The organism is Paenibacillus sp. FSL L8-0340 (assembly GCF_038593145.1).
GTDB lineage: Bacteria > Bacillota > Bacilli > Paenibacillales > Paenibacillaceae > Paenibacillus_AQ.
Map to the genome: position 1 here is coordinate 5,411,208 of NZ_CP151967.1, position 461,373 is coordinate 5,872,580.

Annotated in this window: 422 protein-coding genes, 3 tRNA genes, 1 other RNA gene, 8 pseudogenes and 1 other annotated feature (2 of these 435 running past the window's edge); of the genes and pseudogenes, 83 read left to right on the forward strand and 351 right to left on the reverse strand. The window is 49.0% G+C overall.

The features are described from left to right. From NST07_RS24775 to NST07_RS24800, 6 genes are all read right to left on the reverse strand, one after another. Positions 1-335, reverse strand: the 5' portion of a protein-coding gene (locus tag NST07_RS24775; protein WP_341095082.1) for a carbohydrate ABC transporter permease. The gene continues 538 nt to the left of window position 1, outside the view; the window shows 335 of its 873 coding nt (coding positions 1-335); the start codon lies at positions 333-335; the stop codon falls past the left edge of the window. 29 nt (positions 336-364) lie between these two features. Further along, positions 365-1,339, reverse strand: coding sequence for an ABC transporter permease subunit (locus NST07_RS24780; RefSeq protein ID WP_342480329.1), 975 nt, complete (start codon positions 1,337-1,339; stop codon positions 365-367). A gap of 215 nt (positions 1,340-1,554) precedes the next feature. Next, complete coding sequence (locus NST07_RS24785; RefSeq protein WP_341379316.1) at positions 1,555-3,768, reverse strand: helix-turn-helix domain-containing protein; 2,214 nt, start codon at positions 3,766-3,768, stop codon at positions 1,555-1,557. Positions 3,769-4,152: 384 nt separating this feature from the next. After that, positions 4,153-6,300: a hypothetical protein gene (locus tag NST07_RS24790; protein WP_341379317.1), complete on the reverse strand. Its 2,148-nt coding sequence runs from the start codon at positions 6,298-6,300 to the stop codon at positions 4,153-4,155. A gap of 136 nt (positions 6,301-6,436) precedes the next feature. Next, entirely contained in the window at positions 6,437-8,200 is a 1,764-nt protein-coding gene (dhaK, locus tag NST07_RS24795) for a dihydroxyacetone kinase subunit DhaK (RefSeq protein ID WP_342480330.1), read from the reverse strand. Positions 8,201-8,203: 3 nt separating this feature from the next. Then, positions 8,204-9,340 (reverse strand): glycerol dehydrogenase, encoded by a 1,137-nt coding sequence (locus NST07_RS24800; protein ID WP_341095089.1) that lies wholly within the window; start codon positions 9,338-9,340, stop codon positions 8,204-8,206. 201 nt (positions 9,341-9,541) lie between these two features. On the opposite strand from NST07_RS24800, the gene NST07_RS24805 reads away from it, so the two are divergent. Beyond that, positions 9,542-10,588 carry a PocR ligand-binding domain-containing protein gene (locus NST07_RS24805; protein WP_341095091.1) on the forward strand — a complete coding sequence of 349 codons (1,047 nt, stop codon included), beginning with the start codon at positions 9,542-9,544 and terminating at the stop codon, positions 10,586-10,588. A 140-nt stretch (positions 10,589-10,728) separates the two neighbouring features. Continuing rightward, on the forward strand, positions 10,729-11,214 hold the full coding sequence (locus NST07_RS24810) for a GNAT family N-acetyltransferase (protein WP_342480331.1): 486 nt from the start codon (positions 10,729-10,731) through the stop codon (positions 11,212-11,214). Positions 11,215-11,558: 344 nt separating this feature from the next. Here the strand turns inward: NST07_RS24810 and NST07_RS24815 are convergent, their stop codons facing one another. The 23 genes from NST07_RS24815 to NST07_RS24925 form a co-directional block, all read right to left on the reverse strand. Then, positions 11,559-12,989, reverse strand: a complete 1,431-nt coding sequence (locus NST07_RS24815) for a YfcC family protein (RefSeq protein ID WP_342480332.1) — start codon at positions 12,987-12,989, stop codon at positions 11,559-11,561. Between the two features lies 1 nt (position 12,990). Next, positions 12,991-14,574, reverse strand: a complete 1,584-nt coding sequence (locus tag NST07_RS24820; protein WP_342480333.1) for an amidohydrolase family protein — start codon at positions 14,572-14,574, stop codon at positions 12,991-12,993. 124 nt (positions 14,575-14,698) lie between these two features. After that, positions 14,699-15,412, reverse strand: a complete 714-nt coding sequence (locus tag NST07_RS24825) for a GntR family transcriptional regulator (protein ID WP_342480334.1) — start codon at positions 15,410-15,412, stop codon at positions 14,699-14,701. 92 nt (positions 15,413-15,504) lie between these two features. Beyond that, the gene (locus NST07_RS24830; RefSeq protein WP_342480335.1) at positions 15,505-16,317 is read right to left on the reverse strand and encodes a fructoselysine 6-kinase; all 813 of its coding nucleotides are present in this window, start codon (positions 16,315-16,317) and stop codon (positions 15,505-15,507) included. Positions 16,318-16,332: 15 nt separating this feature from the next. Beyond that, positions 16,333-17,301 (reverse strand): SIS domain-containing protein, encoded by a 969-nt coding sequence (locus tag NST07_RS24835; protein WP_342480336.1) that lies wholly within the window; start codon positions 17,299-17,301, stop codon positions 16,333-16,335. Between the two features lie 157 nt (positions 17,302-17,458). Further along, positions 17,459-17,953, reverse strand: coding sequence for a DedA family protein (locus tag NST07_RS24840; RefSeq protein ID WP_341095103.1), 495 nt, complete (start codon positions 17,951-17,953; stop codon positions 17,459-17,461). Between the two features lie 7 nt (positions 17,954-17,960). After that, positions 17,961-18,485 carry a CDP-diacylglycerol--serine O-phosphatidyltransferase gene (gene pssA, locus NST07_RS24845; RefSeq protein WP_341095104.1) on the reverse strand — a complete coding sequence of 175 codons (525 nt, stop codon included), beginning with the start codon at positions 18,483-18,485 and terminating at the stop codon, positions 17,961-17,963. Positions 18,486-18,526: 41 nt separating this feature from the next. Further along, the gene (locus NST07_RS24850; protein WP_342480337.1) at positions 18,527-20,284 is read right to left on the reverse strand and encodes an ATP-binding protein; all 1,758 of its coding nucleotides are present in this window, start codon (positions 20,282-20,284) and stop codon (positions 18,527-18,529) included. Beyond that, positions 20,281-20,961 carry a response regulator transcription factor gene (locus NST07_RS24855; protein WP_076114419.1) on the reverse strand — a complete coding sequence of 227 codons (681 nt, stop codon included), beginning with the start codon at positions 20,959-20,961 and terminating at the stop codon, positions 20,281-20,283. The genes NST07_RS24850 and NST07_RS24855 overlap by 4 nt, the downstream gene beginning before the upstream one ends. 534 nt (positions 20,962-21,495) lie before the next feature. Next, the gene (locus tag NST07_RS24860) at positions 21,496-24,240 is read right to left on the reverse strand and encodes an alpha-mannosidase (protein WP_341379323.1); all 2,745 of its coding nucleotides are present in this window, start codon (positions 24,238-24,240) and stop codon (positions 21,496-21,498) included. Positions 24,241-24,245: 5 nt separating this feature from the next. Then, positions 24,246-25,244 carry a glycoside hydrolase family 130 protein gene (locus NST07_RS24865; RefSeq protein WP_341095111.1) on the reverse strand — a complete coding sequence of 333 codons (999 nt, stop codon included), beginning with the start codon at positions 25,242-25,244 and terminating at the stop codon, positions 24,246-24,248. Between the two features lie 19 nt (positions 25,245-25,263). Beyond that, complete coding sequence (locus NST07_RS24870; protein ID WP_341095113.1) at positions 25,264-26,583, reverse strand: glycoside hydrolase family 125 protein; 1,320 nt, start codon at positions 26,581-26,583, stop codon at positions 25,264-25,266. A 24-nt stretch (positions 26,584-26,607) separates the two neighbouring features. Continuing rightward, complete coding sequence (locus NST07_RS24875) at positions 26,608-29,718, reverse strand: alpha-mannosidase (protein WP_342480338.1); 3,111 nt, start codon at positions 29,716-29,718, stop codon at positions 26,608-26,610. Positions 29,719-29,720: 2 nt separating this feature from the next. Next, positions 29,721-32,015 (reverse strand): glycoside hydrolase family 3 N-terminal domain-containing protein, encoded by a 2,295-nt coding sequence (locus NST07_RS24880; protein WP_342480339.1) that lies wholly within the window; start codon positions 32,013-32,015, stop codon positions 29,721-29,723. Positions 32,016-32,046: 31 nt separating this feature from the next. Next, positions 32,047-32,964, reverse strand: coding sequence for a carbohydrate ABC transporter permease (locus NST07_RS24885; protein ID WP_341095118.1), 918 nt, complete (start codon positions 32,962-32,964; stop codon positions 32,047-32,049). 38 nt (positions 32,965-33,002) lie between these two features. After that, positions 33,003-33,929 (reverse strand): ABC transporter permease subunit, encoded by a 927-nt coding sequence (locus NST07_RS24890; protein ID WP_341095121.1) that lies wholly within the window; start codon positions 33,927-33,929, stop codon positions 33,003-33,005. A 92-nt stretch (positions 33,930-34,021) separates the two neighbouring features. Beyond that, positions 34,022-35,542: an ABC transporter substrate-binding protein gene (locus NST07_RS24895; protein WP_342480340.1), complete on the reverse strand. Its 1,521-nt coding sequence runs from the start codon at positions 35,540-35,542 to the stop codon at positions 34,022-34,024. A gap of 165 nt (positions 35,543-35,707) precedes the next feature. Beyond that, positions 35,708-37,225 (reverse strand): response regulator transcription factor, encoded by a 1,518-nt coding sequence (locus NST07_RS24900; protein ID WP_341095124.1) that lies wholly within the window; start codon positions 37,223-37,225, stop codon positions 35,708-35,710. After that, a complete protein-coding gene (locus NST07_RS24905) occupies positions 37,218-38,897 on the reverse strand; it encodes a sensor histidine kinase (protein WP_341095126.1) in 1,680 nt (559 codons plus the stop codon). Before NST07_RS24905 ends, NST07_RS24900 begins: the two co-directional genes overlap by 8 nt. 333 nt (positions 38,898-39,230) lie before the next feature. Then, entirely contained in the window at positions 39,231-42,023 is a 2,793-nt protein-coding gene (locus NST07_RS24910; protein ID WP_341095129.1) for a hypothetical protein, read from the reverse strand. A gap of 375 nt (positions 42,024-42,398) precedes the next feature. Beyond that, the gene (locus NST07_RS24915; RefSeq protein WP_341095130.1) at positions 42,399-43,526 is read right to left on the reverse strand and encodes a glycoside hydrolase family 88 protein; all 1,128 of its coding nucleotides are present in this window, start codon (positions 43,524-43,526) and stop codon (positions 42,399-42,401) included. 285 nt (positions 43,527-43,811) lie between these two features. Further along, on the reverse strand, positions 43,812-44,852 hold the full coding sequence (locus NST07_RS24920; RefSeq protein WP_342480341.1) for an alpha/beta hydrolase family protein: 1,041 nt from the start codon (positions 44,850-44,852) through the stop codon (positions 43,812-43,814). A gap of 42 nt (positions 44,853-44,894) precedes the next feature. After that, positions 44,895-45,785: a pectinesterase family protein gene (locus NST07_RS24925; RefSeq protein ID WP_341095134.1), complete on the reverse strand. Its 891-nt coding sequence runs from the start codon at positions 45,783-45,785 to the stop codon at positions 44,895-44,897. Between the two features lie 73 nt (positions 45,786-45,858). Here NST07_RS24925 and NST07_RS24930 point away from each other — a divergent pair, with 73 nt between their 5' ends. Continuing rightward, positions 45,859-46,728, forward strand: a complete 870-nt coding sequence (locus tag NST07_RS24930; RefSeq protein WP_341095135.1) for an AraC family transcriptional regulator — start codon at positions 45,859-45,861, stop codon at positions 46,726-46,728. 3 nt (positions 46,729-46,731) lie between these two features. On the opposite strand, the gene NST07_RS24935 is transcribed toward NST07_RS24930, so the two are convergent. Together NST07_RS24935 and NST07_RS24940 are read right to left on the reverse strand one after the other, a co-directional pair. Beyond that, positions 46,732-48,183 carry a glycoside hydrolase family 28 protein gene (locus NST07_RS24935; RefSeq protein WP_342480342.1) on the reverse strand — a complete coding sequence of 484 codons (1,452 nt, stop codon included), beginning with the start codon at positions 48,181-48,183 and terminating at the stop codon, positions 46,732-46,734. An 18-nt stretch (positions 48,184-48,201) separates the two neighbouring features. Next, positions 48,202-49,767, reverse strand: a complete 1,566-nt coding sequence (locus NST07_RS24940) for a glycoside hydrolase family 43 protein (RefSeq protein WP_341097743.1) — start codon at positions 49,765-49,767, stop codon at positions 48,202-48,204. Between the two features lie 201 nt (positions 49,768-49,968). Here NST07_RS24940 and NST07_RS24945 point away from each other — a divergent pair, with 201 nt between their 5' ends. The 4 genes from NST07_RS24945 (at position 49,969) to NST07_RS24960 (ending at position 56,052) form a co-directional block, all read left to right on the forward strand. Continuing rightward, positions 49,969-52,194, forward strand: coding sequence for a helix-turn-helix domain-containing protein (locus tag NST07_RS24945; RefSeq protein ID WP_342480343.1), 2,226 nt, complete (start codon positions 49,969-49,971; stop codon positions 52,192-52,194). A 306-nt stretch (positions 52,195-52,500) separates the two neighbouring features. Further along, positions 52,501-53,481, forward strand: coding sequence for an ABC transporter permease subunit (locus NST07_RS24950; RefSeq protein WP_341095138.1), 981 nt, complete (start codon positions 52,501-52,503; stop codon positions 53,479-53,481). A gap of 11 nt (positions 53,482-53,492) precedes the next feature. Continuing rightward, entirely contained in the window at positions 53,493-54,377 is an 885-nt protein-coding gene (locus tag NST07_RS24955) for a carbohydrate ABC transporter permease (protein WP_076114482.1), read from the forward strand. A 142-nt stretch (positions 54,378-54,519) separates the two neighbouring features. Then, positions 54,520-56,052, forward strand: coding sequence for a DUF3502 domain-containing protein (locus NST07_RS24960; protein WP_341095140.1), 1,533 nt, complete (start codon positions 54,520-54,522; stop codon positions 56,050-56,052). 163 nt (positions 56,053-56,215) lie between these two features. Here the strand turns inward: NST07_RS24960 and NST07_RS24965 are convergent, their stop codons facing one another. From NST07_RS24965 to NST07_RS24980, 4 genes and pseudogenes are all read right to left on the reverse strand, one after another. After that, on the reverse strand, positions 56,216-59,728 hold the full coding sequence (locus NST07_RS24965) for a cellulase family glycosylhydrolase (protein ID WP_342481974.1): 3,513 nt from the start codon (positions 59,726-59,728) through the stop codon (positions 56,216-56,218). Between the two features lie 21 nt (positions 59,729-59,749). After that, positions 59,750-60,154: pseudogene (locus NST07_RS24970) on the reverse strand (discoidin domain-containing protein); the annotation flags it as partial. Between the two features lie 442 nt (positions 60,155-60,596). Beyond that, positions 60,597-61,406: a hypothetical protein gene (locus NST07_RS24975; protein WP_341095142.1), complete on the reverse strand. Its 810-nt coding sequence runs from the start codon at positions 61,404-61,406 to the stop codon at positions 60,597-60,599. Positions 61,407-61,434: 28 nt separating this feature from the next. Then, on the reverse strand, positions 61,435-62,097 hold the full coding sequence (locus NST07_RS24980; protein ID WP_341095144.1) for an HAD family hydrolase: 663 nt from the start codon (positions 62,095-62,097) through the stop codon (positions 61,435-61,437). Between the two features lie 451 nt (positions 62,098-62,548). Here NST07_RS24980 and NST07_RS24985 point away from each other — a divergent pair, with 451 nt between their 5' ends. Then, positions 62,549-62,749, forward strand: coding sequence for a hypothetical protein (locus NST07_RS24985; RefSeq protein WP_341095145.1), 201 nt, complete (start codon positions 62,549-62,551; stop codon positions 62,747-62,749). 72 nt (positions 62,750-62,821) lie between these two features. Beyond that, positions 62,822-63,067, forward strand: a complete 246-nt coding sequence (locus NST07_RS24990; RefSeq protein WP_341095147.1) for a hypothetical protein — start codon at positions 62,822-62,824, stop codon at positions 63,065-63,067. 517 nt (positions 63,068-63,584) lie between these two features. Here the strand turns inward: NST07_RS24990 and NST07_RS24995 are convergent. The 6 genes from NST07_RS24995 to NST07_RS25020 form a co-directional block, all read right to left on the reverse strand. Then, complete coding sequence (locus NST07_RS24995; RefSeq protein WP_341095149.1) at positions 63,585-64,838, reverse strand: macrolide family glycosyltransferase; 1,254 nt, start codon at positions 64,836-64,838, stop codon at positions 63,585-63,587. A 68-nt stretch (positions 64,839-64,906) separates the two neighbouring features. After that, a complete protein-coding gene (locus NST07_RS25000; protein WP_341095151.1) occupies positions 64,907-66,271 on the reverse strand; it encodes an MFS transporter in 1,365 nt (454 codons plus the stop codon). Positions 66,272-66,507: 236 nt separating this feature from the next. Beyond that, positions 66,508-66,654 carry a hypothetical protein gene (locus tag NST07_RS25005; RefSeq protein WP_341097746.1) on the reverse strand — a complete coding sequence of 49 codons (147 nt, stop codon included), beginning with the start codon at positions 66,652-66,654 and terminating at the stop codon, positions 66,508-66,510. Between the two features lie 42 nt (positions 66,655-66,696). Next, a complete protein-coding gene (locus tag NST07_RS25010) occupies positions 66,697-66,888 on the reverse strand; it encodes a hypothetical protein (protein WP_341379329.1) in 192 nt (63 codons plus the stop codon). Between the two features lie 23 nt (positions 66,889-66,911). Next, complete coding sequence (locus tag NST07_RS25015; protein WP_341095155.1) at positions 66,912-67,271, reverse strand: iron-sulfur cluster assembly accessory protein; 360 nt, start codon at positions 67,269-67,271, stop codon at positions 66,912-66,914. A 397-nt stretch (positions 67,272-67,668) separates the two neighbouring features. Next, complete coding sequence (locus NST07_RS25020) at positions 67,669-69,030, reverse strand: MFS transporter (RefSeq protein WP_342480344.1); 1,362 nt, start codon at positions 69,028-69,030, stop codon at positions 67,669-67,671. A 161-nt stretch (positions 69,031-69,191) separates the two neighbouring features. On the opposite strand from NST07_RS25020, the gene NST07_RS25025 reads away from it, so the two are divergent. Then, positions 69,192-69,851: a metalloregulator ArsR/SmtB family transcription factor gene (locus NST07_RS25025; protein WP_341095158.1), complete on the forward strand. Its 660-nt coding sequence runs from the start codon at positions 69,192-69,194 to the stop codon at positions 69,849-69,851. Positions 69,852-70,019: 168 nt separating this feature from the next. Here the strand turns inward: NST07_RS25025 and NST07_RS25030 are convergent. From NST07_RS25030 to NST07_RS25050, 5 genes and pseudogenes are all read right to left on the reverse strand, one after another. Continuing rightward, a pseudogene (locus NST07_RS25030) lies at positions 70,020-70,261 on the reverse strand (DinB family protein); the annotation flags it as partial. 536 nt (positions 70,262-70,797) lie between these two features. After that, positions 70,798-71,190 (reverse strand): hypothetical protein, encoded by a 393-nt coding sequence (locus NST07_RS25035; RefSeq protein WP_341095160.1) that lies wholly within the window; start codon positions 71,188-71,190, stop codon positions 70,798-70,800. A gap of 266 nt (positions 71,191-71,456) precedes the next feature. Further along, a pseudogene (locus tag NST07_RS25040) lies at positions 71,457-72,910 on the reverse strand (amidase family protein). Positions 72,911-73,405: 495 nt separating this feature from the next. Continuing rightward, positions 73,406-73,834: a hypothetical protein gene (locus NST07_RS25045; RefSeq protein ID WP_341095162.1), complete on the reverse strand. Its 429-nt coding sequence runs from the start codon at positions 73,832-73,834 to the stop codon at positions 73,406-73,408. Between the two features lie 216 nt (positions 73,835-74,050). Then, entirely contained in the window at positions 74,051-74,899 is an 849-nt protein-coding gene (locus NST07_RS25050) for a helix-turn-helix domain-containing protein (RefSeq protein ID WP_341095164.1), read from the reverse strand. Positions 74,900-75,012: 113 nt separating this feature from the next. Between NST07_RS25050 and NST07_RS25055 the strand changes: the two genes are divergently transcribed. The 3 genes from NST07_RS25055 to NST07_RS25065 all read left to right on the forward strand — a co-directional run bounded on the left by NST07_RS25055 (position 75,013) and on the right by NST07_RS25065 (position 77,348). Beyond that, positions 75,013-76,041: a C45 family peptidase gene (locus NST07_RS25055; protein ID WP_341095166.1), complete on the forward strand. Its 1,029-nt coding sequence runs from the start codon at positions 75,013-75,015 to the stop codon at positions 76,039-76,041. A 388-nt stretch (positions 76,042-76,429) separates the two neighbouring features. Then, entirely contained in the window at positions 76,430-76,948 is a 519-nt protein-coding gene (locus NST07_RS25060; RefSeq protein ID WP_341095168.1) for an IS110 family transposase, read from the forward strand. Position 76,949: 1 nt separating this feature from the next. Beyond that, entirely contained in the window at positions 76,950-77,348 is a 399-nt protein-coding gene (locus NST07_RS25065) for an IS110 family transposase (protein ID WP_342480345.1), read from the forward strand. A 939-nt stretch (positions 77,349-78,287) separates the two neighbouring features. On the opposite strand, the gene NST07_RS25070 is transcribed toward NST07_RS25065, so the two are convergent. Further along, complete coding sequence (locus tag NST07_RS25070) at positions 78,288-79,055, reverse strand: nucleotidyltransferase domain-containing protein (RefSeq protein WP_341095172.1); 768 nt, start codon at positions 79,053-79,055, stop codon at positions 78,288-78,290. A gap of 317 nt (positions 79,056-79,372) precedes the next feature. Beyond that, positions 79,373-80,296, reverse strand: coding sequence for a 2-dehydropantoate 2-reductase N-terminal domain-containing protein (locus NST07_RS25075; RefSeq protein ID WP_342480346.1), 924 nt, complete (start codon positions 80,294-80,296; stop codon positions 79,373-79,375). Between the two features lie 164 nt (positions 80,297-80,460). On the opposite strand from NST07_RS25075, the gene NST07_RS25080 reads away from it, so the two are divergent. After that, positions 80,461-81,012, forward strand: coding sequence for a TetR/AcrR family transcriptional regulator (locus NST07_RS25080; RefSeq protein WP_189029953.1), 552 nt, complete (start codon positions 80,461-80,463; stop codon positions 81,010-81,012). A gap of 98 nt (positions 81,013-81,110) precedes the next feature. On the opposite strand, the gene NST07_RS25085 is transcribed toward NST07_RS25080, so the two are convergent. From NST07_RS25085 to NST07_RS25120, 8 genes are all read right to left on the reverse strand, one after another. After that, positions 81,111-81,953: a tyrosine-type recombinase/integrase gene (locus NST07_RS25085; protein WP_341095177.1), complete on the reverse strand. Its 843-nt coding sequence runs from the start codon at positions 81,951-81,953 to the stop codon at positions 81,111-81,113. Between the two features lie 384 nt (positions 81,954-82,337). After that, a complete protein-coding gene (locus NST07_RS25090; RefSeq protein WP_341095179.1) occupies positions 82,338-82,778 on the reverse strand; it encodes a hypothetical protein in 441 nt (146 codons plus the stop codon). Continuing rightward, positions 82,778-82,984 (reverse strand): helix-turn-helix transcriptional regulator, encoded by a 207-nt coding sequence (locus tag NST07_RS25095; protein WP_154118287.1) that lies wholly within the window; start codon positions 82,982-82,984, stop codon positions 82,778-82,780. Before NST07_RS25095 ends, NST07_RS25090 begins: the two co-directional genes overlap by 1 nt. A gap of 289 nt (positions 82,985-83,273) precedes the next feature. Next, positions 83,274-83,744 (reverse strand): GNAT family N-acetyltransferase, encoded by a 471-nt coding sequence (locus tag NST07_RS25100; RefSeq protein ID WP_342480347.1) that lies wholly within the window; start codon positions 83,742-83,744, stop codon positions 83,274-83,276. Positions 83,745-83,825: 81 nt separating this feature from the next. Continuing rightward, positions 83,826-84,341 carry a hypothetical protein gene (locus tag NST07_RS25105; protein WP_342480348.1) on the reverse strand — a complete coding sequence of 172 codons (516 nt, stop codon included), beginning with the start codon at positions 84,339-84,341 and terminating at the stop codon, positions 83,826-83,828. A gap of 157 nt (positions 84,342-84,498) precedes the next feature. Continuing rightward, on the reverse strand, positions 84,499-85,197 hold the full coding sequence (locus NST07_RS25110) for a class I SAM-dependent methyltransferase (RefSeq protein ID WP_342480349.1): 699 nt from the start codon (positions 85,195-85,197) through the stop codon (positions 84,499-84,501). 150 nt (positions 85,198-85,347) lie between these two features. Continuing rightward, positions 85,348-85,941: an AAA family ATPase gene (locus tag NST07_RS25115; RefSeq protein WP_341097747.1), complete on the reverse strand. Its 594-nt coding sequence runs from the start codon at positions 85,939-85,941 to the stop codon at positions 85,348-85,350. A 367-nt stretch (positions 85,942-86,308) separates the two neighbouring features. Then, positions 86,309-86,902, reverse strand: a complete 594-nt coding sequence (locus tag NST07_RS25120) for a DUF2441 domain-containing protein (RefSeq protein WP_342481975.1) — start codon at positions 86,900-86,902, stop codon at positions 86,309-86,311. Positions 86,903-87,169: 267 nt separating this feature from the next. Here NST07_RS25120 and NST07_RS25125 point away from each other — a divergent pair, with 267 nt between their 5' ends. Continuing rightward, positions 87,170-87,934 carry an SDR family oxidoreductase gene (locus tag NST07_RS25125; protein WP_341095188.1) on the forward strand — a complete coding sequence of 255 codons (765 nt, stop codon included), beginning with the start codon at positions 87,170-87,172 and terminating at the stop codon, positions 87,932-87,934. Between the two features lie 154 nt (positions 87,935-88,088). On the opposite strand, the gene NST07_RS25130 is transcribed toward NST07_RS25125, so the two are convergent. The 3 genes from NST07_RS25130 to aldA all read right to left on the reverse strand — a co-directional run bounded on the left by NST07_RS25130 (position 88,089) and on the right by aldA (position 90,714). After that, the gene (locus NST07_RS25130; protein ID WP_341095191.1) at positions 88,089-88,616 is read right to left on the reverse strand and encodes a hypothetical protein; all 528 of its coding nucleotides are present in this window, start codon (positions 88,614-88,616) and stop codon (positions 88,089-88,091) included. 81 nt (positions 88,617-88,697) lie between these two features. Then, positions 88,698-89,120, reverse strand: a complete 423-nt coding sequence (locus tag NST07_RS25135; RefSeq protein WP_341095193.1) for an HIT family protein — start codon at positions 89,118-89,120, stop codon at positions 88,698-88,700. Between the two features lie 148 nt (positions 89,121-89,268). Continuing rightward, positions 89,269-90,714 carry an aldehyde dehydrogenase gene (aldA, locus tag NST07_RS25140; RefSeq protein WP_341379344.1) on the reverse strand — a complete coding sequence of 482 codons (1,446 nt, stop codon included), beginning with the start codon at positions 90,712-90,714 and terminating at the stop codon, positions 89,269-89,271. A gap of 167 nt (positions 90,715-90,881) precedes the next feature. Between aldA and NST07_RS25145 the strand changes: the two genes are divergently transcribed. Genes NST07_RS25145 through NST07_RS25155 form a run of 3 tightly spaced genes read left to right on the forward strand, consistent with a single transcriptional unit; the run spans position 90,882 to position 93,722 of the window. Next, positions 90,882-91,646, forward strand: coding sequence for a (Fe-S)-binding protein (locus tag NST07_RS25145; RefSeq protein ID WP_342480350.1), 765 nt, complete (start codon positions 90,882-90,884; stop codon positions 91,644-91,646). Beyond that, a complete protein-coding gene (locus NST07_RS25150) occupies positions 91,627-93,054 on the forward strand; it encodes a LutB/LldF family L-lactate oxidation iron-sulfur protein (RefSeq protein WP_341095199.1) in 1,428 nt (475 codons plus the stop codon). Before NST07_RS25145 ends, NST07_RS25150 begins: the two co-directional genes overlap by 20 nt. Beyond that, on the forward strand, positions 93,051-93,722 hold the full coding sequence (locus tag NST07_RS25155; RefSeq protein ID WP_341095201.1) for a lactate utilization protein C: 672 nt from the start codon (positions 93,051-93,053) through the stop codon (positions 93,720-93,722). The genes NST07_RS25150 and NST07_RS25155 overlap by 4 nt, the downstream gene beginning before the upstream one ends. A gap of 88 nt (positions 93,723-93,810) precedes the next feature. On the opposite strand, the gene NST07_RS25160 is transcribed toward NST07_RS25155, so the two are convergent. Together NST07_RS25160 and NST07_RS25165 are read right to left on the reverse strand one after the other, a co-directional pair. Further along, entirely contained in the window at positions 93,811-94,416 is a 606-nt protein-coding gene (locus NST07_RS25160) for a DUF1349 domain-containing protein (protein ID WP_341095203.1), read from the reverse strand. A gap of 148 nt (positions 94,417-94,564) precedes the next feature. Then, the gene (locus NST07_RS25165) at positions 94,565-96,553 is read right to left on the reverse strand and encodes a Na+/H+ antiporter (RefSeq protein ID WP_341379347.1); all 1,989 of its coding nucleotides are present in this window, start codon (positions 96,551-96,553) and stop codon (positions 94,565-94,567) included. A gap of 511 nt (positions 96,554-97,064) precedes the next feature. Between NST07_RS25165 and NST07_RS25170 the strand changes: the two genes are divergently transcribed. Together NST07_RS25170 and NST07_RS25175 are read left to right on the forward strand one after the other, a co-directional pair. Next, a complete protein-coding gene (locus NST07_RS25170; protein ID WP_342480351.1) occupies positions 97,065-97,409 on the forward strand; it encodes a hypothetical protein in 345 nt (114 codons plus the stop codon). Positions 97,410-97,656: 247 nt separating this feature from the next. Beyond that, a pseudogene (locus NST07_RS25175) lies at positions 97,657-97,839 on the forward strand (FAD-binding protein); the annotation flags it as partial. A 99-nt stretch (positions 97,840-97,938) separates the two neighbouring features. Here the strand turns inward: NST07_RS25175 and NST07_RS25180 are convergent. From NST07_RS25180 to NST07_RS25205, 6 genes and pseudogenes are all read right to left on the reverse strand, one after another. Then, positions 97,939-98,592 carry a response regulator transcription factor gene (locus NST07_RS25180; RefSeq protein ID WP_342480352.1) on the reverse strand — a complete coding sequence of 218 codons (654 nt, stop codon included), beginning with the start codon at positions 98,590-98,592 and terminating at the stop codon, positions 97,939-97,941. After that, on the reverse strand, positions 98,589-99,785 hold the full coding sequence (locus NST07_RS25185) for a sensor histidine kinase (protein ID WP_341379349.1): 1,197 nt from the start codon (positions 99,783-99,785) through the stop codon (positions 98,589-98,591). Before NST07_RS25185 ends, NST07_RS25180 begins: the two co-directional genes overlap by 4 nt. 285 nt (positions 99,786-100,070) lie before the next feature. Continuing rightward, positions 100,071-100,271, reverse strand: coding sequence for an SDR family oxidoreductase (locus tag NST07_RS25190; protein ID WP_341380402.1), 201 nt, complete (start codon positions 100,269-100,271; stop codon positions 100,071-100,073). Beyond that, positions 100,266-100,385, reverse strand: a pseudogene (locus NST07_RS25195) (SDR family NAD(P)-dependent oxidoreductase); the annotation flags it as partial. The pseudogene NST07_RS25195 and the gene NST07_RS25190, both read right to left, overlap by 6 nt. Position 100,386: 1 nt before the next feature. Continuing rightward, entirely contained in the window at positions 100,387-101,097 is a 711-nt protein-coding gene (locus tag NST07_RS25200) for a glycosyltransferase family 2 protein (RefSeq protein WP_341095211.1), read from the reverse strand. A 174-nt stretch (positions 101,098-101,271) separates the two neighbouring features. Beyond that, positions 101,272-103,491, reverse strand: a complete 2,220-nt coding sequence (locus tag NST07_RS25205; RefSeq protein ID WP_342480353.1) for an MMPL family transporter — start codon at positions 103,489-103,491, stop codon at positions 101,272-101,274. A gap of 295 nt (positions 103,492-103,786) precedes the next feature. On the opposite strand from NST07_RS25205, the gene NST07_RS25210 reads away from it, so the two are divergent. Then, positions 103,787-104,404, forward strand: coding sequence for a TetR/AcrR family transcriptional regulator (locus NST07_RS25210; protein WP_341095214.1), 618 nt, complete (start codon positions 103,787-103,789; stop codon positions 104,402-104,404). A gap of 28 nt (positions 104,405-104,432) precedes the next feature. Then, on the forward strand, positions 104,433-106,889 hold the full coding sequence (locus tag NST07_RS25215; RefSeq protein ID WP_342480354.1) for an MMPL family transporter: 2,457 nt from the start codon (positions 104,433-104,435) through the stop codon (positions 106,887-106,889). Positions 106,890-107,076: 187 nt separating this feature from the next. On the opposite strand, the gene NST07_RS25220 is transcribed toward NST07_RS25215, so the two are convergent. The 5 genes from NST07_RS25220 to NST07_RS25240 all read right to left on the reverse strand — a co-directional run bounded on the left by NST07_RS25220 (position 107,077) and on the right by NST07_RS25240 (position 114,808). Next, complete coding sequence (locus NST07_RS25220) at positions 107,077-109,194, reverse strand: serine hydrolase (RefSeq protein WP_342480355.1); 2,118 nt, start codon at positions 109,192-109,194, stop codon at positions 107,077-107,079. 250 nt (positions 109,195-109,444) lie between these two features. Beyond that, positions 109,445-110,836 (reverse strand): sigma 54-interacting transcriptional regulator, encoded by a 1,392-nt coding sequence (locus NST07_RS25225; RefSeq protein ID WP_342480356.1) that lies wholly within the window; start codon positions 110,834-110,836, stop codon positions 109,445-109,447. Between the two features lie 110 nt (positions 110,837-110,946). After that, positions 110,947-111,891, reverse strand: coding sequence for a DUF561 domain-containing protein (locus tag NST07_RS25230; protein WP_340897038.1), 945 nt, complete (start codon positions 111,889-111,891; stop codon positions 110,947-110,949). 54 nt (positions 111,892-111,945) lie between these two features. Further along, positions 111,946-113,181, reverse strand: a complete 1,236-nt coding sequence (locus NST07_RS25235) for an OFA family MFS transporter (protein WP_342480357.1) — start codon at positions 113,179-113,181, stop codon at positions 111,946-111,948. Between the two features lie 43 nt (positions 113,182-113,224). Beyond that, complete coding sequence (locus NST07_RS25240; protein ID WP_341095226.1) at positions 113,225-114,808, reverse strand: acyl CoA:acetate/3-ketoacid CoA transferase; 1,584 nt, start codon at positions 114,806-114,808, stop codon at positions 113,225-113,227. A 683-nt stretch (positions 114,809-115,491) separates the two neighbouring features. Here NST07_RS25240 and NST07_RS25245 point away from each other — a divergent pair. Next, on the forward strand, positions 115,492-116,007 hold the full coding sequence (locus tag NST07_RS25245) for a hypothetical protein (RefSeq protein WP_341379354.1): 516 nt from the start codon (positions 115,492-115,494) through the stop codon (positions 116,005-116,007). A 54-nt stretch (positions 116,008-116,061) separates the two neighbouring features. Next, the gene (locus NST07_RS25250; RefSeq protein ID WP_342480358.1) at positions 116,062-116,217 is read left to right on the forward strand and encodes a hypothetical protein; all 156 of its coding nucleotides are present in this window, start codon (positions 116,062-116,064) and stop codon (positions 116,215-116,217) included. A 306-nt stretch (positions 116,218-116,523) separates the two neighbouring features. On the opposite strand, the gene NST07_RS25255 is transcribed toward NST07_RS25250, so the two are convergent. From NST07_RS25255 to NST07_RS25285, 7 genes are all read right to left on the reverse strand, one after another. Beyond that, a complete protein-coding gene (locus tag NST07_RS25255) occupies positions 116,524-117,951 on the reverse strand; it encodes a 6-phospho-beta-glucosidase (RefSeq protein WP_341379356.1) in 1,428 nt (475 codons plus the stop codon). 1 nt (position 117,952) lies between these two features. Next, positions 117,953-119,248: a DUF4038 domain-containing protein gene (locus NST07_RS25260; protein ID WP_341379357.1), complete on the reverse strand. Its 1,296-nt coding sequence runs from the start codon at positions 119,246-119,248 to the stop codon at positions 117,953-117,955. Positions 119,249-119,320: 72 nt separating this feature from the next. Beyond that, positions 119,321-120,625, reverse strand: a complete 1,305-nt coding sequence (locus NST07_RS25265; RefSeq protein ID WP_341379359.1) for a PTS transporter subunit EIIC — start codon at positions 120,623-120,625, stop codon at positions 119,321-119,323. Between the two features lie 134 nt (positions 120,626-120,759). Continuing rightward, complete coding sequence (locus NST07_RS25270) at positions 120,760-121,059, reverse strand: PTS sugar transporter subunit IIB (protein ID WP_076109937.1); 300 nt, start codon at positions 121,057-121,059, stop codon at positions 120,760-120,762. A gap of 2 nt (positions 121,060-121,061) precedes the next feature. Beyond that, entirely contained in the window at positions 121,062-121,415 is a 354-nt protein-coding gene (locus NST07_RS25275; RefSeq protein WP_341379360.1) for a PTS lactose/cellobiose transporter subunit IIA, read from the reverse strand. Between the two features lie 222 nt (positions 121,416-121,637). Then, on the reverse strand, positions 121,638-123,587 hold the full coding sequence (locus tag NST07_RS25280; protein ID WP_341379361.1) for a PRD domain-containing protein: 1,950 nt from the start codon (positions 123,585-123,587) through the stop codon (positions 121,638-121,640). A 36-nt stretch (positions 123,588-123,623) separates the two neighbouring features. Continuing rightward, positions 123,624-124,673 (reverse strand): LacI family DNA-binding transcriptional regulator, encoded by a 1,050-nt coding sequence (locus tag NST07_RS25285; RefSeq protein WP_341379362.1) that lies wholly within the window; start codon positions 124,671-124,673, stop codon positions 123,624-123,626. A 301-nt stretch (positions 124,674-124,974) separates the two neighbouring features. Between NST07_RS25285 and NST07_RS25290 the strand changes: the two genes are divergently transcribed. From NST07_RS25290 to NST07_RS25315, 6 genes are all read left to right on the forward strand, one after another. Then, positions 124,975-126,438 carry an L-fucose/L-arabinose isomerase family protein gene (locus tag NST07_RS25290; protein WP_341379364.1) on the forward strand — a complete coding sequence of 488 codons (1,464 nt, stop codon included), beginning with the start codon at positions 124,975-124,977 and terminating at the stop codon, positions 126,436-126,438. A gap of 42 nt (positions 126,439-126,480) precedes the next feature. Then, entirely contained in the window at positions 126,481-127,323 is an 843-nt protein-coding gene (locus tag NST07_RS25295; RefSeq protein ID WP_341379365.1) for a transketolase, read from the forward strand. A gap of 5 nt (positions 127,324-127,328) precedes the next feature. Next, a complete protein-coding gene (locus NST07_RS25300; protein WP_341379366.1) occupies positions 127,329-128,264 on the forward strand; it encodes a transketolase family protein in 936 nt (311 codons plus the stop codon). Positions 128,265-128,276: 12 nt separating this feature from the next. Further along, positions 128,277-129,776, forward strand: coding sequence for a glycerol kinase GlpK (gene glpK, locus NST07_RS25305; RefSeq protein ID WP_342480359.1), 1,500 nt, complete (start codon positions 128,277-128,279; stop codon positions 129,774-129,776). A 490-nt stretch (positions 129,777-130,266) separates the two neighbouring features. Then, the gene (locus tag NST07_RS25310; protein ID WP_341095228.1) at positions 130,267-131,499 is read left to right on the forward strand and encodes a nitrate/nitrite transporter; all 1,233 of its coding nucleotides are present in this window, start codon (positions 130,267-130,269) and stop codon (positions 131,497-131,499) included. 37 nt (positions 131,500-131,536) lie between these two features. Next, positions 131,537-135,772 carry a bifunctional nitrate reductase/sulfite reductase flavoprotein subunit alpha gene (locus NST07_RS25315; protein ID WP_341095230.1) on the forward strand — a complete coding sequence of 1,412 codons (4,236 nt, stop codon included), beginning with the start codon at positions 131,537-131,539 and terminating at the stop codon, positions 135,770-135,772. Between the two features lie 152 nt (positions 135,773-135,924). Here the strand turns inward: NST07_RS25315 and NST07_RS25320 are convergent. From NST07_RS25320 to NST07_RS25335, 4 genes and pseudogenes are all read right to left on the reverse strand, one after another. Continuing rightward, a pseudogene (locus NST07_RS25320) lies at positions 135,925-136,347 on the reverse strand (N-acetylneuraminate synthase family protein); the annotation flags it as partial. Then, complete coding sequence (locus NST07_RS25325; RefSeq protein WP_342480360.1) at positions 136,343-137,566, reverse strand: glycosyltransferase; 1,224 nt, start codon at positions 137,564-137,566, stop codon at positions 136,343-136,345. The pseudogene NST07_RS25320 and the gene NST07_RS25325, both read right to left, overlap by 5 nt. 31 nt (positions 137,567-137,597) lie before the next feature. Further along, positions 137,598-139,199 carry a glycosyltransferase gene (locus NST07_RS25330; RefSeq protein WP_341095234.1) on the reverse strand — a complete coding sequence of 534 codons (1,602 nt, stop codon included), beginning with the start codon at positions 139,197-139,199 and terminating at the stop codon, positions 137,598-137,600. 93 nt (positions 139,200-139,292) lie between these two features. Next, complete coding sequence (locus NST07_RS25335; protein WP_341095236.1) at positions 139,293-139,952, reverse strand: acetyltransferase; 660 nt, start codon at positions 139,950-139,952, stop codon at positions 139,293-139,295. Positions 139,953-140,133: 181 nt separating this feature from the next. On the opposite strand from NST07_RS25335, the gene NST07_RS25340 reads away from it, so the two are divergent. The 10 genes from NST07_RS25340 to NST07_RS25385 all read left to right on the forward strand — a co-directional run bounded on the left by NST07_RS25340 (position 140,134) and on the right by NST07_RS25385 (position 150,485). Next, a complete protein-coding gene (locus NST07_RS25340) occupies positions 140,134-141,063 on the forward strand; it encodes a glycosyltransferase (RefSeq protein WP_341095241.1) in 930 nt (309 codons plus the stop codon). A 57-nt stretch (positions 141,064-141,120) separates the two neighbouring features. Continuing rightward, a complete protein-coding gene (locus tag NST07_RS25345; protein ID WP_341095242.1) occupies positions 141,121-141,816 on the forward strand; it encodes an acyltransferase in 696 nt (231 codons plus the stop codon). A 14-nt stretch (positions 141,817-141,830) separates the two neighbouring features. Continuing rightward, the gene (locus NST07_RS25350) at positions 141,831-142,943 is read left to right on the forward strand and encodes a DegT/DnrJ/EryC1/StrS family aminotransferase (protein ID WP_342480361.1); all 1,113 of its coding nucleotides are present in this window, start codon (positions 141,831-141,833) and stop codon (positions 142,941-142,943) included. Beyond that, the gene (locus NST07_RS25355; RefSeq protein ID WP_342480362.1) at positions 142,930-143,913 is read left to right on the forward strand and encodes a Gfo/Idh/MocA family oxidoreductase; all 984 of its coding nucleotides are present in this window, start codon (positions 142,930-142,932) and stop codon (positions 143,911-143,913) included. Before NST07_RS25350 ends, NST07_RS25355 begins: the two co-directional genes overlap by 14 nt. Further along, positions 143,903-144,880 (forward strand): NAD-dependent epimerase/dehydratase family protein, encoded by a 978-nt coding sequence (locus NST07_RS25360; protein WP_342480363.1) that lies wholly within the window; start codon positions 143,903-143,905, stop codon positions 144,878-144,880. Before NST07_RS25355 ends, NST07_RS25360 begins: the two co-directional genes overlap by 11 nt. Continuing rightward, entirely contained in the window at positions 144,877-145,971 is a 1,095-nt protein-coding gene (locus NST07_RS25365) for a DegT/DnrJ/EryC1/StrS family aminotransferase (RefSeq protein ID WP_341379372.1), read from the forward strand. The genes NST07_RS25360 and NST07_RS25365 overlap by 4 nt, the downstream gene beginning before the upstream one ends. A gap of 205 nt (positions 145,972-146,176) precedes the next feature. Then, on the forward strand, positions 146,177-146,839 hold the full coding sequence (locus NST07_RS25370; protein WP_342480364.1) for a glycosyltransferase domain-containing protein: 663 nt from the start codon (positions 146,177-146,179) through the stop codon (positions 146,837-146,839). Positions 146,840-147,187: 348 nt separating this feature from the next. Next, the gene (locus NST07_RS25375; RefSeq protein ID WP_341095253.1) at positions 147,188-148,135 is read left to right on the forward strand and encodes a hypothetical protein; all 948 of its coding nucleotides are present in this window, start codon (positions 147,188-147,190) and stop codon (positions 148,133-148,135) included. Between the two features lie 12 nt (positions 148,136-148,147). Beyond that, positions 148,148-149,470: a UDP-glucose/GDP-mannose dehydrogenase family protein gene (locus tag NST07_RS25380; RefSeq protein ID WP_341095255.1), complete on the forward strand. Its 1,323-nt coding sequence runs from the start codon at positions 148,148-148,150 to the stop codon at positions 149,468-149,470. A 1-nt stretch (position 149,471) separates the two neighbouring features. Continuing rightward, positions 149,472-150,485 carry a GDP-mannose 4,6-dehydratase gene (locus tag NST07_RS25385; RefSeq protein ID WP_341095257.1) on the forward strand — a complete coding sequence of 338 codons (1,014 nt, stop codon included), beginning with the start codon at positions 149,472-149,474 and terminating at the stop codon, positions 150,483-150,485. Positions 150,486-150,508: 23 nt separating this feature from the next. Here the strand turns inward: NST07_RS25385 and NST07_RS25390 are convergent, their stop codons facing one another. The 3 genes from NST07_RS25390 to NST07_RS25400 form a co-directional block, all read right to left on the reverse strand. Further along, positions 150,509-153,061 carry a glycosyltransferase gene (locus NST07_RS25390; protein WP_342480365.1) on the reverse strand — a complete coding sequence of 851 codons (2,553 nt, stop codon included), beginning with the start codon at positions 153,059-153,061 and terminating at the stop codon, positions 150,509-150,511. Positions 153,062-153,323: 262 nt separating this feature from the next. Continuing rightward, entirely contained in the window at positions 153,324-154,067 is a 744-nt protein-coding gene (locus tag NST07_RS25395; protein ID WP_051051336.1) for a glycosyltransferase domain-containing protein, read from the reverse strand. A 104-nt stretch (positions 154,068-154,171) separates the two neighbouring features. Further along, positions 154,172-155,512 (reverse strand): nucleotide sugar dehydrogenase, encoded by a 1,341-nt coding sequence (locus NST07_RS25400; RefSeq protein WP_341379375.1) that lies wholly within the window; start codon positions 155,510-155,512, stop codon positions 154,172-154,174. A gap of 197 nt (positions 155,513-155,709) precedes the next feature. Here NST07_RS25400 and NST07_RS25405 point away from each other — a divergent pair, with 197 nt between their 5' ends. Then, complete coding sequence (locus NST07_RS25405; RefSeq protein ID WP_341097748.1) at positions 155,710-155,955, forward strand: metalloregulator ArsR/SmtB family transcription factor; 246 nt, start codon at positions 155,710-155,712, stop codon at positions 155,953-155,955. Positions 155,956-156,184: 229 nt separating this feature from the next. On the opposite strand, the gene NST07_RS25410 is transcribed toward NST07_RS25405, so the two are convergent. Continuing rightward, positions 156,185-157,159 (reverse strand): glycosyltransferase, encoded by a 975-nt coding sequence (locus NST07_RS25410; RefSeq protein WP_341095263.1) that lies wholly within the window; start codon positions 157,157-157,159, stop codon positions 156,185-156,187. 111 nt (positions 157,160-157,270) lie between these two features. On the opposite strand from NST07_RS25410, the gene NST07_RS25415 reads away from it, so the two are divergent. Beyond that, entirely contained in the window at positions 157,271-157,708 is a 438-nt protein-coding gene (locus tag NST07_RS25415) for a hypothetical protein (RefSeq protein ID WP_341095264.1), read from the forward strand. A gap of 517 nt (positions 157,709-158,225) precedes the next feature. Here the strand turns inward: NST07_RS25415 and NST07_RS25420 are convergent. From NST07_RS25420 to NST07_RS25450, 7 genes are all read right to left on the reverse strand, one after another. Then, the gene (locus NST07_RS25420) at positions 158,226-159,248 is read right to left on the reverse strand and encodes an SGNH/GDSL hydrolase family protein (RefSeq protein ID WP_341095266.1); all 1,023 of its coding nucleotides are present in this window, start codon (positions 159,246-159,248) and stop codon (positions 158,226-158,228) included. Positions 159,249-159,371: 123 nt separating this feature from the next. Next, a complete protein-coding gene (locus NST07_RS25425; RefSeq protein WP_341379376.1) occupies positions 159,372-160,982 on the reverse strand; it encodes a hypothetical protein in 1,611 nt (536 codons plus the stop codon). 111 nt (positions 160,983-161,093) lie between these two features. Then, positions 161,094-164,078: a glycoside hydrolase family 38 C-terminal domain-containing protein gene (locus NST07_RS25430; RefSeq protein WP_342480366.1), complete on the reverse strand. Its 2,985-nt coding sequence runs from the start codon at positions 164,076-164,078 to the stop codon at positions 161,094-161,096. Between the two features lie 160 nt (positions 164,079-164,238). Further along, positions 164,239-165,861: an extracellular solute-binding protein gene (locus NST07_RS25435; RefSeq protein WP_342480367.1), complete on the reverse strand. Its 1,623-nt coding sequence runs from the start codon at positions 165,859-165,861 to the stop codon at positions 164,239-164,241. 102 nt (positions 165,862-165,963) lie between these two features. Further along, positions 165,964-166,860, reverse strand: a complete 897-nt coding sequence (locus NST07_RS25440; protein WP_341095273.1) for a carbohydrate ABC transporter permease — start codon at positions 166,858-166,860, stop codon at positions 165,964-165,966. Positions 166,861-166,871: 11 nt separating this feature from the next. Then, positions 166,872-167,786, reverse strand: coding sequence for an ABC transporter permease subunit (locus NST07_RS25445; protein WP_342480368.1), 915 nt, complete (start codon positions 167,784-167,786; stop codon positions 166,872-166,874). Between the two features lie 277 nt (positions 167,787-168,063). Continuing rightward, the gene (locus NST07_RS25450) at positions 168,064-168,912 is read right to left on the reverse strand and encodes an AraC family transcriptional regulator (RefSeq protein ID WP_342480369.1); all 849 of its coding nucleotides are present in this window, start codon (positions 168,910-168,912) and stop codon (positions 168,064-168,066) included. Positions 168,913-169,067: 155 nt separating this feature from the next. Between NST07_RS25450 and NST07_RS25455 the strand changes: the two genes are divergently transcribed. Together NST07_RS25455 and NST07_RS25460 are read left to right on the forward strand one after the other, a co-directional pair. Beyond that, on the forward strand, positions 169,068-170,009 hold the full coding sequence (locus NST07_RS25455; protein WP_341095279.1) for a DUF1861 family protein: 942 nt from the start codon (positions 169,068-169,070) through the stop codon (positions 170,007-170,009). A gap of 307 nt (positions 170,010-170,316) precedes the next feature. Next, positions 170,317-171,396, forward strand: a complete 1,080-nt coding sequence (locus tag NST07_RS25460) for a GntR family transcriptional regulator (protein ID WP_341095280.1) — start codon at positions 170,317-170,319, stop codon at positions 171,394-171,396. 369 nt (positions 171,397-171,765) lie between these two features. Here the strand turns inward: NST07_RS25460 and NST07_RS25465 are convergent, their stop codons facing one another. The 13 genes from NST07_RS25465 to NST07_RS25525 form a co-directional block, all read right to left on the reverse strand. Then, entirely contained in the window at positions 171,766-172,197 is a 432-nt protein-coding gene (locus NST07_RS25465; RefSeq protein ID WP_342480370.1) for a hypothetical protein, read from the reverse strand. Further along, positions 172,197-173,063, reverse strand: coding sequence for a DUF4367 domain-containing protein (locus tag NST07_RS25470; protein WP_342480371.1), 867 nt, complete (start codon positions 173,061-173,063; stop codon positions 172,197-172,199). The genes NST07_RS25465 and NST07_RS25470 overlap by 1 nt, the downstream gene beginning before the upstream one ends. 67 nt (positions 173,064-173,130) lie before the next feature. After that, positions 173,131-173,682: a sigma-70 family RNA polymerase sigma factor gene (locus NST07_RS25475; RefSeq protein ID WP_342480372.1), complete on the reverse strand. Its 552-nt coding sequence runs from the start codon at positions 173,680-173,682 to the stop codon at positions 173,131-173,133. A gap of 331 nt (positions 173,683-174,013) precedes the next feature. After that, positions 174,014-176,044 (reverse strand): DUF5050 domain-containing protein, encoded by a 2,031-nt coding sequence (locus tag NST07_RS25480; RefSeq protein WP_342480373.1) that lies wholly within the window; start codon positions 176,042-176,044, stop codon positions 174,014-174,016. After that, positions 176,025-177,248, reverse strand: a complete 1,224-nt coding sequence (locus NST07_RS25485; RefSeq protein WP_342480374.1) for an ABC transporter permease — start codon at positions 177,246-177,248, stop codon at positions 176,025-176,027. Before NST07_RS25485 ends, NST07_RS25480 begins: the two co-directional genes overlap by 20 nt. Further along, a complete protein-coding gene (locus tag NST07_RS25490) occupies positions 177,242-178,114 on the reverse strand; it encodes an ABC transporter ATP-binding protein (RefSeq protein WP_342480375.1) in 873 nt (290 codons plus the stop codon). The genes NST07_RS25485 and NST07_RS25490 overlap by 7 nt, the downstream gene beginning before the upstream one ends. 16 nt (positions 178,115-178,130) lie before the next feature. Then, entirely contained in the window at positions 178,131-179,375 is a 1,245-nt protein-coding gene (locus NST07_RS25495) for a transcriptional regulator (protein ID WP_342480376.1), read from the reverse strand. A 5-nt stretch (positions 179,376-179,380) separates the two neighbouring features. Continuing rightward, entirely contained in the window at positions 179,381-180,469 is a 1,089-nt protein-coding gene (locus tag NST07_RS25500; RefSeq protein ID WP_342480377.1) for a beta-glucanase/beta-glucan synthetase, read from the reverse strand. Positions 180,470-180,533: 64 nt separating this feature from the next. Continuing rightward, a complete protein-coding gene (locus NST07_RS25505; protein ID WP_342480378.1) occupies positions 180,534-181,811 on the reverse strand; it encodes a M56 family metallopeptidase in 1,278 nt (425 codons plus the stop codon). A 2-nt stretch (positions 181,812-181,813) separates the two neighbouring features. Beyond that, a complete protein-coding gene (locus tag NST07_RS25510; protein WP_342436640.1) occupies positions 181,814-182,188 on the reverse strand; it encodes a BlaI/MecI/CopY family transcriptional regulator in 375 nt (124 codons plus the stop codon). 206 nt (positions 182,189-182,394) lie between these two features. Beyond that, entirely contained in the window at positions 182,395-182,790 is a 396-nt protein-coding gene (locus tag NST07_RS25515) for a hypothetical protein (RefSeq protein ID WP_342480379.1), read from the reverse strand. A 631-nt stretch (positions 182,791-183,421) separates the two neighbouring features. Continuing rightward, positions 183,422-183,736, reverse strand: a complete 315-nt coding sequence (locus NST07_RS25520) for a MazG-like family protein (RefSeq protein ID WP_038595282.1) — start codon at positions 183,734-183,736, stop codon at positions 183,422-183,424. 33 nt (positions 183,737-183,769) lie between these two features. Further along, entirely contained in the window at positions 183,770-184,225 is a 456-nt protein-coding gene (locus tag NST07_RS25525; RefSeq protein ID WP_342480380.1) for a DMT family transporter, read from the reverse strand. Positions 184,226-184,339: 114 nt separating this feature from the next. Between NST07_RS25525 and NST07_RS25530 the strand changes: the two genes are divergently transcribed. Next, positions 184,340-185,230: a LysR family transcriptional regulator gene (locus NST07_RS25530; RefSeq protein WP_342480381.1), complete on the forward strand. Its 891-nt coding sequence runs from the start codon at positions 184,340-184,342 to the stop codon at positions 185,228-185,230. A gap of 11 nt (positions 185,231-185,241) precedes the next feature. Next, positions 185,242-185,436, forward strand: a pseudogene (locus tag NST07_RS25535) (tyrosine-type recombinase/integrase); the annotation flags it as partial. A 464-nt stretch (positions 185,437-185,900) separates the two neighbouring features. On the opposite strand, the gene NST07_RS25540 reads toward NST07_RS25535, so the two are convergent. Then, positions 185,901-186,821, reverse strand: coding sequence for a restriction endonuclease (locus NST07_RS25540; protein ID WP_342480382.1), 921 nt, complete (start codon positions 186,819-186,821; stop codon positions 185,901-185,903). 329 nt (positions 186,822-187,150) lie between these two features. Beyond that, positions 187,151-187,453: a hypothetical protein gene (locus NST07_RS25545; RefSeq protein ID WP_342480383.1), complete on the reverse strand. Its 303-nt coding sequence runs from the start codon at positions 187,451-187,453 to the stop codon at positions 187,151-187,153. Between the two features lie 417 nt (positions 187,454-187,870). Between NST07_RS25545 and NST07_RS25550 the strand changes: the two genes are divergently transcribed. Further along, a complete protein-coding gene (locus tag NST07_RS25550) occupies positions 187,871-188,107 on the forward strand; it encodes an NUMOD4 domain-containing protein (RefSeq protein WP_342480384.1) in 237 nt (78 codons plus the stop codon). A 97-nt stretch (positions 188,108-188,204) separates the two neighbouring features. Continuing rightward, positions 188,205-188,870, forward strand: a complete 666-nt coding sequence (locus tag NST07_RS25555) for a hypothetical protein (protein WP_342480385.1) — start codon at positions 188,205-188,207, stop codon at positions 188,868-188,870. A 16-nt stretch (positions 188,871-188,886) separates the two neighbouring features. On the opposite strand, the pseudogene NST07_RS25560 reads toward NST07_RS25555, so the two are convergent. Then, positions 188,887-189,078 (reverse strand): annotated as a pseudogene (locus NST07_RS25560) (ATP-dependent DNA ligase); the annotation flags it as partial. A gap of 215 nt (positions 189,079-189,293) precedes the next feature. On the opposite strand from NST07_RS25560, the gene NST07_RS25565 reads away from it, so the two are divergent. Continuing rightward, positions 189,294-190,034: a Shedu anti-phage system protein SduA domain-containing protein gene (locus NST07_RS25565; protein WP_342480386.1), complete on the forward strand. Its 741-nt coding sequence runs from the start codon at positions 189,294-189,296 to the stop codon at positions 190,032-190,034. 383 nt (positions 190,035-190,417) lie between these two features. Here NST07_RS25565 and NST07_RS25570 read toward each other — a convergent pair whose 3' ends face one another. The 34 genes from NST07_RS25570 to NST07_RS25735 all read right to left on the reverse strand — a co-directional run bounded on the left by NST07_RS25570 (position 190,418) and on the right by NST07_RS25735 (position 220,669). Continuing rightward, complete coding sequence (locus tag NST07_RS25570; RefSeq protein WP_342480387.1) at positions 190,418-190,774, reverse strand: hypothetical protein; 357 nt, start codon at positions 190,772-190,774, stop codon at positions 190,418-190,420. Positions 190,775-190,874: 100 nt separating this feature from the next. Beyond that, positions 190,875-191,192, reverse strand: a complete 318-nt coding sequence (locus NST07_RS25575) for a hypothetical protein (protein WP_342480388.1) — start codon at positions 191,190-191,192, stop codon at positions 190,875-190,877. 814 nt (positions 191,193-192,006) lie between these two features. Continuing rightward, positions 192,007-193,122 (reverse strand): tyrosine-type recombinase/integrase, encoded by a 1,116-nt coding sequence (locus NST07_RS25580; protein ID WP_342480389.1) that lies wholly within the window; start codon positions 193,120-193,122, stop codon positions 192,007-192,009. Positions 193,123-193,208: 86 nt separating this feature from the next. After that, the gene (locus tag NST07_RS25585) at positions 193,209-193,763 is read right to left on the reverse strand and encodes a site-specific integrase (protein WP_342480390.1); all 555 of its coding nucleotides are present in this window, start codon (positions 193,761-193,763) and stop codon (positions 193,209-193,211) included. 495 nt (positions 193,764-194,258) lie between these two features. Continuing rightward, a tRNA-Leu gene (locus tag NST07_RS25590) sits at positions 194,259-194,344 on the reverse strand. Positions 194,345-195,015: 671 nt separating this feature from the next. Then, positions 195,016-195,201 (reverse strand): hypothetical protein, encoded by a 186-nt coding sequence (locus NST07_RS25595; protein WP_342480391.1) that lies wholly within the window; start codon positions 195,199-195,201, stop codon positions 195,016-195,018. Further along, the gene (locus NST07_RS25600) at positions 195,201-195,821 is read right to left on the reverse strand and encodes an N-acetylmuramoyl-L-alanine amidase (protein WP_342480392.1); all 621 of its coding nucleotides are present in this window, start codon (positions 195,819-195,821) and stop codon (positions 195,201-195,203) included. Before NST07_RS25600 ends, NST07_RS25595 begins: the two co-directional genes overlap by 1 nt. A gap of 73 nt (positions 195,822-195,894) precedes the next feature. Continuing rightward, positions 195,895-196,206 (reverse strand): hypothetical protein, encoded by a 312-nt coding sequence (locus tag NST07_RS25605; RefSeq protein WP_342480393.1) that lies wholly within the window; start codon positions 196,204-196,206, stop codon positions 195,895-195,897. Continuing rightward, positions 196,206-196,397 carry a hypothetical protein gene (locus NST07_RS25610; protein WP_342480394.1) on the reverse strand — a complete coding sequence of 64 codons (192 nt, stop codon included), beginning with the start codon at positions 196,395-196,397 and terminating at the stop codon, positions 196,206-196,208. The genes NST07_RS25605 and NST07_RS25610 overlap by 1 nt, the downstream gene beginning before the upstream one ends. A gap of 68 nt (positions 196,398-196,465) precedes the next feature. Next, entirely contained in the window at positions 196,466-197,005 is a 540-nt protein-coding gene (locus tag NST07_RS25615) for a hypothetical protein (RefSeq protein WP_342480395.1), read from the reverse strand. Between the two features lie 78 nt (positions 197,006-197,083). Continuing rightward, complete coding sequence (locus NST07_RS25620) at positions 197,084-199,153, reverse strand: phage tail protein (protein ID WP_342481976.1); 2,070 nt, start codon at positions 199,151-199,153, stop codon at positions 197,084-197,086. Positions 199,154-199,464: 311 nt separating this feature from the next. Next, positions 199,465-200,190 carry a GDSL-type esterase/lipase family protein gene (locus NST07_RS25625; protein ID WP_342480396.1) on the reverse strand — a complete coding sequence of 242 codons (726 nt, stop codon included), beginning with the start codon at positions 200,188-200,190 and terminating at the stop codon, positions 199,465-199,467. An 83-nt stretch (positions 200,191-200,273) separates the two neighbouring features. Further along, positions 200,274-202,295 (reverse strand): SGNH/GDSL hydrolase family protein, encoded by a 2,022-nt coding sequence (locus NST07_RS25630; RefSeq protein ID WP_342480397.1) that lies wholly within the window; start codon positions 202,293-202,295, stop codon positions 200,274-200,276. A gap of 15 nt (positions 202,296-202,310) precedes the next feature. Beyond that, positions 202,311-203,111 (reverse strand): phage tail domain-containing protein, encoded by an 801-nt coding sequence (locus NST07_RS25635; protein ID WP_342480398.1) that lies wholly within the window; start codon positions 203,109-203,111, stop codon positions 202,311-202,313. Next, the gene (locus tag NST07_RS25640; RefSeq protein ID WP_342480399.1) at positions 203,108-206,725 is read right to left on the reverse strand and encodes a hypothetical protein; all 3,618 of its coding nucleotides are present in this window, start codon (positions 206,723-206,725) and stop codon (positions 203,108-203,110) included. Before NST07_RS25640 ends, NST07_RS25635 begins: the two co-directional genes overlap by 4 nt. Next, the gene (locus NST07_RS25645; protein ID WP_342480400.1) at positions 206,722-207,111 is read right to left on the reverse strand and encodes an HK97 gp10 family phage protein; all 390 of its coding nucleotides are present in this window, start codon (positions 207,109-207,111) and stop codon (positions 206,722-206,724) included. The genes NST07_RS25640 and NST07_RS25645 overlap by 4 nt, the downstream gene beginning before the upstream one ends. Before the next feature lie 17 nt (positions 207,112-207,128). After that, positions 207,129-207,353: a hypothetical protein gene (locus tag NST07_RS25650; RefSeq protein ID WP_342480401.1), complete on the reverse strand. Its 225-nt coding sequence runs from the start codon at positions 207,351-207,353 to the stop codon at positions 207,129-207,131. A gap of 77 nt (positions 207,354-207,430) precedes the next feature. After that, positions 207,431-207,871: a hypothetical protein gene (locus NST07_RS25655; RefSeq protein ID WP_342480402.1), complete on the reverse strand. Its 441-nt coding sequence runs from the start codon at positions 207,869-207,871 to the stop codon at positions 207,431-207,433. A 58-nt stretch (positions 207,872-207,929) separates the two neighbouring features. Beyond that, positions 207,930-208,460, reverse strand: a complete 531-nt coding sequence (locus NST07_RS25660; protein WP_342480403.1) for a hypothetical protein — start codon at positions 208,458-208,460, stop codon at positions 207,930-207,932. 65 nt (positions 208,461-208,525) lie between these two features. Then, positions 208,526-208,903 (reverse strand): minor capsid protein, encoded by a 378-nt coding sequence (locus tag NST07_RS25665; protein WP_342480404.1) that lies wholly within the window; start codon positions 208,901-208,903, stop codon positions 208,526-208,528. Then, on the reverse strand, positions 208,903-209,223 hold the full coding sequence (locus NST07_RS25670) for a hypothetical protein (RefSeq protein WP_342480405.1): 321 nt from the start codon (positions 209,221-209,223) through the stop codon (positions 208,903-208,905). The genes NST07_RS25665 and NST07_RS25670 overlap by 1 nt, the downstream gene beginning before the upstream one ends. Beyond that, complete coding sequence (locus tag NST07_RS25675; protein WP_342480406.1) at positions 209,223-209,609, reverse strand: hypothetical protein; 387 nt, start codon at positions 209,607-209,609, stop codon at positions 209,223-209,225. The genes NST07_RS25670 and NST07_RS25675 overlap by 1 nt, the downstream gene beginning before the upstream one ends. Before the next feature lie 14 nt (positions 209,610-209,623). Next, the gene (locus NST07_RS25680) at positions 209,624-209,830 is read right to left on the reverse strand and encodes a hypothetical protein (RefSeq protein WP_342480407.1); all 207 of its coding nucleotides are present in this window, start codon (positions 209,828-209,830) and stop codon (positions 209,624-209,626) included. A gap of 2 nt (positions 209,831-209,832) precedes the next feature. Continuing rightward, positions 209,833-210,270 carry a hypothetical protein gene (locus tag NST07_RS25685; protein WP_342480408.1) on the reverse strand — a complete coding sequence of 146 codons (438 nt, stop codon included), beginning with the start codon at positions 210,268-210,270 and terminating at the stop codon, positions 209,833-209,835. A 48-nt stretch (positions 210,271-210,318) separates the two neighbouring features. Continuing rightward, a complete protein-coding gene (locus NST07_RS25690) occupies positions 210,319-211,437 on the reverse strand; it encodes a DUF5309 family protein (RefSeq protein ID WP_342480409.1) in 1,119 nt (372 codons plus the stop codon). A gap of 62 nt (positions 211,438-211,499) precedes the next feature. Beyond that, positions 211,500-212,186, reverse strand: a complete 687-nt coding sequence (locus tag NST07_RS25695; RefSeq protein ID WP_342480410.1) for a scaffolding protein — start codon at positions 212,184-212,186, stop codon at positions 211,500-211,502. A gap of 90 nt (positions 212,187-212,276) precedes the next feature. After that, a complete protein-coding gene (locus NST07_RS25700; protein ID WP_342480411.1) occupies positions 212,277-213,116 on the reverse strand; it encodes a phage minor capsid protein in 840 nt (279 codons plus the stop codon). Further along, complete coding sequence (locus NST07_RS25705; RefSeq protein ID WP_342480412.1) at positions 213,113-214,678, reverse strand: portal protein; 1,566 nt, start codon at positions 214,676-214,678, stop codon at positions 213,113-213,115. Before NST07_RS25705 ends, NST07_RS25700 begins: the two co-directional genes overlap by 4 nt. Further along, positions 214,678-215,493: an LAGLIDADG family homing endonuclease gene (locus NST07_RS25710; RefSeq protein WP_342480413.1), complete on the reverse strand. Its 816-nt coding sequence runs from the start codon at positions 215,491-215,493 to the stop codon at positions 214,678-214,680. Before NST07_RS25710 ends, NST07_RS25705 begins: the two co-directional genes overlap by 1 nt. Positions 215,494-215,512: 19 nt before the next feature. Then, entirely contained in the window at positions 215,513-217,231 is a 1,719-nt protein-coding gene (gene terL, locus NST07_RS25715) for a phage terminase large subunit (protein WP_342480414.1), read from the reverse strand. A 191-nt stretch (positions 217,232-217,422) separates the two neighbouring features. Next, positions 217,423-217,584: a hypothetical protein gene (locus tag NST07_RS25720; RefSeq protein WP_342480415.1), complete on the reverse strand. Its 162-nt coding sequence runs from the start codon at positions 217,582-217,584 to the stop codon at positions 217,423-217,425. Between the two features lie 577 nt (positions 217,585-218,161). Next, positions 218,162-218,551 (reverse strand): phBC6A51 family helix-turn-helix protein, encoded by a 390-nt coding sequence (locus NST07_RS25725; RefSeq protein WP_342480416.1) that lies wholly within the window; start codon positions 218,549-218,551, stop codon positions 218,162-218,164. An 804-nt stretch (positions 218,552-219,355) separates the two neighbouring features. Continuing rightward, a complete protein-coding gene (locus NST07_RS25730) occupies positions 219,356-219,805 on the reverse strand; it encodes a hypothetical protein (RefSeq protein ID WP_342480417.1) in 450 nt (149 codons plus the stop codon). Positions 219,806-220,006: 201 nt separating this feature from the next. After that, positions 220,007-220,669, reverse strand: a complete 663-nt coding sequence (locus NST07_RS25735; protein ID WP_342480418.1) for a hypothetical protein — start codon at positions 220,667-220,669, stop codon at positions 220,007-220,009. A gap of 220 nt (positions 220,670-220,889) precedes the next feature. Here NST07_RS25735 and NST07_RS25740 point away from each other — a divergent pair, with 220 nt between their 5' ends. The 4 genes from NST07_RS25740 to NST07_RS25755 all read left to right on the forward strand — a co-directional run bounded on the left by NST07_RS25740 (position 220,890) and on the right by NST07_RS25755 (position 222,655). Further along, on the forward strand, positions 220,890-221,084 hold the full coding sequence (locus tag NST07_RS25740; RefSeq protein WP_342480419.1) for a hypothetical protein: 195 nt from the start codon (positions 220,890-220,892) through the stop codon (positions 221,082-221,084). 15 nt (positions 221,085-221,099) lie between these two features. After that, positions 221,100-221,528: a hypothetical protein gene (locus tag NST07_RS25745; protein ID WP_342480420.1), complete on the forward strand. Its 429-nt coding sequence runs from the start codon at positions 221,100-221,102 to the stop codon at positions 221,526-221,528. Between the two features lie 20 nt (positions 221,529-221,548). Continuing rightward, a complete protein-coding gene (locus NST07_RS25750; RefSeq protein ID WP_342480421.1) occupies positions 221,549-221,782 on the forward strand; it encodes a 3-ketosteroid-delta-1-dehydrogenase in 234 nt (77 codons plus the stop codon). A 111-nt stretch (positions 221,783-221,893) separates the two neighbouring features. After that, positions 221,894-222,655 carry an FRG domain-containing protein gene (locus NST07_RS25755; protein WP_342480422.1) on the forward strand — a complete coding sequence of 254 codons (762 nt, stop codon included), beginning with the start codon at positions 221,894-221,896 and terminating at the stop codon, positions 222,653-222,655. On the opposite strand, the gene NST07_RS25760 is transcribed toward NST07_RS25755, so the two are convergent. The 4 genes from NST07_RS25760 to NST07_RS25775 form a co-directional block, all read right to left on the reverse strand. Further along, positions 222,656-223,528 carry an ATP-dependent DNA ligase gene (locus tag NST07_RS25760; RefSeq protein ID WP_342480423.1) on the reverse strand — a complete coding sequence of 291 codons (873 nt, stop codon included), beginning with the start codon at positions 223,526-223,528 and terminating at the stop codon, positions 222,656-222,658. Between the two features lie 116 nt (positions 223,529-223,644). Continuing rightward, positions 223,645-223,815 carry a hypothetical protein gene (locus NST07_RS25765; protein ID WP_342480424.1) on the reverse strand — a complete coding sequence of 57 codons (171 nt, stop codon included), beginning with the start codon at positions 223,813-223,815 and terminating at the stop codon, positions 223,645-223,647. Between the two features lie 271 nt (positions 223,816-224,086). Next, positions 224,087-224,299: a hypothetical protein gene (locus NST07_RS25770; protein ID WP_342480425.1), complete on the reverse strand. Its 213-nt coding sequence runs from the start codon at positions 224,297-224,299 to the stop codon at positions 224,087-224,089. Next, the gene (locus NST07_RS25775) at positions 224,296-224,478 is read right to left on the reverse strand and encodes a hypothetical protein (protein WP_342480426.1); all 183 of its coding nucleotides are present in this window, start codon (positions 224,476-224,478) and stop codon (positions 224,296-224,298) included. Before NST07_RS25775 ends, NST07_RS25770 begins: the two co-directional genes overlap by 4 nt. 657 nt (positions 224,479-225,135) lie before the next feature. On the opposite strand from NST07_RS25775, the gene NST07_RS25780 reads away from it, so the two are divergent. Then, positions 225,136-225,360: a helix-turn-helix transcriptional regulator gene (locus NST07_RS25780; protein WP_342480427.1), complete on the forward strand. Its 225-nt coding sequence runs from the start codon at positions 225,136-225,138 to the stop codon at positions 225,358-225,360. On the opposite strand, the gene NST07_RS25785 is transcribed toward NST07_RS25780, so the two are convergent. The 29 genes from NST07_RS25785 to NST07_RS25925 all read right to left on the reverse strand — a co-directional run bounded on the left by NST07_RS25785 (position 225,337) and on the right by NST07_RS25925 (position 245,067). After that, positions 225,337-226,143 carry a hypothetical protein gene (locus NST07_RS25785; RefSeq protein ID WP_342480428.1) on the reverse strand — a complete coding sequence of 269 codons (807 nt, stop codon included), beginning with the start codon at positions 226,141-226,143 and terminating at the stop codon, positions 225,337-225,339. The two genes, NST07_RS25780 and NST07_RS25785, sit on opposite strands and share 24 nt — an antisense overlap. Further along, entirely contained in the window at positions 226,143-226,742 is a 600-nt protein-coding gene (locus tag NST07_RS25790) for a hypothetical protein (RefSeq protein ID WP_342480429.1), read from the reverse strand. Before NST07_RS25790 ends, NST07_RS25785 begins: the two co-directional genes overlap by 1 nt. Next, positions 226,743-227,093, reverse strand: a complete 351-nt coding sequence (locus tag NST07_RS25795; RefSeq protein WP_342480430.1) for a sigma factor-like helix-turn-helix DNA-binding protein — start codon at positions 227,091-227,093, stop codon at positions 226,743-226,745. It abuts the gene before it with no gap. A gap of 176 nt (positions 227,094-227,269) precedes the next feature. After that, on the reverse strand, positions 227,270-227,467 hold the full coding sequence (locus NST07_RS25800) for a hypothetical protein (protein ID WP_342480431.1): 198 nt from the start codon (positions 227,465-227,467) through the stop codon (positions 227,270-227,272). A gap of 141 nt (positions 227,468-227,608) precedes the next feature. Further along, positions 227,609-228,199 (reverse strand): adenylate kinase, encoded by a 591-nt coding sequence (locus NST07_RS25805; RefSeq protein WP_342480432.1) that lies wholly within the window; start codon positions 228,197-228,199, stop codon positions 227,609-227,611. Continuing rightward, positions 228,186-228,407 (reverse strand): hypothetical protein, encoded by a 222-nt coding sequence (locus NST07_RS25810; protein ID WP_342480433.1) that lies wholly within the window; start codon positions 228,405-228,407, stop codon positions 228,186-228,188. The genes NST07_RS25805 and NST07_RS25810 overlap by 14 nt, the downstream gene beginning before the upstream one ends. A 1-nt stretch (position 228,408) precedes the next feature. Beyond that, complete coding sequence (locus NST07_RS25815; RefSeq protein ID WP_342480434.1) at positions 228,409-229,998, reverse strand: hypothetical protein; 1,590 nt, start codon at positions 229,996-229,998, stop codon at positions 228,409-228,411. Positions 229,999-230,096: 98 nt separating this feature from the next. Further along, on the reverse strand, positions 230,097-230,330 hold the full coding sequence (locus NST07_RS25820) for a hypothetical protein (RefSeq protein ID WP_342480435.1): 234 nt from the start codon (positions 230,328-230,330) through the stop codon (positions 230,097-230,099). Then, the gene (locus NST07_RS25825) at positions 230,330-230,515 is read right to left on the reverse strand and encodes a hypothetical protein (protein WP_342480436.1); all 186 of its coding nucleotides are present in this window, start codon (positions 230,513-230,515) and stop codon (positions 230,330-230,332) included. The genes NST07_RS25820 and NST07_RS25825 overlap by 1 nt, the downstream gene beginning before the upstream one ends. Continuing rightward, positions 230,512-230,721, reverse strand: coding sequence for a hypothetical protein (locus tag NST07_RS25830; protein ID WP_342480437.1), 210 nt, complete (start codon positions 230,719-230,721; stop codon positions 230,512-230,514). Before NST07_RS25830 ends, NST07_RS25825 begins: the two co-directional genes overlap by 4 nt. A gap of 106 nt (positions 230,722-230,827) precedes the next feature. Then, positions 230,828-231,400 carry a deoxyuridine 5'-triphosphate nucleotidohydrolase gene (locus NST07_RS25835; protein ID WP_342480438.1) on the reverse strand — a complete coding sequence of 191 codons (573 nt, stop codon included), beginning with the start codon at positions 231,398-231,400 and terminating at the stop codon, positions 230,828-230,830. A gap of 98 nt (positions 231,401-231,498) precedes the next feature. Further along, entirely contained in the window at positions 231,499-231,693 is a 195-nt protein-coding gene (locus NST07_RS25840; RefSeq protein ID WP_342480439.1) for a hypothetical protein, read from the reverse strand. Beyond that, positions 231,694-231,930: a hypothetical protein gene (locus tag NST07_RS25845; protein ID WP_342480440.1), complete on the reverse strand. Its 237-nt coding sequence runs from the start codon at positions 231,928-231,930 to the stop codon at positions 231,694-231,696. It lies immediately after the preceding gene. Then, positions 231,927-232,247 carry a hypothetical protein gene (locus NST07_RS25850; RefSeq protein ID WP_342480441.1) on the reverse strand — a complete coding sequence of 107 codons (321 nt, stop codon included), beginning with the start codon at positions 232,245-232,247 and terminating at the stop codon, positions 231,927-231,929. The genes NST07_RS25845 and NST07_RS25850 overlap by 4 nt, the downstream gene beginning before the upstream one ends. Continuing rightward, positions 232,247-233,320, reverse strand: a complete 1,074-nt coding sequence (locus NST07_RS25855; protein WP_342480442.1) for a hypothetical protein — start codon at positions 233,318-233,320, stop codon at positions 232,247-232,249. Before NST07_RS25855 ends, NST07_RS25850 begins: the two co-directional genes overlap by 1 nt. Positions 233,321-233,697: 377 nt before the next feature. Further along, a complete protein-coding gene (locus tag NST07_RS25860) occupies positions 233,698-234,234 on the reverse strand; it encodes a crossover junction endodeoxyribonuclease RuvC (RefSeq protein ID WP_342480443.1) in 537 nt (178 codons plus the stop codon). Next, entirely contained in the window at positions 234,224-234,499 is a 276-nt protein-coding gene (locus NST07_RS25865) for a hypothetical protein (RefSeq protein WP_342480444.1), read from the reverse strand. The genes NST07_RS25860 and NST07_RS25865 overlap by 11 nt, the downstream gene beginning before the upstream one ends. Then, positions 234,499-234,750: a hypothetical protein gene (locus NST07_RS25870; RefSeq protein ID WP_342480445.1), complete on the reverse strand. Its 252-nt coding sequence runs from the start codon at positions 234,748-234,750 to the stop codon at positions 234,499-234,501. The genes NST07_RS25865 and NST07_RS25870 overlap by 1 nt, the downstream gene beginning before the upstream one ends. Further along, positions 234,750-235,766 carry a hypothetical protein gene (locus tag NST07_RS25875; RefSeq protein WP_342480446.1) on the reverse strand — a complete coding sequence of 339 codons (1,017 nt, stop codon included), beginning with the start codon at positions 235,764-235,766 and terminating at the stop codon, positions 234,750-234,752. Before NST07_RS25875 ends, NST07_RS25870 begins: the two co-directional genes overlap by 1 nt. 43 nt (positions 235,767-235,809) lie before the next feature. Beyond that, positions 235,810-236,289 carry an HNH endonuclease gene (locus NST07_RS25880; RefSeq protein WP_342480447.1) on the reverse strand — a complete coding sequence of 160 codons (480 nt, stop codon included), beginning with the start codon at positions 236,287-236,289 and terminating at the stop codon, positions 235,810-235,812. Position 236,290: 1 nt separating this feature from the next. Further along, positions 236,291-236,938, reverse strand: coding sequence for a 3'-5' exonuclease (locus NST07_RS25885; protein ID WP_342480448.1), 648 nt, complete (start codon positions 236,936-236,938; stop codon positions 236,291-236,293). After that, a complete protein-coding gene (locus tag NST07_RS25890; RefSeq protein ID WP_342480449.1) occupies positions 236,935-237,426 on the reverse strand; it encodes a hypothetical protein in 492 nt (163 codons plus the stop codon). The genes NST07_RS25885 and NST07_RS25890 overlap by 4 nt, the downstream gene beginning before the upstream one ends. Then, complete coding sequence (locus tag NST07_RS25895) at positions 237,427-239,694, reverse strand: DNA polymerase (protein WP_342480450.1); 2,268 nt, start codon at positions 239,692-239,694, stop codon at positions 237,427-237,429. It abuts the gene before it with no gap. A 23-nt stretch (positions 239,695-239,717) separates the two neighbouring features. Further along, entirely contained in the window at positions 239,718-241,871 is a 2,154-nt protein-coding gene (locus NST07_RS25900; protein ID WP_342480451.1) for a hypothetical protein, read from the reverse strand. Between the two features lie 21 nt (positions 241,872-241,892). Next, entirely contained in the window at positions 241,893-242,366 is a 474-nt protein-coding gene (locus NST07_RS25905) for a hypothetical protein (RefSeq protein ID WP_342480452.1), read from the reverse strand. Positions 242,367-242,465: 99 nt separating this feature from the next. Continuing rightward, a complete protein-coding gene (locus NST07_RS25910) occupies positions 242,466-243,281 on the reverse strand; it encodes a hypothetical protein (RefSeq protein ID WP_342480453.1) in 816 nt (271 codons plus the stop codon). 161 nt (positions 243,282-243,442) lie between these two features. Beyond that, the gene (locus tag NST07_RS25915) at positions 243,443-244,012 is read right to left on the reverse strand and encodes a hypothetical protein (RefSeq protein WP_342480454.1); all 570 of its coding nucleotides are present in this window, start codon (positions 244,010-244,012) and stop codon (positions 243,443-243,445) included. Beyond that, positions 244,009-244,164: a hypothetical protein gene (locus NST07_RS25920; protein WP_342480455.1), complete on the reverse strand. Its 156-nt coding sequence runs from the start codon at positions 244,162-244,164 to the stop codon at positions 244,009-244,011. The genes NST07_RS25915 and NST07_RS25920 overlap by 4 nt, the downstream gene beginning before the upstream one ends. A 210-nt stretch (positions 244,165-244,374) precedes the next feature. Next, the gene (locus NST07_RS25925; RefSeq protein WP_342480456.1) at positions 244,375-245,067 is read right to left on the reverse strand and encodes a hypothetical protein; all 693 of its coding nucleotides are present in this window, start codon (positions 245,065-245,067) and stop codon (positions 244,375-244,377) included. Positions 245,068-245,182: 115 nt separating this feature from the next. On the opposite strand from NST07_RS25925, the gene NST07_RS25930 reads away from it, so the two are divergent. Further along, positions 245,183-245,428 (forward strand): helix-turn-helix transcriptional regulator, encoded by a 246-nt coding sequence (locus NST07_RS25930; protein WP_342480457.1) that lies wholly within the window; start codon positions 245,183-245,185, stop codon positions 245,426-245,428. Positions 245,429-245,469: 41 nt separating this feature from the next. Here the strand turns inward: NST07_RS25930 and NST07_RS25935 are convergent, their stop codons facing one another. The 20 genes from NST07_RS25935 to NST07_RS26030 all read right to left on the reverse strand — a co-directional run bounded on the left by NST07_RS25935 (position 245,470) and on the right by NST07_RS26030 (position 259,683). Further along, the gene (locus NST07_RS25935) at positions 245,470-246,156 is read right to left on the reverse strand and encodes a toprim domain-containing protein (RefSeq protein WP_342480458.1); all 687 of its coding nucleotides are present in this window, start codon (positions 246,154-246,156) and stop codon (positions 245,470-245,472) included. Between the two features lie 282 nt (positions 246,157-246,438). Further along, positions 246,439-246,807 carry a ribbon-helix-helix protein, CopG family gene (locus NST07_RS25940; protein ID WP_342480459.1) on the reverse strand — a complete coding sequence of 123 codons (369 nt, stop codon included), beginning with the start codon at positions 246,805-246,807 and terminating at the stop codon, positions 246,439-246,441. 129 nt (positions 246,808-246,936) lie between these two features. Then, positions 246,937-248,289: an AAA family ATPase gene (locus tag NST07_RS25945; protein WP_342480460.1), complete on the reverse strand. Its 1,353-nt coding sequence runs from the start codon at positions 248,287-248,289 to the stop codon at positions 246,937-246,939. A gap of 238 nt (positions 248,290-248,527) precedes the next feature. Then, positions 248,528-248,881, reverse strand: coding sequence for a hypothetical protein (locus tag NST07_RS25950; protein WP_342480461.1), 354 nt, complete (start codon positions 248,879-248,881; stop codon positions 248,528-248,530). Between the two features lie 648 nt (positions 248,882-249,529). Then, on the reverse strand, positions 249,530-249,961 hold the full coding sequence (locus tag NST07_RS25955) for a hypothetical protein (RefSeq protein WP_342480462.1): 432 nt from the start codon (positions 249,959-249,961) through the stop codon (positions 249,530-249,532). Next, on the reverse strand, positions 249,933-250,319 hold the full coding sequence (locus NST07_RS25960; RefSeq protein WP_342480463.1) for a hypothetical protein: 387 nt from the start codon (positions 250,317-250,319) through the stop codon (positions 249,933-249,935). Before NST07_RS25960 ends, NST07_RS25955 begins: the two co-directional genes overlap by 29 nt. Beyond that, positions 250,312-250,665 carry a hypothetical protein gene (locus tag NST07_RS25965; protein ID WP_342480464.1) on the reverse strand — a complete coding sequence of 118 codons (354 nt, stop codon included), beginning with the start codon at positions 250,663-250,665 and terminating at the stop codon, positions 250,312-250,314. The genes NST07_RS25960 and NST07_RS25965 overlap by 8 nt, the downstream gene beginning before the upstream one ends. A gap of 392 nt (positions 250,666-251,057) precedes the next feature. Continuing rightward, complete coding sequence (locus NST07_RS25970; RefSeq protein ID WP_342480465.1) at positions 251,058-251,387, reverse strand: hypothetical protein; 330 nt, start codon at positions 251,385-251,387, stop codon at positions 251,058-251,060. Between the two features lie 15 nt (positions 251,388-251,402). Beyond that, a complete protein-coding gene (locus NST07_RS25975) occupies positions 251,403-251,726 on the reverse strand; it encodes a hypothetical protein (protein ID WP_342480466.1) in 324 nt (107 codons plus the stop codon). Beyond that, on the reverse strand, positions 251,726-251,941 hold the full coding sequence (locus tag NST07_RS25980) for a hypothetical protein (RefSeq protein ID WP_342480467.1): 216 nt from the start codon (positions 251,939-251,941) through the stop codon (positions 251,726-251,728). The genes NST07_RS25975 and NST07_RS25980 overlap by 1 nt, the downstream gene beginning before the upstream one ends. Beyond that, on the reverse strand, positions 251,938-252,849 hold the full coding sequence (locus tag NST07_RS25985) for a hypothetical protein (protein WP_342480468.1): 912 nt from the start codon (positions 252,847-252,849) through the stop codon (positions 251,938-251,940). The genes NST07_RS25980 and NST07_RS25985 overlap by 4 nt, the downstream gene beginning before the upstream one ends. Before the next feature lie 6 nt (positions 252,850-252,855). Continuing rightward, positions 252,856-253,041, reverse strand: coding sequence for a hypothetical protein (locus NST07_RS25990; RefSeq protein WP_342480469.1), 186 nt, complete (start codon positions 253,039-253,041; stop codon positions 252,856-252,858). A gap of 240 nt (positions 253,042-253,281) precedes the next feature. Continuing rightward, positions 253,282-253,647 (reverse strand): hypothetical protein, encoded by a 366-nt coding sequence (locus NST07_RS25995; protein WP_342480470.1) that lies wholly within the window; start codon positions 253,645-253,647, stop codon positions 253,282-253,284. Further along, positions 253,647-253,934 (reverse strand): hypothetical protein, encoded by a 288-nt coding sequence (locus tag NST07_RS26000; RefSeq protein ID WP_342480471.1) that lies wholly within the window; start codon positions 253,932-253,934, stop codon positions 253,647-253,649. Before NST07_RS26000 ends, NST07_RS25995 begins: the two co-directional genes overlap by 1 nt. An 89-nt stretch (positions 253,935-254,023) precedes the next feature. Next, positions 254,024-254,449: a hypothetical protein gene (locus tag NST07_RS26005; RefSeq protein ID WP_342480472.1), complete on the reverse strand. Its 426-nt coding sequence runs from the start codon at positions 254,447-254,449 to the stop codon at positions 254,024-254,026. A 56-nt stretch (positions 254,450-254,505) separates the two neighbouring features. Further along, the gene (locus NST07_RS26010; protein ID WP_342480473.1) at positions 254,506-255,171 is read right to left on the reverse strand and encodes a sigma-70 family RNA polymerase sigma factor; all 666 of its coding nucleotides are present in this window, start codon (positions 255,169-255,171) and stop codon (positions 254,506-254,508) included. A 579-nt stretch (positions 255,172-255,750) separates the two neighbouring features. After that, on the reverse strand, positions 255,751-256,134 hold the full coding sequence (locus NST07_RS26015) for a hypothetical protein (RefSeq protein WP_342480474.1): 384 nt from the start codon (positions 256,132-256,134) through the stop codon (positions 255,751-255,753). 983 nt (positions 256,135-257,117) lie between these two features. Then, a complete protein-coding gene (locus tag NST07_RS26020) occupies positions 257,118-258,107 on the reverse strand; it encodes a tyrosine-type recombinase/integrase (RefSeq protein WP_342480475.1) in 990 nt (329 codons plus the stop codon). Between the two features lie 355 nt (positions 258,108-258,462). Then, entirely contained in the window at positions 258,463-258,933 is a 471-nt protein-coding gene (locus NST07_RS26025; protein WP_341095352.1) for a WGxxGxxG family protein, read from the reverse strand. A gap of 69 nt (positions 258,934-259,002) precedes the next feature. Continuing rightward, complete coding sequence (locus NST07_RS26030) at positions 259,003-259,683, reverse strand: M15 family metallopeptidase (protein WP_341095354.1); 681 nt, start codon at positions 259,681-259,683, stop codon at positions 259,003-259,005. A gap of 129 nt (positions 259,684-259,812) precedes the next feature. Between NST07_RS26030 and NST07_RS26035 the strand changes: the two genes are divergently transcribed. The 3 genes from NST07_RS26035 (at position 259,813) to NST07_RS26045 (ending at position 261,838) form a co-directional block, all read left to right on the forward strand. After that, on the forward strand, positions 259,813-259,974 hold the full coding sequence (locus tag NST07_RS26035; protein ID WP_197073616.1) for a hypothetical protein: 162 nt from the start codon (positions 259,813-259,815) through the stop codon (positions 259,972-259,974). Between the two features lie 173 nt (positions 259,975-260,147). Then, entirely contained in the window at positions 260,148-261,035 is an 888-nt protein-coding gene (locus NST07_RS26040; protein WP_342480476.1) for an ATP-binding cassette domain-containing protein, read from the forward strand. Beyond that, the gene (locus tag NST07_RS26045) at positions 261,032-261,838 is read left to right on the forward strand and encodes a hypothetical protein (protein ID WP_342480477.1); all 807 of its coding nucleotides are present in this window, start codon (positions 261,032-261,034) and stop codon (positions 261,836-261,838) included. The genes NST07_RS26040 and NST07_RS26045 overlap by 4 nt, the downstream gene beginning before the upstream one ends. A 620-nt stretch (positions 261,839-262,458) precedes the next feature. Here NST07_RS26045 and NST07_RS26050 read toward each other — a convergent pair. Further along, complete coding sequence (locus tag NST07_RS26050) at positions 262,459-262,800, reverse strand: YolD-like family protein (protein ID WP_342480478.1); 342 nt, start codon at positions 262,798-262,800, stop codon at positions 262,459-262,461. A gap of 182 nt (positions 262,801-262,982) precedes the next feature. Here NST07_RS26050 and NST07_RS26055 point away from each other — a divergent pair, with 182 nt between their 5' ends. Then, positions 262,983-263,210, forward strand: a complete 228-nt coding sequence (locus tag NST07_RS26055) for a hypothetical protein (protein WP_341095362.1) — start codon at positions 262,983-262,985, stop codon at positions 263,208-263,210. 90 nt (positions 263,211-263,300) lie between these two features. Here NST07_RS26055 and NST07_RS26060 read toward each other — a convergent pair whose 3' ends face one another. Then, positions 263,301-263,945: a hypothetical protein gene (locus NST07_RS26060; RefSeq protein ID WP_342480479.1), complete on the reverse strand. Its 645-nt coding sequence runs from the start codon at positions 263,943-263,945 to the stop codon at positions 263,301-263,303. 194 nt (positions 263,946-264,139) lie between these two features. Between NST07_RS26060 and NST07_RS26065 the strand changes: the two genes are divergently transcribed. Then, the gene (locus NST07_RS26065) at positions 264,140-264,634 is read left to right on the forward strand and encodes a PH domain-containing protein (RefSeq protein ID WP_341379507.1); all 495 of its coding nucleotides are present in this window, start codon (positions 264,140-264,142) and stop codon (positions 264,632-264,634) included. A gap of 17 nt (positions 264,635-264,651) precedes the next feature. Here the strand turns inward: NST07_RS26065 and NST07_RS26070 are convergent, their stop codons facing one another. The 3 genes from NST07_RS26070 to NST07_RS26080 form a co-directional block, all read right to left on the reverse strand. Next, positions 264,652-266,127, reverse strand: coding sequence for a glycosyl hydrolase (locus tag NST07_RS26070; RefSeq protein ID WP_342480480.1), 1,476 nt, complete (start codon positions 266,125-266,127; stop codon positions 264,652-264,654). Positions 266,128-266,358: 231 nt separating this feature from the next. Further along, a complete protein-coding gene (locus NST07_RS26075) occupies positions 266,359-266,619 on the reverse strand; it encodes a hypothetical protein (RefSeq protein WP_341095368.1) in 261 nt (86 codons plus the stop codon). Between the two features lie 39 nt (positions 266,620-266,658). Continuing rightward, complete coding sequence (locus tag NST07_RS26080; protein WP_341095370.1) at positions 266,659-267,075, reverse strand: cytidine deaminase; 417 nt, start codon at positions 267,073-267,075, stop codon at positions 266,659-266,661. Between the two features lie 146 nt (positions 267,076-267,221). On the opposite strand from NST07_RS26080, the gene NST07_RS26085 reads away from it, so the two are divergent. Beyond that, the gene (locus NST07_RS26085; protein ID WP_341095372.1) at positions 267,222-267,659 is read left to right on the forward strand and encodes a NucA/NucB deoxyribonuclease domain-containing protein; all 438 of its coding nucleotides are present in this window, start codon (positions 267,222-267,224) and stop codon (positions 267,657-267,659) included. Between the two features lie 68 nt (positions 267,660-267,727). On the opposite strand, the gene NST07_RS26090 is transcribed toward NST07_RS26085, so the two are convergent. After that, positions 267,728-267,994 (reverse strand): hypothetical protein, encoded by a 267-nt coding sequence (locus NST07_RS26090; RefSeq protein ID WP_341095374.1) that lies wholly within the window; start codon positions 267,992-267,994, stop codon positions 267,728-267,730. Continuing rightward, positions 267,984-268,196 (reverse strand): hypothetical protein, encoded by a 213-nt coding sequence (locus NST07_RS26095; protein ID WP_341095375.1) that lies wholly within the window; start codon positions 268,194-268,196, stop codon positions 267,984-267,986. Before NST07_RS26095 ends, NST07_RS26090 begins: the two co-directional genes overlap by 11 nt. A gap of 172 nt (positions 268,197-268,368) precedes the next feature. Here NST07_RS26095 and NST07_RS26100 point away from each other — a divergent pair, with 172 nt between their 5' ends. The 4 genes from NST07_RS26100 (at position 268,369) to NST07_RS26115 (ending at position 270,153) form a co-directional block, all read left to right on the forward strand. Continuing rightward, positions 268,369-268,506 (forward strand): hypothetical protein, encoded by a 138-nt coding sequence (locus NST07_RS26100; protein WP_156130945.1) that lies wholly within the window; start codon positions 268,369-268,371, stop codon positions 268,504-268,506. 569 nt (positions 268,507-269,075) lie between these two features. After that, positions 269,076-269,252, forward strand: a complete 177-nt coding sequence (locus tag NST07_RS26105; RefSeq protein ID WP_341095377.1) for a YjfB family protein — start codon at positions 269,076-269,078, stop codon at positions 269,250-269,252. A gap of 112 nt (positions 269,253-269,364) precedes the next feature. After that, positions 269,365-269,907, forward strand: a complete 543-nt coding sequence (locus NST07_RS26110; protein WP_341095378.1) for an ImmA/IrrE family metallo-endopeptidase — start codon at positions 269,365-269,367, stop codon at positions 269,905-269,907. Between the two features lie 81 nt (positions 269,908-269,988). Beyond that, positions 269,989-270,153, forward strand: coding sequence for a hypothetical protein (locus NST07_RS26115; RefSeq protein WP_342480481.1), 165 nt, complete (start codon positions 269,989-269,991; stop codon positions 270,151-270,153). A gap of 142 nt (positions 270,154-270,295) precedes the next feature. On the opposite strand, the gene NST07_RS26120 is transcribed toward NST07_RS26115, so the two are convergent. Further along, positions 270,296-270,475 (reverse strand): hypothetical protein, encoded by a 180-nt coding sequence (locus NST07_RS26120; RefSeq protein WP_341095380.1) that lies wholly within the window; start codon positions 270,473-270,475, stop codon positions 270,296-270,298. Positions 270,476-270,619: 144 nt separating this feature from the next. On the opposite strand from NST07_RS26120, the gene NST07_RS26125 reads away from it, so the two are divergent. After that, the gene (locus NST07_RS26125) at positions 270,620-271,297 is read left to right on the forward strand and encodes a hypothetical protein (RefSeq protein WP_341095382.1); all 678 of its coding nucleotides are present in this window, start codon (positions 270,620-270,622) and stop codon (positions 271,295-271,297) included. Here NST07_RS26125 and NST07_RS26130 read toward each other — a convergent pair. After that, positions 271,290-272,057: a 2-phosphosulfolactate phosphatase gene (locus NST07_RS26130; protein WP_341095384.1), complete on the reverse strand. Its 768-nt coding sequence runs from the start codon at positions 272,055-272,057 to the stop codon at positions 271,290-271,292. The two genes, NST07_RS26125 and NST07_RS26130, sit on opposite strands and share 8 nt — an antisense overlap. A gap of 89 nt (positions 272,058-272,146) precedes the next feature. On the opposite strand from NST07_RS26130, the gene NST07_RS26135 reads away from it, so the two are divergent. The 3 genes from NST07_RS26135 (at position 272,147) to NST07_RS26145 (ending at position 274,066) form a co-directional block, all read left to right on the forward strand. Continuing rightward, positions 272,147-272,407, forward strand: a complete 261-nt coding sequence (locus NST07_RS26135; protein WP_341095386.1) for a hypothetical protein — start codon at positions 272,147-272,149, stop codon at positions 272,405-272,407. Positions 272,408-272,431: 24 nt separating this feature from the next. After that, positions 272,432-272,665: a helix-turn-helix domain-containing protein gene (locus tag NST07_RS26140; RefSeq protein WP_341380406.1), complete on the forward strand. Its 234-nt coding sequence runs from the start codon at positions 272,432-272,434 to the stop codon at positions 272,663-272,665. A 75-nt stretch (positions 272,666-272,740) separates the two neighbouring features. After that, the gene (locus tag NST07_RS26145; RefSeq protein ID WP_342480482.1) at positions 272,741-274,066 is read left to right on the forward strand and encodes a serine hydrolase; all 1,326 of its coding nucleotides are present in this window, start codon (positions 272,741-272,743) and stop codon (positions 274,064-274,066) included. A gap of 102 nt (positions 274,067-274,168) precedes the next feature. On the opposite strand, the gene NST07_RS26150 is transcribed toward NST07_RS26145, so the two are convergent. From NST07_RS26150 to pyrR, 13 genes are all read right to left on the reverse strand, one after another. Then, on the reverse strand, positions 274,169-274,288 hold the full coding sequence (locus tag NST07_RS26150; RefSeq protein WP_341095390.1) for a YjcZ family sporulation protein: 120 nt from the start codon (positions 274,286-274,288) through the stop codon (positions 274,169-274,171). Between the two features lie 104 nt (positions 274,289-274,392). Next, complete coding sequence (locus NST07_RS26155) at positions 274,393-274,581, reverse strand: hypothetical protein (protein WP_341379512.1); 189 nt, start codon at positions 274,579-274,581, stop codon at positions 274,393-274,395. A gap of 228 nt (positions 274,582-274,809) precedes the next feature. Beyond that, positions 274,810-275,070 carry a YmaF family protein gene (locus NST07_RS26160; RefSeq protein WP_341379514.1) on the reverse strand — a complete coding sequence of 87 codons (261 nt, stop codon included), beginning with the start codon at positions 275,068-275,070 and terminating at the stop codon, positions 274,810-274,812. A 151-nt stretch (positions 275,071-275,221) separates the two neighbouring features. Further along, positions 275,222-275,295 (reverse strand) — tRNA-Ile (locus NST07_RS26165). A gap of 47 nt (positions 275,296-275,342) precedes the next feature. Continuing rightward, positions 275,343-275,419: transfer RNA gene (locus NST07_RS26170), tRNA-Met, on the reverse strand. 82 nt (positions 275,420-275,501) lie between these two features. Further along, positions 275,502-275,666, reverse strand: coding sequence for a hypothetical protein (locus NST07_RS26175; RefSeq protein ID WP_019909365.1), 165 nt, complete (start codon positions 275,664-275,666; stop codon positions 275,502-275,504). Between the two features lie 165 nt (positions 275,667-275,831). Beyond that, positions 275,832-276,473 carry an orotate phosphoribosyltransferase gene (gene pyrE / locus NST07_RS26180; RefSeq protein ID WP_342480483.1) on the reverse strand — a complete coding sequence of 214 codons (642 nt, stop codon included), beginning with the start codon at positions 276,471-276,473 and terminating at the stop codon, positions 275,832-275,834. After that, positions 276,470-277,243 carry an orotidine-5'-phosphate decarboxylase gene (pyrF, locus tag NST07_RS26185; RefSeq protein WP_341097754.1) on the reverse strand — a complete coding sequence of 258 codons (774 nt, stop codon included), beginning with the start codon at positions 277,241-277,243 and terminating at the stop codon, positions 276,470-276,472. The genes pyrE and pyrF overlap by 4 nt, the downstream gene beginning before the upstream one ends. A gap of 133 nt (positions 277,244-277,376) precedes the next feature. Continuing rightward, entirely contained in the window at positions 277,377-280,598 is a 3,222-nt protein-coding gene (gene carB / locus NST07_RS26190; RefSeq protein WP_342480484.1) for a carbamoyl-phosphate synthase large subunit, read from the reverse strand. A gap of 1 nt (position 280,599) precedes the next feature. Beyond that, on the reverse strand, positions 280,600-281,778 hold the full coding sequence (carA, locus tag NST07_RS26195; RefSeq protein WP_076109061.1) for a glutamine-hydrolyzing carbamoyl-phosphate synthase small subunit: 1,179 nt from the start codon (positions 281,776-281,778) through the stop codon (positions 280,600-280,602). A gap of 130 nt (positions 281,779-281,908) precedes the next feature. Further along, positions 281,909-283,192, reverse strand: coding sequence for a dihydroorotase (locus NST07_RS26200; RefSeq protein ID WP_342481977.1), 1,284 nt, complete (start codon positions 283,190-283,192; stop codon positions 281,909-281,911). A gap of 119 nt (positions 283,193-283,311) precedes the next feature. Continuing rightward, the gene (locus NST07_RS26205; protein ID WP_341095401.1) at positions 283,312-284,220 is read right to left on the reverse strand and encodes an aspartate carbamoyltransferase catalytic subunit; all 909 of its coding nucleotides are present in this window, start codon (positions 284,218-284,220) and stop codon (positions 283,312-283,314) included. A gap of 2 nt (positions 284,221-284,222) precedes the next feature. Then, positions 284,223-284,783 (reverse strand): bifunctional pyr operon transcriptional regulator/uracil phosphoribosyltransferase PyrR, encoded by a 561-nt coding sequence (pyrR, locus tag NST07_RS26210; protein WP_341095403.1) that lies wholly within the window; start codon positions 284,781-284,783, stop codon positions 284,223-284,225. 666 nt (positions 284,784-285,449) lie between these two features. Between pyrR and NST07_RS26215 the strand changes: the two genes are divergently transcribed. Next, complete coding sequence (locus tag NST07_RS26215; RefSeq protein WP_342480485.1) at positions 285,450-286,010, forward strand: GNAT family N-acetyltransferase; 561 nt, start codon at positions 285,450-285,452, stop codon at positions 286,008-286,010. 61 nt (positions 286,011-286,071) lie between these two features. On the opposite strand, the gene NST07_RS26220 is transcribed toward NST07_RS26215, so the two are convergent. From NST07_RS26220 to lspA, 3 genes are all read right to left on the reverse strand, one after another. Continuing rightward, the gene (locus tag NST07_RS26220) at positions 286,072-287,325 is read right to left on the reverse strand and encodes an LL-diaminopimelate aminotransferase (RefSeq protein ID WP_341095406.1); all 1,254 of its coding nucleotides are present in this window, start codon (positions 287,323-287,325) and stop codon (positions 286,072-286,074) included. 97 nt (positions 287,326-287,422) lie between these two features. After that, complete coding sequence (locus tag NST07_RS26225) at positions 287,423-288,397, reverse strand: RluA family pseudouridine synthase (protein WP_341095408.1); 975 nt, start codon at positions 288,395-288,397, stop codon at positions 287,423-287,425. Then, positions 288,390-288,893 (reverse strand): signal peptidase II, encoded by a 504-nt coding sequence (gene lspA / locus NST07_RS26230; RefSeq protein WP_076109056.1) that lies wholly within the window; start codon positions 288,891-288,893, stop codon positions 288,390-288,392. The genes NST07_RS26225 and lspA overlap by 8 nt, the downstream gene beginning before the upstream one ends. 246 nt (positions 288,894-289,139) lie before the next feature. Here lspA and NST07_RS26235 point away from each other — a divergent pair, with 246 nt between their 5' ends. Next, the gene (locus tag NST07_RS26235) at positions 289,140-289,871 is read left to right on the forward strand and encodes a TraR/DksA C4-type zinc finger protein (RefSeq protein WP_341095410.1); all 732 of its coding nucleotides are present in this window, start codon (positions 289,140-289,142) and stop codon (positions 289,869-289,871) included. Positions 289,872-289,925: 54 nt separating this feature from the next. On the opposite strand, the gene NST07_RS26240 is transcribed toward NST07_RS26235, so the two are convergent. From NST07_RS26240 to NST07_RS26440, 41 genes are all read right to left on the reverse strand, one after another. Next, a complete protein-coding gene (locus NST07_RS26240; RefSeq protein ID WP_341095412.1) occupies positions 289,926-290,357 on the reverse strand; it encodes a DUF5665 domain-containing protein in 432 nt (143 codons plus the stop codon). 279 nt (positions 290,358-290,636) lie between these two features. After that, entirely contained in the window at positions 290,637-293,729 is a 3,093-nt protein-coding gene (gene ileS / locus NST07_RS26245) for an isoleucine--tRNA ligase (protein ID WP_342480486.1), read from the reverse strand. A 705-nt stretch (positions 293,730-294,434) separates the two neighbouring features. After that, positions 294,435-294,713 (reverse strand) — a binding site (T-box leader). A 125-nt stretch (positions 294,714-294,838) separates the two neighbouring features. Beyond that, positions 294,839-295,324 carry a DivIVA domain-containing protein gene (locus NST07_RS26250; protein ID WP_038595344.1) on the reverse strand — a complete coding sequence of 162 codons (486 nt, stop codon included), beginning with the start codon at positions 295,322-295,324 and terminating at the stop codon, positions 294,839-294,841. A 274-nt stretch (positions 295,325-295,598) separates the two neighbouring features. After that, positions 295,599-296,381 (reverse strand): YlmH/Sll1252 family protein, encoded by a 783-nt coding sequence (locus tag NST07_RS26255; RefSeq protein WP_341095416.1) that lies wholly within the window; start codon positions 296,379-296,381, stop codon positions 295,599-295,601. A gap of 4 nt (positions 296,382-296,385) precedes the next feature. Next, on the reverse strand, positions 296,386-296,655 hold the full coding sequence (locus NST07_RS26260) for a YggT family protein (RefSeq protein WP_341095418.1): 270 nt from the start codon (positions 296,653-296,655) through the stop codon (positions 296,386-296,388). A gap of 7 nt (positions 296,656-296,662) precedes the next feature. Then, a complete protein-coding gene (locus NST07_RS26265; RefSeq protein ID WP_341095420.1) occupies positions 296,663-297,106 on the reverse strand; it encodes a cell division protein SepF in 444 nt (147 codons plus the stop codon). Then, the gene (locus NST07_RS26270) at positions 297,106-297,798 is read right to left on the reverse strand and encodes a YggS family pyridoxal phosphate-dependent enzyme (RefSeq protein WP_341097756.1); all 693 of its coding nucleotides are present in this window, start codon (positions 297,796-297,798) and stop codon (positions 297,106-297,108) included. Before NST07_RS26270 ends, NST07_RS26265 begins: the two co-directional genes overlap by 1 nt. A gap of 9 nt (positions 297,799-297,807) precedes the next feature. Continuing rightward, complete coding sequence (gene pgeF / locus NST07_RS26275; RefSeq protein WP_341379518.1) at positions 297,808-298,665, reverse strand: peptidoglycan editing factor PgeF; 858 nt, start codon at positions 298,663-298,665, stop codon at positions 297,808-297,810. 129 nt (positions 298,666-298,794) lie between these two features. Further along, on the reverse strand, positions 298,795-299,106 hold the full coding sequence (locus NST07_RS26280) for a YlmC/YmxH family sporulation protein (RefSeq protein WP_038600462.1): 312 nt from the start codon (positions 299,104-299,106) through the stop codon (positions 298,795-298,797). Positions 299,107-299,300: 194 nt separating this feature from the next. After that, entirely contained in the window at positions 299,301-300,083 is a 783-nt protein-coding gene (gene sigG / locus NST07_RS26285; protein ID WP_038595349.1) for an RNA polymerase sporulation sigma factor SigG, read from the reverse strand. Between the two features lie 78 nt (positions 300,084-300,161). Beyond that, positions 300,162-300,881, reverse strand: a complete 720-nt coding sequence (gene sigE, locus NST07_RS26290) for an RNA polymerase sporulation sigma factor SigE (protein ID WP_038595351.1) — start codon at positions 300,879-300,881, stop codon at positions 300,162-300,164. Between the two features lie 126 nt (positions 300,882-301,007). After that, positions 301,008-301,955, reverse strand: coding sequence for a sigma-E processing peptidase SpoIIGA (gene spoIIGA / locus NST07_RS26295; protein WP_340896974.1), 948 nt, complete (start codon positions 301,953-301,955; stop codon positions 301,008-301,010). A gap of 251 nt (positions 301,956-302,206) precedes the next feature. Then, positions 302,207-303,229: an Rpn family recombination-promoting nuclease/putative transposase gene (locus tag NST07_RS26300; protein ID WP_341379520.1), complete on the reverse strand. Its 1,023-nt coding sequence runs from the start codon at positions 303,227-303,229 to the stop codon at positions 302,207-302,209. Positions 303,230-303,351: 122 nt separating this feature from the next. After that, positions 303,352-304,464, reverse strand: coding sequence for a cell division protein FtsZ (ftsZ, locus tag NST07_RS26305; protein ID WP_341095427.1), 1,113 nt, complete (start codon positions 304,462-304,464; stop codon positions 303,352-303,354). Between the two features lie 61 nt (positions 304,465-304,525). Then, a complete protein-coding gene (ftsA, locus tag NST07_RS26310) occupies positions 304,526-305,788 on the reverse strand; it encodes a cell division protein FtsA (protein WP_341095429.1) in 1,263 nt (420 codons plus the stop codon). Next, the gene (locus NST07_RS26315) at positions 305,775-306,044 is read right to left on the reverse strand and encodes a hypothetical protein (RefSeq protein ID WP_341095430.1); all 270 of its coding nucleotides are present in this window, start codon (positions 306,042-306,044) and stop codon (positions 305,775-305,777) included. Before NST07_RS26315 ends, ftsA begins: the two co-directional genes overlap by 14 nt. 89 nt (positions 306,045-306,133) lie before the next feature. Beyond that, positions 306,134-306,895 (reverse strand): FtsQ-type POTRA domain-containing protein, encoded by a 762-nt coding sequence (locus NST07_RS26320; protein ID WP_341095431.1) that lies wholly within the window; start codon positions 306,893-306,895, stop codon positions 306,134-306,136. Between the two features lie 64 nt (positions 306,896-306,959). Then, positions 306,960-308,243: a UDP-N-acetylglucosamine 1-carboxyvinyltransferase gene (murA, locus tag NST07_RS26325; RefSeq protein ID WP_341095433.1), complete on the reverse strand. Its 1,284-nt coding sequence runs from the start codon at positions 308,241-308,243 to the stop codon at positions 306,960-306,962. Positions 308,244-308,601: 358 nt separating this feature from the next. After that, a complete protein-coding gene (gene murG / locus NST07_RS26330) occupies positions 308,602-309,717 on the reverse strand; it encodes an undecaprenyldiphospho-muramoylpentapeptide beta-N-acetylglucosaminyltransferase (protein WP_342480487.1) in 1,116 nt (371 codons plus the stop codon). A gap of 5 nt (positions 309,718-309,722) precedes the next feature. Further along, on the reverse strand, positions 309,723-310,820 hold the full coding sequence (spoVE, locus tag NST07_RS26335; RefSeq protein WP_038595363.1) for a stage V sporulation protein E: 1,098 nt from the start codon (positions 310,818-310,820) through the stop codon (positions 309,723-309,725). Between the two features lie 49 nt (positions 310,821-310,869). Beyond that, positions 310,870-312,291 carry a UDP-N-acetylmuramoyl-L-alanine--D-glutamate ligase gene (gene murD, locus NST07_RS26340; protein WP_342480488.1) on the reverse strand — a complete coding sequence of 474 codons (1,422 nt, stop codon included), beginning with the start codon at positions 312,289-312,291 and terminating at the stop codon, positions 310,870-310,872. 3 nt (positions 312,292-312,294) lie between these two features. After that, the gene (mraY, locus tag NST07_RS26345; RefSeq protein ID WP_038595366.1) at positions 312,295-313,260 is read right to left on the reverse strand and encodes a phospho-N-acetylmuramoyl-pentapeptide-transferase; all 966 of its coding nucleotides are present in this window, start codon (positions 313,258-313,260) and stop codon (positions 312,295-312,297) included. Between the two features lie 21 nt (positions 313,261-313,281). Next, positions 313,282-314,688 carry a UDP-N-acetylmuramoyl-tripeptide--D-alanyl-D-alanine ligase gene (gene murF, locus NST07_RS26350; protein WP_342480489.1) on the reverse strand — a complete coding sequence of 469 codons (1,407 nt, stop codon included), beginning with the start codon at positions 314,686-314,688 and terminating at the stop codon, positions 313,282-313,284. Further along, positions 314,685-316,172, reverse strand: coding sequence for a UDP-N-acetylmuramoyl-L-alanyl-D-glutamate--2,6-diaminopimelate ligase (locus NST07_RS26355; protein WP_038595369.1), 1,488 nt, complete (start codon positions 316,170-316,172; stop codon positions 314,685-314,687). Before NST07_RS26355 ends, murF begins: the two co-directional genes overlap by 4 nt. 28 nt (positions 316,173-316,200) lie before the next feature. Continuing rightward, positions 316,201-318,129, reverse strand: coding sequence for a stage V sporulation protein D (locus tag NST07_RS26360; RefSeq protein WP_341095446.1), 1,929 nt, complete (start codon positions 318,127-318,129; stop codon positions 316,201-316,203). Positions 318,130-318,305: 176 nt separating this feature from the next. Further along, a complete protein-coding gene (locus tag NST07_RS26365) occupies positions 318,306-320,531 on the reverse strand; it encodes a penicillin-binding transpeptidase domain-containing protein (protein ID WP_342480490.1) in 2,226 nt (741 codons plus the stop codon). A gap of 43 nt (positions 320,532-320,574) precedes the next feature. After that, on the reverse strand, positions 320,575-320,970 hold the full coding sequence (locus tag NST07_RS26370) for a hypothetical protein (protein WP_341095451.1): 396 nt from the start codon (positions 320,968-320,970) through the stop codon (positions 320,575-320,577). Positions 320,971-320,994: 24 nt separating this feature from the next. Continuing rightward, positions 320,995-321,948: a 16S rRNA (cytosine(1402)-N(4))-methyltransferase RsmH gene (rsmH, locus tag NST07_RS26375; protein ID WP_342480491.1), complete on the reverse strand. Its 954-nt coding sequence runs from the start codon at positions 321,946-321,948 to the stop codon at positions 320,995-320,997. Between the two features lie 43 nt (positions 321,949-321,991). After that, positions 321,992-322,429 carry a division/cell wall cluster transcriptional repressor MraZ gene (gene mraZ, locus NST07_RS26380; RefSeq protein ID WP_038595376.1) on the reverse strand — a complete coding sequence of 146 codons (438 nt, stop codon included), beginning with the start codon at positions 322,427-322,429 and terminating at the stop codon, positions 321,992-321,994. Between the two features lie 237 nt (positions 322,430-322,666). After that, positions 322,667-323,938, reverse strand: a complete 1,272-nt coding sequence (locus NST07_RS26385) for an adenosylhomocysteinase (protein ID WP_076109040.1) — start codon at positions 323,936-323,938, stop codon at positions 322,667-322,669. A gap of 88 nt (positions 323,939-324,026) precedes the next feature. Then, positions 324,027-325,658, reverse strand: a complete 1,632-nt coding sequence (gene bshC / locus NST07_RS26390) for a bacillithiol biosynthesis cysteine-adding enzyme BshC (protein WP_341379525.1) — start codon at positions 325,656-325,658, stop codon at positions 324,027-324,029. Positions 325,659-326,229: 571 nt separating this feature from the next. After that, positions 326,230-327,873: an ABC transporter ATP-binding protein gene (locus tag NST07_RS26395; RefSeq protein ID WP_341095459.1), complete on the reverse strand. Its 1,644-nt coding sequence runs from the start codon at positions 327,871-327,873 to the stop codon at positions 326,230-326,232. A gap of 300 nt (positions 327,874-328,173) precedes the next feature. Then, a complete protein-coding gene (locus NST07_RS26400; protein WP_341095461.1) occupies positions 328,174-329,502 on the reverse strand; it encodes a radical SAM protein in 1,329 nt (442 codons plus the stop codon). Between the two features lie 184 nt (positions 329,503-329,686). Further along, the gene (locus NST07_RS26405; RefSeq protein ID WP_341095463.1) at positions 329,687-330,607 is read right to left on the reverse strand and encodes an ATP-binding cassette domain-containing protein; all 921 of its coding nucleotides are present in this window, start codon (positions 330,605-330,607) and stop codon (positions 329,687-329,689) included. Further along, entirely contained in the window at positions 330,604-331,599 is a 996-nt protein-coding gene (locus tag NST07_RS26410; RefSeq protein WP_341095465.1) for an ABC transporter ATP-binding protein, read from the reverse strand. The genes NST07_RS26405 and NST07_RS26410 overlap by 4 nt, the downstream gene beginning before the upstream one ends. A 13-nt stretch (positions 331,600-331,612) precedes the next feature. Continuing rightward, positions 331,613-332,560 (reverse strand): ABC transporter permease, encoded by a 948-nt coding sequence (locus tag NST07_RS26415; protein WP_341095467.1) that lies wholly within the window; start codon positions 332,558-332,560, stop codon positions 331,613-331,615. A 2-nt stretch (positions 332,561-332,562) separates the two neighbouring features. Then, the gene (locus NST07_RS26420) at positions 332,563-333,495 is read right to left on the reverse strand and encodes an ABC transporter permease (protein WP_341097757.1); all 933 of its coding nucleotides are present in this window, start codon (positions 333,493-333,495) and stop codon (positions 332,563-332,565) included. Between the two features lie 216 nt (positions 333,496-333,711). Beyond that, positions 333,712-335,433 (reverse strand): peptide ABC transporter substrate-binding protein, encoded by a 1,722-nt coding sequence (locus tag NST07_RS26425; RefSeq protein WP_341095468.1) that lies wholly within the window; start codon positions 335,431-335,433, stop codon positions 333,712-333,714. Positions 335,434-335,583: 150 nt separating this feature from the next. Further along, positions 335,584-335,970 carry a DUF3397 domain-containing protein gene (locus NST07_RS26430; protein ID WP_341095469.1) on the reverse strand — a complete coding sequence of 129 codons (387 nt, stop codon included), beginning with the start codon at positions 335,968-335,970 and terminating at the stop codon, positions 335,584-335,586. Positions 335,971-335,976: 6 nt separating this feature from the next. After that, complete coding sequence (locus NST07_RS26435) at positions 335,977-336,936, reverse strand: 2-dehydropantoate 2-reductase (protein WP_341379529.1); 960 nt, start codon at positions 336,934-336,936, stop codon at positions 335,977-335,979. A 129-nt stretch (positions 336,937-337,065) separates the two neighbouring features. Next, positions 337,066-337,716, reverse strand: coding sequence for an RsfA family transcriptional regulator (locus tag NST07_RS26440; RefSeq protein ID WP_341379530.1), 651 nt, complete (start codon positions 337,714-337,716; stop codon positions 337,066-337,068). 346 nt (positions 337,717-338,062) lie between these two features. Between NST07_RS26440 and NST07_RS26445 the strand changes: the two genes are divergently transcribed. Together NST07_RS26445 and NST07_RS26450 are read left to right on the forward strand one after the other, a co-directional pair. Next, a complete protein-coding gene (locus tag NST07_RS26445) occupies positions 338,063-338,299 on the forward strand; it encodes a DUF2626 domain-containing protein (protein ID WP_038595390.1) in 237 nt (78 codons plus the stop codon). 169 nt (positions 338,300-338,468) lie between these two features. Continuing rightward, positions 338,469-339,602 carry a hypothetical protein gene (locus tag NST07_RS26450; RefSeq protein ID WP_342480492.1) on the forward strand — a complete coding sequence of 378 codons (1,134 nt, stop codon included), beginning with the start codon at positions 338,469-338,471 and terminating at the stop codon, positions 339,600-339,602. Here NST07_RS26450 and NST07_RS26455 read toward each other — a convergent pair. Together NST07_RS26455 and NST07_RS26460 are read right to left on the reverse strand one after the other, a co-directional pair. Continuing rightward, positions 339,594-340,826 (reverse strand): extracellular solute-binding protein, encoded by a 1,233-nt coding sequence (locus NST07_RS26455; protein ID WP_341095479.1) that lies wholly within the window; start codon positions 340,824-340,826, stop codon positions 339,594-339,596. The genes NST07_RS26450 and NST07_RS26455 overlap by 9 nt on opposite strands. A gap of 667 nt (positions 340,827-341,493) precedes the next feature. Then, positions 341,494-342,825 carry a PhoH family protein gene (locus tag NST07_RS26460; protein WP_076109033.1) on the reverse strand — a complete coding sequence of 444 codons (1,332 nt, stop codon included), beginning with the start codon at positions 342,823-342,825 and terminating at the stop codon, positions 341,494-341,496. 105 nt (positions 342,826-342,930) lie between these two features. Between NST07_RS26460 and NST07_RS26465 the strand changes: the two genes are divergently transcribed. Then, on the forward strand, positions 342,931-343,500 hold the full coding sequence (locus NST07_RS26465; protein WP_341379533.1) for a YhcN/YlaJ family sporulation lipoprotein: 570 nt from the start codon (positions 342,931-342,933) through the stop codon (positions 343,498-343,500). A 36-nt stretch (positions 343,501-343,536) separates the two neighbouring features. On the opposite strand, the gene NST07_RS26470 is transcribed toward NST07_RS26465, so the two are convergent. From NST07_RS26470 to NST07_RS26495, 6 genes are all read right to left on the reverse strand, one after another. Continuing rightward, positions 343,537-343,992 (reverse strand): pyridoxamine 5'-phosphate oxidase family protein, encoded by a 456-nt coding sequence (locus tag NST07_RS26470; protein ID WP_038595395.1) that lies wholly within the window; start codon positions 343,990-343,992, stop codon positions 343,537-343,539. 98 nt (positions 343,993-344,090) lie between these two features. Continuing rightward, positions 344,091-345,038, reverse strand: coding sequence for an LCP family protein (locus NST07_RS26475; protein WP_342480493.1), 948 nt, complete (start codon positions 345,036-345,038; stop codon positions 344,091-344,093). 227 nt (positions 345,039-345,265) lie between these two features. After that, the gene (locus tag NST07_RS26480) at positions 345,266-345,562 is read right to left on the reverse strand and encodes a YlaH-like family protein (protein ID WP_341095486.1); all 297 of its coding nucleotides are present in this window, start codon (positions 345,560-345,562) and stop codon (positions 345,266-345,268) included. Between the two features lie 245 nt (positions 345,563-345,807). After that, positions 345,808-347,652: a translational GTPase TypA gene (gene typA / locus NST07_RS26485; protein ID WP_038595399.1), complete on the reverse strand. Its 1,845-nt coding sequence runs from the start codon at positions 347,650-347,652 to the stop codon at positions 345,808-345,810. Positions 347,653-347,903: 251 nt separating this feature from the next. Then, the gene (locus NST07_RS26490; protein ID WP_341095488.1) at positions 347,904-348,416 is read right to left on the reverse strand and encodes a hypothetical protein; all 513 of its coding nucleotides are present in this window, start codon (positions 348,414-348,416) and stop codon (positions 347,904-347,906) included. A gap of 313 nt (positions 348,417-348,729) precedes the next feature. Next, positions 348,730-349,389 carry a TerC family protein gene (locus NST07_RS26495; RefSeq protein ID WP_341095490.1) on the reverse strand — a complete coding sequence of 220 codons (660 nt, stop codon included), beginning with the start codon at positions 349,387-349,389 and terminating at the stop codon, positions 348,730-348,732. A gap of 169 nt (positions 349,390-349,558) precedes the next feature. Here NST07_RS26495 and NST07_RS26500 point away from each other — a divergent pair, with 169 nt between their 5' ends. Next, on the forward strand, positions 349,559-350,254 hold the full coding sequence (locus NST07_RS26500) for a TerC family protein (RefSeq protein WP_341095492.1): 696 nt from the start codon (positions 349,559-349,561) through the stop codon (positions 350,252-350,254). A 69-nt stretch (positions 350,255-350,323) separates the two neighbouring features. Here NST07_RS26500 and thiI read toward each other — a convergent pair whose 3' ends face one another. The 6 genes from thiI to NST07_RS26530 form a co-directional block, all read right to left on the reverse strand. Next, entirely contained in the window at positions 350,324-351,610 is a 1,287-nt protein-coding gene (gene thiI, locus NST07_RS26505; protein WP_341379536.1) for a tRNA uracil 4-sulfurtransferase ThiI, read from the reverse strand. Positions 351,611-351,613: 3 nt separating this feature from the next. Continuing rightward, positions 351,614-352,765, reverse strand: coding sequence for a cysteine desulfurase family protein (locus tag NST07_RS26510; RefSeq protein WP_341095495.1), 1,152 nt, complete (start codon positions 352,763-352,765; stop codon positions 351,614-351,616). A gap of 126 nt (positions 352,766-352,891) precedes the next feature. Then, positions 352,892-353,602 carry a lytic transglycosylase domain-containing protein gene (locus NST07_RS26515; RefSeq protein WP_341095497.1) on the reverse strand — a complete coding sequence of 237 codons (711 nt, stop codon included), beginning with the start codon at positions 353,600-353,602 and terminating at the stop codon, positions 352,892-352,894. Positions 353,603-353,803: 201 nt separating this feature from the next. Further along, entirely contained in the window at positions 353,804-354,205 is a 402-nt protein-coding gene (locus NST07_RS26520) for a hypothetical protein (RefSeq protein WP_341095499.1), read from the reverse strand. A gap of 11 nt (positions 354,206-354,216) precedes the next feature. Continuing rightward, on the reverse strand, positions 354,217-354,438 hold the full coding sequence (locus NST07_RS26525) for a DUF1540 domain-containing protein (RefSeq protein ID WP_341095501.1): 222 nt from the start codon (positions 354,436-354,438) through the stop codon (positions 354,217-354,219). A 298-nt stretch (positions 354,439-354,736) separates the two neighbouring features. Continuing rightward, on the reverse strand, positions 354,737-355,234 hold the full coding sequence (locus NST07_RS26530) for a YpuI family protein (RefSeq protein WP_038595408.1): 498 nt from the start codon (positions 355,232-355,234) through the stop codon (positions 354,737-354,739). Positions 355,235-355,458: 224 nt separating this feature from the next. On the opposite strand from NST07_RS26530, the gene NST07_RS26535 reads away from it, so the two are divergent. Then, complete coding sequence (locus tag NST07_RS26535; RefSeq protein ID WP_342480494.1) at positions 355,459-357,348, forward strand: S8 family peptidase; 1,890 nt, start codon at positions 355,459-355,461, stop codon at positions 357,346-357,348. Here the strand turns inward: NST07_RS26535 and NST07_RS26540 are convergent. Further along, the gene (locus tag NST07_RS26540; RefSeq protein WP_341095505.1) at positions 357,345-358,784 is read right to left on the reverse strand and encodes a PLP-dependent aminotransferase family protein; all 1,440 of its coding nucleotides are present in this window, start codon (positions 358,782-358,784) and stop codon (positions 357,345-357,347) included. The genes NST07_RS26535 and NST07_RS26540 overlap by 4 nt on opposite strands. Positions 358,785-358,878: 94 nt before the next feature. Here NST07_RS26540 and NST07_RS26545 point away from each other — a divergent pair, with 94 nt between their 5' ends. Beyond that, positions 358,879-360,111 (forward strand): PLP-dependent aminotransferase family protein, encoded by a 1,233-nt coding sequence (locus NST07_RS26545; protein ID WP_341095506.1) that lies wholly within the window; start codon positions 358,879-358,881, stop codon positions 360,109-360,111. A gap of 506 nt (positions 360,112-360,617) precedes the next feature. On the opposite strand, the gene rnpB is transcribed toward NST07_RS26545, so the two are convergent. The 19 genes from rnpB to yqfC all read right to left on the reverse strand — a co-directional run bounded on the left by rnpB (position 360,618) and on the right by yqfC (position 379,939). Continuing rightward, positions 360,618-361,032, reverse strand: an RNA gene (gene rnpB, locus NST07_RS26550) — RNase P RNA component class A. Positions 361,033-361,094: 62 nt separating this feature from the next. After that, positions 361,095-362,210, reverse strand: coding sequence for a Nif3-like dinuclear metal center hexameric protein (locus NST07_RS26555; RefSeq protein WP_341095509.1), 1,116 nt, complete (start codon positions 362,208-362,210; stop codon positions 361,095-361,097). Further along, the gene (locus NST07_RS26560; RefSeq protein ID WP_342480495.1) at positions 362,186-362,965 is read right to left on the reverse strand and encodes a class I SAM-dependent methyltransferase; all 780 of its coding nucleotides are present in this window, start codon (positions 362,963-362,965) and stop codon (positions 362,186-362,188) included. The genes NST07_RS26555 and NST07_RS26560 overlap by 25 nt, the downstream gene beginning before the upstream one ends. Further along, complete coding sequence (locus NST07_RS26565; RefSeq protein ID WP_342480496.1) at positions 362,962-363,699, reverse strand: hypothetical protein; 738 nt, start codon at positions 363,697-363,699, stop codon at positions 362,962-362,964. Before NST07_RS26565 ends, NST07_RS26560 begins: the two co-directional genes overlap by 4 nt. A 182-nt stretch (positions 363,700-363,881) precedes the next feature. Further along, complete coding sequence (rpoD, locus tag NST07_RS26570) at positions 363,882-365,015, reverse strand: RNA polymerase sigma factor RpoD (RefSeq protein ID WP_038595416.1); 1,134 nt, start codon at positions 365,013-365,015, stop codon at positions 363,882-363,884. A 40-nt stretch (positions 365,016-365,055) separates the two neighbouring features. After that, a complete protein-coding gene (gene dnaG / locus NST07_RS26575; protein ID WP_341095516.1) occupies positions 365,056-366,891 on the reverse strand; it encodes a DNA primase in 1,836 nt (611 codons plus the stop codon). 24 nt (positions 366,892-366,915) lie between these two features. Continuing rightward, positions 366,916-367,389, reverse strand: coding sequence for a YaiI/YqxD family protein (locus NST07_RS26580; protein WP_341095517.1), 474 nt, complete (start codon positions 367,387-367,389; stop codon positions 366,916-366,918). 179 nt (positions 367,390-367,568) lie between these two features. After that, positions 367,569-369,650, reverse strand: a complete 2,082-nt coding sequence (glyS, locus tag NST07_RS26585; protein ID WP_342480497.1) for a glycine--tRNA ligase subunit beta — start codon at positions 369,648-369,650, stop codon at positions 367,569-367,571. Next, positions 369,643-370,530, reverse strand: a complete 888-nt coding sequence (gene glyQ / locus NST07_RS26590; protein ID WP_341095521.1) for a glycine--tRNA ligase subunit alpha — start codon at positions 370,528-370,530, stop codon at positions 369,643-369,645. Before glyQ ends, glyS begins: the two co-directional genes overlap by 8 nt. Positions 370,531-370,999: 469 nt before the next feature. Continuing rightward, a complete protein-coding gene (gene recO / locus NST07_RS26595) occupies positions 371,000-371,755 on the reverse strand; it encodes a DNA repair protein RecO (RefSeq protein ID WP_341095523.1) in 756 nt (251 codons plus the stop codon). 36 nt (positions 371,756-371,791) lie between these two features. Then, positions 371,792-371,935, reverse strand: coding sequence for a YqzL family protein (locus NST07_RS26600; protein WP_341095525.1), 144 nt, complete (start codon positions 371,933-371,935; stop codon positions 371,792-371,794). Between the two features lie 107 nt (positions 371,936-372,042). Next, positions 372,043-372,873, reverse strand: coding sequence for a GTPase Era (era, locus tag NST07_RS26605; protein WP_341097758.1), 831 nt, complete (start codon positions 372,871-372,873; stop codon positions 372,043-372,045). Positions 372,874-373,648: 775 nt separating this feature from the next. Continuing rightward, on the reverse strand, positions 373,649-374,068 hold the full coding sequence (locus NST07_RS26610; RefSeq protein ID WP_341095527.1) for a cytidine deaminase: 420 nt from the start codon (positions 374,066-374,068) through the stop codon (positions 373,649-373,651). A gap of 250 nt (positions 374,069-374,318) precedes the next feature. Next, positions 374,319-374,714: a diacylglycerol kinase family protein gene (locus NST07_RS26615; protein WP_038595423.1), complete on the reverse strand. Its 396-nt coding sequence runs from the start codon at positions 374,712-374,714 to the stop codon at positions 374,319-374,321. After that, positions 374,714-375,211 (reverse strand): rRNA maturation RNase YbeY, encoded by a 498-nt coding sequence (gene ybeY / locus NST07_RS26620; RefSeq protein WP_341095529.1) that lies wholly within the window; start codon positions 375,209-375,211, stop codon positions 374,714-374,716. Before ybeY ends, NST07_RS26615 begins: the two co-directional genes overlap by 1 nt. After that, positions 375,208-377,463 carry an HDIG domain-containing metalloprotein gene (locus NST07_RS26625; RefSeq protein WP_341095531.1) on the reverse strand — a complete coding sequence of 752 codons (2,256 nt, stop codon included), beginning with the start codon at positions 377,461-377,463 and terminating at the stop codon, positions 375,208-375,210. The genes ybeY and NST07_RS26625 overlap by 4 nt, the downstream gene beginning before the upstream one ends. A 17-nt stretch (positions 377,464-377,480) precedes the next feature. Further along, entirely contained in the window at positions 377,481-378,452 is a 972-nt protein-coding gene (locus NST07_RS26630; RefSeq protein WP_341095534.1) for a PhoH family protein, read from the reverse strand. Between the two features lie 6 nt (positions 378,453-378,458). Further along, positions 378,459-379,649, reverse strand: a complete 1,191-nt coding sequence (gene yqfD / locus NST07_RS26635; protein WP_341095536.1) for a sporulation protein YqfD — start codon at positions 379,647-379,649, stop codon at positions 378,459-378,461. Beyond that, positions 379,646-379,939 carry a sporulation protein YqfC gene (gene yqfC / locus NST07_RS26640; RefSeq protein ID WP_038595431.1) on the reverse strand — a complete coding sequence of 98 codons (294 nt, stop codon included), beginning with the start codon at positions 379,937-379,939 and terminating at the stop codon, positions 379,646-379,648. The genes yqfD and yqfC overlap by 4 nt, the downstream gene beginning before the upstream one ends. A gap of 214 nt (positions 379,940-380,153) precedes the next feature. On the opposite strand from yqfC, the gene NST07_RS26645 reads away from it, so the two are divergent. Beyond that, positions 380,154-380,546, forward strand: coding sequence for a hypothetical protein (locus NST07_RS26645; RefSeq protein ID WP_341095537.1), 393 nt, complete (start codon positions 380,154-380,156; stop codon positions 380,544-380,546). Positions 380,547-380,652: 106 nt separating this feature from the next. Here NST07_RS26645 and NST07_RS26650 read toward each other — a convergent pair whose 3' ends face one another. From NST07_RS26650 to NST07_RS26705, 12 genes are all read right to left on the reverse strand, one after another. Then, positions 380,653-381,261 (reverse strand): hypothetical protein, encoded by a 609-nt coding sequence (locus NST07_RS26650; protein ID WP_342480498.1) that lies wholly within the window; start codon positions 381,259-381,261, stop codon positions 380,653-380,655. A 16-nt stretch (positions 381,262-381,277) separates the two neighbouring features. Next, positions 381,278-382,279, reverse strand: coding sequence for a flotillin-like protein FloA (gene floA, locus NST07_RS26655; protein WP_038595434.1), 1,002 nt, complete (start codon positions 382,277-382,279; stop codon positions 381,278-381,280). A gap of 61 nt (positions 382,280-382,340) precedes the next feature. Beyond that, on the reverse strand, positions 382,341-383,672 hold the full coding sequence (locus NST07_RS26660) for a nodulation protein NfeD (protein WP_341097759.1): 1,332 nt from the start codon (positions 383,670-383,672) through the stop codon (positions 382,341-382,343). Between the two features lie 278 nt (positions 383,673-383,950). Further along, positions 383,951-384,394, reverse strand: a complete 444-nt coding sequence (locus tag NST07_RS26665; protein ID WP_036683862.1) for a GatB/YqeY domain-containing protein — start codon at positions 384,392-384,394, stop codon at positions 383,951-383,953. Between the two features lie 15 nt (positions 384,395-384,409). Continuing rightward, positions 384,410-384,583 carry a 30S ribosomal protein S21 gene (gene rpsU, locus NST07_RS26670; RefSeq protein ID WP_005547957.1) on the reverse strand — a complete coding sequence of 58 codons (174 nt, stop codon included), beginning with the start codon at positions 384,581-384,583 and terminating at the stop codon, positions 384,410-384,412. Positions 384,584-384,721: 138 nt separating this feature from the next. Next, positions 384,722-385,081 (reverse strand): histidine triad nucleotide-binding protein, encoded by a 360-nt coding sequence (locus NST07_RS26675; RefSeq protein ID WP_038595438.1) that lies wholly within the window; start codon positions 385,079-385,081, stop codon positions 384,722-384,724. A gap of 817 nt (positions 385,082-385,898) precedes the next feature. Next, positions 385,899-389,327, reverse strand: a complete 3,429-nt coding sequence (locus NST07_RS26680) for an SMC family ATPase (protein WP_342480499.1) — start codon at positions 389,325-389,327, stop codon at positions 385,899-385,901. Further along, positions 389,328-390,509, reverse strand: coding sequence for an exonuclease SbcCD subunit D (locus NST07_RS26685; protein WP_341095544.1), 1,182 nt, complete (start codon positions 390,507-390,509; stop codon positions 389,328-389,330). Between the two features lie 111 nt (positions 390,510-390,620). Continuing rightward, on the reverse strand, positions 390,621-394,808 hold the full coding sequence (locus NST07_RS26690) for a UvrD-helicase domain-containing protein (protein ID WP_342480500.1): 4,188 nt from the start codon (positions 394,806-394,808) through the stop codon (positions 390,621-390,623). After that, entirely contained in the window at positions 394,805-398,326 is a 3,522-nt protein-coding gene (gene addB, locus NST07_RS26695; protein ID WP_342480501.1) for a helicase-exonuclease AddAB subunit AddB, read from the reverse strand. The genes NST07_RS26690 and addB overlap by 4 nt, the downstream gene beginning before the upstream one ends. A gap of 183 nt (positions 398,327-398,509) precedes the next feature. Beyond that, positions 398,510-398,656, reverse strand: coding sequence for a hypothetical protein (locus NST07_RS26700; protein WP_341095550.1), 147 nt, complete (start codon positions 398,654-398,656; stop codon positions 398,510-398,512). 65 nt (positions 398,657-398,721) lie between these two features. Next, entirely contained in the window at positions 398,722-400,122 is a 1,401-nt protein-coding gene (locus NST07_RS26705) for a class I SAM-dependent rRNA methyltransferase (RefSeq protein ID WP_341095553.1), read from the reverse strand. 98 nt (positions 400,123-400,220) lie between these two features. Here NST07_RS26705 and NST07_RS26710 point away from each other — a divergent pair, with 98 nt between their 5' ends. Beyond that, positions 400,221-401,210 (forward strand): Na/Pi symporter, encoded by a 990-nt coding sequence (locus tag NST07_RS26710; RefSeq protein ID WP_341097760.1) that lies wholly within the window; start codon positions 400,221-400,223, stop codon positions 401,208-401,210. 181 nt (positions 401,211-401,391) lie between these two features. Here NST07_RS26710 and NST07_RS26715 read toward each other — a convergent pair whose 3' ends face one another. The 19 genes from NST07_RS26715 to NST07_RS26805 all read right to left on the reverse strand — a co-directional run bounded on the left by NST07_RS26715 (position 401,392) and on the right by NST07_RS26805 (position 425,557). Next, a complete protein-coding gene (locus tag NST07_RS26715) occupies positions 401,392-403,611 on the reverse strand; it encodes an Ig-like domain-containing protein (RefSeq protein WP_342480502.1) in 2,220 nt (739 codons plus the stop codon). A 252-nt stretch (positions 403,612-403,863) separates the two neighbouring features. Further along, the gene (mtaB, locus tag NST07_RS26720; RefSeq protein ID WP_341095555.1) at positions 403,864-405,216 is read right to left on the reverse strand and encodes a tRNA (N(6)-L-threonylcarbamoyladenosine(37)-C(2))-methylthiotransferase MtaB; all 1,353 of its coding nucleotides are present in this window, start codon (positions 405,214-405,216) and stop codon (positions 403,864-403,866) included. 3 nt (positions 405,217-405,219) lie between these two features. After that, on the reverse strand, positions 405,220-405,984 hold the full coding sequence (locus tag NST07_RS26725; protein ID WP_341097761.1) for an RsmE family RNA methyltransferase: 765 nt from the start codon (positions 405,982-405,984) through the stop codon (positions 405,220-405,222). 153 nt (positions 405,985-406,137) lie between these two features. Beyond that, positions 406,138-406,821 (reverse strand): site-2 protease family protein, encoded by a 684-nt coding sequence (locus NST07_RS26730; protein WP_341095556.1) that lies wholly within the window; start codon positions 406,819-406,821, stop codon positions 406,138-406,140. 2 nt (positions 406,822-406,823) lie between these two features. Further along, positions 406,824-407,882, reverse strand: coding sequence for a 50S ribosomal protein L11 methyltransferase (prmA, locus tag NST07_RS26735; RefSeq protein WP_341095558.1), 1,059 nt, complete (start codon positions 407,880-407,882; stop codon positions 406,824-406,826). Between the two features lie 146 nt (positions 407,883-408,028). After that, positions 408,029-408,607: a DNA-3-methyladenine glycosylase I gene (locus NST07_RS26740; protein WP_341379549.1), complete on the reverse strand. Its 579-nt coding sequence runs from the start codon at positions 408,605-408,607 to the stop codon at positions 408,029-408,031. A 112-nt stretch (positions 408,608-408,719) separates the two neighbouring features. Further along, positions 408,720-410,378, reverse strand: a complete 1,659-nt coding sequence (locus NST07_RS26745) for a DUF4179 domain-containing protein (RefSeq protein ID WP_341095561.1) — start codon at positions 410,376-410,378, stop codon at positions 408,720-408,722. After that, complete coding sequence (locus NST07_RS26750) at positions 410,338-410,898, reverse strand: RNA polymerase sigma factor (protein WP_342480503.1); 561 nt, start codon at positions 410,896-410,898, stop codon at positions 410,338-410,340. The genes NST07_RS26745 and NST07_RS26750 overlap by 41 nt, the downstream gene beginning before the upstream one ends. 170 nt (positions 410,899-411,068) lie before the next feature. Then, a complete protein-coding gene (locus NST07_RS26755) occupies positions 411,069-413,501 on the reverse strand; it encodes an EAL domain-containing protein (protein ID WP_342480504.1) in 2,433 nt (810 codons plus the stop codon). A 443-nt stretch (positions 413,502-413,944) separates the two neighbouring features. Then, complete coding sequence (locus NST07_RS26760; protein ID WP_342480505.1) at positions 413,945-415,123, reverse strand: sn-glycerol-1-phosphate dehydrogenase; 1,179 nt, start codon at positions 415,121-415,123, stop codon at positions 413,945-413,947. A 142-nt stretch (positions 415,124-415,265) separates the two neighbouring features. After that, positions 415,266-416,756, reverse strand: coding sequence for an L-arabinose isomerase (gene araA, locus NST07_RS26765; RefSeq protein ID WP_342480506.1), 1,491 nt, complete (start codon positions 416,754-416,756; stop codon positions 415,266-415,268). Between the two features lie 80 nt (positions 416,757-416,836). Next, entirely contained in the window at positions 416,837-418,510 is a 1,674-nt protein-coding gene (locus NST07_RS26770; RefSeq protein WP_341379556.1) for a ribulokinase, read from the reverse strand. Between the two features lie 27 nt (positions 418,511-418,537). Then, positions 418,538-419,227 (reverse strand): L-ribulose-5-phosphate 4-epimerase, encoded by a 690-nt coding sequence (araD, locus tag NST07_RS26775; RefSeq protein WP_038595473.1) that lies wholly within the window; start codon positions 419,225-419,227, stop codon positions 418,538-418,540. Between the two features lie 212 nt (positions 419,228-419,439). Continuing rightward, a complete protein-coding gene (locus tag NST07_RS26780; protein ID WP_341095572.1) occupies positions 419,440-420,453 on the reverse strand; it encodes an iron ABC transporter permease in 1,014 nt (337 codons plus the stop codon). After that, complete coding sequence (locus NST07_RS26785) at positions 420,450-421,484, reverse strand: iron ABC transporter permease (protein WP_342480507.1); 1,035 nt, start codon at positions 421,482-421,484, stop codon at positions 420,450-420,452. Before NST07_RS26785 ends, NST07_RS26780 begins: the two co-directional genes overlap by 4 nt. Positions 421,485-421,520: 36 nt before the next feature. Beyond that, the gene (locus NST07_RS26790; protein WP_342480508.1) at positions 421,521-423,476 is read right to left on the reverse strand and encodes an AraC family transcriptional regulator; all 1,956 of its coding nucleotides are present in this window, start codon (positions 423,474-423,476) and stop codon (positions 421,521-421,523) included. A 150-nt stretch (positions 423,477-423,626) separates the two neighbouring features. Next, positions 423,627-424,733, reverse strand: a complete 1,107-nt coding sequence (locus tag NST07_RS26795) for a GntR family transcriptional regulator (protein WP_341095578.1) — start codon at positions 424,731-424,733, stop codon at positions 423,627-423,629. A gap of 244 nt (positions 424,734-424,977) precedes the next feature. Continuing rightward, positions 424,978-425,157, reverse strand: a complete 180-nt coding sequence (locus NST07_RS26800; RefSeq protein ID WP_341095580.1) for a YfhD family protein — start codon at positions 425,155-425,157, stop codon at positions 424,978-424,980. 40 nt (positions 425,158-425,197) lie between these two features. Then, on the reverse strand, positions 425,198-425,557 hold the full coding sequence (locus tag NST07_RS26805) for a hypothetical protein (protein ID WP_341379558.1): 360 nt from the start codon (positions 425,555-425,557) through the stop codon (positions 425,198-425,200). 435 nt (positions 425,558-425,992) lie between these two features. Here NST07_RS26805 and NST07_RS26810 point away from each other — a divergent pair, with 435 nt between their 5' ends. Next, entirely contained in the window at positions 425,993-430,387 is a 4,395-nt protein-coding gene (locus tag NST07_RS26810; protein WP_342480509.1) for a S8 family serine peptidase, read from the forward strand. 88 nt (positions 430,388-430,475) lie between these two features. On the opposite strand, the gene NST07_RS26815 is transcribed toward NST07_RS26810, so the two are convergent. From NST07_RS26815 to gpr, 11 genes are all read right to left on the reverse strand, one after another. Further along, positions 430,476-432,034, reverse strand: a protein-coding gene (locus tag NST07_RS26815) for an IS3 family transposase (RefSeq protein WP_342480166.1) whose coding sequence is annotated in 2 segments (ribosomal slippage) — positions 430,476-431,401 and positions 431,401-432,034 — 1,560 coding nt in all. Because the reading frame shifts where the segments join, the coding sequence is not laid out codon by codon here. A gap of 199 nt (positions 432,035-432,233) precedes the next feature. Further along, positions 432,234-433,358: a molecular chaperone DnaJ gene (dnaJ, locus tag NST07_RS26820; protein WP_038595483.1), complete on the reverse strand. Its 1,125-nt coding sequence runs from the start codon at positions 433,356-433,358 to the stop codon at positions 432,234-432,236. Positions 433,359-433,478: 120 nt separating this feature from the next. After that, entirely contained in the window at positions 433,479-435,314 is a 1,836-nt protein-coding gene (gene dnaK / locus NST07_RS26825) for a molecular chaperone DnaK (RefSeq protein WP_341095587.1), read from the reverse strand. A gap of 103 nt (positions 435,315-435,417) precedes the next feature. Beyond that, positions 435,418-436,002, reverse strand: a complete 585-nt coding sequence (gene grpE, locus NST07_RS26830) for a nucleotide exchange factor GrpE (protein ID WP_342480510.1) — start codon at positions 436,000-436,002, stop codon at positions 435,418-435,420. Between the two features lie 49 nt (positions 436,003-436,051). Beyond that, positions 436,052-437,083 (reverse strand): heat-inducible transcriptional repressor HrcA, encoded by a 1,032-nt coding sequence (gene hrcA / locus NST07_RS26835; protein ID WP_341095591.1) that lies wholly within the window; start codon positions 437,081-437,083, stop codon positions 436,052-436,054. Positions 437,084-437,270: 187 nt separating this feature from the next. Further along, on the reverse strand, positions 437,271-437,762 hold the full coding sequence (locus NST07_RS26840) for an N-acetyltransferase (protein ID WP_052092669.1): 492 nt from the start codon (positions 437,760-437,762) through the stop codon (positions 437,271-437,273). A 92-nt stretch (positions 437,763-437,854) separates the two neighbouring features. Beyond that, positions 437,855-439,027 carry a radical SAM family heme chaperone HemW gene (gene hemW / locus NST07_RS26845; protein ID WP_341095593.1) on the reverse strand — a complete coding sequence of 391 codons (1,173 nt, stop codon included), beginning with the start codon at positions 439,025-439,027 and terminating at the stop codon, positions 437,855-437,857. Positions 439,028-439,209: 182 nt separating this feature from the next. Continuing rightward, positions 439,210-441,024: a translation elongation factor 4 gene (gene lepA, locus NST07_RS26850; RefSeq protein WP_341095595.1), complete on the reverse strand. Its 1,815-nt coding sequence runs from the start codon at positions 441,022-441,024 to the stop codon at positions 439,210-439,212. Between the two features lie 202 nt (positions 441,025-441,226). Then, on the reverse strand, positions 441,227-441,721 hold the full coding sequence (locus tag NST07_RS26855) for a hypothetical protein (RefSeq protein WP_342480511.1): 495 nt from the start codon (positions 441,719-441,721) through the stop codon (positions 441,227-441,229). Between the two features lie 90 nt (positions 441,722-441,811). Continuing rightward, positions 441,812-443,203, reverse strand: a complete 1,392-nt coding sequence (gene spoIIP / locus NST07_RS26860) for a stage II sporulation protein P (protein ID WP_341379563.1) — start codon at positions 443,201-443,203, stop codon at positions 441,812-441,814. Positions 443,204-443,393: 190 nt separating this feature from the next. Further along, positions 443,394-444,404: a GPR endopeptidase gene (gpr, locus tag NST07_RS26865; RefSeq protein ID WP_341379564.1), complete on the reverse strand. Its 1,011-nt coding sequence runs from the start codon at positions 444,402-444,404 to the stop codon at positions 443,394-443,396. Positions 444,405-444,641: 237 nt separating this feature from the next. On the opposite strand from gpr, the gene rpsT reads away from it, so the two are divergent. Then, on the forward strand, positions 444,642-444,914 hold the full coding sequence (rpsT, locus tag NST07_RS26870) for a 30S ribosomal protein S20 (RefSeq protein ID WP_038595494.1): 273 nt from the start codon (positions 444,642-444,644) through the stop codon (positions 444,912-444,914). Positions 444,915-445,094: 180 nt separating this feature from the next. Here the strand turns inward: rpsT and holA are convergent, their stop codons facing one another. The 5 genes from holA to NST07_RS26895 form a co-directional block, all read right to left on the reverse strand. Then, positions 445,095-446,114, reverse strand: a complete 1,020-nt coding sequence (gene holA / locus NST07_RS26875) for a DNA polymerase III subunit delta (RefSeq protein ID WP_341095602.1) — start codon at positions 446,112-446,114, stop codon at positions 445,095-445,097. 328 nt (positions 446,115-446,442) lie between these two features. Further along, entirely contained in the window at positions 446,443-447,684 is a 1,242-nt protein-coding gene (locus NST07_RS26880; RefSeq protein WP_342480512.1) for a zf-HC2 domain-containing protein, read from the reverse strand. Beyond that, positions 447,681-448,232, reverse strand: coding sequence for a sigma-70 family RNA polymerase sigma factor (locus NST07_RS26885; protein ID WP_038595503.1), 552 nt, complete (start codon positions 448,230-448,232; stop codon positions 447,681-447,683). The genes NST07_RS26880 and NST07_RS26885 overlap by 4 nt, the downstream gene beginning before the upstream one ends. Positions 448,233-448,519: 287 nt before the next feature. Then, positions 448,520-448,753: a hypothetical protein gene (locus NST07_RS26890; RefSeq protein WP_341095605.1), complete on the reverse strand. Its 234-nt coding sequence runs from the start codon at positions 448,751-448,753 to the stop codon at positions 448,520-448,522. A 167-nt stretch (positions 448,754-448,920) separates the two neighbouring features. Next, entirely contained in the window at positions 448,921-449,562 is a 642-nt protein-coding gene (locus NST07_RS26895) for a bifunctional 2-keto-4-hydroxyglutarate aldolase/2-keto-3-deoxy-6-phosphogluconate aldolase (RefSeq protein WP_038595505.1), read from the reverse strand. Positions 449,563-449,904: 342 nt separating this feature from the next. Here NST07_RS26895 and NST07_RS26900 point away from each other — a divergent pair, with 342 nt between their 5' ends. Next, on the forward strand, positions 449,905-450,858 hold the full coding sequence (locus NST07_RS26900) for a sugar kinase (protein WP_342480513.1): 954 nt from the start codon (positions 449,905-449,907) through the stop codon (positions 450,856-450,858). A 131-nt stretch (positions 450,859-450,989) separates the two neighbouring features. Here NST07_RS26900 and NST07_RS26905 read toward each other — a convergent pair whose 3' ends face one another. The 6 genes from NST07_RS26905 to NST07_RS26930 all read right to left on the reverse strand — a co-directional run bounded on the left by NST07_RS26905 (position 450,990) and on the right by NST07_RS26930 (position 458,098). Beyond that, positions 450,990-452,009, reverse strand: coding sequence for a LacI family DNA-binding transcriptional regulator (locus NST07_RS26905; protein ID WP_341095608.1), 1,020 nt, complete (start codon positions 452,007-452,009; stop codon positions 450,990-450,992). A 165-nt stretch (positions 452,010-452,174) separates the two neighbouring features. Beyond that, positions 452,175-453,353, reverse strand: a complete 1,179-nt coding sequence (locus NST07_RS26910; RefSeq protein ID WP_342480514.1) for a hypothetical protein — start codon at positions 453,351-453,353, stop codon at positions 452,175-452,177. Then, positions 453,350-453,886: an RNA polymerase sigma factor gene (locus NST07_RS26915; protein ID WP_341379572.1), complete on the reverse strand. Its 537-nt coding sequence runs from the start codon at positions 453,884-453,886 to the stop codon at positions 453,350-453,352. Before NST07_RS26915 ends, NST07_RS26910 begins: the two co-directional genes overlap by 4 nt. Positions 453,887-454,012: 126 nt before the next feature. Beyond that, entirely contained in the window at positions 454,013-456,682 is a 2,670-nt protein-coding gene (locus NST07_RS26920; RefSeq protein ID WP_342480515.1) for a ComEC/Rec2 family competence protein, read from the reverse strand. A gap of 112 nt (positions 456,683-456,794) precedes the next feature. Next, complete coding sequence (locus NST07_RS26925) at positions 456,795-457,313, reverse strand: dCMP deaminase family protein (RefSeq protein WP_038595511.1); 519 nt, start codon at positions 457,311-457,313, stop codon at positions 456,795-456,797. Between the two features lie 107 nt (positions 457,314-457,420). Next, on the reverse strand, positions 457,421-458,098 hold the full coding sequence (locus NST07_RS26930) for a helix-hairpin-helix domain-containing protein (protein ID WP_342480516.1): 678 nt from the start codon (positions 458,096-458,098) through the stop codon (positions 457,421-457,423). 192 nt (positions 458,099-458,290) lie between these two features. Here NST07_RS26930 and comER point away from each other — a divergent pair, with 192 nt between their 5' ends. Continuing rightward, a complete protein-coding gene (gene comER, locus NST07_RS26935) occupies positions 458,291-459,142 on the forward strand; it encodes a late competence protein ComER (RefSeq protein ID WP_342480517.1) in 852 nt (283 codons plus the stop codon). A gap of 126 nt (positions 459,143-459,268) precedes the next feature. Here the strand turns inward: comER and leuS are convergent, their stop codons facing one another. Continuing rightward, on the reverse strand, positions 459,269-461,373 hold the 3' portion of the coding sequence (gene leuS / locus NST07_RS26940; protein WP_342480518.1) for a leucine--tRNA ligase. The gene runs 346 nt beyond the window's last position; the window shows 2,105 of its 2,451 coding nt (coding positions 347-2,451); its start codon lies off the right edge, out of view — the gene reads right to left on this strand; it ends in the stop codon at positions 459,269-459,271.

Below are 461,373 nucleotides of genomic sequence, written 5' to 3' on the forward strand. Positions count from 1 at the left end.
ATCATTGTGTACACATTGCGGTGCGGCAAGTATTTACGGGAGAGCGGGTAAGCACCAAATGACATGAACAGGATGGAACAAATGGTGCCAACTACGGTACGAAAAAGTGTGTTTCCGAACCCCGTCCAGATATCAGGATTGCCCAGCACTTTCTCCCAGGCGAATAATGAGACCTTCTGCGGGTACAAATGGATTCCCAGTCTCAAAGCTTCCGCCGGTGTGCTGAACGATATGGAGAGCATATGGACGAATGGATACAACATGACGATACATAAGATGATCATAAAAGTAATTAAACAGGCCTGAAAAAGGGTACTACCCAAACTATGTTTCACTGTCTTATCCTCCTATCCGGTTTTTCCGTTTAAAAGATGCCTTGCTGTCCCAGCTTTTTAGAAACAAAGTTCGTAATCAACACCAGAGCAAAAGCGATCACATTCTTGAACAAGCCGACCGCCGTCGTCAGGCTGAACTGGAAGTTCTGCAAGCCAACCCTGTAAACATAGGTGTCCAGAATATCTGCCACACTATAGGTCGCAGGTGAATAGAGGTTAAGAATCTGATCAAATCCGGCATCCAGCACACTGCCAATCCGCAGAATAAACATTAGGATAATGACCGGTAAAATCGTCGGAAGTGTAATACTGAGGGTCTGCCTCCAGCGGCTGGCTCCGTCCATGACGGCAGCTTCGTACATTTCGGGCTGTATTCCGGCGAGCGCGGCCAAATAAATGATCGTCCCCCAGCCCACTTCTTTCCATATCCCCGAGGTTACCAGCGTGAAGCGGAAATAATTAGGATTGCCCAGGAAATAAATCGGCTCTAGTCCTACAAGCTGCAGCAGGTAATTCACTACACCGCTCGACGGGGACAGCAAGGTGATCAGAATTCCCGAGAGAATGACCCAGGAAAAAAAATGCGGCAGATACGTCAGCGACTGCGCAACCCTTTTGAAGCTGCTTGAGCGGATCTCGTTGATCAGCAGCGCGAGTATAATCGGTGCGGGAAAGCCGAAGGCAATATGCAGAAAACTGATCGTAACCGTATTCTTCAAAATCCGCAGAAAATCAGGGGACTGAAAGAACAGGAACTCGAAATGTTTGAGGCCGACCCACGGGCTGCCCCAGATGCCATCCATAATCCTAAAATCCTTAAAAGCCAGTTGAATACCGTACATCGGGGCGTAGGCAAACACTGCGTACCAAATCATCACCGGAGCGAGCAGCAGAAACAAGTATCTGCATTTTTTGTACTCTCTCCAGGTTGCTGCAATTCTCGACGGCCGGGCAGGGTACAATCTCTTCCCTCCGTCAATTTCCGGACGATTCACCGGGTTCATGTTGACTGCTCCTTTCCAAAATCCAAAATCCCTCAAACCACATTCCCATCTTAGGGTCCTGAAAGCGCTTTTTCCATTGCAACTTCATTCGAATCTTTATAAAATCTTTCACTTCTGCCCTTAAAGGCAAAAAAAAGGCCGTTGACTGGAAAGCATAACCAGATGCTCCAGCCAACAGCCCTATCATCATCTTATTTTAACTTATCATTCTCTTACTATTCGTTCTCTAAAAACAAGGTATCGAGGGCCGCCAGCTGCGAGTTCCGGTATTGGACGGGCGTGACACCAAAACGCGTCTTAAATTTGCTGTGAAAATACTGGGGATTACGATACCCGACCTGCGAGGCGATCACCGACACCGAAAGGCGGGGCTGGCAACGCAGCAGATCCGCAGCTTTTTCCAGACGCAGCCGGGTTACATACTCCGTAAAAGACTCCTTTGTCCCCTCACTGAACAGTGTGGAAATATAAGCTGGAGCAAGTGATACTTCCTTTGAAAGGATCTGCAGGGATAAATCCTCGTGTAAATGGTCTTCAATGTAATTCTTCAGGGTACGGATCAGATCCGTATGCGCATGGTTACCCGAATATTTCAGATGCTCGGTAATCTGCATGGACAGCACCCGTATCCCTTCAACCGTACCGGTGAGCGTGTCTTTCTTTAATTCATCAAAGATATTCGAGTGCGGCAGAAAGTGCTGCAGCTTAAGCTCAATTACGGATTGATACAACTGCATAATCAGCTGAAGCAAGGCCAGTTCCACCGCCTCAATCTGCAGCTTGCTTTCCTGGAGAGTCTGCAGAAAATGATCAAGGAAGCTGTTCACGCTATCCTCGTCTCCCGCCTGCAGCGCATTTTTGAAATGATCGTAAGGAAACAGATGAGGCGCCGTATTCAGCTCAACGATACTGGAATAGGCAACAATGGAATCCTTCCCGTATAAAAAATGATATCGGTCCGCCTGTTTGGCCATCTGGTAGGAGTCGGCGATTTCCTCCGGGTTGTTCACTATCGTACCGATGGCTGCCCCGAAGCTTGACGCTTGCTCTGAAGACTGAGTTTGCTGCAGATCGGCAAATATAACCCTTTCCTGTTCCGGCTCAGCCCGCGGAATATAATAAATAATAGCCGCTTCCTGCTCATTCAAGGCGACAACTACGCTAGGCAAGCAGTGGTCCATCCGCTCATATTGGCTTTTAAAACCTTCAGTTCCCTCTTCAAGGTTATTCAGATAAACTGTGCAATAGCTGTAATCCGGCCTGATGAAGGACTCTACCTCCATTTCCAGGTTTACCCCGAGCAGCAGATTTTTCAAATCATTTTTTCTGGCCTGTGTTTCCAGATTCACTATTTTCTCTTCCAATAAATTAAAGGTGCTGCCAATAAACGCATATTCATTGCCCCATAACGTGACAGAACCCGGCGACTGCAACCCTTTAATCTGCATTACCAGTTTTTTCACCGGAATATACAATTGCTTGGAGAAAAAAAATGACATTAAAAGACCAAATAGCACGACCGCCCCGCAGCTGATGAAAAGGCTTTCCTTCAACTGTTCGGAAGAAAGTACAAAAGAATTCATCGGGCGGTACATCGCATATGTCCAGTCATGCGCCGAATGGGCCGGCTCTAGATACGAAAGGACGGCTTTGCCTTCTGACTCCTCGGTGATCTGTTTGCCGTTCCGCCGGTTTTGAATCGTTTCCTTCAGCAATCCGCCTAAAGCTTCATCATACTCCCCCGTATGAAGAACGGCCTGCCCGGAAGGGCTAAAGATATACAGCCGGTCAGCCGCAGAACTGAGCATTTGGGCTGCCGCCGTCTGAAGATACTCCATGCCTACATCGATAAAAAAGTACCCCATGGTCGGCACACCCGGTGTCTCATAAGGCAGTTTAATCACGTAGGTCATGACCTGACTTCCATCCGCCAATGTCCGGAACAGCCATTCTTTAGGCTTCACCCTGTTCAGCTTTAAGATAAACGCCGCTTCCTCCGAATTCTCAGTCTTCATATAAAATTGACTGGAATCCACCACATAATTATTGGCCGGGAAATAAACGGTGACATTGCTGAGCCCTTCATTTTCGATCCTGTAAAAATCCAGATCCTGCCGAAAGGAAGCGATACGGCTTAAATTCCCCTCCCAGCTCTTGTTGAGCAGCAGATTCAAATTGAAATTTTCCTGGATAAACCGGATGGAGAGCGCTTTGTTTTGCAGATTATCTTCGTATTTCTTAAGTACTGTCTGTTCGATATAATCCTTAGCGGAATTCAGCCGGTTCTGATTGTCTTTAACAATCTCATCCTCCATGATTCCGTTGGTTTGGGTATACCAATACCCTCCCATGATGCCGATCAGTACAACAGACAGGATCGTATAAGACATGATAAACCGTATAAAAATGGTTTTTTTATATTCGGGCATATACATCATCCCCCCTCTTTGTCTCACTCATCGCTTTACACTTTCCATTATAAATGCGATTCAGGTCTCCTTTTACACAAAGTGTCAGGCACTGCTCCGGACAAAAATGATAGCGTTAACAATAATCTGCTGGTAATGAACTGTTCTTACGGCTTAACCTATCAAAATCATCCTCCAAACACCAGTGTAAAATCTTTAAATTCATTCCATTTTCTTTAAAACACCAAGTAGAAACGGTCGCCGTCCTCAAAAGGACGGTATCCGTTTCAGCGGGAAATAGAAGGATGATTTATAGCGTGAAGCATATAAATTTTTATATTTTAAAAAAAGTCCCGCAGCTACGCTAATAGCCCGGGACCACCTTTAATTTTGTCTCGCGTTGATCTAAACCAGATTCCAGAACATTGCCGTATTCGCTGCGGTAATCATGGTGAACAGAATGGTGTTCAAGAAGGAGGCCAGCCACACATTGTTGGTCTTCTCAAAAATCTTCCGGGCATATACAGCAGCTATTAGGAGAAGCGGCACCATGGCGAACAGCAGAATACCGTTTAAGGATTGCCCTGGATAAAGTGCAACACCCGTAATGAAATCTTTGCCATATTGAGCTGCCATCCAAAGAATAAGTCCGCCCACATTCAGAATAATGGATAGCAGATATCCCCTTCTTTGCCCTCTTGTATTGGCATTTAGTGCAACAACACTGACAAAGTAGTAAATAAAGAAAAACGGCATATACCGAAGCCCGGTGATCAAATGCTCGATTTCAAAGGTACGTACAGCAAAGGTCCAAAGACGGAAATCTGTGCCAGCTACTGCCTGCACGGCGAACAGCAGCAGATAACCAACGAACACAGCTGCAATGGCAGTGCACAAGCTGGCGATGATGGTAATAGAGTTCAGATGGATCCCATAGCTGCTGAATTTCGTACCCGCCTGCTTTTTCGAGAAATAGTAGAACGCACAGGTTATAAAGGCAATAATGAGACCGGAGACAAGCGCCCAATATCCAATCTGATTTGTTGTAGGTTCGTTAAAGTAAGAACTGGTCGAGAGAATACGACTTGATTTTTCAAAGACGATCCACAAACCCAGCGAAATTACCGCCAGCAACGCACTTCCTATGCCTATGTTTTTCATTTTGGCGCGGACATCCGGGTTCGCCTTCTGGCTGTTGGCCAGAATAAAGCCTGCGGCCGCTGCGGCCAAACAAATGATTAGCAGGATAATGGAAATTACACTCAGAACATTCAGTCCATCCGCTTGCTTATCCATTAACGTAGGGAACAATATGGCCGGAAACAACGTCGAGAACACAATGGCTGCCCAATAGGCGATTCTCTGCATCCCGGTTGAAGGCGCGCTTACCGTGGTTGTGGAAGCCGTGACCGAACGCTTCAGGAATGGAGCTTTCAGCAGCAAGCTGATCAAGGGAACCAGTAGCAGAAAGAAGCCCACCAATGCTATAGCATTGCCCGTTTCTTTCATCCACCAGATTTGATTGCCTGAACCAAGATCAGCGTTTGTCTGGTTGGGTGAGGTCACACCTTTAAAGGCATGGGCATAAAAATCAATAAAGCTGGCGGTTGCAGTTTTGGAAAAATGGTTCCACGGGTGAGTCTGGCTAGGTGTAAATAAGATATGCTCACCGCTCTGCGCTGGACGAACGACCTTATCTTCAAGCTTCAATTCTCCAGATTCTACAGTGTAGAACTTTCCCGTCTCTGCAGCCGGATTGTCCGCGGCAAGTCCAAGGAATCCTTTGCCCGAGATCGTTGCCGCAAAATCCTTTTCCGTAACGGTCCCCTGTACTTTCTTCTCGGTGGCACTCTTTTCAGCATCCGACTTATTGAAGAAGAACTCATCATATTTCCCCGCAATCATGCCTACCGTCCGGCTGCCAAAAGCAGCTTGAATCTGATCCTGAGGAGCAACCGCGGAGGCGTAAGAGAAATCGGCACCCGCAGAAATCCCGGCATAAATCATGCGCTGTCCGGTCTGTAGCGAGGTCAGTTCATCCATGTACATAGCTACCAATGAGGAGAATCCGCCCATCGAATGGCCGCTGACCGCGACATAAGCGTTACCCTTATCATCTTTTTTGGTGTAATCCTGTTCAAAAATGTACTTGGACGCGTCAAATTGGGAATAAACCCAGAAGGTGCCGAATAAGTCCTTCACGGGGATGTCACTTTCCCAGCGCGAATCACCGTGATCATACATATCAAGCGCCAGGACAATATAACCCCGTCTGGACATTTCGATCGCCGGAGCATCCTGCATTTCTTTAGTATTCAGATAGCCATGTGTCGTTATGATTACCGGCCTGGGATCCTCTGCACCAGCCCCATCGGGTGTATAGAGCAGCCCGGAAAGTGTACCATGATCACCCTTGAATTTAATTTCTTTCACGTTCACCGAGTAAAATGAAGTGTTAAACATATTGGCGATCAGACTTCCAAGAATGATCAGACTCAAGGCTAAGGCCAGCAAGCCCTGTGGTTTTTTGAATTGCGAAACCATTTTACTCATTATAGATAGCTCCTTTGTCTTGAACTTATGGGGTTACATCATCACAGCCCCTTAAATGTAAGCGTTATCAATACTCGCAATAGGTATAGCAGCGCTAAGAGATCTAACGCTGATACCTTTTGAGAATGTGATCTTTTTATTTCAATTGATCCGAAAGCTCCTTAAAAATAACCCCAAGCGCATAGGCACCCGCATCCGGATATCCAATGCTTCTTTCGCCAACAGTGCCTGCGCGTCCCATACGTGCCACAATAGCTTCTGTCTTTTTGGCTCCTTCAATGGCTGCATCGGCACCCTTCACAAAAGCGGTTTTGAAATCATCTCCGGCCTGACTGCTCTTCGACCAGGAATCTGCACAAGGCACAAGAGCGTCGATCAAGGTTTTGTCCCCCACCACGGCTCCACGCCCGAATGAACGTTCACCGACTGTTTGTATGCCTTGTACAGCGGCCTGCATCATGTCAGCAAATTCAGAAATACTTATTTCTGTTTTCGCACCAACAGCCTTACCCGCTGAACGGAATGCAGAACCCCAGATCGGTCCGGAAGCCCCTCCGCAATATTCCATAATAACCAGTGAACAAGCATTCATAAAGCTTCCTATGTCCGCTTGGCTATGTGCCAGAATATCTTTCCACTCCCGCTTCAACTGCCGGAATCCTTTGGCAATACTCATCCCGAAATCGCCATCACCGGCATGTGAATCCAGTTCACAGAACGGAACTTCATTTCTAATAATGATTTCGCTCATCTTGTCTAACAGATAGACGAAATTATCGAGTGTAAAGGTATCGCCATTGATCTTGGCATATGCTTCAGGTGTTTCTGTCTCAAAGGATACAGATGATTCTGTGAGATTGTCCCGGGCAATATCAACATACGGAACGCTTTCCGTAGGCCCTGAAACTTTGAAGGCAGGGGTATCGCTTTCCTTGAATAAGAGCATTTTCAGTTCTTCGTCCAATTTCATAAGGGTGATGGAGGCTCCGGCCATATCAATGCTTGTCATATAGTTTCCGACGAAGGTTTTACAAATCTTAATATTTTTCTTCTCTGCTAATTCCCGGGTCACGGCGTTATTTAACAGATACAGCTCCAGCAGCGGAGTTCCCCCAAATCCGTTAACGAGTAGTGCAATCTCGGAAGAAGCTTCGCCCCCGATCTTTAAATCCGCTAAAAGTGCCTCCACCATACGTTTTGCCAGACTATCGGCAGTTGCTATTTTTTCGCGGCGGATTCCCGGCTCCCCATGAATGCCGACGCCATATTCCAGCTCATCCTCAGCAATTTCGAAGGTGGGGGTTCCCTTGGCAGGAACCGTACATGAGGTTAATCCGAAACCGATGCTGCGGACATTTGCAGCCGCTTTCTCCGCAGCGGCTTTCACCTGCGCCAGACTCCAGCCCTCTTCTGCAGCCGCCCCGGCAATTTTATGCACCAGTACAGTTCCGGCTACTCCCCGGCGCCCTACCGTATATAAACTGTCCTGTACCGAAATATCATCTTCTACCCGGACATAATCGACTTCAATCCCGTCTTCTTCAGCCAAAAAAGCTGCGTTCTTGAAATTCATCATATCACCGCTGTAATTCTTTATAATCATCAAGGTACCCTTTTTGCTGGCGGTTGCCTGAATGGCCTGATATACCTGGATCTGGGACGGGGAGGCGAAAATATCTCCGCATACCGCCGCATCCAGCATGCCTTTCCCCACATATCCTGCATGTGCAGGCTCATGTCCGCTGCCACCGCCACTAATCAGGCTGACCTTATTTTCATTGATTTCTTTTTTCTTAATGATTTTATACTTCCTCACAAATTCAAGCTCCGGATGAGCCATGGCAATGCCATTGCACATTTCAATGACCGTGTTCTCCGGCTGATTGATGATCTTCTTCATGGATTAGGCCTCCCGGGCTGTTTTGTAGTTTTGGCCAATTCTGTCTGCCGCGGCAATCGCAGCTGCAACTTCCTTTACAGTGATAGGGAACGGCATCGCATGAATGGATTCTTCAGGAATGCAGGCTTTTTCAGCGACTTGAAGCAGTTCCTCAGCTGTAATATGATCTACGCCGATATCCGCCAGGCACACAGGCAACCCTACCTCCAGACAAAAATCCAGAACCTGATGCAATTCCTCCGTCGGGGCATTCTCCAGCACCAGTTGGGCAAGTGTGCCGAAGGCAACCTTTTCTCCGTGATAGTAAGAATGTGTTCCTTCCAGAATCGTTAAACCATCATGGATCGCGTGTGCGCCGCCCAAGCCTGCGCTTTCAAAACCAAGACCCGACAATAAAATATTAGTCTCCACGATATTCTCCAGCGCCTGTGTAACCACATTACTATCACTGGCTATCTTCGCTTTCGCCCCGTCTTTAAGCAGCATTTCATAACATAGGGTTGCGAGGGCGAGCGCTGCGTTCGTTCCTACAGCAGGGGCACAGTAGCCTTCTCTTGAGCCCATGGGCAGACTGGCGTTCACTCTCGAATAAGACTTGGAGGTCGCTCTTGCTTCAAAATAGGTGGACAAAGCGTCCCCCATCCCTGCCACAAGAAAGCGTGTAGGCGCATTGGCTATCACCGTCGTATCTACCAAAACAACACTTGGACTTTGCTTGAAATAGGCATAATCATCAAAAGCCCCCTCCGGTGTATACAGCACGGCTGAATGGCTGGTAGGTGCATCGGTAGCAGCAATCGTCGGGCAAATGATCAGAGCTTCTCCCTGAGCGACGCATTTGGCCGCATCAATCGCTTTGCCTCCGCCCAGGCCGATTGTGCAGGTACAGCCCTTCTCTGTCGCAATAGCCTGTAATCTGGTGACTTCCTGACGTGAGCACTCTCCCTTAAAACCGCTTTCAACAAAGGTGATGTTAAACTTCTTAGACGTAGCATCGAGCTTATCCTTTACCCGTTTCACATCATCCGGATGGGCAATCAACAAAGCGGAGGAACCAAATGAAGTTACAAAGTAGCCAAGATTTAATAACTCGTCTTCACCTTGAACATATTTAGTTGGACTAATGAATGCTTTTCTCATGAATCTAACGCCTCCTGTTTTTTATAACAAATTTTATTATTTAATTAGAGTATAAAGCAGGATATTGATCTTGATAGTGGAATATCATAACCAATAATTATAATTCTTAATCGTAATTATTTGCACTGTGCAGTAACAATGGTATCCTCTTGCCATAAAGAAGGTCCTTATTATACGATTTTAAATCGAGGGGTGATTTTTTTGATGCAAGAGTCCTTAAATATAAGCAAATTTTTGGATCTCAAAAAATGGAAGCGGCTTCAGGATTCCTTGGCTACCGTTACCAAGCTGGCTATTTTGACGGTTGATTACAAGGGAATCCCTGTGACCAGCCACAGCAGCTGCCAGGCTTTCTGTCAGAATGTGCGGAAGGATCCGGAGCTGCTGCCGTTTTGCCAGAAGTGTGATTCCCGCGGCGGGCTTGAAGCAGTTCGATTAAATGCACCTTACGTTTATCTATGCCACTTTAATATTATAGATATTGCGATTCCGATCACTGTGGATGATAAATACCTGGGTGCTGTGATGGCGGGGCAGGTCAAGCTTTCCGATCCTGAGAACGGTACAGATCTGGAGCAAATTGTATCTTCGCCAAACAAATCATCACATCTGCTCAAAGGAAATCAATTGAAGGCATACTACGATGATATACCAACGATGACCTATGAAGAAGTCGTGAAAATATCCAACATGCTGTTTCTCCTATGCAACTATATTATCGAAGAGGCACTCAACAAAAATCTGCTGGTCGAAATGTTCGAGAAGGCTGCCGGAAACGATGAAGCCCTAAACCTCTCCACTATTCTGCCCGGCTACACCATTAAAAATATTGAGTCGATCAAAAAAGAAATGACCAATGCCATCGCGGATGCCTACCTTAAAAACACATCCTCTGATATGAGTATTTGTACAAATCCGATCTTTAAACCCGCCTGGGATTATATTTACAATAACAAAAGTGAAAATATAACATTAAGTCATATGGCTGAGCTATGTCACATCAGTCCCAGCTATTTCAGCAGACTTTTTGCGAAGGAAACAGGGGAAAACTTCACCACTTATTTGGCAAGGCTTAAGGTGAAATGGGCGAAGCAGCTGCTCGAAGTGACCGATATGCCCGTTTCTCAAATCAGTGATGAGCTGGGCTTCAATGAACCCGGTTATTTCATTAAAATCTTCAAAAAATTCGAAGAGATCACACCTGCTCTTTATCGTAAAGGTTATCGGGAAAAAGCAGGATCAACTTGAGCACTTGGATGGACGCTCCGCGAACGGACCGTTGTTTCAATCGCTGCCCAATCCAGATTTTAATGATTTGCCTAATATAAATTGAACTTAAGATCTTTACATGGAGAAGGACGTTTTAAAAAAATGGGGGTTATTAGTACATGAGTATTGAATTTAAAAAAGTGAGCGACTTTAATCGAGGAATACTCTTTGAATTATTGAAAGATACATATTCATTTGATTGCAGATATCAGCAAAGTAGTAATTCTGATTGGCAAGTTTTTGACAACTTTTTCTTTGACAATTTGCAAATTGCAGATAAATACGGGTTTATCACAACACTAAACGATGAAGCCATCGGATTTGTTTCATGTGACCCGAGAAATATGCCTGAGTATGCGGAAATTGGCCATAATTGCATTGCTTCAAAACACAAAAGCAATGGTTATGGTAAAATACAGCTTCAAGAAGCGGTCAATAGAATTACCCAAGATAATGTAAGAAAAATCATTGTAACCACAAATAATGACCTAATCCCTGCTCAACGAATGTATGAGAGTGTTGGGTTCACAATATATCAAAAAAGGGAAAATCAAAATATTGCAGATTTTGTTGGTGAACACATAGATTATGTATATTTTTGCTGAAGCAAGCTTCAATGGAGCAAAACTGAAGAGCAGCGATTCCCCAATAACGGGAGAATCGCTGCTCTGTTTTTTAGAAAGAAGAAGATTAGACCTGGTCATAGAAAATCGACTTTTGGGACACCCCCATATAGAATGAACTTAATAACTACACAAAAGGGAAAAGTGGCGGAGGGGAATTTTGGAACTGTAGGAGCGGCAGCGTCCGCCTTTAGGTTTGGATTTCTACCGCGATTCGCGGTTAAATTCAGGAAATCCAAACCTAACAGCGGCCGGAAGTCCAAACATTCTCTGTAGTCACGACCAATCCGGAAACAGAAGAATTATAAGTTCAATCTATACAGTACTTACATTCCCACAGCTGAAGATATCGCGGCAAAGACTGCAGCCACCAGCCACAAGATTGGAAACAGCTTAAGGATGACTTTGAGCCACTGCCCAAAATTGATCCGGGCGATTGCCAGTCCTGCTAATAATACTCCACCTGTTGGGGAAATGAGGTTGGTCAACCCGTTTCCAAATTGATAAGCGGTTACTACCGCTTCGCGGTTGACACCGACCAGATCGCCCAATGGGGCAAGCACGGGCATCGTTAAAGCGGCCTCACCGGAGGAAGAGGGCACCAGGAACGTGATAATATTATGCACGACCAGCATGATGGTAGTGAACAAATAGTTTGGCAGACCTTCAAGCAGGTTTGCCAGTGCATTCAGGATCGTATCGATAATCATGCCGTTCTCAGCAACGACGAGAATTCCCCGGGCCAGCCCGATAATGACCGCCGCATAGATGAATTCGCCACAGCCCTTTACGAAATTCTCAGCGATTTCCTTCTGATTCATCTTGGTGACCACACCCGAGAAAATACCAAGTGCGAAGAAAAGGGCGCCGATCTCGGTCATATACCAGCCCTTGGTCATAATTCCCCACACAATCAACCCCAAGGTAGCGATAAAGCCGCCAATGATGAGTTTATCCCGATGGGTGAAGCTCACCTTTATGTCTGAGTTCTCTTTAATAAAGTGCTGACGATTTAAAATGTCATTCTGGAATACAGGAGATTTCTCCGGATTTTTCTTCACCCGCTGCGCATACCACATGGTAAAACCGATTGATATCGCAGTGAAAACAATCCATTCAATAAATCTCAGCCATAGCTGTGGATTGCCCTGCACTCCCGCTACGCCTTGCGCAATCAATACTGAAAACGGATTAACGGTGGAGCCGATATAACCGATCTGTGTTCCAAGATAAAGGATGAGGATGGCCGTAATGGAGTCAAAACCGAGTGCAAACATCAAAGGAATAAAAATGGCGTAAAGAGGTATTATTTCTTCACTCATTCCGAACGTGGAACCTCCAAGGCTGAAAATAACCATCGCTATCGGAATCAGCAATATCCCTTTTTGTTTGAGCCGTCCGGCCAAGGCCATCAGCGCCCGGTCAATCGCACCGGTCTGCAAAATAATCCCAAAGGCTCCGCCTACAATAAGTACGAAGGCAACCACATCAACAGCATTGATAATGCCTTCCATTGGTGCACTGGCGATTTGCGCAAGTCCCTGCCGCAAATCGCCCTCTTCACTGACTTTCGGTACGGAATGATAGGTTCCCGGGATAATCGTTGTCTTGGCTGAACCATCTACAATGATTTCCTGCCGGTCAAATTGACCGCTCGGGACAACCCAAGTCAAACCGGCAATCGCTATTATAATCAAGAAAATCAATGTATAACTATGAGGCAGAGACCATTTTATTTTACGTTTAGAGGTTTCCATTTTATCCCTCATTCCTAGTAGCGTCGTAGGTGATTTTCCCGGCAGCAATAGTTAATACGACTTGTGCGTCTCTGATATCGGCAGCTGTTGTATCCAGAAGATTGCGGTCAAATACAGCAATGTCGGCATATTTCCCCGCTTCTAAGGTTCCCGTGCTCTCTTCCATACCACAGTGCCTGGCCCCGTTAAGGGTCCATGCCTTTAAGACTTCAGATGCTGGCATTCCCTGCTCAACATTCCAGCCTTCAGGTGGTGACCCGTCAGGAAACAACCGGAAAGTGGCCGCGTAGATCGAATCAGGAACACTAGTGAGGAACAACGGTAAATCAGTGCCAATGGAAATGGGGATGTTCGCATCCAGCATGGACCGGTAATCATAGAACCGGCTTTCATTCGCTTTTCCAGCCACAGCCGCCATATACGCATCTTCATAGGAGGGATTTAACAGCAGGATCTGGGCATATACCTCGGCGAAAATCCCGTTTTCCCCCATCCGTTTTAAATCATCGGGGTGAGGGTATTCCAAATCACTGATAGAATGTTTAATTGGATGATCCCCCTGCTGTTGACGGCAGGTTTCGAGCATATCTACAGCTCTGCGAATTGCTGCATCCCCTTCAGCCGTAAGACAGCACTTGATTCCATGCCTGTCTGCTTCAAATACTGCAGCTTCAATTACGTCATAGTCAACCGGCTGCAAAGTAGTTACTCCCGGCAGATCTGCGTAAGGCTCCAGCATATCCCCTGTATGATCAGCCACAACACCGTCTATCATCAGCTTGAATCCCTGAAAGCGGAGAACCTCCCCTTGATAGCGTTCTTTATATTGAATTCCGGCGGGAATATCAATCGGCTGCAGCACAGGTTCCAGCGCAAAATGAAACCGCAGCGGCAGTTCCCCGGCAGCTTCCAGTTCTTCAAGAACCGGCAATAAACCGCTGTGCTGGTCAAAGCCTATATCTTTGATGGAGGTTACACCCCGCTTGGCAAGCATCCGGGTGAAATCCAAAAACTCTTTTTTGACTAATTCCCGATCCTGCATCATTTCATACAGTAAGCTGGCACGCGCCTCGGCACTGCAATGATCAGGGGTGAACCGATATTTATCCTGGGCGATTTGGTTCATCCAGCAATAATTTTTCGTCCGATTCATGGCAATGACGGCCCTTTGAGGAAAAGCTATATCTAATATACTTTGCTCTGGGAGCTTTCCCCATAACTCCCGGCTCCAGCCGTAAGCGTATACATTTTGATCTTCAGGTTGTTGTTCCGCTTCTTCTATAAGCAATTGCAAGGCATCTTCTATAGAGGCTGCATTTGTCAGATCCACGCCACGGTGCAAGGACATATATCCGGTAAAAAACACATGATTATCATGCACACCAGGCATAATCAACGCATCCCTCAGATGATGGACAATCGTCTTCGGTCCGATCCAGGCTTCTGCCTCTGCCGGATCGCCGACCGCGGCAATCCGTTCCCCTTGCAGGGCGATGAATCCAGGCGAGGCATCCTCCTCTTTTCCTGTAAACACGGCACTAGACATTAGTACTCTTTCTGCAAAACCATGTTTAACTGCTCCCATGATCTCTCCGCCTTAGTTCAAATTTATAATACGACTTATAACGTTATACTATAGCTACTGCTTCTCCATCATCGGAAGAAACAGTAGCTTTTACGTATTTAAAATTCCAGCTGACTCTAATGAATTACAAAGTAAATTGGTAACGGTCACCAATAATGAACTGCTTCCCTACATGAACCGGCTTACTATACTGGTCGTAAATAATGGTGTTCATGTAAAACAAAGGCTGGCCGATCGGAACTTCAAGTAATTTCGACTGAGGTTCGTCAGCCAAGACAATTTGTAATATCGTCTCTCCCGGCTGGTTCGGATCAATATTGTATTCGTTCCGCAACAGCTCATATATCGAGCCTTCAAGATTGGCCTCCATTAAGAAAGCGAAACGGTCAAACGGGTAATAGTTATTTTCCAGCATCAGCGGTTGTTCGCCGGCATATCTCTGGCGCTGAATATACAGCACAGACTCACCTGGCTGGATTTGCAGCCGCTCTGCGGTATCTGAATCGGCTTTCACCTTTTTTCTTTCCGTGACTACGCTATGCGATGAAACTCCATTCGCTTTGCAGGCAGCCGTAAAACTGATGATATGCTCAATCTTCCGGCCGATCTTGGGCCTATTCACAAACGTGCCCTTGCCCTGCCGCTTCGTCAAATACCCTTCTCTCACCAATTCCTCTATCGCTTTGCGAACAGTAATCCGGCTCACATTATAGGTCTCGGCCAGCTCAATTTCAGTTGGTATTTTATCCCCTTGATTAAAGCTGCCGTTGGCGATTGCGGATTGAACCGCATTTTTCAATTGAATGTATAATGGCTCAGCGTTTTCTGCATTTAACATGGTTTACCCTCACTTGTTATATAACGTTATATTACTCTTTCTTTAGAGTAACAAACGATTCTCTTTTTCACAAGCAAAGATAAGTGTTCCCATTAATATTGGGCTCCGAATCCAAATGAACCCTCTACCAGACAGCTCTTGGCAGCTAATCTCGAACCTTCCTTCATTGCGGCTTGAATATCCCCGTCCTTAATCATGCTTAGTAAAAAGGCTGTAATATAGGAATCCCCTGCTCCCATCGTATCCACAGCATGGATGAACTCCGGCGATTGATAATAAAAGGCTGTTCCATCATAGGCGATAGACCGGTCTCCGCCTCGTGTTGCAACTAATACCTGACCCTCTCTCTTGCGTTTGGAACGAATATAACTTTGCGTCTCTTCATCCGTCATATGGCTGCAGGAAAAGAAGGCAAAATCGGCATTTCCTATATAACGTTCTACTTGCTCTTCCTCAAAGTCATCGGAAAAATCAAATGAAAGTGGAATCTTCAGATCATTCAGCTCAGTAAGCAGGTGCCCGGTGTGGCTGTAAAGACCCGTATGGACAATATCGAATCCGCGGATGTATTCCTTATCGTCTTCACTAAGTTCTATGGGATGAAGTCGGGTAACCCCGCCTTCGTTGCTGCCGAGAAAGACTCTTTCCCCGTTCTCCAGCGTTACGCGTGCACATCCATTTTCACCGCTGTGATGTCTGCAGTGCGAGGTATCTATCCCCAGCTGTTGCAATGTATTCTCTACCAGCCTTGCCTCATCATCATCACCGAACACGCCGAGGAAGGCCGCATCCGCACCCTCTCCTTTGGCGAAAACACTGAAATTGAGTGCGTTGCCACCGGGGTACATCATACGCAGATGAACATACTTGTCGACCACATTATCGCCAATCCCTAATACTCTCATGGTTTACACTCCCGTTCAGTAGGCTACTTTCCCCATATAACGGCGGGTTTCCAGCGGATGACTTCTTACTTCGGCCAATGCCTCGCGGTAGACGCAGATAATACTGTAGAACAATACCGGATTAAAGAATTCCACGACTTCGTCGGCAATAACACCTAAGCCAAGCTCCTTAGCATCAATCACTTCGACTTTTTCAGCATATTGATTCAGGAAGGTGCGTGCGCGTTCATCCAGCTCACGGGTGCGGCCTTCATTAATCATTAAGATGAATGGAGTTTCTTTATCGGTTACTTCGAACGGACCATGGAAAAATTCGCCGGAGTGGATAGCCGCTGCATGAAGCCACTGCATTTCCATCAGAGAGCAGATCGCAAATCCATAAGCATGACCATAAGAAGCTCCGCTTGTCAGGATATAATATAACTCTTCGTTGCGGTACTTTTCGGCAAATACACGGGCTCGTGGAGCAACCTGCTTTTTACCCTGGTTAATAATACCGTTAATGGTTTGCAATCCTTTTTGAAAAGCGTCAATATGTGCATAACCTTCGGAAACCTGCAAAAATTCAACAGCTAGCTCCAAAATGATCGCCATTGGATTATTTTTGACGTCACTGTCATCTCCCCATTCATACAGGAAAGAATAATCAGAAAATTTCAGCAACGCGGCATCCTGATTATGGGTTAAACCAATGGTGTGTGCGCCTTTCTCTTTGGCAGCCTGTGCAGCAGCCACCGATTCCGGTGTATTTCCGCCATGAGAACAAACAATAACTACCGATTGTTTGCCCAGACGTTTAGGCAAAGCATGAACAAACTCGTTAGCCGTATATAGACCCGTTACCAGCTTTTTCGCTTCGCTTTCCAGAAAATACTTTGAGGGATACATATCAACCAGCGAACCTCCGCAGGCTACAAAATAAACCTCTGAAATCCCCTTGGCCACTTTTCCATGAATAGCTTCAACAACCTGATGTACATTCATTTGATTCTCTCCTTTGTATAACGTTATATAACGTATTGTTTACGAGATAAATATAACCGCTTTCAAAACAGCTGTCAAGCCCCCCTTCGGCTGAATTCCAAAAAAACTCCTCTCCAGAACTTGTGATTAGGCAAGCCCTGAAAAGGAGTATTATGGTTTAGGAGAAAGAAGCCTTGGCACCTATAAAGTAGCCAATTGAAACAAAAAGGAGTGACCAGGTCAGCGCACATGCAACGGATATCCATACATATTTTTTGAAGGGCATGGCACTGATGCCGGAAATATAACTGGCAACATGCCTGACCCCCGGAATAAAATAGGCAAAAGCAACCGTCCAAATTCCAAAGCGTATATACCATCCCTTGACTCTGATAAACCGCTTCGGGGTAAGCCCAATCCACTTACCGTATTTATTCACAACCGGTTGTCCCAGCCGCAGACCAATGGTGTAGCTGATCATCATTCCTGTTATGGACCCTATGCAGCCGATCAGTACCGAAAGTGTGAAATTCAGAACCATAATGGACGACAAATACCCTACAAACAACATCAACACTTCGTCAGGTACGGGAAGTCCAAGAATTCCAAGCGCCAAAAGAGCAAAAATTGCTAAATAACCGTAATGTGAAATTAACTCCATCATCCAAGGCATCAATATTTCACTTCCTGTTGAAGTTTTTTTTGAAAGAAGGGAAGGGAAGCCGGCTGATCATCATTATAGACAGCATCAACATTAATACGACTATGTATTCCGGTTTCATCCGTCCATCCAGCAAAGAGATCATCGAAAGGATCACCCCTGCAGCAGTAATCGGCATCCCAACGAAACCCTTCGAAGAAGCTGATATATTAAATCTGGCCAACCGCAGTGCGCCGCAAATCAGGAAAGCAACTGCAGCCAGGGTCCCCAGCCACTGAACATTTTCCAGCTTGTACAACAAAATCAGAAACGCAGGAGCCAATCCAAAGGATATGATATCTGCCAGTGAGTCCAATTGCTTGCCGAAATCGCTGGTACAATGCAGCCACCGGGCCAGCAAACCATCCATTACATCACACAAAGCCGCTAACAATATCATGGTTAATGCCAAACTATATCGTTCTTGAATTGTGAAGAGCAAAGAGAATGCTCCAATTCCCAAATTTGCCAAAGTAAACATTGAAGGCAGCCAATTCCATTTCATGCTGTCTTACTCCTTTCGCTACAGTACATGTATTGGTGGGATTAGCCTTCAAATCTAATCATAGATTTGACGCCTTCCTCGATATTTTCCACTGCATAACTACAGCCATGCATATCCAGTATCCGCTTTGCAATGGAAAGCCCCAGTCCCGTTCCACCTGTCAGTCGGCTCCGGGAAGGCTCAACCCTGTAGAACCGCTCCCAGATTTGCCCCAGCTGATCTTCGGGTATCGACTCACCTTTATTATGAATAGAGAATACAGTAGACTTCTCATCGCTCTGAACATTCACGGTTATGGTACTTCCATCTTCAGCATGCCTGATTGCATTGGTTAGAAAATTAAGAATAACCTGTTCGATCCAGCCCGCATCCGCGTATACCGGCATTTCATTAGCAGGAATTATCATCACTTGCAACTGCTTTTCCTGCAGAAAGTGAATCAGCCTGTCCGCTACCTTTTCCGTCAGTTCCGTCAGCATGAAGGAGGTCTTCCGGAGTTTAGTTGTCCCCGACTCCAATCTGAACAAATCTAGCATATCATTCACAAGAAACCCCATTTTTTCAGATTCCTCAATAATGACCTTAATGTAGTAATCCTGTTTAGCCGCACTTACTCCGTCTTCTAATCCTTCGGCAAATCCTTTAATAATACTTAGAGGCGTCTTCAGTTCATGAGAGGCATTGGCAAAAAAGTCCTGCTGCATGGTCTCCATTTTTTGTTTGCGCTCCATATCTTCGACCAGCTGCTGATTGGCCTCCCTCAACTCACTCAAGGCAGAATCCAAACTTTGTGATAAGGTGAACATGCTATTGGACAAGCTCCCCAGTTCATCCTTCTGCCGGATGGAGGGATGTCCTGTAAAGTCCAGGGAAACCATACGTTTGGCAATTTTGTTCAGCTTGATCAGTGGACGGGCTACCATTTTAGAATAGAAGTAGGACAGTATTAGAATAAATACAAAGCCTCCGATTCCGAGATATAAAAAGAACCAGCGCAGCGCATCATTCGAATCCTTAACCTCCTGTAAGGAGGTGACAGTGAATAACAGATCAATATCTCCGTTGCGTTGCTGCACAGGCAGAATCATCACAGAGTTGCGGATCCCACCCCAAGGAGCTGTCCAATCCGCTTTCTGCATTTGTAGCCCTTTGAATTGTTCCACCCGGGCCTCAGACAACGGAAACCACTCGTCCAAGGCCTCAAACAGGATGCCCTGACGCGGGTTCCATATTTTCAGATTCGGTAAAACGATCTCCGTGACAATACCGGAAAATTGAGTGTCTCCTCCCTCTGATTCATCCCCAATGGCTGCGGACCCTTGCTTTTTTATGCTAGTGGGGAATATGAGCTCCGGTGAGTAGACATCTCCTTCAATAAGCTGGTCTCCCTGAATGGTCAACGGATCATCCAGCTTAATATTTGCTGCGCTAAACTCATCTCCATACTGATTCATGAACAGGGATAAAGAAACAGCTATGATCTGGCCGTCTTCATTCATAACCTTCATATGAAACGGGTCTTCCGATTTCATTTTGCCGTCCAGCTTCATAATAACCAGCTGCGTTTTATTGCGCAGCATGAAGCGGGCAAGCTCCTGAGAAGTCCTGCTCGTATCCCACGACTCACTTGTGTAGCTTGAACCAAAGCTCTTGAGATGCTTCTCCACGCGGTTTTCTTTCTGCTGCTGATAGAAGCCGTCAAAGAAAAACAGCTGGCTCAAAATCACCATCCCGTAAAAGCAGACAAAAAACACTACTGTCATTACGAACAGCTTAAAGGTAATTCCCCATCTTTTCATGCCTCGTCCTCAAATATGTACCCGGTGCCAATCACCGTGCGAATATAGCGTGACTCATACCCCAGCTTACTTCGCAGTTTTTTGATGTGGCTGTCCACTACACGGGAATCGCCTTCGAATTCAATCCCCCATATCCGGGTAAGGATCGTGTCCCTTGAGATTACAATGCCCTTATTTCGGATCAACAGCCATAACAAATCATATTCCTTAGGGGTAAGCTCTATTTCTGCACCAGCAACCTCAAGCCGATGAGCCAGCGTATTAAACATTGCGGAACCAAACTTTACGATGCTGGATTCCGGCAAATGGCCTCCTTCGACCCGTTTCATTAGCGCATTCGCCCGGGCTATCAGTACTTTTGGGCTAAACGGCTTCGTCACATAATCATCCGCACCCAGTTCAAAACCGTGAATTTTATCTTCATCTCCGGATTTGGCCGTCAACAATATGATGGGTATCGCTGCCTTTTTGCGGATTTCCCGGCACACTTCAAAGCCGTCCATCTTGGGGATCATAATATCCAGAATCAGCAGATCCGGTTGCAGCGAATCAAACCAGCTCAATGCATCTTTTCCATTATCCGCCTCTTGTACTTCCCAGTCGTTCTTTATGAAATAATCGGAAACAAGCTCACGAATGCGGCTTTCATCCTCAACGAGAAGAACTTTCTTTTTCAATATAGTCCCCGCCCTCAAACCATTTTTATATTTTTCAGCTTAATCGAGTGATATGTCCTTCATGTGTCCTTAGACAGAACAACCCCCCACTTGATTCTACAGATACAAGTCCAGATATAAAAGTGTTGATTGTGGACGCTGGTGAAACCGGGAAAGGTGGATTGAAAGTAGGCCCTAAAAGCCCGCAGCGGGTTCGTTTACTCGTACCGGACCCAGGGGGCGCTATGGAGAGTAAAATCCCTGTTTATTCTCTTTTGCGGACCCAGGCGACCTTATCTGCTCTGCATTCTCTCTAAAAACGGCCAGCAGGGAGAAATAACTGCGCTGGAGTCCGTTGTCCTCCTGTAACAGGCTAAAAGCCCCAAATAAGTGCAACTCGGTCCGTTCGTGCTCAGAGCCAGGGCAAGTAAGACCCGGACGCAACCTTCATGCGGAGCGGCCAATGACAAAACAAAAGCAGCGATCCTCCAGTAACAAGAGGATCGCTGCTTTTTTAACTTTTTTGGGTTTCTATAGTGAGAAGGATCATTGGGTTCAGCCGAGGCCGATTCCCACGGTCACAATTTCATGTCCGCCAACCGGCAGCTCCAGCACAACGGCGCTGCCGCAGTCCAGGAGTGCCGATTTGTCCTCTAGAATATTGGATTTGTAAAATCCGGTATTCGGTATATCCGTCTCCAAGTGCAATTCACACGGCTTGCCCTCCATATTGAACCAGCGGACCAGCAAGTCCCCGCTGTCCTCATTCACTTTAAGAGAGGACAAGGCAGCAGTCTTACCGCTCCAGCGAAGTGGTGAATAAACGGCAGGAAGGGTACCCGGATGAAGCTCCGCCTGGGCGGTGATCCAAGGAATCTGGAACTGATAAGCCCCGGCGGCAGCGCCGGAGGACACAACGTCTCCGTCATGCGGAATGAGCAGCATTTCCGCTGTCTGTTCGCCCTGGCACTGGGCTTCCGGCGTAGGAAACCAGCCCCAGTCTCCCATCTCACCGACACAGCGGAGCAGGGTTACGGCTATCGTATTACGGCCGTCGCGCAGAATTTCATATTCATTCAGCCCAAGATTGGCTACCACAAGTCCTGCGCCTGCTTCCGCCACATCCACGAAAGACTGCTGATGTTGTGTATTGCTGGGATTCAGCCACTCCGGCGCCGGCTCGTTCGGGCGTTCGGCCAGCTCGAACATGGAATCGGCACGGTGGGTGGACGCGGCCAGATCGGTCGGGAACAGCATCCGCAACCGATGGTCCTTCGCCGTATTGCTGATAAAGCTTTCGATCTTCAGACCTTTGCCGCCCTGCTCCAGCCTCAGCACCGTGTGCAGCTTAAGCAGCACGGTTGCCGTGGAGCGCTGCGCCTGCCGCTCGGGATAGTAGACCAGCGAACGCTGTTCGTCTTCCAGAAGGGAGTCGGCTGCAGCCGGAATTGCCCACTCATGGGTAATTTCTACGGAAGCCCGGTACGGCGTGTCTTCAATCACGCGGATGCCGGCCGCTAAGCCCTGGGTAGTGAGCGGCGTTTCACCTGCCGGCTGTCTGAACATATATTCGTTGCCGATATCGCCGGTATTCTCATAAATGCCAAGATCACGGTACACCTTGCCGCTCGGCTTATGCGTCAGCGCAAAGGAACCGTCCGCCATGATTTCTACACGCAGGTTTGCGTTTTCCAGCACCTGCTCTCCTTGGAGCAGGGAGACCTTTCCGGTAAGCGGGGAACCTTTGCCCTCTTGAAGACGTACCCATGCGTAGCTGCGCCAACCCAGCGCCGGAACGTCCGCAGCCTCAAAGGTCAGCTTTACCTTGCGGCACATATACGGCTGCCGGAACCTGTCGTCCGGCAGATCGTAGCCAAACGACAGGCCCAGATCCTCGACGGTGCAGGGAACTTCTGTCCCCCGTTCGTTGATCAGCACCCGGCCGTCCAGGTCTACCGCTTTCATCCGGCTGGCCGTTACTTCCAGCGGCAGACCTTCGCGCAAATACAGGCGGGTTACGTCCAGCTCCACGCTCACCGTGCCCGTGCGGCTCCAGCCGCTTGTATTGACCGCTACAAGCGGCAGGGCGTCTTCGCCAAATCCGGAGAACAGGGAAGTATCAACCGCTTGGGTGATGGTTTGCATGCTGCCTTCCACAATGCCTTCGGCGATGTGGCGGCTTTTATCAAAGCGGGTCACCATCTCGCGGTGCACTTCATCCACGCTGCAGCCGCAGATCGAATCATGCGGATGGTTCTGCAGCAGTGTCTTCCAGGCGTAAGTAAACAGATGATGCGGATACTCCCCGCCGTGCAGCCTGGCGATGGAAGCTAGCGGCTCCGCCACCTTCTCAAGCAGCGCCTGGCCGCGCTGGTTCATCTGCTTCAGGTACACCCGGGCCGAAGCGGTATTGACCAGCGTCCCCCAGCCATCGGTGCGCTGGCTCCGCAGCTCGCCCTTGACCGTGGAGAGGCCGCGGTCCAGGGCAGCGGCTGCCACAGCTCCTACATAGTCCGCAAAGTTGGAATGGACAAAAGCCGTCTGCGGATACAGCCTCTGCGCTGTACGGATTGCCTCCGGCAAATCGGTTTGCAGCGGCTGATGATCGCAGCCGTTCATGAACAGCAGCTGATCCGTAGCCGCGAATCGTTCGGCGTCGGACAGCTTCCGGTCCCAGAATACCTTCGCCTCCGCCGGATCGACCGGAATCTCATTCCCGTTCGAATACCAGTTGGCGAACAGGATTCCCAGCACCTTCGAGCCGTCCGGACCTTCCCAGAGCAACTCGGAGAAGGAGGATTCATAACCGTCGTCGGAAACGGTGTTATTGAATCCCGTCGGCTTGACCCCGCGCCCGAAGAATGCGTTAGTAATTCCGGCCTGCGCCATGAGCTGGGGAATTTGTCCCGTCAGGCCAAAGGTGTCGGGAAAATAACCAATCCGCGAAACCTCCCCATACACGCGGGCGTCCTTATGGCCGATCTGCAGATTGCGCACATTGGCTTCCGGGCTGGTCAGAAAGGCATCCTGGAGAATATACCAGGGCCCGATAAAGATTCTCCCCTCGCGGATATGCCGTTCCAGCCGCTCCCGGTTGCCCGGGCGGACCTGAAGATAATCCTCGATAATGATCGTCTGACCGTCAAAGAAAAAACTTTTGAAGTCCGGGTCCTGCTCCAGTTTGTCCAGCAGGCTGTCCACAAGCTGGACGAGACGGATATGATGCCGCTCATAGGGCAAATACCATTCCCGGTCCCAGTGGGTATGTGAAATGATATGCGCCGTTTGTTGTTTGTTCAAGTGTGCTACACCTCAGCCTTCAATGGGAATTCCTCCATATACTCAAGCAGCTCATCCACGGTGGTAAAGGCGAGTCCGGTCACGGTGTCGGCGCAGCCGTAATAGATGGCGATCCGGCCCGTGGCCGAATCCGTCAACGCCGCGCATGGAAAGGTTACATTCGGCACATCGCCCACACATTCATACAAGGTTTCCGGGCCGAGAATATAGTTGCGCGAACGTGCCTTTACCTTCCAAGGTTCGTCCAGATCGAGAAGCGCGCAGCCCATTCGGTAGACAAACCCGTTGCAGGTATTGATTACGCCGTGGTAGATCAGCAGCCAGCCCTTGTCGGTCTCAATCGGAATGGGGCCCGGGCCGATTTTTTTGGACTGCCAGGCGGATGCATCCCCATTAACAGTGCCCATTACATAGCGGTGCTTGCCCCAGAAGGTAAGATCAGGGCTTTCACTGTAGAAAATATCTCCGAAAGGCGTGTGCCCCGTATCGCTCGGACGGCTGAGCATGGCATAATGGCTGCCGATCTTTCGCGGAAACAATACACCATTGCGGTTATAGGGCAAGAAGGCATTTTCCAGCTGGTGAAAGGTTTGAAAATCAAAGGTATAGGCAAGCCCGATGGTTGGCCCGTGATAGCCGTTGCACCAGGAGATGTAATAACGGTCATCAATCTTGCAAACCCGGGGATCGTAACGGTACTCCCGCGTAATTATTTCGGGGTCTCCTTGGAACACGATGGGTTCATGATTGATCTTCCAGTTCACGCCATCTTCGCTGAAGCCGGCGAAAATATCCATGCTGACGGATTTGGAATCGCAGCGGAATACGCCGGCAAACCCGTCCTTAAAGGGAATGACGGCCGAATTAAATACACTGTTGGAACTCGGTATGGCATTGCGCTCAATGATCGGATTGGCGTTATACCGCCATACGGGTGCATTTATGCCGTCCGGCTTATCCTGCCAAGGGATATTTGACAATTTGTCTCCAATAATTGTAGTCATGATCATGTCTCCTTTTCAGTTACAAGATTTCTTCTCTTAACGCCTGCCAGACCAGCTGCGAGAACAGGCTGTTTGACCAGGCGAACCACTTGCGGGTAAAGATATGCGGGTCATCTGCCAGGAATCCTTCATGCATGTATCCGGTATCGGCGTCGGTTGCTTCCAGCATCTCGATCATCGCCAGCTTCTCTTCCTTGTTGTCTGCCGTTAATCCCTGCATCGACAGCGCCATGTGCCAGATATAGCCCGGCGGTGTATGCGGACTGCCGATGCCTTTGGCAACCTTGCCTTCGAAATAGAAAGGGTTCTCCTTGCTGAGCGCAAAACGTCTCGTATTCTGGTATACCGGGTCGTCGTTCTTCACGTAGCCAAGGTAAGGAATGGAGATCAGGCCCGGCGTTCCGGCATCGTCCATCAGGCTGTAGTTGCCGTATCCGTCTGTTTCGTATGCATAAATCGGTCCAAATTCCGGATGGCGGTAGATGCCGTACAGCTTAATACCATGGTCGACCTCCTGCTCCAGCGCCTTAAGCTCCGCCAGGAAATCCAGATCGCGGAAGACCCATTCGGCGAAATCCTGCATCTGCCGCAAGGCCACAACCGCGAACATATTGCCCGGAATGTTGTAATGGAAATCACAGGCATCGTCGCTGGAGCGGAAGCCGGACCAGATCATCCCGGTATAATTGACCGGCATGCCCAGTCCGCCGTTGCGGATCGAATCCTCGGGAATCCCGTTATTGCGGGTGAAGCGGTACGGGGATTGCTCGAAGTGATGCTGTTCCCGCTTGAACAGATCGGTAATGACCCGCAGCGCTTTTTTGAAATCCGCCGTGAAGAAGCCGGTCTGTTTCGTCTCTTCCCAATACGCATGGGCCAGCCGGATCACGAAGCACAGCGAGTCGATTTCGAATTTGCGCTCCCAGACCCATGGCGACATCTCCGTCACATCTCCGGCATTCCAATGCCAGTCATTCGCCGTTTCATTAAACGCATTGGCGTAAGGGTCGATCAGAACGTATTGAATATGGCGCTTGATCAGCCCGCCGATGATACGCTGGAGCTCGGGATCATTGCCCGCAAATGGCACATAATGAATGACCTGCTCGACCGAGTCACGCAGCCAGCTTGCCGGAATATCACCCGTAATGACGAAGGTGGTCCCGTCCTCCAGCAGCTTGGTTGTCGTTTCCAGAGTGTTAGGAAAACAGTTGCGGAACAGCTGCCGCAGCTTCGGCCGGTGTGCCAGCTTCTGATCGGCTTCCGCCAGTACCGCCGCAATCGACGGAGGCAGCGGCAGCTCCGGCATCAAAATATGAGGAAGTCTGAATTGTTCCAATATGAATCTCTCCTTCTGCCTAGTCTAGGAATGAATGATTTTAATCGTCTTGATTTCGAAAGGAGCAAATTCCAGTTGGAGACCCCCTGCTTGTTCATGAAGTACCTCTGTTTCTTCCTCCAGTGCATTGGACAGGCATACCTTCGCATGCGGCAGCGGCCAGCTGATCTCAACCGTTTCACGGCCACCCGCTGATTCATACAGCCGCAGAATGCTGCCGCTCCCGTCTTCCGACAATTTGACCGTGTCCAGCACTACATGATTCCCGCTATAGCCGATCAAAGAGCCCAAAGCCGGCAGCTTGCCTTCTTCTGGTGCACATGCAGCCGCATGTGCCGGAAGATTTAGCTCGGCAGCCTTGCGCAGGGTATGGGCTTCACGCCAATCTCCCGCATGCGGATAGAGTGAATAGGTGAAATCGTGGGTGCCGAGATCCGCCGTGTTGTCCGGCCATTTCGGCGCGCGCAGCAGCGACAGCCGAATCGTGCTGCCCTGTACGTCATACCCGTATTTGCAGTCGTTCAGCAGACTGACGCCGTAGCCATGCTCCGCCACATCCACAAAACGATGCCCGCACACCTCATATTGTGCCTGTTCCCAGCTTGTATTGCGGTGTGTTACCCGTTCCAGCGCACCGAATGGGATTTCATAGGTCGCCTTGGTGGCCATTACATCTATCGGGAAACCTACCTTCAGCAACTTATGGGCTTCGTTCCAGACCACTTTGGTCTTGAAATCAATCCGCGGGTCTTGATGGTAGAGAACCAGTTCCTGCTCGATTTCGGATTGGCCGATACTCCAGCGGAAGCCCAGCACATCACAGATCTCCCCTGAGGAGATCAGCTTCTTCTCCAGCAGAACGGCCTCTCCGGCCGGCTGCTGTTCGTAGCGGCTGTCAATGTCCCAGGCGTCCCATAGAATAGGACGGTCATGGAAGAAGTGAAAGCGGTTGGCCTGCTCTCCCGGTTTGACAATCTCACGCCCGCCTTGTTTATCGTATAGACTGGCGATCTCCCCCCGTTCATTGAACTTCAGGCGGTAAAATGCGGTTTCCCAGCTATCTTCAAAGGAAGCCGCACAGTTCCGGTCGATTTCCGCTGACTGTTCTACTTCTCTCAACCAGACTGTCTTGTACCCAAACGGGGGAACTTCAGGCACACGGATGCGAAGGATGTTTTTAGCATCAATGACAAGGGTCTCCGATTCCAGCCTGGTTCCATCCTCCTGATAGGCCGACAGGAAGCTGTCTTCCTTGATCCCAGTCTGTATGTCAACAATCATGTCCCGCTGCCAGCCCAGACTGTTCAGCACCACATACGGGGCGCCCTCCCCGCGTGTATCGATTCCGCCAATCACCGCTTCCATAGCCAACTCCAGGCTGCCTTCGCCTAGGCTGAAAATACTGCGGTACTCCTTCACCGAGGTCTGATAGACCTCTGGAATGGATGAGCCCGGGATAATATCGTGAAACTGGTTCAGCAATATCAGCTTCCAGCCCTTATGCAGCGCACGTCCCACTTCTCCGGACCGGTCCGGCTCAAGGAGGCTGCCTGCAAGGGTCTGCCATAATTCCGCTTCCCGGTACAGAATTTCAGCTTTGCGGTTATTGCGCTTATTCCGGGAGTGTGTCGTGTACGTTCCACGGTGCAGCTCCAGATACAGGTCTCCCTGCCAAGACGGCAGCTCCGGCCGGGCTTGCTCAATTCCCGCGAAGAATCCGGCTGCGGTGCTGTAAGCTGAAGCTGGCTGACCTACCATCAGCTCAGAACGGTCAATATATTCCAGCATCTCTCTAGTAACCCCGCCGCCTCCGTCGCCATGCCCGTACAGCAGCATTTGCTCGCTGTGGGCTGACTTTTCACGGTAAGACTGCCAGTGGTCATGGATATCCTTAGGCAGGGTATTCTCATTCACACCATGGTTCATATAAGAGAGCATTGAGGTGCCGTCAATACCGACCCAATGGAACAAATCGTAAGGGAACAGGTTCGTATCATTCCAGCCGAGCTTGGTCGTCATGAAATAACGCACTCTGCCGTGTTTCAATATTTGCGGCAGCGAAGCGCAATAACCGAAGGTGTCCGGCAGCCATTCAATCTCGGAGTGTTGTCCGAACTCCTCCTGATAGAAACTCTGGCCGTAGAGCATTTGACGCATCAGGGATTCGCCGCTGGGAATGTTCAAATCCGGCTCCACCCACATGCCCCCTACCAGTTCCCAGCGTCCTTCCCGAATCCGCTCCTTCACTTTGCTGTACAGTTCAGGATCATTCTCTTTCAGATAAGCAAAAAGCTGGGGCTGGCTCTGGGCATAGCGGTAATGCGGATATTCCTCCATCAGCGAATGTACGGTCGAGAAGGTCCGGCTGGCCTTGCGGACGGTTTCCCGCTTTGGCCACAGCCAGGCGATATCAATGTGCGACTGCCCTACCATATGAATCAAGCCTTCACTGTTGCCGCCGACTTTCCGGACACTTTCGATCAGCGCTTGTTCGATGCCGCAGATCAGGCTGCCGTCCTTTACCTCTTCAAGGTGCAACAGGACAAATGAATCCATGGCCCGGTTCAGCGCCTCCATTAAGCGGGCACGCCGGAAATCCTGCTCCGGCAGCAGCAGCGCCGAATCACGGATTACGGTCGCAGTATACATTAAGGACTGCACAGGCCGGTTAATCCTCACCAGCGCGGTGGTGAGGGAACGGATCGGCGGCTGAATCACCGCCTGCTTGTTCAGCGGATCGTCCGGCTCCGGAATGGGATCATACAATTCGATCTCCAGCTTTGGACTTCTTCCAGCCACCTCCGGGTTCAATGTTGCGAAGGTATGGTTGCGGTCCAGTCCCTGCCAGGACCTTCCGTTAAGGCGCAGCAGGCCTTCTCCACCGGATTTGAAGATGAGTCCGATGCCCATCCCGGGCCATTCCGCGGGAATTTCCAAGGTGGTGCGGAGAATATAAGTCGTCCCCTGCACACTGGGAAACAATCCAAAGGATTCACTCCCCGGGAACACCTGCAGCGTGTCATAATCTCCCGGCTGCCGATATTCCGTGGAATACACCTGCCAATCCTCAATAGCCTTGTATTCAAGCCATTGCCGCTCGGCCAATTCGCGGATAAACCGATTGATTCGTTCCATGTCTATTCCTCCACCACCGCAAGTTCAATATTGAGCGTATCGTTGACATTTCTGCCAACTCCAATTCTGAATATTCCCGATTCAACCACTGGTGTGTACTCCGGTCCGATATAGCTCAAGTGCTCGGCGTTGACCGTAAAAGCAACCACTTGCTTTTCACCCGGCTCCAGCCGGATTTTGCGGAAGCCTTTCAATTGCTTGGCCGGCCGGGTTACCTTGCTGACAAGATCGGAAATATACAGCTGAACCACTTCCGCTCCGCTGCACCGGCCGGTATTTTCCACTTCCACCGTCACTTCGGCAGTCCCGTCCGCATGAATAACAGCGGGCTCTGCCCGCAAATTCGTATAACTGAATTCGGTGTAGCTTAGCCCGAAGCCGAAGGGATATTGCGGCTGCGAATCTGTCTCCAGATAACGTGTGCCGCGGGACCGTTTGCCCAGATAGTGAACGGGAAGCTGCCCTGCATCCTTGGGGACGGATACAGTCAGCCGCCCCGAAGGGTTCACATCGCCGAATAGAATATCCGCGATGGCATGGCCGCCTTCCTGTCCCGGATACCAGGCTTCAAGAATCGCATCCGCCTGCTCATCTATCCACGGCTCGGCGATGGGCCGGCCATTGATATAGACGACCACTATAGGTTTGCCGAGAGATTTCAGCCGCTTCACAAGTTCCCGTTGAACACCGGACAGTTGAAGCGACATCCGGTCAATGCCTTCCCCGCAGTCCATGTCGCTGAGAACATTCTGCGTAACCTTAGAGGCTCCGGTTCTTAAATCAATACTTCCTTCGCCAAAGTCCCGTGCGCTGGACCCGCCCAGTGCGAGGATGATCGTATCTGCCCCGGCCGCCGCCTCCACTGCAAAGTCAAAGCCTTCGGGGGAAGGGTCTTTGATGCGGCAGCCCGGCGCGTATCTTACCCGCTCCGGCTCTGCGGAGAGCTTATGCCGGATGCCATCCAGAACGGTTGCCACTTTGGATGGAGGCTGCGGCGAGGTGTAATCGCCGAGCTGATTATAGCCGGCATCGGCGTTGGGCCCGATGACAGCGACCGTGCCTCCACGTTTGGACAGCGGAAGGACACCGTTATTTTTCAGCAGTACAATACCTTCTGCGGCGATTGTACGCGCCAGACCGGCATTCTCTGGACTGCCAATGACCCTCTCCGCCCGATCAGGATCGGCGAACGGCTGTTCAAACAGGCCCAGCCGGAATTTCAGGTCCAGCACACGGGCAGCAGCTTCATCCAGCAGCGACTCTTCCAGACGGCCGGAAGTGACGGCCTGCAGCAGATGACGGCCAAACATCTCGCCAGACATCTCCATATCAATACCGGCCCGAATGGCCTGAACAGCAGCCTCTTCACCGTCCGCTGCCGTATCATGGCCGGAAGCCAGCATGTCAATGGCACCGCAATCGGTGATGATCATGCCGTCGAATTCCCATTCTCCACGCAGCACGTCCCGCAGCAGCTCAGTATTGCTGGTGCAAGGCACTCCATCAATTTCGTTGTAGGCAGGCATGATTGACACGGCACCGGCTGCGACTGCCTTGCGGAAGGGATACATATCCACTTCCAGAAGCTCTCTCTTCCCCATATGCACGGGACCTGCATTCCTGCCGCCCTCCGAGCTGCCATAGGCAACAAAATGCTTCAGCGTAGCGCCAACACTGGATTCGCTATCCAGTGCATCGCCCTGCAGCCCTTCAACGGAAGCGGCGGCGAACTCGCCGATAAGATAAGGGTCCTCTCCAAAACATTCCTCGGTACGGCCCCAGCGGGGATCACGCACCACATCCAGCACCGGCGAATACGTAATCGTTCCGCCTTGGGCACGGGTCTCCAGCGCGGTTGCCCGGCACATCTCCCTGTAAATATCCACATTCCAAGTGCTGCCGAGAAGCAGCGGAACGGGAAAGACGGTTGCGCCAATGGCCATGTGTCCATGGGAACACTCTTCCCCGATCAGCATGGGAATTCCGAGCCGGGAATGCTCCAGCACATAGCTCTGAATGGCATTAACCGCCTCGGCCCCGGCACGCGGGCTCAGTCCTGTCTCCAGCGTAACGCCGGTCCAGGGGTCGGCCCGCAGGGTTCCGTACAGGGAGCCAATGCCGCCTTCCCGGACTTGACGTTTAAAGCTTTCGTCCAGCTCCACTCTGCCTTCTGTATATTCATAGGTTTGCCAGCCGAAAAGCTGAATCAGCTGGCCCACCTTCTCCTCCAGCGTCATCAGCCCCAGCAGGTGCGCTGTCCGCTCCTTAACCGGCTTCGTACGGTCTTTGTAAATCATTTTGTCCCCACACCCGCTCTCCTGTTCTGTCTTATTCTTTAACTGCACCTACGGTAAGTCCTTGGATGAAATAACGCTGGAAGAATGGATATGCAAAAATGATCGGACCTGTGGCAAGCACCACCATGGCCATACGCGATGTATCCTGAGGCATCGACCGCAGCGCCTCCAGACTAAGCGAACTGTTTTGCGAGTTTTGCAGGATAAATTGCATGCTGGTCTCAATCCGCATCAGCATCGACTGCAGCGGCACCAGATCGGGATTATCAATATAAAGCAAGGCGTTGAACCAGTCGTTCCAGTACCCGAGCGTGCTGAACAGTGCAATCGTAGCCAGGCCGGGCAGAGACAGCGGCAGAACAAGGGTAAGAAACACCCGGAATTCGCCGGCCCCGTCGATTTTCCCAGACTCAATAATGGCATCCGGCACGCTGGTGCTGTAGAAGGTACGCAGAATCATAATATAAAAGGCATTGACAGCCAACGGCAGAATCAAAGCCCAAATGCTGTCCTTCAATCCAAGAAACTGGGTCACGACAATATAGGTCGGCACCAGCCCCCCGTTAAACAGCATTGTGAAGAAGGCGAAGAAGGCGAAGAAATTGCGGTATTTAAAGCTTTTACGTGATATGGCATAGGCGTACAGCGCAATAAACAGCAGGCTGACAATGGTGCCGATCACCGTTACAAAGATAGTCACCCCGTATGAGCGGAGTAAAGTGTCACCTGAATCAAAGATATATTGATAGGCCCCAACGCTCCATTTAGAGGGGATTAGCTTGTAGCCCTCCCGGGCGAGCGCTCCTTCATCGGTGAACGAGATGATCACCACAAACAGAAACGGAAAAATACAAAGAAAAGCAAAAGCGCCGGCAATACAATTAAAAATGATGTTCCATCCTTTAGACAGCTGATGGAAGTTGCGCGCTTTAGCAGGATTTGCAGACATAGGATTCCCTCACTTTCCTTCATTGACCTTTCATTGACCTAGAATAAGGCACTGTCCTTATCGAATCTCCGCACGATGTAATTGGAGGTAATGACCAGAACAAAACCAACCACTGATTGATACAAGCCCGCAGCTGTGCTCATGCCGATCTCACCGGTCGTCTTGAGTCCGCGGTACACATACGTATCGATAACATTGGTCACGCTATAGAGCGTCCCCGAATCTCTTGGCACTTGATAGAACAGTCCGAAATCCGCATAAAAAATCTTCCCGATCGCAAGCAAGGTCATAATGGTGATAATCGGGCTGAGCAAGGGGAGCGTAATGTTGCGGATCTGCTGGAATTTGCTTGCTCCGTCGATCATCGCCGCTTCGTACAGCGACTTGTCAATGCCCATGATCGCAGCCAGATAGACTACGCTGTTATATCCTACTGCCTTCCACAAGTACACGAAGATAAGAATGAAAGGCCAGTATTTCGATTCTGAATACCATGAAATGTGGCTTCCGAATATTTCGTTCAGCAATCCCCGCTCCGAGCTGAGGAAGCTGAAAGCAAAATAGCCCACGACCACCCAGGACAGAAAATACGGCAGGAACATTCCCGTCTGATACAGCTTGGCCAGCTTTTTATTGGCAATCTCAGACAGCACTACCGCCAGCAGCACCGATAAGATCAGTCCCACCACGATAAAAGCCATGTTATACAACAGTGTATTGCGTGTAATCAGATACGCATCGTTCGTGGTGAATAAGAACTTGAAATTATCCCAGCCAACCCACTTGCTGTTTACGATGCTGGCCAAAAACCCGTCCTTGCTGAACCGGTATTCTTTAAAGGCAATGACCGTCCCGATCATTGGCAGATAGGAGAAAAATAAAAACCATAACGTGCCCGGAAGAACCATGAACAGCAGTACTTTATTTCTCACAACATCTCGGGTTGTATTTCGAATTTTACCCATATTACTAATTCCTCCTATCCCGCAAAGATCAATGTCTTCATAATCAAAAGACCGGGCTAAGTCTAATCACCCGCCCGATCTTGAATAAGTTTCTACTTATTGTTCGCTGCTTTCCAGGCATCGAGCTGTGATTGAGCTTCAGTGATAATTTTATCCAGTCCGGCAGCCTTGAACTTTTCATTGGCTTTGGCCAGATATTCTTCCGGATCTACCGCTCCCGTCATAAGCGGGGCCCAGAATTCCTCTTTAACATTTTGTACCGCCGCGATTTCATTGGTTATTTTCGACGTATCGAAGTTGAACCCGAGCAGCGGCGCATTAATGCCGGCATCATTAAATTTCTTGAACTCTTCCCATTTATTCTCAGGGTCGCCTTCATTCAAATAGTTGATCATGATGTTGCCGAGTGAAAAAGTAGGCATATCGTAGTTCTTCGCATCCGGCAGATTCTTGACCATGTTGTCGCCGACCTTCTCGTAATGCACGCCTTCAATACCGGAATCAATCATATTGCGCAGTACAGGGTCTGTGTTCAACAGATTAAGGAATTCCATCGCTTTCTCAGGATGCTCGGAGTTGGCGGAGATGGCCTGCATCGAGCCCATGACGGACCAGTTATAGATGTAAGGCTGACCGGCTGGAGTGGAGACCACCGGATAACCGTAGCTTGCGGACCACAGATTGTCGGCCAACGGCTGGGTAGCCGCCCGGTCCGTGAACCATTTGCCTGATTTGTACAAGTCATCAACCGATGAGGTGGTTGCTACTTCTGGAGAGATATAACCAGCCTTATAGAATTTGCGAACCGTTTTAAGGGCTTCTTTAATCTCAGGAGATTCCAGGATATTTACAACCTTGTAGTCCTTAGTGTCCATATATACAGCCATAGGCATTTTCTCAATAATGTAATCGAAAGGCATGACCGGCATAAAGTCCTTGACCATTGCGTATGGAGTCACTTCCGGTTCATTTTCTTTGATCGTTTTCAGCAGCGGTTCCAGATCTTCCATCGATTTCACGTTTGTGATATCCAGTTTGTATTTGTCCAGCAATTCTTTATTGAAGCGGTATACTTCCTGTGCGGGAAGCTCTTTATTCGCGGGAACAGCATAATTATGGCCGTCGACTTTGGAGCCCTCAAGGAAGGCGGGATCAATCGTATCTTTAATGCCCTTTCCTTGTTTATCCAGCAGCTCATCCAGCTGCATAAACGCACCTTTACGTGCATTCTGCACGTAATCAAAAGCCCAGGAACAAGTAAACAGAATATCCATAGGCTCGCCTGATGCGACCATGACTTGCATTTTTTGCGTGTAGTCCCCGAAATCAATCATTTTCATATCAATGGTTGCATTGATTTTTTCGAGCGTGTATTTGTTAACTTCCTCAAGCACTTTGTCCAAATCCTTCTGCGGTGCTCCAATGGTATACCAGGTCAACTCTACGGGTTTCTCAGAACTTCCCGTTTCTGCCGCGGTGTTGTTGCCCGCCTTGCTCTCCCCATTGGTGTCAGTTGTTTTGTTGTTGTTATTGCCTCCGCAAGCGCTTAACGTTAGAGAAAGCGCTAACAACGATGTCAGCAATAAGGAGAAGCTTTTCTTTTTCTTGCTCATCTGCTGTACCTCCCTTTTTATTAGCTTGGGAATCCAGTCTTGCCTGTTATCAGCGGCAACCTGTTTCCTTAAGCTCTGTCTTCATTTTATTGAATGAAAGCATTTTCAAATAGAAGATAAACTATATAAACTGATGTATAAAATAAAGAAAATAAAGGGCAACTGTTAGAGCAGCCCTTTGAATTCAGTCGGAGAAATGCCTACATACTTTTTAAATTGCTTGTAAAAATAGCCCATCTCCCAATAACCTACATTTTTCGCGATTTCATGAACCTTGCAGTTCGTCGAGCGCAGCTGTTCCTTGGCTTTCTCAATCCGGTAACGATTCAGATATTCCGCAAAAGATTCACCGACCGCTTTATTAAATAGCTGCCCTAAATACACCGGATGAATATTGAATGTATAACCCAGCTTTTTCAGGGACAGATCCTCGCCATAGGATTTCTCGATGTAGTTCAGCACCTGATTGACCACCGGGCTTTTCACCTCGCGCTCCAGCAGCTCAATGACTTTTTTGGCTGTATTCTTCAAAGCCACAGACAGCGCCGGAAGGGAATTCGCCGTTCTGATGGAGGTCAATACATCCGCAATAAGTTCCCGCTCCATCTCGCTTCGGATATCCTTGATCAGCATGCGGAAATACAGAATCCAGTCCAGTGCGATCTCCTGAAGCAGGTCAGGCGTGATCCCTTCCATCCGCTCCTCTGACAAATACGAGTCGATCCTCTCCATTAACGCTGGCATATCCTTGGAGATGATTAACTTCGTATATTCGTTCCAGTCCTCCGGCAGGCTGTCTTTTAAATCTTTCTTGCGCTCCTTCAATTGTTCATAATAGATCAGCTTGCGCTCCGGATGGATGGTCAAAAATTCCAGCGCCTGTTTTGCTGATTCATAGCTTAGGTGGGCAGCAGTCTCCGTTTCCTCTATCGCTCCAACAGCAGCGCGTATCCGCAGATCAGAAGGACAGGTGCCGATCATTCTCTTTAGAAGGGCATCCATTTCCGCAGGCCCGGTGTCTTTATCCTCAAAATTATGTACCAGCACAAAATCATTATCGGCGTCCCAGAAGGTGAAGAACCAAGGGTTGCTCTCAGCCAGCGCAGCGGTATTCACCTGAAATGATTCCGTTTCCATCTCTGTCTGAATTAAGGCTACTTGAATAAACCGCTTATTGATCGGCAAGCCAAGCAGCTGCAGCCGCTCCGACAGCTCGTTCCGGTCAATCTGATTCCGCATCCAGCGCAGCAGCATGTTGTCCTTGAGCACGGATGCCGTATACTGTGACCACTCCATATCTACTCTGGAGACATTCAGCTTCTCGACGACAGTTTCCAGGGTACTCTGGAATTCTGCCAGGTTGATCGGCTTGAGCAGATAGTTCTCAATTCCCAGCGACAAGCCCTCCTTGACGTACATGAATTCATCATATCCGCTGAGCACAATCACTTTTATTTCCGGGCGGAACTTCGTTACGGCACGAATACACTCCAGTCCTGACATGACAGGCATGGAGATATCGGTAATCAGAATATCAGCAGGCACTTCCCTAAGCATATCCAACGCTTCCTGCCCGTTCTCAGCTTGGCCGACAATCTCCAGCCCGAGCAGCTCCCAATCCAATATGTCGCGCAAGCCTGTAAGTATGAACGGCTCGTCATCCACAATAAACACCTTATACATGGTTCATTTCCTCCTCGCCGGGATAGGGATAAGTAATGATGACTGTGGTACCCGCTCCCGCTCCTTCTTCACTCATAAGCTCAATGCCATAAGGCTTTCCGTACATTAGCTTGAGGCGGTCATGAATGCTCCGCAGACCAAACGACTCCGATTCGGATAGCCCGTCGTCTTGCTCCAGATCCAGCCGAAGCCGGCTCAGCTTCTCCTCCGCGATGCCCCGGCCATTGTCACTAACGACGGCACGGATTACTCCTTCCTGTGGATAGACGCTGATGTTAATCCAGTTATCCTTCTGCCCGGTCCGCATTCCGTGCAAAATATAATTTTCGATGACCGGCTGAAGCGTCATCTTCAGCACCGGCAAATTCTCCAGCTCCTTCTCGCATTCGATGGTATACGCGAAGCGGTCTGTGTAGCGGATCCGGAACAACTCCAGGTACATCTTGCATGCCTCCAGTTCATCCTTGAACGTATACCTGGCTTTGGGCCGGACATAGGATTTGAACAATACGGACAGGCTGTAGATCATATCGCCCACGTCTTTGGCGCCGCTGGAAACGGCACGCATGCGGATGACTTCCAAGGTGTTATAGAGAAAATGCGGATTCACCCGCGCTTCAAGCGTAGCGATTTCGGTACGCTTTTGTTTGATTTCAGCTTTAAACACCTTATCAATATACTGGTTCAATTCGTCCAGCATGTCGTTAAAGCTTTTGGCGATCTGCCCCAGTTCATCTTCCCGGCTATCCGAGATTCGCGCATTGAGATCCCCGTTCTTCACCTTGCGGGTAAAGCGGATAATGCGATGTGTCCTTTTGGCGAAACTGGAAATGAACATAGCCGGCAATAATACCGCGAACAAAATGCATACGGCAGCTATGGTAATGATCGTATTGCGGGCACTGCTGTACGTTTCCTCTAGCTCTTGCTTGGAGATAAGGCTGACTACCGAATAACCGGCTTGGCTCTGGGTCAGGCGGGTAGCCACCATACCGTCAAGGGAAATATCCTCATCGGATGTCATTTCTTGCAGTTCCAGATATTTTTTACCGTATTTTTTGCCGGAGGTATCAAATAGCACATCGTTCTGAGCGGAAAGCACAAGAATGGTGCCCTTGAAATCCTGCTGATAATTCTTCATGCTCTGCCAAATGGAAGCGGAATCAAAATATACGAGCATCTGGCCAATATTACGCAGCGATGCCTTATTGCTGATGGGAATGCGCACCGAGAACATCGGCGACCGCTGCATACCGAGGCTCTTAAGCACCCAAATATTCGGAATGGAAACATTGCTGGCCTCATCCAGATACATCGTATCCGGGATAAACGAATGGGCGGCATTGGTTGACACCATATCAAACTGCCTGCGGTTGCTGTAAAAATACATTACCTGCTGGTTGGCGCTATACAGCATCAAGCTTCTGATATCCGGGTCATCGTCGATTTTATTCTGAAAATATTGCACAACGTCGGAATTCGACTGGTTCGAGATAAAAAAACGGTCCAGGCGGTGCTCGACATATTCGCCGAAAGGATTTTCCAGCAGAAAGGTGGTGTTGCTGGCCAGATCCCCATCCCGGTATACATCCCGTATGATGTCCTGGACGGATTGGTACTTGTGCTCCACATAGTTGCTGACGCTCTCCATCGTCTTTCGTTGAATATCCATCTGCCTCTGCACCGCAGATTGTGATATCAGCATCAACATGAGATAGGAAAAAACTATAATGCTGGCAACGAATATGCAGGACACAATCAGAGTAAAACGCAAAAACAAATTATCTTTAAAATATCTGCGATACAGGGTTTCTCTCCGCATAAGCAACCCTCCTGTATATATTGTCGAAGTCTAGTATATCATGTCGTTTTTTCTGTAACACAGGAGAAATATCCCTTTCTTCGATACTGAAGAGGCGCCCGCCTCCCCTTGTTGAAGCCAGGGGGGCAAGCGCCTTGATGATTGCTTCATTTCAGAAAATCCATTCCCGTCAAAGGCAAGGTTCTATTTGCCCCGGAGATATAGCGGCTCTGAACGGTTGCCGTTGTAATCTTCCATAACCGCCGTTACCACACGCGCGGTCGAGGTAAAGGAAAGGCTTGCTTTGGTCGTTCTTCCCCGGATAATCATCGGCTTATCTCCTGAACTGTAGGTGGTGGGGAAGGATTTGGCTACACCGTCCTCATAAATATAAAGGTAGCGCCAATCCCTGCTGTTTGGCATCGGCAGGTTCAGTGTATTTCCTGTCCATGACCAGTTCGCGGCATAGGGTTCAGAAATTGTATCGGTAAACCTGCCGTTATAAGTAACCGTATTCGTTTGACCCGTCTTCAGAGTAACTGTAAACTCATCACCGTTAACCGGCATTTGCCCGAAAGATGCGGACGTGCTGCCCTCCGGCAATACCTTTTGCGCGGTTACAGGCTGCGGAGTCGTAATCTGGTTAATGGAATTCACAGTCACTGTAATACTGCCGGAAGACGGCTGCGGGTTCGTCCATTTGACAACGAATTTACCGTCAGCACCGACCTCTGTTCCGATGCCCGAGACTGCTGAATTCAGGTCAAAGGATACCGTTGCGGCTTCACCTTCCAGTCCGTCCGCTCCAACCGCTACCACCTTAATCACTCCGGATTTGGCAGGCAGCTTTTTAATATAAAAGGTCTCGTCGTACTTTCCGCCCACATAGACATCATTCACATACACATTGTACTGCTTAACCTTCGAATAATCAGAATTGAGACTCCATTTCACGTACATCTCATTCGTGTTGGGAAGCAGTTGGGTAATCTCCAGACCGGCCGGAGGGGCAGGCTTGACTGCCGAACCGTCATAAATCCGGATCTGGCCAAGGTTCACCTGATAGTTGGTTATGGTTTTCTGACCCGGTGTGAAGACCAGTCCGAAAGCGGCGATTTTTTTGCCGGCATATGCGCTTAAATCCAGCTCCTTGGTCACCCAGCCCGCAGTTTTCTTCCCGCTGTCCGGAAGGGGAACTTTTACCACAACCGCCGGCTGATCTTCGAAGATGATGCCTGCTTGCATTACAGACTGATCATCGGCAGAAGGTTTATTGTACGTGACCGACATTTTGGAGCCGGAGTTCAACATCAGTTCGCTTTTGTATAAACGCAAGAAGTTTTCTTTGGAGAGATTACCGTTCACAGCCAAGGAACTCCCCCCGTTATAGCCTCCCAGCTGTTGATAGTTCAGGCGGTTTGTTCCCGAAATATCATATTTGGTACCGTAGTCGTAATCAACCGTTAACCGGTTGCCTTTGGTGTCCTGCCACCACTGCCAGGTTACCGGCACATCCTGCAGACTCATGTTGGACCACTCATCAGGACTCGAGATCTTTCCGTCCACATAATAGGACAGCCCGTGCCCGGTGTTGAAATTGGTGTAGAAATTGGAATTCTTAAGCACAGAACGTTCCGAGATGACCGAAGCAATCCCCGGCCAGTATCTGTTATCCGCGTAAACATCTGCAACGGTGTTTGTTGCCGATTTCGCCGTATTTTTTGGGTCCACATTCGGACCGGACCACCAGAGCTGCTCCCGGAGGTTGGTCATCCATTGATAATTGTTCTCCGACCGGTGCGAAACCGGCCAGGATAGCCCCATATCCTCATCCAGACCGGCATGGACGAAATCTGCCCCCAGTGTGGCAAGGCTTAGGCGGGGAATTCCGTTGTTCAGCTTATTATTGAGCGCCGTCCCTTGAACACTTTTAAACCGGTCTCTGCCTGCTTCCAGACCGGCAAAACCGACATCGAACAAGTTGAAGTTAGTTCCGGCCGAACTATTCAGTTTATTTAAGTACGCAGCCGCACTGTTAATCTGTGTATTTCCCACGCCATAATCAAAGAAATAGGAATCTGCAACGTTCTCACCGGCTGCTTTGTCGTACAGAAAGGAGATGTTGTTGTCATTGATCGTTCGGGCAAATTCATTTTTACCTGTGGATGAATTGAGGGAATCGTACCATTGGATATACAGCCCGTTTTTTTGGAGCGTCTTCACAAAAGCGATGTAATCCGAAATGTCTGCTGGCGCTACATTGTTAGGGCTGATTTCCTCCTGATTGATGAAATAACCGTCATAGCCGAAGTAATGTGCCATTTCGATCAATTTCTCAGCCACCGGGAATTTTCCGGTAGGATCCTTTACAAGCATTTGCTTGTAAGTCTGCTGTCCCCGGTCATTGTCGGAGAAAAATATCCCGGCCAGGGACATCACCCCGTTTTTGTGCGCCGCATCGGTATAGGTCGGGTTGGGAATATTCAATATTCCGAACTCAAACCATTTCTGCTGCCAGTCTTTCTGCGCCAGTTCGTCGTAATATTCTGGCGGTGTATAGGCAGTCGCCGTGCCATGCCAGTAGGAATAATAGTCAATATACTGCCAGTAGTTGAAGTGATACTGGGCAAACTTGTTGGTGTAAGGGGCATTCTCGATAAAGGCGTTGCCATAATCCCCGGCGACTGTAATCATTTGCACCTTGGGATTAAGTTTGGGATTAGCCTGTGTAGCAGCAAATGGAGCAATACGCTGCTGCAGGGGTACCCGGGATCTGAGAAGCGCTGCATAAGGATCTGTTTCAGGACTCCAGTCCGCGATTTGATTGCTGGTATAGCCGTGAACACTCGGTTGATTCTTGCCATGAGCGCTTTCATTCTTGAACGGCCATGTATCTCCCGCCAAGGCAGTTTGCGGCAGCAATGTAACCAGAAGCGCTGCCCCTACAACCGCCGAGGTCAATTTTTTAAGCTTTTTTGTCCGGGCATAAGATACCATTGTCCACTCTCCTCATTTTGGTTTAATCCTTGGATCACCTAATTCAGCAATGGTGGAATTGCAAGCGCATTCACAATAACCTGAACCTTATCACCTCTTTTTTAGATTTGATGCACATCTAATATAACGAATATAATGTTGAATCCCATAGGAGATAAATTAAAGATGTACTAGACAAATTAAAGGAAAATAATCTCTTGGGGACACCTTGTAATATCCAAATCATAAAAAAACAGCCCAACCATTCATATTCATCACGAATGATTGGACCGCAGCTATAATTATGGTACCGGTATATCTAAAACAATACCCACATATAATGCAGGGATTTGACGGCTGTCCGCGCGTAACCGGCAGCTTCCCTCCAGATGGACTTTAATGGCTGTCGCGATACCCCTCCACTTCCAGGGAAGCCAGTAAAAACGGCGCCACTCCCATAGCGGCATCAGACACCATAGCCTCGGAAACGTAGTAATCATAGGAGCCGTTGCGGTCCTTACTCAAACCCGCTCCATGGCAGATCTTGTGCAAATGAACACCCTGTTCATCCTCTGAGGTCAGATGGGCCAGGATGCCTTCATAACCTTGGAGCATGACATCTTTAAAAGAGGGCTCCAGATAGCGCAGCCTCAGCCCTTTGGCCATCGCATACACAAACATGCAGGAGCCGGAGGCTTCGAGATAATTACCCTTCCGTCCAGCCTGATCCAGTACCTGGTACCAGAGGCCGGTCTTTGAGTCTTGAACCTCTGCTAGTGCGCCGCACATCCGCTGGAAGATCCCGATGATCGTTCCCCGCTGCGGATGGGTAACCGGGAAATGCTCCAGGCAGTCTACCACAGCCATCGCATACCAGCCCATCGCCCGGCTCCAGAAATGGGAGGACAAGCCGGTGGACGAGTCGGCCCATTCCTGCTCCCGGGATTCATCCCAGCCGTGATAGAGCAGACCGGTACGGGGATCGCGGGTTCTGCGCTCCACCAGCAGCAGCTGATGGGCCGCCTCATCAATCAATTCAGGGCGCTGAAAAACTTTGCCGTATTCCGCAAGAAAGGGCGATGCCATATAAAGCCCGTCCAGCCACATCTGGAATGGATATACCTTCTTATGCCAGAATCCGCCTTCGGAGGTACGGGGATGCCCGATAAGCTGCGCAGCCAGCAGGTGTGCTGCTTCGGCATAACGCGTCTCTCCGGTTTGCTGATACAGCCGGAACAGGTTTTTCCCCTGGTTGATCTGGTCCAAGTTGTATTCCTCCAGCGTATAGGAACGGATCGAGCCGTCCTCCCGGATGAAGCTGTCCATATGCCGCGTCATAAACGAGAGATATTCAGGCTCTGCGAGCTGGACTCCGGCACGTGCCATAGCCATCAGCAGCATGCCTGGGACATAGGCCCAGCGTTCCAGCACGTATTCGTTCTCCCCCTGCCCGTTGCAGGCTCCGAGAATTGTATCCGCGATTTTACGGGACCAACGTCCGGTTGTTGCTTCAGTTATACTCATCGCTATTCCTCCTGTCGCTTGTGTATCTATATAGATTGAACTTGTGGTTTTAGAGTACAGGAGCAGTCGCAACTACGGTGAATATTTGGACTTCCGGCCGCTCTTGTCGTAAGAATTTCTTGATTTTAACCGCTAGTAGCGGTAGAAATCCGAAGACTGCTTATGCTTTCGATGCTAGCTTTCCTTCGGAAAGCTTTCAGGCGGACGCTACCACTCCTCCAGTTCCAAAATCCCCCTCCGTTGCTCCTTTCCTTTATCTCAAGTTTTTAAGTTCAATCTATATAGTTAAGTTTGACTTTCAGCTCCGGCAAGCTGCTTCAGCAGCCAGGCAAATGCCGGTTCACCGTGAATCTCATGCCCTCCTGCAAAAAAGTCCGCCTCGACCTGACCGCCCCTGCCCGAGGCAGTGTAAATCTGCTGCAGTCTGGCCAAAGCCAGCTTTGCTCCGTCCGGGCCAAACAGATGATCAGCGTCTCCCGATTCCAGGAATAAGCCGCGCGGCGCAATCAGGCCCAGCAGATCCGGCATTTCCGCCTCCAGCAGAATACCGGGAATATAATTATCCAGGCAGTGATTCCGCGTCAGAATGCTGTCCGCGAACGTATTGGCATACCCGCTTACAACCGCACAGGCAATCCGTTCGTCAAGCGCAGCGGTGAAACCTGCTACCAATCCGCCGCCGGAAATGCCCATAATTCCGATTCTATTGCTCCTAACCTCTTCCCTTGTCTGCAAATAATCCAGTGCCCTCATCGTTTCGTAGATACGGTAGCCAGCCATTGTCTGACCCGCCATCAGCAGTGCCGAGGACAGGCGGAAGCAGGAATTGCGCCCGGGCTCACCGCTGGTGAGGTCCTCCACAAGGCGCCTGTCGCCAAATCCCAGCAGCTCGGGTGCGGCGACTACGAACCCCCGTTTCACCAATGAAACGGCAAAATCCTTATGCAGCCCCGGATCCCCTTCACGATCCGAGCCATCCGGCTGCAGGGCGGTGATCTCCCGGATGCCGTAGCCATGACCATGAATGGCAAGAACGGCGGGCGCAGGAGAAGACAGCGGCTGCTCCGGGATCAGAAGATAGAGCGGCATGCGCAGCCCTTCATAGGTAGTGATCTCGATCCGTTCCCTTGTATAACCGTTACAGACCGTCCGCTCCATAAGAATGGGCTGAAGCTGGGCTGGCCTCTCCGGGAACCCGCCCAGCCTTCTGGCGAGGCCTGCGGCAAGCCCGGCCCGCCATTGCCCGTAGGGAATGTCCGTACGGAAAGCGGAGCTGCGCGGTGCGGAACCGGTCAGCTGTTTCATGTATTGTTCCAGTGGTTCCATCCGAAGTTATCCTCCTCATCCAATCCGCAGTGTGCGGATAGCTTAATAACCTTCGGGATGCCAGCCGTCCAGTACGGACAACACCCTATACTCCGCAGCTTCCTCTGCAGTCAGCTGCCGGGACCACGGCGCTCTTGCTGCCGGATTCGCCCCTGTTCCGCTGCTGCCGAATTCTTCATACCGGCTGCTCATCTCCCGGTCCGGCTGCCCCCAATTATGCCAGCCTTCCCCGATGACCGAACCATCCATGACCGTGCGGATGAAGGCAACATGCGCAAAAGGCCGCCAAGGGCGTCCAAGATACACTTCGCTTACCCCTTCGCCGCCGGTAATTTTACAGTCCAGGAACACATAACCATACGGGGCGCCCTCCGGTGTGGAAGCAGCAGTAATATAACCTCTGGATCGCTTATTGTGCAGATGGCAGTGATCAAATAAAGCCGTAGCGGCACCAAAAATATAATCCACATCGCCTTCGATATAACATTCGTTATAATATTGTCTGCCCTGTCCGGTATAGAGCGTATCCTGATCGCCCAGCAGACGCACCCGCCGGAACACCGCCTGCCCGGCATCGACGAAAGCCGCCACCGCTTGACCGGTACCCGGGCCAGAAGCATTCCGGATAGTCAGATTCTCAGCCGTGAAGCCTTCGGCGAACACATTCAGGGTGCCGGACCGGAAGGTGCCCAGCGGCTCTCCGTCCGGGCCCAGCGTATGGGCATTGTCAGACCAGGTGATGACGGTGGAATGGGGATCTTCCCCCAGCAGCAGAATCGGCGGCGATTCCTTACCCACTGTTATTTTCCCCTCGTAAATGCCCGGTTTGATCCGGATTGTTACCTCCGAAGGATGTCCCTTCGGAATGGAATCCAGCGCTTCCTGCAGACTGCTGTACCCTTCATTGCCATTCTTCGATACTGTAATTAACATTTGCGGCTCCTTTCCTATCAGCCTGTGTTTATTCTATAATAACCGTAACGGTTCGAGAGAGATGAGGAAATTCATGAACAGCGTGAGCAGCCCCAATCCCAAATATCATATTGAAGAAGGCCGGTTCAGTATTCAGCACATGAAACGCAAGGGCATCACTGCTATGCCGCGCCCCCACAGCCATGAGCTGACCGAGCTGTACTACCTGACGGAGGGGGAACGGGTGTACTTTGTGGACGAACGGGTAGTTACGGTGCACAAGGGTGAGCTTATTCTCATTCAAGGCCGGGAGCTTCATGCCACCGCAAGCTCCGAAATCGCCGAGTTTGAGCGGGTGCTGATTAATTACGACCCGGAGCTGCTGCCGGAGCTGCTGCGGGAGGAATCCAAATGGTTCCATAACCGCAGATACCGCCTGTTCCGGCTGACCCTGCGCGAGCAGGATGAGGTGCAGAGCCTGCTGAACCGGATGCTGGATGAATGCCGGCTCCAGAGGGTGTATTACGAAATCTCGGTAGTCACACTATTCGCCGAGCTGATGATTCTGCTGCAGCGTTCAGAGAGTACCTCGCAGACCGGCGGGACGAAACATCCGCTTCATCATCTGGTGACGGATGTCGCCACTTACATCCGCGAGCACTACCGTGAAGCGCTGACTCTAGAAGAGACGGCGGGGCATTTTTTCATTAGCCCTTCTTACTTGAGCCGGGTGTTCCATCGGCTGACGGGGTTTCACTTTCGTGAATACATCGTCCATATACGCATCCGGGAAGCCGAACGCCTCCTTGCGGGATCTGCAGGTAAAATTCAGGAAATCGCTTCTGCCGTCGGATTCGAGCATCTCTCCCACTTCAATAAGACGTTCAAAAAATCGACCGGGCTGACCCCGCTGCAGTATCGGAAAGAAGTCAAATCGCAGCCTTCGTCCCCATTCAAGGGATAACTATCATTCCACCATTTCCAGATCTTCTGATCGGAGAAGCGATACATTGCTGCATTGATGCATTTGCAGCTTAGGCAGCTTAGCCGTCTGTAGCTGGATACGGTCCAGCGAAAGACTGTCAGCATGCCTAAGAACAATTCCCCGCTCACTCACCGCATGGAAATTCTCGACGCTCAGTCCGGCAAGCGGCATCTCCGGCAGTCCATTCACGAGCAGTGCGGTTGCCGCTCCATGGCAGACGATGTTCTTCAAGGCAATATTCCGGAACTGCGGGGTCGCCTCGGTAACCGGGAATTGCTGCTCATTGTATCCTTCCGACCCTTCAACACCCTCATAGAACATGTGGAAAGACACGGCCTCATGGAGTATGCCGCTCATGCGGATGTTCTCCATGACAATATCCTCCACTATGCCGCCTCTTCCCCGGGTACTTTTGAACCGCAGGCCGATGTCCGTGCCGATGAACACACAGTCGCTGACTCTGACTGCATGCACACCGCCGGACATCTCGCTGCCAATTACCACTCCGCCATGCCCGTGATAGACCGTACAGTGACGGATCGTAATATACCGGCAGGGCATCCCCAACCTGCGGCCTTCTTCGTCTTTTCCCGACTTCAGGCAAATCGCGTCATCGCCCACATCGAAGCTGCAGTGCTCGACAAGAGCGTGCGTGCATGATTCCAGATCGAGGCCGTCCCCGTTCTGCGAATACCACGGATTGCGCACCCGGATATTCCTCACGGTAATGTGCTCGCAGCCCAAGGGATGAAGACACCATGCCGGAGAATTCTGGAAGGTCGGCCCTTCCAGCAGCACCCGCCGGGAATTCCGCAGGCTGAGCAGCGCCGGACGGAGATACGCGCGGGCAGGCAGATACGCCTCCATACCCGTCTCCCCGCTCTTCCGCAGCATTTGGCAGACTGCCTCTCCCTCCATGGCTTCACGGGAAGGCCACCAGATTTCACTCTTGTAATCAAGCGCTCCCCCGGAGGCGGTCAGACTGTTCCACTGTAGCTCCGTCATCTTGAACCGCTTCACCGGACGCCAGCCTTCACCGCTGCCGTCGAAGATTCCTTCCCCTGTAACAGCCACATCACTCAGGCCCTCCCCGTCCAGCGGGGCCTGGCAGCGCCAGCCGGATGTTCCCTCGAAATGGGAAGAGAGCAGCGGGTATAGGGCAGGATCGGGATCAAACAGCACTAGCGCGCCCCGCTCGGCACAGAGATTAATCCGGCTGCGCAGCGTAAGCGGCCCTGTACGCCAAAGGCCGGGAGGAATCACCACCTTGCCGCCTCCGGCAGACGCGCAAGCGTCCAGCGCGGCCTGAATAGCGGAGGTACACAGCGAAAGTCCGCCGTCTTCTGCCCCATAATCTGTAATCGTGAAGGTCCGTGCCGGAATCTGCGGAAGCTCGGGCAGGGCATAATCGACATTGTTGCGATTGCCGCTCATTGAACTGTACCTCCCAATCTATTCGAGTCCTTCATAGCTGAACCAGCCAAAATCGGCGTAATTGGCGCTTTCCGCGCCTTGGGAACTGGCATACATGCCGAGATAGGCTCCTGTAAAACCGCCCGCCAGATCTGTGCTGAGCACTGTTCCGTCCGCTTTCCCGCATAGTCCCGTCCACTTGTCGCTTTCGGAGCTTCTATAATAGAAGCTGTAGTCCTGCCCCTTGGCTTCCACCTTCAACTGCACCTTGTCTCCCGGATAAGACACCGAAGCAAGCAGCTGTTCACTGCCGCCGCGGCGTTCGATCAATTGCAGTGCCGGCTCCCCGGCCTCCAGCCCCAATTCACACCGGAAGTGGTAGTCCGCATTCTGGAGCAGCACAAGTCCGGCAACTTCACTTTCGGCGGCGGGTTGGAACGTCATATCCACCGCTGCCCTGAAGCTGAGATGCTGCTGGCGTCTTCCGACATAAGAGGGATTGCCTATTTCCGAGAGACGCTCCGGTTTCAGGCGCAGCCGCAGGAAGCCCGGATGATCACTCAGGCTCCAGAATTCACCGCGCGGCGTGCGCAGGAAGTTCCAGACCGGTGCCAGCTCTGCTCCTTCAAAATCATCGCACGCAGGCAGCTGCGGCCATGTCGTTTCCGGCAGGTCCGGAGCTGGCGATTCAAACTCCAGCACCCCTTTACCGGGGTTCACCACAGGCCATTCATTCTCCCAGGCCACCGGTGTCAGGAACGTTTCACGTCCGAGATTGCGGTAATAGCCGCCGCTGGTCCGGGAAGCCAGGCAGAACATCCACCAGTCTCCATGCTGCGTCTCGATCAGTTCCCCATGGCCGACATTGACGATCGGATAGGCTCTGCCGAGATGGCGGTGCGTCAGAATCGGGTTGGCTTTGTGGCCTTCATAGGGGCCGGTCACGCTCCGGCTTCTGGCAATCGTAATCGCATGGGTATGTCCGGTCCCGCCTTCGGCAATCAGGACATAATACCAGCCGCCGATTTTGTAGATATGGGGTCCCTCCTGCGCGTGGGCCACCTTGAGTGCACCTTGCCAAATGCTATGCTTCGGTCCGACCAGCTTGCCTTGGCCCAGGTCAATCTCCTGCAGCCAAATATCCATATGCTTCGGATAATCCTGCCCTTCGGGCGGAACACGGTTGCCGGTATAGTACACTTTGCCGTCTTCATCGAAGAACAGGGACGAGTCGATGCCGGGGGCATCCTCCAGCCAGACGGGGTCTGACCAGTCTCCGGCCGGATCCGTTGCCGTCACATAGAAATTATGCTGATTCTTATCATTGTCGACATACGTCGTGATCATATAAAAGATGCCCTCATGAAAACGGATTGTCGGTGCCCAGATTCCCATGGACGGAAGGGTTTGATCCAGATTAAGCTGGGACGGGCGGTCCAGCACATGACCCAGCTGGCGCCAATTGACCATATCCTTGCTGTGGAAGATCGGAACACCAGGGAAAAACTCAAAGCTGGACGTCACAAGGTAATAATCTTCTCCCACACGGATAGCCGAGGGGTCAGGGTAAAATCCCGGCAGCACCGGATTACGGAATGTTCTCAACACAGAAGTCCTCCTTCAAACAATCGAATTGTAAGCACCACCAATTATAGTTCGTACAAGTTCAACTTTCTTGCATTTTCTATGTTCTATTTCTTCATTTTTATACTTTCATGCTCAATTCGTAATCTTTTACCGCTTGTCAATGAAACGGTTGTCCCTCTAGAATGGGTATACTAGGATTTACGTAAAGGGGCGATCATCTTGGGAAAGAAAAAGAAGCTGTATACCCGCTTTTTTATGAGCCTGACTCTGATTTCGGTAGGCTGTATTCTTGTTCTGGCCGTCGTGATCTTCTACCTGTACCGGAATATATCTATAGATAATGTCAATAAGGCGAACCAAAATGTGCTGTTGAATACTGAAACTGTTTATATGAACTATAAAGAGATTGTCCAGAACTACACCATGGATTTCTATGCGAATCCCAATATCAACGCGCTGATGATGAACGGGGATACGAGCTGGAGCGACCAGCTCTACAGTGCCCTTAGCCAGATCCGTGGCGCACTGGTGGTCAACCAGTATTTGGAGAATGCTTACATCTTCGGCACGAATGAACCTGTCGCGATGTTCGAGAACTTGCCGCTGAGCCCCGAATCCAAGCTGGAGCTGTTTCAGCGGATACGGACCAGCCGGATCGTCGAATCTCCGTTTCTGTGGAAGGCCACTTTGAACAATGGAACCCCCGTAACCCTGCTGACCGTCTTCTATAATGACCGTGCATTTGCCAGCAGTGAGTATTACGGCGCAGTAGCACTGACCGTTAATCCGGGCAAGCTGCAGAACAATCTCTTCACGCAAAAAGAAGGCGAAGTCACACGTTACGCAGTACTTGACGGAAATGCCAATGTGCTGATGCACAGCGCACTCTCCGGCAGCCCCTTAAAGGCGGACATGCTGAAGCAGGTCGTTGCCTCCACCTCTGAGAGAGGCTCCTTTGTCTACAGGGGTACCGGAGAAGCGCAGCTGATTACCTATATTTATTCCGCTAAGGACAAGCTATGGTTTATTTCGGAGACGTCCTATAAGGACAGCATCCGCGACATTTCAAATGCCCGCAATCTGATGATCAGCCTGTGCCTGGCTCTCATGTTGGCTGCGGCGGCAAGCGCTAACCTGATCTCCCGGCGGATGTACAAGCCCATCGGGCGGCTGTTCGGCAATATTGTTCACCTCTCCGGCAATGAAGAAGCGCTGAAGACAGGCGGTGATTTCGACACCGTAAGCCTGGAGCTAGAGCAAATCGGTGTCAAGCTGGTGCAGCTCAAAAAAGAAAGCGACGACAGCGCCTTGATGCGCTGGCTGCTCTCCCCCCGTGAAGCCTCTGACAATGGCGATACGCCAGTGATGAGCATCGGTGATCCCGGAGGAGCCTACTGTGTATGCGTGCTGGCCATAGAGGAACAAGGCCCGGCAGCAGACACCTTAGAGTCCGGCGGAGAGGGCATTGAGGTGATTCGCACTGCATTCAGCAGGCTGGCGGCGGTGCAAGCCTTCCGGCCGCATGTGGGAACCGCCGTACTCGTTCTCAGTGAACTTCACAGCGGCAGCTTCGGAGATTATGCCTTGTACCGCGGCAAATGGGAAGAGATTGCGGCCTCTCTTCCTGAAACCGGTGTCCGCTGCTCCATCGGGATCAGCGGGTTCTCAAATGATATGGGCCTGCTGAGAAGCAAATATAATGAAGCAACAGAGGGTCTGCAATATATCAAATTTCATGAGCGGCAGAACATTATATTTGCCGATGATACCATCCATCTGAACAGCAGTCCGCTGCCTGACAGTACCCTTGAACCGGTGCTGCTGGCCGTCAGGCAGAGTGATCAGGCGGCCCACATCCCGCAGGCAGTGGAACGGCTGCTGGCCGTGGCCTGCAGCTACCGTGCAGAATCTGCCAATATCGCTTTATCGAGGCTTGCCTTTGAGCTGAGCCGCACAGCGGAATTGAGTACTGACACCCGGCACTCCGGCTTTCTGGACGATTACCAGCGGATCCGGCACATCCAGAGCTATGACAAGCTGCGGAGCTGGATTGAGGAGTGCTGTTACACCGCCCTTGAGCGGATTGCCAGCATGAGTGCTGTACAGACCCGGAATATTGCCACTGAAGCCATTAGCTATATCAGGGGGCATTATACGGATCCCGGGCTGTCCCTGAATGTCCTTGCCGAGAAGCTGTCGCTCAGTCCTGCTTATCTCAGCAGGCTGATTGCCGAAGAGGTAGACAGCAGCTTCCCGGATTTCGTTAACCAGCTGCGTCTTGAACGGGCGCAATTGCTGCTGGTTACGGAACTGGAGATGGATATCCGGCAAATTGCGGAAAAGGTAGGGTATAACAGCAGCACCTATTTTACAACCCAATTCAAAAAACGATATGGAGTTACACCCTCCAAATGGAGAATGAATCATATTCTGCAATCCAAGTAATCCGAAGGGGATGCCTCCGGCTGCCATAGAGCAGCCGGGGGCATCCCCTTTTGGTGTAAGACCGCCTGCATCACTCGGGCCTCCACAGTACGGATTCTACCCTCAAATGGGGCTATTCATAGCCTAAAAAGCAAAATAGTGCTGCTTTTTTGCTTTTTTTAAGCCTATACATTCCGTTTTTTTAATTTTTTTTCGTTTATTATGATAGCGTTTACATTGATTTCAGCTTTATGCTTTGCCTTGTAGAACATGCTCCTGGAACACGGGACAGAAATGATAATGCTACTTTAAAGGAGTGGACGATTAATGAGCCAAGAGGCTATACCGGAGACCACGGGGCGGCACAGTCTGAAGACCCGGACGGCCAGAAGCCGTAGTTTCCGCAAATCTCTGAGGAAGGACAGCTCGCTGTATCTGCTCGCACTGCCGGGCATCGCCGTGTTGATACTTTTTGCGTACCTGCCGATGAGCGGACTGATTCTTGTCTTCAAAAACTACAACTTTAACGACGGGATCTTCGGCAGCCCCTGGGCAGGCTTCTCCAACTTTGAGTTTTTCTTCTCCAGTATGGAGGATGCCCTCAGGGCGACACGCAACACGGTAATGTTGAATGCGCTTTATATGCTGACGGGCACGTTTTTTTCGGTGGCGATCGCCATCATCTTGAACGAGTTGCGCAGTAAATGGTTTATCAAGGTAACGCAGAGTGTGATGTTTTTCCCCTATTTTATTTCGTGGATTATTATCGGAGCGATTCTCTTCTCCCTGCTGGATTATGACAAGGGTATTCTCAACCAGATGTTCCATTCGCTTGGACTTGCCCAAGTCGACTGGTATTCCAGCCCCTGGCTGTTCGTTATCATCCTGGTACTGGCGAATATCTGGAAAAGCGCAGGCTACGGAGCGATTATCTATTATGCGGTGCTGCAGGGAATCGATCCCTCCTATTATGAAGCCGCGCGGATCGACGGTGCCTCAAGATGGCAGATCATTACCAAAATCACGCTGCCGATGCTGATTCCGTCCATTATTTTGATGACACTGCTCGGTATTGGCGGCATGCTGAAAGGCGATCTTAGCATGATTATGGGGGTAACCTTCTTGAATCCGCTGCTACTGCCCACCACCGATATTATTGATGTGTATGTATACCGTACAGCCATTCGTTCCGGCGAATTCGGCTTCGCTTCAGCCATAACTCTCTATCAATCCGTCTTTGGCTTCCTTCTGGTGCTAGTGGCCAACAAGCTGGCCGGCTGGTATGACAAAGACAGCAAACTATTTTAGGAGGCCGCAAGATGCCAACTACCGACAGCAAAGGGCTGCTCATTTTCTTTTATTTCTGTATTGCCATATTCTCGGTCATTTGTCTCGTGCCGTTTGTTCTGGCCGTATCCGGCTCATTATCCACCGAAGCGCGAATCGCTGCGGAAGGCTACTCCTTCTGGCCCCGGGGCTTCACTTTTGAAACCTATGAATTTCTGTTCGGCTCCAAAGCGCAGCAGATCCTGAAGGCGTATTCCATGTCGGTGATCGTTACGGTGCTGGGTACTCTTTCCGCAGTGCTGGTTACCACTGCCTATGCCTACGTTATTTCTGTCAAAAGCTTCCGGCTCAAAAATGTCTTCGCCTTCTTCGCTTACTTCACCATGCTCTTCAGCGGAGGCACCCTGCCGTGGTATTTACTGAGCACCAAATATTATCATCTCGGCGACACCCTGCTAGGCTTGTTCGTGCCTTATCTGCTGAGCGTGTTTCTGATGTTCCTGATGGCCAACTATTTCCGCAGCATTCCGCATGAAATTGTTGAATCGGCGGAAATTGACGGTGCCGGCCACCTGCGGATCTTCTTTAGTATTATGGTCCCGCTGGGCCGGGTCGGACTGGTTACCATCTCCCTGTTCTACGCGCTGCAGTTCTGGAACGATTTCTATCTGCCGCTGATGCTGGTGTCCAACCAGGATCTCTATACGATCCAATATTTGATGTACAACATGATGGCGAACATCCAGTTCCTGGCTTCCGGCAACGCCGCACAGGTCGGTGGCGCAATTATTGCTCCTCCGCTGGAGACGGCCAAAATGGCAATGACCTGCCTGACCGTCCTGCCGATCGCCATATTGTATCCTTTTCTCCAGCGCTTTTTCGTTAAAGGTATTGTCGTGGGTTCGGTCAAAGGCTGATTCCCCGCCAGGTTTTGCCCTAAATTGGATTGCACCAGGCTAATGCTCCCCTGCTTCAACTTGTTGTACAATGGGACGTAAGGGAGCACTGCCATTGCAATATAGCTTCAAGCATATCGATTCTATTTCAGGAGGGTTCATCATGAAAAAGAAAAAAGGTTGGTTAAGTTTGCTCCTGTCCGCTGTGTTCTTGTTAAGCGCCTGCTCCCAGGGCAACAATGAAAGCGCTAACTCTACTGCGGGAGCCGGAAGTGAAGGTACAAGCCCCTCTGCAGGCAGTGATAACCAAGCAGGCAGCGGCCTGGCTCCCGCCAAGCTAAAAATTGTGCTGTACGGGGATGAGTCGAACCGGATGAAAGCATTGGGCAAGTCGGAATTCCATGATGTGATCAAGAAAGAAATCAATGCCGAGGTGGAATTCCAGTTTCTGCCCTGGACCGAATACGGCGGAGGCAAAACTGACCTGATGTTGTCTACGGGAGAGGATTTTGCCACTTACACTGACAGCAATTATATGGTGAAATCAGTCGCCAAAGGGCTGTATACCGATCTTACTCCTTATGTGGATGCCGCACCTGACCTAAGTAAAAATGTTGACGCGGCTTCCTTCAGCGCCTTCCAGCTGGACGGCAAGCAATATGCAATTCCTGTCGGCAACAAGCCGAATTCCGCAGAATTCTACAGCGTGCTGGTCAGACAGGATCTGCTGGAGGAGGCCAACATGACCAAAGTCACCTCGCTGTCAGAGCTGGAGCAGTTCTATGACAAGGTCCATGCCATTCATCCGGAGCTGATTGGTTATGCCTCCACAGATGCCCGCAGAATGCTGCAATATGATTACACGGACAAGAATCTGTACTGGCAAAATGATTTCATTGCGCTTGATGAGTCTGCTAAGGACGATCAAATCATCAGCTGGTTTGAAAGCGAAGAATTCAAGAGTTATGCCAAGCTGATGCACGGCTGGTATGAGAAAGGAATCATCCCGAAATATGCCGCCACCAATGTTCCGCAGCTGCAGTCCGACTGGAACTCCGGCAAAGCAATGTTCTGGGCGGGTACGGCAGCGCGTCCTTTCGAGGGTGCGGCTACGATCTCGCAGGCGGTGCCTGAAGCCAAGCTGGTTAACTATTTCCTTGGCAGCGGCCGTCCGAAGATCAGCCGGGGCACCTACAGCAGCGCCTTTTTCGTCTCCGCCGCAGCTAAGGACCCGGAACGCTACGTGATGTTCTTCAACCTGCTGCAAAAAAATCAGGAGCTGTATGACCTGTTCGCCTACGGCATTGAGGGAACGGACTTCTCCCTGGATGACAAAGGGCGGCTCACGAAAATAACCACCGATCCGCTGATTCCCGACTGGCTGCTGATGAACAAAAATTTCATCCGCTTCGACAACACGGTGCCGGATGATTTTATCGCCGGATATAAAGCCTGGGATGACGGGGCAATCATCTCCAAAGGCGCAGGCTTCAACTTCGACAATACGCCGGTCAAGAATGAAGAAACGAAGCTGAATGGAGTATTTACTGAATACCTCGCGCCAATCGGCAGCGGCTTCAGCGATTATGAGTCCGCCTACCCCAAAGCGCTGGAAAGACTGAAGGCAGCGGGAATTGACAAATATATCGCCGAATATCAAAAGCAGTTCTCGGAATGGTACGCTAAGCAGCAGTAAATAGCCTAGCCTGGCTAGCGCTGGAAAATAGTGATGTCTTGCAAAGCAAAACCAGCGTGCCCCCTATTATACGGGAGGCACGCTGGTTTTCTGTATTGCGCTAGTTAGTTAAATTCACCTTCGCATTTTTGCACCGCTTCCGGAATCAGCTTACCAACGCTGTTTAGAAATTCAACTCAAAGTCTTTAATGAGGAGTGTTCCCGCTGATGCGGTTTCACCTGATCCGGCATATACCTTAAATTGAACTCCCCTAACATCAATTGCATTTTCCAGCTTGGCTTGATTAGCCCAATTTGTTTTTGCTGATTTCCAAATGGGAGAATGAAATGAATATACGACATCGACAGATTCACCAGGTCCGATAATCCTCTCCACTGAAGGATCGGTTGATATCTGGCCTCCTGTTTCCTGCCATACCCATCCACCGTTCGTTCTGACTACCAAAGAAACATGAACGGCACTCGTTCCGGTATTGGTTAAATTACAGGAAACGCTGGCATATTTAGACCAATCATCGCCTATACCAAGACCAGGCTTGGTTTCAGTTGCTACACCTGCTGAAACTGTATCGCTGATCGTTGAATTATATTTCACAAAAAGAGTCTCCCCTTCCAACCCGCTGGAAACATTCCCGGTGTATGAAGGTTCAATGAGATTCCAAGGATAGAAGCTTGCTGTTTTGGGGCGGTTCATTTCTGCGATCGTCGCAGCATACGCTGTCTGCTCCAAATCAAAACTGATAGTATGCAATTGAAGACTGCCCGCTAAACCACTGCCTCCACCTTGTACACGTAAAATTATACGATTTACATCTTTGTTCGTGAGACTTGTCAAAGGTACTGTGGAGATAATGGTAGTTTTCGCAGGAATTTTAATGTACTGTCCTAATTCAACCCATGCCCATTCGCCGTCTTTTACAATCGGTTGGATCTGAACCTCAACTGCATTGGGATTGGAAATGATGAGGTTCATATTACTGTAGCTACTCCAATCTTCAGCAGGGTCCGGATCTACCTGGAAGCTTGGATAGTTCTCCGTCTGCAGATTAAAGGTCATACCAAGTCCGCCATTCTCAAGCGGAGACAGTTTGGCAACCGTCGGGGAAGCCGGCTTGTCGGCACCATTGATTCCAACATACCAAGTTGTGTATTTATCTATAATCCCCGGATCAATAACTTGAATGTTGCCAGGATCCCCCGTAATGATCCCGACAGAGTTGCTGGCGGCTGATTCATTTCCGGCATCGTCAAAAGCCTTAACAGAAAAGGTATATGAGGTTGCACCTGTCAAACCGGATGCTGTGTAGCTTGTCTTTGCACTGGTGCCTTGTAATTCTCCATCCGCATAGATGTTATAGCCAGCAACGCCAACGTTGTCAGTTGACGCGGTCCAAGTCAGACTTGCCGATGTGATAGCAGGGACCACAACAAGACTGGCTGGAGCAGTAGGCGCTGTTTTATCATTGCTGTCAGCTGTTTTTATACTTACGGCATTACTTGCAGCAGACAAGTTACCTGCGGCATCGATCGCTTTTACAGTAAATGCATAAGTGGTATTTGCTTTGAGGCCAGTAACCGTGTAGTTAGTCGCTGGGCTGATATTAACCAGAGTTCCGTCCCGATAAATATTGTATCCTGCCACCCCTACATTGTCTGTTGATCCTGTCCAAGTCAGCACAACTGTAGAATATGTTGGTGATGTACCGGACAAATTCGAAGGTGTTGTCGGCACCTGATTATCGGAGGTTCCTTCAAATACCGTACTTAGCTTCGAGGTTGCTTTAATTCCGTTTGGACCGTTGATAATGGCATTCCCTTGCTCGGTATAGCTGGTTCCGGCCCAATCGTTTGACATATCCAGATACTCCAGCCCGGTACCATTTCCTTTCCACGACCATCCAAGATAGCCGACACCCTTTTGCTGAGAATAACTCATAATCGTCGCTTCATCAACATCTCCGTTTGTATGTTTTATTCCGAATTCGCCGATTACAAGAGCCAAATTTTTATTCAATACATTGTCTATGTTACTCTTAACCGTTGCAGCATTTCCTCCGGCATATTCGTACATATGGATTGAGAACAGCGTATTTTTCAGCGGGTCCGCATTAAACACCTGTGTTCCATAATCAACTATGGATTGCGGATATTGTCCCCATCCCGCTCCGTCAACCATGATGGTATTTTTGATTCCGGCATTTCTAAGCTTCGGGATTACAGAAGCATACCCTTTTGCCCAGTTTGCCCCATCCCATGTGCCGTACCACTCATTAGCAATGTTGAGGATGACGGTTTTTTCTTTTCCGATGAGTGCACTTTTCATTTCAATCCAGTAATTCGCTATATTATTAAGTACTGCTTCACTATCCGAGCCAGTTCCATCATGGACTTCGACGACTACCACCAATTTATTCTGTTCGCACAAGGTGATGAGATTTTGTAGGGCTGCCAGACTGTCTTTCGACCATTGCTGCCCGTCTGAAAGGACAACTCTAATGGTATTTGCGCCTGTCTTGGCAATTGCAGGAATGGCAACAGACTCCTGACCTTTGTACCAAGTGTAAGCATGGTTAACCCCTCTCATAACAAAGGGAATTCCGTTAGCATCATATAAAGTTGTCCCGTTAATATAGAATCCCTGGTTGGTGGCAGATGCACTGGTTGTTACACTCAGAGCCGTACTTGCCACCGATATATTATTTGCTGCGTCCTTTGCCTTTACCGTGAAGCTGTATGCTGTATTTGCAGTCAAGCCGGTTACGGTATAGCTTGTTGCTGTGCTGGATCCGGCCAGAGTCGTTCCATTATAGATGTCGTACCCTGTTACGCCTACGTTGTCTGTGGATGCTGCCCAAGCAAGGCTTACGCTTGTTGCCGTTTTTGAGGAACTTATAAGATTTGTTGGTATGGTTGGTGCTGTGGTATCTGCAGATGCACTGGTTGTTACACTCAGAGCCGTGCTTGCTGCCGATATATTATTTGCTGCGTCCTTTGCCTTTACCGTGAAGCTGTATGCTGTATTTGCAGTCAAGCCGGTTACGGTATAGCTTGTTGCTGTGCTGGATCCGGCCAGAGTCGTTCCATTATAGATGTCGTACCCTGTTACGCCTACGTTGTCTGTGGATGCTGCCCAAGCAAGGCTTACGCTTGTTGCCGTTTTTGAGGAACTTATAAGATTTGTTGGTGTGGTTGGTGCTGTGGTATCTGGGGTCGTTGTGATCTGCGTAAATTTCCATTTCTGTTGTGCATTTCCGTTATCTGTCCACTGCTGCACTTTAGCTCCGTCTGCAGATGAGCCTCCTGCTACATCCAAGGCTTTACCGCTGCTTTTGGAGATTAATTTGTAGTACCCGCTACCTGCATCAATAATTGCCCACTTCTGAGTGACTGCACCGTTGTCCGTCCATTGCTGCACATTGGCTCCATCGGCCGCAGGGCCTGCGGCATCCAATGCCTTACCGCTGGACTCAGCAATCAATTTATAGGCTCCGCTGCCAACGTCAATCACTTTCCACTTTTGTTGGGAGTTTCCATTATCCGTCCACTGCTGCACATTAGCTCCGTCTGAAGTAGCGCCTCCTGCCACATCCAGGTTTTTGCCGCTATGTTGCGCTGTAAGCTTATACACCGCACCAGAAATAATTCCATTATCCACCGGTCCGCTATCCGAATACACTTCAAAATTCCACAGGGAATACCCGTATTCGGTTGCCCTTTGTGTTCCATACATTCTTACATATCTTGCACTTTGGGTTGCAAATGAAATCGTATCAACTCCACCGTCTCCTGTTGTAGTGGAAAACACTGTAGTCCAGTTGCTGTTATCTGTGGATAGCTGAATCTGGTAAGACTTTGCGTAGGCAGCCTCCCAGTTCAGCATTACACCATTCACATTGATGGCGCTTCCAAAATCAATACTAATCCATTGAGGATCAGAATAACTGGAGGACCACCTTGTTGAAGCGTTTCCATCAATAGCCATATCCGGTGTTTTTGTTGAATCTTCACTTGAACTTGCAGTTGCAGTTTTATTGAATTCGATGTTTGTTGCTGCACTTGCCTGAATTGGCGCTACCATCCCCATAAGCAAACCAAACATCATAACAAAAGCTAAAATTTTCTTCAAGCAACATCCCTCCCATTAATTAATAAATTTTAAATTACGTTACATCTCTTACTTAAATTTGCATGAAAATACAAAAAAGTTCCTTCCTCCTTCCTCGTTATACGCAAATTGAAAGCGCTCTCTTATCTAAAAAGAGCTCTAGATGCAATGATCTAATGGTTCCCACAACATATTTGGCATACCACTAAATCAATGGTTATAAGGCCCGTTGTTTCCAACAACCCTCTAACCATTACAGAATATTACTTTGTTAGCCTAACCGTCAATGGTTTCAATAACACAATTTTAAATATTATTTCGAGCAATTTTGCGCTTGCTATGAATGATGTTTATTCCATGAGTAGTGTCTGAACAAAAAAAGATCGCAGGCCCCTCATTACTTTATGAGAGCCATGCGATCCTTCCTTAAGATTATCGGTTATCCTTCCAACACACTTATATTTTTGAACTCACCCTTTTTGTCGACCTCAAAACGAACGTTATTATTCCTCTGATCCATTCCTTGAGAAACTCCCTTATCATGAACCTCTATAGTATGCACAGAGATACAATAGAGCCCTTCAGTAAGAACATGACTTTTTTCATAATCGTTTGCAATATCCTCTGCTTGAGGAACGTCTTTGTCTTGTTTATAGGTGTTAAAATCAAAATTAAAATTAATTACACCCCGATAACGGTTACCCTCTTTACTTAATGGATCAGACATGTCAGGCAGAGAATTTAGAGTATCTATTTTTTGAGTCCCTCTGAAAGTATCTATAAGTTCATCCGCCTGTTTTGTATTCAGATTAACATTAAGATAGTAATAGTAGTTCCCTTTCATTTTATCGTACTCACTTGCCGATTTCTTCATTAAATCATATTTATCAATCAGTTGTTCGGTTACTTTCATTACCTCTGGATGCTGTTCGATATAGGCACCTTTATATAATTCAAAAAATACATTATCACTTCTTTCCTCTGCAATTTTGTAAGTATCCCGTTCGAGCATAATATAAGCAGTCGCATGATAGGGTTTGCCGATTTCAATAGCTGTCTGATGATCAATACCTTCAAACCAATTATCATCCCATGTCAGAAATTCAAACGGCTCCTTGAAGCCATATCGCTCATCTAAATAATTTTTAACCGGTTTTTTCAGGTCCGCTTCTTCTACACTTCCACACCCGCTTAATGAAATTACAAAGATAACCATGGTTAAAACAAACAATAAATACTTTCTACACATCGTCAAAGTACTCCCATCCTTCTTACGGTTAAATATGCAGAATTTTAATAATATCAGGCAACGAATGAATCGACGTTACTCCAGGAGGTGTCTCTTTGTTTTCCCGATTTAAAAACAACGGTTGAATTCCAGCATTAGCAGCACCCGTGACATCACCGCTTAATGAATCGCCAATATGTATCACTTCGTCTGCACTCACCCCCGAAACCTCCAAGGCCAGTTCGAAAATTTCCTTGCGGGGCTTATAAGCTTTTGCCAGCTCGCTTGTAATCAGTCCATTTGGTTGTAACCCCATGTTGAACAATGCTGTTTCCACAAAAATAGTATCGCAATTCGTCACAATGTATATCGGCAACCGGTTGGCTGAGAGAAAAGCCTCGACATCTTTGTACACAGGAGGATTACTCCAATGTTCTGCAAGCCTGTCAGCAAGCTTTTTGGCATCCGCTGTGGAAGAATAATGCTGAATGGTTGTCTCAAACGCCTGGACAGCCAGTTCATACTGTGGCAGAAACGTCTCTCCAAATGAAGCTGCACGCAGCTCTGCAAAAGATCTCCACCAAAACCTGGCAGCTTCCATTTTGTCCTTTGCATTTCCAGTATTATAGACCTGGTCGATTACCTCCATCGTAATTTCACTGTTTTCATATACCAGCGTACCGTAAAAATCAAGAAAAATTGCTTTCGCCATGTCTTGTTCATCTCCAATGTTGTTTAATTACTTTACCTATATAGATTGAACTGAAAAGTTTAGAGTAAAGGTTTCAAGTCCAATCTATATCCCCCAGTCCTCCTGCAAATAATCCACTTTCAAATTATATCAAATTTAGCATATCACACCCTCCATTTGTTACCACAAATAAAAAATAAATCCCATTCTGAAGAGGAGTTTGATGAGCTTGCACGCTAGCTCAGTAACTTTCCTGACAGAACTACGTTGTAGGAATTTCATGCGGAACGCTACCGTCTCTGAACAAAATAAACACCAGCTAACTTCGTTTTACCTTCTGCACACTGTCCTACGCACTCATTTATTAGATACATATCGCTGAATGAATGTTCAGAAAATGATCAGAGGTTTGGGGTTTAATAAGAGAGTATTTTGATAATCTGGCCCTCTAGCCCCTCTAAAGGAGGATAAAATGGATCGAGAAAAAGTCATAGTTGAATTAGCCAAGCATTTGATTGAACAGTACCCCAAAAAAAATGATGTGAGGTTCCGCCGGGCTGCAGCTCTTAGCCGGATAGAAACCATCGTTGAAAGTGACCGTTCACCATTTGCCAAGGTGCGAGATATCAAGATTGTACTGGCAGCACTAAATAAAGTAGACGACATAACCTGATGTGCGCTATAAGCCATGGACCGGCGGCGAGGCTGAATGAACTTCGAATACAAAAGGAAGGGCACCAACATTATGAAATGGAATGAGTTAAATCCGGGGCTAACCGTGCAGATCGTAGAAGGTCATAATAGTGGGTTTGGCGTACGCTGCGGTGAAATTATATCCATCGGAACCTTCGAAGGCTACAGTAAGCGTATAGGTGCAATGATTGATATTGGAGAGCCGCTATTAATGGTAATAGAACCGGAAGCCTTAGAAGAAGCCTCAAAGGTTCTTATTGGCATCAGGATGGGAAAAGTTCGACTTATAATCGCCTGATCAGTCTTAACGGATAGGGCCTAAACCGAATTTAGCACCATCTACTTGACTCCCAATAAAAATATGAGTTAAAACTTTTTCAGCGTACTCTCTACGTTCAGCATTCAACTGAATCACCTCGCGCTTTATATTACCATAAATTAGGGCTTACCAATGATGAAGCTGGTTGGACGTAAGATCCCGTATAACAAGCGATGCTATGGAGCGACAAGAAGAACCGTAGGGGATGCCGGTGAATCTAAAATTAAAGGAAGAGAGCCTTTTTCCACACTTTGGTGCAATGAATTTTCATAGTAGTTTTCAAATGATGAAAAAAAATTAATCTTTTCACATATTTATCAACTGACTTTTGTAGCTTTAAGTTCTCTTCATCAAGGTTACTCATAACGAGCATTGCCCATCGTGTCGGTTTCATCAGAGTATAAGAACCCTGTGCCTTTTAATGTACATACAGGGTTCTTTCGTTTTTGACATGAGAGAACTTTACTCTAATTTAAAGTTCCTTATTGATTGAAAATTATTTAGTAATCAACTTGGTATTGGAGATATTACCATGGACTGAAGCCATATGACTCATGATCATTTCGGCGGCCCGCTTATAACCGCCGGCCTGCCGTAAAGATTCACCGATGAGGCAAGCCTGCTGTTTATAAAATGGATTGCTTAGGACTTCTGATAATGCCTCTCTCATATCCGTTGCACTGAGCTTATGTTTATTTAAAGTGATACCCGCCCCTAACTCCTGTACCCGATTGGCTACAAGAGGCTGATCCGACGTTAGTGGAATCATTACCAACGGAACGTTGTAATAAAGCGCCTCACTCGTACTGTTCATTCCGGCATGTGTAATAAAAACATCCGTATGTTGTAGCATATCCAACTGTGCAATGTATGGCATGACGATAAAATTAGGAGGAATTCGATCAGCCAGCGGCTCCATATCCGTGTATCTTCCTGAAGATAGAACCACATTCACCGGCATATCCCCAAATGCTTCAAAGCAAAGCTGATAGAAATCCAAGTTTTTATTTAAAATAGTACCCATAGCAATGTACACAGTTTGCGGGTAACGTTCACGAAGCAGCTCGAACGAGAAGGTCTGAGCATCTTGACGCGGTATGATCGAAGGACCCGTGAAAATAAAACGATCATCCAGTTTTTCTGCCTGTGGCTGAAAATAACGACTTGTATACACAAGATTTAACCGACCTGCATGTGCCGGAATCTCTTCCATGACGGGAATACTCACTTGAAACTCTTGCGCTAACGCACGCGTTATCTTCATCGTAGCCTCATACAGTTCCTTCGTATTCGTATCCATCTCCTTCTCATTCATGCCTTCGCCAGCCCCCAACGGATCTACGAAAGCAAAGGAGGCAATCGAACACACCGCGGGAATTCCTAGTTTTTCTGCAAGAATAGTCCCTCCCCAGCCCATCAGTGAATCAAAGATCAAATAATCGAACTTTTGATTTTCGATCACTCGAAGCACCTCGGGTATAATCCTCCGAATGATACCGCCTACCATCATATAAATGAACTGATAAGGATGCTTGTACTCCTGCGGTTTCAACACTGGATCATGAGAAAAGGCATCTTGCGGAAATGGATAGGTAATCAACAGGGCTCCGGTTTGTTCAATTCGGGAACGATACTCCTCCGTGCACACATAGACAACTTCCTCTCCACTGTCAATCAACTGAGTAACTAATCCTAACGACGGATTCACATGGCCTTCAGCCGGAGTAATGACAACTAATACACGTGCCATTTTATCCACCTCCCAATGCAATTTCCCCCCGTTCTTCTTGATGTTTTTAACGACGCGACCGTCATCCGTTACATGGGAATGTTATCTTTCGACTGGCTGATCGGATGATGTTCTTGATGAACGAGTTCGGTGATTCGTAAAGATGCCAAGAAACTTAATAAGACCCATAGTAATTGGAGTGTTAACACCATCATAACTCCTGTCGATATGCCCCACTGTAAAGTTTCTGACAAGGCGATTAGAGCGCCGCCAACTCCGATGCTTACTCCCATATAGAAGGAATCCACGAATTGAAGATTCGCAGACATTTCTCCCTCTTTCCTAGGCGCCGCATGTTGTAAAGCAATGGCCGCAGTTGTAGGATTAGCCAATCCAACACCGAAGCCGGTAATCATTTGCGAGAGCAGAATGAGTATAATTCCACCGTCCGACAACATAAGGGCTAGGATCACAAGTACAGTCCCAGCGATCATAATCCCGATACCTACCATAACTCTGCGCTTTCGGCCACGACCTTGATCTCGTACATCAAGCTTGGCTTGCAACCACGCTGCGGCGGACCAGCTCAAAGAACCTGCTGCTACAATGAGGCCTGCAAGGTCTGCCGATAACCTCTTTACTTCGGTTAGTGCCAAGATCACAAAACTCTCCGTTGTAAAATAACAAGCCACATACAACCCTCTGGAAACCAATGTAGCAGGCAATCCTTTTTTCACCACAAAAGTGCCCTTAGGAAGAAGTTTTCGCATTTGTGGGATCATGACGAATAAGCCACCCAAAGTGAGTACTATTCCTTTCCAATCGGTTATCATACCGAGTCCTGTGAGTAACAGCCCCGTTCCAATGGCAAGTAGAATCGCATGAAGAGTCTTCGAGTCAGCTGTTTGGGCTGGGCCTGTCAGTACTTGCCGAAGCTGCAGATCACGGAAAGAGCGGAATGTGAGACTCAATGCCAATCCAATCAGGGGTAAAACAATCCAGAAAACAAATCGCCATGACATATAGGAGGCAATAAGGCCTGCCAGGTAAGGCCCGATTAAGGAAGGCAGGACAAATGCCATGGAGAATGCCGCTAAAATTTGAGTACGAAGAGCATCCGAATAATGCAACGTTACACAGGTATAAACACATGTGATCAGGGCTCCCGCCCCAAAACCTTGAAGGGCTCTTCCTGCAATAAGCATGTGCATATCTAAAGAAACAGCCGCAACCACGGTTCCTAGCACAAAAATACTAAACGACACGAGCATGGATGTAAAAACGCCGCGCTTGTCAACCTGCTGACCCATAACCAGGGTTCCAATAAGCTGAGATAACAAAAATGCGCTGAAAATCCAACCGTATAAATGAATACCCTGCAAGCTTTGTGTCATTTTCGCGGCAATTGTCGTAATAGCCAGCCCCTCGAAAGCTACGGTTGTCAGAACCAGCATAATACCAATCGTCAACGCCCTGTGCTGCCTATCAAAAATTCCAATCTGATTGTTGTTTGTCTCCTACACCTCCATAATAGATGATTTTTATGGTAAAATTCACCTTTTTATGATCTAAATATACAATAATCACCCTACTTTGTAAATAAAAATGTTTAATAAGTAGAAGTGACGAAAATGGTTTTTCAACTAACAAGAAAAACCGCCAAAGGCGGCTTGAAAGTAGTCCACAGAAGTTATTCTCCCAAAATAATGACTTCTGTCTCCAAATCAATATTAAATGTCTCATATACTCTTTGTTTGATTAAATGGATTAACTCCAAATAATCCTCGGCGGTTGCACGATCTGCATTAATGATAAAATGAGTTCGTAAAGAAATGATTGCGTCATCGCTGAAATGAGATGCTCTTTCTTTATTTTATGCTCAATAGGAGATTGTGTTTGAAAATATGCCATTTTCATTACAATCAATTTGAAGAAGTTCATCCTGTAAAATCCAAGCATCTGAGCCTCCACCCGCATATTTTGCATAAATCCTTACATATTGGGCCTCTTCCAAACCCCATTCATCCTTAAAAGAATCAATAGCTTTTTCAGATACTTCAAATGGTATCATTCCTCTTCTCTCCTTCCTGCAGTTTAATCACATTTTTTAACTTCGCCCCGATAGTTGGCCATTCTAAAACTGGCCCCACATCCACATGAAACTTTTGCATTAGGGTTATTCATGGTGAACCCGCCTAACATTCCGCTTTCTTCATAGTCAATTTCAAGACCATCAATATATGGAATACTCTTCGTGTGAACTAATATACTGAATTTATCTTTATTGAATACTATATCCTCCTCTGTTTGCTGCTCGTCCAAGACAAGGGTATAAGATAATCCACTGCATCCCCCTTCTTCAACGCCTACTCTAAGAAAAGAATGTCGGGTATTTGCGCTTAATAAGATTTTGGCGATTTTCTCGGATGCTTTATCACTGACCTCAATGTTCATCTTCATTCCTCCTATAAAAGCTTAATAATTTCTTCAGGACTGGTATATGCACACTTCATTCATTTAGTTTTTGGTACCCCAGTCCATTAAACAGGGTATGAATGTAGCGAGAGCAGCTCCTTTTGGTGTAAGTTCATAGATGGATTGTGTAGGGCGTTTCAGACTTGTTCTTTTAACCAAATTATGATGTTGAAGATCCTTTAAACGTTTGGAGAGGATCATTTCCGAAATGGAAGGAATACTCTGGGAAATTTCGCCAAATTTCTTCGGACCGTAAGAAAGAGTGAATAATATATGGATAGTCCATTTAGTCCCGATGATGCGATAAGCTATAAAAAGTTTCTCCGTATCTTCAGTGGACAATGACCGGTACACCCTCTTTCTTAGGATCCGCATTCTAGATGGATTGTTGTGAGATCCGAGTGCTCGCAATTATACTCATGACGATCAACAAGAGATGGAAACCCATGGCTACAATTAAGCCGGATTGCAGTGACATTCCGCCAGCCTGACAAACTACAAGGATGGAACCACCAATCCCGATAACTACACCGGGTGTAAAAGAATCCGCAAATTGCAGATTTGCCGAGGTTTGGCCCACGCCTCCTTCCCCCGTTTGGGAAAATGCTACAACACCGCTAATCGGATGTGCCAATCCAATACCGACTCCTGCGATGATCTGACCAATAACTGCAACGGTAACGGTCACAACAGGTACCCAAAATACGATGGCAATCCCTATGGCAAGCAGCAATACCCCAAGAATAATTCTCATATGACGTCCACGGCCCTGATCTGCCGCATCCCACCGTCCTTGCAGATACGCAATTATACACCAACTTAATGCAGCACTCGCTACGATTAATCCGGCCTGAGAAGGTGTAATTCCTTTCACATCGATTAAAGCCAATACCAAGAAATTCTGTGTGCTGGTATAGGCAGCGAAGAACAACCCACGTGTTGCCAGAATCGCTGGCATACCTCTTCGCAACGTAAGCGTTCCCTTCGGTAGCAATTTACGGAGCGGAAATATCATAAATGCGAGGCCAATCATGACGAATACAAATCCCATAATGCTCGGAAGCATACTTAGACCAACCAAGAAAATGCCTGTACCCATCGTTAAGAGTAACGCCATCCAAGTGGATGAAGGTCCGCTATCCCCTCCCGTATTCTGCACTTTCAATTTCCTAAAAGCAGGTAAACTAAGCAATGCTGAAACAACCAGCACAGGTAAGATCCCCCAGAAAACAAACCGCCAGGACCACTGATCTGCTATAAGACCTGCTACATATGGACCGAGCATGGACGGAAGAACATAGGCTGTACCAAATGCTCCAAGTATTTTGGCACGTAACTCATCCGGGTAACTTAAGGATATTGCCGTATACACACAAGTCATCATAGCTCCGGCACCCAAACCCTGCAGGGCACGTGATCCTATCATGTTATACATATCGCCTGCTGTTGCGGCAGCGATCAGCCCTACGATAAACAACAGAAGTGCAAAAGTGAACGGTGCTGCAGGTCCTCTTTTATCTATGATCCGACCGACGACCAGCGTTCCGATAATCTGCGCAAGCAGATAGGTACTGAATATCCACCCGAACAGGCTAAGACCGTTCAAGTCTCCAGCAATCGAAGGAGCAATGGTGGTTACGGATAGTCCTTCGAATCCAACGGCCATCACTGACAAAATAATCCCTATGGATAGTGCAAAATAACGTGGGCTGAAAATACTTTGATGATTAGACGACATGTGACCTCCAAGAAAATTGGTATGTATACATCGTATCCGGATACTTAGTAAACATTTATGTTTATAATGTCTAAGCTACAGTTCGGCTTTGACTTTGTCAACATTTTTGTTTAAAATGTAGTGAGTGATGTAGATTAAGTTGCTTCAAAAGGAGGTGCACCATGAGCCGAAATCAAATCAAAAAGGATGTCTCCACCAGTACTCGAAGAGCGATCATTGATCTGTTAAAGGAGCGAGGGGGAATGGATGTTGTGGCACTCTCCTCTCAATTTTCGTTGTCTGGAATGGCTATTCGTCAACATTTGAATGCGCTGAAAGAAGAAGGGTTGGTTACGAATGTGGAAGAGGCCCGTCCCATGGGTCGACCCACCAAGCTATGGATATTAACTCCCGCGGCTAATCGTTTTTTCCCAAGCGGATATTCGGATTTATCCGTCAGCCTCATCAATTCGATGAAAGAAGCTTTTGGTAATGAAGGGCTGGACAAGCTGCTGGAAGTTCGAAATAAAAATATGCAAGAACAATATCTTCAGCATCTTGGCGATGCATCAGACGTTCGAGAGAAACTGGAGAAACTGGCCGAGATACGAACAAATGAAGGTTATATGGCGGAGGTTAAGGCGCAGGATGATGGCAGTCTCCTATTCATTGAGAAGCATTGTCCGATCTGTGAAGCTGCTGCTGTATGTACCGGGTTATGCAAGAATGAGTTACATTTATTTAAAACGGTTCTAGGAAATAATGTTCATATTGAACGGGGGGAGTACATTTTAGCGGGAGGAAGAAACTGCATATACACCGTTAGGCAAGATAAGCCGTGACAAAAAGAGCAACCTCAATGGAGATTGCTCTTTTGTTTACTTCACATCCTTAGATACGAGCCTCCCGTCTTGTCCTCTCTTCCTTTCAGCCTATGAACGAACGGGGTGGGCAGAGCATGCCATAAAAGCCGCGTTGTCTGTTCAGCTTCCGTCCCGTCTTCGGGACGACTAACTCAAGTACCGATTTCGAATGACCCCCATGTGATGAAGTTCGTGTCCCGCGCTGGCGTACGCGAGGGCGCGAGCCGTAATGCTTACGTTGTTGGCTGTGCCCTTGCGGGACCACGCCTCCGCCGGCAACCCGCGCAGCAGCGTGATTGTCGATTGCCGTACGGCCCGGTAGTCTTCGGCCAATTGCGCTGGTCGAAACCGGGCAGAGGCGTCTGGTCCCCCAGGCGGTAGGTCATAACGCCCCATCCGTTAGTCTGACTCCAACGACCACGGTGCAAATGGTCTATAAGTTGTTCAATTTTTCCCCTGCTAATAACGTCAATTAACACCATGTCACTGGACCAAAAATACGAACCGTTCATGCATTCACCCTGTATTACAATCGTTACAATCCCATGAACCTTCTTTCCATATTTCAGCTTCAATCCATACATGACGCTTCGAATAGTCCATGCCCATCTCCTCCAATTAGCTTACAGCTAACGTCTCCTGTATTTATTAATCTATCTTTTTAAGAAGTTTCGAAAGTCCAAAAATAAAAAGCAAAGTTATTCCTGCAAAGATTGGCATTGATGAAGCAAATAACAAAACTACAATTACGAAGAGCAAAACTCTAATTACCTTAATTGCAAGTATCATACGAAAACTCCTATTAGGTTTGTTCCAAATATATTTCTTCAATAATTCCGAAGTATCCTGCCTGTTAGATAAATAATGACTATGGTTACGTTCAACAAACTTGGGGGAAGTCTGGAAAACTATCGAAGTGGCATTATCAATCAGGGAAAAAAATTTCGCCGTCGTTGCTGCTAACATCAAAAAACCCTACCTTGTGTTTTATAGCCAAATTCCGCATCGTAGTATATGCTTCCTTAGCTACGGAATAAGCGAAAGCCGCATAGATGACGGCGGAGCCCAGCGAGTACTCGGTTAACCGGTTTTCAGTTCCGGCTTCCTCCATAGCTTCAAAAATTTCATCATCTACATTCATATTGGGGAAATCCTCCGATAGCTTACTATACAAGTGCTGCAACGACTCTGAGCAGACAAAAGGATCATTATATTCATGATCTTCCGACCATTGCACTTGCTGCTCAAACCAATCCATAAACTCCTTCCTTTCCCTCGGTGCCCTGGACGGCTCGAAAACCATCAAATCATAGCTCATTTGAAGTCCTCCTAGATAGATTTCACTTCTATTATGGTGCTGAACGCTTACCCCGCATCTTCTAGCTTTCACCACATTTTCCTGGAATTATATGCCCGATTCGCAGAACAAATGTAGCGAAATCTGTCATTAGTACATTTCAAATTTCGGCGGAGTGATATGGTAATCCTCTATTTTTTAATAGAAGATCATACCGTTCACCCTGCTAAACTGCTCTCTAGTTAAATCGCTCTCATCTAATGGGAAGTTGCCTATATAGTTTCCCTTTAGTTGAATATAGGTTTTTTGCGATGTTTTGTTATTTGTTCAAAAGAATAAGCTATGCGAATTAAGGCCGGTTCAGTAAATGCTTTTCCGGCAAAAGTAATGCCAAATGGTCTGCCGTTTGCTCCATACCCCGCGGGGATAGCAATAGATGGATAACCAGCTTTGGCACATATATCCGCTCCAATATAAGCTGGAAACATTATCGCATCTAACTGATAACTATTTATCGCATAATCAATTCCTTCGTTCTGGGCTAGATATAAATCCATAATAGATTCCATGATATAATCCTTATTTTTCAAGGGATCGGTTAACCCCTCCCGGAATTCTAATATATCTTGACCGTATTTCAGGGCTGCATCTGCATACTTTTCATTCCAATTGATGAGTTCGGACAATGAATGAACCGGCATATGTGCCGGGAGACGCTGCAAATAATTCTCCACTCCATGATTAAATTCTAAGTTCATCTTGTTCCAATGCCATGGACCATGAAACGAAGGAATGTCGATATTTTCTACTACTTCGGCTCCTGCTTTTATCATTTCGGAGACTGCTTGGTGAAATAGCTCCTGATTATGTTCACCAGATTCACGCAGGTAATCTGGTACTTCACAAAAGACCCCAATTCTCGCTCCCTGTAGTCCATTCTTGTCCAAGAATGGTGTGTAATCCGGTATAACATGGTCATTACGCCAGGTTGCTGGGTCGTGCTCATCCCTCCCAGCTAATGCGTTAAGTAGAACTACCGCATCTGAAACCGTCCTTGCCATCGGCCCTGCTGTGTCTTGTGAATAAGAAAAAGGAATAAGTCCTGAGCGGCTAATTAAGCCTACGGTCGGTTTGATGCCGACAATAGACATCTGTATGGATGGACTCAGAATTGAAGCGGAGGTTTCTGTGCCTATCGCCGCTGCTGCAAAACTCATGGCCACCGCAGCTGCAGATCCCGTACTGGATCCGCCTACGAAAAAGTCACCATAGGGTGCGCGACCTGCCCCCCCTTTGAACTATAACCTGCCCACATTGTCGAGGAAATACCGTTGGCCCATTCTGTCATATTCGTCTTGCCCAAAATGATGGCTCCCGATTCTCTTAATCGGCGAATCAGGAAAGCGTCGCTCGTACTTACATGCTGTGCCAGTGCTAAAGCTCCCGCACTGGTCCGCATCTTGTCTCCGGTTTCGATATTATCCTTAACGAGAACCGGTATGCCATGAAAAGGTCCTCTACTCCCATTCCGCCGACGTTCTATATCAAGTGCTTCTGCGATGAAAATGGCATCGGGGTTAATTTCCATGATGGAATTTATGTGAGGGCCATCCTGATCATATTTTGCGATACGTGATAAGTAGCAAAACACTATTTCTTTTGAAGTAAATTCACCTTGTTTGTTTATTGCATTCAATAATACCACGATGGATAGACAATATGACCAGGATAAAACAAGCATAATTAAACTATCCTCCCGTTAGCTTAAACCATCTAGGTTTGCTTCTAAAGGAAGGTTTAATCTGCCAGCATGCTTGAGCTAGTGTTTCTCGTTTGTTTAATCTTCTACCGAAGGATGGAATATTTATCAAACTTAGTACATCATCTTAAACCTTCCCTTGCTTCCTCAAACGGTTTCTTCTCATCTACGAATTTTCTTAATTCAGTCGTATTCATTTCAATCGCTCCTTTGGTACACGAATCAGTCTTTATTTCGCCAAGGTATTCTCGCTATCCTGCCCGATATCTTAATGACAAAAAGCAGCCGATCGTCTTGGCCGGCTGCCATCGCTCTTTATTCAGCAATCGTTTCTCGTTAGTTCCACGACTTCACACTCTTTATGATTCCGTTCACCGTAATGTATCTAAGCACAATATTATTTTGACCACAAGGTTTGCATCTCAATATAAACATAAGCCCACTCCTTTGGCGGAAGCGGCCTTTAAAACAGAATCTTTAATTATCTTCAGTTTTCACCCAGGTCAAATCGGACTCCCCCTCATTTTTATGTGCAATGATGGGGAAGTTAGATTTAACCTCTCCTATGCGTTCTATTATCAGGTTATAAGGCGTGAGTCTCTGATGCCAGTCGCTTTCCTGTATTGCCGAGAGGGAATTAGACAGATAATCATTAATGACTTTTGTTAATCTTTCTTCAGTTAATGTGGAGTCATAGCCTATTCCAATTTTGAACACATTCTCTTTTTGGTCAGCTGCATAACCCACTAACGTTACGCCTTGTTCATCATTCAATTGGTTAGAATGCTGGGCTAAGCTTTTACTTATTTCCGAAAAGTCATTGTTCTTATTCGAGCCAAAACAACCAGTCAAAGATACAATGATAAGTGTAACTATAACAAATATTGCCCACTTTTTATTTTTCATTGCTATTCCCTCCCTTTCTCCAACGTGTATTCTTATAGACCAAATAAACACAAAATAGTTGCATTATCCTGCCCGTTAGTTGAACCAAGGTGGCTGATTATGTTACTAAAGTACTGCTTTCCCATACCCAGTTTCCGGGGCTAATGCCAAAAACACAATCCAATGCCTTGCCAGTCTTTTCACTTCTCCCTAGTCTGAGCGGTTTGATCATGATCTTTATCCCTCTTCAACCGGAATATAAATTTTTACTTCTACCTTTTTTGCATCCTCCCCTATATACCGCCCACCATAATACTCAAAATCAAAACCGCCCGACAACGTAACATTGTGCTTTACCAACCATGTTCCGTAAATATAACGATACGTAAAGGGCAATGCTTCTAGTTCCCCTTTGTGCCAGAAAACCTGGTATTTTCCTGGCCGAATTTGAAGCGTTACTTGATCTTCTGCTGCCTTAGTTAAATCGTGTTTTACCGCTGCGGTGTACGTAAAGGCAGCCTTCCCCTCCATAGAAAAAGGGTATTGAATCAATCCATATTTAGGGGTGCTGAAATCAAGACATACCTGATACAACCGATTCCAGCATTCATATATGCTTCCCACCGAGCTATCAGCTGACTGATAACCACGAATTTCAAGCCCATTCAGTCGTACTTGTTCTACATTCTCGGGTTCCAGTTGTTGAAGATGTTTCAAATAGTCTTCCCTTATTTCCTCTTTAAATAGATTGGGCGGTATAAACAGAGATTTCTGCTTCCACTGGTGCGGATTAACGGAAAACCGTGCTTTAAACGCCCTACTGAAGGCCTCATGAGATTCGAACCCGAACTGGTAAGAAACATCCACTACTCGAAACTGTCCCTCGCGGAGGAGTTTCCCAGCCTCTGTCAACTTGCGGCCCATCATATATTGCCCGATCGTCTGTGAGGTTACCTGATGGAATAGTCTTTGGAAATGGTAGTTGGAGTATCCAACATGCTTCGCGATATCTGCGACTCTTACTTTTTGGGTAAGATGGTTTTCAATATACCGCACAGCTGACATAATCGCATCGATGTACTCCATAACGATTCCTCCATGTGACTTGCCTATTTCCTATATCATAGCATTATTTATCAAGAAAATAGGTTTCTCTCCTTATATGATCAAGACATAAAAACAAAGAGGAGTGTTATAAAATGTATCACCCGCGTCTGCAAGGAAATCATTATGAGTTGGGAAATCATTATGGAAACCTATTATATAAGAAAGGAGTCCAATTCGATGGGTTCTTCAAGCTTGAAGAGGAGCAGCTTCGATATGGACTTGAGTCGGAGGCGATCTGTAAAGCCGTATACCCTGAAATTACTGAAGAAATTCGCGGTATGGCTGACGGCTTGCGAATTTCATATGACACATTTGCCGCTTTTTTACTTAATCTCGGGGTCTTTGGTGAGTCCTACGGATGTACCTGCTTCTGTTTCCAAGTGGGAGAGGAGATAATCTTTGCCCGTAATCATGACATGTTTACGCAGTTTAAAAGTACCACGGAGAGTTGCTTGTACCGACCAACGTCCGGGTACACGTTCATTGGTCAAGGCGACGCCCTCATCGGAAAAGAAGACGGGGTGAACGAACATGGGCTTGCTGTAGGAATGACCTTCGTCGCTTCCGGAAAGACCAAGCCGGGGTTAAATTTCCTTATGATTGTACGTTATCTATTAGAGAAAGCACGAAATGTTCAAGAAGCTATTCACCTTCTACAGGAGCTACCGTTGAGCACGGCACAGAACATCATCCTTGCCGATCGAAGCGGGGATATGGCTGTAGTAGAATGTTGCGCGCAAAGCATTGTTACTCGTAGGCCCAAACCTGGCCAGTGTTTTATCATTGCTACAAATCAATTTATAGATACTCGCATGATAGCTCTGGATGAACGCCCTGAACCAAACTGGTATTCGACCCAAACGCGATATCATACCGTTCAACATTCACTGACAGAACAATTGGCTCAAGCTCAAGATCCATTGCAACTTGCGCAGGATATCCTATCCGGCAAATGCGGATTTGTTTGTCAGTACGGCAAGGAGCTTCAATTTGATACCCTCTGGTCTTTTGTCATCAAACTGAGTGATCTGACTATTTTCCGAGCGGAAGGAAACCCAAAAAAAACAAAGTACCATGAAGATACACGCTTACGCTGGGCTCTACGCCATAAGATTATTTAAGGTTATTTAGATTAAGTATGCATCCTGTTGTGACGCTTGGGTTTTTGTCCATTTATGGTACGATTCCCCCGTAATTAATCTTCAGCTGCCCGTTAGCCAACCATGCAGCGCAAAATCAGCGCTGCACCACAGAGAATGAAAATTTTAGCTCGGTATTTTATACTGGAAGTACGGCTGGGAGAGGAAGGTCGATGAACTATGGTGCGATTAGAGCCCATCCGTTAGTCTGACTCCAACGACCACGGTGCACCACTGAATGTTGCTCCCGCTGGGAAGAACTCATAGTAGATTAATCCTATTCTGGTTGTTGCACCAGTCTCCAATCATGATGCCGTAGAAAGGTTGAATGGCGTGGATGTAAACTAAAACTGTATTTCTTCTTAAGTTAGTGGACTGGATTAAGGAGCACAGCTGTACTCATGTCGCCATGGAAAGCACAGGTGTTTATTGGAAACCTATTGTAAATTTAATTGAGGCTGAAGAGATCGAATTTCTGGTTGTTAATGCCCAGCATATGAAAGCTGTGCCTGGTCGCAAAACCGATGTTAAAGACGCAGAATGGATTTGCCAACTCCTTCGCCACGGACTGATTAAAGCCAGTTTCATTCCAGACCGTAATCAACGTGAGTTAAGAGAGCTTGTTCGTTATCGTCGGAGTATCATCGAAGAACGAGCCAGACAGCATAATCGAATCCAAAAAGTATTAGAGGGAGCTAATATTAAGCTTGGTTCCGTTGTCTCAGATATTATGGGAGTTTCCTCTAAAAGCATGCTTTATGCGATTGCTGAAGGTATAGATGATCCTGAGCAACTGGCCAACATGGCCCTTCGAACACTAAAACGAAAAAAAGACGAACTTGAACTTGCCCTCCATAACTCACATCGACTTTCTAACTCAACAAATTGATATGTTGGATCAAGAAGTTGCACAGCGAGTAAATCCTTACCAAGAAGATATCGAACGATTAGACTCAATTCCAGGCATATCAACACGAATGGCCGAACAAATCCTGGCTGAAATCGGTACAGATATTAAAAACCAGTTTCCAAGCGCAGCTCATATGTGTTCCTGGGCAGGACTTGTTCCTGGCCATAACGAAAGTGCGTCCAAAAGGAATTTGGCTAAAACCAAAAAGGGCAACAAATATTTAAGATCAGGCTTAACCGAAGCTGCTCATTCCGTAAAAGGATCTAAGAATTACCTTGGCGCACTGTATAGGCGTACAGCAGCACGGAAAGGAAGGAAAAGCAGGAATAGTAGTCGCCCATGCCATGTTGAGAATCTCCTATTACCTTCTAACTCGTAAATGAAATGTATTTTGATCTAGGGGAAGACTACTTCGATAAGCAAAGAGAACAATCCATTGTGCGACATGCTTTAAGCAGACTTAAAGGACTAGGCTACTCCACTACCATCACTAAACCAGAACGCTCTTGATCTATATAAAGCTGCAATAAAAGGCTACCAGGCGATTTCATAGTAGTTCAATCAATTTTTACTCAAGTAAGCCATCTTAATAAACGATAAAAACCAATAATTTTAGAAAATAAAAATTAAAATGTATATTAATCCGACTGCTAATTTAATAAGTGAAATAACGTATTCTTTTGAGCCTTTCAAATACCTCCATTCGATAAACGCATGTTGTCCCATGGCAACTATAAATAATATTAACCAGAACCACTTAAGTGAGTTGATATTCGTTGTATCCAAAACGAAGAAGAAAATACAAAAACTAATGACAGCAAGTAGTCCTTTTACCCACCTATTGATATTCTTTCCAATAGTATCCGAGATCTTATTTAAATCTACTACAATGAAATACTTCTTTATAGTTAGATCTATTAAGGCTAAAAGTATCACTAATAATGACATTGATAAACTCGTGGATTGTATATTTGAAATTGAATACGTCATGAATACCCCCTTTTAGTATGGTTAATAACCATTACTCTAGAGCTTTTTAAGACATGACAATTATACCATTAATTAGGACGTTAAAAATAAATCAATGTTGCGCTATACTGCCCGTTACTTCAATGAAAACAGCAGGCTACCGTAGCACCTGCTCATTAATGTATATAACTAAAGTTCCCAGTTAGCTCAATAGTCTTATGTTTTAATTAGAGTCGCTGCTTATAGTTGTGAGGCTTGCCGAACACCTAATGCAGGGACGTCCCGACGGGCTTAGGGGGCTGGATGTAGTCACTCGCTTCTCAGAGTGACCCGGAGCGTCAATATGGTGTTAGCCAAAGGAAGTTCTGGAAGCAGCCACTGCATTTAAGGCGTTCTCAAAATAGCTACATACTTCATCTGCAATTCCCAGAAACTCTTCAACAAGTACATTACTATCCAAGCAACAAGCATACAGATAATCAACTAAAGCGGAGTCAATCTCACAATAGTTTAATATGGCATTCTTCATCTTAATAATGTCATCTTGCCATACACCTGTATCTTCTAAAACCAAAGAGTATAATGCACGAATTAATCTCTTAGAGTAACCTTTAATATATCTAGTTTTCATTGTGTTATCACTAGCATTAGAAAGTAAACTATGTATACGATCTACTTCCTCCCTGGTCTCTGTATTTAAGTCTAAAATGAACTCTGGAGAAATAATTATCGGTGGTACCTTTTCACCAACGTCATGACCATATATGCAAACACAAATTATCTTTACCCAAAAACCCCACTCATTTGGTTTACTTAATACATCGTCAATCGAGCAAATTATCGTATCAATCTTAGTTACTACTGGATATTCTTCCAAAAGCCTGTCTTTAATATTTGACAATCTTTCGTAATCAATATCTCTGGGATTTACACATACAATAGTAAAGTCTGCATCTGACTTAAAAGGTTTAGCAGTTCCTTTTGGAATCGAGCCACACATATAAATGCTATGAATCTTACCTTTAAATTCGGTAAGTATATTATCTATATACTTATCAACAAAATCCTTATATTCACTTTGTATTACAATTCTATTTATAACTTTTTCTAATATCATATAGACTCCTCCTAAACTAAGAACTTCTTTCGGCTAACGTCTATTTTGCGAACCTCGTAAATTCGTCATGACTTAAGTTATTCGCGAAATCATTCAACTATCCTGCCCTTTAGTGTAAGGCCGCCGATTATGCACGGCAGCCTTGTCTTGGTGTGTTTATTGAACTATCGTATCCCGTTAGTTCAATCGTGTTTTTAGGGGCTGACTTCGAATCGGCATACTTAGTTATTTTCTTTGAGCATCACGAATTTTTTCTAATTTACTTCTTGTATCTATTCGATTCCTACTCCAATAGCGGGGGCAGCAAATCGCAGCAACTACGATTGGATAATCCGCTCCCCCTCCAAAGCATCCCAGTTCGGCGTAGGCACATCCGACCTGGTCCTCAACTCGGCGAATGTGTAATTCAACGCATTAAGCTCCACATCCGTCCCATCAATCAACCGACTAATCGGGAGCAAGAAGAAAAGCTTTAGGGCCCAGCGAACTAAGCGTGGATACCGGATAATCCAAGATGCTTGACCCACCGGGGTCAGCGGGTAACCCAATGAATCCAGTACGTGAAAGCCCTCCCCCATCGCCGCCACCAACTGACGCAATCTCTTGTCGTCACGAACAACCTGTTTCATTTGGAAGCCATGGAACAGAATGACCATGTTCATTGGCACGACTAACACCATGTGATTTTTTAGCCAGTCATCGATCTGATCATGATAGTTGAGCTTGTACTTGGTTCGCTTGAATGCCTGCTCCAGCAGGGAGCGGAACGGAATGGGGCTGTTCAATCCCCCGATGATCATCTGCCCATGGCCGCCACGGATGCAAATGACTTGCCCATCGGCACGAATACCAGCGGTAGTCTGGAATCCAAATGCGACCTGCTTGGGTGACCGCCCAGCCTTCAAATAGTCCTGCATAGCATAAGTATCCATATTGTTGCCAACCAGTATAATATTGCGGCTATCGTTGTTCGCGAGGATCGGCAGCACAGCCCCAAAGTCCGAATATTTCATCATGACGAAGATCAAGTCATACAAGTCACCCGGCTCAAGTGTACGAATCACACGAACCGGATCGAAGGTTGTCTTGCGCTGAAAGTAATGCCGGATGACCACTCCCTTCTCTTCCAGTTCCTCCGCTCGCTTTCCTCTTGCCAACACGGTCACATCATGACCGCCCCGAACTAGGACGTGCGCTAAATAGCTTCCCTGCACACCTGCTCCGTACACAAGTATGTTCAATATAGTCCCCTCCCCATGCAATTAACAGATGTTGAATATATAACACCTGTGTACTACAATCAAGGTATCATTGGAACTAAAGCAAGCGCAATGGCTAATCGTAACTGCTTTTGTTGAGAAATGAACAACGAAAGCTGGATATGTTCAAGAAAGAGGGGGAAAACATGGATCGACGCATCGAGCGATCAAGACAAATGATTATGCAAGCGTTCATCGGGTTGTTGGAGGAGCAGGATTTTGAGAAGATCACCATTCAAGGGATTGCGGATCGGGCCAATGTCAACCGCGGAACAGTCTATTTGCATTTCACAGACAAATATGACCTGCTGGAACAGAGCGTGGAGACGTATCTGATGATGCTTGTTGACAGCTGTTTACAGGAGGAAAGAGTAGCCACTGAACTATCCCGGGAGCTGCTGATTCGTGCATTCACGTATCTGAAAGAGCATGCATCGATCTACCGCGTGTTAATGACCAACAAAGGCAGTCCAACTTTCAGACATCGTATGACACAGTTCATTAAGGGAAATATCACCGTGGTGGTGAACTACATGAATCTGGAAACGGGTATCCATCGAGATGTGATGGCGCAATTCTTATCTATTTCCGTTACGGGGTTGATTGAATGGTGGATCGTCGAATCCATGCCGTATACGCCAGAAGAGATGGTCGAACAGATGACTAAGATACTGGAAGCACGGCTGCAGCTATGGTGAACTTAATTACTAATCCAAGTATAACATCGTCGTTGCAACTAACGTGGCATTTAGTTGAATAGCGACGAATTCTAAAGCTGATCCGTCGCCATTACAAACTAAAAGTATCGTCGATAAAGTTCTCTCCGACGTTCGCCGCGGAGTTGTGCGTAGACTTGAGTGGTCGATGCCTTCTCATGACCGAGCATTCCTTGAATGAAATCTAATGGAGCACCATTATCAAGGAGTTGGCATGCATAAGTATGTCGAAAGCGATGCGGGTACACATTCACTTCAAGTTCTCCCCGATCTGCAAGCCGTTTTATTGCCCACCTAATCGTAGGTATAGCCATTCGTTTTGTTGGATGCGTATCGGTAACAAATAAGGCTTTGCAGGAATCCTCACGGCTGGCCAGGTACTTCTTTAACCATACTTTGCACTCTGTCGTAAAGTAAACTTCTCTTTGCTTCGATCCCTTGCCATTTATGATTGCTGAGCAGTTCTCCCAGTTTAGGTCTTCGATGTTGATTTTTTCTACCTCCCCAACCCGGCAGCCGGTGCTGTAGAGAAACTCAAGCAGTGCTCTTTCCCTGAGTGACTGACATGAGATTTTCAAGTGTATGACGTCTTCCTCAATCAAAAACTTAGGAATGCGCTTATCTAATTTGGGTTCTCTTAATTTTAGAGAAGGATTTGAAGTCAGATACGTCTCTTCATAAGCATACCGGAAAAGAGAACGAATAAAACGAATTCGATGACCAAGGCTGTTTGGCTTCAAACGAACTGCTTGCTTTGCCAAGTACTCCTTCAGTATGGTTAACGTTACCTCTGTGACATCGAGATTGCCTAGCTCCATCACTAACATCTTGTGCTGTAAGGCGTATGCTTTTAATGTTTTTGGACTGAACCCTTGAATGCGTTTGTCAGCCTCATACAAACTCCACAACTCATTTAAGTTCATAACAAAACCTCCACTTTAGAAGCTATTAAATCTAGTTTGCTTCTAAGGAGAGGTTTTAATCTGCCCGCTGTATTAAACTAGCGTTTCCAGTTAGTTCAATCGTGTTTTCCTATCGCTGACTGCAAATGTTGATACTCCAATGAACGATTTTTCTTATTGGCCATTTCACTCAGCTAAACTTTCGAAGATATAACTCCCAAAGCTCCAATATAATAAAAGAGATCTGTCCTAAAACTAGCCCTCATTAACAGTTATTCAGAATATGCTTTAAATACAATCAAGGGGGATAAAAAACTATACAGCTAGATTAGTGTGTAAAACCACCGAATCTAGCTTTACGGCACGACGGTGGTTTTTCTTGCGATTTCCGCTTCGATTTAACCTTTAATGTTTTTTTGTGTAATACTTCCACACGGAAAAAAATACGATCAAAACAAATAGTAGGGTAGCCAGTAAGGTGTAGAATATCAAGGAATTGAAGAAACCCGCAATCACGGAAGCGATGGCCAGACCTACGAGAATCATGACTATGCTGAGCAAGCTGGCATTCTGGATAATCACTACACTCCGCTCGTCGTTCTCCTCGATGTACAGCTTCTTCAGCTCTGCGTCATTTTTGCTGGCTTTAATGTACTTGGCGAGAAAAAAAACGAAGCACAATTCAGCGCCGATAAAAGCACCTGTGTGAAATCCCTTTATAAAACTGGGCAATTCGGGCAGACCACCGCGGTAAAACACAAGTCCCACATAGATCAATAGCGTGGCAGCAGCTACCAGTGACAGTACGTTCTTGCGAGTTTTGACTTGAACCTTGTAATTGTCCATTACAATTCCTCCACTTCGCTGAAATCAAAAACATCTTCAATGGCGAGTCCAAAATGCTTAGCAATCTTGTAGGCAAGAACAAGGGAAGCCGCATATTTTCCCGTTTCAAGGGAGGTGATGGTTTGCCGGGTAACGCCTACGATCAGCCCCAGCTCTTCCTGGGACAGCTTGTGCTGCTTACGCAGTTCCGCAATTCTTGTCTTCAAGTGACCACTCCCTTGCAATGTTTACTTTGCATTAATAGCATAGTTTACTTTGCACTTTATGTCAAGCATACTTTGCATTGTTTGCAGCGTTTATTTATAGCCGACGATTTTCGCAATAATAAAAGCGCCCGATCCCTCTGTTTCTGGATGGTGGGCGCAATCTGATGTAAACATCGGTGGGTTACGGCGAAGCCAACCCGATGGTGGTGACATTTTATCCCTTCATGAACAAACGGTGAAGTTTCCGGATGTGCGCTCAAATTTGAAAGCCTTATAACTATCCTGCCCGTTAGCTCAATGACCTCTTCAAGTCAATTCTAGAATAAGTTTTCTCATAAGTAGTCCCATCATCATTGTAAAAAAAAATAGCAGTTTTTATATATGGTTCGGAAATAGCTTCGTACCCTTGTTTTGTAATGAGCTTTATCATCTTTGGATTTTCTATTGGGTCAACACTAACGATTAAATCAGAATAGCCAAGACTTCTTGCAATTTCCTCGTGATATCTTATTAAATCCGTTCCGACGCCTTTACCTCGATAAAGTCCCGCTACATAAAGGTCACTTAATTTTGGAAATAAATTCCCCTTTAGTTTTAGAACACCAAAACCTAGAATTGTATTTTCTTCAGCGGCTACTGCCAAATATACTTCTTTATTTTCATGTTGTTTCAAATACTTAATAAACAAGTCCTTATTATTTCTAATATTACATAAGCCATTAATATCTTCTTCATTCACCGCTCTTATACTGTATTCCATTTTTCGCCTCCTACATTGGTTTCGTTCATTACGTAGGCAACATTTCAAGTATCGTTTCCCATTAGCTTAATCTCATAGACCTTAAACAATTGTTGCACTGTACCCTGTTTCCTTACCTTTTTCAACTGCATTGTTATAACCATCAAAGTAATATGGTATGTCATCTTCTTTCCCATTCTGAATTCTACCTCTAACTTTATCGAAAGCAAAAATTGAAATTGAAAAATCTGGCTCACCAGTGATTAAAACAGGTTGTTTTCTATCTTGTATCCAATAATAATTCCCACCATAATTCCTTCTTGCTACTTCGAAAATGTAACTTCCAACCATAGAAGAAACAGAATCCAAAGAATCATTATCTATTTCATACTCACATAATTCTTCAAGAATATCGTCTACTTTACGTAGGCTTTGTACACTAAAATCAAAATTCCCTTTATCAGAAAAATTATTTGTGAAGCTTTCTGCCGTTGAAATAATGTCCTGTTCTAATCTACTTTGCATAAATTCTAGCCTCCAATTATAAACATCATTGGAATATGGACATATCCAAAAACGTTTATTTTTCACTTTTATATCCCATACATACATTTTCATTATCCTGCCTCGTTAGCTTAATGAGGTCGCCTATTGGTCCGCGGCGGCCTAATGATGTGTTTTCTGAACTAACGTTTCCCATTAGTTGAATCCTATTTAGACAAATCCATCCCGTAAGCAGAAGGAAGCCGGTCGATTGACCAGCTTCCTTCGTTATTTAATATTTTGTTGCAATTACTTTAACGAAAGTAAGAAGATTTTCCTCGTCCGCGGCAAGCAATTCCTGATCACAATTTGAATTAAGCCAAAGCTCCTTACTATCCACAATATTATTAGCGAAATCAATAGTCACATGCTTTGTTTTATCCCAGTGATTTCCCCACCATTGATACGTTCGGAAGGTATATAGATCATTGCTCCAAAGACTTTTCAATTTCTCAGGCAGGTCGCCTTGGTTGTTAATATCTTTGGTTACTCCAGGTACGACTATACCCATTTGTCCTCCGCTTTTCACTAACTTTTGAAAATACCAAGAAAAATAGAGTTCTTCGGTTCCAAAATAGTGATAAGCATCTATACTTATGATGGCATCAAAAAATTCCATTGCATATGGTAATGAATGAGCTTCAGCCTTTATGGGGAATACTCGATCCTCCACACCTGATTGTTTAATACGTTTTAGGTTGTCCGTAGGATCGACCCATAAATCATTAGCCCAAACTTGCACATCATATTCTCTCGCTAAAAATACAGAGGTGATAGCTTTGCCACAGCCCATATCTAGGATTTTCATGCCTTTCTCAAGGTTCATGTCCTTAGCTAGGTCTTCAAGAAGCCATAATGGGTTAGGGCCCATATTGTTTTCGTTAATCCAGTTAGGATCATAAGTTGCCGTACGCGGAAACCTGTTTTTCAAGTTCAATTCATCTCCCGTTTTTTTTAATTAGATATCACCGCAATCATCTTCCTAATGTTATTATTCAATATAAACAACTCCCATTGATTTAATTTTGAGCATATTATCTATGCTACTTGTTACTTCTATTTAAGTTGATGAAAAACCTTTTTATTCCACACTAATCTCTCTTTTACTTAATTTCTTAAATACCGTGTATTCCTTATTGGACTTAATAAAACGTAATATTTTTTCGGCACATTCTGTTGGATTCATCTTTTCCGTATTTACTTCGAGGTCATATTCATCAAAGCAATATACTTGAGTAAACTGTGAATCTACTAGTCCTATCGTTCTATCTCCTCTTGTTTGCTCTCTTCTTATGAGTTCTTCTTTCGAGCATATTACACCTGTAAATAACGTAGGCTGATCTAAAAATTGATCAAGAAACTCATTAAACCTCTTGTCAGTGTTGATTACGGTATCCGCTATTACATTAAAACCCAATTCTAATAACAATTTAATTGTCGAATGGTACACAGTGAATATGGAATCATCAACTATTTGAGAGACAACTTGATGATCTATTGCCTTTGGAGGTTCATCTGGAAATTTATTGTTAATAAAATCATTGTAATTATTAAAAAAATCATCAATTGATAAATGATAAAAAAGAATCTCTTTCTGATTGATCAGTTCAGTCGATATGGAGGTCTTTCCGGAACTTGAAGTTCCATTTAAAAAAACTAATATCCCTTGCTTCAATTTAATCATCCCTTCAAAAAATAATCATTGCGCATCTTTCAGATAACGTTATATTCACAAAGTTCATTAAATTATCCAACTGATAAAAATATTCGAGAAACGATTAAACTATCCTGCCCGTCCCCCGGTTTTAAGGGTTTATCTCACATATACTCACTCATTCGTAGGATTTCGTCGCCCTCTACCCCAAGGTGGATTAAAACCTACGTTTTACGGAATCCTTGGTATTCTCTGCAATTAAACCATCCGATACATATAAAACCTCCTACTAGAGCAATTATAGCTTGCTTCAAATAGGAGGTTATAGACTACTGATTCAACTAGCGTATCCCGTAAGCGAAGTGGATTTTCAGCGCTTTTGTTGAAATTAAGTAGAGAATTCATCAATAATTTCTACTACTTCGATTTCCCCATTAATCAGCAGTTCAGGAAGTTCGTTATTTATATTGCCTTTCCAGTATTCTCTGGCCTGTTCGATTTTTCGGGAGAAAGGAATTCCATCTTCCTTTGGTAAAAGATTACCGTCACCTTCAAAGATATTCCCAGTAACCCGAAGTTTAACGATCTGCAAAACTTTTCGATGATAAGAATCGAAAAGCTCTTTCCATTTCAGAGCGTCTTCATAGCTCTTAGCAGCGTATAAGCAAGACAATCGTGAAGGATATTCAGGATATTCTTGCAATCTGACCATTTCAACTATTACTTCTCTAGTAGCTCTGATTGTTTGTTCCACATATCTAATAGCTACATCTGCATTCTCTTTATCCATCTTAACGCCGTCATTTGTATAATGACGGTGTAATATTTGAATAAAGTCTTCACCTTTGGAATTCAACTGCTCCTTCTCAAAAAAGAAGTGATATAAGGTGTTTTTTTTGTTTTTGTCAAAGCTAATTATCTGCCCAATGTCCATCTTACTTCTGGTGACAATGTGATAAACATACAATTCGCTTCCTTCCATGAACTGCCCCCCATCAATCATTGTTAACATAAGTAAATTCGGCATGTACCAGCATTATCCTGTCCGTTAGCTTAATCAAATTTTTAGCTACACTTATACTATGAAACACCAACTAACGCCAAACTTATCAATAAATGAGACTAAACATGGACTGAAAAATATTAGACCTACGGCAGTGCAGCCACCCGAAGCAATAAGAGAGCAACATTTCATAACGGCTTCTATGTTAAAACTATAGAGGAAAAGAAAATAAGGAGCTGAGTACTGATGAGCAAATTGACAGGAAAAATAGCATTAGTAACGGGGGCCAGCCGGGGGATCGGGCGCAACGTCGCGTTACGTCTGGCGCAAGAGGGCGCTTTTGTCGCCGTTCATTACGGTCAACGCCGCCATGAAGCGGAAGCGGTCGTGCAACAAATCACCCAAAACGGAGGAAACGCCTGTGCGATTGGCGCAAATTTGAGCACGCCTGACGGCATTCGCGAGTTGATCGCGGCGCTGGACGAAGCGATTCAAGAGCACGGGGACGGCGGCGGATTCGATATTTTGGTCAACAACGCGGGAATCGGGCAAATTCTTACTTTCCAAGAAGCGACGGAAGCTACTTTTGACGAAGTGATGACGATTAACGTCAAAGCGCCGTTTTTTGTAACGCAGCAAGCTTTGCCGCGGTTGAAGGACGGCGGGCGCATCATTAACATTTCTTCCTTCGTGACGCGGGTAGCTTCACCGGGTGTCTTCACCTACAGCATGACAAAAGGAGCGATCAATACCTTTACGCTGCTGCTGGCTAAGCAGTTGGGGAGCCGGAATATTACGGTCAACTCCATCCAACCCGGCATCATCAACACCGAGATGAATGAAGGAACTTTAAGCGATCCTGACGGACAAAAATATGCGGCAGGCCTATCCGTTTTCAACCGTTGGGGAGAACCCGGAGACATTGCGGATATCGCCGCCTTCCTCGCTTCTCAGGACAGCCGCTGGGTAACCGGTCAGTTGATTGACGCAAGCGGCGGTTCGCATCTTTAAAAGCCTGGCAAGCCGATCTAGCAACAACATATTTGATATATAAAAGTATGGATATCCAAACATGCAAAACAACACGAGTGCAGATCACTACGTGTTGTTTTGCATTGGACTATTTCGGTTGATCGTATTGTTAGGTCACTTCCACAACAATTCATTAATTGTCAAACGTAATGATTAGTCTAATATCCGATGAATTTTTCCTCCCAACTAGACGGTTAACGGCTTCTAAAAATGTACGCCCACATTCCATATAATTGACGGATCCATTTATTTTCTCACCGTCCATGGTCTCATCTTCATACTCAAACACTTGATTCCAATTAAATTCGAACAGCTCTTTTGCAGTAAACCACGTCGTACTATGGCCCTCTAAAACTATAATTTGAAGCGGAATCTCTGGACTAACGTTTTCAGGTAACCCGCGCGGATCACTGATATAAGGCAGATTCTCGCAATTCCGCTGATTAGCCAAAATTGCAAAAAGGTCATAATTCCTCTCTGTGAAAACCATATCCTTTCGTTCGACCTTCCAAATAGGTCCTTCATCTCGTTCAGGATAAAGAATTGCCCAACTGCTTTTAGTCCATTTGTCAATCGATATCCATTTTCCCGTCCGGTCAGTTTCATTTATGCCGGTGCGATACATTTTTTCCTCTACAAAACAGTGAATATCTGTCCCCATTAAGCTCCTCCAAATTTTCAATATTTGCTGACCGTTCGCTTAATGAAAAACGATCTAATGAGATAATATTACCTAACCAGCTTATAAGTGCTTTTTAATATGAACAATCATTTCAACATATTCTTCGTCAGTTAAATAAGTATCGCCCGGGTTCATTTGGAAGGTGGAGCCCCAATCCTTTTGATCTGCATATTTAGGAACAATGTGCATGTGCAGGTGATGCAGCTTGTCTCCGTAAGCCCCGTAATTCAATTTATCTGGCGCAAAAGCCTGATCCATAGCTGCGGCCACTTTTTGCACATCCTTCATGAATGCCGATAATTCTTCTGCTGTAAGCTGAAATAACTCTTTTACGTGATCTTTATATACAACATTACATCTGCCTTTATACGTCTGCTCTTTAAACAGAAACACGGTCGAAACCTCTAGCTGAGCCACCTCAATCATAAGGTTGTCCCTTCTTTCATCCCCCATACAATACATACATTCATTATTTTTCTCCATGTCCTGCATCCTTTCTCCCTATGATTATGTACAGCTCTATCCTGCTCCAAAAATTTGCTGTTTACAATTAAAAGAGTTACATCCAACCACACAAAATACGGCCCTTTCGGACCGTATCGAATAAGTGCAGGATTCATTTTCCACTAATTTAGTTGACCGATTTATCATATTGTAAATAAACCACATGGGTCTGGAGATATTCGTTCAAACCATGTTTGCCGTCCGCGCCGCCGATGCCGGATTTTCTCCAGCCTGCATGGAAGCCTTGCATTGCTTCAAAGTTCTCGCGGTTAATATAGGTTTCCCCGTATTTGAGACGCTTGATGACTTTCATCGCAACGTTCAGATTCCGGGTATACAGGGAAGAGGTCAGTCCAAAGTCACTGTCATTGGCAAGCGCAATCGCTTCATCCAGGTTTGCAAAAGAAATGATCGGGATAACCGGTCCAAAGATCTCCTCTTGTACAATTTCCATATCATTGGTGGCACCGGTAATGACCGTCGGCTCAAAAAAGCTGCCTGCTCCCTCTACCTTTTTACCGCCGCAGGCGATCTTGGCGCCCTCTTGTACTGCACGGTCTACCTTCTGCTGCACGGATTCCTGCGCTGCCTTGTTAATCAGCGGGCCCATATGAATATCCTTGTCTTTCAGCGGATCGCCGTACTTCACCGCCTTCATCGCCTCGACCAGACGGGTGGTGAATTCGTCCTTGATCTTCTCATGCACATAGACCCGCTCCGCACAGTTGCAGACCTGCCCTGTATTGATCACCCGGGAATCCACGATTGCCTTGATAGCCAAATCCAGATCGGCATCATCCATAACAATGGCAGGCGCCTTGCCGCCAAGCTCCAGACTGACCTTGATGATATTTTCAGCAGCCGCCTTCATCACCTGTTGTCCTGCCGGCACACTGCCTGTTAGACTGACCATACCGACTTTTGGGTTACTAGCCAATTCGTTGCCGACCTCTCCGCCTTTACCGGTAACCAGGTTGAACACGCCCTTAGGAAGGCCAGCTTTATCAACAATTTTGCTGAAAGCCACCGCATTGTTCGGAGATTCGGCACTAGGCTTGACTACAATCGTATTTCCGGTGATCAGGGCCGGTGCCATTTTTCTGGCGATCAGAAAGAACGGGAAATTCCATGGTAGAATGCCTGTGGTGACCCCAATCGCCCGTTTAAACACAAAAATATTCTCATTATCACGATCACTCTGAACAATTTCCCCTTCATAACGTCGTGCCCATTCTGCCATATAATCCATATAGTCTGCTGTAAAGTTAACCTCTACCGTGGACAATTCCAAGGTCTTACCTACTTCTTCGGAGATCAGTCTGGCAAGGATATCAACCTCTGCCCGAATCCCATCGGCAATGGCATGAAGGTACTTTCCTCTTTCAACCGCAGGTGTTTCCTCCCAGGCTGACTGGGCTTCTTCCGCTGCGTTAATGGCACGCACCACATCATTCCTTGTAGCTTTGGGAACCTGTGAAATGACTTCATCTGTTGATGGATTGGTTACATTCATCCACTCGTTGCCTTCTGATTCCGTAAACTGGCCGTTGATATACATCAAATGCTTTTCCACTGTCTCTCCCCCTCAAGGTAGATTATTCCATTCAATCCTCTCATAGTGTAAACGTTATCATTATTTTATGTCAACAACATTCACATTTTTTATTTGTTTTTGTGTTGTTTTTCATTGACTTCTTGAGTTAAGCTATTCTTATCAAGGTTGCATTGGGAGGGATCGAATTGAAAGTCAGTATTTTATCGACTTGTTTAGTAGACCTAATGACCCCGAATGTCGGAATTGCTATGGTCCAAGTTCTCGAAAGGCTCGGCTGTGAAATCGACTTTCCGGCTTCCCAGGTGTGCTGCGGTCAACCTACTTATAACAGCGGTTATCTTGAGGATTCCAAGCTTGCGATGAAAAACATGATGCTTGCCTTCGAAAGCTCCGATTATGTCGTGGGTCCGTCCGGCTCCTGTATCGCTATGTTTCATGAATACCCGAAAATTTTCAAAGGAGATCCACATTGGGAATTGAAAGCGATTGCTTTAAAAGAGAAATCATATGAGTTCACACAATTCATCGTAAGGGTGCTTGGTATTACCGATGTTGGCGCAAGGCTTGAAGGCACCGCTACCTACCACCGTTCCTGCCATATGACAAGACTGCTGGGAGAAAAGGAAACCCCCTTCCAATTGCTCGAACAGGTACAGGGACTCCAATTGGAGCCGCTCAAAAACAGTGATAATTGCTGCGGCTTTGGTGGAACCTTTTCCGTGAAAATGCCTGAGATCTCCGAGCAAATGGTAGATGAAAAATGCGGTTGTGTCGTTGAAACCGGAGCGGACATTCTGATCAGCGCAGATATGGGATGCCTGCTTAATATCGGCGGCCGCCTGTCCCGCAAGGGCGAACCTGTGAAAATAATGCATATTGCAGAAGTGCTGAACCATCACAATGCTGCTGCTGCCAAGGAGGAAGCCAGACATGAGCCTGCAAACGGATAAACGGGATTTCAGCGAACGGACTACAGATGGACTTGGTAATCCCTTCATGAGAAGCGCCGTAAGCTTAGCCCAGGACAGCCTGAAGACCAGGCGCCTTTCCGCCGCAGCCTCTCTCGGGGATTGGGAGCAGTGGCGTACCCTCGGCCAGCAAATCCGCCAGCATACGCTGAAACATCTGGATTATTACTTAGCGCAGCTGGCAGATAACATTGAGAAAAAGAGCGGACACATCTATTTTGCAAAAACCAAAGAGGAAGCAAGCAGCTATATCCGGGACATCATCGTACAAAAAAAGGCTAAAAAAATCGTCAAATCCAAATCAATGGTCACCGAGGAAATTGAGCTGAATCATGTCTTGATGGAAGCAGGCTGCGACCTGATCGAGACCGATCTTGGGGAATATATCCTTCAAATGGATGATTGGGACCCGCCTTCACATATTGTGGCCCCTGCACTGCATAAAGACCGGACGCAAATCCATAAAGTGTTCACTGAGAAGCTTGGATATACAGGTGATGAAAGTCCCGAGAACCTCGCCCGTTTTGCCCGTTCGGTGCTGCGGCAAAAGTTTCTGGAGGCGGATGTCGGGATTACGGGCTGCAACTTTGCCATCGCTAACCTTGGAGCCATTAATCTGGTGACCAATGAAGGCAACGGGGATCTTACAGCCGCCATACCAAAAACACATATTGCAGTGATGGGGATGGAACGAATCGTCCCGACACTTGAGGAGATGGAGGTTTTGGATAATCTGCTCTGCCGAAGTGCTGTGGGGCAGAAATTGACCAGCTATATTACTGTAATGGGCCCCTCGGCAGCCGGGGAGACGGATGGTCCGGAAGAGTTCCATTTAGTCGTAGTAGACAACGGGCGCTCCGAGATTCTGGGAAGTGAATTCAACGAAGCCCTGCAGTGTATCCGCTGCGGTGCCTGTCTTAACGTCTGCCCGATCTACCGTCATATTGGCGGGCATGCTTACGGTTCCATTTATCCGGGTCCGATCGGGGCAGTAATCACCCCGCTGCTGGGCGGATACGATGACTACAAAGAGCTTCCTTTTGCCTCCAGCCTGTGTGCAGCCTGTACGGATGTCTGTCCGGTTAAAATCCCGCTTCACGAGCAGCTTATCCTGCACCGTCAGAAAATTGTGGAACAAAACAGAACCGGTGCAGGAGATAGACTTCAGATGAAGGCGGCCAGCCGTCTGCTGTCTTCCCAAGCTTTGTTCGGCAAAGCACTGCGGTTTGCGAACCCGGCCAGCCAGCTGATCAGCAGGCAGGGACGAATTGTTAGAGGACCGGGCCTAGTCCGCGGCTGGATCAACGCTCGTGATCTTAGTCAACCGGTCAAGCAGCAAGACAGCTTCCGGGCGTGGTTTGACAAACGTAAAGGAGGGGCTGGCCAATGACGGTATCAGGCAAGGAGTCTTTTCTAAACACAATCGCCTCCAAGCTGGGGCGAGAACGTGTACATGATGTGCAGCGGCCCGACCTGAAAGAGTGGATTCCAAACAGCTATGGCGATTTAACAACCGGTGAGCTGATAGAGATTCTTAAAGAGCAGTGCTTTTTTATCCACACTCAGTTGATTGAGTCGAATCCCGAGATTTTGCAGAGAACATTGGATGATCTGATCCAAGCGAATGGCGGAGGCGCTGTAATCACTTCCGGAGATACCCGGTTTTCCGATTATAGGTTAAACTTCCCGGATTCGTACGTCTGGGAGGAAGCGGCAGGAAGAGAGAAGAATATTCTCCGCTCCGAATGCGCCAATACCGCGATTGTCTTCGCCGACTACGCACTAGCCGAGTCAGGAACGATTGTCGTAGAAAGCCGGCCGGATCAAGGCCGCTCCCTCCACTTTCTGCCTGCCCATTATATTGCGATTATTGAAAAAAAGAGGCTGGTACTTCGCTCCACTCAGGCCGCGGCCGATCTAAACCGGCGAGTTCAAGCAGGTGAGCCTATGGGCTCCTCCATCAACTTCATCTCCGGTCCTTCGAATTCAGCCGATATTGAAATGCAGCTCGTTGTCGGCGTTCATGGGCCTTTGAGAGCAACCTATGTACTAATTTAGCTTCTATGATTAACACAGAAAGAGGCCGCTCCATGCAGAGCGGCCAACGTATTACTTCCATATGATTCTCTATGTAACTGGTTGAAGTTTATTCGCCAAACCGGATATTTTTTACCGTCCTATTAATCAATGAAAAATTATGAAAAATCCGTTCCCCGCCTTGGCCTACCGGTGCCTGCGCTACAAGACCAACCTTAAGGGTCTGACCCACCGGTAAAGTGAAGAACCGCATCATGTCGAACTTGATCCCATCCAGCGAATAGTGGAAAGAGAATGCATTATCTACTCTAGTAACCTGCAGCCATACAATATTTCCGTTAATATTACAGCCGTTGGCGTCGTCTGAAGTATGATTGGTTACAACGCTAACTACAGCATGGGTATCAAAGTCTGTCTTTTCAAAGCAGGCTTTGGCCCATACTTGAAAATCCTGCATCACCATAATCGTCGCCGAATCATAAGTATCCTTAAAATCATGCGAAACCTGAACCCGCATCACAAAATCTCCGGTTACCTCTTTGTAGTAAAAGGGGGCATTTAAGAGGCTTTCCGGGGTAATTCCTGTTTCCGAAATAGCACCATTATTACAGAAGAAATCCGTTTCAGCCGGTGCTTCAATAATCAGTTTGTCGTCTACATAGCTCGCCTTGCTTTGGTTGATCCACTCAAAATCATCAAAGATTGATTGTTCCATTCGAAATTCTCCTTTGATTGTTTTTCATACCATTGTAAGCAGTATCTTTTTGGGGGACGCTGGTGCTCTAAGAAAGCATAAGTTATCCTATTTCAACGGTCAAGCACCCTTTTGGATATGAGCACCTTCTGTGGCAAGACCGCCCTCCTTAACTCGTCTCTTCCCGCAGATCATGCTCCATGAAGAGGATATCGCGTTTCATTTCTTTCATGCCCTGTCTGGAGAGACGCCCTGTCTCGAACATGGATTGGATATGATCTCTCTCCAGCTGAATTCCGACCCGGGCCAGCTCCTGCAATGACATGTCGAACTCTTTTCGGGTGCCGGTGTCGGATTCGCTTCTTGTCAGGCGCAGCAGCATCCGTTCATATTGCAGAACTACCGAGTTGACCGTCTCCATATCCGGCCCTCCTTCTGTAAGCAGAGTCTTTAGCTGCTTAATGACATAAGCAGTATTTTGAATACTGAGGCTGGTCAATTCGGCACGTCTTTCGCGGATGCTTAACCGGGCTTGCTGCAGCACCCCGGCCACCTCGTCCCAATGCTTAACGGGGAACAGCTCTCTTTTATACTGGGGATTCCGTGTGTGCATAAACAGCAGCCGGTTAATTCTGTTCAGATAACGGTACGCTGTATATGGATTCACTTTTTTGTTGTCCAGCGCAAGCAGCGTATTCTCTCTTTCCCATTGCAGGACAGCCAGGCCCAAGGCCTGCTGTACCTTATCCTTCTTCTCATCTTTCCTGAGCGTTCGGATTCTGGAGGTATACGTATTGATGATCTGGGCAGTAGCCAGCCGGTTCTGGTCCGTGGTCAGGTCGTTTAATCCGCTAACAACATTCCTCAGAATCTCAATTTTCGTCTGAATCTCCTCCTCTTCCTGCTCTGTTTGCGTTTCTTTCCCCAATAAAAGCGGCAGCAGATAGTTGGAGGCCAGCAGAGTCCACAATATAACTCCAGCCGCCAGGAAAATGATCAGATCTCTGGCCGGAAATACTGTGCCATCATTAAGAAAAAACGGCAGCGACAATGTACTCGCCAGTGTGATCGTTCCACGGACTCCTGACAAACTAAGGATAATTGCCTTCTTGAATCTGAGCTGCCAAGGGGCGCGCGGTTCGGTCCCTTCGGGAATATTCATCAGAAGGGCCCAGATAAGGCGCAGCCCGAGTACAGCCGCAGTCAATAGCAGCGTGTACATAATCACTTTAAAATTCCCTATTTCCGGGCTGTTCCAAATCGTCTGAATAATCTCCGGAAGCTGGGTGCCAAGCAGCAGGAAGACCAGCCCGTTCAATACAAAAATTATGACCGACCAGGTGCTTTTAGAGACAATGCTCAGCTTGGCTACTTCGGGATTCATTTTCTTGTATCCGAAAGAATGGGCAATTCCTGCGGCGACGACGGCAAGGATGCCGTTAACCCCCAGTTCCTCGGCAGCCATAAAAATCAAAAAGGGAGTCAGGATCTCAATCAGCATGTGAAGTGTAACATTCTCCATTCCCAGTCTCCGCAGCCATTTCACCACTCCATATTTCACTAGCGTGAGCAGAAGACCCAGCACCACACCGCCTAGTGAAATGGAAATGAAGCTGAGCCCGGCGGATTTGAAGGAGAACACCCCAGTGACCATAGCGGCCACGGCAAACTGAAAGGAAACTAGACCCGATGCGTCATTTATTAAAGATTCTCCCTCAAGGATTTGCATCGTCCGGTGGGGGATTCTGACTTTCTGCTCCAGTGCGCCCACCGCCACGGCATCAGTAGGCGCTAATGCAGCCGCCAGTGCAAAGGACGCCGCCAGCGGGATGACCGGAAGCAGCCAATTAAGGAAATATCCCATGACTCCTACCGTTACAAAGACTAGACCCAGCGCCAGCAAAAGAATGGGCTTCTTCAGCTTCCAAAGTGCCTCTTTGTCGGCATGCCTGCCGTCATTGAACAGCAACGGGGCAATGAACAGCAACAAGAACAGCTCCGGATTTAGTTTCAGTTCATAGTGCAGGGGCAGCCAAGTAATCACTATCCCCAGCACGATTTGAATAATAGGCACGGAGACCGAAGGGATAAACCGGTTCACTAAATTGGATAAAGAGACTGCCGCCAGCATCAGCAAAATATATTCAAACAATTCCAAAAGATCTTACCTCCATATCTGAGAATTCATTTTAATGTAAGATAAATGTTTAAACTGAATGTAAATCATCTTGTCACTTATATAAGTTGAACTTTAGACTTACCCAACCGGCATAGAACGCAACTGCGGTGAATGTTTGGACTTCCGGCCGCTGCCCTTCTCCCGATTTCTTGATTTAACCCGCTATTTGCGGTTGAAATCCGGAGACTGCTTATGCTTTCGAAGCGAACTTTCCTACGGAAAGCTTTCAGGCGGTCGCTATCGCTCCTACAGTTCCAAAATTCCCCTCCGCTGCTTTAGCCTCAAGGTAGTTCTTTAGTTCAACTTGTATAGGTATTTTTATCGGGAATCGCCAGCTACTTCGTTAATACAGCCTGCTCCATCTATTCAACTCTTTAAGATTTCAGATTCTTGCTGCTGAACAGCGTCTAAAGTGAATTCTGAGGAATAGATATCTATATACGGGAAACTGGAGACCAGCAAAATCCGTTATAGCAAAGGGGGATTTGTTATGCATCCGGCTGCAACCTACGCCGCAACCGTCTCTCCCCATACCTGTACCACATTTCGCGCTCTTGTTGAAGCAATAATCCCAAATACTGCGACAGGCTCCGTATGCGGGGACGTGCAAACTGCAGGTGCTGTTAATTTATGTGTTCACGAGTATATGATCTGGGAGCTGGACCACTCTCTTTCGCTTGTGCAGGGTTTTTATTTGACAGTTGTACCGCTAGCCTCTCCTGTCGCCGGGTTGCTCAATTGCGGTGCCGTTCAATTCGTCGCCTCCGGACAAATGCAGGCTGTTATTGATTATTCCGTTTGGGAGGGAAGTCCGTTCGCCGCCCTTCCGGAATGATGCAGGTCTTATACGGTATAACATAGATTTCCTCAACAGACAGACCATGTTTGGCAACTACTCGGAATGGCCGGCATACGGAAAGACCCGGCTCAGTGTTCCGACGAAGCGGAGACTGGAAGGGTTCCGGTGGGTTGGATACAAGCAGAATACCCGGGAATTGTCTCTGGTTATCGGGCCCTGCTTGGCAATGTGTTGACTATTGAGCGGCAGGGAGGGGGATCATCTATTGTGTGCAGCTGAGCCCATGTTCGATGCTGATGTAATTGTTATCGGGACCGGCGGCGGAGGTGCCGTTGCGGCTAATGAGCTTGGAGAAGCGGGGCTGAAAGTTCTGGTACTGGAAGCAGGGGCCTGGTACGGAAACAAGCAATGGGTGAATCCGAACAGTGAACACGGCGGAGAATGGAGCGCTGATTACAAGGATTTGGTGGAAGGTGAAGAGTACTCCCTCTCTGAAGGGTAATTAATTCTGAATTTGACTTCAATCACTTTCTGATCATCACCATAGTTGCAGGACAACCCGATCTTACATTTCCAAAATCCCCCGCTCCAGTGCAACGGCAACCGCCTGCGAACGTGAATCTACTCCAAGCTTATTGTAAATGGTCGTTAAATGTGCTTTTACGGTACGCTCGGAGATTCCCATATCAATGGCAATTACTTTGCTTTTGAACCCCTTGGCGACAGACTGCAGGATGAATATTTCTTTGTCAGTCAAGCGATTGGCTTCATGTTTCAGAGGAATTGGAGCTTTCTGCTGCGACTTGACTGCAATTACCCGTTCCATAATATCGGCGGAGAGCAAGGTTTCTCCACGTACTGCCGACTCAATGTTTCTGAACAGATTCTCACGGCTGGTATCTTTCAACAAATATCCTTTCGCCCCCATGGCCAGGCCACTAATCATTAGATCGTCCTCGTTATAGGTTGTGAGAATTATTACCGGAATCGTGCATCCTTGGTTCCTTAACTCCTTCATCGTATCCAGGCCGCCCATAACTGGCATATTCAAATCCATCAGAATCACGTCTGGCTGCAGCTCCTTGATCAATTGCAGTGCCTCTGAACCGTTCCCGGCTTCACCAACCATTTGAAACTGCTCACTTGTCTCCAGAATCAGCTTTAATCCTTCCCGGACTACAAAGTGATCGTCTACAATCATAATTTTGTATACATTCATGTAAGTTCTCCTTCAATGAAAGGTGTCTCCAGCTTAATGCGGGTTCCTTCTGAGTTACTGTCCACGTTAATCTCTCCTCCAATTAGTCTTACCCGCTCTTTAATTCCCAGCAACCCATAGTGTCCGGCATCCTTGCCAATATCATCTGTTTTAAATCCAATGCCATTATCCCTAATCTCAATAATCAGCCTGTCGTATTGCGTGGAAACCACAACCCATACTTTATCAGCCTTTGCATGGCGGGCAATATTGGTCAGACATTCTTTAATGATATGCAGGCTATGTTCCATCAGCAATCTGGACAACCGCTTGTTCAAATGATATTCCGTGGATACAAGGATCCCGGTGGCGTCATTAAAATGTTCAATTTCATCGCCAATGGCCTCCTTGAAATCAATCTCGGGTGCTGATTTCAAGCGCAGATTGTCAATCGCTCTCCGGGCTTCGGCCAATGTCCGGCGTGCATGCTGCATCGACTGCCTGATAATTCCCTGCGCCCGCTCCGCATGATTCTGTGACATATGAGCATCTGCGGCTTCGAGCTGCATAATGAGTCCGGCAACCCCTTGTGCCAGTGTATCATGCAAATCCCGGGCCATACGCTGGCGTTCATTCGCAAGGGTTAACTCCTCCACCTTCTCATGGGCTTCTCTCAGATCCTCCAGAAAGCTCTGAATTCTGAGCCGCTCTTGGACCTGCTTGAAGAACAATATTGCATAAGCCAGCACAATAATCAGCATCAGAATAAATATAGGAAGAAATAAGATAAGTTCACCGGAATCTCCAACAGTCAAAGCGGAATTAAAAAATACCACAATACTGATAAGTGAAACGAATACTGCTCTCTTCACCCGGAAGGAAAGACTGAGGCTCTGAGCTATCAGTATAGGCAGCAGTCCGATTAAAACCGCCTGATAACCATCTCGCATTAAAATCGCACACAAATAAATTAAAGCCGCTTGAATTGAGAAATACAGCCAAAATTTATTGTGAGTGACTCTGTAGGAATTCCAGTGTAATAATCCATGAACTGTAAACAAGCCTGTAAATACAGCACCTTCTAAAATCAAAGGCTCCTTAAGAAATTGCAGTATTATTGTTCCTGCATAAACGATTGACACCCAAATCAAAGTCGGCAGCCTTGAAGCGAATAATTCACTAATATCCTGCATTCCGTTTTTTTTATTGTTCAATGGTCCTCCCCCTGATCGTCTCTCTGATCCGTAAGTTTTATTTTAACCTAACTGCATTCTGCTGTAATCCTCTATTAAATACATGTAAAAGCATCCCTAACTTTATAATTTTCCACTTCTTTTAATTCTATAATGTTGTAAGACTTTCCACACCGTCCAAAAGGGCAAATGATATTTGCCCTTTTGGGCAGTGTGGCTGAACTCCTCATAATACACAAAGAGACATTGCATGGAAATCTCCATCAATGCCTCTTAACCTTTGCTTACGAGTATTCATTGAGCGTGCTATGGGTTAATACGCCGCCAGCCACCATCTGCCGCAATCACAGTTCCGTTGACAAACTTGGAATCCTCGGAGGCAAGGAAAAGGGCAACGGTCGCAATTTCTATAGGCTCAACCGCCTCACTGCGCTGAGTTCCTAGCAACGATGCCCACGGCTGCCCCTCCGGCCAGATTGATTCCGTCCACGACCTCAGAGACCACATCCCCGGATCGGCCACCACAACCATGGCACCTTCCTTGGCATACAATTCCGCTATCGCCCGGCCTACCCCTGACGGTGCACCTGTAACAACCGCTACTTTATTGTGTAATTTTATCTTAATTTCCTCCTTTAACATGGTACAGAATCCCTCTCTTTTTGAGCCAGCCGATGACCATGGCATCCATAAAACCTGTGCACCCCTCCTTCAAAATCCCATATTTAGATACGCTGTATTTCCTTCTCTGATGGGTTACCGTGACTTCAAGGACTGAGAATCCATTCATCTTTGCGAGTGTCGGCAGAAAACGGTGCATTCCATTGTATAAATGAAAGCTGTCTGCCACCTCCCGGGTGAAGAGTTTCATAGGGCAGTCTGTATCATAAATCGAATCTCCGGTGATCCAATTGCGAATTCTATTTCCGAGCCGCAAAGATATTTTCTTCAGCATGGGTTCTTTGCGATCCACCCGTTTTCCATTTACAAAATCGATCCTCTCAATAAATGGCATCAGTCTGAAGATATCCCGGGGATCTGTCTGGAGGTCTGCATCCATAAGGGCGATTAATTCGCCTGTAGAGCGCTTAATTCCGGCCCAGACCGCAGCCGTTTGCCCATAGTTTTTCTCAAAATGAATGACCTTTACCGCCTCATCCATCTGGGCGATTTCATTCAGCAGGACAGCACTTCGATCTCTGCTGCCATCATTCACCAGCACTATTTCATAACTTTCCACTTTCTCTTTCAACGCGTTCGTGATGCTTAAGTAAAGATCGTAAATATTACCCTCTTCGTTATAGACAGGTGCGACCACTGAAAGGCGGGTCATGGAGCAACACCTCTTTGCCAATGAATTACTGCACCGTACACCAATCCCGCATACCCCACCCCAATAACGCCTATCCTCACTGCAACCTCCCCCAGTTTCTTAACGATTTATGGATAATAATGCGGCAGTCATTGAATATTGTACTAATCAACGGCTGCCGCTTCTTAAACCAGCTTATTCTAAGGGTTCAGCCAAGAATCTGATATTAGCTTCCTTCACAAATTTCAGCTGTTTCTGTTCTACTTCCTTCATAACTTCCTCACCCTCCACATCCAGGTTGGGAAGCAGCCGGTCCAGCCACTTTGGAAAATACCAGGCCGACTTCCCAAGCAGGGTCATAAGACCAGGAACAATCAACATCCGGACTACAAAGGCATCAAACAGAACCCCAAAGGCGAGCGCCAGTCCCATGACCTTGACCATAGGCTCCTCTGCCAGAATGAATCCGGTAAAGACGGCAACCATGATAAGTCCTGCTGCGGTTACGACTCCGCCACTGTGGTGCATACCGGCAAGAACAGACTTCTTGGCATCTCCACTCTTCTTGAACTCCTCACGCATCCGGCTGACCAGAAACACTTCATAGTCCATCGCCAGGCCGAACAGAACACCAACTACAATGATCGGCAGGAAATTGAACACCGGCGCTTCCGCATAGAATCCGAACAGCTTTTGGAAATGACCATCCTGAACAACATAGGTGACAAATCCCAAGGTCGCACCGAGCGACAGAATGAAGCCGAGCACTGCCTTGATCGGAACCAGAATCGAACGGAACACCAGCATCAGCAGTACAAAGGCCAAACCAACAATGATCAGGCAAAATTTAGGCAAGGCCTGATTCAACTTCTGAGTGATATCAATATTGACAGCAGTACTGCCGGTTACCCCAATTTTGACATGATCCTGCTGCTCTATTTCCGAAGCCTTATCACGAATCAGATGCACAAGGTCTAAGGTTTCTGAATCATTGGGTCCCGTTGCCGGCACGACGGTAATCAGCGACACTTTTCCGGATGGTCCAGTCACCGGCGGGTTTACCATAACGACGTTGGGGTAGGTCTTCACTTCTTCAATCACTTTATTAAGATTGGCGGCAGCCGCTTCCCCGCCATCTGTTTCTGCCAATATTACTAACGGTCCATGATACCCTTCACCGTAGGCTTCACTTAGGAGGTCGTAGGCCCGGCGCTCGGTTTTATCCGGCGATTTATGACCGTCATTCCCAAGGCCCGTCTCCATGTGGAAGAATGGCAGAGCAATGGTTGCCAACAGCGCAACACCCAGCACTACAGCCACTAAAGGCTGCCCGGTAACAAATCTTCCCCACAAATTCCCGCGGCCTGCCGGCTTCTGCTTGCTTTCTGAGCCCTTGGAACGCTTGACCGGTGCTTTGATTTTACCTCCCATTAATTCTAGTATTGCCGGCACCACAAATATCGTCATCAATATAGCAGTGAATACACATAGCGCGCCTGCCATGCCCATAGCACTAAGGAACGGTACGCCCACAAAGGAAAAGCCGAGCAGAGCAATAATAACTGTTATTCCAGCAAACACCACTGCACTCCCGGCTGTTCCATTCGCAATGGCGATTGCTTCCCGTCTTTCATAGCCTTCGGCAAGCTGCTGGCGGTATCTGGCGATAACGAATAATGCATAATCGATGCCGACAGCCAGTCCAAGCATACCGGCCAGCGATAAAGCAAACGACGGAATGTCCAATATACTCGTTCCGATAATAATCAGCATAATACCAAAGCCAAGGCCTAAAGCCGCTGTTAAAATCGGTAAAGCGCCGGTAAGGATAGAACCAAGAGCAACTGCAAGGATTACCAAGGCCACCAATACCCCAAGTGCTTCGGCCGGACTGCTGGTTGCTATTTTTACGTAGCCGTCGCCGATCAATTCGGCCTGCCAGCCGGCATCCCGCAGGCCTTCTGCAATCTCGGTAACTGAATCCTTCGATGCCTCTGTAACTTCGTCACCTGGCACTTTATACGTAATTGTGGCATAGCCAATGCTGCTGTCCGCATTCAATGAATGGTTGTCATACGGACTTACAACCGAAGCTACCTCCTGATCCGCTGCCACTTCCTTAAGCTTCTCCGCAATTAGCTGCTGTGCTGCTTCAGAGGATAACGTTTCATTGCCGGGAGCCTTTAGCACCAATTGGGTTTTCCCGAGGTCACCCTGCGGGTTTGGAAATTCCTTTTCCATAACCTCCAGTGTTTTTTGCGAGGCAAGTCCGGGAATGGAGGTTTCCTCACCAAAATGGATACCCATCGACAGTGCCACAATAGCTGCTGCCACCAAAAGTGTAATGCTTCCCAGTAGGACTTTAATCCGGTTCTTCGCCGACCAAAACCCCAGCCGGTATAATAATTTTGCCATTTCAGTATCGTCTCCTCTATGCTAAATGTTTTTCTCTATGCCTTTATCTTATAGACCGGGAGACCTTCTGCCATCGTCCAAAGGGGCACGGAGAATCTGCCCTTTTGGGCAGCCCTTTAGACAACAAAACATGCGAAAGTTATCTTTCGACATGTTTTGTTCATTATGGTTTCAAGAAGCTCATATTCCGCAAATAATTGCCCATTGTGCAATTTTGCTCTTTGGGCAATAATATAGAAATAGCAAATAGAGAGCAGAGCATCCTCTGTACTCAAGAAAGGAGGTCGCTTGGAACTTGAACCCCAAGCCGACATTGCGCGATAAAAAGAAGGAAGCCACAGCTTATGCCTTATCCCAATCCGCCTTCGAGCTTGCACTTGAGTTGGGTATGGACGGCTTCATTGTCGATGATGTTGTCCAGAAGGCCGGCTACTCCCGGCGGACCTTTGCCAATTACTTCTCGTGCAAAGAGGAGGCGGTAGCAGAGTATTTTATGGGCAACATTTCAAAAGAGGACAAGAACATACTGCTAACAGGCTTGGCTCCGGATGCAACACCACTGGATGCCTTGTACAAATTGCTGAAGCTGCAGTTTACTTCCGAGTTTCTGTATCAATTACGCCAGTTCGTATCACTTGCTAATCAGTACCCTTCGCTGGAGCCTTATATCCTCAGCGTATTCCGCCGTTTACAGATCGCAGCACAGCAGACGCTCGAGCAGTTCTCTCATGGACGTTATGCGGACGGATATACCCATCTTCTTGCGGGTGCTGTCTATGGAGCGTTCGTGCCAATTCTGGACGGACGGCTAAACGTGCTGCTGCCGGGCGAGTCACAGGATGAACACACCGGTGCATTGTCGTTCGATCAATATTTGAATTCCATGTTTGCTTATTTACGCAACGGCTTCTAAACCAGAGATAAAAAGGAGAAACCATTACATGTCAACATTTCTATACCGATTGGGAAAATCGGCTTATTCCAAACCATGGTATTTCCTTACGGCCTGGATTCTTATTCTCGGTGTTGTAGGTGCCCTGCTAGGCGTCAATGGCATCCAATCCAGCTCCGAAATGAAAATTGAAGGCACGGAATCGCAAAAAGTTCTGGATATGCTGGCTGAAGAGCTTCCTGCTGCTGCCGGCGGCCAGGCGAGCGTCGCCTTCACCGCGCCTGCCGGAGAACGGCTGGACACGCCGGAGCGGACAGCGCTGATTCTGAAGGCTATCAATGATGTCTATAATATGGAGTATATTATCAACCCGGCCGAGCTGGCTGCTCAAGCCGCCGCTGCTGCGGGACAAGCTACAGGAGCAAACCCGTCAGCCGCTACGGGACAGACTGACGCTGCGGGTCAAGCCGCTGCCGGTGGTCAATCTGCCACTGCTGATCCTTCCGCAGCTACGGGTCAGACTGATGCTGCGGGACAAGCTGTTGCCAGTGGTCAATCTGCCACTGCAGACCCTTCGGCCGCAACGGGTCAAGCGGCTGCTACAGCTCAGGCAGCTCCTTACGGACCGCTGTTGGCTGACGGTGTTCCGGTTCCCGGCGTCATGTTATCCGCCGACGGCAGCATCGCCCTGTTCCAGTTTCAATTCACTGTTCAGCAGACGTCGCTGCCATCTTCCGTACCGGATAACATCATCAACACTGTGACCGAAGTCGAGCAGGCAGGCTCTGGCATCACAGCCATTCCGAGCGATTCGCTGAAGAGTATTCCGTCGATCGGATCGACAGAAGCGGTAGGCGTCGTCGTCGCAGCCATTGTACTGTTTATTACGCTTGGCTCGGTCGTTGCCGCAGGGCTGCCGCTGATCACCGCACTCCTTGGCGTCGGGATCAGCGTCGGCGGAGCGTTTGCCCTCTCAAGCATCATCCAGATGAATGACATCACGCCGATTCTCGCCGTTATGATCGGTCTGGCTGTCGGCATCGACTACTCGCTGTTCATCGTCAACCGGCAGCGACGGTTGATTCTCGATGAGAAATTAAGCGCCGGCGAAGCAGCAAGCCGGGCATTAGGTACCGCCGGCAGCGCAGTATTTTTCGCCGGACTAACCGTTATCATCGCCCTATGCGGCATGCTGGTCATCGGCATTGGCTTCCTGTCAACCATGGCTCTAGTGGCCGCTGTCAGCGTTCTGATCAACGTCCTGCTGGCGCTGACCCTGCTGCCTGCGCTGCTGGGTCTGGTGGGTGAACGGATCTGCACCGCTAAGGCCCGCTCCAAAAACGTTGCTTCCGTTAACAAAGCCCGCCACGGGTTCTCACACCGCTGGGCGAACGCTACCGTGAAATACCGCTGGATCATCATTATTCTGGTGGTTCTGGGTCTTGGAACAGCGGCGATCCCGGTAACAAAAATGGAGCTGGGTATTCCGTCCGGTGCCTCGGCGAACCTGGACACCCCGGCACGCCAGAGCTATGACATTATCTCCAAGGGCTTCGGCGAAGGCTTCAACGGACCACTGCTGCTGGTGGCCCAGCCGAACAACCCGGCCGACAAGATTTCTATGCAGACCCTGGGCAAGCTGGTTCAGGAGCTGCAAATGCATGATAACGTCACGCTGGTGTCCCCAATGGGTGTCAATGCGACCGGAGATATCGCCATTATCAGTCTAATTCCAAAAACCGGCCCGACAGATACAGCGACAAGAGATCTGGTACAGGATCTGCGCGATCCCGCTTCCGGCCTCGCATCCGGGAATGATGTTAAGCTTGGCGTGACTGGCTTCACCGCCATTAATATTGATATGTCCTCCAAGCTTTCCGATGCTTTCCCAATTTATATTGGCATCATCGTAATTCTGTCGTTAATCATCCTGCTGCTCGTTTTCAGGTCGGTCATCGTTCCGATCAAAGCGACAGTTGGCTTTATTCTCAGCGTGCTCGCCACCTTCGGCCTTACCACAGCCGTGTACCAGTGGGGATGGCTGCACTCCCTGTTCGGTTTTGACACCGGGGGTCCGCTGCTCAGCTTCATGCCGATTCTGGTCACCGGCATTCTGTACGGGCTGGCGATGGACTATCAAGTGTTCCTGGTCAGCTCCATGCGCGAGGCTTACGTCCACGGACGCCGTGGCAACGACAGCGTCGTTCATGGCTATGATCTCGCCAGCCGCGTCGTACTTGCAGCAGGCATAATCATGGTTTCCGTCTTCGCCGGCTTTATCTTCGCACCTGACGCGATGATTAAGCAGATCGGCTTCGCGCTGGCCTTCGGTATCCTGATCGATGCCTTCATCATCCGTATGACGCTCGTTCCGGCCGTAATGGCGGTCTTCGGAGACAAAGCCTGGTGGCTTCCGAAATGGCTGGATCGTCTGCTTCCCAACCTTGATGTCGAGGGCGATAAGCTAATCGCCAAGCTCCATGCCGAGGGCGGAGAAAAGAAATAAAAAAAGGCGGCCGTTAGACCGTCCCCCAAAATTCTTAAAAAGCAGAGCCTGCGGACAATGTCTGCAGGCTCTGCTTTTTGTAGTACAGCCCAATATATTCATCGGGCGCAATCTCCCTTTTTTCCATTTCATAAGGGGGCTTATTAAGTTGAACTAGATATATGAACTCCTGTCGCTGTCCGCCCTCTCAGTTGCCCGCTTCCCCGGACTTCTCCGTCAGTCCGGCAACGATCTGATTGATCGGATTCGTGAACAGAGCATACAGAATTGCAGCATTCTCCTTTTTGCTCAGCGCATCTCTGGACTTGAAATCAACAGCCCCCTTGGCATTAGCCTTGATGTCAGGTCCGTACAGTCCCAAAGCCACGGCCATCCTCACTGCCGGAACCGCCCATTTATCCGTTTTGCCGGCCAGCTTCACATCTTTGAACAGCTCATCCGGGTACTGTGCGCTGAGCAGTTTCCACACCATTACCGCCGCCTCCTGGCGGGAAATGACCCGGTCAGGCTGGAACTCTCCGCCTGGCGTTCCTTGAACCATTCCGAGTTCAACGGCCATCTGTACATATGCGGCATCAGGATGACCCTGCAGATCAGGGAATGCCAGCTTCTCTGTCTTGCTCTCTTTTATATTGCTGCTCTCCAGCATCAACCGCACATACTCGGCACGTGTAGTTCCCGCCTCAGGCTGAAAGCTGAGCGCCGCATCATTCGGCAGATAGCCCAGCGACTGCAGCATCATAACCGGGGTCGCATACGGATGGCTCGCGGTGACATCGGCATAACCGACACCATCCGGCCCTTTTTGCTCATAGCTGTAAGGATTGAGGTACGGTTCTTTCAGATAGGCGCCTTGTCCGCCCGAAGTCATTTCAAAGCCAGTAAATTTCTTGGTAAGCGCATCAATGAACAAATTATCGTCCACCTGACGCAGCTGGCGGGTGCCCAGCAATGCATCACTAATGCTAAGCGCACCATTTTTTACAGCAACCGTGGAGACCAGGCTCTTGAGACGGAGATCCGCATAGTAACCCGTGAACGCATCCAGGGCTTCGGCGCTCAGCGGCTGGAAGGTTCCCAGCTTCGCCGGTGCGGCATATTGCGGGAAAAATTCCTGGATAAACGCCGGGTAAAACAGCTCCCGCAGCACGCTTTGCTGATTATAGGCAATAAAAACTCCGGTATTCTGCTCCGGAATCAGGAACATATAAGAGCTGAAGCCGATTAAATCGCCTGCCTTGGTGATAATCTTGGAGCTGCTGCCGGCACCGGGAAGCTGCATGGGTGCTTCGAAGCCGTAGGTGGTATTCGGCAACAACGGGTTGATGGAGGAGCGATATTCCTTCATGGAGTCTACTGTACTTTCAGCCAGAATGCGGTTATTTCCCGCCACACCCCCATTCAGAAAAGCAGTCATGAACTTGCCGATATCATCGGCGGTGGACAGCATGCCTCCATGCGGCATGACGGTTGGAGTTACTGTATACAAGTCAAGCGCCTTGCCTGCGGCATCATAGGCCGTAGCGAGATCTTCCTTCAGCTTGCCTTCCAGCAGGAAGCCGCTTTTATCCATATTCAGCGGTGCAAATACATGCTTCTCCATATAATCCTCATAGGACTCGCGGCTGGCCTTCTCCACTACCAGACCAAGCAACAGTGAAGCGAAGTTGTCATACATGTAAGAAGTGCCCGGCTCTCGGACAACCGGCGGCATGTGCTGCAGCACATAATCCTCAATAGATACCTTTGTCCCGAAATCATCATTGATATCTTCCGGCTGAGGGTCCTGAATCCGGAACCCAGTGGTATGGGTCAGCAAATCCTCCACCGTTACCGGAACCCCGAAGGGATTCTCGAATTCAATCGGTCCTGTATAGGTCTGGAAATCCGCTTTCAGATCAATTTTCCCTTGCTCTACCAGCTGCATAGCGGCAGTGGCGGTGAAGGTTTTGGATACCGAGGCCATGCGGAAGACCGTTTCATCAGGGTCTACCTTCGTTTTACCGGCCTTGTCCGCATAGCCGAAGCCTTCTTCAATCACCGTCTTGCCATCCTTGACCACAATGACAACCGCACCGGCAAGCTGCGCTTTTACCTCTTTCATACTGAAGAATTGCTTGAGGAACGCCGCGGCATTCTCTGTCGTCAGCGGCTTAGCTTGCCGTTTAGCAGATGCCGGAGGAGGAGACGCAGGGGAAACGGCAGACGCATGCACCATCGGGGCCGTCAGAGTCAGAATCAGGGTAGCGGCAAGCACTGTCCTCGTCCAAAAAGCGGGACCGCTACGCAACATTGACAAATTCATTCACTTCACTCCATTTCCATTAAAATAATAGGTATAGCTGTTATTACGGAATTTTATGGATTTGGATTCATTAAATTCAAGCTCCAATAAGGCGAATATAAAATCATATTTGTTTCACCGCAGCAGCTCATGCGGGAACAATCTGTCCCTGGAACAAAAAAAAGCTCCAGCCCAAATGAGCTGAAACCTTTGATTTCATGATTACCAGAATCAAACTTTAATAATGTTCCATTCAGGACAGGTTGCGCTGTTATAAGGTTTTGGGGGCCAGCACTTCTTCCATTTTCTTTAGCTTTCTGTAAATAACCGATCTGTCCACACTTAATTTCTTGGCCGCTTCTGTTCCGTTACCATAACAATCTTTCAGTACTTTTTTTATATAACGCCCCTCTGCTACTGCAGTGAAGTCTTTCAGAGTAGACAGCTGATGTTTATTCTTTTCTATGAAGTGGTCTATTGAATACCAATCCGCAACATTATCCTCTTCCTGTTGGCTAATTCCCATGTATTCCGTAACCACAAGTCTTTCGATATAGTTCCTTAACTCTCTCGCATTCCCATGCCAAGGCTGACTAAGCATCTTATCAAACTCTTCAGCACTTAAGACATATTTCTTACCATACATTTGATTGAAGCTGGCTATAAAACTGGAGATTAATCCTACAAGGTCTAGTTTGCGGTTGCGAAGCGGAGGAATATGAATCGGGATCACATTAATCCGATAATATAAATCTTCCCGGAACAGCCCTTTCTTTACCATACTCCACAGATCCCGGCTAGTAGCTGATATAACACGACAATTGATCGGTATATTAGTGATGCCGCCGACTCTTCTCACTTCCTGATTCTCAAGAACCCGCAATAATTTGGCTTGCATCTCGAGAGGCAAATCCGCAATTTCATCCAGAAATAGAACCCCTTCATTGGCAATTTCAATCATGCCTGTCTTCACTTCCGCCTGCCCTTCAAAGACTCCTTTTTCGTATCCAAACAATTCATATTCAAATCCAGCCGGAGCAATAGCTGCGCAGTTAATCGCAATGAAGGGACCCTTCCACTTTTCACTCTTTAGATGAATATATTTCGCTATAACCTCTTTGCCCGTTCCGGATTCACCATATATTAACACTTTACTGTCGTAGGATGCTATTTGGTTGCAGACTTTAATAATTTGTTTCATTGCCAAACTTTCGGCAACAATACCTTTCCCTTTTCCCGCTGCAGCTTCTCCTAATTGCTTGCTGATTTGCTGGGTTACAGGTACATTAGCCTCATAATAGGTGTGTTCCTGTTTGAATTCATTTGAAGTGGTGACTACCAGCTGCACCTCCCCGTCCTTATCCAAAATAGGAATAGCTGTCGAGAATATATGAAACCCTCTTGACGTAATGATATTCTTAGATACTTTTTGTTTACTTTGAATGGCTTCCATCGTAATGGAATGACCATAATAGCCTGCCTTCACCAAATCCTGGACGTTGGCCTTTAGCAGCTCTTCTAATTGAACTCCAATGGTTAAAGCGGTAAATTCATTGGAAATTAATATATTTCCGTTTGGATCGGTGACAAATAAAGTAGACGGCAATTCTCCAATAATTTCGTCTATCGTACGTTTAGCTGTTTTTTTATTTCTTTTAGTCAAATTTATCAGTCCTATACAGTTGTATTAACGCTTACTTCATATTTAGAAAAAAAGCCAAATGATATCATTACGTAAATGATACCACTTGGCTAATATATATTACACTTTAATTATGCACCAACAACTGATAATTTCCCCAGCTTCTCAAGGATTTCTTGCGCCTCTTCAAACATAGTGGTAATCATCTCTTCAACCGTGGTAATCTCATTGACCATCCCACAAATTTGTCCTGCCATTACAGAGCCAGTATCCGTATCTCCTTCGAATACGGCTCTGCGCAAAGATCCTAAACTTAATTTCTCTAACTCTTCACGAGAAGCCTTTTCATTTTCAAGTCTAAGGAATTCAGCGATCATACTATTCTTAATACTTCTTACAGGACCACCCAGGCTGCGGCCAGTAACCGTTGTGCTCGTATCATCTGCTGTAATTACTGCTTGTTTGAAGTTCTCGTGAGTAGGGCATTCCACTGTAGCCAGGAACCGGGTTCCAACCTGAACACCCTGTGCTCCGAGCGCAAATGCGGCTGCGACCCCACGGCCATCCGCAATCCCGCCGGCTCCAATAACCGGAATGGAAACCGCACTAACTACTTGAGGCAGCAGAGCCATCGTCGTTGTTTCACCAACATGTCCGCCCGCTTCTGTTCCCTCAGCAACAATCGCATCAACACCTAATGCTTCCATTTTCTTGGCGATTTTTACAGAAGGGACTACCGGAATTACGATAATGCCATTTTCTTTGAGAGTCTTCATGTATGGAGCGGGCGTGCCTGCACCCGTGGTAACAATCTTCACATTTTCTTCTATAATGACTTGAATAAGTTCAGGGATATTGTTCATCATCAACATCAAATTTACAGCGAAGGGTTTATTGGTGCTTTCTTTTGCCTTACGAATCTCGTCACGAAGACGATCAGCAGTAAATCCGCCTGAACCGATAATGCCTAGCCCTCCCGCATTAGAAACAGCACCTACTAGAGGAGAAACGGCGATTTGAGCCATACCACCTTGAAAAATTGGATATTTAATACCTAATAATTTTGTAATCGACATCCTTATAAACCTCCATTTTTTGATTGTTTTTTATCGTTAATGTAACTAAGTTTCTTAAGCAGCTTTAGCGGCTTCTGGTTTTGGCTGTTGTTTTTCCATTGCTTTGAAAACAAAGGTTAAGGCAAAACCAACCAAGGAGATAACCAGAGCGATGTAAAAAGCATTCGTGAACATTCCGTCATTAGCTGCTGCAACCTTACCGGCAATTCGCGGTCCGAAGAATGCTGCTCCTGAATAACCGATAAAAGTTACACCATAGTTCACGCCGTAATATTTCATACCAAATTTCTCACCGACAATAGAAGGGAATATTCCCATGGTTCCGCCAAAGCATAAGCCAATTCCTACGATGGCTACTGCAAATCCGGCTATTGTTGTAGATAATGCTATAGTCAACATCATGCCCGCAATGACCAGATAGATAATGAGCAGACATTTTACCCGCCCAATTTTATCGGACACAGCACCCCAGAATACACGACCAATGCAGTTACTGAGAGAGTATAAACTTACATATAGTGCTGCGGCTGCGGCCGAAAGTCCAAACATCTTCTGACCGATTACAGAAGCATTAGCTGTTACCATCATTCCTGACAAGGCACCGATTAAGAACAGGCAGGCTATCACATAGAATAATGGCTTCTTTATCATTTCGTGCCACTCTATATTAACTCCACCCTTAGAAGCTGCAGCAGCCGGAGGCGTCCAGCCTTCAGGGATATACCCGGCCGGGGATGCTTTAACGAGTAGAGCAAGGCTTAGAATGACTACTAAGAAGGCGGCCCCGAGCATGATCAATGCTGGCTGGACACCATTGCCGCTAATTAACGCGTTAGCTATAGGTGCTATAACGATGGAACCACCGCCATATCCCGCTGTAACAATTCCGGCAGCTAATCCTCTTTTATCCGGGAACAGCTTAACGCTGTTCCCAATTGTAGCTGAATACACAATTCCCTGACCTATTCCGGTAATTACACCGTATGTGATATACAGCATCCAAGGAGCGGTTGCCAATCCGGAAAGAATAAATCCAAGCCCAAACATTGCTCCGCCAATGAATATAGCCTTCTTGGCTCCCCCTTTATTTACCAATTTCCCTCCCAGGATCATTGGAATTGGAGATATAGCCGCATTAATAGTAAAAGCCATCATAATATCCGGCATCGTAACATTAAATACTTTGGTTAATGGCAGTGCAAAAATACTGAATGCGTATATTGCACCTACACAGATATTAATGATCGTTGATGCAATCAATATCCTCCAACGATTCAATTTTACATTCATGACATCATCCCTTTTCATGGTTTATTAAATCAGTAAATAATCACTATACTTCCAATAAAATCTGATTTTTTGCGGCAATAATAGACTTCAATTTTCCCCAGTTTTCCTGGAACATGGCTTGATCCATCTCTTTAAGATTTGGTGAGATCGCCGGTTCAAATTCCATTTGATCCAGAATATGAGTTTGCAAGTCAACACCTGGTGCTATTTCAGTTAATGTAACTTTTCCATTCTGCAGTTCGAATACTGCGCGCTCAGTAACATATACAACGGGTTGCCCAACTTTGGCGGCATATGAACCGCTGAACGTGATTTGTTGCACCTTCTTAATGAACTTTTTTACTTTTCCCTCTTGGAGTATTTGCAATTTTCCATCTTCAGCCTTGATCTCTAGCCCGCCAGCTGTAAATGTACCTGCGAACACAAGCTTTTTGGCAGCTTGAGAGATATTAATAAACCCGCCGCATCCAGTTACACGAGTTCCAAATTTGCTGACATTTACGTTCCCGAACTCGTCTGTTTGAGCCAAGCCAAGGACAGATAAATCGATTCCGCCACCATCATAGAAATCGAACTGCGAGTCATGATCTACAATAGCTTCAGAGTTATAAGCATGACCGAAGTCTTTCAGACCTGCGGGAACACCACCAATCGAACCCGCCTCTGTTGTCAAAATCAGTTGGTCGCTTACTCCCTCTTCTGCTGCTATGTTTGCAACATTAACCGGAATTCCAACCCCAAGATTCAAGATCGTATTCGGTTGAAGCTCTACTGCAGTTCGGCGGGAGATGATTTTGCGCTCATCCAGCAGTAGGGATTCAATAGACTCTGTAGGTACTTTTACATGACCGGAGAATGCCGGATTATAATGAGTGTTTTCTGTCTGGTAATGATTTTCCGGTTTAGAAACAACAATATAATCTACTAAAATCCCTGGCACTTTAACATCTTTAGGATTAAGAGTGCCACACTTTGCGACCGTCTCTACCTGGGCGATAACTATGCCTCCCGAGTTGCGGACAGCCTGAGCGATAGGCAGAACCTCCATATGCAGGCCTTCTTTTTCAAGAGTCAAATTGCCATTCTCATCAGCCACAGTTCCGCGGATCAAGCCGATATTAATAGGGAAGGATTTATAGAACAACCACTCTTCGCCCTCTAATTCAATAACCTTCACTATGTCTTCCTTCGTAGACGGGGACATTTTTCCGCCTTCGACCCGAGGATCTACGAACGTCTCCATGCCTACTTTGGTAATCACACCAGGACGCTTAGCTGCAATTTCCCGGTATAGCTGAGTAATTACACCTTGGGGCAAATTGTACGCTTCACACTTGTCTTCTTCGATGAGCTTAGCCATCCCAGGAGAAGCAATTGCAATTCCGCCAATCCATCGTTTAATTAATCCCTCATGGCCTAAGTGGCTCATTCCTTTGTCGCGGCGGTTGCCGACTGCACTCGCATGCATTACAGTCAAATTCTTCGGTAATCCTGTTTGCACGAAGCGATCTTCAATGGCTATTCCCATCTCTTCTGCCCAGCATGATAATCCAAACCCGCTGGCTGCAACTGTATCTCCATCTTTAATGAGCTCCGCTGCTTTTGCGGCTGAAATTACTTTTGTCATTTAATCTGCTCCCTCATATGTGAATATTTTCACTTTTCTGATTAAAAAAATAAAACTATTGCTTCGCATGCCTTAAATCTATTGTGAAATATTTCGCAATGTCATCGTATTACAGAAAAAAGAACGGGTCAACAGGCCCGAAATAGCTCTACATCAAGGTTTTTTTCTGTAGATTTTTTGCGACTCACTCTTTTGAACACACTCTTTTTAAGCGCATTTTTTCTTTAATGATTATAAGCTTGTTGGAATAGACAAGTGAAATTCAACTCTAATTTTTTCTTATTCGGATTGGATGTAACAGTCGCAAAATAACCACACTATTTCATTCATCTTGTTTAAAAGATATTAAAACAACCTGGAGGTGACCTTTCATATTCGGCGAATTATACAAATTCGTGCAGAATGCATTTTAAGATATTTTACAAATATCAAGAAAAAAATAAAATATTTTTCCCATGCTGCGTAAATTGCATTTTTGCAACACCTGAATCTCTTGAAAAAGACAGAGCTGTAGTTCAATTTAATATGCCTTAGCAATATGCAACACTGGCAACGCAAGAGGATTTTGATAAGTTTTATATATAATTATAAATCAGTGGTTTACAAATGATATATTTATACCCTATAATCGTATTAATTAGTGGTTAAATAACCACTAAAATAAAATAACAGAGGAATATATTATGGGAAACAACAACCCTTATTCTTGGAAAACTAGTTGGAAACACGCTGTTTTAGAGTATCAGATTAAAGAATTAGATACCTCACAAGACCTCTCCAGATCAGCAATTACGAGTAGAGCAATCGTTGAAGGAGCCAAGATAACCGATTGGACAGTACCAAAAGAAAAATTGGCCTTGATTAAGAGAATGGATATTCCAATTCCTACATCTATGCAGGCAAAACCAGATGAAGAAGCATCAGAAATGCTGCCAGACATTAGAACTAAAATTCTTTGTGATTTGGAGGGAGAACTTGAAAGACTTCAGACCCCATATATGATTCAATTGTTGTGGGTTAACTATTTAGAAGTGTTGAAACAGAAAGCATTAACTGTAGGAGTAGAAAAGGCAGATAAGGATGACCTCACAGGTCCAGAAATGGTAAAAAGACTGGTTCAGATTCTTCTGTTAAACAGGGATGCAGACGTACAGATTATTGAGAAAATCAAAAGTGTCTTACTGAAATGGGAGGAATAGATAGTATGTATCAGAATGTTGTAAGTCCAACCAAACAACAAAAGGATATGACAGATGGCACTCCAGTATATCAACGAATTGCTCGGATTACCAGAGCTACAACTTCAACAAATCGTCTCCATGGATACACAGGAGGTTCATCTGGAGGCATCGCCGGTAGCCTACAAACAACCTTACCCCACAGCCGGGCTTTCTGTATCCAAACGGTAGAACAGGCGCTTGGCTATAAAAGCTCTTCCAGTCGAAAGCGAGTGGCTTTCCAAGCAGGCTTGGCGCGAAGCTCTAGATGATTGGGATGCAAAAGGAACTGCTAGCTGAAGAAAAACTGGTCGCAGGAACCCATGCACTACTCACTGATCTGGAACCGACCGTTGGCGGGAAAGGATCGTGACTACGGCGAATGTCTGGACTTCCGGCCGCTGCCGCTCTTCCATTATAGAAAAAAACCACCCCAGATAAAGGAGATGGTCGCAGGAATAAGTTGCAATACTTCACTCGGAAAATTTAGAATTCAATTTATTCCAAATCTTCACCGTTGCTCTGGATAACCTTTTGATACCAATAAAATGATTTTTTCTTACTGCGTTTCAGTGTCCCATTCCCTTCATCATCACGATCAACGTAAATAAATCCATAACGCTTGCTCATTTCGCCTTTGGTCGCACTAACCAGATCAATACATCCCCAAGTCGTATACCCCATCAGCTCAACGCCATCTTCCAGGACTGCCGCTTTAAACGCCTTAATATGCTCACGCAGATATTCGATTCGATAATCATCTTCTACATAGCCGTTTTCATCCGGTGTATCCACCGCACCAAGCCCGTTTTCCACTATAAATAATGGCTTCTGATAACGGTCATATAAAATATTCAGCGCTGACCTCAACCCTAAGGGGTCGATCTGCCAGCCCCATTCGGAGGATTTCAAATAAGGATTTTTAATGGATTTAAATATATTTCCGGCCGTTTCATGAGCAACTGATGGATCGGTGGCAACAGCCCGGGAAGAGTAATAGGAGAACGAAATAAAATCAACTGTATACTGTTTTAATAGTTCCCGGTCTCCTTGCTCCATCACAATATGAATATTTTCCCGTTGGAATTTTTTTAGTGCATAATTCGGATAGGCGCCCCGGGCTTGAATGTCAATGAACAGATAATTTTCCCGGTCCTTTTCGACTGCTTTAGCATAATCCTCCGGACGGCAAGAATAAGGATAATTATTTCCTCCTGCCAGCATACAGCCAATCCTATTCCCGGGATCAGCTTCATGCGCTATTTTAGTTGCAACAGCACTGGCCATTAACTGATGGTGCATGGCTTGATATTTTACCTGTTCCTCATTTTCATCTGGTTCAAAGCATAAGCCCGCGCCCAAAAACGGTGCATGCAGTATCATATTCACTTCATTAAAGGTCAACCAATATTTTACCAGCCCTTTGTAATGATTGAATACGGTACGACAATAGTTCTCAAAAAAACCAATCATTTTACGATTACGCCATGAACCGTATTTTTTGATAAGAGTAACTGGAACATCAAAATGGGCTAATGTTACCAAGGGTTCGATATTGTGCTTTCTTAATTCCCGAAAAATATTCTCATAAAAGGTTAAACCTTCTTCGTTCGGCTTCTCTTCATCCCCATTGGGGAAAATTCTAGTCCATGATATCGACATACGATAGGTTTTAAAGCCCATTTCAGCGAATAACTTGATGTCATCAATATACTGATGGTACATATCAATTGCTTCTTGAGCCGGATAAAAGTGCTGATCATCAAATTCAAGCATTTTAATTTTCCCGGCCATTACTCCTGCCCGATCTTTGCCCGTAGGCAATAAATCAACATTTGCTAAACCCCGGTTTCCTAAATTATATCCGCCTTCACTTTGATTTGCCGCGGTTGCACCGCCCCACAGAAAGTTAGGACCTAACCCCATTCTATATCACCTCATATGATTTTTTCACACCAATCACAAGAACATCGCTTTCGAAATCATGCATATCTATTACTGTCGTTTTCTCTTTAACAGTGATTACAGCTCCCGCAAATCTGCGGTGTTCAAGATCAATGATGGTAAACTCGTATTCACCAAGCTCCGCATTTAACCTTAGCACTGTATTGACAGGGACATAAATGGCAACCTTGGACAAGCTGGCGGTTGCCGCTGCCCGGATCTCTTCCGTGTTCTTAAGCACAATGTCCCACGGCTGCAAACCGGTCAGCCCATACATCTGAAACAGCCATTTGGCAAATCCGTAATCCCATGCCCCTTCGAATTTGAGGGCAGTCTGCCAATCATAGGGGCTGTCAAACCCTTCTCCGGTAACTCCGAACCGCTCGCCCTTCTTGTGCCAGCTCCAGATTCCGTGCGCACCGTAGGTTACACCGGCGGCTGCTCCGGATAGAAGACTTTGCCACGCAGCCTTGCGCACATCGGCCCGGCTAAACCGGCCGTAAACCTGGCGGCTGTACCCCATCATCTCGTAGCAAGGCTCCGAGTTCAACACCGGCCGTGTTACCGGCTTGCTGCTGAAATCCATAGCTAAGGTATAGGCCATGGGCTGAAACTGTGAATTGTGGCCGGACTGATACATGTAGAAATCCAAAGCGGGATCATTTATGAATTCGTCCGGCACCGCCGCTGTTCTTCCTTGAATATGCAGGGTGGTCAAGCACTCCGGGCTATGCTTTTTCACAACATGAAGTGCCTTCCGGTAATATTCGTTCGCCCGTTCGGACGGAAAATCGGTGTCCCCGCTCACGACATAAATCGGGCAGTATTTGGAGAAACGGTCCGCTGCATAACGCACGTATGGCTCCACTGCATCAAGCGGCATCTTTTTATCCTCCCGGATTCTGGACGCCCAGGTATCCGGAATATAATTGCACCAGAGCAGGACCAGCGCCGGCACAAACCCTTTGCCCACTGCTATGTTCACCATTTGCTCAGCTCTTGCGAAATACTCTTCATTTAACGAATAAAAATCATAAGTACCGTCTTCACACCGGGCAAACGGCTCCTGATTCAAATCACTGCCGCTGGCATCCCACTGCCGCAGCAGATTGATCTGCAGAACATTAAAGCCCTGGCTTTTCCTGTAGTCCAGGTAATAGTTCCATTCCTCCAGCGAGATATTGGTGAATGCGCTCCAGACCGTATCCGCCAGGTAGAAAAACGGAGCCCCCTCGCTGACGAAATAACGTTTGTTCTCCGCTATGCCAAGCTTGATCATACAAGCTTCCCCCCTTCTGGAGTAATGACAGAAAACGGCGATGAATCGCCGTTTTCCGGGTGTATTGTCCGGTTATGAGGTGACTGCTCCGGCATTGACTCCGGCTGCATCTTCCTTCTCCGAGGTTTCCTGTGCATCTTGTTCTCTCTTCAGCGCCTGTCTGTCGAGTATTCTAAAGAACGGATAGTAAATCAGCATACAGACTGGAATAAGTACAAGCTGCGCGACTGCAAGTCTCCAGCTGCCCTCGATGATCCCCAGCGCAAAGATCGGAGTGCCGAATGCGGGATATATTCCGATAGGTGCTGGCAGCAAGCCGATGGTGGTCGCAAAATAGCCCAGCACTACACAAACGATAGGGGAAGCGATAAACGGAACCGCCAGAAGCGGATTCAGAACGACCGGTATGCCGAAGTTCAGAGGCTCGTGTATCGAGAAAAACGTCCCCGGGAGGCCCAGTTTCCCAATCGTACGCAGCTGCTTGCTCTTGGCGAGAAAGACCAGCAGCAGCGCGAAGCCGAGCATTGGTGCATAATTTGCAAAGATGTACCAGAACGCCAGTCCGATAATGTTCGGCAGCGGTGTACCGGCCTGAAAGGCTTCGAGGTTCGCAAGATCCAGACTCATCCAGATAGGCTTCACGATGGCCAAAGTCACGATAGCTCCGTGAATCCCGAACATCCAGAGCGCCTGCATAATGATCAGCGCGATAATCATGGCCCCCAGCGATCCGCCCAGCCCTTCCAGCGGCACTTGCAGATAGGTATAAATAAATTGATGGACCGTAATGAAAGAGGTCTGCATGAACAGGCCTGAAATCACCACGAATACAACAGCTACGAGTATCGCCGGAATTAATCCCGAGAAGGTTTTGACGACCGTAGGCGGAACTCCCTCCGGCATTTTAATGGTCCAGTTGCGGTCAACAATCCAAATATACAATCTCGAGGCGATCAAGCCGACGAACATGGCTACAAACAACCCCTGTGCACCAAGCCATTGGAGCGGCAGCGCCCGAACCTTGTCGAAGGTCTCTACCGGCGTGAGGATAAGGAACGAGAGCAGTGCAGTCGCAGCGGGAACCAACGGGTCCTTGTCGAAGGCCTGTGCCAGTCTGTAAGCAATGAAGAATACGGCATACAGGGCAATAACCCCCGTAGTCATGGTTGATGCCAATCCGATAATTCCCTTTACCGGTGCAATAAAGTTCTGATAAGGCTCCCAGGCAAGCGCAGAGAACAGCGTCGAGAACGCCCCGACAATCAGAAAAGGGAGTGTTGACATCAGACCGTTCGAAATAGCACTCATATAGCGGTTTTGCTGAATTTTACCTGCATATCTTTGCAGCTTGTGGGATAGCTTTTTTTCATTTGCCATATCCGTTCAACTCCTGCTTTAGAATTTCATCTGATAACCATCACCTAGATAACGCTTCCATTTGATGAAATTATGTTTTGCACCAATAAAAGCTGTTCTTGCGAATCCGCCGCAGCTGCTTCAGATGGCAAGGATTACAGGCTTAAAGCATCAGCAAGCACTTTCTCACCGTTCATCATGCCATAGTCCATTCGGTCAATTACGCTCACTTTAATGCCTTTAGGTTCATATTTGCTTTTAAAATCGCCTTCCAGATAACCGACCTGCGGCCCAATCAGCAGCACATCCGTCTTGTCCGCGTACTCCTTGAAGGAGCTTTCAGAGGTAGCCCTGATCTCTACCTCAACATTTTGGGCCTGGGCGGCCTTCTGCATTTTCTGTACCAGCATACTTGTAGACATTCCTGCTGCGCATACCAGAGTTATTTGTTTCATTCTTAGTCCTCCCTGATTGTAGTGTTATGGACAACCGCCGCTTCATAGCGGTTCAATCTGCTATATAGCTCCACAATATGTCCCGCCAAATCCTTTGTCGTAATGGCCGACATCAGATGATCCTGTGCATGTACCATCAACAGTGTCACTTCATGTGCGACTCCTCCCGCTTCCTGCTGGATCAGCTTTGTTTGCGATTTATGCGCACCCACCAGCTCCTTCTTGCATTCCTCCAGACATTCTGCTGCCTGCTCTGCTTGGCCTTTCTGGGCAAGGGCAATAGCTTCCATAGCCTTGCTCTTGGCGATCCCCGAATTGGTTATAATCCCCATAATGATTTCCTGATACTCATCCAAAGCGTTCACCTCTTAAATTTCATATCTTTGTTCTACAAGATCAGTGTATACGATTACAACTCACTTCTAAACGTAATCCTTTTCCGCTACAAGCGGAAAAGCTTACATCCGCACGCTTTCAGCATCCAAAGCAGAATACAATATCCGCTGGGGAAAATAAAAAAGGCTCCACACCGCCATCTGGCCGAAAATCCGGTCAAACGACATACAGAGCCTTGGTCCTTAATACAGTTTATGTCTGACAATAATCCGGGCAAACTCCCCATACGTCTTGCATTCCAGCATTTGCTGGATAATCTCGGAATCGTCGACCAGTCCCATTAGATGCTGATACATTTTCGCCTGGGGTTCTTCGCCGCTCTTGTCAATACTGAGCAGGCAGATAAATTGCACCGGCCGGCCGGACCAGTCAATCGGAGACTTAAGTGTACAGATGGCCCATACCGTACGGTTGCTTTGCGGAATGATGGGATGGGGAATGGCCACCAAATTCCCATAAGCTGTCGGTGCGGCATTTTCCCGTTCCAGAACCAAGCCGATGAAACCTTCGGAAGAGCGGATCAACCCGAATTCAGACATTTTGTCCCCGAGGAAAGTAATGATCTCTTCCTTCGTGGTGAAGCTTTGTCTCAGAAACACGAGTTCTTCCATAATGTAGCGGAAGGAATACGGCCTCTCGCCGTTCAGCAAAGCATCTATGTTATCCATATCCCCGCCGCCCAGGAGTGTCTGCACGACAACCACCGGAACAGACAACGGCTGTGGGATGGGGACGGTGCTTACCACAAAATCAATGTTATGCAATGGGACCTGCTGCAGCTTGTAAAACTCGGTCGTCCCCACAACCTCCAGTCTCTCGCCGAATTTGCTCCTTAGCTTGTAATAAAGCAGACGTGCGCTGCCTACACCCGAAGTGCATACAACCAGGCAACGTTTGGGCCTGGTATCCATCTGCTGTCTTTCCATGGCTGCACCGATATGAATAGCCAGGTACCCCATTTCCGTCTCGGGGATCACAATATTGAGCTTACTCTCAATCAGCTTGGCTCCGATGACCCCTGCCTGAAAAGCCAGGGGATAGTTGCTCTTCACATGCTCCAACATCGGATTGCGGATACTCATTCCGTATCTGACACGGTTCAGCGCCGGCTTCAAATGGAGGCAAATCCCCATCAGCAGCTCTTGATCCCTGCTGATTCTCAGGTTAAGGTCCCTGTCTATTTCAGCAAGGATTTCCTTCCCCAGCTCATAAATCCTGCGATCCAGGAGCTTCTCGGGACCGGCATTCTCCGTCTCTTCCCCGGTGACCCCCGCAAACCACTTATTACCGGCCAGATGCATGGCTATATAGGCAACCTCATCTTCAGGAAAAGATAAGTCCAATTCTCGTTCAATCAGCGCGACGATCTGCTCAGCGGCCTGGAATTCCTCAGCGGCCCGGAATTCCTCCTTCTCATCCAAAAGCATCGCGACCCGGTTCCCGTCACGAATCCGCTTGCAGGCGATCGCAATATGAATGGATAAATTGCTGAAGGCGACATCCGACAGGCTTACGCCAAGCCTCTGAATCTGTTCCAGAATAATGCTGCGTATCAGCGTCATCTCGCGGGGAGAGACAATACGCGGCGCATCCTGTATTCCTCCGGCGCGCTCTTCATCTGAGCGGTTCACGATAAATTCAGATATGCACAACCGCAACCGGACTTCATCGCCCCTCAGTTTAATGCCATAGTTCGGTCGTTTGTCGATGCCAATCCCGTAGGTAAGCAGCGTCTGCTTGACCTCCCTGAAATCGTTCTGAACAGTGGACTTGCTGACATAGAGCTCATCTGCCAGCTCCTCAAGCTTCAAATATGTTTCGGCAAGCAGGAGACGCCTGATTAAATAAAGCTGCCGGTATTCAGGTGATCCCGAATCTTCCGGTTCATTGTTCATAAACAATTGCTGCAGCAGCATACGAAAGCTGCTGTCGTCTGTAATCTTCAGTTCATACCCTTTTGAGCGAACAGGTTGAACCGATGCTCCATGCTTGGCCAGGAACTCATCCAGCTCTCTGATGTCACTGCGTATGGTGCGTGAAGTAACCTGGATCAATTTTGCCAGATGCTCGCTTTTGACAGGAATGTCCGCAGCCAGCAGATGCTGTAAAATCGAAACCATGCGTGAATTCATTCAAGGTCCCCCTGTTCTTATAAATGCAATACGCTTCTAGCCCAGCCCGGAATCGGCGGGAGCCGCACAGGAATTCCGTTCCACCAAAATGGTGTCCACTATAATTTTGCTTGTCCCCTGCGGGCCCTGCGACAATGCATCAGTCAGCAGATCAACTGCCAGACTGGCCATTCTTTCTTTATCTACGTGAATAGTTGTCAGTTCCGGAGTGACAACCAGCGACTCGTTAATATTATCAAAACCAATGACCGAAGTATGCTGCGGTACCCGGATGCCCAGTTCGTTCATTGTCTTCATAGCGCTGATAGCTATGTAGTCACATTCGCAGAACCAGGCCGTAGGCATACTGTTCCCGTTCTCCAGATAGGCCGTCAACTGCCGTTTCAGATCCTCCTGAGAAGTAAGAATAGTTGGCGCTACGGACAAATGTGCTGCCTCAGGTACCCTCAGACCCCGCTCAGAAAGCGCCGCCATAAAGCCGCGTTTACGTTCCTCAAAATTATGGATTCGCAGATTGGAAGCGATATAGCCAATCGAGGTATGTCCAATGTTGCACAAATAGGCCCCGGCCTGATATGCACCCATTACATTATTAATTTGAATGAATTGTACAGGCAACGTTTCAAAGCAGGTATCCAGTACAATCAGATTCGGCAGTCTGGCATGAATATCCCTGATTTGTTCACGGGTCAAATTGGTGCCCAGCAGTATGGTTCCGACACTGCGTTTCTCATCGGCGACCATCTGGATATCCCTCTGGAAAAATTCAACATCTACCGTTGAAAAAATCAGGGAATAACCTTTCTGCCGGCAGCGTTCTTCAATAAAGTGAATCAATTCTTTGAAAAATGGCTGCTGATAATATTCTTCAAGGATAATCCCTGAATTTGTACATACAAGAAAAAGCAACGATTTATCTGCTTTTGTAACCGCTACTTCCCTGCTCTTGGGGCTGTATCCAGCTTCATAGGCTACTTGGAGAATGCGTTCCCGCGTATCCGGACCAATTCCCGGCTTGCCGCTGAAGGCTAACGAAACGGCTGCTTTGGATACATTGGCCAGTTTAGCGATATCTTCCATCTTCATGCTTTGAATCTCCATTTCCTAATAAGATAACAACACAACAATGTGATACGTGAAGTTTACACCGAATCGGAATTCGATGCAATGTTTAGCTAAAATTAATCTATTTTATTTAGTTATAAGTTTAGCGGTTGCAGCTAAACAAAACTAAATTATTCATTGACACCGCTTAATTCCAATGTTAACATGGCCTCGTACTAAATAAAAACGCAATGTTAAGCTGAAATAACTAAACCAGGCTCACTTTGTTTAGTTATTCTCATTTCAGCAAGATTGAAATATTCCCTACCGAGGAGAAATGATGATGAAGAAGTTAAAGCTGGGTTATGCCCCAACACGCCGTTTTACGTTTAGCGCTGAGGATGCTTTTAAGTACAAAGTAGAAATCCGCAAGCAAATTGAGAGCTTTGGAATGAATATTGACATTGTAGACCTGGAAGGCCTAAACGAGGAAGGGCTGCTGTACGACGACCATATTAATGCCGATCTGATTGTCAAACGGTTCAAAGAGGAAGAAGTCGATGCCGTATTTTTTCCGCACTGTAACTTCGGCACCGAAGACACCGTAGCCCGTGTTGGCAAAGCGCTCGGCAAGCCCGTTCTGCTCTGGGGGCCGCGGGATGAAGCGCCGCTTGCGGACGGCATGCGCCTGCGGGACACCCAATGTGGTATTTTCGCCACAGGCAAAGTTTTACGCAGATTCGACGTTCCCTTCACCTATGTAACCAACAGCCGGGTGAAGGATCCCGTATTCGAGCGGGGCTTCACCAACTTTGTCGCTGCAGCCAATGTTGTACGCCAGTTCAAGAGCCTGCGCATTCTCCAAATCGGCCCGCGTCCCGCTTCATTCTGGACCATGATGTGCAATGAAGGCGAGCTGCTTGAACGCTTCGGCATTGAGATTCATCCGATTACCCTTGTCGATATTCAGCTCCGCACCCGAAAAATCGCTGCCGGCAGCAGCGCTGAGCTGCTGGATACGATCGATTACATTAAAGAAAAGCTCGATTACAGCGAAGTGACCGAGGATGATGTACGTCGAATCGCCGCTTTAAAAGTTGCCATGAAATCCTTTGCCCGTGAGACGGGCAGCAGTGCTATCGCTATCCAGTGCTGGTCCTCGCTGCAGGAGGCGATGTCGATCATGCCGTGTCTGGCCAATGCGATCCTGACGGATGAACAAATTCCGGTCACCTGCGAAACGGACATCCATGGAGCCATCACCTCTATTATGGTGCAGGCGGCTGCCATGAATGAATTGCCAACCTTTTTTGCGGACATTACCATCCGCCATCCCGAAAACGACAACGGGGAGCTGCTTTTCCACTGCGGAAATTTCCCTGTCTCGCTTTCTGTGGAGCAGAAACCGAAGCTGCGTAAGCACTTTCTCTTTGACGACCATGCTCCTGGAACCCATGAAGGTGAAATCCGCGGCGGCGGCATGACCATTGCCCGGTTCGACGGCGACCACGGTGAATACTCAATGTTCCTGGGCAAGGCCCGTGGCATTGAAGGCCCTTATACCCGCGGATCTTATGTATGGGTGGAAGTGAATGACTGGCCACTGTGGGAAGAAAAGCTCGTCAAAGGTCCTTATGTTCACCACTCCGTAGGCATCCATGCCAATGTTATTCCGGCCATCTATGAGGCCTGCAACTATATCCCCGGACTGACACCGGATCCCGTAGATCCTACGGAACAGGAAATCCAAAGCTGGCTTCGGGGTTCTGATCTTGCCCGCACTACACAGTCGAATCTTCACGCGTAAAAAACAGATCTACTCTATTAACATCTATAAGAGGAGGATATTATGGAAATCCAGGAACTGAAAGTCAAGGCCGCACAAATCCGCATGGATCTGCTAACCATTATTCACCGCGCCAAAACGGGTCATACAGGGGGATCTTTGAGTAACACTGACATTTTAACGGCTTTATATTATGAAATTATGAATATTGATCCCGCTAATTCGAAATGGGAAGACCGTGACCGCTTCATTGCCAGCAAAGGTCATTCCGTTGAATCACTATGGTGTGTTCTGGCTGACCGCGGTTTCTTCCCCAGAGAAGAACTGGAAACCTACAGCCAGTTCGGCACCCGGCTCATCGGCCACCCGAATAACAAGGTTCCCGGCATCGAGATGAATACCGGCGCCCTCGGCCATGGTCTGCCCATCTCCGTCGGCATGGCACTGGCTGCCAAACGGGACGGGCGGTCTTACCGCGTGTTCTGTCTGATGGGAGACGGCGAGCAGGCTGAAGGCTCCAACTGGGAAGCTGCCATGGCAGGCGCCCATTATAAGCTGGATAATCTGGTCGGCATTATCGACCGCAACCGGCTTCAGATCAGTGGAACTACCGAAGAGGTCATGGGCCTCGACCCGCTGGACGAGAAATGGGCTGCCTTCGGCTGGAACGTTGTCTCCATCAACGGCAACGATATGGAAGAGCTGCTGCAGGCATTCCGCGCCGTACCGGAAGTGCCCGGCAAACCAACGCTCATTCTGGCCAATACGACCAAGGGCAAGGGCGTATCCTTCGCCGAGAATGTTCCCGCCTGGCATCACCATGTACCGAACGACGAAGAACTGGCGCTGGCCCTGTCTGAATTGAGCGCGTCCATTGAGGAATTGACACAGAAAGGGCAGGTGTAATAACAATGAACAAAATTCCTAACCGCCAAGTCATCTGTGACACACTGCTGGAATTGGCCAAAGACGACCGGGATATTATGGTACTGGCCAGCGATTCACGCGGTTCCGCCGCGATGGCTCCTTTCGCCAATACTTTCCCGGAGCAATTCGTCGAGGTCGGTATTGCAGAACAGAACATTGTAGGCATGTCCGCCGGATTGGCCCACAGCGGCAAGAAACCTTTTGTCACTTCACCCGCCTGCTTCCTGAGCATGCGCAGCATTGAGCAAATCAAGGTTGACGTCGCTTATTCACGGACCAATGTGAAGCTGATCGGGATCAGCGGCGGCGTAAGCTATGGTGCGCTTGGCATGTCCCATCACTCCGTACAGGACATCGCGGTGGCCCGCGCCATTCCGGGACTGGCGATTGTGCTTCCCGCCGACCGCCACGAAACGAAGAAGCTGACCGAAGCGCTGGTTAAATATGACGGCGGCGTATATGTGCGGATCGGACGCAACCCGGTCGAGGACGTATACGAATCCGACGATTACCCGTTTGAAATAGGTAAGGCTGTAATTGTACAGGAAGGTTCCGATATTACGATCATTGCCGCCGGTGAAACCGTACGTATTGCCCTCGATGCCGCCAAAGCTCTTTCCGAAAATGGCGTATCCGCACGGGTCATCAACATGCATACAATTAAACCCTTGGACGAAGAAGCCATAATTGCTGCGGCACGGGAGACCGGACGCATTATTACAGTTGAAGAGCACAGCATTTACGGCGGTCTTGGCGCTGCCGTGGCGGAGGTTGTCGTACAGCATCATCCCGTTCCGATGAAGGTGCTAGGCATCCCGGATGAGCCGGCCATTGCCGGCAAATCAGCGGAGGTCTTCCGCCACTATGGGCTTACAGGCGACAATATCAAGCAAATCGCACTCGAATTGATCAACAAGTAAAGGGCGAAGCATATGGACCACAACCAGAAATATATCTTGGCCATTGACCAGAGCACTTCAGGCACCAAAGCACTCCTGGTAAACTCTGAAGGAGCCGTCATCGCCCGCAGCGGAATGGTGCATAAACAGCACTTCCCCCAGCCCGGCTGGGTAGAGCATGATCCGCTCGAAATTTATGATAATGTCATAAAGGCGGCCCGCAGCGTGCTGGAGCAAACCGGCATCCACCCAGCGGAGCTGGCTGCCCTGACCCTTACTAACCAGCGGGAAACTGCGCTGATGTGGGATAAGACAACCGGTCAGCCGGTATATAATGCCATCGTCTGGCAATGCCAGCGTACTGCCGACCTATGCGCCGGGCTGAAGCAAGCGGGGCACGAAAGCACCATCCGCGCCAAAACAGGACTTATGCTCGACCCTTATTTCTCCGCCACCAAATGGGGCTGGATCATTAAGCATGCAAAAGGAGCAGCAGAACTGCTGGCCGAAGGAAAGCTGCTCGCCGGAACCATGGACAGCTGGCTGATCTGGAAGTTGACCGGCGGCAGCACACATGCTACCGACTATACGAACGCCAGCCGAACCTCCCTGTTCAATATACACACCTTGGAATGGGACGAAAAGCTTCTCCGGATTTTCGATGTCCCGCCTTCCCTGCTGCCCGAGGTTAAGCCGTCCGATGCTATATTCGGATATACAGCAGACAATAACCTTTTTAATGAAAGAGTCCCGATCTCAGGTGTGATCGGAGATTCCCAGGGCGCATTGTATGGCCATCTCTGCTTTAAGCCCGGAAGTGCCAAGGCCACCTTTGGTACCGGCACCTCTGTGTTGATGAATATAGGCGACACCCCGATCGATGGCGGTGACGGTCTTGTAACTGCTATCGCCTGGGGGGCAGGGGGAAAGGTGACGTACGCGCTTGAAGCCATCATCCGGACAACAGGTGATAGCATCAAATGGACGCAGGATAATTTAGGACTTTTCTCTACCTTAGAGGAAATGCAAGAATTGGTCGAAAGTGTTACCGCGAACGACGGCGTTTATCTTGTGCCTGCTTTTGTCGGAATGGGTGCACCCTATTGGGATCCTTACGCCAGGGCGGCTATTACCGGCATGAACCGCGGAACCACCAAAGCCCATATTGTCCGGGCTGCTCTGGAGAGCATTGCCTATCAAGTTAGGGATGCGGTGGAATTCATGGAGCAGCAGTCCGGCATTCAACTGCTCGGTCTGCGGACCGACGGCGGAGCTTCATCCAATGTCTGGCTCATGCAATTCCAAGCCGATATCCTGGGCAAAGTCGTGACACGGTCGACCTGTGCAGAGCTGTCGGCCATGGGCTCGGTATATCTCGGCGGGCTCGGCACAGGTGTCTGGTCCGACCCCGAGCAGCTTGCAGCCCAACTTACGCTGTACGAGACATACGAACCCAAGCTAGATGAAGCCACCCGCCAAGATAATTACTCAGGCTGGCAGCGGGCTGTCCAGTCCGTGGTGCAGCGGTTTTAAAAGAGTCCATTTGAGCCTCAAAAGGACGCAGGGGTACGGCTTGTTCCATGAATACCTTGTTAACAATCCTTCATACTTTCGTCTGGGAACGACAGAAATTGAAGTCCATTTACCAGAATTATTATTTATATGTTAGAATATATAACTCAAAAACCAAAAAATAAGCTCTGAGAGTTCAATTGATATTAATTATTTTAATTTTTACGTTATTATTATTGACATTTGTGTTGTGACTATTTATATTGACAATATAAGATTTCAACGACACAACATTGTGTCAACGAAGGATGCAACGGTTTCTCCCCACAATGCTGTGGCTCGGATGGCTTGTTGCACCGGTATTCTTACATCTACTTATAAAGTCAGCCACGATGATGTGGCTGCAATTGGCAATGGGGCCGATTAACAAAATCCGCAGTGCGGGTTCTGTCAGTCGGCCCTTTTTTGCCGATTCCCTTACTTGGGGTTCATAAAAAGGAGGATGTCAGCAATGGAAGCCAAAGGTTTTCGCAAGGCGGGTCATGCCCCGAGTTTGTTCTCAGCTTTTTTGTATTTTGACGTAAGCTTTATGATTTGGGTGCTGTGCGGAGCTCTATCGCTCTACATTACCAAGGACTTCGGATTATCGGATACTCAAAAAGCAGCCATGGTCGCCATCCCTATCCTCGGCGGCTCGATATTCCGGATTCCGATGGGCATACTAGCCGACCGCATTGGCAGTAAAAAAGCGGGCCTAATCGGGATGTTCCTCACCATTATCCCTCTTCTGTGGGGCTGGCTTGGCGGAACCAGCCTGCTTCAGATCCATATGATCGGATTCCTGCTCGGTTTTGCAGGTGCAAGCTTTGCCGTATCGCTTTCCCTTGCAAGCCGCTGGTACCCTCCGCAATATCAGGGGCTGGCGATGGGCATTGCCGGCGCAGGGAACAGCGGAACCGCGCTGGCCACTTTTTTCGGACCGCAGATCGCCCAGGCTTACGGATGGCACAGTGTGTTTGGGCTTGCGCTGATTCCGCTGGCGATCGTTATGATTGTTTTTGCTATATTGGCTAAAGACGCTCCGAATGCCCCTGCTCCCAAGCCGCTCAAAGACTACCTCAGCGTCTTCAGGCATGCGGATACCTGGTGGTTCTCGATGTTCTATGCTATTACCTTCGGCGGGTTTGTCGGGTTCGCCAACTATGCGAGCATTTTCTTCTATGATGTGTATGGCGACGGCGTACACTCCGGGGGTCTAACCAAAGTTCAGGTGGGATACCTGGTTACCATCACAGTCATCGCGGGCAGCTTCTTCCGGCCTTTAGGCGGCTGGATTGCGGACCGGATTGGCGGCATGCGCCTCCTGCTTGTTTTGTACAGTGTAATTTCGGTATGTGCGTTTGCCATTGCGTCAATGCCGGGTTCATTCCTGGTGATGCTGCTCTATACCAGTGTAATGATGGCCTGCCTCGGGATGGGTAACGGCTCGGTCTTTCAGATCATCCCCCAGCGTTTCTCCAGTGAGATCGGAGTCATTACCGGAATTGTCGGTGCTGCAGGAGGTCTTGGCGGATATTTGCTGCCGACCTATATCCTGGGCCCGCTGAAGCAGTCCACAGGCTCACAGGTTACCGGTTTTCTGTTGGTCGGTTCCATTGTGCTCCTTACCACCCTTATCTTTTACGCGGTAACAAGATCCTGGAGAAAATCCTGGGCGAAGGCAGAATCCGGGGTTAATTTCTAACCAGCTTGTGCAGAAAACTTTGAGGCGGTGAACTCACATGACAACTGGCAAAATCAAAAGCGTCTGTCCTTACTGCGGGGTTGGCTGCGGGATCGTACTCGAAGTATCGGATAACCGCGTGGTCAAAATCACCGGAGATAAGGAGCATCCGGCCAATTTCGGCAGGCTCTGCACCAAAGGCAGCACTGCTGCAGCCGCGATCACAGAATCCGGCCGGATGGAGTATGCATACAGCCGCCCGTCCAGGGGGATTGAACCTGTCCAAATGGAAATAAATGCAGCCATCCGCGATACCGCGCAGCGGCTGCGCAGTATTCTGGAGGAACACGGCCCGGAAGCCCTCTCCATCTATGTATCGGGCCAGATGTCTCTGGAGGCCCAGTACCTGATTAATAAGCTGGCCAAGGGCTTCATCCGGACGCCAAATATGGAGTCCAATTCACGTCTGTGTATGGCAGGCGCCGGCAATGGCTACAAGCTCTCTCTGGGAGCAGATGGCCCTCCGGGTTCTTATCAGGATATGGATCAAACGGATTTATTCTTCGTTATTGGCGCCAATATGGCCGACTGTCATCCGATTCTGTTCCTCCGGCTGATGGACCGGGTGAAGAGCGGAGCCAAGCTGATTGTCGTTGACCCCCGGCGGACGGCAACTGCGGAGAAAGCTGATTTATTCATGCAGATCAGACCCGGAACAGATCTCGCCCTGCTCAACGGACTGCTGCATCTGCTTGTAAAAAGCGGCCATACGGACCCGGCCTTTATCGCCCGGTTCACCTCGGGTTTTGAGAGTATGGAGGAATTTCTGGAGGATTATCCTCCGGATAAAGTCTCCGAAATAACCGGCATCCCGGAAGCGGATATCCGGCAGGCGGCCGAGTGGATAGGCGAGGCGCCGGAGTGGCTGTCCTGCTGGACCATGGGTCTCAACCAGAGCATCCACGGCACCTGGCACACGAATGCCATTTGCAACCTGCACCTTGCTACAGGAGCCATCTGCCGTCCGGGGAGCGGCCCCTTCTCACTCACCGGACAGCCCAATGCCATGGGCGGCCGGGAGATGGGTTACATGGGTCCAGGCTTGCCCGGTCAACGTTCTCTGTTGTCGGAAACCGATCGAAGCTTCATAGAAAAGCTGTGGGAGATCCCCCGGGGAACGCTTCGAACCGATGCCAGCGGCGGCACCATTTCCATGTTCGAAAGCATGATCTCAGGCAAAATCAAGGCCTGCTGGATCATCTGCACCAATCCGGTGGCTACCGTCCCCAACCGCAAGAAAGTAATCGCTGCCCTGGAAGCGGCTGAACTGGTCATTACCCAGGACAGCTTCCTGGATACGGAGACCAACCGGTATGCGGATATCCTGCTGCCCGGAGCCTTATGGGCTGAAGGTGAAGGGGTGATGATTAATTCGGAGCGCAACCTGACCTTAATGCAGCAAGCCGTCGAGCCGCCTGGAGAGGCCATGCCGGACTGGCAGCTTATCACCCGGGTAGCCGCTGAAATGGGTTATGCTGAAGCTTTTTCCTATTCTTCTTCGGCAGAGGTCTATGCGGAAATCCAGCAAGCCTGGAACCCGAAAACAGGGTACGACCTGCGCGGGGCCACCTATGCACGGCTGCGTGAAACGCCTGTGCAGTGGCCTAGTGCGCCGGATCAGCCGAACGACCGCAATCCGATCCGTTATTTGAACCGTCAAGGCGGCACTGCACCAAGTGAGCTTCCAGATGACAGTTCTCTGGGTATCGTGTTCCCTACAGAAAGCGGGAAAGCTGTATTCTGGGCACGTCCGTATATGCCGCCTGCAGAGATGCCGGACAGCGATTATCCCTTTGTGCTGAATTCCGGCCGCTTGCAGCACCAATGGCATACATTGACCAAAACAGGCAAAGTTCAGAGGCTCAATAAATTGAACCCGGGTCCCTTTGTGGAAATTCACCCGGAAGATGCTGAAGTGCTGGGAATTAAAGACCGAGATCCGGTAGAACTCCGTTCGCGGCGGGGGCTGGCAATTCTCCCGGCGCTCCTTTCAGACCGTGTACGCCCCGGCAACTGCTTTGCCCCCTTTCACTGGAATGATGTCTTTGGATCACAGCTGGCTGTCAATGAAGTTACCAATGATACCGTCGACCCCCTGTCCTTACAGCCCGAGTTGAAATTTTGTTCTGTGTCACTGGTCAAGGCTGCAGGCCAGCCTTCCGGGGAACCGCATGCGCCTGTTATCGACAGCAATCCGGCTTCAACTCCAGCCAGCGCTGAGACCGCCCGTCCGAAGGAGGCCGTAACTATGAAGCAGCTCGACACGCTCGCGGGCATGCTTGGGATTGAAGCCCCCGCAGCCATGATTCTGCATAACCACGAACAGGCTTATCTGTCCGGCTTCATCACTAGCCTGCGCACCGAGGCCGGCCGGTCCGCTTCCGGCATTCCGGTGCTGCCGCCCGCCGCCCCTTTTGAGCCACCAACCCGCTTCTTTGTTGATGGCCTGCTGGCGGGCATGTTCTCCCGCACTCCCCTTCCCGGGGCTGAAGCTAACTTTAGACCCGAACCGTTATCGGAGTCGTCCCCTTCGGAGGCTGCCCCGTTCCCGGAGAGCCCCACGACAACCAACCTTCCGGTAACCATCCTATGGGCTTCGCAGACCGGAAATGCGGAGGGTGCAGCCATTGACTGTGCCAAGAAGTTACAGCAAGCCGGTTATGATGTGCAGCTCGTAAATATGAATCAATATTCCGTGAGCGATCTGGCCAAGAACCAGTCTGTCCTGTTTATCGCCAGCACCTTCGGAGCCGGCGATCCTCCGGACAATGGAGAAAGCTTCTTTCAATCCCTCAGGGCAGAGAATGCCCCACAGCTACAGGATCTGCGTTATGCCGTGCTCGCTTTCGGGGATTCCAATTACGATCTCTTTTGCGGCTTCGGGCGGAATCTGGATACCCGTCTGGAGGAGCTTGGTGCACAGCGGCTGCTTGACTGTGCCCATTGCGATACGGACTTTCAGGAGCAGGCGGAGGCATGGACGAATGATGTCTCTGCACTGTTGGGCGGATTTACAGGCAGCCCGAAGCCCGCTATACCCGCCGCAGTAAGCGGCATCTCATCCACTCCGGTTGCCGTATCCATCCCGGTTACCACAAACCCGGAACCACGCGGATATCACCGGAACCACCCGGTACCTTCACGGCTGCTGTTCAAGCAGAATCTGAACAAGGCCGGATCTGAAAAGGAGACCCGCCATTACGCCTTCGACCTTACACCTGAAGGAGTGCAGTTCGAAGCAGGCGATGCTCTGGGGGTGTGGCCTGCCAATTGCCCTGACTTGGCCCGCAATCTGCTGCATACGCTGGGCATTGAACCTGCTACACCAGTAATGGTCAAAGGCCAGGGAGAACTGCCGGTGACCGAAGCACTGCTGCGTCATTTCGAGATTGCCCGGGTGACAACCGATATGCTCCGGTTCATCCGGGACCGCGCTCAGGATGCCCGGTTAAGCAAGCTGCTAGACAATGAGAACCTGGCGGACCTCAAGCAATGGCTGTGGGGCCGTCAACTGATTGATGTGCTGCAGGAATACCCGGTTTCCCTCAGCGCACAGGAGCTTGTGGAACAGCTCAAGCCTTTGCAGCCCCGCCTCTATTCGATTTCTTCCAGTCCGAAAGCAAATCCCAACGAGGTTCATATTACAGTTTCCACCGTTCGCTACGAGAACAACGGCAGCGCCCGCAAGGGAGTATGCTCTACATTTCTCGCCGACCTCGCTACAGAGGATACGATCATTCCCATTTTCATTCAAAAGAATGCCCAATTCCGTCCACCGGCAAATCCCGATGCCCCGATGATTATGGTTGGTCCGGGTACAGGCATTGCTCCGTTCCGGGGTTTCCTGCAAGAGCGTAAAGCGTCCGGAGCCAAAGGAAGAAATTGGCTGATCTTCGGAGAACAGCGGAAAGACAGTGATTTTTATTTCTACGACGAGCTTGAAGCTCTTCAGAAGGAAGGCTTCCTGCATCGGCTGGACACAGCCTTTTCGCGCGATCAGGCTGACAAAATCTATGTACAACACCGCATCCTTGAGCATGGAGCCGAGCTATGGGCCTGGCTTCAGGAAGGCGCGCACTTCTATGTATGTGGAGATGCCCGGCAAATGGCCAAAGAAGTAGATGCCGCACTGAAAATGGTAATCCGGCAGCACGGCGGTATGCCTGCGGATGAAGCGATTAATTATGTACAAGAAATGTCGTTATCCAAGCGGTATGCGCGGGATGTCTATTAAGAAGACTATGTGAACTCGCTTTTTCTTTTTTCCATTTATACAACAAACCTAGTACTGGGTACTGGACCGGGTACTGGGTTTGTTTTTTACAGAAACTGTATGCGTTTTGCAGGGCTCTCGGGGCTAATGATTACATATTATTTCAAACATTATTACAATAACTGCTCCCAGCTTAATGGAGTTCCAATTTTTAGATCTTTTTAATTTGCTTTCCCAAAAGTAGATCATAGTATTTTGGATCCAAACCAAATCCTGGACGAATCACTTTTATATTTTCCATTGTCAATACTTCGCCAGCCTTTATATCCTTTGAAATATAAAAAGGGAATCGTATTAAGATTCGAGTTTTCGGGTGAAGCTGGATAACTGCTCGTGCATTTTAATAAAATGAAATCAACGCAGCCTGCATCCTTAATTGTTTTTACTAAATTTTCAATTTCACCAAGTGAAGCCATCCCTGTTGAAACAATCATCGGCTTTCCTTTTGATGCGACCTTTCTTAATAAAGGGATATCATTATTTTCGAAGGAGGCAATTTTGTAGCAAGCAACATCAAGGGTTTCTAAAAATTCAATGTTTTTCTACGGTATAATAAACATCTTTAATATGGTCATAATTTGCTGCAATTTGCCGTAAAGTATCATTAGCTTTTAAATCAGCGGCAATTACGGTATCAAAATGCTGACTAATTCGAATCAATTCACTTTTATTTTCGTAAAATATAAAATGAACCGCTTGATGTGGATATATTTTTGTAAGATATTCTTTAAAATGAAAAGGCACAGCCAGTTTTAGAAGTATATTATCTCTATACATTCTTTTTGTTTCTTTTATCATCGTTTCAAGGTTGCTATTTTTTTCCAGGTCAGAGCAGAAAAGCAAAATAGCCCTATTGTAATCATACATACAACTGCTATTAATTAGCGCTAGATCAATTTCTTCCCTTATTCTTGCAAGTTCAATGTTATTTTTTATTTCAGTGTAATGATGTTTAACAATTGTTGGTGTATGTTTTTCCCGTAGAAGTCTCCCTGCATTTTTCCTTTTCTCGTTTTTTTCTTCAGTATTATAACTTTTGGATTTATAATGATAAATATAGCAATCATCGGCAACCTTTAGTTTAAACCCTGCATTGACTGCCCGAATACAATAATCATCCTCTCCCCCATAGCAAGGAAAGTTTATTTCATCCTGATCACCTATTTTTTCAATGACGGAACGGTTAATCATAAAACAAAACCCATTCACATGATTAACAACTGGAAATATTCTTTTTGATTGTTGTTCTATAAAATATGCCATTTGTTCAATGGTTAGCTCTTTACCGCCTAATTTTTCCAATTCGTTTACCGTGCCTCCATTTCCATTAACATCCTTAGGTACTGACTGATAGCTGGCCGAATTTGATAAAGGTCCAACAATCCCTGTACTGCTTTCAGATTCCATACAATCCATCAGTTTTTCTAACCAATGAATAGATACAATTGTGTCACTATTTAATAACACACAATATTTTGATGTAAACAATTTCAGTCCTTGATTTGATGCAATTGTGTAATCAGTCTTTGAGTTATTAGTTTTTAATTTACAATCATATTTCCTTGCGAAAGAAGCTAAATAGTCTTTTGTTTCTTTTTCACTCCCACTATCCACAATGATTAAATTGAATGGAATGGTTTTTTTTGCTATCAAGGATTCTAAGCACAATTTGACATACTCCAACGCGTTATATACACAGACTATTACATCTATAGTATGTGATCTGTTTAAATTACCACTTTCCAATAATCTCACCTCTACCTCTATTTTTTCTCCCTTTTAAAGGCTAAAAGTTCATTCTATATAAGCGATTTCGCATTTTAATAATTTCTGGACGTCTTTTTGAAAGACTTAATGATTCAACAATAAAAGTTGAATTAGCAGTTGGAATTAGTTCATGCTTAAACCCCTGTGAATGAGTGCGTTTAAATATTTCTTGTGTTGCCCCACCATATTCATCAACACGCTCACAGAACATGCCAGCTCTTATTAGATCATTTCGGTAAACACAGGAGAAGTTCTCAACAAATCCTTTTATTATTCCTTTTGTACCAAATAACCATTTTTTAGGCATTAGATTTTTGACAAATTCACTAATAGCATTGGAATGCATACTTATACGCTGATCGCAAAATACTAAAATATCACCACTTGCCTCTATTATCCCTACATTACGAGCTCTAGCTAGCCCATAATCATTTTCCTTTCGGGATGTGTTTCGATATACAACTGGAAAAGAGACTGAACGTGCAAATTCCTCTATTACTGACTGATTTTCACTATTCGGATTGTCATCACAGATAATTAACTCTTTATTAACATAATCTTGGGCAGCAATAGATTGTAAACAATTAAGTATTGTATGATGATATTCATAAATTGTTACAATTACAGAGACTGGGGTTCCAGGAAAAAGGGAACTGTAAAGCTTTTGATAATTGTATGCTCTGCGTTCGTCTGCTTGTTTTGAGCCAATTTGCCAAGCTCTCTCGCGCATAACTAAGAGCTCTTGCTCGTTGCTCAGAAGATTCTCAATAGCATTTGTCAATGAAGCGACATCATTTAATGGAGACTCTAATAATCGCATACTATTCTTTTTGTTAAGTTCTGGCACATGTCCGACTAAACGGGAAAGAATTGGCACCCCAGAGATCATGGCCTCTAATATTGAAACAGGTCCAATCTCACTTTCATCCGAGTTACAAACGAATAAGGTAGACTGATAATACAATTGTTGAAGTTCTTCCTTACTCATCTCTTGTCGGTAAGTAACACGTCCAGTTTCTAACACTTTAGTTAAATAGCTTTCATCCGATTTTCGACCAACCAATAAAAGGTTTAGCCCAAGGTTACGGCATGCAACTGCTACTTCAAAAACTCCCTTTTCTTGCTTTATTTCATCGGTAACCATAATCAAATTTTTATTATTCGTCCACTTGTCATTAAAAGTCCAGAAATTAGTATCCACTGTTAAAGAAATAAACACGCTGCCCGGTATTCTTCTTTGCATCGTTTTATTTGAAGAGACTACTTTATCAAACATGCTATATTGACTGTTATTTAGATAATCAGGAATATAGTTGGTTAATATTTTTTTCTTCTCTGAAAGCCAGGGATACCTGTTTAATAGCAAAAGCGCAATATGAGGATGTTGAAAATCAATAATGTCTGCATCCTTACCGTATTTTTCGAATCGCATAAGTTGAGAAGTACTTGGGGTTGTAGGATGTACATCCAAAACTTGGTAATCATAGCGATCCATATAGGGCAATAAACCATTAGCTAAATAATCTATATCTGAACCGATCTGGTCAATTACGCTAACTATTTTTAACAAAATTATATCCCATCCTTTCCTCCCACTATAAAATAATAAATGCTTTTCCACTCACATCCTCAATTAACTTATGTCTCAAATTTAATCATTGTCACTTAATTTGAAAGAAAAGGCTACTGATTGTATTCCCCTCCCCCGGCCACATCAGCGGGTATATCTTAAAAATTTTGCTGGGTTACCAACAACTACATTGTTTTTCGGAACATCACGCAAAACGGCACTATTCATCCCGACAAGTGAAAAATCACCTATTGATACATTTTGTTTTATTGAGCTATTTGTTCCTATATAGCATGATTTACCAATTGCAACAACACCGGAAATACAAACTCCACCAGCAATACAGGAGTAATCGCCGATAATATCATCGTGACTTATCACTGTATTTGGAAGGATGATTACATGATCACCAATTTTAACATTTGATGTAATCGTGACATTCTGGAAAATAACCGTCCCCCGACCAATATCAGACATTTTTGATATATGGGCAGTAGGATGAATAATAGTTTCGAATTTTTCGATACCGACTTTCGTCTTTGCTATAATAGATTCTTTTTCCCAAAAATTTCGAGGACTTCCTATACCGTTCACAATAAAATGCGATGGAGGAAGATCTTTGGCAGTGGGAAGCGGGCCAAGAATGGGTAACCCTGCAATCCTTTGTCCCCAATGATCTGGGTTATCATCAAGGAATCCGACACATTCATATTTTAATTGAATAGCATTAATGTCATTTATTGTATCCAAAATATCAATACAGTTTCCACCTGTACCTAAGATAACAATTGGTCTGATTGTCATTATTACACACTCCTTGAAAGTCGATTAGTTATATTAATGTATGAGACATTAAAAATGTGTTTAATCGGAAGTTCCATTCATGTCTATGGAATGTTAAACATCCAATGCATAATATAATTTTGAAACTTGTAGATGGATTTTTCATGAGTTGATTGATTGACTAATTTGAAAGGAGTAACTTATGGAAAAACTCAAGATATTATATATTAGCCGTGATTTTTCCAAAAAGACGGAAAGACATCCATATTATCTCTCTCAGGCATTGTCTAAGGTAATCGATTTAGTGCTATGGAGTGAGCCAGGGGATATTCAAAATATCCTGAATCATATCAGGTTTAGGCCGGATTTTATATTGATCAATGATCCGGTTGACAATCGTTCTCCCGTCATCACCGGACTCTCCTCTCTTAATATCCCATTCGGTGTTTTCATGTATGATCTTCATCGACTCGTGCAAGAACGTATCCTTTTTATTGAGCAGAATCATGTTCCATATATTTTTACACTTTGTCGAGATTACTTTATAAATAGGTATCCCAAATATCTCCAAAGAATGAGGTGGCTGCCTCACTTTGCCAATGAAGAGGTCTTTAAAGATTATGGGTTACCTAAAGACATCGATTGTTTAATGATGGGGGTAGCAAGGAGGTATTATCCGTTAAGAAAAATCATGTATGATGCTTTAATAGATAAGCCTTTTTTTGTTTATCATCCACACCCTGGTTACGAAAACCAGGATGAAACCAGGAAAAATATTATTATAGGAGAAAAATATGCTAAGGAAGTTAATCGAGCAAAATTATTTTTAACATGTGATTCAACCTTCCATTATCCATTAGCAAAGTATTTTGAAGTTCCGGCTTGCAACACTCTTTTGCTTGCGCCACCCTTAAAAGAGCTAGAGGATATAGGATTTATACCGGATGTACACTTTGCCTCTATTAATGAAAAGAATTTTTTGGAAAAGATTGAGTTCTATTTAACCCATGATCAAGAACGGGCAAAGATGGCAAATGAAGGTTATAGAATGGTTCATACAAAACATTCAGCGACGGTACGTGCCTTAGAGTTAGTAAATATGATTAAGAGTATCTTAGGTACTCACAATTGATATAAGAAAGTGGAGTTACAATTTTTTCTAATTTGATACCAAAAAGAGGGGATGCAAATGATTGATAGATTTAGTGAGAATGCAAATATAGGTGAACTGGTCGTAATTCAGGAGGGTGTCGTATTAGGAAAAAACGTTTCTATCGGGCATCATACGGCTATTTTGGGAAATACCCGAATTGGGGATAACGTAACGATAGGATCTCACTGTATTATCGGGGTTTATCCCGGTGGAAATGCAAATATGCGAAAAACGGAGACTACTTTACCTCCACTTGAGATCAAATCTAATGTCAAAATAGGAAATCATGTTTCGATTTACACGGGAACTATAATCTCTGAAGAAGCATTCATTGGGGATCAAGCAAGTATCCGTGAAAAAGTACGGATTGGAGCGAATACTGTCATAGGTCGAGGTGCCATGGTTGAATTAAATACATCAATTGGTTCGCATTGCACCATCCAAACCTTAGCTTATGTTACGGCAGATACTACGATTGAAGATCACGTCTTCATTGGTCCATGCGTTTCCATGTCCAATGATAAATATATGGGAGCAAAAGAATTTACATTGAGAGGTCCTTATATTAAGGAAGGAGCAAAAATAGGGAATAATGCATCATTGTTACCTGCCATCATTATAGGTAAGAATACTGTGGTTGGTGCAGGGGCCGTTGTGACAAAAAATGTGCCGGATTTTGAGACAGTTGTAGGAAACCCAGCAAGAAAAGTACCGGATGAAAATACCTTGTAAAGGATTGAAAACAAATGATACCTCAATTGGATTTGAAGGCGGAATACGAGAGTGTAAAGGATGAGATACAGAAGTCAGTTCATGAAGTTCTGGAAAGTGGATCCTATGTTCTAGGGAATAAAGGAAAGCAAATTGAAAAATTGTTATCCGAATACGTAGGGACCTCTTATGGCATTGGGGTTGCGAATGGGACAGATGCACTCCTTCTTTCATTGGAAGCCATGTCTATTGGGGATGGAGATGAAGTCATTACTCCCCCCTTTACCTTCTTTGCCACAGCAGAGGTTATTGCTCGTGTCGGGGCAAAGCCTGTTTTCGTCGATATTGATCCCATAACGTATAATATGAACCCCGCTTTGATTGAACAAGCGATAACAAAAAAAACGAAAGCAATTATGGTTGTACACCTTTTTGGACTATCGGCAGATATGGAAAAGATTATGGAAATAGCGAAAAAATATCGTTTAAAGGTTATTGAGGATGCATGCCAATCCATCGGAGCCACTTTTAATGGAAAAAAAGTAGGATCATTTGGTGATACAGGTTGTTTTTCGTTTTTCCCTTCCAAAAATCTTGGAACATATGGAGATGGAGGTATGGTAGTAACGAGTGATAAGGATTTATATGAAAAAATTAAAGTATTGAGAAATCATGGAAGCGAAAAAAAATATGTACATTCTGATATCGGTTTAAACAGTCGGTTAGATGAAATCCAAGCAGCCATATTAGAAGTGAAATTGAAGAGACTAGATGATTGGAATCAAAAAAGGAGAGAAATTGCGAACCGCTACTCAGAAAAGTTGATAGGTTTGGTTAAAACCCCTATTACGGTGAAGAATCGGGAACACGTCTTTCACCAATACAGCATTGAAACAGACAATCGCGACGAATTAGCCTCATACCTAAACCATAGAAAAATTGCTACAGGCATCTATTATCCCCTACCCCTTCATCTTCAACCTGCCTTCCATGGACTCCATTATCAAAAAGGAGACTTTCCAATAGCAGAAAAGGTTTCGGAAAAAATCCTGGCCCTGCCGCTTTATCCAACGTTAAAAGAATACGAACAAGATTATGTAATATCCTCAATTAAAGAATTTAAGGGTGATAGTAATGGAATTAATTAATATTGGGGTAGCCGGAGTCGGAATTATGGGCATGAATCATTGCCGAACCCTGGATAAGATGAAAAATGTCCATTTTGTTGGTGTTTATGATAACGATATGAAACGGTGCCTGAAAATAGCTAAGGAGTACGATGTTTGTCCTTTTTCGTCATTTAGTGAATTATTAAAAAAAGTGGATGCAGTAATCATTTCTGTTCCAACCAGTTTACATTTCACTTTCATCCAACAGGCATTGCAGGAAGGAAAACATGTTTTGGTTGAGAAACCATTCGTCAGTTCGATGAAAGAGGCAGAACAAATCAAACCATTAATCAAGGCTAAGAATGTCATTGTTCAGGTAGGGCATGTGGAAAGATTCAATCCGGTAATTCAACAGCTAAACAAAATTATTAATCGCCCCAAAATGATTTCCATTGAAACGAGGCGATTAGGGGCCCTCAACCGAGTGATTGACATAGATGTTATTTTTGACCTTATGATCCATGACATTGATATTGTCTTAAGTTTGGTCGGAAGTCCGATTCAAAGCCTTTCTGCGGTAGGTTATAGCCTGACTGAATCTGGGCAGATGGATGTGGCTAATGCTGTGCTTACATTCAAAAATGGGGTCATAGCAAATCTGGTAGCCAACCGCTTATCTCAGGAAAAAGTAAGGACGTTGACGATCACCGAAAGAGATCGGTTGATCAAATCTGACTATATGACCAAAGAGTTATTTATCTATCAAAAAGTGGATTCTGTTATAGAAAAAAATCTATCCTACCGACAAGAAAGTATAGTTGAAAAGATCATCGTTCCCAACACTGAACCCCTTTTTGCTGAAATCGATCATTTTGTGCAATCCATTCGAATGAAGCAATGTTCCATTGTAGGGCCTGAAGAAGCATCCAAAGCCTTGGAAGTCGCACAGATGATTAGAGCATACATCGAGGGGAACAAGTTACAAGTGGAGGTGGACTATGAGGCCTAAAATAAAAAATAGCACGATATTAATTACCGGCGGTGCGGGATTTATAGGGAGTCACTTGGTAGAACAATTAATGATGAATGAAGCGAAACAAGTCATAGTTGTTGACAATATGTTTTTAGGAAACAGAGAAAACTTATCAGACGCATTGTCCAAGGGAATGGTCTTATATGTAGATGATGCCGAATTAAAAGGCTCTCTGGAATATATAATAGAAAAACATAAGATTGATATTGTTTTCAACTGTGCCACCAAGGCATTGAATTATTCCTTTATCAATCCATCGAATGCCTATATGACAAATGTGATCGTTTTAAATAATCTGCTTGAGTTACAGAGAAAAGGAGCATTTAAAACACTCTGTCACTTTTCATCATCTGAGGTTTATGGCAGCGCACAATATGAGCCGATGGATGAACAGCATCCGATACTTCCAACTACGGCCTATGCTGCAGGCAAGGCCGCTGCTGACACCATGTTATACAGTTATGTTAACATGTTCGGTCTGGATGCGTTTATCGTCAGACCCTTTAATAATTATGGTCCTAGGCAAAATTATGAAGGCCCTCTATCAGGAGTGATTCCTGCAACGATTATGAAATTGTTAAATGGTGATGCTCCGGAAATCCATGGAACCGGTCTACAAAGTAGAGACTATATTTATGTAGTAGATACAATCGATTCTATAATCAAGGTTTATGATGTGATTAAACGTGGAGATTGTGTAAATATTGCAGCCGGTAATCACATTGCAATTAAAGAAATTATCTTAAAAATATCAAAAATCCTCAATTATAAAGGTCCTATTTTATATAAAGATTGTCGACCGGCAGATGTAGCCTGTCATCATGCAGGCAATCAAAAGATCAAGTCGATGATTGATTTTAATTTAGTGGATTTTGATGAAGGGTTATTAAAAACGGTTCGATGGTATAAAGAAATATATAACAAGAGGAATGTTCTTAAATGATAAAATTAATAAAACCTTATATTACCTTTCAAGAAGTTGAAGAAGATTTCAAAAGAATATTTGAATCAGGAATTTTTACCAAAGGAGAATATGTAAACAAATTCTTACAGGAAATAAAAACTTATTTAGGAGTCGATCATGCCTTCCTGACCACCTCTGCGACTACAGCATTGACAATGTGCTTAAAATCACTCGGAATAGGATTGGGAGACGAGGTGATCGTATCCGACTTTTCTTTTCCGGCAACCGTAAATGTTGTAGAGGATATCGGAGCGATGCCAATTTTTGCGGATGTGGATCAGGATACTTTCAATATGAAATCGGAAGAACTAGAAAGGAAAATAACCAAAAAAACAAAAGCAGTCATATTCGTGGATGCGTTCGGAAACCCAAGCGGAATATCTAAAATAAAAGGGATATGTGAAAAACATCAAATACCGTTGATTGAAGATGCTGCTTGTGCCATCGGGAGCAGTGAAAATGGAGTCAACGTAGGTAAAATCGCAGATCTTACCTGTTTTAGTTTTCATCCCCGGAAATTGCTTACGACTGGCGAAGGAGGAGTGATTACAACCAATAAGAAAGAAATCGCGGAAATTATGAGTGTTAAATTAAACCATGGAGCGATTGTCCGAGATGGAATGGCTGATTTCATTAATTATGGATATAATTACAGACTATCGGAGCTTCAAGCAGCAATGGGAATAAAACAATTAAATAAATTAGAATCAATTGTGAAAAGTAGGAACAGTATAGCTGACGAGTATAAAAAGAGACTCCATCTTTTAGGTTTTAAAAGGCAAAATTCGCTGGACAATGTGATTCATAATATTCAATCCCTCGTTTTTATGGTTCCCGAAGGGATGAATAGAGATCATTTAATCGCTTATTTAACGGAAAATGGAATTGAATCCACAATAGGAACGTATTGCCTGAGCAATACAACTTATTATAAGAACAAATATAATAGTGTTCAGCCAATTGCGAAATATCTTGAAAAAAATACCGTAACTCTTCCTTGTTATGATAACGTGGATCACAAATATATTAGCAACATAATAGAAAAATATGTGAGGACTCTCGAGGATTAAGCAGTCCAATGGGGTGGCTGCCGATTTCTTCTATTAGAAAACACCCGTCAAGGCTAAATGAACGCTTCGTTGCCTTGACGGGTTTACGGTCCTGGACAACTACTCCAGCTATTTTCGGACAACCCGTCCCATCCTCTTTTGGACATTATGTGGTACGTAGTTATCTTAAGCGATCATTCGCTAATAGACTCGAGGAGGGCATACTATGAAGGTAGTTGTTTATACTTCATTATTTGGTAATCATGATTCCGTTAAAGAACCCTTATGTATAGATAAAAGTGTGGATTATATTCTGTTTACAGATGACCCGAGCATAAAGTCTGAAAATTGGACGATTAAAGTATTGGAAAAACAATTTGAAAGCGCAAGAAAAATGGCTCGTTTAACCAAATTGTTATCTCATAAATTTCTACCAGAACATGACCTAAGCATTTATTTGGATGCAAATTTTAAATTAAAAGCAAAAGATATTTATGAGATGATAGTGGAATGTCTAGAGGGCCAAGATATTGCCTTATACAAGCATCCAAGACGAAACTGCACCTATCAAGAATTAGAACACTGTTTAAAAGTCAACAAAGTAAGCACCGAAATTGCGGACCGTGTAAAAATAAAGTATCTAAATGAAGGATTTCCTCGTGATTATGGATTATTTGAGAGTGGATTTATTATTAGAAAAAACACGGAAAAAATAAACCAATTGAATGAACTTTGGTGGAACGAAATCGCTACTGGAAGCGAACGAGATCAGTGTTCTCTAGTGTTTTGTCTGTGGAAATTGGGAATCACTGCAAATGAAATCAAAATTGGCCAACAAATTCGTATAAATCCCTATATCATTGGGTATAGACATAAAAATAATTCATAAAAACCTTTTGTTTCAAAGAATTAGCCCCATGATTTGACACGGAGCCCCTGCGAGCACGATTTTCTTCCGATCGGACGATGCATTACCATTAGCTGAACGCGTCCACTCGTCCCCCCCTACAAGATAAAAACGCCTTGCTTCCTTCATTGGGGTCAAACCGTTCCATGTCCTCCAGTTCCCGGCGTCCAGATGCTGATCGAACCAGCCATCCCCATAAGAATCGGCGTATGCACACATCCTTCCTGCCTTTTCTTGAATATATTTTGCAGACCGTTTAGGCATTTTAATTAAGCATAACAAAATTAAACGCATATTATTATATGAGACTATTTTGGAAGGGGAGTAAAAGTGGGAAAAAATCCGATTAAGATAACATTTATCCCCAAAAGAAGGCCTTTTATAAAAAATGCCACATCAAGACTTCGGGCTTTATATCTAATAGATCATCTTCAAAAGTTATTTCCCAACAAGTATATAGCTAATCTTGATGATCCGGAGAATGCTGACATTATTGTTGTGAATCAATCCGCTTCACAAGAAAATTTAATAAAAATTCTAGATCAAAAAAAGAAACGAAAGGTTTTTCTCATCTATGATGTGGTAGGACGGCAGTACGATGATGCCAGAGAATCATTTAACCAAGTTGCGCAGCAAGCTGATTTAATTACTGTTGCAAATGAAACTCAAAAAGCGCGGATAGAGGAATTGAAGCTAGGTAAACCATGTTGCATTTTGAATGATGGTATCGATTATGTTGAACAATTGAACCCTTCCCTTTCACCATTTAACGGAAAAGTAGTTTGGTTTGGTAATCACCAACTAGGTAATTTAGAATCAGCAATGTGGGCAATTGATTATATATCCGCGCAACCTAAATATTCAATAGGTGTTATAGGCAATAAAGAAATTAAATTAGACAATGTTGAGTTAATAGAATGGAAATATGAAGGATTTATTAATAATCTAAAACGTTATAGTCTATGCTTTTTGTCTCACGATAGTTTGGAAAAACAAAAGAGCAATAACAGATTGCTAGTGACGATTGCAAATGGTATTCCCACAATTGTATCAAATTCTGCTGCTTATTCTGAGTTACTTCGTAAGTTCAAGTTAGATTATGCCATTGTCGAAAATGAAAATGAATTACAAAAGGCTCTTTCCATCCTTAGTGATGAGGAACAAAGACAAAAGTATTTAAGTGAGATACAGCCTTATATTTTAGAGAACTACAATTATAATGCTGTAGCAAAAAAGTTTGATCAGATATTAAATCTCTACTACTTAAAAGGTATATAAGAGGTGTAATTAATGTCCAGAATTGCCATAGTAGGTACAGGTTATGTTGGTTTAGTGTCGGGAGCAATCCTGTCAGACTTTGGCCATAAAGTTACATGTGTTGATATTGATCAAAACAAAATTGCTCGTTTAAAACAAGGTATTATTCCCATATATGAGCCAGAATTAGAAACAATGGTCGAAAAAAATTATTATTATAAACGACTATATTTTACAACTAATATCCAGGATGCTGTAGAAAAAAATGACATTATCATCATTGCGGTTGGAACACCGCCAGCAGATGACGGAAGTGCTGATCTTCAATATGTTCTTACTGTTGCCGAGAGTATAGCTACTTACATGAATGGATATAAGGTGATTGTCAATAAGTCGACTGTACCCGTAGGAACAGGACAAAAAGTCAAGTCACTGGTGCAAGATGCTCTAAACGAAAGAGGGGTAAACTATACTTTCGACGTAGTTTCAAACCCTGAATTTTTAAGAGAGGGATCTGCAGTTAGAGACTTTACTCATCCCGATAGAGTAGTTATCGGTGCTGAAAATGAAAAAGCTATCAATCTAATGAAAGAAGTATATCGAGTCCTATATATCAATGAAACTCCTTTTGTCATAACGAACATTGAAACGGCAGAAATCATTAAGTACGCATCAAATGCCTTTCTTGCCATGAAAATTACCTTTATTAATGAAGTAGCTAATCTTTGTGAAAAGGTGGGGGCTGACGTTCAAAAAGTAGCTAAAGCAATGGGAAAGGACGGACGCATCTCCCCCAAATTTTTACATGCAGGTCCTGGTTATGGAGGAAGCTGTTTTCCAAAGGATACCAGATCTCTCGTTAAAATTGCCCAAGATAGCGGTGAACCTCTCTCTTTAATAGAAGCTACTATAAAAGCTAATGAAAGACAAAAGCTTAAAATGGTAGATAAGATCGTGGATGCTCTGGGTGAAGTTGAGGGAAAAACTATAGCGGTTCTAGGGATTACTTTTAAACCTAATACAGATGATATGAGGGAAGCACCTTCATTAGTCATCTTACCAGAATTAGTGAAGTATGGTATAAAGCTAAAGGTATATGATCCAAAAGGACGTGAAGAAGGTACATGGCGTCTTCATGATATAAAAGATAACCTGATTTGGTGTGAAGAAACTTACGAGGCTATTACAAATACGGATGCTACTTTGATTCTCACTGAATGGAATGAATTCAGAAACCTGGATTTTGATAAATATGATGAACTAAATAGTGGAAAGTATTTCTTTGATTTTAGAAATATTTACGATAAACAAGAATTAACTGGAAAAGGATTTAAATACTATGGTGTAGGTGTGTAAAATGAATTTAAAACCTGTAGATAGCACAAAAACATATCTTGTTACAGGTGCAGCCGGCTTTATTGGTATGCACCTTTCCAAAAAGTTATTGAGCATGGGTTGCAAAGTAATAGGATATGACAACATGAACGATTATTATGACGTGAACCTTAAACTTAGCCGTTTAAACATATTGAAGAAATTTGATCATTTCACTTTCCATAAAGCAGATTTAATTGACAGGGACTATCTTGAAAACTTATTTTCAAAAAACAACATTGATATAGTAATCAACCTGGCGGCACAAGCAGGTGTAAGATATAGCATTGAGAAACCACATGTTTATATACAATCCAATATTGTGGGATTCTTCAATATTCTCGAGATGTGTAGATACCACAAAGTAAGCCACCTGCTTTATGCTTCCTCAAGTTCTGTGTATGGTTCTAATCAAAAGATACCATTTTCAACAGAAGACATGGTTGATCAACCAGTTAGTTTATATGCAGCTACAAAAAAGTCTAATGAACTAATGGCACATACTTATAGTCACCTTTATAAAATACCTGCAACCGGATTGCGTTTCTTCACAGTTTATGGTCCGTATGGAAGACCTGATATGGCATATTACTCTTTTACAAAGGCTATTATTGAAGATAAAATGATAAAAGTATTTAATAATGGAGATATGTACCGGGATTTTACTTATATTGATGATATTATTGAAGGTGTCACTAGACTTATAGAAAACTCTCCTGCAATATTTAATAAAACCTTACCCTACAAGGTTTATAATATTGGGAATAATAAACCTGAAAGATTAATAGATTTAATTCAAGCGATTGAACATTCAACTGGTAAAAAAGCGATTAAAAAATATTATCCAATGCAAGCTGGGGATGTGTACCAAACCTATGCTGACATAAAAAATTTATTTGAAGATGTAGGCTTTAAACCAAATACATCAATTGACGACGGTATCAACAAATTTATAACCTGGTATAATCAATATTACAATCAAGTGGACATGAATTAGGGAATTGACTTATGTGTATTCTGTCAATTCCCTTTTTCTTCATTATTTAACATATTGTCGAAAAATTGATACTGCGAAAGACTTGCTTTTTCTATCGAATAATTTTTAGCAGTTTCTATTCCATTTAAGAAAAATTTATTTCTTATACTTTTATTTTCTACTAAATAACTTATAAAATGAATAACCTCTTCATTATTAGCAGTATCAACTAAAAAACTGTTGTATCCATGTACCGCATATTCATATATTCCTCCTATCTTTGGAAGGATAGTAGAGCAACCAATTGCCATTGCCTCTAATCCTGAACGTCCAAAAGCTTGATAAGTTGATAAATCAATAAAAATATTGGAGTCTTGTAAAAGCTCTGCAACTTGTTCCCTATGGAGTATCCCCTGATTTTTAAAATCAAAATTCAAAGGAACATTTAAAGAGTTCAATTCATTATCAGAGCATCCAAATATAGAAATTTCTATTTTTGAATTATATTTTTCTTTTATCGCTTTCAACACATTCATTGTTTCTTTAGGCGATCTTCGAGGAGTTTTTGGCCTGACCATTGCCACAATATGAACAACATCTTTTTTACTATTATTTATTGTCACTGCAGGTTTAAAAAGCATGTTGTCTAAACTCGGAGCAATTTTATAAACCTCAATTCCATGATTTTCTTTTATTATATTACGGATCCAATTCGTTTTGGCAAAAGCATTAATATTTAGAATTAATGTATAAGATTCTATCGCTTCTTTATACCAATGATGATCTTTATCAAACATCAATGGTTCATAATCTTGTATATAGTAGGAGGGTTTTATATAGGGGTGACATTCGATGATGTTTTTTAACATTTTCACCGTTGTAAATACGGTAGCTACTACGATGTCGAAGTGTTGAGAAAGGCGAATTAATTCATCTTGATTTTTATAATAAACACAAAATTCATCAAAATTTAAGTATTTTTCAGAAAATGGAATCTTATAGTTAAGATTGTTGGCTATTTTTGCATTTACATTCAATGTACGAAGTCCCATTGTTTCCTGTACAACTGAGTGTGATCCCCCATCTCCTCCTTTTGTTGGCAAAATAAATAAAATCGAGATATTACTTCTTTTTAACTTTTCACCGTTTTCTATCGCATTTTCAACTTTTTTCCTCAAAGTGTTTAGTTCCTTATTTTCTTTTAAAACTGTCATACAATCTCTTATTTTTTCACTGGAATACTTTCTGCAAATTAGCTTATCTGCTTGTTTTTTTAACAATTTTTTTTGGTCACTCGTGTAACTACTAGATTTATAATGATACACGTAACAATCATCGGCTACTTTTAGTTTGAAACCAGCATTTTTTGCTCGGATACAATAATCATTTTCTTCGCCATATCCTTCCGAAAAAGTCTCCTGATCAAAATAACCAATTTTATCTATAACCTCTCTTTTAACCATTAAACAAAATCCATTTAAAAGTGGAACTTCTGGATAACATTTATCTGACCGGTTTTCCACTAAATTTGACATTTGTTCCAAGTTCATTTTTTCTGGGAGTGAATTTTTTGCCCAATCCTTTTGTTCAAACAATTTTGGTACGGATTGCCAAGAAGCTGCATTGGAAAGAGGACCTGCTAAACCTACAGCTTTCTCAGATTCCATACATGCAATTAGCTTTTCTAACCAGCGAAGTGTAACGATTGTATCACTATTAAGTAACACACAATATTTAGAAGATGATGCCAGCAACCCTATATTAGCGGCAATTGTATATCCTTGTGCATAATCATTTCTAATAAGCTTACAATTATAGACTTCAGCATAAGCCCTTAAAAATCTACTTGTTTCCTTGTTACTGCCATCATCAACTATAATAATATTAAAGGTTAATGTTCTCTTAGCAATTAATGACTCGAGACATACCTTTACTTCCTCTAAAGCATTATGCACACAAATGATTACATCAATTTCTTCAGTATTAGTTTCATTACGTTCATCATTACTTATTAGTTTTTGCTTATTCAGTCTGTCTTCTTCTAAAATTAAACTTATTAAGCCCGGTTTTTTTTCAGTCATTCCATTATTCATATTCTCGTAAATTTGTCTCCTTGTTCTAGCATAATCCCAAATTCTAACATTAGTAATTTCACCAATAAAAAAACCGTAATTACTCAGACCCCCGATTATCCCTGAGGCAAAAACATTTGTTTTCAGGCTTTTCAAACCCATTTTTCTAATCTCACCATTAATAAAAAGATATGGGGTTTTATCACGATAAACAATTGCAATGTGAGTCCAGTCAGTAATACTTGTTTCATATACTAAAGTAGCTGGCAGATGATTTGCTGTATGTTCAAAAACTGAAACACCATTCGTCCCTACTGACACTCCTGTTCCAGCATACTCATTATCGCCCCCATAACCAGCCGCAATAACATACCTTTGATCTGAAATACCTGAAACACCTATAACTGACTCTTTTCTAATTTTATGAGCTGCTTCAGGCTTAACCCAGAATTCATATGTGAAGTTATTCTTTACTTCCTTAAATATGGATTGAATTGTTAATTTATCGCTACCACCGAACCTCATTTTAATATCACCCTTTTTCTTTGAACATTAGCATTGCATCGAGCTGTCAATGTTCACGGAATACCATATCGGAGGTGTTAACTGTCCCATCAAAAGGAAAATACCAACGGAAAGGACTCAGCAAGTAACAGTCACTTTCGCTTAGAGAGCCCCTCCCCGGGTGGCTCTCTTTATAAACATCACGTCGCTCTCACTTATTAACTCAATGGCTCTATTCCACCGAAATATTCATTCTTCGTGACTTTAATACTTCGTATTGACATTAGATCAAAGATTTTTTTTGATTTGTCTGATGATCGTGAATTCTCCATTTGAAGTATTTATTATCCCTAATATAATCATCGAGAATAGAAAAAGGGGTATTATACTTCCAAGCGATATAATTAAAGCTCATCTGATCTCTTTTACTGAAGTTTTCAACTTCATTCCACCAAGCGTCCATTGTTTCTATAATTTTTGGATCCTTGTGTCTCCTTAAAATTACTCCAGTAGAAATAAGGCCATTATTTTCTGGATATCTCTCTTTTTCATATCTTTCAGCTTGGGCAAGAATTACATTTTTGTCATCTTTATTTCTCCGTATGCAAGCTTCTGCTTCTTGATATATACAGTTTCTTCCATCAGAGTGCCTAAAAAAGACAAGAGAAGATTCCTTCAAATAACTTTGCAGCAACTCGTATAGATCTCCAACGATAGTAATATTTGCATCTACCCATACACTGTAGTTATAGTCTTGAAAAAACAAGTGAGGTAGTATTTTTACATATCTTGCCTTTCTTGTCGAATCAAGATTATGATGTGGTAGTGGTATTATTTTCCAAAAATTTGACTTTATATCCGGATTGTCAGTAAAGCATACATAATCAAATTTATCGGATTTATACCGGGGTTCATAAAGATTGTCATAATTAGCTGTGATAGCAGTATAAACGACAACTTTATTTTTATTAATTTGACCGACTGAAGTACCTACATCAGATTGATATATTATTTTGTTTTGCTCCATTAGTAAATACCTCCAGTGTGTTTGCTAATCTAAAAGTGTACCACTTACACAGCGTCTGCTAACGCAAAAGTTCTGAGCCAGGTACCTGTTATGCTGAATGAAGCTCAGCAACCTGGGGGAGAATCTCCGATCCTTACAATGTTAGGTGTATCTATATTTTTAAAGGCATTTCTTGTATCTATAATTAAGTTAGAATTTTCCGAAATCTCTTGGTAGTTATAAACATTATGGTTTGTTAATAAGATAATACAGTCAAAATTACGAAGATTTTGATGATCCAATTCAATTGAATGTACAATATTTCCTTCATTATCTGTAAACTGGGCTGCATAAGGATCATTGTATTCAACTAAAGCGCCCATTTCTTTTAATGTATGATAGATAGAAAGACTAGGAGATTCCCGTAAATCATCAATATTCGGCTTATACGCCATGCCTAGTAATAATATTTTAGAGTTTCTGACAGATTTATTAACATTATTAAGTGCTATTTCAACCTTATTTAACACATACTCCGGCATAGAATGATTTATTTCATGTGCTAATTCAATGAAACGGCTATAAAAGTTTAATTCTCTTGCTTTCCACGATAAGTACATAGGGTCAAGAGGAATGCAGTGTCCTCCAATACCAGGGCCAGGAGAAAATGGCATAAAACCAAAGGGTTTTGTACTCGCTGCTTTAATTACTTCCCATATATTTATTTCTAATTTTTCGCATAACATCGCCATTTCATTAATAAATGCAATATTCACACTGCGAAATGTATTTTCTAAAAGCTTACTCATTTCGGCTATCTTAGGGGAAGAAACAGTCACAAGTGATTGAATGGCATCCTTATATAACAAGGTTGCTATTTCAGTACATAATTGTGTTTTTCCTCCAATTACTTTTGGTATGTTTTTTGTATTATATTCGCCATTACCAGGATCTACTCTTTCTGGGGAAAAACAAAGAAAATAATCCTCACCAGCTTTATATCCTTTTTTTGTCAATTCATATTCGATCAATTCCTCTGTTGTACCCGGATAAGTAGTACTTTCTAAAATAATGAGTAATTCTTTATGCATATATTGTTTTATTTCTTCAACTACTGATTTTATATACGACATATCCGGGATGTTATCCTTTGTTAAAGGAGTAGGAACACAAATGTTAATAGAATCTAAAGATGAAATTACTGAAAAATCATTTGTAGGAATAAATTTTTTACTGTTTATCACTTCGTGTAAATCTTCTTTATTTACTCCTGAAATATAGAAATCCATGTTCTTTAATCTACTGATTTTTTCTACATTAATATCAATTCCATAAACTTGGTAACCTTTTTTTGATAATTCAATTGCTAAAGGCATCCCTACATAGCCAAGTCCAATTACGCCAACTTTAGCCTTTAGAGAAATTAATTTTTCTTTTAAATTAGAATATGGTGAGTTCTTCTCCAATTCTATTACCTTCCTTCTTTCTACATTTTTTACTTATAATTACATTATTTTTCAGTTAAAATGGATTGAATGGACTTCGTGATATAACAGGCTTATTGTAACTAGTCATGATTATGGATACCCTTGTCAATCAATATCGCCCCCCCTAGTGCTGTCTACTTTCATACTATGTATTGATAATCAAAACGTAATAGGATATAAGACTAAATTTAGCGTGTGAATTAGTCTCATCTAATTTTCATGTTGTTTTTAATGTGGCCAATATCATCGGATCCCCGCTTGCAACGGCATCGCATCATCTTAGGACGCTAAAAAAATTAAACCTGGTTAAATACCGCAAAGAAGGAAAGCTGGCGTTTTACTCCCTGGTAGATGAACATGTGCGGCAGCTGATTCAGCTTGCTTCTACACATAGTCAGGAGTTGATGACAGTTGGAAAATAATACACAAAACGAAGATGAAGAAGGACTGATGGAAGTCAAATTCACGGGGGGAGGTGGGGATTTTTGGAACTGGAAGAGCGAAAGCGTCCGCCCGAAAGCTTTCCGAAGGAAAGCTCGCATCGGAAGCATATGCTGTCTCCGGATTTTATCCGCTAGAAGCGGTATAAATCAGGAAATCCGGAGACAGCAGCGGCTGGATGTCCATAACATTCGCCGTAGTTACGGCAATTTAAGATTGAACCTTCATTAACAAATGATCGATTCGATGTTGAAAGGTGTGTGAAGTCAACACGCGTTTTCTTGCTTTTATAGCAATTTGTTTGCGTTCTTCGTCGTGTGCAATATAATAATGAATCTTCTCAAGTAAATCATTCTTATCTTCGAAAGAAACAATTTCCTTCCCTTCCTCAAAATGATTTACCAGCTCCTCTTTAGAATCAATAAGTTGAAATGCTTCGCAACTGGCAGCATCAAAGGTACGGTTGTTGATACTTTTGGCAATAATACCCATACGATTTCTATTGTATTTCTCATCAGAAGGACGGTGGATATTTAAAACAATTTTTGAACCATTATAATAATTCACAACGGTTTCGGGCTTTACCCAGGCATTCACTAAACCTAAATCTAGATTTAAATTTTTGTTCCATTCATTATTATGCTTGCCCCATCCTCTCCCAACGATTTGAATTTGATAGTCTGTTCTCTTTAACAAGAATTCTATAAGCTCAATTCGATTACTATAGGGAACTCCTACTAAACAAATATCACTTGTGAACTCTTCAGAGACTAGTGTGGAATGAAACACTTCCGGATCTGTTCCTAACGGAAGATGATAAACATTTGGATGCCCAAGTCCTTTATATTGTTCCAATGCAGCTTGATCGATGGTAAAAATATAGTCAAAATAAGGGATAAGCGGAAGGGTCCAATCCATATAATAAGGATCTTCCGTCATCCAAATGACCGACTTTACTTTTGTTTGTTTTAAAAATTCTAGTATTGGTTTGGAGATTTTCAAACCGGCTATTGCTAAAATAAGATCTGGCTGCAAAGATTCTTTCTTAAGTTTTAAAGCATTTAAACCATTATTTAATGTAAAAGATTCACAATAGTGACCTGCATTCTGAAATGCTTCTACTATACTTTGTTCAAAAAAGTAATAAACTGCTCTAAAACCTGAAGTAATAAAAATAATTTTCATTTTTCTTCCTCCCTTGTAAATTCGAGGTTTTTTTAGTTAATAGGATATTGACACAAACATAAAATAAAATAAGTCATATGATGGTTTTATAAAATAAGTGGAGGTGAAAATATGGCACAAACCTTAGTTGAATTCGGTAGAAGCGTCCAGACAAACCTGGACAATGGAGTTATTGTTCCAATTAATTCCACAGCTAAGTTGATATTAGAATTTGGTATTAATGTTCCAACTGCAACCAACTTTGTAGAACTCACTACTACAGTAGGTTGGCAGGTAACGAACGTTTTTGCTACACCACCAGATCAACCCAAACTCTTCCTTCAAGTCCTTACGGATGGAATCGTTGTTGGTAGCGCTGAGCAAGAGTCCATTTCAAACGATGAAGATGAACCACTTGAAATGACTACAACGTTCCAGACAATTCTTACGAATGTATCAGTAGGATTTCATGTATTTCAGGTGTTTGCCTCAAACCCTGAAGACCTCCAGGGGGATATTACCTTAACTGGTCCAGTCAATATTACTGGAAAAGTTTACGCGCCTGTGTAAACTTACTAAGCTTCCTCGGCTGACTCTGTTCGGCTATATAAATTTTCCAGTAATGACTCAGTAGACAAATCATCATTTCTCGGCCCATACTTTTATTAATCAAAGTAAAAACTCCTTTGTAGAAGTCTTGTTTGTTTTAGGGAACAAACAAGGTCAACACCTTCTACTTTAGGAGTTTTTTAAAAGATGAAAATAAATGATCTCCAACCATTACCTTCCATTAGATTTCCATATGCTTTTTTAAGAAATTCGGTTCCATATACTATTCATCTGAATGACGGCATATGCTAAAACAGTTGAACATTTAAACATATTTTCATTAGCGACCCGCCTGATGTTGTAGTTTCTTATCTTTAAGACGCAGTTCCTCCAGCAAGTTGAATCATGGAATACAGCAAGGATGTTAGCCTTGGTGAGCTTAACATCGAATTCAATCACTTCCGCTCCGTAATCCAAGGCGGCTTACACTACTCTATTTCATTGGAGGCGATAAGTCCTACCCGGTAAGTGAAGAATTTCAGAACACGCATTCCGTAGCGGTCAACGGACGCTTAAGCAATTCCCATCCGGTCTTGGCGGATATAAAAGAGGCCAGCTCCCATCCCATCCGGTAATGCGTCTGATAGCCGGGATGATAACGGCCGCCCCATCCTTCCACCTCTGGATGAATCAGCCCTAAATCAACCAATAATATCTTTCCGTTTCCATTTTGATTAAAATGGGCCACGACCTTATTCACACTGGCGAGATAGTTGTTGTTCATGGTTCCAACACAGCAAAAGACATAGGGATCGTTGTATTGATCCAGGATAACCTGAATGAATTTTATATAAGCGGCAATATACTCCTCATCATCAATTGGTGTAGAATAATCGTTTTGACCCAAATTAATGACAATTCCATCAGGAATATACCGGGAAAAGTCCCATGGCGCCGTGTCTTTGCCGAGGGTCCCCAAAAAATGCTCCGGCAATCCATGCCTGTTCCCTACGGCATCCTGCCAAACGCCAATGCCGCAAATGGCCATCGTATGATATTCCGCGTTCAACATTCTAGCGCTGATCCCGACATAGGACATATAGCCGTCGTCAAGATGCGGGGCTTCAGCGAGCACATGCGGATGGCCGATCCCTGCTCCATCTGTGATGGAATCCCCAAAGTATTCAAGCCGGATAGGTTTGGCCGCAGGCGGGGCAAGGAAGCTTCCGCCGCCAGGAAGAGAAAAATGATGAAATGCGATATTCCCGGTCAAAATTCCCGTCCGCTTGTGGATTTCCAAAGTGTGTTCTCCATCCGGGAGCCCCTGTTCGATTATGTATACATGAACCCCCTTCTTCAGATTAATCCAATTACGGGCGATCCCGTCCAATACGATTTCAACGTAATCCTGGCCGCCGGAATCCCCTGCTGTCATAGAGATGGCCGTACCCCGGAAGGCAAGATGAACAGCACTATTAACCCATCCGCATTTCGGATTCCCTTTGTCAGTCAGATCAAATCTCCCCATCAGCCTGGTGTACCTGGTAAAATCAAAATCCAAAGTAACTCCTCCCGTCAATTACCGCATTGACTATCCATTCCCCATCGGCACAGGCTGCTATCACCCCCTGCATAAAGGACCCTTCCGGAATGCCTACCGTGCTTCCGGAAGGGGTTCATTCAGTTAGTTCATAGAAGTAAGCCCTAGCTTCGGATTCGCCAGATCGAGTTTATACATGACTTGATTGTAGTTATACCGCGGTGTCGCTACATGATTCGTGAACGTATTCGTATAAGTCCCCTCGAAGTAGATTACCCGGCCGCCATCCTTATTGAAATTTTTGTGCTGGGCAACGTTGTAAAAAGTATAATTATTGTGCGTTACGATCTTTTTGGCATTAGTCCACGGACCTTGAGGCGCCGGAGCTTCCGCGTACCAGATTTCTCCGAGCACCGATGTCTTTCCCTGCAGCTGCTGCCCGATCATCACGTAACGCTGCCGGTAATTGTTCCATTCGACGGCGCTTGAGGAGATTTGAACCTCTTCGCCGGTATCGGCATCTTTCAATTGATAATAATGCAGGTCGGCCGCTTGGATCACCCCTAAACGGATCAGCTCCTTCTCTTGATCCTGCTTAAGCGGCGGAGTATTCTTTTTCCAACCCCATACAAGCTGGCCGTTTGCGTCGCGTTCCAACGACGTTTGAGCTCCGTTGTACGTCGTTCCCGGTGTTAAAGCTGTAAACGATTCATATTGAGTATAGTCGATGATGGCGTCATAGCTTGCGGATACGCGCAAATTTGGCATCCGGTGTTCGGTAAAGAGCCAATAGCCCACCCCGTTCTCCTCATAATAGGTCGCCTGGCCGCCCGGATGGCGCCAATCGTCTTTGGAAGGGAACTGGACGACTTGCTCGAATTCCTTGATATTGTCATTAAAGGCAAGAATGCCGAAGGCGCTGAGTCCGGGATTATGGGTACTATATCCGGCGAGCAGGCGTTCATGTCCGGCACTGTCCTTGGCAGTCATCAAACCGAACACCCAAGCTATGCCGGCGCCGTCAGGCAGCTGCGGCACCAAGCTTTTGACGAAACCGTCCTCTTTAGTGAAATAGTCCAGATTCACACCGGCGTCCGGATCCAATCCGCCGTTTTGCGGCATCTGAGAAGTTGCTCCCGTCACACGGAAGTTCCCCAGCGGATACGCTGGTCTGTCGGTATCACCCCAGAACCAATACAGCTTATCTTTGTACGTGATCGTCTGCACAGAATCCTGTCCCATGACCAGACCGTTTATCAGCGGCTCCTGAATCGGCGCCCCCAAACCAAGGAGCATACTGTCGCGATAAATACCTTGGCCCGTAATCCGGTACAGCCGTTCAGCGATGTTGACCCGGTTCATCTCGATTGTAATCATACCCCCGGGCATAATCTGTACAGCCTGCCCACGATTGCCAAACATATCGGCGGGGATATCATAACCGTGGCTCGACAGATGGAAGAAGACCGGCTGATCCATCAATCCGGGTTCACTGAACGCCACTACACCAGCACTATCCGTGTAATACAGAACGTTGTTCGTCGTCTTCAGCTCAACAAGCGGAATGCCCCGGCCCGTCTCGGCATCCACGACCTTGATCTTGAACGGCTCCTGGACCCCTTTCTTTACAATGCTCAGATTCTGCCCGTCGCCACTTTCCGCCGCCTGCGCTGCAAACGCGCCGCCCGGCGCCGTCATAATCATCAGCACAAGGCAAGTCCATATTCCCGCACTTTTCCACTGTTTCATTTTCATTTCGTTGACCTCCCGGCCTTAGTAGATTTGATAGAATGAAATCGTTGCGCTGCAAAACACCATCTGTTCAAACCACTGATGATGTACTCTCTCCCACAAGCCACCCCCTGCTTATTCATATCGCTCCTTGCGAAGCGCCAATCGAATGGTCTTCACCTCGAACGGACGGAATTGGAGCCTTACATCTCCGCCTTCGTGCGGCACTTCTGCAATCTTCTCCTCCAGCATATTCGCCTCACTAACCGCCGCAACGGACAGCCCGGCGTGAAGCTTGCAGACTACCGTGGCCCCTTTACTCTCATACAGACGCACAACCCAATCGCCCGATCCGTCTTCGGCAAGCTTGACCGTCTCCGCAATCACATTGGCTTGATCGATGCAGAGTAAGGATTGTGCCCCACACCCTCCTCCAGGCACAAGGCTGACAGGATAGTTCAGCTCATAAGCTTCGCGCACAACAGGACTGTCGAGAAATGCACCGTTCCAGAATGTAAATCCATAAGTAAAATGATGCAACCCTTGATCGGACGTTTCATCCGGCCAAGTCGGAGCCCGAAGCAGTGTTAAGCTCATCGTGTTATCGTTGACGGAAATGCCGTATTTGCAGTCGTTCAGCAGTGCGAAGCCGCGGTTTGCCTCTGTAAGGGCAGACCACTTATGCTGAACCACTTCGTAACGATCCGCATCATGCGGACGCGAAGCATGATTCGGCCTCTTGACGTGACCGAACTGAATTTCCTGCAGAGACTCGTTCGTATGAATGCGAACCGGAAAATCGACTTTCAGCAGCTTATTCTTCTCGCGCCATTGAATCGTTGTATGGAATTCCACCCGGCGGCTGCCCGCACGCAAGCGGATATCCTGAATCATGGTCGAGTGATTCAATTCCCGCTCAACCCGAAGATTTGCGAAGAGCGGTCCATTCGCAGTAACGGATACCTTGGCGTTTGCATTCAGCTCAATGGGTGCCAAGCGGTAGCGCCGGTCAATCTCCCAGGCATCAAAATCCGAATTTTGATCCCGGTACATCCGCATAACATTGCAGCAGTCTGCTGCCCATTCCGTGCCGGTCTCCTTATCGAAAATCCGTGTAATCTCACCCTTTTCGTTAATTCCAAGCGCAATCCATTCATTCTCCATATGCGATTCACTTGCAGAGACTGTCGACAGAACAGGAACGACCGGCACTTCCGTTTCAGTCTTGTACGTCGACCAGCCCATGGAAGGAGCCTCCAGCTGAGCATAGCTAACACCTTCGTGCAATTGCACCGGTAGAACGGCTCCATTCCTATCCGCAATCCCGTGAACGCCATTAGGTAATGCTACCAGTTCCCGTCTTATCCAGGACAGCGAGTTAAATACGGTAACACTGGAGGACTCGCCGTCTGTGATTGCACCTCTTGCTTCTGAAGCCACGTCGTACACGTCCTTATTCAATTCCATCAGTTTAAGCTGCGCCTCTTCATGGACGCGGTGGATAGATGAGCCCGGCAGAATATCGTGGAATTGGTGCAGCAGCAGAACCTTCCACAGACGGTCCAGCTCCCCGTAAGGATAGGTCCGGTTATTTAAATGCTCCGCTGCAGCCCCCCATAACTCCGCCTCACGGAAGCCAATTTCCGCCTTCCGGTTCAGCTTTTTGATGACCGCTTGTGTTGTATAAGTCCCGCGGTGAGCGGGATAATAGAGCTCTCCTACGTACTTGACATCAGGAATGCCCTTTTCGGTCTGATCCCGGAAAAATTCGATTGGCGAGCCGTGCTTCGTCTTGGGGACGCCCTCCAAATTGCCGAGCCTGCGCATAAACTCAAGATCGTCCCGGTTGGAGCCTCCGCCTCCGTCGCCATGTCCGAACTGCGTGAGCCGCGTAGAAATCCCTTCAAGCTGGACGCGATCTTTCCACTGATGGATTAAGAACGACGGGCGGATCCGAATCGGGTAGTAGTCTCCATAGTTGAGCAGATGCGACAAGATTTGCGAACCGTCGATCCCTTCCCACAGAAACGTATTATGCGGGAACGGATCTGCTACATTATCATAAGTACCGAACAATTTAACGGAACCGAAATATTTAATCCCGCAACCCTTCATAATTTGCGGCAGGTTCCCGGAATAGCCGAACACGTCAGGCAGCCACAGCATTTCGTTGTCTACACCGAATTCTACCTTGAAGAAGCGCTTGCCGTACATCGCCTGGCGGATCAGGCTTTCGCCGCTGGGGAGGTTCGTATCGGGCTCTATCCACATGGAGCCTTCGGGAATGATTCTGCCTTCCTTCACCGCTTGTTTGATGCGCGTATACAGCTCAGGATACAGCGTCTTGACCAACTGGAATAAATAAGGCTGGCTCTGCGTGTAAGTATATTCCGGATATTCGTCCATGAGCGCAAGCTGATTGGACATGGTCCGTGCAATTTTACGCTTCGTCTCCTCAATCGGCCACAGCCAGGCCACATCCAGGTGGGACTGTCCCATAAGGTACAGGGTAGGCGCCGTTGAACCGTTCACACAAGATAAAAGCGGTTTCATAATCTCCCTGCACTCTTTTACGTTCTCTCCCAACAATTCCTGACGCAGGGTCAGGTCGACCGTCGCAAATACCTGAGTCAGACAACGATCAATCTCCGCAACGCGGAGAGATTTGACATCGAGATGATTGCGAAGATCGTACAGGCATTCCAAATCGATAAAAAACTGGTACACTTCTTCTTCAAAAATACAGAGTTGCGACTCTCCGAACAATGGCTGAGAATCGGAATGGCCGGCGTACGCCTCTGCGACAATTTCGAATTGCTGGCCGCTTTTCGCCGAACGGGTTAAGGTTACGTAATGATGGTTAAGATCCTTTGCACCACTCACGATGCCGTCAACATACACGGTCGCTTCGGCTCCAAAATCAAGCATAGCCACCAGCCGTTTGCCTTCGGCCTCCTTAGGGGCAATGATTGTGGACCGGAACCAGCCGTACCCCCAATTCTCCCCCCACTGTTGTCCCCTGGTTATGCTCTGGAACGGTTGCTCATCCATTTCATGAATGAACAGCTGTTCCTTTGTCGTAAAACCTGAAAACTCCATTGGAGAAACCTTTGTAATCATAAATTGATTTCTTTTATTCAGAAGCTTTTCCACATGGAATAAAATCTCTTTTTTCTCGTTCAAAACTCTTCTCACATCCTATGGTTTCGTTATCTTACATCCTATCGCTTTGCGATATATTGCCGCCCCGAAGCAATCAGCAACAGAGGGACAATCTCTATTAGTTTGCTGTTACTCTTTGCGCAGCATCGTTATAAATTTTCAGCGCTTCATCAATGGCGCCCATTTTTTGGACCTTATCAATGAATACCTGCCAATCATCGAAGCTGCTCTTGCCTGCCACGAATTTGGCCTGTTCTTCCGTAACAAACGTTTTAACCGGGTTCATAATCTCCGAGATCCGCTGGTTTTCATCGCCTGTGAGTTGAATCGAAGGTTCGCTCAGCCAGGAAGGAACATATTCGTTCTCAGGCATGGGTAAGCTCGTCAGGAATTGTGACTTCTCAATCGGCACCTCTTCATATTTCCCGTTAAATACGGTATAGTCTATCGCGGCAAAATCTACAAAAGCTCTTGCGTCACTAACCATCTGCAGGCCAGGGTTATGATTCCGGCTTGCCCGCATGCCGTATTTATCGCCTTCCAGCCACGGATCCTTGGCATTTTTCAACGAGTCCACAAAGGTCGGAATACCATTCTCCCCAATCGTATAGGTCGTACCCTCAATCCCCCAGGTGATGAGTCTGATCATTTCATCCGAATATTGATAATCGATGAATTTGATCAATTCTTCGGGGTTTTTCACTTTTGAACTTAGGCCGTAAGCTGCCCAGCCCAAATCAGGAGTATTGCCATTCACCACTTCCTGCCAGGCTTTCCCGTATTTCGGATTGTCAGGATACAGGGAAACTGCAAAAATCTTGCCATCATTGGCCGTTCTTGTGTACTCGGCCGGAGTGGTAAACCACTGCGTCAGCCACATGAGGTTGTCGCCATTCAGCGCTTTTCTTTTCAGCGTATCATCTGTATCAATCGTATACTCCGGATCTAACAGCTTATCGGCATACAGCTTATTTGCAAATTGGAGCGCATCTTTAAACCCTTCTTCCAGAACCCCATATACATATTTCTCGCCGTTCCAGAAGATTTCGTCCTTGATATGGTTCGCAGAGAACAGCGATCTCAGGCTGTTCCATTTGGTTGCGACAGGATATTTGTCGGGATAGAGTTTTTTAAGGCTTTTGGCAGCCTCATAAAATTCATCAAGTGTTTCCGGAATTTCGATATTATTCGCTTTGAACACGTCATAGCGGTAAGAGGACGTATTCTGAATGAGCATACCGCGATCCTCAGGGAACCTTGGAGTGGAAGTTTCCATAAAGGTATACATCTCGCCGTCAGCATTCGTCACCCGCTTCATTCCATTTTTCACCTTGCTAATGTAGTTCATATAATTCGGCATTAAATCTTTATATTGGGCTAATTCGAGAAGCTGGCCCTGACCGGCCATTTCGCTCGTATCATAAAATAACGGCGTCACGAAGAAGTCCGTCAGATCGTCGCTTGCAATCATGAGTTTGACCTTCTCGTCATACTCGGAAGACGGAATATAGTTATATTCAATTTCCACCTTTTTACCCATGTATGCTTCCATGCGTTTGTGCCATTCCTTGCCTACGAGACTATTCGGATTATCCACGCCATACGTAGGCAGAGTCACCGAAAAGCGCATCACTTCCTGATTCTCTCCATTGACGGCAGAATTCTTAGAGTCATTCGAACATCCTGAAAAAATCATCAGCGCGGCCAACCCGAGGACAAGTATTTTCGCCAGCTTGTTCATTTCATTTCCCCCTAATTTGTACGATAAACCTGCTTTTTCAACTCTCATCATTAACAATGAGCCGTCCGGGCACCCACCTCTTTACACCGGCACATCCGCAGCTCAGCCTTTGACGGAGCCTACGAATAATCCCTTGGTGAAATGCTTCTGAAAGAAGGGATAAATGCACATAATCGGAAACATGGTAATAATAATGACACTCATTCGTACCGCCTTTGGATCAAGTGTTTCTCCCGGGGCATTGACAGCAACAGCACCGCCTCCTACCCGGCCTTGAATCGCAGTCGTATCCAAAGTGAACAGATAGTTTCTTAACACCATCTGCAAAGGGTACTTATCCTGATCCCGCAAGTAAATCAAAGCTTCGAACCAGCTGTTCCAGCTTCCGACCAGACCGAACAGAGCAAAGGTTGCAAAAAGCGCTTTCGACAACGGCAGTATGATTTTGAATAGGACCACTAAATCATTCGCCCCGTCGATATAAGCGGAGTCCTTCAGCTCAGACGGAATATTAAGAAAGAAGGTACGAAATAAAAATACGTTATAAGCGCTGATTGCGCCCGGGAGAATCATGACCCATACCGTGTCTAACAGGTTCAAACTGCGCATAAGCAGATAGGTCGGAATTAAACCGCCACCGAAAAACATCGTTATCATAAGGAAGAAGGTTAAAAATTTCTTACCCGCAAATCCAGGGATCGTGAGCGGATACGCCATCATTGCCGTAAAAAGCAGCATGATGCCCGTTGAGCCTGTCGCATAAATAATCGAGTTCAGATACCCTTTAAAAATGTATGGATCATGAAATACCGTCGTGTACGCTTCCAGATTAAATCCCTTAGGCCAAACCGTTACGCTCCCGGAAGAGATGTAACTTGCACCGCTTAGCGATGTCGCGACAATGTGCAGAATCGGATACAGCACAACAACCAGGATTAACAGCATGATCATAACGTTTATTGCATCGAAAGCTCTGGAACCTAAGCTAACCCTTTTCAACCTCTCACCACCTAGAACAAACTTGTCTCTGATACTTTCCGGCTAATCCAATTGGTCAAGTAAAGAATAATAAAGGAAATAAGCGACATGAACATTCCGATTGCTGTCGTGTACTCGTATTGCGCACCCAGTATACCTTGACGATAGACATAGGACCCGATGACATCCGCTACTTCGTAAGTCTCAGGTGAATAGAGCAGAATGATCTTCTGAAAATCACTTCCAAGAACTCCCCCTACAGTGAAAATCAGCAATATGATTGTGGTCGGCTTGAGCGAAGGCCATGTAATGTGCAAAACCTTCTTCCATCGCCCTGCGCCGTCTACTTCAGCCACATCATAAAGCGTTGGATCTATTCCGCTTAATGCGGCAAGGTAGATGATCGTGCCGAACCCGACGCCTTGCCATATACCGGAAGAGATGAAGATGGACCGGAAAAAATCCGACTCCAGAAGAAACATAACCGGTTCTCCGCCGAAAAAGGCGACAATATTGTTAAACAAGCCGTCCCTCGCCGTAAATTCCTTAAGCATCCCCGCAACAATGACGACCGAAATGAAGTGCGGGAAATAAGATACCGTCTGAACGATCTTCTTAAATCTTTTGTTCCGCAGTTCATTGAACAGCAGTGCCAATATAATCGGCGCCGGAAATGACCAGAATAAAGTATACAAACCGAGAAGCAATGTGTTCTTCAAAACCCTAAACGCCATGGGATCATTAAAAAAAGAAATAAAATACTTGAATCCCACCCACTCGCTTCCCCATATCCCCTTGGAAGCGTTAAAATCCTTGAAAGCGATTAAAATTCCGTACATCGGAAAATAGTGAAAAACCAGCAGTGTCAGGAAGCCGGGAAGCACCATAAGGTAGAGATAGCGGTGCCTGATCATTCTGGCTATGAACCTGTTATTACTTGTCTTCACAGAAACACCTCCTGACTGTCAACATGTTGTAGTCTGATAGGCTGGTACTAGGGCTCACAGATGCGTGAACTCCGCGACTCAGCCGGCATGCAAGCGCATTCAATTCACCTCCAGATTGGACCCTAACGTTCGCCGAAGCCGGGTTGCTTCTGCTTTCCGTTTTATACAGAGTAGACCATCATGATGCCGAAAGTTATTATGCTAGGTAAAAAATAGCACATACTATTTACTGCGTCAATATATAAAATCCAAATACAAATTAGATTTATTTCGTATACTATTTATGAATATTTCCGAATTGGCGGTATCGATGGGGCGTCAGGTTGTGTCTCCGCTTAAACAAGTCATAGAAGTAGCTAACATTCTCAAGTCCGATTTCCAAACTGATATCCACGATTTCCATACCCGTGTTCAGCAGCAAATTCTCGGCGTAGGAAATTCTTAATTCATTGATATACTGGGTCGGAGACATCCCGAGATACTCTCTGAACATTCTGCACACGTAAGCATGCGATTTGCCCGACAGTTGGACAAGCGCGGCTGCTCCCCGCGTAAATTGTTCTTTCTGTTTCACCTCTCTGCATAGAGCCTTTAACCATTCCGGCTGTCCTGCCGGTTCGAACGGCTCCGCTTCAGCCTTGATGTAGCGGGAGAACAGATCGGTCAAGATGGCTCTTACCTCTGCTTTGATAGCCAGCTTCTTCTCCTGCGGGATCAGACTGAGCTGCTCCAGCCGATACCGCACATATTCCTTCTCCGTTTTGGACAACAAAGTCGACGGCGGCATGGCCGGCTCAAGAAGCCTTCCACTCGGGAATCCCTCTCCCAAGAAAGCAATCAGGTCATCCAGGACCTCCCGGTTGAACGACAAATTGATGAACTGGCAATCGCTATCTGTCGTCTGCTCATAGCAATGCACATCCCGGTCCCGTATAAACACGAGAGTATTTTCCTGCAACAACTGCCGGTTGCTGTTAATGACATGTACAACGCTTCCCTTCAGAATAAGAAACAATTCAAAAAAGTCATGACTATGCATGCCGATCGTATCGCGCACCGAAGCGATCAGCCGGTAATGGGCCTGAATCTCAGAATCAATGCCGTCCGCCGCGAGAAGCTTCAACATTGGCCATCTTCCTCCTTGTTCGTATATGTACATTGATAAAGACAAGTCTTACAATGTCAAACCACCATAATGCATTTAAAATTGGAGCAAGAATTGGGACATAGCTATCCATTAGGATAGAATTGTTATTGAAGCCTGAAAGGAGATTGCCACAAATGAACTTATTGCAACTGCGTCAGCAATTTGAAGCAAACAAACGCATTTATGAAAGCGCCAAGCTTGTTTTCCACGGAGTCGAAGACTTCGATGTCTACAACCCTACGATCCCGTTTGAATGGAACGGCAAGCGCTACATTTATGGTCGCCTGGAAAAACGCCATGAGTGGGCAAGGTCTTGGGTCCGCCTGTTCGAGCAGAGTGGTCCGGATGAGTGGACTGCCGTTCCGGACACAATGATTTATCAGCTTGAAGACCCTTACATTAGCATAATCCACAAACAGCTCATATTAGGCGGTACTCATGTCCGTTACAAGCAGGGACAGCTTGATACTTTCTACGGTTACTTCTACAAAGGCCATGATATTCATGATCTCTTCTACTTCACGACCGGTCCGGATTATATGAAAGACATTCGGCTTGTAGAGCTTCAGGATGGCAGGATCGGTGTCTTCTCACGACCACGCGGAGAAGAAGTACGCAAGGAATTCGGAAGTGAATCTTTAGTTGGATTCACAATCATCAACAGCCTCGACGACCTGTCTCCGGAGGTTATTGAGAACGCCCCCAATATCAGAGGCCTGTTCCATGAGGATGAGTGGGGGGGCTGCAACCAGGCCTACTTGCTTGAGAGCGGGAAGATCGGCGTCATTGGCCATATCTGTTATGCTCAAGGAGATACATCGACCTATATGAACATGGCCTTCGTATTGGACCCGCAGACGAATCAGTTCTCAGAGTTGAAAATCATCGGCACGCGTCCTTGTTATCCCGAGGGTCCCGCCAAGAAACCGCATCTAACGGACTGCACATTCACCGCCGGCATCGAAATGCGTCCCGATGGCAAGGTCAATCTGTACAGTGGCATCGGCGATTGCGAAGTTGGTCGTATTGTCATCGACTACCCGTTCGGGAAGGAAGGCACTCTTGTTACTATTTAAATGAAATACTCAAGCGTCGGGCTGCTGGATTTTCCAGCAGCTCTTTTTGTTGTCCGTTGACGGCGTAGCGGACTGCAGTAAAGCTATTATGTTAAGTTAATGAAAGAGCATACTTTATTTGACCCCATAGTAATACAGACCTGCACAAATTTCAAATATTTTATGTTATTAAGCCCCATTATTACTTAATTTTCGAGAATCTCCTGCTTATTTGATAATAATCCATCTAAAACACACTCTAAGTACGTATACTTTTTAAAACGATATACGCTATAATTGAGGAAATGTCGATATGAGGTGAACTTACTTGAGCAAGAAGGATTTGACTCTGACAAAGTACCAGATGGTGAAAGACTATGTCTTATCCCAGATTGAGAATCAGGAATTTACAGAGGAAGACCGGATTCCTAGCGAGTCGGAATTTTCCAAGCTGCTGGATGTCAGCACTATCACTGTGCGCAAAGCTCTGTCAGAGCTGGTGAACGAGGGCGTGATCTACCGTATCAGAGGTAAGGGGAGCTTCGTCGCCAGTCAAGCGGCCGTCCCGGAAAAGACCTCGAATCTGGTGGCTTTCGTCATTTCTGGCGTCGAACTGTACGATAGTTCGTATATGCAGATCATGAGGGGCATCCAGTCCTTTCTGGGCAAACATGGCTGCAAGCTGATCATTGAATTCGTGGAAAATGACTTCGAACAGGAGTGCGAGCTCGTTCTGGGGCTGATTCAAACGGAACTAAGAGGATTACTCATCTATTCCTCTGATCCCGAAGCTGCAAAGGGCTATCTCGGGGAAATTCGAAAAAAAGCGATCCCATTCGTTATGCTTGACCGTTCGCCTTCCGGCTATCCTGTCAACGTCGTCACATGTAATAACCACGACGGTGCTTATGAAGCAGTAGAATACTTGATACAGCAAGGTCATCGACGAATCGGATTTGCGGCTTACGACTATCATCTGAGTCCGGAGATTGACAGATATAACGGTTACCGCAATGCCATGTTGAATGCGTCCATTCCAATCTCCGAGTCTCTCTTGTTCCTGGATAAGGAAATGGACCACTCTGTGCTTGCACACCTGATACAAAGCGGGGAGCTGACTGCACTTTTCTGCGCGAACGATAAGCGGGCCCTTGAGGTCATAGAACGGCTGACCGCAATTGATATCCGTATCCCTGAACAAGTATCCCTAATCGGCTTTGACGATTTCGAGAGCTCCAAGTTCGCTAAAGTCGCCTTGAGCACAGTGAAGCAATATTTTGACGTCCTTGGCTATGAGAGTGCCAAGCTGCTGTTCGAAATTACCGAAGGCTCATCTTACGGCAATAAGAAAGTCATGTTGCCTACAAGTTTGGTTATACGTGAGACAACTAAGCGATTTCAGGGTTAATGCAATACAAATATAGCAGACCGCCATCGATCAGTTGAACGCATGCCGAGGCCAGATGATGGCCGATAAAGCCGATATTTCTGAAAACTGTACGCCTCCTCCCCTTCTACGCTAACCCCCTGAGCAACAGCAACTGTCAAGTCTGATGCTGCCCATCCCCTACTTATTATTAGAGAATCAAGTAGGGGGTGCCCCAAAAAGCCATGAAATGGCTAATTGGGGCACCCCTCGTTTTTTGAGCAGGATCAACGTAAGAAGACATCCCACAAAATCATCTCGTTGGTTTCGTTAATGCCGCCGTTAATCGCTTGGACGATTCTTGGAGCAAGGCGAGAACATAAACCATGACGCCATGCGAAGCACCGCTGATCATTCCACTGTTACAGGAGAAGATACAGATATTTTTGTTTCTGACCCGTTATCTTTTTCTACATAAAATTCAACATAGGCTCTATAAGTTGTACCCGCAGAACCATAGTAGAATGTATCGTAGATGTAACTGATAGCATCATCTTTATAATTATCGCTAATCAAGATTTCCACAGGCAACCAATAACCGTTACTTTTTTTTTGGATCGATAACTCCTTAATCCCTAACTTGTCAACAATACCTGTAGCTCCCACGTAGGATTCAACCCTTAACTTTCCGTTTCCATCCGCAAAAACGTTAATACTTGAGGATCGAATGTATGGACTTGCTCGAAGCACTTGATCATCACCGGCTGCAAAAGCCGTGGAATAAAATGATAACAATAGAATCATAACCATCGACAACGATACATACTTCCGCAACATACTCATCAGTCTTGACCTCCATTTGTAGGTATAGATTCAATCATCTTCTTCATTTCCTCTACGGAAATTCTGCCATTGATATTGATTACTAAATTGGTATTTGCCCAAACAACTTGTGTCTGCTCCAAGTTATGAAAAATGTAATATTTGATGCCATTTTGATCGAAGGTAATTACGGGCGTTTCATCCTTTTCGAAAGAAGTCCCTCCTTCAACTACATATCCTTGTTTATACAACAAATAATCAATAATAAGAATGTCATCCGCTTGTTCAGAGGAATAATACAACATGATTCTAGTATTTGTTGTTCGTTCAAATTTCTCTGCATACTTAAAATGGAAGCCCTCTGGTAACCACTCGGGCAAAAGTGGCCTGGATTCCACATTTTCAAAAGCTTTATCAATGCTCTCGTAGGTTTGATCGTTTGGCGCATTATCGGTTGGCCGCGGCTTTGTTTGTGCCATAAAATCGAAAGTTTCTTCTCCCCAACTGGCAACTATTTTGAAAAAGTTTAACCCGAATGCATTGGCTACAATGGAGGAGAAGCAAAAAAACAATAAGAAAACGGCTGAAACTCTAATTATTAATTTTTTTACAACAGTTCTACGTTTAGTCAATTTCCAGGTCCTGTATTGGTTTTCAATATTCCTCTGCATGGCTTGCGCCTTTTCATCTGAAAGCGGCAATGTGTCTTCCTCAAGTAAATCAAGGGTCTGAACACATTCTTTTAGCAAATCGGTATCCATCGTCTCTGCATCAGCCATCGAAGCCTCATGCAAAATCCGATAGAATTTATCTTTAGCAGCAGCATCACTACTCCTTTCTTGCAGAATTTCCTTAAAGATCCTTTGATCCTCTTTCCGATTATTCATTAGCTATTACTCTCCCCATTATGTACATTACATTCGTCTGTTGAGATCACAATGTATTTCAAAAAAACTACATCTCCTTAAAGTAATCATGTATATTATTTGTTATTTTTTTCTTGACCCGATAGATTCTTGTGGTTACGGCAGTATTGGAAATATGGTATTTATCGACCAATTCTTGTACTGGTAATTGATTTCTAAAATAATCGTTATACAATTGAAATTCACTTTCATTAAGACCACTCAATACTTTTTTACTCAATTCATCTATTTCATATGTCTCTTCCAGGCATGCTGCAAGTTCATCATCATCACTAAAGAATTGCATTCCGTCATCTAAAACGATCTCATGCCGCCTCTTTATGTACATACTGCGATAGCTATTTCTGACCAAGTTCCTCGCGGTAACATAGAGCCATCCTTCAACATTAGGATGGTTTTGCAATCTCTCAATTTGCTTCCGGGCTTCAAGGAACGTATTTTGGGTGCATTCTTCTACAATGTCACTCAGTTGTACTTGCCCTTTGGTTAAGCGAGTGCAATAGCCATGGATATTTTTGAAATATTTCACACAAAGTTCTTCGTAAAAATCATCCTGCTGCTTACCTTTTCTTCCCCACAATTGCTGCTCTCTCCCTTCATACCCTTATCGGAAGAACCAAAGGAGGATTACTGACAAGATGCGTCTCCCAATATTATTGTAAACTATTATATATTTTCCCTTATTATATAATAGTTTACTATAGTCATCCAGAATGTTACAAAAGATACATAGTTAAGAGTCAACATGTGATTCAAGCTAATGAATGTAATGTAGTCGATTACATTGAAGAACCAGGCTAACCCTTTATACTAAAAATCAATCGCAATGGAGAACCGTAGCCCATTGCGATTGATCTATTTTTGTTCCTATAATTTTCGCACTCTTAAGCACATTCAGAGCAAAATGGAAGCTAACTGCCGGTTTCGCTCCGATCCAGACGGTATTGCTTCTGATCCTCCTTATTCACGTAGAAGATCGATTGCCCCTCGCAATAGAAGCTCAGTACAGGCATATCTGTTAGCTTGTGGAGGTCAGAATCTCGCAAATCCAGGGCATAAAGCTTTTGCTGGTCCTTCCGATTTAAAAAAAGCAGCTCGGTATCGGTCAAAACAAAGGCCTGTGTAATAAGGTCGGGGACTACCGTCTCGGAATCCGTCTTCGTGTCATGCTGGACCACCTGGGATTTTCCATCGACATAATAAATCGTGCGGCCGTCAAATGCTATACTTCTCATGACCGGAGCCCGAAGCACAACCTGCATATCCCCGGTCAGCCGATTGACTCGCCGAATTTCATCTTGGCCGATGAAGTACAAACTATGCTCATCCAGAAAGAAAGCACTCATGCTCATAAAAAAATTCACATCTTGAGCATTCGCCTTCGCCAGACCCAATAGAGGACTTTTGTTCATACTCAGCTTCTTTTCGAAGACAACTCGTTCACGAAAAGTCGTTGTATCCACCTCAATCATGGACAATCGATTCACATTCTCCCTGAACCCTGCTTTGTCCGAATCATATTTTATGTAGTAGACATGTGTGCCTTTTCCAAATAACGCATTCTCCACTCGGGTTAAGGAGGGCATCGGGTTGCGGATAAAGTTGTGCTTTTCACCAGTTTGTTTATCCTCAAAAACAATGCGAATATTCTTCAGATCTGTTTCGTCTATGAAAAAGCGATAATGCTCGTTTTCATAGGATTGCTTGGAGGAATAATTAAAGATAACCCTTGTTTCCGTATTGTCACGAGAGGAACAGCCGGCGATCGCGGACAATGCCATACATAAAGTGAGCATCAAGCTGACCGCTCTTATTCCCCGCTTTCGCTTCCCTGTGCTCCACATATTAGTACGCCGGTTCAAAATCACAACTAGTACACCGAGGCAGAGAATGAGCGTGACCGCAAATACGACGCTCCACACAGCAAGAGAGACTTCCCGAAAGACCACATCCAACTGATTATTCAGTGGATTACGCTCGTACTCTGTGCCACGCAGATAACCGGTGGATACCAGAAACCCCAGGGGCCCTGGCAAAAAGTATTTCGTCGATTCCAGACTTAGTCCATAGTAGGGAAGCAGAATCACCGCCGTACAGGAAAACAAGGCAACCGCATATTTTTTCAGGCACACTGAAACCAACAAAATCAGCGCGGCAAAACACAAGCTGCCGAACAGCTTGCCCGCCGTTACCCACATAAAAGCTTCAAACAGGGTGCAATCCCGGGTGGACGTCGCGAAGTAAGACAGGCTTTGCAGTGGGTAACCTCCGTTCTCCAGACCGTATTGAAACTGGTAGAAGATATACCGCAAGCCTGTGGACAGCAGGCAAAGCACAGCAACCGTTGATAACGCTAGTCCAATCTTGCAGACCGCATGGTACCGGGTCCCCTTGCGAACCGTAAGGAGGAGTGCATCCATCCGGCTCTCATATTCGAAGCAAAACACCGGTGTTACCAGAAGTAACAACAGTAGTACCCACAATAAATCCAGGCTGTCATGGGCGAGCAGTCCGTTCCAGCCATTCGTGTATAGAAAATAACGATTGGCCGGATGCTCACGGACATAGGTATATTGGTCATAGATCAGCTGAAAGCCCTTCTCGTTTTGCAGGAGCGCCTCCAGCGGGCCGGACGTGGACAGAAACGCTGCTTTCCCCATTTTCCCGTCGTAATAATCATCGGTCGCTTTTTGCAGAGCGACCTTGGCGTCGGATATCCGGGCGGCCTCCTCCATAAAGAAATGTTCGGTTGCCTCTGTGTACGGTCCTTGCACTTGCTTCAGATAGGGCGAATAGAGCGAAGCGTTCATCTCCATGTCCGGGCTCTCGGGCTTATCCAGAACCAGCATAACCGCCGCACTCAAGACAAAATACAAAATGATAAACAACAAGCCTTTCTGCAGGAGGAACATTTTTTTCATCTCATACATCCAAGTTGACACGATTTCCATCCCCCTTGCGCAGTGCATTCTTTCTCATGAAAATTGCCAGGCCGCAAAGAAAGACAATCCCCAAGCTGGCTGCAATCAAGAGGGCGGCGATATAGCTTGGCAGCGGGTAGCCCAATAAAGATACAAATTCGGCTCTCCGGAACAGCTCGCGATTCACAACCAGCACAAACGGATTGATAATTTTGAGCAGAATACGCCCGGAGCCTGCGAAGGCTTCTTGCTGGTACATGCAACCGAAGGAAATAAGCAAGCTGAGAATAAAAGGGAGCAACGCGTTACGAAACAAAGAAGAGATCAACAGAAACAACAGTCCAAGTACAAGCATGCCCGCCGTTTTCACCAGTGCAGATAACAAGGCGTATTGACCCAGGTTCATATTCAGCCCAGCGTGGATGAAATCCTCCAGAGCATACAATGGAGAAAAGGCTGCGTCCCACGAGTCAAAGAGGAGGGAAAAGGCGAAAAAATCAACCAGCCAAAACCAAAACGAGACACTGCATACAAACAGAGCCGAGGCCAATAGTTTAGCCCAAGCGGTTTTAACGCCTCCTGCTTTAGTGGTCAATAGCAACGTGTCCATCTCTGTTTCCTTCTCGGACAAAAATACGTTCAAGAGACCGTAGAGACAGATTAGCAATACCAGCAGCGCAGAGAAGTCGTACTGGACATAGTAGTTGTACATCTCCGTATAGGCGAAGCTGGTGATCGACCGTCCTTGAAACAGTTCCGCAATGGCTGCATTCTTCCGAGAATCATAACGATTGCCCAATGCTTCATAAAACGTTATGTTGTTCTTGGCGCTGGTCACTACACTCTCGGCATATGCCTTGTAATCGTAGTCATATTTCATCGGATTCACAAAACAATAACGAAAAAAGTTCCAATCGGTATAGACATTGCTCAAACGTGTACCCGGAGGGCGATAGGTTGTGCTTGTCGTCAGCTCGGCGGTCTGGTTCGCCAGTGGCTGGTAAATAGCCATCAGCCTCCTGATCTTCTCATCGGTAATCGTTCCGCCGAAGTCGTGAAACTGCTCTGTATACAACGCCCCCCATCCCGGGTTCTCAAGCAGCGAATTACTCTCGTGCACACTATAAATTTTCCCGACATTCAACACTGTAAATAAAAGCAGCGCGGCGATAAGCGACCCTTTGCGAAAATGCTTGCGCCATTCATAGCCGATTAACGTTAACATTGCTCGCCCTCACCGAAATAATACAGGAAGACATCCTCCAGATTGGCCTGCACATTCACGGCGCGGATATCCGGTTTTTCATCGTTTATGACCCGTAAATGAATCTCTTCCTGCTCCCGCAGCATATTGCTGATTTTGAGCCGGTGCAGTTTCTCGTCCAGTGTGTCCTCCGACGCGGTTACCTTCCACACCTTTCCAGCCAGCCCGTCCACAAGCGCATGCGGCGTATCTTGCTTTAAAAGCCGCCCGTCCTTCAGCAAAATGACCTGGTTAGCGATGAATTCGATATCGGAAACGATGTGGGTGGCCAGCAGGACAATCCGTTTCTCCGAGAATTTGGTGATCAGATTGCGGAAACGGATGCGTTCCTGGGGATCGAGTCCTGCGGTCGGCTCATCAAGAATCAGAATAGCGGGATCATTGAGCATCGCTTGGGCAATGCCGACGCGCTGGCGCATCCCGCCGGATAAAGCACCGATTTTTTTACTGGCGGCACCGGTTAAGTTGACAATCTCCAGCAGTTCTTTTGCCCGTTTCTCTCCTTGCTGTTTGGGGATCTCCTTCAGGACGGACATGTATTTCAGGAATTCCAACACTTCGAAATTTTTGTAAAATTGCGGAAACTGCGGCAAATAGCCGATTTGGGACAGGAAGTTCACACCGAGGCTTCGCGCATCTACATCATTGATCAGGATCTGACCTTTATCACTTTTCAAAATGCCGACAAAAATATTGATCAGCGTCGTCTTTCCCGCCCCGTTGGTCCCGAGCAGTCCATAAATCCCGTTATCCATCTCTGCCGAAAAGTCCTGTAAGGCAAACTTCCCCTTATATTGCTTGGAAATCCCTTTAAATGTGACCTTCACAGGCTGATCACTCCTTTTAAAACCGCTTGGCCACGATTTTCGGTTTGATATCGAGCTGCCGCGCCCCCAGCAATACAATATAGGTCCTCTCATCATCGAAGACTTTAACAATCGGGTCGTTGGCCATATAACGTGCCTCTCCGCCGCTTGATAGGTGTTGCTCCGCTTGCAGCTTGCCGGTGCTGGTATCGTACACCCGAATTTTCCAACCGGTTTTGCCCTTTTCCGCAAGAGTGGTGGCAAAATAACGCCCCTTGTCTGACCCTGTTACAAATCCGCTCTCCCCTTTTTCGGTCAGTCTGAGAAAATTCTTTTTGCTCCCGGGAGTGCCCATGACAAGCAATCTTCCGGAGGGAATTGTAAAATCCTCTGCGAGAAGCAGCCGCTGGTCATATGCCGTCAATTCCTTGCAGGTGTAGTTGTCAAAGGTCAGATTTGCCAGGCCACTGCCATTCAGACTCACCGTTCCGCATGAATCGAAGGAAGTCTTGCCGGGTGCCACAGGGATTTCTAGACTCTGCGCCTTAAAAGCCAAACTCTTGTCCTTATTGGTAAAACCAATTTGTTCAAAAGTAACGATACCTGAACGTTTTGCGATATCCTTTGCTTGCAAATCAATGACAGTTGTTTTTTTCTTGGTATTGAAGTTATACAAATAAAGTCCGTTATTTGTAGCGTAGGCGGCTTGTGTTCCATCAGAAGAAATTGCAATGGCCTTCAGAAATGAAATATGCTCATTCTTTTTAAGCAAAGGACTAAAGTCAAACGTTGTTAGTTGCTTAAGCATCTGGTCATAAAACACAGCGCTGAACGCGACTTCGCCACCCGTTGTTAACCCTCCGCCGCTATTATTGCCGGTAGTGATTTTCACACCGACTGCTACATATCCACGTTTGGTTGTCCACATCAATTGCTGATCGAAATCCATTCCAGCAGTCTCAGCTATTGCTCGTCCAGTTTGCAGGTCAACCAGTACCAATTGATCTGCCGATAGAAAGGCCTTATTCTCATCCGCGTAGTAGATGTTTCGGATATCCCCCTTTATTTGTCCGAATGACAAAGAGACAGGAGCCTGCACGGAGGATGAGCTCGATAAAGGCTGCTCCCCTGCTTTCCCCACACTATGGGTCGAGGCAACGAAGGTTGCATGATTGGAGCTGACGGTTTGACCCGTGATTATTTTGCCAGGTTCGGTACGGATGCATCCTGTTATCACAAATACGAGCAATAGCAGAAGAGCACCGATTTGTTTTGATTTCATTCCCATCACTCCTTTCCTTTGTAGAGCAGTACGGATGCTGTTTTATCCAAAATGATCACATCATCAGGAAAATCATTCGCGTTAAGGGGCGCGGAAACGACATAGAACGTATTGAAATCCTCCAGTTTCTCCACTTCAATGTCGGCTTCAATCACCGATACATTGCCTTTGGTCAGCTTCGTCTCAAAAGAAACCTTCTTGGCACTAATGGCTTGGTGGTTGATATAGAATGTACTTCGATATTGTACACCGGGATGACCGAATAACTTGAAGGTTACATGTACTTTATCTTTTCCTTCGATTGAATAATTGTCCATACGCACGTCACCATCTATTTGAAGCTCGTTATAGACTTTTTTATCCAATGCATTGAGGTCTACCTTTTCGAATCCGCTGGCCTTTTCCAGTAATTCCCGGGTAATGGGCTCCGTGGTCTGACGAACGTCACTTAACACTTCTTGTTTCATGATGGAGGGGTCATCCAGTGGCTTGGGATCCGTATTAAAACTAATGATTCCATCCAATTGCAATGTTGTTTGGTAACCTCCGTAAGAAGAAGTTTCTTTCATATCTGGAGTGAAGCCAGGATTATATACACTGATGATATTGATTGAAAGCTGATCCCCTTTTTTTCCCGTGATTGGGGTGAATACAAAAGTAAATGGAGTATAGTTTTCATCATCATCCGGCACCTCAAAAATGTGCATATACTCATACGGAGTCTCTGTTGAATTAAACTTGTAAGGCTGCGGCTGTCCATTGATAAAAATGAGAAATCCAACATTATTGGCTTTTCCAGAGGCGGCCACCTGATAATCAATTTTCATTTCCCCGCCATTGTACGCCATAGGAGCCCTCTGTCCTCTTTGATCCAGCTTTGGATTAGCAAACCTATGACTCATCCTGCCTAAAATCACTTGATTCTCTCCGTCTGTCTCAAATGGATTTTTGGAGGGAGCACTTGCCTTTTGAGGCTCAGCACTAGGAGAGAGACTTGAATTCAAGGTTTGCGTCTTATCCGCAGAGCACCCAATAAGAACTAATGAAATGATAAGCATTAATAAAACAAGTCTACATCCCTTTCGTATATTCACATTTTCATCTCCTTTGTGTAATGTGGACTGCTGCTGCATCGGGTTTCAAAGTAAACATATAATTTCACTTTTTGCTTTCCCTGAGTTCGGGTAACATAGACTGCGTTGTCGACTCAATAAATGACGAAGGCTTGGAATTGGGTTTAACATCCTCCCCGACACCCTCTCTTAAAACAGCTCCTGTCTCTTCTTTTTTCAACTCATTCACTGGGCGATCCTCTTTGATTGGAGACGAGGAAGGCACAGGCGATGTTACGGGAGATGCTACGGGTGAGGGAAGTGCTGAACCTTCAGGATCTTTCCCTTCCTGGTTGGATACAATCTCATTTGCTGCGGCTTGTATTGACGACACTGGCAACGCTGTTTCAGGCTGTGCTGAATTCAGTTGCAAAACTACGCCTGTTCCAACGGCTGCTAAAGAAATTACGATGAGAAGGGAAAACCCCCATTTCTTGCCGCGGGTATCCATAATGGAATACACTCTTTTCTTTAAACTCAGTTTATTGTCAGAAAAGCTGGTGGAGAACGCGCTGCGTCCTATCGATTGATTCCTCACAACATTAATAATAGCCTCTACATATTGCTGCCGGTTGTTCATATCGGAGTGCATGACGACTGCTTCATCACAGGAAAGCTCACATTGAATAGCGATTTCCCGTGCCATCCGGTAGACGAACGGGTTAAACCAATGCAACGCAGCAGCTGTAAAAACGAGCAGCTTATAGCCTAAATCCTTGCGTTTGAGGTGAATGAGCTCATGCTTCAGGATGAACCGCAAGGCTTGAATCGAGAGACGATTCGAAGGAAGCAAAATAACAGGATGAACTAACCCCACCAGCATTGGACTCGAAACAGCGGGACAAATCTGCAAATCTACATGCCGGGTGACATTCAGTTCAGCTTTTAACTGCTGCAACAATCGCAATGCCTGTCTGTCGTTGGAATTTTCATTCCAGCGTTTTATCAAACGCAACAGACGTCTGTGCCGGAACATATGCCAGGCGGTGAATAGGACAACTCCTGTTATCCAAACGCCAACAGCTACACTGAGCCAAGGGAATGCTGTTGCGGTAATTCCGGGAAATGCTGCTGCTGTTAGCGGATTAAAGTTGGAAGGATCAGTACTGCCCAGAGTAGAGAATAACGTATCCACAGAAATAATTGAGACGGGAAGATGGAAACGAAACGGAACAATAAAGCCGATAACAATGACCAGCCAGGCGTAATACCTTCCTTTTGCTGTAAAACGATTTTGCAAAAGAGGCGTAACCGCCATATAGATAATCCCAATAACCGTCATAGAGACCGAACATTCGAGCAGAGTGATGAGAAAGCTATGCATTGTCACTCCCTCCTTTCCTTCGCCCACTTCAGCAGCTCATCCAGTTCCTTGTCACTCGGACGCTTCTCGTTATAAAGTGTGTTCACGAAGCTTAAAAATGAATCATCATGATATTGCTTCAAGAAATGCTCCGTCTCCAAAGCGAGATACACATCCTTATCGACCAAAGGGTAGTACGTGCGTTCTTTGCCTTCCTTCTCCGTACGTAAAAATCCTCGTTCCACCAGCCGCAGCATAAGGGAGATCACTGTTGGAGCTTTCCACTCGCGCTCTTTACCAAGCTGTTCCATTATCGTCGCTGTCGTAATAGGTGGTTCATTGGCCCAGGCCACCCGCATAATTTCAAACTCGGCCTCTGGAAGTTTCTTCATTTTCATGTAGCCTGCTCCTTTTTTGGCAATTGTCTTTTTTCAATATTTTACAATCGTCAAAAATAGATGTCAATGAGTTTTTTACAATCGTCAAATATAAGTTCAAATTGATATGTACTACATAGAAAAAAAGTTTATGCCCATGCAGATAGAGCGCATCTCCTCCGTTTTATTCTGCATGGCATAAACTTATTTCAAATAACAATCAATGATCAGAGATGTGTATATGTGAAAACAGCATCCGCACTATATGTGTTGCCGCCTTGCACCCCGTGTGTCCCATAAACAACATATACGTTCGACCCTAACGGTGACAAATATCCATTGTAGCTGGTCGCGCCTCTTGAACTATTGATCTGCGACTTCGTAATAACTGTAGTGCCGTTTACATTTTGTGCAGAGCCGGCGATTGTCAGGTAGGCTTTGTCACTGTTATAACTTACCGAAGTCGAATAATTTGCAGTGGAACCCGAAGCCGACAATGTACCAGTCAGAGTACCATAGCCGGTTACAGGTTTGGTGTCCGTATTTGCAAACGCAGTTACTGCAACCGCCAAAGATGCCACAATAACAGAAGTACTAGCAATTAATTTTTTGCCGAATTTCATAGAAATTCCTCCTTAGAATTGTTTTATTATTACTCTGAACTCTGATCCGCAACGTATAAGCTAATCCTTTTGAGGTCCTCTTGATTGTCGATTACTGGAAATTTTTCTCAATGAGGCGGCGACGGTATTCATCCTGTACTTCCTGTTTCCACTAATCATCTCCTTTACATTGCAGATTACTATGAAAAGCTGGAGGATAAATAAATATGTAGAATCTATAGCTTTTCGCAGTTTCTCAAAAGCGGCCTCATATATACCATTACATTGATAATAGGAAATCACACTAAATCCCAAAATTTTTTCAGAGAGAACATTTCGTTGAATTCAGTCAAAAATTATGCGAGCCGGCAGGGAGAATTGTCGGATGTGAGCTCAGAGATAACATCGACTGTGATAGGAGAAAGCGGTAAAGTGCGGGAAACTCGCGTTGGGCAGTGAGATTAAACGAGCCGATGTTATACGTTGATTTTGTTTACAAGTGACGCCATAAAAAAATCCTCATTTGAGCTATCTGTTTTGTGAAGAACAGATAGCTCAAATGAGGACCTCTAGCATGGAATCCTGTGCGCCTGTCGCAGCCCGTTTGAAGCACACAGAATTCGCTATTATTCTGGTTTGCGGAAATACCCGCTTATGAATACCTTTGGGCTAGCTTTTTCTTATGGGAGTGGAATATTTCCTCTAATGAAATATCATACTTGTTTGCGATAACAATAAGATTTCCAAGCACATCCCCAAGTTCTTCCGTTAATTGACTTTTATTTTCTTCAAATGATCCTCTGCTCTCATCAGGCCGATCTCTGCCGATTTCCAGTGCCCGGATAGCTCTTGCAACCTCACCCGTTTCTTCGGCTAAAAAGCCAATACGAATGAATATATCCAAATCCGACCAGCCTCTGTCTTGATAATACTGTTTTACCCACTCTTGAAAATCAGTAATGTCCAATGATGACCCTCCAAAATGTAAAATACAATTCATTCAATGCTTTTGTATGATGTACACTCCCAACACAAGTAAAACTACACCCACAATTCTATAAGGGTTGATTAGGTGAACATCATTTCCTAAAAGACCGAAATGGTCAAATAAAATGGCAAGAATGATTTGACCACAGATTATCAGGCTGAACATATTGGCAAATCCGATTTTAGGAGAAGCGAATATGGTTGTGAAAATATAAAACGCACCAAATAGACCACCTGCTAACATCCACCAACGGACACCCTTAATCGTATTTTCACCCGACATTGTATAGGTACCGTTTGCTAAAATATAGCAAAATACAAGAGCAAGACCCAATGCCCCTACAGCAAAACTAATGAAAGAGGAGAGAATTGGACTTCCGACTTTTGAGCGAAGCTGTCCATTTATTCCAACTTGTAAGGTTAGAGAAATCCCCGATAAAAATGAAAGCAGATAATACAGTAGTGACATATTTGTCGCCTCCCTTGCGGATAAGTCATTGACTAATTCTTTCAGCTCATTATATTGAATAAATAGATATAAGTGAAATACGATTTTCGGATAGGAGGTATACTGAATTCTTATATGTCTATTAATTTAGAGCTTTATAAAATTTTTTATACGACTGCAAAATTGGGAAGTATCTCTAAAGCTGCGAAGGAGTTATTTAGCTCTCAGCCCGCAATAAGTCAATCCATAAAGCAATTAGAGGAAAAACTTGGGGGGCGGTTATTTTATAGAAATGCAAAAGGTGTTTCACTGACCGTTGAGGGAGAAATTATGTTTCAATACATCGAGCAGGGTTACGGTCTGATGCTGACAGCCGAGCGGAAGTTTTCTGAACTGAAGCAGATGCAGGCGGGACAATTACGGATATCAGTATGCAGTGCGGTATGCAAATACGATTTATTACAATATATCAGCCAATATAATCGTGAATACCCAAGTATCAAAATGTATATAAAAGATGATTCGAGTCATGAAATAGCGAGGCTATTAAACGTAGGCGAAATTGATATCGGTATTTTGAATCTCTACAATACGGATGAAAGCAATCTTGATATTATCAAAACCTTACAAATGAAGGACTGTTTCGTTGTAGGCGAAAAGTATAAACATCTTTGTGAGGAATCTTTATCCATTCAAAAGCTTACAGAAAACTACCCTATTATCCTCCTTCAACAGGGTGGGAGTACACGAGAATATATTGATGAATATTTTCGTTCTCACGGAGTCGCTGTAGACCCACAAATCGAACTTAGCAACATGGATTTGATGGTAGAATTCGCCATTAAGGGATTAGGGATTGCTTGCACTATGAAGGATTATGTTCAAAAAGAATTGAAAAGCAAACTGTTATATGAGTTAGTAATTGCGGAAAAGATACCCTCAAGAAGTCTGGGAATAGCTACAAAAAAAGGAATGCCTCTGTCAACAGCTACACAAAAATTTATTAATATTTTTGATACACAGTAGTAAAATATGGCCTACGTCGAATTCGATTCCACGACCTGCGTCATAGTTGTGCAAGCCTCTTACTCGCCAATGGAGTCGGCATGAAAGAAATTCAGGAATGGCTGGGACACAGCAACTATTCTACAACAGAGGACATTTATTCTCACTTGGAATACAACTACAAAGTATCTTCAGCATCAGCGATGAGCAATGTTCTGGTCCTTTAATAAAAAAGATCGCATTGCCCTCAATATTCCATGAGAGTCATGCGATCTTCCCCTCGTTCTCTCCTTCGGAAAAAGGAGAGAACTGCAGGAGAGAACTCGATAAAAAGTTCTCTCCTAATCTGTTTCAAAACCAAGGTTTTCGGAAAAACACCTTATAAATCAAGGATGCCGAGGACAGGGGTCGAACCCGTACGGTACTCACGTACCGCAGGATTTATACGCCACCATCCAGCATAAACCCTTGATACATAAGGCTTCCTGGTCTTTTCACAACCTATACCGTTCTGCTAGACACACAGTATTTTGGGTAGTAACGGTGATTTAATCACGTTTACACACCCTCGAATCCTGTGCGGCGAATAATTTGATATTATCACGTGCTTACTCAGCATACAAGCTCATTTCATGTTATCTCTCATTAAACTCAGCAGATGCTTAAGCGGTTAACGTTATGCCAAGCTGCCTCACTCCCCGTACTGTCTCCTTTTCAAATCAATTACTCTATCCAATCTGTCTATCCAGTCACTACCAAGATGTGCATTCAAGAGAATATTAATATCCTCATAAGTCCATACTTGAATCCGTTTATCGAACTCCCTTATACTTCTACTTACATAACCAGTACAAAAAATCACTCCACGATTCACTTTATCTTCCAATATCGTGTCACGGAATGCTCTAATGGTTTCTAGCTTTAATTTGGTTGTTTTGTATAACTTACATTCCACATACACATATTCTCTGCCATCAGTCCGATCAATACTAGCAATAACATCCTTGCCGCCATCATGCGTAGCACTCTTCCATTCTGTGTCGTATCCCATCCTTTCATAAAGATATTCGACGAGCCATTCAAATTCAACAGACTTCAAGCTAAGAAGAGTATCTAATTTGTTTTCAAAATGAATGAATTTGGAGAATATAATTTGGACGCATTGGTCTATACCAGTTATCCTATCATCAGGCAAATTAGGTTGAGAAGACACATAGCTTTCAAGTGCTTTAACAGCACTATAAGGACTAATTGGAAGTAGTTCCAGAACCCATGTTAAACCCTCCCAAGCATCTTTTCCATAAGCTAGCCTTTTATATCTTTCGTTATGCGACATTTTTTCTGCCATTATATTAAGCGTTTCATCTTCAGATTCACATAGTAATTGATATTGGTTATAATCCGATACGTCTAATCTTCGTGTGACAGGCTGCAAGAGACATCTTAATAAATCTTTCACATCCCGAGTAGACTGACTTTCAATGTTCGAGATATAATCATCCACCCAATCACCATAAGGAATCCTTAGAGATGGATATACTTCCTCATTATTGTTAAGCACAAGATCATACCATTCATCAAATGTGTTGTAATTGGCCGTGTTATATGACATTCCATCATCTCCTAATTTCTTATTAAGTAAGTTACACTATCATCATTCCCAAGAGCCTGACACTAATACCCAAGATTAGTAGGGTTATATTGTGATATCTAAAATAGTTCAATTACAAGGTATCATTATGAAATGATAAGATAGCGCCTCCTAAATACTCGACTACCGCTCACTATGGGGATGAAATATTCCATCGTATCGTCGCCCATGATAAGGATGATGCCGTCTTCGTCTGGGGTTGACCGGAGCGTTACGTTGGTGATGCACTCGTTTTCGTTATTGAACGAGTAGGATACGTCCGTCTCGCTGTAGGCTAGAGGCAGCGTCAATCAAAACTTCGGGTTCGTACGGTGCGCGAGCGGTTTATCCTTCGTTCTATACCCGTGTTTATCATCCTCTGCATAGAAGATGTGTGAATATTTTTCTTTGAACTCTTTTACAGTCAGCCCTAGTTGTGCCGCTCCGTGGGTAAAAACCTCCATCCAATTTACGTATTCATCATTATCTACTTTAATAATCTCACAAAGCACCCTACTCTTCACACTACCATACGGAAAATCTTCTCTACCACAGTCGCATTCTCCAGTACTCATATAGTCTTTGCAATTGACTCCAACTTTTAAGGTTTTCAAACCACTCAACTCCTCTAGTCATTATTTTATCACTTAGCAATATAGAAAGTAGAAATTATACGTCCTATATTGTCGTAGCGACCGCATAACACCTCTTTCTGACGGAAGCTAGGAGATGATCCTTTTCCATACGCACACAAAACGCCGTCTCCCGCAGGAGATGGCGCTATTTTGTCGAAATACTACGGGAGATATCACAAAAGGACTACGCATATGAGCCGATATATGAAGCCGTTAACCTCTAACGTGTAATTTTATACCGCGCAAATAGAGCGCCTGCCGATCATTGTGTTCATCGGAAATGAACTTAAGGGCAGCGGAGTTATCGAAGATATTACGGAGGTATCCGTTAAGATACGCGGATCGCACTATATTCGCGTTAGATGTACGTTTAAATACGCGAGCTAGGAGGTTTACATGGAAGAAGAACGTAAGGATGTCGAAGGGTACGAGGAGATTTACGAAATTACACGGTCGGGCCGCATCATATCGATAAAAACCGGTAAAGCGCGCCATCGAAACGGTGATGCGTACGGATACGCTAACGTCCACTTACATAAGAACGGCGACCGCGAGCTCGCTAAAACGTTCGAACTATGGAAACACGCCGCCTTCCCGGAAGCGAGTCAAGCGGAGTATAAAGGACGCAAATAACACTCGGACGTGTTTTTTTAAATTTTCAGCATCAGGTAAATCCCGGGCCACGTGCGGAAATTCATAATGTATTTACTAAATAATACTGAGAGGAGAAATGAAAGTGTTTTATGTTTCGACTGAATACGGTAGTCAGCAAATAGTTGAGTACGACATTACCTGCCCCCATTGTTTGAAGCCTATGCCTCACGCTGATCAAACGATTATTCACGCTCATATTGCCCAAGAAAGCGAGCAACTCGAATTAATTTATCACTGCCCTCGGAGCGTTTGTGATAAGACGCATATTGCTATTTTCGAATGGGAAGACAAGATCGGTTACTTGTTCTCTCACACGACTCCAGCACAAAATATACGTGTTGAGTTTGATCGAGAGATCCAAGAAATTTCAAGCGAGTTTTCAAACATATTTAACCAAGCAGTGATATCCGAGCAGTTAGGGCTCAACCACATTTGTGGTATGGGATATCGAAAATCACTTGAATTTTTGATAAAGGATTATGCAGCGTTTAAGAACCCAAGCGTTGCCGAAATAATTAGGGAGCATAAATCGCAACTTGGACAGGTAATCCAATCCTACATTCAACATGAGGCCATTAAAGAGACCGCTAAGAGAGCCGCATGGCTTGGTAATGATGAAACGCACTATACCAGGAAATGGATCGACAAGGACATAAACGATCTAAAAGCTTTAATCAACCTTACTGTACAGTGGATCAAGCTCGATTTAATGACTTTACGGTATACCTCAGAAATGCGTTAAGCTACATCACGTAATATCACATGATAAACTCCGTAAACACTGGACTCCGCAGCATCCCCGCGCGAGTCCAATTTCGTATTTTCACGCGTGCTCTGATACGCGGCTCAACGTATACAAAATCGTGGTCCTCGCCGGTAATCAGCGCCTTACTCACGCCATAAAACGCCTTCTTATGCGTAGGTGACACGCCGAACTCGATAACGCCGGCCCTCATTCCGCAGACTGCACAAGCCCATGACTGTCACTGTTTTATTGAACTTCCGTGTCCTGTAAGATAAACATGGGAATAGCAGGAATATTAGTCATCCTTCATGTTAAAATATACTAAGAACTAGTTACATAGAAAGGAAAATCCCTTTGAAATTATATAATAGAGATTATAATGTATTAACAACTACTGAACTAATAGCATATTCACAAATTTTGGAGAAAGAAAAGGAAGGTATGATCGGGACTTTAAAAACTAAAAATCTGTTTAGAGAATATCCAAAGGCAGTGAGACATAATAAAAGCTTATTTCCGAATAATTACTTAGATTTCGTAGAGCTGGATAATCGAGAAGAAATTGAATCAACTGTGGAACAGTTCTTAACGAAACTTAATGACAAATCTATTAAAAATGAAATCGACGTTTTAAAATTCATTAATAAAGATACAAGAGCATTCTACCTAATAGGATCAATATTCAACTATTATGACTTCGGACACCATGATGCTTATGTATTCCCTGAATTCCAGCTTAGCGAGATGTATAAAGTGGATTATTTATTGATTGGAAAAAATTCTGACGGGTACTCTTTCATATTCGTGGAATTAGAACATCCCGTTAAAGATATTACTTTAAAAAGCGGAGAGCTTGGGAATGCTTTTAGGAAAGGTATAAATCAACTAAAAGACTGGCAGACTTTGTTGATTACTAATTTTGCTGGGGTCACCAATACATTGAAGAAGTATAAACACCCTGACGTGCAGTTACCTGACGAGTTTTATACCTTAGACCCTACTCGCTTTCATTATACGGTCGTAGCTGGACGTAGAGATGACTTAGCTGATAAGACACGTAAGATTAGACGAGAACACCAGATCCAACAAGGAATCAAACTTCTACACTATGATAATATATGTGACAATACACTAGCCCTACTCAATCAAAGAAATTACTGAATACTGCTTATATATTATTCACTCTACAACAAAAGCGCCAGGAAACAACTCTCCGTTTCCTGGCGCTTTCTGTTGTGTCTTACGTGGAATAGGCGTACAATAGCGTTGAATAAGTACAGCGGAGTGATAACCATTATCTTGGCGGATGGCCGGTTATTTTAGCTCCGCTTTTTTCTGTCTATCACTAATACCAATGAAGCAAACGAGATCATTAACGTCAAAGCCTCGTTTAGAGTCAACATGTTCCTCACCTCCTTTAAGTATTCACGAACATTCCTTGTTAGCTGAATTATCTTGTCTATTTTCATGTGGTCTATCGAAAAGCAATAGACAGCATTAATCTCAACTCGCCCCTCCTTCGTCCTCAAAATAGCGATCCAACACTACGCGGATAATATGCAGTTTTTAGCGTGAGCCACTTGTATCAATACCTCCCGCCAGTCAAGTAAAGAGCTTAGTTTTTCAGATATTTGTTCAATCTCTTCATTGTATAATTTCTTGTTTGTTAAGTAATCATAGCTCATATCTGCTAACGTATCGTCCATCACCTGAATATTCCAGATAACCACCTTCCAAGTTTTTCCTGATATTGTTGGAGGCACAGACCTAAGTGCAAGAAACCGAAGGTAGTATGGAATTGTTACTTCCGCGATCGCTGCTTTTTTACTAATAATCTCGAATTCCTCATCGCTTAATCGTATAGGAACCATGTTATTCCTTTTTCGATTCTCACTCCCCATCCCACCGTCTCCCTTCCTCATAATTTATCCCACACCAATATGATACAACGAAAATAAGAAACTACAAACTTTTATGGGTTTGGCTATCCGCCTAGAGAAATCATCCCGCAAGTTCCTCCGCAGTCCTCCCGCCATTTACCGCCGCTGACTCCGCCCGTTCCTTCCTCTTAATCTCCGCCTGCAGTCTCGGAATGATTTCGTAGAGGCGTGCGTTCTCTTCCTCAGCGTTAATCGCCCGCTCAATAGCGATCAGCCAACCGGTGCGTGCTTCGACGATAAACGTCGCGTCCGCTGGAGAAGGCGCATCCCCGCATACTTGATCGTACGATTCGGCGTGGCTCCGAAGTCCATTACGATGCTTCCATCGTCTGCGTAAAATGCTCCGCAGTCTTCTTCGTTTGCTACGTTTAAGTGCCAACCGCCATCAGTCGCTGCGCTGCAGATCGCTAGGTCCGCGTGTAAATCAAGTTGTGTTTCTGTAGTCATCCGTCTGACACCTCCGATTATAGTCTGATAGATTGCGGATCGTAAAACGCCAAATTCGGCGATTCCGCATTTTTGGACGAGAAATAACAATATGCAAAATGAAGTTGTATGATAACTTATGAAAACCTATTTTAGCTATTTGATGAAAAATGTATTACGTTTGATAAACTATGATAAACTGTGATACACACTGTAAATGGCCTGCTTTTATATCAATCTCCCGTTTTCTACTTATTCCTCCGCCATTCTTACGTTTTCATTTTTTGCCAATTCTGGCCGACACTCCGCACACCACTCGTAGCCGAGCACTACCGGATTGAACCCACCTAGCGCAACCCTCAGCGTCCAGCCACGCAGCGACCTCCGGATTCTTACGCGATTCTACGATGAACCGCTCGTAATCCGCGCCAAGTTTACGTATTGTTATTTCGGACCTCCGTTTCCTCGCATACAATAATATAAAGATCACGCGATATAACACACATTTGCGCATTATTTGCGCGCTGTTCCGTTGTTGTGATCGATAATATCGTTAACCGTCTTCACTTACACTGCCTCCTACTATATAAAAATTGATTCCGCCGACGATCTGATATTAAATACGTCACTTTACGTTTTAATACTGGACGTACGCTACCTTCTCTACACGTTTCGCAGTCGCAGAGCGCATAACCGTACATGTACGCACATAAACGAAGAGAAAGCCGGTCGGCCTGCGAAGGCTTTCCGGCTTGATTGCGTTGTTTCTAGTTTAGCGTATAATGCGGATTCAGCACGTCATTCATCGGTGAGAATGAGAGGTGCTGCTCTTTTAGCGACCGGTCTGATGGCGTTGTGTAACGCATAGTGGAGCGTGGGTCCGTACGCCCTAAGATAGCGGAGAGGTGGCGCATCGACCCTCCGTTCTCCATAAACATCGTGGCTGACGTGTGACGAAATAGATGCAAGAATAAATTCGCATCAATACCCGCGCTTCGTGCGTGTTTCTTGATACGATCCCTAAGTCGATCGTCGCGCAAACGCCTGCCTTGTTTTGTTAAAAATATGTACTCTGATTCAAACTCTCCGTTCATATTGATAAGGATTTTTAAAAGCCGCAATGTACTATTTGATACAGGAACAGACCGCCCTTTACGCGTCGTAACAATGTCAGCGTCAAAGTGGAGCATCCCAAGCTTAAAATCAATGCTTGTTTCTATGAGTGATAGTATTTCACCGACCCTAGCAAAACTATCAATAAGAACGTTTATCGCCACGAAATCCCTAAAATCTGGATAAGAGTCAGTAACTATGGCGTCAAGCAATTGCTGTAGTTCTTCTACCGTGAGTATCCTAATCATATTCTCTGGCTCTCGAACCTTCCCTATTCTCGCAGCCGGATTACGAGGAATAATCCCCTCCTCATGAAGAAATCGGAACATCGCTTTGATTAACTTCATTTTTGTATTGACGGTAACGGGACTTAATCCTAATGTCATGTTATCCTGGCTTTTGTGCGGGTGCTCATTCCATTTGAGCTGCCCGTAAAGCATCCAGCCCATATATGAGCGTAGCAACTCCGGAGTAACTGACGAGAACACCTTCTCTATCCCGCATTTGTCCAGATACCTGCAGAAATATCGATAATACTCCTCGTATGATTCCAGCGTTCGGGGTGCCCGGCCCTCGGAGAGCTTAGCGTTTATAAAAATTCGAAATAAATCATCCAGTTGCTTATCCGCCGCCCTCGTACTCCTTGTTAATTTGTACTTTTCTACCGCTGAGCTATTGACCATTTTAGACAACCTTTCCATGTATGTATTAGGCCAAAATTGATTATATAACGATAAAAGCAACATTAATAGACATGCACTTTTATTCATTAGTGAACACCGTATAACGCAGAAAAAGCACCCGATCCACAATGGACCGAGCGCTTTTTTCTCATTTCTTAATATTCGTATTCCGTTTAGTTGTCGCCGTAAGCTTTCATTAACGAACTCGCCTTCGCGTGCTCTACCTTCAAGTCTTCATTAGCCAGCGCGATATACCTTCGCGTCATTTCCATACCACCATGACCCAGCGTCTTTTGCAGCACGAATGCGTTCGCTCCATTGCGAATATACTCGAGAGTGAACACGTGCCTGAGATCGTACGGCCGTATATGTACGCCGAGTTGATTACTATACGTCTCCAGCCGATCGCCCCACGTATGGCGGTTCATCTGCCGGCCTTCATACGTACAGAAGATCGGCGTGTCCGGTCCCCATTCGTCGGGCCTTGCGAGTAGCAGCTTACGGAGGGCGCGTACGGTCATGTCCGATATTGGAAGCGTCCGGCTTTTGCGTGCCTTCGCAATCTTAGCGGGTATGTATATTTCAGCCGCTCTTTCCTTAAAATCTTCCGGCAGTAAACGGAAAGCTTCCGACGGTCTGATGCCGCAATCCAGCGTCATAAGGATGAGACAATAATCACGCAGTCCTGTGTACTTGTCTTGATCCGGCAGCTTTAAAAGCTCGCGCAATATCTTTTCGTCAATGCTTACAACGCGCGGTTCAGCCTTCTGCTTCTTAATGTTCGCGATCGGATTCGCGCCGATAATTCCACGCTCTACACACCAGCCGAAGAACGTCCGCAGATAGATCAGGCGGTTGTTATACGTAGACGGCGCGATGTCCTCTGCTAAGTACTCGAACGATGCCTCCGCTAACCTGTCCGATGTTGATCATGCGTTAGGGTAACGCTTCATAAACCGGCTCACGTGCTGCGTATAGTCGCGCTGGGTCTGCTCCGCCAAGCCTTCCGCGCGTTTGTATTCGAGGAACCGTCCTAACGCTGATTCCCACGAATGATCCGCCTTAACCGCCATAATTCTCGCCAAAACAAAAACGCCTCCATTCGTAATGAACGGAAAGCGCCCGAGTCCTGTGCGTCAGCTAAACGTGATTGCGCAAGTACACAGGATTAGCCTGTACCTGACGTTCATTTAGCGTTGATGCAACCGTGATTTACTGCGTGATGCCGAGGACGGGGGTCGAACCCGTACGGTACTCACGTACCGCAGGATTTTAAGTCCTGTGCGTCTGCCTGTTCCGCCACCCCGGCATGAAATGTGCGTTGTAACGCGATTTCTAACGTTTTGCCTACGCGTTATTTTCGTCCCTACGCATGGGACCCGGACCGACAAACGGAATGCTATACGTTTGTAAGCGCGCTTTATTCGTTTACCGAACGAATTAGAGCATACCACGCTTTTACCCGCTGTGTCAATGCGCAAATATATCCGCTTGAAATAACGCATTCTTGTGCGTTATAATACGAACATATATTCGCACATGAACGGAGGCCATACGCATGTCTACGCCGCAAGTAATCACCGAAGAGGACCACGCGCTCATTCGCCCATACGTAATACTGCCGATGGTCCAAGCGGCATTCGAGCGCGACTCACGTGTTTTTCTCACGCTGCGTACTCCGGACCCATACGTCGATTGGTTGACGCAGGCCGCGAACGGTTGACTCAAGAGGAGCGCATGGTAAAAGCGCAGGCCCATCGGCGCGGCATTAGAATCACGGATAAGCAGCGCATAAACGGGACACTCATCATACGCTATCAATGTCGCGGCCAATGCGGCGGCCTGACGATACCTGACGCGGAGGTCGCGGAAGAAGCAGCGGAGTTAATGCGGCGGCTGCTCACGTTCGAAAACGCGCACCAATAACAAAAAAAAGCGCAGCCCTCACGGAGTCACACCCGTAAGAACTGCGCCTTTTTATTATTCCTTCGTACTATCTGCCGGGAACGTTTTGTAAATACCTACGCCAATAATCGCATACGTTACGATATCAACGGCCGCTTGATATACGCCAGCTTCCGGAGCCACACCGTATTTTACGAGTAGTTGATACGTAAGCCCCGCCACCGCTGCGATAAATACCGGATTTAACATGCGTTTCTTCATTACATAACGCCACCTTTCGTATCTACTTTCGCTGTCTTGCTAACGTTATCCCATGCAATGACCGCGCCAAGTTTCTCGGCCACCTCGCGCAATGGAACGTATACCGCTCCGTCGATGATTACGCCGTCCTTCGCCGCCACTCCGTTAATGACTACGCTCGCTTTGTCTACGTGCAAATCGTCATCCCCCGCGTTTAACTTCGAATCGACCAGCGCTTTAAACTCCGCCCACCCCGTCCACTTTCCGCCATCGTACATTAAGCGCGGACATATCTTGCCGGACCAATCGTAGTGTCGGCGCAGTCTATCTACGCCCCATCCGCGTTCTTTTAGCATCTGCGCTACGAGGGCAACCGCGTTATCGAGCGTCTTCGCGTAATCACCGCTTTCGCATATTTCAACGCCAATCGACGTCCGGTTTCCGCTTCGCGGTCCGCTGCCGTCTCCGCTATGCCACGCGTTTTCGGTCAGCGGTAAACATTCGACCGCCTCCTTTTCGTCGACTGCGATATGAAACGAAGCTTGGCGCGCGTTCGATGGGTTCGTCAGCCATGCGCGTTCACCGGCTGCGGAGGACTTCGGATTGCCCGTATTATGAATCGTAATAGTTGTTGCAGACATGACGAAGCCCGGCCGCCGATTGCACGCGGTCCCCTTTGGTATATAGTCCTTGCGGTAGTTAAACTCGCCCATATTACGCCGCATCCTTTCCGTTCAAATTCGCCTTGATATCGTGTACATCCGATGCAAGCCCTTCGTATTGACCCGCCAGCGCCTCGAACCGGTCCGTTAGTCCCTCCGCCAGCTTCATCAAACGGTCTTCTCGCGCGATTGCCTCCGAGTGCATCCGTTCACGCTCCGTTCGCGCCTCTGTGCTAATCCGTTCTTCGCGCGCTTTCGCTTCGTCAGATATGCGGTTCATCTGCTTCCACAACGCGTAGGCAACGACCGCAGCGGCCAGCGCGAATATTCCGTTCTTGGCGACTTCCGCCCATAATACGTCCATCAGGCGGCCGCCTCCGTTTCCTGCGGTTCAAACTCTGCGAGGGCAACGCCGACCGCTTCGTCGAGACTGCGGAGGACTGATTCGCGCTGGCCTGGCGGAATTGATCCGAGGACTGCGCTGATGGTGTCCGTAAGCTCGGCGGCGGGATTCGCGAGGTCTAGCGTTAATTCGAGTAATGCGCGTGCTTTCATATAACGTCTCCTTTACGTAAAAAGAGCCCCGCCGGTAAGGGCGAGACTCTTCGTAGTTTATTCGTATTTTATTCGCCGAGCTGCGCCTTAATCTCAGCTAACCGTGCTTGAAGGAAGGTGAGTTCCGCTTCCCATGTCTCTACTTGCTTTTTAAATTGTGCGTAGTCGTCTGCCGCACGCTGTCCCATCGTACCACTATTTGCAAGTTCATCCGCTAATGATTTATATGTCGGAAGTATGTTGTCTTTATATCCCTTGATTTGTTTTTCGTGACTCTCGATATCCGCGACTACTTTGTCCCGTGCTGCCTGCAGTTCCTTTACTGCCGTTTCCCCTTGGGGTGCGCTCGTCGTGCTGGTTGACGTATCTCCCATAATTATCTTTTTCCCCTCGACCGTAAGTTTTGACCCTGTAGCTTCGGCAACGGCACGCACAGGAGCGTAAGTCGACCCGTTTACTATCACAGCGTCAGCGACCTTTGTCCCATTCTTTTCTATAGAAAATAAGCCCTGAACCTTTTGCCCAATTAGGCTCGACGAGTCAGCAAAAGCAGAAGCACCCGCAAACAGCAATACGCCGACTATTAATCCGGACACAAACTTTTTCATATGTTAGCCCCCATAATGGTATTTTACCTTATTGTACCATTACGCAGCAGATAGCGTAAACGTTTCGTCGCCGTTCGATTACGCTCCGATTGCGAGCCAAATTGCCGCCAGCTCATCCGCTAATGTGTTCGAACCGTTATGAAGCCGTTCCCATCCCGCAACTATGACGTGACCTGTATTTGACGGAGCCAGGCGCACATTGTTTCCGCTCAACGTAACGTCAGGCGAACCGCCAACTATAAGACCGCTCGCAGGCGAATTGTATATCGTAGACTGCACGCCACCTCCAGCGTTAAAGATTATACGGGTGATGCCGTTATCGTACGCCGGAATCTGGATACCGCTGTCCTCGCTAGCATATACGCCGAACGCCACGCTCGCCGGATCGATTACTACGCGCGGATATACGGAGTCTGACGTTTGTATCTTAGCGCCAGTTATCGTACCGCCTTCTATTTCGTTACCAATAATCTGGCTCGCGCGGATCACGGACGATATTACCTCGCTGTTCTCGACCTCTCCCGTAAGTTTAATCGACCGCGCCACGACGTCGCCGGCCATGTTTACGCGGAATGGTGCGCTGTTAAAGTCCGCATGTCCAGCGCTTATCCCATGCGTATTAATCTGCACGACTTTATTACCGCTACCAATCAGCGTTGAAACGAAATTACCGAATTGACCAACGACTGTCTCCGCGACAACTCCGGTTGCTGTTATTGCTGATCGTGCGGTTGCCCCGCCGTCCGTAGACACGATTATCCCGTTAGATGTCACGATTACCATATCGTTCGGGTCGACGAGTGATTGCGCTACAATTCCACGCGTATCGTACTTAACCTCCGTCTTACTTGCGTTGATCTCCTTAACCGCAGCCGCCGCGAATGCCTCGAACGCTTCTGCCCGAATCCGTCCGCCGCTAAACACGTTATCAATCGCACGCCGCGTCGACTCTAGGTCCGCGATAATCTGCGCATAGTCGCGCCGCTGAACGTTGGCAACCGTTACCTGCGCGTGCTTATCTTTAGCGTACGGATACTCGGTCAGTTCCGTAATCCGTGCGTTAACATGCGTGAGGTCCATGTCCGGGTCGACCAGCGTAACGGTATCGCCGAGGCCCGGTCGCGGCTCCGTACTGTCGAGCTTGTATAAGTCCGCAGCCGATACGCTGACCTCAAGCGCAGGCACTTCGCGTTCGGCCAACCGTAAGCGCGTGGCCTCCAGCAGTTTCAGCGGATCGGTAACGTCCTGCTCCGTCAGCAGATCGTCGTAAAACGGAACGCTTGCGCTGGCCCACGCGGACGCATACGCCGATACGAGATAGTTGACGCGGAGAATGCCGTCAGTGATTGCGCCGGGAATCGCCTCAAGCCGCGCGCGTTCGTCCGCCGTAAGTATTGACGCAGGCTGACCGATCCATGTGCGCGAGTCTTTCATCTCCGCAAATAGGCGCGTACACAACGAAGACGTATCGTCGCTTGCGGACGAGCTTACGATATTTTTGCCGATGCGGTATTGTAAGGCTGACGCCGAATCGCCGATCTTCTTGCGCAGGTGAATAACGAAATTATCCGGATCGACCTCCGCTCCGTAGAGATTTATTACCGCGTTCAGCGCTTCGAGACAGTTACCGCCGCCGAACTCTTTGACGTCCGCTAGGTCAAACGTATCGTCGACCGCGAAGCTAAAAACGCCGCCCGTTGCCGCTGCGATTAACGACGTGAGCTGCGTTATTTGCTTGCCGTAACCTTCCGCGATATATGACGCGTACGGGAACTTATAATCCGCGAGTTTATACATGACGTGTGTGCACGATATCTGCGCGGTTAGCTTGCGGCCGTCGCGGTTGCGCTGGCGCTTGTTGATTACGTAATATTGACCGCGCTCGTCCTGTACGTGGCCTTTTAACGGCAGCAGCTCGCGGTAATCTGCGGACGATAAAGGGACGGTGAAGCTTAGCGTATAGTCGGCGTTGATGCGGCGGGTGCGTGTGATATCGTCTGCGAAGACAAGTGCGCCGATTGGCGTGAGATGGCGGTCGAGTGATAAGAGCGTTGAGATGATAGCGTCCTCCTTTCGTGTGATAACGGGAATATGCGCAACATAAAAAGCCCCGCGCGTGGGAGCGTAGGGCTTGTGTTGGGGATGTATAGTCTAGCCCATCAGGGAAAAGCCGAACAATAGTCGACACGTTATGACAGCTTTACAGGTTTAGTAAGTGTATAATGTTTAATAGTTTATTGAAAGGGTGATTTTTTGAAGAATACACAAATTCAGAATGTACAACTAAGAAGGTTGATTCGGTACTTTTTAAACGTCGCCAGTTTAGAGCAGTTAGAAACTCTCTCAGGCATTCTTGATAGATGTATAAAGAAAAGAAAACTTAACCAGCCCAAGGAATTAGATAAAGACCACTCTGCATAACTGTGGTCTTTTTTGCTATTACCATTCTGAGCGTTCTATCAATTTAATAAGTCGTCTATGTCATTTTCCCAAACTGCATAAGCCTCGCCGTTGAGGTGAAGCCCGTCATACGTCCACTTTTCGGGAAGCGCACCGTCCTTGTCCGCAAAAACAGAGAATAGGTCAATGAACTCTGCGTCGTATTCATCTGCAATACCCTTAATTAGTTTGTTTGTGTCCGCTATGTTGGATTCACTTAATGCAGGATAGCGAGAGTAGTCTGCTGGGGTTATGCTTTGGATGTAAACTTTTGTGACCGGTAAGGATTTCTGAATTTTTCCAACTATTTTCGAGATGTTATTTCCAATTTCTTGTGGAGACCTTCCTATAGCTAGATCATTTATACCTGCCATAATAAAAACTTTTGATGGCTTTATCTCAATTATTTGATTCAATCTATCTAGAATGCCTGATGTTGTATCCCCAGAAATCCCTCTGTTCACTATTTGAACCTTTGGAAAAGACTCAGCCCATTCATTGCCCTCCGTTATGCTATCCCCTAAAAATACAACACTGCCCAATTTAGGGGATTTGTCTTCAAAAACGGATACCCTAGTTTTGTACTTAGTGTCTGGTTCGCTGCTGCTTTTGCCGAGAAGATTTGAAATCGTTGCTGTTACATATGTCAAACCTCCCCTCTTCGCCACAACGAGAGACAGCCCCGCAATAAGTACAAGGTTAACTAGCAAAGAAGCCACGAGTACAAACTTTAATTTTCTACTCACCTATATCCCACCTCATCATGTATAAAACATCAAGGAATATTATGTCACATAATGAAAGAATCTGTATGTGATATTCCTCAATTTTACATAATAGAAATGGATATCGCTGAATTGTTCGTCAAGGACCCACTAAAGTTTAATGTCAACACCTTCGTAGTGTCGTTAAAATCAATTCCACTGATTCGTCTCGCACCTGCTAATTGTCCAGAAACCAGCTCAGTCTCTTTATACAAGGCGAAATAATATCCAAATGAGCCCGCCCCGATTGTGTAAACGTATTCCACTACCGCCATTTGATTGGAGTGTACTGATATTTTAATAGTTGGGTTCCGGTAAAACTCATCTTGGTTAAATTTAACGCCATTTGCACGTTCAATATGATCGAGCTTTACTGCAATTGAAGATACAGATAAGGACCCGTCATATCCTTCAGGATGCGTAGTGGTTAAATATATACCGACTGCTTCTGAGGCTTTGTTTGCCCAGTAATCAATAAACTCCATACCGTTAAGAGTACCCTCACCGGAGATTTTCACCACGTTCCAGCCCTTGTTTACCTTTATGAACGTAAACTGCATCGACCGCTTTACCGTAAGATTGGAGCTGCCCGCGATATAGTCTACGTTACTAAGGTTGTTATCCGGGTTTATTACCTTATCCAGCGCCATATCCAAAGTGTTTTCGGGCACAACTGTCCCGAAATTGGCTTGGATACTCATTGACTTGGAGGGCGCAACAACCATGTTGGGTATCGCGATTAAATCATCTGTCTCCGCCCAAAATGTGTAATAGCAGGCTCCGGCAAGCCCGATGTCACACACTAACGGATATTGCTGTTCTGGCGGTGTCGATCCACCGGAATATTCGTATATGTTTACGGCGCCGACCGGGATAAACCCGTCTATTGTCCGGCGAACAGCCAGCTTCGATCCGCTTTGCACTCGGTTAATGTTCTCCGGACCCTCGCCAAGAAGCATAGCCGCCACCTTTGCGGCAAACACCTTATACCCGTCAGCGTTAAGGTGGACAGAGTCGCTATAGACCGCACCGCTGTAATTGCGCAGGAATACCTCACCGTCAATCACCGGAATACAATACTTCGCGCCGAGTAATTGAAGGGAATTACGGAACATGTCAATTGCCTCGTTGTAATCCAATTGAGAGTGCCGGGCTTTCGGCGGGGTGAGGATGATAACGGCCTTATCCCACAAAAGTTCCCGGATAATCAATTGCTCGTACCACTTTACGTATTCCGCAATATTCCCCCGCGTCGCCTCAGGCACCCAGGCGGCAGTTGCATCATTTGTGCCGAGCATAAGGATTGTCAGATCGCTGTTATGCTTCTTATTCCAACGTGTGTATGCCCGTTGGCACCAGTCTCCGCTGTACCCCCGGTTAATTACCGTAACGTTCGGATTGATCTGCTGCAGGAATTGCTGCAACGCCTCTGGAAACGTAGTGGACGCTCTTGTTTCAGTATGTGTTGATCCGTCAGGGCAAAGCGTTGGGTCTGCTGGGCGCTTATCCGAGCTTGTTGAATCTTGGCCGTATGTCATACTGTCACCTTGGCAGCATATCCGTGTGGTCAGACCTTCCCGAAGCTTTTGAAAGAATTGACCATAACGGACAATTTGCATAGTGCGCAGCGCCTCAACATCCACCCGCTTATTCAGCGTATTGGCGACCTCGTCAATATCCGCTGCTAATTTAAGCTGCGCAATATCCGCTAACTGCGCAGTAACTCCGTCATACTCCGCGTTCAACCGGTCTCCCAACGTCGGATAAACGGTCCCACTCACGCTCGCCCGCGCAGCCGCCGCTTCCGGCCCGCTGTCTCCCGCGATAATGGCCTGCGTTAGCTCCGTCTTAACACTATCTACCGCTTCCTTCAAGTTCTCTGCGCCCGACACTTCGCCGCTATACGTAATCGTCTCGGCTGCGTGCGCGCTCGTGGACGCCTTATGCGTTGTGATATCGCCCTGCGCTGTGCCAATACGCGCCTCGTGATCCGTTAAATCCGTCTCAATATCCGCAAAGTTAGCGTTATGTTTCGCTAGATTCGCCAAGTCCAGCGCGCTCGATATTACGCGTCTTACAAATCCCATCCGCAATTACCTCCGTTAGTATAAGTATTTGTACCGGTAGATGAACTCAATCCGCACGTTAACCGCAGCGCCCGTAACCGTAAACGTCGTATCGCCCGGTAACAACATCGGAAACACGCGGTTACTCATCGCGTAAGCATTCGCGCCGTTCTTTTTCACCGTTTGCTTATCCGTTGCGCAGTCGATCTCGATAACGTCGTTGACTCCGGTTGATCCCGTAAGCGTCAGTGTATCGAATCCGTCTGATAGCGATAGATTCGTAAACGCGCCGGTTATCCGAATCAGCGGTCCAACATCGTTCGAGCCTGCGTTGTTAACGACAAAAGACTGCCCACTCGCCGTGACTTCGTAACTGTGATCCGTATAAAAATAGCCCTCACCAACGGAGAGCCCCTGTCCATACTCGCGTAATTCCGTAGTCTGCGCGCTTGTCGGCCACGGATCGTTCATCCGCAACTGTACGTCAATTAAACGTGAGCCTGTCGCGCCGAGCGCCAGTGTTCCCGCGTAGACACAGCGCCACTTTTTGTCCGGCATATCGTTAAACTCTAGCGCTAGCTCTCCGCGCCGAGCGTTAAACGTGCGCGCGAGATTCGCAACCGTAGCGTTAAACTCCTCCGCAGACGACGTAATCTCAAACGTCAGCGTCATCGTTCGCGGTCCGTATGTGCCGCCGAAATCGAGCACGCCGTCCCTATCCGCGAGCTTAAGCGTGTTATCCTCTACGTCGGGCAAAACGGGAAGACGACGCTCATAAAGCGCCGCCCCTACCGTTGACATCCATATTCCGTTTACGTTTACGTCCGGCTTCGTCAAGACGTTTTCACCCCCGCAGCTTGTATCCGCGCCATTGCCCGCGCCCGCTCATCATATAAAGTCGCAATGTCGGCGCGATCTTTTATCTCAACGTCGTTGACGCTCATGTCGATCTTCTGCGTAATCTGCGTAACGGCCGCCGGAGCCTGCGCAGCCATACGCGGAATAGGAATCGCGCCCCATAACGCTGACTGCTGCTGCGTGTTAAGTTTGATTCCGCCTGCGCTCGACATGATAGGTGCTGCCGCTCCCACTGCGCCGCTACCTACGCTTGTCTTCGCCGATGTCTGCGGAGACTTAACGGTTGCCATCCTCGCGTTGTACTGCGTAATGAACGCGTCAAGCTCCGTGAGGATTGCGGCATTAGCGCCACTACTTGCGCTGACCCGATACGCTGCGATTCCGTCTTCGACCGTTTTGATATTGCCGCTATACGCTTCGAACGAACTCAATAGCACACTGTACTGCGCCTCGGCTGCGGATTTCTCAGCGTCGTACGCCTGACCCTTCGCGTCCTTTTCGTCCTTGAGCGCGTCCTGCTGCGATTCGAGCGTACGGTCCGTAAGATCGCGGTCGTGTTCGAGTTGCATACGCTCGATTTCCTTGAGTACTGCGTCACGTTCCGCTATGCCCTCCGGTCCGACTGCGCTCTGCAATTCCGCTGCCCGCGTCCGTTTCTCGCGTAATTGAGTCTCGTAATCGGCGTCCGCATTCAGCGTTTTATTAGCGTCGCGTAGCTTTTGGATCGCATCAATCTGCGAATCGTAATCGTCCATAGCGGCCTTTTTGCGCTCGTCGATTGCGTCGAGGTCCGCCTTCTTTGCGTCGTTAATCGCGTCCTTTTGCGCCTTGACGAGATCGTCCGCGAGTGCTACCGTCTGCTTCGTGAGTTCCTTGCGGGATTGATACGCCTGTTCGTCGGCCTTCGCGTAATATTCCGAATCCTTCGCGTAACGGTTACGTATGCGGGTCCACGCGTCGAGTTTCATCCGCGCTATTTCTGTTTCCGACTTGCCCGCGTCCTCCATACGGCGTTCTTCCGCGTCGATCCATTTCGCGGAGGCGTCGTACTGGTCGCGTGCTTCCGCCTCGGTTGCGGTCGCTACGTCCTTCCGGGATTGACGGCGCTGGTTATCGGCGGCTTTATACTGCTCCGAATCCTTAGCGTATCGGTCGCGTAATCGCGTCCAGCTTGCGAGTTTCACCTCCGCTATCTGCAGCTCCGTTTTACCGGCGTCTTCCATGCGCTTCTCTTCCGCGTCGATCCACGTTGTGCTGAAATCGTAGCGTGATTGTGCGGAGTCTTCACCGAGCCGCTTAAGCTGGAGCGCCAATGTACGCGAATCATCTACGGACTCTTTCAAAAACGCTGCATGGCGTTTCTTAAGCGCGTCATACTTCGCGATTTGCTGGTCCGCAGTCATATCGTAAAAATCCGCTTGGAACTGGACGGTTTTAAGGTCAGCGTCATATGCAGCTTTACGCGCTTCCGCAGCGAGTTCGGCCGGCGTCTTTCCGGTCTTTTCCTTAGCTTTCGCACCCTTCTTCGCGTCAGGTGCGATAACGTCCTTACTGAACGACTGCGTACCGCTCTCGACCTCGGCGGCAAGCTTTTCCAAGTCGCGCGATGCATTTGCGTATTTTTGTTGCTTTTGCAGCGCCTCGTCTAACTTAGCGTCAACCTCCGTTTTAGCACCGGACGTCACCATTTGAGATAAAGCCCCGTTCATCACGATATCTCCGACAGCACCCGAAGACTGGCGTCGTCTCTGCTCGGTCCGCGCTGCCACGTCGTCCGCAAAGGTGCTGGCGTTATATCCGGATACAACCGCCAATGCGTTACTAAGCCGCTGCAGGTTATCGATCTGCGCTTGTACGGCCTTCGCTTGCGCTTCGTTTTCGCGTGCAAAGTTGCGGATTCTAGCGGTCGTGTTTGCCGCTGCCATATCCGTGAACCGCTTATCCGTATCGATTTGCGAGATAATCGTGTCGATGTTATTCGCGCGTATACGGCCATCTTCGCCTTGCCGTGCGTTCAGTTCCGGGTATTGTGCGATCAATTTTTCCGTTATATCAACCAGCCGACCTTTTTGCGATGCGTCAAGCGTCTGCGCGGCATTCAGCGTTTTAAACTCCGCCGCATATGCGCTCATTTCCTTAAGCGTGGCCTTTTTCGCGGCAAGCGCAGAAGCTTCGGCTTTATCCTGGTCGGTGATAGCGATAGTACCCGCTTTGACGAACGCGTTCATTTCGCCTAGCTTTTCGGTGGCCTGTTCGACGCCAGTGTAACCGAGGTCCTCAAGCTTTTCGTCGAGTTCGCCAAGCGCTTCGTTGACGTCCATTGTTTCCGCGAACATCTCCGGCATCCACGTGCCGTTTTCCTGAGCTGCGTTCAGTTCGTTTAACCGTTCCTGCAGCCGAGCGCGTTCTTCGAGAACTGGCGTCAGTTCCTCCGTTTTGGCCTTTAACCCTTCAACATCCGCTTGCGTACGGTCAATCGGCGCTTTGTCGAGTACAGCGTTAAGATCAGCCTGCTGCTTGGCGAGTTCTTTCGTGGCTGCTGCAGCTTCGGCGTTTGCTGTCGTTAGATAACCGATGCCGCCCGCCAGTGCTCCGATCGCAAGCGTAATCCAGCCGACCGGTCCCGCAGCCACTTGCATAGCCTTAAATCCCGCAACGATAAGCTTAAGCGCGGGTGGCACCGTTGCGAGGACCGTAACAAGCCCTAATACACCGACCGCACTAGCTGCTACAGCGGACACGAGCGCCTTGTTGTTTTCAACGAAATCCGCCAACGCAATAATCGTAGGTGTCAGCGTTTCGAGTACCGTTTGGAACAGCGGTGTAAACGCCTGGCCGAATGCGACTGATGCCTCGTTCGTTGCCTGCGTAAAGCGAGCCTGTGTTCCGGTGAATCCTTGCATGGCCTCGTCTGCATTCCCTACAAATAGCCTACCTTCGTTTATGAAGCCGTTGTACGCCGCTTGTATCTTCTGCGCGTCTGTCAAGCGTCCGGCCGTTGTTCCGATAGAGGTTGCGTATTCCTTTTGCATGACCGACAGGTTCTTCGTCACACCGACCGCGTCCGAAAGTACGGAGTTGCCGTTTTTAATCCCGTCCAAACTGGCTTGGATCGCGCCGCCCATCGTATAGAAGGACTGCCGGTTATATGCGGCCGAATCCGCGAGTGAGTTGATTAGCGCGGTGGACTGCTCTAGTCCCAGCCCCGTAGACATTGCGGTTTTATACGCCAGCGCCGCCTCAGTTAACGATAAGAAGCCGCGCGAAGCCAGGTCCTGTACGGCTGCCTGCGCGTCTTTTGTTTGTATTCCGAAGCCTTTGGCAACCGCGTTAAGTCCTTGGAATGCGTTGAATAGCTTATTCGCTTCGTTGACAGCGTCCTTCATCTCACGGACGAGCTTATTAAGTGCTGCTCCTGCGCCTATTCCCGCCAGTGCCGACGACAGATCACGCATACCATCTGCGCCGCGCCGTGAATCGCGTTCTAGGTCTTGTATTCTGCGTCGGGCCTCGTCCATTTGCCGCCGGAACTCCGACATCTCAAGCGTGATCCGCGCGCGTATTTCTCCGACGTTAGTACCACCCGTTGTCATCCTAGCGCCCTCCTTACTGAGTCGTTTATCATGCGTTGGTATAGCCGCTGATTCGTCCGGAGTGGCTGCGATAAAAACTTCGGACGCGTTCCTGGCGTTGTCGGATTTTTGTACGCGCCCATTTCATGTACACGCAAGGCGTAATTAAAGCGCGCACCACTCCGCCCTTCTTCCGTTGCAGAGTAGAACACCTCTCCGTAAACCTGTCCGTCCTTTACCTTGACTTCCTTCCCAGCCGTCATCCGGAGAGTTCCGGTCTTTAACGGCGCAATATCACGGCTGGTCGCGAGCAAATGGTCGGTAGCGTCGTGTACACCGGAGATGGCCGCCTCGATAACCGTCTCGCGTTGGCGCTCTAGAAATCGGTATAATTGTGTTGCGTCCATGTTAAAATCCATTCCGTTCACACCCTTCCCGAGCGCATTTGGTCGCGCAGTCTATTAAATCCGGCCTCGTCAAACGTTGGCTTATCCGCTATCTCAAAGCCCGCTTTACGCTGCAGTTCGTTCGAGTAGTTGCGGAAGCCGTCCGCATCCGTCGTATGCGACATTATGTTAACGTTTAGCAAATCTAAGGATTCGCCAGCTCTGCGCCGTGTCTCCGCATCGAGCACGTCAAGCAAGTCCATAACGTAATAGCCCGTCTCAAGCTCGACCTGCGTTTTGCCGAGGCGGACGGCTGCGTCAATGAAAAACTGATCAAGCGTTATTCCGCGCTCATCGCTGCGTCCGCTGCTTTGTCCAGCGTTTGCGTCAGCTTTAGAGCGCCTTGCACGTTTTTTAGGAGTCCGCCGAAATCGTTCACGCGCGCGACGGCAGTAAAATACGCCATCAATTCGTCCGGCGCTACGTTTTCCTCAATCCACTCCGGCTCGAACCGGGTCAATACGCTGACCACCTGCACGATATCGTTGAGTGCGTGATCAATGACCGCGAATAGATAAGCTGCGCGATTCTCTGCCGGCGCTGACATGACGCCCATTATCAATTCCGGTAACATGTTTACGGCGGCGAATAGTTCACGCCATTGGCCGACCGCTACCTTCCGCACCTTTACCATCCTGTCTCCGAGTTGGATTACGTTTGGGTCAATTACGATATCTGGTGCGGTGGATTCCGCTTTATCTGAACGCTTGAAAATCGGCATTTATTTTCGCTCCTTATAAAGAAATAGAGGCGCGGTTAAGCGCCCCTTTCAGCGTGATTTATGGCGTTGCGGTAATCGTATCGTCGCCCATGATAAGGATGACGCCGTCTTCGTCCGGAGTTGACCGGAGCGTTACGTTGGTGATGCGTTCGTTCTCGTTATTAAACGAATAGGACAGGTCCGTCTCGCTGTACGCCAGTGGCAACGTTATCCAGAAATCCGGATCAGTAGCGTGAGCCAGCGGTTTGATTATGGCAATCTTCGCGGTATCAATCAGATTCAGACCGACGCCAGTCTTGACGATAACCTTCGAACCACCAGCCCCCGTCACGACCTCCGCTCCGGTCATGATCTTCGGAATAGTTGGCAGGTCATACTCGCCGAACGGGACTGTAACGCTGACATTACGCCCAGTTACCCGCTTGCCTACGATTGTTTCCCCGGTCTGATCCGTCTTCTGGTCGCGGTATGTTGTTTCAGTCGTAAGTACAACGCCGCCGATAGTCGTTTCAAATTTGACCATGCTCGCGCCAGTTCCGTACTCAACGATTGCCGGGCCGACTTCGATCTTCGAAAAATTCTGAGCCATTCATTGGTTCCCCCTCTATATTTGCGCATTAAAAAGAGCCGCCCGATTACGGACAGCCCTCGTATTTATAGCGACGTTGTTAACGTAAAATTGACGGAGTATAGTGCGCGGCTACTCTCGTCAGGCCCGAGATACCACGGCGCGCTTTGATCCGCCAGGCACTTCACCACGCGCGTACTCCCGAGCATAAACTCGGTCTTGCCGTGTAGCGCCGCGATTAACGCGTTACCCTTCGCCTCTGCGGTCGCCGCCAGCTTCGCGCGGATCACGACTTGAAAGGCCGGAAAAGCAACGGACGACCACTCTCGGGGAGCGCCGCCGCCCGTTATCCGCACATATGCGCAATCGTCCGGATTTGCTGCGATAAAGTCGTTGCCGACTACGGTAATCCCCGGCATTGCCAGCCGCACCGCTGCGTTTATATCCGCTAGAGTTAGCGACATTATACGTCCACCTCCGTTAGAATCGGACGACCGCTCAGCATCCGTTTTACACCGATGGTTAATGGATCGTAGGTCGCCTCGTCTCCTAATTCGTTGGTATACGTAAGCTTAGCGTCTAGGCCGATATCTGCGAGCTTATCGAAGTAGAACGTTCCGACGCTGACAACTTCGGCTCCGTGTTGATTACGGACCAGCTTAACGCCTTCTTGGAACCGGCATTTCAACGTATAAGGGACGCCCGGAATCGGCGTATTGTAATCCGGATCGAAGCCGCCCGCCGGCGTAATCGTGACCGTTTGTTTCAGCGGTAAGATCGCCATTACATCGTCACCCACTTAACCGCGCGCTTACTGAGCTTAACGCCATTCTCCGCGCCAATTAGCGTGTAAACGACGTCAGGAATTAGCGCGTCCAAGCCCGTTTTCAGCCCGTCCTTAAACGTAAAATTCGCTACGCCACTGATACCGAAGCTCGCTACGCCTTGCTGCTGCAGCGCGTTCGTATCGTTAAATGCGGTCGCCAGCGCGTTCGCATATTCGTAAACCGCCGCGTCCGGTATCGTATATTGAGCGTATTTGTTCGTCAGCGTCCGTCCTGCCACGTTAACTATCCGTAGTTTTTTGGCGTCGTCTGCGTCCGTCCAATCGTCAACGTTGATACAATTCGCGTTGATATACGTTGTTGCGTCTTCAACCGTTAGAGCCATGCGCTCACCTCCCGTTATTTTGCGGAGGTATTCGCGGGAGCCTTACGCGGTTTAGGCGCGGGCTTAACGGCTTCCTCCGGTGCTTCTTGTTTGATCCATGTTGGAGATAGCGCATCTAACAACGCTATTTCATCCGCGCTTTCTGTTTCGTACGTGCCTTCCACGTTAAACTCAATTCCGCCGACAACGGAGTAAAAAGGGCTTGCGCTATATTTCGCCACGTTTAACCTGCCTCCAGTGTCGCTATCCGCGCTGCAAGTTCCGCGAGTATTCCCTGTACTGTTGTCGCGGTGCCGGGTCCGATTGCCGTTGCGGTTACCTGCGTTGCCGTGTGTGCATGGTTACCGGCTGCAGCGGTGGATGCCGTAGTCCCGAGAGCTAACAGTGCGGAATTACCTGCCAGTGCCGTGCCTGCGGTTGTTCCGAGAGCTAAGGAAGACGTCCCTGCTCCAATCGCCGTACGAGCAGCCGCTGCGTCCGCTGCCTTAATAACGCTACGTCCGACGGTAGTTGCGTCTGTGATATCCGCAGCCGTTACGGTGCTACCCCCGCCGCCTCCCGCGCCTTCTTGCAGATCTTGAATAATATCGCCGAGACCTACGTCATTAGCTGCAGGGCTGACGAGGTTTAAGCGTTCTTTGTCGCGATCTGTTATTGCCACTATTCGTTCACCTCCGTAAGATTAAAGGGAGCCGAAGCTCCCACGTAATTAAGATACCGACGTAGAGATGTTCTCAAGGATTGCGATTTTCTCGGCCGCATTTTTCACCGTCACGCCGTACTCACCGCGAATCTGACGCGCAACAAAGTCAGCGCCAGGAACCGTAGCATCTGCGTCGTACAAAGCACGTCCGCTCAACGGATCGATAGACAGGATATCGCGGTCGAACAGCGCGATTTTGTTTTTCGGGAAGTTCGGGTCGACTACGACAGTCGCAACGGAACCGCCTACGATATCGGACACGAATGTCTGAATCTTGTGGCCGGTTGCGGTATCTGTGCGCTCAGTACGGATAGTATCCGAAGCAAATTTCGTAATCTGACGAGCGCCTGCAGTGTTAGTCAAAATCGTATTAACGGAACCGCCACGCTGGTACACTTTCTCCGCGAGGTCATTCAGCATCTTCGGTGTGATTTCGCCACCGTTCGCATTCTGTTTAGCGGAGCCTTTCTTATCCGCGAAATACAACAGACCACCGGTTGTGCGCGGAGTCCCTGCGCCTGCGTCAATGCGGCGACCATAGATCAACCAGTCGTTTTGTTCCCGCGCGATCTCTTTCAACCGAAGCTGTACCTGGTAGTCGAGCTCGTTGGTAACGTTGTAAGTCCGCACGTTCTGTTGAGTACCGGATACGGCCGCATAGCGCTCGATGATCTGAGCGTAGTTGAAATCAACGAGGCGATCGTGGCCCTCATCTACGCCAGGTAGCGCACCTTCGAGCTGTGGTCGGGATACGATCCGAATCTCTGCGCCATTGGCTACGGCTGCTGCGGTTGTTCCGTCGTAGCCGCGCACTACGGTAATGACGTCGCCTGCTACGGCTGTGACACGCAGGTACTCCTCGCCGATAACCACGATTGCATTAACGCGGAATTTCAGTCCATCACCTTCAGCTACAGTAATCGAAGTTGCGCCAACCAGTGCCGCCGCTGCCGCTGTAGCGCGGTTAGAGTTTAGATTATCCGACATCCACTCGTATTTCGTTTGATACAGGGGAGTAGTTCCGATTCCGATAAGGCCGAGCAATGTCGGAGCGTCGTCGATGATAAGTGAAATACCTGCTTCGAGCTGGCGTACTTGGTCCTGAAAGTCATAAGATTTCAACATTAATAAGTTCCCCCTTGGTTTTGGTCAAAATAAAAAGGCCCGGAATTTTCCGTAGCCTCGGCTTACTTTTTCGCTAGTTTGTTTGAGATTTCGATTACTTTAGAGAAGTTTTTTGCCTTTCGTGCTTCGGCGAGTTGAGCTTCGAGTGTCTTCCTCTCGTCCTCATCCGGATTACCGCCACCACTGACGCCAATAGGCTTCGGTTTTGTCTCCGCAACTAAGTACGGTTCCGCTGCGATAAGCGCCTCGACCGCTTCTTTCACGCCGACCGCGTTTCCTTCGTCATCTACAGACGCATTACTCAAGTCCGCTAATTTCAGCGCGGAAGCCAGACGGTCAGCCGGCACGTTCTTCTCGCGCGCCAACGCTTTAAACTCCGCGTTAATCAAGCGTTTATTTGCGGTAACAATCGCTGCAGCTCCGCGATCCTCGGCTTCCTGCGCTTTAGTACGTGCGGCTTCCAGATCAGCCGCTAAACGTTCTGTCTCCGTCAGTTCCGCTTTCGCACGCTCAGCCTCCGCCTGTTCAAGCGCGGTCAGCTTCGTCTTCAGTTCGTCGTAGTCGCCGAATTTCTTGCGCTCACGGTCGACTCGCTCCGCAATGACGCGGTTCAACTCCGCCTGTTGTTCCGCTGAAAACTCAACTTTTGGCGGCTTGCCCTCTCCGCCTTCACCGCCACCACTTCCGCCTTCTCCTCCGCCGTTATCAGCGTTATAGAAAGGGATGAATCCGTTAAATAATCGTCTCATATCGTATCCTCCCGCGTTTTAGCGCCGCGTAGCGCATAGAGTGTCTGACCGTCCAGTTTATCGCGTCTTATACGTTTGGGACGCGGAGCCTTATTGCTCCAACAACTTCGGATCGCGTATCGCAGTTACTAAATGTTTACAATTTGGATGAAATATCTCGTTACGTGGAAGATCGCCGATGTACCGGTAATCCCCAGGCGCGTCCGGCGTCAGCTTAACGATCATTCCTTCGTAGCCCCGGCATTTATCAATCGCGTTATGCTTCGAAATTACTCCGTAGTAAGCGCCGCGCCCGACCGCCTCATTGACGGTTGACTCGCGATTAGTGGCCGACATCTTTGTTCGCGTGACCATTTCGACGTAAACTTCCGGACGCCAACGCCTGCCCGCTGCGTCAATAATGCCGGTATCAATCGCGCTGCCGAGCGTTTTCTTCATACGCGCCACGATGTCCGCGTTAAGCGTTCGGTTACCGTTGATCCCGCGCGTGAGATTCGCACGCATTGAGTCGGCGGTTACCTGGCGGATTGCTTGCTTAACGCGACGGTCGACGTTTTGTGTAACCGCAAGTAAGTCTGCCTGTGTATCTGCCACGGCCGACGCAACAAACTCGCGATTGATCCGGTTAAACTTAACGATATTCTCCGCGTCCTGCAGCGTATCAGCAGCGCCAAGAGCAACGATAGTTCGCGCGATTCCGTCCGTCGCAGCCTTTGGAATATAGCGCTCAACCCATGCAGCAGATTCGTCGTTCAAGGAACGCAAAATAGCCGCAACCTCGGCGAGCGTAGCTTTCGCATTTGCGCGAGACATTGCAGTTAAGTCTAAGCGTGAGAGTTCTGCGCTTATCGAGAGCAACGAGGTTTTATATGCGCGGACGAGTATCTCGATATCGTAGTCGTACGTCGGGTCCGGTATAATCGGCGTCATTCGTTAAACACCGTCGATTCTACCGTTCCGACCGTACGCTCCTCGTCCGCGTCAATGCGCGTGATGATTTCCGTAGCCTGCGCGTCATCAACGCCGTCGAGCGTCTTCACGGCGTCGTGTACGGATTGCGTAGGCTTGCCGCCAGTACGGATATTAGCGACTTCGGCCGCTTCTTTTTCGTCGATCGGCAGGCCGTCGCGCCAAACGATACGCGGATAAACGGGCTCGTACGGCACCCATCCGTCTACGCCACGATTCGCGAAGTTTTCGAGTTGCATTGCGGTCCATATCGCGTCACGGAGAGCTCGGTCAACGTGCGCACGGATACGGTTGACTTTCGCCAAGATCGGCATAAATCGCGCTTTGATTGCGCCGCTGTCTGTATGCGACGTGCCGGTTCCGCCTTTATCGTTGGCGAGCGTTGTTCCGAACAACCATTGCGGCGTTTCAGACATTTGATAGACAAGGCCAAGCAGAATGTCGAGCTCTTTAAACGCAGCTTCGAGCTGACCTTCCCATACCATGTAGCCGGGAACCTGGTCCTCTTTTCCCACCGGAATATAGCGCCCGCCTCCACGTAAAGCGCCCGTAGTATTGTCGCCGTCGTCGCCGAGGTCTTCCGGTCCGTACATCCACGGATCACTGTGCTTCCACAAGATGTAGTCAATCTGCGCTAGCCTTTCGTTAATTGCGCTCAGTACGCTTTCCAGCTTTTCAACTCCGTTGATACCTTCCCAGCGGTCATCTACGGACTTGTACGGAATATGGCGGACCAGCAGTTCCGGAGTTCCCGTTTCAACTACATCAACCTCGCGGCCAGTATCGATCTTATCCCCGATAAGGTACGTAGAAATCGGAACGCCCCATTCTGAATTAACACCAGCCTCCGCGAGTTCATAGCGCTCGTACACAATATAGCCGGGAATGTAACGTTCAACCACAAGATACGGTACATATGACTCCGCTTTGCCATACAGCCAGCGCACAACTTTACCGCCAGGCTCCTCGACCCAATCGATCCATGCGACATTAATCGCTCGGAACTTCTTGCGTGAGCCGCGTGATAATTCCGGAAAGACGAGATTAGCAGGGACCGCTTCGATAATTGGTTCGAGACGTACTTCTGGCGCAGGCAGCCCGAGTTCTTCCGTTTCCGTCACGTCTGCACGCGAGGCAAAATACGTTTTCAAAAACGAGTCGCCGCGATAGCCACCTCCGATAGTAAGTTCATGCGCGGTTAACGTGAGGTCGTTCTCTTCGACGATTGAGTCAAGACGTTCTTGTTCGCGTGATCCCGGACCCTTTCCGCTCTCATACGTAGGCGGCTCACCGGTCAGCAAATCCGCCGGCTTCGTGAGTAGAATGTCCATAAGGTTAACCGCGATGAACAGCGTTTTAAGCTGCGCAGCGTGTGGCGTATCTTTCAATAGTGACGATGCGCGATCGTAGATTTCCGGATGGCGACCGTCGAATATCGTGCGGCCGCGTTTATATCGGGCCAGACGCGGTATGTCGCGAGGTGGCGGGTATGTGTTCCCCGGCTGAAAAAGCTTGTTTGACATTACGCAGCCTCCCTCGTGCTGTAGTAAGTGGAGACTTCTCGCATTTTAAGCATCTTTCTTCTCATGCCTACTGCACCGATGGGGTATAGTATCTCGGAGATGCGAGAGATGTCTCTTATATTGCGGACTGAGATTTTGTAAAGTGGACACCCTATTCGGTTTGTAATTAAAATAGAGGGTTTTACGCCGAAAGTTTTATTGAGCATGGCGGAAACCTGACTAATAAAAATACTTGATGCAGAACATATCTCGAAAGCATATGAGTAACTATTCTTACGGCCTGGGCGTTTATTAAAGTGGATACAACCGTCACCCTCGAATACGCCCCGGATAAAGTCAGCTACAAACCTTTCGGGGATGTCTGAGATGGACAGAGTTCTTGATTTTCTCTCTGTCACCCCATACCGCGCCAAGACTGCAGCGACTATGCTAGACGTGAAGCGTACGGTGTACGTAGGTTGACCCTCGTTTCTAGTCCGTGAGAAGATAGTACCCGTATAATGGACCGTCTCTGCAAGCCAGCTTATTACGTCATGGTCGATTAACTCTATCCCGACTCTCGATCTCTCGCTCACATAGCCATCGGTAGCGAGTAGTCCTAAAATGTAAAATAAATCTGAGGATTCTGTAAGAAAGAAATCTTCATCAATCAGACATGTCTTCCTCGATATTCCATAAGTTGCGGCTATTCGTTTAACACTCGCAGAACAGCAGCCGTATTTTTCTGCAAGTTCAATATAAGTTCTCCCCTCAACGGTCAGTTCTTGACGTAGAACTTCCTTTGTTAATCGTTCTGATAATAACGATCTACTCAACAGGCGTCCTCCTTCCGTTTTACATTCCTGCGGGTTTATTACGTACTTTCTTCCGTCCTGTCTTCGCAATACTAACTGCCATTTCGAGCGCATCCGGTAAGTCATCATGAGTACCGGACGGATACATTTCGAATTGCTCCAGCAATAGCGCATGTTTCCGGCTGAACTGTATCTCCCCGCTCTCAATCGCAGGCATCATTGCCTCAATTCGCAAACCCTTCCGCGAACGCTGGTATATTTCCTTGACGCGGGTATGCGCTGGATAGCCCGCAGCCTTAAGTGCTGCTTTTAGTTGCGTAACAAAAAACTCCTGCGCTGCCTGCGCCTCGGCCGCGATCGCATTCGGTTGATATCGCAGCGCCTTCTCGACGATTACACGCAAAAAAGCGTCCGGCTTTATTCGTTCGCCGAACGCATCGATAACGTATTTTGTTCCGGTCTTTTTGTGGCGCGCGATAACGACGATAGCGCTATAATCCCCCCGCGTCTTCCCCATCGCGAAGTCGACGCCCATATAAACGTCGAAAATGTCAATCGGGCGCGGATACTGCGTTAAAAGTTCGTGAATTGGCGCGCTATCCCAATACGTGAACGCCTCCGGATTGAATATCATCGACTCCTCGTCGACCGGGTTGTTCATATACTCTGTGTTAAACGCTTTAGAGTTGTTATCCCACTTCCAGCGCATCAACGTCCATATCGGCTGAGCTTCCGGCCACAGTACGACACATCCGCGTTCCATCTCCTCGCGGTTCAGCTCGTATAAGGCTTTCGCGTCAGTAACACGCTGCTCTTTCGGGCGGTCTGGGTCTTTATAAACGAGACGGCACGCTTCCCATAGGTCCATACGCTCTGGAAATTCGATGATTGCGCGATAAACTCGACTCTTAAAGTCCGACCGATTGTATAGCACGTCAACGAGCAGCGCTTCGTGATGGACCGTTGTTCCCATGTAAACGAAGGCTGTCCGCTTTCCCTTCGGATCTCCCAGCGGTACGACAGTCTGTGAGAACCAGTCTTTCATTTTCTTGCGCAGTTCTGGAGTGGCCGCGTTCGACTTAATATCTTCAAGGTCATCGCAAACAATTAAGTCTGGCCGCACACCGTTCCAGTTACGTCCGCGCAGCGCTTGATTGGCGGAGGCGGCTTCGAACTTAGCGAGTAAATGCTGCGTTCCGTCTTCGTTACGCTCCCACGCGATGAACTCCGAGCTATTATCCTTCGGATTCTCCTGTTGCTTCGGCGATAGTAACGGACCGAAGTCGCGACGGAGTTTAGCGTTATGCTTGAGCTGCAGCGATATCCAGTCGAGGTTACCGCTCGATACCGTCGGCGTCTCCGATATGATGATTCCGTATTTACGCTTGCGGTAAACGAGTTCCCGCAACGGAAACGCCTTCGATAAATACGTTGATTTAGCGTGTGAACGTGGCGCGGCGACCGCTACCTTATCGTTCGTGTTCACGTTAGAGACATCGTCCATTATGTCGCAGATTTCACGGTGAAACGCAGGCGCATCCGCGATATCTACGAGGTCGAACCCGTCCCAGTTACCGGAGTTGCCCGGATTCTTCGCTTCGCTGAAATATTCGAGTGAGAACGCAAGTAAATCGTCCTCGCACGCGTTGATTATAGTTAACCGCTCAAGCTCCGCGATCTGTTCGTCGACCGCACGCTGATCTTCGGCCGGAAGAGACGCGATATCTACGCCGGTCAGCGCAGTAACGAGTCCGTTCAAGCCGCGTATGTTTTCGTCGCGTTCGGCGCGTGCGACCCATTTTCCGCTAATCCATGCGATAGATATCGCCTCCCTTCCGTTTAATAATTACCGTTGATTTACCGTCAAATTAGCGCTTGTAATGCGCTACCCTTCCGCTTATACTCGGAAGAGGCTACGCGGGCTAATTCAACGGGGATTTAACGGGGAAATTACGCGATGCTTACGATATGATCGCGCAGTTCCGCAACCTCACGGTCGAGCTCTGCCAGTTTTCCGCGTATGTCGTGCGTTGCATATTCGTTAATGACGGACTGCTCCGCGCTGTGATACGATTCCAGTAAGTCAAGCGCAATCTGACGTAGCTCTTCCACCGCCGGCACCTCCGTAAAGTCAAACGTTATTTTTGGTGCGCGGATTGTAATACCGCCTAAATTCACTTACTTTAAGTAAGCCCTTGGGGTCTTCACCGCGCCACAGCATTAACGCGCTAATACTTTAACGTGCTAAAGCAAATCCGCAGATTATAACGATTCTAATATACACGTTTATACACGTACATGTGCACAAAATACGCGTTATGTGTATATGTCTTCATCAACAAACCGCATACCTACGCCATTCTTCCGCGCCTGCCTAGCCGCGCCGTATTCACCGCATATACATTTACCAGTACACACGGAGCAAGAACGCTATAACGGCGCGCCTTCCCGGCGATTAACGTGTACCTTCGCTTCCAGTTTATACAGCGCTGACTCTCCGCTCATACATACGTTTATGCAACGCTTATACAACGACCATGCGTTCGTATTACGTGTGATTAACGCTGTACTACGGTAAAGCGCGAAAAGTTTACGGAGGGTGCGCGCCAGGCGACCCGTGCAGGTAAAACAGGCGCATCCGAACGTATCCGAAACGTAGCCAATCGCGTTCCTTCATCTAATAGCGCAATTACTCTCCGCTTTCGGATCGCTGCTTCAACGCCTCGATACGCTGTCTCAGCGCCTCGACGTCCGTACCTCCGCTATCCTTCGTCTCAACTTCGATCTTATCCGTTAACAGACCGCTTATCTGTAGCGCTAACTTCGCCATTGCTGCGTTGCCGTCCCGTATAGCAATCGTACTCAACGAATCGACTAACTCCGGTAACTTAGCGCTGTTATCACGTATGATCGCACGTTTAAACTCCGCATCGAATGTCGCATCCTTACGCCAGTTCTCCAGCGTACGCGCTGTTACTCCGCACATCTTCGCAATCTCTTCGTATGTCTTACCGCCTTTACGCGGCTTCGCTAACCATTCGATTGCTAGCGTCTGTTCTGACGTTAATTGCTTCGCCAATATAACCGTCTCCCTTCCGTCTAATTAGCGCTTAAGTACGCTATACTTACGTTTATACTCCTGCGCTATAATAGCGCCTATATTAACGTTAATCTAACGCTATTCCTACGCCCGGGCAGAGCGTAAGAGTAGCGCTACAAATACGCGTTAGCCCATCCGTCCATAATGCGTCCGATACAACCGCGCTTAATAGCGAAGCTGACCCCCAACCACATACGCCATTTACATGCGTACACTAATCCGTCCTCTACGTATGTCGTACCGTAGCTTAGCGGTAGTAACTGCTTAACGTACCACATGCGTTACCCCCTCCGTTTACTTTCCGAACTTAATCAGCGCATATAATCCGATAGTTAACGGTAGCCATATAACGTGCATTAATACGCGTTCCCATAGCGAACAATTAAGCGCGTATGGACGGAAGTATAATCCGGTAAGTAGATACGCAATTACGATTAATGACACGATTAACATTGCGTTATCCCTCCGCTCACTGTACGTTCGCTACCGCTTTAACATCCGCGTTATTCTTTGTGGTTGACTACATGAGGTACTTCTTCGATTAATCATCATGAATATATAAGAGTTCAGTCCTTTGCAAAACCTATCTCAGTCACTGCCGTTCCTTCGAAACTATCTTTATTCGCGATTAATCTATTAATTATATAAGTTCCACGAGGATTCATGAGCGTAGCGAATTAATCCGATGTGGTAATGTTTTGTTTATTCTTACATATTCGTTATTACACGTTTGTTCTTATTACCGTCACTCTCCGGTGATTTAGGTAATTCACTGTAGAGTGATTAAGCTAATTCACTCCTCGGTGAATGACCGTATAAAGCGTCCAGATTAGCGCGTATCTGCACATCTGTCAGTTCGCTATAATACTGCGGATAGTACAGCTTGTCGCGCTTATTGGACGTATAGTCCATCGCTGACTTAACGAGGCCCACCGCCTCCAGCACGTCACACAGCGGTTTCACTCGGTTACGACCAATCCCCGTCTCGTCAGCGATGCGTTGTACGGAAGGAAACGCGCTCATATAACGATCATTATCCGGCTGTCCATTAACCATCGCTAGGAGATACGTGTAGAGAGCCGCCATATGGACGTTACCCTTATCGTATTCACGCGCGATCGGGACTAACCGGCGGAATAAATCGTGTGGAACAGGCGCGTAATGGCCCCGTTCCAAACACGCTGATTTGCGTCTTGCTGCTTCGTGTCCTAAATCACGGAATTGTTTACTCATACTCCACGTCACTCCACTCCACGTAATTTATCCGTTTACTTAATTGCGCTATACTCGTCCAATGACCGTTTAACCGCGTCGTCCTTCGCGAATAACCAGAAGCGTCCGCCAGTCTTTTCGTTAAGCCCTACGCATATATATCGATGTCCTGCAGAACGCAAGAAATGGAACATGGCGGGCGAGTAACAGTAAAGGTAATTACTAGGCAACGAGCAACTCCCCTTTCAAACTTCTTATAACCTCGCCGATCTCTTGTACAGACAGTGCGTACTTTATACGAATCATAGGAACGCCCGCCTTATCACAATATCTGTCTTTTCTACGGTCAAACTCCTGCTGGAACACGAAATTATCGCCGGCCTTACTTGCGTCTTCTCCTTCAAATACCGCCGGACGGTAATGCTGTTCCCCATCGTATTCTATAAACGCAATAGGTTCTCCGGAGAGGCCGAGCACTGCGAAGTCAAATAGCAGGGGTCTCCCGCAAACTCCGGTAACACCCTTCCTGCGTACTTGCGTTCTATATTCTAACTGGTAAAAGTCTAACCAGTATTTTACGGTTTTCTCACCAGCGGACTCACTGCCGCCAGGATCAATAATGGTATTAATATCGTACATACATTTTGGGCATAGGTCGGTGCCGTACATGCGATCTCTCCTAACAAGAGACCATTTCCGCAGCCTCCCTACCTTACCGCAAGCGTCGCATATGGGAGTAACAAGCTTTTCGCACCCCCGCGGTAAATCTTCTATTGATACCTCTATCTTCTTTATGCCAGGGCCTATATAGTACCCTCTGTCTATGTAGTATTGACGGTTGCGAAAAGCCGTACTTACCTCTATCGTCTTCTCTAAAACTCCCACTCTACTATCCCCTCCATCGTTAAAATAACGTAAGGACGTGCGGAGTATACCCGCAGCATTCGTAACCCTCACAAAATTTCCTTCATAACGTATAGGCGCAAAAATACGCTTTTTATAGGTAACGCAGTGCCTTTCCCGCGAATAAAAACGCCGTCTCCCGCAGGAAATGGCGCTATTTTTGTCGAAGTACTACGTATTACTCCACGAAAGGACTACGCATATGAGCCGATTTATGAAGCCGCTAACCTCTAACGTTCAACTGTATACTGCGCAAATAGAGCGCCTACCTATCGTTGTATTCGTAGGAAACGAACTTAAGGGCAGCGGAATTATCGAAGACATTACGGAGGTATCCGTTAAAGTGCGCGGCGAATATTACGTACGCGCAGCCTGTACGTTTAAGTACGCAAGCTAGACGGCCCGCCGCTTGATGACGTATAATACGTACATACGTTCTCACACGGAGGGATTTACGCTTATGGGCGGTCACATAACGGTTGAAGAGCGCACGATGCTGCGCGATTACATATTACTTCCGCATATCGAGGCGATGGTCCAGCGCAGCATTGACGATATTGAGCGCTCGGGCAACGTGCTCAAACGCTTATACGCGGCAGCCGGGACATATATCCAGCGCCAGATTGCGGAGGACACGCGGCGTCTCAAGGCGGAACTCAAGCGCGCAAATATCCGCATACTCGGCGAGGAGCATACGGACTTTATCTTGTATACGGAGATTAACTGTCGCGGATATCCGGAGCGCTTCGGACTCACGCGCGACGTCATGCGCACGGAGATTAGCGTACGGCTGACGCAATATGTGGCGGAGTTTGGTGCAAAGATCGCGAACCGTATTTAACACGAAGGAGATGCGTTAGTTTGATCGAAGAAACTCGCGGAATTAAGAGCTACGAAGACGTCTACGATATTACGCGGTCCGGCCGTATTATATCGAAAAAGACCGGACGCGTGTGGCACAGAAACGGTGACGAATACGGGTACGCAAACGTTCACCTCGTCAAGAACGGAGAAAGAACGCTGCGGAAGACGTTTGAGCTATGGAAATGCGCATTTCATGACGCAGCGGAGCACGAGTATAAGGGCGAGAGGTAGCACTCAAGGGTAGTAGAATTATCGATAGAGCAGCGGTTCGACTGGGCAGTGTTGATTGCCTGAAACAGTACTTTTCTTTGACTTTTAAAGTTTAATTAATGGAGGTTATCAATGGCATACTCAAAAAAATGGTTAGACATTCTTGATGAGGTGCATGACTTTAGAAATCAGGACGCCTCTTGGTTTCGGGGACACTCTAACCTAGACTACGAGCTTAATTCTGGTTTGTTTCGGTTGGATTTCGATTCGATAGAGAAGTATATATCCGCAGAAGCCGTCCTCTATAGAAGGTTCCTCAATTTAGGACACCTACATCATACCGAAAGTGATTGGAATCTTCTGTATGTCATGCAGCACCATGGTGTAATAACTAGATTGCTAGACTGGAGCGAGTCCTTTAACACAGCACTCTTCTTTGCGTTTATAAACTGGAACCCCAGCGAAGTGGCAAGTATATGGATGCTGCACCCAACAAAACTTAATTATTTGTCTACGGGAAGTTACCTTTACCGCCTTCCCCGAGAGCAACATCAAACATATGAGGATACTCTTCTCGTAAAAAAAGGGGAATTCAACCATAACTCAATCGCACTCTATCCCACGAGAAATAGCGATCGAGTTGTTGCTCAACAAGGAGTGTTTACTCTACAGGGTAACTCGATGGTGCCTCTAGACCAAGAGTTCGGAGGTAAGCTTATTGACGAAGGAAACCTAAAGAGAATACTCCTTACACCTGATTTAAAACTTGATGTAATGAAATACCTTGATATTTCTGGGGTTAATTATTATACGTTATTCCCAGACTTAGACGGGCTCTCAAAGTATATCAATGATGCATATATAAAAAAAAGAAAATCTCCTCTAAACAAGTAGTTAAACGATAAACTCCGTAAACACTGGACTTCGCAGCATCCCCGCGCGAGTCCAATTTCGTATTTTCACGCGTGCTCTGATACGCGGCTCCACGTAAACGAAATCGCGATCCTCACCGGTAATTAGCGGCTTAACGACGCCATAGAACGCCTTCTTATGCGTAGGCGACACGCCGAACTCGATAACGCCCGCCGGTCTCATGCGGCCACTATCCGTAGGCACAGACGCGAGCCAGCCGAACTCTCCCTTTTTATATCCGCTCAAGTAAACGTCGGCGTACGTCCAGTTAATGATCTTCTGCCACTGGGCACTGCGTTTACCGGTCTCGTATACGCTGTCCTTACGCTTGGCAACAACGCCTTCCATCGCGCGGGCCTCCATTTGCGCAAATAACGCCTCGCCTGCACCTTCAATATACGGAGCGACGCCGAAATGTGCGTTAGGCATCGTTAGGCTCGCGAGTATTTCCTTGCGCTCCATTAGCGGACGACTACGCAAGTCCTCGCCTTTATAGCGCAGGATGTCGAAGATAACGTATGTGACCGGGAGCTCAACGGTAAGCCGCCGTATCTTATCCGCACGTTTCGCCTGAAAGCGCGACATTACGGACTCGAAGTTGATTGCGCCGGTCTGCGGATCAACGCACGCGATTTCCCCGTCGAGCGTAATGTCATGCGGGAAGGCTGCGCTTGTACTTCCGTTGATTTCGGGATACTGGCGCGTGCATTCGTTGTTATGGCGCGTGAAGAGTTTTACTTTCGCGCTTTCTTGCGCATATATTAAGCGGTGGCCGTCGATCTTCGGCTCGTAGATATAGCGCGAATCCGAGAACGGGGCGGCCGCTGTTTCGAGTAACATCGGAGAAATAAACACGTAATCACCTCAACGTTAATTATAACGCGCGGCGGGCGTTCTTTGAGGCGGTAAGTTATGGAACGCAAAAAAGACCGAATCCTCTCCGGTCTCGCTCGCTAATGTTCGTTGCTTCCTTATTGTTTTGTGATAGGTTCATTAGTCTGCGCGTTAGTTGCTTTTGCTTTCTTCTGCTCATCACGCACTCTTTGTACAATTGCGTGCAAATCTTCGTAAAGCTCGCGGTTATTGCCGCCATACTTCGTCATCAATCTGACGAGCTCAATTTCAAGTCCCGTAAAATCCATCGTCACCCCCACCTCCCTCTACGTTATTTTAACCCCCCGCTATCTCACGCGTCTACCAATAACAACGAGAGTTCAAAGTAACTACCACAAAGCCGCCCGTTCATACCGCGTCTCTTCCTCCGGTAACAGCAACGAAAAATCCGTACGATTGGTCCGTCGTTAGCATATATGCGCATCAACCAACCGTCCGCCTCCATAATGCGGCGATGTCTCAACGCCTCATCTACGCTATCATATTCGTACGTCACCGTTACAACCCGTTTAATCCGTTTCATTTACGCAGCTCTCTCCGTATTTCTGCTTGCGCTTTCGCCCGCATCTCGCGATTAAGCGCCTTATAAACGTGATTCCTATACGACAGCAGCCGGTAACGACGCCAGCGCCAGCGGTCATACTCCGGATCAGCCCGCAGCCTTTCCGCGTATTCCGCCAGCTTACGGTCGAGGTAGGCGCTGCGGTCAACGGAAGTTTTAGCGCGAGTCATCGGCCCGCCTCCGCTAGAACCGTATCCAGCGCAGCCAATACCGTCCGCACGTTACGGACCTTCGTGAACGGCGAGTAGTCTGCGTTAATAATGCTACGTATCATTCCGATTGCGCCGGCGTAATAGTTTCCGTTGGATTCGCGGATTATGTCGAGCGCGAAGTTGAGTTCGAGTTTCATACGTGTTACCTCCGTTATGTAATGCGGATTCCCGCGACGGCCTTGCGACCGTCCGTCCGCTGGAGCCGTCGTCAGGCGGATAGTATTGCATACTCACAGTCTGATATAGAAGCGAATTCCCTACCTTCAAATAACTTACTAATAACGATGTAGTATCTTGAATTGTCCGCCCTTAAAACTTTGTGAATTGCATATCCTTTAAATGAGCAAACATATGCGCTCTTCATCGTGCTTCCCCTCCCAGTTTAGAGCCATCGGCTATGGTTTAGAGGGGCCGGAGCCCCTTGTTATCTGACTTCCATGTATCTCCGTGTGTGCGCATCCTGCCATCCGTGTTCTAGGACGAGAGACTTACAATAACGCCGTGCTCGCATTTCAGCCATTTTCCACTTGGTGCTTACGTTACAGCTATGGCCGTCCGCTTTTGCTTGCGTTTCGTATCCTTGGATTTCCTTCATTGTTTTATAGAATCCGTTCCAAGCTGTCTCTCGTTTCATCGTTTTATCCCTCCCGCGTATGCCCGCCGGCTAAGTTTGTTACGTTTACCGTACCACTTATAACGTAAATATACACCGTTACGTTTAACGTGTCAACACATTTCGGTACTTTTCCCGTAACAAATTATACGCTATACTTAACGCAGGAGGTGGCAATTGAATGGCCGCTTATAAAGTCCGCCTTAAACTCGACGCTATCCTGAAAGAACGTGGCATTGGCGATCGTGAGTTCGCGCGCATGACCGGAATCCGCCATCCGTCCGTAGGTGAAATGCGCGCCAACAAGACGCTGCGGCTCCCGTTGGATAATCTCGCGATAATCTGCGAAGTACTCGACGTTGAGATAACGGATATACTCGAACTAGAAAAAGAGCCGCGCGATTAAGCTGCGGCCTTTTTCTTCGTCCTCTCCGCGAAACACGCTTTTGCGCGCAAACAGCTCGTCGCGTATTTCTCCGTACTCCTTTCCTAATCGGATCAGTGCACTTATAGTCGATTCAACATCGACGACCTTACGTAAGTCCTCTGTACTCAGCGCGTCTCGCAGTGGCTCATCATCGCCGAGTCCGTAGGCTTTACGCATTCCGACCGCGTCAGTATCGAATAGAATGCGGTATACTAGATTCGTAAATGTAGCGTATTCGAACGGCTTCCCCTTGAGGCTACCGCGATAATAGGTTTGGATTGCGTCGGTTAAACGCCTGCGTTCGCGCTTGGTGATTTCGCGCTCAACCGCCCACTGGCGCTGTTCTTTGTCTGCAATCTCCTCGACGTTGAGGAGGTAGTTGCGAACAGAGCGTGCGACTTCGGATTCCGTGAGCAGCATACCGATACGGAGGAGGCCGCGTCGGGATAGGAGAGTCAGGGACGGAACTGATCGGAGGTCTGGTTCAAGCTGAACCAGTGCTCTAAACTCCGACAACTGCTTGGCCCTTAAGACTCGAAGCTCGCTGTACTCGTTAAATTCAGACCGACTCCGTTTAATAACGGTACGAACTGTCTCTACCGGAACCTCGTAAAAGTTCGCGGCCATTTCGACCGTCACCTCCAGCGTCCCGGCCAGAACCGGCACAACCTTTACGCGCTCAAGGACGCTGTCTTTAAATACGTAATCATCGCGCATATACCGACTCTCGGTAAGAACAACCTCGTTTTGATGTCCGCTCATTATGCTGCCTCCCTTACGTAACGCTCCGCATCTTCTTCTGCCGGTTCTACCGTAATCTCATTCACCGCGCTCATATCCGCCAGCCAACGCGCACCAATCCCGCGCCGCTGCGTAAACTCTTCCGTAAGCTCCCCGCCCGTTTCGCGCAAGTTATACGTAATCTCCGGTCCCGGTGCTGTGTCACGTTTGTACTGTGCTGCCCGCGCTTTATTGCGGATCTTAGCGTATTGGTCAACGAGCATGCCTTCGCCTTTGCTGCGCTTTCGGCGGCTTGGTGCGCTGTAATTCCGCCCGTCGACGCCGTAATCCTCCGCTGCAGCATCCGAAGCCTCGCCGCCCTGTCGTCGCGCAAATTGGTGCTCGGATAAGAACGGATACTCCGTGTTGCGCGTTTTCATCCGGTCCGTATCCGTAAGCTCCTCGCGCAGAATGTAGTCGCTCAGGCGCTCAAGTTCCGCCGCGTCCGGAAAGGAACCTACGCTATCAAAGTATGCGTCAGTCAGCGCATGGACGGCCGCCATCCGTTCGGGCCGATCCGTAATATTCTGCGCGATCAAGTCCGTCACTGCAGCGTGAAATTCCGTTTTGTAATCGTTCATTTATGCCGCCTCCGTTTCATCATCGAGCGCATATTCTACGTCAATTTCTCCGTAATTCCACTTGCGGTAAACGGCCGCGATCTTCTCAGCCGCTTCATCTACGGACTGCTTAACGGTCGGCTGCGTAATCCCCATCTGACGCGCTGCCTCTGCTTGCGTAAGGTCGACGCCGTATACCCACGCAACGGACTCCGCCTGGCGATCCGTGAGGCCTGCGCTGCTGATTGCGGAATTTAAGTCAACGAGCGTATCCACGGCGTTATAGTCTCCGAGAAATTGCGCGCTGTTAATGTGGTGGCGATCGCGCAGCAGCTTTTTAACGCCGGCTGCGTCATTCAATACGTAGCGCACTGCGTATGTGCGTGCGCCCTTTTCTACGTCGATTTTTACGGAACCCATATGTGACCGCCCCTTTTTCGTTGTTTTGCGGAGACTGACGCTAGAGACGCGGCCGCGTCTTATGTGAACGAAGTCGCGCGCCATATCTCCGCTATTATGAATTTTTCTAACGTTGAAATTAGCGAATACTAATCCGCAATCGTCCGCTCGATTCCGAGTTCCGCCCGTATATACTCGTCCTCGCAACGTCCTTCGTGCGTTCTGTATCCGCCGGTAAATGACGTACACACATCTCCTACGTAAATCTCGCCGTCACACCAGGCGCAGTATGCGGATACTCTCGGTTCATCAGGCGGTTGGAAGCGTTCGTCCAGCGGGCTCCACATTCGCGCTCACCTCCGTTTTACATGCCGCTAGAAAACCCGCGTTATATCCGATCTCCCGACCGGCTGCATATCCGCGATCGTACGCGTCGCTCACGGCTTTCGCGATAGTTGCATCGTATATCGCGCGTTCTGCTCCGCTCATTATGCCGCCTCCTTAAGCGTTAGATAATCGGCAGAGGGCAGCCGAAGGTAGCCCATAATCTCATCAATCTGCGCATACAACTCCGTCAGCCCCGCGTCATTCACCACGGTAAAGTCCGCCGCGTATCCGTCGAGAGCTGTTTCCGTTCCGTGCATCAAGTCCGCATATTCGAACGTGTCACCCGATTCGACTGCGCGCTGGATGCGGAGGCCGTCCGGGGCTACTACGCGGATGAGGACGTAGCTGGCGGATTGGAGCGCTGAGAATTCATTTGGCTGCCTGCAATCCGTGAGCACAACGGGAGCGTCCGTACCACTTACCGGACAGTTACGTGAGTATTCGATGTTCTCGAAGCACGCGTCTACCCACACGTTCTCTCCGTAGTGTTCGCGCATAAACTGACCGTGAAATTGATAGCCGGCGCGAGGTTTAGGATCACGAGGAATCTCCGGATAACGGCGGTGGAAATCGCGTTTGAGCTCGTCACCGAACGCGAACCGTGTGTAGCCGTACTTGTCCGCGAGATAATCGCCGACCGTATCCTTACCGCTGCGAAGGCGGCCGAGGAGCGCGATATTAGGCAACGTCATCAGCGCTCACCTCCGCCCAATTTCCGTCCGCGTCAAGCGCAACAACTTGCGAGGGTACGGCGGTTATCTTCGCTACGGCATATTGCGGAGACTTTTCGTAGTGATAGCGCAGGGCCAGCTTAGCCGGACCGCTTGCTGTGTACGCTTTGGTATGCGCAATCTCTCCGGTAGATGTGTCGATGATTACATACGCCGTGTAAGCCGTCATATTACGCAACCTCCTTGCACAGGGAAGACGCAATGTCCTCCCGGCTGTCATCGATAATTTGCGCGCCGTGTCTTACGGCAGTGCTGCGGTAAGTGTGAGTGTGAATATCTAGTGTACGATCTCCGTCTGCGCCAACGATTGCCTTGCGCCCGTCACCGCTGTTACTCGGGTAAAAAATGATATCACCCACGCGGACCTCCGGCGGCTGCGGCACGCTCAGATACTCCGCAGGAACCGTCAGGCCGAGCGCACGGTGCAACGCGATTGCACGTCCGATATGCGCATTGAACGTCTCGCCTGGCGCACATTTCGCGGTACCCTTCGCCCAAACTTCTCCGCCAATCCAGCGTATGAGCGCGACTACAGTACGTTTTTCCGCGTTGACTACGAAGTTGACCTCGTCGCATGCAGAATAGTCGCAGCCTCTTGGGTAGAACGACATCACGCCGCCGCTCAACGTATTGACACGCATAATCTGCGGAGTCTTCGTTAGCGCCAACACGTCAGCCTTCGCGCGCTCAACGATTTCGTCGCGTATTTGTTGCGCGGACTTAACCGGCGGAGCAGCGAACATTTTAGCGGCGAGATCAGCGTATGCGTCGGCGGTACTCGGCGATTTACTGAACGTAGGCGGCGCAGCCTCAACGGGACCGGACGCAACTTTCCGCTCAGCAATCGCGGATTCCAGCGCGGTGATCTTCGCTTCGGCCTGCGTGAGTCGGAGCGCAAGGCTGGCGATATTGGCGGCCGCTTGAGACTCCGCAGGTTGAGCGGAGAGGAGTGGCGCGTGTTCAGCAGTTGCGACCGGCTCGAGTACGCGGCGCGCGTTAGGATTGACGGACCACTTTCCGATAAGGTACACGTAGTCATTGCCGCATCCGTTAAAATCAACGTCATTGTCCCCGCAATAAACTCCGACGGTACCAACACGGAAAAACTCCCCGTCTGAGCCGCCGCTACCGCTGCGGTCATTTACGATAATCACGCGCTCGCCCAACGCAGCCTTACGGTCGACTAGGCGGAAGCGCTCACGTTTTCCGCGCGGTTCGTCCGTTTTGATTACGATGATATCCGTAGGTTCGAGGACTGCGTAGTCCATTTCTTTAACCGCCCACCAGTCGCGCTTGTCGAGGTATTCGGCGGTATTTACGCTTCTGATGCGTACAATCTCACCATCAGGGAATCGGTGACCGCAGTTGTTGTCCACAATCTTAACGAGTTCACCTACGCACGCCTTCCGCTTAACCTTGCGATACTCACGCATAAGGCCGCCGAGTGATTCGTCGGGGAGGAGCGTAACTCCGTGGATATCTGCGGGCATAATACGCAAGCCGACTTCGTTAATGATATGGCGTTCTCCGTTCGCTGCTTCTACGACCCATAATGTAGCGCCGGGGTAACCGGTAAGATGCGGACCTGACGTTAGTAGCGTTACGATGTCGCCATTTTCCAGCTTCTTGCGCGAGTCCTTTGAATCACTCGATGCGGCCGCTTCGGGGTATCCGTGTCTCTCGGCGAAATCTCTATACGTTGAGAAGCGTCTGCCTTTTTCTGTAATCTCCGCTTTTCTACCGTCAATAATTTTCGTCATTAATAACCGTCTCCCTTATCGTATATTCCCACCGTTGGCGCGGCGGGTTCTTGCGTGTCTGGACGGAAATTTGCCCGTTATTCCCGTCCGTCTAGCGGTTAATCCTGCGCATCCAGCAACGCCATTGTCGCGCCATCTTCCAGCGTCTGTATAAGCGCACGGCGCTCCGTGTAGTTGACGCCGGAAACCGCGCTGTACGTATCCTCCGTTAAGCGGCCCGGTCCAAGCGCAGCCAGGACAACGCCGGTTACGTGGCCAGCCCGCGCCAGTCGAGCGTAGTGTTCGAGTACGTCGGCGACCGGATTAGGGAACTGAATTATTTCTGCGCTCATTAGCGTACCTCCCCTACGATAAGTACCGTCTGTCCTGTATCCGCGAGACTTGCGACATATTCTCCGGAGTAGACTGCGCCTTGATGAGCGTTGAACTCATACCGCGACTTAAAGCAAACGTAGCCGGAGTCCTCGTGCGGCGTAAACACGTACGCGGCTGATTCGATCATATCGCGCTTAGTCATTCGCGCTCCCTCGCTTCCGCTGTCAATTGCGTAACCATAAACGTGTGAAACAGGTCGCGCAGTTTCTTCGCCACTAGGACGCGTTCCAGTACGAATGCGTAAAGCCGTACGAGTCCGTAAATCCCGGCCGCCACCAGCGCAAGTACTCCGATTAGGCCGAGCGTCAGGACTGCGTAATAGGCGATCGCCATGACAACGTAGATCATTCGTCAGCCTCCTTTCGCGTGAGATTGTCGAGCGTGTTGCCGACGATTGATAGCGCGACAACTACGAGGATTGCGAAGATGTACGGATGCTCTGCGATAAATACGTTCATTCTGCGTTCACTCCTTCCGTTGTGACTCCGCTGCTACCGAAGCCTAATGTCCCGCGCTCGCTCTCCGCTAATTCCGTGACGACTTCGAAGGATGCACGATAGACTGGCGCGATTATCGCTTGAGCGATGCGATCTCCTTTGCGGATAAGATACGTCGGGTCGCGGCGATCTTGCCAACCGTGGCGCGTATACTCTCCGTCAAGGGTGTGTACGTATTCCGACTGATCGTACGTTACCTCTCGTTCGTTAAGGTCAATTTCGCGCGCTACCGGCTGCGCTATGTTATCGATCAATACGCAAATCTCGCCGCGATACGATGAATCTCCGGTCCCTGGCGAATTAGCTACACGCAACTTCGTGTTAGCGCTGATACCGGAACGCGGACGCACCTGCAGCTCCGTACCGACCGGCAGCTCTACGCAGATACCCGTCCGCACCTTAACCGTCTGACCCGGTTCGACTACGTAATCCTCTTGCGCTACCAAGTCGAAGCCGCTATCGCCTGGCCGCGCATACTTCGGTAACTCAGCGCCGGGCAGCAGCGTTATCTTTACGTTAACTTCGTTCACTCTCCGCTCACCTCTCCGTAATTTATCGAGTAATTCCGTGCGCTTACGCTTTCTGTCCGCCACGATGTCCGCTTGCTTGCGGTCGGGTACGCGCCGAATCATTCCGCAGGCTCCAGCGCCGTTATCCGCATAATCGTACCGCCGCAGTGTGCGCGACTCCTTTTCGCGGAGCTTAGCGAATCGTGCGCCTTAATCGAGGGCTTCGTACTACTTCCGCCACCCTTCGGATACCCTGTGACATTTCCGTCAACATCAACGTGGGCTAATACGTAAAGCTCCCGTCTAATTTCCAATTACGCCACCTCCTGCGCGGATAACTCCGCCTTGATCCCGTCGAGCATTTCCGTAAGCTGCGCGAGAAGAACAGCGTGCGACTCTTCGTCCGTAATCTGCAGCGCATACTCATCCGCGCATTCGATCAATTCGCTGATCTCCGCGTCCATTACCTCCGGAATCTCAAATCCGGAATCGGACAATGTTACCGCGTATGAGCCGAGCGCTACGATTGCTGCCGTCAATTTAGCGTTCACTTTTCCGCCTCCCGTTCCTCAATTACGTAAATCTGCCCGCGCTGTTCGATGATATCGTATTTCACCGCGTCGATAACGCCGCCCGGACGGAGTGTTACTTCGTGGCGGACCGCGACTGGCTCCGGATACACAGCGTTAAACACTACGCCGAGCAGTCCGACAAGCGCGAGTGACGCGAATAGTACGCCGCTTCCACGCTCTTTCGCCGACCACGCCACTGCCGCAAGGATGCCGAAGATTACGAGAAATACGGCTGCCGAAGCGATGGTAAATACGTCATATCGAACACCGCCGCCAAACGTATTCAGTACGTCCATTAAGCGGCCTCCTTCGCTTCCACAGCGCCATAGTCAACGTCGGTGTCGTCGATGATTGCGCAGTTTATAATAGCCGTGTTCATTCCGTTGGTGAGGCCGTACGATGCGGGATAGGGTGACGGTCTACTGGCGATCACTCGCGTTTCACCGACGTATGCCCCGCTGACTTTGCGGATAACTGCGCCAGCATACGCTTTCTCCGGTTGCGGTGCGTCCGTATACTCGGTCGGCACCGCCAGACCCAACGCCTTCCGTAGCGCGATCGCTTTGCCGATTTCCGCGTGGAATACGTCGGCTGGCGAACACTTTGCGATTGCCTTAGCGCGAACTTCCGCCGTGTCCCCGTATACGTACCGGATTAGCGCTGTCACTGCGCGTTTGTCGCGGTTAACGTGAAACTCCGCTTTGTAGAACGTATTCTCAAACGGAGTGCCTTCCGGAAGGTCCGAAGAAGAATCGCCGCCAATCCGCAACAACTCCGCAACATCAGCGGTCGCCTTCGCGATAACCTGCGCGCGGGTCAACTTCGGAGTAATCGGCGCGAGTTTACCGTCAGTAACCGTAAATAGCGGTGCAGGCGATGGCGGGGACACTTGCGATTCCAACTCCGGCAGGATCGCGCGAATGGCTGCGGCGTTGTCTACGACGAACTGGCGGAAGGCTGCGTAGAGGGGATCGACGGATAGCGGAGAGGCTACGGCGGTTATCGGTTCAAGAACGACGTACTCTCGGTCATGCGCTAGGAACTCGTAATCCTTTCTACCCATGAAGCGTGTGTACCCGTCGTGGTCAATCCGTGTAATCGTAAATACGTCGCCATTTTCGTAATGTCCACCCGTATACCCCGCCGCCACGATCTTAATCCGTTCCCCCACCGCTGCCTTACGTTTAACTTCGCGATAATTTACGTTTACCATTAACAACCGCCTCCTGCGTTTTATTTGGCGCTTCTTCCGCGCCTTACATTTGGTATGACGTGAGCCAAACGGATAACGTACACTCTTGCGTAAACTTTTTCCGTCGGCTCCGCGCCTTACATTATGTATGCTCCCGCTAAGCAGGCTTCCGCACACTTTCGTAAATAAAAAAAACGTAGGGCCGGCGGAATTAACCGCTAGTCCTACGTTTTGCCTCCGCTAGTTTCCGTTCATACTTCGCCAACAATCCGCCATATACCGCGATCGCACGTTCAATCTCCGCGATTTCGGCGGCTTGGGCCTGCGCTAGTTGCTGCGTGAGGCGGTCAGGCTGCGTCATGTCAGCGCGTCCTCAAGCGCTGCCCTCGCGCGGAAACAACGCTGAGATATTGCGCCGAGTAAGAAGTGCGCTTGCGTCCACATTGCGCGAGTTTCCGGGTCTGTTACGCGCTCAATATCTACGTACTCTTGTACCGCGTATCCGATGCCCTCGTCTTCGATGATATCCGCTAATTCTGCGTTATCAAACATCCTCATGCCGCAATCCCTCCGATTTCATCGATTAAGTTCTCGCGGATCAGATACGCTAAAATAATCGCGCACGCATCCGAGTCGTCATAGCCGGCGCTGAATTTGTAATCCGGAGCCAACCGCAGATAACGACGCACCGCCTCCGCCACCTGCGCTTTCTCTGCGTTGCCGCTTCCGGTAACGAGTTTTTTAACGGTCTTAGGCGAAATGTCGTCGATTACGGCCAGGCCCAGGCGCGAGAGGGCCCGGTCAACCGCTGACCACGCGCCATGCACCTTATCGTTCTGCTCAAAATTGCGGCTAGGCGGCCATATCTCGCGAACAATGGCGCTGTCTGGACGATGCTGGCGGAAGAATAGCAGCGCGTGAGCTTCGATGACCTCGTATCGCAGAGGTCGGTCCTCGCTGGCGTCCGTCTTAACGGTTGACGTCGCGACGAGCGTCGGCACACGGTTTTTAACGTCGATGACCGCAAAGCCCGGTGAGGTTAGCGATAGGTCGAGTCCGGCATGGCGCGCGGTCGGCGTTTTAGGCTGCACTGGTTTCTTCGCGATTGCCTCCGCCTCCTTCCGCCTCTATTAGCGCAAGCATACTGACGCAAGATTCCGCCAGCATTTCGGACAGAACCGGAGCATACTCCGCCCACTTCACACCGAAACCAATGTCGCGCAGTCCGTCGAATACCGCATTAGCTTCGCGCGGAATCCCTGCGATTACCTCACCGCCGGACACGCGCTTGAGGTGCTCTGTTAAAAGGCCAAGCGCTCCGAAAACGATAAACTCACGCACGAGTGTTTCGTCCATTATGCCACCGCCTTTCGGAATGTATATTCGCTATTCTGCGTCCAAACTACGAGTTCGCTAGCGCCGGCCAATACGTTCGTAACCGGAGAAGTCCGCAGCAGCTTATTGTAATCGTCGCGGTATACGAGGAGTAGCGCCTGGCCGACCGTACAGTTAAGGATTTCTACGCGCTGGCCTTTGCGTTGGGCCTCGCGTTCGTGCGCTGTTCCGTCGAGATTGCGGATGGATTCGATTACGTAGAGTTGCGACATTACGCGGCCTCCTCTTCGCTAATTTCCGTAACTCCCGCGAGGTAATTCCGCAGACTCTTATGCGCTGCTTTCCCCGCCATCGATCCGTGAGCCATCGCCGACTCCGCACGCTGCAGCAACGCCAAATTACCCGCACTAAGTGTGGCCGCGCAATGTCCGCGGAAAGCGCAGAATCCGCATTTATCCGTCATCTCAACGGTAACGGACGGAACTTCTCCGGCGTATACGAGCGCAGCCTGTCGTGCTAAGTCGTTGAGAAGCTGCGTCTTCATTACGTCCGTAATCCGGACATAGAACGCGCGCATGTCCGTAAGGGGAGCGCCCTCTTTCCACGTTTTTTGCCCCTTCGTAACAGACGACGACTCCTCGTCCGAAAACCACGATGGCTTATGCGTGGACTCATATACGATGAGCGCCTCGTCAATTCCGAATACGAGTGACTCCGCTACGACCTGGCGTTTGTGATCGTCCTGCGCGCCTTTATAATCGAGCTTACCGTTCATCGGCCGCAGACCGCTCGCCTTCGTTTTATACTCGAAGATAATGCGGGAGCCGTCCGGAGCATAGTCGAACTTACCGTCGGGCTTAGCGGTAATGGCGAACGAAATGAGCTCGCCTGTTTCCGGATGCGGATGCGTAAGTACCCGCCGTTCCTGCGCCGCGTCTTCGAAGTCCCATTCGCCATTGTCGCGGACAGCCATTGTAAACGGCGCAGATTTACCGAGGCGCTTCGGCATATGCAGGATATCGAGTTGAACGTAATCGACGACCGCTGTGCCCTGGCGGCGCTGCCGTCCTCGGAACGGAATGTCGGCGGACTTCTCTGCGCGCGTGCCTTTATCGTTCTTAAAGTAGAGTTGGCGGTCACACATATTCGTACCGGATGCGCCGAACGTTACGAGTCCGTCGTTAGGATACGGCTTGTATCCGATATGGCGAAGTTTCTGTTCGTAGAATTTCCGTTCAAGCGTGCTATCGTAAAATGACGTATCCGGTGACGCGTAATAAGCATCCATTTGCGTTAGGAAATCGTTAACTAGCGTCTCTGCTCGTGTAATATTAAGCCGCCTCCTTTAGGATTACGTTCAAACTCGCAAACTCCTTGAACACTTCTATAGCCTTTCTGTTGTACGCCTCCGCAGCTTCTTCCGCAGTTACAAAGTACCCAAGACTGTGCTGGAGGCCGTCGATAGTGATGTGCGCCCGCCACTTCTTCGCCTTTCCGCGCTTATAGAAAGAAACACCTCGGTATCCTGATGTGTTATGAGCATGAATTTTACTATTGGCTGCGTTTTGTTGAAACGTCGCCGCTCTAAGATTGCTCCGACGGTTATCTAGCGGGTTACCGTTCACGTGGTCAACTACGACTCCGCTTTCGTGTACGGGCATTAGTTGTCTGTGCATGTACTCCTTACTTCTGCCCTTAACCTTTCGGATAGCATATCTACCATCGTACAACCAGTGAAAAATCGCTAGTTCCTCGTAGTCCTCGTCGTCAACGAGCGCGACCTTTCCTTGTGTTAGCGGAATTTCCCGCAAATTACGCCACTCCCTTCGTTTTATCAATCGTAATCACACGCGCACCCGGCGGCGTATACGTTAGAGGGCGTTCTGCGCTATCTACGACAACGTTGCGGTAATCAGTACCGGCCGATTTCGCCTTCTCACGCAGGATCGCGTAAAGCTGCAGCGTAGCCTCTACATCATTCATCGCGCGGTGGTGTCCGTTTAATTCAACGCCATATCTGGCGCAGACATCCGCAAGCCGCGCGCTTTCGTCTGGATCGACTAGGCGGGACATGGCGCGGGTACAAGCGAACGGTAGCGCGCCAAATCCGGCGAGTTGGCGGTGTTTTTCCGCAATAAACGCTAGATCAAAGGGCGCGTTATGCGCTACGACGCAGGACATGCGCGTGAAATACCACAACGTAGACAGCGCGCAGTCAATATGCGGAGCCCCGCGCAAGTCCTCCGCGCTAATCCCCGTCAACTCCGTAATCTCTGGCGGAATCTCAACCGCTTCGCCATTTACCGTCGGCAGCGCTACGAACGTCTGGAACCGCCCGATCTCGCGTATCCAGCCCGGACCAACCTCCGCTCGGATAGCGGCGATCTCCGTAATGTGATCCGTAGTGGGATATAGACCCGTCGTTTCAATGTCGATTACCGTAATGATTTCCGCGTTCATGCTGCGTCCTCCTTCGCAGGTTCAACCGGATGCCAACCACTGGCTGTACGTACTGCCGCGCTGATGACTACGTAAGTATCTTCACCATACTCTGCGATGGCCTCCGCTTGTTTCTGCGCGAAATCTGCGACCGTCAAGCAATACGAACCCTCGCCGGGATACTCCGCCTCATAAACGTGAACGCCGCGCTCAATTACCGTCTGCCATTCCGTAGTCGTAACGGGAACCTCCGCGACTTCCCACATGCAGTTCGAACTCTCCGGTGCGGAAAACGAATAATCCTCGTATCCATAACGCTCCCAATACAACCACGTCTGGAACATCGCGCCGTCACTCTTACGTTTTAAGAGTAGCGTGCGAGTTTTACCGTCATCGTCCATGTCTTCCTCCGTAACGGCATCTTCCTCGTACGTCTCCCCGTCAATCTCGATAGGCTCCTCGTTCCATATAGCGCGGCGGTGTTCTTCCGTTAATTTAATCGTTGTCATTTACGCAGCCTCCTCTTTTCGTTTGAACCATTCGTCCGGAGTAACGCCTTTCCCCCAGCGCAGCATAATCGCGATGTCCGTTCCGTTGGCAACGTTGCCCCACGAATACGACTGTGTCATGATGCGCTCAATAACGGCGATGTCCTCACGGGTGAAGTCCTCGGGAATCTCGAAGACTAATTCGTCGTGAATCGTTCCCCATAGCGCCCATCCTTCGCGCTTCTGGCATTCCTCGTGCGCTTTAATCATTGTTACTTTCGTTTGGACGGCGGAACTTCCCTGTACGCGAGCATTCGTACCCTGACGCATAGCCCGGTTAATCTTTCCGTTATGCTTGCGCCACTCTTCGTATTTATGATCGTTCCACTTACCATACGGTATTTCTTTACGCTTAAGTGTTCCGTCCGGCAAGCGCCGTTTCCGCTGCTGCTTATCCGCCCATACGAAACCATGCTTAGCGACGTGCTCCTCGTTTGCCTTAAGCCATGCGGATAATTTCGGCATGCTTCCGAACAGCTCTTCCTTAAACGCGGTTGCCTCCGGTTTCTTTAACTTGAGCATCTCCGCGAGTGAAAAGTAGCTCATCCCGTACAGTGTCGCCAGCCATACGACTTTCATTGCTTTACGTTCTGGCGTATCCTCACCGTTAGGAAGCTTGTAAACTTCGTGATACGGGCGCTTGTAATACATGCTCGCCATATTAGCGTATGGATCGATACCCTTCTCGAACGCTTCGATTAGGACCGGTTCCCCGGACATGTACGCGGTACAACGTATCTCCTGCGCCTTAAAGTCCGCCGATACTAAGACCTTTCCCGCCGGCGCTAGGAACATCTTCCGCGCTTCCTCCGGCTGGTTCTGAACGTTGAACTGGTTGGAATCCGCAGCATCCTCGTCTTTGCCGGAGCTAAACCGCCCGGTGACGGTCCCCATCGGATTAAACCGCGAGTGCCAGCGCTTAGTCGTCGGATTCTGTTTCGTTGGCAGCGCGTCGATGTACGTTCCGCTGAGCTTCGTTATCTTGCGATATTCGAGTAAGTCCGCGATAACCCCGAACTCACGGCCCAGCGGCTTGAGCGTCTTCTTAGCGTCCATATTCGGAATATCACGGCCGATTTCTTTCGAAAGCACCGCCTTCATCTGCGGCGTAGAATTAAGGTTTAGCTCGCCGTCCCCTTCGTGATGTTTCGCTAGGACTCCGATAAGCTTCGTATGCAGCTCTTTGGCGCGAGCGCTCAGTTGCTCACCGTACTCTTTCGCGAAATCTAAGTCGAGGACATAGCCGTTCGCCTCCAAGTCAACGATTACGTAAAGCAGTGGCACCTCAACCGTTTCGTAATATTCGAGCACGGTCGGAAGCGTTGCGAAGTGCTTGCGCTGGAACTGGTACATCCGCCATGTCAGGTCGGTATCCTTTGCCGCGTATGCCAGCGCAATGTCTAGCGTAATCTCGTTGAACGGCGTCTTGCCGAATAGTTCCGCGAACGTATCAGATTCCACTCCGAGGTATTTCGGCGCTAAGTCTTTCAGGCGGAACGACGGTTCATTCTCGTTTAGTAAGTGCATCGCGACCATTGTATCCCACGTTACTCCGCGCAGATCGGAGCCGTGTCGCCGGAACATCGCAATATCGAATATAGCGTTATGGAGGACCTTGCCGATATCCGCGCTATAGAGAAACCAGCGCAGCTCCGAGAGAACGTAATCTCGCGAAAGCTGCTCGCCCTCATCGTGCATAACCGGAATATAAACGTGCATTCCCTTTACGGCCAACGGCGGAATACTTACGGAAGGCAACGTTAGTGATATCCCGACAATCACGTCAGTATAAACGTCAACTCCCGTAGTTTCCGTGTCGACCGCTACTTCCGTCTCGTTACGCAGCCGGTCGCTAAGCCGCGAGAGTAAGCGCTCGTTATCGATGAGGAAATAATTCGCCGGAGTCTTCGCGACCATACTCCGCAGTCTCTCCTCGCGGATCGAAACGCGCAAGTCCTCGTAAATCCGCATAGCCTCCGCTTTGCTGAAACGTTTGCCGACGCAGGACGGGTGCCTGCCCGTCACACCCGTGTCCATTGCGTCTTTTACCGCGATTAACTTTTCGCGATCGGCATCCGTATTCTTTAGCGTGAATATGCGAATCCAAGCGTCCTCTATCGTTTCCTCCGCTGCCTTCTTACGTTTGGTAGCGCTGGCTATGCGCTCCGTTACGTCTTCCGGTTCCTCTGCGGTCGGACTGCGTAGATTAAGCGTTAGTTTAACGTCCATATATCCGCGTCACCTCCGTTAATTTAGGCTGCCGATTGCGCGTCGAAGCGCTGCTCGACCGGTACAATTAGCGCTGCACCTTCCGCAGTTACGGCGCGGTAGGCTCCGTCATGAAGGCGCAAGCCCATTCCGATATAATTATCGTCTCCCTGCGGAGTCGGACCGTCCTCCACGCGCCCGTAAATCCAATCGCCTCCGCCCATTACGCGCTTAGCCTCTACGATATCGCCACGCTTAAACTCGCCGACCTTACGTCCGATTGCGCTCCATTTAGCGATTTCCTGCGCTTCCTCTGCGGTCAGCTTAACGAGTTGTTCCGGGAGCGCGTATCCGGTCGGCTGTCCTCCGCCTGTAATCTGCACTTTACCGTTTCCGTGCGGGGATTTAGGCGATAAGACCGTGTATACATTTCCGGTCTCGTAGTCACACAGTCCTCCCGTCTCACCGCCACTAATCAGCCGGACTTTATCGCCTTTAGCGAAGTCATCGCGCGGGTCCTTCGGTTGTGTGGCCGCGTTATACTCCGCCTCCGTAATCTGGCGCAGGGCGTCCGCGTTGGCATACCCGGTGCAGCCTCCGCTAACGTCCAGTAGCTTAAGCGCTCTTACGCGGCCAGCGGGCTCCACCGCTACCTTAACGTAAGCATTCGGATGTTGGATAGCGGTAGGGCTGGCGTTATCCGCGTTGGCGTTAACAATCTGTGCAAAGCCTCCGTCAGCGAACGGACCGACCGCGATTTTACGTTGAGCTTGCGCTACTTCTTCCGGAGTGGCTGGCGTGAGCCCGCGCTTCTTGTCGGCATAACCGGTCCGGCCGTTAAAGTTCCTAACGCGGAAATGGCGGTCGTCTGGCTCATGCGGGTTCTCTACGACCTGAACGACATCGCCGACAACAATTCCGCTGAGAAAGCCGCCTTCCTTCGTAGCAATCTTCGCATAGTCCCCGACGGTCAGGCGCTCAGGTTCCGCTGGACTACGTTGCTCCCAGAACTCCGCTTCGGTTGCGGGCTCCAGTTGGTAATCGCGGATGTAGTTTCCGAGCTGTCCGTCCGCTTTTCTGGCCCGCGTGAAAGTGATATGGCCGCGCGTCCAGTCCTCCGCAATTTGTACGACCGTTCCGATTTCGTAATCATTATCATTATCGTTAGGTCCGATAACCTTCGCGTAATCCCCGACGGTCAACCGCGCAGGCTTCGGCTTTTGCAGCTCCGCCTTGGCTGCTTCAAACGCGGCCTCATCCGCAGGTTTGACATCATTCGTTACGAGCCAGTTGCCGCGCTTTCCGTCCGCAGTCTCTGCGCGGAACTGCTGACCGCCGTAATATACGTTGTCTTGCGTTTCCGTGATTTTGACTACGCTGCCCTCCGCGTAATCGTGATGCACGGAGTTGCCCGTTACCTTAACGTAGTCACCGGCGGAGTATTTCGCAGGCTGAGCGGTTGCCAACGGTTCAAGTACTACGTATTCACTAAGCACCACGAGTTTACGATTGAGCTCTCCCGCTGTTACCCGCACGTCACCGTCTCCGTCTACGTCATTCACAGTAAACTCCGCTCCCTGTTCATAATGGCGCTCGTTCGGATGAAGGTTGATGATGCGGATGCGCTCGCCCTTTTCTGCCCAGCGCTTAACTTCGCGGTACTCAACGGTCGGGGTAGCGATAATCTGCGCTGCTTCCTCCGTTACTTTTTCGTATACGTCGAAGTCAAGTCCGGCCGTATCGAGATCGTCTCCGTCATCATCCGTAATTTGCGCATCGCCTACGAAGTCAATTTCGTCGACAACGTACGCCTTACCTGACGTAAGGTAGCTGCGCGGAGCCTCCGTAAACACGATAACGTCACCTTCGCGGGCCGAGCGGTCGACCTTGCGGTATTGTGCGCCGTCGAACGTGGTTGTGGCGGTCTCGTCCGGAGTAGGCGTAGAAACTGGCGCGAACGTCTCGTAACGATCACGGTGATCAAGGAACACGAAGCGTTCGTCCCCGCCATCGTCCTTGAACACAGGGTCACCGTCTCTGTCCGCGTACACAGCGTAGAACGCGCCCTCAGCGATATCCATGTGATCTCTCAGCGCCTTAACGATATCGCCCGCCTGCGCCTTGCGGTCTACTTTGCGGTAAGCCTGACCGTTAACCATTACGTCTACTGCCGGATACGTTACGTTCAATTTCGCCATTTATTTGCGTCTCCTTTTCGTTTAGGCTGCGCGGGTCTCCGCGATATCAGCCGCTTGCACTTCCGCTCTATTCCGATTAAGCGCAATCGATAGTTCCCGCCAGCCATTCGCAGCCAGACGCGATTCTACCGACCAATACTCCGATTGACACGTATTCTCAAGGATAAATACGCGCGGCACCTCGCCATTGTCCGCAAGAACTCCGATGATCCAATCCGCGTCAGCGAGATCATACGTAGTCGCATCGCCTTTACGCGCATAGATTACGAGGTCATTGCCGCGATCCGTCCGCCGTCTAATCGTCTTACACTGGATCTTCTCCGCGCGCCCAGTCTCCGGATTCGTAGCGAGCACGTCATACGCCTCTTTCGTGCGGCTTTCGTGCGGAATCCATCCGTTAGCCAAGAGCGCTACCTGCGCAATCATTTCCGAGTAGCGCCCCGTTATTTCCGTTTGGTGGGCCGTCTGAACCACGTCCTCTCTCGTTAAACTCATCTCCGTTATTAACGTCGGCCAGTGCAACCAACACGCGGACCGGCGGCTTATTACCGTTGTTACCTGATGTCAGCGTCTGCGGCCGTTCTGGACACGCGATCAAAACGGAAGATCCTCATCCGAAATGTCCAGCGGTGCGTTAGCGTCGGCCGGCGGCGGAGTCTGCGTATTAGCTCCCGCGCTAGGCTGCGCCGAGGCACCGATAGACAATCCGAGCCGACCGATATCAAAGCCCGCGATTACGAGATTCTTCGTCTGCTCGGCGGTGTCGGCAACGTACAAGCACGATTCGAAATCCGCCAAGTCGAACGGAGCCTCACCGAGCTTATCGAAGTTGGCGCGTTCCTCTGCGGTCAGGTCGCGGTCCATTTTAACGATGGCCGACAGCGCAACGACTGCGTTTGTCCCGGTGCCTTTCTTCGTCAGCTTAAACGCGATGGCGTCGAGGTCGTCGAGGTTATCCTCAATCGTTGCCTTAAGCGTCTGCTCTTGCTTTGGACTCAGGTCGACTACGATATCCTTACCGGTTGTGAGGTCGAAGAAAGCGCGCAAGTAACGTTTTTTACCTTTGTAGAGATACGCCTCATCCGTGAACACTTTGACCGCAGCTTCGTCCGCGCCGGCTTCTTTCGCTGCGTTAGCATCCGCGTAGAGCAGGTCAGCCGCTTGATCCCACAATGACGGATTTTTCGTTACGTAGCCTTTAGCATTGCGCTCGGCGGCTTTCTCCGGAAGAAACGTGTTTACTTTGCCGAACATTCCGTATCCGTAGTACTCCGCAACATCGTTAATCGACTTGACGCCGACCTTAAGCGTTGTTCCGGATTTGAACGAGATAATCGGACTCTCCTTCGCGCCTCCTTCGTTGTTACCTGCTGCCGCTGCCTCTGCGCCTACCTTCGTAAACATGCTCATTCGATCACGTTCCTTTTCGTTTATTTCGGACTATAGCTTCCTACGTCCGCAACACGGTATTAACGCATACTCCCGCTAAGTTTCGGGATGGCATGACTGCCCTTCCTCGTTAATACCGCGTTGCTGGCGTAGGATAAACGCTCAGCTTCATCTAATAGGCGTCAAACGTAGGCCACGACGCCTTTCATCAAGTTCGTTTTCTCGCGCTGTATCTCCAGTAGTTCACGCGCCAATTGCGCACACTCTGCGTCAATCAACCCAATACGCGCCGTCATTTCTGCGACTACGCGGTCGGACTCCGATTTCGCCCGGCGGAGGTCAAGCTGTGCGCGCTCTACGGATAACTCCGCTTTGCGAACTTTGATACGCTTCGTTTCGCGCTTTTCCTTGCGCTCCGCTGCGCTTACCGCACGCTGGATAATCCGGTCAATCGGCGTACGGAGTGATTCTGGCGCTTGATGGCGCGGGTATAATGTAAGGACCGTTTGCTCCGTGGGCGCTACGATAAAGGCCGTACGTTGATATGCGAACATTCGCGCAGGCTTGCCGTCCTCATCAACGACGTGCTCCGAAATTAGCGTTGCCTTGCGCAGCATATCCATAACGAACATTGGCGCTTTGCTGCGGTCTACTCCGAAATATTCAACGGCGCGGTCAAGTGCGTGCGGCGTTACGAAAATCTTACCGATGAAATGCGCGCCGGCTTGCGGGTCAATTGTTGCGGCTTTCATGCGATCACGCGTCCTTTCAATACGTCAGGCCAGCCGCGACGCACGTCAATGTAATCCGCAGCGTCTTCGTATTCTTCGTAGCTTCCGTTATAAATGCGGTCGATATTACGCGGTGCTTTATGTGATGATTCCGTGTCATTTTTACGTTTCATGGCGCGTTCCTCCGTTGTTTAAAGATGGGCGTAGTTAAATAAGCGTTGACAACCGCAAATTTTTTGCGTAAGATTGAAAACGTAGGGTTTCAAAAAGGAAATATTAGGCTATTCTATACATAAGCATTTAAGACTAATTGTTTGACCCTTGTGATATAATTAATAGTGGAACGGACATCATGCCCGATAATCCGTTCCGTGAGTGACACTTTAGGCGATCACATATTCACGCTTGACGCCGTATCCTTCCGGCAGGTATTCGCGTATATCGCAACCTTCCGGTAAATATCGGCCTAAACGGAGTATCTTTCGATCTACTGTGTTACGCGCTATTCCGAGCGATCTTGCAATTGAGAAGGCGTTCGCTCCGGACTTGATCTCGTTAACGGCTGTAACCGTTACGTGATCCGAACCTGGTCCCTCAACGGCTGTAACCGTTGTTGGATCGAATTGAATCTTGGCGGATTCGAGAATGCGGGAGATCAGTTGGCGCTGGTCTTCCGTATTCTTTCTGCGATTAAACACGTATTCATCTGCGGGCGCTTCCGGCGTTACGTTGGACGTTGACGCGTCCTCTTCGTAATTCGGTTCGCCTACCGTTACGCGATTATCGACGTACTTCTGTCGCGTCTTTTCCTTGCGGAAGTGGTCGATACGGCCGTTGCTTAGCGCCCTGACAAGCGCTTTTCCGAAATCGTCGACATCTCGTTCGGCCAGGCGCATGATCACGTCGTTGAAGACCATGTCAGCGTCGTCGTTATCGCCGTATCCGGAACTCCGCATCTTGCTGCGGTTAAGTATCCGGAGCAGCCTCGAAGCCTCGCGGTAAATGTCCGCGAAACTATCGGACGATGGCGCAGTACGATACTGTCGGTAAAACCTATTCAGTTGTTCAAAGTTCATTAGCAGCACTCCTTTTCGTCTCTTACATTTGGTATGACGTTGTCCGTAGCAATAACGTACACTTTGCGTTAAAATAAATTACGAATACTTTTAACTTAATAATGGAGGCGCTAGAATGTACGTTGTCGGTGAATGCCGGCTTCGGGCGCTACTCAAAGAACGTAAGCTTTCGCAAGCCGAGTTAGGCCGGCGGACAGGCTATTCTCGTTCGCAGATTGGACACTGGATTAACGATCGGAATAAGGTCGGCGTCATGGGTCTGGATAAGGCGCGAACAATAGCGGACGTTCTTGGACTTGAGTCTCCGTACGATCTGTACGAATGGACCAGGAAGGCACCCGATAAGGCAACGAGCGAATAACTTCGTTCGTACCGATAAAATGTCGTAAAATTTGACGACAATTAACGTATTACTAAGCGCGTCCGAAACATAGCAATCCGCACAGCTTCTTCGCACGCTAGTCTAGTTGCCTCCGTTCCAGCCGCATTTAAGTCCTTATGGCCGTCCGGTATTCTCACGTTGTATAAGCGCATATGTCCGCGTAATTTCTTTTCGATCTCCCAGCGCAGTTTCTCGCCGGCAGCATCGTTATCGCCCGCAATCAGCAGATCCTCAACCGGACTCCGCCGTAGCATTTCCGCCTTCTGCTCCGTAAACTCGCTGCCCCCTACCGCAAGTCCGAACGTACCCGCCGTCGCTGCCGTCATAGCGTCGATCTCTGCCTCCGTAATGGCAGCCCGCTTAATCTTACGCGCATATGCGATGTCGATCCCGTAGACCATCGACTTAACCGGAGACCCGCCCGCAGCGTACCAGAAGGCTTTGCCCCACGTCGCACGCCACTTCGCATTCATAACGTTACCCGACGGACCCGCCCACGGCATCACTACGGCGCTACGCTTACTGTCGTATCCGCAACGGTAAAGCCGCTGGATAACTGGCGCAATGCCGCGTCCCGATAAATACGGTATCTCTCGCTGTATGTACGTCGTGATGTCGATGGGCCTGCGCTGGGTTGACGTTTCTGGAGCGCGCAGATTAATCCGTAGGCTTGGCGGTGCATTCTCGTCCTCTGCGCTGTATAACATTGTAAACGCTTCATGCTCCGTTATGTTGCGCAGGAACGCGAATAACTTTACCAGGCTGCCGCGCGCCCAAGCCGGATCAATAGCTCCCGCGTCATTCCACGCACCAAACGCTTCGTCGTGCGGATCAATAACCGCTGAAAATGACGGCGTATTGTCCGCGCGAGAACCGAACGGGGACGACGCGATTAAGCGGCCGCGAGCGTAAAAGAGATTGCGCCAAGGGTAGCGCTCGATAGCGTCGAGGAAAATAGCGTGATTAATTGCTTTGTTCAATCTATCACCTCAGTCTTCTTTCTTGCTTCCCTTCATCCATGCAGGAGCTACCCCGTCCTCAACATAAAGACCGTACTCTGTGAGATACTTTCGGTTGTCGTCCTCGTCGTAGGTTCCCTCTTCAAGATCATATATTTCCGCCGCAGTGTCTGTGCGAGTCAGGCCCAACTCGTATTCAGCATCATAGAGCGCTTGGATTAAGATGTCCCTCACTAGGACGCTTCTAGGCTTATCCAAGTAGGCAGCAATGAAGTCTAATCTTCTTAGGTCTTGTTCGGGCAGAGATACAGAAAACTTGGCGGGAATACTGCTATTATTGCGTTCGGTTTCCCTGCGCTCTCGCTCCAGTTTTTGGAAAAGTTCCTTCACTTTGCTCATATTATAACCTCCATATTTTCCCTTTCGATTACATACTATCACCCATTAATAATATTTGCAATAATACCAAGAGAATATTATAGAGAATTAATAAATAACCTCTGCTAAAACAGTTAACTCCCGAATCTACTAAGGCATAAACTGCGCGGCCTCCTCCGCTAAATCCGTTTCCTGCACGATGCCCCAATTCGGCAAATATACGATCTCAACGCGCGCACCTTCGCCGCCATTGCGCCCCTTCCCGATTGCTACTACGCCGCGCCCTTCTTGATTCAACGTATCGACACCGAGTAGATTCGTTGAGTCTTCGAGTATCGCCTTCGTTTTCTTCACGGCTTTACGTTTCGGCGGGCACAACTCACGCGTTCCGTCTTCGCTTTCTTTCTCGTCCTCTTCATCCGCCTGAGTAACGACGTGCAGCGTAGTCTTCCGCCGCCCGGCCAATCTGCGCAGTTTCTTTGACGTTTCCGCGACATCCCCGCCGGCCACGCGTGACGTATTCGCTTCGAAGTCCATCAAGTAAATCGGATCGACGACGACAACGTCCGCGCCAGTCTCCGCCATGTCCGCCTCAAGCGCGGTTACTGAGCGGTCAACGAAGTTTTCAGCGTCAGTAGCACGCAGGATAATCCGACCAGGTATCGCGTCATTGAGCGTTGCAATGAACGTTTCAAGCTGCGTCTCAACCTCCGCGTCCAAGCGCCCCATCAGCATGCCCTTGTTATCGAATCCCGCGTCGTAGTCAACGCCGTCTATCTTAGCGTTAAACAAGCCAGTACGCGCCGAGATCGACGAGAGTGCACGCGCAAGCCACTCGTATTCGGACATTTCGAGAACCCATAAGAGTACGGTTGCTCCGTGAAATGCGGCCTCAATCGCTTCCTCCATTACAATAACGGATTTACCGCGCCCTGACTTGCCGAACCACGCATACATATTTCCGGAAAAGTAGCCGCCGATCTCATCGTTTATCGTCCGGAATTTACTCGGCCAGATTTTAAACGACGTGCCGGCTTTACGCGCTCGATACTCCGCTAAGAACTTGTCCGTATGACTGGAAACATCTGTTAGTGTTCGCATTTCTGTTCGTGTTTTTAGTCTAATCTGTTCGAGCTGTCGCGTCAAGGAAATAACGAACTCTTCGGTGCTTTTTTCGTCAAAATCCGCCTGCATTCGCGGGTCACTCAGTAACGCCGCAGTCTCACGCTTGCCGGCTGCGTCCTTAATCTGGCGCGTTAAGTATTCAAACGAATCGGTCACGCCTGGGATATACGCACACACATCGTCAGGAAATTCCGCTACGAACGTCGATAAGGACGGCGCTGCTCCGGCATTCTCGGCCGCATACTTAATGATAAAGTCGTGCGCTTGCTGTTCGCCTTTTGTGGCGTAGTCTGTTCGCGTGACTCCGAGGCGCGTTAGCGCGAGTACGTCGCCGGTATCGACGATCTTTGACAATAGTTGCTGTCCATGCGCTGCCATCTGTGTACACCTCCTATTTTACAGCCGCTTAACATAACGTCCAAATCCCGTATAAGGCCGTATTTCTGTTCGCACTTTCGACACGTTCGGGAATATTTGTCAATCATTGGACGTCATTAGGAAATATTTAACGCTATTAACGATATTCTCAGCGGATTATCACGCGCAATATGTCGAATATAGCCGTAGTTATTCGCGTATAAGTAGGATACTCACGTATGCTTACCGTAGCTACTATTTACGCTGTTTTCCGTAAACCTCGCTTACTCTCGCCTACGAACGATATCTCTACGCACTGCTCTCGTATGCGGTCGGCCAGACGCGCATCGAACACTTGCGCCAAGTCCGCGAGCAGCACGTTCGATGTGTAAACGGTTGGCAACGCATTCGCCACACGGTGATTAACGATGCTGTGCAGGTCCGCGCGGAAGGCTTCGGTTGCCGAACGTACGCCGATATCGTCGAGGACCGCAAATGGGGCGGCTTTCACACGGCGTTCGATCGCGTAGTATTCGGCGGCCAGCGGTTCGGCGGTCTCGGCTGGAACGTGCGAACGGTTGAAGCCGAGGAATAGCGTCTGCCAGGCGTTCACGTCGAGGAAATACGCCGGCCTTTCGAGCGGTTGTATTCCGCGCTGGACCGATCCTATATAATGGCGGATTATCCATTCATGGACTAGCGCGGCGGCTGTCGTAGTCTTACCGGTTCCTGGCGATTCGCTATACAGATACATCGATTTTATACGTTCCTCTGACGCGTCACCGAATTGCCGCGTAAAAGTGTCGGCATATGTTGTTACCACGTTGTACGCTCGGTACTCCCTCGTCCTGTCCCGCGCCATTGCGTCGCGCGCCGGCGAATTGGCGAGTGTTACGCCGCTGTAATCCGCCGGCACGTTCGCAGCGCCTACGCGTCCGCCAAGTCCGTTGAATCCGTGGCAGGCGATAAATGACGGACAGCGAGCGTTACACTTGGCGGAGTCAGCGAGTGAACACTGCGCGGATAATATGCAGTTTTTAGCGTGCGTCAATTGCGTTCCTCCTTACGTAGGTAATCGTACACCTTCTCGACCCTCTTGAACATAAGACCATTCACCTAGATAATTACCTTAAAGTTAAGTCATGAGTCTTTTGTACTTATTTCCGATCATTAAATTATCCTAAATAGCGTGTTTTAACTCATTTTTACGATTAATAGCTATTTTCACTTTTAAAAATAGGTTCTTAATACCCACCCCTTTTCAAAGCAAAGTCAGCATCTCGTCGAGGCTAGTTCCGCCATTTACCACAGCTGACTCCGCCCGTTCCTTCCGCTTAATCTCCGCCTGCAATCTCGGTATGATCCCGTTAATCTGATACGCCATCGCGAAGCCTGCCGTTAGTAACGGATATTCCGGCGTTGGCTTATATCCCGCGAATCCAACCTCGCAGGCCGCACGCAGTAACTCTGGACCGTGCGTATCTATCGCGCGCTTTAATGCGCCCTGCTCAAACGCCCAGTTACGCATTGGAGCATAATCCAGTCCGTAGCGCTCGCGGTTCATGTCCGCGAAGTAGGCGTGGAATGTACGTACGTTCCAGTCGGCGGTCGGAAGGGTGCGCCAGTCTGCGCGTTGTGCCGCTGTTATGCGCTGTTTAGGCGGTTTATTCTCCGCTTTCTTGCGTGGAGCCATTGCGCAACACCTCCTCGTCCGCAAACGGATCTCCGCTCTCTTCCGCGTACTCCGGTAGCACCTGTTTAAGCGTCGAGACAATTTGCGGAACCGGATCGGACGTGGCTCGGATATGCGTGTCGATTTCGCGGAGAGCAGCGAATAGTTCTTCGTTCTTCGACGCATAGGTTACCGCTTCAATCGTTGCGGACTCTGCACGCGCTACCTCGGACATAGCATCAAGTTTCCAGAAGTCGCGTGATTCCGTTATCTGCCGTACCTCCGCCTGCAGGCGCTCGTTCTCCGCAACTACCGGCGAATATACTTCGCAATAGAAGCAGAACGCGCCCTCTACGTGGCACATGCATGCGCTACTCATTTGCGTCCACCTCCCGCATAAACGTTGAAACCGCGATTGCCAACGCCTCGTCAGCGTCGCCGCGTTCGTAAGCGAAGCGTAACCACCCGATCGCTTCTCTGACGCGTCGTAACTCGCCCTCCGCGTTAATCGCCCGTTCAATAGCGATCGGCCAACCGGTGCGCGCTTCGGCAATGAATGTTGCGTCCACGTCTTCGTATACATCTCCGGTAATACCGTCTACTTTCGTATCCGCGGACCAGCTACCAATACCGCTCGCTGTCCACGGCCCCGCTGTCGCCACGCTGCAGAGCGCCAAGTCAGCGCGTAAATCCCTGCGGTCATTTCGTTGTGTTTCCGTTGTCATCCGTATGACACCTCCGATTATATTAGGCGGGCCGAGTCTCAGCAAATCGCCCACAACCGATTAAGGCCATAATCACAGTTGGTATAACTGGATAAAGTTTACTGTAACATATTTGTGTTTATATCTTTCTATTTTGGATATATTAGATTTTCTATTAATTGAGTGCAGAAAATCTAATAAACCAGAAATAAAATTCCCAACTCCGGAAGACTGCCGATCTTTCATTTACTCTTACTTTCTCGACTATCCTTACAATTTCATTTCCTCGCTCCCTTCGTATAGTGTTCGATAATGTCGTTAACTGTCTTCACTTGCGCTACCTCCTAATGCTAGCAAATATCGTGGGGAAATTGTGGGACAAAATAGGGAAAACGTGGGGAATTAATGAGGAATTACCTAGCCACCCTCCCGTCCCACGCGTCGAATCGTTCGACAGCGGCTTGTTTACGCGCGGCAGCTTCGGCTTTTATTGCAAGGCGCTCAACCAACCGCTCTATCGTAATAGAAGCGAGCGTAACGTAGTCCGGACGTTCTGAAGTGTACGCACTATGCCCGTCAAAGTACCGCGTTCCTCCAAGCTTGCGGAATCCAATCTGCTTGCGCTTCGTATAAACCGTTACTTTCGCGCTGGCTGACTCGAACACATTCGCTGGCTCCTCTTCAATCTTAACGCGATACTCCGTTCCGTCCGGCGCGGTTACGGGAAATTTACGCAGCTCCATCCGGTTTCACCTCCGTTAATTTTGTAATTTTGCGATGATTGCGGCTAGTCCGATTGCTTCCGGCGCAGTACTCGCGAATTCGTCCGCCCACAAACCGGAAAGCACAGCCGCCCGATACACGCCTGGTTCACGCTTAGTTACGATTCCGAGTTCAAACGAGTCTAACACCGTCCACGCATCGGAAATGACCGTCGTATAATACGGAATCAGTACGCGTACTCCGTTAGCCTCGCGAAATGAGCCGTAGGTTCCTCCGCCGAATACTACGCGCTCGACCCACGCGTCCCTTTCTCGCGCTGTCAGCCCCGCCCACTTTGCGATAATCTCCTCGCGTGTCATTAGTGTTCACCTCCGTTAAAATAAGGCGCAACCGCCACGCGACCGACCGATACCGCTACATTTCCGAACGGAGTCTCCACCGATACCTCACGCGTGTAAAAGTTCTGCCCAACGCATTTGTATACGCCGGAACCGTCTACTGTTACATACTTATCGCGGTAATCGCGCTGCTGCATAGCGCGAGCCTCCGCTATTGCCTTTTCCCAATCGCTCATTGCGCCACACCTCCCGTTACTTCTACGATACCCTCACCGCGACAATGGTGGCAGACCTCGCGCTTACCGTCTTCCATGCGCGACAGGAACGAGTTGATATACACTTCGAGATTCGCCTGCAGCTCCGCGTAATCTTTGCCGCGCATAACCGGGGTCACTTCCCTGCCTTGCGTTCCCTGGCTGTATCCCGGTCCGTAAATCTCGATTACCTTAACCGTCTTCCAACGTACCTGCAGCGTCTCAATTCGTGGCTTGCGCGATCGGGCCGTCGGATAGTATGAGCGCGTTGTCGTTTCGTGGTACGGGATCGATATTCGCTCATTAACGCGCAGCGCTTGGATATTCCGATAGTCATCCATTTCGTATTTACCTTCGCTCGCGCTTACGTGCTCCTTAACGCGATCCCATAGTAATTCGAACACGATCTTTCCCGGAATAAAGCACGGATATTTATGTTGCGTTTCTCGATGCCGCGCGATATTATTCGGAAAGTTAATCGTCACGTAGCTCGGAATCGTAACAGGCTCGCAGTTTTTATCGATAATCTCGAATTCTACCGCTTCCAAGTACGGCTCCGGCGTGCTGTATGTGGCGTAGTAAAACTCCGCATTCTCCCCGCATAAATCTCCGTCATCGTCCCGGGTAAAAGCATCGGCCGGCAGTTCATGCGGTAGTTGCGTGATCTCCTTATAGCGATCGTACAGCGCATATCCGACGCGATGCCCCGGAGCCGTCCGCTTAATCTCGATAGACGTTACGGTCCCGTCCACAATCGCGTAGTTCTTGTCGCCGGGCGCAGGCACCGCGTCCACTCCGTTAATAACGTAGCTCGATCCGAAACCGCTGTATGACGATAGCTTAGCGTAGGACACTCCGTCCTTTTCCATTACGATGATTTTATCCGCCATTATCCGCTACACCTCCCGTGTAATATCCGCAGCATACGCAGTCTCGAATATCTGCGCTCCGGCTCCGTAATTCCTAAACGCCCACTCGCCCGCTTGCCTGCGATCCCTTGCGTATACAACGTCGACGATGTTATTTCCGATGTAGACTACGTATGTTCCCGGAGCCATCGGCTTTCCTATGCGTACCGTCATTTTACCGTCTCCTCTACGTTAATTTAGCATTCCCACCCGTTACCCTTCCGCTAATACTCCGGACGCCTCAACGCCGCTAAATCGACGTTAAAAGCACGCGATTATCGTAGCAACTTATAGCGCGGTACATTGCGCCGTTGACGATGTAATTACCGCCAAGGTAGACGGTGAAGTCGCGGTCAGCGATCACACACGGCCCGCCGAGTACAACGATGACGTCCCCACGCTTAACACTCGCCATTACGCCGCACCTCTCTTCGTTACAGTAACGTCCGGCCAATACGGAAGCCGCGAGTCCAGCGCTGCCTCAATCGCTAGTGTCTCCGTCTGCAGTAGCGTAATGAACTCCGAGAGGCTGCCAGTGTCCGCGCTGACCGCCGCATGAAACCGTACGTAATCGAGCGCCGCACGCAGACCGTCCGTATTAACCGGATAATAAGCCGCGTCGTCCCACACTTCGCGTTTAGCGGGCGGCTCTACGCCTTCGACCGCTTTATAGCCGGGAGCCTGCGTCGGGTCTACGATGCGGCGACGTTTGATAACGAAGTTCTGAGCGTTGGCGTCCGATTGGATTACGTAGTCTGGCGTGAGTTGTGCGTTTAACATTAGGCGTTCACCTCCGGGATTTTGATGTTCAGCGCGTCGAGTACGAATACCATTCCGTCCGAAAACGCAATGTCTTCGTCGGACGTTTCATAACCGGAGTATCCGTCACAGACCCTCGCGTATTTACCGGCAATATCCTCTAGCGTCTTCTCACGCACCTCTTCCTCCGTTAGCTCACGTTCGTATCCGTCAAGCAGAGCGCGCATTAACGTGTCGAACGGGATTTTACGTAGTGTGACGGCGGCATCTCCGGAAATATTAATGTCGGCGTAAAGTAACGCTATCATCTCGTTTGAGTACGTAGAGCCACCGCCCTCAACCTTCCGCAAATACTCGATCGCGTCCGCCACCTCGCGCGGAATTGTTACCTTTGTCATTACGCGTTCACCCCTTCGATTTTTATTCCGAGCATATTAAGCGTATATTCCATCCCGTCAGCAGCGGACCAGCCGTATAGCCTGTTCTCACGCCAGTAGGCGTACTTCTCGCGGATTAACCCGTGCGCTTCATCTTCGTGTGGAGGCCCGTCGGCGGATTCGTATGTCTGCGCAAATACCTCCGGCTTACACGGATATCGCTCGCCCAAAATCCCGGTAACAATCCAGTCGCCCGCGCTGATTTCGTGGAATCCTTCGAGCGTTTTAATCGCGGGAACTTTGCGAAAAGCTGGCGGTACCGGCGTCCTTTTATCATGGTAGCCGACGAAGCGACCTCCGCCAATTACGTAACATGCGTAGCCGTCTTCGAGGCCCGGCGTGTACTGGACAGCGTCAACGAGAACGGGTTTCTTGCGGAATTCCATAATAGCGTCATCTCCCTTTACTGCGTATGACGTACGCCAATCTCAAAACGTACACTCTACGCGCTAATTTTTTCGTAGCGTTCATAATCCGAGCGAACACGGAGGATCGTTGCGCGGACGGCCTGACGCGACATATCGAGTGAGCGCGCGACTTCGGACTGCGTATAGTCCGCCATTAACATGCGAATGATCCGCTGCGGCACCGGCTTTAAGCGCGCAATAAAGGCGTCCGCTTCAAGTCCGCTGTAGTCGTCCGCACATCTGCGCTTATCTTCGTCCGGAAGTCTGTCCGTCTTCGTTATGCGGATGCTTCGGAGAGCCTGGTGCGCCTGCTTAACGTTGATGGCGAGTTCTAGCGCTACGACTTCCGCACCCGCATCCGCCAGACCAGCGCGATTAATCCGTTTAATCAGCGGATACAGCCAGTTCGGTATACGGATGCCGCTGGTCGGCCGCCGGGACAGCGCGTTGCGGATTTCACCATATATGTGCGGAAATGCAAACGAGCCGAACGGTACCGCAGCGTCGTTATAGCGATCGTATGCGTTGATGAGTCCGATAGCGCCGTCGTTCATCGCGTCAGTGCGCGGCGTGCGTGTGGCGGCGAGCTGCCCGCGAAAATAGCGCACGATGATCTTTTCGATGAGCGGTGTGTTAGCGGTAATAAAGTCGGCGCGGGATAGCGGACCGAGTAACGGGTTATCCGGGAATTTTGCGTTCATATACGTGATACCTCCGAGTGTGAAATAGTACAAATTTACGGTGCGTGCGGCGGATATACGGCTGGGATGCGGTAAGATAAATGTTTACAAACGCGGCGCCATGGGTTATATCTTTAAATCTTTTAAAGACTTTAAGATCTTAAGTTCTTTAAATTACTTATTCACTTACGTTCATAAGTAATTCGGACCGGATAAAGTGCAATCCGTCCCGAGATATCAAGAAACGCGCGTATTAAGCCTTGTATTACACATATCTAACTGCGCGGATTTTAAAACATAAGAGAAAAACCGTTCCCGATGCGCCCGCCGCCGCGATCCTATCCGTACCCTTCGCTTGCCCCCCCCGTCAATTTACCGCAGAATCACCGTTGAATTAGGCGTTTTGATAGCGTGATGGTAGATTTATCCCTCCCGGATATTCCAGGCGCTAATTTCACGGTGATTTTACGGTGATGCGAAAGAGGGCGTAAATTAAGCGGATGAGGCTACGCATAAGGTCAGCGCAAGGATTCCATTTGTGCTAAATAGTGCAAAAACGCGTTGCGCTAACTTTGCGTAAGTGTAAGAAAGTGCAAACGACTAAGCTGTGTTCGCTACGTTTTCCTGCGTTGGACATTTGCCCGTTACGCCCAACGCGGATAGTTCGAGGTCGAGTATCGTCTCGATTTCGTCGAATTGCGTATAGTTGATCCGGATTAACGGAATGCCGTTGGCGCGGCAGTAATCCGTTTTGATGCGGTCCTTGCGCTGGCGGTCGCGTAATTGGCGTTCCGCGCGCGCTATGTTCCCTGAGTAGACTACCGGACGAAAGTGGTGCTCCCCGTCATATTCGATAAGTACCATTTGAGTCGTGCCTTTTACTTTGAAATCAAAGGGAAGACGCTCCTTGTCACGGCAATCGTCAATCTTGTACTCTCTTGAGAACACGTATCCGCGAGTCTCTAAATATGTCAGTATCCTCATTTCTCCTCGACTAGCTTTACAGTAAGGACAGCGCCTTCCATTCGAAAGGAATGTTCCAGCCCTTAAGTCCCACTCATGGCCGCAATCATTGTGGCGCATCCTTATTTTGTCCTTTCCACGCGAGTACGTACTTAATACCGTATACTCGGCACCCTCAAGCGCGCATACCTCATCGACAAACTCTTCATGCGTCTTGCGCTTTGATACTACCGCGCATACCGGGCATCTATTTCCCGCCGATAGAAAGTTGCTGGGAAGCGCTGGCCACTCATGGCCGCATAAGTTGTGGCGCATATCTACATGAAAATGGTATCCCACGTACTCACCGATTACGCTGTACTCTTCTCCCACTATCGCGTGAACTTCTTTTATGAAATCTTCCTCGGTCCTTTTCCGAGTTTCTGCGGAACTCTTGGCAACTTCACCTATTGAACAGGTGGGACAGCGCGACCCTTGCAGGAGGCTGTTTGGTCGCACGGGCCATGTTCTTCCACAGCACCGATGCAACACGTCAGTAGGATTATCTGACCCCGTATACGCGCCTATAAGCAGATACTCCCCGTTAGTGATATCCAGTAAGTGCGCCCTAAACGTCTCCGATGTCCAGTACTTACGTTTACGACGTGTTCCTGTCGGGCTTGCGTGTTTGCGTCTTTCCGCAGCGTAATCACTCCTGCATTTATTGCAGCGTGCATTCGTTCCACTTATTAGTCTCTTGTCGACACCAAACTCCGTCAGCGGCTTCGGTTCTCCTCCGCACTTCGTACACACCTTACCGTCGACCTCTATCGTAGTCCCATCCGGACCAGTTATCGGCACCTTTACGATTTCTACACGCTTACCTTCCGCCATGCTTACGTCAGCTCCTTTCGCCTTATACTAAATATGACGTAAGGGTTTCGGATAACGTACACTTCTCCGCAAAAAAAATAACGCCAGCCCTGCGGAAGTTACTCCGTAGAGACTGGCGTATTACACATGTCTTACAAACGTTCTAATGGCGAAAACTTAGCGTGCTGTTTCGATACGTCTGTTCCGAATAAATTTACGTACATCCTAACGATTTCCAGCGAGGTGTGTCCGAGTATTTTCTGCAGACTAAACGAGTCGCCACCGTTCATTATATACATTTTCGCAAACGTGTGTCGGAACGTATGCGGCGAAACCCTCACCCCTTTAATCTGCGCAGCTTGTCCGTAAAGTTGTACCGCCTGCTGAATGCCGCGCACTTGAAACGGAGCATTGTCGATGTTTACGAATATGCGATCCGTATCGAGCACGCCGCGCATTTCCGTGTATTCACGCATGTGCTTTTCTAGCGTACGGCTGAACGGGACTAAGCGCTCTTTACGGCCTTTCCCGTAAACCTTTAGCGTACGGTCGCGCCACTCTATGTCTGTCACGCGTAGGCCCGCGAGTTCACTTACGCGAATGCCCGTATCCAAAAGCGTCATCATGATAACGTAATCGCGATAGCCCGTAAAGGTAACGCGGTTCGGCGCATCTAGTAGCGCCTTAATCTGCGCATTGCTAAACGTTTCTATAATGCGCTTCTCCGCTTTTACAGTTCCAATCCCTTTAAACGGATTAATCTCGACATATCCCTCCGTATGTAACCAGTTGAAGAATGCGCGCCAGCCCCGTATAAGTTTGTTAATCGTAGCGTCAGCGGGAGTATCAGACCGTCCCCGCAATATCTTAGAATTACGCTTAACGTCCAGCGCGGTCATTACGTGATAGCGTGTAACGTCGATCGGCCTCGCCACTTCTTGCGCTGCGAGCTGTGTGCGGAGCTCTTTGGTAGTATCGCGGTAAAATGCGAGCGTTGTGTCTGAGAGGTTTCGTATACGGCAGTAGCGCAGGAATGCGGTCTGTGCGGCTTCAAAGTCTGCGGATTCTGGCGGGAGTTCTGTTGCGGGTGAGTTGCGGCCGGCTGCCGCTAGGTTGACGCGCCGTTTCCGTTCTGTAGCCATAAATAAACGCCTCCATTCGTTCTATCCGTTGGCAATAACGAATAAAGCGAATGCAGGCGTACAGGTTTCCGTATTTTACGATTCGTAGGACTAGCGTAGGTTATACCGTTGGGGACACGTACCGACACCGTAATGCATATCGGAGACCGACCGAAAACTTAACGAGAGCATACGCTAACTTTTAAGTCCTGTGCGTCTGCCTGTTCCGCCACCCCGGCATGAAATGTGCGTTGTAACGCGACAAGAAATATAATATCACGTATCCAGCAAACACGCAATCAAAATCCCAAACATTTTTTTTGCAAAAAAACATCCCGGCCGGAGCCGGGACGGATCAAGATCAAGCGGGCGGGCACTAGCGGCGCTCGCGTTCACCGCTTCTGCTGCGCATACCGGCCAGCCCAAGTAGTCCTACGAGTCCTAACCAACCCCAGTTCGAGCCGTTGTCGTCATTGTTTGTGGCTGCTGTAGTGGTGCCGGTGGCCCGGTATTTAGTGCCGCGCGAGGCATCTGGATATTGTGTCATAGTGCCATTTGTTCCTGTACGGATCTTATCGTTCATGATCGAATCGTTGTTGTTTGTCGTTCCTGTAGTCCGGTTTAACAGGTTATTATCTTGCTGGTTAAGCATTGGGCCTCCGGTTCTGGTCCCCATGTCGCCCATGGTGTTGCCTGTTCTGTTCTCAGTCCTCATTCCATTCATTCCCGTATCAGGAACTGCCGTGCCCATTCCGCCCGTACCCGCAGCATTGGCTGCGTTACCGGCTCCAAGCAAACTCATCGATAATACTGTACCGCATGCAAGGCTTGTGATCAGCTTCTTCAAGTTGTTATGCCCCCTTCATGGTTTGTCGCTGATAATTTCCCCACAAGGTGCGGCATCTATTCATACAAGTTATTCCTTAACGAGGTTGACGGTCTTGCTTGCGGCATCATAAGTTACCTTGGCGCCAAGCGCTTCGGCAACCGCCCGCACAGGCGCATACGTTGTCCCGTTTTCTACAAGTCCGGTTGTGAGCTTACGCCCGTTCAGCATGATGGAGATCCCTTGTTCCTCTGCCGGTTCGTTTCCGTTGATCTTAGCCAAAGCCTCTTGCACCTGTTGTTCAGTCGGACGTTTTCCGGCCTGTAGCTGAGCGGTTGTAAGTCCGAAGGTCATCTGCAGATGAGGATAGTCTTTAAAGGAAGTCCAATCGCCGCCCCATTCAAACCCCAGCTGTTTAGCTAACGCAGCCACTTCCTGCCAATCTGCGGCCTTATCGCTGTCTCCGTCCCGGTTCATATCCCAGGACACGTTGTTGCCATCCGGCAGCAGCAGCGCAAAATCAATGGCCAATCCGTAATTATGATAACTGCTGCCTCCCCGGGCATTCGTAACAATTGGTCCCTTCTTGGTTCTGCCCTGCGCATAAAGCGCATTCTGCTCTGCAATTGTGCGCATCCCCTGAGTAATGATGATGGGAACACCCTTGGCATAGCTCTGCTGGATCAGCTCACCCGCAGCAGCTTGCAGCACGGGATGAAGCTTGCCCAGCGATCCGGCAGATTTACTCTTAACCTGATCCAATGTCAGCATATAATCACCCCCTGGTATAGTAAATGCCTTCTCATGCTTCATTGCTTGTATACCTGTCTTGATCAAGCTCCCCGGTGGATGATTTCCGCAGGAAAAGGCTAAAATAACAATGAAGGGTGGGATAACACAATGGAGATTCACAGCGATAGCTACAAGGTGGCTGCACTTGCCGATCAGGAAGATGCCGTGGAGGTGATCCGCCAGGCAGAAGCAGCAATTGCCCAAATCACAGGCAACAAAGCTGTTACCCTGATCGCTTATGAGAAGACGGAGGCAACCGGCGTAAATTGAAATGATATACTGGGATAAGCAGTTCATATCAGATGTGGAAAATAATAGATTCACATGGTAAAATTCATTTGTGAAACTCTTCACAGGAAGATTATTGCCATGACCTTACAGGGCACTTCCAAGAGGAGTGCCTTTTGTATTTTGCTTACCTAAACTGGGCTTGGGGGGCAGATGTGAACATCACTATTCATAATGTAGAACAAGTGTACCGGAATAACAGCCATGCACTGTATCCGGTTCATTTGGAGCTTCACGAAGGGGTTTACGGTTTGCTGGGACCAAACGGAGCGGGCAAGTCCACCTTGATGAATATTCTGACCATGGCCAAAAAGCCGACAAGCGGAACTGTCTACTGCAACGGTGTGGATATCAACACAATCCAAAACGAGTATAAAAGCAAGATCGGCTATTTACCGCAAACCTTTGGACTGTTCCCGGCCTTGTCAGGCCGAGAGTTTCTGATGTATGTTGCCGCTCTAAAAGGATTATCCAAGAGGCATGCAGCGGGCAGAATACAAGAACTGTTAAGTGCGCTTAACTTAAATGAGGTCGGTGACCAGCATATCGCCAGCTACTCCGGCGGGATGAGGCAGCGGATCGGCATTGCCCAGGCTTTGCTTAACAATCCCAAGTTCCTGCTGCTGGATGAACCCTCGGTGGGACTCGATCCCGACGAACGGGTGAATTTGAAGAATCTCATTACCAAGGCCGCGCAAGAAGCAACCGTGATCTACTCCACCCATATTGTGTCCGATATTGAAGCACTGGCTGGAAGCATTATTATCATGAAGCAAGGCAGAATTCTGGCGGCTGGAGCCGTGAACCAATTAACAGAACTTGTAGAAGGCCTGGTATGGAAGATGAACGTGGATTACAGCGGGCTTGCTACCCTTCAAGACAAATACATATGCAGCAGCAATAGATCAAACGACGGAATTGAGGTCCGTGTCCTTTCGTCAACACCGCCAAACGCCTGGGCCGAGCCGGTCTATCCCACCCTTGAGGATGTCTACCTCTATCTCATCCACCAGGATAAGATCAAAGGGGAATCACCAGCATGACAAGAACCGCCTCCGCCTTAAATCTTCTGTCTATATCTCTCGTCCTGGTGAAGGAACGCATAAGAAGAGCAAGCTTTCTGTGGACAATCGTCGTGTTTGCGTGTTGTACTTATTATTACTTTCCGGCAAGTGATACTACCGGCAGCCAAACCACCGTTATTAAAAACAGTCTCCTTGACGGGCACTACAGAGGGACCTATAACTCCGTATGGATGGGTCTGCTGGTGGTGTTGTTTTTTAACTGTCTGCTGCTTTTTGGGGGCATCTTCCTGATCCGAAACTCCATCGGAAGAGATGTTACGCTGCAACTGGAGATGTACTATACTACCTCTCCCCTAAATGTGCATCAATATGCGGAATCTAAACGTTTGGCGAACTTCCTCTACCTTGCGCTGGTTGCTCTGGCCGTTGAAGTCATGGCTCTGATCATGCAGCTCAGCAGGGGGGAAAGCTATGCGATTGAGCCTCTTTCCTATTTAATGCCTTTTGTACTGCTGATTTTACCCTTTATCTATGTATTATCCAGCGTGACGGTTTGCATGGAGCTACTCCCCCCGCTGCGCAGAAATCTCGGCAATCTGCTGTTGTTTATCCTGTCCTACGCCTATCTCTCTATAGTCTTCACCGGTGCGAACAAAACAGAGATCAACCCGTACTTCGATGTTACCGGTCTGCAGTTTATCGTTAAGAATGTATTCAGCCAGTTCAGGCAGTACTTTGCGCTGACCCGTCCAAATGATCCTTCCGTTTCCTTTTTTGAGACGATCGGCGATTATAACAACACTTTTCAGATTACACCATGACTTGGGAGTTCAAATTTGTAATCAGCAGGCTCGTTATTGTGCTGGTTGCGTTTATATTTATGCATCTGCTCGTTGCCTTAACAAGCTATGAAAGGATCTTCGGAACCTCCCGTCCCCGGGTCAAACCGGCAAAAGCCAAACGCAGCTCAGCCCGGAAACTGGCGAAATCTCTAGTACCGGTGAATCCAGCCTATACGGCCCCGGCTCCAGCACCTTTTAAGGCCCAATTCATCAGCATCATCCCTTACGAGCTGAGGATTGCCTTCAGGGGATCTGAAAAGCTAATGCTGCTGGTGCTCCCTCTGCTTGCTGCCCAGTATTTCCCGTCCTCAGACAGCTTGCATGCGATAGGATTACGGCTGGCCTCCCTAATACCTCTGTTTATTCTGTCAAGCAGCAGATTTCACAAGCAAGAGGCCTATATTTACGCCACTGTAGCCTATAAGAACAAATACTATTTCAGTAAAATAATCATGTACATGCTGCTGCTTGCCTTATTTTTCTCCGGGACCTTATTCAATTTATTCGTATACGCTCAGTACGCCGGTATACTTTCGCTCATTGTGGGAATTACGTTTGTACAAAAAAATATAATCCGCATGCTTTCCGGCAACGGAGCATCAAACAATGTAAACCTCCAAAATATCGTCCACGTTGACCCATTTCCATTCCTCCGCCCACTGCAGCTTGAATTCGCGCGAGTGGGTGTGAATGGAGGTCACAAAGCCGCTCAGCAGCTTGCGCTCAAAAGGATCAAACAGCACAACCGTCACACGGACATGCGCCCGCAGCGACAGAGCCAGCGTACACTCGATCTCTTCCAGCTTCTGTTCATCCAGAATCGGCTTAATCGTGCGCAACGTTTCCCGTTCATCTCTTTTAATCCGGCTCTTATGCTCCGGCAGCATCATCCGGCTGCTCTCCCATAGGCCATTGCCTTTCAGCTTCTTGCCGAGTGTCATTGCCATTCCCCTTCCCGATAGTTAATACTAAACTTATGTTCCGTATAACACGAACGTATGTTTGTATTATATCCGGAGTCCCGCTTTTTAATCAACCAGAAATAAATGACAGAGGGAATTGCCTGTTTTCCAGAAAATAGGTGTATAATATTATATATTATGAATGGAAAGGAGAACTTCATTTGAAAAAGGATGCTTCTTGGCTTCTTATCATCTCTTCTTTATTACTAGTGATGATTCCTGTTGCTAACAGCAATACACTGTCAGATTGGACCAAAGGAATATCGGTTGGAATGTCCCTTGGCCTCATGCTCGTAACGTTAATGCTTGCCTACATAAACCACAAGGGAATTTCGTTTAGTCAATCCCGCTTCGGTAAATGGAAAAACCGGTTGCTCCGTTCCAAATAACGAACAAAAAGGCGCACACAGCCTGCAGCTGTGAAGCGCCTTTTACCATTCTGTGTAAGGATGGACCTCAACTTTAATTGTGGGTATTCCTTATTTGCCGCCGGTAACGGTGGATGTCCCGGAATTTGTGCTATTCTCTGTCGTCGGAGCCAGCTTTACGTCCGTACTGCCCTCTGCTGTACCAGACTCCGCATCCGCAGTCCCCGCAGCTTCTGTACCGATCTCGTCCTCGATCAGCCCTACAGCAGCCCTTGCTTCGTTCAGCTTGGAAATGCCATACAGCATCGCCACATCCGCCTGCTGGTTCATTGCATTGAACTCATCGGCCGTAACGTCGGGAGAAACGGCGCTTTTCGAGGCTTGCTCTTTAATGGAGTACGCACTTTTAAAAGCGATTATTGATTCATTCAGCAGCGTTTGGACCTCTTTAGGCAGGCTTTTGGAAATTTTCACATCCCCCACCTCATCGGCAATTTCCGATGTCGTATCCTGGAATTGATCGACCGCTTTCTCCAGCTCCTTGTCCGAAGCTTTTCCTGTCGAATAAGAGGTTAAAGTAGTGTTGAAATTATCCAGGGAAGACTTGCCCTTTTCATCGAATTGTGACATCTTATCGTAGAAGTTTTGTACGGTCTCCTGCGCTTCTTCTTCTGATGCAGGGGCTGAACTATTATTGCTGCAGGCGCTGAGGATAACCACCACCATAAGTAATCCTGTCAGTAAAGCTTTTCTCATTTTTGAATCCCTCCACTTAACAGAATAATAGCGACTTTTGCAAAGTGCAAATGAAAATATTGTAAAATGCGCCCGAATGAATCATTTTCCTAAAATTAAGCGTATTCATGGTGGGTAAAAGATCTCCGGCCGTGACCGGAAATCTAATGGTATACTATAATCATTTCATCCGGAATAAGAGAGGAAGATCCCTTATGGCTTATTGCACAGCCTGCGGCGCGGAAAACAAGCATGGCGCCAAATTTTGCGGAAAATGCGGAGCACCTGTCGATGGAACGGTTCCAGCGGCACCGCACCAAACGTCAGCTAAAGGAATGTCCGGCTCAGGTCCGGAAGTCAAGCTGTGGGAGGGCAAACCCGCCGGCATTTCCGACCGCTTCAAAGGCCTTATACGCCTTAACACAACTACTTACACGATCACCAGTCAGCGGATTATGGTCAAGACCGGACTTATCGGCAAGGATCTCGAAGAAGTTGAACTGCTGCGGGTAAATGATTTCTCAGTAGCCCAGTCCATTCCGGAACGTCTGCTTGGAATCGGAACGCTTACTGTATTCTCCGATGACCCTTCATCACCACAGCTTTTGTTCCGGAAAATCCGCAAGGTGCAGTCTGTGAAGGATGTACTGCGAGGCGCTGTCCGCAACGAGAAAATTGCCAACAACATCAGCTACCGCGAGCAAATCTAAGTTTTCACAGCAGCCCGTTACGGAAGATACAACGCTCCGGCCGGAATAACATCTTTAGGCTGGCTGGAGCTTTCCCACATCAACACCGCCTTCGCATCGCCCTGGTTCTCATAATACTCCACCTTCAGCTCATACAGCTTGCCGGCAATCAGGCCGATGCTGCCCTTGCGCTCCTGCCCGCTCTGCTTCATCCAGCTGTCAATCACCAGCACGCCGTCAATCCACACCCGGATGCCGTCGTCCGAGGAAGTGTAAATCGTATAACCCTCGCTGTAATCCGCCTTTAGCCTGCCGCTCCAGCGCACTGAGAATAAATTGGCCGGAACCGCCGGATCGGGAGCACCCTGCTTCCAGATGAAATTAATATTGGGATCGGTGCGGACCAGCGCCGGAGTACCGCTAAGTGACGTATTATTGTAATACTCTCCCCTAAGTCCTGGCAATGAATTTGCCGGAGGCACCGAAACTGGTACCGCAGCCTTGACGGTATACTCTGACCGCGTGATTACAAAGCTGTCCTTCATAAAAGCCTTAATGACCGCATCACTGTTATTCTCGTACAGCAATTTGCCCCAGGTCATCTGGTACGACCATTTATTCTGCGAACCTGCCAGCAGGGCCGGGGACGGCATCTGTCCGTTCTCCCCAATGGCTATCAGCTTGCCCCGCCCCAGATCCCACAGCGTATCGTAGTGACTCTTTTTGAAATCCCCCTCATAAATATCCAGCGCCAGCACATCCACTTTTCCCGCACCGGGATAATAACCCGCAGGCTCGTCACACCACTGATTTTTGGCATTCGGACTCCACACCCAGAGCAGATTATGCAGCTTATGGTAAACCGTGTACCGCTCGAACATAAGGTTCCAAAGCTCGGTAAAGCGGCGTTTTTGCCCCCACCAGAACCATCCGCCGTTCATCTCATGGTACGGTCTCCACAACACGGGCACACCGGCATCCCTCAGTTTTTTTAAAGAAAGGGCCGTCTTGTCCAGATCCTTCATTAACGCATTGTATTGAGCGGTGCCGGGAGTGAGGTATTTGGCAAAGTCAACTTCGCTAAGGCTCATAGAGACATTGGACCAGGCCGGAGCGGTACCCGGTAAATGGGCATGGTAGCTCATCGTCACAATTCCGCCCGCCTTATGCCAGCGCACCGCACTGTCTACCACCGCCTGACGCTGGCTCTCTATAACTTTCTCTGTCTGATTGTTGATCGCACCCAGCTCATAGCCGTGGAGTGCGGCATATTGTCCGCAGGTATTCTTCAGCTTGTTGCTGAATTCATCCGGACTCTCCAGATAATCATGCTGCCCGCTGAGGATTGCCTTGCCTTGCAGCGAATATAACGTATTCAGCACCTTCAAGGCCGGAAGCACCAGTTTGGTGTCCGCCGGAGTTCTAAGCAGACTGCTGAATGCTGCCTGCCACTGGGCATCATTCACCAGCCTTGAAGCCGAATCGAGCATATCCCGGAGTATACGCTGTTCCATCCTTGTTCACCTTCCCTTGGTTTTATACCATGTTATGACAAGGTTTGGGACAAAGTGGCGGCGGATAGACAACAAACGGCCAAAATTATCGGTTCCACAAAGAAACGGCTCCGCACTCCTTTTCCAGGGACGGAGCCATTTATGCGGAAAGATCAGGACGAAATAAAGTATGATACTTTATTAGGAGTTCCGCCAATTGACGCGGCAGCAGTCAGATTGGTGTACTGCCTTTCATGTAGCCATACACGTGGTGCAGTCAAATGCACTTTTACCTCTTATTTCAACAAATTTACCATGTACAGCGGATTCAATTGCATATTTACCTCTCATTGCACCATATAACCCGCATGCGGCGAATTCAAATGCACTTTTACTTCTCATTTCACCATATAGCCGCATGCTGCATCTGCTAGCAAAAAAGAGCCCGAAGGCTCTTTGGTTTGTATCTCCGGCCTGGGCTAATCCTCCCATTGCATGGCCTGCTAATCTCATTGACTCTAGACGTATGTATAATACCGGAACGGCTGCCTCTTACCTTGCATACCGCAAAGGCAACAAATCAATTACATCGACCTTGGTCAGATTGTCATCCTCGATTAGAATGACCTTGCAATCCTTGCCATAGTCAGCGATCAGCTCCCGGCACATGCCGCAAGGTGAGACAACCTTGATCTCTCTGTCCTCGCTGTCCGGGTCCGGGTGCCTCACCGCAACGATGGTATCGAACTCCTTGTACCCCTCGGAAATTGCCTTGCCGATCACCATCGCTTCCGCGCACACAGTAACCCGGGAGAGGCTGGCCTCGAGGTGAACCGCCGTGAAGATCTCTCCTGTCTTGGTGCGCAGGGCCGCACCGACATGATGCCGCTCCCACTCATACCGTTTCTTGATAATCTCCACCGCAGAGGCGATAAGCGTCTGGTCTTCAATTGAAATCTCTTTTCCCATCTCCCTGTCCCCCCTTTATTTTCCTAACTTAGTATACTAAAGGACACTGAATTTACGCTATACTAATTAAGCTATGCTTCCGATGCCAGTTTTGTACGAACCTGAATCATGAAGCTATGCTCACAAAACTTTTAGGAGGAGCAGATGTGAAAAAGAAGAAATTCATCTCCAGTCTTATCATCATTGCACTGTTGGTCCTGGCGGCTTACTGGTTTGAAGATAATGGCCAGAACGTCACGACGCCTTCTTCGGAAGACTCCGAGGTAGTCCAGCTCGAATTCCCGGCGGATCGTTACCCGGAGACAGCCGGACATATCCAGGAGGCAATCAGCAGCGGGGAATCGGCGATCTGCACCATCAACCGGGGGGAAGCCGAAGCAAACCGCAAGGAATCCTTAAAAGGGGTTCCGACCAAAAAAGGCTACGACCGTGATGAATGGCCGATGGCCATGTGTGACGAAGGCGGTGCCGGAGCCGACATTGAATACATAACGCCAAGCGATAACCGCGGGGCAGGAAGCTGGGTAGGCAATCAGCTGGAGGATTTTGCTGACGGAACTAAGGTAGAATTCATGTTCAAATAACAAAAAAACGGATACCGTCCTCCCGGAGGGTATCCGTTTCTTGTGTACGTAGCGCTACGCAGATTGCCTCAGTCATCCTTCCAGTGGCCGCTGATTGAAGTATGCGCTCCAGGCCCGGGAGTTTCCCAGGCCACCAAAATAACCGCCGATTCTATAGGCTGTGGCGGCTGCCATTGGATATGACCCTCCAGCACCAGCTCGCGAAATCCGGAATAGATTCCCGCCGGTGTCCGCCCGCTGAGCCTTGCAAGCTCAGGCAGTGTTGGCATCCTCCGGAAGTGGTTGCTGAAATGGTACATGATCCTCAGCAGCTTGCGCGCTGTATCATCCAGCATAACGGGCCTTTGCCTGGCGCCAGGCAAGGATGTTTGCTGTCCGGAATACCCTTGGACCGCCCGTGGTCAGACAAGTGGCCCGAAGCAGCCCGGCTTTAATCCCATGAACCTCAACTCTGCGCTGGGTGATGTTCCCCGACTTGTCCTCATATATGATCTCAATTACCTGCCCGATCAGCTTCTCCAATTCTTTTGCACTCATGTAAACCGCCTCCTTAAGAAATCCCAGGAATATTTGTATGTATTATATGCGAACAAATGTTCTTTATGCAATCTTCCGTGAATTAGGCGTAATATAAAGTGGGATAATATTCCACGCGCGGAGAGCCAAGGTGTTCTATATTTGTTATCGGGGAAAAAGGCTTTACGGGCCCATGTCTGAGGAAGAAGCCTTCAAGGAATGGTTTGCACTTGCAGGCACGGTAAAAGAACTCTATATCATTGAAGTCGACGAAACCACGGGAAGAATCAAACGTCAGATTGGACCCACAGCCCGTAAAAAAAAGAAATAGCCCCATCTGGCATATGCCTGACGGGGCAACATTCGATTGAGTCTAAATTAGAATATACAGGCTTTTGTAATAATTACCAGAAGAATGAAGAGAACCAGAATGGAGTTTGTCGATGTCCATGGACTTACTACCGGCATAACTACCGGTGGACCTTGGTTTACTCCACCAACGTTATTACCGCAACCATAATCTATACCCATTATTTAAATTCCTCCTCGTGAATATTGAATATAGCACAGAATATGACAAAGGCTGATGTACCGTATAGGCCAAACGGCAAAGAAATGTCATTCACCTAAAGTATCGGCCTGTCATTGTCGATATACAGTAAGTAAATTCAAAGCTGTGAAGCTTCAAAAAACTTAGCGTATGCTTTCGATGTGAGTTTTGTACGAAGAACTTTCAGGAAGCATTGCTCACAAAACTTAGCGCATGCTTCCGAAGCGAGTTTTTTGTGACGCAGCATCTAAGTAGTAAAGCTTCAAAAAACTTAGCGGACGCTTTCGATGTGAGTTTTGTACGAAGAACTTTCAGGAAGCATTGCTCACAAAACTTTTAGGAGGTGGAACATGGACATTGCTGCATTATCAATGGCGATGAGTCAGACGTCCCTATACCAGGCTTCAGGGCTGCAAGTCATGAATATTGCCACAAAAACGACTGAGATCCAAAGCCAGAATCTGGTCCAAATGCTCCAGCAGAGCCCACACCCCAATTTGGGAAAAACACTTGATATTGTAGTTTGATTGATTTATGATTACATATATAAGAACATGAGTTCCGGTTATCCTTGAGCCCTTTCGGGCTTTTCTTTTGGCCAATAATACGAACATACGATCCTATATCGAGGTGATTCCCATGCAATCCTACTATCAAATGACCGCCCTGGAGAAATGGACTGAAGATTTATATCAGCGGTTGAACGTGCAACAGCCGTCGCAAATCTCCATTGAGTACATATCGGAGCGGCTGAATATCTGGATTCATTATCTGGATGTAAGAAGCAAGAGCATTGAAGCCTCTGCAGGCATGTACAGCATGTTTATTGACAGCCGCCTTCCTCCCGGGCTGCAGCGTCTCGAGTTCCTCCATGAGCTCTGCCATTTGCTTCGCCATGCCGGTAACCACACGCTGATGCCCGAACAGTTCACACAGGCACAGGAGGATGAATCCGAGCGTTTTATCCTTTATGCGGCGATGCCCTACTCCATGATTTCTGCCAGAATGTTGCCTGAACTCCGTGAAGATGCCGTCCAATATATCGCTTCAACCTTTCAGGTTCCTGCTGAGCTGGCCATGCAGCGGATTGACCAGATTCAGAGACGAGTGTTCCAGGGGCAATTGATGGCCGTGATGGAAAGGAACGAAGACAGAAATTTAATCCACCGACATATTCGGTAAACGCTGCGGGGATAATAGCTATGCATAATGAAATGCAGAGACCTTATGTATAGTGTGAATTTACCCGTAAGGGGGAGCGAGATGGACGCCATTCAAGTCATCCAGTTATTAATGACCCATCCGGATTACAGCGTGGATGCCGTGCATCCTGATATCCCGGATTTTGTTGGCATTGAGACCATTGAGGTCGATCATGAAACCCAGACCTTCTCCATTCTGCTGCAAGGACCGAAGGAAGAAGATTAGGAGAACCCATGGACAAAAAAGTGACCCCGCCGGCGTCTGGCAGGGTCCATATCTATTAATAAGGGGGGGGATGTGTTTACTAATGATAACGCTTGTCTGCACTACACTGCTCGTTCATGAGAAGAACGAATGAACAATCTGGCTAGCCTGAGCTCACAAACTGCATTACGCCTATTGCCGTCAGCAGGAAAAACACGATCAGAATCCCCCATATCACCCTGCGCAATATTTTTTTCGGGTCGTTGCCGGGTGGATGTCCGCCTTGATTCTCCAGCGTAGCTATCCGGTGCTCAAGCTCCTGAATTTTCTTTTGCTCAGACATATTCTCCATCTCCTTTTTTGTATATACTCAATAAAACGCTTCCAGATCCATAAAGTTTCATAAAAGGAAATTAACCTTTCTTTCATCTCTCTGTAACCTATCTCCCAATTTATTCCTATACTATGGGAGGAGGAGGGGATTTCCATGAAAACACTCTGGGTTCTTATGTCCGTAATCCAGCTTATGTTCGCATACAGTCCGCAAGCCGGTAACATAGATGAAGATAATAACATCCGTACATTCCAATATTCTTTGGAAGCTGGGTACAGCTGGAAGGCAACTTCAGCAGGTTCAGGAATGTATCAGGCAGATAACCGTATCTATATGAGCAATGACAGAGGCATATCCTGGCATAAGCTGAGCGATTCCTTGAGCGGCACTTTGCCAAGCGGCCCCATTGGAGACCTCAAGTTTAAGACGAAGGACACCGGCTGGATTACGGTCCATTCTCCACGCCAAGGCGATATTGGACTATATAAGACAACCGATGGAGGAATTCACTGGGCCAAAGAGCTGCTTGAAGTGCCTCCTAAATACGCTGCTGTTCAGTTTAATCCTGCCTCTCCTATATTTTTCACCTCTACAAATTATGGAATCGTGCTGCTGAACGAGGAAGGCCAGACCAATACCTCTCTTCTCTTCTATGCAACACAAGACAATGGACGTCATTGGACAGCCATCATGGATAGAACTGAGGGGCAATGGAACGATTTATCATGGATGGCTTCTTTGGATCAGAAATCCGCAAGCTACTTATGGAGTATTACTATCGGCGATAGAACCTGGACTTCATCCAACGGGGAAATCTGGTCTATTAATTAAGATCCTTAGCATTTATAAAGCTGGTGTCTTGAAGAATAGGCACAGCACTGCTAATATTCACCTGGCAGCAATAGGTCACATCGTCTTCATACCCGCGCTCACGAAGTTCACGGGCACTTGCACAATCCCATATAAGCTCCCTGATGGTTTTGCTGGAGTACTTCAAAGCTCCAATACAGACCTCAGCCTCAGGAGATTTGCTGCCGGTTAATTGGGAAAGAATCAGACCTGCACCTAAATAATCTTCAATGCCTGGACGCAAATTATTTTCACCATCCCTAACATCGGACCACCTTTCGCCGCAGGGAACCACAGTGATATTTGCCTGCAATTGCTGCATTAACCGGTTAGCAACCTCAGCCACGGCAGACGCATTAAGGAAACATCCGATGAGTAGCGCCGGCACCTGTGAAGCAATCCATGTACACGCAGCACCATTTAATGAACATAATACAAAGTCACGGCCAAAATCCGCAGAACTAAACGACAATGGTGACAGGGAATGCCCTCCTTCTCTTATCGCCTCCGCTCTTCCCCAGACGATTTCCGCACTGTTGGCTCTGGCATAGGCTTTGGCATTCTCATTGATTGGCGGGGGATACGGAAAGACATTGGCCTTGTGCTGAACCGCTGTCACTACCGTAGAAGAGAAGCTGAGCACATCAACTATGATCACAATGTCCCCACGTTCAGACGCGGCCCGCGCTCCTCTTTGCCCCCATTCCAATTTGACTTTATAAGGTGCCTGGTCATAAAACATCGGACTTCCTCCTTTATCCCATTTTTAAAGTGGAGATTATATTTGCTATAATATAAAGTTAAAAATATACAATTACTAGAGGAGGAACTATGAAATTCCTGTCCCGTATATTGTTCACTATCTCGGTGATTGCTCTGATCCTTTATACCTTCGATTTTGCTGAAGAATACAATAAGGATCTTCTGTACCTTCTAATGACAGGCTTCACAGGTTGCTTTTTTACCAGCTTCTTGGGGAAAAATGCCTCCAAACCGCGTATCCTCAGATGGTTATCTGCGCTTGTTGTAGCGGGTATTGTGCTCTATATTTTTGTCTTTGGAACACTTTGGGGGCTGGCGAACAGACCCTGACAAACATATACCTTTTATGAATGCATCAGTGAACGGCAGCTGAGGAGAATCTTCTATGAACGCACCGGCGTAGGCACCAAAACCTTTACGCGCATCATGCGCTTTCAAAGCGTTCTCGGGATGCTGAACAGGATGGAAGGCAGCAAATTGACCGCTGCAGCACTGCAGACCGGATATTATGATCAGGCTCATTTCATACATGAATTTCAAAGCATCTGCGGGCTGCTTCCCAGCGAATATATCAAAAGCTTGAACTAAGCCTGTCCGTTTTTTACAATTCAGCTATTGTCATGTCTTATACAATAGAGCAATACAGGAATTAGGAGGCTAGACATGACAAACATACAGTTCAGGCTCGAACAATACATGCAAACCTGGGAGGATGCGGAACGCTTTAGCGGAACCGTGCTGGTTGCCCAGGGAGATCATATTTTATTGGAGAAGGGATATGGATACGGAAATCATGAGTATGCCCTGCCGAATACACCCTCCACTATTTATAATATAGGCAGCATCACTAAGCTGTTCACGGCAGCGGCTGTAATGCAGCTGTATGACCGGCAGAAGCTTCGCCTGAACGAGCCCATGGAATATTATTATCCCGGCTATAGACACGGAGACCGCATCACCATTCATCATTTACTGTCCTCCACCTCGGGGATACCGGATTATACAGAGCTGAGCCAATATAGTTCAAGAGACCGGCTTTCTGCCGAGAGCATTCGGGAGTGGTTAAATCACGAACCGTTGCAAGGTGAACCTGGACAGCAAGTGCAGAAGAGCAACTCGAATTTTGTCTTCCTCGCCAGAATCGTTGAGATGGTGTCGGGCATGGAGATCGGCGCTTATTACGAGAAATTTTTATTTGCACCGCTCGGACTTAAGCATACCGGAATAAGCTGCAATGAGGAGATTCTCACCAATAAGGCATACGGATATTCCTGCTCGGGTGAAGGCGTAGTCTGTGCAGAGTATTACGATATGACTGGTGCCTTTGGAAGCGGATTTCTCTATTCCACTGCGGCCGATTTGTTCACATGGGTCAAGGCGCTGGGCAGCGGCACAGTAATAAGCAAGGAAGCCTATGACCGTATGCTTTCTCCTTACGGATATTTGTGGTACCTGGAGGCTTCGGTGGGATATGGCTGTTGTGTAAAGGGCGAGCCTGTAGAAGAAATGTTTATGGACGGGAATATTTATGGATACACCTGCACCCTGCAGCAGTACATATTAGGGGATTTCACCATAATTGTACTTAGCAACAACGATGCCAGCCCTGTAGCCCGCCTTGTAAAGGGCCTGAGAAGCATTCTGTACACTGGGGCGACCTCCATAATAGTCAAACCTGAACTTGCGGACGCCGCGGACTATGAACAATTTAGACACTTCGCGGGGGTGTACTGCTTTCCGCCAATGGGCTGGCATTTTACAATTCATTATGAAGAAGGCCTGCTGTATGTAGACCGGCTGTTCAATCAGGAGTTCAAAAAAAAGAAGTTCCAGCTTAAATTAGTTGCAGATACCGCGGAAGCAGTAGTACTGGCCTGTGTGGTGTGTGACAGCACCTTTACTTTTCATAAGGCTACGGAAGTAAAGTCCCAACAGGTAACCTACAGTTTCGATACCTTGAACCTGCCTTATGAGAGATCCGGCGAATAAAGCCGGTAAAACAATAAAGCAGCGGAAGCCTGAGCAGGAATAATACTCTTGGCAGCCGCTGCTTTTTTGTGTCTGTACTTTAGGAAACCGGATAAGCAGAAGTTACAGCCAGAATGATTTGGTAATAATTACGAGCAGAATAAACAATACCAGAATTGCCGCAGTCGATGTGCCCAAACCGCCTACAGGACCAACATTTTCTCCGCAACCACATGAACCCATTTCTCATTCCTCCTTCAAAAGTGAGTACAGCATAGAATATGCAGAATGCTCTTCACTGCTTGGGTGAAATGGAAATATGTTGTTGTGTACTCAGCCGGTCTGGTTTATTTATCCGCCATGAATGTTACGTATGTTGCTGCTGCAAATACAACAACCAGCACCAAAGAAATGACACCCATAATCCGTTCATTTTTCCAGGCACGTATTGTGTTTGCAATATATAGGATCATGAGCCCTGCCATCATTAGCGACAGATTGATGCCCGTTATAAACAACACAACAAACCCTATCATTACACAACCCCAAATAATCATGAACCACAAAGGATAATTTTTAAAGATCGTTTTAAACATTTTTCCGTCTGCCTCTATTCCATCTCAAATTTATACTTCCCTATAATCTCACAATCCAGTCTCGCTAGCAACGGAGGAAGTTTGTCCGGCAGCCGTAAACCAAAAAAGGACAAGCTCTTAGAGCCTATCCTTATCCATATAGAACACATAATTCCATATTGATCCAATTTATACGAGAGGTGCTTGAATCAATGTTGCGAAATTGAACTTGTGTACGTGACCATCATTTAAAGTAGTTTGACCTGTAACAAAATGCATATGGCTTGCTCCTGCCCGAATCGCTTGTCCTGTAACTCCTGCGAACCGGTGGTTGTGCCGATCTGCACCTTCTTCAGCCAGTTTAGTGCTCCCTTCAAATTCATGTACGTGTCTCTGTGCCTGGGTTGAGCCTGTTCTTATCTTCTTTATTGTAGGCCGTTTCTTCTTCATCCAATGTCTGCCTCCCTAAAATTATGCAACTTCACATCATCTTATTTAAGACAAACTCGGATAGGTGCACAGCCATTATCAGGTCTTTTCTGGATTCAAAAAAAACCACAACATAGCAAAAACCCCTTGCTAGGCAAGGGGTTTAGTGAAGTGGGCCCTACAGGACTCGAACCTGTGACCAATCGGTTATGAGCCGACCGCTCTAACCAACTGAGCTAAGGGCCCGGATCTAAAGTATCCGTATGATAAACAATGGCTGCAGGAAAATAAATTGGTTGCGGGGGCAGGATTTGAACCTGCGGCCTTCGGGTTATGAGCCCGACGAGCTACCGGGCTGCTCCACCCCGCGTCAGTAATCATATTCAAACAGCGACAATAGTTAATATACAATATAGCAGGCACTAAAGTCAAGGATGATTTTGTTAATTTATTCAGGGCAGGAAACGTACCCCGTAGCGGCCCTTGCGGGAGCGATAAATTTCCACAAATCGCGGATCATGATAGCCGTAAATCCAACCGTCCTGCTCCAGCCTCTTGGCCAGGCAGCCTGCTTGAAATCTCGTCCTGAACAGCTTCGCGAAGTATATCCAGTTCATGATGCCTTCTTCTCCTTTGTTACGATAATGGATGTCTTCCTTCCCTGAAGTTATCATGCCCAGTTTATAAAATATAAGCCGCAGAATACGGTATCCGCCAATAAAAAAACAGCAGGCCCTAACCTTGCGGTGAGGGCCTGAGAAACATTGCCGGATACAATTCTGCTACACGCCGAACGAGGCCGGATCTTTGCGCCAGGACTGCAGCAGCGCTACATCGCTGTCAGCGATTGTGCCTTGACTCAGTGCTACATCAATCAATGTGCTGTAGTTGGACAAGCTTTGCAGCGGCACACCAGCTGCCGCAAATGCCTCAGTGGCCCGGTCCAGCTCATAGCTGAAGATGGCCAGCACGGCCAGCACCTCTCCTCCGGCTTCCTGTACGGCCTGCGCCGCCTTAATCGAGCTACCGCCGGTAGAAATCAGGTCCTCAATCACAATGACCTTCTGTCCGGGAGAGATAATCCCTTCGATCTGGTTCTGTTTGCCGTGGCCTTTCGCTTTGTCGCGGATATATGCCATCGGCAGATCCAGCTTGTCGGCCACCCAGGCCGCATGCGGAATCCCCGCAGTGGCTGTGCCCGCAATCACTTCAGCGTCCGGATAGCTGGCTCTGATCAGCTCTGCGAAGCCAGCAGCAATGTAGCCGCGTACTGCTGGAAAGGCCATGGTCAGGCGATTGTCACAATAGATCGGCGACTTGATGCCGGAGGTCCAGGTAAAAGGCTCCTGCGGACGCAGCGCCACTGCCCCAATCTCCAGCAGATAGCTGGCGACTTGCTGGCTTTTATTCGATAATGTGCTCATGCTTGAGTCATCTCCTCAATAATAGATAGTGCGGCTGCGCGCGGATCCGCCGCAGCCGTAATAGGCCGGCCCACTACAAGGTAGTGGCTGCCTTGCCGGATAGCTTGTCCCGGCGTCATCACCCGGGACTGATCGTCCAGGGAAGACCCTGCCGGACGAATGCCCGGGGTAACCGTGCGGAACTCCGGGCCGCACGCGTCAGAGATCGCCGCCGACTCCTTAGGTGAAGCTACCACACCGTGCAGGCCGGCCTCAGCCGCCAGCTTGGCGTAACGCACCACGGTGTCCGCTACATTCCCGGCAATGCCAATCTCGCTGTTCATCACTGCCTGACTGGTGCTCGTGAGCTGTGTCACTGCGATAATCAGCGGCATTCTCAGGGACGGGTGCAGGCTGACCGCCTGGGCAGCCCCGTCCAGCGCGGCAGCCATCATAGCCGAGCCGCCGGAGGCGTGTACGTTGAACATATCCACACCGAGCATCGTAAGGCTCTCCGCCCCACCCCGCACCGTATTGGGGATATCATGCATTTTGACATCGACGAACACAGAATAACCGCGGGCCTTCAGTTCTCTGATGAAGTCTGGTCCGGCTGCATAGAACAGCTGCATTCCAACCTTCATGTAACAAGGAATGCCTTCCAGCTTCTCAATGAGCAGTCTCGCTTGCGCTGCATCAGGATAATCCAGGGCAATCATCAGCCGCTCAGCCATTTCATCCCGTCTGGTGATTTCTCCGACATTCTCGTGTTCAAGCTGCTGTGGGTCCATCTGTTTCACGTACGGATCAGCTCCTTTGGTCATTTTTTAACAGTTACCGGGTCCCCGGGCATAGCGGAACGGTCTGCGATAACGCAAACCGTTCCTGTGGCATGCCCGAAAGGGCTACTCATACATCTATAGGTTATTGTCCGACAAAAGCGGGCATGGACTGGGACGAGAAGTTGATCGTCTGCAGCATGATCAGCAGCGCCGTTACCGTATCCAGTGAGGTCATACATACGACACCGTTCTCTACCGCTTCACGGCGGATGCGGAAGCCGTCACGCTCCGGCGTTTTACCTTTAGTCAGCGTATTGAAGACAAAGTTGGCCTGACCACCGCGGATCAGATCAAGGATTGTCGGCTCTCCTTCATCCAGCTTGTTGACATTCATCACGTTCAGGCCTGCCTGCTCAAGGGCATGCGCCGTGCCGCCGGTGGCAATGATTTTGTAGCCCATGGCGTGGAAGCCCTTCATCAGCTCAACTGCCTCAGCTTTGTCTTTGTCTGCTACCGTAACGATGATCGCTCCGGTTGCCGGAATTTTCATGCCTGCTCCGATCAGACCTTTATAGAGCGCTTTGGCATACAGCTTGTCGCGGCCCATGACTTCGCCGGTCGATTTCATTTCCGGTCCTAAGGTAGGCTCTACTCTGCGCAGCTTGGCAAAAGAGAACACCGGCACTTTTACCGACACATAGTCGCTTTCCGGCCAGAGGCCTTCGGTGTAGCCATCGTCTTTCAGCTTGCCGCCGAGAATGATCTTGGTAGCCAGATGGGCCATAGGAATGCCGGTTACCTTGCTCAGGAAAGGAACCGTACGCGAAGAGCGCGGATTCACTTCTATCACATATACTTCATTCTGGTAAATGACGAACTGGATGTTGACAAGGCCAATCGTTTTCAGTTCCTTGGCTATCTTGATGGTGATTTCGCTTATTTTCTGCTTCAGACCTTCATCCAGATATTGCGGCGGGTAGACAGCGATGGAGTCACCGGAGTGGACACCCGCACGTTCTACATGCTCCATAATACCAGGGATGACCACAGTCTCGCCGTCGCAAATCGCGTCAACTTCGACCTCTTTGCCCAGCATGTAACGGTCGATCAGCACCGGATGCTCCGGATTCACCTTCACCGCTTCAACCATGTAGCTCAGCAATTCCGCATCGTTGTAGACAATCTCCATTGCACGGCCACCCAGTACATAGGAAGGACGTACGAGTACCGGATATCCCAGCGATTGAGCTGTTTCTACGGCTTGACTCACATCGGTTACCGTCTTGCCTTTAGGTTGTGCAATATTCAGACGGGCCAAAAGCGCTTCGAATTTCTTGCGGTTTTCAGCTTCGTCGATGCTTTCCAGACTGGTGCCGAGAATATTTACACCGGCTGCAGCCAGCGGCGCAGCAAGGTTAATAGCAGTTTGTCCTCCGAACTGAACGATAACGCCAATCGGATTCTCCTGGGCGATGACATTCATGACATCCTCGAAGAATAACGGTTCAAAATAGAGCCGGTCCGAGGTGTTAAAGTCGGTCGACACCGTTTCAGGGTTGTTGTTAATGATTACAGCTTCATAGCCGGCTTTCTGGATCGCCCAGACCGCATGAACGGTACTATAATCGAATTCAATCCCCTGACCGATCCGGATAGGTCCGGACCCGAGCACGATAACCTTCTGCTTGTCGGAATGGATAACCTCATTCTCCGTCTCATAAGTGGAGTAGTAGTAAGGTGTGGAGGCTTCGAACTCAGCCGCGCATGTATCTACCATTTTGAAGACCGGAGTTAGTCCCTGCGCAAGGCGCATAGCACGAACATCCACTTCCTTCGTCTGAGCTCCGCCCGGCCGGCCTTCCGCCCGGATCTCAGCAATTGCCCGGTCAGTGAAACCTTTGCGTTTCGCTTGATACAAGGTTTCGGCACTCAGCGTCTCTTCACTGCGCAGCACATCCTCGAAGTTCACCAGGCCTTCAATCTTGGACAGGAACCACCAATCAATGCTGGTGATATCCTGAATCTCCTGCAGGCCGTAACCGCGGCGGAACGCTTCCGCGATCAGGAACAGCCGCTCGTCATCCGCTTTGGCAAGACGACCCCGCAGCACGCTGTCTTCCAGCTGCTCTGCGCCCGGCAGGCGGAAACGGTGGACACCGATTTCCAGGGAACGGACTGCTTTATGAATCGATTCTTCAAAGGTACGGCCAATCGCCATGACTTCGCCGGTCGCTTTCATCTGCGTGCCCAGTTTACGGTTCGCCGATGTGAACTTGTCAAACGGCCAACGCGGAATTTTGCTGACGATATAGTCCAGTGTTGGCTCGAAGCAGGCGTAGGTCTGTCCTGTAACCGGGTTAACGATTTCATCCAGCGTGTAGCCGAGAGCGATCTTGGCTGCCATTTTGGCAATCGGGTAACCGGTCGCCTTCGACGCCAGCGCCGAGGAACGGCTGACCCGGGGATTTACTTCAATGACATAATATTGATAGCTTTGCGGATCAAGCGCGAACTGCACGTTGCAGCCGCCTTCGATATTCAGCGCGCGGATGATCTTGAGTGACGCGCTGCGCAGCATTTGGTATTCGCGGTCGGACAACGTCTGACTCGGTGCCACAACGATACTGTCGCCAGTATGTACACCGACAGGATCAAAGTTCTCCATGTTGCAGACAACGATACAGTTGTCGTTCGCGTCCCGCATAACCTCATATTCAACTTCCTTCATGCCGGCGATGCTTTTCTCCACCAGACATTGACCGATCGGGCTGTAACGGATACCCGCTTTGACGGTTTCACGCAGCTCTTCCTCGTTGTCGCAAATGCCGCCGCCGGTTCCACCGAGCGTATAGGCTGGACGAACGATCAGCGGATAGCCGATTCCTGCGGCAAAACCCATCGCTTCTTCCACAGTGGTGATAATCGTGCTCTCTGGTACTGGCTGATCCAGCTCGCGCATCAGATCGCGGAACAAATCACGGTCTTCTGCCTTCTCGATGGATTCCAGCTGTGTGCCCAGCAGCTTCACGTTCTCCGACTGCAGCACACCTGCGCGGGCCAGTTCCACGGCCATGTTCAGGCCGGTCTGTCCGCCCAGTGTCGGCAGCAGGCCATCCGGGCGTTCCTGGCGGATAATCGCCGTAACAAACTCAAGTGTAATCGGCTCGATGTATACCTTGTCGGCCATATTGGTATCGGTCATGATCGTGGCCGGGTTGCTGTTGATCAGCACTACCTCCACGCCTTCTTCTTTGAGTGCCTGGCAGGCCTGTGTTCCTGCATAGTCAAACTCGGCAGCCTGGCCGATGACAATCGGGCCGGAGCCGATGACGAGAATCTTTTTAAGTTTATCGTTCTTTGGCATGTTATAGAGCTCCTTTCACGGCTTCAAGCTGTGCTTTGGGTTGTGGTGCCGTGATTCTGGCATTTGCGGCAAGCTGGGCCTGGCGTGAGCCTGCTGGCGTTTTCGCTTTGTGATCAGCAATCATTTGCAGGAAACGGTCGAACAAATAGCTGCTGTCATGCGGTCCCGGCGCCGCCTCCGGATGGTACTGCACCGAAAATGCGGGGTAGCGGGTATGTTTGAGTCCTTCGACTGTCTTATCATTGTTGTTGATATGTGTAACCTCAAGCTCGGTATTGACAACTGAATCCTCGTTAACTGTGTAGCCATGGTTCTGCGAGGTAATGAAGCAGCGTCCGCTTTCCAGTTCCTTTACCGGGTGATTCCCGCCACGGTGGCCGAATTTAAGCTTCTCTGTGTCGGCGCCGCAAGCCAGGGCGAACAATTGGTGACCCAGGCAGATGCCGAAGATCGGGTATTCGCCGAGCAGCTCGGAGATCGTGTTGACGGCATACGGCACGTCTTTAGGGTCCCCAGGGCCGTTGGAGAGCTGAATGCCATCCGGGTTCAGGCGGCGGATCTCATCTGCAGTCACATCATGCGGCACCACTACAACATCACAGCCGCGGCTGTTCAGTTCGCGCAGGATACCGGTCTTCGCGCCGTAATCGACCAGCACGATCCGTTCTTTGTTCCCCGGGCTGCTGTACGTTTTGGTTGTAGATGTCCGGGCTACCTGATTGCGCAGCTCCTCAATGGTCGTGTCGCCCATCATTTCCATGAGCTCCTCCACACGTTTGTTGGAAGTGGTTAGAATGGCCTTCATCGTACCGTGGTGGCGGATAATGCGGGTCAGCATCCGCGTGTCGATCTCGCTGATTCCGGGAATGCCATATTCCTTCAGCAGGTCATCCACGCTGTATTCGGCGCGCCAGTTGCTTGGCACTTCCTCATGGCGGCGTACAACAAAGCCGTGTACAAAAGGACGCACAGATTCGAAATCATCACGGGTAATGCCGTAATTTCCGATCAGCGGATAAGTCATGGTGACGATTTGCCCGCAGTACGAAGGGTCCGACAGCACCTCCTGATATCCCGTAATTCCTGTGTTAAAAACAACCTCGCCCGTCTTTTCGCCTTCAGCGCCAAATGCGGTGCCTGTAAACAGCGTTCCGTCCTGTAGCAGCAATCTCGCCTGCATTCCCATCCACTCCTTCTTGTTTCTGTAGTCTGATTCTATGCCTTGCATCATTAGCGGAGTGTAACGCGCCAAAATGCCGCCGCATGTTCACCTTGCCCCATACAGCCGGCATCTTCGCTCCACCAGTTCATTAATTAGCTTTAGTCCAAACCGCTGTGCCGTCTACCCATGTCATAACCGGCCAGCCTTTAAGCTTCCATCCGGCAAAAGGAGTGTTGCGTCCTTTGCTGGCAAATGAAGCCGGATCTACTTCCTGCTCCTCCTTGAGGTCGATCAGCGTCAAATCGGCAGGGGCCCCAACCGTTAGATGGCCTGTATTCAGCCGGAACACCCGGGCCGGATCAGCGGTCATCCGCTGCACCAGCAGGGACAGATCCCATTTGCCGGTTGCCACAAAAGCGGTGTAGAGCAGCGGGAATGCTGTCTCAAATCCGACAATACCAAACGGTGCAAGCTGCATGCCTTTCGCTTTCTCTTCTTCACTATGCGGCGCATGATCGGTCACGATGATATCCAGCGTCCCGTCCAGCAGACCCTCGATGCAGGCTTCCACGTCGCGGCGCGAACGCAGCGGCGGGTTCATTTTCCAATTGGCATCCATGCCCGGAATGTCTTCCTCTGACAGCAGCAGATGATGCGGACATACCTCCGCGGTCACCTTGATGCCGATTTGTTTGGCCTGGCGGATCAGCCGCACCGATTGTTCTGTGCTGACGTGGCAGACATGATAGTGAACACCGGTTGCTTCAGCCAGCAGGATATCGCGTCCGACATGGATCGCTTCCGACTCGTTCGGGATGCCTTTAAGGCCATGCGCGGTTGCGAACTTGCCTTCGTTTACCGCACAGCCCTCAACCAGCGAATCGTCCTCGCAATGCGCGATTACAGGCATATCCAGCCCGGCAGCCAATTTCATAGCATCCTTCATCATCTGGGCAGTCTGTACGCCTACTCCGTCGTCCGTGAAACCAATGGCTCCAGCTTCCTTAAGTGCGGCAAAATCGGTCAGCTCGCGTCCCAGCTCATTTTTCGTGATCGCCGCATAAGGGAGCACCTTCACCAGTCCGGCTTCGCGCGCTTTGTCCTTCACAAACTGTACGATTTCCGGACTGTCCGTTACCGGGCGTGTATTCGGCATGCAGGCGATAGTAGTAAATCCGCCCTTGGCAGCCGAACGTGCTCCGGTTTCTACCGTTTCCTTATGCTCAAAGCCAGGCTCGCGGAGATGCACATGCATATCAATCAGTCCCGGGATCAGCAGTTTGCCTTCGGCTTCTATGATTTCAGCGGATTCGTCGAGCACATCCAGATTACTCTCAATTGCGGAAATTATGCCGTCCTGAACTACGATATGTCTAGTCTCTAACTCGCCTTCCTGGTTGAGCACGCTGGCGTTTCTTATGATCACGGTTATGATTCTCCTTTTACCTGCAGGCCGCAGCCGCAAGCTCTCTGATTATTATATAATAAAAATTCAACTTTGTGTATATTTATTAGTGTGTTTATGTCAGCTTTTTTTAACTTGAAGAGTTCTTATTGAAGGGCTCTCTCCATCACAGCCATCCGTACAGGCACGCCGTTGGACATCTGCGGAAAAATCCGCGACTGGCTGCTTTCGACCACTGCGTCATCAATCTCTACGTTGCGGTTCACCGGAGCCGGATGCATAATGATCGTGTTCTTATCGAGCCGGGCCGCCCGTTCTTCCGTCAATCCATACTGTTTCCGGTATTCCTCAGCAGACAGCAGTATGCCGGATGCATGGCGCTCAAGCTGAACCCGCAGCATCATGACCACATCAGCCTGAAGCGCTTCTTCCATACTCACATAAGGAGCGTAGGCAGCAAGTTCCGGCGCCTGCATATTCTCCGGTGCGCAGAACTGCACCTTGGCCCCCATTTTTGTCAATCCCCAGAGGTTCGAGCGTGCAACCCGGCTATGCATAATATCCCCGATAATCGAAACTTTGAGGCCCTTCAGCCCGCCAAAATTTTTGCTCATTGTATACAGGTCCAGCAGCGCTTGCGTCGGATGCTCGTTATTGCCGTCTCCGGCATTAATCAGCGGAATGGACACCTTCTCGGCCAGCTGCTGCAGCACGCCCGCAGGCTTCAAACGCACAACTCCGGCATCGATCCCCATTGATTCCAGTGTGCGTACTGTATCGTAGATCGACTCGCCTTTTTCTACACTGGAAGCCGCAGCCGTGAAATTCAGCACCTGAACGCCAAGGCGTTTCTCGGCCATTTCGAAGGAAAAGCGGGTGCGCGTGCTGTTCTCAAAAAACATGTTGGCAACAAAATGTGATCTCAGTACCGGGGTCAGCTTCTCGGCCTGATTGTCCCAGTACGCTGTTCTCTCCAATAACTCACGGATTTCCGAGCTGTCCAGCTCTTTAATCCCCAGCAGACTGCGTTCCTTCACCTTGGTTGCCGTCATCATTGTTATCGTTCCTCCCGGTTTGAAATAATGTAAACTTCATCCTTGCCGTCGAATTCGGTCAGCGCCACTTCGATCTGCTCATGCCTGGAGGTAGGTACGTTCTTGCCGATGTAATCCGGACGGATCGGAAGCTCCCGGTGTCCACGGTCAGCCAGTACAGCGAGTTGGATCATCCTTGGCCGTCCGCAATCCATCAGGGCATCCATCGCCGCGCGGATTGTGCGTCCGGTGTACAGCACATCGTCGAACAAAATCACTTTTTTGTCGTGGATGCCGCTGACTCCTTCCGGCAGGGTCAGGTAGCTCTTCACTACCGCCCGGTCCATCTCTTCGCGGTCATCGCGGTAATGTGTGATGTCCAGCTCGCCGTAAGGAATATCAACACCTTCAATTTCCTTGATACGTTCTGCGATCCGCTGGGCCAGGTAAATGCCGCGTGTCCGGATGCCTACCAGCAGACAATTCTCGATACCTTTGTTTTTCTCCAAAATCTCATGGGCAATGCGCGACAGCGCGCGGCGAATTGCCGTTTCATCCATAATGACATTTTTCTCAGTAACCATAATCCGTCATCCTCCTGCTTGTACGCCCGTTCAAGCTCCCGGAAATCAAAAAACTCCTTGCCCAAAGCAGGCAAGGAGTGAAATCCGCAGATTCAAAAAGATGGCGTGTCCGCGCGCATAAAAAGACCCTCCGTACTCATACGGATTCCTTCCTTAAGTCGCGAACCTCGATTCACGTTACCTTGCCAGCCTCACGGGACTGAATTAAAGGCGCATATTCATTTAACAGAATTATGACAGAAGTCATGGCTTGTGTCAAATGGGAGGCAGTGGAACTGAAAATATTAGATTGTATAGGTGAGAGGACGCAGGCTGCGGGAATGTTTGGACTTTCGGCCGCTGTTAGATTTGGATTTCTTGATTGATACCGCTGCTATATAGATTCAATTTAAGATTTACCCATTTTGGTCGAGGACGTAACTACGGTGAATGTTTGGACTTCCGGCCGCTGTTGTCACCAGATTTCTTGATTTTACCCGCTATATGCGGTGGAAATCCGGTGACAAAGGCGAACGCATTCGCTCCTACAGTTCCAAAATTCCCTCCGCAGCTTCCACCTAAACGTGAAATTTTTCAGTTTAAAAGAAAGAAGCAAAAAGAACGCCAGCTGCTGTAATAGCTGCAACTGTTCGTCTTTGATATGATGAAGACCGGAGGCGACTGATAATGGAACTGGAATTTATCACAGCTGCGCATTGGAATGATAGCTTATGGGAGTTAATTGAACCCATGTACCTGGAGGCTTTTCCAAGTGGAGCTAAACCGGCAGGAATACTACACAATATGCTGGACAGAGGAATAGCGTATTTGCATGCTGGCTTAGCTGATGGACATATTGTAGCAATGGCTGTAACCGGGATGGTTGGAGGGACGGCCGACAAGCGGCTTATCATTGACTATCTGGCAGTTGCCAAGAAGTCACGCGGAGAAGGCCTCGGCTCATTGTTTCTGGAAAAAATCATTCACTGGGCTGAACAAGTGCATAAGGCCGGTGGAATCATCATTGAAGTGGAAGCCGGAAATACAGCTGCGCATCTTGAGCGTATTCATTTCTGGGAACAGAACGGTTTCAAGCTGACACCGTATATCCATCAATATATTTGGGTGCCGGAGCCGTATCAGGCAATGCTGCGCCCGCTGAAGCAGGGGGTTGCTGCCGAAGATAACGGGGAGTCCTTATTCCGTTATATTAACAAATTTCACAGAAAATCTTACCGCCCGTCTTGAGCGTGCTGCACTAAGAAGCCGCCGCAGATTTCTCTGCGGCGGCTTCTTGTTGCCCGTTAGTTTAGAATTCAAATTCAACGTCGCTGAGGCGTCTTTGAATTTCGGAGATTACACGTTTCTCTTCCTCTTCACCTTTGGCGATAAAGGTCACGGAGAAACGTACGAATGGACCTGCATCATCCCAAGGCACGGTGGAGATCAGCTTCTCGCGGATCAGGAACTGCGAGAAATCTTCGCCGGATTCGAAACGGCGTCCGCCTTTGATACCCTTTGGTGCAGCTACATAAAGGAAGAAAGAACCTTTCGGTTTCTCTGCCTTGAAGCCCAGGCTGTTCAGCGCGTCCACCAGCATGTTGTGGCGGCGGGAATACTTGGCAGCAATCGCTTCAGTAATCTCAGGGTGTTCCAGACCGTAGGCGGCAGCCTTTTGAATCGCGATGAACTGGCCGGAGTCATTGTTGTCCTTCACATCGCTGAATGCTTTCACGACCAGCGGGTTGCCGGCAACGAAGCCGATTCTCCAGCCTGTCATGTTGTAAGACTTGGAGAGCGAGTGCAATTCTACGCCGACATCCTTTGCGCCGGGTACGGACAGGAAGCTCAGCGGCTTCACACCGTCATAAGTCAGCGCTGCATACGGAGCATCATGGATGACTACGACGTCATATTTTTTGGCCCAGTCTACAACGGCGCTGAAAAATTCAGGAGTTGCGCTGGCACCCGTAGGATTATTCGGATAGTTCAGGTAGAGCAGCTTCGCTTTGCGGGCGATATCTTCCGGAATGGAATTCAGATCAGGCAGAAAGTTGTTCTCTCTCTTGAGTTCCACCGTATAGACTTGTCCACCCAAATATTTGGTGTGGGTACCCAGTACCGGATAACCCGGAACCGTCATAATGGTGATGTCGCCCGGATTGATGAAGCAGGATGGCAGCATGGCTAATGCCGGCTTCGAACCGATGGAATGCACAACCTCGTTTACAGGGTCGATCCCCTCTACACGAAATACATCCTTCAGGTAAGCTGCAGCGGCAGCTTTGAATTCAGGAATTCCGTTGTCGGAATAGCCGCGGTTTTCTTCTTTGGCCGCTTCAATGGCAAGTCTTGCAACAATGCCTTCATCCGCCATCTCGTCAGGTTCGCCGACGCCCATATCAATCAATTCAATATTAGGAAAATCCTGTTTCGCCGATGCTTTGGCGCGTTTGATTTTCTCGAATTTGTAAATGGCTGTATCTTTGCCGTAGTTCGCACCGCCGATGCGGTCCGCAAAATTAGTCTGAATGAAAGTCTCTTGATACTGTTCGATACTCATAATTTTGTTCTCATCTCCTGGCTATTATTAAATATATCATTAAATATGAAGCAAAATCGTCTCCAAAACCATGGATTTATGATCACTTCATTTGTACTTATCTGCTGCGCAGCGTAAACAGCACTTCTTCCATATCTGCCGGAATCGGTCTGCTGAACTCCATATACTCACCCGTGGAAGGATGCTTAAAGCCCAGTACGGCGGCATGCAGAGCCTGTCCGTTCATCATAATCCCCTTGCTGCGCCCGTATACCGGATCACCGACCAGCGGATGCCCGATAAACTTCATATGCACGCGGATCTGATGCGTCCGTCCGGTCTCCAGCTGCAGTTCCAGCAGTGTGCAGTCGCCAAAGCGTTCCAGCACGGTAAAATGGGTCACGGAACGTTTGCTGTTTTTCTCGGTTACCGTGTACAGCTTGCGGTCATGCGGGTCACGGCCAATCGGGGCGTCTACGGTTCCCTGGCTATGGGCCAGGTTACCATGCACCACTGCGATGTAGCGGCGTGTTACACTGTGCTCTTTAAGCTGGGCAGCGAGTGAAGCATGACTGGCATCATTTTTAGCTGCCATAATCAGACCGGAAGTATCTTTATCAATGCGGTGAACAATCCCGGGACGAATCTCGCCATTGATGCCGGACAGATCTTTGCAATGAAACATCAGCGCATTGACCAGTGTACCGGACGGATGCCCTGCTGCCGGATGCACGACCATGCCGCGCGGCTTATTGATTACAATAACATCGCTGTCCTCGTAGACCACTTCAAGCGGGATATCCTCCGCAATCAGATCGGTAACTTCAGCCTCTGGAACCGTAACAGCGATAACATCGCCTTCATTCAGCTTATAGTTGGCCTTAACCGGAGAACCGTTAACCTTAACATGTCCGCTGCTGATCCACAGCTGTACCTGAGAGCGTGAAATTTCTTCTTCCCAGGCCTCCGTAATATATTTATCAACCCGCTCCCGGGCATTCTCTCCAGAAACAATCCACTCCGTGACGTCCCTTTCTTCTTCGAAGGCAATTGCACCTGCCTGCTCATTGACGTCCTTGTTCAAATCATTCATTCCCTTCTTTTACTTCCTTTGATTCCTTAACTTCGATGATTTCGTCCCCGCTCTTCATATCCAGCAGTGTATCGAGAATAATCAGTCCAACCCCAATCACGATGCAGGAGTCGGCAACATTAAAAATGGGGAAGGTGTAGCTTCCGAAGTTGAACATCAGGAAGTCGACAACCTCACCGTTAAGCATCCGGTCCAAAAAGTTGCCTATAGCTCCGCCCAGCACCAATGCCAGAGCGGTAGGAAGCAGCTTCCGCGAGGCTTTGGCCTTGTTCATATACCAGACAATTCCGACGACAACAACAACCGTAACTATAAAGAAAAACCATTGCTGTCCTTCAAGAATTCCGAAAGCGGCTCCACTATTGCGGTGGGAGGTAATAATGAAGAAGTCGTTTATGACCGGAATCTGCTCGCCGAGCTCCAGCCGGGTAGCAATCACATATTTGGTACCCTGGTCAATCAAAAACACAATTAGCGCAATCAGATAGTACACCACAGAAGTTGTCACTCCGTTCTTATTTTTCCCGCGTGATAGCGGTACAAATACTGAATAAAGACTTGTATATTGTAGCACAGGCCTCAAGAAGCCGTCTATTGCGGACCGTATAACCCTTTTAAGGCCGGGGGGACTATTTACCATCGCTAAAAAGACGCTTCTCCGGTCAAGCTATCAAAGAACGAACCGGCAGGAATGCCGGGAAGCGTACGTTATGACAAAAGCATCTGAAAGGAGCACTCGCCTATGAGCCATCTGACATCACAGCAGCTCTCGCAGCTGCGGGCAGCGCTGCTGCAGCAGCAGGAGGAAATCCGCCACAGGCTGCAAAATAACGAGCATTACGGTCTGCAGGAAGCCATGCGCGATACAACCGGGGAATTGTCCGAAATCGACAACCATCCCGGCGATGCCGCCACTGAGCTGTATAACCGCTCGATAGATATTTCCCTGCTGGAACGCGACGAGCATGAATTGGACGATATCGAAGCCGCTCTGCAGGCCATGGATGAAGGCACCTACGGGATTTGTATTGCCAGCGGCAATCCGATTCCATATGAGCGCCTCTCAGCCCTTCCATCCACCAGATACAGCAAGGAGCATGCCCCACGCCAGAACGCCCCGTTTACCCGGCCGGTCGAAGAAGAGCTGCTGTTCCCGCCTTTTGGACGCACCAGCCTTGACGAACGCGAAGAGCAAAACGGTTTTGACGGCGAAGATGCCTGGCAGATCGTCGAAAGCTGGGGCAGCTCCAACTCCCCGGCCATGGCCGAAGGCAATGATATCGGCTCTTACAACGATATGGAGATTGAGGCCGACGAAACCGAAGGCTTCGTGGAGCCGTGGGAGAACTTTGTGGCGACCGATATCGCCGGGAACCATTTAACCATCATTAAAGGAACCAGTTACCGTCATTACATGGACACCGAGGAAGGCAGCTACCTGCTGGATCCGTCCGCTAAAAAGGAAAGGGAGTAGCCATATGCTGCTCCTTTTTTAGGTACACATGCCAGATCAATGATTCTCTAATCCCTAAAAAGTCTTAAGCTCCAGCTGGTGCTGTACGATCCGCACAATATCTGCAATATAATCTCCGATAATCGGCAGGTTGAGTGCCCCCAGCATCTGCAGTACATAAATGATCGTCGCCGCAAAAAAAGTGAATCCGAGGGCAACCCCCACCCCGCGCGCTATTCCTGATATTATGTTCAGCCAGATCAGCCGCCAGGGCGAATGCAGCAGCTGTGTATATTCAGCAATCCGCGATTTCTCCATCTCCCGGGCCAGCCCCAATGTCAGCCGGTATACCGCGCTCAATTTCTCATCCGGGGAAAGGGCCTCTGCTCCCGCTTCAGCTTCCCGTTTGAAATCCGGAGCCTGATCCGGTCCGCTACCCTTGCCTGTTGCGGCGGAGATTTCTCTCTGCTGCCCGGAGGCTTTGCTTCCTTCTTCCCGACCCTCCAAAACACTCCTGCTCCTTCCCTAACGTCCACAAAATAAATGAGCCCGGTTCGGGGAGAGGCAATCTCTCCCCGAACACGGGGCTCGTCATTTTGCGCATAAATATAAGGTTCTCAGTAATGATCCTCATATTTCCGCAGAAACGGCTTTCTGATCAGCAGTGCATATACCGCCAATCTCGAAAGCCCCTGCCCGATGCTAAAGGCCTGGACGTTTCTTCTTATGCCGCTAGTATATGTCATTTGGAGACAAGCGATACGGGGATCAGCATTTAGCTTCTCTTTAGGCTCCGATATGGATTCCAATGGATCTGCCGCCGGCATCCACCGTTTCAAATGGATGCACTCCGTCAAACTCAACGGTAGTCACAAGCACATTTTCACGCAGTACATGTTCAAAAGCAGTCACAGCCGCTTTCAGTTCATCATCCAGCTGCAGCGTGAGCGCGATCCGTTTCTCGATCGCCAGATCCAGGCGTTTGCGGTAATCCTGAACTGAACGGATAATTTCACGGACCCAGCCTTCCTGCTCAAGTTCAGGAGTGATTTCCGTGTTCAGCGCTACCGTGAGACCGTAACCGGAAGCTGATGCAAAACCTGGTTTGGCCTGCTTCTCAACAAGCAGCTCCTCGGCAGTAATCTGCAGTTCTTCCCCTTCCGGCGACACGATGGCAATCACACCGTCCTGTACCGCTTTGCGGGTAGCGTCGCTGTTCATCCCTTTCAGGTAGCCTTGCAGGAAGCCTACACTCTTGCCGTATTTTTTACCGGATACCTTAAGGTTCAGCTTCAGCGTGAAATCAACAAACCCGCTGTCGCTGTTCTCCAGCACAATTTCTTTGACATTGATCTCATCCTTGATGATCTCTTCATAATCCGTTACATCAAAGCTGCGGTCCAGGGAAACGATCAGCTCGGACAGCGGCTGGCGTGTCTTGATGCCAGCCTCGTTGCGCACGTTGCGGGCAAGCTCGACAATGCCTCTGGCACTCTCCATATCCCGCTCCAGCTCAAGATCGATCAGACTCTCGTCGGCAGCCGGATAATCCGCCAAATGCACACTTTCCCCGCCGCCAAGGTTCATATAGATATCTTCCGACAGCATCGGTGTGAACGGTGCCATCAGCGTAGCCGTTGTGAGCAGCACATGTGTCAGCGTACGGTAGGCATCCAGCTTCTCTTCGTCAAGCCCGCTGCCCCAGAACCGGTCGCGTGAGCGGCGGATATACCAGTTGCTCAGTTCATCCACGAAGTTCTCAATTGCTTTGGACGAATTGACGAAGTCGTTGATGGCGAGGCCTTTTTCCACAACTAGAATCAGACTGTTCAAGCGGGAGAGAATCCAGCGGTCGAGCTTATGCCCCGATACTTTGAATGGATGCTCTGCAGGGTCGTACCCGTCAATGCCGGCATAGAGCGTCAGGAACGCATGCGTGTTGACGAGCGTATCCACAACCTTGGATTTGGTCTCACCAACCAGACCGCGGGAGAAACGTTTGTTATTCCACGGCGCACTGTCGGACAGAATCGCCCAGCGGAAGGCATCGGTGCCGTATTCGTTCATGATTTCCCAAGGGTCAATAACATTGCCTTTGGATTTGGACATTTTTTGGCCGTTCTCATCGAAGATGTGGCCGTGGGCAATAACTGCCTTGTAAGGCGCTTTGCCCTTGAACAACGTCGATACCGCAAGCAGGCTGTAGAACCAGCCGCGTGTCTGGTCAATTCCTTCACAGATCATATCTGCCGGATACTGGTCGGCGAATCTGTCTTCATTCTCGAACGGATAGTGGCTTTGGGCAAACGGCATCGAGCCGCTGTCAAACCATACGTCGATGACCTCAGAAGTACGCACCATCACGCCGCCTTCGCTGAACGGGCTGCGCAGCTTGATATTGTCTACATATGGCTTATGCAGCTCGATATCCTCAGCGACTTCGCCGATCGCCATCGAGCGGAGTTCTGCGATGCTGTGCGGCGCAAATTCTTTGCCGGTGTCCTGGCAAACCCAGACATTCAGCGGTGTGCCCCAGTAGCGGTTGCGGCTGATATTCCAGTCCACCAGTTCTTCCAGGAACTTGCCGAAGCGGCCTTCGCGCACATGGTCAGGATACCAGTCCACGTTGTTGTTGTTGGCGATCAGCTGATCTTTGATCGCTGTCGTTTTGATGAACCAGCTGTCTGTCGCATAATACAGCAGCGGAGTATCGCAGCGCCAGCAGAACGGATAGCTGTGCTCGTATTTCTCTTTATTGTACAGCAGTCCTTTTTCGGACAACGCCTTGATGATGTCTAAATCACAATCTTTCACAAACCGTCCGGCAAAATCACTTACCACGTCAATGTATTTACCGGAAGTATCCACCACATTAACAAAGCTGATGCCGTTGTCGCGGCAGCTCTTATAGTCATCCTCACCATGTGCCGGAGCCATATGCACGATCCCTGTACCGCTGGAATCCGTTACGAAGGATGCACTAACAATCACATTATGTTTCTCCGCCTCGATATAGCTAAACGGCGGGGTATAGCTTTGACCGATAAAGTCAGAGCCTTTATGCGTAGAAAGAACCGTATACTTCCCTTTCAGTACCTCTTCCACGAGGTTCTTGGCCAGCACGTATACGCCGTCTTCCTGCTGCGCACGGACATATTCCATCTCCGGGTTCATTGCCAGCGCCATATGCGCCGGAAGCGTCCAAGGGGTGGTCGTCCAGGCCAGCACATAGTCGCCGCTGCCATCCAGCTTGAACTTGGCCGTTGCACTGAGGTCCTTCACCGTCTTATAGCCCTGCGCCACTTCATGGGAGCTTAGCGTTGTCTGGCAGCTCGGGCAATACGGGCTGACGCGGTGTCCGCGGTACAGCAGACCTTTCTCATGCACCGTAGCCAGGATGTTCCACACGCTTTCGATGTACGTATTATCCAGCGTCACATACGGATTATCCAGATCGGTCCAGTAACCGATCGCTTCCGTGAACTCACGCCACTGCTTCTCGTAGCCAAATACGCTCTCTTTGCACTCTTTGATGAACTTTTCCACGCCATACTCTTCAATTTCCTGCTTGCCGGAGATTCCGAGTTTCTTCTGCACGCCGAGTTCAACCGGCAAGCCGTGAGTGTCCCAGCCCGCTTTACGCACAACGCGGTAGCCCTTCATCGTCTGGTAGCGGCCGATGAAATCCTTGATGACCCGGCCCAGCACATGCCCGATATGCGGTACGCCGTTAGCTGTCGGAGGTCCTTCATAGAACACATAGTTCGGACGGCCCTCGCGGTTCTCCATGGATCTGCGGAACGTATTCTCATCGCTCCATTTCTTCAGTATGCGGACATCTCTTGCCCGCGCTTTTTCTTTGACATCTACTTTTTGCATTGCTGGTCAATCCTTCCTTAGTTTAGTCTATAAAGCTGCTCGGGCCCGCTAAAGCCCTTGCCCTTGCTCTAGTCTTGGGCCCCCGGCCCGCGATCCCGTCAGGGCAGCGCTGGGTCGGGTTGCCCGCGGCGGGGCGTAGCCGACGCAAATGTCTTTGCCCTTTGCTCTTGCCTTTGCTCTTGCCTTTGATCTTGCCCTTGCCTTTGATTCTTGCCCTCGCCTTTGCTCTAGTCTTGGGCCCCCGGCCCGCGATCCCGTCAGGGCAGCGCTGGGTCGGGTTGCCCGCGGCGGGGCGTAGCCGACGCAAATGTCTTTGCTCTTGCTCTTGCTCCTGCTCTTGCCTTTGATCTCGCCCTCGTCTTTGTTCTAGTCTTGGGCCCCCGGCCCGCGATCCCGTCAGGGCAGCGCTGGGTCGGGTTGCCCGCGGCGGGGCGTAGCCGACGCAAATGTCTTTGCTCTTGCTCTTGCCCTTGCTCTTGCTCTTGCTCTTGAGCAGGAAAGGCCCCGCAGGCGTACCCGCCAGGGGAGCCTAAGAAGGGCCGCTCCCCCGTCGAACAAATCCCTACCCGTCCGCGGACGCCACTCTCTGCACAATGCCCTTGTTGCAGGTGTCCAGAGGGCGGCCAGCCCTTGGGGTCCCCCTTGGAAAGGGGGATTTAGGGGGATCGCACCCCGCAACAACAAAAACGAGCGCCATCCCACCCCCAAAGGGGCGAGACGACGCTCGCGATACCACCCTAATTCTGCGCTTCACGCACATCCTCAGGGGGAGTGTATTCAGCACAATCTCAGTTCCGCGCAGACAATCTAAACGCGCGGGTCCGGGATAACGTCCGGCAGACGGCTCAACTTACGCACGAATTAACGCTTCAGCTCAGCTTCTAGGGGAAGATCTTCCGGCAAGGTGTGAACAATCGGCTCGCAGCAAACACCGACTCTCTGGAGAACGTAACCTTATCGTACTTGTCCCGTCATCGAATGATTATGGTACAGATATGTTTTAGTTATAGACGTTTCAAGACAAAATGTCAATATTCATAGCCGCGGTATAACAGTGGCCGGAAACAAGAGATATTCATCTCACAAGATATGCTCAGCTTTTCAGAAGGTTAAAGCACGTTCTCGCTGACCTCGCGGCTCTCCAGGGCGTTCCAATCATCCTGGGACAGCAGTTCAAGCTGTGCTTCGACGAGAGTCCGGAAACGGGTGCGGTAGATGGAGGCTTGCTTACGCAATTCTTCCGTCTCAATCGCTACTTTCCGGGATTTGGATAACGCTTCGTTGATAATCCGGTCAGCGTTCTTTTCCGCTTCCTTGATAATCAGCTGTGACTCCTTTTTGGAGTTGTTCTTGACATCATCTGCCGCCTCCTGCGCGACGATGATTGTCTTGGACAAGCTTTCTTCAATATTCACAAAATGATCAAGGCGCTCTTGAATAGACAATAGCTGATTGTGCAGCTCCTTGTTCTCACGAATGACACTTTCGTAATCCTTGATTACCTGATCCAGAAATTCGTTGACCTCGTCTTCATCATAACCGCGGATTCTCCGGGAGAATTCCTTGTTATGTATATCGAGCGGCGTTAATGGCATGCTGTGCACCTCCTAGAAATTTCGGACCTCTTATGCCCATAAAACATAATTTGTCCCGGCAGACAAAGAAGAAAGACTGTACTTTAAGAAGAAACGAACATGCCTGCCTGGATAAAGCGGCAAGTGTTTCTGCAAGAAAAATAAGGCTGGTTATCATTCCGAATGCCGTTTAAGGATCCGCCTCTTCTACAAGTATCGGCGCCCAGCTTTCAAAATGTTTGCTTCCCTAGAGATAATGAATTTCGACAAGCAAATCCGGATTCCTGCAAACGATTCAGACAAATTTGCCAACCTGAACCCGGTAACGGCCTTTTTTCGTCAAACTTCCGATCTCCAGAACCTTAAACCGGCCAAAACCTTGAATGGAGACCATATCGCCGTCTTTAAGTCCACAGGAGGGGTCTTCCTCTACCTTCCAGTTCACCCGGACCCTTCCTGCTTTGATCGGGGCAAGTATCTTGCTCCGGCTGAGCCGGGTCACATCCGCAGCGATCCCATCAAGCCGCAAGGAAGCCACGGTCAACTCCATCATCTCAAGTTTAACCTCACTGCTCCGCAAGCCGGACAACGGCAGAATCTCTGTGCTGACATTAATCCGGTGCACTCCTGTTAAATTCACGTCCAGGAAATTAGCGATATCCGCTGCCACTACAACATGACAGCCATCCTCGAGCACATGTATATCGCCGATTTTGCCTCTTTTGATGCCCAGCCCAAGAATTGAACCCATATAGTCGCCATGCTCCAATGCTAAAAACTTCTGTTCCCCGGAGGTGATGGCAAGCACCTTGAGTTCCATATCTTCTTCTGAAAGGTCACGGTAATCGGGTGCCACTATTGCCCGCTTCCGCTCAGCATTTTCTGAGCCGCCCTCCCATCTTACAGCAACATCGGGATGACGGTTCACAAGACTCTGCAGAATATAGCCCTGACGGGGATCGAGAAACTCAGTCAGCTTGAGCTCATGATACTCTCCTGCATGAGTGACCCATTCCCAGGCCTTGTCCACAAATTGCCGTTCGTCAGGGTGAAAATGACCATAAATTTCATTCTTCATGTCATTAACGGAGCAGCAGGCCCACAATGGAGTGCAGACCGCCTTGAGCAAATTGAAGCACGATCAGCGCGATGATCGGGGAAATATCTATCGTTCCGAACAGTGGCGGAATAATCCGGCGGAATGGACTCAGATAAGGCTCCACGAGCTTGCCGAGCAGTTCTCCGATGAAATTGTCACGGACATTGGGAAGCCAGGACATGAGGATATAGAAAAAAATCATGTAGTAGTAGATCTTGAAAAGCAAGTTAATAATTAAATCGATTTGGGACAAAGCCCGTTCACCTCATTCTGTTGTAGTCTTGATCGTCACCCAGAATTTCCGATATGGAACCTTGAATTTCGACCGTATCCGGTGTGCACATAAATATATTGCCCCCAATTTTGGAGATTCCTCCACCCAGGGCATAAACAGTTCCGCTGAGAAAATCAATAATCCGCATCGCCTGGTCATTACGCACGCGCTGCAAATTAATTACGACCGTGCGGTGCGAACGGAGATGGTCGGCAATTTCCTGAGCCTCGTCATAAGAACGGGGCTCATAAAGCACTACCTTCACATTTTTTTGCGAATGGATACTGACGACGTTGGCCCGCTGGTTTTTGCGGTTTTCTACAGGGGCAGGCTCGTATTCATCCTCTTCACGGGAAATCTGCTCCCGCTCCACAATTTCCTCTTCCTCCTGCAAGCCCAAAAAGCTCATAAACCGGTTCATCACGCCCATCAAGCTCCCTCCTCATGACCTACTAATACCGTTCCCAGGCGCACCCAGGTGGCTCCTTCCTGTATCGCCACTTCAAAATCATTCGACATTCCCATCGACAGCTCTTGTATAGGCTCAGGTGTCAAAGCTAGCAGATTGAGCGCATCGCGCAGTTCGCGGAGTCCGCGAAAGACCGGGCGGGTAAGCTCGGGATCCCCTTCATAAGGCGCCATCGTCATAAGGCCGATTACTTTCACATTATGCAGAGGAGCGATTTCACGCAAAAATTCAGGCACCGCTTCAGCAGATAAACCAAATTTCGTATCTTCTCCCGAGATATTCACCTGAAGGAAGACGTTTACGTCTATACCGGCGGCTTCAGCCTTCTTGTGCAATTCCTGTGCCAGCGATAACCGGTCCAAAGAGTGTATATATTGAAATTTGCCGATAACGTCCTTTACCTTATTGGTCTGCAAATGACCGATGAAATGCCATGTGCCTTTGTTGCCCAGGGCGTTCCATTTATGTTCGGCGTTCTGCCAGCGGCTTTCGGCAATGTCCTCAAGACCCGCTTCCAGTACAGCGGATACCGTTTCCAGCGATACATATTTCGTCACTGCGATAACCTTGACGTCACTTGCATCCCTGCCGCTTGCCGCGCAAGCCCGTTCTACACGTTCCTTGACCTCGGCTATTCTTTCTTGCAGTGTCAAACCCAACTTTCAGCTCTCCTTTATTCCGATCCAGCTCGTCATTCTTCCTGTAACCCCGTTTTCCTTACGGTATGAGAAGAAGAGATCACTGTTACAGCTTGTACACCAAGTTGTACATTCGATATGAGTCGGCAATATTCCTGCTTTAATCATAATGCGTCGATTCATTTCTTTCAAGTTCAGCATGCTTTTGCTGTCATCTGCATCCGACCTCCTGTATAAGACCGGAGCGTTCTCAGCCAAATTCAGTGTGCTAAGTTCATCCTCCAACCGGTGGACATGATTCATTACATAATCATCGACCTCATAACAGCATTCACCGATAGAAGGTCCAATGGCTGTCAGGATCTCCTTTGGACGGCTGCCGTAGACCTCACCCATTGTTCTGACCATAGCCCCGGCAATTTCTGCTACAGTCCCTTTCCAGCCGGCATGCGCAAGACCGGCCACCTGCCGCAAAGGATCATAGAAATATAGCGGCACACAGTCCGCATAAAAGGAAGTCAGCAGCACCCCCGGCACATTGGTCAGCAGCCCATCAGTGGACTGAAAGGCGCTTGCTCTGTCCAGATTGCCGTATCCTTGGTTTTCTTTGGTAACAACCGCAATATTTTTCCCATGAGTTTGTTCCCCGCATGTCCATGAATCCAGTGTAAAACCGAGACTCTCGGCGAGCATCCTCCGGTTGCTGATCACATCTTCCACGTCATCGCCTACATGAAGAGCACAGTTGAAGCTTTCATACGGTGCCTTGCCCGCACCACCTTGTCTTCCTGTGAATCCGGCAGTAATTTGGGGATGTGCTGAACACCACCGCTCCAGATGAAGCTGCACAGGCGTTCTGTCGATTTGTACGAACGGTTCCATCTTCTCACCTCCGCCTAAGTGTACCACAAGACCTCCCACAAAGTGATGTTCAGACTTCGGAGCCCGGTTATGGGCCCCATTTCTTACATAAGCTCTATACCCGTTTCCGTCAAAAAAAGACGCACCCGGTTAATATGTGCGCCTTTCACTGCGGTCCCCCCGTTCCAAATACATCGTTTCCCGCTCTTCCTGACCTTGGGGCATTCTGGACTCCTCTATCTTTACGAGCACAACATCAGCACCAATCTTAACGATATTCCTCCAGGGAATGATCAAATCAGCGCCACCTCCAAAGAGCCCCATAAACCGTGTATACCCGGGCACAATGATTGCATCAATAACTCCGCGGCGCAGATCGAGCTCCAGATCACTGATTTGCCCGAGCCGCTTGCCGTCGACAATGTTAATGACATCCTTGGTCTGAAAATCAGAGATTTTCATTTTTTTGCCTGTGCCTATTGAATCCTCGTTCACCTCACCACCCCTGTACTTTCAGACATATAGTCCAATATATGTTGCTCGGGCTTGGCAACATGCAATGCAATATATATTTTCCAATATAGTTCTACATACAAAGGGGTATCCATAAGGGTTTATAGCCCCTTGGATACCCCTGCTTCATCTATCGCTGTTACTCAGGTCTTCACATGCTTTTGCATTTGCTGGATGGCCGATTTCTCAAGTCTGGAAACCTGGGCTTGAGAGATCCCAATCTCATCGGCGACCTCCATCTGGGTCTTGCCCTCGAAGAAACGCATGGACAGTATCCGCTTCTCGCGTTGTCCCAGTTTGCGCATCGCTTCCCGCAATGCAATTTCCTCAATCCAAGAGACATCTTTATTCTTATCGTCACTAATCTGGTCCATCACATAAATCGGGTCCCCGCCGTCATGGTAGATTGGCTCAAACAAGGAGACCGGGTCCTGGATGGCGTCTAAAGCAAAAACCACATCTTCTTTCGGAACTCCCAACGCCTCGGAAATTTCAAAAATCGTCGGCTCCCGGGAATTCTGGTTCGTCAGACTGTCACGCACCTGCAGGGCCTTGTATGCAATATCCCTGAGCGAACGTGATACCCGAATCGGGTTATTATCGCGTAGATACCTGCGGATTTCACCGATAATCATCGGCACTGCATAGGTGGAGAACTTCACATTTTGCGATAAATCAAAATTATCGATGGCTTTCATCAACCCGATGCAGCCTACCTGGAACAGATCGTCAACGAACTCTCCCCGATTATTGAACCTTTGAATAACACTAAGAACAAGTCTAAGGTTACCATTTACCAATTTCTCTCTGGCGGATCGCTCGCCCTGCTGCTGCAGCGAAGTGAACAGCTCCCGCATTTCCACGTTTGTTAGAACGGGCAGCTTGCTGGTGTCCACACCGCAAATCTCGACTTTATTTCGGGTCATGATGATTTACCTCCCAAGGAGAAACATTACTGTACATTATCTCCCCGGTCCGGCATTTTATTCCTTGCTGATTTATGCTTACACCATCTTGTTAAACTCCTTGCGCAGCCGCTTGATAATTCTTTTTTCCAGACGCGAAATATAGGATTGGGAAATACCCAGCAGATCGGCCACATCCTTTTGCGTTTTTTCTTCTCCCCCGCGCAGTCCAAATCTTAGCTCCATAATCAGGCGCTCCCGCTCACTCAGCTTTTCCAGTGCCTTCTGCAGCAGCTTTCGGTCCACTTGCTCTTCGATGTTACGGTAAATGGTGTCGTTCTCGGTGCCAAGCACATCGGAGAGAAGCAGCTCGTTGCCGTCCCAGTCAATATTTAGCGGTTCATCAAAGGACACCTCACTCCGTGTCTTGCTGTTGCGCCGCAAATACATCAGTATCTCATTTTCGATGCAGCGTGAGGCATAGGTAGCCAGCTTGATTTTTTTCTCCGGATCAAACGTATTGACTGCCTTGATTAGTCCAATGGCCCCGATAGAAACAAGATCTTCAATGTTAATGCCGGTGTTCTCAAATTTCCGGGCAATGTACACAACGAGCCGCAGGTTGCGCTCAATCAGCATAGCCCGGACGGCCGCATCGCCGCTGGACAGCCGCTGCAGCAAATACTCCTCCTCTTCCCTCGTCAAGGGAGGAGGCAACGCCTCGCTTCCACCGATATAATAAATTTCCTGGCTTTTCAGCCCCAGCAGAAACAGCATGCGGTAATATTGCAGTTGCAGCGCTAACTTCCATTTGACCATTCTTGTTCCTCCTCCAAGAAGTACACAGTAACCCTGTGATATTTCTTATCCCATCCATTTCCCTGCTGCCCTGCCCAATTCCCTTTGTCCGATATTAGGATTGAAATGCAAATGCTTCTGCGGTTATCAGCATGGCAGCGCCGCGTCAGCAGCCTGTTCTCTTTGGGCGAGGTCAGGGTGTATGACCGCCCGGTACGCGCCGTCTCCCGACAGTGTCCCGCCATCCAGCCCGATGAGCACCCTTTTGCTGTAAAAGGTCTCCTCACCCAGCTGTATCTTCACAAGATCCGGCTTCAGCGCAAGCATAAAGGATGAACCACGGTTGATGCCCCTATAAGGGACAAGCCGCATCCTATCCTGCCAGGCAAAAGACTGCCCGTCCGTTTCCAGCAGAAGGGTGTCTGCGCTCGTCTGTGTCAGCCTCCCTTTCCATGAAGCAGGCAGATGGCCTTCCCAGAGCGACGCCTCCATCACCATTACCGGAATCCGCGTCAACGGATCACTGAGCCGGTTCCCTGTATCCAGCAGCCCTGGACAGACCACAGTTACACCGTCAATTTCCACTGTTACCTCACCAATATACGATTCGAGCTGCTCCCTGCGGACCCGTGAAGAATGGAAGAGCTTAAAGAGGAGCAGTACCAGCGGTAAGACCGCAAGCACAAACCAGAAACCGATCTTCATCCGGTATGCTTGGCCTCCTGAAGAGGTAAACAGAATACCGTTCCAGATGTCGCCTGAGCTCTGCAACAAATAGTGAATACCTACAATGCCGCCGGCTGCTGCAAAATTAATAATATAAAAGGCCCCCAACACGCGGAGGTAGCTTTGCAGACTCCTGAATCCAAAGGCAATCCACAGCATGACTACCGACAATCCGAATTTAATGAGGAAGGTATAGAGAAAAGACAGCTCCGGTACGAACATCATCACTACATAAAGCGCGCCAACCAGCGCGGAAAGCGCCAGTCTCCACCAGGAGACCTTAAGTTTAACCAGCCAGCCTGTCAGCCATAGAAGAATGCCATCGATCAGCAGATTGGCAGCGAAAATCAAGTCAATATAAACTACCAATGCATTCACCTGCCTAAGGGCTGCTCTCTATCCTCAAGGCCAGGGATCAGGCTCTCTTTTTGGACGATAAGATTAGTATAGGAACTCTCGCATTCAAAGTCTGTCTAAACTTGGGGGGCGTTCTTAAGGTTTTTTTGTCGAGTTATAGCGTGACAGAGTTAACTTGAGGGGTTGGAGCGGCTCGAGGCTTATCATTACAGCATAAAAAAGCCAGCCTCTAAATCTAAAGGCTGACTTCAAAATCCCTATTCTTAAATTCGCTTCATAGACTCTAATTCTTCATCTGTAAGACCCGTTGCCGTTCGGATCGCATGATAGTCTAGTCCCATCGCAAGCAGATTTCTGGCCACTTCCAATCTTGCTTCTAATTTCCCCTCTAATTTCCCTTCCAGCTTGCCTTCTAGCTTGCCTTCTAGCTTGCCTTCTAGCTTACCTTCCAGCTTACCTTCTAGCTTGCCTTCCAGCTTGCCTTCCAATCTCCCCGCCAGCTTGCCTTCCGCCTTACCTTCCTCTATACCCGCAGCTCTTCCTACCGCTCTTCCCTCAGCCAATCCTTTGGCAAAGCCCTCTGTAAGCGCCCCGTCTCTTTGCGAAGCCTCATCCAGCAAAAACTTCTGGCGGGCTTCATACTTCATGCGGGCCTCCTCATCCTGGCTCAGGAATTGCAGCGTATCCATTGCCTTTTTCAAGACAGGCTCATTCATGCTAAGCACCTCCCAATTCGAATCGTCTATTCCTTTCAGAAACAGCAGCCAATTGACCAAACCGCCTTCACCGGGAACAGGCGTATGCTCCAGCTTCGGCAGCTCCAAGAAATGAATTTCAATATCGTCTGCGAGCGGAGTTCCATTCCTATCTTCCCGCAGATGAAACACACTATGAGTATGCTCATTGGGCAAAACTTTATAATTTAATATATTGATGGTCACACATTTTTTGAGATCTTTATACTTGCCTGTCTCCTGCAGCTGCCCCGAATATCGTTTGCTCCAGTAATAGAGCGTGCGTTTCTCAATATCATATTTATTAAACAGCTGCATTTCAATATTAATCAACTTGCCTTCCTCGGTCTTGGCCCATATGTCGAATATCGATTGCTTATCCAGCAGATCATCCTTATCCGTGTATGGATTCAGCAGCACCACTTCATTCAGCGGAGGTTCCCCCGCATCCGAAAAAATACCGTTAAGAAAAGCCAACAGCACATCCTTATTGCCCTCGCTTGCAAAAATACGTTTAAATACAAAATCAACCCGGGGATCAAGCAGTTTCATTGTATCCTCTCCCGTTACTAGTATTATAACAGCCGGTAAACCAAAAAGCACCGTATCCACCCATAGCTGATCGCTAGGGAGATACGGTGCTTCCGTAAATCTATTTACACTATACTATTTTATTAGTCATTATTGCCGCGCGTACGGTTGCGCAGGAATGTTGGAATGTCCAGCTGGTCTGAGGCCGTCTGATTGCCAAACGGACGCAGATTGGCATTCTTATCAGGCGCAGCAGGTTCGCTGCTCGCCGATGGACGGCGGGCCGGAGCAATAGGTGAAGGTTTGTGTTCAAAGCCGGTAGCGATTACCGTAACTTTGATTTCATCCTTCATGCTTTCCTCAATGATGGCACCAAAGATCATATTCACTTCAGGATCCGAAGCAGAGGTAACGATCTCGGCTGCTTCATTCACCTCATACAGGGAAAGGTTGGAACCCCCTGTAATGTTCATGATCACGCCGCGAGCACCTTCAATGGAGGTCTCCAGGAGCGGACTCATGATCGCTTTGCGGGCCGCCTCCGAAGCACGGTTCTCGCCAGTGGCGATACCGATACCCATAAGCGCTGAACCGCGCTCCGTCATAATTGTCTTCACATCGGCAAAGTCAAGGTTGATCAGGCCGGGAACCTGAATAAGGTCGGAGATCCCTTGCACCGCCTGGCGGAGTACATTATCCGCTTCACGGAATGCCTCCAGCATTGGGGTTTTCTTATCCACAATTTCCAGCAGTCGGTCATTGGGAATCACGATCAGTGTATCGACCTTTTCCTTGAGCGCCTCGATGCCAAGCTCTGCCTGAGTTGCACGTTTTCTGCCTTCAAAAGTAAACGGACGGGTCACGACGCCAACCGTCAATGCTCCGCACTCTCTGGCAATCTCAGCAATCACAGGCGCTGCGCCTGTACCGGTGCCGCCCCCCATACCAGCGGTAACAAATACCATGTCCGCGCCTTTCAGAGTATTTGAAATCAGATCACGGGACTCCTCGGCCGCTTTCTTGCCCACCTCAGGATTGGCACCCGCGCCAAGTCCCCGGGTCAGCTTGTCCCCAATTTGCAGTTTATGCTCCGATTTGGCCATATGCAGCGCTTGGGCATCTGTATTAACTGTGATGAATTCCACACCCTGAACGCCATTTTCAATCATCCGGTTGACAGCATTGCTACCGCCGCCGCCCACGCCGATGACCTTTATTTGCGCCAAGCTCTCCATTTCAAAATCAAATTCCAACATATTGTTCCATCTCCCCCTCAATGTGCTTGGATGGCCAGTCCAAGTATATCTGGACTTACACTTATATGAACTCGCTGAACATATTCTTTAGACGTTCCACCAAACCCGGCTTCGATACAGCTTCCTGATTTGGAGCTGCATTCTGCTTGTTCCGGTTGACCGTCTTTTTATTCCCGCTGCTGCTGTTTCCGCGTCCGCGGAATCTGCGGACAACGTTATGCAGGATGCCTACTCCTCCGGTAAATCCGGGATCGCGGACTCCGATATAATCCGGCACCGCAACGCGCACAGAGGCTGATAGTTCAGTCTGGGCTGCTTTTAATACCCCCGGCATAGATACAGTACCACCCGTTAGTATATAACCTCCGGGAAGCTCATTGTAACCAAGCCGCTTCACTTCCTGACGAATCAGATGGAAGATTTCCTGCACTCTCGGTTCAATGATCGCCGCAAGATCTTCCTGATTAAATTCTTTTTCCACATTGCTGCCGATCCGGAGCACCTTGAACACTACGTCAGAAGCGGCGTCGTCAATCCAGGCGCAGCCATACTTCAGCTTCACCTTCTCCGCCTGATCAGTAAGTGTACGGAGACCGTATGCGATATCATTGGTTACAAATTCTCCGCCGATCGGGATCGTGGAGGTGGCACAAAGGGAACCTTCTTCATATACGGCTATCGTCGTTGAGCCCGCACCGATGTCAACCAGCACGGAGCCCATTGATTTCTCATCTTTGGAAAGCGCCAATCCGCCGGCTCCAAGAGACATCAGTACAAGATCTTTGACTTTAAGTCCTGATTTCTCTACGCAGCGAAGCAGATTATGTATTGGCGTTTTGGCCCCGGTAATAATCGTCGCTTCCACTTCCAGACGAACTCCGATCATCCCGCGGGGATCCTGGATTCCTTCAAGGCCATCGACGATATATTGCTTGGCGACAACATCAATTACCTCGCGTTCAGGAGGCAGTGCAATAACTTCTGCTGCCTTGATTACACGATCGATATCATCTTCGCCGATTTCACGATCCTCATTCTGAACGGCCACGACACCATGACTGGATTGAAGCCCGATATGATTGCCGGAAATGCCGACATAGACCTCGGATATTTGTATACCGACCATTTGCTCCGCATGATCTACAGCACTCTTGATCGATTGCACAGTCTGGTCGATATCTACAATCGCACCTTTTCGTATTCCTTCCGAATCAGCAGATCCAACGCCAATAATATTAAAGGTTCCATTAGTAACTTCCCCAATAATTGCCCGAACTTTGGATGTACCGATGTCCAAACTAACAATGATGTCATTGTTGCTCAAGCCCTATGGCACCTCCTGTTATTATCAAAATGAAATGTAAAGCTGATTTAGTTTTTGGTTTCCATTGAAGAAAAACTTCTCTGTACATATTCAACATCTCTAATCCTTTCCCTCTTTTTTCTACAAATTTTTTGAGTGGGATAATATGACAAGCATCTCGCATGAAGACAGCAGCTGCTAGAAACCTGAAAACAGGCATTTTATTACATGAAATATAAGTGTAATAAAGAAATGTCATCCATATTTGATACTTCATTTCAAAAAATCCGAAGAAAAAAGAGGGACGTTGCCTATTGCCCGTAAAACCGATTGTAGCATTTTTTTCTTACTATTAGTAGGGCCTATTTACTCTTGCGTGTCCTCTTTCACATTCTCCTCTTTTACAGGTGCAAAAGGAACATAGGAATCCGCTTCAAGCATCTTGATCAGTCCGGGCTCCTCTGTCTCTATCACTTGATTTAAATACTCTACTTTATCCTTAAGCAAAGAAATTGCCGTAATGACTTCAAAATGCGAACGGGTATACAGCTTGATGCGGTCTGGAAAGGATAATGTTGGTGATGGCACAATCTCGGAAATGTCACTGGTCAGTTCATTCGGAATACTGGCGAGAGCCTGGCACAATTTGGCTTTATGGGGATCATCTTCCCCCCAGCTTGTCAAGATCGGCTTCTCCACCGCAATGCCCGTTTCATTCACGGAAACAGCAGCGCCGCTGGATAGAATAGCCTCCAGTATGCCATCTTGATCCAATTCATAGGCCACTGCAGGGTACTCCTTAATACTGATGGTGACTAGTCCGGGAAATTTTTTTTCCACACTGGCCTCCTGAACCGTCTTGAGCTCCTTAAGGCGATCAGCCACTGCATCATTAGAGACGGCAAAATACTGTCCTCCGAGGGCAAGTCCGCTTTTCTCAAGCAGCACCTCACGGGTGGAATATTTGTTTCCCTGAAATTGGATCTCTGTAATCCGGCTCATTGACGAGCGGAAGAAAATCACGGCCAACAGCGCAATAAACAGCAGCAGCAGAATGAAAGTAATCTTTCGGCTCATTTTTTTGGTAGGCTTGTCCTCTTTAAGAAGAGGTAAACGGGTTTTTGGCATCTCATATCTCCGTAATAAGGCCCTGTCTCCTTCCCACGCATGAAGCTGAAGGAGACAGGGAGCTTTAATTGGCCAAATCAAACGGACCCGGCACAGGTACTTTGCGGCTGATGCGTGCACCCAGCTTCTGAAAGAGCTGCTCAATGCCGTCATATCCGCGGTCAATATGATGCGCCTGCTCAACAACCGTGGTTCCATGAGCGGCGAGTCCGGCAATCACCAGGGCAGCTCCCGCCCGCAGGTCGGTTGCTTCCACCGTTGCTCCATACAGTCTCTGCACCCCGCGGATAAACGCACGGTTCAGATCAATGGAAATATCGGCGCCCATCCTGGCCATCTCCTCCACATGCTTGAAGCGTCCCTCGAATACCGTCTCTTTGATGACGCTGAATCCGTCGGCCAGCGACAGCAGCACCATTACCTGAGATTGGAGATCTGTGGGAAAGGAAGGGTAGGGAGAAGTAACGATTCGTTCCACCGCACGGGGGCGTCCCATGCAACTGATATTAATTATATCATTGCATACGGTGATTTGAACACCAGCCCTCCTAAGCACATGGATCAGGGAGGTTAGATGCCCGGCATTGGTATGGGTCAATGTAACGTTGCCCCGCGTGGCGGCAGCGGCAATCATGACCGTTCCGGCGACAATCCTGTCGGGAATAACCTCGTACGTACAGGGATATAGCTTCTTTACACCTTGAATCGTAATGGTATCGGTACCGGCACCTATAATCTGGGCACCCATCTGATTCAGGAAATTCTGCAGATCCTGAATCTCCGGCTCTCTGGCCGCACCCGATATCGTTGTCGTTCCTACTGCCATGGAAGCAGCCATCATAATGTTCTCCGTGGCTCCGACACTAGGATAATCAAGATGTATATCGCTTCCCTTAAGTCTTGCGGCCCGGCAGGAAATCCGTCCATTACTCTCTTCAATTTCCGCCCCCAGCTGCTTCAGTCCCTGCAGATGAAGATCAATCTTGCGCTCCCCGATCGCACAGCCTCCCGGCTGATAAATCGTCACCTCTCCAAATCTGGATAATAACGGTCCCATCAGAAAAATAGACGATCTCATCTGCCGCATTAAATCCTCAGGAACATGGGAAGTGCCCAGCATTGACGTGTCAATGGTCACCGTCTCGTCTTCATGCACGCCCCTGCAGCCCAGCCGTTCCAAAATATTCAGCATTGTTTCGATGTCCAGCAGCTTCGGCACATTATGCAGTGAGTGAACTCCTTCGGCCAGCAGGCTTGCCGCCAGGATCGGCAGCGCCGCATTTTTTGCTCCATGGATACGTATGGTGCCTGACAGGGGGTTTCCACCCTCAATCACCAATTTGTCCAATGTATCACCTCCGAGATTACCGCTCACCCACCACAAGCACTTCCCGTACAAGGAGCAATGAAATGTGCGGGATGGCCCTCCCGCTTTGTCATCTCATAAACCGGAAGTGCCCTGGGTGATTGTCACGATTATAGGATTATCCTATGTTCATAACCCCGGGTGTGTGACAGTGGAGGATAACAAGAAGAGTAACGCACTAAGGACTGGTCCGGCACGGAGAATTGCTTGCTGTTCACCAAGAAACTCACAACCTCTTAACTAGAGAAAAAGTGCGCATTTCCCGGCCTAATTGACTGTTCATGTAAGCGGGAAACAACATCGACTTCAGTTATACATCACCCAATAGCCTGCAGAAGACCTAGGCTTTACGGTTGGCCACGAGCCTGCGCAGCTCAGCCACGACCAGCGAGGCGGAATCTCTTTTGCCGAGACGTCTTGAGGCTTCCGACATGCTTCTCTGCACATCTTCTGCGCCAATAATATTCTGTACAGCCGCCAGCAGGGTCTGGCCGTTCAGATCCTTCTCCAGCAGTACAACCGCCGCGCCTTCACGTTCCAATTGTCTAGCATTTGCTTCCTGATGATTATTCGTCACGTTGGGTGACGGGATAAGGACGGAGGGAATACCCAGTGCCGTAATTTCTGCAAGAAAAGATGCGCCTGCCCGGTTCACAATCAGAGAAAGACAAGCCAGAACCTCGGGCATATTGTGAATATAGGGAAGGATATGCAGCCAGCTTGGCTCGCTTCCCAGCTTTTGACGCAGGGCTTTCCGGGTTTCTTCGAAATAGGACTCGCCGGTAACATACACATAATGAACACCATTACCCTTACCCACATAAGGGGCCATCTCAATCATCGCCTGATTGATGGCCTTAGCCCCCCCGCTGCCTCCGACAACCAGCACCACTGTGCTGCCTTCAGGAATGCCCAGTGATGCGAACCCTCTCTGAGCGCTGGCAGTCGTTACGGTAGTTGCCCGGGGATTGCCTGTATAAATGACGTTTTTGCCTCCCGGAAAAGCCGATTCAGTCCCTTCAAAGCTTACGGCAACTGTGTCAGCATACCGGCTAAGGAAGCGGTTCGTAAGCCCGGGAATGGCATTCTGCTCATGAATCAAGGTCGGAATTCCAAGACGGGAGGCCGCATAAACGACCGGGCCGCAGACATAGCCCCCAGTACCGATCACGACATCCGGTTTAAATTCCCTGAGCATTTCTTTGGAGGCTTTAACCCCCTTGAGGAAACGCATGACTGTCTTTACATTGTCCATGGAAGGCTTCCGGCGGAAGCCCGTAATATCAATCGCCTTGAATGGAATTTTCTCCTGGGGAACGATTTTGCTCTCCAGACCACGCTTGCCGCCGATATACAAAAAGGCAGAGCCCTTGTCTTCCTCTTCCAGCTGTCTGGCGACGGCGACGGCGGGATAAATATGTCCCCCCGTACCCCCGCCGCTTAATACGATACGCATGTCTCTCACCTCGCATAACGGGATAAATTCAGTAAAATACCGAGTGCTGTAAGCATCAGGGTCAGCGACGAGCCTCCATAGCTGATCAGCGGGAGCGTAATGCCCGTTACCGGCATCATGCCGATGACAACACCGATGTTGATGATGACCTGGACAGCCACCATACAGACGATGCCTACGGCCAGATAACTGCCGAAACGGTCAGGCAGGCTCATCGCCACCTTCATCCCGCGCCAGATCAGAATCAGAAACAGCAGCAATACCGCCAGCCCCCCGATAAATCCGAGCTCTTCGGCCAATATAGAAAAAATAAAATCAGTCTGCGGCTCCGGCACGTAACTGTACTTTTGCCGGCTCATGCCCAGTCCAAGACCGCCAAGGCCGCCTGGTCCAATCGCATACAGTGACTGGATAATCTGGTAACCGGCGCCGAGCGGATCCGACCAGGGATCCAGGAATGCTGTAATGCGCTGCAAGCGGTATGGTGCGGCAGCAACCAATCCGGCGAACCCGGCGATGCCGGCCACTCCGAGTGACAGCAGATGCTTCATCCGGGCTCCTGCTGTGAACACCATCATCAGAGCCGCACCGAACATTACTGTACCAGTGCCCAGATCCGGCTGCAGCATAATCAGCCCAAAGGCAGAACCAATCAATGCCAGGGGAGGAAGCAGCCCGCGAGTGAAGACGGAGATATCATAATCATCCTGTCCCAGCCATTTTGCCAGAAAAAGAATCATCCCCATCTTCATAAACTCGGAGGGTTGAATTCCGAAGGAGCTGATGCCCAGCCAGCTCCGCGCACCGCCGCGCACAACCCCGATTCCGGGAATGAGCACCATCACCAGCAGAACGAAGCAGATGATCAGAGCAGGCTTCGCAAATTTTTTGAGCACCAGATAGTCCGTGTTGGCAGTAACAAACATTGCCCCGAGACCCAGTCCGGCAAACAGCAGCTGCCTTTTAACAAAATAAAACGAATCGCCATAATTGCGGAAGCCCAAAACGGACCCGGCGCTGTACACCATCACCATGCCGATTGCCAGTAGAGCCAGAATCGGAATCAGCAGCCAGATATCGGGCGCATGACGGGATTTCTTCATCAGGAGCACACCTCTTGCATCCGTAGTAGGGGCTTATCCACCCCCCTACTTAAAGGTTATGCACCGCCTCTTTAAAAATACGCCCGCGCTCCTCATAGGAAGTAAACATATCCCAACTTGCACAGGCAGGAGACAGGAGAACAACATCTCCTTCTTCCGCAAGAGCGGAAGCCTCCCGGACAGCCTGCTGCAGCACGGCGGCGGCGCTCTCCCCATTATCGACGGAGATGATGTGCTTTACTCCTGCCATTTGCGCCACACTGGCCAGCTTGTCCTTTGTTTGCCCCAGGACCACCAGCCCCTTCACATTGCCGCTGAGGACAGGCAGAAGCTCCATATAATCGGACCCGCGGTCGAGTCCCCCGGCGATCAATACAATCGGCTCGCGGAACGAAGCCAATGCCATGGAGGTGGCTTTGGAGTTTGTTGCTTTGGAATTGTTGTAGTAAGCGGCGCCAGCCTTATCCGCCACATATTCCAGACGGTGCTCCACCCCGCGGAAAGAAGCCAGCACAGCCCCAAGATCCTCCGGAGCTGCTCCGGCAGCGATGGCGATTCCGCAGGCAGCCAAGGCATTCTCAACATTGAACCGCCCCGGCAGGCCAATGGAATCCACCGTGGCAATCTCCGTCTCGCTCTCCGAATAATCACGATAAATGATTACCCGATTGTGGTCATCTTCGGTATCCGGCACAAAAGAGGGACGGACAAAGATGCCCTGAACCAGCTCCTCCGTCATGGAGAAGGGCAATATGCTGCCTTTGATGTAAGGAACCAGGCCCCGGCAAACCGGATCATCCCAGTTCAGCACAGCCGTGTCAGAAGGCTCCTGGTTAGCAAACAGCTTCGCTTTGGATGCCACATAATCGTCCATATCGCCATGATAATCCAGATGGGTTTCGGCTACGTTCAGCAGAGCACCCACCTTGGGACGGAAGGTCTCCGTCCCTTTAAGCTGGAAGCTGCTTAGTTCGACAACCATCCAGTTGTCCTCATCCGCCTCCAGAGCGGCCTGAGAGAGCGGCGTACCGATGTTGCCGGCAACAATCGGCTTCATCCCTGCGGCCTCCAGCATGCGGCCTACCCAGGTCGTAGTCGTTGTCTTGCCGTTGGAGCCGGTAATACCAATCATGGGGGCGGCACAGAGCCGGTAAGCCACCTCCACCTCGGTCACAACCTCGATGCCTAGCTGCAGCGCCTGCTGCACTGGAGGAACAGTGTAGGGAATGCCCGGATTTTTGACCACCAGGCTGACACCTGAATGAATCAGTCCTTCCGGATGCCCGCCGCATATAACAGAAATTCCCAAAGTTTCCAGTTCGGAAGCTTCGGGACTTTGATCTCTTTCCTTTTTATCGTTGACCATAACTACCGCACCGCGCTCATGCAGCACTTTGGCCACCTGGACGCCGCTTTTAGCCAGCCCCAGGACGACCACCTCTTCCCCACGGTACATATCCGGATGTTTCATTGTTTACAACCCCTTGCTGATATATAGTCCTACTGCCGCCAGCACAAGGCTAACCGCCCAGAAGGAGACAACGACCCGCCATTCCGACCAGCCGCCGAGCTCAAAGTGATGGTGGATCGGGCTCATTCTGAAAATGCGCTTGCCGCGCGTTTTAAAGGAGGCTACCTGCAAAATAACAGACAACATCTCAACCACAAAAACTCCGCCAATCACAACAAACAGCAGCTCGGTTTTGGTCACAATCGCAATAGCCCCGATCGCACCGCCAATTCCGAAGGAACCGAAGTCTCCCATAAATACTTTTGCCGGATGGGCGTTAAATACCAGAAAACCTAACACCGCCCCGATCATCGCCGCTGCGCAGACACCGGCAGCAATCGAGGTAGCCTGCATGGCCACTACGGCAAAGGCGGCAAGCGCAATCGCGCTGACACCCGACAGCAAGCCGTCTACTCCGTCAGTAAAGTTTACTGCATTCGTGACCGCCATCATCATGAGGATAATAAATGGATAGTAGAACCATGCGCCCCAATCGAAGCTGATGGAGGTTCCCGGTATGCTGATGCCTGTATTATGGCCGGCGTTAATCAGCAGAACGCATAACACTACCCCGATCAGCAGTTGACCTGCCAGCTTTTGGCGGGCTGTAAGTCCCAGCGAACGCTTGAAAGCAATTTTAATATAATCATCAAGGAAACCAATCAGCCCGTAGCCGAGCGTTGCTACCAAAAGGACATAAAAGTCCGAATTCACCACGGAAAATTTCAGAAAAGATAAAGTGAAGGCCACCATAATTATGATGCCGCCCATGGTAGGCGTTCCAGCCTTTTTCAAATGAGTTTGCGGTCCGTCATCACGAACCTGCTGTCCGAATTTCATCCGTCTCAGCAGCGGAATGATCAGCGGAGCGGCAATGACCGCAAGGATAAAGGACACAGCAATCGTCAGCAGCAGCAGTTGATAATCCATGGGTACACCCCCTCCAATATGTTAAGTTTGCTCAAAATGTTTGTTTAGGCTGTGCAGTACTTCTTCCAAGCGCATCCCTCTGGAAGCCTTGAACAGCACAACATCGTCGGGACTGCATTTCCCGATCAAGACTGAAGTCAGCTCCGCTTTGTCCGTAAAAGAAAAAACGCGTTCTGCTCCGAATTTGTCCCTTGCCGTCTCAGCAATGTGGGCGGAGAGGGGTCCATAGGCAAAGACCAGATCTGTTTCCTCAGGATCGAGATAAGTCCCGATCTCTTGGTGGAACGGCACTTCATCCGGACCAAGTTCCAGCATGTCCCCCAGCACGGCGATTCGGCTGCCAGTGCATTTCATAGACTGCAGCACATCAATCGCTGCTTTCATCGAGGTAGGACTAGCGTTATAAGCATCATTCAGCAAGGTGAGTCCCGAAGAGGTCAGCATCACTTCAATCCGCATGCCGGTTAGCTTAAGCCTCTTCAGCCCATCCTCTACGTGGTCATCAGTTACGCCGAAATGACGTGCAACCGCAAGCGCGGCCAATGCGTTGACTACGTTATGCCTGCCCGGCAGCGGGAGCGTATAGGCGCGCTCCTTATGGAGGTAACTTGTAAAGGTCATACCTCCGCTATGCGTCATCATCCCGGTCGGATAATCATCGTTATCCGTAGAGATGCCGAAACGCAAGGTATGCATTCCCTCCGGCGCATGGAAGGAGGCTTCAGCCATAACCTCAGCTAGCAACGGCTCATCCCCGTTATAGATCAGCAGACCTCCCGGCTTCAGCCCTTCGGCAATCTCCAGCTTGGCCCGGGCAATCTCCTTACGGGAGCCGAGCTGCAGCAAATGGGATTCACCTACATTTGTGATGACGGCCACATCAGGCGCAGCAAGCGAAGCGAGCAGGGCGATTTCGCCCCTTGAGCTCATCCCCATCTCCAACACAGCGATCTCCACATCCTTGCGCATAGAAAGGACCGTAAGCGGCAGTCCGATATGGTTATTGAAATTGCCTTGAGTTTTATGGACCTTAAATTGTCCTTCAAGCAAGGCTGTAATCATATCCTTGGTAGTCGTTTTGCCGTTGCTGCCTGTAACCGCAACAACCTGCGGAGCAATTTCGCTCAAATAAGCAGCAGCCAGCTTCTGCAGTGCAGACAGCGTGTCTTCTACCAGAATAACCCCGCCGCCTTCAGGCGCAGTCCCCTTATCCTTCTGCCATAGCGTTGCGGCCGCTCCCGCAGCCAAAGCTGCAGCACCATAATGATGTCCGTCAAAGTTGTCTCCGGCAAGCGGAACGAACAGACAGTCAGATGTAATTTTGCGGGAATCGGTAACCACTCCGGCAATCTTTACATTCATATCTTCAGCGGAAAACACTTCTCCCCCGCACATGTCAGCGATATTTCGCAGCGTTCTTGTAATCAATAGCTTCGGCCCCTTATCACTTCTTTGGCGACAATGCGGTCATCGAAATCATGAACCACTCCGCCGATCAACTGGTAGGTCTCATGACCTTTCCCCGCAATCAATACTACATCGCCGGGGCTTGCCATTTCAATAGCTTTTCTGATCGCTTCCCGCCGGTCGGGAACCATTTCATAACGTTCCTGTGCTACCCCATCCTCTTTCAGTCCTGCTTCAATATCCCGCAGGATCAGCAGCGGATCTTCGGTCCGGGGGTTGTCGGAGGTCACAAATACACTGTCGCTGTATTTGGCTGCGATCTTCCCCATCAACGGCCGTTTGGTGGTATCTCTGTCGCCGCCGCAGCCAAAGACGGTAAGCACTTTGCCGGTGGCGAATTCGCTGACTGCCTTCAACACATTTTCAAGGCCATCCGGTGTATGGGCATAGTCAACGATAACCGCAAAGTCCTGCCCCTCATCCACCGATTCCACCCGTCCATCCACACCTGGCACAGACTCTAAGCTGGCTTTGATCTCTTGAAGCGGCACATCTTCGAGAAGTGCAGCAGTGATAGCAGCAAGTGCATTATATACGTTAAACTTGCCGACCATGCGCAGAGAAATGTCTGCCTCTCCCTTAAACGTATCCACATGGAAAAATGTTCCTTTGGATGTGATTGAAATTTGTGAGGCCCGGACATTTGCCTTGCTGTCAATGCCGTATGTAATCACTTCCGCTGCTGTCTGGGCAGAAAAATAGGCGCTCGCCTCATCGTCCGCGTTAAGTACGGCATATTTGCGCTCTTCTTTCCAGGGAGAAATAGCGTTGCCGAGACGGGAGAAGAACAGGCCTTTAACGGCGCGATACTCTTCCATTGTATGATGATAATCGAGATGATCCTGGGTTAAATTCGTAAATATCGCCGTACGGTAATCCGTCCCCTTCACGCGTCCTTGCTGCAGCGCATGGGAGGAGACCTCCATTACGCAGCAATGTACACCTTTAAGCACCATATCTTGAAGCGTACGCTGCAGTTCAAGCGACTCCTGCGTGGTGCCTGACATCGGATAACTTTGTCCGTCGTATCGCATTTGAATGGTTCCGATCAGTCCCGTTTTTACACCATGGTCCTGCATGATCCGTTCAATCAGATAAGTGGTGGTAGTTTTACCGTTGGTGCCAGTGATCCCTATCATTCTCATGCGGCTGCTAGGAGATCCGAAGAAGACATTTGCCAGCACGGACATAGCAAACCTGCTGTCGTCCACTACGAGCTGGGGCAGATCAATATCCAGCCTCCGCTCGCAGACGATGGCAGCGGCTCCACTCGCGGCAGCCTGGGGGGCAAATTTATGCCCATCCACAGTATGTCCCGGCAAACAAATAAATAAATCACCCGGTTTCACCTGGCGGGAATCCGTCTGAAGATCGGAAATCTCTGTTTCACCATCGCCGTATAGGCGCGAAGCTGCAAGACAAGAAGATAATTCATTAATGTTCATAGCAATCCCTCACTCTGCTTTGTCGTTCTTATGATTCACCTGAAGACCCCATATAAATCCTGATCGTCGAGCCTTGTTCGACTCTAGCTCCCGCTTTGGGGGCCTGATTGACTACGGTATTGCCTGAGCCTGAACGCACGAGCGTAAAATTCATGTTGAGATCTTCATAAATATCCTGAACTGTGGCGCCTGTCAGATCGGGAACCGTCACAATCGGAGTCTCCCCGTACTTATAGGTTTTGGGAAGCTGGTCTTTACGCTCCGGCACCTTCAAATAACGCAGGGAATCCTCAAGAATGTTCTGTACGATCGGAGCCGCTACCACGCCCCCAAACTGTATGCCCTGTGGATTATCCACCGCAGTGTACACAACAATCTGCGGGTCATCCGCAGGCGCAAAGCCTACAAAAGATACGATATGCTCCGTAGGAGAATATCGGCCATTGATTACTTTCTGTGCCGTCCCTGTCTTGCCCCCCACACGGTAGCCGTCAATAAATGCCGGCCGTCCGGTGCCTTTGGCAACTACGCTCTCAAGGGCAGCCCGCACCTTCTTCGAGGTTTCCTCTGAAATAACCTGCCGCACTTCTTGCGGCTTCACTTCTGATACCGTCTCACCGGTATCCGGATTAATCCATGCCTTGGCAACATGAGGCGTGTACAGCTTACCGCCGTTTATTGCCGCAGACACTGCCGCAATCTGCTGAATCGGCGTAACCGATACCCCCTGGCCAAAAGCTGTTGTAGCGAGTTCCACCGGCCCCACCTGCGAAGGCTTGAACAGGATGCCGCTTGCCTCCCCGTTCAAATCGATCCCCGTCTTCGTGCCAAAGCCGAAATCACGGATATATTTGAACAAGGTATCTTTGCCAAGACGCTGGCCCATCACGACAAAACCCGGATTGCAGGAATTCTCCACCACTTCGAGAAAGGTTTGGCTGCCATGGCCGCCTTTTTTCCAGCAGCGCAGCTTCGCCCCCCCGACCTCAATAAAACCGGGGTCAAAAAAATGCTCATGCTGCAAATCCACCTTACCCTCCTGCAGTGCCGCAGCCAGGGTAATAATCTTGAAAGTCGATCCTGGTTCATACGTCATCCATATCGGCAGATTACGGTTATAAACTGCCGCATCGTATTCCTTGTAAGCGCCAGGCTCATAACCCGGCCGGCTCGCCATTGCCAGAATCTCGCCATTTTTCGGATTCATGGCAATAGCCCAGCTGCCCTGAGCCTGATATTTCACCATTGCCTGATCCAGCTCACGCTCCATAATGGACTGGATCTGCTTATCAATGGTCAACTGCAGACTCAGTCCCTCCTGGGGTTCGAAATACTTCTCAGAGGAGCCAGGCATTAACCGGCCGCCTGCATCAGACAAATAAGATATTTTCCCGTCAATTCCCCGCAGCAGTTTATCGTAAATATTCTCAACGCCGGTGATGCCCTGATTATCAATTCCCGTGAACCCAAGAATATGGGCAGCCAAATCCCCGTAAGGATAATAACGTTTGTTGTCCTCAGCGACAACGATGCCCGGCAGCTGCAAATCACGGATACTTGCGGCAAGCTCCATCGTAATTTTGCGGCCGCCGGGCTGTAACTTCACCGAAGACTTCCCTTTAGACAGCAGCGTCACTAGCTTCACCTCAGTCATGCCGAGTAGTGGAGCCAGCTGTTGTGCTGTTCCTTGCTTATCCTTCACCTGCACAGGAACCGCATAAATCGTAGGCGAGCTGACATTATAGGCCAGTGACGTCCCTTCACGGTCCAATATTTCACCGCGTTTTGCAGTAAAAGGTATGTCACGGCGCAGCAAATTTTCCGCCTTGGCGCTGAGTTCTTCGCCTTTGGACAACTGCACATAGGCAAGACGCACGGCCAGAGAGCCGAATAATACGGCCAATCCCAGCAGCGTCCACAGCATTCTCTGCCGAGTTACGACTTTCGAAACCTTCATTCCGTTCTCCCCGCTTTCGCTCGTATAGACATGATCTCTTATCTCATGACTATTCGGGACAAACAGGGCTTAGAACAGCCTGTACGATTGCCGCTCGTAAGCTAATCGGGCTAACACGGTTTTACCGCTGCCGGAACGGCTTTGGTTCACTTCTTTAAATAACCTGAGATCCCCGGCTACTCTTCCGCTGCATCCTCCGCCGGCTCCGTAACCGGAATATCCTCACCGTATTCATTGATCGGATTGAGCTTCAGAGTAACCAGCGGCTTGCCATTTTTGATACCTTCCGTTTGCCCGGAGACATACCCTTCACCATCCACTGCAATGCCGATCTTCAGAAGATTGAGAATTTCCAGCGCATCCCGCAGGGATTGCCCGCGCAAATCCGGAATGGTCTGTTTGTCACCCTGCTGAGTTAACAGGTAAATGCGCTGTCCTGTTGCAAGCACAGTTCCTTTCTCAGGGTACTGGCTGACCACAGTAGCTCCTTGACCGACCGCTTCAAAATCATATCCCCCATTGATAAGCAGCTCTCTGGCTGCCTTCACGGTTTTGCCCGTCAGATCAGGTGCCTTGCGCTGTACAGAGGCTTGCGCCTTGACCGTTTTCTTGCTGCTGCTTGTATCGCTCGTGTCACCTATTTTGGGCACGCCCATATAGGGCAGAGCCTGGGATACAATCTCCTTGAACACTGGCCCTGCTGCGACACCCCCGCCGGCAGCGTCGGCAGGCTCGTCAATAATGACATAGACCGCGATCTTCGGATCATTAACCGGTGCGTATCCGAGAAAGGAAGAGCGCACCTTGTCCCGGTCATAACCACCCTTGCCGTCAGGCTTGATCGCCGTCCCGGTCTTGCCCGCCACACGGTAGCCCTCAATGTAGGCGTATCTCCCGGTCCCATGCTGCAAATCCGCAACAACCTGCTCCAGATAGCTTCCGGTCTCGCGTGCGCTTTCCTTCGAGATAACCTGACGCACAACCTCAGGCTGAGTGACTGTTGTCTTCCCGGTATTCGGATCGGTAATTTCCTTGACGACATGCGGTACCATCAGCTTGCCGCCGTTCGCAATCGCTGCCACCGCCGTAAGCTGTTGGATCGGAGTAACTTCCAATTTCCCGTGACCGAAAGAAAGTGTGGCATTTTCCGACACATTGTTTGGGTCGGGGTTGACACGCCCGATGATTTCTCCCGGAAGATCGATGCCTGTTTTATCTTTGAAACCAAAATCAGTGATATATTGCAGCAGCCTTTCCTTCCCAAGCATTTCATAGCCGAGCTTGACAAAAGCTACGTTGCTGGAACGTTTTACCCCTTCAAGATAAGTGATTTCACCCCACCCTGCTCTCTTGATGTCAGGAATAGGCTTGCGCAAACCCTTGAGTTTGATTTGGCCGGACATGAAATAGGCATCCGGATCAAAGAGGTTTTCCTCCACCGCACCGGCCAGCGTTACAATCTTGAACGTCGACCCCGGCTCAAATCTCGACATGATGGCGTGGTTATAGAAGTCCCCCGGTTTCGTTTCCGAATTCCAGAATTCATTGGGATTGAAGGTAGGCAAATTGGCCATGCCCAGAATCTCCATCGTGTTCGGGTCGGCGGCAATCACACTTATGGATTTTGGTTTATACAGCTCATAAGCTTTTTTCATCGCTTCTTCGATGTAATACTGAATGGTGCTGTCGATGGTCAGCTTGAAATCACTGCCGTTCACGACAGGCTGAAAAGTATCCTGTGAGTCAGGCAGCTTGAATCCTTTGCCGTCACTCTGGTAATAGAGCTTGCCGTCGACGCCTTTAAGCTGCTTATCGAAATATTTCTCCAGACCCGCTATGGCAATGCCGTCTCTGTCGGTATAACCCAAAATATGCGCGGCAAGTGTTTTCTTGGGATAATAACGTCTCTGCTCCCTGACCGTGCCGACGCCGGTTTCGAGAATATCATGCTCCTTGCGGAGCTTTTTGATAAAAGCGTCCACCTTGTCCTTCATTTCCTGATCGATTTTCCAGCCTTCGGTGCGGACCTCGCGATTCTTGAGAAAATTGCCTTTATCATCCTTGGCCTCAACCAGTATCTTCAACTGATCCACCGGCTTGTTCAACAGGTCATGCAGACCCTGAATCACTTCTTCCCCGATTTTCAGCTCAGCAATGACCGCAGGGTCCACCACAACGGTATACGCCGGGACATCACTAGCCAGAACAATGCCATTGCGGTCTTCGATCGTTCCCCGCACCGCTTTAATTTCCGAAGTATGAGCCCACTGCTTGGCCGCCTTTTCCTGCCAGGACTCGCTTTGCAGAACCTGTATCCAGAAGACCCGGGCGACTAAAACAAGAAAAAAGAGGGTAATACACCCTCCTATAAACAGCGTGCGAAGTTTTATTCTTTTTACCATAAGGAAACCTCACAAACTCTATTATTGCGACTTCTGCCAATCGCTATTGGTTATCTCCGTCAGTTGAAGTACTACCCACCGGCACATAAATAGTGGTATCCTCAGGCGGCTGCACGTATCCCAGCTTTTTTGCCTTCTCGATTACCAGCTGCTCTAAATTCTGCTTCTCCATCTGATATGTGGCAATCTGCTTTTTGTTGTTTGCAATTTCGCTGTCCAGCTTCTGAGCCTGCAAGTTCAAATCATAAATGTGGACGTAACGCCAAATCAGGGCGACAGCCACCAGCACGAATGCTCCCAGTGTCAGCATATACATCAGCTTCTCCTGCAGTGGAATCACCATCCGCCTAGTGACAACTTTTGTCTTCTCGCGGTAAAGCGGGTTTACCTCTTCTTTTCTCTTGGGCTTGACTGCTAAATTGCCGCGGGTATAGGCCATCTCTGACTCTCCTTTATCGTCTTTTTACAATTTCTCTGCAATACGCAGTTTCGCTGAACGGGCGCGCGGGTTAAGCTCCAGCTCTTCCCCGGAAGGAACGAGCGGCTTGCGGTTAATTAACTTGAGAGTACCTTCAGCACCGCATACGCAAAAAGGAAAGTCAGGCGGGCAAGTGCATCTGCTTAAATAGCTGCTGAAGATTTGCTTGCAGATCCGGTCCTCCAGAGAATGGAAGGTAATTACAGATACCCTTCCTTCGGGTGCCAGGCAGCGTACCGCGCCATGAAGTCCTTCCTCAAAAGCGCCAAGCTCGTCGTTCACGGCGATTCTCAGACCCTGAAAACTGCGTTTGGCGGGATGTCCACCCGTCCTGCGCGCAGCTGCAGGGATGCCTTCCTTAATCAGCTCAGCCAATTCGCCTGTACTTTCTACTGGCCGTTCCTCTCTTCGCTCCACAATTTTGCGGGCGATCCGCCGCGAGAACTTCTCTTCTCCGTATTGGAAAAGCACGCGGGCGATTTCCTGCTCGCTCCATGTATTAACGATTTCGGCTGCAGTCAGCTCTGCGGACTGGTCCATCCGCATATCAAGCGGAGCATCGTGATTATAGCTGAACCCCCGTTCCCCTTCATCGAACTGGGGTGAGGATACGCCAAGATCAAACAGGATTCCGTCGACCTGGGGAACACCATCTTTTTGCGGCACAAAAGGAAGCTCCTTCAGCACCTGCTCAAGATCGCGAAAGTTGGTCTTAACCAGAACAATCTTCTCCCCGTATTCAGCCATCTTCTCCCTCGCATTGTTCAAAGCCCACTCATCCTGATCCAGACAGATCAGCCGGCCTTCGCCGCTAAGCTTGGATGCGATAAGAGAACTGTGTCCGGCTCCTCCGAGCGTACAGTCAACGTAAATCCCATCCTTCTTGATGTGCAGCCCTTCTGTCGCTTCTTCCTTAAGCACCGTGATGTGGTGAAACAAGCTGCATCCCTCCAGGGCAGTATTCGAATTGTGTTTGTGTATGTTATAGATCAAAATTGAAATCCACCAATTTTTCGGCAATCTCGTTGAACGATTCCTCTGACTGTTCGAAGTACTGCTCCCATAGCTCCTTGTTCCAGATCTCCACCCGGTTCGAAACGCCCAGAATAACACAGTCCTTGTCCAGCTTGGCATATTGCCGCAGGTTCCCCGGCAGATTCACCCTGCCTTGCTTGTCCCATACACATTCTGTCGCTCCTGAGAAAAAAAAGCGGCTGAAGGCACGGGCATCCGATTTCATCAGTGAAAGGCTTTTGAGCTTTTGCTCCATGATTCCCCATTCTTCCATGGGATAAACAAACAGGCAGGAGTCGAGGCCGCGGGTCGCTACGAAAGAGGTTCCGAGCAATTCACGGAACTTGGCCGGAATAATGATGCGGCCCTTGTCGTCAATGCTATGCTGGAATTCCCCCATAAACATAGTTTTACCCACCCCTTGCTACCGATTCCCCACTTTACCCCACTTTACACCACCTAAGCATAATAGATTCGCCATTAAAAATCAAAAACCTTTTTCCGCAGCAAGGTAATTTTTTCTTATTTGTCAAGTCATCCCCTCCACAGGCACCTGACTCTATGCATTCACCCATCCGGATCAAAAAAAGAAGCCCGCACCATATACATGGCAACGGGCCTATCGATAAGGATAAAATACCGCTTAGTCGTTCAAATTCCAGCTGTCCAGATATTCCACCTGCGCTGGAGTCAGGCTGTCGATAGCAATTCCCAGACTTTCGAGCTTGTAGCGTGCCACCTGCTCATCCAGATCATAAGGAACATTCTCCACTTTGACACCGATGCTCTTGTAATTGTCATTCACATATTTAAGCGACAACGCCTGCAAAGCGAAAGTCGTATCCATTATTTCCGCCGGATGCCCATCGGCCGCCCCCAGATTGACCAGCCGGCCTTCAGCCAGCAGATAGAGCTTGCGTCCGTCCTTCAACTGGTATTCCTCGATATTTTTACGCACGGTACGCTGGGATACCGATCGTTCCGCAAGTTCCGGTTTATTCACTTCCACATCAAAATGTCCGGCATTGCACATAATTGCGCCGTCCTTCATAACATCATAATGCTCGCCGCGGATGACATACCGGTTGCCGGTAACCGTAACGAAGAAATCACCGCGTTTGGCCGCTTCCAGCATCGGCATCACATGGAATCCGTCCATATGCGCCTCCACTGCCTTGATTGCATCCACTTCAGTGACGATTACGTTAGCGCCCAAGCCTTTAGCCCTCATGGCTACCCCTTTGCCGCACCAGCCGTAACCAACTACAACCACGGTTTTGCCTGCTACAATCAGGTTGGTTGTACGGACGATCCCGTCCCATGCCGACTGGCCCGTACCATAACGGTTATCAAACAAATATTTGCAATACGCATCATTAACGGCAACCATCGGGAACTTCAGGATGCCCTGCTTCTGCAGTGCCTTCAACCGGATGATCCCTGTAGTGGTTTCCTCAGCACCGCCGCGGATATTCTCCATCAGGTCGGGACGTTCCGAATGCAGCAGGGTCGCAAAATCTCCTCCGTCATCGATGATCAGATCCGGCTTACTCTCCAAAGCCTTGATATTCAGTGCCTTAAACTCCTCCGGTGAGGGATTATATTTGGCGAACACTGTAATGCCGTCTTCGACAAGCGCCGCGCAGACATCGTCCTGGGTCGACAGCGGATTTGATCCGGTTATTGTAACTTCAGCACCGCCCGCCTTGACTACCTTCGCAAGATAAGCCGTCTTTGCTTCCAGATGCAGCGTAATCGACACCTTCAGCCCTTTGAAAGGCTGCTCAGCTTCGAACTGCTCGCGGATGCGGTTCAGCACCGGCATATGCTGGCGGACCCAGTCGATTTTCAGATGCCCTTCATGCGCGAGCGACATGTCCGCGACAATACTATTTTCTTTCGACATTGAACTCATTTATGAAACCTCCTAAAAGTATTGTGAACATAGACTTTCTTGAACTAGCTTCGAACAAAACTTGCTTCGTAAGCTTACTTTTCTTTTCCTACATATAAATAATACGGTGCGTTCCGCTGAAGTCGGCGGGTATGGTCATCAGTTCATCCAGCCAAGCCGGGCCGTAGCGGTTCAAGTAATACATCATATTGTATACTCTTTCCTGCGGCTTTCCCAGCGGCATGAGTGACAGCTCAATCCGTTCCCATTGGCGGAGCGCAGCTTCATTTTGTTTCTCCATGGCATCCTGGGCTTTCCCCTGTAAAAATGCAATCTGATCCAGGATCTTCTCTTTATTGTTATTGCCTAATTTAAGCAGACCGGCCTGAATCGTTCCGAGCTGTTCGATCAGCGGCTCATACATGACGGAGAAGGCTTCCTTCGTTTCCTCGAACCGGCGGCCAAGCTCCAGTTCATCCTGGGCAGTGATCCATTCTTTCCGTTTCTGCTCAAGCCCTTGTCTTACATCCGCGAAGGAGAGGCTGTATTTATTCATATGCTTGTGCAGTGTTCCTTCTATGACTGTAAAAGACATGCGCGGAAGGATCAGCGGCATCTGCCCGCTGACAACTTCGAAGGCATTGCGTGGAATGGCCCAATAGGCCAGTTCCCCTTGTCCCAGTACTGTGGCCAGAACCGGCAGGACATAATCCTGCATAAGCGGGCGTGTCAGCACATTGTTACTGAAGCGTTCAGGATGGTCTTCAAGCACTGCCAGTAATTCCTCCGGTGAGAAGGAGACAACACCCTTGCGGTCAGTATATCGCCCATCCGCCTTATGCAGCAGCAGCCGCGCACCTTCATGTATATAGAAAAGATTCGCATTCCCGGAGGTCACATCTGCCTGCAGCTCATAACCTCCTTCAACTATACGCATCGCCGATTGTTTGTAGGCTGCTTCCAGCTCATCATTGCGTTCAATCAGTTTGGCAAAAAACGGTTTCTCCAGCCTGCGCAGTTGCGGATCGGCAGAATCCAGCAGAATCAGGCCGAATTTGCCGAATAGCGAACCGATCAGCTTAGCAAAAGCATCGCTCATGCTGCCCGCCATTCGTGAAGATTCACGGATAAACTCCATGATTTGCGGTTTGAATTCACTTTCTTGAAGGAGGCCATCCAGTTCGGCAATGACCTGCTCCCATCCCGATTCTTCCACCTTAATATCACTGACAGAAGAACGGGGGCCTTCAGCTTTGTCCAGCTTGATTCTGGTGATCTCCCCGGTGCGGTTTAAGACAAATGTATGATTAACCTCATCCCAGTCATGATCTTCACCGGCAATCCAAAAGAGCGGCACAACCGGCCGTCCTAGCTGGACTGCAGCTTCTTTTGCCGCCTGAATGGTGGTGAGTGCCTTATATACGACAAACAGCGGACCTGTAAACAGGCCGCTTTGCTGCCCCCCGGTCACCACCAGCGTCCCTGGCTGCTCCAGCAGCGCCAGCGAAGCCTGCACAGCTTCGTGTGGATTGTGCACGGCATTGTAACTACGCAGACAAGCCGCAACATCGGCGCGATCGGCGCGGGCTTGCTCGCTGCCATCCAGCCACTCCGCCCGCCGGCGTCTACCCTCTTCATCGCGGAAATCGCCGCCGTACAGATTGCTTACCTGTTCATAACGTTCTATATAGTCGCGTGCGAGCGCAGATCCGCCCGGGATCGGTTCCGGTATTACGTTCATAGCTGTGGCCTCCTCTTCTCCTGTTGCTTCATATATGTAGAAATTGATACGGATAATACTATCTGATTGTATCCAAAGTGAAGGGCGGCGTCAAAAAGAAATGAAAAAACTAGACCTGGCCGAATATCTCAGCTGGTCTAGCTTTACAGATTGACTATCCTTATATTTTTTTATAGTGATTGTAACTGCTGCCTTTACCAATGCATTTTGACACATGGCATTTCCCGCGGTGATAACAATTACAGGAAAACACGGCATGGGACCGGGAATCCATCGTTAATGAAGTTACCATAAATTCCATTTTTTTCTCCTACTTCTCGTTTTACCAGTTTACATCCATGCCAAACAACCGGGTTTATACCCGATGCAGCTGTCTCCTTTGGATACACATACACTAAATGAACATCTACCACCTTGGTAACAATCACAGGAAGATAATTTCGGACAACTCGAGCCAAGCACTGAATAAGATGGTTCTACTAAAAAGGTCATGTGTGAATCCTCCTATAAATAAATATTTATTTATATAAAGTCCGTATCCGGTTGACGGTATTGAACACGGGCTTATATATTAAGGCGAAGCCAGGTATACTTGAGGCTTCTTCTGGTTATGTTCAGTATCCAGATTGATAATCTCATCGCATATATCCATTACATTGCTGTCATGCGTAACAATAATGATTATGGCCTCATTCTTTAGCCGAACAAGAGTTTCAAGCAGACAAACGGTTGATTCCTTATCCAGCATGGATGTGGGCTCGTCCAAGATGAGTAGCTGCGGTTTTTTTAACAAGGTTCGTATTATAGATGACTTTTGGGCTTCCCCGCCAGACAGTAGCATTTCCCCCTGTGACTGCGTTTCGGTCATTTTTCCTTCCAGCTTAAAGCTCTGGATGAACAGATCCAGCTCGGAGTCCCGTAGGGATGTTAAACCATATGTAAGATTTTCTTTGAAGTTATTGCTGACGATATAGGGGTTTTGTTCGACAATGCCAATCAACTCTCCCCTTAATTTGTACATATCCAGTTCTCTGATATTAGTATCATTAAAAAAAATATTTCCGCCGTACATCTGATACAAACCGGTGATTACATTGACAAAGCTGGATTTTCCCCTTCCGTTATATCCGGTTACGGCATAAATATTTCCTTTGGTAAAAACATAGTCATACCCGTCCAGAATATGGACATTATTCAGTTCAAATGAGACTTGCTTCAATATCACTTTATCAATGGTAGATAGCACAGCTTCGTTGTTCATTTCAGGAGCCACGGATAAGTGCTCCTCCAATCTGTCCATGGAGGCTTTTATAGTCTGATACTTGCTGAAATTATCTATAAAATATCTGGAAGAGCTTACTGCGGAACCAACATAGGAGGTAACAATAACTATCTCTCCGATGGTCATTTTCCCTTGAACAACAGAGACGGCGCCAATATACAAAACAGCAATATTGAACAATTGCATAACAAGCCCGTTGGCCGAGGAGGCTAAGTTCAATATTCTCGAATTATGGATTAATCCTTTCATGAAGCTCGCCGAATGACTCAGCAGTTCTTGTTTCAGTGACTTGAACCAGTTCTGCTGTTTGATTAACTGTATATTGCTTAACTGCCGGTTCATCTGGGAGAAAAGCTGTGACTGCTCATTTTTCATGAGATAAGCACTCTGGTAAATAGGCTTCTTGAACATAAAATAAACAACCGCATAAACAGGTACAGCCAATAAGAACAATACACCAATCAATATATTGATTTTGAACATTAAAACAACCGTTGATATTAAAATCAAAAGACTGACAAAGCCCTGGATCAGAAAGTCCAGGAAGAAATCTGTCACCACATGACTGTCATTGTTCACTTGTTGGGTTACAAAGACTGGATTGATTTTGTTGGAGTATTCCAAAGGTGTCTTCTGAATATGCTCAATTACTTCAAAGTTGACCTTCAGCGCTACCCTTGAGCCGGCAACGCTATTAAGCAGGCTTAAGAAAAAGGAAAGAACAAGCCCTCCCGCATTCACAATTAACAAATAAAATAATACCGTATATAGTCGGTGTTCGGCGCCTCGGGTCAACTCATCAAAGTATTCTCCATTAAGATTGGGAAGAAGCAAATTAAAGATGACCGATGAAAACAAAGACATGATAAAGAGAGGCGCCAGGCTCTTGTAGTTGCGGGTAAACACGAGTCTCGTTAATTGTTTTATTTTCATATTCGCCCCAACCTGCATTGCCGCCCGGATAAGGTAATGCATTATCCGGACGGACAACCGTTAGTAAATGTTGATGACTACATCCAAGCAATACAGCCTGGCTTGTGCGCAATACAGGAGCTGCCCTTGTCTACACATACATGAAAATTGCAGTCTCCGCCCTGGTAACAATTACAGTGCTGCAAGTTGGGACAGTTGGCGGCACTTCCAGAATACATAGGTTGAACAAGAAATTCCATGATATAACCTCCAATAAAGTTAATTTATATGATGCTCATCCAATAAGATGAACCCACATACCTAGACTTCAACCTTTTCTTTGGCTTCCTTTTGATGCTCGATTACGTATTTGGCGTAATTTTTAATCTTCCTCTCCAGATTGTATTTAATGGCTGCACAATAATCCCCCGCGTTATTCAGCCGTTCATAGGGACACCCCCCCATACACAGAGGCAAATATTTGCAATTGGCGCACTCTTCATTTTGCTGCGGCTCATACAGCATGTACTGAAGCTTCAAGCCAATGTTTCCTTCAAAACTGTAATCTACCAAATTCCCAAAACTTTTCGACATATCACCAACCTCAGTCCAACAGTTGTAGAGATAGCCCTCAGGATCGATCACATAAGAATTTGCACTGTCAGCTCCGCAGTAAGGACCGGTAGGCGCAGGATATTGATAAAGATTGCTTCCGATCCCCATAAGATGAGCCTTTTTGTCGAAGTTGTCAGATATCTCTGTAAATGCGGAGGTAGCCATACATACATTAGTGTTATAACATTCATTCTCGTTCTTCACCTGGGCAAGATAGACTCCGACTTTCGAACCCAACCCTCTTGCAACAATCAAATCCAGCAGAGAGTCCATATCATCCTTGTTGCTGTCATCCGTATTGATTCTTAATGTAATAGGCAGAATTTCGCTGGCTTTCTCTACATTATTTAAGATTCGGTCAAAAGTGGGCTGTCCTCCAACCAGAGGCCGTCGCACATCATGAATAGGCTTCGGCCCATCAATGGTCACTTGGGCAAACGTGACTTTTAGGCTTGCCAGCTCAGCTGCGATATCTGGTGTTAAGTTATAGCCGTTGGTTATAATGCTCGCGCTATATTCTATTTTGTTACTCTCGCAAATATCTATAAACTTATTGGAAAGATCCCTAATTACAGTCATATCCAGCAGGGGCTCTCCGCCGTACCAGCAGATACTAAGGAATTTAATCGTTCCCGCCTGTTCCTCTACAATGCTTACTATTCTGTCTTTAACCTCATCGCCCATTTTCTTATTACTCCGAATATCTTTCTCGAAACAATAAACGCAACCCAAATTACAATTAAGTGTTGTGGCAATAGTCAGGTCAAGGGTATCCGTCTTGTATCTGTTCCGCAGCAGATGATGCGTGATAATATCATGCTCATTAATATCATTCTCCAGAATAAAGCCGCCAATTTTCAGTTTTTTGAGAAAGTCTTCGTCTAGACCAGCAATTACCGAGTTTTTTTCAAACTCCAGATATTCCTTATAATTTTTGGGTTCCAGCAAGGCTAGTGATGCTGTTCTTGAATTATAGGCTAATACTTGATTACTTTCTGGAAAATCAATAAAAAAGTTATAATTTGAAGATTTCATATAAACCTCCTATAAAAATACTTTTATATAAATATATATAGCATCTTTAGAGTGGGTGAAAGTATGACAAATGTTATAATAAGTAAATGTTTTCTATATTATTCCTTTTAAAAAAAGAAGATACATTAGAGACCACAATGGCTCTAATGTATCTTCTTTTTGAACGTATTTCAACTGCATTCAGTTATACATATTGCTTGGTAACCCAATGTCCCTTGGAAACTTCAATCAATTCAAAGTCGCTGTCATTGCTCTTCTCGTTAGCCGAGTAAATCGGGCTGCCAAGCTCATCATGCAGATGAATACGCTTCTTGTTGGCTTCAATTTCCGGATCGGGAACTGGAATCGCCGACAGCAGCGATTTCGTATACGGGTGAAGCGGGTTCGCATAAAGCTCTTCACTTTCTGCAAGCTCAACCATTTTACCCAGGTACATTACTGCCACACGGTCACTGATGTGCTTAACCATGGACAAATCATGCGCGATAAAGAGATAAGTAAGTCCAAGACGGTCCTGCAGTTCTTTGAGCAGGTTGACAACCTGCGCCTGAATGGACACGTCAAGTGCGGAAATCGGCTCATCGCAGACGATGAACTTAGGGTTTACCGCAAGCGAGCGGGCAATCCCGATACGCTGGCGTTGGCCGCCGGAGAATTCATGCGGATAGCGGGTAGCATGGTCATGGTTAAGTCCAACCATATCCAGCAGCTCTTCAATCCGTTTCTTGCGTTCTGCACGGCTTCCGGCCATCCCATGAATGTCCAGTGCTTCCCCGATAATATCGGACACCGTTAGACGCGGGTTAAGTGAAGCATACGGATCCTGAAAAATCATCTGCATGTCACGGCGCAGCGCCTTCATTTTGCCCGCGGATAATTTATAGATATCAGTGCCATTGTACTTTACGCTTCCTGCAGTCGGTTCATACAAACGAAGAACCGTACGGCCGGCAGTAGTCTTTCCGCATCCGGATTCCCCAACCATACCCAGGGTTTCACCTTCGCGGATCGAGAAATTAATATTATCAACAGCCTTAAGAACTTTACCTTTGCCTACATTAAAATATTTCTTAAGACCTTCAACTTCAATCAGGTTCTTACTCAAACGAACTGCACCTCCTTGGCCATCGAATGCAGATTCCAGCAACGCGCCATATGCGTTTCGCTGAACTCTGTTGCACCGGGATCGATTTGTTCGCAGACATGCATTGCTTCACTGCAACGCGCTGTGAACGGACAGCCGATCGGCGGCTTAATCAGATCCGGGGGAGTCCCGATGATCGGAATCAAAGGCTCACCCTTCTTTTGGTCCAGACGCGGCATCGACCGCAGCAACCCCCTGGTATACGGATGCTGCGGATTCTTAAAGATTTCCCATCTGGTACCTGTTTCCACCACTTCACCAGCATACATAACGATGACCCGGTCACACATGCCGGCAACTACGCCGAGATCATGAGTGATCAGGATGATGGAGGTCCCCAGCTTTTGCTGCATCTCTTTCATAACATCCATGATTTGCGCTTGAATGGTAACGTCAAGCGCCGTTGTCGGCTCATCTGCAATCAGCAGAGCCGGGCGGCAGGCCAGTGCAATGGCAATCATTACACGTTGGCGCATCCCGCCGGAGAATTCGTGGGGATATTGGTTAAAGCGAGCCTCCGCATTTTTGATGCCAACTAATTTCAGCATCTCAATACCATGCTTTTTCGCTTCGGCCGCTGACATATTCTGATGTTTGATCAAAACTTCGGTTATCTGTTTGCCCACTTTGATAGTTGGGTTTAAAGAAGTCATCGGGTCTTGAAATATCATGCCAATATCTTTGCCGCGAATACTTTCCATTTGTTTCATGCTTTTGTTCAGCAGATTCTGTCCTTGAAAAATAATCTCGCCCTGTTTCACTTTGGAGGGCGGTGTAGGGATGAGCCGCATAATCGACTGCGCCGTAACGCTCTTACCACTGCCGGATTCACCGACAATGGCTACCGTTTCACCTATGCCTACTTCAAAATTCATACCGCGGACAGCCTGTACTTCTCCGCCTTTTACAAAAAAGGAAACATGCAGATCTTTGACTTGCAGAATGGGTTCCATCAATGTTCACCTCCTATTTCTTCAGCTTAGGATCCAGTGCATCACGGAGTCCATCACCAAAAATATTAAAGGACAGCATGGTCAAGCTGATAACAAGCGCAGGGAAGATCATCCGCCAAGGATAGTACATCCAGCCTGTAAGGGAGTCATTGATCATGGAACCAAGTGAAGCTACCGGTGCCTGTACGCCAAGTCCGAGGAAGCTGAGGAACGCTTCGGAGAAGATTGCGCTTGGTACGGACAACGTTACGGTAACAATAATAGGTCCCATTGCATTTGGAAGCAAATGCTTGAACAGCAGCCGTTTCCAGTCAGCACCCATAGAGCGTGAGGCCAAGATGAATTCACGGTTTTTGAGCTGCATAATTTCGCCGCGTACAATCCAGGACATATTGATCCAGCCCGTAATGGTCAAGGCAAGTATAATCGTCCACAGACTCGGTTCAAATACTACAAGCAGCATAATTACTACGAGCAGATAAGGAATCGAATATAAAATTTCGGAAAACTTGTTCATTACTGTATCGATGCGTCCACCGAAGAATCCCATGACCCCACCGTAAATAACACCAAAGATTAAGTCGATCATCGCAGCGGCAAGGCCGACAATCAGCGAGATCCGGGCACCCATCCAGGTGCGGACAAATACATCGCGTCCAAAATCATCCGTTCCAAACAAGTGATCCAAGGATGGTTTCTTGTTCGTACTCATCAAATCATTCGAATCATAAGTATAAGGAACCAAATGCGGAGCAACGATGGCCATAATGACAATCAAGATCATAATAACCAGCGCAACCATAGCTAATTTGTTCTGGCGCAGACGCTGCCATGCATCCTGCCAAGCGGAAAGGCTTTCGCGCTGAATCACTTCCGCTTCCTTCTCATCAATGCCGATTTTACGGAAATCTTCGGGCTTCAGGTCCACATGTGGAGCAACAGTATTATTATTTGCAGCCAACGTTAATCCTCCTTTCCTCCAGCAAGTTTTATACGTGGGTCAACAGCAACATAAGCGACATCCGTAAGGAAACGTGCGACCATCAAGATTACACCATAGAATATGGTGATACCCATAATAATCGGATAGTCACGTGTATTAATCGCTTGAACGAACTGTTTACCGATACCGCCGATACCGAAGATTTGTTCAATGACAACAGAACCGGTAATAATGTTCGCGGTCATCGGTCCCACATAAGTAATTACCGGCATAATACCGTTGCGCAACACGTGGCGGGATAAAATCGACATCCAGTTGAGGCCCTTCGCCTTTGCTGTCTTGATGTAATCGGCATGAAGCACTTCAAGCATGCTGGAACGTGTAAGACGTGCAATGACTGCAATCGGCGACGCCGTCAGTGCCATAACCGGGAGGAAATAATTCATCGGTCCTTTAAAGCCCATGACAGGGAAAATTTTCCAATGATAAGCCAGCAAATATTGCAGCAATGAAGCCACAACAAAGCTAGGTACCGCAATACCGAGAACAGCCAATATCATTGCGACATTATCGATCAATTTCCGGTGATGCAGAGCCGCAAGCATCCCTAGCCCTACACCTATGATAATCGCTACAATAATAGCCACAACCCCAAGCTTCAGCGATGAAGAGAAGGTTTGTGAAATAATATCTGTTACTTCCTGGTTAAGCATTTTCATTGAAATGCCCAGGTCACCTCTAATAATATTCTTCAAATAAATAACGTACTGCTCAAAGACGGGCTTGTCCAAATTATACTGCGCGTATAGACGCTGCAAAATTTGTTCAGGAATTTTCTTTTCTGCTGTGAATGGATCTCCGGGAATTGCCTTCATTAAGAAAAAGGTCGCAGATATCAAGACAAACAGAGAAATAATCATGTGGAGAAATCTGTTGAAAATATAACGAACCATGCCCGCCATCACCTCCTTCGACAATATTTTTACTTACCTATTCTAAGGAAAAAATACTCATTTGTCCATTTAATCAAATTGTTATTTTTTCCAAATAATCTCATTTACTATCCCATACAAAAAAAAGGGATATATATGGAGTTCCACATATATATCCCGAAGTAATATAAAAACCTTCAGATATTATATTACTGTATTTTGTTGCTAGCTTCTCTCTTAGTGTTCGAGCAAGTAAGCGCGGGTCAGGTCGATTGCACCGCTGAAGTCCAGAGTTACACCTTTAAGGTACTCTTTAGTCAACGAGTTATTTGTGTAGTAATAGATCGGAATCAGAAGCATATCATCCATAAGTAATTTTTCTGCAGCAGCAAACTTCTCTTGACGAAGGGCATTGTCTGAAGATTTTTTAGCTTCGTCGATCAGTTTGTCATACGCTGGGTTGGAATAACCAGCATCATTGTTACCGCCGCCAGTTACCCACATATCAAGGTATGTCATTGGATCATTGTAATCCGCGGACCAAGCAGCGCGTGTTACTTGATAGTTCAGGTTCTGTTTATCTTTGAGAAAGACACCCCACTCTTTGTTTTCCAGTTTAACTTCAACGCCGAGGCTCTTTTTCCACATATCCGCAATAGCTACAGCGATTTTCTGGTGGCCTTCACTTGTATTGTAGGAAAGAGTGAAGCTCAGTTTATCCAAGCCTTCTTCTTTCAGACCTTCGGCAAGCAATTTTTTAGCGCCTTCTACATCTTCACTGAAGTATTGGGAATCAGCTACTTGATCACGGTATGCTTTCTCATTGCTTTGGATGCCCGGAGGAACAAAACCAAATGCTGGCAGTTGTCCGCCCAAAGTGATATTATCGATGATTGGCTGACGTTGGATAGCCATAGCCAAGGCTTTACGGATTTTAGCATTTGTAAAAGGTTTTTCAGTTACATTGAACTGGTAGTAGTAAACGCTGGAAATACCTTTTCTTGCAAATTCTTTAGGGAATTCTTTCTCAACGATTGGCAGCTGCTCGGTTGGAATTTCTCCAATCGGACCGCCTGCACGGTCAAGTTCGCCGTTTTTGTAACTCAAGAGTTCAGTTGCACCACTGTTTACAACGGAGAAATTGATGCCTGCTGCTTTAATTTGATCTGCAGCATAGTACGATGGGTTCTTAACTACGGCCAGAGATTGGCCAGTCGTCCACTCCGACAAAGTGAAAGGTCCGTTAGTGATTTGGGTTTCAACCTTAGTTGCCCATTTTGGATCATTTGCAACGGAACTATGCACTGGGTAGTACGTATAGAAAGACAACAGACCCAAGAAATACGGTGTAGGGTTGGCCAGTGTCACTTCAAGTGTTTTATCGTCAACTACTTTAACGCCAACTTGGCTGAAGTCAGTGATTTTGCCTTCATTGAAATCTTTAGCACCTTTGATGTAGTACAGTTGGTAAGCGTAAGGAGCCACTTGTTCTGCATTCGGATCAAGGACACGCTTCCAAGCAAAGGCGAAGTCTTTAGCTGTTACAGGGTCGCCGTTGCTCCATTTTGCATCACGAAGTTTGAACGTATACACCAGGCCGTCAGGGGAGATTTCCCAGGACTCAGCAATACCTTCTTCAGCTTGCCCAGTCTCTGCATTTTGACGAGTAAGTCCTTCATACAGCAATTTCAGGATAGCATTGGATGTGCTGTCTTGAGCTTGTTGCGGGTCAAATGTAGGAGGCTCGGAGCTCAGGTTGATCTTAAGCGTCTGGTCAGCAGCTAACTTCTCATCGCCAGTTGCGTTTCCTGTATTCTTGTTACCTGCATTGTCAGCCGGCGCATTGGTCGGGCTGGCATTTTTGCCATTGTTAGCATTGTTTCCGCCGCAGCCAGCAAGCACTGTGCCGATGACTAAAACTAATGCAATCATGAGCAATAGACTTTTACTCTTCTTCATCTAGCAGTTCCCCCTAAATAGAATGTGGTATATGGTTTATGATTATACAACCAGTGGTCAAAAAAATCTAGAGCAATATTTTCTGAAAACCGATTTTTTTTTAAACTTAAAAGATTTGTGACATTGACGCTTCACCGAAGCAGTGGAACATTACATCGCTTGTGATATGTATCGAATGAGGCCTACGACCAAAAACAGAATGTAACTAACGGTCATAAAAAAGAAAGAAAGCCGCCATACTGCCCGAAGTAACCGTTTTCCATCCACTTTTCCTTTTAAGCGATTTTGAGCCCCTCCAATCAATCCGGTGGATATTAATACAATAAGTAGTATAAGATAGAAGCCCCAACCCGAATCAAAGATGATATTAAACAAGGCCGATACGGAAAGAAATAAAAATAATGTAGTCACGTCCATTGCCAGCAAAAAAGTGCTTTTCTTTTCTTTTTTGAGGCCTATTCCCGCAAAATAGACGATTAAAAAAGGAACAATCGGAATAACGCTTATAGTAATGAACGAATTCCGCAGAAATTCCAAACAGCCTCACCTCTCCCTCACAAGCATGCCTTCTACCATCCGGCAAATCCAGCGGTGTTGTGGAGCATCGATGCCACTCCGCTCCGCCATATCCACAATGCTCCCATTAATCCAGCGTATTTCCGTTGCTCTTGAGGACAACACATCGGCAAGCATTGATGAAATATTGCCGGCTGTTGCCCGGCAAACCTCCATGATGCCTTCCCAGGCGTTACTTTCAAGAGCAATACCGCAGGCTTCATATACGGCAATCGCTTCCTCATACAGTTCCTTCATCAAATGTATGCGCTGCTCGGAAGCGAGCAATTCACCGTTCGGTACGCGCCAGATCGCTGTAAGGGGATTGATCACAGCATTGATTAAAAGCTTCCGGTAAATCATGGTATCCACTTCTTTCGACATAGAGGCGGAGAATCCTGCTGCTGTGAGCGTTTCAATGAAACTAATTAGCGCGGATGGACCATGAGTAGTATTGCTGCCGCCAACCTTCCCTATACATATTTCTCCTCTCCCTGCATGAATAACCTCCGTTAATGTTTTTCTTTTGGCTGCCTCAGTGGTTACCGCTGCCCAAACTGCTGCTTGTGGCAGCAACTCCTGCAGCAGCTCCAAATGGCCGTAGCCATTCTGAAAACACACCGCTTGAATCTTGCTATGCTTTAGTGGAAGCAATATCTGCGGGAATTCATTGTGGAGTGCATTCTGCTTGACCATAATTGCCATGAACTCCCCCGGATCACGCAGATAAACTTCGGCAAAGGTGTTCACAGCTGCTGACCTAAATTTGTCGGGCGGAAGGAAAACCGGGGGTTGGCCATCCTCATAGCTTATTGTAATACCGTTCTCCTCCAGCGCCCTGCCCTGTTCTTCACTTCGGCACCAGATTCTGACCTCGGCTCCGGCGCCGATAAGTTTTCCTGCCAGCAGCAAACCAAGTGATCCCGCGCCAATAATATCAATTTTCACGCCTTGCCTCCGCACCCTTCCAATAATTTCCCTCATTATATCCGCAGGCTTCCGCAAATGCAAAAACAAAAAACCGCAAACACTGTGCCCGAAGGCAGCTCTGTTTGCGGGTCATACTGTTGCATAACTTTATTCCATACGTTCGAGATTGCCGTTGGCATCCATTTTGAACCGCGTCTTCATTTCCTCTTCCTCTTCGTTAAGGAAAGCAAGTCTGCGGGCACGGTCCATAATCTGAATCAGTGCCTTGTAATCATCGTTTACCACGCGGTAATCACTTTGGGCGAGGTTAACTTCCTTCGATAACCGCTCATTTTCCACCCTGAGCTCGGATAATTCATCTTCCTTCTCCCGCAGATCTCTTTCCAGCATCTTCAGCTGGCGTCCCGCCTCGTGAAAGGTTCCTTTCCACTGTCTGAGGAAACGGATAACCGCATCAATGGATAACGAATTTTCGTTCAAACCTTCGCTTCGTCCATATTCTTCTTCAATGTCGCCGAGAATCAGTCCTGCTACCTGTGCTCCCCTGTTCATCGGCTGTTTTTTCAAATAACTCCGCTTCTGGCGTTGACCTTTGGCGATGCCAATTGCATCCTCATAGCTTTTGCGGACACAACTGTTCCAGCGAAATCCGCATGCCGCCGAGGTCCTTCCGATTTTTTCTCCCACCTCTTCAAAAGCAGCGAGTTGCGTACTGCCTTCCCGGATATGACGCAGCGTTATTTCTGCCAAAACCAAATCATCTTCAGCACTCCAAGCATCTTGTCTAACGGCTGTCATAAAGCCTAACCCTCCTAACAACATCATGAAATAACCATCTTCATAACCGGCAGCTCCGCCGGGTAGTGAATAGGATAAAAGCTGCTTACTCCATTTCTATGCCTCTGATAGAGTTCATAGAATCTATTTGATACTAAATTGTATTTCCATTTTGCTTAAACATCATACGCACATTGCTATAATTTCTAATTTTTCTTACTAAACACATATGTCAATGTCAAAAATCATATTAATTTAAAAAACAAAGGTTTTTTTCAATGAATTCGTTTACAGTCTTTTGTCCAGGAGGTATAATCAATCCAAAGAAGTCATATTCGGGGACCATTCTAAGAAGGGGGACACTCTCTTGGACCGCATGTTTCGCGTATTGGGGTTTTTCACGCTCGTAATCGGGCTGATGGCTTTTGCCGGGGATTTAACCGAGATGGCCTTACTTTTCTTCTTACAAACCGCCTTTTTTGTAATACTTGGCTATCTGAAGTTTACAGAAAAGACCTACATCATGTTGTTCTGGGGATATATGATTGTTACATTTACCGGCTTCAGCTACTGGACCATCTTTCAGATGGGGTTGCCGCTATAATGGCTATTGGCCAATCAAACGGAAGTCATTCCTTAGAAATAAGGACGGCTTCCTTTTTTGTTTGTCTTTTTTTGTAGGCCGGGAGGCGGAAAACAGGGTATGATATTTTAGCAGGACAAAACATATTAATAGTACATACCTATTCTATTTTGCCAAAGGTGGTGGTGTAGTGCTTTCCCGCAATATTTTAAGCCGAAGGTTCGCCTTCCTGCTCATTCTGCTTCTCTGCACGATGCTGCCGCTGACCTCTGCGGCCTCGCTTTCCATGGGCTCTAGTGCTGCCGCCGTCTCTTCTCCTCCTGATTTTCCCGATAACGAAGAGACCCGCAGGCTGCTGGAGCAGACGTTGTCCTCTGCTGAAATCGAACGTGAGATCCTTAGAATTACCGCGGAGCAAAAGGTTCTCGAGAAGAAGGTTTCACTCCTCAGCAAACAAGCAGCAGAAAAAGAAGCAGCTATCGCAGATCAACAAGAACGTGCCGGGGCTGTCATTCGCTCTTATTATATGGGGGATAGAGATAGTCTGCTGGCTGCTCTGCTCTCCGCTAAAAGTATCAGCCGGATGCTTGCCCTGTACGATTATTACGAGATTATTATTGGGCAGGACCGCGACATCCTGAATCATTATGAAGAGCAATACAAAGATATGAAATCCACGATAACGGCTTCGCTGCGCAGCAGCAAGGAGCTTGAGGAGCTTAAAACGGCTCTTACCGAACAAAAAACGCGGGTGGCCGCGTTAAATGAGGAGATTGAAGGAGGAATCAGCGCCAGCAGCGATCCGGAGAGCATGAGCACGCTGCTGAACGAATTTACGAGGTATTGGGAGAACATTGGTATTCATGAAGTGAAAACCTATTTTAAGGCTTTGTCATCGGCAATGAATCATCTGCCGCAATTTGTCCAGAGCAAAAGCGGGATGCTGACCCGCAAAGGAATGACCTACACCCTTGCGCTGAAGGAAGAGGATCTTAATACCTTTCTGATTTCACAAAATGAGCTATTTAAGGATTTCGCTTTTCATTTCAACAAGGGTCAGGTGACTGCTTCGGGAACCAGCGGCGGCTTGACGCTTACCCTGACCGGTCATTACACGATTGAAAACGAACCTGTTAACGGGCTAATGTTCCATGTCGACAATGTAGTATTTAACGGCCTGGAGCTGCCTGATTCCACCCGCCAGTCACTGGAGGAAGAATTCGATCTAGGGTTTTATCCCGAGAAAATCGTCTCACTTCTGCATGCGACCGAAGTAGAAAGCAAAGAAGGCGTGCTTTATGTAAAGCTCTCCATCTCATTTTGAGGTTGCTGCCAGTGCTTCCCGGTATCCTGCGGCATCCAGCTTGCCGGTAAGGAGCATTGCCACCGCCGTGGAGAGCTCACTCCAGCCGCCAACCGGTCTTTCCTCAGTGATGGCTTCGTCTGTCAGCAGCACCCGGGAGTCAAAAGGAAGCCTGGCCATCTCCGGAAGTCCCGAACGGTAAAGCTCTTCCAGCGCAGGCAGACGCCCCGTGTTCTCCAGCCATTCCAGCTGCGCGGAGCTGGAGGTAATATAGGCGAGCCATTTCACCGCCGCCTCCGGGTTGCTCGACTCTGCGGGAAGAGCGAAGAAACGGCTGAACATTGCCTCATAGCCTTTACTGCTCCCGCCAGGCAGTGGCACTTCCACAGCCAGCGATGAATTCCCGTGCTTCTGGAATTCAGAGAGCGGAAGTGCAGCTACGGCGACCTTTCCCTCCTGGAGCATATTCCAGAGCTCTTTATTGTACCGGCTGGTCAGATATAAGGAGCTGCGGGCGTTCTGGGTCCACTCCAGCATTGCCGTATTCTCTGAAGTCAGGCTGGCCCCCATACTTTCCAGTACCGCAGAGTAACCATAGGGATTGCGGGTATCCATAGCCAGGATATATTGTTCCTGATCCTGTTCTTCTCTGAAATGCTTCAGCAGCCCGCTCCACTGCTCCAGATTTTTCGGCGCTTCCGAAAGGCCCAATTCGGCGAGGCGCGCCGGAGAATACACCAGTACGTAAGGATCAATATCGAGCGGAACTCCCCAGTCATATCCATTCCACTGCATCTGCGGAATGAGCAGGGTCAGCGGGGCGCTGCCGGGAACGCTCTGGTAGACATCCACCGGTAGCAAATACCCCCGGGTGGCCAGATCGGATATATTGCGGCCATCGGTCATCACAATATCCGGACTGTCTCCTGTAGTCAGGTCCTGCTTCAGAGCTTCAGCCGATTCCTCGCTGTCCACATTGCTCAGCACAACTTCAATCCCGCTCGATAACGTATAGTTTCTGCTGATCCGTTCCAGCTCACGCAGCTCTTCGCTGCTCAGCGAAACACGAATCTGCAGGCTTTGCACATTTCCAGTCTCTCCCGAATCCGGGCGCTCTGATTGATCGAGCGGCAACTTCTGCGGACGGGTGCGTTCGCTGGTGTCCAGCTCCATGCTGGGTGACAAGCTTGTCAGCGCAAGCAGCAGTATTGCAAACAGCAGCCAATAGTTTTTGCGTCTCAGCATTTCTTTTTCCCCTCCGGCCTAAACACTTGTCCCCCTATTTTACCAGATGATTCTTTGATTGTCTGTGTTAGCTGAAAACGTTCTCTTTCTATTATATAGGTGTAACGGCGGAGGCCTCGAGACATTTGCGATATAATGTTACATTACAAGAAAGATCTGGACTTCCGATCGCTGTTATCCTCAGATTTCCTGATTCTATATAAGTTGAACTTTAAATTTACCGATCCGGCATAGAACGCAACTGCGGTGAATGTTTGGACTTTCGGCCGCTGTTGTCTACAGATTTCTTGATTTAACCCGCTATTTGCGGTTGAAATCCGTAGACAAAGGCGGTCGCTATCGCTCCTACAGTTCCAAAATTCCCCTCCGCTGCTTTTGCCTCTAGGTAGTTCTTTTGTTCAACTTATATAGTTCCGCCTGCAGCGGAAGAAATTCGAGGATAAAGGCGAACGCTAGCGCTTCTCCAGTTCCAAACTTTCTCTCCATTCCATTATCGCGTATAAGCTCTGAAACCTCCGCCGTTCAGGGGGCCGGCAGGCAAAAAGCCGGGAGACATTGATCTCCCGGCTTTACGGCGTTGCTTATCATGATTTGGCTGCGCGGTGCTGGGTATGTTTCGCAGCCTTTTATTGTGTCATTACAGCAGCCGGCTGACAAATGCTGCCGATTACAGTAAATCGGCGGCCAGCTGGGCCAGGCGGGAACGCTCGCCTTTTTCCAGTGTGATATGACCGCTAATCCCTTCTTGCTTAAACTTCTCGACAATATAGCTGAGACCGTTGCTCGCTGCATCGAGATAAGGATGGTCGATCTGCTCCGGGTCGCCCATAAGAATAACCTTGCTGCCTTCCCCGGCTCTGGAGACGATGGTCTTCACCTCGTGGCGGGAAAGGTTCTGAGCTTCATCAATAATGATGAACTGTGAAGGAATAGAACGTCCGCGGATGTAGGTTAGTGCCTCCACCTGGATGCTGCCGAGGCCCATGAGTATTTTATCAATATCCCCGGACTTCTTCGTATCAAACAGAAATTCCAAATTATCATAAATCGGCTGCATCCACGGACGCAGCTTCTCATCCTTCTCCCCGGGCAAATATCCGATATCTTTACCCATCGGCACAACCGGCCGGGCGATGAGCAGCTTCTTGTAGCGGTGTTCATCCTCCACCTTGAACAATCCGGCAGCAAGCGCCAGCAGCGTTTTGCCTGTTCCTGCCTTGCCGGTAATAGTTACCAGCGGGATGTCATCGTTCAACAGCAGCTCCAGCGCCATCCGCTGCTGGGCATTGCGGGCACTGATACCCCACACCGCATCATTGCCCAGATAAAGCGGTTCAAGGCGTGTGGCGTCGCTGTTTACTTTGAGCAGAGCAGATTTGCCGCTGCCGATCTCATCCTTCAGAATTACAAATTCATGCGGGTAGAGCGCATAGGACAGGGGCAGTTGTTTGACGGACAGGAAACGGTGGCTGTAATATTCATCAATCAGCGAAGGATGGACCATCAATGACTGGTAGCCGGTATACAGCTCGTTCAGATCACCTGTACGGTCAGATAAATAATCCTCCGGTGTAATGCCAAGCACATCCGCTTTGATGCGGACAAGTACATCTTTACTTACGAGTACCACAGGACGTGGTTCAGCTTTCTCGTTCTCCTCATGAAGATAATTGAGCGCTACAGCCAATATCCGGTTGTCGTTGGATACCTCACCGAACATTTCCTGTACCTTTACGAAGCTGCGGTGGTTAAGCTCCACCTTCAGCATGCCTCCATGTTCCAGAACTACACCGCTATGCAGGTGGCCCAGTTCCCGGAGTCCGTCTAACAATCGTGACACAGTGCGGGCGTTGCGGCCGATTTCATCGGCATTACGCTTCTTGGAGTCGATCTCTTCCAGAACCACGGCCGGAATGACTACTTCATGCTCCTTGAAAGCAAAGATCGAATTGGGGTCGTGCAAAAGCACGTTGGTGTCTAGTACAAATATCTTTTTCATGCTATCCCCTCCACAGCGCCTGGTTTGATTGATCATACATAACTCTTTTCAGCAAGGGCAAGATAAAGTAAAGAACTGATTTCTGACTGAAAGGAGTAAGCACATATGAGAAAATCAATGTGTCTGTTGCTGGTACTGCTGCTGCTGACAAGCTGCGGTATCGCTAATAAAGAGACATCACCCTCTCCTCAGGATAAACAATCGGCCAAGGCTTTAAGCAGCCAGGGAAACCGCGAGGTGCGGTCATTATCTAATGATGGTAATATGGCCCCTTACGCTGAAGCCGGACAAACTTCCGGCGGCAAGGGGGAAAGCGATGTTGCACTCAAGGATCATTTTGAACAGCTGGCCCAAAGAGTTCCAGGCGTCAACGGTGCCCACTGTGTCGTAATGAACAATGTCGCCGTGGTTGGTATTGATGTTGACGGGAAGCTGGAACGTTCGCGTGTCGGAAGCATCAAATATTCGGTGGCTGAAGCCATCCGTAAAGATCCGCGGGGCGTCAAGGCCTTCGTCACTGCCGATATGGATATCTCCAACAGACTGAACGAAATGGGCCGCCATATCTCTAAGGGAAATCCGGTGTCCGGCTTCGCTGCAGAAATGGCGGATATCATCGGCCGCATCATACCGCAGCTGCCAGAGGATACCAAGCCGAAAGGCAACAATCAATAAACTGATTCTTTGGACAAAAAAAGCCTAGTGAGATCCTCACTGGGCTTTTTGCATGGCGGCAAATACTTGGCCGTCCAGCTTCTCAGCCGCACGCGCATCGTATACCTTAGCATATTTTGGAGCGGACTCCAGCTGCGCGCCATAGAACAGCGCGTTGCGAACCGCTTCAATTTCAACATCAAAACAGCACATCTTGAAGGGAACATCCGGCAGCGGATCCTGCCTCACAACAGCACGCCCATTAATGGCATGAACGGTGCCCTCGCCAAAAACTGTTACGGTTACCATTGGATTCACCTTCATGTTGTTCACAAGTCTGGAGCGGTGGTCTACCGCCAGACGCACGATAGAAGGGCTCACTGCATAAATCCAGGAAATCGCCGTAGACGTAGGGCCTCCGGATTCCGCATCAACAGTGTTAAGTAGGACAAACGTTTCCGACTGCAGCATCGATAGCAAGGTTTCATTGAGCTGAGCAACGGCTTCGGACATAAGTACAGGCCCCCTATGCGGCAAATGTGCGTTCACTTTATTATATTATAGCACACGCCCAAACTTGCATTCAATTTAGAGTTGCTTCCAGACCTTCGTTAAGGAGCAGTAGACTCTGAGGCAGCAGAGGAAACCCCGGCAATCCGGTCCTGAAGGCTCTTCTTTGCCGCTTCAAGCTCTTTATCGTTAATATATACATACGGGCTGCGCCAGGTTCCGGTCACCGGCACAAATTCAATATTCTCTTTAGATATTTTCCAATAGGTAGAAATCATGCTTTTGATCTGTGCGTTCTCAATGTCACTATGCATATTGTCGCCCACAGCGTCAAAAACCTTGCCTATTTTGAGCACTCCTCCAATGGACTGCATTTGTCCAACCAGTCCGTTCAATACCTCGTTCTGTCGTTTATTGCGGTCAAAGTCATCGGAAGCCTGGGTCCTTGGACTACAGTTAGACTTGCGGTAACGCACATAATCAAGCGCCTCATCCCCATCCAGCTTGGCCGGGCCTTTCTTCAGATTAATATCTGTTCCGTCCACACTGTCCGTATAGCACATGTCGGCACTGATGTTGACATCCACTCCGTCAAACTCGTCCACAATATCACGGAAGCCTTGAAAATCGAGTACGGTGACATAATCGACATCGATGTCCAGATATTTGCCCATCATCGTCTTCATCTCATCCTCAGCTAGAATGCCTGAGGTTTTCTCCTTGCTCTTGAAGCGGGGGTAAAACGCATTGATCTTGGTCTTCTTATAACCGCTTAGCTCGACGTAAGTATCCCGCGGAAGCGAGACAACCGTCGCCGAATGCGTCTTAGGATTCAGTGCAGCAACCATAATAACATCCGTGAGATTAGACGGATGCTTCGGGCGGTTGTCGGTTCCCAGCAACAGCATAGTCAGCGGCTTAGACGAAGCAAGCTGGCTGTCCTGAACGGGCTGGTCCACTCCAAATCCTCCCTGCTCGAACTTATAGTACAGAAACCCTACGTAGCCCAGCACTCCCAGAATCGCAACTAAAAGGATAATTAATAGCATTTTTCCCAAACGGGCTGCAAATCCCCGTTTCTTCACTTTTTTCTTGCCCTGCTTCCCAGGAGCAGCCTTAACCTGCTGCCCTCTGCCCGTTTGTTGGGGTCCAGCGGGTCTTCTTGGAGGTAAATTTCCCTTGCTTGTACTCATAATAGAATAAGGTCCTTTTCATTTCGCATAGATTAGGTTGATTTATACTTACTATAGACGATTTCAAACGATAAAAGTTGCGTTTATTGTCTTTTGGCTGCTGCTGCAGCCTTGCGCTTCTGCCGGGCCTCTACAAAATAACGGACCCGCACGAGCAGCATAAGTCCTACAGCCACCAGCAGGCACTGAATGATAGGCAACTTGTCGTGCTGAAAAATCAGCAGCATGCCTGAACCAAGTGCCATCATCAGATAGAGCACGATTTCTTTGCCGATGGGGAGCTTCTGATTCACGCGGAATACACGGTTATACACATAAGTCAGCAATATAAAAATGACAATATAGGCCACAATAGGATGCTCCGCAAACCAGCTCTGCACAGCCCACCACTCCTCCCAAGGTATGTATCGCTTACATTATATCATCCCCGGGAGCTTTAATCCGCAAATAATCCCTGCAATTTAAAAGATCGCCTCACAAGTGGAAACGGCTTCACCGTCCTCATAAGGACGGTACCCGTTTCAGCGAGAAATAGAAAGATAATTTATAGTGTGAAGCATATAAATTATCTTTAAACAAATACAAGCCGCCGGATTCAACATCCGGCGGCTTGTTCTATATCAGCTTAGGCCTGGCTGGCTTGTGCTGACTTACGCTGCTTTTCTACACGTTCACGTTCGCCCTTGTTCAGGATCTTCTTGCGAAGACGAACGGATTTCGGGGTGATTTCACAATATTCGTCATCGTTCAGATACTCAAGCGCACCTTCCAGAGAGAACATCCGTGGGGTCTTCATTTTTACCGTTTCATCCTTTGTAGCGGAACGCACGTTGGTCAGTGCTTTTTCCTTACAGATGTTAACGATAATATCGTTATCACGGGTATGCTCACCGACGATCATACCTTCGTAGATTTCTGTTCCTGGCTCAAGGAATAGAATACCGCGGTCTTCTACGCCCATCATACCGTAGAACGTTGTACTTCCGGTCTCACTGGACACCAGCACGCCCTGATGACGTCCGCCAACCTGGCCGCCGATCAGAGGAGCATAGCTGTCAAAGGCATGGTTCATTACACCATAGCCGCGTGTCAGCGTCAGGAAGTGTGTATTGTAGCCAATCAGGCCGCGTGCAGGAATCAGGAATTCCAGACGAACTTGACCAGTACCGTGGTTAATCATGTTGACCATTTCAGCTTTGCGGCTGCCCAGGCTCTCCATTACGGCGCCCATGCTTTCTTCAGGAACGTCAATCATCAGACGTTCAAGCGGCTCCATCTTGGCTCCGTCGATTTCTTTGACGATAACCTCAGGCTTGGAAACCTGCATTTCATAACCTTCCCGGCGCATATTCTCGATCAGGATACCGAGGTGAAGCTCACCGCGTCCGGATACGATAAAGGCGTCAGGAGAATCTGTTTCATCCACACGCAAGCTGACATCTGTTTCGAGCTCTTTGAACAGACGCTCGCGCAGCTTACGGGAAGTTACCCATTTGCCTTCTTTACCGGCAAACGGACTGTTGTTCACGAGGAACGTCATTTGCATCGTAGGCTCATCGATCTTCAGGACCGGAAGGGCTTCAGGATGCTGCGGATCAGCAATCGTCTCACCGATGTTGATATCCTTAATGCCGGCGATAGCAACGATATCGCCTGCGCCCGCTTCTTCAGTTTCTACGCGTTTGAGGCCCTGGAAGCCGAACAGCTTCTCGATCCGTGCCGTCTTGCTTTTACCGTCACGCATAATAACAGTTACGGATTGGCCTTGCTTGATAACACCGCGGTTTACACGTCCGATGGCAATACGGCCAAGGTATTCATTGTAATCCATCAGCGTAACAAGGAACTGCAGAGGTTCTTCAACCTTTTCGGTCGGAGCCGGGATATGCTCAACAATCGTTTCATACAAAGCAAGCATGTTGTCATCCTGTTTCTCAGTATCCATGCTCGATGTGCCGTTTAGTGCGGATGCATAAACTACCGGGAATTCCAGCTGATCGTCACTGGCTTCAAGCTCAATGAACAGATCCAGCACTTCATCAATAACTTCCTTCGGACGTGCAGCCGGACGGTCAATCTTGTTCACTACAACGATTGGTGTCAGGTGCTGTTCCAGCGCTTTGCGCAGAACGAATTTCGTTTGCGGCATGCAGCCTTCATAGGCGTCAACAACAAGCAGTACACCATCAACCATCTTCATGATCCGTTCAACTTCGCCGCCGAAGTCAGCATGGCCCGGGGTATCTACAATGTTGATCAAGAACTCTTTATAGGTAATTGCTGTATTTTTGGCTAGGATAGTGATTCCGCGTTCCCGCTCCAGGTCGTTCGAGTCCATGGCACGTTCTTGCAGGTGCTCATGCGCGCTAAAAATTCCTGATTGCTGCAAAAGCTGATCGACAAGTGTTGTTTTACCATGGTCAACGTGGGCAATGATCGCAATGTTGCGAATATCTTTTCTTGAATGCATGATTTGTATCCAAATCCTCTCATTTATCAAATTAAAAATGTTTAAATTTATAGCATGTCACGGCAGTCTCACAAAAGAAGCGCCTGGCAGAAAGCCGACGCTCCAACATTCCTTAATATTATAGTGAAAGCACTATGAAAAGCAAGTCTTTTTCTGAAAAAACGATTTCCAACTTCGTTTAATTTTTCTAATTTCGAGTCAGATCCTTTTTTCCTTGAGAAGATCCACAAATTTCACAGCTGCCGGTTCACTCACCAGCCCCCGTTCCACTTCTTGCGGCTTCGCGGTTTTCCGCGCCCGGCCATCAGCCAAATCCCTGCAGCAATCAGTACCGCACCTAATAAATACAACGCTCCTGTGCCCAGCAGACTGAAGATAAACAGTACCAGGCTCAGTGCTCCCAGTATGACAGACGTAGTCATCAGACCGCCGGTCCGCGCAGAAGAATACAGCGAATATTCATACAGCCCGACAGCGATGCCTAACAGCAGCAGCGGCCACAGATGAGTCATAAGCCCCCAGCCCCAGGTATTGCATAACCCGAGCAGCAAGCCATATACAGTCAATATTCCGGCCGGAATCAACACGGCTGCCGAAGCGCGGCGGCTGAAGAAGAGCACATGCAGGAACAGGCCTGGAACCAGTATCACGAGTGGCCATAAGGCCCGCCCGAGAAACCCGAACACCCCCAGCTTTCCGAATAGAATCACAATGCCGGCGGCGGCAATAAAAATACCCAGTTTCATGTCGTTTTTGGAAGACATCAATCACCCATCCCTTCAAATTCACGGTCTATTCCTTGCCTCGTCACTTCGAAAGTTCATTCCTGCGACAGGATTCCCTTTATATTTTATCTGAAAAATAAATAAAACACCATCATTCATCATATTTTAGGAGATGACAAGTGGAAACGGCTTCACGGTCCTCAAAAGGACGTTATCCGTTTCAGCGAGAAATAGAAGGATAATTTATAGCGTGAAGCATATAAATCCTTATATTTTGAAAAAGCTGCTCAGTCTAAAGAGGCTGCGCCCCAGCTTATCCAGCTTTTGGCACAGCCTCTAGTATTGCCGCTTCTTAACCTGCGGATACGGTCCTCCGCTTAATCATGCCGGACAGGACAACGATAACACCAAGTGCAAGCGGTAAAATGGAGTGTAAAGACGGCAGCATAAAGGAAAGCACCGCACCAAACTTGGCATCCTGCAGCAGCATTTCTCCAGCAGTATGGGCGAGTATGTAGGCGCCGATGAAGACAAGCACAGGAAACCGGTGCAGCCAGCCGACGATAATACCGCTTCCCCAGACGACGATCGGAATGCTTAACGCGATCCCGATAACGATTATGGCCAAATCACCTTTGGCTACTCCCGCAATCGCCAGCACATTGTCGAGACTCATGATAAAGTCCGCCAACAGAATGGTGCGGATGGACCTCCACACGGTAGAGCTTTCCTCCACCCTAACCTCCTCTTCTTCCTCCAGCAGCAGCTTGAAGGCAATCCATAGCAGCAGAATGCCTCCGCCCGCTTCAATATAGGGGATTTTCAGCAGCAGCACTGCCGCAAACGTCAGCACACACCGAAGAATGACAGCGCCCGCAGCCCCCCACCAGACAGCAGTTTTGCGGTTCTTCTCCGGGAGATTTTTGCTGGCCATCGCTATGACCATCGCGTTATCTCCGCTCAGCACAAGATTGATCATCAATATTTCCCCAAGCAGCAACAAGGAATCCATTAGCTTTTACCTCCCCGGACTACATGTAATTACATGTATGTGGAATGGCGACAAGCTATGCTTCCTGTCCAACTTTTTTCCCGGCTGATGCATGTCCGGCCCTTTTTTAGCGTATACAAAACTATACCTATCTAATGCTCTGACCAACAAACTATGGGAGTGACCCGGCTTGAATACAACTGTTACCGATTTTATATTGCCCTTGCTGAATATCGTCTTTCTTGATTTGATTCTGGCGGGGGACAACGCTATTGTCATCGGGCTTGCTGCACGAAATTTACCGGCAGGCACCCAGAAAAAGGCTATTCTGCTTGGAACGGGCGGAGCCGTTGTGCTGCGGATCATCGCTACCATACTGGTTGTCTGGCTGCTGAAAGTCCCTTGGCTGCTGCTGTTCGGTGGGCTGCTGCTGATCCTGATTGCTTACAAGCTGCTCAGCGGGGAAAATAACGATGCGGATATCAAGGCCGGAGGCACACTGTGGGCGGCTGTGCGGACAATTATTGTTGCCGACGCGGCCATGGGTCTGGACAATGTCATCGCCATTGCCGGAGCAGCCAATCACAATATCACGCTGGTTGTGGTAGGACTGCTTATCAGTGTTCCCATTGTGGTCTGGGGCAGTACGCTTTTTATTAAGCTGATTAACCGGTATCCCTGGATTATTTACATCGGTTCCGCAGTGCTGGGGTACACCGCCTCCACCATGATTACCGGTGAACAGAAGCTCCAGCCTTTTTTTGAGCAGCACCCGCTGCTGCATGTTCTCTTCATCATCCTTGTGATTGCAGGCATACTGGCTGCAGGGCACTGGAAACGGCGGCTGGAGCATAAAAAGATCCCGCATAGCGGGACCTCGGGGTAAGATATACCGTTTCATCAACAAAAAAAGGGGGCCGAAATCTGTCAACGGTTTCGGCCCCCTGTTATTGTGTTAGAACCACTCTTCCTGCAGCCCGGCTTGCGCCGGAACTACATCGCTTGGTTTCTCATCCCCGTAAGGCGTAATGGAAATCGTCTCTGTCCCCGCGACAGCAGCATCCAGCCGTTCGGCATATCCGGGCAACGTCGCTTCAATCTTGTCCACAATCCGCAGATTCGGGTTAGTCGTAGGTGATTTAGGCACAAATAACGTGCAGCAATCCTCGTAAGGCAGGATAGATAAATCATACGTGCCGATCATTTGCGAAAGCTCCACAATCTCGCTTTTGTCCATCATGACCAGCGGCCGCAGCAGCGGCAGTGTTGTAGCGCGGCCGATGACATTCATGCTGGACAACGTCTGGCTGGCCACCTGCCCCAGACTCTCCCCGGTAACAAGTGCAAGTGCCCCTTCCCGTTCAGCCAGCCGGGTGGTAATCTTCAGCATCGCCCGCCTCATCAGCGTAATGATCAGGTTATCCTGGCCAATCCCCGTAAAAGCGGTCTGCACCTCCGTAAACGGAATGAGATGCAGCTTAATCACCCCGGCATAACGAGACAGTACCCGCGCAAGATCCACGACCTTCTGGCGGGCAAGCTCGCTTGTATAAGGATAACTGTAGAAGTGGACACACTCCACTTCCAAACCGCGGCGCATCGAAGACCAGCCTGCCACAGGACTATCAATACCGCCGGACAGGAGGAGCATAGCCTTTCCGTTGGTTCCCAGCGGAAACCCTCCGACCCCGGGGATATTCTCACAGAAAATATAAGTATACCCCTCGCGAATTTCGATCTTGAGCTCCATCTGCGGTGATTTCACATCCACGATCAGGCCGGGGTAGCCTTGCAGCAGCGGAGTTGAGATCAGCTTATTCATCTCGATGGAGCCATGCGGGAACTCCTTCCATACCCGGCGCGCGTTGACCTTAAAGGTAGTACCCGGGGCTGGAGCGATAATCTTCAGGAATGTCCGGCTGGCGGACAGGATATCGTCAAACTCCGATAAAGAGACCTTGACCGGACTAATAGAGGCGATGCCGAATACATTCTTCAGCGACGCCGCCAATTCGCCGGCCGGCTCACCGTTCAACTGCACATAAATCCGTCCGAATTCCTTGCTCAGCACCACTTTGGGATACGGCTTGACCATCTCCCTCACATGGCTCAGCACCGTCTTCTCGAACCGGGCCCGGTTCTTGCCCTTCAGTGTAAATTCCCCGAACCTCAGTATAAGCATATCTGCATATTCAATACTGCTTCCGCCGCCTATGGCAGTTCCAGTTTCCTGCTCTTTCATCGGTTATCTCATGCCTCCTTCAACAATCTTCAAAGACTGTACAGCCTTAAGCAGCGCCTGCTCCAGCAGGGCAATATCAGCTTCCGTATGGCTGTCGCCAAGGCTAATGCGGATTCCGCCAAGTGCCGTAGAAACATCCCTGCCCATGGACAGCAGAATCCGGCTCGGCTCGGCCAGCCGCGAGGAGCAGGCCGAACGGGTGGATACGACCATCCCCAGTTCCTCCAGCTTGCGGGCCAGCACTTCCCCCTTCATACCGGGATAAGAGAAATGGACAATATGCGGAGCTCCGTCCTCCCTGCTGTTGACCTTCAGTTCCGGGATGCCGGCCACAAACTTCAACAGCCGGTTGCGCAGCGGAATCATCACGTTGTTAACCTGTTCCCTCCGCTCGCCGCTCATGCGGATGGCTTTGGCGGAAGCCACAACCGCCGGCACATTTTCTGTGCCGGCGCGGAGTCCGTTTTCCTGGGAGCCGCCAGTCAGCAACGGGAATAGCGTAACCCCTTCTCTTACAAACAGCAGCCCTACCCCGCGCGGGCCGCGGATTTTGTGGGGGGATAAGCTGTACAGGTCAGCCTGCCATTCACCAAGTCTTGGCTCAAACCCGCTGTAGCCCTGCACTCCGTCCACATGAAACAGCGTCCGGTGGTTGGCAGCCTTCACCAGCCGCCCGATCTCCAGCAGCGGCTGCACTGTTCCAACCTCATTATTGACATGCATCACGCTGACAAGTACAGTATCCCGGCGCACCGCAGCGGCAATACGGGAGGGCTCAACTATTCCTGAGCTGTCTGGTGCTACAAAGGTGATCTCCCAGCCCATGTTTTGCAGCTGCAGGCAGCTCTCATAGACCGAAGGATGCTCTATTTCCGTAGTCACGATATGGCGTCCCCTGCTCTGATACTGAAGAGCAGCACCTTTAACCGCGAGGTTGTTGCTTTCGGTAGCGCCGGAGGTGAACAGAATCTCCTGCGGCTTCACTCCGAGCGCGGCTGCGCAGACTTCCCTTGAACGTTTGATAAGCCGGTCCGCTTCCGTACCTGCACGGTGCAGCGACGAGGGATTCGCATAATGCTGCTTCATAATCTGCTCCATCGTCTGCACTACTTCTTCATAAGGGGGTGCGGCAGCGGCATAATCCCAGTACAGCATATATCGGGTCTCTCCTTTGCTTCTGTGCTGATCATGCGCGAGAATATAGAATAACTGATCCGGAAAAAAGGATCAAACGGGTCCCGCCACCAGAGTGGTCCAGACGACACCATTTGATCCTTTTTATTATACTGCGTATTCAGCGCGGGCGCGTTCTATTTTGAGAATATAGTCCTGGGTTTCTTTCGGAAGCTGGGAAAGCTTCTCCATCAGCTCCTGGTCACTGTTGACTCCGAGCTTGTTTACCCGTCCGGGCCCGGCATTATAAGCGGCAAGCGCCATCTTCTCCTGCCCGTCAAAACGCTTCAGCTGATACGATAAATAACGTACCCCGCCGTCAATGCTCTGAGCCGGATCGAAGGGGTCGGAAACGCCGAGGCCATTCGCCGTGCCATCCATCAGCTGCATCAATCCCTTCGCTCCCGCCGAAGAAACGACATTCGGGTTGAACGAGGATTCCGTATCGATTACTGCCTTGATCAAATCTACCGGCACACCATACTTCGTACTGGCCGTCTGAATCAGCTCTTCATAATCGGTGGGCCTGGTTTCCGTTATTTCCCCGGAAATTGCGTCATATGAATCGCTTGTCCCTCCAAGCTGCTGCCACAGCAGACCGCTTAAGGAGGAGTTGTCGCCAAGGGAATTCAGTGCAGTGGCGCTGTCCCTATCCCCCGGCTGCAACGTCCGCTCCTGCAGCAAAGCGGAAAACTCCGCTGACGTTGAACCCGATACTTCACTGGGATTTTTCCCTGTTTCACTTTTGAGGCTCGAACTTCTTAAGTTCACCCATCTTAGTTGCCCAACTCCGCTCCCTGAAGCCGGATTGATCGCCATATTGCACTGTCCTTTCCTTCTGCTGATCCTCTATATAAAATTCCTTACCTTAAGAAACTCAATTTAAATTTAAAATACGACTTTATTTTACAGTCGATTTATAATAATTGCTATATGCTGACATGAAAAAACAGACTTCAGACCCTTATAGTTAGGTCTAAAAGCCTGTTTTGATTTCATTGCTTCCGGTTTCTTCTTAGGTTAGCGGGCAAATGGTATCATGACAAAATAGCTGAGCGTAGATACAATCCCCAGTCCCATTGCCCATGCGCCTGTAGTTTTTTGCCCTTTGGCGTAAGCATAGTACCCAAGTATGGCAGCTACGGGACCCAGAATAACCGACCAGATGAACAAGGAGGCAATCCCGAAGCCCAGCCCGACCCTCCCCAGCCCCTTGCTGCCGGTCTCTGTCTCACTGCGCTCCTTGGATTCGGCTGTTTTGCCGCCTGTGCTGTGAATATGTGCCGGAAGCGGGCTTATCTCCGCGGCATACTCTTCATTGTGGGCCCGGTCCCGCCGGGGATAATCCACTCTCCGCGGGCGCAGGATGATTTTTTTCCTTTCGGACGGGTCAAGTTTGGATTTATCACTGTGTTTGTCCATTTTCAGGCCTCCTAGTTGTTAGGCTTGAAGGTCAGACAGCAGGTCGCGGACGAAGTTGCGGCATGATCATGATGATTGTTAGCTATCATCTCTTCGGCATATTCTTCCTTGAACCGGCTGCCTACATGCTTGTCAATTTCAATAACGATCTCCTCGGCCCGGCATAAGTTCTGTTCACCCCAATAATGACAGTTGCTCACACTACATCTTACAAGCGGTTTTGTGGTTGTCATGTGATCACCTCAGGAATCATTATGTCCGTGGAATTTCATCTCTATGCGGTAGATGAGGTGCCAGTCCCCACCACAATACCCACAAAAACACTCTGTCCCCACGCTTTGCAGAAAGCTTAATCAATCAAGTGGAAACGGCTTCGCCGTCCTTTTTAAGGACGGTACCGTTTCAGCGAGAAATAGAAGGATAATTTATCGTGTGAAACATATAAATGCTTATATTTACAAAAAAGACCGTTCCGCCATGTGTTCATGACAGAAACGATCCTTTGAATTTCGCGAAATATGACATAAGATGTTAAACCTGGTTTTGCATACGCTTTTCAGTTAAATAATCATTCTCATAATAATTGAGGTCATCGCGCAGCTCTTCATAGACTTTGGTAATCTCCATAATAATATCACGGGCCGGGCGAACAGGCTTTTTGCGGAAACGGATGGCATCCTGGCCTGTGTAGGCGTAACGGCCGTCCTCGGAGTAACTTTCATTCTTTGGATAAAAGAAATTGTTGACTCCATAATGATATACATTATATAGCGCTTTTTGCGCGAATGCTTCGTCAAATGTGGCGCGGCGCAGGGCAACTCCCAGCTTCTCATAAGACATTTCCGAGAATACCAGCAGGTGGCGGAGATCGGACAGGAAACCTTGATAAAAAGCTACCGTTTCTTCATCTTCTTCGGTTACTAGCTGAGGCAGGGCATGGTTGTTGAGGAATAATTCCATTTTACCGATCACGGATTTAAGTTTTTCTCTCGTCGTTTCACACAATTTCTGCACATTGGCTGCTGACATGGCGAGTGCTCCCCCTTATTAGTCCTTGCTTCTTGTAGTCATTTTCAACTTCTGGTAGTCATTCTCAATAGGTATTGCTTATTTCCCTGTAACTTAATTATTCCTATTACTCTTTTTGATATTAACATAAAACCTTGGGACGCGGTATCCTTTTCTGTGATGCATAAAAGGGGCACTCTCTTCTAAACCTATAGCTATTACGATGCCATGAAGGAGCGGAAAATATGTCCCGTAAAAATTTAACCGTCGCCGGTTTAGTCACCGCTGCGTTCACGGTAGTTCTACTGACGTTTGCGTTGCGGCATGAAGGAGACGGGAAACTGAAACAAGCAGCCGTACCTAATCCCTCCCAGGAAAAAACAGTCAAGAAAACTTCCCTGGTTCAGGATGTTAAAGCTACAGACCGGCTAAACCGAACTGACGTGGGCAAGCACCTAAGAACAATGCTTGCTGATACGCATGGTGCAGCGCCCCGAGATATTTCAGCATATGCCAAACGTCTGCAGCAAGGACACGGACATATCACCATGCTTATCTGGATCGATTTCGTTACCCAGCAAACACACACCTTCAAATCCTCCCTGCCGGAGGGCAGCGGTCAGGAGAATAAACAGCTGCTAAAGTACCTGAACACGGCAAAATCAGCGATCAGAGGCCATCAATCCTATGAATCCCCCTCCTTCATCATCGGTCAGAAAAAATATTATTTCATGGCTCAGCGTGATCAGGATGGAAAAATTGGCGTCATTGCCCTGATTAATCAGAAGATCCTCGACCGTGTCGCCGATCATCAGCTCAAAAATCTGCGGCTGATTCCTTATCCGAAGGAAGGGAAGTACCGGGTGGAATCGATTCATGCTGATACGCTGAAGGATATCACCGTCAAGACCGGCCATGATAACGAGAACGCCAGCCATTTCTACGAGAATGAAATCGTCGTACGCTTTAAGAACGGCTATCTCACTGCTGGACAGATCCAGACTATAACTGCGGACATCCGCTGCAAGGAGCCGCGCAAATTGGGATATGCCTATATTTTCCGTTCGGATAAAATGAACTATGCCGAGCTTAAATCCTACTTCACCTCTAAATGGCAGCCTGAATATACGGAACCTCACTATATGTATTTAACCAATGAGACCGCAGTCGAAAATACAGGGGCCAGTGTAATTACACCCAATGATCTGCTGTTCTCTACCTACCAATGGAATTTGCCGGCTATTGAAACAGAGCAAGGCTGGAATTTGTCCAAGGGCAGCAAGGAAGTGGTTGTGGCTGTGGTCGATACCGGCGTACAGGCAAGTCATCCGGATCTGCAGGGCCAGCTCCTGGCCGGATATAACGCGATCGCAAAAGGTTCGACACCGAATGATGATGTGGGGCATGGAACTCATGTAGCCGGCATTATCGGCGCGGTGATCAACAACGAGGAGGGAGTGGCCGGCATCAGCTGGTACAATAAAATCCTTCCAGTCAAAGCGCTGGACAACTCCGGCGCAGGCACCACGTATTCCGTCGCTGAGGGTATTATTTGGGCAGCCGACAAAGGAGCCAAGGTGATCAATCTCAGCCTCGGCAACTATGCCGATTCGCAGTTTCTGCATGATGCGATTAAGTATGCCTATGACCGCGATGTCGTTATCGTTTCCGCTGCGGGCAACGATAACACTGAACGTCCGGGATTTCCTGCTGCTTATGAGGAGGTTCTGGCGGTTGCCGCGACTAACGCTAATGGAGAAAAAGCCTCTTTCTCCAATTACGGGGATTACATCGATGTCACCGCACCCGGGGAAAGCATCGCCAGCACCTACCCCGACAACCAATATGCAGCATTGTCCGGCACCTCCATGGCCAGCCCCCATGTAGCTGCACTCGCGGGACTTGTACGTTCGCTCAACCCGGCGCTGACCAATAAGGAGGTCATGGAGCTGATGATTTCGAACGCCGTCGACCTCGGCGATACCGGCCATGATAAGTATTATGGCTGGGGTCAGGTCGATATCTATAGGACACTCCGGGCAGCCGGGGGAAGTGTAGTTCCGCTGCAGCTATTCCCGCAGCATGTCGATCGTCAATTGAAATCCATGCAGCACAATCTGGAGAACAGCAATTAACGGACAGAGCTGAGATGCTTGTCCAAGAGCCTCAGGAACAGCCGCAGCCCGCGTTCCATATCCGCTTCCTTCATCTGCGAATAACATAGCCGGATATGGCGGGAAGGGACCTCTCCGGAGTAGCAGACATCGCCCGGAAGGAAAGAGATGCCCTCCTGCTCTGCCAGCTCATGCAGCCTGCCGATGCCGCTGGGCGTGGGCAGCTGCAGCCACAAATTCAGCCCGCCCTCAGGCAGATTCCAGGACACTCCCTGAGGGGCATGCTGTTTCAGCAGCTTTGCCGCCTTCTCCATACGTCCCCGCAGCGCGGTCCGCAGTTGCTCTGCGTAAGTCTCATATTTGCGCGCAATGAACGGAAGCACCGCCTTCTGGGTCAGCAGCGGGCTCCCGAGGTCACTCGCCGATTTGGCGGCAATCAGCCGGGAGAGAATGTTGCCTCCGGCGGCAACGCAGGCAATTCTGCAGCCCGGGGCAATGACTTTGCTGAAGCTTTTCATGTACACAACATGCCCTTCTGCATCCATCGATTTGATCGAAGGCGGAGGCGGCTTGCGGAAATACAGATCACTGAACGGATCATCCTCCACAATGAGACAGCGGTAGCTTCTAGCTAGTTCCAGCAGCCGCTGTCTTCTTGTGATACTCATCGTGACGCCGCTCGGATTCTGGAACGTAGGATTGGTATAGATTAGCTTCGGCGGTCTCCGGTCGCATAGTTTAGTGAGCACATCCACCTTCATTCCTTCGTTGTCCATGGGCACAAAGATCATCTCCGCACCACGTCCGGCAAAAACATCTATAGCCCCCGTATAGCTGGGCGCTTCCAGATACACGGTATCCCCGGGGCCGACAAACGTCCGGGCCACCAGATCAATACCCTGCTGGGTTCCGCTCGTGATCATTAAATCAGATGAGCGCAGATGGATTCCATGACCTTGCAGATGTCTGCACATCACTTCCCGCAGCTCCAGATCCCCCTGAAAATTGCCGTACGAAGCCATTAGCTCCGGCTGTTCGGTCACAAGAGTTGACATAGTCGCGCCGATAGAATCCAGCGGAAGCAGATCGCCATGAATCGCCGCCATATGAAAAGGATATTCCACCTTGGAGTAATCAAAATTCAGCCATAGCTGAGCCCGCGGCAAAAAGTCGTCATACCCGTCCTGCCACCCCGTCCCAGCATCCAGGGACATCCGCGCTCTCTCGGCCACAAAACAGCCCTTTCCCTGGCTGCAGGTGATATGCCCGTGACTTTCCAGTTCAGCATAAGCTTTGCTTACCGTGACCTGGCTTACCTTCAGGGAAGATGCCAGGTTTCTCACGGAAGGCAGGCGGGCTCCCGGCTGCAGCAATCCCGAAGTGATCCGCTGGGCCATCGTTTCGCTGATTTGCTGCGGCAAAGATTTACTGCCGCTGCGGAGTAAATCAATATGCATCTGCACTTCCCCCCCACTGTTATATTCAACGCTTTACTGTTATACCGCTATGCCGTTATGATACAACAAAATTGTAAAGCGGGGAGCATTTTTTATGAAGATCAAATACTCTACGATGACGGAACATCTGGGATCCTCGGCAGTTCGCGAAATTCTGAAGATTACCCAAGGCAAAGACATCATTTCACTGGCAGGCGGACTGCCCGCCGAAGACTTCTTCCCGGTAGAAGCTGTTCGTGAGGCTTACAGCCGGGCTCTTGCCGGCGAGACATCGGCACTGCAATACGGTCTCACCGAAGGCTATATTCCGCTGCGTGAGCAGGTTGCGGCCAGACTGACCCATCAGGGTATCCAGACGGATATCTCGGAAATGCTCCTCACCACAGGCTCCCAGCAAGCCATAGATCTGCTGTGCAAAATACTGCTTGATCCCGGAGATGCTGTCCTCGTGGAAGCTCCAACTTATATGGCAGCTTTGCAGGTGTTGAACTCCTACCGGGCGGACATTCACATTGTTCAGAGCGATGAATCCGGCATGCTGCCTGACCATCTGGAGGAGCAGCTTCGCACACACCGCCCCAAGCTGCTCTATGCCGTCCCTACCTTCAACAACCCCTCCGGGGCAACCTGGAGCAAGGAACGCCGCGAACAAGTTGTCTCCCTGTGCCGACGATACGGCGTGCTGATTCTTGAAGACAACCCTTACGGTGAAATTAAGTTCGACGATTCCGCTGATGCCTATCCTCCATCACTGGCAGCGATCGACAGAAGCTACGGCGGGGAATCCTGTGTCGTCTACACGGGAACATTCTCCAAGATAGTCGCGCCTGCCCTGCGTACCGGTTGGATTATCGGTCCGGCTGAGCTGATCCGGATAGTTGCCAAAGCCAAGCAGGCAGCCGACCTGCATTCCAGCACCATAGACCAGCGTGCCCTCTATGAACTGCTTCGGGTCTTTGACCTTGAGGGACATATCCGTCTTATCTCCCGCGAATACCACTCACGGATGAAGCAGCTCTCAGCCGAACTGGCGTCGCGCGGCTGGGAAGACGCAAAGTTCGAAGAACCCCGGGGCGGGATGTTCCTGTGGCTGAAGCTATCCACCGCTATTAACACTGCCGGGCTGCTTCCATTCGCCGTGGAGCAAGGTGTAGCCTTTGTGCCCGGTGAAGTGTTCTATTCCGCCAAGCCTGTGAAAAATGCAATGCGGCTGAACTTCACCCATACTCCGCCGGAGCTGGTTCCGCTTGCTGTAGGGCGGCTGGAAAAGGCCCTCATCAAGTACTCCCAGAGCCTGGAGACAACGCTTATGCCGGCGCTGGAATAACAGAGCCCCCGCTGCGTTGCCTGCCAGATATTGTTGCTTCTGCTAGAACAGCCAACCAGGAATACTCCGGCACGTTCGTGCTTAGTCTGAAGGTGGAATTCCGGAAAAACGCTGCTCCTTGCCTTGAAGACTCTATATGAGCTGCTTTTGGCACGGACTCGAGGGACCTAATTTGTCAAAAATCAGCTCAATAATGCCTGGTGCGGACTCCAGTGCAGTTATTTAACAATAGAACAGCTATTAACCTCACTATTTTAGTAAATAACGCCGCCTGAGTCCGCTTCTACGACAAAAACAGTATTGTCGCATAAATAACGTCACTGAGGTCCGCCAGAGTGATCATCTAAAACAACAAAAAAGATCGTACCGTCCTCATAACAGGGAGCGATGCGGTCTTTTTAATTTTATCTTTAAACTAAGGCGCACAAAAAAGCGACCTTCCAAAGGAAGGCCGCTGTCTGTCGTATATAAGCTTCACAGAATAATAGTTCATAAGAGTTGTCAGTTAGGAAAGTTTGCCGTAAGCCGGGTTCTGTGCTCGTCGTGGTTCAAACGGGAACTACCCTCCCACCATAAGCGACAATCATCTATCTAGGCCATACATTACTGCACAGCTCCAGCGACCAACCTAGACACGCCTCAGGCGAAGGCTGCTCTTCCGGTTAAGGAAGCGCTGCGTCTCATTAGGTCTTGCTCCAGATGGGGTTTACCAGGAACGAAGTCACCAGCGTTCCTCGGGGTCTCTTACACCTCGGTTCCATCCTTGCCTGTGCCGCCCGAAAGCGGCCATCGGCGGTCCATTTCTGTGGCACTATCCTTCGGCTCGCGCCGACTGGATGTTATCCAGCACCCTGCCTTGTGGAGCCCGGACTTTCCTCCCGCGGCGTCTTCACGCACACCGGCGATTGTCTGTCAAACTTCCCGATCAACATTGTATATTATACAGATTTGCCGCAACCTGCACAAGTGTAAATAAAGGGAATCTACAGGAATTTGAAAGGCTCTGTATCAATCTGCGAAGCATATACCGCTGTACCGTACTTATGCTCAGCCAGCTTGCCCTGAATCCAACCGGCCACTTTCTCCTTCATAATCTTCTCCGCATTATGTCCCGGATCAATTAATGAGATGCCAGCCAAGTAAGCATCTTGAGCCGTATGATAATCGACATCGCCAGTCACCAGCACATCGGCTCCTTTGAAGATGGCGCTGTTATAATACTTCGCCCCCGAGCCGCCCATAACAGCCGCTTTGCGGATGGGCCGGTTCAAATCGCCCACAACACGAACGTGATCAACCTTCAGGCCGGTTTTGACCGTCCCGATAAATTCGCCAAGCGTTGTTGGCTCCTTAAGCTTGCCTACTCTGCCGAGTCCGAGGCTGCGGCCTTTAAGGTCCATGGAATAAAGATCATACGCCACCTCTTCGTAAGGATGCGCTTTAAGCATCGCCTGAACTACTTTATTGCGGATAGACAGCGGCACGATCGTCTCAATGCGGACTTCCTCAGCGCGTTCCATTTTACCCGCTTCTCCAATATAAGGTTCCGAGCCTTCACGCGGAATAAAGGTGCCGTAGCCTTCGATGTTGAAGCTGCAATGGCTGTAGTTGCCGATCCAGCCTGCACCGGCATTCAGTATGGCGTCCAGCACCTTCTGGTGATGATTCTTCGGCACGAATACAACCAGCTTAGACAACTGCTCGGTATGAATGTCCTTAATCGGCACACCGTTCTCGATGCCAAGCGCTTCCGCCATCCAGTCGTTCATCCCTCCTTCAGCGACATCCAGGTTGGTATGGCTGATGTATACGGCAATATCATTTTTGATCAGCTTCTCATAGAGCTTGCCCATCGGTGTTTCGGTCTGTATCCCCTTAAGCGGACGAAAGATAATCGCGTGATGGGCGATGATCAGGTTGCAGCCCTGAGCAATCGCTTCGTCCACAATGTCGTCGTTGACGTCCAGTGCAACCAGCACGCCGGTAATTTCTTTCTGCAGGCTGCCCAGCTGAAGGCCGATGTTGTCCCATTCCTCAGCCAGATGTTTTGGGGCAAGCTGCTCCATATACCCGATTACAGTTTGTCCTTTGGCGTACATTTCAGCACCTCCAAGATTGTTGTGATCTGTGCCGTGATCCTGCTGCGCTTTTCTTCCGCCGATTCAAGCTCCGAGCGGGACAGAGAAGCCAGAATCCCTTCCAATTTTGCAATCTCACTCTGCCATTTGGCAGTAAATACAGCGTTTGGCGCTTGCAGCAGCCAAGGCCCCATTTGCAGAAGCAGCTCCTTGCTGCATACCATATTGCCGCCAGCAAGCTGCCGTTCACGATAAAGCTGTTCATTTGTGATCCCTGCAGCTTCACCGTCAGGGACCGCCGTCAGTATTTCATATATTTTCCCGTCTTCTTCCAGGATATGCTCTGCCGTAAGCACCCAGTGGTTGTTTAGCAGCCAGCGGCGCAGAATATCCTCGCCCACATTTGGCTGCAGCGCAAGCAGCTTCACACCTGCAAGCTTGCCGAGGCTTTTGCCGCGGTCCAGAATAGCGGCTATCAATGCGCCGCCCATTCCGGCGATGGAGATGCTGTCAGCTTCACCCGGCTCCAGCACTTCGAGGCCGTCTCCGCGCCGCACCTCAATCTGTTTGCCCAGGCCCGCCTCCGCCACACCTCTACGTGCTGCTTCATAAGGTCCTGGATTGACTTCACCTGCTATTGCAGAGACCGCTTTCCCGCTTCTCAAGGCTGCTACCGGAAGCAGCGCATGATCCGAGCCGATATCGGCAAGTTTGCTGCCTGTTGGAATCTGCTCCAGCACAAGCTGGAGCCGGTTTGATAATTTTACGTTGTTCATGAGGCCACCCACGTTATCCATTTTTTTCGGAAAATAAACAGCAGCGCAAGGCCAACTGCAATCTTAAATATTAACACCAGCGACACCCATTCCGGATAATCCGGTCTGAGCCACAACGCATCAATCTCCGGCATCAGCCACAGCGACACTCCGACGCCCAGATATACCCCTGAAACCCCTTTGATCCTGTGGTACAACAACCAGCTCAGCCAGACCATCAGTATACAGAGCGGCAGCCAGAGCAGCTCAAGCTCCAGGACTGAAGCATCAGGGCGCATTTGGCCGGAGAACCCGGCATAGAGCAGGGCCCAGAAGGCAAACCCGCAATAGTGCAGCAAGCCTATACGCAATGTGAATCCGAGTATCACCCACAATAGGCCGCATCCTGCGATCAGCAGCGGCCGCCACAAGTCCGCGTTCAGATCATGCAGAGCAATGAGCCAGAGGCCAAATCCTATCGTCAGTACACTGCCAACTCCTGCCAAAACAAGACTGATCATGTGGTTTCGGTCCCGGTAAATAGCCGAGTAACCGTAACAAACAATTAGTACACATAGAGCTGTGGCAAGTTGCAAAGGCCAAGGAAAAACGCTAAAATAAAGACTAATCAAGAAAATCAAGGAAATAATTCCAAAACCAAACAACCATATTTTGATGCTGCCCTGCTGAAGATTTTTCAGCGAGATCGGATTGCTGTCTTTGATCTCCTTTTCATCATCGTAAAGGTTGGTCAAGAAGTCGCAATACTGCTCAGGTAGCAGCTTGCTCCTTCTCCAGTAATGAATTTCTCTTAATATAATTTCTCGTTTTTCCAAATTCAACGGCTAATCCCTCTCTTTTCACACCTTTACTTAGGTGTATCTCAAGATAAAAGGACCTCCTGCCACCGTGCAGCAGAAGGTCCGGTTTATGAAACCTATTCGAGGAAATCTTTAAGCCGTTTGCTGCGGCTTGGGTGGCGCAGCTTACGCAGCGCTTTTGCTTCAATCTGGCGGATCCGCTCACGGGTTACGCCGAATACTTTACCCACTTCCTCAAGCGTTCTCGTCCGTCCGTCATCCAGACCGAAACGAAGACGAAGCACATTCTCTTCACGCTCGGTGAGCGTGTCCAGCACATCCTCCAGCTGTTCCTTCAGCAGTTCATAGGCTGCTGCATCCGCAGGAGCAAGCGCCTCCTGATCCTCAATGAAATCGCCCAGATGCGAATCATCCTCTTCACCGATTGGTGTTTCCAGGGAAACCGGCTCTTGGGCAATCTTCATGATTTCTCTGACTTTCTCAACCGTCAATTCCATTTCAGCCGCAATTTCTTCCGGCGAAGGCTCGCGCCCAAGCTCTTGCAGCAGCTGACGGGAGACACGAATCAGCTTGTTGATGGTCTCCACCATATGCACTGGAATACGGATTGTCCGCGCCTGGTCAGCGATCGCCCGCGTAATGGCCTGACGAATCCACCAAGTAGCATAGGTACTGAATTTGAACCCTTTGTTGTGGTCAAATTTCTCAACCGCTTTGATCAGCCCCATATTGCCCTCCTGGATCAAATCCAGGAACAACATGCCGCGTCCAACATAACGCTTGGCGATACTGACAACGAGCCGCAGATTGGCTTCAGCCAGCCGGCGTTTCGCTTCCTCATCACCATTTTTGATTCTCATGGCCAGTTCGACTTCATCGTCAGCCGAGAGCAACGGCACACGTCCGATTTCCTTCAGATACATCCGGACGGGGTCGTTAATTTTGATTCCCGGCGGCAGCGACAAATCGTCGTCAAAGCTGAAGTCGTCAGAGTCGCTATTCTCGTTGTCCTCGCTCTGGCGGAGCGGCGAACCTTCTTCGTCATTCTCATTTACAACCTCGATACCGAGGTCGCTGAGCTGCTCGTAGAATTCCTCCATCTGCTCGGGGTCTTGATCAAACGGCGACAATTTCTCCATAATATCTTTGTAGTTCAATGATGATCTTTTCTTGCCGTGCTCAATAAGCTGGTCCTTAACCTGATCCAGAGTAAATTCTGCTTCCAGTTCAGTGTGCTGATCGTTCGCCATAATTCGACTCCCTCCTCCCTAGGTACATCCTGTCAATTTCTTATTGTCTCTCTAGGGTTATAATCTCACTTGCAATTTGTGCCGCACGCAAAAAGTCACCGGATTTCTCCGCTTGAATCATTTCTTCCCGTTTTTGCTCCATCCTGCGCTGCAGGGGGTACTTCCTTACTTCACGGATACAATCGTCCAAAACCTGCGTATTCCAATCCGGCGGTGTGTCCATCATGGATATCGCTGTTGCAGTCTTTTCCAGACGATCATCCTGTAGTGATGATAAAAAACGGCTGATGCCGGGTGGTTTGCCTTGCGCATAATAGGCATATAGATAAGCGGCGATTGCCGCATGATCATCGATGTTGAACTCTTCTCCGAGGCGTTCGCCTACATAAGTAGCAGCTTCCGGGTCCTGAATCATAAAGGATAGCAGGCGCCGTTCCGCAACATGATAAGCGGGCAGTAAAGTAGGTGTCTGCACCTGCCCTTTTTTATGCCTACCATTATTCCACCTTTTATCGTTATTATCCCCTTCGGGGATGTTTTTTTGCATCGACGCCCGCAGTAAGTTGCAATCCTGCTTTAAGCTATCATATGACAGCTCCAGCTCTGAGGATATTTCCCGCAGATAAACTTCACGCTCGGTCGAAGATTGCAGTGATGCAATAATCTCCAATGCCTCCTTGACATAGGCGATTTTGCCGTCTTCCTCTAGGAGTATATGGTTTTTTTTCAGATATATAAGCTTAAATTTTATGGATGAAACCACCGAATCCATCACCTGTTCTTTGAATCTGTCCCCGCCGTGACGGGAGATAAATTCATCCGGATCCAGACCGCTCGGCAGCACGGCAACCTTCACCCGCAGATCATTGCTTTCCAGCATCGGGATCGCCTTCATCGCTGCAGCTTGTCCAGCCCGGTCACCATCGTAGGCAAGAACAATCTCGTCAGCCAGACTTTTCATCAGGGCTACATGTCCCTCAGTCAGCGAGGTTCCCATGGTAGCCACGCCGTTATGCACACCTGCTTCCCAGGCCGAAATGACATCGCCGTATCCTTCGAAGAGGACGATTTGCCGCGTTTTGCGGATGGATGCTTTGGACTGGTGCAAATTGTACAGAATCCGGCTTTTGTTAAATAGTCTGCTCTCCGGGGAATTCAAATATTTCGGCTGACCTTCCCCAAGAATTCTTCCGGCAAAAGCGATGGTCTTGCCTGTGCGGTTCGCAATCGGAAAAATAACGCGCCCGCGAAAGCGGTCGAGATACCCTTTGCCCTCGCCCCTGGCAGACAACAGCCCGCCTTTTTCCATTTCAGCAAGATCAAAATTCCGTTTCTCCAGAAACTGCAGCAGGGTGTCCCAACGGTCTGGAGCATAGCCGATTTGAAACTGGTCGATCATTTTATCACTGAAGTTCCGGGATCTTAAATAATTCATTGCGGCAGTGCCGTATTCCGTGTTCTTCAGCAAAAAATGATAAAATTTGGCCGATAACTCATAAGCCTGTATCAGCCGGTCCCGCTCAGGATCGGGAGGAGATAATGTGCCTCCTTTGCCTTCGGGAATAACAATATCACTTTCTTCCGCCATTATTCTGACTGCTTCGGGGAAGGATAACCCTTCGATTTCCATCCTGAATTTGATGGCATTTCCGCCCATACCACAGCCAAAGCAATGAAAAACTCCCCGGTCCGGGGTTACGGTGAAGGAAGGGGATTTCTCCGAATGGAACGGGCAGAGGCCCCATAAATATTTCCCCTGCTTGGACAAATGGACAACCTTACCGACGGTATCGACAATGTCATGCCGCGCCAGCACGCTCTCGATAACTTCTTCTGGAATATTACCGTGTCCGCTAGCCACTTCAACCACCTTCATCTCTTAACAAATAAATATAATTCGCTATAGCTCCACATTCTCCTGCAAAATTGTTAAAAGTTTTGTCAGTTTATGTTGAAAATTCATTTTTTCCTCTGCGGTGATCGCTTTTGGACCCTTGGAATAGTGCCCCCGCCTGCGTTCCACTGCACTGGCATGCCTGCTCTCCAGCATAAAATCCATGTTGGAATTGTCATATTCCTGTCCCCGGTTAGAGAGTACCTTGCAACGTTTGCCGAGCGCAAGTGCCGCCAGGCCGTAGTCCTGGGTAATGACTACATCTCCAGCAGAAACATGATTGGCAATATAGAGGTCTGCACTGTCAGCACCGCGGTCCACCTGCACCACAGTAACACCTTCTTCAGCCTGCAGCACATGGTCAAAAGAAGAAACCATCAATACCGGAATGCCGAAAGAACGGGCTACAGCAACGATTTCCTTCTTGACCGGGCATGCGTCCCCGTCGACTACAATTGTTCTTGCTTGGGATCTCAACATGACATCACCAAATTCCCGTGTAATATATATACGCTTTGCCAAACGAAAATCCTTCTTTGATAAAGCATAAATACGGAACGAATGTCAACTTACGCATTGGCACCGTTCCGTATATTTATACCCTAAACCATCGATCTATACCATGAAATTCACAAACATTACTTGGATACTGCCGGGTTTTACCAAACCAGCTTACCGAAATCAGCAAAAGATTTGGAGTCGGCATCAATGCCTGCCAGCAGCGCAAGACGGTTGGCACGTATTCCCTCGTCTTCAGCCATGACCATTACGGAATCGAAGAATCCGGTAACGGCATCCTTCAGGCCGGAAAGAATCCGCAGCGCCTCAGCAGCATTTCGGGCAGTGAGCGCTTCATGATACGGCGTGTGAATACCCTGCCATGTTTCGTACAGCTTAAGCTCGGCCTCTTCTTTCAGCAATGAAGGCACAACCACAATACCTTCCTGCGCCTTCGCTGCCAGATTGCTGATACGAGTCAGCGAATCCACAGTGATCTTGAAATCAGCGACGGCATTCACAGCATCGGTAAGCGCACGGCTTCTGCCTACAACAGCGACAATATCATCAAAACCAGCGGCAGTGACTGCATCCACCACATCGTATCGGATATTGTCGTCGGACAAGAGTCGTTTTACGCGCAGACCGAAGAACTCGTAAAGGTTTATACGCAGCTCAGGGGCAAAATGTTTCTCTGTGCGCAAATTTTCATGAATTTCCAAAGCCGCAGCGAAAATTTCCTGCAAAGAGATCGGCAATTGATGCTCCAGCACCATCTGCACGATGCCTGCCGCCTGGCGGCGCAGCGCATAAGGGTCCTGTGAACCGGTCGGAATAATGCCGATGGAGAAGCAGCCCACGATCGTATCGATTTTATCGGCCAGACTGACTACAAGACCAGCTTGTGTAGAAGGAACTGCATCTCCGGCAAAACGCGGCTGGTAATGTTCAAAAATACCTTTTGCCACATTTTCCGCTTCTCCCGCTTTGCGGGCATAATCTTCACCCATTGTGCCCTGAAGCTCAGGGAACTCATAGACCATCTGCGTCACCAGATCGAATTTGCAAATATCAGCCGTACGGCTGACTTCAGCCGCGGTATCTGCGGACAGCCCCAGCTTCGCAGCGAGCTTGTCAGAAATGGCACGGATGCGGCGAACCTTATCGCCAACGCTGCCCAGCTCTTCGTGATACACGATGGATTCCAGCTTAGCCAGCGCATCGCTGATCTGCAGTTTCTGATCCTCTCCATAAAAGAACTTCGCATCCGATAGTCGGGCACGCAGCACCTTTTCGTTCCCCTTGGCAATGACGTCCAGCGATTCTGCATTTCCGTTACGAACGGTAACGAAGAACGGCAGGAGCGTGCCTGCGCTATCTAAGACCGGGAAGTAACGCTGATGCTCCCGCATCGAGGTGATCAGCACCTCCTGCGGGATATTGAGGAACGAAGGATCGAAGGTGCCGAACAGTACCGTCGGTGTCTCTACCAGGAACAGCACTTCCTCCAGCAGATCTTCTTTGATGGCAATTGTCCAGCTTTTCTCCTCAGCCAGCTTATTAATCTGGTTCAGGATCAACTCTTCACGTTCCTTCACATCTACCAGCACATGCTGCGCACGCATAGCTTCCACATAATCCGCAGGTTCAGCAATAACAGCATTCGTTCCAAGGAAACGGTGCCCGCGGCTGGTATTGCCTGCTTTGACCCCTGTAATTTCCAGATCAATGATCTCTTGCCCGAACAAGGCAACCAGCCAGCGGATCGGACGGACAAATTTAAAATCATACGCTCCCCAGCGCATATTTTTCGGAAAGGTCATCGAGCCGACAATGCCGCTGAGTCCTTCGGACAATAGCGAGGAAGTATTTACACCTTCACTGTTTTTGGTGGCGTAGATATACTCCACTCCGGCCAATTCTTTAAAGGTAAACTGCTCCGTCGACACCCCTTGGCTGCGGGCAAAGCCGAGTGCGGCCTTGCTCCACTCGCCGCTCGCGTCCAACGCGATTTTGCGGGAAGGGCCCTTCACCTCTTCGCTGATATCCTCTTGCCTTTCGGCGGCATCCTTCACCAGAACCGCAAGGCGGCGCGGTGTTGCATATGCGTTGACTCCGCCATGGGAAATACGCGAAGCTTCCAGCCATTTAGTTGTTCTGTCTTTCAACTGCTCCATCGCAGCGCGGATGAAGCGTGCAGGCACCTCTTCCAAACCGATCTCGAACAATATATCTTTAGACAAGGTCAGCACCTTCTTTCTTCAGCAGCGGGAAGCCAAGCTTCTCGCGTTCCTCAAGATATGTCGCCGCAACGGTACGGGCCAAATTCCGCACCCGCGTAATAAAGCCCGTGCGTTCGGTAACGCTGATCGCTCCGCGTGCATCCAGAAGATTGAAGGTATGCGAGCATTTCAGCACATAATCGTAAGCCGGAAACACCAGATGGTGCTCCATGGCTCTGCGTGCTTCCTCTTCGTAGGTATTAAAGAGTGTGAACAGCATTTTGACATCGGAGACTTCAAATGTATAGGTCGAGTGCTCAACCTCCGGCTGATGAAATACATCACCATAGGTCATGCCGTCCACCCATTCCAGATCAAACACATTTTCTTTCTTCATGATGTTGGTAGCCAGACGTTCCAATCCGTATGTGATCTCAACAGCAACCGGTTTGGTCTCAATTCCTCCGACTTGCTGGAAGTAAGTAAACTGAGTAACCTCTTCGCCGTTCAACCATACTTCCCAGCCAAGGCCTGCACAGCCCAGCGACGGATTCTCCCAGTTATCTTCGACAAACCGGATATCATTCTGCAGCGGGTCTACGCCAAGCGCCTTCAGGCTTTCCAGATAAAGCTCCTGGATATTGTCCGGGGAAGGCTTGATAATCACCTGGAACTGGTGATGCTGGTACAGGCGGTTCGGGTTCTCGCCATAACGTCCATCCGATGGACGGCGGGAAGGCTCAACATAAGCTACTTTCCAAGGCTCCGGTCCAAGCGAACGCAAAAACGTCATGGGGTTCATCGTTCCCGCCCCCTTTTCCGTATCATACGGCTGGACGAGAATACAATTCTCTGCTGCCCAGAACTGCTGCAGTGTCAAAATCATCTGCTGAAAATTCATACTACCGACTCCTTCGCTTACAAGTTTTTGGCACACTGTGCCTTGAGGCATCTTGCTCCTGCGCGATGGAGGCGGTCCTCTTTTATACTTGCGGCGGTACAGGATTCTTGGTTAAGATCCTCGCCACAAGGCAAAAAAGCTCCCGCCCCCATGCCTGATATACAGACATAGGGACGAGAGCTTAACTTATTCTCCCGCGGTTCCACCCTACTTGATTACGCATCCGGTATCCGGCCAATAAAGCAGGCCACATCCGATGAGCGCAATCCACTTTTCATTCTGCCGTTACCGTACTCCCGGGTGCCCTGTTCATGAACCTTGTCCCGCCAGGCTTCCACTATCCCCGGCTCGCTTAAGCGACAAATTTGCCCACTACTTTCCCGATCACTGTACGTCTCCAAATGTCAGAGCAACAACGGCTGTATACAAGAAGAAACTGTCACCATAGTAACGGAAAATTTGGATTTCGTCAAATATCGTATTTGTCGAGCTGATCAAGAAATCCTTGCGACTTCAGCTTCAGCCCGAGCTGCATGTCCATAAAGGCACGCATAATCTTTTTAAGTTCTGCGCGGGTGCCTTCCTTCACGTCGACATTTCCAAGCCGGTTTAAATCAAGTGCAGCGAATAGACGCAGCAGCTTCAGCGCCCGCGGAGAAATCTCCATGGCTGGAGGATCATTATGCCTGCAGCTGCGGCAGAGCACCCCGCCGAGACGGGGACTTATTCTGAGTTCTTCATCAGGTTTGTCCAACCCGCATACGACACAGGCATCCAGTTCCGGACCATATCCGGCCGCCTGCAGTATTTTCATCTCAAAAACATTTATAATGACGCCGGGTTCCTTGCCGTCCTCAAGTGCATTCAAGCAGGCGGAAAGCTGGCGGAACCAAAAGCTTCCCGTCTCCTCATCATGCAGCACACGGTCAAGCAGCTCGCAGGCATATGAAGCATATGCCGCTTTGAACAAATCCCCGCGCAGCGGATGGTGAGACTGTGTAATTTCCCCGGCATTTAATGTACCCAGTCCCCCGTTGTTGCGGAAAAACACAAATTCCCCTACAGTGAACAGCTGGATCAGGGCAGCATGGCGGCTTTTGACCTTCTTGGCGCCGCGCACCAGAACGCCTACTTTGCCGGCGTTCTCGGTGCAAAGCGTAATAATCGCGTTCCCCTCGCCGTAGTCCATGCTGCGGATGACGATCCCTTCCACCCTGTGTAGCATGCCTCTTCCCCCAACCATTCGGCAAGCAACCAGTCCTTATTGCGCTTCTTCATCAAGGGCCTTCTCTTCCTCTGCAAGCAGCAGTCCGCCTTCATCCAGCGGATCTCCGGCTTCCCTGTACAGCAGATAAGCATCGACATCTCCAGTCATTGCAAAATACTTCCACGAAAAGTCTCGCATTCGTATTCATCCTTTCTTCGGAAACACGATGTCTCTTCAGAAATAGGATGTGCGATGTACCAGGTTCTATCCTTGCAATTCCTGCCAAGAAGCTGCGGAGCCCAAGATTAAAGGTCTTTATGGAAGCCCAAATCCCGCAGTACGCGGTCCTGATTGCGCCAGTCTTTTTTCACTTTTACCCATAGCTCCAGAAAAATCTTCGATCCCAGCAGGTTCTCGATATCCGTACGGGCGCGCCGGCCCACTTCTTTCAGCAGCGCACCCTGCTTGCCGATAATGATCCCCTTCTGGGAATCGCGCTCCACAAAAATAACGGCGGAAATATGCACAACTCCATTGGGTTCTACACTCATATCCTCGATGGCCACCGCGATGGAATGCGGTACCTCTTCGCGGGTCATATGGAGAATCTTCTCACGGATCAGCTCCGCGCAGACGAACTGCTCCGGATGATCGGTAATCTGATCGTCGGGATAATACTGCGGACCTTCCGGCAAATATTTCGCCACCTGATCCAGCAGGGTATTCACATTGTTACCCAGCTTGGCGGAGATCGGCACGATTTCGGCAAACTCATGCAGCTTGTTGTACTGTGTAATCAGCGGCAGCAGCACTTCCGGCTCAATCTTGTCAATTTTGTTCATCACCAGAATAACCGGTGTCTTGATACTGTGTAATTGCTCGGCGATAAAGCGGTCGCCGCCGCCGAGTCCTTCGGATGCGTCCACCAGAAACAGCACGGCCTCCACTTCATGCAGCGTGCTCATCGCCGTCTGGTTCATGTAGTCACCCAGCTTAGATTGTCTTTTATGGATACCCGGTGTGTCCAGAAATACGATCTGCGAGTTGTTGGCAGTGTAAACCCCGTGGATTTTGTTTCTGGTTGTCTGCGGCTTGTCCGACATGATGGCAATTTTTTGGCCAATCACCTGGTTCATTAGTGTCGATTTGCCTACGTTCGGTCTGCCGATAATGGCGACAAACCCTGATTTGAATTTCAATATAATCTTCCTTCCTTGACATAACTTCAAATTCATAAAGTTTCTTGTTAAAACCTTTTCGATCCCGGTAAATCCCCCTTAGCCAAGAGGGACCCCAAGGGCCCCTGCCCTCTGGACACCCGGAATGGGATGGCACAGTTAGGTTCGACGCTTGGGTGAGACGGATGGTGCTTAGAGCGCTTTCGTTCCCTGCGGGAACACACTTGGCTGGCTGAACGGGAAACTTGGCCGGCTGAGCGGGAAAGCTAGTCAACTGTTTGTACCACGCGGAGCGGATAAATTAGTTAGCTGCATATGCGGCAGTGCAGCGGTAAAGCTGCTTGTCGGCGATGGAACAGATAACTCTTACTTCTAGGGCTTTTTGGACAATCCTTCGGTTTATGCAGTTTAATTGTATTTTGTACAGTTAAATACCTTTGAATCGTTACCTCTATGATTTTAGCTGCATTATGTACAATTAAATTTGGCAAAAACCGCTGCTTGGAGCCATTATGCTGATTTTAGTTGCAGGTTATACAACTAAACACATATCTTGCAAAAAACAGGTTAGTTTAGCTGTACAAAATACAACTAAACTAGGCAAGCGTAACGGGAAAGGCAAAATGACCTACCGCCACACATTTGTTCTGCAATAGCCGGAAACGTCAACCCTCCCGCTCTGCCATCTTCCCAAGTTAATAACGCTGTAAACAGGGTTACACCTATCAAATATCTACTCAGGAGCTTGCCCCTGCTCCAAATCGTCCGGTCCGAAAGCACCCGGGAGCAGCTCACGCACGGTAGTCTCCACGATGTCGCCTTTCATGTTCCCGAGGATGACCTTCATGTCGGGACCGCATAGCTCCACCATCACCTGCCGGCAGACACCGCAGGGCGATACGGGGCCATCGGTATCGGCAACAACCGCGATAGCCTGAAAGCTGCGGGCTTTATGGCCGTCCGCGATGGCGCGGAACATTGCAGTCCGCTCCGCACAGTTGGTCGGCCCGTAAGCAGCATTTTCAATATTGCAGCCATGATGGACATGACCGTCCTGATCCAGCAGCGCAGCACCGACGCCAAAGCGGGAATAAGGTATATAAGCACTCATTCGTGCCTTTATCGCTTCTTGAAGAAGTAGCGCAGAATCCATAGTGATCCTCCTAAAAGTTTTGTAAGCATAGACTTCATCGAGTTACTTCGGAAAAAACTTACTTCGAAAGCTAACCCTAAGTTTTGTAAGCATAGACTACATTAAGTTGATTTGGGCAAACCGTTTCCCCTACACACCATTAAAATTGTTCAACATACAGGATTCTTACTGCGAGAAGTATGAATCTAACCAAAGATGGCGGAGCGCAAAACGCCGATCCGCCTCTCCCCGAGCTCAAGTTGTAAACTGATTATGACATAAGTCCAGTGATCCAGTCCATTACCGGGTGATAAAAAACATAGATTCCCGTAATCACAGCAAACACCGCCGTAAGCAGCACAGCACCTGCGGCGGTATCTTTGGCAGTCTTGGCCAGGGGATGAATCTCCGGTGAGACCAGATCAACCGTCGCTTCAATAGCCGTATTCAGCAGCTCAGCGGTCAAAACGAGCGTAATTGCCAGCAGCAACAACATCCAGCTTGCTGCAGGAAGTCTGAATACGGCGGCAGCGGCAAGCACAAGAACAGCCAAGCCGCTATGTACCTTCATATTCAGTTCGGATTTGAACGCTCCCGCAATGCCCTGAGCTGCAAATCGAAACGAATGCCAGAACTTTTTGTGGCCTACCGCCGTATTTTTGACCATTAGCGTGTTAACCCGACCTGAGCCAGCACATGCTCCTGCTTGGACATCATTTCGGCCTCAGAAGCAGCATCCTGATGATCGTAGCCCAGCAGATGCAAAAATCCGTGCACAAACAGGAAACCCAGCTCACGCTCCAGGGAATGGCCATATTCCAAAGCCTGCTCCTGCGCCCGGGTGACAGAGATAATGATATCCCCCAGCACATTCGGCACATCTTCTAGCTCTTCATTCTCATCTTGTCCGTATATAATTTCCAGCTCATCTTCGCTGGTTTCGTTCATGGCAAAGGAAAGCACGTCCGTCGGACGGTCAATTCCCCGGTATTCCCGATTGAGCTCATGAATCCGTTCATTGTTGACGAAGGTAAGGTCCACCTCGCCGCCCTCAATGCCTTCGGCTTCACCCGCTTTTTGCAGAATGCGCTCCAGCAGAGATATTAGCTCGTCATTAATCTCGTGTTCTTCCTGTTCATTGTTCCAAACGATTGCAAGACTCATGTATTTACGGCTCCTTCCTCTTTTTTAGGTTTCTTCACTTCCTCCGGATATTCGATCCGGGAATGAAAAATCCCCATAACCGTTTCTTTCAATGTCCGCGCGATAATATCCAATTCCTTTATCGTAAGATCACATTCATCGAATTGATGGTCATCCAGCCGGCTTTTGATAATCTTCTCGATCATCGTCTCCACCTGCACAACCGTCGGCTTGCGAAGTGAACGGACAGCAGCCTCCACACTGTCGGCGATTCCGACAACTGCAGATTCCTTCGACTGCGCCTTCGGCCCAGGGTAACGGAAATCCTCTTCCGTGAAATCAGGCTCCACACCCTTCTCTTCGGCCAGCTTCAATGCTTTATGATAAAAATAATGCAGAAATGTCGTGCCGTGATGCTGTTCAGCAATGTCACGGATCGGTTTGGGCAGCTTGTACTCCTTCTGCATTTCCACCCCGTCGCGGGCGTGGGCCACGATGATTGATTTGCTCAGCTTCGGTTCAATCGAATCATGCGGATTCTCCATGTTGTTCTGGTTCTCGATAAAATAAAACGGCCGCTTCGTCTTGCCGATATCATGATAATAAGAGCCTACGCGGCAGAGCAGCCCGTCCGCCCCGATCGCCTCCGCCGCAGCTTCTGACAGATTGCCGACCATTACACTGTGATGATAGGTTCCGGGCGTTTCTGTAAGCAGCTTGCGCAGCAAAGGATGATTCGGATTCGACAGCTCTACCAGCTTGAGTGCCGATAGAATGCCAAAGGTAGCCTCAAAGAAAGGCATCAGGCCGATTACCAGCACTGCGGTCAGCAGACCGCTGGCAAAGGCAAAGCCGATAGCATACAGTGTCTGCGTCTGATTCCAGTCTCCGCCGCTCAGGAGCGTCAGCATAAACACAGCCACACAACCGAACAGAGACACCATGATTCCGCCTTTCAGCAGCGTTGACCGCTGCCCGGCGCGGTGGGTGGCGAAAATTGCCACATAGCAAACGATAAGCGCAAAGAATCCGAAGTTGAAATCGAACACCGTATTTTGCTGCACATTCAATATAATACTGGAAAGAATACTGAACAGGATGGAACAGAAATAAGCCAGCGTCATATCCAGCAGCATTGCGATCAGCATAGCGCCAATGGCTACCGGAGCCAGGAACCCGACATAAGACCGGACATCCGTCTGTAAAAACGCGGCAAGCCGCATCGAGATGATCGTAATAATAAACACAAGCACCAGCATAAGCAGCTGGGAATTATTGTACTTGAAGCCGGAGGTCCCCCCGGTATAACGGATGAACATCAGCAGACCGGCGGAGAGCATAGCTGACAGCAGGAACAGGCCCAACTGCGGCCAATAATTGACCTCATTGCTCAGCAGGCCGCTCTCATCCAGCAGTGCGTACAGCTCGGGTGTAATATACTCCCCTTTAGCAACAAGCACATCCCCCTGCTCAATGAACACATCCGGCGTGTTCTCGCGGGCCTGCACCTTAGCTTCCTTGGTAGCTTCCTCATCGTAGAACTTATTGCTCGTGATCACCAGCCGTACCAGCTCCTGCACCACCTCACGGGCTGTGCGCTGGCTTAGCGAGCTGACGCTGACCTGCTCCGCTACCTTCGCGCGCGCAGTCTGGGCATCCACAATCTGGTCGTTCATCAGCTTGGTGACAATATCCCGGGCAACCGGCTTCATCTCGATGATGTCCTGAGAGGTCAGCCGCGGAATTTTGATGTAAGTCTCCTCCGGGATGACATAGGTCTGTTCTTTGATGACGGACTGCATCTCATCGAGCAGTGTGGTGGAATACGTGCCGGAGTTACGGCTCGAATTCACAAAGTTCACGATAAAATCATTGGCCCGCTGCGGGATTACATCCTTGTAAATGCCGGCCTTCTCACTTTGTGAAATCAGATCATCCTGATTGAGCCGGTCAATCCGGTCTATCAGCAAGGTTACCAGATTATCGAGCCTCATCGGAATAATCTCATACCTGTTCTGCACGGTCTCAGCGGCGGCTTCCTGAGCCTTCAGCGTAGCCTTGCTGTCGAGTATTTGCTTCGGCGCAGTAATTTCCTTGGCACTTTTGGTGTTCTCTTTAATGTCATAGCGTTTAGGCAGCAAATCAGGTGAGAGACTGAAGTAGAAAACAATCCCCAATAACAGGAAAAGAGCATAGCGCGTCGCCGCGCTATACTTCCAGCCGTTGTTGCTATATACAAATCCGCTTAATTTCGATGGTTGCTTTGAGGCCATGGAGACAGTCCCCTTTGTTAGTCCTGGTTTTCGGCAGAGCGGTCATAGGCGACGATAATTTTTTGCACCAGGGAATGCCGTACGACATCCTGTTCCGCAAAATAAACAAACCCAAGCTCCTCGATGCCTGACAGAATCGCCTTCGCTTCGATCAACCCGGATTTTTTGCCGCGCGGCAGGTCAATCTGGGTAACGTCACCCGTAATAACCATCTTGGAGCCAAAGCCAAGCCGGGTAAGGAACATTTTCATCTGTTCAGGAGTCGTATTCTGGGCTTCATCCAGAATGATAAAAGAATCATCCAGCGTGCGTCCGCGCATATACGCGAGCGGTGCAATTTCGATCAATCCCCGTTCCAGTGCCTTGGCAACCTGATCGGGGCCCATAACGTCGTATAAGGCGTCGTAGAGCGGACGGAGATATGGGTCAACCTTTTCCTGCAAATCGCCGGGAAGGAAGCCCAGGCTTTCTCCTGCTTCAACTGCAGGACGTGTAAGGACGATGCGCTTCACGGAACCTTCCTTCAGCGCGGTGACGGCAAGCACAACGGCGAGATAGGTTTTTCCTGTTCCCGCAGGTCCGATGCCAAAGACGACATCGCGTTTCTTGATCGAAGTCACATAGTGCTTCTGGCCAATCGTTTTGACACGGATCGGCTTGCCGCGGAAGGTTGTCGTAATTTCACCTTTGAACAAATCAAGCAGTTGGTCGGCGCGGAAATCCTTTGCCAGCTCCACCGCATACTGCACATCACGTTCACTAAGTATGTAACCGCTGCGGATCAGAGACAGCAGCACATTGAACAGCTGTCCCAGCATGTCCACTTCCCGCTCGGCCCCGCGTATTGTAACCTCAGCTTCACGCGAGTCGATAACCGCCGGTATTTCACTCTCGATAATTTTCAGAAAACCATCCTGCGGGCCGAACAGGGATTGCGCTTCTCCCGCATTTTGCAAAGATATACGAATGCTTGCAGTCTGTTCTGACAAGTAGCCTCATTCTCCTCGGTTGTTTACTATCGGAAGTTCTTCCGTGATTCTCTCTTCCACTTCAAACATCACTTTCATATAAACTTTACCATTCTCTTTCTTCTCATGCAAAATTTTTTGACTTTTAATAACGCTGTCAGTGCCGTAACGGGCCAAAATATCATTAGTTGCCCGAGTAATCCCTTCCTGCCGGGCAGCCTCCGGAGTTTTGGTGCCGGAAGTATACTTGACCTCCATTTCCTTCTCAGTCATCAGTCCAAGCGGCACCTGCAAAGAACGCCAGGACAGCAGATCATGCTCTGTAAGCGTCCGTGATTTCTCAAATCCGGATTTCCCGTAGCCCCAAAGTTGAACCGCCCAATTGCCGATCACCAGATATGTGCGGTCTTTCCGGTCCCCTGTATATGAACTGCCGGTTGTTTTGAGCGGCACCTCAATGTTGTATTCATGCCATACTAGACCCTTTACCTCGCCTTTGGCAACCACCGTCTGCATATTGTTTTCATCACCCAGGGTGCCGGAGATCAGAATATCCCCTTTCTTGACCCGCGAATTGCGCGCTACAACCGGTCTGCCCTGCTCGGCGTAGATCTCGGTAACCACCGCATCGGTTCTGCTGATCAGATGGCGCTGGCTGAGCAGCGGCTTGTTCTCAGGCTTGTCAGCCTCGACAACCTGGATAGTAATGCTCGTCCCCGTCCGCTGCACCCCTACCCAGGAAAGTCCCGGCATCCTCGAGGTCATCTCCCTGGAGAGCTTGTCCGGCTCCTCCATACGCCAAATCCACTGGAATGGATAGATGCCTTCTTGACGCGCAGCGTCCAGAATATCTTCGGAGGCAATGAATTGATTCCCTTCGACTTTGATGCTCCACACCATTGAAGAAAGCAGCAGAAGGCCAATGCCAAACAGCAATAAACCGGCAGCAAAAAACTTCCGTTTCCACAGCCGCGCGAGCCGGAAGGGCAAGCCATTCCTGCCTGTCACATGCATGCGGCAGCCTGTCTTTTTTAACAGCGGCCGAAGGATAAAAAAGTCATTCAGCAGCAGATTCAGGGAAGCGCCATCCCCCGCAGGCCTCACATCCCATATGAGGATGCCTTGTTCGTTCACTGCATTGATAAACCTTTCCACCTGCGGTCCCGTCACATGCAGTGTAACGAACCCCCGCAGGGATGCCAGAGGCGGTTCTTTCATGGTTTCTCCTCGCTTCCCTTATATCTGATCTCCCCGATTAAACCCTCTACAGCCAGTTCCTGGCCCAGAATATTCCGGATCACTAATCCCTCGCCGGAAATCTCCAGATATCCATTGACTAACGCAAGCTTAAGCTGCCCGGAGGAAAAATGCAGCACGCCGCGATGGTTCTCAATATACAGCTCCTTATTGCCGATCAGGGTGATTCGGGGCATCTCCTGCAGCACATCCTGCGGAAGATCCAATACCCCGTTTGTCCATCCCCGCAGCCTGCGGCCGATACGGGTCATATGTAGACTTCTCCCCCTTCCTGCCTTCTGTACACCTTATGCGGCAATGCTGATTTTTATGAGAAGAACTCACCCTGCCTACTGTAATTTCAATTTCAGCATAGAATTTGGCTTACCCGCTCCAGTCCGTATTTTTGAAATTGGTTGAAAATACAATCCAAAATGAAAATCTCAAAATATAATAATCTATCTAACAGGAAAGGAGGAATTTACTATGGCAGTCTTCACCAGCACAACGGGTCCGATTCTGAACGGCTCGGAGACAGGAGTCCGGGCTCAATTTGTCCGGCTGCTTATCAGCAATGACGCAGTTACCGATTTCGCATCGATCGAAATAAGTGTGTTTGCAATTGATGATAACTCTGTCAATACACCCAAAGTACCGCTCGCCCGTCAAGCATTTTCGCTGAATCCAAGCTCGGTAACGAATAGGACAATCCCGGTCAGCGGATTTCCGGTTTACGAAGTACAGCTCTCGGTAACTACGCCTAACCCTGATATTGAAGTAGTCGTTACCACCGTAGGCGTGGACGCAGGCGGCAAAATTGTGGACAACCAGCAGTATCTCTACACTCAACTGACCACAATTCCCGCTCTGACTCCGTAATAGCATATCTTCCCCACAACACCAAGAAGGACTTCATAAAAAAAGCGGCAATCAGCACCGGTGGAATACCGGCGGCTGATTGCCGCTTAATACTTCATAGCTATACTCAACGCCGCGAAGAATGCGGTTTGCGTGAACGGGGAGGAGCAAGGATTTCAGCCCATACCAGACCGTTCCGCAGCGATTCACGATTATCTGCCAAACCATGACGGGCAGCAGATCGCGCGGAGACAGTACCGCTCTTACCAGTAGTCCCTGCGTCCCATGCCTCTGAAGCGTCTGCCACGCCGTCAAACGACGCCTGCAGGCGTTCCAGCTCCCGCTGCATCCGTTCTGTACGCGCCTGTACGCTGTCTTCTCCCGATTGCTCAAGAGACATTCCTTCACCTGTATCATAGTCAGGAGAAGGCCGCTCAGGAGACTCCTTCCAGACAGGAGAAGAATCATACTCACGCTCTTCATAGGACACGGAAGGCTGGCCCGGATAGGAAGACTCGCCTGGAACAGGAAACCCGCTGCCCTGACGGGCCGGGCTTTCATCCTCAGGGTTCCGTTCCTGCTGCCGGGCACGGCGGAGAGGACTAGCGTCCCCCCCGCCGCCAAAAGTCGGCATACCGCCGCGCGGAGCATTTTTCTGTTTATTCTTCCCCGCTTTGTTCATGTTGGAAAAGATCGCAATCACAATGACTACGGCGATATAAATCAAACTGCTCATGGGATCTCACATCCCCTTATTTATTGGTCGGACGGCTTGAATCATCGCCATCATTTAATTTGCCGAGCGAGCCGCGCATTTGCGTATCGGCTTCAATGTTTTTGAGGTTCATGTAATCCATGACCCCGAGTTGACCGGCACGCAGCGCTTCAGCCATAGCCAGCGGCACCTGGGATTCAGCTTCGACGACCAGCGCCTTCATCTCAACGACGCGGGCTTTCATTTCCTGCTCATGGGCAACAGCCATCGCTCTGCGTTCCTCCGCCTTGGCCTGTGCAATTCTTTTATCAGCTTCAGCCTGCTCAGTTTGCAAATAGGCTCCGATATTCTTGCCAACGTCGATATCTGCAATATCAATGGACAAAATTTCAAAGGCCGTACCTGAATCCAAACCCTTGGACAAAACTGTACGCGAGATTGAATCCGGATTCTCCAGCACATCCTTATGGGAGTCACTTGAACCTACTGTTGTTACAATCCCCTCGCCAACACGGGCGATAATCGTTTCTTCGCCGGCACCGCCGACGAGACGGTCGATATTCGCCCGTACGGTCACTCTCGCCTTAACCTTAACCTCGATACCGTTCTTGGCGACAGCAGCGACAATCGGCGTCTCAATGACACGCGGATTAACACTCATCTGTACGGCCAGCAGTACGTCGCGGCCGGCAAGATCAATGGCTGCGGCGCGTGTGAATTCAAGCGGAATATCCGCCCGCTGGGCGGCGATCAAGGCATTGACAACCCGGTCGACGTTACCGCCGGCCAAGTAATGGCTTTCCAGTTGATTGATATTCAGGCCAAGCCCTGCTTTGGTGGCTTTAATGAGCGGGTTAACGATCCGGCTCGGAGTAACCCGGCGGAGTCTCATGGCCACCAGGGTAATAATGCTGATTCTTACGCCGGATGCCCATGCGGAAACCCACAGCATCACCGGGAAGAAACTGAAGAACACGCTCAGTACGATGATCACAACAACTGCGATCAGCAAAATTGGAATTAAAGACGCTTCGCCCATACTTTTTGTCAACCTCCGTTACATTTTTAAAATTCATAAACATACTGGCTGCAGGCTCCGCTTATTTCTCGGATTCCTTCACAACCACACGGCCTCCCTCGACCTTCACCACGGAAACTGGAACCCCCGAACTGATGAAGCTCCCTTCGGTTACCACATCCACACGTTCATTGCCGACCAAGGCCGTTCCGGCCGGACGAAGCGGTGTAATGCTGACGCCCGAGGCACCAATCAGACTCAATTTCTCCAGCACCGGAACAAATCCCTGCTCTTTGGTTAGACTGTCGCGCAGAATAAACCGGTTCCAGATGCCCCGTTCCTTGAAGACCACAGCTACGATGGCGATAACTACTGTGGCTGCCGCAAAGGCTATTCCCAGATTAAAAAATGCATGCTCTAAGCTGAAAGCAGCCCGAACGACGCCTGCCACAAGGCTTACAGAGCCCAGCAAACCCAGAATCCCGAAGCTTGGGACAAACAGCTCCAGCACAAGCATGACAAGTCCCAGAATGAACAACAGCCAGGTCTCCGCTCCAGCGAAGCCCGCCACATAGTTGCCAAAGAAATAAAGGGCAAATGCGAGCGTCCCGATAATTCCCGGAGCGCCAAAGCCCGGCACCAGCAGCTCAATGACAATTCCGGCGATGCCGATGAAGAGTAGTATCGTCATAATAATCGGATTTGTCAGAAAATGCGACATTTTTTCTGCTCCGGTATGTTCCACGCGAAAAATGTCGTCTGTGGAATAACCTAACAAAGTGATGGCCTCTTCCGGCGTATCGGCAAGATAATCGGCATATCCGGCTTTCACCGCTTCATTGCTGGTCAAGGCAATTATTTGGCCTTGCGCTTTGTTCACCCCGAGTTCAGGCTTGTTCACGACAAGGTTCACATCCATCATTCCTGCAGCAATCTCCGGATCACGCCCGTTCAGTGAAGCGGCGCCAACCATCTTGGATTTCCAGTAGGATACCATCTTTGCGTCGTCCACGCTTTTTCCGTTCATATCCACCAGCGATGCAGCGCCGATCATACTTCCGGGCTTCATAATAATTGAGTTGGCGTTTAGGGCAATATAACTGCCGGCAGATGCAGCATCTCCTTTAATATAAGCAGCTGTAGGAATTTCACTGTCCCTGACCATCTGCCCGATTTGTTCCGCAGAGTCGACAAGTCCCCCTGGTGTATCAATCTCCAATACAATCAGAACCGCCCCGTATTTTGCTGCCTCCTCAAATCCCCGCTCCAAAAAGCTTTGCAGTCCGCGTTCAATCTCCTGGTCAACCGGAATAATGAACACCGGCCCGCCCTTCGGCTTTTCCGCAGCCGTTCCTCCTGCAGCCGAAGAGGTCCCCTCTGCTTGCGTGTAAGCTGCAAACGGCGTCAAGAGCATCAGCAGCAGGACGGTGACTATGCCCGAAAAGGCAATTTTACGGATTTTTTTCACTTGTAAACCTCCTTTCTCTAAAAATAACTTCAGCACATAATCCTTAGTACGCCATTCCCGGAAATATGTTTCAAACAATCGTCGGGTCGGATCAGGAACACATTACCGAAAACAGGGCGGAGCAACAAAAAAAGGGAGGAAGTAAGCTGCGCTTTACTTTCTCCCTTCATTTTATCCACCGACAATGAAAAACACCCCTTTATTCAAGGGGTGCTAGCGTTATATTATTGCAGAAATTGCAGAACCGCCTGGTTCACGAGTTTACCATCGGCGCGACCTTTGACCTTAGGCATCAGTGCGCTCATGACCTTACCCATTTCACTTTTCGAAGAAGCACCGGTTTCCTGGATGGTCTGCTGTACAATCACTTTAATTTCTTCTTCGGAAAGCTGCTCGGGAAGATACTTAATGATAATCTCGATTTCTGCCTTCGTACTCGCGGCAAGCTCGTCGCGACCCGCTGATTCAAATTCTTGGAGGGCATCTTTGCGCTGTTTGATTTCACGACTAAGGATATCAAGCACTTCGTTGTCGTCTAATGTTCTCTTCAAATCTATTTCAAGATACTTTATTGTAGAACGAACCATTCGAATGGTGGAGAGTGTGAACTTGTCCTTACTCTTCATCGCTTGCTTCATATCTTCGTTTAATCGTTCGCTAAGATTCATGCGTGGGTAATCCTCCTAAAACTTTCTCTTACGAGCAGCCTCAGACTTCTTCTTGCGCTTTACGCTTGGCTTCTCATAATGCTTACGTTTCTTCACCTCAGCCAAGACACCATCTTTAGCGATGGAACGTTTAAAGCGACGAAGTGCAGCATCAATTGTCTCGTTTTTACGAACTTTCGTTTCAGACACCAGTTTTCCCTCCCTCCGACCAGACCGTCCAAGAGCATAACACGGTTCATCATATTTCATTATAGGTCAAACCGAAATAAGGTGTCAACCTTCGTGTTATTCTTTTTTTAGGCAGGTTATCAGAATTTGAAATATCTGCTAAGCATGTGATGCGGAATTGCCGACAAGTGCGCCCAGTTTGGCACCGCCAAGCAAATGATAATGAAGATGAGGCACGGCTTGTCCGCTGTCCGGACCGCAATTGTTGATCAGACGGTAGCCTGTCTCCGCAATTCCGAGCTGAATAGCAATTTGCTGCGCTACAGCGTGAATCTCACCGATCAGAGGCAGATCTTCAGCCGTAACATCATTCATCGACGCGATGAACTTCTTAGGGATAATCAGCACATGCACCGGTGCGGCAGGCTCAATATCGTAGAATGCCAGTATCCGCTCGTTCTCGAACACTTTTTTGGAAGGGATTGAGCCTTCAATAATCTTGCTAAAGACAGTTTCCATACAACGCTTCCTCCTAAAAGTTTGTGGAGCGATACTTCCGTAGTAATTCTCAGACCGGCCTTCTTCGCCACAATTTGTTTTTATGTTCTCTAATCATACAGGATAATCATGGATTACGAAAGCGGCACAAAAATAATACAACGCAGGGAAGCCGGAAAAAGATCATATCATCAGTTAAATGAAATGAATACACCGCAAGCAAGAGGACAGCTCGAACAAGGATTGGGACATTGCTTAGTGAAAATGTGTGCTAGGGATAATACAGAACTCTGCTTATCGCCATGGCTGTATTATAGACAGTGTTAGCTGCTGGCAAACGGGGAGGCATTGTTTTATTTATTTCGCTTGTGGCCAACCCCGGAGGTATCTATCTGCCCAGCCATATATATTTATGTGGAGCTTTATATCCCGCTTATCTGTATCAGATACAGGAAAAGTGTATTCTGTTTGTCCAAATCTTCCGCATCCAACATTCAGGGTGATCATCATACAAAGTAATCGTTGTCAAAAAGGCACTGCTGAGGTGCTGCTCTATGTGTAGTTGCGGGTTCGGTACAGGGGAACAAGGTAATGATAGCTTAATCTAATCGCATATCTGACAGGGATCTCGAACTTCGGGAGCCATCAGACTCCTAAAAAAAGCAAAAAAAAGAAACACCCTACCAGCTTAAAAAGCTGATTCGGCGGCGGGCGTATGAAAAGGAGGATTTCCCGGTCATACGTCCGCCGAGGTGTTTCAAAATGATGTCGGCTTAGCTGTATTATAACAGGGGGTTGAAAGTGTATCTGTGACTGTCATCACACCTTCAACCCGCTTTCACATTTTCTCCAAAAGAATACGCGAACCGCCCCCGCCCTGCTCTGCAGGCACTACTATCAGCTTGCGCGGCAGTCGCGCCCGGAGCTCAGGAACGTGGCTGATGATCCCGACGGACAGCTGGTCATTATGCAATCTTTCGAGTGAGGTAATGACGGTGTCCAGCAAATCCGGATCAAGAGTACCAAAGCCCTCATCAAGGAAAAAGAATTGCAGCGGATACTGACCCCGCAGCTGAATCTGTGCCGATAAGGCCAACGCCAGTGAGAGGGAGGTCAGGAAGGTTTCTCCGCCAGATAGCGTCGAGACCGGACGTCTGACTCCTCCATTGCCATCATCGCGGATAACAAAGCCGCCTCCGGAGTCAACTTCCAGTGCGTAACGCTGCTTGCTCAGGAACCGCAGCCGCTGTGAAGCGGCCTGGCATACCTGCATCAGCTGTTCTTCGGCGATATATTCAACAAAGGCGTTGCCGCGCAGCACAGCCTGCAGCTTGGACAGCCGGTCCTGCTGCGCCGCATGCTCCTTACGCTGACCTTCGAGCTCCATCCAGCGGATATGGCGGTGCTGCAGATCCTCAAGATCACGCTCTGCGCGCGCACGGCTCTGCAGCGAGCGTTCATCGTCTTCCTTGCATGTCTGCAGGGCAGACTGGCTCTCCTGCCATTCCTCAGTGCTTAAGGAGGCTCCGGACAGCTTCTCTTCGATGCTCCGCAGTTGCAGCGTCACTTCCGCTTCTTCCTCCCGGTGAGCCCGAATACGGGCAGCGGCTCCGCTGCGTTCTTCCGGCATGAGCGCCGCCCCTTCAACCTCAGAGGCGGAAGCAAACGGAGAAGAGTTCAGGCTCTCCTCCCAGTGGGCCGCGGCCGCAGTGCTGTGCTCACGCGCTGATTCCGCCGCCTGGCGGGCAATGGCCGCCTCCTTCACCTCGTGCTGCGCCTTGTCCGCTGCCTGCCGGTGCCTTTGCTTATTATTGTCCAGTGCCGCCTGCAGCTCCTGAAGACGCCGCTCGCATTCCTCCAGCAAGGCGGCGGCGGAACGGCCCCCTGTCCACTGGAGCAAACGCTGCTCCTTCTCGCGCTCGAGTGCTTCTTTGCCTTCCAGTTGGGCATTCCATTGAGCAAGCTCTTTATCCAGCCCGGCAATCTCTTCCTGCAGAACTTGTACAGCATTGCCTTTCTCCTCAAGAAACTTCACGCTGATGTCAAGCCGGCCTCTAATTTCTTCGGCCTGTTCGTCCTTTGCCAGCATCCCGCGATAGGCATTCTCAGCCTCATCCGCGGCCAGTTCAGGGAACAGCCGCGCCCATTCCTGGCGCAAGGTGCTCAACCGGGCGGCAAGCTCGCCAGCCTTGGCGGCAAGCCCTTCCACCCAGGCCGTCTCGGCAGTGGCCGCAGCCGCTTCCTGGTGGCACAGCTGCTGCTGTTCCTGCATCCCCCGCTGCCATTCCGCTGCTCCCCGGCGCAGCTCGCCGGAGCGGGCTTTCAGGGCTAGGTGCTGCGCCTCCAGCCCGGATAAGGACATTTCATCCGGAATGATCCCGGCGGAAGCTGAATGCATAGAGGCATCCGTGCCGTCCTGCTCCAGTCCTGCAGCCGCAGGTGTTTTCAGAGCGTCGCCTATAACTCCTTCACCATAAATCTGTTCCAGCCATGCACCATCCTGCTCCAGCAGGCTGCGGAACAGATGGCGGGCTTCCAGCGCGCGCCGTTCAAGCGCACGGATATGCTGGAGCTGGGTTTCCAGCCCTCCCCGCCCGCCGTTGTCCTGGGACAACGCAGGCAAGGGATGATGCTCGCTGCCGCAGACCGGGCAAGGCTGCCCGTCCTGCAGCTCACGGGCTAGGGTAAGCGAGAGCCTGTGCAGCTCCTGCTCCTTCAACGCCGACTCCAGCGTGCCGCCGTGCAGCTCCAGGCGCTCGGCAGCATTTCTTGCCGCGGCTTCCGCAGCCCGCAGCTCCTCCTGGTGCAGCGCAGCCGCAGCAATGTGCTCCCCGCGGGCTGCGGCCAGCGACTGCCGCCGGGCTTCGGCTGCGGCCAGCCGCGCCTCTGCCGCCGCGAGCACCGCCGCGCGCTCGCGGCGCTCCCGCTCCGCCGTCTCCCACTGGGACTCGGCGGAGCGCAGTTCCTGCAGTCTCTGCATCGCTTCCTGCAGAGACTGCCGCTCCTGGGAGCGGACCGCAAGCGGCTGCAGGCTTTGCTGCAGCTCCTGCTGGCGCTTTTGGCCCTTGGCCAAAAGCTCACGCTCCCGGGCCATGCTCTCCCGCCGGGCAGCCAGCCCGCGGGAGGCCTCGCCTTGGCGCGCCTGCACCGCAGCGCGCTCGCGCCGCAGTTCGCTGAGCTCGGCTTCGAGCTCCAGCGCGCGGCGGTAGGTATCGGCCCCCTGCCGGAGGGCCGGCTCCTCCGCGGCCAGCGCAGCCTGCGCCGCAGCCTCGGCCGCAGCAAGCCCCGCCGCCTCATGCTCGGCGGCGGTTGCCAAGGTCTCCCGGCTCTCGGCAACAGCGAGCCGGCTCCGCCAGGCGTCCTCGGCGCTTCGCCACGCCTTCAGCACAGGCAGCCGCTTCTCGGCTTCGTCAGCCTTGACAAGCTTTTGCTCCAGCAGGAGGACGTTCTCCTCCTGCAACAGCAATTCCTGCCGCCGCCGCTCACGGCGGATACGGTCCTCCTGCAGCTCGCGGATCTTCGCGAAGCGCTCGGCAAGCTGCATAGCCGCCTCCAGCTTCTTGCGGCATTCCTCCGCATGGCGGACCGCTTCCTGCAGCCGCTCCGCTGCGGCCTCTACATCCGCCTTCCCTGCACTGCCAAGGCCCTGCTGCTCCGCTTCAAGCGCCCGCAGCGCCGCCTCGTTCTCCTTGACCCGGCGGCTGAGCTTGAGGGCCAACTGGTCGCCGTACTGCTCCAGGTGAAAGAGCCGTTGAAGCATTTGCCTGCGGTCCACACCCCGCAGCGACAGGAACTCGGCAAATTTGCCTTGCGGCAGAACCACCGCACGGGTGAAATCATCCATTTTCAGCCCGATATGCTCTTCTACACAGCGGGTAACATCCGCCAGCTTGTCAGCCATAACCTGGTCTCCGTCTTCCGTGACCTCGATGAACCGGCTGATTGTATTGCTGATGGACTGCTCCCCGGTCCGTTTGAATTTCCGCTCCACCCGGTAACGCCGGACACCGGCGGAGGAAGTGAGCTCGAAGGTGAAAGCTACACTGAGCTGATCCTCGGAATGGTTCATAATTCCCTGCGTTCCGTTCACTGCCCGTTCCACCTTGCCGTACATCGCTAATGTAATAGCGTCCAGCAGACTGGATTTCCCGCTGCCGGTCGGTCCGAAGATCCCGAACAGCCCGGTTTCTGTCAGACTCGCAAAATCAATCTCCTGCTGCTCCCGATAGCTTTGCAGCCCGGATACTTTTAATAGAATCGGCTTCACCTAGTTCTCCTCCCCTTCCTCCGGCTGGCGCCGTTCTTCTTCCGTCAGTTCAAGGAACAGCTCAATCAGGCTGTCCTCCGGCTCCGCACCGCCGGTCTGCCGCTGGTAGAACTTGCGGAACAGCTCCTGGACCGGCATCCGTGAACGGGAGGTTTCCTCCAGCTCATGCTCCATCTGCGGATAAATCGGGCGGATATGTATAATCCCTTCCCGTGATTTGCGGAGCCGCTGAATATCATTCATCGACATCGCTTCGCTAAGGCGTAGCTCCAGATCGATAAAGGCGGAGGCATCCCTGCCTTCATCAAGCCAGCCATACACCTCCTGCAGTCCGCCGGAAGATTTCCAGTTCACCAGCGGACGGCCGCAGCGGAGATAGATTTCCTCAAAGGAAGGCTCCCCGCCCGGTGCCACATCAATCATCGTCACCGATTTGGCCTGGCCCGCTTCGGAGAAGCTGTAGGCCAGCGGTGAGCCGCTGTAGCGGATCATGCCCTCGCCTTTGACCCGCTGGGCGCGGTGCAGATGTCCGAGCGCCGTATACTGCGCACCGCAGGACAAAGCCGAAGGATCTACCGTATACGCTCCTCCTACCTGAATGGGGCGCTCCGAATCGCTTTCCACCCCTCCGAGCACATAGATATGGCTCATGGCCAGATTCACCGTCTGCGGTGTAAACTCCCGGCCGAGCAGCTTCATCAGCTTGCCTACCCGCGCACTGTAGGCCAGCCGGAGTTCATCCTCACCGCTGTCCCCGGCGAGCAGCTCCCCGAGGCGGGCTTCGGAGGGATAGGGAAGTGCAGCGATTTTGGCAACTTCACCGGTCCGGACGGCATGTACCGTCACCGGCTCCGAGGTAGGCAGTCCCACCAGGGTGATGCCCTGTCTGCGCACAAGCGGAGACACGGAAGCTACCCGCTCCGGCTGGTCATGATTGCCGGAGATGACAACAAGCGGCCTGCCGTTCGCCGTCAGTCTGGCTGCAGCATCATAGAACAGCTGCTCCGCCGCAGCCGGAGGGTTGACTGAATCATAAACATCCCCCGCCATTAGAATAAGATCGGCCTTGGAGTCATCGGCAATCTCCACCAGCTCATCCATGAACTGCTCCTGCTCCTTCTGCCGGCTCCGTCCTTCCAGCGTACGGCCCAGATGCCAGTCGCCCGTATGCAATATGCGCATTTTCGCCCTCTTTTCCCCGCCCTCACGCGGCTATCATATAGGTGATATAAGATCAACTTCCGTCAATCTCACCTTTTGGGTTAGTTTTTCAGTTTATCTTCTATAGTAGATTTATAGTTTCAGAGCATGTCCGCCGTCAAAAAAGTACAGCCAAATCTCGCTGACCGGTTCGCCTAAAATATCATTCAGCGCCTTGCTGTACAGCTCCAGCTGAAACCGGTACTTTTCCTTCAGCCCGTCCAGTCCGCCTTCATGCTCCAGCACGGCATCACTTTTATAATCCAGCAGAATCAGCCGTCCCTCCTCGCGGAACAGACAGTCAACCACCCCTTGAATCAGCACTGCTTCGTCAAGCGTCCGGCGGCCGTTGTCCATTGAAAGGTTAGAAAGTTCTCTGTCAAAATAATCAAGTCCCCGGTAGGCTTCGCCTGCCGGAACCATGTAACTGAACGGCTGCTCTCTGCGCTTCCATGATGCTCCCAGCAGTCTTTGCCCAAGCTCACCGGCGTAAAAGGCCTCCACTTCGGCAAGGTCAACCGCCTCCGCCTGCTCCGTGTTCAGAATGGCGACCCGGGTCAGCTGCGCAATCACAGTTTCCAGAACAGCACGGTCCACAGGCCCGTCCAGCGGGACATGCTGCATCACCGTATGGTACGCCGTTCCACGCTCTGCCTTTGACAAGCCCCGCTTCTCCATAAACTTTGGGCGCCGCAAATGGAGACTCTCCGCCAGTGCAGTACTGCGGCCAGACCCGTTACCCCGGCTTGCAGAATACCCTTCTTCGAGCAGGTCATAGGAAGGCTGTTCCTCCATAGACAACATGGCCTTCAGCTCCGTCACCGATGTTTTGGCCGGAATGCCGGATGCTGCCGCGAATGGATACTCCCATTTCAGTCTTCCGGAGATTTCTGTTTCATCCGGTGTTCCTAGTGAACGCAGTGCACTGCCCGTGCGAAGCGCATCCTGGACAAGCCGCCGTTCTTCACCTTTTGCAGCATCATCCGCCGTGCCGGCAAAAGAACCTGACCCAAGTCCGGAAGCAGCCTGTACAGAGATGCTCCAATTGGAAGCATCGCCATGCAGCACCGTTGAGACAATGCCTTCCGCTCCCGCCAGCTTGCGCAGAATAGCTGCGCCGGGGTGACGGATCAAAGCGGGACCTACCCAATCCAGATAACTGCGGCCCCGGGCCAGCAGATGATCAGCCAGCAGCAGTTCCTCGCGGCCCTGCATACCCGTCCAGCCTGAAACGGCACGCGGTAAATCCCTTACTGTGCCGACGAGGATCATTTTGTCTCTTGGGCGGGTCAACCCGACGTAGAGCACACGCATTTCCTCCGCCAGCAGTTCCAGCCGCGAGCGGCGGTTAATAGCCAGATAGGGGAGAGTCGGATAGCTGACACGCGTCTCCCGCTCTACAAACCGCGGGCCGAAGCCCAGCTCCTTGTGCATCAGGAACGGGGAATACAGATCCTGCCGGTTGAAGGGCTTAGCCATCCCGGCCAGAAAGACAACCGGGAACTCCAGGCCCTTGGATTTATGAATCGTCATGATTCTGACGCCACCGGCTTCCTCACCGCTTCCCCCGGCAACACCCAGATCGCCGCCGTTCTCCCGCAGCCGGGAGATAAACACCAGGAAGCGGAACAATCCGCGCGCGGAGGTATCCTTCTCGAACTGCACCGCCCGGTCGTACAGTGCTTTAAGATTGTTCTGGCGTTGAAATCCGCCGGGTAGGCCGCCCACCCATTCCAGATAGCCGCTCTCGCCGTAGATGCGCCAGATCAACGCACTGAGACTGCCCTGACGGGCTGCATTTCTCCAACCCTCTAATAATACTGTGAAAGCTTGCAGCTTCTTCCGCAGTGCAGGCGGAATCTGTGATACCGCTGCTTCATCGGCTCCCCATCCGGCGCCGCCTAATTGCAGTGCACCGGTTAAACCACCGGATTCAAATTCTTCTGCGGAAGCTGCAGGAACGTTATTATGGGGGAATACAGCCGCAGCAACCTCAGCCGCAGCAGTAAGCTCCTGTTCAGCCATAATGACTTCACCGGTACTGCCCGCAGGCGAGTCACCTGCAGCCGCCATCAGGGCATCATAGAAAGAACCCGGGCTGCATAGACGAACCATCGCCAGCTCTTCCTCACTTAAATTGACTACAGGTGAGCGCAGCACCCCCGCCAGCGGAATATCCTGACGGGGATTATCCACTACTTGCAGCAGCGACAGGGCAATTTCCACTTCCGTTGCCTGGAAATACCCCTTGTTCTGATCGCCGTAGGCCGGAATGCCTTCCAGGCGGAGCTCCTCGATCATCAGCGGTGTCCATATCCGCGCAGAACGCAGCAAAATAACGATGTCGCCGTACACTACAGGACGCATGATACGCAAGGACTTGTCATAGATAAGCAGCGGCGCACCGCCAGTCATCCCGGTCATCTGCGAGATACGCCGGGCGATGGCCCGCGCTTCCAGCTGCGCCGTCTCGCTCTCGATGGCTTCGCTCTCCTGGGGAGGAAGCTCCCCGTCTTCAGCGGCTTCCTCCATGCGGCCCGCCGGTGCAGTCCCCCGGTCAATCAGCAGCAGCTCCGGCGCAAAATAAGTATCCGGACGGTTCTCCTCCGCTCCCGGGAAATTCGCCCCGTAGACCAGCTCGGCACGTTCATCGTAGCTGATCTCTGCAACGGTCCTGTTCATGATCTGGCGGAAAATCATATTGACGGCATTCACAACTTCCATCCGGCTGCGGAAATTACGCGCCAGATCGATCACCGAGCCCCGGGCAGCAGCTTCTCCGCCCTGCTCTTCCTCATCTCCGGGAATCCCCTCTCGGGCAGCTCCGTTATTTGACGCACCAAAGCTGAGATACTTGTCCAGAAACAGCCCCGGCTCCGCCAGGCGGAAGCGGTAAATACTCTGCTTCATGTCGCCGACCATAAACCGGTTGCCCGGCGATTCGCGGGAGATAAGCCGTACGATCTCTTCCTGTACGCTGTTCGTATCCTGGTATTCATCCAGCAGTACCTCGTCGAACTGCTCGCGATATTCCATTGCCGCATCCGATGGCAGCGAATGGCCCGGCACAGAATCAGGATGGCGCAGAATCTGCAGGCAGTAATGCTCCAGATCGCTGAAATCGACCAGACCGCGGCCTGCTTTCTCAATCCGGTAACGTTCACCGAACTCGATGACCGTCTCAGCGAGCTCCTGCATCAGCGGAGCCGCCTCATGCAGCTCCGCCAGAAAAACCTCGGCTGGCCGCCCAAACAGCGATTTTTGCAACTCCAGCAGGCTCTTCTTCACATTGTCCCGCAGCTCCTTGACCGTCTCCTGCAGTCCGGGGTCGGTTGCATCCTTCTTGCAAGCCTTAAGCTTTCCAAAGGATATCTCTATGAAAATATTATAGAGCTCTGCCCAGGATTTATTTAGCAGATCATCCTGCAGCGCCCGGACCATTTCCAGATCCGCAGTCAGACTCTCCGCATAGGGAGCCGGTCCGCCGGGCTGCAAGGCGATTTCATGCCCCTGAATAAGCTGGCTGGCCGCTCCGTCCAGCGTAAGCTTCGCCTCGGCAAGAATACTCTGCACCCAAGCCGTGCGGCTCAGAGCTTCCGTGTCCGGCAGCGAGAAATCAGCCGCAGTATCCCTCAGCCATTGTGCCGGCCAGGGATGGCTGCGGGCAAAATCATGCAGCCGCTGGACCAGCGCATGCACCGCATCATCGGTACGCTCGCCGCTGAACCAGTCAGCAAGCTTTACAAAAATGCCATCTTCTCCGTCTTCGGAGACCTCACCGTATTTCTCTTCCAGCAGCTCCTCCAGCAGCTCTTGACGCATCATCTCTGCCTCATGCTCATTCAGAATCCGAAATCCGGGGTCAATGGGGATCTGCTGATAATAACGCCGGATAACTTCCAGGCAAAAGGAGTGCAGGGTCGTGATCGACGCTCTCCCCAGCAAAGCAAGCTGGCGGCGCAAGTAGTCATGGCCCGCTGCTCCGCCCTCTTCTGCACCCTCTTGCTCCTCCAGCTTCCGCTCCAGTGCCTCGCGGATCCGCTGCCGCATCTCGGAGGCTGCCGCCTTCGTGAAGGTGGCCACCAGCAGACGGTCCACGCTGAAGCCGTTCTCCTCGTTGCTGATTTTGCGGATGATCCGCTCGACCAGTACGGCTGTTTTGCCGGAGCCTGCCGCTGCCGCAACCAGAATATCATCGCCGCTCTCGGCAATAGCGCGCCATTGATCATCGCTCCACAGGCTGCCTTCCGGCTTGGCCTCTATTTCAGCTCTAATGCTCATGGCTTCTCTCCTCCTTTATGGGACAGCAGATCCCAAATCACGTCTTTGCCCGGCTTGGCAAGATTGTTATAGCCATTGCCCTCCACAGCCTCATCAAACTGGCATACCGGCCGGAAGGAACAGAACGTGCAGGCTGTTTCCTGCTGAATCCGGTAGGGCTGAATCGCCACATCGCCTTCAGTAATCCGCGTCCCGATATCGGAAATATTGCTCCGCACCGAGGACAGCAAATGCCCCCACTGCTCAGGCGTGGCTACAGAGGCGCTGCTGTAAAAGCTGCCGTCGCTCTTCAGCGCTACCGGCACAATTGAGGAATGCCCTTTATCGAGCGTAGTATCCATTAGTGAAACGACCTCACGGTCCGCAGTCAGCAGACCCTTCATTTTGAACCGTTTCAGAAGCTCCTGCTCCGCCTGCTCACGGTTCAACCCGTTTGGCGACGAAAGCAGCGGATCATGCACATGGAAATAAAGGGTTCCTGCCGGAAGCGCAGCCTTGCCCAGCCACTGCTCGGAATAGGTGAGCAGCACATCGAGATAAGTCAGCATCTGCAGCGACAGCCCATAGTACACCTCATGCAGCTTAAGATCCTTCTGGCTTGATTTATAGTCAATAACCCGCAACAGAACTCCATGCTCTCCTTCGGCCATATCAACACGGTCAATCCGGCCCACCACCTCCATTACACAGCCGTTAGGCAATGTAATTCTCAGCGGCGGGAGATCTTTACCCGGGCCAAAATCCAGCTCCAGCCCCACCGGCTCGAAGCTGCCCCGGCGGGCATGCTCGCCGAGGATCACGGAAGCGCGGCCGACAATATTCTTCAGTTTGCGGGAAATGTAGCCGTAGCGTTTGCTGCTCATCAGAATTTCGCCCTGCAGAAGCGGTGACAGCTTGTCTACTGTCTCTCCGGCTTCCCGGCGGCACTCCTCAGCCGTCAAGCTCCCCCAGCCGCGGCCCTGCTCCTGCAGCCGCTTGGCCATATCGCTGAGCGCGGCATGGAAGAGCTGTCCAATGTCCGGCGCCTGCAGCTTATAGAGCTGGCGTTCTTTCAGCCTTAAGCCGTATGAAGCAAAATGGGAGAAGGAGCAGGCAACGAACTTCTCCATACGCGACACGCTGCCGCGCAGTGTTCTGCCTCCGTATAGACGGAGGCTGGTCTCCCGCTTGAGCGGAATGCCGTCATTGCGGTAGAACAGCGAACCCAGCAGCTGCTGCAGCTTCGGACTCCAATGCTCATCCTCCGCGAACCAGTTATAGACATCCCACCACAGTCCGGGGATTTCCACTCCCTGCCGCCACTGGCGCAGCTGCATAATCAGCATGCGCAGACTTTGTCCGGGATGCCCCACAAAGCCCAGATGCAAAGCTTCACCTGCATCGGTTTCGTCAGGAGATACTGCTGCGGGGAACCCGGAAAGGGACCGTTCTTGCAAAGCATCCGGGAACATGCCATGCAGCTGGCGGATGATTTCCGAAGGCAGTAGCGCTTTGCCCTCTTCATCGGCTGTGGCATAGCTGATCCACAGTCTAGTGCTGGCCGTTGTCAGCGCGCCATAGATCAGGAAGCGCTCATCGAGCAGCTTGCGTGAGGATCCCGGAGCCAGCTCCATTCCGCTGTTCTCCAGCAGCAGCCGTTCTCCCTCGGACAGGATGCCATCCTCTTTGAACTGTGCAGGGACAACCCCTTCGTTGAATCCCAGCAGGAAAGCATATTTCACACCTGAAACCCTCGTCCGGTCCATGCTTCCGACCAGCACCTGATCCAGAGCAGGCGGAACCAAACCCATCTTAAGCTCGCTGAGTCCGGTCTCCAGCACCCCGGCAAACAGCTCAAATTCCATTCTCTCTGATCCCATCATTTCCGCGATCTGATCCAGTAAATCGAGCACTGCATCCCATAACTGGCTATGTTCCCGCGCACGTTCCGGCTGTCCCAGTTCAAGCGCCTCTCTGCTCAGCTTCTCCAGCTTCCGGGCGGTATCTGACTCCCGGAGCAGCAGGTACACCGCTGTACATAGCTCCAGCCCGCCGCGGCTTTTCTTGACTCTTTTCTCAAAAGCATACAGCGGACCAGTAATGCACTCCCGGCACCGCTCCATTTTCAGAAGCAGCTCCTCATCCACAATCCGGCTGCCTTCCAGCGAAAGACTGGGGATTCCTTTCCAGGAACGTCCATCGGTCCAGCGGTATCCATGGATGCCGCAGGCCAGCACATAATTCTCCAGCCCGTCCATATCCTCGCGGGTAATACTGCCGTCAAGCGGAAGCAGAAGCTCGGTCTTCACACAGCGGAACACATCCTCATACCGCCAGCGGCGGCGCACCACATCAAGTGCGGACCGTATAAATTCCACCAGCGGATGATGCAGCTCATTCACCTTCTGGTCCAGGAAGAACGGGACGCCATAGTCTTGAAACAACGGAGTAATCAGCTGCTCATAATCTGAAATGTTGCGCATGAATACAGCCATCTCGCCGTACTCCGCCCCTTCATCCCGGGCCAGCCTGATCATTTCACGCAGCGCGCCCTCGACCTCTGTTCTACGGGAGACTGCAGCGCTGATCGTGATGGCTTCCGCAGCCTGCCCGATATCGCCGCTCCAGCGGCTGCGGCGGTGAAATCCGCGCTCCAGGTGAGCTAAGGCCGGACTACCGGCGAATCGCGGAAGCACAGGCGGCGCCAGCAGCTCGTCCCAGACCGCAAGGCCCAGCTCTTCAGCCATCCCGCGCAGCTTGATATACGTAACTGCGGAGGGATGAAACAGCTCCAGTTCATGCGGCTGCAGCCCCGTTGGATAAATCCGGTCAAGCGTAAGGGCCACTGTCACCCCTGATGCATGCTGCATCAGTTCGCGCAGCACCATAAATTCCTGCGGGGTAAAACCATGGAACCCGTCTACCCAGATCTCGGCTTCTCTTATGTAAGAGGAATCCGCAATATGCTCCGCCAGTTCAGCCAGCCGGTCTTCCTGATCTATATACAGCTGTGACATTTCCTGCTCCAACTCGCTGAATACGATATGCAGATCATCCAGCTTGCCGGCCAGAATCGGACTGCTTCCTATGGCCTCACGCATTCTTGCCAGCTGTTCTTCCAGATCGGAAGCGCCCAGGCAGCAGCGTTTCAGCTCAGTATGCAGTGCGCTGAGCCGTTCCACAAAGCCCGGTCTGTCGCTTGAAGCGCCGAACAGCTTCAGCTCTTCCTTGCGCCGGTTGATGATCTTGTATATCAGCATTTTTTTGCCTTCTTCGCTGATGGGCAGACTGGCGCTGCCCCCGGTCTCCTGCTTCACCCGGAATGCAAGCCGCGAGAAGCTCAAGGTCTGGGCCCGGATGCTGCCCTTCACGCTGCCTGCTGCCAGCAGGCCTCTCTCCGCCCCGAACGAGCCCTGCTCCGGAACAAGTACAATGATCGGTGCGCCCAGCGGTTCAGACTCCAGCTTTGAGGATACCGTTTCCCATATTCTTGTTGTCTTGCCGCTGCCCGAGCGGCCTATCAAAAAGTTTACCGTCATTGCAGTAGACTCCTTCCGTGGCCAAATCTATGAATACAACCGGTATCAAATTTCTCAACCCAGTTGATGAATCCGTCCCAACATTATAGCATATCTCTTCCAAACGGAACATACGTTTGCCATTGTTTTCAAGTTTCAGCGGATGGATATCCGCATGTACAGCACAAAGAGACTGCCGCGTTTTTAAGCTGCTTCAGTCTCTTGATCATTCACGGTAATATTCACAACTAAGCATGGTCCAGCTTCGCTTCCCTCCCCTTTCTTCATCTGCAGCGGTTCCAGCCACCGGGCCGCCTCTTCCTCAGAAGAGAACGCCAGAATGATTATCAATGAAAAATGAAAAAAAGAGCCTCTTTACAGAGACTCCCCCAGAGCTGGCCTATGGGCCGGGTTCGTTATTTCTTGCTGCGCACTTCGAAAATGGCAAATTTCAGATAATGACCTTCGTCGACACCGAGAATTTGCGGATGGTCTTTCCCCGCGGCCCGCCATTCAATCAGTCTCAGGACCTTACCGGCATCCTTCGCCGCTTCGGCAATAGTATCCAGGAACAGTTGCGGCTGCATGTGGTAAGAGCAGCTTGCCGTCACCAAATAACCGCCCTCATTGACCAGCTTCATGCCGTGCAGGTTAATATCCTTGTAACCACGGCAGGCACCGGCAACAGCACTTTTGGTTTTGGCAAACGCCGGCGGATCCAGAATGACGACATCCCATGTGCGTCCGCCGCCAGCGGTCATCGGCTTCGCCGTATCGGCCTTGGCCGCCGGCTTGGCTCCCGTCTTAGCCTCCACTGCACCGGTTGCCCGCTCCGTCCGCTCTTCCAGCCCTTTAACCTGATTGCGCAGAAAAGCAAAAGCATCATCCACCACAAATTCCACACGGTCTGTGAATCCGTTCAGTTCCACATTGGCCTTGGCGCTTTCGATCGCGTGGGCGGATACGTCGAGGCAGGTAACCTTTTTGGCTCCGTATTTGCAGGCATGCAGTGTGAAGCTGCCCGTATGCGCGAAGCATTCCAGCACTGTCGCACCGTCCCAATACGGGAAGGTGACCGGCTTGCCGCTTTTGTTCACCGGCAGGGTCTGAACGAGACCTTCATCCGTCTCGAGCTCCTGCAGCGTAATTCCGCTGCGGCCGCCCCAGCCTTTGATCAGCGGAGCGATGGAGGCTCTATTCTCGCGCTGGTCGAAAAAGTAGCCTGTCTTCTGGCCTTCCTCGATATCCACGATTACCTTCAGACCGTTCTCGCTTACAGTAATGTGGCGCGGACATTCCCCGTAGAGCACTCCGGTTCTTTGCTCCAAACCCTCCAGCTCCCGGACAGTAACATCACTGCGCTCATAAATCCCGCGTGGATTCATCACTTGAACCAGTGCCTCGACAATCTCTGCGCGGCGCAGATCCATGCCCAGCGTCAAGAGCTGAACGACAAGAATCTCGCCGAAACGGTCAATAATCAGGCCGGGCAGAAAATCAGCTTCGCCGTACACAAACCGGTACGCGTCTGCTCCCGGCAGAAAACGTTCCCGATGCTGCAGGCAGCTTGAGAACCGCTCCGCGAAAAAGGCCGTATCCATGATGGCCAGCGGACTCTGAGAGAGAATTCTCACCCGGATTTGCGAAGCCGGATTATAATAACCTGCACCCAAAAAACGCCCCTGGTGATTAAGCACATCCACCAATCCGCCTGCCTGCGGTTCTCCGTCCACCGAGGCCACCTCGCTGGCGTAGACCCACGGATGACCCTGCTCCAGTCTTTTCTTGCGGTTTCGTTCCAGAATAACCGATGCCAATGACTTCAACTCCCTGTTCTAGTTAATGATTTCATACATGTCCACTGCAATGCTTTCATATATTGGTGTACAACCCCCGTTCAAAGGAGCCTATCCTTATGATCCGCGACTTGCTGTTCCCTATTATATATGGTCTAGTTATCTTTCTTGCCGGCATGAAGGTTATGGAAGCCGCGCTGTCGCGGCTTGCTGGACCCCTGCTATCCCGAGGCCTGCATAAGGCCACATCTACGCCAGTAAAAGGCCTCATAGCCAGCAGTCTGCTGTCGGCACTGCTGCAGAGCAGTACTGCCGTCACGGTACTGACCATCGGCATGGTCAATGCCGGCCTGCTTACCTATGCCCGGACCCTGGGCATCATTCTCGGCAGCAACATCGGCACCTGCTTAACCACCGAGCTGATTGGACTGCAGATCAGCACGATGGCCACGCCGCTGCTGGCTGCCTCGCTCTGCGTCTGGGCCGCGGCAGTCATGATCGGCGAGCTGCCGCCCTACTCCTGGCAGGCGGCAGAAGCCTGCCGTAAAATCTCCGGGCCGCTTCAGTTCATCAGCCTGGCGGTGGCCGGCTTCGCGCTTGTCCTATGGGGCATCGCCGTCATGCAGTCGATCAGCCCCGCGCTGCAAGCCAGCGGACTGTTCCGCTGGTTCCTTGGCCATGCTGCCACAAGCGCTCTCTGGGGGCTTGCCGCCGGAGCCTGTCTGACCGCAATGCTGCACAGCAGCGCGGCGGTGATCGGGATGGCGATGGGCTTGGCTTCCACCGGCGTGATGCCGCCGGAGCTGGGCATCGCCATCGTGCTAGGCGCAAATGTCGGAACCTGTGTCACCGCCGTAATTGCCGCAATCGGCGGCTCGCCTTCCGGGGTGTTCGTCGCCTGGTCGCATGTGGCGCTTAACGTCGGCGGCGCACTGCTGTTCCTGCCCTTTATAGGGCCGCTGCAGAGCCTCGCCGCCTGGATCGGCGGCGGTCCCGCCGCACAGCTCGCCCATGCCCAGACAATCTTCAATGTGGTCTGCTCGCTTGGGGCATTGCCGTTATGCTACCTGCCGCTATGGTCCAGGCTGGAGCAGCGGCTCCAATCATAAAGCACCTCATTGGATTAGCTTCAGCTATGGCTTCAGGACGTATTCATTCGCTGTATTATTATACTTCAATCAGCCCTGCAGTACTAATGCAATCTCCATTCAGCCTATACAAAAAGATCTGCAGGACCGCCATAACAGCGGTTCTGCAGATCTTGTTCATTTCATCTGGGTTGCAGGCAAACTATTTCACCTTAACGGATACCGTTATGGTTTTATTGTTCAGCTTGCCCTTAATTGATGCTGTTCCTTTGCTTAATGCTGTAATGACGCCGTTAGCATTCACTTTCGCCACGGCTGGCTTGGAGCTTGTCCATACCACGTTTCCAGTAACATTTGCCGTTTTGCCGGTATCGTACTGTGCCGTCACCACTACGCTCTGAGTTGCTCCTGCAGCCAGAGCAAGTCTGTTCTCACTTACAGACAACTTCGTAAGTTTGGGAATAACGGTGATTTTGACAGTGGCGGCAATTCCTTGATAGGAGCCTGTCAGCGTTGTTGATCCTTCAGTAACAGCCTTGACGGATGCCCCTTTCACTGTAGCTACCGCCGGATTGGAGGACTCCCAATCCATTCCGCTGGAGAAATTCGCCGTTTTCCCGTTGGAGTAATATCCGGTTACTTTAATTGTTTTGGAGCCTTTGATGTTCATATCAAGTGTGCTTGGCTCCACAACCAGCTTCACAACCTTTTGCTCAATCGTTACCGGAATGCTGATACTCTTGTTGGCATAAGTTCCTTTGAGAGTGGCATTGCCCTTGGCCAATCCTTTAGCAGTCTTGCCGTTTGCCGTCTGCTTAATGATGGCGTTGGTTCCGCTAACTTCCCATTCAATCGTCTTGGATACATCGAGCTCGTCGCCATTTTCCAGCACGGCCTGAATCTCAGGCAACGGCTTCTCTTCGCCGATGACAAGACCCAATGCACCTTCAGGTCCGATTAGAACAAGCACTTTATTCTGAACTATTACTTTTTGTACAACAGTTTTGCCCCGCACAGCAGCAGATGAAGTTATGTTACCTTCTTTGATCTTACCAGTGATGGTTACAGTGCCCGCCTTGCCGGCTACAAGCTTGCCATCCTTAATTAAGGCGATCTCTTCATCGGCCGAGGTCCACTCGATCTCATCACTGAAATCCATCTTTGTGCCGTCAAGCTTCGTTCCGTTTACCTTTGGCAGGCTTACGGAATCCGCTGTGTAGATCTCCTGCTCGGCCTTATCAATGCTGAGTTCGGTGAGTGTCGGATATACAGTCAGTTTAAACGATTTGCTGACTCCTAGGTTTTCCGCTTTAACGACCGTACTTCCAACCGCTTTGGCCGAAACGATCGCAGCCGCATTCTCCGTGGTCGATGTGTCTTTAGTTACCGTTGCGGTCAGCTGATTGTCAGAGGTCCATACTGCGTTTGCAGATTCATTCCTAGTCGAATTCACAGCATTTCTCATTTCAGCTTTAACCTTCAAGCTCTCTCCCATGAACAGGGACTGATCACCTGAGGGGTCCAGCAGCAGCGCCTCGTAAGGTGAGCGTACATACACATCTAACGATTTGGAAACACCGAGGTAACTTGCTGTAATAACAGCCTTACCAGTGGCCAGCACTGTGATTTCCCCGGCTTTTACCGTTGCAACACTCTCATTGGAGCTTGTCCATGTTGCCAGATCGGCAACATTTTTTTCGGGGCTGGTTTCAGTCGCCTTAGTTGCCGCTGTTAATTTTACCGCAGCGTCTCCGACCAGCATTTCAAGTTCCTGGACAGCTACGTCCTTATCTTTCAGCACAATTGCCGAATATGGCAGCTGTACTACTGCCTTGAAGGTGGCGGTCAATCCTTTATATTTAGCTGTAATTGTTGCCTTTCCTTCGCCAACCAGCGTGATCTTTCCGCCAGTAATAGTGATTACACTTGTATTCGAACTGCTCCATTCGGCATCAGTTGTCACATCTTTAACAGATGTTGCCGACTCTCCGCCAACGGCTTTTGCTTTAACGAGCAGCGTTTCCTCGCTGTCGCCCAATTTATAGTTTCCATCAGAGCTGCGCTCCAATGTTAATTCCTTAAAGGGATGGGTAACAGATACCTCAAGGGTAGCTATCGCATTATTATATGTAGCCGTGATCATTGCCGAACCGGTGTTGACCGGCGTCAACAGACCGTTGATTACTTTAACTACATCGGTCTTGGAGGAGCTCCATACGGTTGCACCGGTAACATCCCTCTTGGATGAAGAACCTTCTACGCTTGCATATACTTTGAGCTGCTTGGGCGTCTGCCCGACGGTCAGTTCCACTTTTGCCGAACTTTCGAAATCAATCGAATTGATATCGCCTGTAGCTGCAAAGACGTTTACCGGAAAAGCCACGGCAGCGAGCAATATCATAACTAGTAGCATCTTTGTCATTTTCCTGTACACAGTCATCTGTTCTCTCCTTAGGCATTAAGTTTATATTTCCACACTCTTCCACTATATCGACAATTACACCCTCACTGTTTACCCTATTTCCTATTTATTTTCAGTTTCCGCTGAATTCAGGACTTTTCGACTATAGAATCTCAAGGGCCGGGCTGATATAAAAGACCATGCATAAAACAAGAAGAAACGGCAAGCTTCCTTTAAATAAAGGCAGCCACCGTTTCTTCTCTGTTCCCTTAACTATTCAACTACAAGAACGGACTCACGACGTTCACTTTGGCTTACTCGGACCAGTTCACCTCTGCACTCGTTGACACCAGCTTCCGTAATCTTCACCTCGCACAGCTGACCCTGCAGCGAATCATCGCCGCTGAAGAAAACCTGCAGGTAATTGTCGCTGAAGCCGTGCTGTGTGCTGCGGCCCGGCGCCCCTTTGGCCGACCGTTCAGGAATAACAGACAATGTCTTGCCGACGAACCTGCGCGCATAGGCAAGCTGCATCTCCTCGGATAGGTCGATCAGTTCCTGTACGCGGACGTTCTTAATTTCCTCGTCAACCTGGTTGAGCATTCGTGCCGCCGGGGTGCCTGTGCGCTTCGAATACGGGAAGACATGCATCTCGGAGTAATTCACGGCCTTCATAAAATCATAGCCGGCGCGGAACATCTCCTCGGTCTCGCCGGGGAATCCGACAATAACGTCGGTGGTGATTCCGACATCCGGCATCGCCTGGCGGATCAGCTCCATCTTGGCATAATACTCTTCGGTGGTATATTTGCGGCGCATCGCTTTGAGCACCTCGTTATGTCCGGCCTGCAGCGGAATATGCAGATGACGGCACATCTTGGAGCTGCGGTTCAGCACCTCAAGCAATTTATCGTCAATCTGGCTGGCTTCAATCGAACTGATGCGTACCCGCTCCAGCCCGTCCACCTTATCCAGCTCCCACAGCAAATCGGCGAGACGGTAATTCTCCAGATCGTCGCCATAACCTCCGGTATGAATTCCGGTCAGAACAAACTCCTTGTAACCGGCCTCCACCAGCTGATGTGCCTGGGCGACAATCGATTTTGGATCACGGCTGCGCGACAGTCCGCGCGACCACGGAATGATACAGAAGGTGCAGAAGTTGTTGCAGCCATCCTGGATTTTCATAAACGCCCGCGTCCGGTCAGCAAAACCCGGCACATCCAGCTCTTCGAATTCACGCGTCTTCATAATGTTGCGGACGGCATTCACCGGCTGGCGGGACCCCTGGATATTTTTGACGTGAGTCATAATCTGTTCACGGTCCTGGTTCCCGATCACGAGATCGACCCCGGGAATATCAAGGATCTCGCCGGGTGAGGTCTGCGCATAGCAGCCCGTTACGGCGACGATAGCCTCCGGGTTGCGGCGCACGGCGCGGCGGATCATTTGGCGGCTTTTCTTGTCGCCGGTATTGGTTACCGTACAGGTGTTGATTAGATATACGTCGGCGGGCCCTTCGAAATCAACCTGCTCGTAACCTTCATTTTTGAATAGCTGCCAGATGGCTTCAGTGTCATAGAAATTCACTTTACAACCTAAAGTATAAAATGCTACGGATGGCATTGTTCAAGCTCCCCCCATTTCTCCGGATTCATACAGGATGCAGGCTGCAGCGACCATGCCGGCCGTCTCGCAGCGCAGAATACGCCGCCCCAGGCCTACCGGTACCGCTCCCGCCTCTTCGGCCGCGAGGCATTCCTCCGGGCTGAATCCGCCTTCAGGACCGACAACGACCATCACCCGGCCCGGAGATTCCGGCGCCAGCGCAGACAACCAAGGTGCGGCGGCACTCCGCAGCTGCATCCCTTCTTCCTTCTCATAACAAAAGTAAACGGCATCATAGTCGCGGAAGCTTTGCAGCAGCAGCTTCCAGCTCAAAGGCGCATGAACGGCCGGCACTATATTACGGTGTGCCTGCTCCGCTGCCTCCTTGCAAATCTTGCGCCAGCGTTCCAGCCTCTTATTCTCCTTGCGCTCGTCATACTGCACTATCGTGCGCTCTGAGAGGAACGGGGCAAAGGCCACCGCACCGATTTCAGTGCACTTCTGAATGACGGTTTCCAGCTTGTCTCCCTTCGGCAGACTCTGGGCCACCGTAATCTTGATCCGCGGCTCATGCGTCATCTCCAGAGATTCCAGTATGTCCACTGTAATCTGGCCGATCTCGATTGAAGAGATCTCCGCCAGCGCCTCGCGGGAAACGCCGTCGCTGACAATTAGCTTGTCTCCGGCTTTGCCGCGCATCACTTTAGCAATATGGCGGGCATCCTCGCCGTCAATGGTAACCTGTTCCGGGCCGAACTGCTCCGGTGCTACGAAATAACGCTGCATCTTCATCCTCATCCTGTCCATTATTCAGCGTAAAAGCAGCGGTGATCCTGCTGTTCAGGTCTCCATCCGCTGCTCTACGCACTTGTAAACCGTCTAAAAATTCACATTACATCATACAACGTTTGCCTGCCTGTGAACAGCCCCTGTTCAGCTTTACCCTCCAAACAGATTGAAGAACAACCGGAAAAAGTCGTTCCCGATTTGCAGTGCCCAGCTGTTCAGCGGTTCGATCGTATAGGCACGCAGGCCGGGGATAAAGATGATAAGCAAAAAGATAAAGACCGTCCACTGCTCATACTGCTGTAATTTTGCACGAACCGGACGCGGTGCCACATCCTCTACGATCCGGTAGCCGTCCAGGGGAGGCAGCGGAATTAAGTTAAACAGGAATAGGAAGAAATTAAATTGTATGAACATGCCAAAGAACCAGTACACTGCCCGCAGCAGCTGTTCATTCGTAATGGACTCAATGGCGCCGCTGGCATGCAGGGCAGCATATACTAGAGTACCGAGAATACCGAGCAGCAGGTTGCTGATCGGACCGGCCGCAGACACGATAACCCCCATCAGCCGGGGGCGTCTGAAGTTGTCGCGGTTCACCGGAACCGGACGTGCCCAGCCGAAGCCGGCAATGAGCAGCAGGATTATACCGAATAAATCGAAATGCACTGCGGGATTCAGCGTCATGCGACCGAGCAGCCTTGCAGTTGGGTCACCAAATTTATTGGCAAAATAGGCATGGGCGAATTCATGTACAGTAAATGCGATCACCAGTGTAATCAGGAAAAACGGAAGCTGCTGCAGGGGTACTACTAAAATTCTATCCAAAAAATCCATTTCTACCTCTTTCCGGCTGTAAAGGCCACCCAATCTTCTTCACGGGATACTTCCTTAATCTCAAACCCGGATGACTCCAGCGCCTGCGCCACGAGCCCTTCCTTATCTTTATAAATGCCGGAGGTGATATAGACGCCCCCCGGCTGCAGGGCACGGTAGACATCATCGGTGAACAACACGATGATCTCTGCCAAAATATTGGCGACCACAACCTTCACCGGCAATGTGACACCAAGACTGTCTTCAGCTTTTGGCTTCGCTGGAACAGCCTGCTGCGCGTCTGAATGGCCGGATCTTGCCGATGGCCACATCTCTCCCGCCGCCGTATCTGCTGCACCTTCACCGCCGAGCAGTGACAGCAGGTCGCTTTCTTTTACCGTAATGGAATCCTGCAGCCGGTTCAGCGCCACATTCTCACGGGCACTTTCTACAGCCACCGGATCCAGATCCAGCGCCAGCACAGACTTGGCACCCAGCAGCACCGCGCCTACAGCAAGAATGCCGGAGCCCGTTCCAACGTCAATCACTTCCTCATCGCCGCTGATATGTTTCTCCAGTGCCCGCAGGCACAGTGCTGTCGTCGGATGTGTTCCGGTTCCAAATGCCATGCCGGGATCAAGCTCAATAATTTTTTCTTCCGGGCCGGCAGGGGTATATTCCTCCCAGGTGGGCTTAATCGTCAGCCGGTCTGATACGCGAAGCGGCTTGAAATACTGCTTCCAGGCATGCGCCCAATCATTTTCATCCACAGTTTTCCACGAAATCAGTGCTTTACCGGGATCGATCCCGAACTCTCTCAGCTCTTCGATCCGTGGAGCCAGCTCTTCGATAATGGCATCCATCGGGACGGTTTCGGCATAATATCCTTTAATCACCGCTTCCCCTTCAGGGATATCATTCAGCGGCTCGTCGTATAATTCACCATAACGTGTATCCCGTACCTTATTCAGGGTTCCGGATTCCTCGATAGAAACACCGCCTGCCCCGGCCTCATACAGCAGATTGGAAATCATCTCCTGCGCCTCTTCTGTTGTATGTACTGTCAGTTCATGCCATAACATCTTTGTGGATCCTCCTAAAAGTTTTGTGAGCGCAGCTTACGTGGTTATTCTTCGAGCAAAACCGGCTTCGGAAGCATACACTATTAGTTTTGTGAGTGCTGCTTAACAGTATACCATTTCTTCCCCGGGTAGCGCCAAACTGCGGATCAGCCTCCGGAAAGCCGACTATTGCTGCAGCAAAAGCATTCCTGTGTATGGTCGTCCACCATTCCTGAAGCTTGCATAAACGCGTAGCAAATGGTTGAGCCGACAAACTTCATCCCTTTTTTACGCAGCGCTTTGCTCATTTGGTCTGACTGGGAGGTTGTAATCGGTACTTCCGCTCTGCTCTTCCAGTTATTGATCACCGGCACACCCCCGGTAAAGCTCCAGAGATAGTCTGCAAAGCCGCCCTCCTCCTGGACGATCTGCAAATACACGGCCGCATTCCGGATGATCGCGTTAACCTTGAGGCGGTTGCGGATAATGCCCGGATCGCCCAGCAGTGCAGTTATTTTGGCTTCATCATATTCCGCGATTTTCACCGGATCAAATCCGTCGAATACTTTGCGGAAATGCTCCCGCTTCTTCAAGACGGTGTACCAGCTTAGCCCGGCCTGCATCCCCTCCAGCATCAACAGCTCGAACAGCTGCCGGTCATCATACAGCGGCTTGCCCCATTCTTCATCATGATAAGCAATATATAGTGGATCTTCATTCACCCAGTCACAGCGGGTTATCTCCAAGCTTCATCCTCTCCTTTGACAAGCATCTTATAGAATATAATATCTTATTTTTATTGTATCAGCACAAAAAGCCCCCCGCCGTTAGGCCGGGGAGCCTTTCGTGACCGGAGGATTAAGGCCGCAGCAGTACCCGCGTCTCCTTATCCGGTTCATCAGTCATGTAATAGAACGTATAAATAGAAGCTTCTGTTCCTTTGTAATCCTTATATATATCAATAGCTTTATTATTTCCGTCTCCCGCAAAATTGATAGTTTCCGGTTTGCCCAGAATACGCTCGTTACCCAAGCCGATATGAGTCTGGTTGACTCCGCCGAAATGTGGGTCATCACTTTCCGTCTCCACATAAAGGTCATTTCCCTGCATATAGTAGGTCCACTTCACCTCGTAACCACCAGTGTCCCGAATCACTGTTTGTTTTTCTGCAGAAATATTTTTCAGAAGCAGCGGGGTCTTATCATCCTCATGAGTGGTAACTTTATATTTCCCCACAAAGGTAATATCAGTTTGCTCGTCTATAACAAGACCGGATGGGCGCTCAAATCTAAGTGTGGTCAGGAAAGGATCATCATTCGGAGACCGGAACAGGTTCCCCTCTAATGTAGTGCCGCCTACTTCAAGATTATATTTATAATAAGGCAGCTGCTCATACTTCTCCTTCGCCCTTAGAGTTACACGAATCTGCGTAGGTGTAACAACCATCTGTTCAAAGGTGTGCATGGTATCTCCCGCTTCCAGCGGTGCATTCAGCGCCGTCTTGATCGTCCCGCTCTCCATCAGCTTTTTGCTTAGCTTCAGATCAAAGGACCACGGTCCGGCGATAGTTTGTTCCACCTTAGTATATTGAAGTTTAAAGATAGTGTCTCCGCCGGAAATTTCGGAAGGCTTAAAATACTGTTTCATCGTATATTCTCCGTTTTCCCCCGGTGTACCCAGCGCTCCCCCAGGAATTGGCTCTACCCGGGTGTCTCCTTTGTAAGCCACAATCATCGGAAAGGTCCATTCCTTGGCCTCCGGATTATCGTAGTCTACTGCTGACGACAGCAGCAGCTTATCCTCATTCTGCTCAAAAGACTTGACCTCAACGCTCTTCATTCCCTCTATGCCTAGCGGAAAGTTCTGCCGCTCCGTAGAACTGCTGTTCAGCGGCAGCTCCTGCTCCGCCTGGCTTAAAGCCCGCACAGCCGATGCAGTCAGGGTAACCTCGGCTTCATCCTTCCCGGGTGTCCAGTCACTTTCAAAGTACCCGTTGTACAGCTGTTTCTCTTCATCCCACTGCTGATAGCTGTACTCTCCCCCACTGCTGTTACCCTGCTCATCCTTAAGAGACATCCCTTTGACACCCCAAATCTCTGTATCCGCCCCTTTACCGACATCCATGCTGTACAGGATCACTGTCCGGTTATCATCTACGAGAGCTGTGTGCAGTGTCAGCGTTACTCCGTCTCTGGTTATAGATTGCTCCAACGACTGCCCGAGATTCTGGTCCAGCGCAGCCTGAACACCGTCCCTGTAACGGAGCAGATTACCCCAGTCATACTGTATTGCGGCATATACTGGAGCGGCCGCCAGCAGCGCACTGAGCGAGGCGGCAATTGTAATTCTGCGCCAGTTTCTACCGCGTTGCCCGCCCCGGAGGTCCGCTGTGCTCATCCTTACCGGAGAGGTATCTCCAGCCTGCTCCAGCCTGCTCCACATATCACCAAAATCAGGATAAGGTACAGCTTGTTCATCATTTAGTTGATGCTTCAATGTATTTTCCAGTTTGTTCATAATATTCTTTCCTCCGCTCTTCGTCTTCAAAGCCAGCTTCCTGCAGAATGTCCTTCATCAGCTTCAAGCCTTTATGCAGTCTTGATTTGGCCGTACCGACCGGAATGGACAGTGCTTCCGAAACCTCAGCCAGGCTGAAATCATGCATATATCTCAGTGTCAGCACAGCTCTGATCTTCGCAGGCAGCCCTGACATATAGCCGCCCCATTCCCGCGCCGTTTCTTTCTGCTCAATCGTCCGTTCCACCGTTGTTTCTGTCTGGTTTTTCCATAAATCCAGATTTCCGGTCACCTTCTTCTGCAGGCTGCGCGAACGCTTCAGATGATTCAGGCAGTTATTGACCGCAATTTTCATAATCCATGCCCGGGGATATTTAACATCCTCCCATTTGCTGCGGAATACGGTGATGAACACCTCCTGGCACAGGTCCTCGGCATCGGCGGCATCATGCACCATGTAATAGCAGGTACGGTACACATCCTTATTGTAGGTTTCAAATAACTCCCGATTGCTCTGCACATGTCTCCCTCCTTTCTTGTGTGATCTGTCTATTTAACAATCCGGCTCATCAAAAGGTTCATTTTCTGAGCATAAACAATAAAAGCTGCTGGCGCATCCTTTTATTGGAGAAATTGATCACAATAAAAAAGCATGAATCCCGGAAGGTCCATGCTTGCTTAAAACTATATTTACAGGCTTTGCGTCCCCAGCAGAAATTTCGCCTCCAGCTCCTCCGGCGGCAGCGGGCGGCTGTAATAATAGCCCTGCACCTTTCTGCAGCCGCTCTCCACTACAATATCCAGCTGCTCTTTGGTTTCTATACCTTCGGCAATGACCTGCATATTCAGATGCCTTGCCATAGTAATGATAGTGGACACTATGGCCCGGTCATCGCTGCTTGCGACAATATCCTTGATGAAGGAACGGTCAATCTTCACTTTATGAATGGGATATAATTTCAAATAACTGAAGGAGCTGTAGCCTGTTCCAAAGTCGTCAAGGCTGATACGAATTCCGTTCCGGGTCAGATTGTTCAGAATTCCGGCAGATGCAGAAGCATTCATCATCATACTTTCCGTAATCTCCAGTTCAAGATACTGCGGAGCAAGCCCGCTCTCCTCCAGAATCCCCATGATCTCCCCATGCAAATTGTACTGGTGGAACTGCCGGGACGATAAATTCACCGCCACAGGAATTAGCGGACCGCCTGCATCCTGCCATAGCCGCATCTGGCGGCAGGCTTCGCGCAGCACCCAGTTTCCGAGCTCAACAATCTGGCCCGTCTCCTCCGCATGCGAAATGAACAGGCCAGGCGGCAGGAGCCCTTTGTCCGGATGCTGCCACCTGATCAGCGCCTCTACTCCGATAATTTCATTGTTATCCGTCCGGATTTGCGGCTGGTAGTACAGAATAAACTCGCCGCGCTCCAGCGCTTTCCGCAAATCGCCTTCCATTTCAATCCGCTGGAGCAGCTGCTCATCCAAATCGTCTGAGAAAAACTGGTAATCATTTTTACCGTTTTTCTTAACCTCGTACATGGCAGTGTCCGCATTCTTGAGAAGCTGTACCTCATTTTGACCATGGCAGGGAAAGAAGGCGATTCCGATGCTTACCGTAACGTAAAAATCCTGCTCCTTCAGACGATACGGCTGCTCAATCGCTGCCACCATCTGCTCCGCAATGGCTGTTACATTCATGTTCTTCCGGGAGAACCGGCACAACATCGCAAACTCATCTCCCCCAATCCGGGCCAGCGTCACATTCTCGTTCACCACACTATGCCGGATACGGCTGCTCATTTCCTGGAGGAACAGATCACCGTACATATGCCCCAGTGAGTCGTTGATGATTTTAAACCGGTCAAGATCCATAACCATAACAGCAAACGGCTCCATCGTTTCACTATGCGCTTCAATGGTTTGCGACAGCAGCTCATTGAACATTCTTCTGTTCGGCAGACCGGTCAGCTCATCGTGGAAAGCAAGATAATGATTTTTCTCCTTAGCCCGCTTTTCTTCCGTCACATCTCTGGCAATTACATAGGTTCCGACCACCTGTCCGTCGACCATAACCGGAGCGTTAACCACACTGATCTCGACCCGGTGCCCGTCCTGATGGATGATCGCTGTTTCATAGCTCAGTTCCTCTCCGGCAAAAGATCTTGAGAACAGCTTCTGCATCCGCTCCTGCTCCTCCACAGCTACAATCGAGAGAATGAACATCATGTTCTGATCCTTGAAGACCTTTGAGCTGATTCCCGTGATTCTTGATGCTGCAGGATTAAATCCGATAATGCGCATGTCCAGGTCAATCGAGATAATGCCGTCCTGGTTATTTTCATATAGCGACCTGTACCATTTCTCATTAACCAGTATCTCTGTGTCCTTGTTCAAGAACCGGCGGGAAATGAACATTCCGGCACCAGATAACCACAGCGTGAACAAAGTCCCGCCTGCAATGACATAGGCAAGCCATTTCTGATCCAGGACAACGCCGGTAATCCGTGCAGCATGATGCCATGGTTCAAAGTGTACTGCCAGCATACCGGTGTAATGCATGCCTACAATTGCAGTTCCCATGATCAGGCCGCTGCCCAGCTTCCTCCAATATTTGTCTTCTTCGCCATGACCGATAATACAGGAAAATAACCCGAGCGCTGCATAGGATGCAACAAAAGCTATCACGATGGACAGGATTACATATCCGGGAGTATAGGTCACATTAATTTGCATCGCTGACATGCCGATATAATGAATCGCTGAAATTCCAATCGCAGAAAATACGCCAGCTCCAAGAAATTGAAGAATACCCGTCTTGCAGCGGCTAATCGCAACAAGGGCGATAAAAGAGGCAACGACAGAAACCCCTACTGACAACAATACAGTGTTCAGATTATAAGCAACCGGAAACGGCAATGATATGGCCAGCATTCCGATAAAATGCGTTGACCAGATCCCCATGCCCATAATTACTGCACCGCACACCAGCCATAGCCAACGTTTCTTCCCTTTGGATCTGCCTACTGCCCCTGCCAGACTTAAGACCGTATATGAAGCTGCTACCGCAATTACATATGAAAATAATACAAGTACCCTATCATGAGTACCATAGATATGCTCCACTTAAGTACCCCCTCTCTGTCTTTTCTAAGAACTCCCCTGATCTTCTCCCGATAGTAAATATTTTAAATTTGCACTATTTCACTATTATTATCGACATAAATAGACCTGAATCGACAGATCAGAGAGTGTTTTTATAAAAAAAATTTACACTATAACTGAGCCTTCTCAGACTCCTTGTTAGACGCCGTGTAGAGAGGTGCAATCCTATGAATGGAATCCTATGAAATGAAAGTTTCCCGCTCCCGGAATCCGCTCCCCGCCTCCATTTATTGTGCGTATACAAAAAAGGGCCCCGCCAGCAGCTGGCGGGGTCAAGGTATGTAATAAGGGGGGTATGTGTCTAATATACAGTCCCAAGCTTAAAACAGTATTAAGTCCTCCTAAAGTTTTACTTAAATCTTCAGAAGCTTAGGTCCTGCTCCGGATTCTTCAGCAGCACCTGTCTATTCCGCAGCAGCTCCCGCAATCTTGCCTTCATTGCGCGCCCGCAACAGGGTATGACGGTTCATCCGGATGAAATGCGCTTCCTGCAGACTGCGGCGCAGCAGATCAGCATCCACACCAAGCTCTTCCAAGGTGGAGGGTCCATGTACAGTACGCAGCAGACCTCGCAACATTTCCGGTGAAGGAAGTCCGCTAATTTCCTTAAGCACCTGCGCCCACTGCTCCTTGTCCGCCAAACCCTGCGTATCCGCCAGCTCATGGTACAGCGCGGAAATTTCCGCACAGGCCACACCGACCTTGGCGCCATGCAGCAGTTGTCTGCGTCCGGTGCGGATGTACTCCATCTCCCAATAATGGGACAGATGATGTTCTGCACCGGATGCCGAATGGGATTGCCCAAACAGCAGGATCGCCAGACCGGATTCAATCAGCGCTTCGGTCAGTACACGGATTCCCAGTTCGGTATGATTTCCTATCTCCTCTGCATGATTTACACAGGCCAACAGCGCCTTTTCGGTAATGGCGGCAACTGCCGGAGCATACGGCTCGTCAGCCGTCAGGCGGCCGAATTTCCAGTCGAACAACGAGGTGTATTTGCCCAGCATATCGCCAAAGCCTGCCGCCACCATGGGAGCCGGCGCCTTGCGCAGCAGCTCTGTATCAGCGAAGATAGCGGCTGGACCGGCCGCAGGGATCGTTATCTTATTGCCGCGGATAATCAGCGGCGAGCCGTTCGAGGTGAAGCCGTCTACCGAAGGAGCCGTTGGGACCGACACAAAGGGAATGGCAGCTGTATAAGCCGCATAACGCGCCACATCATGCAGTGTGCCCGAACCTGCCACGATGACGGAATCTGCTTTAACTTTTTGAATATCCAACAGCACCTGCACTACAGAGGCTTCATCTGCAATAACATCGCCCTGCGCATTGGGCAGCACCAAGGTGGTGTGGACCGAAATCCCGGCTTCCCTGCATGCCAGTTCCAGACTTGCTCCCGCTACTTCCAGTGTATGTTTATCTGCCACAAGCACCGGCCTTTCCCAGCTCTGTGCGGCCACATAAGGAATGACCTGCTGCAGGGCACCCGGTTCTACATGAATGACCTGCGGAAGAGCAAAAGCTGCCCCTCCTTCTATTTCAGCCGCGGCTGCCTTTATATTATCCAGTATGCTGCTCATATCGAATTCCTCCTAAAAGTTATGTTAGCAAAGGCTTCCTTATACATTTTATCAGAAGTCCAATATACAGGAAGAAACGGACGTACCGCACTCTGAGCGAGCGCGGTACCCGTTTCTTGTCATCACACGAATATAGAGAGAACTAGAGCAGCTTCCAGGCGATATCGTTCAGGCGCAGTTCATTGCGGAAGGATCGTGTATTGGTATCTTTGTCGATGACTACACATTCGATGCCGACCATTTCGGCGAAATCAATCAACTGCTCTGTAGTCACCACATACGAGAATCCGGTATGATGTGCGCCGCCGGCCAGAATCCAGGCTTCCACGCCTGCCTTCAGGCTTGGCTGCACTTTCCACAATACGCGGGCAACCGGCAGGTTCGGCATAGCTTCGGTAGGCTCAACGCCATCCACTTCGTTCACAAGCAGGCGGAAACGGTTACCCATGTCGATGATCGAAGCATTCAGTGCTGCACCAGAACGTCCGTTGAATACCATACGGGCAGGGTCTTCTTTGCCGCCGATACCGAGCGGATGCACTTCAAGCTTCGGCTTGTCGACAGCAATGGTCGGGCAGACCTCCAGCATGTGCGATCCAAGCACCAGCTCATTGGCCGGATCAAGGTGATACGTGTAATCTTCCATGAAGGAGGTGCCTTTGTTGCCGGCGATAATCTTCATCAGGCGGACAAGTGCCGCTGTCTTCCAGTCACCTTCTCCGGCAAAGCCGTAGCCCTGCTCCATCAGGCGCTGTACAGCAAGTCCCGGAAGCTGCTTCAGTCCGTGCAGATCTTCAAAAGTAGTAATGAAAGCTGTATATCCGCCTTCTTCCAGGAAAGCTTTCATCCCCAGCTCAATACGGGCCTGGTAACGGATGGATTCACGAACAGGTCCATCCTGATCTCCGCCTTGGGCAAAGTCATACGCCTTCGCGTATTCTGCCATCAAATCGTCGATCTGCGCTTCGGTAACGGCATCCACACGTTCCACAAGGTCACCTACACCATAGCCGTCAACGGTCCAGCCCAGCTTGATTTGTGCTTCTACCTTATCACCTTCAGTTACAGCCACCGAGCGCATGTTGTCGCCGAATCTGGCAACCTTCAGCGTTTGGCTCTCATTGAAGGCAGCAGCGGTGTTCATCCAGCCGCCGATGCGGCCTCTAACTTCACTGTCTTCCCAGTAGCCGACAACCACTTTACGGGCAATGCCCATGCGCGCGCCAATGAATCCGTACTCGCGGTCGCCGTGTGCCGACTGGTTCGTGTTCATGAAATCCATGTCGATGGAATCCCATGGAATATCGCGGTTAAATTGGGTTGCCAGGTGCAGCAACGGCTTGCGGAGCTGCGACAAACCGGCGATCCACATTTTGGCAGGGGAGAAGGTGTGCATCCAGGTGATGATCCCTCCGCAGTTCTCATCACTGTTCGCAGCAATTGCCAGCTTGCGGATTTCGTCCGCTGTAGTCAGAACCGGTTTGAATACTATTTCAAAGGGAACCGTGTCGTCCGAGTTAAGGCCTGCGGTAATTTGGCGGGAGTGCTCCGCTACTTCCTCAATCGTTTCAGGGCCATACAAATGCTGACTTCCGGTTACGAACCAGAATTGATAAGGTTTAATGGATAACATGTAATTACCTCCTAAAAGTGTTGTAAGCATAATTTCACTGAATGATTCCGTACTATACTAACTTCGAATGTATCAACGTACTATTCCGTAACATCCTCTTTAATCGCCTTAAGATGCTTCATGACATTGTTCTCGCCCCGGCCGAAATAGTCATGCAGTCTGGAATATTCCTGATACAGCTTTTCGTAGACTGCTACGTTTTCCGGAATTGGAACATAGGATTCTTCGCGGATACGGGCCATTTTTTCTGCCGCTTCTACGATCGAATCGTAGCCGCCTTTTTGAGCACCGGCTGCAACTGCTCCGAACATTGCCGCGCCGAGCGCAGGCGTCTGCTTGCTTGCTGCCACTTTAATTTCACGGTTGGTAACGTCAGCGTAGATCTGCATCAGCAGGCGGTTCTTTTGCGGAAGTCCGCCGCAGGCATAAAGTACATCAACGGCTACACCATTCCCGTGGAATGCATCCACAATCTTGCGTGTGCCGAAAGCTGTAGCTTCAAGCAGCGTGCGGTAAATTTCTTCCGGTTTGGTCAGCAGCGTGCAGCCGAGCAGCAGTCCGGTCAGGTTCGTATCCACGAGCACGGAGCGGTTGCCGTTCCACCAGTCCAGTGCGAGAAGTCCGGTTTGGCCCGGCTTGTAGGCCGCAGCCCGTGCTTCCAGCCAAGTATGGATGTTTACGCCTTCTTCCGCCGCAGCTTCTTTCGCATAGGCAGGGACCGCTTCTTCCACATACCATTCAAAAATATCGCCAACAGCGGATTGTCCAGCCTCATACCCGTAATATCCCGGAATGATTCCGTCTTCCACAACACCGCACATGCCTTCAACTTCTCGTTCGGTATCACCCAGCACCATATGGCAGATTGAGGTACCCATGGACATTACCAGTTTGCCCGGGGTAACTACACCTACAGCGGGTACAGCGGCATGCGCATCGACGTTGCCGACGGCCACGGCCGTACCTGCCACAAGGCCGATTTGCTGAGCCATTTGAGCAGTCAGTTCCCCGGCTTTCGTGCCCAAGGGAGCGATATCCCCGCGCAGCTTCGTCTCGGTCAGGTTCTCGAGGCGCGGATCAAGCGCTTTGAAGAACTCCTTATCCGGATATCCGTCCGCTTTATGCCAGATGGCCTTATAACCGGCCGTGCAGCTGTTGCGTACAATGTTGCCGGTCATTTGCGAGATTACCCAGTCGGTAGCTTCCAGGAACTGATCAGCCGCATCATAGATTTCAGGTGCTTCGTCCAGGATTTGCCAAACCTTAGCCATCATCCATTCGGAGGAGATTTTGCCGCCGTAGCGCGGCAGCCATTTCTCACCGCGTTCAGCGGCGATGCGGTTGATTTCATTCGCTTCATGCTGTGCGGCATGATGCTTCCACAGCTTCGTCCAGCTATGCGGGTTCTCCTGATATTCAGGAAGCAGGCAGAGCGGCTGTCCTTGTTCATTAACTGGAAGCATCGTACAAGCGGTAAAATCTATGCCTAGACCCACGACATCCGCAGGATCAATGCCGGACTCACGGATTACCTCTGGCACCGAACGCTTCAATACTTCAATGTAGTCTGCCGGATGCTGCAGCGCCCAGTCATATTCCAGTTTTTTGCCGGTTCCCGGCAGAATCTCGTCAATCACGTGATGCGGATAAGGCGTTACATGATCCGCGACTTCCGTTCCGTCGGCCAGATCTACCAGCACAGCGCGTCCGGATTGGGTTCCGTAGTCGACGCCGATTGCATATTTTTTACTCATGTACGAATTCTCCTTTATATTTAGTAATTAGCTTTGGCCGTAATAGGCATTTGCTCCATGCTTGCGCAGGAAGTGACGGTCGAGCAGCGTCTGGCTCATCGGCTGCACATTCGGGTTCAGCTGGAAGGTCTGTGTTGCCATCTTCGCAACTTCCTCAAGGACAACGGCGTTATGAACCGCATTATGCGGATCCTTCCCCCAGTTGAAGGGAGCATGGCAATGTACAAGCACACCCGGAATCATGTCCGGATTCAGATCCTTGAATGTCTCCACGATCACATTGCCGGTCTCCAGCTCATACGCACCTTTGATTTCCTCATCTGTCATCGGGCGGGTGCAGGGAACTTCACCGTAGTAATAGTCGGCATGGGTGGTTCCGAGAGCCGGAATGCCTCTGCCGGCCTGTGCCCAGCCTGTTGCCCATGGCGAATGGGTATGGACAATGCCGCCGATGTTCGGAAATGCCTTGTATAGCACCAAATGAGTAGCTGTATCAGAAGAAGGGCGGTAGCTGCCTTCAACAATATTGCCTTCCAGATCAAGCACAACCATGTCGTCCCGGCGCAGCTTATCATACTCCACACCGCTCGGCTTAATAACCACCAGTCCCTTGTCCCGGTCAATGCCGCTGACATTCCCCCATGTAAACGTTACCAAGTTGTAACGGGGCAGGTCAAGATTGGCTTCCAGTACCTCTTGTTTCAATTGCTCCAACATTCGTAATCCTCCCTATGGTCTTAGGTATGATCGTACTTTTGCTTTGCCACCTCATTATACACTTGTACGTACAATTAATCTATAGTTTTTTAATAAAACGGAGAATAGGTACATACAAATAAAAAAACAGGCTTCATCATCCTAGTATCGGATGATAAGAGCCTGTTTAGCCGCAATGAACGGATCCAAGCAACGGTTTTCTTCCCCATTGTTTATTCTGACCTGGACAGCAAATACAAAAAATAAGGTGTACTCAGCATAGTGATGATGATCCCCGTCGGTATATCCGTTCCGAAACTGACCGTCCGGGTAATGGTATCCGCAATGAGCACCACCAGCATCCCGGTCAGCGCCGAGGCCGGGAGAAGAAGCTTGTGGTTCGGGCCAACCAGCTTGCGCGCCAGATGGGGGCTAATCAGACCGACAAAGAAAAAATTGCCGCCCAATGCCACACTTCCGGAGGAGAGCGCCACTGAAGCCAGAGTAAGTCCCAAAAATTCCGGTTTTACCGCAAGCCCTAAGCCCGTCGCTGTCTCATTGCCAAGATTGAGTGTATTCAGAACCCGCGACTTGTAAACCGTATAGCCCACCAGCAGCAATGTCCATGGGGCCAACACCGAAATATATTTCCAGTCATCACCCCAGAGGCTGCCCGCCATCCAGCGCTGGGCAAATTCGAACTGCGTATGATCCAGCCGGAGTGTAATCATCAGCGACAGCGCTCCATAGCCGCTTGACATGGCTACCCCCGTAAGGATTAATCCAGTAGGTGATATCTCCCTGCCCCGGCGGAAGGACAGCAAGAAGATCAGTACTGCTGCAGTCATGCCTCCGATAAAAGCCAGCACCGGCAGCGCAATCGCCGAGGAAACACCTTTAACGGAGAAAATCGCGATATAGATGAGCACAAACAACCCGGACCCGGAGCTGATACCCAGCGTTCCCGGACTAGCCATGTCGTTCCTCAGCAAACTTTGCATGATAGACCCCGCAACGCCCATTCCGATGCCAACCAGTATACAAAGCACAATCCGCGGCAGCCTGAATTCGAAGACAATCAGGTTCTGCTTGTCTGTTCCTTTCAGCAGCAGTACACGCAGCACCTCCATGGGAGACAGGTTCATTTGGCCCGAATTCATTCCTATCACCACAATCAGAATGACCAGTACTACTAGTAGAAGGCACAAACCAATTCCCCGGGAAACGGTATAAGCTCGCTGCTTCATCCTAATTCCCCCTTTTGCCGGCGTGACAGATAGAGGAAAACGGGAACGCCGATGATTGCAAAAATAATCCCTACAGGTGTTTCATTTGGGCGGTTAATGAGCCGGCCGAACAAATCAGCCCCCACCATGAAGGTCGCTCCATAAAGCCCGGACAGCGGAATAATGTAACGGTAATCTACACCCGCCATATAGCGGACTACATGCGGGATAATCAGGCCCACGAAGCTGATGGGGCCGACGATCAATACCGACAATCCGGTCAGCACCAGCACAATAAGTGTGGAAATCCCCTGGATCCGCCCGGTTGGCAGCCCCAACCCGGACGCAACATCATCTCCCAGACTCAGCAGCGTAACCGAAGGGGCCAAAGCAATAGCAGCCAGCACGCCGACGGCAAACAGCGGCGAGATAATGCTTAGCTCTTTCCATGTGGTACTGGCTGTCCCTCCGGCCGTCCAAAACGTAAGGGCTTGTCCGATGTTGTATTTAATGGCGACAAAGCTGCTAAACGCGGCAAATAGCATGGATACCGACATTCCCGCCAGTACAAGCCGCTGCGGGGTCATCCCCCTTTTGCTTAAAGAAGCGACTCCATAGGTCAGCCCGGTTGCTGCACCTGCCCCAAGACAGGCATATAGCATTGTCTGTGCATAAGTACGGTCCGGCAAAAAAGCCATGCAAAGCGCCATTGCCAGTCCCGCACCAGAGCTGATGCCCATCAGTCCCGAATCGGCCAGCGGATTTCTGGTAGTGCCCTGCATAATCGCTCCTGTCATCGCCAGGCTGCAGCCGACGATAACATCCGCAATTGTGCGTGGAAACCGGAGGTTGTGAATGATCTGGTGCTCCGTTTTAGCGGGATCAAATTTAAAAATCGCGGCCCAAGCTGTATGCAGCTGCATATCAGCAGATCCGAAGGAAATGGAAGCAGCCACAACCAGCACGAGCGCCAGGAATCCTGCGGCCATCAGCAGTGAAAAGGGTACTCCCCTTTTTTTTCCATATGTACCTGTATCCACATCTTTCATCATACCCTTCGTCCTTCATCAGTAATTTAGGCTAAGCTGTTATGACTGCGGTGAATCCAGCAGTGCATTTACAATAAAGTTAACCTGCGCCTTAGCGGAATAAATGTCGGTATAATAGCTTAAGCCGAATTCCATCTCGATCAGATGATGGTTCTGGATAGCCGGCAGAGAGCTCCATACCTGATTTTGGCTCAAATCATCCATGCCATCATAGGTATTGCGAATGATATAATCCCCTGCATATTCGGGAAGCACCTCGAGGGATACCGATTCTGAATAAGTGTTCTTATCGATAATTCCCGTTTGCACACCTTTTGGCGCTTTCAGTGAGAGCACATCGTAGACAATTCTGCCCGCTCCGAACAGCTTGCCCATGACTGTCATGGAATCATTACCGCCTTCAAATACAGAAATCGTTTTATCAACAAAGCCGGCATCCAGCAGCTTCTGGACAGATTCTTTTACATTCTGATCATAATCCGCAAGCACCTGCTCGGCTTCCTTCTCTTTATTGAGTGCTTGTCCGATCAGCCTTACTCTTTCTTCCTGGGTAATCTCCCCGTAAGGCACATAGATAGCCGGAGCGATTTTGGACATCTCCTTGGCCTGCTCCTCACCAGCCGTGATAATCAGATCAGGGTCCAGCTTCATGACGGCTTCCATATCCCACTCTGCCCAGTGCCCCAGATCGCTGCTTTCCTTTACCTCTTCCTTAAAAGCCGCACCCTCATACGCCTCAGAAATTCCAACAGGCTGCACACCCAGAGCAATCACATCACCCATCAAGTATTGGACCAGCACACGCTGCGGATTGGCAGGCACTTCTACACCACCAAGTACAGTGCTTATTGTCCGTGTTCCGGTGTCCGCCACAGCCTCAGGTGCAGAAGTAGCGGATCCGCCGCTTCCCGCCCCCTCCAGCGCGTTCCCTCCAGTTGTTGCATTACCCGTGGCTGCCGAACCGCCTGAGCAGGCGCTAAGCAGCAAGGTCATACACAGCATTGCTGTGGCAGCCATTGTTTTTTTCTTTTGTCTCATCTGAAAATGATCCCCTTCCACCTGTTGATTATGATAATCATTATCAATATAAGACCAAAACTCATCCTTTTGAATGGCATATCCTTGCTCCGGGGATGGCATATCTTCATTTACGGCTGTCTGAAGCCCTTCAGATCTATACTTGGAGGGCGAGATACCCATATGCTTTTTGAAGCTGCGGCTGAGCGTATAACCATCCGGATAACCCACACTTTCGGCAATCCCCTGCAGATTCGCTTCTGTTTTGAGCAGCAGCTGCGACGCTTTCTCTACCCTCACACGTGTTAAGAAACGCATAGGACTTTCACCCACCTTGTTTTTAAACAGCTTCGATAAATGTCCCTGACTGCATCCGAGAGCCAGAGCGGTGCTTTTCAGTGTTACCGAGTGTCTATAATGTTCAAGAATATAACGCTTGGCCTGCTCAGCCAGATCCGTTTTGGCCAAAGTGTGCTTCGTGAGTTGAAGGTGCTTCAGTAGCTCATAAACGAACCTGTAGAGCAGCGACTTTACGTACAAGCGCCCCAGACTGTCATTGGACTGCCATGCGGCCTCCATCTCCCTAGCCGTGTTGAACAGCATCAGCTTGCGGGTGTTCTGCACGCCATACTCCCGCTGAAAGGGATTGCTGTGCACCATAATTTCCTGGATATCTTTCCTCCCGGGTACTGGAATCGCGGCTTTGTATAGGATCAGATAATATTCAAACCTTGCCCCTCTTTCTGCCACGATGTCTAGACGCATACCCTTGCCTGCATGAAGAACATAAGAACTGCTGACCGCGAGGAACGTTCCTTCAATACATATTCTCGCTTCTCCTTCAATGACATAGATAAAAGCACTGGCAGGCAGGCGGTAAGAATACAGTTCTTCCTCTTCCCCTATTCTCACCCGGCGAACATCCATCACTTTGACGGACGCATGGTTCCACACCAGCAGATGTTCATTCCATTCCATTGATTCCGGCACTTCCTTTGATATGGTCATTTTAAACCATTATAGTGATAACCATTCTCAACAACAACCCGCACACATATATTCCTTAAATTCCAGATAACTAAAACGCGAAAAAAGCCCGCACCCTGTGCGGACTTCCGTTACTGTTATTCAACTGCGGTCTAACTGTTCCAGCCGTTTCGTTGAGCTTCTCAGAACCAGCTCCGGCTTATAAATCCTGTCCTTCGGCGGCTCAGCACTTTTACGCTCAATCATGTCAATCAGCATATTGGCTGCCTCTATACCCATAAGCTCTTTCGGATGTTTAAGGGTGGTCAGCTTCACTTCTGTCGCCGTCGCCAGCGTTGAATCGTCGAAGCCGATAATTGACAGATCGTCGGGCACGCTTAATCCCGTCTGGCGCGCGGCCTCCAGCAGCAGCACTGCCAGCTCGTCATTGTAACAGACGAAGGCTGTAGGCCGCTGGCGTCCCTGCAGCATTTTTAAGGCCGCTTCATAAGGCACGCTATGCTTCTGTTCGCTCGTATAATGGGTCACGGTATCCGCTCCCAGAGGAAGGCGGTGTTTGTGCAGCGCCCGTGTAAAACCCTTTAACCGGTTGGCTCCCTGGAGATCGTCTGTCTTGAAAAATCCGGCAATCTCCCGGTGGCCCAGCTCAATCAGATGCTCCGCAGCCATAAATCCACCTGCTTCGTCATCCAGCTTCAGGCAGGGACAATGCAGCTCGGGATACCGCTCATTGATCATAATGAACGGAATGCGGTGGATTTCAAGTGCCAGAAACAGCGGCAGATTAGGATTACCCTGTGCGCTTTTGGTCGGCTCAATAATCAGTCCCTTAAACGGCTGGCCCAATAGCATCTCCAGGTTCTCCCGCTCCTTATCCTTGTCATTGTCGGTGCTCGACAGCATCATGCTGTATCCGCTGCCGCGAAGCTGCGCTTCTGCGCCGCGTACAAGATGAGGAAAGATATAATCGGAAATATGTGTCGTCATCATGCCAATCATGCTGCTGGTCTGCAGCGGCCGCGTTTCCTGCCGGGCAACAAAGGTTCCCTTCCCTTGCAGGCGGTACAGCCATCCTTCCTTCTCCAGTTGGCCAAGTGCCTGGCGAACTGTCTGTCTGCTCATGCCGAACTGTACGGCAATTTCATTCTCGGATGGAATCTGGTCATCCGGCTTCAGCCGTCCGGACTCCATCCAGGACAGCAGTTCACCCTTTAGCTGCATATATTTCGGTATCGGTTTATCCGTCATGGTACACCTCAGGCTACTTATATAGAGTAATACAAGTCATTATAACATAAGCCACTTGTATGTACATGTTATGTCTTTACTTTTTTGAATCTTCAGCCTCTCTTTTATCCATTTGGTTTAACCGGGGGATTCCGGAAAGCTGCTGTTTCACGCAAAAATGCCCCACACTGGTGGGGCATACGAATGGAACAGTTTGGCCTTTCATTTCGCTTCATTTAATAAGCCGGTACTGCACCCCTGTCAGCTATTCCTTCTTCAAAATTTCGTGCAGCTGACGTTTATCGGCTTCCTGTGACCGCTCAAGCGCCTCCAGATCATCCTGATCCGCTTCCGCCGCCGAGAACTCCACATCCTCAAATTTAGCTTCGAAGAGCATCTTCTGCTTGTCTGTTTTAGAGAAGATCTTTGAGTTTTCTCTATCCATCGGTTGTCCATCCTCCTGATTTGTATTGATGTGTCAAGACTTAGATCATTCCGCCGGCCTCTTCAATTATGGTCAATGCCTGATTATAGGAATTCTCGTCCACGATAACTGTCAGCAAAATATTCCGGCCTGTCGGTCCGCCGTCACCGCCGTGACTCATGCCGCTGCCGCTTGTATGCGCTGCAGACAAAATACCTGCATGCGGGCTGACAGAGGTCATGGAATCCATACTTGCCAGATTGCCGGTCACCGGATTCACACCTGCCTGCAACCCATTTCCGCCAAATCTGCTGAAACGGTCAATGGACAGCTCGCTGACGCGCAGCGCCTGAAGCTTGCGGGAGACGCCCTCGGCTTCCTCAGGAGCCTTGAAGTAGGCTAATATAGATCTCTCCGACATTATATCCCTGCTCTCGCCTTTAATTTATAACTCTGGATGCTTGGTTAGGTTGTCTCAGGCAAGCCTATTTTATGCTTCTGCTGTTATTAATTCTACTATCCGGCTGGAATTTAAATGCGCTGTTAACTTCACCATAATATGGTTCAAAAGTGCTATATTCTATTTCGGATTAAACCTGTAGAATAAATGTAATTTTCATTTATATTCCATTTTTTAGAAGGAGGACAGCAATCACACGGCAGTTAAATTTATGTTTGGGAGGATGAAGCTATTTTGAAACAACCATTTAGGCATTCTATTCAAAGATTTGGTATTGGCGCAGCAAGTTTCAGCTTGGCCGCTTCTCTATTGTTTCCTGTTTCCGCCTTTGCGAACTCATCCCTTGAGTCATCCTCAGGGCTATCTGCCCAAACAACCCTAGAACAGGCCCGGAAGGTGATCCCGCAAAATTATGCGGGAGTAAATGCCGGATTAGCTCCTGTTACAGTGATTGTTGAACTGACCCATAAGCCGGTCAATGTATACGAAAGTGAAGCCAAAACCTCGGCTGCGCGTTCCTCCACCTCTCAACGAAGCAAAATTCTTACCGAACACAACTCATTCAAAACTGCAGCGAGACAGCTCGGAGCTGCTATTGAAAATGAATACAGCGACATATTTAACGGATATGCAGTGACTTTGCCGGGAAATCAGGTCGACAAACTGCTCAAGCTGCCTGGAGTGGCGGCTATCTATCCGAATGATGAAGTCCACGCGCTTGCAGACAGCACTGACTCTGCCACTCTTCCGGCAACTCGCAGCTACTCTGATACCGGAGAACTGATTGGAGCAGATAAGCTTCATGAGCTGGGTTACACCGGCAAAGGCATTCAGGTTGCCGTTGTTGATACCGGTATTGATTATAAGCACCCGCTCCTGAAGGATAATTATAAGGGCGGCTATGATGCGGTGGATAAGGATAACGATCCATACGAAACAGAGCCTGATCCCACCAAACCGCCCAAGGGCACCAGCTCTTATGATACCTCGCATGGCACACATGTATCGGGCACCATTCTTGATATAGCGCCTGAAGCGGATTTATATGTGTATCGTGTGCTTGGTCCATATGGCAGCGGCACAACAGCAGATGTCATCGCCGGCATCGAACGCGCCGTTCAGGACGGTGCGGATGTCATCAACCTTTCACTGGGCTCAAGCATGAACCAAAGTTACTCCGCCGATTCGATTGCGATTGACAATGCCGTGAAATCCGGTGTAGATGTCATAATTGCTGCCGGTAATGCCGGTCCGGACGAATCGACGCTCGGCTCCCCTGGCGGCGCACAGCTGGCGCTTACGGTCGGCGCCTCCACTGTTCCGGTCACCATTCCTTTCTTTGATATTGGTAATCTCAAAGATATCCCTGGCCTGATTTCCACATACTCCCCGGAGTTGACTGAAGACATCTCGGACTTAACGATCGTTTATGCCGGCCTGGGCACTGAAGCTGACTTTGCAAATGTCGATGTTACCGGCAAGGCAGTACTAGTGGACCGCGGACAGATCAACTTCGGCGCGAAATCGCTGAATGCCAAAGCTGCCGGTGCCAAGGTACTATTGATTGCCAACAATACCACCGGTGAATTGAACGCCACTTTAGGAGCACCCGGAGACTATATTCCTACTTTCGGCATCAATCAGGAGAACGGCAAAAAGATTAAGGATGAGCTGAACGCGAGCAGAAATTCAATTAGCTATGTTCCCGTAGCGGAGAAGAATCAGCTGGCCGATTTCAGCTCTACCGGTCCTGGACTGCCAGACTATTTGCTGAAGCCGGATGTAGTTGCTCCCGGTGTAAGTATTAATTCCACCGTACCTATTTGGGAGAGCACGGACGAGACGTATGATAACGCCTTCGGTCTGAAGCAAGGAACAAGTATGGCAACTCCGCATGTGGTTGGAGCCGTTGCCCTGTTATTGGGCAAATACCCGGATCTTGCACCGGACCAGATCAAATCACTGCTGATGAATAATGCTGATCCTATATTTGCCCGGGGCGGCAGCTCTTATTCCCTCTATCAGCAAGGAGCAGGTTTAATCAATCTGGTGAAATCAGTTGAAGCAGGCTCTATCGCCAAGGTAGGAGAGATTTTTTACAGCGGCCTTCCAGGCTCTGCCGAAATTCCATACTATGCGGGTTCCCTGTCCTTCGGCCTGCAGCCGAAAGGTGCAAGCGTGACGAAAGCCGTCTATGTGGAAAACTTCAAGGACAGCGGAAAGAGCTATAATCTTTCTCTTGAATGGCTGACCAACAAGCCTAGTGACATCTCGGTATCCACAGCACCTAATGTCATTACCTCCGGAAGCGGAGACAGCAGTTATATTCCCGTTGTGCTGGGCGTTTCCGCAACAGCACAGGACGGAGCCTATGAAGGCATTCTGAAGCTTACTTCCGGAACCGAGGTTCTGCGTCTACCGCTCAACGTTCTGGTAGGCGACAAATTCAATCTGGATCCAGTAAACCAGCTCAGCCTGGATGATGCCGAAATTTCACCAAATGGAGACGGGCTGTTCGATAAGACAGGCTTTTACTTCTCGGTGAACAAAGATCTGCAGAATATCCGGTTTGCCGTAACAGCCCAAGATGCGCCGGCTACGGTAATCGGTGATGTGTATTCCGCCCAAGGGACCCTCTACCGGGGAGCGCATGAATTCCTGGATTGGGGCGGAACGGTAACAGATCCTGCAACCTCTAAAGTAAGTGTGCTACCGGACGGACACTACAATATCACGCCTGTTTTGCAAGGAAACATTTGGCTTACCGATCAAGCCATTCCATTCACAGTAGATACTGAGAAGCCGCTCTCTTCCGGATATGCAGTCGGGGAATATGAGCTGGAGTCACCTGATGATGCAAGAGTGGCCAATATTAGTGCAACCATTGACTCCGACCTTTTGGCCGATCTGATTTCCACCTCCAGACCTGTGTCTTCTCTCTTCAGCGTGTATGCACTTGCCGAAGATGAAAACGGAGAAATATCAGCCTACCCAGGAGTTATCGCGCCTGACGGTTACTTCGAAATTGATGTGCCGGTCAGTGAAGGCGTTAATGATTACATTGTTTATGTGACCGATGCCCTGGGCAATGGTGCTGCTGAAGAGGATTACAGCCAGCATCTGGTATACAACACCAATGGCGGTGTTCTTGTTGCTCCTAAACTCTCAGCACAGACCATTGAAACCGGTCAAACGGTTACGGTAGATGTGTATTTCTCGGCAACGGATGCGGTCTATGGTGTGAACGGCGCTGGAGTCAACATCGTCTACGATGAAAAGCTGGCTGCACCGTCAATTACACCGAGCGTACAGCTCGCTACGTACCAGGAGCAAAAGTTCCCGGGGGTTCCATTATTACAAACGGATACGACTACCCCGTCTGCCGACGGACTGAAGTTGACATCTTATGCAGTTCAATTAGAAGGAGGAGCATATAGTGGTACCGGCTCACTGGTACAGTTCACCTTCACTCCAAAGACTGCCGGGATCTATTCCTTTGAACTGAATGATTTGCTTACCTGGAATGAGAAGAAACTGGATAACGTTCCGTCAAGCTATTCTACAGTGACGGTGACCGTTAACGATCCGGTTAAACCAACCGATCCGGAAACACCGACCAACCCGGAGACACCAACCAATCCAGAGACACCAACCAATCCGGAAACACCAACCAATCCGGGCTCACCAGCTAACCCGGGCTCACCTGCCTCTACACCGGCTCCGGCTGCCGGCACATCGCTTAAGTCCGGGCAGCTGGTAGAAAAGGCTGATCCTGCGGGCGGCAAGCCAACGGCTGTGCTCAGTATTTCCGAGGCAGCTTTGACTGCCGCCCTGCAAAACGCATCGGAAACAGCCGTTTCACTTGATCTCAGCGATGTGGATTTTGCGAAATATGGTCAAGTGAGTTTTACCCTTACTGCAGCTCAGGCTGAGAAGCTTAAGTCTTCAGCCAAAGCGCTAAGTCTCGCAGGTACTGGATTTACACTGCTCGTTCCGGCACCTACACTTCCCGGCTTCATTTCCGGCAGCGGGCTTACTATGAGCCTTAGTCTTGCCGAAGGCGCCGATACGGGTACCCTGGCGGGAAGCACCACAGCCATTGACCTGAGCTCTGCTACTCTGATTCTCAAAAATGGCTGGACTACCGGAAAACCTGTCATTATACAGCTTGCCCTCAATAAAGACGGCCTAAAGGATGTCCGCAAGACAGCGGTCTATCAGCAAAAGGCTGACGGAAAATGGGCTTATCTGCAGGCAGGCACACTTCCTAAAGAAGGGGTACTGCAATTTACTATTACCGGTGATGGTACCTACAGCGCTGCCGTACACAATACAAGCTTCAAAGATATCGGCGCACACTGGGCCAAGGAAGATATTGAAATTCTGGCCGCTCACGGCATCGTAGCCGGCAAAGGCACTGATGGCAGTTTCAAGCCATCCGATACCTTGAGCCGGGCCGAATTGTTGACACTCTTCGACCGCTTGCTTGGCAAGGGAGATACCTGGTCGTCCCGCAGCAAGGAGAGCGGATCTCGTGAGGTATTGACTCGTGAGGAGGCTGCAATCATCGTTGCAGAGGCCATCGGTGCAGACGGCACTTCCAGCACCGCCTTAACCTTCAAGGACACAGGCAAGATCTCTGGAGCCGCCGGCAAGGGTGCAATCGCCTTTGCGGTAGACAAGGGCTACCTGAAAGGAGTAGGGGCCAACACCTTCAATCCTGAAGGTACCCTGACCCGCGCGCAAGCAGCATCCATTCTGCAACGCGTGCTTGAGGATCTGCGCTCTTAAGATCACCATCCACTAAAAAAAAACGGCTGCACCCTCCTGAAACTGAACTGCACCCCGTCAAGTAGACAGCGTAAATAATAAAAGATCCTTAAGCGGCCTTAGTCCTGAATTCATTGGGACTGAGGCCGTTTAGTTTTGCCTGTAACCGTTCGTAATTGTAAAAATGTATGTAATTATCAATGTCTTGTTGGAGCTCTTCAAAGGTTTGGTAGGTATGCAAGTAGTACTTCTCACATTTGAGTGTCCCCCAGAAGGATTCCATGGGTCCGTTATCAATACAGCAACCCACCCGGGACATGCTTTGCGTTAGTTCTGCCTCGTCCAGCATCTGCTTAAAGTGCAGAGAGGTATACTGGAAACCACGGTCGCTATGAAGTAAGGGGTGGGTCTCTGGTGCTGCCTGCAAAGCCAACTCCAGCGTCTTAAAAACCAGCGAATTATTATTAGAATGACCCAGAACGTAAGCAACAATGGACTTGTCATGTAGATCTTTTATTGCACTTAAATACGCCTTCCGCCCGTTACCATATTTAAATTCCGTTACATCGGTTACCCACTTTTGGTTTGGCATTTCCGCCTCGAATTTACGGTTCAGTACGTTCTCTGCAACCTGCTGAGGCGCAGAGCCTACGTACTTCTTCCTCTTTCTGCGGATGACGGACTGGATGCCTTGGAGCCTCATGAGACGGTACACTCGCTTCGCGTTAATGACTCTACCCATTTGTCTGCGCAAATGCAGGGTCAATTGACGATACCCAAAGATTCGTTCCACCTTCTCATACAGGAGAAGCATGGCCTGTGTAAGTTTCACGTTGTCGGTCTCCCGGGAACTGGGTTCACGATTCAACCATTTGTAGTAGCTTGACCGTGAGATCCCTGCGATGTTACACAAAAGCTGAATAGAGCAAGACTCCTCTTGCTGAACGGCCTGAATAGCCAGGTAGATGTTCTCCTGACGAACGTGACTTAGCGTCTCCTCCTTTCGAGTTCCTCTAACTTTTTTAGAAAAGCATTCTCTGCACGCAGCCGCACATTCTCATATTCCAGCTTTTGCATCGCGAGTTTGTGGCGATCTGCTTCTGTGAGCTCTTCAGGTGCTTTGGTACGTCCTCTGCCGTCTCGTAATGCCTCTTCGCCGCCTATTTCGTACTTCTTCACCCAGCTATATATTTGTTGGTAAGAAACCTGGAAATGGTTTGCTGCCTTTGTGTAGTCTTGTCCATTCGACAGGCAGTACAGCACGATATCCATCCGTTCCTGCCAAGTGGTTACGCGTCCTTTGGTCATAGCTCTAGTTCCTCCTGAATTAGCTGTTAAGCTGCTGCTATGACCATTATACTTCTTAATCCAGTTGGCGAGTTGGGTTCGACTTGCGATCTTATACTTGTCGATGATTTGATATTGCGACAATGCCCCCTCCATATAATCTTTAACGGCCTGGCGCTTAATTTCCACAGTATATTTTCGGTTGCAGGACCGGACTTCCAGCCCCTCAAAACCGTACAATTGATAACGTCGTCGCCACTTCACTAGAGATGTTTTAGATAATCCGTACTTTCGAGCTGCAGCCTTGAGCCCGATCTGGCCGCATTCAACCTCTTGGAGAATCGTTAATTTTTCAAATGCTGTAAACTTCTTTTGTTCCATAAAAATACTCCCCATACAGTAACAGGTTTTTATTATTTCACCTGTCTACTATATGGGGAGCATATCAAACTTCAGGAGGTACAGCCGTTTTTGTCTGTGCAAGTGAAGTCTCAAGCACTCCATTCATTACAATAAAATAGCCCCCTAACCTCCGCACAGCGGAAACAGGGGGCTATTAAGGTTATCATGAGTGAATAAATCAGTCCCCGCGGAATGCACGTTTCACACGGTCAAAGAAGGATTGCTCCTGCTCATGTGTGTTCTCTCCATTGTAAGAAGCGAACTGGCGGAGCAGATCCTTCTGCTCTTCACTTAGTTTGCTTGGAGTGACTACGATGACACGGACATGCTGGTCACCTGTTCCGTTGCCGCGCAGGCGTGGCACACCTTTGCCCTTCAGACGGAAGAAGGTGCCGGTCTGTGTTCCGGCAGGAATCTTAAGCTTTACTTTTTCCGTCAAGGTAGGAATCTCGATCTCGTCGCCAAGCGCTGCCTGAGCGAACGTAAGCGGAACCTCGCACATGATGTCATCATTCTCACGCACGAAGAAATCATGGGTCTTCACGCGGATCACAATGTACAAATCGCCGGCAGGGCCGCCGCGTGTGCCGCCTTCGCCTTCTCCGGTCATGCGCAGCTGTGCGCCGTCATCGACACCGGCCGGAATGCGCACATGAATCTTACGCTGCTTCTTGACCTTGCCTTGACCTCCGCAAGTAGTACATTTTTCCTTAATGATCTTGCCTGTGCCGCTGCAATGGGAGCAGGGACGGCGGTTGCGCATTTGTCCAAGCGGTGTATTCTGCACGAATTCCTGCTGGCCGCTGCCGTGGCATACGGAACAGGTCTCCGGTTTGGTACCGGGTTTAGCCCCGGAGCCGAAGCAGGTATCACAGGACTCTGTGCGTGGAATGGTAATGTCGGTTTCTTTACCGAATACCGCTTCCTTGAATTCAATGGTCATCGTGTATTGCAAATCGCCGCCGCGCTGGGGAGCATTCGGATCACGCCGTCCGCCTCCGCCGCCGAAGAACATATCAAAGATATCGCCAAGTCCGCCGAAATCTCCACCTCCGCCGAAGCCGCCCCCCATTCCCTGGTTAGGATCAATATGACCATACTGGTCATAACGCGCCCGTTGCTGGCCGTCGCTCAGCACGTCATAGGCTTCCTTCACTTCCTTGAATTTCGCCTCGGCGTCACTGGCTTTGTTAACGTCAGGATGATACTGTCGCGCCATCTTGCGGTACGCTTTTTTCACTTCTTCGTCTGAAGCATCTCTACCGAGGCCCAGAACCTCATAATAATCGCGTTTGTCTGCCACTGCTTTCACCTCCGTACATCAATTTCCATAATCCCTGTAACATGTTAAAAGGAAAGCCAAAACACGGGATGCCCCGGTTTTGACCTTCCCTTCTTACAGAAATACATTTATCGTATAAGGTTACCCTTGATTCTTCTCGTCGTCAACAACCTCGTAATCGGCATCAACAACATTATCTTTCTTCGCACCCTCTGGAGCACCTTCAGCACCCTGTTCAGCCTGTGCAGCCTGCTCATACAACTTCACGGACAACTGCTGAACAATCTCTGTCAGCGCTTCTGTAGCTGCATTGATTTCTTCCAGGTTGTCAGTTTCCAGTGCCGCTTTGAGCTTATCCTTGGCTTCGTTTGCTTTCTCAACTTCGGAAGCATCCACTTTGTCGCCGAGGTCTTTGATCACTTTATCTGTGGAATACACGAGCTGGTCAGCGGAGTTCTTGGCTTCTACCAGTTCTTTACGCTTGCGGTCTTCCTCAGCGTGCAGTTCGGCATCCTTCATCATTTGTTCAACTTCCGCGTCGCTCAGGCCGCTGGAGGAAGTGATCGTGATCTTCTGGCTCTTGTTCGTGCCTTTATCTGTTGCGGATACATTTACGATACCGTTAGCGTCAATATCGAAGGTTACTTCGATTTGCGGTACGCCGCGCGGTGCCGGTGGAATCTCGTTCAGCATAAAGCGTCCCAGCGTCTTGTTGCCGTTCGCCATTTGGCGTTCGCCTTGCAGGACGTGAATTTCTACGCTCGGCTGGTTATCAGCAAAGGTCGAGAACACTTGCGATTTACTTGTAGGAATCGTAGTGTTGCGCTCGATCATCTTCGTGAACACGCCGCCTGCAGTTTCAATACCAAGGGACAGTGGAGTTACGTCGAGCAATACAACGTCTTTCACGTCGCCGGTCAATACGCCAGCTTGAACAGCAGCACCGAGGGCTACTACTTCATCCGGGTTAACGCCTTTGTGCGGCTCTTTGCCGGTAAGCTTCTTGATGGCATCCTGTACAGCAGGAATACGTGTGGAACCGCCGACCAATACGATACGGTTAAGATCAGCCGGAGTCATGCCAGCATCGTTCAGCGCTTGACGTGTAGGTCCCAGTGTGCGTTCTACCAGGCTGGCAGTCAGCTCATCGAATTTAGCACGGGTCAGGTTGATCTCCAAGTGCTGAGGCACTCCGTCAACGACAGTGATGAATGGAAGTGATACTGTAGTTGTCAGTACGCCGGAAAGCTCTTTTTTCGCTTTTTCCGCAGCATCCTTCAGACGTTGTACAGCAGCTTTGTCCTTGCTCAGGTCAATTCCTTGCTCTTTCTTGAATTCTGCTACGAGGTAATCCATAACCAATTGGTCGAAATCGTCACCGCCGAGACGGTTGTCACCGCTGGTTGCTTTTACTTCGAAGAAGCCATCGCCCAGCTCAAGGATGGATACGTCGAACGTACCGCCGCCAAGGTCATAGACGAGGATCGTTTGGTCTTCGGATTTCTCCAGACCGTAAGCAAGCGCCGCTGCTGTCGGCTCGTTGACGATACGCAGCACTTCCAGACCGGCGATTTTGCCCGCATCCTTCGTAGCCTGACGCTGACTGTCATTAAAATATGCAGGAACTGTAATAACCGCTTGGGTTACTGTCTGGCCCAGATATGCTTCTGCATCGGATTTCAGCTTCTGAAGAATCATCGCCGAAATCTCTTGTGCGGAGTAATCTTTGCCGTCAATGCTTTCTTTGTGGCTCGTACCCATGTGGCGTTTAATCGAAGCAATTGTACGGTCAGGGTTCGTAATCGCCTGGCGTTTCGCTGTTTCGCCGACGATGCGCTCGCCGTCTTTCTTGAAGCCTACAACCGAAGGGGTTGTACGCGCGCCTTCCGGATTCGGAATAACAACGGCTTCGCCGCCTTCCATAACGGCAACGCAAGAGTTGGTGGTTCCAAGGTCAATACCGATAACTTTACTCACTGTAATGTGCCTCCTCAAAAATGATATGGAGCCCTAGCTCCTATAATAGTTATTTATTTATTATGATCATGCAGCAGGGTGATACCCGGCTATATAGACAGGACTACATGCTGACTTTGACCATGGCGGGACGAAGAACTTTATCTTTCAGGAGATAGCCCTTTTGGACCTCCTCCGTCACGATACCTTCCTCGTGCTCGTCGCTCTCCACCTGCATAATGGCCTGGTGATATTCAGGGTTAAAAGGCTGTCCTACTGTTTCCATGGCTGTAAGTCCTTCGGACTTCAATACCCCTTCAAGCTGGCGGAAAATCATGTTCACACCTTTGCCGAAGGCCTCGGATTCTGTACTTGCCGAAGCCGTGGCGAGTGCACGCTCGAAATTATCCAGTACAGGAAGCAGTTCACCGACCAGCTTGGAAGTGGCATATTGCGCCAGCTCTTCCTTCTCCTTCTGCGTACGGCGGCGGAAGTTGTCAAAATCGGCTTGCACACGCAGCGCGCGCGCTTGATATTCCTCAGCCAGCTCCTGCAGGCGCTTTTCACCGCTGCCCGAAGCCTCCCCGCTGGTCTCTTCCCCCGTAAACGAACCGGTCTCCTGTGCTGCTTCTGCTTCATCGGCTGCCTGGTTCTCATTTATAGCCTGATCTTTAATTTCATTTGAATCTTGCACTTGATCCTCTTTCAAGTTGTCTTCACCTCCTTAAAATCAGTCACGTTAATCTTTAACACTCTGTTCACTTATACCAGTGTGCCAGCATTGCTGTCAAATCCCGGGACAGAATCCCCAGTATGCCCATTACTCGTGCGTATTCCATCCGGGTCGGGCCAAGGATGCCAATGCTTCCCAGCGGCTTGCCGTCGAGCGAATAAGTAGCGGTAATCAGACTGCAATTGGCGAAGGCCTCATGCTTATTCTCGGTACCAATCCGCACCTGCATACCGGTTCCGCCGGATGCGGGGGCCAGCATTTTGAGCAGGGTCGGCGTTTCCTCCAGCAAATCCAGAATATTCTTGACCTTGTCAACGTCCTTGAACTCCGGCTGGGTCAGCATATTCGTCGCCCCGCTGAGATAAATGCGCTGTTCATGATCGCTTTCCAGCGCCGTGTCCAGTACCTTCATTAATTCTTCATAATGGGAGATGTGGCGCTGCATTTCCTCCCCAAGCTCGGAATAGAGCTGGCTCTTCAGCTTGTAGAGCGGTACGTTCACCAGCTTGCTGTTCAGCAGATTAACCACTTTCTCCATTTCGGAGAGGGAAATCTCCGGAGGGATCTGAACCGTACGGTTCTCGACCTGTCCAGTGCTTGTAACGATGATCGCCACGGCGTTGTTATCATCGAGCGGAAGCAGCTGAAAATGGCGCAATGATGTATGAAAAACCTCCGGTCCCAGCAGGATGGAAGTATAATTCGTCATATTGGAAAGGATCATTGCCGCATGTTGGATTACCTGCTCCGTCGCATTCAGCTTCTCTGCGAAGAAAGCGCGGATCGTGCCCATTTCTGCCGACTCGGCGGAATTCCACGGTACCAAATGATCCACATAATAGCGGTAGCCTTTATGGGAAGGAATTCTTCCTGCCGATGTATGGGGCTGCTCGAGATATCCTAAATCCTCCAGGTCGGCCATTTCGTTGCGGATAGTAGCAGGACTGTAGCCTACATCCCCCCGTTTGGAAATGCTGCGCGAGCCCACTGGCTCAGCGGAAGATATATAATCATCAACGATAGCGTTAAGTATCATTCTCTGGCGTTCGGTTAACATGTAATTCCCTCCTATCGGCTGTGGCTCCGATTCGTTAGCACTCTGGTCAGATGAGTGCTAACCACTAATACAAAAATACCAAACTGACCTTGACATTGTCAAGTCAGTTCAGCATAAGGTGTGCAATCCAGGAATGAGTACTTAATATCAGCTTCTATATTTATGTTACAGGCTGCTTGCAGCCCGGTTAATTCAGCATCTTAAGCACGGCGATTTCGTCGCAGGCATTCTGCTTCTTGCAGTTAACGCAATCGGTCCATACCTTCTCGGGGAAGATTTCTTTCTCTACGACAGTGAAGCCGTTTCTGAGGAAAAAATCAACCGCATAGGTCAAGGCCATAATCTTCGGAATTCCCTGACGCCTTGCTTCTTCCGTCAGCTTCTCCAGAATCATTGAGCCTACTCCCTTTCCCTTGCCCTCATCACGCAGACCGAGGGAACGAACCTCGACAAGATCATTGCCCAGTCTGAAAAGCGATCCGCAGCCGACAAATGTGCCGCCGATTTCAGCGATCACAAACTGATCAATCTGGCGGGCCAGCGCTTGCCTGGAACGGGGCAGCATGATACCGCTCTGAGCGTATTCTTCAATCATTAGAAACAGCGGTTCAACATCCTCCACTGTAGCATTTCTGCATATCACCTTCTGGTCTCCTGCAGGAACCGAATGGCGGATCATTTCCGTTTTGACAAGCACTTTGACTCACCCCTCGTTGTTAATATGAATAAATATACAACAGAGTGAATTACAATTCAAGGGGTATTTTAAAATTAAACCTCTGTCAAAGCACCGACAAATTCACCAAATACATCATTCCCGAACAGGATTCCCTGCTTGCTCAGACGGTAGACGTCCCCATCCTGCTCAAGCAGCCCGGCATACAGCATTTTATGCAGTGAGTCCGCAAAAACAGTCTCCAGCGATTTGCTGAACTGAGACTTAAACGCCCGGTCCGACACGCCTTCACGCATGCGCAGACCGACCATCATGAAGTCCTCCATCGCCTCCTGTTCGGAGATCGGGAAGGAATCCAGCCGCGGCAGCCCGCTGCGCGAAGCCTCGATATAAGGATTGACACCCTTAATATTCATATGCCGCTGCCGTTTCACATATCCATGCGCCCCCGCGCCCAGGCCGTAATAATCTTCATTGCGCCAGTACGTAATATTGTGGCGGCTTTCCATTCCCGGCTTGGCGAAGTTGCTGATCTCATATTGTGTGTAACCCGCAGCCTCCATCGTTGACATCAGCAGCAGGTACATCTCCAGCTCATCCTCTTCACTTGGCAGCGGAAGCTTGTTCTTGTTAAACAGCGTGTGGAACAGCGTGTTCTCCTCCACCTTCAGGCTGTAGATGGAATAATGGGGCAGGTCCAGCTCCAGCGCCTTACGGATGCTTTCTCTAAGCATATCCACCGTCTGGTTCGGCAATCCGAACATCAGGTCAACAGAGAGATTATCCAGTCCGACCGCGCGTGCGTTTTCCAGGCTGCGGTATACATCATCCACATTATGAATCCGTCCGATGCCGCTAAGCAGCTCATTCTGGAAAGCCTGGACACCAAAGCTGACCCGGTTGACCCCGCCTTCTTTCATTACCATTAGCTTATCCTTGTCCGTAGTTCCGGGATTTGCCTCCATCGTGAACTCGATATTCTCATCCCACTGCGGGAAATGCTTGCGTACTGACTTCAGAAAATAGGCCATTTCATCCGGCTTCAGCACCGTCGGTGTTCCGCCGCCGACAAAGATCGTCTTGATAACACCCGGAGGGGTGTTCTTCACCGTCAGTTCCATCTCCCGGTCCAGGGCATGCAGATAATCCATCACCGGCTGGTCCTTCAGAACATAGGAATTAAAATCACAATAAAAGCACTTGTTCGTGCAAAACGGGATATGAATATATACGGCCTCAGGGGGACGGCCATTGTTTACTGTGTTCATAGCTGTCTCCTTACTATACTAAAGTCGTCAGCAAAGCTGACTTGATTATAGAAAAATCTTGACGCCTTTATATTGGAAAGGCCTTGATCTTCCCGATATCCATACTTCACTTATCACAAAAGGGAAGCCTGACGGCTTCCCTTGCAGAGCAATCACTTGCCATTGACATCCTTTAAGACGGTTTACTCGTCAATCTTCAGCACGGCCATGAACGCTTCCTGCGGCACCTCAACGCTGCCGACCTGCTTCATGCGCTTCTTGCCTTCCTTCTGCTTCTCCAGCAGCTTCCGCTTACGCGAGATGTCCCCGCCGTAGCATTTGGCAAGAACGTTCTTGCGCATCGCCTTAACAGTCTCCCGGGCAACAACCTTCGTGCCGACAGAGGCCTGAATCGGCACCTCGAACATTTGCCGCGGGATGATGCCGCGCAGCTTCTCGCAAATGATCCGCCCGCGGTTGTACGCGCGGTCGCGGTGGACGATGAACGATAGGGCATCGACCTGCTCTCCGTTCAGGACAATATCCATCTTCACAAGGTTGGACTGGCGGTAGCCGGAAATTTCATAATCGAAGGAAGCATAGCCCTTCGTGCCTGACTTAAGCTGGTCGAAGAAATCATATACGATTTCCGACAGCGGAATCTGATAAGTAATCGTCACCCGATTGGAATCGAGATACTCCATGTTAACGAATTCACCACGTTTATTCTGGCACAATTCCATTACGGTACCCACGTAATCATTCGGGACGATTATCGCGGCCTTAACGTACGGCTCTTCCACGTAATCAATAGTACCAATCTCCGGATAATGCGACGGATTATCGATCTGAAGCATTTCACCGTTGGTCAGCATAATCCGGTAAATAACGCTCGGTGCTGTCGTAATCAGCGGCAGATTGAATTCGCGCTCAATCCGCTCCTGAATAATCTCCATATGCAGCAGTCCGAGGAAGCCGCAGCGGAAGCCGAAACCGAGCGCGCTTGAGCTTTCCGGCTCAAAGCTGAGCGACGCATCATTAAGCTGGAGCTTCTCCAGCGCTTCGCGCAGGTCGTTGTAATCCGATGTTTCGATCGGATATAGACCGCAATATACCATTGGATTGATCTTACGGTAACCAGGCAGCGGTTCCGGGGTTGGATTCTTAGCATCCGTCACTGTATCCCCGACACGGGTGTCGCCTACATGTTTGATTCCGGCTACGATAAAGCCGACATCGCCGATGTTAAGCTCATCGACAATGGCCATGCGCGGCATAAACGCCCCGACTTCAATAACCTCGAATACCTTCTCGGTTGCCATCATCTTGATCTTGGAACCGGTACGGATCTTTCCGTCCATAACACGGACATAGACGATAACGCCTTTGTACGGATCATAGTGAGAGTCAAAGATCAATGCCTTCAGCGGTTCTTCAGAGTTGCCGGTTGGTGCAGGAACCTGTTTGACGACCTGCTCCAGAATTTCCTTGATGCCGATACCGGCTTTGGCAGAAGCAAGTACTGCTTCACTGGCATCCAGTCCAATCACATCCTCAATCTCCTGCTTAACCCGTTCCGGGTCGGCGCTTGGCAGATCAATTTTGTTGATAACCGGAAGAATTTCCAGGTTGTTGTCCAATGCCAGATACACGTTAGCCAGCGTTTGCGCTTCAATCCCTTGCGCCGCATCCACTACCAGCAAAGCGCCTTCACAGGCCGCAAGGCTGCGGGAAACCTCATAGGTGAAATCGACGTGTCCCGGTGTGTCAATCAGGTTGAGCAAGTAATCCTGGCCGTCGTCAGCACGGTAGGTGAGACGCACAGCCTGCAGTTTAATTGTAATCCCGCGTTCGCGCTCCAGATCCATCTGGTCAAGCACCTGCTCTTGCATTTCGCGCGAGCTGAGTGCACCTGTATACTCAAGAATACGGTCAGCCAGTGTCGATTTACCATGGTCTATATGTGCAATAATCGAGAAATTGCGGATTTGTTGTTGTCTTTTCTGAACGTCAGTCATTCCTTACCCCCACAGACAGCCTAATGTTAATCCACTTATTATAACAGTACGCGCTTCCCCCATCAATCCCGTCCCCCGCAGGAAAATAAAGAAAAGACATCCGGTTGATGTCTTTTCATATAAGGCCTATGTTATAAAGGCTCTTCCTGGCCTTTACAGCTGCAATGAATAAACCGGATGCATTCTTCGTGCGGGGTGCCTGTCACTCTTCGACAGAGTCAAACAGGGAGACTACCCAGCGGATGCTTTTTTGCGAAGCCTGCTGCAGCAGGCCTGCCGTCTTATCCGCCAGCACATCCACTCCCCTGTTTTGCTCCTCCGGAATCAGAATCTGCTCCGGGGTCAGCGTGCTGTAATCCTTCACTTCCTGCTGCGGGAGCTGCCCGGTGCCATTAGGTACCACGGTTTGCGTGTGGACCCCCGGAAGCACCGTGTAAGCACCTGTTGCCGGATCTATAGCAACGGGCACATAAACGTAGGCCTGCCCACCCTTAACGGCTCCCGCCCCTGTTCCAGTCATGGCGGATGCTCCTGCTGCTTGTCCGGTCTGGGGGGTCCCGGATATTCCGTTCCAGCCCGGCAGCACCGCGGAGTTCTTAGCGACGCTGCTGCCAAAGCCCCCAAACTGCATACCAATTAATATGCCGATTCCCGCCCAAATTCCGACTATCGTCAGTTTTTTCCCGAACCGCGACATAGCTGTCACTCCTTTTAATACTTGCTGATACTTGCTGATACTTGCTAATGCTTGCTGTAAAACCAGCCCACTTAAATAGCACTTTATGAATTAAGAAACGCCGCCTGTGCTTTTTGCTCCCTGGACGCCCTCAGCTCCGCTTTCCTGCGTCTGAATATCGGCGCTTTTGCCCGGGACGGCAGCTTTTTCGGCGTCATGGCTGCTCCAGTACACATCGGCGATGGCATCGGCTAGAACGTCTGCTGTACGTTTCAGCTCCTCGGCAGTATTGTCAATTCCGCCCACCTCAATCAACACGCTGTTTGGTGAAAGACTCTGGTTATACTCCCCGTTGTTTCCGTTTCCGGACGACTTGCCCCAGATGCCCCGAGAGAGACCCGGATAGCTTTTCTCCAGCAGCTGATGAATCTCGTTGGCGAAAGCCTCATTTTTCTTCCAGTTCTTATTCGCATGGCCAAGAATGAAATAGACCTGGGCGTAGCTTTTGCCTCCGATCTCTGCAGTCGTTTTGCCATGGCGCTGTGAATCTCGGTGTATATCGATCAGCTCAGTCATTTCCTGATTCCCGGCAAGCGCTGACTTAATGGTCATCCGTGAATATTTATAGGAAAAATTCCAGCTGTAATCCGGTACCTTCGTCGCGTAATCCTCCTGTGCATGCACCGTTCCAATTCCCCGCTTTTCCAGCCGCTTTGTTATATATGATCCTACCAGCATTACATTTTTGGAAGGCACGCCGGAGCTTGGATTGTCGCTTTGCACCCCCAGCAGAGGATTGTAAGCCTCGCGGGGATGGGAGTGGTAGACCAGAATGCGTTTAATTGATGTATCCTGCACATTCCCCCCGTTATCACCCGGGCTGCTGTTGCCCCCGTTTTCTCCGGTCTCGGAAGAGTCAGGCATCGCCGTAGCCTCAGGCTGCGGAGACGCCTCTGTGTCCGGGTTGTCTGTGCCTTCCGCCGGAGATGGACCGTGTTCATCCACCATACCCTCTGCGCCAGTCCCTGTTCCGCCGTCCGAGGCCAGCTCATCACTGCCCGGATGATAATCAGCCGGTGCTCCCGTAGCGCCGCCTGAGCCTTTACGGAGCAGGAAAGGATCATCCGCTGCCAGCCCAGGCACCTCACGCGAGAGCAGACTCTTCGGATCACCGGGATCGACGCTTGTCAGCAGCCGGAACACGAAGGAGGTGACCTTTGGGCCCGAAAATGCCGAAGGCTCGTCCCCTTTAGGCAAATGCGGAACCTCCATGCCCAGAAGCTCCATAAAGAATCCGCTGGAAAGCGAAGCAGCCAATCCTTTCATAGAAGGAATGGGTGAAGAGTTCAGCTTCTGTCCGGCTAATCCACCGGCTCCAAGCAGCATGAAAAACACAAGTGAACCTCCGGCCAGCAGCAGCATTGTTCTCCCCAGCGACAGAACATCCAGCAGCTTTCCCCGCAGCCGGCCGATATTCCACAGCTGAAACCATTTTCTGTTCATTATTGTTATGTCCTCCTCCAGCCCTCTGTAATCTCTTATATTTCAAATCTATGAGCCAGGGAGGAATACTAGAACCGAAAAAGAGATAAGTAGAAACAGCAGCGGTGGAATCTGCCAGCCGGTAACAGAAGAAAACCCGCACAGGCTTTGCCGTTCGGCAGCCTGTACGGGCTCTATATTCAGGTGAAAATTAATGCGTGTAGGCTCCGACATTGCCTGGATCCACGGCTTCATGCAATGCAGCATTCAGCCCGCTGGCAACGATATTGGCAATTTCCTCAATAAACTCATCGATTTCCTTAGGGGTAACAATCAGATCATGTCCCAGCGGCTCAAGCACTTCCTTGACCAGCGCAAGCCGCTCCTGCTCGGAGATATCATCCAGCATACCCATGATTTCTTTCGTATGGGCTGCCCCGTCTCCAACCTGTGCAAAGTGATTCTTCATCATCTCCAGCACATTATTGACGATGGTGGACGCGTAACAAACGGTAGGAACGCCGATAGCAATGCAGGGAATCCCCAGAATCTCCCGGGTCAGTCCACGCCGTTTATTGCCGATTCCCGAACCCGGATGAATCCCGATATCGGCAATTTGAATCGTCGTATTGATCCGCTCAAGTGAACGGGAGGCCAGTGCATCAATCGCAATAATGACATCCGGCTTCGTGCGGTCTACGATCCCTTGCACAACCTCGCTCGATTCAATGCCGGTCAGTCCGAGCACACCCGGGGCAATCGCACTCACATTGCGGTAGCCGGGAGAGACCTGATCCGGAACCAGTTCATAGAACTGTCTCGTAACCAGCGCGTTCTCCACCACCAGCGGACCGAGCGAGTCTGGAGTTACATTCCAGTTGCCCAGTCCCACTATTAGCACGGAGGAGTCTTTGTTGATTCCGATCCGGTTCAGGAACTGTTCAAATTCGCGGGCAAACACGGTGGACACCTTCTGCTGCAGACCGGTATCTCCGCCGCGAAGCGCCGGAACTTCCAGCGTCACATAATTTCCGATCGCTCGCCCGATAGCCTGTGATCCTGCATTATTAGCTACTCCAAGCCGGGTTACCTTGATTCCGCCCTCTTCTTCCACCTCTTCATTCACACCGGGAATCGGCGTTTTTTGCGGTCCCTGGGCCATTTCCTTTGCCTCTACCGCCAAATCCGTACGTACCGAATACAGCTGAAGATCCAGTTCCATTGATAGTTCAGCCTCCTTATAATTTAATGAGCATTAGCTTTTGCTTTTTGTCGATAGTGTGCGAGAGATAGCTATGGTTTATTCAGGGCAGCAAGGTTTAATTCAAATTCAAAATAGGTATCACATTTGAAGCTAATTCAAAAGCTTTAAGTGTTGCTTTTTGCTAACGGTCATGCTAAACTATTTTAAGTTGTGAATCATATGATGATTTCGAATGTCTTCCAGGAGGTGAATGCAATGCCAAATATCAAATCCGCGGTTAAACGTGTCAAGACGACCGAAAAACGCCGTGCACTGAACGCTTCCCAGAAGTCGGCGCTTCGTACAGCTGTGAAAACTGCTGATGTAGCACTGACAGGAACGGAAGTTGAAACTGCTCAAGCTGCTTTCCAAGCTGCTTCCAAAAAGCTGGACAAGGCCGTAAGTAAAGGTCTGGTTCATAAAAATGCGGCTGCCCGCAAAAAATCCCGCTTGGCGAAGAAATTGAACGCTCTTAAGGCAGAAGCCTAAGCCAAGGGCGACATTCATAATGAGCATTCTAAGAACCTGACCGCTATGCTGCATACGGTTAGGTTTTTTTGTGCCCATTTCCCCCTTTATAATAGTAGGAACTGCAAAAGCCTGCCCAGTGATATTACGCAACGGGGCAGGCTTTTTTGCAGTATGTTCTATGAATGGTCTTGTTCCGGTTCAAGCGCCCAGCTGCAGCATAAACATCTCCAGCCCAAGCACCTTGTCTATGGCTCCTGTCTTCATCTTGTAATCCAAATCGGCCAGGGTGCTCAGAATACTCCGCAGGCGCTGGCTTTCAAATTTACGGGCCTGCTCACCAGCCAGCTTGACGGCATAGGGATGCAGTCCAATTTGCGAAGCAATCTGCCCCTGTGAGTAGCTGAGGGCGGACAAATCCTTAACCTGCAGAATGATCCGGAACTGCCGGGCGATCAGCGCGGCAATCTTGATCGGTTCCTCGCGCTGCTTCAGCAGCTCGTAAAGTGTATTAAGCGCCTTGTCAAGGCGTAAGTTCGCTATATCCTCCACCAGGGTGAACACATTCTGCTCAGTGCCGCGGTGTACCAGACTCTCCACTGCTGCGGCATCCACGGTTCCGCCCTTACCTGCGAACAAGCACAGCTTGTCCATCTCTGCTGACAACCCCTGGAGCCCTGTCCCGGCACTGGCTACCAGCGCCTCCGCTGTTCCAGACGCTGCGCTGCAGCCACGCTCACGGAAGCCCTTCTCCACCCAGCGCAGCAGCTCTTCCGCACCCAGCGGATTGAAGGCCAGCACCGTGCCTGCGGCTTTGGCCGCTTTGACGATTTTTTTACGTTCATCCAGCTTGTCATTATTGACCATAAATACGATTACACTGAAATCAGCCGGCTGCTGCATATAATCGCTAAGCATTTCTACACGATGCTCAATCTTTGCGTTCTCTTTCCCCGCCGTGAACAGGGAAGCATCTCTCACCAGCAGCAGCTTCCGCTCCACCATAAACGGCACAGTCTCCGCTTCTTCTATAACGGCCTGCACAGGCGTCTCCGAGAGATCGAAGGGGATCACCGCAAAGTCACGGTCCTCTTTGGCAATCAGATGCTCCTCCAGAAAGGCCGCAAATTCATTCATCCGGAACTTCTCACTGCCGTACAAAACATACAGTGGTGAAATATTCCCCTGCTTGATGTCCTTGGCCGCCGTTTTGGCATCCATCCCGCCACTTCCTTTTCCATTGCATTCCTCAACGCTTAGTATGAATCCAATACATTTTTATATTTTAACAAAAAAGCAGCTATAAACATAGGCGTCTTTCTCTCTAGCCGTCCAAGTTTTTCTGAGGCATGACATGCAAAAACGGAGCAACTTCGGCAGCGTTGACCAAAGTTGCTCCGTTTCAGCGGCGCATCTATATAAACGACGGAAGGAAAAGCTCTAGAAACTTCCCTTCCGGCGGTCATACCGATGAAACTCGCAAATCCTGAAATTCCTGTCCTCTTACCATAGCATATTCCACTAGCTCTCAAAAAGTTCCACTCTGCAATTATTTATTGGACGTTGCCGCGTCCGGGGTAACAGCAGGTGAAGCTACCGGCGTAGAATCCGGTGATGCTGCGGATGATGCTGCCGATGAGGGAGAGACACCGGCTTCAGGAACTGTATATACATTGGCTACTTCAGCGCCGTTCTGCTCGGTCACATAGGAGAACTGCAGTCCGTCAGCCGACCAGTTACCGGAAACCCACGCTCCTTCCAGTGGAAGTGAGGTCAGGACCGTCCGTTCCTGCTCTGGCCCGTTTGAAGGAAGCTTATAAATTACCAGCTGCTGTTCGGCCAGTTCAGCTGTGTAGAGGCCATCGGGTGAGGTCCACGAAGCTTGGGCTTTGAGAGCAGAAAAGCCCATATTTCTATCTTCCCCCGCCCCGGGCTCATGAGAGGCATCCAGAGACTCCTGGCTGTCGGCTGCTGCAGGATCCCCGCCTTCGTCCAATCCCATCCCCTTCATATCGTTATTGCTGCTTTTGGAGTCCATATCCGCAGCTCCGGGTGCCGGAGTTGCTGTTCCGGTAGTGCCTTTCCTACTTGAAGACCGCTTATCTGATCCAGACTTTCTCGTCATGGCAGGAGCTTTATCCGTTGCTTTTGCGGTTGGAGGAGCAGAAGTCTCTGCCGGTGCGGTACTGCCGCCGGTATTCTGGCCCCCGTCAGCGGAAGTAGGATCTACCTTCTCGGAGTTCTTCACCTCTTGCTTGTTCTCACCCGGTGCAGCATCCTGAGCGGAACCCGAAGCATCCGAGGACATTATGCTCAAGGCCTCTTTGCCGGCGTTGTTCTCAGCTGTCTGTTGCAGCGATTGCTCCACATCCGCCGTCGGCATGCTGCCCGGCATATTAAACATAGCAATAAGCAGGATAACCGCTGCCGCAGCAGCTCCTATGCCTGTCCGCGCTGCCAGGGAAGCTCCCTTGGAAGCTTTGCCATGGGTGCTTTTGCGGGAAAAAGGCACGACCTTTGATTCTTCTTCAGGGCTTACCGCATCTGCGCTTTTCCCCTGGACGTTTAGGTCCAGTTGATCAAGCTGAGGCAGGATTGAGTCAACCAGACTGAATGGGGGTTTCACGTCCGGCAGCTGCTCCAGTTGCTGGGAGAGCAGCTGAAGCCGGTCAAAGACTTCCGCGCAGGAAGAACAATCATCAATATGACGGAACATTTCAATCATCTCGTCCTGACTGAGATCATGATCCAAATAGCGGTGCATCCATTCCATCACCTCCGCGCATTTCATCCTGATACACCACCTTTCTGGTACTCCTGAAGTCTATTCTGCAGCTGCTGCCTTGCCCGGAACAGGTAAGATTTCACTGTATTCAAAGGCAAATCTAAGCAGTCTGCTATCTCGTTGTAAGAAAAATCCTGCAAATACCGCAGTACAATCACGGTGCGGTGATGCTCAGGGAGTTGGTCAATCGCTTCGCGGATATCCTCCTGCAAATAGGCGGACATCACTTCGCGCTCCACATTATGTTTATTGTCCTGAAACACCATTTCGTGTTCATCAATTGAAACTGTAGGTTTTGTTCTTCTGAATTTGTCGATGCAAATGTTGGTAACGATCCGCTGAACCCATGTTTTGAACTGTGCCTTCTCTTCATATGAACCAATTTTGGTATACACTCTGATGAGTGCCTCCTGTGATGCATCCAGAGCGTCCTGTTCATTATGCAGAATATAGAAGGCTGTTTTATATACATGTCCCTCAATTTCTCGCAATAGGGTGATTAGAGCGTCGCGATCGCCCGCTTGAGCGGCTCTGATGAGTCCCTGCTCCACCACGAAGGTTCCCCCTCTCTATGCAATCTTACTGACGCGCAAGACTGCGGATTTGTTGCAAGCCTGTAATCATTATTTTTAGGGTACCAAACTTTGTTTATTACGTCTTTCCGGACGCTAGGGTTTCAGCCCTTAGTTTCACCGGAACGGTCTATAATCCTTACTAAGCATACAGGGGAAGCACTGAATCTTCAAATACTCTTTTATAGAAGTTCGTTACAAAATTGAAACTAAATAGCCCCACGGAGTGGGGCTGACAGCTAAATCTATGTATTTGGCAATCATTCATCCTATTTATACAAGACAGTTTGGCACAGCATTAAAATGGAATAGTTGTCTTTCTGCTCATCATCCACAATATAGATTTCACCGCCCACAAAAAGCTGCGGGTTGTTGTAGTTTCGCTCCAGCCTGTAAATCTGGCCCACCGTCACCTTGCAGCCATGCTTGCTACATTTAATACATATATACTGCGCGTCATCCTCAGTAGCTGGGCTTAGCAGCTTATTGTTATAGGCAGACATCCAACTCACTCCCGGCAAACTAAATTATAACGCCGCTTTCTACTCTACAGTTTATTGTTTTTGTCCCTGTTCTATACAATGAAGCTTTGAAAAGAACGGCAAAAGCCGTCCGGCCGGCAAGTACCCGGTCGAACGGCTTCTGTCTTGTAACATTTGGGATTCAAGGTTTATACGCCCTTGATCTCCTTGAACTTGGCTACATACTGGGCAGCCAGCTCAGTGATTTGATCATAGCGGCCATGCTTGGCGGGGGCGGTAAGGTTGCCGCCAATGCCTACAGCGATACAGCCGTTTGCAATCCATTTCTCCATATTGTTCAGATCCACGCCGCCTGTCGGCATGATGTTGACATGCGGCATCGGACCTTTGACCGCTTTGATATAATCCGGTCCAAAAGCGCTGCCCGGGAACAGCTTCAGAACATCCACACCCAGCTTGAGCGCTTCCTTCATTTCATTCAGCGTCAAGCAGCCTGGCATGTAGGGAATCCCATATAGATTACACATCTTCGCCGTTTCTTCTTCGAAGGAAGGGCTGACCACAAATTCCGAGCCTGCGAGAATAGCGATTCTTGCGGTAAGCGGGTCGAGCACCGTGCCTGCACCAATCACAGCACGGCCTCCAAAATCAGCTACCAGCCGTTTAATTGCCACATCGGCATCCGGTGTAGTAAAGGTTACCTCAATGTTGTTCAGTCCGCCTTCAATACAGGCGGCAGACATCCGATAAGCATCATCGGCATTGTCCGCACGGATAACGGCAACTACGCCAACGGATGTGATGTTTTGCAATACTTTTATTTTCTTCATCGGTTAACTCCCTTTCTTTATTCGAATATAGGATGTAAGAAATACTTCTTTAGATAAACTAATTTATCTAATTTACTAACATCAGCTCAAAACCTTATATGAAAATAGTAATAACAATGCTGTCTACAGTCAATATATATTTATGTGAATAACGAGTTAATTCTTAGCTTCAGTCACAAAATGCTTATAAATAAAGGATTTATGTTATATACAATATTAAATTCTCTATACAGGCTACGATGAAAGCGTAATAACTTATTGTACAAAACCGATTTATATGATAATTTCAAATTACAAATCATTATACAGGGCTTAGATCATTACCCTGAGGAGGAATTATCCATGAGCAAATCATTAAACGCAGTCACATTCGGGGAACCGATGGCGATGTTTTATGCCAATGAAGCCGGACCGCTGCATGAGGCCACTTCATTCTCCAAGGCGCTTGCCGGGGCAGAGAGCAATGTAGCGACCGGGTTGTCGCGCCTGGAACACAAGACCGGCTATGTCACCAAGCTTGGTGAAGACAACTTCGGCCAATTCATTGCCTTAGCGCTGGAGAAAGAGGGAATAGATACGGAGAGTATTACGTACACCAAGGAATTCCCGACAGGCATGCTGATCAAATCCAAGGTACTGACCGGTGATCCGAAGGTGGAGTATTTCCGCAAAAATTCCGCAGCCTCCAAGCTGAGTCTGGCCGACTTCAATGAAGAATATTTCACTTCCGCCGGTCACTTACATGTCACCAGCATCTCTTCTGCACTTTCAAAGACCTGTCATGAGTTCTCCCTGCATGCCATGGAATTTATGAAAAAGAACAGAAAAACCGTCTCTCTTGACCCTAATCTGCGCCCCATGTTATGGCCGGATAAGGAGACTATGGTTAGTACAATCAACGACTTGGCGACACGTTGTGACTGGTTCCTGCCTGGGCTTGGAGAAGGCAAGATTCTGACCGGACTGGACACACCGGAGGATATTGCCGGCTACTACCTGGATCGGGGCGTATCCCTGGTCGTGATCAAGCTGGGACCTGAAGGCGCATATTATAAAACCTCCGGTGGAGAAGAAGGTTATGTCGATGGCTTTAAGGTAGAAAAGGTTGTTGATACCGTAGGTGCAGGTGACGGCTTCGCCGTCGGCGTAATCAGCGCGCTGCTGGAGCAGCTGCCGGTAGGGGAAGCAGTGAAGCGGGGCAATGCCATCGGCGCTTTGGCTGTAATGTCGCCAGGTGATATGGACGGACTGCCAACACGGGACGGGCTGGAAAAGTTTATGAACGCTAACGTGTAATTAGGCAAATACTCACTGACTGTAAAATAACTGTATGAAAAGCCCTACACAGTTTTAAAGGGACTGTGTAGGGCTTTTCATTGTGAGGCTGAACAGATCAGATTGTGATTAACAGTGCTTTATAAACCGTTTTATTTAGCCGGTGCCTGAACGGACTGCCCCTGCTGGAGTGCGGGAGGAAACCGGTAGGTGATCGGAACGGAAGTATCCTCGTTCTCAATTAAAGACAGCATGATTTTGGCTGCCTGCATCCCCATCTCATAGGCCGGCTGCCGGATGGTCGTGATATCCGGGTTATAAATCCGTGCAAACTCGGCATCGTCAATGCCGATGACGGACAACCGGCCGGGAATGGCAATGGAGTGGCGGTTGGCGTACTTGAGAATTTCCCCAAGCACAAGGTCATTGGCTGCAAGCAGCGCTGTCGGCGGCTGCGGCAGAGCGAGCAGCGCATCCAGGGCCGAAGCGATTTCATCCCTTGGGACGCTGCGCATATACTGTTCGTTCAGCGCCAGCCCGGCATCCTCCATCGCCTTCCTGAAGCCGCTCATCCGTTCCCTGCGCGGCGTAATGGCATGCTCTCCAAGCGGCAGCGAGAGCAGGGCTATCGCCTCATGGCCATGCCGCACCAGCTCCTTGACTGCGGTCTTCACTGCCATTTCGTTATCCAGCAGCAGGCTTTGCGTAGTGACCCCTTCCACCAGCCGGTCCATAAATACGAGCGGGTAATGGGCTTCGATAAGCCGGGTATAGGCGGAAGGATTGTCTCCTGTCGGGAAGATGATGAGGCCGTCCACCTGGCGGGCCACTAGCGTCTCCACGTAAGTATTCTCCTTATCGGCATTTTCGTCGGCATTACAGATAATGACTTGTATCCCGTGGCGCTGCAGCTCATTCTCAATCGCCCTGATGCATTGAATCGACAGCGAATAATCTATATTGGCCACAATGACGCCGACCATAAACGTGCGGTTCTGCTTCAGGCTGCGGGCCAGCCCGTTCGGCTGATAATTCAGCTCTTCAATGACGGCAGCAATCCGGTTTTTGGTCGCTTCGCTCATATATTTAAACCGTTTATTCAAAAATTGCGAGACCGTGCTTTTCGACACTCCCGCCTTTTGGGCAACATCCTCAATGGTCAGCTTCTTCATCTTTTCCGCTCCACTCTTTCTTATAGGAAAAATACTTGTCATTCACGAACAGTCAGAGAGCAGCAGCAAAAAAAGCTATACTTTCTGATATTATCAAAAAGTATAGCTTTTTTTTAGTAAATTATCTAGTAACCGATTGAGCAGATAGATGAAGAAGGTATATTTTTATCTCCAGGGATCTATATTTATCCCATATTCTTGTTCCATCCAATCAAATAACCATTGTTCTCCTATCGGCAAAGTGATTTCCGTTGACCGTTTCTCACCCTGCACTTCATAATGAGCGGTCAATATCAATCTCTCCTTTAACGTATTGATGTTGCTATCCATAAAAGATATGTTAGTTTTGGCATCAGTAACTTGTTCATCCGTGCTGATGGTGCCTTCCAGAATCTGCACGTTGCCTGTTTTGATATCATAAAGCTTATTGTGGGCGGTATAACCTCCCTTTCCATCTTCAACATAATACAATAGCAGTACCTCTTCCTCCTGCGGGTTGACAGCGATAAAAGATTTGGACTCAGCAAATTCGTTTTTCAAAGTCAATAGTTCCCAAGGCTCTGCAGCCCTCCCGTCAGCCGCCTCTTTGACGTTAATTACAGACAGCTTGGCCTCGGATTGCAGCCCTGGTTCACCTACTGTGTATGTGCGGTTCACCATCAGGATATAGTCTCCGGCTCCATAGATTCCGGCCAGTTCATAATACGACTGCGCACCACCGGCGTAGAGCGGGAAAGTGTATATTCTTCGAGCTGTTGCAGCCGACAGCTCCGCGTGGCCTTGAGGCGTCAAATAGAGCGTGTACGGCTCCGTGTTGTGTGTATACTTCGGTTTAGTATAGTTCACCATTGGCGGTGGCGGTGACCAAATGATTCCCTGCGAGGTTTCGGCTGCGTAAGCCAGTGCTTTGTTCCGGTCCATCGGCAGGGGCATGTAATACTTCTGGCCGCCAATTTCAAACTCTGCAGAGCCTATAGGCGGATTAAATCCCTGTGAAGCCGCTGAAGGAGAAGCTGAAGCTACAGCTGATGGCGGCAATTCAGCAGTTGTGCTGCTGCTGAACAGAGAGGATACCTGATCTATGTATCTCCCCGTGCCCGATTCGCTGAACGGCCAAACCAAAACCCCGAGCAGCAGGATTGCAGCCAGTCCCGCCAGGCCAAGGCTTTTGCCGGAGCGGAAAATCCAATTGCCCGCTGATTGATTATCTGCCGCCTGCTGTATCCGGGCCATCAGCTCCGGTGTGAATCCGTCGTCCTGAAAGGGAATGCGCCCGGCCTTTGCGTACCAGTCCTGTGCCCCGAACATGACATTTCCCTCTTTATCTGAGTGCTGACTTTTCACAGTTCTTCCTCCTTTATCGCCGCTCTTACTTTCTCTCTGGCCCGGGACAAGCGGGATTTGACCGTTCCCTCCGCTATACCAAGCATTCTGGACATTTCAGCAATCGACAGCCCCTGCTGGATATCAAGCACCAGGACCTCTCTGTGCTTATCAGGCAATTCCATAACAATCTCCCAAATCCGGCTGACATACTGGTTGCCCATTGCTTCCTTTTCCGCAGAACGCGCCTGGCCTGGAGTATGCTGCTCGCCCAGCGGAATGAACCTTCGCCAGAAGTTATTCCTTCTCCAGCTGAACGCCGTATTTCGGGTGATGGTCAGCAGCCAGGTCTTTAGCGTCGAGTGACCGCGATATTTGCCTATATTTCGATAGGCTTTCAAGAAGACCTCCTGACTGATATCATCCGCCTGCTCGCGGCTGCGTGTCAGAAAAAAAGCATAGTGCCAGACATCGGACCCATAACTCTCCATCATTTCCCGCAGCGTCATTGACGGTGTACACGCCATTGTATAGGACAATTTCTCGCTGTGCATCTTTGTTATCACCTCTCGCCAATAAGACTCTCCAACTCGCAAAGGGTTCCATCATTTTCCTCTGAAATTAATAATTTGCTGCTGCTTGCTTTATTCCTTTATAAGCCCCCCTTAAACTCAGGAAAATCATCGTTTCTCCTTCTCCGGTGTTGGCTGTTCCTCCTGAGCTGCCCTAAGCTTATGGCGAACTGCAATCTCCTCCTGTTGCACCTTCAATTGAATTTCCCCATGCAAATCGGTCCGGTATACCGCAGTATTCGATTCCGTCAAACGTTCCAATACGTCGCCGTTCGGATGCCCGTACGAATTATTGACGCCTGCTGAAATCACAGCAAAAGCCGGCCTCCAAAATTCCAGCCATTCGGCTCCGGTCGCGGTCTTGCTTCCGTGGTGGGCAACCTTCAGTACATCGATCTTTGCACCACTGTCTAGTCCACTCTGTTCTGCTGCCAGAATTACCGCCTTCTCCGACGCTTTATCCATATCTCCGGTAAACAAAAAATTACGTCCGTTCATCTCCAGCCGAAACACCACCGATTCGTGGTTCTGGTCTTCCACTGCCGGAAGTACAGACTGCCCGTCAGTTTGCGGCGGCTCCGGCCACAGAAAAAACAGCTTCGTCTGATCATCCGGAGCCAGCGTCTGCCCCTGCTGCACAGCGTACAGCCGGGCCTTCTTCGTAATAGCGGTCCTCATGAGCTTCCGGTAAGGCTCACGCTCAGCCAGCGTGCCATTGAACAGCACAGCCGACACAGGCATTCCCTCCAGCACTGCCTGCAGTCCCCCGGCATGATCCTGATCACCATGCGTCAAAATAACGGCGTCCAGGCGGTGGATGCCGCGCTGCTTCAGCAACGGGAGCAATGTCTTCGCTCCAACCTCAAAGGGATCACGGCGGATGCGCCACTCCTCCTTGTTCCCAAAGCTCAGTGTCCCTCCTCCATCGACAAGAATATGCGCCCCTCCGGGGGTTGTAATCAGGATGCTGTCACCTTGCCCCACATCCAGATAACTGATGGCTCCCGCACCCTCAAGGCTCACTACATGGTAGCCCCTGTAGAGCAGCAGCACCAGCCCGGCAGCACATATCAGAACCGCAGATCCGGCCAGTCTAATTCCGCCCCGGGGCTGGAAGGATAACGCCAGGGCATCGCGTTCACGGCTTCTTCCTTTGCCTTTGCCGTTGCCTTCCGGGGCCAGTTCAGCCAGCGGCCTGGTTTCATCCACCATGTATTGCGGAATCTCCCGTACCTGTGCCCCTGCCCGCTGTTTCAAGGCGTACAGCAGCCCGTACAGCAGGAGGTAATAGCCGCAAATCCACAGCAGTGAAGGTGAGCGCCAGATCAGCACCCCACCGGAGAAGCCGTTAACCCATTCCACCGCTCCAAAGGTGGCATTATTCAGCAGTTCGGCAGCATCTGCGACAACACCTGCACCTGCTTCCCAGAACCAGCCCAGCAGGAGAGCCAATGTTCCCAGCGGCAGTACCAAAAAAGTGATGAAGGGCACCAGCACCAGATTTGCAGCAAAGGACAGCAGCGAAAACTGGTTAAAGTAATAAATCGTCAGGGGAAAAGAAACCAGCTGGGCGATCAGAGTTACCGATATGGAACTTCCCAGCCAGCCCGGCAGACGCTTCATCAAAGGATTGGCAAGCGGCACATAGACCATCAAACCTGCCGTCACCAGAAATGACAGCTGAAAGCTGACACTCATCAGCAAATACGGATTCCAGACCAGCATAATAAGTGCCGCAGCGGCTAGAATATTCAGACCGTCCTTGAGCATCCCAAGCCGCGCGGCAAGAAGCGCGATCATGCCCATCAGTCCCGCCCGTACAATTGACGGCCCTGCCCCGGATAACAACACATATACCGGAACCAGAAGTAGTGTAACAGTCAGCGCCGTTTCTCTTGTTACCCGGCAATGCCTGAGGATAAATAAAAGCACGGCGACATACACCGCCACATGCATGCCTGATATCGCCAGAATATGGGTCAATCCCAGCTGTGAGAACTGCCGGAAGGTCTCCGGGTCCAGGTCGTCCTGGATCCCGATCACCAGCCCTTTCATATATCCCGAATGCCGGTCCTGGAACAAGCGGTCCATTTCAGCCCCAAGCACAATACGCGCCGCATCATTCCAGCGCAGCAGGGTTGAAGCTCCCCAAGACTCTGGAGGCGTAGCCTCCACGCTTCCGGCCCCGCTTCCTTTCAGGAGCCAGTGGATTCTTTGGGTATGCAGATAAGCACGGTAATCGAAACCTCCAAAATTACGCGCCTCCCCCGGCAGTACCAGTTCACCCGTCAGCACCACCCGGTCTCCTCTTGCCCAATTGGCGGCCACGGCAATTTCCGCTTCAGCTTGGAGTTTGATCTGAACGGCGACAAGTTCCCCCTTCACCTGTGCTGCAGTCTGCCCTGCTGCATTGCTCCGTATCTGTGACAGCTTCAGCGTAAAATCCACCCGGTCCCCGTCCCGTTCCACAGGAGACACAATCATGCCTTCGGCTTCCACATTACTCTCCTGCTGCTCTGCCGGTTGCGAGGCAAGCACTTCTGGCAGCTGACTGACATTGCGGCCTTCATTCCACTCCCAATACAGGGCGGCGACAGCAAGTGATATTGCGAATACTGCAAGCTGCTTCCAGCCCAATCTCCCACAGGCTGCATAGATCGCGAGCAGCAGCAGACAGCCTGCCCACAGAATCAGCAGCTTGTAGCCCGAGAACAAGCAGGCTGCAGCACTTCCTGTGATCCAGCAGACTGTAAACCCTAACAACGGCCTTCCCTTCATTTATTCCCCTCCTTCTGAAATAACCGGACAACAAAAAGAACCCCAATATACGCGTACATCCGCGCATACAGAGGTTCTTCCCCTTTACTCATTTAATTTCGCATGGATTCTGTTACTCCGAGACGGTGATCATCGTTTCTGCCGGTGGCTCATAATTCTCCAATTGGCGGAATATGATCCCTTTGGTAGTCAGCATATTCTCTACCTTCTCCATATCCTTGCGGTACGGGCGCAAATAGACAATCTCCACAATACCGCTGTTGGCCAGCATGTTGGCGCAGGTCCAGCAAGGCTCATCGGTGACGTAGACCGTACTTCCTTCCCGGTCGCTCCGGTCAGTGAACAGCAGCAGATTCTGCTCGGCATGAATTGTGCGGATGCAGCGCTGCTTCTTCACCATCGTTTCCACACCGTCTACGATCTCCCGCTCATATTGTTCGGAGACCATGCAGCCCGCCTCCGAGCAGTCAGGAACTCCCATGGGCGCTCCGTTATACGCGGTACCCAGCAGCTTCTTGCCCTGCACCAGCACAGCACCGACATGGCGGCGGTTGCAACGCGAACGCGTAGAAACCATGCAGGCAATATCCATAAAATATGTATCCCAGTTTTTGCGATAGGCCACACTCATCAGTAATCTCCGCTTTCTCTTCAATAGTTGTTCACTATTGTAGCATATTGCAGCTTGCTTTCACTAGGAGAACAGTCTCCTCTTCTCCGGAAACGGCATCTCCCGTTTCAAAACAGTACCCGAGGCTCAAGCTTTTCCAGCATCCTTGGCCCAATCCCCTTCACCTCTCCTAGTTCGGACAAGCTGCGGAAAGCCCCCTTGCTGCTGCGGTAATCAATAATCGCCTGCGCCTTCTTCTCGCCAATTCCCGGCAAATCCATAAGCTCAGCGGCTCCGGCGGTGTTCACATTGATTTTCCCTTCCGTCTTCTCATTAGCTTGTGCCGTGGAAGCTGCGCCTTGTGCCGATGGAATACCCTCTCCGCCTGCCACTGCAGGGGTCCCAGCTGTTTGTGTGCCCGCCGTTGCCGCCGCCTTGCCCCCTCCGGTCCCGCTATTATCCTGAGATGCGGCCCCTCCAGCCGGGTCAGCAGCATTTGGACCGCTGTCCGCCCCGGCTCTAGTAAACGCAGTATTACCAGCCTGTGCTGCTGCTCCGGCTTTTTTGGCTCCTCCGTTTACTTCAATCCCCTCTTTACTGCCTTCACTCTGCAGCGCAGCTGACTTGCTGCTCTTACCAGCGGGGAGTGTTTCCTCTGTATTCGCTCCGCCAACCGCCAGCGCCATAGAGGTGTCCATCGTCTCCCACCCGGAGATGCCGCTGTCTTCTTCCCGATCCGCAGCCCAGACCAGCCCTCCTCCCAGCAGTACTGCTACAATAACACTGACCATCATTCTCTTATTCAAGTACCTGTCCTCCTCTACAATTTGCCCTGATTATTTATGCAATCCTTATGCAAAACCAAATATGACGCAACTTCTGGAATTTTATTCAAAAATGCGGGCGAAACCTGTCATGTGTCCAAGTGTACACTGCATACATTTAACGAAGAGTATTCCTGCAAGCCCAGCAACTCAGGGAAAGGAGGTAACCACAGAATGAAAGTGGGATTTATCGGAACAGGCAGCATGGGCAGTCTGCTCATCGACGCCTTTCTTTCTTCAGGAGCACTTGATGCATGCGACGTGCTGGCCAGCAACCGCAGTTCAACCCGGCTGATTCAGCTTCAGAAGCACCACCCTGGTATCACCATATGCGGCAGCAACAGGGATACCGCGACTGGCAGCGACATTGTGTTTTTATGTGTCAAACCTTTGGAATTCAAAACGCTGACGGATGAAATTGCACCCTGTCTGAATAGTGAGCAGATTGTCGTATCCATTACCAGTCCGGTCCAGCTGTACCATCTGGAATCGGTTCTGCCGTCCAAAATAGCCAAGGTCATCCCCAGCATCACCCACAGTGTCAAAAGCGGAACTTCACTATGCATTTTCGGCAGCAGAATTAATAAAAAAGACAGGCTGTTGCTCCTGAGACTGCTGTCTTTCATAAGTGTTCCGGCGGAAATCCTGGAGAGCCATACCCGAATTGCTTCGGATTTCTCCAGCTGCGGTCCTGCATTTATCAGCTATTTCATCGAACGCTGGATCGCCGCAGCAGTGGAAGCCACAGGTATTGAAGAAGCCTTGGTCAGCCGTCTAGCCGGAGAAATGCTGCTCGGGACAGGCAAGCTGCTGACAGAAGCAGACTTCACCCCGCAGGAGCTGCAGGAACGTGTCGCTGTCCGCGGAGGCATTACAGCAGAAGCCTTAAATCATCTGCGCAGCAGTCTGGAAGGCGTATTCGAGCGGCTGATTACCACAACGCATGATAAATACGATGAGGATGTCGACAGGCTTAATTCACTCTTCGGCCGGGACGGTATTGTGCAAGGCCCTTTGGATCGCTAGAAGCCTGAACGGCTTGAGAAAAAGCGGGCCTCCGAGCTGCATTGGAACATCCATGAATTTTGAACCTTAACAAAAAACCCGCAGCACGGAATACTCCGTAGCTGCGGGTAAAAATGCGTTCTTCGCTTAACCCACTACAATATTTACAAGCTTTCCGGGAACCGCAATGATCTTGCGTACGGTTTTGCCCTCTACAGCCGCCTTCACACTAGGAAGAGCCAATGCATGATTCTGCATGTCTTCCTGCCCCATATCCTGCGGGATCTGTGCACGCCCTACAATCTTGCCGTTAACCTGTACAACGATCTCCACTTCTGCATCCACCGTCAAAGCTTCATCATAAGCTGGCCATGATACATAGCTGATGCTGCCTTCGTGGCCCAGCAGCTGCCAGAGCTCCTCAGAAATATGCGGTGCCAGCGGCGACAGCATTTGTACGAAATGCTCTGCCGATTCACGGGACAAGCTGTCCTGCTTATAGGCATCGTTGATGAAGATCATCAGCTGGCTGATCGCCGTATTGAAGCGCAGATTCTCGAAGTCCTCGGTAACCTTCTTCAGTGTCTTGTGCCAGGTGCGTTTGAACTCGTCTGTACCGCCATCCACGGAAATCTTGGCACTGAGGCTGCCGTCCTCGTTCACGAACAGGCGCCATACGCGGGAGAGGAAGCGGTGAATGCCTTCCACACCTTTTTCATTCCAAGGCTTGGTTGCTTCCAGCGGCCCCATGAACATTTCATAGACACGGAGTGTATCTGCGCCAAAAGCTTCCACAATTTCATCCGGGTTGATGACATTGCCGCGTGATTTGCTCATTTTTTCGTTGTTGTTGCCCAGGATCATGCCCTGGTTCACCAGCTTGTGGAACGGTTCCTTGGTATCCACTACACCGATATCATACAATACTTTATGCCAGAAACGGGCGTACAGCAGGTGAAGCACTGCATGTTCAGCTCCGCCAATGTACAGATCAACCGGCAGCCATTCCTTTTGCTTCTCCGGCGAACACAGCTCCTTGTCATTATGCGGATCAATATAGCGCAGGTAATACCAGCAGCTGCCGGCCCATTGCGGCATTGTGTTCGTCTCGCGGCGGGCTTTCATCCCGGTTTCCGGATCAACGGTTTCCACCCACTCGGTGACGTTGGCCAGCGGAGATTCGCCCGTACCCGAAGGTTTGATCGCGTCCACATCAGGCAGCACCAGCGGCAGCTGATCCACCGGAACAGTCTTCATCGTGCCATCTTCCAAATGAAGAATCGGAATCGGCTCGCCCCAATAGCGTTGGCGGCTAAACAGCCAGTCACGCAGGCGGTAGGTTACCTTGCCTTGGCCGCTGCCCTTTTCCTCCAGCCAGGCAATCATCTTCACGATGGCTTCGCTGTTATCCAGACCGTTCAGGAAATCGGAATTCACATGCGGGCCATCGCCGCCATAGGCTTCTTCTTCCACATTACCGCCCTGTACTACTTCGACGATGTTCAAGCCAAATTGCTTGGCGAATTCCCAGTCGCGGGTATCATGTCCCGGAACCGCCATAATAGCTCCGGTTCCGTAACCGGCCAGCACATAATCGGCGATCCAGATCGGCACCTGTGCTCCATTGACCGGGTTAATAGCGTAAGCGCCGGTGAATACGCCGCTCTTCTCCTTGGCCAAATCCGTACGCTCCAGATCACTCTTGCGGGCAGCTTTGTCGCGGTATTCCGCGACCGCAGCACGCTGAGCTTCTGTCGTGATAGCATCAACCAGTTTATGCTCTGGTGCCAGCACACAGTAGCTTGCGCCGAACAAGGTATCCGGACGGGTTGTGAACACAGTCAATGCTGCATCATGTCCATCAATCGCGAAATTGACTTCCGCACCGGTTGATTTGCCGATCCAGTTGCGCTGCATATCCTTGATGCTTTCTTCCCAATCCAGCTCTTCCAAATCCTCCAGCAGACGTTCGGCGTACTCTGTAATTTTCAGAATCCATTGGCGCATCGGTCTGCGGACGACGGGATGACCGCCGCGCTCGCTTTTGCCGTCAATAACCTCTTCATTGGCCAGCACCGTACCCAAAGCTTCGCACCAGTTCACCGATACCTCAGCTACATATGCCAGGCCGCGGTTGTACAGCTGGATGAAGATCCATTGCGTCCATTTGTAATAGCCCGGATCGGTTGTGCTGATCTCGCGGTCCCAGTCATAGGAGAAGCCCAGCGATTTGATCTGGCGGCGGAAATTGT

Bases quoted from the DNA above. Each gene is read 5' to 3' on its own strand.
- NST07_RS24780 (WP_342480329.1), bottom strand. From the start codon at position 1,339: ATGAACCCGGTGAATCGTCCGGAAATTGACGGAGGGAAGAGATTGTAC.
- NST07_RS24785 (WP_341379316.1), bottom strand. From the start codon at position 3,768: ATGCCCGAATATAAAAAAACCATTTTTATACGGTTTATCATGTCTTAT.
- NST07_RS24790 (WP_341379317.1), bottom strand. From the start codon at position 6,300: ATGAGTAAAATGGTTTCGCAATTCAAAAAACCACAGGGCTTGCTGGCC.
- dhaK (WP_342480330.1), bottom strand. From the start codon at position 8,200: ATGAAGAAGATCATCAATCAGCCGGAGAACACGGTCATTGAAATGTGC.
- NST07_RS24800 (WP_341095089.1), bottom strand. From the start codon at position 9,340: ATGAGAAAAGCATTCATTAGTCCAACTAAATATGTTCAAGGTGAAGAC.
- NST07_RS24810 (WP_342480331.1), top strand. From the start codon at position 10,729: ATGAGTATTGAATTTAAAAAAGTGAGCGACTTTAATCGAGGAATACTC.
- NST07_RS24815 (WP_342480332.1), bottom strand. From the start codon at position 12,989: ATGGAAACCTCTAAACGTAAAATAAAATGGTCTCTGCCTCATAGTTAT.
- NST07_RS24820 (WP_342480333.1), bottom strand. From the start codon at position 14,574: ATGGGAGCAGTTAAACATGGTTTTGCAGAAAGAGTACTAATGTCTAGT.
- NST07_RS24825 (WP_342480334.1), bottom strand. From the start codon at position 15,412: ATGTTAAATGCAGAAAACGCTGAGCCATTATACATTCAATTGAAAAAT.
- NST07_RS24830 (WP_342480335.1), bottom strand. From the start codon at position 16,317: ATGAGAGTATTAGGGATTGGCGATAATGTGGTCGACAAGTATGTTCAT.
- NST07_RS24835 (WP_342480336.1), bottom strand. From the start codon at position 17,301: ATGAATGTACATCAGGTTGTTGAAGCTATTCATGGAAAAGTGGCCAAG.
- NST07_RS24840 (WP_341095103.1), bottom strand. From the start codon at position 17,953: ATGCCTTGGATGATGGAGTTAATTTCACATTACGGTTATTTAGCAATT.
- pssA (WP_341095104.1), bottom strand. From the start codon at position 18,485: ATGAAATGGAATTGGCTGCCTTCAATGTTTACTTTGGCAAATTTGGGA.
- NST07_RS24850 (WP_342480337.1), bottom strand. From the start codon at position 20,284: ATGAAAAGATGGGGAATTACCTTTAAGCTGTTCGTAATGACAGTAGTG.
- NST07_RS24865 (WP_341095111.1), bottom strand. From the start codon at position 25,244: ATGACTACAATTATTGGAGACAAATTGTCAAATATCCCTTGGCAGGAT.
- NST07_RS24875 (WP_342480338.1), bottom strand. From the start codon at position 29,718: ATGGAACGAATCAATCGGTTTATCCGCGAATTGGCCGAGCGGCAATGG.
- NST07_RS24880 (WP_342480339.1), bottom strand. From the start codon at position 32,015: ATGATTTACAAAGACCGTACGAAGCCGGTTAAGGAGCGGACAGCGCAC.
- NST07_RS24885 (WP_341095118.1), bottom strand. From the start codon at position 32,964: ATGTCTGCAAATCCTGCTAAAGCGCGCAACTTCCATCAGCTGTCTAAA.
- NST07_RS24890 (WP_341095121.1), bottom strand. From the start codon at position 33,929: ATGGGTAAAATTCGAAATACAACCCGAGATGTTGTGAGAAATAAAGTA.
- NST07_RS24895 (WP_342480340.1), bottom strand. From the start codon at position 35,542: ATGAGCAAGAAAAAGAAAAGCTTCTCCTTATTGCTGACATCGTTGTTA.
- NST07_RS24900 (WP_341095124.1), bottom strand. From the start codon at position 37,225: ATGTATAAGGTGTTTATTGTGGATGACGAGCCGTTCATACTTACAGGC.
- NST07_RS24905 (WP_341095126.1), bottom strand. From the start codon at position 38,897: ATGGATATTCAACGAAAGACGATGGAGAGCGTCAGCAACTATGTGGAG.
- NST07_RS24910 (WP_341095129.1), bottom strand. From the start codon at position 42,023: ATGGTATCTTATGCCCGGACAAAAAAGCTTAAAAAATTGACCTCGGCG.
- NST07_RS24915 (WP_341095130.1), bottom strand. From the start codon at position 43,526: ATGAGTATAACTGAAGCAACAACCGGACGTTGGTCCCGTAAAATCGCG.
- NST07_RS24920 (WP_342480341.1), bottom strand. From the start codon at position 44,852: ATGGAACCACTGGAACAATACATGAAACAGCTGACCGGTTCCGCACCG.
- NST07_RS24925 (WP_341095134.1), bottom strand. From the start codon at position 45,785: ATGTTAATTACAGTATCGAAGAATGGCAATGAAGGGTACAGCAGTCTG.
- NST07_RS24930 (WP_341095135.1), top strand. From the start codon at position 45,859: ATGAACAGCGTGAGCAGCCCCAATCCCAAATATCATATTGAAGAAGGC.
- NST07_RS24935 (WP_342480342.1), bottom strand. From the start codon at position 48,183: ATGAGCGGCAATCGCAACAATGTCGATTATGCCCTGCCCGAGCTTCCG.
- NST07_RS24950 (WP_341095138.1), top strand. From the start codon at position 52,501: ATGAGCCAAGAGGCTATACCGGAGACCACGGGGCGGCACAGTCTGAAG.
- NST07_RS24955 (WP_076114482.1), top strand. From the start codon at position 53,493: ATGCCAACTACCGACAGCAAAGGGCTGCTCATTTTCTTTTATTTCTGT.
- NST07_RS24960 (WP_341095140.1), top strand. From the start codon at position 54,520: ATGAAAAAGAAAAAAGGTTGGTTAAGTTTGCTCCTGTCCGCTGTGTTC.
- NST07_RS24975 (WP_341095142.1), bottom strand. From the start codon at position 61,406: ATGTGTAGAAAGTATTTATTGTTTGTTTTAACCATGGTTATCTTTGTA.
- NST07_RS24980 (WP_341095144.1), bottom strand. From the start codon at position 62,097: ATGGCGAAAGCAATTTTTCTTGATTTTTACGGTACGCTGGTATATGAA.
- NST07_RS24985 (WP_341095145.1), top strand. From the start codon at position 62,549: ATGGATCGAGAAAAAGTCATAGTTGAATTAGCCAAGCATTTGATTGAA.
- NST07_RS24990 (WP_341095147.1), top strand. From the start codon at position 62,822: ATGAAATGGAATGAGTTAAATCCGGGGCTAACCGTGCAGATCGTAGAA.
- NST07_RS24995 (WP_341095149.1), bottom strand. From the start codon at position 64,838: ATGGCACGTGTATTAGTTGTCATTACTCCGGCTGAAGGCCATGTGAAT.
- NST07_RS25000 (WP_341095151.1), bottom strand. From the start codon at position 66,271: ATGCTGGTTCTGACAACCGTAGCTTTCGAGGGGCTGGCTATTACGACA.
- NST07_RS25010 (WP_341379329.1), bottom strand. From the start codon at position 66,888: ATGATACCATTTGAAGTATCTGAAAAAGCTATTGATTCTTTTAAGGAT.
- NST07_RS25015 (WP_341095155.1), bottom strand. From the start codon at position 67,271: ATGAACATTGAGGTCAGTGATAAAGCATCCGAGAAAATCGCCAAAATC.
- NST07_RS25020 (WP_342480344.1), bottom strand. From the start codon at position 69,030: ATGTCGTCTAATCATCAAAGTATTTTCAGCCCACGTTATTTTGCACTA.
- NST07_RS25025 (WP_341095158.1), top strand. From the start codon at position 69,192: ATGAGCCGAAATCAAATCAAAAAGGATGTCTCCACCAGTACTCGAAGA.
- NST07_RS25035 (WP_341095160.1), bottom strand. From the start codon at position 71,190: ATGAGCTATGATTTGATGGTTTTCGAGCCGTCCAGGGCACCGAGGGAA.
- NST07_RS25045 (WP_341095162.1), bottom strand. From the start codon at position 73,834: ATGAAAAATAAAAAGTGGGCAATATTTGTTATAGTTACACTTATCATT.
- NST07_RS25050 (WP_341095164.1), bottom strand. From the start codon at position 74,899: ATGGAGTACATCGATGCGATTATGTCAGCTGTGCGGTATATTGAAAAC.
- NST07_RS25055 (WP_341095166.1), top strand. From the start codon at position 75,013: ATGTATCACCCGCGTCTGCAAGGAAATCATTATGAGTTGGGAAATCAT.
- NST07_RS25065 (WP_342480345.1), top strand. From the start codon at position 76,950: ATGTTGGATCAAGAAGTTGCACAGCGAGTAAATCCTTACCAAGAAGAT.
- NST07_RS25070 (WP_341095172.1), bottom strand. From the start codon at position 79,055: ATGATATTAGAAAAAGTTATAAATAGAATTGTAATACAAAGTGAATAT.
- NST07_RS25080 (WP_189029953.1), top strand. From the start codon at position 80,461: ATGGATCGACGCATCGAGCGATCAAGACAAATGATTATGCAAGCGTTC.
- NST07_RS25085 (WP_341095177.1), bottom strand. From the start codon at position 81,953: ATGAACTTAAATGAGTTGTGGAGTTTGTATGAGGCTGACAAACGCATT.
- NST07_RS25090 (WP_341095179.1), bottom strand. From the start codon at position 82,778: ATGGACAATTACAAGGTTCAAGTCAAAACTCGCAAGAACGTACTGTCA.
- NST07_RS25100 (WP_342480347.1), bottom strand. From the start codon at position 83,744: ATGGAATACAGTATAAGAGCGGTGAATGAAGAAGATATTAATGGCTTA.
- NST07_RS25105 (WP_342480348.1), bottom strand. From the start codon at position 84,341: ATGAAAATGTATGTATGGGATATAAAAGTGAAAAATAAACGTTTTTGG.
- NST07_RS25120 (WP_342481975.1), bottom strand. From the start codon at position 86,902: ATGGAAGGAAGCGAATTGTATGTTTATCACATTGTCACCAGAAGTAAG.
- NST07_RS25125 (WP_341095188.1), top strand. From the start codon at position 87,170: ATGAGCAAATTGACAGGAAAAATAGCATTAGTAACGGGGGCCAGCCGG.
- NST07_RS25130 (WP_341095191.1), bottom strand. From the start codon at position 88,616: ATGGGGACAGATATTCACTGTTTTGTAGAGGAAAAAATGTATCGCACC.
- NST07_RS25135 (WP_341095193.1), bottom strand. From the start codon at position 89,120: ATGGAGAAAAATAATGAATGTATGTATTGTATGGGGGATGAAAGAAGG.
- NST07_RS25150 (WP_341095199.1), top strand. From the start codon at position 91,627: ATGAGCCTGCAAACGGATAAACGGGATTTCAGCGAACGGACTACAGAT.
- NST07_RS25155 (WP_341095201.1), top strand. From the start codon at position 93,051: ATGACGGTATCAGGCAAGGAGTCTTTTCTAAACACAATCGCCTCCAAG.
- NST07_RS25160 (WP_341095203.1), bottom strand. From the start codon at position 94,416: ATGGAACAATCAATCTTTGATGATTTTGAGTGGATCAACCAAAGCAAG.
- NST07_RS25170 (WP_342480351.1), top strand. From the start codon at position 97,065: ATGCATCCGGCTGCAACCTACGCCGCAACCGTCTCTCCCCATACCTGT.
- NST07_RS25180 (WP_342480352.1), bottom strand. From the start codon at position 98,592: ATGAATGTATACAAAATTATGATTGTAGACGATCACTTTGTAGTCCGG.
- NST07_RS25190 (WP_341380402.1), bottom strand. From the start codon at position 100,271: ATGTGGTCTCTGAGGTCGTGGACGGAATCAATCTGGCCGGAGGGGCAG.
- NST07_RS25200 (WP_341095211.1), bottom strand. From the start codon at position 101,097: ATGACCCGCCTTTCAGTGGTCGCACCTGTCTATAACGAAGAGGGTAAT.
- NST07_RS25205 (WP_342480353.1), bottom strand. From the start codon at position 103,491: ATGGCAAAATTATTATACCGGCTGGGGTTTTGGTCGGCGAAGAACCGG.
- NST07_RS25215 (WP_342480354.1), top strand. From the start codon at position 104,433: ATGTCAACATTTCTATACCGATTGGGAAAATCGGCTTATTCCAAACCA.
- NST07_RS25220 (WP_342480355.1), bottom strand. From the start codon at position 109,194: ATGAATTTGTCAATGTTGCGTAGCGGTCCCGCTTTTTGGACGAGGACA.
- NST07_RS25230 (WP_340897038.1), bottom strand. From the start codon at position 111,891: ATGTCGATTACAAAATTATTAGGTATTAAATATCCAATTTTTCAAGGT.
- NST07_RS25235 (WP_342480357.1), bottom strand. From the start codon at position 113,181: ATGAATGTAAAATTGAATCGTTGGAGGATATTGATTGCATCAACGATC.
- NST07_RS25240 (WP_341095226.1), bottom strand. From the start codon at position 114,808: ATGACAAAAGTAATTTCAGCCGCAAAAGCAGCGGAGCTCATTAAAGAT.
- NST07_RS25245 (WP_341379354.1), top strand. From the start codon at position 115,492: ATGGGAAACAACAACCCTTATTCTTGGAAAACTAGTTGGAAACACGCT.
- NST07_RS25250 (WP_342480358.1), top strand. From the start codon at position 116,062: ATGGCACTCCAGTATATCAACGAATTGCTCGGATTACCAGAGCTACAA.
- NST07_RS25255 (WP_341379356.1), bottom strand. From the start codon at position 117,951: ATGGGGTTAGGTCCTAACTTTCTGTGGGGCGGTGCAACCGCGGCAAAT.
- NST07_RS25260 (WP_341379357.1), bottom strand. From the start codon at position 119,248: ATGATCAAGCTTGGCATAGCGGAGAACAAACGTTATTTCGTCAGCGAG.
- NST07_RS25265 (WP_341379359.1), bottom strand. From the start codon at position 120,625: ATGGCAAATGAAAAAAAGCTATCCCACAAGCTGCAAAGATATGCAGGT.
- NST07_RS25270 (WP_076109937.1), bottom strand. From the start codon at position 121,059: ATGAAACAAATAACTCTGGTATGCGCAGCAGGAATGTCTACAAGTATG.
- NST07_RS25280 (WP_341379361.1), bottom strand. From the start codon at position 123,587: ATGAATTCACGCATGGTTTCGATTTTACAGCATCTGCTGGCTGCGGAC.
- NST07_RS25285 (WP_341379362.1), bottom strand. From the start codon at position 124,673: ATGAAGATGGAAGATATCGCTAAACTGGCCAATGTATCCAAAGCAGCC.
- NST07_RS25290 (WP_341379364.1), top strand. From the start codon at position 124,975: ATGAAGAAGTTAAAGCTGGGTTATGCCCCAACACGCCGTTTTACGTTT.
- NST07_RS25295 (WP_341379365.1), top strand. From the start codon at position 126,481: ATGGAAATCCAGGAACTGAAAGTCAAGGCCGCACAAATCCGCATGGAT.
- NST07_RS25300 (WP_341379366.1), top strand. From the start codon at position 127,329: ATGAACAAAATTCCTAACCGCCAAGTCATCTGTGACACACTGCTGGAA.
- glpK (WP_342480359.1), top strand. From the start codon at position 128,277: ATGGACCACAACCAGAAATATATCTTGGCCATTGACCAGAGCACTTCA.
- NST07_RS25310 (WP_341095228.1), top strand. From the start codon at position 130,267: ATGGAAGCCAAAGGTTTTCGCAAGGCGGGTCATGCCCCGAGTTTGTTC.
- NST07_RS25315 (WP_341095230.1), top strand. From the start codon at position 131,537: ATGACAACTGGCAAAATCAAAAGCGTCTGTCCTTACTGCGGGGTTGGC.
- NST07_RS25335 (WP_341095236.1), bottom strand. From the start codon at position 139,952: ATGACAATCAGACCAATTGTTATCTTAGGTACAGGTGGAAACTGTATT.
- NST07_RS25340 (WP_341095241.1), top strand. From the start codon at position 140,134: ATGGAAAAACTCAAGATATTATATATTAGCCGTGATTTTTCCAAAAAG.
- NST07_RS25345 (WP_341095242.1), top strand. From the start codon at position 141,121: ATGATTGATAGATTTAGTGAGAATGCAAATATAGGTGAACTGGTCGTA.
- NST07_RS25350 (WP_342480361.1), top strand. From the start codon at position 141,831: ATGATACCTCAATTGGATTTGAAGGCGGAATACGAGAGTGTAAAGGAT.
- NST07_RS25355 (WP_342480362.1), top strand. From the start codon at position 142,930: ATGGAATTAATTAATATTGGGGTAGCCGGAGTCGGAATTATGGGCATG.
- NST07_RS25360 (WP_342480363.1), top strand. From the start codon at position 143,903: ATGAGGCCTAAAATAAAAAATAGCACGATATTAATTACCGGCGGTGCG.
- NST07_RS25365 (WP_341379372.1), top strand. From the start codon at position 144,877: ATGATAAAATTAATAAAACCTTATATTACCTTTCAAGAAGTTGAAGAA.
- NST07_RS25370 (WP_342480364.1), top strand. From the start codon at position 146,177: ATGAAGGTAGTTGTTTATACTTCATTATTTGGTAATCATGATTCCGTT.
- NST07_RS25380 (WP_341095255.1), top strand. From the start codon at position 148,148: ATGTCCAGAATTGCCATAGTAGGTACAGGTTATGTTGGTTTAGTGTCG.
- NST07_RS25385 (WP_341095257.1), top strand. From the start codon at position 149,472: ATGAATTTAAAACCTGTAGATAGCACAAAAACATATCTTGTTACAGGT.
- NST07_RS25390 (WP_342480365.1), bottom strand. From the start codon at position 153,061: ATGAGGTTCGGTGGTAGCGATAAATTAACAATTCAATCCATATTTAAG.
- NST07_RS25395 (WP_051051336.1), bottom strand. From the start codon at position 154,067: ATGGAGCAAAACAAAATAATATATCAATCTGATGTAGGTACTTCAGTC.
- NST07_RS25410 (WP_341095263.1), bottom strand. From the start codon at position 157,159: ATGAAAATTATTTTTATTACTTCAGGTTTTAGAGCAGTTTATTACTTT.
- NST07_RS25415 (WP_341095264.1), top strand. From the start codon at position 157,271: ATGGCACAAACCTTAGTTGAATTCGGTAGAAGCGTCCAGACAAACCTG.
- NST07_RS25425 (WP_341379376.1), bottom strand. From the start codon at position 160,982: ATGAAAATGAAACAGTGGAAAAGTGCGGGAATATGGACTTGCCTTGTG.
- NST07_RS25430 (WP_342480366.1), bottom strand. From the start codon at position 164,078: ATGATTACAAAGGTTTCTCCAATGGAGTTTTCAGGTTTTACGACAAAG.
- NST07_RS25435 (WP_342480367.1), bottom strand. From the start codon at position 165,861: ATGAACAAGCTGGCGAAAATACTTGTCCTCGGGTTGGCCGCGCTGATG.
- NST07_RS25450 (WP_342480369.1), bottom strand. From the start codon at position 168,912: ATGTTGAAGCTTCTCGCGGCGGACGGCATTGATTCTGAGATTCAGGCC.
- NST07_RS25455 (WP_341095279.1), top strand. From the start codon at position 169,068: ATGAACTTATTGCAACTGCGTCAGCAATTTGAAGCAAACAAACGCATT.
- NST07_RS25465 (WP_342480370.1), bottom strand. From the start codon at position 172,197: ATGAGTATGTTGCGGAAGTATGTATCGTTGTCGATGGTTATGATTCTA.
- NST07_RS25470 (WP_342480371.1), bottom strand. From the start codon at position 173,063: ATGAATAATCGGAAAGAGGATCAAAGGATCTTTAAGGAAATTCTGCAA.
- NST07_RS25485 (WP_342480374.1), bottom strand. From the start codon at position 177,248: ATGTTAACGTTAATCGGCTATGAATGGCGCAAGCATTTTCGCAAAGGG.
- NST07_RS25495 (WP_342480376.1), bottom strand. From the start codon at position 179,375: ATGAAATCAAAACAAATCGGTGCTCTTCTGCTATTGCTCGTATTTGTG.
- NST07_RS25505 (WP_342480378.1), bottom strand. From the start codon at position 181,811: ATGCATAGCTTTCTCATCACTCTGCTCGAATGTTCGGTCTCTATGACG.
- NST07_RS25510 (WP_342436640.1), bottom strand. From the start codon at position 182,188: ATGAAAATGAAGAAACTTCCAGAGGCCGAGTTTGAAATTATGCGGGTG.
- NST07_RS25515 (WP_342480379.1), bottom strand. From the start codon at position 182,790: ATGAAATTCGGCAAAAAATTAATTGCTAGTACTTCTGTTATTGTGGCA.
- NST07_RS25525 (WP_342480380.1), bottom strand. From the start codon at position 184,225: ATGTCACTACTGTATTATCTGCTTTCATTTTTATCGGGGATTTCTCTA.
- NST07_RS25530 (WP_342480381.1), top strand. From the start codon at position 184,340: ATGTCTATTAATTTAGAGCTTTATAAAATTTTTTATACGACTGCAAAA.
- NST07_RS25540 (WP_342480382.1), bottom strand. From the start codon at position 186,821: ATGTCATATAACACGGCCAATTACAACACATTTGATGAATGGTATGAT.
- NST07_RS25550 (WP_342480384.1), top strand. From the start codon at position 187,871: ATGGAAGAAGAACGTAAGGATGTCGAAGGGTACGAGGAGATTTACGAA.
- NST07_RS25555 (WP_342480385.1), top strand. From the start codon at position 188,205: ATGAAAGTGTTTTATGTTTCGACTGAATACGGTAGTCAGCAAATAGTT.
- NST07_RS25570 (WP_342480387.1), bottom strand. From the start codon at position 190,774: ATGGGGAGTGAGAATCGAAAAAGGAATAACATGGTTCCTATACGATTA.
- NST07_RS25580 (WP_342480389.1), bottom strand. From the start codon at position 193,122: ATGAATAAAAGTGCATGTCTATTAATGTTGCTTTTATCGTTATATAAT.
- NST07_RS25595 (WP_342480391.1), bottom strand. From the start codon at position 195,201: ATGAAGAAACGCATGTTAAATCCGGTATTTATCGCAGCGGTGGCGGGG.
- NST07_RS25600 (WP_342480392.1), bottom strand. From the start codon at position 195,821: ATGTCTGCAACAACTATTACGATTCATAATACGGGCAATCCGAAGTCC.
- NST07_RS25605 (WP_342480393.1), bottom strand. From the start codon at position 196,206: ATGGACGTATTATGGGCGGAAGTCGCCAAGAACGGAATATTCGCGCTG.
- NST07_RS25610 (WP_342480394.1), bottom strand. From the start codon at position 196,397: ATGAAAGCACGCGCATTACTCGAATTAACGCTAGACCTCGCGAATCCC.
- NST07_RS25615 (WP_342480395.1), bottom strand. From the start codon at position 197,005: ATGAAAAAGTTTGTGTCCGGATTAATAGTCGGCGTATTGCTGTTTGCG.
- NST07_RS25630 (WP_342480397.1), bottom strand. From the start codon at position 202,295: ATGGGATTTGTAAGACGCGTAATATCGAGCGCGCTGGACTTGGCGAAT.
- NST07_RS25640 (WP_342480399.1), bottom strand. From the start codon at position 206,725: ATGACAACGGGTGGTACTAACGTCGGAGAAATACGCGCGCGGATCACG.
- NST07_RS25645 (WP_342480400.1), bottom strand. From the start codon at position 207,111: ATGGACGCAACACAATTATACCGATTTCTAGAGCGCCAACGCGAGACG.
- NST07_RS25650 (WP_342480401.1), bottom strand. From the start codon at position 207,353: ATGGACTTGCTTGACGTGCTCGATGCGGAGACACGGCGCAGAGCTGGC.
- NST07_RS25655 (WP_342480402.1), bottom strand. From the start codon at position 207,871: ATGCCGATTTTCAAGCGTTCAGATAAAGCGGAATCCACCGCACCAGAT.
- NST07_RS25660 (WP_342480403.1), bottom strand. From the start codon at position 208,460: ATGGCTCAGAATTTTTCGAAGATCGAAGTCGGCCCGGCAATCGTTGAG.
- NST07_RS25665 (WP_342480404.1), bottom strand. From the start codon at position 208,903: ATGTCGCTAACTCTAGCGGATATAAACGCAGCGGTGCGGCTGGCAATG.
- NST07_RS25670 (WP_342480405.1), bottom strand. From the start codon at position 209,223: ATGGCGATCTTACCGCTGAAACAAACGGTCACGATTACGCCGGCGGGC.
- NST07_RS25675 (WP_342480406.1), bottom strand. From the start codon at position 209,609: ATGGCTCTAACGGTTGAAGACGCAACAACGTATATCAACGCGAATTGT.
- NST07_RS25690 (WP_342480409.1), bottom strand. From the start codon at position 211,437: ATGTTGAAATCTTATGACTTTCAGGACCAAGTACGCCAGCTCGAAGCA.
- NST07_RS25695 (WP_342480410.1), bottom strand. From the start codon at position 212,186: ATGAGACGATTATTTAACGGATTCATCCCTTTCTATAACGCTGATAAC.
- NST07_RS25700 (WP_342480411.1), bottom strand. From the start codon at position 213,116: ATGACGCCGATTATACCGGACCCGACGTACGACTACGATATCGAGATA.
- NST07_RS25705 (WP_342480412.1), bottom strand. From the start codon at position 214,678: ATGTCAAACAAGCTTTTTCAGCCGGGGAACACATACCCGCCACCTCGC.
- NST07_RS25730 (WP_342480417.1), bottom strand. From the start codon at position 219,805: ATGAGTAAACAATTCCGTGATTTAGGACACGAAGCAGCAAGACGCAAA.
- NST07_RS25740 (WP_342480419.1), top strand. From the start codon at position 220,890: ATGAGCCGATTTATGAAGCCGCTAACCTCTAACGTTCAACTGTATACT.
- NST07_RS25745 (WP_342480420.1), top strand. From the start codon at position 221,100: ATGACGTATAATACGTACATACGTTCTCACACGGAGGGATTTACGCTT.
- NST07_RS25755 (WP_342480422.1), top strand. From the start codon at position 221,894: ATGGCATACTCAAAAAAATGGTTAGACATTCTTGATGAGGTGCATGAC.
- NST07_RS25765 (WP_342480424.1), bottom strand. From the start codon at position 223,815: ATGGATTTTACGGGACTTGAAATTGAGCTCGTCAGATTGATGACGAAG.
- NST07_RS25770 (WP_342480425.1), bottom strand. From the start codon at position 224,299: ATGACTCGCGCTAAAACTTCCGTTGACCGCAGCGCCTACCTCGACCGT.
- NST07_RS25775 (WP_342480426.1), bottom strand. From the start codon at position 224,478: ATGAAACTCGAACTCAACTTCGCGCTCGACATAATCCGCGAATCCAAC.
- NST07_RS25780 (WP_342480427.1), top strand. From the start codon at position 225,136: ATGGCCGCTTATAAAGTCCGCCTTAAACTCGACGCTATCCTGAAAGAA.
- NST07_RS25785 (WP_342480428.1), bottom strand. From the start codon at position 226,143: ATGAGCGGACATCAAAACGAGGTTGTTCTTACCGAGAGTCGGTATATG.
- NST07_RS25790 (WP_342480429.1), bottom strand. From the start codon at position 226,742: ATGAACGATTACAAAACGGAATTTCACGCTGCAGTGACGGACTTGATC.
- NST07_RS25800 (WP_342480431.1), bottom strand. From the start codon at position 227,467: ATGTGGAGCCCGCTGGACGAACGCTTCCAACCGCCTGATGAACCGAGA.
- NST07_RS25805 (WP_342480432.1), bottom strand. From the start codon at position 228,199: ATGACGTTGCCTAATATCGCGCTCCTCGGCCGCCTTCGCAGCGGTAAG.
- NST07_RS25810 (WP_342480433.1), bottom strand. From the start codon at position 228,407: ATGACGGCTTACACGGCGTATGTAATCATCGACACATCTACCGGAGAG.
- NST07_RS25815 (WP_342480434.1), bottom strand. From the start codon at position 229,998: ATGACGAAAATTATTGACGGTAGAAAAGCGGAGATTACAGAAAAAGGC.
- NST07_RS25820 (WP_342480435.1), bottom strand. From the start codon at position 230,330: ATGAGCGCAGAAATAATTCAGTTCCCTAATCCGGTCGCCGACGTACTC.
- NST07_RS25825 (WP_342480436.1), bottom strand. From the start codon at position 230,515: ATGACTAAGCGCGATATGATCGAATCAGCCGCGTACGTGTTTACGCCG.
- NST07_RS25830 (WP_342480437.1), bottom strand. From the start codon at position 230,721: ATGATCTACGTTGTCATGGCGATCGCCTATTACGCAGTCCTGACGCTC.
- NST07_RS25850 (WP_342480441.1), bottom strand. From the start codon at position 232,247: ATGGACGTACTGAATACGTTTGGCGGCGGTGTTCGATATGACGTATTT.
- NST07_RS25865 (WP_342480444.1), bottom strand. From the start codon at position 234,499: ATGGACGAAACACTCGTGCGTGAGTTTATCGTTTTCGGAGCGCTTGGC.
- NST07_RS25870 (WP_342480445.1), bottom strand. From the start codon at position 234,750: ATGTCGCAACTCTACGTAATCGAATCCATCCGCAATCTCGACGGAACA.
- NST07_RS25875 (WP_342480446.1), bottom strand. From the start codon at position 235,766: ATGGATGCTTATTACGCGTCACCGGATACGTCATTTTACGATAGCACG.
- NST07_RS25885 (WP_342480448.1), bottom strand. From the start codon at position 236,938: ATGAACGCGGAAATCATTACGGTAATCGACATTGAAACGACGGGTCTA.
- NST07_RS25890 (WP_342480449.1), bottom strand. From the start codon at position 237,426: ATGACAACGATTAAATTAACGGAAGAACACCGCCGCGCTATATGGAAC.
- NST07_RS25895 (WP_342480450.1), bottom strand. From the start codon at position 239,694: ATGGACGTTAAACTAACGCTTAATCTACGCAGTCCGACCGCAGAGGAA.
- NST07_RS25900 (WP_342480451.1), bottom strand. From the start codon at position 241,871: ATGGCGAAATTGAACGTAACGTATCCGGCAGTAGACGTAATGGTTAAC.
- NST07_RS25905 (WP_342480452.1), bottom strand. From the start codon at position 242,366: ATGAGTTTAACGAGAGAGGACGTGGTTCAGACGGCCCACCAAACGGAA.
- NST07_RS25910 (WP_342480453.1), bottom strand. From the start codon at position 243,281: ATGAGCATGTTTACGAAGGTAGGCGCAGAGGCAGCGGCAGCAGGTAAC.
- NST07_RS25915 (WP_342480454.1), bottom strand. From the start codon at position 244,012: ATGAAAGCCGCAACAATTGACCCGCAAGCCGGCGCGCATTTCATCGGT.
- NST07_RS25920 (WP_342480455.1), bottom strand. From the start codon at position 244,164: ATGAAACGTAAAAATGACACGGAATCATCACATAAAGCACCGCGTAAT.
- NST07_RS25925 (WP_342480456.1), bottom strand. From the start codon at position 245,067: ATGAACTTTGAACAACTGAATAGGTTTTACCGACAGTATCGTACTGCG.
- NST07_RS25930 (WP_342480457.1), top strand. From the start codon at position 245,183: ATGTACGTTGTCGGTGAATGCCGGCTTCGGGCGCTACTCAAAGAACGT.
- NST07_RS25935 (WP_342480458.1), bottom strand. From the start codon at position 246,156: ATGTTATACAGCGCAGAGGACGAGAATGCACCGCCAAGCCTACGGATT.
- NST07_RS25940 (WP_342480459.1), bottom strand. From the start codon at position 246,807: ATGAGCAAAGTGAAGGAACTTTTCCAAAAACTGGAGCGAGAGCGCAGG.
- NST07_RS25945 (WP_342480460.1), bottom strand. From the start codon at position 248,289: ATGGCAGCGCATGGACAGCAACTATTGTCAAAGATCGTCGATACCGGC.
- NST07_RS25955 (WP_342480462.1), bottom strand. From the start codon at position 249,961: ATGGCTCCACGCAAGAAAGCGGAGAATAAACCGCCTAAACAGCGCATA.
- NST07_RS25960 (WP_342480463.1), bottom strand. From the start codon at position 250,319: ATGAGTAGCGCATGCATGTGCCACGTAGAGGGCGCGTTCTGCTTCTAT.
- NST07_RS25965 (WP_342480464.1), bottom strand. From the start codon at position 250,665: ATGACAACGGAAACACAACGAAATGACCGCAGGGATTTACGCGCTGAC.
- NST07_RS25970 (WP_342480465.1), bottom strand. From the start codon at position 251,387: ATGGAGCTGCGTAAATTTCCCGTAACCGCGCCGGACGGAACGGAGTAT.
- NST07_RS25975 (WP_342480466.1), bottom strand. From the start codon at position 251,726: ATGACACGCGAGGAGATTATCGCAAAGTGGGCGGGGCTGACAGCGCGA.
- NST07_RS25980 (WP_342480467.1), bottom strand. From the start codon at position 251,941: ATGAGCGATTGGGAAAAGGCAATAGCGGAGGCTCGCGCTATGCAGCAG.
- NST07_RS25985 (WP_342480468.1), bottom strand. From the start codon at position 252,849: ATGGCGGATAAAATCATCGTAATGGAAAAGGACGGAGTGTCCTACGCT.
- NST07_RS25990 (WP_342480469.1), bottom strand. From the start codon at position 253,041: ATGACGGTACGCATAGGAAAGCCGATGGCTCCGGGAACATACGTAGTC.
- NST07_RS25995 (WP_342480470.1), bottom strand. From the start codon at position 253,647: ATGTTAAACGCACAACTCACGCCAGACTACGTAATCCAATCGGACGCC.
- NST07_RS26000 (WP_342480471.1), bottom strand. From the start codon at position 253,934: ATGATAGCGTTACTTTACGCCGACATTAATATTTCCGGAGATGCCGCC.
- NST07_RS26005 (WP_342480472.1), bottom strand. From the start codon at position 254,449: ATGGAATTCCGCAAGAAACCCGTTCTCGTTGACGCTGTCCAGTACACG.
- NST07_RS26010 (WP_342480473.1), bottom strand. From the start codon at position 255,171: ATGAACGCAAAATTCCCGGATAACCCGTTACTCGGTCCGCTATCCCGC.
- NST07_RS26015 (WP_342480474.1), bottom strand. From the start codon at position 256,134: ATGAGGATACTGACATATTTAGAGACTCGCGGATACGTGTTCTCAAGA.
- NST07_RS26020 (WP_342480475.1), bottom strand. From the start codon at position 258,107: ATGGCTACAGAACGGAAACGGCGCGTCAACCTAGCGGCAGCCGGCCGC.
- NST07_RS26030 (WP_341095354.1), bottom strand. From the start codon at position 259,683: ATGCTGACATTGGATCAGGTTAAGAGTAAATCTGCCGGATCGCTGGGC.
- NST07_RS26035 (WP_197073616.1), top strand. From the start codon at position 259,813: ATGGAGATTCACAGCGATAGCTACAAGGTGGCTGCACTTGCCGATCAG.
- NST07_RS26045 (WP_342480477.1), top strand. From the start codon at position 261,032: ATGACAAGAACCGCCTCCGCCTTAAATCTTCTGTCTATATCTCTCGTC.
- NST07_RS26050 (WP_342480478.1), bottom strand. From the start codon at position 262,800: ATGACACTCGGCAAGAAGCTGAAAGGCAATGGCCTATGGGAGAGCAGC.
- NST07_RS26060 (WP_342480479.1), bottom strand. From the start codon at position 263,945: ATGAGAAAAGCTTTACTGACAGGATTACTTATGGTGGTGGTTATCCTC.
- NST07_RS26065 (WP_341379507.1), top strand. From the start codon at position 264,140: ATGGCTTATTGCACAGCCTGCGGCGCGGAAAACAAGCATGGCGCCAAA.
- NST07_RS26070 (WP_342480480.1), bottom strand. From the start codon at position 266,127: ATGGAACAGCGTATACTCCGGGATATGCTCGATTCGGCTTCAAGGCTG.
- NST07_RS26075 (WP_341095368.1), bottom strand. From the start codon at position 266,619: ATGAGATTAGCAGGCCATGCAATGGGAGGATTAGCCCAGGCCGGAGAT.
- NST07_RS26080 (WP_341095370.1), bottom strand. From the start codon at position 267,075: ATGGGAAAAGAGATTTCAATTGAAGACCAGACGCTTATCGCCTCTGCG.
- NST07_RS26090 (WP_341095374.1), bottom strand. From the start codon at position 267,994: ATGCTGGATGATACAGCGCGCAAGCTGCTGAGGATCATGTACCATTTC.
- NST07_RS26095 (WP_341095375.1), bottom strand. From the start codon at position 268,196: ATGAGTGCAAAAGAATTGGAGAAGCTGATCGGGCAGGTAATTGAGATC.
- NST07_RS26100 (WP_156130945.1), top strand. From the start codon at position 268,369: ATGTCTGAGGAAGAAGCCTTCAAGGAATGGTTTGCACTTGCAGGCACG.
- NST07_RS26105 (WP_341095377.1), top strand. From the start codon at position 269,076: ATGGACATTGCTGCATTATCAATGGCGATGAGTCAGACGTCCCTATAC.
- NST07_RS26110 (WP_341095378.1), top strand. From the start codon at position 269,365: ATGCAATCCTACTATCAAATGACCGCCCTGGAGAAATGGACTGAAGAT.
- NST07_RS26115 (WP_342480481.1), top strand. From the start codon at position 269,989: ATGGACGCCATTCAAGTCATCCAGTTATTAATGACCCATCCGGATTAC.
- NST07_RS26120 (WP_341095380.1), bottom strand. From the start codon at position 270,475: ATGTCTGAGCAAAAGAAAATTCAGGAGCTTGAGCACCGGATAGCTACG.
- NST07_RS26125 (WP_341095382.1), top strand. From the start codon at position 270,620: ATGAAAACACTCTGGGTTCTTATGTCCGTAATCCAGCTTATGTTCGCA.
- NST07_RS26130 (WP_341095384.1), bottom strand. From the start codon at position 272,057: ATGTTTTATGACCAGGCACCTTATAAAGTCAAATTGGAATGGGGGCAA.
- NST07_RS26135 (WP_341095386.1), top strand. From the start codon at position 272,147: ATGAAATTCCTGTCCCGTATATTGTTCACTATCTCGGTGATTGCTCTG.
- NST07_RS26145 (WP_342480482.1), top strand. From the start codon at position 272,741: ATGACAAACATACAGTTCAGGCTCGAACAATACATGCAAACCTGGGAG.
- NST07_RS26150 (WP_341095390.1), bottom strand. From the start codon at position 274,288: ATGGGTTCATGTGGTTGCGGAGAAAATGTTGGTCCTGTAGGCGGTTTG.
- NST07_RS26155 (WP_341379512.1), bottom strand. From the start codon at position 274,581: ATGATAGGGTTTGTTGTGTTGTTTATAACGGGCATCAATCTGTCGCTA.
- NST07_RS26160 (WP_341379514.1), bottom strand. From the start codon at position 275,070: ATGAAGAAGAAACGGCCTACAATAAAGAAGATAAGAACAGGCTCAACC.
- NST07_RS26175 (WP_019909365.1), bottom strand. From the start codon at position 275,666: ATGAACTGGATATACTTCGCGAAGCTGTTCAGGACGAGATTTCAAGCA.
- pyrE (WP_342480483.1), bottom strand. From the start codon at position 276,473: ATGAGCACATTATCGAATAAAAGCCAGCAAGTCGCCAGCTATCTGCTG.
- pyrF (WP_341097754.1), bottom strand. From the start codon at position 277,243: ATGGACCCACAGCAGCTTGAACACGAGAATGTCGGAGAAATCACCAGA.
- carB (WP_342480484.1), bottom strand. From the start codon at position 280,598: ATGCCAAAGAACGATAAACTTAAAAAGATTCTCGTCATCGGCTCCGGC.
- carA (WP_076109061.1), bottom strand. From the start codon at position 281,778: ATGCAGGCGAGATTGCTGCTACAGGACGGAACGCTGTTTACAGGCACC.
- NST07_RS26205 (WP_341095401.1), bottom strand. From the start codon at position 284,220: ATGATGACGGCAACCAAGGTGAAGGAACGCAGTCTGCTGGGGATTAAA.
- pyrR (WP_341095403.1), bottom strand. From the start codon at position 284,783: ATGGTTACTGAGAAAAATGTCATTATGGATGAAACGGCAATTCGCCGC.
- NST07_RS26215 (WP_342480485.1), top strand. From the start codon at position 285,450: ATGGAACTGGAATTTATCACAGCTGCGCATTGGAATGATAGCTTATGG.
- NST07_RS26220 (WP_341095406.1), bottom strand. From the start codon at position 287,325: ATGAGTATCGAACAGTATCAAGAGACTTTCATTCAGACTAATTTTGCG.
- NST07_RS26225 (WP_341095408.1), bottom strand. From the start codon at position 288,397: ATGAATGATTTGAACAAGGACGTCAATGAGCAGGCAGGTGCAATTGCC.
- NST07_RS26235 (WP_341095410.1), top strand. From the start codon at position 289,140: ATGAGCCATCTGACATCACAGCAGCTCTCGCAGCTGCGGGCAGCGCTG.
- ileS (WP_342480486.1), bottom strand. From the start codon at position 293,729: ATGCAAAAAGTAGATGTCAAAGAAAAAGCGCGGGCAAGAGATGTCCGC.
- NST07_RS26250 (WP_038595344.1), bottom strand. From the start codon at position 295,324: ATGCCATTAACGCCGCTCGATATACATAACAAGGAATTCTCCCGGAGA.
- NST07_RS26255 (WP_341095416.1), bottom strand. From the start codon at position 296,381: ATGAAGAATGAAATTTATGGTCATTTTCACCCTGACGAACGGCAATTT.
- NST07_RS26265 (WP_341095420.1), bottom strand. From the start codon at position 297,106: ATGGGCGTGATGAACCGGTTTATGAGCTTTTTGGGCTTGCAGGAGGAA.
- pgeF (WP_341379518.1), bottom strand. From the start codon at position 298,665: ATGGAACCGTTCGTACAAATCGACAGAACGCCTGTGCAGCTTCATCTG.
- NST07_RS26280 (WP_038600462.1), bottom strand. From the start codon at position 299,106: ATGAAAATCTCTGATTTTCAGACCAAGGATGTCATTAACATTGTCGAC.
- sigG (WP_038595349.1), bottom strand. From the start codon at position 300,083: ATGACCCGAAATAAAGTCGAGATTTGCGGTGTGGACACCAGCAAGCTG.
- sigE (WP_038595351.1), bottom strand. From the start codon at position 300,881: ATGGTCAAATGGAAGTTAGCGCTGCAACTGCAATATTACCGCATGCTG.
- NST07_RS26300 (WP_341379520.1), bottom strand. From the start codon at position 303,229: ATGAAACTGCTTGATCCCCGGGTTGATTTTGTATTTAAACGTATTTTT.
- ftsZ (WP_341095427.1), bottom strand. From the start codon at position 304,464: ATGTTGGAATTTGATTTTGAAATGGAGAGCTTGGCGCAAATAAAGGTC.
- NST07_RS26315 (WP_341095430.1), bottom strand. From the start codon at position 306,044: ATGAAGTATCAAATATGGATGACATTTCTTTATTACACTTATATTTCA.
- NST07_RS26320 (WP_341095431.1), bottom strand. From the start codon at position 306,895: ATGCCAAAAACCCGTTTACCTCTTCTTAAAGAGGACAAGCCTACCAAA.
- murG (WP_342480487.1), bottom strand. From the start codon at position 309,717: ATGCGTATCGTATTAAGCGGCGGGGGTACGGGGGGACATATTTATCCC.
- spoVE (WP_038595363.1), bottom strand. From the start codon at position 310,820: ATGAAGAAATCCCGTCATGCGCCCGATATCTGGCTGCTGATTCCGATT.
- murD (WP_342480488.1), bottom strand. From the start codon at position 312,291: ATGAAACATCCGGATATGTACCGTGGGGAAGAGGTGGTCGTCCTGGGG.
- mraY (WP_038595366.1), bottom strand. From the start codon at position 313,260: ATGGATTATCAACTGCTGCTGCTGACGATTGCTGTGTCCTTTATCCTT.
- NST07_RS26355 (WP_038595369.1), bottom strand. From the start codon at position 316,172: ATGAACATTAATGAATTATCTTCTTGTCTTGCAGCTTCGCGCCTATAC.
- NST07_RS26360 (WP_341095446.1), bottom strand. From the start codon at position 318,129: ATGAAGGTTTCGAAAGTCGTAACTCGGCAGAGAATGCTGTGGACGCTG.
- NST07_RS26365 (WP_342480490.1), bottom strand. From the start codon at position 320,531: ATGGTAAAAAGAATAAAACTTCGCACGCTGTTTATAGGAGGGTGTATT.
- NST07_RS26370 (WP_341095451.1), bottom strand. From the start codon at position 320,970: ATGGCCTATACCCGCGGCAATTTAGCAGTCAAGCCCAAGAGAAAAGAA.
- mraZ (WP_038595376.1), bottom strand. From the start codon at position 322,429: ATGTTTATGGGGGAATTCCAGCATAGCATTGACGACAAGGGCCGCATC.
- NST07_RS26385 (WP_076109040.1), bottom strand. From the start codon at position 323,938: ATGAGTTCAATGTCGAAAGAAAATAGTATTGTCGCGGACATGTCGCTC.
- bshC (WP_341379525.1), bottom strand. From the start codon at position 325,658: ATGAACGTAATACCGGAACCGATCCCGGGCGGATCTGCGCTCGCACGC.
- NST07_RS26395 (WP_341095459.1), bottom strand. From the start codon at position 327,873: ATGAAAATAAAACAATTAACGAGACTCGTGTTTACCCGCAACTACAAG.
- NST07_RS26400 (WP_341095461.1), bottom strand. From the start codon at position 329,502: ATGAAATCTTCAAATTATAACTTTTTTATTGATTTTCCAGAAAGTAAT.
- NST07_RS26410 (WP_341095465.1), bottom strand. From the start codon at position 331,599: ATGGAACCCATTCTGCAAGTCAAAGATCTGCATGTTTCCTTTTTTGTA.
- NST07_RS26420 (WP_341097757.1), bottom strand. From the start codon at position 333,495: ATGGTTCGTTATATTTTCAACAGATTTCTCCACATGATTATTTCTCTG.
- NST07_RS26425 (WP_341095468.1), bottom strand. From the start codon at position 335,433: ATGAAGAAGAGTAAAAGTCTATTGCTCATGATTGCATTAGTTTTAGTC.
- NST07_RS26440 (WP_341379530.1), bottom strand. From the start codon at position 337,716: ATGACAGCCGTTAGACAAGATGCTTGGAGTGCTGAAGATGATTTGGTT.
- NST07_RS26455 (WP_341095479.1), bottom strand. From the start codon at position 340,826: ATGCTGAGACGCAAAAACTATTGGCTGCTGTTTGCAATACTGCTGCTT.
- NST07_RS26460 (WP_076109033.1), bottom strand. From the start codon at position 342,825: ATGAAAAAGATATTTGTACTAGACACCAACGTGCTTTTGCACGACCCC.
- NST07_RS26465 (WP_341379533.1), top strand. From the start codon at position 342,931: ATGAGAAAATCAATGTGTCTGTTGCTGGTACTGCTGCTGCTGACAAGC.
- NST07_RS26470 (WP_038595395.1), bottom strand. From the start codon at position 343,992: ATGTCCGAAGCCGTTGCTCAGCTCAATGAAACCTTGCTATCGATGCTG.
- NST07_RS26475 (WP_342480493.1), bottom strand. From the start codon at position 345,038: ATGCTATTAATTATCCTTTTAGTTGCGATTCTGGGAGTGCTGGGCTAC.
- typA (WP_038595399.1), bottom strand. From the start codon at position 347,652: ATGCATTCAAGAAAAGATATTCGCAACATTGCGATCATTGCCCACGTT.
- NST07_RS26490 (WP_341095488.1), bottom strand. From the start codon at position 348,416: ATGTCTTCCAAAAACGACATGAAACTGGGTATTTTTATTGCCGCCGCC.
- NST07_RS26495 (WP_341095490.1), bottom strand. From the start codon at position 349,389: ATGGATTCCTTGTTGCTGCTTGGGGAAATATTGATGATCAATCTTGTG.
- thiI (WP_341379536.1), bottom strand. From the start codon at position 351,610: ATGAAAGAGCAGGAAACTGGAACTGCCATAGGCGGCGGAAGCAGTATT.
- NST07_RS26510 (WP_341095495.1), bottom strand. From the start codon at position 352,765: ATGCTGTACTGGGATTATGCCGCTGCCGCACCCCCTTATGAAGAAGTA.
- NST07_RS26515 (WP_341095497.1), bottom strand. From the start codon at position 353,602: ATGGCGATCAATCCGGCTTCAGGGAGCGGAGTTGGGCAACTAAGATGG.
- NST07_RS26520 (WP_341095499.1), bottom strand. From the start codon at position 354,205: ATGGACAAACACAGTGATAAATCCAAACTTGACCCGTCCGAAAGGAAA.
- NST07_RS26525 (WP_341095501.1), bottom strand. From the start codon at position 354,438: ATGACAACCACAAAACCGCTTGTAAGATGTAGTGTGAGCAACTGTCAT.
- NST07_RS26530 (WP_038595408.1), bottom strand. From the start codon at position 355,234: ATGTCAGCAGCCAATGTGCAGAAATTGTGTGAAACGACGAGAGAAAAA.
- NST07_RS26535 (WP_342480494.1), top strand. From the start codon at position 355,459: ATGTCCCGTAAAAATTTAACCGTCGCCGGTTTAGTCACCGCTGCGTTC.
- NST07_RS26540 (WP_341095505.1), bottom strand. From the start codon at position 358,784: ATGCATATTGATTTACTCCGCAGCGGCAGTAAATCTTTGCCGCAGCAA.
- NST07_RS26545 (WP_341095506.1), top strand. From the start codon at position 358,879: ATGAAGATCAAATACTCTACGATGACGGAACATCTGGGATCCTCGGCA.
- NST07_RS26555 (WP_341095509.1), bottom strand. From the start codon at position 362,210: ATGTACGCCAAAGGACAAACTGTAATCGGGTATATGGAGCAGCTTGCC.
- NST07_RS26560 (WP_342480495.1), bottom strand. From the start codon at position 362,965: ATGAACAACGTAAAATTATCAAACCGGCTCCAGCTTGTGCTGGAGCAG.
- rpoD (WP_038595416.1), bottom strand. From the start codon at position 365,015: ATGGCGAACGATCAGCACACTGAACTGGAAGCAGAATTTACTCTGGAT.
- dnaG (WP_341095516.1), bottom strand. From the start codon at position 366,891: ATGAAGGTGGTTGAAGTGGCTAGCGGACACGGTAATATTCCAGAAGAA.
- NST07_RS26580 (WP_341095517.1), bottom strand. From the start codon at position 367,389: ATGTTGAGATCCCAAGCAAGAACAATTGTAGTCGACGGGGACGCATGC.
- glyQ (WP_341095521.1), bottom strand. From the start codon at position 370,530: ATGAATTTTCAGCAGATGATTTTGACACTGCAGCAGTTCTGGGCAGCA.
- recO (WP_341095523.1), bottom strand. From the start codon at position 371,755: ATGCTACACAGGGTGGAAGGGATCGTCATCCGCAGCATGGACTACGGC.
- NST07_RS26600 (WP_341095525.1), bottom strand. From the start codon at position 371,935: ATGCGAGACTTTTCGTGGAAGTATTTTGCAATGACTGGAGATGTCGAT.
- era (WP_341097758.1), bottom strand. From the start codon at position 372,873: ATGAACCAGGTGATTGGCCAAAAAATTGCCATCATGTCGGACAAGCCG.
- NST07_RS26610 (WP_341095527.1), bottom strand. From the start codon at position 374,068: ATGGATTCTGCGCTACTTCTTCAAGAAGCGATAAAGGCACGAATGAGT.
- NST07_RS26615 (WP_038595423.1), bottom strand. From the start codon at position 374,714: ATGGTCAAAAATACGGCGGTAGGCCACAAAAAGTTCTGGCATTCGTTT.
- ybeY (WP_341095529.1), bottom strand. From the start codon at position 375,211: ATGAGTCTTGCAATCGTTTGGAACAATGAACAGGAAGAACACGAGATT.
- NST07_RS26625 (WP_341095531.1), bottom strand. From the start codon at position 377,463: ATGGCCTCAAAGCAACCATCGAAATTAAGCGGATTTGTATATAGCAAC.
- yqfD (WP_341095536.1), bottom strand. From the start codon at position 379,649: ATGAAAGAACCGCCTCTGGCATCCCTGCGGGGGTTCGTTACACTGCAT.
- yqfC (WP_038595431.1), bottom strand. From the start codon at position 379,939: ATGACCCGTATCGGCCGCAGGCTGCGGGGATGGACAAACGGGGTATTG.
- NST07_RS26645 (WP_341095537.1), top strand. From the start codon at position 380,154: ATGGCAGTCTTCACCAGCACAACGGGTCCGATTCTGAACGGCTCGGAG.
- NST07_RS26650 (WP_342480498.1), bottom strand. From the start codon at position 381,261: ATGAGCAGTTTGATTTATATCGCCGTAGTCATTGTGATTGCGATCTTT.
- floA (WP_038595434.1), bottom strand. From the start codon at position 382,279: ATGGGCGAAGCGTCTTTAATTCCAATTTTGCTGATCGCAGTTGTTGTG.
- NST07_RS26660 (WP_341097759.1), bottom strand. From the start codon at position 383,672: ATGCTCTTGACGCCGTTTGCAGCTTACACGCAAGCAGAGGGGACCTCT.
- NST07_RS26665 (WP_036683862.1), bottom strand. From the start codon at position 384,394: ATGAATCTTAGCGAACGATTAAACGAAGATATGAAGCAAGCGATGAAG.
- NST07_RS26675 (WP_038595438.1), bottom strand. From the start codon at position 385,081: ATGGAAACTGTCTTTAGCAAGATTATTGAAGGCTCAATCCCTTCCAAA.
- NST07_RS26685 (WP_341095544.1), bottom strand. From the start codon at position 390,509: ATGCGCATATTGCATACGGGCGACTGGCATCTGGGCCGTACGCTGGAA.
- NST07_RS26690 (WP_342480500.1), bottom strand. From the start codon at position 394,808: ATGAGCATTAGAGCTGAAATAGAGGCCAAGCCGGAAGGCAGCCTGTGG.
- addB (WP_342480501.1), bottom strand. From the start codon at position 398,326: ATGACGGTAAACTTTTTGATAGGCCGCTCGGGCAGCGGCAAGACAACA.
- NST07_RS26710 (WP_341097760.1), top strand. From the start codon at position 400,221: ATGATCCGCGACTTGCTGTTCCCTATTATATATGGTCTAGTTATCTTT.
- NST07_RS26715 (WP_342480502.1), bottom strand. From the start codon at position 403,611: ATGACAAAGATGCTACTAGTTATGATATTGCTCGCTGCCGTGGCTTTT.
- mtaB (WP_341095555.1), bottom strand. From the start codon at position 405,216: ATGCCATCCGTAGCATTTTATACTTTAGGTTGTAAAGTGAATTTCTAT.
- NST07_RS26725 (WP_341097761.1), bottom strand. From the start codon at position 405,984: ATGCAGCGTTATTTCGTAGCACCGGAGCAGTTCGGCCCGGAACAGGTT.
- NST07_RS26730 (WP_341095556.1), bottom strand. From the start codon at position 406,821: ATGGATTTTTTGGATAGAATTTTAGTAGTACCCCTGCAGCAGCTTCCG.
- prmA (WP_341095558.1), bottom strand. From the start codon at position 407,882: ATGTTATGGCATGAACTGACAGTACATACAACAGAAGAGGCGCAGGAG.
- NST07_RS26745 (WP_341095561.1), bottom strand. From the start codon at position 410,378: ATGAACAAACTGGAAAATACATTGAAGCATCAACTAAATGATGAACAA.
- NST07_RS26760 (WP_342480505.1), bottom strand. From the start codon at position 415,123: ATGAGCAGCATACTGGATAATATAAAGGCAGCCGCGGCTGAAATAGAA.
- araA (WP_342480506.1), bottom strand. From the start codon at position 416,756: ATGTTATCCATTAAACCTTATCAATTCTGGTTCGTAACCGGAAGTCAG.
- NST07_RS26770 (WP_341379556.1), bottom strand. From the start codon at position 418,510: ATGAGTAAAAAATATGCAATCGGCGTCGACTACGGAACCCAATCCGGA.
- araD (WP_038595473.1), bottom strand. From the start codon at position 419,227: ATGTTGGAGCAATTGAAACAAGAGGTACTGGAAGCCAATCTTGACCTG.
- NST07_RS26780 (WP_341095572.1), bottom strand. From the start codon at position 420,453: ATGAAGCAGCGAGCTTATACCGTTTCCCGGGGAATTGGTTTGTGCCTT.
- NST07_RS26785 (WP_342480507.1), bottom strand. From the start codon at position 421,484: ATGATGAAAGATGTGGATACAGGTACATATGGAAAAAAAAGGGGAGTA.
- NST07_RS26790 (WP_342480508.1), bottom strand. From the start codon at position 423,476: ATGGAATGGAATGAACATCTGCTGGTGTGGAACCATGCGTCCGTCAAA.
- NST07_RS26795 (WP_341095578.1), bottom strand. From the start codon at position 424,733: ATGACGGATAAACCGATACCGAAATATATGCAGCTAAAGGGTGAACTG.
- NST07_RS26800 (WP_341095580.1), bottom strand. From the start codon at position 425,157: ATGGATAGAGAAAACTCAAAGATCTTCTCTAAAACAGACAAGCAGAAG.
- NST07_RS26805 (WP_341379558.1), bottom strand. From the start codon at position 425,557: ATGTCGGAGAGATCTATATTAGCCTACTTCAAGGCTCCTGAGGAAGCC.
- hrcA (WP_341095591.1), bottom strand. From the start codon at position 437,083: ATGTTAACCGAACGCCAGAGAATGATACTTAACGCTATCGTTGATGAT.
- NST07_RS26840 (WP_052092669.1), bottom strand. From the start codon at position 437,762: ATGATCCGCCATTCGGTTCCTGCAGGAGACCAGAAGGTGATATGCAGA.
- hemW (WP_341095593.1), bottom strand. From the start codon at position 439,027: ATGAACACAGTAAACAATGGCCGTCCCCCTGAGGCCGTATATATTCAT.
- lepA (WP_341095595.1), bottom strand. From the start codon at position 441,024: ATGACTGACGTTCAGAAAAGACAACAACAAATCCGCAATTTCTCGATT.
- NST07_RS26855 (WP_342480511.1), bottom strand. From the start codon at position 441,721: ATGTCGCGGTTCGGGAAAAAACTGACGATAGTCGGAATTTGGGCGGGA.
- spoIIP (WP_341379563.1), bottom strand. From the start codon at position 443,203: ATGAACAGAAAATGGTTTCAGCTGTGGAATATCGGCCGGCTGCGGGGA.
- gpr (WP_341379564.1), bottom strand. From the start codon at position 444,404: ATGGAACTGGATCTTCAGCTGTATTCGGTACGTACGGATTTGGCGGTA.
- rpsT (WP_038595494.1), top strand. From the start codon at position 444,642: ATGCCAAATATCAAATCCGCGGTTAAACGTGTCAAGACGACCGAAAAA.
- holA (WP_341095602.1), bottom strand. From the start codon at position 446,114: ATGGATGCCAAAACGGCGGCCAAGGACATCAAGCAGGGGAATATTTCA.
- NST07_RS26880 (WP_342480512.1), bottom strand. From the start codon at position 447,684: ATGAAATGCGCGGAGGTGATGGAATGGATGCACCGCTATTTGGATCAT.
- NST07_RS26890 (WP_341095605.1), bottom strand. From the start codon at position 448,753: ATGTCTGCCTATAACAATAAGCTGCTAAGCCCAGCTACTGAGGATGAC.
- NST07_RS26895 (WP_038595505.1), bottom strand. From the start codon at position 449,562: ATGAAGAAAATAAAAGTATTGCAAAACATCACATCCGTTGGCGTAGTT.
- NST07_RS26900 (WP_342480513.1), top strand. From the start codon at position 449,905: ATGAGCAAATCATTAAACGCAGTCACATTCGGGGAACCGATGGCGATG.
- NST07_RS26905 (WP_341095608.1), bottom strand. From the start codon at position 452,009: ATGAAGAAGCTGACCATTGAGGATGTTGCCCAAAAGGCGGGAGTGTCG.
- NST07_RS26915 (WP_341379572.1), bottom strand. From the start codon at position 453,886: ATGCACAGCGAGAAATTGTCCTATACAATGGCGTGTACACCGTCAATG.
- NST07_RS26920 (WP_342480515.1), bottom strand. From the start codon at position 456,682: ATGAAGGGAAGGCCGTTGTTAGGGTTTACAGTCTGCTGGATCACAGGA.
- NST07_RS26925 (WP_038595511.1), bottom strand. From the start codon at position 457,313: ATGAGTGTGGCCTATCGCAAAAACTGGGATACATATTTTATGGATATT.
- comER (WP_342480517.1), top strand. From the start codon at position 458,291: ATGAAAGTGGGATTTATCGGAACAGGCAGCATGGGCAGTCTGCTCATC.